General features: G+C 64.7%; 407 protein-coding genes, 1 tRNA gene, 2 other RNA genes and 2 pseudogenes (1 of these 412 only partly in view). 220 read left to right on the forward strand and 192 right to left on the reverse strand.

The genetic code is table 11. The features are described from left to right. On the forward strand, nt 1–228 hold a 228-nt coding region (locus tag MC381_RS00005), incomplete at its 5' end, for a hypothetical protein (protein ID WP_251975666.1). Here MC381_RS00005 and tyrS read toward each other — a convergent pair. Then, a complete protein-coding gene (gene tyrS / locus MC381_RS00010) occupies nt 215–1,414 on the reverse strand; it encodes a tyrosine--tRNA ligase (RefSeq protein ID WP_251975667.1) in 1,200 nt (399 codons plus the stop codon). The genes MC381_RS00005 and tyrS overlap by 14 nt on opposite strands. A gap of 99 nt (nt 1,415–1,513) precedes the next feature. Here tyrS and MC381_RS00015 point away from each other — a divergent pair, with 99 nt between their 5' ends. Continuing rightward, the gene (locus MC381_RS00015; RefSeq protein WP_251975668.1) at nt 1,514–2,626 is read left to right on the forward strand and encodes an anhydro-N-acetylmuramic acid kinase; all 1,113 of its coding nucleotides are present in this window, start codon (nt 1,514–1,516) and stop codon (nt 2,624–2,626) included. 37 nt (nt 2,627–2,663) lie between these two features. On the opposite strand, the gene MC381_RS00020 is transcribed toward MC381_RS00015, so the two are convergent. Both MC381_RS00020 and MC381_RS00025 read right to left on the reverse strand, forming a co-directional pair. Further along, entirely contained in the window at nt 2,664–3,788 is a 1,125-nt protein-coding gene (locus MC381_RS00020; protein ID WP_251975669.1) for a PilT/PilU family type 4a pilus ATPase, read from the reverse strand. A 53-nt stretch (nt 3,789–3,841) separates the two neighbouring features. Then, nucleotides 3,842–4,876 (reverse strand): type IV pilus twitching motility protein PilT, encoded by a 1,035-nt coding sequence (locus MC381_RS00025; protein WP_251975670.1) that lies wholly within the window; start codon nt 4,874–4,876, stop codon nt 3,842–3,844. Nucleotides 4,877–4,916: 40 nt separating this feature from the next. On the opposite strand from MC381_RS00025, the gene MC381_RS00030 reads away from it, so the two are divergent. The 5 genes from MC381_RS00030 (at nt 4,917) to metW (ending at nt 9,139) form a co-directional block, all read left to right on the forward strand. Next, a complete protein-coding gene (locus tag MC381_RS00030) occupies nt 4,917–5,633 on the forward strand; it encodes a YggS family pyridoxal phosphate-dependent enzyme (RefSeq protein WP_251975671.1) in 717 nt (238 codons plus the stop codon). Nucleotides 5,634–5,691: 58 nt separating this feature from the next. Continuing rightward, a complete protein-coding gene (proC, locus tag MC381_RS00035) occupies nt 5,692–6,531 on the forward strand; it encodes a pyrroline-5-carboxylate reductase (protein WP_251975672.1) in 840 nt (279 codons plus the stop codon). Nucleotides 6,532–6,659: 128 nt separating this feature from the next. Then, entirely contained in the window at nt 6,660–7,250 is a 591-nt protein-coding gene (locus tag MC381_RS00040; protein WP_251975673.1) for a YggT family protein, read from the forward strand. Nucleotides 7,251–7,385: 135 nt separating this feature from the next. Then, a complete protein-coding gene (gene metX / locus MC381_RS00045; RefSeq protein ID WP_251975674.1) occupies nt 7,386–8,543 on the forward strand; it encodes a homoserine O-succinyltransferase MetX in 1,158 nt (385 codons plus the stop codon). Then, nucleotides 8,543–9,139: a methionine biosynthesis protein MetW gene (gene metW, locus MC381_RS00050; RefSeq protein WP_251975675.1), complete on the forward strand. Its 597-nt coding sequence runs from the start codon at nt 8,543–8,545 to the stop codon at nt 9,137–9,139. Before metX ends, metW begins: the two co-directional genes overlap by 1 nt. A gap of 40 nt (nt 9,140–9,179) precedes the next feature. On the opposite strand, the gene sfsA is transcribed toward metW, so the two are convergent. Together sfsA and MC381_RS00060 are read right to left on the reverse strand one after the other, a co-directional pair. Continuing rightward, the gene (gene sfsA, locus MC381_RS00055; protein ID WP_251975676.1) at nt 9,180–9,962 is read right to left on the reverse strand and encodes a DNA/RNA nuclease SfsA; all 783 of its coding nucleotides are present in this window, start codon (nt 9,960–9,962) and stop codon (nt 9,180–9,182) included. Next, nucleotides 9,959–11,128, reverse strand: coding sequence for an aminotransferase class I/II-fold pyridoxal phosphate-dependent enzyme (locus MC381_RS00060; RefSeq protein ID WP_251975677.1), 1,170 nt, complete (start codon nt 11,126–11,128; stop codon nt 9,959–9,961). Before MC381_RS00060 ends, sfsA begins: the two co-directional genes overlap by 4 nt. 217 nt (nt 11,129–11,345) lie before the next feature. Between MC381_RS00060 and dksA the strand changes: the two genes are divergently transcribed. The 9 genes from dksA to MC381_RS00105 all read left to right on the forward strand — a co-directional run bounded on the left by dksA (nt 11,346) and on the right by MC381_RS00105 (nt 20,150). Beyond that, nucleotides 11,346–11,783 (forward strand): RNA polymerase-binding protein DksA, encoded by a 438-nt coding sequence (gene dksA, locus MC381_RS00065; RefSeq protein ID WP_071232323.1) that lies wholly within the window; start codon nt 11,346–11,348, stop codon nt 11,781–11,783. A 92-nt stretch (nt 11,784–11,875) separates the two neighbouring features. After that, entirely contained in the window at nt 11,876–12,754 is an 879-nt protein-coding gene (gene gluQRS, locus MC381_RS00070; protein ID WP_251975678.1) for a tRNA glutamyl-Q(34) synthetase GluQRS, read from the forward strand. Between the two features lie 962 nt (nt 12,755–13,716). Then, complete coding sequence (pcnB, locus tag MC381_RS00075) at nt 13,717–15,147, forward strand: polynucleotide adenylyltransferase PcnB (protein ID WP_251975679.1); 1,431 nt, start codon at nt 13,717–13,719, stop codon at nt 15,145–15,147. Further along, nucleotides 15,140–15,637, forward strand: a complete 498-nt coding sequence (folK, locus tag MC381_RS00080; protein ID WP_251975680.1) for a 2-amino-4-hydroxy-6-hydroxymethyldihydropteridine diphosphokinase — start codon at nt 15,140–15,142, stop codon at nt 15,635–15,637. Before pcnB ends, folK begins: the two co-directional genes overlap by 8 nt. Nucleotides 15,638–15,784: 147 nt before the next feature. Continuing rightward, nucleotides 15,785–16,576 (forward strand): 3-methyl-2-oxobutanoate hydroxymethyltransferase, encoded by a 792-nt coding sequence (gene panB / locus MC381_RS00085; RefSeq protein WP_251975681.1) that lies wholly within the window; start codon nt 15,785–15,787, stop codon nt 16,574–16,576. Then, nucleotides 16,576–17,439 carry a pantoate--beta-alanine ligase gene (panC, locus tag MC381_RS00090; protein ID WP_251975682.1) on the forward strand — a complete coding sequence of 288 codons (864 nt, stop codon included), beginning with the start codon at nt 16,576–16,578 and terminating at the stop codon, nt 17,437–17,439. The genes panB and panC overlap by 1 nt, the downstream gene beginning before the upstream one ends. Beyond that, entirely contained in the window at nt 17,432–17,935 is a 504-nt protein-coding gene (locus MC381_RS00095; RefSeq protein ID WP_251975683.1) for a GNAT family N-acetyltransferase, read from the forward strand. The genes panC and MC381_RS00095 overlap by 8 nt, the downstream gene beginning before the upstream one ends. A 34-nt stretch (nt 17,936–17,969) precedes the next feature. After that, nucleotides 17,970–18,926: a type I pantothenate kinase gene (gene coaA / locus MC381_RS00100; protein ID WP_251975684.1), complete on the forward strand. Its 957-nt coding sequence runs from the start codon at nt 17,970–17,972 to the stop codon at nt 18,924–18,926. A 198-nt stretch (nt 18,927–19,124) separates the two neighbouring features. Further along, complete coding sequence (locus MC381_RS00105) at nt 19,125–20,150, forward strand: acyltransferase family protein (RefSeq protein ID WP_251975685.1); 1,026 nt, start codon at nt 19,125–19,127, stop codon at nt 20,148–20,150. 88 nt (nt 20,151–20,238) lie between these two features. Here the strand turns inward: MC381_RS00105 and pnp are convergent, their stop codons facing one another. The 5 genes from pnp to MC381_RS00130 form a co-directional block, all read right to left on the reverse strand. After that, nucleotides 20,239–22,368: a polyribonucleotide nucleotidyltransferase gene (gene pnp / locus MC381_RS00110; protein ID WP_251975686.1), complete on the reverse strand. Its 2,130-nt coding sequence runs from the start codon at nt 22,366–22,368 to the stop codon at nt 20,239–20,241. Nucleotides 22,369–22,593: 225 nt separating this feature from the next. Then, nucleotides 22,594–24,171 (reverse strand): aldehyde dehydrogenase (NADP(+)), encoded by a 1,578-nt coding sequence (locus MC381_RS00115; RefSeq protein ID WP_251975687.1) that lies wholly within the window; start codon nt 24,169–24,171, stop codon nt 22,594–22,596. 107 nt (nt 24,172–24,278) lie between these two features. Next, nucleotides 24,279–25,625 (reverse strand): enolase C-terminal domain-like protein, encoded by a 1,347-nt coding sequence (locus MC381_RS00120; protein WP_251975688.1) that lies wholly within the window; start codon nt 25,623–25,625, stop codon nt 24,279–24,281. 128 nt (nt 25,626–25,753) lie between these two features. Then, the gene (gene kdgD, locus MC381_RS00125) at nt 25,754–26,671 is read right to left on the reverse strand and encodes a 5-dehydro-4-deoxyglucarate dehydratase (RefSeq protein WP_251975689.1); all 918 of its coding nucleotides are present in this window, start codon (nt 26,669–26,671) and stop codon (nt 25,754–25,756) included. A gap of 192 nt (nt 26,672–26,863) precedes the next feature. After that, nucleotides 26,864–27,352 (reverse strand): Lrp/AsnC ligand binding domain-containing protein, encoded by a 489-nt coding sequence (locus MC381_RS00130; RefSeq protein ID WP_251975690.1) that lies wholly within the window; start codon nt 27,350–27,352, stop codon nt 26,864–26,866. 242 nt (nt 27,353–27,594) lie between these two features. Here MC381_RS00130 and MC381_RS00135 point away from each other — a divergent pair, with 242 nt between their 5' ends. Beyond that, nucleotides 27,595–28,611, forward strand: a complete 1,017-nt coding sequence (locus MC381_RS00135) for a 1-aminocyclopropane-1-carboxylate deaminase (RefSeq protein WP_251975691.1) — start codon at nt 27,595–27,597, stop codon at nt 28,609–28,611. 154 nt (nt 28,612–28,765) lie between these two features. Then, nucleotides 28,766–30,283, forward strand: coding sequence for an amidase (locus MC381_RS00140; protein WP_251975692.1), 1,518 nt, complete (start codon nt 28,766–28,768; stop codon nt 30,281–30,283). Between the two features lie 154 nt (nt 30,284–30,437). Here the strand turns inward: MC381_RS00140 and MC381_RS00145 are convergent, their stop codons facing one another. Then, nucleotides 30,438–31,739 carry an SLC13 family permease gene (locus MC381_RS00145; protein ID WP_251975693.1) on the reverse strand — a complete coding sequence of 434 codons (1,302 nt, stop codon included), beginning with the start codon at nt 31,737–31,739 and terminating at the stop codon, nt 30,438–30,440. Between the two features lie 36 nt (nt 31,740–31,775). Further along, on the reverse strand, nt 31,776–32,609 hold the full coding sequence (locus tag MC381_RS00150; RefSeq protein WP_251975694.1) for an amidohydrolase family protein: 834 nt from the start codon (nt 32,607–32,609) through the stop codon (nt 31,776–31,778). Nucleotides 32,610–32,817: 208 nt separating this feature from the next. Here MC381_RS00150 and MC381_RS00155 point away from each other — a divergent pair, with 208 nt between their 5' ends. Further along, nucleotides 32,818–33,537: a GntR family transcriptional regulator gene (locus MC381_RS00155; protein ID WP_251975695.1), complete on the forward strand. Its 720-nt coding sequence runs from the start codon at nt 32,818–32,820 to the stop codon at nt 33,535–33,537. 117 nt (nt 33,538–33,654) lie between these two features. Here the strand turns inward: MC381_RS00155 and MC381_RS00160 are convergent, their stop codons facing one another. From MC381_RS00160 to MC381_RS00195, 8 genes are all read right to left on the reverse strand, one after another. Continuing rightward, a complete protein-coding gene (locus tag MC381_RS00160) occupies nt 33,655–34,119 on the reverse strand; it encodes a universal stress protein (protein WP_251975696.1) in 465 nt (154 codons plus the stop codon). Nucleotides 34,120–34,258: 139 nt separating this feature from the next. Then, nucleotides 34,259–34,702, reverse strand: a complete 444-nt coding sequence (locus tag MC381_RS00165) for a universal stress protein (protein ID WP_251975697.1) — start codon at nt 34,700–34,702, stop codon at nt 34,259–34,261. A 316-nt stretch (nt 34,703–35,018) separates the two neighbouring features. Then, nucleotides 35,019–36,029, reverse strand: a complete 1,011-nt coding sequence (locus tag MC381_RS00170) for a dipeptide ABC transporter ATP-binding protein (RefSeq protein ID WP_251975698.1) — start codon at nt 36,027–36,029, stop codon at nt 35,019–35,021. Next, a complete protein-coding gene (locus MC381_RS00175) occupies nt 36,026–37,102 on the reverse strand; it encodes an ABC transporter ATP-binding protein (RefSeq protein WP_251975699.1) in 1,077 nt (358 codons plus the stop codon). Before MC381_RS00175 ends, MC381_RS00170 begins: the two co-directional genes overlap by 4 nt. Before the next feature lie 16 nt (nt 37,103–37,118). Continuing rightward, complete coding sequence (locus MC381_RS00180) at nt 37,119–38,018, reverse strand: ABC transporter permease subunit (RefSeq protein WP_251975700.1); 900 nt, start codon at nt 38,016–38,018, stop codon at nt 37,119–37,121. A gap of 10 nt (nt 38,019–38,028) precedes the next feature. After that, a complete protein-coding gene (locus tag MC381_RS00185) occupies nt 38,029–39,033 on the reverse strand; it encodes an ABC transporter permease subunit (protein WP_251975701.1) in 1,005 nt (334 codons plus the stop codon). A gap of 75 nt (nt 39,034–39,108) precedes the next feature. Then, complete coding sequence (locus MC381_RS00190; protein ID WP_251975702.1) at nt 39,109–40,695, reverse strand: ABC transporter substrate-binding protein; 1,587 nt, start codon at nt 40,693–40,695, stop codon at nt 39,109–39,111. A 249-nt stretch (nt 40,696–40,944) separates the two neighbouring features. After that, on the reverse strand, nt 40,945–41,298 hold the full coding sequence (locus tag MC381_RS00195; RefSeq protein WP_251975703.1) for a winged helix-turn-helix transcriptional regulator: 354 nt from the start codon (nt 41,296–41,298) through the stop codon (nt 40,945–40,947). Between the two features lie 200 nt (nt 41,299–41,498). Between MC381_RS00195 and MC381_RS00200 the strand changes: the two genes are divergently transcribed. Both MC381_RS00200 and MC381_RS00205 read left to right on the forward strand, forming a co-directional pair. Further along, the gene (locus MC381_RS00200) at nt 41,499–42,506 is read left to right on the forward strand and encodes a zinc-binding alcohol dehydrogenase family protein (protein WP_251975704.1); all 1,008 of its coding nucleotides are present in this window, start codon (nt 41,499–41,501) and stop codon (nt 42,504–42,506) included. Nucleotides 42,507–42,690: 184 nt separating this feature from the next. Then, entirely contained in the window at nt 42,691–44,901 is a 2,211-nt protein-coding gene (locus tag MC381_RS00205) for an OsmC domain/YcaO domain-containing protein (RefSeq protein WP_251975705.1), read from the forward strand. A 117-nt stretch (nt 44,902–45,018) separates the two neighbouring features. Here the strand turns inward: MC381_RS00205 and MC381_RS00210 are convergent, their stop codons facing one another. Continuing rightward, nucleotides 45,019–45,930 carry a LysR family transcriptional regulator gene (locus tag MC381_RS00210; protein ID WP_251975706.1) on the reverse strand — a complete coding sequence of 304 codons (912 nt, stop codon included), beginning with the start codon at nt 45,928–45,930 and terminating at the stop codon, nt 45,019–45,021. A 165-nt stretch (nt 45,931–46,095) separates the two neighbouring features. Between MC381_RS00210 and MC381_RS00215 the strand changes: the two genes are divergently transcribed. Next, complete coding sequence (locus tag MC381_RS00215) at nt 46,096–47,280, forward strand: alkene reductase (protein ID WP_251975707.1); 1,185 nt, start codon at nt 46,096–46,098, stop codon at nt 47,278–47,280. An 18-nt stretch (nt 47,281–47,298) separates the two neighbouring features. Here MC381_RS00215 and MC381_RS00220 read toward each other — a convergent pair whose 3' ends face one another. Further along, nucleotides 47,299–48,714, reverse strand: coding sequence for an FAD-binding oxidoreductase (locus MC381_RS00220; protein ID WP_251975708.1), 1,416 nt, complete (start codon nt 48,712–48,714; stop codon nt 47,299–47,301). Between the two features lie 144 nt (nt 48,715–48,858). Continuing rightward, entirely contained in the window at nt 48,859–49,476 is a 618-nt protein-coding gene (locus tag MC381_RS00225; protein ID WP_251975709.1) for an NAD(P)H-dependent oxidoreductase, read from the reverse strand. A 190-nt stretch (nt 49,477–49,666) separates the two neighbouring features. On the opposite strand from MC381_RS00225, the gene MC381_RS00230 reads away from it, so the two are divergent. Beyond that, nucleotides 49,667–50,569 (forward strand): LysR substrate-binding domain-containing protein, encoded by a 903-nt coding sequence (locus MC381_RS00230; protein ID WP_251975710.1) that lies wholly within the window; start codon nt 49,667–49,669, stop codon nt 50,567–50,569. A 12-nt stretch (nt 50,570–50,581) separates the two neighbouring features. On the opposite strand, the gene MC381_RS00235 is transcribed toward MC381_RS00230, so the two are convergent. From MC381_RS00235 to MC381_RS00245, 3 genes are all read right to left on the reverse strand, one after another. Continuing rightward, complete coding sequence (locus tag MC381_RS00235; RefSeq protein WP_251975711.1) at nt 50,582–51,079, reverse strand: DUF805 domain-containing protein; 498 nt, start codon at nt 51,077–51,079, stop codon at nt 50,582–50,584. Nucleotides 51,080–51,380: 301 nt separating this feature from the next. Beyond that, nucleotides 51,381–52,586 (reverse strand): GGDEF domain-containing protein, encoded by a 1,206-nt coding sequence (locus MC381_RS00240; protein ID WP_251975712.1) that lies wholly within the window; start codon nt 52,584–52,586, stop codon nt 51,381–51,383. 137 nt (nt 52,587–52,723) lie between these two features. Continuing rightward, nucleotides 52,724–53,659, reverse strand: coding sequence for a DMT family transporter (locus MC381_RS00245; protein WP_319022825.1), 936 nt, complete (start codon nt 53,657–53,659; stop codon nt 52,724–52,726). A gap of 99 nt (nt 53,660–53,758) precedes the next feature. Between MC381_RS00245 and MC381_RS00250 the strand changes: the two genes are divergently transcribed. Next, nucleotides 53,759–54,721, forward strand: coding sequence for a LysR substrate-binding domain-containing protein (locus tag MC381_RS00250; protein WP_251975713.1), 963 nt, complete (start codon nt 53,759–53,761; stop codon nt 54,719–54,721). Between the two features lie 89 nt (nt 54,722–54,810). Here MC381_RS00250 and MC381_RS00255 read toward each other — a convergent pair whose 3' ends face one another. Further along, nucleotides 54,811–55,131 (reverse strand): hypothetical protein, encoded by a 321-nt coding sequence (locus MC381_RS00255; RefSeq protein ID WP_251975714.1) that lies wholly within the window; start codon nt 55,129–55,131, stop codon nt 54,811–54,813. Nucleotides 55,132–55,376: 245 nt separating this feature from the next. On the opposite strand from MC381_RS00255, the gene recC reads away from it, so the two are divergent. Genes recC through recD form a run of 3 tightly spaced genes read left to right on the forward strand, consistent with a single transcriptional unit; the run spans nt 55,377 to nt 65,280 of the window. Beyond that, nucleotides 55,377–59,144, forward strand: a complete 3,768-nt coding sequence (recC, locus tag MC381_RS00260; protein WP_251975715.1) for an exodeoxyribonuclease V subunit gamma — start codon at nt 55,377–55,379, stop codon at nt 59,142–59,144. Further along, nucleotides 59,141–63,013: an exodeoxyribonuclease V subunit beta gene (gene recB / locus MC381_RS00265; protein ID WP_251975716.1), complete on the forward strand. Its 3,873-nt coding sequence runs from the start codon at nt 59,141–59,143 to the stop codon at nt 63,011–63,013. Before recC ends, recB begins: the two co-directional genes overlap by 4 nt. Further along, nucleotides 63,010–65,280, forward strand: a complete 2,271-nt coding sequence (gene recD, locus MC381_RS00270; RefSeq protein WP_374708151.1) for an exodeoxyribonuclease V subunit alpha — start codon at nt 63,010–63,012, stop codon at nt 65,278–65,280. Before recB ends, recD begins: the two co-directional genes overlap by 4 nt. Before the next feature lie 130 nt (nt 65,281–65,410). On the opposite strand, the pseudogene MC381_RS00280 reads toward recD, so the two are convergent. The 4 genes and pseudogenes from MC381_RS00280 to MC381_RS00295 form a co-directional block, all read right to left on the reverse strand. Further along, nucleotides 65,411–66,348: pseudogene (locus tag MC381_RS00280) on the reverse strand (5'-nucleotidase). Between the two features lie 283 nt (nt 66,349–66,631). Continuing rightward, the gene (locus MC381_RS00285; RefSeq protein WP_251975719.1) at nt 66,632–67,444 is read right to left on the reverse strand and encodes an SIR2 family protein; all 813 of its coding nucleotides are present in this window, start codon (nt 67,442–67,444) and stop codon (nt 66,632–66,634) included. A gap of 1 nt (nt 67,445) precedes the next feature. Next, a complete protein-coding gene (locus tag MC381_RS00290; protein ID WP_251975720.1) occupies nt 67,446–67,985 on the reverse strand; it encodes a non-canonical purine NTP pyrophosphatase in 540 nt (179 codons plus the stop codon). Between the two features lie 11 nt (nt 67,986–67,996). Next, nucleotides 67,997–69,046: an adenosine deaminase family protein gene (locus MC381_RS00295; protein ID WP_251975721.1), complete on the reverse strand. Its 1,050-nt coding sequence runs from the start codon at nt 69,044–69,046 to the stop codon at nt 67,997–67,999. Between the two features lie 721 nt (nt 69,047–69,767). Here MC381_RS00295 and MC381_RS00300 point away from each other — a divergent pair. The 4 genes from MC381_RS00300 to MC381_RS00315 all read left to right on the forward strand — a co-directional run bounded on the left by MC381_RS00300 (nt 69,768) and on the right by MC381_RS00315 (nt 73,575). Further along, entirely contained in the window at nt 69,768–70,565 is a 798-nt protein-coding gene (locus MC381_RS00300; protein ID WP_251975722.1) for an amino acid ABC transporter substrate-binding protein, read from the forward strand. A gap of 113 nt (nt 70,566–70,678) precedes the next feature. Next, nucleotides 70,679–71,353 carry an amino acid ABC transporter permease gene (locus tag MC381_RS00305; protein WP_251975723.1) on the forward strand — a complete coding sequence of 225 codons (675 nt, stop codon included), beginning with the start codon at nt 70,679–70,681 and terminating at the stop codon, nt 71,351–71,353. Further along, on the forward strand, nt 71,350–72,099 hold the full coding sequence (locus MC381_RS00310; RefSeq protein ID WP_251975724.1) for an amino acid ABC transporter ATP-binding protein: 750 nt from the start codon (nt 71,350–71,352) through the stop codon (nt 72,097–72,099). Before MC381_RS00305 ends, MC381_RS00310 begins: the two co-directional genes overlap by 4 nt. A gap of 174 nt (nt 72,100–72,273) precedes the next feature. Continuing rightward, a complete protein-coding gene (locus MC381_RS00315; protein WP_251975725.1) occupies nt 72,274–73,575 on the forward strand; it encodes an MFS transporter in 1,302 nt (433 codons plus the stop codon). A gap of 88 nt (nt 73,576–73,663) precedes the next feature. Here the strand turns inward: MC381_RS00315 and MC381_RS00320 are convergent, their stop codons facing one another. Next, nucleotides 73,664–74,299 (reverse strand): TetR/AcrR family transcriptional regulator, encoded by a 636-nt coding sequence (locus MC381_RS00320; protein WP_251975726.1) that lies wholly within the window; start codon nt 74,297–74,299, stop codon nt 73,664–73,666. Nucleotides 74,300–74,367: 68 nt separating this feature from the next. Here MC381_RS00320 and MC381_RS00325 point away from each other — a divergent pair, with 68 nt between their 5' ends. Then, entirely contained in the window at nt 74,368–75,102 is a 735-nt protein-coding gene (locus MC381_RS00325; protein ID WP_251975727.1) for an SDR family oxidoreductase, read from the forward strand. A gap of 167 nt (nt 75,103–75,269) precedes the next feature. Here the strand turns inward: MC381_RS00325 and MC381_RS00330 are convergent, their stop codons facing one another. From MC381_RS00330 to MC381_RS00350, 5 genes are read right to left on the reverse strand one after another with little or no spacing between them, the layout of a single operon-like run. After that, nucleotides 75,270–75,956 (reverse strand): TetR/AcrR family transcriptional regulator, encoded by a 687-nt coding sequence (locus MC381_RS00330; protein ID WP_251975728.1) that lies wholly within the window; start codon nt 75,954–75,956, stop codon nt 75,270–75,272. A gap of 36 nt (nt 75,957–75,992) precedes the next feature. Next, nucleotides 75,993–77,597, reverse strand: coding sequence for a gamma-glutamyltransferase (gene ggt, locus MC381_RS00335; protein ID WP_251975729.1), 1,605 nt, complete (start codon nt 77,595–77,597; stop codon nt 75,993–75,995). Between the two features lie 22 nt (nt 77,598–77,619). Next, entirely contained in the window at nt 77,620–78,900 is a 1,281-nt protein-coding gene (locus MC381_RS00340) for a TRAP transporter large permease (protein WP_251975730.1), read from the reverse strand. 4 nt (nt 78,901–78,904) lie between these two features. Then, on the reverse strand, nt 78,905–79,408 hold the full coding sequence (locus MC381_RS00345) for a TRAP transporter small permease (RefSeq protein WP_251975731.1): 504 nt from the start codon (nt 79,406–79,408) through the stop codon (nt 78,905–78,907). Between the two features lie 57 nt (nt 79,409–79,465). Further along, on the reverse strand, nt 79,466–80,476 hold the full coding sequence (locus MC381_RS00350; RefSeq protein WP_251975732.1) for a TRAP transporter substrate-binding protein: 1,011 nt from the start codon (nt 80,474–80,476) through the stop codon (nt 79,466–79,468). 380 nt (nt 80,477–80,856) lie between these two features. Between MC381_RS00350 and MC381_RS00355 the strand changes: the two genes are divergently transcribed. Then, complete coding sequence (locus MC381_RS00355) at nt 80,857–82,989, forward strand: TonB-dependent siderophore receptor (protein WP_251975733.1); 2,133 nt, start codon at nt 80,857–80,859, stop codon at nt 82,987–82,989. 94 nt (nt 82,990–83,083) lie between these two features. Here the strand turns inward: MC381_RS00355 and MC381_RS00360 are convergent, their stop codons facing one another. Then, on the reverse strand, nt 83,084–84,025 hold the full coding sequence (locus tag MC381_RS00360) for a LysR family transcriptional regulator (protein ID WP_251975734.1): 942 nt from the start codon (nt 84,023–84,025) through the stop codon (nt 83,084–83,086). Nucleotides 84,026–84,132: 107 nt separating this feature from the next. Between MC381_RS00360 and MC381_RS00365 the strand changes: the two genes are divergently transcribed. From MC381_RS00365 to MC381_RS00385, 5 genes are all read left to right on the forward strand, one after another. Further along, nucleotides 84,133–85,074, forward strand: coding sequence for a DUF1177 domain-containing protein (locus tag MC381_RS00365; protein WP_251975735.1), 942 nt, complete (start codon nt 84,133–84,135; stop codon nt 85,072–85,074). Further along, nucleotides 85,071–85,784 carry an AroM family protein gene (locus tag MC381_RS00370; protein WP_251975736.1) on the forward strand — a complete coding sequence of 238 codons (714 nt, stop codon included), beginning with the start codon at nt 85,071–85,073 and terminating at the stop codon, nt 85,782–85,784. Before MC381_RS00365 ends, MC381_RS00370 begins: the two co-directional genes overlap by 4 nt. 54 nt (nt 85,785–85,838) lie before the next feature. After that, nucleotides 85,839–87,476 carry an OPT/YSL family transporter gene (locus MC381_RS00375; RefSeq protein ID WP_251975737.1) on the forward strand — a complete coding sequence of 546 codons (1,638 nt, stop codon included), beginning with the start codon at nt 85,839–85,841 and terminating at the stop codon, nt 87,474–87,476. A gap of 132 nt (nt 87,477–87,608) precedes the next feature. Then, a complete protein-coding gene (pepE, locus tag MC381_RS00380; RefSeq protein ID WP_251975738.1) occupies nt 87,609–88,340 on the forward strand; it encodes a dipeptidase PepE in 732 nt (243 codons plus the stop codon). Continuing rightward, nucleotides 88,337–88,993, forward strand: coding sequence for an aspartate/glutamate racemase family protein (locus tag MC381_RS00385; RefSeq protein WP_251975739.1), 657 nt, complete (start codon nt 88,337–88,339; stop codon nt 88,991–88,993). Before pepE ends, MC381_RS00385 begins: the two co-directional genes overlap by 4 nt. A 25-nt stretch (nt 88,994–89,018) precedes the next feature. On the opposite strand, the gene MC381_RS00390 is transcribed toward MC381_RS00385, so the two are convergent. The 4 genes from MC381_RS00390 to MC381_RS00405 form a co-directional block, all read right to left on the reverse strand. Then, nucleotides 89,019–90,173, reverse strand: coding sequence for an ABC transporter ATP-binding protein (locus tag MC381_RS00390; protein WP_251975740.1), 1,155 nt, complete (start codon nt 90,171–90,173; stop codon nt 89,019–89,021). A 6-nt stretch (nt 90,174–90,179) separates the two neighbouring features. Continuing rightward, complete coding sequence (locus MC381_RS00395; protein ID WP_251975741.1) at nt 90,180–91,055, reverse strand: carbohydrate ABC transporter permease; 876 nt, start codon at nt 91,053–91,055, stop codon at nt 90,180–90,182. Next, the gene (locus tag MC381_RS00400; protein ID WP_251975742.1) at nt 91,052–91,957 is read right to left on the reverse strand and encodes a carbohydrate ABC transporter permease; all 906 of its coding nucleotides are present in this window, start codon (nt 91,955–91,957) and stop codon (nt 91,052–91,054) included. The genes MC381_RS00395 and MC381_RS00400 overlap by 4 nt, the downstream gene beginning before the upstream one ends. A gap of 110 nt (nt 91,958–92,067) precedes the next feature. Further along, on the reverse strand, nt 92,068–93,339 hold the full coding sequence (locus MC381_RS00405) for an ABC transporter substrate-binding protein (protein WP_251975743.1): 1,272 nt from the start codon (nt 93,337–93,339) through the stop codon (nt 92,068–92,070). Between the two features lie 991 nt (nt 93,340–94,330). On the opposite strand from MC381_RS00405, the gene MC381_RS00410 reads away from it, so the two are divergent. Together MC381_RS00410 and MC381_RS00415 are read left to right on the forward strand one after the other, a co-directional pair. Next, nucleotides 94,331–95,692, forward strand: a complete 1,362-nt coding sequence (locus MC381_RS00410) for a maltoporin (protein WP_251975744.1) — start codon at nt 94,331–94,333, stop codon at nt 95,690–95,692. 99 nt (nt 95,693–95,791) lie between these two features. Beyond that, a complete protein-coding gene (locus MC381_RS00415) occupies nt 95,792–96,772 on the forward strand; it encodes a MalM family protein (protein ID WP_251975745.1) in 981 nt (326 codons plus the stop codon). A gap of 215 nt (nt 96,773–96,987) precedes the next feature. On the opposite strand, the gene MC381_RS00420 is transcribed toward MC381_RS00415, so the two are convergent. From MC381_RS00420 to MC381_RS00430, 3 genes are all read right to left on the reverse strand, one after another. After that, nucleotides 96,988–98,250, reverse strand: a complete 1,263-nt coding sequence (locus MC381_RS00420) for a D-mannose isomerase (protein WP_251975746.1) — start codon at nt 98,248–98,250, stop codon at nt 96,988–96,990. A 93-nt stretch (nt 98,251–98,343) separates the two neighbouring features. Continuing rightward, a complete protein-coding gene (locus MC381_RS00425; protein WP_251975747.1) occupies nt 98,344–99,207 on the reverse strand; it encodes an SDR family oxidoreductase in 864 nt (287 codons plus the stop codon). 168 nt (nt 99,208–99,375) lie between these two features. Then, complete coding sequence (locus MC381_RS00430; RefSeq protein WP_251975748.1) at nt 99,376–100,071, reverse strand: VIT1/CCC1 transporter family protein; 696 nt, start codon at nt 100,069–100,071, stop codon at nt 99,376–99,378. A 170-nt stretch (nt 100,072–100,241) separates the two neighbouring features. Between MC381_RS00430 and otnI the strand changes: the two genes are divergently transcribed. Then, nucleotides 100,242–101,021, forward strand: a complete 780-nt coding sequence (gene otnI, locus MC381_RS00435; protein WP_251975749.1) for a 2-oxo-tetronate isomerase — start codon at nt 100,242–100,244, stop codon at nt 101,019–101,021. 22 nt (nt 101,022–101,043) lie between these two features. Here the strand turns inward: otnI and MC381_RS00440 are convergent, their stop codons facing one another. Next, nucleotides 101,044–101,736, reverse strand: a complete 693-nt coding sequence (locus tag MC381_RS00440; RefSeq protein WP_251975750.1) for a CvfB family protein — start codon at nt 101,734–101,736, stop codon at nt 101,044–101,046. Between the two features lie 283 nt (nt 101,737–102,019). Between MC381_RS00440 and MC381_RS00445 the strand changes: the two genes are divergently transcribed. Both MC381_RS00445 and MC381_RS00450 read left to right on the forward strand, forming a co-directional pair. Further along, the gene (locus MC381_RS00445) at nt 102,020–102,391 is read left to right on the forward strand and encodes a hypothetical protein (RefSeq protein ID WP_251975751.1); all 372 of its coding nucleotides are present in this window, start codon (nt 102,020–102,022) and stop codon (nt 102,389–102,391) included. A 347-nt stretch (nt 102,392–102,738) separates the two neighbouring features. Beyond that, nucleotides 102,739–103,110, forward strand: coding sequence for a hypothetical protein (locus tag MC381_RS00450; protein WP_251975752.1), 372 nt, complete (start codon nt 102,739–102,741; stop codon nt 103,108–103,110). A gap of 165 nt (nt 103,111–103,275) precedes the next feature. Here MC381_RS00450 and MC381_RS00455 read toward each other — a convergent pair. After that, a tRNA-Arg gene (locus tag MC381_RS00455) sits at nt 103,276–103,352 on the reverse strand. A gap of 189 nt (nt 103,353–103,541) precedes the next feature. Here MC381_RS00455 and MC381_RS00460 point away from each other — a divergent pair. Both MC381_RS00460 and thiM read left to right on the forward strand, forming a co-directional pair. Next, the gene (locus MC381_RS00460; protein ID WP_251975753.1) at nt 103,542–103,844 is read left to right on the forward strand and encodes a c-type cytochrome; all 303 of its coding nucleotides are present in this window, start codon (nt 103,542–103,544) and stop codon (nt 103,842–103,844) included. 4 nt (nt 103,845–103,848) lie between these two features. Next, nucleotides 103,849–104,676 carry a hydroxyethylthiazole kinase gene (gene thiM, locus MC381_RS00465; RefSeq protein ID WP_251975754.1) on the forward strand — a complete coding sequence of 276 codons (828 nt, stop codon included), beginning with the start codon at nt 103,849–103,851 and terminating at the stop codon, nt 104,674–104,676. Between the two features lie 160 nt (nt 104,677–104,836). On the opposite strand, the gene MC381_RS00470 is transcribed toward thiM, so the two are convergent. From MC381_RS00470 to rep, 5 genes are all read right to left on the reverse strand, one after another. Continuing rightward, a complete protein-coding gene (locus MC381_RS00470) occupies nt 104,837–106,312 on the reverse strand; it encodes a cytochrome c (protein ID WP_251975755.1) in 1,476 nt (491 codons plus the stop codon). A 2-nt stretch (nt 106,313–106,314) separates the two neighbouring features. Beyond that, complete coding sequence (locus MC381_RS00475; RefSeq protein ID WP_251975756.1) at nt 106,315–107,952, reverse strand: GMC family oxidoreductase; 1,638 nt, start codon at nt 107,950–107,952, stop codon at nt 106,315–106,317. A 45-nt stretch (nt 107,953–107,997) separates the two neighbouring features. Continuing rightward, nucleotides 107,998–108,528, reverse strand: a complete 531-nt coding sequence (locus MC381_RS00480; RefSeq protein ID WP_251975757.1) for a sugar dehydrogenase complex small subunit — start codon at nt 108,526–108,528, stop codon at nt 107,998–108,000. Nucleotides 108,529–108,839: 311 nt separating this feature from the next. Next, nucleotides 108,840–109,682 (reverse strand): serine O-acetyltransferase, encoded by an 843-nt coding sequence (cysE, locus tag MC381_RS18235; RefSeq protein WP_286009598.1) that lies wholly within the window; start codon nt 109,680–109,682, stop codon nt 108,840–108,842. A 40-nt stretch (nt 109,683–109,722) separates the two neighbouring features. Beyond that, nucleotides 109,723–111,771, reverse strand: coding sequence for a DNA helicase Rep (gene rep, locus MC381_RS00495; RefSeq protein WP_251975758.1), 2,049 nt, complete (start codon nt 111,769–111,771; stop codon nt 109,723–109,725). A gap of 78 nt (nt 111,772–111,849) precedes the next feature. Here rep and MC381_RS00500 point away from each other — a divergent pair, with 78 nt between their 5' ends. Next, on the forward strand, nt 111,850–112,305 hold the full coding sequence (locus MC381_RS00500) for a GNAT family N-acetyltransferase (protein ID WP_251975759.1): 456 nt from the start codon (nt 111,850–111,852) through the stop codon (nt 112,303–112,305). Between the two features lie 387 nt (nt 112,306–112,692). Here the strand turns inward: MC381_RS00500 and trmL are convergent, their stop codons facing one another. From trmL to pyrE, 3 genes are all read right to left on the reverse strand, one after another. Beyond that, nucleotides 112,693–113,160, reverse strand: coding sequence for a tRNA (uridine(34)/cytosine(34)/5-carboxymethylaminomethyluridine(34)-2'-O)-methyltransferase TrmL (gene trmL / locus MC381_RS00505; RefSeq protein ID WP_251975760.1), 468 nt, complete (start codon nt 113,158–113,160; stop codon nt 112,693–112,695). A 150-nt stretch (nt 113,161–113,310) separates the two neighbouring features. Then, nucleotides 113,311–113,865 carry a YfaZ family outer membrane protein gene (locus tag MC381_RS00510; RefSeq protein WP_251975761.1) on the reverse strand — a complete coding sequence of 185 codons (555 nt, stop codon included), beginning with the start codon at nt 113,863–113,865 and terminating at the stop codon, nt 113,311–113,313. A gap of 182 nt (nt 113,866–114,047) precedes the next feature. Further along, nucleotides 114,048–114,734 carry an orotate phosphoribosyltransferase gene (gene pyrE, locus MC381_RS00515; protein WP_374708154.1) on the reverse strand — a complete coding sequence of 229 codons (687 nt, stop codon included), beginning with the start codon at nt 114,732–114,734 and terminating at the stop codon, nt 114,048–114,050. 135 nt (nt 114,735–114,869) lie between these two features. Between pyrE and MC381_RS00520 the strand changes: the two genes are divergently transcribed. Beyond that, on the forward strand, nt 114,870–115,637 hold the full coding sequence (locus MC381_RS00520) for an exodeoxyribonuclease III (protein ID WP_251975762.1): 768 nt from the start codon (nt 114,870–114,872) through the stop codon (nt 115,635–115,637). A gap of 184 nt (nt 115,638–115,821) precedes the next feature. On the opposite strand, the gene MC381_RS00525 is transcribed toward MC381_RS00520, so the two are convergent. The 3 genes from MC381_RS00525 to MC381_RS00535 are packed head-to-tail and all read right to left on the reverse strand — an operon-like array spanning nt 115,822 to nt 117,520. Beyond that, nucleotides 115,822–116,547 (reverse strand): 16S rRNA (uracil(1498)-N(3))-methyltransferase, encoded by a 726-nt coding sequence (locus MC381_RS00525; protein WP_251975763.1) that lies wholly within the window; start codon nt 116,545–116,547, stop codon nt 115,822–115,824. Between the two features lie 7 nt (nt 116,548–116,554). After that, nucleotides 116,555–117,043 carry a protein-export chaperone SecB gene (gene secB, locus MC381_RS00530; protein WP_251975764.1) on the reverse strand — a complete coding sequence of 163 codons (489 nt, stop codon included), beginning with the start codon at nt 117,041–117,043 and terminating at the stop codon, nt 116,555–116,557. 54 nt (nt 117,044–117,097) lie between these two features. Next, nucleotides 117,098–117,520 carry a rhodanese-like domain-containing protein gene (locus MC381_RS00535; RefSeq protein WP_251975765.1) on the reverse strand — a complete coding sequence of 141 codons (423 nt, stop codon included), beginning with the start codon at nt 117,518–117,520 and terminating at the stop codon, nt 117,098–117,100. 394 nt (nt 117,521–117,914) lie between these two features. On the opposite strand from MC381_RS00535, the gene gpmI reads away from it, so the two are divergent. The 3 genes from gpmI to MC381_RS00550 all read left to right on the forward strand — a co-directional run bounded on the left by gpmI (nt 117,915) and on the right by MC381_RS00550 (nt 122,253). Further along, on the forward strand, nt 117,915–119,486 hold the full coding sequence (gene gpmI, locus MC381_RS00540) for a 2,3-bisphosphoglycerate-independent phosphoglycerate mutase (RefSeq protein WP_251975766.1): 1,572 nt from the start codon (nt 117,915–117,917) through the stop codon (nt 119,484–119,486). A gap of 36 nt (nt 119,487–119,522) precedes the next feature. Beyond that, nucleotides 119,523–120,755: a murein hydrolase activator EnvC family protein gene (locus MC381_RS00545; RefSeq protein ID WP_251975767.1), complete on the forward strand. Its 1,233-nt coding sequence runs from the start codon at nt 119,523–119,525 to the stop codon at nt 120,753–120,755. 139 nt (nt 120,756–120,894) lie between these two features. After that, on the forward strand, nt 120,895–122,253 hold the full coding sequence (locus MC381_RS00550; protein WP_251975768.1) for a S41 family peptidase: 1,359 nt from the start codon (nt 120,895–120,897) through the stop codon (nt 122,251–122,253). A gap of 150 nt (nt 122,254–122,403) precedes the next feature. Here the strand turns inward: MC381_RS00550 and MC381_RS00555 are convergent, their stop codons facing one another. The 4 genes from MC381_RS00555 to MC381_RS00570 form a co-directional block, all read right to left on the reverse strand. Next, entirely contained in the window at nt 122,404–123,663 is a 1,260-nt protein-coding gene (locus MC381_RS00555) for a UbiH/UbiF/VisC/COQ6 family ubiquinone biosynthesis hydroxylase (protein ID WP_251975769.1), read from the reverse strand. A 61-nt stretch (nt 123,664–123,724) separates the two neighbouring features. Continuing rightward, a complete protein-coding gene (ubiH, locus tag MC381_RS00560) occupies nt 123,725–124,951 on the reverse strand; it encodes a 2-octaprenyl-6-methoxyphenyl hydroxylase (RefSeq protein ID WP_251975770.1) in 1,227 nt (408 codons plus the stop codon). 116 nt (nt 124,952–125,067) lie between these two features. Further along, the gene (gene pepP / locus MC381_RS00565; protein WP_251975771.1) at nt 125,068–126,405 is read right to left on the reverse strand and encodes a Xaa-Pro aminopeptidase; all 1,338 of its coding nucleotides are present in this window, start codon (nt 126,403–126,405) and stop codon (nt 125,068–125,070) included. Nucleotides 126,406–126,471: 66 nt separating this feature from the next. Beyond that, a complete protein-coding gene (locus MC381_RS00570; protein ID WP_251975772.1) occupies nt 126,472–127,089 on the reverse strand; it encodes a UPF0149 family protein in 618 nt (205 codons plus the stop codon). Between the two features lie 195 nt (nt 127,090–127,284). Between MC381_RS00570 and MC381_RS00575 the strand changes: the two genes are divergently transcribed. The 3 genes from MC381_RS00575 (at nt 127,285) to MC381_RS00585 (ending at nt 128,535) form a co-directional block, all read left to right on the forward strand. Beyond that, nucleotides 127,285–127,608 (forward strand): cell division protein ZapA, encoded by a 324-nt coding sequence (locus MC381_RS00575; protein WP_251975773.1) that lies wholly within the window; start codon nt 127,285–127,287, stop codon nt 127,606–127,608. Nucleotides 127,609–127,683: 75 nt separating this feature from the next. Next, nucleotides 127,684–127,869: non-coding RNA, 6S RNA (gene ssrS, locus MC381_RS00580), on the forward strand. A gap of 3 nt (nt 127,870–127,872) precedes the next feature. Continuing rightward, on the forward strand, nt 127,873–128,535 hold the full coding sequence (locus tag MC381_RS00585) for a 5-formyltetrahydrofolate cyclo-ligase (RefSeq protein ID WP_251975774.1): 663 nt from the start codon (nt 127,873–127,875) through the stop codon (nt 128,533–128,535). A gap of 462 nt (nt 128,536–128,997) precedes the next feature. On the opposite strand, the gene ilvA is transcribed toward MC381_RS00585, so the two are convergent. Continuing rightward, nucleotides 128,998–130,515, reverse strand: coding sequence for a threonine ammonia-lyase, biosynthetic (ilvA, locus tag MC381_RS00590; RefSeq protein WP_251975775.1), 1,518 nt, complete (start codon nt 130,513–130,515; stop codon nt 128,998–129,000). Between the two features lie 186 nt (nt 130,516–130,701). On the opposite strand from ilvA, the gene rpiA reads away from it, so the two are divergent. Together rpiA and MC381_RS00600 are read left to right on the forward strand one after the other, a co-directional pair. After that, nucleotides 130,702–131,373, forward strand: a complete 672-nt coding sequence (gene rpiA / locus MC381_RS00595) for a ribose-5-phosphate isomerase RpiA (RefSeq protein ID WP_251975776.1) — start codon at nt 130,702–130,704, stop codon at nt 131,371–131,373. Nucleotides 131,374–131,576: 203 nt separating this feature from the next. Beyond that, the gene (locus tag MC381_RS00600; protein WP_251975777.1) at nt 131,577–132,008 is read left to right on the forward strand and encodes a CBS domain-containing protein; all 432 of its coding nucleotides are present in this window, start codon (nt 131,577–131,579) and stop codon (nt 132,006–132,008) included. A 21-nt stretch (nt 132,009–132,029) separates the two neighbouring features. Here MC381_RS00600 and MC381_RS00605 read toward each other — a convergent pair whose 3' ends face one another. Next, nucleotides 132,030–133,025 (reverse strand): 2-hydroxyacid dehydrogenase, encoded by a 996-nt coding sequence (locus MC381_RS00605; protein WP_251975778.1) that lies wholly within the window; start codon nt 133,023–133,025, stop codon nt 132,030–132,032. 127 nt (nt 133,026–133,152) lie between these two features. Here MC381_RS00605 and MC381_RS00610 point away from each other — a divergent pair, with 127 nt between their 5' ends. After that, complete coding sequence (locus MC381_RS00610) at nt 133,153–134,091, forward strand: histone deacetylase family protein (RefSeq protein ID WP_251975779.1); 939 nt, start codon at nt 133,153–133,155, stop codon at nt 134,089–134,091. Here the strand turns inward: MC381_RS00610 and waaA are convergent. The 3 genes from waaA to MC381_RS00625 are packed head-to-tail and all read right to left on the reverse strand — an operon-like array spanning nt 134,088 to nt 137,880. Next, the gene (gene waaA, locus MC381_RS00615) at nt 134,088–135,353 is read right to left on the reverse strand and encodes a lipid IV(A) 3-deoxy-D-manno-octulosonic acid transferase (protein WP_251975780.1); all 1,266 of its coding nucleotides are present in this window, start codon (nt 135,351–135,353) and stop codon (nt 134,088–134,090) included. The two genes, MC381_RS00610 and waaA, sit on opposite strands and share 4 nt — an antisense overlap. A gap of 6 nt (nt 135,354–135,359) precedes the next feature. Then, nucleotides 135,360–136,790: a bifunctional D-glycero-beta-D-manno-heptose-7-phosphate kinase/D-glycero-beta-D-manno-heptose 1-phosphate adenylyltransferase HldE gene (gene hldE / locus MC381_RS00620; protein ID WP_251975781.1), complete on the reverse strand. Its 1,431-nt coding sequence runs from the start codon at nt 136,788–136,790 to the stop codon at nt 135,360–135,362. After that, on the reverse strand, nt 136,780–137,880 hold the full coding sequence (locus MC381_RS00625; RefSeq protein WP_251975782.1) for a glycosyltransferase family 9 protein: 1,101 nt from the start codon (nt 137,878–137,880) through the stop codon (nt 136,780–136,782). The genes hldE and MC381_RS00625 overlap by 11 nt, the downstream gene beginning before the upstream one ends. Before the next feature lie 967 nt (nt 137,881–138,847). Between MC381_RS00625 and MC381_RS00630 the strand changes: the two genes are divergently transcribed. Beyond that, nucleotides 138,848–140,053 (forward strand): glycosyltransferase family 4 protein, encoded by a 1,206-nt coding sequence (locus tag MC381_RS00630; protein ID WP_251975783.1) that lies wholly within the window; start codon nt 138,848–138,850, stop codon nt 140,051–140,053. Nucleotides 140,054–140,056: 3 nt separating this feature from the next. Here the strand turns inward: MC381_RS00630 and MC381_RS00635 are convergent, their stop codons facing one another. Then, nucleotides 140,057–141,196 (reverse strand): glycosyltransferase family 4 protein, encoded by a 1,140-nt coding sequence (locus MC381_RS00635; protein ID WP_251975784.1) that lies wholly within the window; start codon nt 141,194–141,196, stop codon nt 140,057–140,059. A 127-nt stretch (nt 141,197–141,323) separates the two neighbouring features. Between MC381_RS00635 and MC381_RS00640 the strand changes: the two genes are divergently transcribed. From MC381_RS00640 to MC381_RS00665, 6 genes are all read left to right on the forward strand, one after another. Continuing rightward, nucleotides 141,324–142,058 (forward strand): 3-deoxy-D-manno-octulosonic acid kinase, encoded by a 735-nt coding sequence (locus tag MC381_RS00640; RefSeq protein WP_251975785.1) that lies wholly within the window; start codon nt 141,324–141,326, stop codon nt 142,056–142,058. A 13-nt stretch (nt 142,059–142,071) separates the two neighbouring features. Further along, the gene (locus MC381_RS00645) at nt 142,072–143,913 is read left to right on the forward strand and encodes a DUF3413 domain-containing protein (RefSeq protein WP_251975786.1); all 1,842 of its coding nucleotides are present in this window, start codon (nt 142,072–142,074) and stop codon (nt 143,911–143,913) included. A 111-nt stretch (nt 143,914–144,024) separates the two neighbouring features. Further along, the gene (locus MC381_RS00650) at nt 144,025–144,813 is read left to right on the forward strand and encodes a glycosyltransferase family 2 protein (RefSeq protein WP_251975787.1); all 789 of its coding nucleotides are present in this window, start codon (nt 144,025–144,027) and stop codon (nt 144,811–144,813) included. Nucleotides 144,814–144,818: 5 nt separating this feature from the next. Beyond that, on the forward strand, nt 144,819–145,907 hold the full coding sequence (locus MC381_RS00655) for a glycosyltransferase family 4 protein (RefSeq protein ID WP_251975788.1): 1,089 nt from the start codon (nt 144,819–144,821) through the stop codon (nt 145,905–145,907). 113 nt (nt 145,908–146,020) lie between these two features. After that, a complete protein-coding gene (gene ddlA, locus MC381_RS00660) occupies nt 146,021–147,118 on the forward strand; it encodes a D-alanine--D-alanine ligase (RefSeq protein WP_251975789.1) in 1,098 nt (365 codons plus the stop codon). A 129-nt stretch (nt 147,119–147,247) separates the two neighbouring features. Next, complete coding sequence (locus MC381_RS00665; protein ID WP_251975790.1) at nt 147,248–148,810, forward strand: sulfatase-like hydrolase/transferase; 1,563 nt, start codon at nt 147,248–147,250, stop codon at nt 148,808–148,810. On the opposite strand, the gene MC381_RS00670 is transcribed toward MC381_RS00665, so the two are convergent. The 5 genes from MC381_RS00670 to rfaD form a co-directional block, all read right to left on the reverse strand. Continuing rightward, complete coding sequence (locus tag MC381_RS00670) at nt 148,803–149,690, reverse strand: hypothetical protein (RefSeq protein ID WP_251975791.1); 888 nt, start codon at nt 149,688–149,690, stop codon at nt 148,803–148,805. The genes MC381_RS00665 and MC381_RS00670 overlap by 8 nt on opposite strands. Before the next feature lie 187 nt (nt 149,691–149,877). After that, nucleotides 149,878–151,023 (reverse strand): glycosyltransferase, encoded by a 1,146-nt coding sequence (locus tag MC381_RS00675; RefSeq protein ID WP_251975792.1) that lies wholly within the window; start codon nt 151,021–151,023, stop codon nt 149,878–149,880. A 25-nt stretch (nt 151,024–151,048) separates the two neighbouring features. Further along, nucleotides 151,049–151,951 (reverse strand): glycosyltransferase family A protein, encoded by a 903-nt coding sequence (locus tag MC381_RS00680; RefSeq protein ID WP_251975793.1) that lies wholly within the window; start codon nt 151,949–151,951, stop codon nt 151,049–151,051. A gap of 67 nt (nt 151,952–152,018) precedes the next feature. Then, nucleotides 152,019–153,053, reverse strand: a complete 1,035-nt coding sequence (gene waaF, locus MC381_RS00685; RefSeq protein WP_251975794.1) for a lipopolysaccharide heptosyltransferase II — start codon at nt 153,051–153,053, stop codon at nt 152,019–152,021. After that, a complete protein-coding gene (gene rfaD, locus MC381_RS00690; protein ID WP_251975795.1) occupies nt 153,046–154,005 on the reverse strand; it encodes an ADP-glyceromanno-heptose 6-epimerase in 960 nt (319 codons plus the stop codon). Before rfaD ends, waaF begins: the two co-directional genes overlap by 8 nt. 159 nt (nt 154,006–154,164) lie before the next feature. Here rfaD and glyQ point away from each other — a divergent pair, with 159 nt between their 5' ends. The 4 genes from glyQ (at nt 154,165) to MC381_RS00710 (ending at nt 160,335) form a co-directional block, all read left to right on the forward strand. Continuing rightward, nucleotides 154,165–155,127 carry a glycine--tRNA ligase subunit alpha gene (gene glyQ, locus MC381_RS00695; protein WP_251975796.1) on the forward strand — a complete coding sequence of 321 codons (963 nt, stop codon included), beginning with the start codon at nt 154,165–154,167 and terminating at the stop codon, nt 155,125–155,127. A gap of 2 nt (nt 155,128–155,129) precedes the next feature. Next, nucleotides 155,130–157,196 (forward strand): glycine--tRNA ligase subunit beta, encoded by a 2,067-nt coding sequence (glyS, locus tag MC381_RS00700; RefSeq protein WP_251975797.1) that lies wholly within the window; start codon nt 155,130–155,132, stop codon nt 157,194–157,196. 367 nt (nt 157,197–157,563) lie between these two features. Then, nucleotides 157,564–158,121, forward strand: coding sequence for a D-glycero-beta-D-manno-heptose 1,7-bisphosphate 7-phosphatase (gene gmhB, locus MC381_RS00705; RefSeq protein WP_251975798.1), 558 nt, complete (start codon nt 157,564–157,566; stop codon nt 158,119–158,121). A gap of 132 nt (nt 158,122–158,253) precedes the next feature. Continuing rightward, nucleotides 158,254–160,335 (forward strand): AsmA family protein, encoded by a 2,082-nt coding sequence (locus MC381_RS00710; protein WP_251975799.1) that lies wholly within the window; start codon nt 158,254–158,256, stop codon nt 160,333–160,335. Nucleotides 160,336–160,523: 188 nt separating this feature from the next. On the opposite strand, the gene MC381_RS00715 is transcribed toward MC381_RS00710, so the two are convergent. Beyond that, nucleotides 160,524–160,943, reverse strand: coding sequence for a hypothetical protein (locus MC381_RS00715; RefSeq protein WP_251975800.1), 420 nt, complete (start codon nt 160,941–160,943; stop codon nt 160,524–160,526). Between the two features lie 187 nt (nt 160,944–161,130). Here MC381_RS00715 and exaC point away from each other — a divergent pair, with 187 nt between their 5' ends. Both exaC and MC381_RS00725 read left to right on the forward strand, forming a co-directional pair. Then, nucleotides 161,131–162,651, forward strand: coding sequence for an acetaldehyde dehydrogenase ExaC (gene exaC / locus MC381_RS00720; RefSeq protein WP_251975801.1), 1,521 nt, complete (start codon nt 161,131–161,133; stop codon nt 162,649–162,651). 135 nt (nt 162,652–162,786) lie between these two features. Next, nucleotides 162,787–163,095, forward strand: a complete 309-nt coding sequence (locus MC381_RS00725) for a hypothetical protein (protein ID WP_251975802.1) — start codon at nt 162,787–162,789, stop codon at nt 163,093–163,095. 40 nt (nt 163,096–163,135) lie between these two features. Here MC381_RS00725 and MC381_RS00730 read toward each other — a convergent pair whose 3' ends face one another. Continuing rightward, nucleotides 163,136–164,104 carry a threo-3-hydroxy-L-aspartate ammonia-lyase gene (locus MC381_RS00730; protein WP_251975803.1) on the reverse strand — a complete coding sequence of 323 codons (969 nt, stop codon included), beginning with the start codon at nt 164,102–164,104 and terminating at the stop codon, nt 163,136–163,138. Between the two features lie 179 nt (nt 164,105–164,283). Here MC381_RS00730 and MC381_RS00735 point away from each other — a divergent pair, with 179 nt between their 5' ends. Continuing rightward, nucleotides 164,284–164,751, forward strand: a complete 468-nt coding sequence (locus MC381_RS00735) for a GNAT family N-acetyltransferase (RefSeq protein ID WP_251975804.1) — start codon at nt 164,284–164,286, stop codon at nt 164,749–164,751. Nucleotides 164,752–164,829: 78 nt separating this feature from the next. Here MC381_RS00735 and gabT read toward each other — a convergent pair whose 3' ends face one another. Together gabT and MC381_RS00745 are read right to left on the reverse strand one after the other, a co-directional pair. Beyond that, nucleotides 164,830–166,107, reverse strand: coding sequence for a 4-aminobutyrate--2-oxoglutarate transaminase (gene gabT, locus MC381_RS00740; RefSeq protein ID WP_251975805.1), 1,278 nt, complete (start codon nt 166,105–166,107; stop codon nt 164,830–164,832). Nucleotides 166,108–166,211: 104 nt separating this feature from the next. Continuing rightward, the gene (locus tag MC381_RS00745) at nt 166,212–167,639 is read right to left on the reverse strand and encodes an APC family permease (RefSeq protein WP_251975806.1); all 1,428 of its coding nucleotides are present in this window, start codon (nt 167,637–167,639) and stop codon (nt 166,212–166,214) included. Nucleotides 167,640–167,813: 174 nt separating this feature from the next. Here MC381_RS00745 and MC381_RS00750 point away from each other — a divergent pair, with 174 nt between their 5' ends. Continuing rightward, nucleotides 167,814–169,271, forward strand: coding sequence for an aminotransferase-like domain-containing protein (locus MC381_RS00750; protein ID WP_251975807.1), 1,458 nt, complete (start codon nt 167,814–167,816; stop codon nt 169,269–169,271). A gap of 94 nt (nt 169,272–169,365) precedes the next feature. Here the strand turns inward: MC381_RS00750 and gyrB are convergent, their stop codons facing one another. The 4 genes from gyrB to dnaA all read right to left on the reverse strand — a co-directional run bounded on the left by gyrB (nt 169,366) and on the right by dnaA (nt 175,784). Next, nucleotides 169,366–171,783, reverse strand: coding sequence for a DNA topoisomerase (ATP-hydrolyzing) subunit B (gene gyrB / locus MC381_RS00755; RefSeq protein ID WP_251975808.1), 2,418 nt, complete (start codon nt 171,781–171,783; stop codon nt 169,366–169,368). Nucleotides 171,784–171,802: 19 nt separating this feature from the next. Next, a complete protein-coding gene (gene recF, locus MC381_RS00760; protein ID WP_251975809.1) occupies nt 171,803–172,888 on the reverse strand; it encodes a DNA replication/repair protein RecF in 1,086 nt (361 codons plus the stop codon). Between the two features lie 186 nt (nt 172,889–173,074). Continuing rightward, entirely contained in the window at nt 173,075–174,178 is a 1,104-nt protein-coding gene (gene dnaN / locus MC381_RS00765) for a DNA polymerase III subunit beta (protein ID WP_251975810.1), read from the reverse strand. Nucleotides 174,179–174,311: 133 nt separating this feature from the next. Next, on the reverse strand, nt 174,312–175,784 hold the full coding sequence (dnaA, locus tag MC381_RS00770) for a chromosomal replication initiator protein DnaA (RefSeq protein ID WP_251975811.1): 1,473 nt from the start codon (nt 175,782–175,784) through the stop codon (nt 174,312–174,314). A gap of 633 nt (nt 175,785–176,417) precedes the next feature. Here dnaA and rpmH point away from each other — a divergent pair. The 4 genes from rpmH to mnmE all read left to right on the forward strand — a co-directional run bounded on the left by rpmH (nt 176,418) and on the right by mnmE (nt 180,286). Beyond that, the gene (rpmH, locus tag MC381_RS00775; protein ID WP_251975812.1) at nt 176,418–176,552 is read left to right on the forward strand and encodes a 50S ribosomal protein L34; all 135 of its coding nucleotides are present in this window, start codon (nt 176,418–176,420) and stop codon (nt 176,550–176,552) included. Nucleotides 176,553–176,563: 11 nt separating this feature from the next. Beyond that, a complete protein-coding gene (rnpA, locus tag MC381_RS00780; RefSeq protein WP_251975813.1) occupies nt 176,564–176,950 on the forward strand; it encodes a ribonuclease P protein component in 387 nt (128 codons plus the stop codon). A 105-nt stretch (nt 176,951–177,055) separates the two neighbouring features. Next, nucleotides 177,056–178,747, forward strand: a complete 1,692-nt coding sequence (yidC, locus tag MC381_RS00785) for a membrane protein insertase YidC (RefSeq protein ID WP_251975814.1) — start codon at nt 177,056–177,058, stop codon at nt 178,745–178,747. A 132-nt stretch (nt 178,748–178,879) separates the two neighbouring features. Further along, nucleotides 178,880–180,286, forward strand: a complete 1,407-nt coding sequence (gene mnmE, locus MC381_RS00790; RefSeq protein ID WP_251975815.1) for a tRNA uridine-5-carboxymethylaminomethyl(34) synthesis GTPase MnmE — start codon at nt 178,880–178,882, stop codon at nt 180,284–180,286. A gap of 39 nt (nt 180,287–180,325) precedes the next feature. On the opposite strand, the gene MC381_RS00795 is transcribed toward mnmE, so the two are convergent. After that, nucleotides 180,326–181,771 carry an aminotransferase-like domain-containing protein gene (locus MC381_RS00795; protein WP_251975816.1) on the reverse strand — a complete coding sequence of 482 codons (1,446 nt, stop codon included), beginning with the start codon at nt 181,769–181,771 and terminating at the stop codon, nt 180,326–180,328. A 199-nt stretch (nt 181,772–181,970) separates the two neighbouring features. On the opposite strand from MC381_RS00795, the gene MC381_RS00800 reads away from it, so the two are divergent. The 4 genes from MC381_RS00800 to ggpS all read left to right on the forward strand — a co-directional run bounded on the left by MC381_RS00800 (nt 181,971) and on the right by ggpS (nt 187,053). Continuing rightward, complete coding sequence (locus tag MC381_RS00800; RefSeq protein WP_251975817.1) at nt 181,971–182,201, forward strand: DUF1127 domain-containing protein; 231 nt, start codon at nt 181,971–181,973, stop codon at nt 182,199–182,201. A 51-nt stretch (nt 182,202–182,252) separates the two neighbouring features. Continuing rightward, the gene (locus MC381_RS00805; protein WP_251975818.1) at nt 182,253–183,152 is read left to right on the forward strand and encodes a PhzF family protein; all 900 of its coding nucleotides are present in this window, start codon (nt 182,253–182,255) and stop codon (nt 183,150–183,152) included. A 259-nt stretch (nt 183,153–183,411) separates the two neighbouring features. Then, nucleotides 183,412–184,707 carry an MFS transporter gene (locus tag MC381_RS00810; protein ID WP_251975819.1) on the forward strand — a complete coding sequence of 432 codons (1,296 nt, stop codon included), beginning with the start codon at nt 183,412–183,414 and terminating at the stop codon, nt 184,705–184,707. A gap of 66 nt (nt 184,708–184,773) precedes the next feature. Then, complete coding sequence (gene ggpS, locus MC381_RS00815; RefSeq protein WP_251975820.1) at nt 184,774–187,053, forward strand: glucosylglycerol-phosphate synthase; 2,280 nt, start codon at nt 184,774–184,776, stop codon at nt 187,051–187,053. 29 nt (nt 187,054–187,082) lie between these two features. Here ggpS and MC381_RS00820 read toward each other — a convergent pair whose 3' ends face one another. The 4 genes from MC381_RS00820 to rdgB form a co-directional block, all read right to left on the reverse strand. Beyond that, nucleotides 187,083–187,934 carry a 23S rRNA (adenine(2030)-N(6))-methyltransferase RlmJ gene (locus tag MC381_RS00820; RefSeq protein ID WP_251975821.1) on the reverse strand — a complete coding sequence of 284 codons (852 nt, stop codon included), beginning with the start codon at nt 187,932–187,934 and terminating at the stop codon, nt 187,083–187,085. 77 nt (nt 187,935–188,011) lie between these two features. After that, nucleotides 188,012–188,692, reverse strand: a complete 681-nt coding sequence (locus MC381_RS00825) for a YiaD family glycine zipper/OmpA-like lipoprotein (protein WP_251976355.1) — start codon at nt 188,690–188,692, stop codon at nt 188,012–188,014. A 96-nt stretch (nt 188,693–188,788) separates the two neighbouring features. Beyond that, nucleotides 188,789–189,964, reverse strand: a complete 1,176-nt coding sequence (gene hemW / locus MC381_RS00830; RefSeq protein ID WP_251975822.1) for a radical SAM family heme chaperone HemW — start codon at nt 189,962–189,964, stop codon at nt 188,789–188,791. Next, a complete protein-coding gene (gene rdgB / locus MC381_RS00835; RefSeq protein ID WP_251975823.1) occupies nt 189,961–190,563 on the reverse strand; it encodes an RdgB/HAM1 family non-canonical purine NTP pyrophosphatase in 603 nt (200 codons plus the stop codon). Before rdgB ends, hemW begins: the two co-directional genes overlap by 4 nt. A 428-nt stretch (nt 190,564–190,991) precedes the next feature. Between rdgB and MC381_RS00840 the strand changes: the two genes are divergently transcribed. Further along, nucleotides 190,992–191,669 (forward strand): LuxR C-terminal-related transcriptional regulator, encoded by a 678-nt coding sequence (locus MC381_RS00840; protein WP_251975824.1) that lies wholly within the window; start codon nt 190,992–190,994, stop codon nt 191,667–191,669. A 178-nt stretch (nt 191,670–191,847) separates the two neighbouring features. Here the strand turns inward: MC381_RS00840 and MC381_RS00845 are convergent, their stop codons facing one another. The 5 genes from MC381_RS00845 to MC381_RS00865 form a co-directional block, all read right to left on the reverse strand. After that, a complete protein-coding gene (locus MC381_RS00845) occupies nt 191,848–193,410 on the reverse strand; it encodes a bifunctional aminoglycoside phosphotransferase/ATP-binding protein (protein ID WP_251975825.1) in 1,563 nt (520 codons plus the stop codon). Between the two features lie 30 nt (nt 193,411–193,440). Further along, nucleotides 193,441–194,730, reverse strand: coding sequence for a glutamate-1-semialdehyde 2,1-aminomutase (gene hemL, locus MC381_RS00850; RefSeq protein WP_251975826.1), 1,290 nt, complete (start codon nt 194,728–194,730; stop codon nt 193,441–193,443). 12 nt (nt 194,731–194,742) lie between these two features. Beyond that, nucleotides 194,743–195,426 (reverse strand): thiamine phosphate synthase, encoded by a 684-nt coding sequence (thiE, locus tag MC381_RS00855; RefSeq protein ID WP_251975827.1) that lies wholly within the window; start codon nt 195,424–195,426, stop codon nt 194,743–194,745. Between the two features lie 2 nt (nt 195,427–195,428). Beyond that, nucleotides 195,429–196,256: a bifunctional hydroxymethylpyrimidine kinase/phosphomethylpyrimidine kinase gene (thiD, locus tag MC381_RS00860; RefSeq protein WP_251975828.1), complete on the reverse strand. Its 828-nt coding sequence runs from the start codon at nt 196,254–196,256 to the stop codon at nt 195,429–195,431. A gap of 123 nt (nt 196,257–196,379) precedes the next feature. Beyond that, nucleotides 196,380–198,137: a chloride channel protein gene (locus MC381_RS00865; protein ID WP_251975829.1), complete on the reverse strand. Its 1,758-nt coding sequence runs from the start codon at nt 198,135–198,137 to the stop codon at nt 196,380–196,382. A 261-nt stretch (nt 198,138–198,398) separates the two neighbouring features. On the opposite strand from MC381_RS00865, the gene erpA reads away from it, so the two are divergent. The 15 genes from erpA to glmU all read left to right on the forward strand — a co-directional run bounded on the left by erpA (nt 198,399) and on the right by glmU (nt 212,874). Continuing rightward, nucleotides 198,399–198,752: an iron-sulfur cluster insertion protein ErpA gene (erpA, locus tag MC381_RS00870; RefSeq protein WP_251975830.1), complete on the forward strand. Its 354-nt coding sequence runs from the start codon at nt 198,399–198,401 to the stop codon at nt 198,750–198,752. 893 nt (nt 198,753–199,645) lie between these two features. Further along, nucleotides 199,646–201,541 (forward strand): tRNA uridine-5-carboxymethylaminomethyl(34) synthesis enzyme MnmG, encoded by a 1,896-nt coding sequence (mnmG, locus tag MC381_RS00875; RefSeq protein WP_251975831.1) that lies wholly within the window; start codon nt 199,646–199,648, stop codon nt 201,539–201,541. After that, entirely contained in the window at nt 201,538–202,170 is a 633-nt protein-coding gene (gene rsmG / locus MC381_RS00880) for a 16S rRNA (guanine(527)-N(7))-methyltransferase RsmG (protein WP_251975832.1), read from the forward strand. The genes mnmG and rsmG overlap by 4 nt, the downstream gene beginning before the upstream one ends. Before the next feature lie 55 nt (nt 202,171–202,225). After that, nucleotides 202,226–202,993: a ParA family protein gene (locus MC381_RS00885; protein WP_251975833.1), complete on the forward strand. Its 768-nt coding sequence runs from the start codon at nt 202,226–202,228 to the stop codon at nt 202,991–202,993. A 28-nt stretch (nt 202,994–203,021) separates the two neighbouring features. Further along, the gene (locus MC381_RS00890; RefSeq protein ID WP_251975834.1) at nt 203,022–203,939 is read left to right on the forward strand and encodes a ParB/RepB/Spo0J family partition protein; all 918 of its coding nucleotides are present in this window, start codon (nt 203,022–203,024) and stop codon (nt 203,937–203,939) included. Nucleotides 203,940–204,156: 217 nt separating this feature from the next. Continuing rightward, nucleotides 204,157–204,567 (forward strand): F0F1 ATP synthase subunit I, encoded by a 411-nt coding sequence (locus MC381_RS00895; protein WP_251975835.1) that lies wholly within the window; start codon nt 204,157–204,159, stop codon nt 204,565–204,567. 3 nt (nt 204,568–204,570) lie between these two features. Further along, nucleotides 204,571–205,437, forward strand: coding sequence for a F0F1 ATP synthase subunit A (gene atpB / locus MC381_RS00900; RefSeq protein WP_251975836.1), 867 nt, complete (start codon nt 204,571–204,573; stop codon nt 205,435–205,437). Nucleotides 205,438–205,496: 59 nt separating this feature from the next. Continuing rightward, on the forward strand, nt 205,497–205,745 hold the full coding sequence (gene atpE, locus MC381_RS00905) for a F0F1 ATP synthase subunit C (protein ID WP_011508579.1): 249 nt from the start codon (nt 205,497–205,499) through the stop codon (nt 205,743–205,745). A gap of 70 nt (nt 205,746–205,815) precedes the next feature. Then, on the forward strand, nt 205,816–206,286 hold the full coding sequence (locus tag MC381_RS00910; protein ID WP_251975837.1) for a F0F1 ATP synthase subunit B: 471 nt from the start codon (nt 205,816–205,818) through the stop codon (nt 206,284–206,286). Nucleotides 206,287–206,297: 11 nt separating this feature from the next. Further along, nucleotides 206,298–206,840 carry a F0F1 ATP synthase subunit delta gene (locus MC381_RS00915; RefSeq protein ID WP_251975838.1) on the forward strand — a complete coding sequence of 181 codons (543 nt, stop codon included), beginning with the start codon at nt 206,298–206,300 and terminating at the stop codon, nt 206,838–206,840. Between the two features lie 16 nt (nt 206,841–206,856). Beyond that, a complete protein-coding gene (gene atpA / locus MC381_RS00920; RefSeq protein WP_251975839.1) occupies nt 206,857–208,401 on the forward strand; it encodes a F0F1 ATP synthase subunit alpha in 1,545 nt (514 codons plus the stop codon). 77 nt (nt 208,402–208,478) lie between these two features. Beyond that, nucleotides 208,479–209,357, forward strand: a complete 879-nt coding sequence (atpG, locus tag MC381_RS00925; protein ID WP_251975840.1) for a F0F1 ATP synthase subunit gamma — start codon at nt 208,479–208,481, stop codon at nt 209,355–209,357. A gap of 81 nt (nt 209,358–209,438) precedes the next feature. Then, nucleotides 209,439–210,818 (forward strand): F0F1 ATP synthase subunit beta, encoded by a 1,380-nt coding sequence (gene atpD, locus MC381_RS00930; RefSeq protein ID WP_251975841.1) that lies wholly within the window; start codon nt 209,439–209,441, stop codon nt 210,816–210,818. Nucleotides 210,819–210,875: 57 nt separating this feature from the next. Further along, nucleotides 210,876–211,301, forward strand: a complete 426-nt coding sequence (locus tag MC381_RS00935; RefSeq protein WP_251975842.1) for a F0F1 ATP synthase subunit epsilon — start codon at nt 210,876–210,878, stop codon at nt 211,299–211,301. 205 nt (nt 211,302–211,506) lie between these two features. Next, complete coding sequence (gene glmU / locus MC381_RS00940; protein ID WP_251975843.1) at nt 211,507–212,874, forward strand: bifunctional UDP-N-acetylglucosamine diphosphorylase/glucosamine-1-phosphate N-acetyltransferase GlmU; 1,368 nt, start codon at nt 211,507–211,509, stop codon at nt 212,872–212,874. A gap of 38 nt (nt 212,875–212,912) precedes the next feature. Here glmU and MC381_RS00945 read toward each other — a convergent pair whose 3' ends face one another. The 3 genes from MC381_RS00945 to argE form a co-directional block, all read right to left on the reverse strand. Continuing rightward, a complete protein-coding gene (locus tag MC381_RS00945) occupies nt 212,913–214,445 on the reverse strand; it encodes a DASS family sodium-coupled anion symporter (protein ID WP_251975844.1) in 1,533 nt (510 codons plus the stop codon). A gap of 219 nt (nt 214,446–214,664) precedes the next feature. Next, nucleotides 214,665–215,783 (reverse strand): DUF1615 domain-containing protein, encoded by a 1,119-nt coding sequence (locus MC381_RS00950; protein WP_251975845.1) that lies wholly within the window; start codon nt 215,781–215,783, stop codon nt 214,665–214,667. A gap of 41 nt (nt 215,784–215,824) precedes the next feature. Continuing rightward, complete coding sequence (argE, locus tag MC381_RS00955) at nt 215,825–216,973, reverse strand: acetylornithine deacetylase (protein WP_251975846.1); 1,149 nt, start codon at nt 216,971–216,973, stop codon at nt 215,825–215,827. Nucleotides 216,974–217,191: 218 nt separating this feature from the next. Between argE and MC381_RS00960 the strand changes: the two genes are divergently transcribed. The 3 genes from MC381_RS00960 to MC381_RS00970 all read left to right on the forward strand — a co-directional run bounded on the left by MC381_RS00960 (nt 217,192) and on the right by MC381_RS00970 (nt 220,267). Then, a complete protein-coding gene (locus tag MC381_RS00960; RefSeq protein WP_251975847.1) occupies nt 217,192–217,965 on the forward strand; it encodes a DeoR/GlpR family DNA-binding transcription regulator in 774 nt (257 codons plus the stop codon). 25 nt (nt 217,966–217,990) lie between these two features. After that, nucleotides 217,991–219,820: a glutamine--fructose-6-phosphate transaminase (isomerizing) gene (gene glmS, locus MC381_RS00965; RefSeq protein ID WP_251975848.1), complete on the forward strand. Its 1,830-nt coding sequence runs from the start codon at nt 217,991–217,993 to the stop codon at nt 219,818–219,820. A gap of 72 nt (nt 219,821–219,892) precedes the next feature. After that, nucleotides 219,893–220,267, forward strand: coding sequence for a hypothetical protein (locus tag MC381_RS00970; RefSeq protein ID WP_251975849.1), 375 nt, complete (start codon nt 219,893–219,895; stop codon nt 220,265–220,267). Nucleotides 220,268–220,274: 7 nt separating this feature from the next. Here the strand turns inward: MC381_RS00970 and MC381_RS00975 are convergent, their stop codons facing one another. Further along, nucleotides 220,275–221,198: an oxidoreductase gene (locus MC381_RS00975; RefSeq protein WP_251975850.1), complete on the reverse strand. Its 924-nt coding sequence runs from the start codon at nt 221,196–221,198 to the stop codon at nt 220,275–220,277. Between the two features lie 56 nt (nt 221,199–221,254). Between MC381_RS00975 and MC381_RS00980 the strand changes: the two genes are divergently transcribed. Then, entirely contained in the window at nt 221,255–221,800 is a 546-nt protein-coding gene (locus MC381_RS00980) for an HdeD family acid-resistance protein (protein WP_251975851.1), read from the forward strand. A gap of 2 nt (nt 221,801–221,802) precedes the next feature. Here the strand turns inward: MC381_RS00980 and mltA are convergent, their stop codons facing one another. After that, a complete protein-coding gene (gene mltA / locus MC381_RS00985) occupies nt 221,803–222,939 on the reverse strand; it encodes a murein transglycosylase A (RefSeq protein WP_251975852.1) in 1,137 nt (378 codons plus the stop codon). Nucleotides 222,940–223,137: 198 nt separating this feature from the next. On the opposite strand from mltA, the gene pdxY reads away from it, so the two are divergent. The 3 genes from pdxY (at nt 223,138) to MC381_RS01000 (ending at nt 226,542) form a co-directional block, all read left to right on the forward strand. Beyond that, entirely contained in the window at nt 223,138–224,010 is an 873-nt protein-coding gene (gene pdxY / locus MC381_RS00990) for a pyridoxal kinase PdxY (protein WP_251975853.1), read from the forward strand. 60 nt (nt 224,011–224,070) lie between these two features. Next, nucleotides 224,071–224,940 carry a DUF72 domain-containing protein gene (locus tag MC381_RS00995; RefSeq protein WP_251975854.1) on the forward strand — a complete coding sequence of 290 codons (870 nt, stop codon included), beginning with the start codon at nt 224,071–224,073 and terminating at the stop codon, nt 224,938–224,940. 255 nt (nt 224,941–225,195) lie between these two features. Further along, nucleotides 225,196–226,542, forward strand: coding sequence for a sodium-dependent transporter (locus MC381_RS01000; RefSeq protein ID WP_251975855.1), 1,347 nt, complete (start codon nt 225,196–225,198; stop codon nt 226,540–226,542). A gap of 151 nt (nt 226,543–226,693) precedes the next feature. Here MC381_RS01000 and MC381_RS01005 read toward each other — a convergent pair whose 3' ends face one another. Next, nucleotides 226,694–226,882, reverse strand: a complete 189-nt coding sequence (locus MC381_RS01005; protein WP_251975856.1) for a PA3496 family putative envelope integrity protein — start codon at nt 226,880–226,882, stop codon at nt 226,694–226,696. Nucleotides 226,883–227,147: 265 nt separating this feature from the next. Between MC381_RS01005 and hexR the strand changes: the two genes are divergently transcribed. Beyond that, complete coding sequence (hexR, locus tag MC381_RS01010) at nt 227,148–228,005, forward strand: transcriptional regulator HexR (RefSeq protein ID WP_251975857.1); 858 nt, start codon at nt 227,148–227,150, stop codon at nt 228,003–228,005. A 14-nt stretch (nt 228,006–228,019) separates the two neighbouring features. Here the strand turns inward: hexR and MC381_RS01015 are convergent, their stop codons facing one another. Then, entirely contained in the window at nt 228,020–228,238 is a 219-nt protein-coding gene (locus MC381_RS01015; protein ID WP_251975858.1) for a hypothetical protein, read from the reverse strand. A 439-nt stretch (nt 228,239–228,677) separates the two neighbouring features. On the opposite strand from MC381_RS01015, the gene imuA reads away from it, so the two are divergent. The 9 genes from imuA (at nt 228,678) to MC381_RS01060 (ending at nt 241,139) form a co-directional block, all read left to right on the forward strand. Then, complete coding sequence (gene imuA / locus MC381_RS01020) at nt 228,678–229,301, forward strand: translesion DNA synthesis-associated protein ImuA (RefSeq protein ID WP_251975859.1); 624 nt, start codon at nt 228,678–228,680, stop codon at nt 229,299–229,301. Next, nucleotides 229,291–230,733, forward strand: coding sequence for a Y-family DNA polymerase (locus tag MC381_RS01025; protein WP_251975860.1), 1,443 nt, complete (start codon nt 229,291–229,293; stop codon nt 230,731–230,733). The genes imuA and MC381_RS01025 overlap by 11 nt, the downstream gene beginning before the upstream one ends. Further along, on the forward strand, nt 230,730–234,086 hold the full coding sequence (locus MC381_RS01030; RefSeq protein WP_319022824.1) for an error-prone DNA polymerase: 3,357 nt from the start codon (nt 230,730–230,732) through the stop codon (nt 234,084–234,086). Before MC381_RS01025 ends, MC381_RS01030 begins: the two co-directional genes overlap by 4 nt. Nucleotides 234,087–234,293: 207 nt before the next feature. After that, nucleotides 234,294–235,022 (forward strand): Z-ring associated ZapG family protein, encoded by a 729-nt coding sequence (locus tag MC381_RS01035; RefSeq protein WP_251975861.1) that lies wholly within the window; start codon nt 234,294–234,296, stop codon nt 235,020–235,022. A gap of 91 nt (nt 235,023–235,113) precedes the next feature. Further along, entirely contained in the window at nt 235,114–237,339 is a 2,226-nt protein-coding gene (gene uvrD / locus MC381_RS01040) for a DNA helicase II (RefSeq protein WP_251975862.1), read from the forward strand. Nucleotides 237,340–237,489: 150 nt separating this feature from the next. Further along, complete coding sequence (gene phoU / locus MC381_RS01045) at nt 237,490–238,224, forward strand: phosphate signaling complex protein PhoU (protein WP_251975863.1); 735 nt, start codon at nt 237,490–237,492, stop codon at nt 238,222–238,224. A gap of 73 nt (nt 238,225–238,297) precedes the next feature. Continuing rightward, entirely contained in the window at nt 238,298–239,026 is a 729-nt protein-coding gene (gene cysZ, locus MC381_RS01050) for a sulfate transporter CysZ (protein ID WP_251975864.1), read from the forward strand. Between the two features lie 291 nt (nt 239,027–239,317). After that, nucleotides 239,318–239,929 carry a superoxide dismutase gene (locus tag MC381_RS01055; RefSeq protein ID WP_251975865.1) on the forward strand — a complete coding sequence of 204 codons (612 nt, stop codon included), beginning with the start codon at nt 239,318–239,320 and terminating at the stop codon, nt 239,927–239,929. A gap of 151 nt (nt 239,930–240,080) precedes the next feature. Continuing rightward, entirely contained in the window at nt 240,081–241,139 is a 1,059-nt protein-coding gene (locus MC381_RS01060) for a siderophore-interacting protein (protein WP_251975866.1), read from the forward strand. Between the two features lie 68 nt (nt 241,140–241,207). On the opposite strand, the gene MC381_RS01065 is transcribed toward MC381_RS01060, so the two are convergent. The 6 genes from MC381_RS01065 to MC381_RS01090 form a co-directional block, all read right to left on the reverse strand. Further along, nucleotides 241,208–242,074 (reverse strand): M23 family metallopeptidase, encoded by an 867-nt coding sequence (locus MC381_RS01065; RefSeq protein ID WP_251975867.1) that lies wholly within the window; start codon nt 242,072–242,074, stop codon nt 241,208–241,210. Nucleotides 242,075–242,166: 92 nt separating this feature from the next. Beyond that, entirely contained in the window at nt 242,167–243,858 is a 1,692-nt protein-coding gene (locus MC381_RS01070) for a methyl-accepting chemotaxis protein (protein ID WP_251975868.1), read from the reverse strand. Between the two features lie 180 nt (nt 243,859–244,038). Continuing rightward, entirely contained in the window at nt 244,039–245,358 is a 1,320-nt protein-coding gene (phoR, locus tag MC381_RS01075) for a phosphate regulon sensor histidine kinase PhoR (protein WP_251975869.1), read from the reverse strand. An 8-nt stretch (nt 245,359–245,366) separates the two neighbouring features. Beyond that, entirely contained in the window at nt 245,367–246,056 is a 690-nt protein-coding gene (phoB, locus tag MC381_RS01080; RefSeq protein WP_251975870.1) for a phosphate regulon transcriptional regulator PhoB, read from the reverse strand. 145 nt (nt 246,057–246,201) lie between these two features. Then, nucleotides 246,202–247,101, reverse strand: coding sequence for a 4-hydroxybenzoate octaprenyltransferase (gene ubiA, locus MC381_RS01085; RefSeq protein WP_251975871.1), 900 nt, complete (start codon nt 247,099–247,101; stop codon nt 246,202–246,204). Between the two features lie 77 nt (nt 247,102–247,178). Next, a complete protein-coding gene (locus tag MC381_RS01090) occupies nt 247,179–247,721 on the reverse strand; it encodes a chorismate--pyruvate lyase family protein (RefSeq protein ID WP_251975872.1) in 543 nt (180 codons plus the stop codon). A gap of 138 nt (nt 247,722–247,859) precedes the next feature. On the opposite strand from MC381_RS01090, the gene MC381_RS01095 reads away from it, so the two are divergent. The 3 genes from MC381_RS01095 (at nt 247,860) to MC381_RS01105 (ending at nt 249,978) form a co-directional block, all read left to right on the forward strand. Beyond that, the gene (locus MC381_RS01095) at nt 247,860–249,047 is read left to right on the forward strand and encodes an NAD(P)/FAD-dependent oxidoreductase (protein WP_251975873.1); all 1,188 of its coding nucleotides are present in this window, start codon (nt 247,860–247,862) and stop codon (nt 249,045–249,047) included. 148 nt (nt 249,048–249,195) lie between these two features. Then, complete coding sequence (locus MC381_RS01100; protein WP_374708153.1) at nt 249,196–249,492, forward strand: HU family DNA-binding protein; 297 nt, start codon at nt 249,196–249,198, stop codon at nt 249,490–249,492. A gap of 129 nt (nt 249,493–249,621) precedes the next feature. Beyond that, a complete protein-coding gene (locus MC381_RS01105; protein ID WP_251975874.1) occupies nt 249,622–249,978 on the forward strand; it encodes a hypothetical protein in 357 nt (118 codons plus the stop codon). 100 nt (nt 249,979–250,078) lie between these two features. On the opposite strand, the gene MC381_RS01110 is transcribed toward MC381_RS01105, so the two are convergent. The 3 genes from MC381_RS01110 to trpB form a co-directional block, all read right to left on the reverse strand. Continuing rightward, nucleotides 250,079–250,792, reverse strand: a complete 714-nt coding sequence (locus MC381_RS01110; protein WP_251975875.1) for a pirin family protein — start codon at nt 250,790–250,792, stop codon at nt 250,079–250,081. Nucleotides 250,793–250,919: 127 nt separating this feature from the next. Then, entirely contained in the window at nt 250,920–251,786 is an 867-nt protein-coding gene (trpA, locus tag MC381_RS01115) for a tryptophan synthase subunit alpha (RefSeq protein ID WP_251975876.1), read from the reverse strand. Next, nucleotides 251,783–253,003, reverse strand: a complete 1,221-nt coding sequence (gene trpB, locus MC381_RS01120) for a tryptophan synthase subunit beta (protein WP_251975877.1) — start codon at nt 253,001–253,003, stop codon at nt 251,783–251,785. The genes trpA and trpB overlap by 4 nt, the downstream gene beginning before the upstream one ends. Nucleotides 253,004–253,160: 157 nt before the next feature. On the opposite strand from trpB, the gene MC381_RS01125 reads away from it, so the two are divergent. After that, nucleotides 253,161–254,057: a LysR family transcriptional regulator gene (locus MC381_RS01125; protein ID WP_251975878.1), complete on the forward strand. Its 897-nt coding sequence runs from the start codon at nt 253,161–253,163 to the stop codon at nt 254,055–254,057. A gap of 63 nt (nt 254,058–254,120) precedes the next feature. On the opposite strand, the gene MC381_RS01130 is transcribed toward MC381_RS01125, so the two are convergent. Together MC381_RS01130 and MC381_RS01135 are read right to left on the reverse strand one after the other, a co-directional pair. Next, nucleotides 254,121–255,020 carry an oxygenase MpaB family protein gene (locus MC381_RS01130; RefSeq protein ID WP_251975879.1) on the reverse strand — a complete coding sequence of 300 codons (900 nt, stop codon included), beginning with the start codon at nt 255,018–255,020 and terminating at the stop codon, nt 254,121–254,123. After that, nucleotides 255,017–256,105, reverse strand: a complete 1,089-nt coding sequence (locus tag MC381_RS01135; RefSeq protein WP_251975880.1) for an Lnb N-terminal periplasmic domain-containing protein — start codon at nt 256,103–256,105, stop codon at nt 255,017–255,019. The genes MC381_RS01130 and MC381_RS01135 overlap by 4 nt, the downstream gene beginning before the upstream one ends. Before the next feature lie 198 nt (nt 256,106–256,303). On the opposite strand from MC381_RS01135, the gene yccS reads away from it, so the two are divergent. From yccS to MC381_RS01165, 6 genes are all read left to right on the forward strand, one after another. Next, nucleotides 256,304–258,559, forward strand: coding sequence for a YccS family putative transporter (yccS, locus tag MC381_RS01140; RefSeq protein WP_251975881.1), 2,256 nt, complete (start codon nt 256,304–256,306; stop codon nt 258,557–258,559). A gap of 120 nt (nt 258,560–258,679) precedes the next feature. Beyond that, on the forward strand, nt 258,680–259,585 hold the full coding sequence (locus MC381_RS01145) for a DUF4123 domain-containing protein (protein WP_251975882.1): 906 nt from the start codon (nt 258,680–258,682) through the stop codon (nt 259,583–259,585). Next, nucleotides 259,582–262,842 (forward strand): T6SS effector BTH_I2691 family protein, encoded by a 3,261-nt coding sequence (locus MC381_RS01150; protein ID WP_251975883.1) that lies wholly within the window; start codon nt 259,582–259,584, stop codon nt 262,840–262,842. The genes MC381_RS01145 and MC381_RS01150 overlap by 4 nt, the downstream gene beginning before the upstream one ends. Continuing rightward, the gene (locus MC381_RS01155) at nt 262,820–263,686 is read left to right on the forward strand and encodes a tetratricopeptide repeat protein (protein ID WP_251975884.1); all 867 of its coding nucleotides are present in this window, start codon (nt 262,820–262,822) and stop codon (nt 263,684–263,686) included. Before MC381_RS01150 ends, MC381_RS01155 begins: the two co-directional genes overlap by 23 nt. A 167-nt stretch (nt 263,687–263,853) precedes the next feature. Further along, nucleotides 263,854–264,765: a hypothetical protein gene (locus MC381_RS01160; protein WP_251975885.1), complete on the forward strand. Its 912-nt coding sequence runs from the start codon at nt 263,854–263,856 to the stop codon at nt 264,763–264,765. Between the two features lie 9 nt (nt 264,766–264,774). Then, nucleotides 264,775–265,617 (forward strand): tetratricopeptide repeat protein, encoded by an 843-nt coding sequence (locus tag MC381_RS01165; protein ID WP_251975886.1) that lies wholly within the window; start codon nt 264,775–264,777, stop codon nt 265,615–265,617. A gap of 170 nt (nt 265,618–265,787) precedes the next feature. Here the strand turns inward: MC381_RS01165 and recG are convergent, their stop codons facing one another. Continuing rightward, nucleotides 265,788–267,866, reverse strand: a complete 2,079-nt coding sequence (gene recG, locus MC381_RS01170; RefSeq protein WP_251975887.1) for an ATP-dependent DNA helicase RecG — start codon at nt 267,864–267,866, stop codon at nt 265,788–265,790. After that, on the reverse strand, nt 267,863–268,783 hold the full coding sequence (locus MC381_RS01175) for a hydrogen peroxide-inducible genes activator (RefSeq protein ID WP_251975888.1): 921 nt from the start codon (nt 268,781–268,783) through the stop codon (nt 267,863–267,865). Before MC381_RS01175 ends, recG begins: the two co-directional genes overlap by 4 nt. A gap of 294 nt (nt 268,784–269,077) precedes the next feature. Between MC381_RS01175 and MC381_RS01180 the strand changes: the two genes are divergently transcribed. Further along, a complete protein-coding gene (locus MC381_RS01180; RefSeq protein WP_251975889.1) occupies nt 269,078–269,959 on the forward strand; it encodes an SDR family oxidoreductase in 882 nt (293 codons plus the stop codon). Between the two features lie 34 nt (nt 269,960–269,993). Here the strand turns inward: MC381_RS01180 and thpR are convergent, their stop codons facing one another. The 5 genes from thpR to gmk all read right to left on the reverse strand — a co-directional run bounded on the left by thpR (nt 269,994) and on the right by gmk (nt 274,369). Beyond that, nucleotides 269,994–270,524 carry an RNA 2',3'-cyclic phosphodiesterase gene (gene thpR / locus MC381_RS01185; RefSeq protein ID WP_251975890.1) on the reverse strand — a complete coding sequence of 177 codons (531 nt, stop codon included), beginning with the start codon at nt 270,522–270,524 and terminating at the stop codon, nt 269,994–269,996. A gap of 55 nt (nt 270,525–270,579) precedes the next feature. Continuing rightward, a complete protein-coding gene (ridA, locus tag MC381_RS01190; protein WP_251975891.1) occupies nt 270,580–270,969 on the reverse strand; it encodes a deaminase RidA in 390 nt (129 codons plus the stop codon). A gap of 118 nt (nt 270,970–271,087) precedes the next feature. Continuing rightward, nucleotides 271,088–273,232, reverse strand: a complete 2,145-nt coding sequence (gene spoT, locus MC381_RS01195) for a bifunctional GTP diphosphokinase/guanosine-3',5'-bis pyrophosphate 3'-pyrophosphohydrolase (protein ID WP_251975892.1) — start codon at nt 273,230–273,232, stop codon at nt 271,088–271,090. 95 nt (nt 273,233–273,327) lie between these two features. Further along, nucleotides 273,328–273,585 (reverse strand): DNA-directed RNA polymerase subunit omega, encoded by a 258-nt coding sequence (gene rpoZ / locus MC381_RS01200; protein ID WP_251975893.1) that lies wholly within the window; start codon nt 273,583–273,585, stop codon nt 273,328–273,330. A gap of 118 nt (nt 273,586–273,703) precedes the next feature. Next, nucleotides 273,704–274,369: a guanylate kinase gene (gene gmk, locus MC381_RS01205; RefSeq protein WP_251975894.1), complete on the reverse strand. Its 666-nt coding sequence runs from the start codon at nt 274,367–274,369 to the stop codon at nt 273,704–273,706. 251 nt (nt 274,370–274,620) lie between these two features. Between gmk and MC381_RS01210 the strand changes: the two genes are divergently transcribed. The 4 genes from MC381_RS01210 to pyrC all read left to right on the forward strand — a co-directional run bounded on the left by MC381_RS01210 (nt 274,621) and on the right by pyrC (nt 278,871). Continuing rightward, nucleotides 274,621–275,313, forward strand: a complete 693-nt coding sequence (locus MC381_RS01210; RefSeq protein WP_251975895.1) for a hypothetical protein — start codon at nt 274,621–274,623, stop codon at nt 275,311–275,313. A 235-nt stretch (nt 275,314–275,548) separates the two neighbouring features. Further along, nucleotides 275,549–276,244 (forward strand): hypothetical protein, encoded by a 696-nt coding sequence (locus tag MC381_RS01215; protein ID WP_251975896.1) that lies wholly within the window; start codon nt 275,549–275,551, stop codon nt 276,242–276,244. 281 nt (nt 276,245–276,525) lie between these two features. Then, on the forward strand, nt 276,526–277,722 hold the full coding sequence (locus tag MC381_RS01220; RefSeq protein WP_251975897.1) for an MFS transporter: 1,197 nt from the start codon (nt 276,526–276,528) through the stop codon (nt 277,720–277,722). A gap of 96 nt (nt 277,723–277,818) precedes the next feature. Then, a complete protein-coding gene (pyrC, locus tag MC381_RS01225) occupies nt 277,819–278,871 on the forward strand; it encodes a dihydroorotase (RefSeq protein ID WP_251975898.1) in 1,053 nt (350 codons plus the stop codon). Between the two features lie 144 nt (nt 278,872–279,015). Here pyrC and MC381_RS01230 read toward each other — a convergent pair whose 3' ends face one another. From MC381_RS01230 to MC381_RS01245, 4 genes are all read right to left on the reverse strand, one after another. Further along, nucleotides 279,016–280,329: an MFS transporter gene (locus MC381_RS01230; protein ID WP_251975899.1), complete on the reverse strand. Its 1,314-nt coding sequence runs from the start codon at nt 280,327–280,329 to the stop codon at nt 279,016–279,018. Next, nucleotides 280,329–282,392 carry a hydantoinase B/oxoprolinase family protein gene (locus MC381_RS01235; RefSeq protein ID WP_251975900.1) on the reverse strand — a complete coding sequence of 688 codons (2,064 nt, stop codon included), beginning with the start codon at nt 282,390–282,392 and terminating at the stop codon, nt 280,329–280,331. The genes MC381_RS01230 and MC381_RS01235 overlap by 1 nt, the downstream gene beginning before the upstream one ends. Then, entirely contained in the window at nt 282,389–284,560 is a 2,172-nt protein-coding gene (locus MC381_RS01240) for a hydantoinase/oxoprolinase family protein (protein WP_251975901.1), read from the reverse strand. The genes MC381_RS01235 and MC381_RS01240 overlap by 4 nt, the downstream gene beginning before the upstream one ends. Nucleotides 284,561–284,646: 86 nt before the next feature. Next, the gene (locus tag MC381_RS01245; RefSeq protein ID WP_251975902.1) at nt 284,647–286,140 is read right to left on the reverse strand and encodes an aminotransferase class V-fold PLP-dependent enzyme; all 1,494 of its coding nucleotides are present in this window, start codon (nt 286,138–286,140) and stop codon (nt 284,647–284,649) included. 133 nt (nt 286,141–286,273) lie between these two features. Between MC381_RS01245 and MC381_RS01250 the strand changes: the two genes are divergently transcribed. Further along, a complete protein-coding gene (locus MC381_RS01250; RefSeq protein WP_251975903.1) occupies nt 286,274–286,738 on the forward strand; it encodes an Lrp/AsnC family transcriptional regulator in 465 nt (154 codons plus the stop codon). A 58-nt stretch (nt 286,739–286,796) separates the two neighbouring features. Here the strand turns inward: MC381_RS01250 and MC381_RS01255 are convergent, their stop codons facing one another. The 4 genes from MC381_RS01255 to MC381_RS01270 all read right to left on the reverse strand — a co-directional run bounded on the left by MC381_RS01255 (nt 286,797) and on the right by MC381_RS01270 (nt 291,783). Further along, the gene (locus MC381_RS01255) at nt 286,797–288,923 is read right to left on the reverse strand and encodes a TonB-dependent siderophore receptor (protein ID WP_251975904.1); all 2,127 of its coding nucleotides are present in this window, start codon (nt 288,921–288,923) and stop codon (nt 286,797–286,799) included. 59 nt (nt 288,924–288,982) lie between these two features. Then, nucleotides 288,983–290,167 (reverse strand): ABC transporter substrate-binding protein, encoded by a 1,185-nt coding sequence (locus MC381_RS01260; RefSeq protein WP_251975905.1) that lies wholly within the window; start codon nt 290,165–290,167, stop codon nt 288,983–288,985. A gap of 131 nt (nt 290,168–290,298) precedes the next feature. Further along, nucleotides 290,299–290,862, reverse strand: a complete 564-nt coding sequence (locus tag MC381_RS01265; protein ID WP_251975906.1) for a histidine phosphatase family protein — start codon at nt 290,860–290,862, stop codon at nt 290,299–290,301. 87 nt (nt 290,863–290,949) lie between these two features. Continuing rightward, the gene (locus MC381_RS01270) at nt 290,950–291,783 is read right to left on the reverse strand and encodes a hypothetical protein (protein WP_251975907.1); all 834 of its coding nucleotides are present in this window, start codon (nt 291,781–291,783) and stop codon (nt 290,950–290,952) included. Nucleotides 291,784–292,022: 239 nt separating this feature from the next. Between MC381_RS01270 and MC381_RS01275 the strand changes: the two genes are divergently transcribed. Next, complete coding sequence (locus MC381_RS01275; RefSeq protein ID WP_251975908.1) at nt 292,023–293,021, forward strand: D-2-hydroxyacid dehydrogenase; 999 nt, start codon at nt 292,023–292,025, stop codon at nt 293,019–293,021. Nucleotides 293,022–293,052: 31 nt separating this feature from the next. Here the strand turns inward: MC381_RS01275 and MC381_RS01280 are convergent, their stop codons facing one another. Beyond that, nucleotides 293,053–294,450, reverse strand: a complete 1,398-nt coding sequence (locus MC381_RS01280) for an aminotransferase-like domain-containing protein (RefSeq protein WP_251975909.1) — start codon at nt 294,448–294,450, stop codon at nt 293,053–293,055. A gap of 120 nt (nt 294,451–294,570) precedes the next feature. Between MC381_RS01280 and MC381_RS01285 the strand changes: the two genes are divergently transcribed. Both MC381_RS01285 and MC381_RS01290 read left to right on the forward strand, forming a co-directional pair. After that, nucleotides 294,571–295,299 carry an alanyl-tRNA editing protein gene (locus MC381_RS01285; protein ID WP_251975910.1) on the forward strand — a complete coding sequence of 243 codons (729 nt, stop codon included), beginning with the start codon at nt 294,571–294,573 and terminating at the stop codon, nt 295,297–295,299. After that, nucleotides 295,296–295,898, forward strand: a complete 603-nt coding sequence (locus MC381_RS01290) for a LysE family translocator (protein WP_251975911.1) — start codon at nt 295,296–295,298, stop codon at nt 295,896–295,898. Before MC381_RS01285 ends, MC381_RS01290 begins: the two co-directional genes overlap by 4 nt. 169 nt (nt 295,899–296,067) lie before the next feature. Here MC381_RS01290 and nfsA read toward each other — a convergent pair whose 3' ends face one another. From nfsA to MC381_RS01310, 4 genes are all read right to left on the reverse strand, one after another. Continuing rightward, nucleotides 296,068–296,790, reverse strand: a complete 723-nt coding sequence (gene nfsA / locus MC381_RS01295) for an oxygen-insensitive NADPH nitroreductase (protein ID WP_251975912.1) — start codon at nt 296,788–296,790, stop codon at nt 296,068–296,070. Between the two features lie 80 nt (nt 296,791–296,870). Continuing rightward, a complete protein-coding gene (locus MC381_RS01300) occupies nt 296,871–297,434 on the reverse strand; it encodes a DUF924 family protein (protein ID WP_251975913.1) in 564 nt (187 codons plus the stop codon). Nucleotides 297,435–297,537: 103 nt separating this feature from the next. After that, nucleotides 297,538–298,194 carry a glutaredoxin 2 gene (gene grxB / locus MC381_RS01305; RefSeq protein ID WP_251975914.1) on the reverse strand — a complete coding sequence of 219 codons (657 nt, stop codon included), beginning with the start codon at nt 298,192–298,194 and terminating at the stop codon, nt 297,538–297,540. Nucleotides 298,195–298,284: 90 nt separating this feature from the next. Further along, nucleotides 298,285–299,496: an MFS transporter gene (locus MC381_RS01310; protein ID WP_251975915.1), complete on the reverse strand. Its 1,212-nt coding sequence runs from the start codon at nt 299,494–299,496 to the stop codon at nt 298,285–298,287. Between the two features lie 153 nt (nt 299,497–299,649). Between MC381_RS01310 and MC381_RS01315 the strand changes: the two genes are divergently transcribed. Then, a complete protein-coding gene (locus tag MC381_RS01315) occupies nt 299,650–300,039 on the forward strand; it encodes an RcnB family protein (protein WP_251975916.1) in 390 nt (129 codons plus the stop codon). Nucleotides 300,040–300,177: 138 nt separating this feature from the next. Continuing rightward, nucleotides 300,178–300,576: an RcnB family protein gene (locus MC381_RS01320; protein WP_251975917.1), complete on the forward strand. Its 399-nt coding sequence runs from the start codon at nt 300,178–300,180 to the stop codon at nt 300,574–300,576. 72 nt (nt 300,577–300,648) lie between these two features. Here the strand turns inward: MC381_RS01320 and MC381_RS01325 are convergent, their stop codons facing one another. Then, nucleotides 300,649–301,077: an organic hydroperoxide resistance protein gene (locus MC381_RS01325; protein ID WP_251975918.1), complete on the reverse strand. Its 429-nt coding sequence runs from the start codon at nt 301,075–301,077 to the stop codon at nt 300,649–300,651. Nucleotides 301,078–301,370: 293 nt separating this feature from the next. Then, nucleotides 301,371–302,318: a LysR family transcriptional regulator gene (locus MC381_RS01330; protein ID WP_251976357.1), complete on the reverse strand. Its 948-nt coding sequence runs from the start codon at nt 302,316–302,318 to the stop codon at nt 301,371–301,373. Between the two features lie 148 nt (nt 302,319–302,466). Between MC381_RS01330 and MC381_RS01335 the strand changes: the two genes are divergently transcribed. Next, the gene (locus MC381_RS01335; protein WP_251975919.1) at nt 302,467–303,525 is read left to right on the forward strand and encodes an SDR family oxidoreductase; all 1,059 of its coding nucleotides are present in this window, start codon (nt 302,467–302,469) and stop codon (nt 303,523–303,525) included. A gap of 100 nt (nt 303,526–303,625) precedes the next feature. Here the strand turns inward: MC381_RS01335 and MC381_RS01340 are convergent, their stop codons facing one another. Next, nucleotides 303,626–304,465, reverse strand: a complete 840-nt coding sequence (locus MC381_RS01340) for an inositol monophosphatase family protein (RefSeq protein ID WP_251975920.1) — start codon at nt 304,463–304,465, stop codon at nt 303,626–303,628. Between the two features lie 389 nt (nt 304,466–304,854). On the opposite strand from MC381_RS01340, the gene MC381_RS01345 reads away from it, so the two are divergent. The 4 genes from MC381_RS01345 (at nt 304,855) to cydC (ending at nt 311,036) form a co-directional block, all read left to right on the forward strand. Continuing rightward, nucleotides 304,855–306,285 (forward strand): cytochrome ubiquinol oxidase subunit I, encoded by a 1,431-nt coding sequence (locus tag MC381_RS01345; RefSeq protein ID WP_251975921.1) that lies wholly within the window; start codon nt 304,855–304,857, stop codon nt 306,283–306,285. Nucleotides 306,286–306,314: 29 nt separating this feature from the next. Beyond that, nucleotides 306,315–307,361, forward strand: coding sequence for a cytochrome d ubiquinol oxidase subunit II (locus MC381_RS01350; protein ID WP_251975922.1), 1,047 nt, complete (start codon nt 306,315–306,317; stop codon nt 307,359–307,361). Between the two features lie 211 nt (nt 307,362–307,572). After that, a complete protein-coding gene (gene cydD, locus MC381_RS01355) occupies nt 307,573–309,390 on the forward strand; it encodes a thiol reductant ABC exporter subunit CydD (RefSeq protein ID WP_251975923.1) in 1,818 nt (605 codons plus the stop codon). Beyond that, the gene (gene cydC / locus MC381_RS01360; protein ID WP_251975924.1) at nt 309,387–311,036 is read left to right on the forward strand and encodes a thiol reductant ABC exporter subunit CydC; all 1,650 of its coding nucleotides are present in this window, start codon (nt 309,387–309,389) and stop codon (nt 311,034–311,036) included. The genes cydD and cydC overlap by 4 nt, the downstream gene beginning before the upstream one ends. A 254-nt stretch (nt 311,037–311,290) precedes the next feature. Here cydC and MC381_RS01365 read toward each other — a convergent pair whose 3' ends face one another. From MC381_RS01365 to MC381_RS01375, 3 genes are read right to left on the reverse strand one after another with little or no spacing between them, the layout of a single operon-like run. Continuing rightward, a complete protein-coding gene (locus MC381_RS01365; protein WP_251975925.1) occupies nt 311,291–312,142 on the reverse strand; it encodes a protein NO VEIN domain-containing protein in 852 nt (283 codons plus the stop codon). A gap of 51 nt (nt 312,143–312,193) precedes the next feature. After that, a complete protein-coding gene (locus MC381_RS01370; RefSeq protein WP_251975926.1) occupies nt 312,194–312,580 on the reverse strand; it encodes a type II toxin-antitoxin system VapC family toxin in 387 nt (128 codons plus the stop codon). Between the two features lies 1 nt (nt 312,581). Beyond that, nucleotides 312,582–312,821, reverse strand: a complete 240-nt coding sequence (locus MC381_RS01375) for a type II toxin-antitoxin system Phd/YefM family antitoxin (RefSeq protein ID WP_189443474.1) — start codon at nt 312,819–312,821, stop codon at nt 312,582–312,584. 269 nt (nt 312,822–313,090) lie between these two features. Here MC381_RS01375 and MC381_RS01380 point away from each other — a divergent pair, with 269 nt between their 5' ends. Continuing rightward, on the forward strand, nt 313,091–314,542 hold the full coding sequence (locus tag MC381_RS01380) for an aspartate ammonia-lyase (RefSeq protein ID WP_251975927.1): 1,452 nt from the start codon (nt 313,091–313,093) through the stop codon (nt 314,540–314,542). Nucleotides 314,543–314,570: 28 nt separating this feature from the next. Here MC381_RS01380 and MC381_RS01385 read toward each other — a convergent pair whose 3' ends face one another. Together MC381_RS01385 and MC381_RS01390 are read right to left on the reverse strand one after the other, a co-directional pair. Beyond that, nucleotides 314,571–315,389 carry a bestrophin family protein gene (locus MC381_RS01385; protein WP_251975928.1) on the reverse strand — a complete coding sequence of 273 codons (819 nt, stop codon included), beginning with the start codon at nt 315,387–315,389 and terminating at the stop codon, nt 314,571–314,573. A 63-nt stretch (nt 315,390–315,452) separates the two neighbouring features. Then, nucleotides 315,453–316,316 (reverse strand): YicC/YloC family endoribonuclease, encoded by an 864-nt coding sequence (locus MC381_RS01390; protein ID WP_251975929.1) that lies wholly within the window; start codon nt 316,314–316,316, stop codon nt 315,453–315,455. A 159-nt stretch (nt 316,317–316,475) separates the two neighbouring features. On the opposite strand from MC381_RS01390, the gene rph reads away from it, so the two are divergent. Continuing rightward, nucleotides 316,476–317,198, forward strand: a complete 723-nt coding sequence (gene rph, locus MC381_RS01395; RefSeq protein ID WP_251975930.1) for a ribonuclease PH — start codon at nt 316,476–316,478, stop codon at nt 317,196–317,198. A gap of 179 nt (nt 317,199–317,377) precedes the next feature. On the opposite strand, the gene MC381_RS01400 is transcribed toward rph, so the two are convergent. Beyond that, nucleotides 317,378–318,508, reverse strand: coding sequence for an alkene reductase (locus tag MC381_RS01400; protein ID WP_251975931.1), 1,131 nt, complete (start codon nt 318,506–318,508; stop codon nt 317,378–317,380). A gap of 203 nt (nt 318,509–318,711) precedes the next feature. Next, on the reverse strand, nt 318,712–319,479 hold the full coding sequence (locus MC381_RS01405) for a glucose 1-dehydrogenase (protein ID WP_251975932.1): 768 nt from the start codon (nt 319,477–319,479) through the stop codon (nt 318,712–318,714). 177 nt (nt 319,480–319,656) lie between these two features. Here MC381_RS01405 and MC381_RS01410 point away from each other — a divergent pair, with 177 nt between their 5' ends. From MC381_RS01410 to ruvX, 4 genes are all read left to right on the forward strand, one after another. Continuing rightward, the gene (locus tag MC381_RS01410; RefSeq protein WP_251975933.1) at nt 319,657–321,804 is read left to right on the forward strand and encodes a prolyl oligopeptidase family serine peptidase; all 2,148 of its coding nucleotides are present in this window, start codon (nt 319,657–319,659) and stop codon (nt 321,802–321,804) included. 103 nt (nt 321,805–321,907) lie between these two features. Next, a complete protein-coding gene (gene gshB, locus MC381_RS01415; protein WP_251975934.1) occupies nt 321,908–322,885 on the forward strand; it encodes a glutathione synthase in 978 nt (325 codons plus the stop codon). A gap of 148 nt (nt 322,886–323,033) precedes the next feature. Further along, the gene (locus MC381_RS01420) at nt 323,034–323,591 is read left to right on the forward strand and encodes a YqgE/AlgH family protein (RefSeq protein ID WP_251975935.1); all 558 of its coding nucleotides are present in this window, start codon (nt 323,034–323,036) and stop codon (nt 323,589–323,591) included. Then, nucleotides 323,591–324,046, forward strand: a complete 456-nt coding sequence (gene ruvX, locus MC381_RS01425) for a Holliday junction resolvase RuvX (RefSeq protein WP_251975936.1) — start codon at nt 323,591–323,593, stop codon at nt 324,044–324,046. Before MC381_RS01420 ends, ruvX begins: the two co-directional genes overlap by 1 nt. A 119-nt stretch (nt 324,047–324,165) precedes the next feature. On the opposite strand, the gene pyrB is transcribed toward ruvX, so the two are convergent. Next, nucleotides 324,166–325,215, reverse strand: coding sequence for an aspartate carbamoyltransferase (gene pyrB / locus MC381_RS01430; protein ID WP_251975937.1), 1,050 nt, complete (start codon nt 325,213–325,215; stop codon nt 324,166–324,168). Nucleotides 325,216–325,403: 188 nt separating this feature from the next. Next, a complete protein-coding gene (locus MC381_RS01435) occupies nt 325,404–326,852 on the reverse strand; it encodes an aldehyde dehydrogenase family protein (RefSeq protein WP_251975938.1) in 1,449 nt (482 codons plus the stop codon). A gap of 171 nt (nt 326,853–327,023) precedes the next feature. Here MC381_RS01435 and MC381_RS01440 point away from each other — a divergent pair, with 171 nt between their 5' ends. Together MC381_RS01440 and MC381_RS01445 are read left to right on the forward strand one after the other, a co-directional pair. Beyond that, entirely contained in the window at nt 327,024–328,205 is a 1,182-nt protein-coding gene (locus tag MC381_RS01440) for an iron-containing alcohol dehydrogenase (RefSeq protein ID WP_251975939.1), read from the forward strand. Between the two features lie 57 nt (nt 328,206–328,262). Beyond that, nucleotides 328,263–329,213 carry an ABC transporter substrate-binding protein gene (locus MC381_RS01445; RefSeq protein WP_251975940.1) on the forward strand — a complete coding sequence of 317 codons (951 nt, stop codon included), beginning with the start codon at nt 328,263–328,265 and terminating at the stop codon, nt 329,211–329,213. Nucleotides 329,214–329,230: 17 nt separating this feature from the next. Here the strand turns inward: MC381_RS01445 and betI are convergent, their stop codons facing one another. The 3 genes from betI to uraD all read right to left on the reverse strand — a co-directional run bounded on the left by betI (nt 329,231) and on the right by uraD (nt 331,416). Beyond that, nucleotides 329,231–329,860 (reverse strand): transcriptional regulator BetI, encoded by a 630-nt coding sequence (betI, locus tag MC381_RS01450; RefSeq protein WP_251975941.1) that lies wholly within the window; start codon nt 329,858–329,860, stop codon nt 329,231–329,233. A 56-nt stretch (nt 329,861–329,916) separates the two neighbouring features. Next, the gene (locus MC381_RS01455) at nt 329,917–330,804 is read right to left on the reverse strand and encodes an IclR family transcriptional regulator (protein ID WP_251975942.1); all 888 of its coding nucleotides are present in this window, start codon (nt 330,802–330,804) and stop codon (nt 329,917–329,919) included. Between the two features lie 72 nt (nt 330,805–330,876). Further along, complete coding sequence (gene uraD, locus MC381_RS01460) at nt 330,877–331,416, reverse strand: 2-oxo-4-hydroxy-4-carboxy-5-ureidoimidazoline decarboxylase (protein WP_251975943.1); 540 nt, start codon at nt 331,414–331,416, stop codon at nt 330,877–330,879. 217 nt (nt 331,417–331,633) lie between these two features. Between uraD and uraH the strand changes: the two genes are divergently transcribed. From uraH to MC381_RS01475, 3 genes are all read left to right on the forward strand, one after another. Then, entirely contained in the window at nt 331,634–332,044 is a 411-nt protein-coding gene (uraH, locus tag MC381_RS01465) for a hydroxyisourate hydrolase (RefSeq protein ID WP_251975944.1), read from the forward strand. Next, a complete protein-coding gene (locus MC381_RS01470; protein WP_251975945.1) occupies nt 332,044–333,411 on the forward strand; it encodes an 8-oxoguanine deaminase in 1,368 nt (455 codons plus the stop codon). The genes uraH and MC381_RS01470 overlap by 1 nt, the downstream gene beginning before the upstream one ends. An 85-nt stretch (nt 333,412–333,496) precedes the next feature. Further along, entirely contained in the window at nt 333,497–334,246 is a 750-nt protein-coding gene (locus MC381_RS01475; protein ID WP_251975946.1) for a GntR family transcriptional regulator, read from the forward strand. Between the two features lie 18 nt (nt 334,247–334,264). Here the strand turns inward: MC381_RS01475 and MC381_RS01480 are convergent, their stop codons facing one another. Further along, on the reverse strand, nt 334,265–334,996 hold the full coding sequence (locus MC381_RS01480; protein ID WP_251975947.1) for an aspartate/glutamate racemase family protein: 732 nt from the start codon (nt 334,994–334,996) through the stop codon (nt 334,265–334,267). A 140-nt stretch (nt 334,997–335,136) separates the two neighbouring features. Here MC381_RS01480 and puuE point away from each other — a divergent pair, with 140 nt between their 5' ends. The 7 genes from puuE (at nt 335,137) to MC381_RS01515 (ending at nt 341,035) form a co-directional block, all read left to right on the forward strand. Beyond that, nucleotides 335,137–336,072, forward strand: a complete 936-nt coding sequence (gene puuE, locus MC381_RS01485) for an allantoinase PuuE (protein ID WP_251975948.1) — start codon at nt 335,137–335,139, stop codon at nt 336,070–336,072. Nucleotides 336,073–336,400: 328 nt separating this feature from the next. Continuing rightward, nucleotides 336,401–337,213: a transporter substrate-binding domain-containing protein gene (locus MC381_RS01490; protein ID WP_251975949.1), complete on the forward strand. Its 813-nt coding sequence runs from the start codon at nt 336,401–336,403 to the stop codon at nt 337,211–337,213. Nucleotides 337,214–337,225: 12 nt separating this feature from the next. Then, nucleotides 337,226–337,909, forward strand: a complete 684-nt coding sequence (locus MC381_RS01495) for an amino acid ABC transporter permease (RefSeq protein ID WP_251975950.1) — start codon at nt 337,226–337,228, stop codon at nt 337,907–337,909. Next, entirely contained in the window at nt 337,906–338,562 is a 657-nt protein-coding gene (locus MC381_RS01500; RefSeq protein WP_251975951.1) for an amino acid ABC transporter permease, read from the forward strand. The genes MC381_RS01495 and MC381_RS01500 overlap by 4 nt, the downstream gene beginning before the upstream one ends. Continuing rightward, nucleotides 338,543–339,271 carry an amino acid ABC transporter ATP-binding protein gene (locus MC381_RS01505; RefSeq protein ID WP_251975952.1) on the forward strand — a complete coding sequence of 243 codons (729 nt, stop codon included), beginning with the start codon at nt 338,543–338,545 and terminating at the stop codon, nt 339,269–339,271. The genes MC381_RS01500 and MC381_RS01505 overlap by 20 nt, the downstream gene beginning before the upstream one ends. 16 nt (nt 339,272–339,287) lie before the next feature. After that, nucleotides 339,288–340,145, forward strand: coding sequence for a MurR/RpiR family transcriptional regulator (locus MC381_RS01510; RefSeq protein ID WP_251975953.1), 858 nt, complete (start codon nt 339,288–339,290; stop codon nt 340,143–340,145). A gap of 35 nt (nt 340,146–340,180) precedes the next feature. After that, a complete protein-coding gene (locus MC381_RS01515) occupies nt 340,181–341,035 on the forward strand; it encodes a bifunctional allantoicase/(S)-ureidoglycine aminohydrolase (protein ID WP_251975954.1) in 855 nt (284 codons plus the stop codon). Nucleotides 341,036–341,111: 76 nt separating this feature from the next. On the opposite strand, the gene MC381_RS01520 is transcribed toward MC381_RS01515, so the two are convergent. The 5 genes from MC381_RS01520 to MC381_RS01540 form a co-directional block, all read right to left on the reverse strand. Next, complete coding sequence (locus MC381_RS01520) at nt 341,112–342,449, reverse strand: NAD(P)/FAD-dependent oxidoreductase (RefSeq protein WP_251975955.1); 1,338 nt, start codon at nt 342,447–342,449, stop codon at nt 341,112–341,114. A 60-nt stretch (nt 342,450–342,509) separates the two neighbouring features. After that, nucleotides 342,510–343,172 (reverse strand): GntR family transcriptional regulator, encoded by a 663-nt coding sequence (locus MC381_RS01525; RefSeq protein ID WP_251975956.1) that lies wholly within the window; start codon nt 343,170–343,172, stop codon nt 342,510–342,512. 151 nt (nt 343,173–343,323) lie between these two features. Then, a complete protein-coding gene (locus tag MC381_RS01530) occupies nt 343,324–344,301 on the reverse strand; it encodes a dihydrodipicolinate synthase family protein (RefSeq protein WP_251975957.1) in 978 nt (325 codons plus the stop codon). Nucleotides 344,302–344,333: 32 nt separating this feature from the next. After that, complete coding sequence (locus MC381_RS01535; protein ID WP_251975958.1) at nt 344,334–345,302, reverse strand: 4-hydroxyproline epimerase; 969 nt, start codon at nt 345,300–345,302, stop codon at nt 344,334–344,336. Nucleotides 345,303–345,602: 300 nt separating this feature from the next. Beyond that, a complete protein-coding gene (locus tag MC381_RS01540) occupies nt 345,603–347,054 on the reverse strand; it encodes an NCS1 family nucleobase:cation symporter-1 (RefSeq protein WP_251975959.1) in 1,452 nt (483 codons plus the stop codon). A gap of 462 nt (nt 347,055–347,516) precedes the next feature. Between MC381_RS01540 and MC381_RS01545 the strand changes: the two genes are divergently transcribed. Then, a complete protein-coding gene (locus MC381_RS01545) occupies nt 347,517–347,996 on the forward strand; it encodes an ureidoglycolate lyase (protein WP_251975960.1) in 480 nt (159 codons plus the stop codon). 136 nt (nt 347,997–348,132) lie between these two features. Here the strand turns inward: MC381_RS01545 and MC381_RS01550 are convergent, their stop codons facing one another. The 4 genes from MC381_RS01550 to MC381_RS01565 all read right to left on the reverse strand — a co-directional run bounded on the left by MC381_RS01550 (nt 348,133) and on the right by MC381_RS01565 (nt 352,581). Beyond that, nucleotides 348,133–349,623 carry a sodium:solute symporter family protein gene (locus MC381_RS01550; RefSeq protein ID WP_251975961.1) on the reverse strand — a complete coding sequence of 497 codons (1,491 nt, stop codon included), beginning with the start codon at nt 349,621–349,623 and terminating at the stop codon, nt 348,133–348,135. A gap of 200 nt (nt 349,624–349,823) precedes the next feature. Next, nucleotides 349,824–350,216: a RidA family protein gene (locus tag MC381_RS01555; protein ID WP_189443380.1), complete on the reverse strand. Its 393-nt coding sequence runs from the start codon at nt 350,214–350,216 to the stop codon at nt 349,824–349,826. Continuing rightward, nucleotides 350,213–351,715, reverse strand: a complete 1,503-nt coding sequence (locus tag MC381_RS01560) for an N-acyl-D-amino-acid deacylase family protein (protein ID WP_251975962.1) — start codon at nt 351,713–351,715, stop codon at nt 350,213–350,215. The genes MC381_RS01555 and MC381_RS01560 overlap by 4 nt, the downstream gene beginning before the upstream one ends. Nucleotides 351,716–351,717: 2 nt before the next feature. After that, the gene (locus tag MC381_RS01565; RefSeq protein WP_251975963.1) at nt 351,718–352,581 is read right to left on the reverse strand and encodes a MurR/RpiR family transcriptional regulator; all 864 of its coding nucleotides are present in this window, start codon (nt 352,579–352,581) and stop codon (nt 351,718–351,720) included. Between the two features lie 133 nt (nt 352,582–352,714). Between MC381_RS01565 and MC381_RS01570 the strand changes: the two genes are divergently transcribed. Then, nucleotides 352,715–353,962 (forward strand): amino acid deaminase, encoded by a 1,248-nt coding sequence (locus MC381_RS01570; RefSeq protein WP_251975964.1) that lies wholly within the window; start codon nt 352,715–352,717, stop codon nt 353,960–353,962. Nucleotides 353,963–354,480: 518 nt separating this feature from the next. Beyond that, entirely contained in the window at nt 354,481–355,278 is a 798-nt protein-coding gene (locus tag MC381_RS01575) for a DUF481 domain-containing protein (protein WP_251975965.1), read from the forward strand. Nucleotides 355,279–355,452: 174 nt separating this feature from the next. Here MC381_RS01575 and MC381_RS01580 read toward each other — a convergent pair whose 3' ends face one another. Continuing rightward, nucleotides 355,453–356,250 (reverse strand): SDR family NAD(P)-dependent oxidoreductase, encoded by a 798-nt coding sequence (locus MC381_RS01580; RefSeq protein ID WP_251975966.1) that lies wholly within the window; start codon nt 356,248–356,250, stop codon nt 355,453–355,455. A gap of 241 nt (nt 356,251–356,491) precedes the next feature. On the opposite strand from MC381_RS01580, the gene MC381_RS01585 reads away from it, so the two are divergent. After that, on the forward strand, nt 356,492–358,567 hold the full coding sequence (locus MC381_RS01585) for a TonB-dependent receptor family protein (RefSeq protein ID WP_251975967.1): 2,076 nt from the start codon (nt 356,492–356,494) through the stop codon (nt 358,565–358,567). A gap of 94 nt (nt 358,568–358,661) precedes the next feature. Then, on the forward strand, nt 358,662–358,844 hold the full coding sequence (locus MC381_RS01590; RefSeq protein ID WP_251975968.1) for a hypothetical protein: 183 nt from the start codon (nt 358,662–358,664) through the stop codon (nt 358,842–358,844). A 148-nt stretch (nt 358,845–358,992) separates the two neighbouring features. Here the strand turns inward: MC381_RS01590 and serA are convergent, their stop codons facing one another. Continuing rightward, complete coding sequence (gene serA, locus MC381_RS01595) at nt 358,993–360,243, reverse strand: phosphoglycerate dehydrogenase (protein ID WP_251975969.1); 1,251 nt, start codon at nt 360,241–360,243, stop codon at nt 358,993–358,995. A 371-nt stretch (nt 360,244–360,614) separates the two neighbouring features. Here serA and MC381_RS01600 point away from each other — a divergent pair, with 371 nt between their 5' ends. The 6 genes from MC381_RS01600 to MC381_RS01625 all read left to right on the forward strand — a co-directional run bounded on the left by MC381_RS01600 (nt 360,615) and on the right by MC381_RS01625 (nt 365,924). Next, nucleotides 360,615–360,884, forward strand: coding sequence for an exodeoxyribonuclease VII small subunit (locus MC381_RS01600; protein WP_251975970.1), 270 nt, complete (start codon nt 360,615–360,617; stop codon nt 360,882–360,884). Further along, entirely contained in the window at nt 360,874–361,764 is an 891-nt protein-coding gene (locus tag MC381_RS01605) for a farnesyl diphosphate synthase (RefSeq protein WP_251975971.1), read from the forward strand. Before MC381_RS01600 ends, MC381_RS01605 begins: the two co-directional genes overlap by 11 nt. 17 nt (nt 361,765–361,781) lie before the next feature. Further along, nucleotides 361,782–363,794 carry a 1-deoxy-D-xylulose-5-phosphate synthase gene (locus MC381_RS01610; RefSeq protein WP_251975972.1) on the forward strand — a complete coding sequence of 671 codons (2,013 nt, stop codon included), beginning with the start codon at nt 361,782–361,784 and terminating at the stop codon, nt 363,792–363,794. A gap of 17 nt (nt 363,795–363,811) precedes the next feature. Further along, nucleotides 363,812–364,588, forward strand: coding sequence for a co-chaperone DjlA (gene djlA, locus MC381_RS01615; protein WP_251975973.1), 777 nt, complete (start codon nt 363,812–363,814; stop codon nt 364,586–364,588). A gap of 156 nt (nt 364,589–364,744) precedes the next feature. Further along, nucleotides 364,745–365,347, forward strand: coding sequence for a methyltransferase domain-containing protein (locus MC381_RS01620; protein ID WP_251975974.1), 603 nt, complete (start codon nt 364,745–364,747; stop codon nt 365,345–365,347). 88 nt (nt 365,348–365,435) lie between these two features. Next, nucleotides 365,436–365,924 carry a DUF421 domain-containing protein gene (locus MC381_RS01625; protein ID WP_251975975.1) on the forward strand — a complete coding sequence of 163 codons (489 nt, stop codon included), beginning with the start codon at nt 365,436–365,438 and terminating at the stop codon, nt 365,922–365,924. 65 nt (nt 365,925–365,989) lie between these two features. Here the strand turns inward: MC381_RS01625 and MC381_RS01630 are convergent, their stop codons facing one another. The 7 genes from MC381_RS01630 to ribA form a co-directional block, all read right to left on the reverse strand. Next, nucleotides 365,990–368,176: a TRAP transporter permease gene (locus MC381_RS01630; protein ID WP_251975976.1), complete on the reverse strand. Its 2,187-nt coding sequence runs from the start codon at nt 368,174–368,176 to the stop codon at nt 365,990–365,992. An 84-nt stretch (nt 368,177–368,260) separates the two neighbouring features. After that, nucleotides 368,261–369,259 (reverse strand): TAXI family TRAP transporter solute-binding subunit, encoded by a 999-nt coding sequence (locus MC381_RS01635; RefSeq protein WP_251975977.1) that lies wholly within the window; start codon nt 369,257–369,259, stop codon nt 368,261–368,263. A 235-nt stretch (nt 369,260–369,494) separates the two neighbouring features. Continuing rightward, nucleotides 369,495–370,895, reverse strand: coding sequence for a sigma-54-dependent transcriptional regulator (locus MC381_RS01640; RefSeq protein ID WP_251975978.1), 1,401 nt, complete (start codon nt 370,893–370,895; stop codon nt 369,495–369,497). Further along, on the reverse strand, nt 370,888–372,774 hold the full coding sequence (locus MC381_RS01645; protein WP_251975979.1) for a sensor histidine kinase: 1,887 nt from the start codon (nt 372,772–372,774) through the stop codon (nt 370,888–370,890). The genes MC381_RS01640 and MC381_RS01645 overlap by 8 nt, the downstream gene beginning before the upstream one ends. A gap of 137 nt (nt 372,775–372,911) precedes the next feature. Continuing rightward, the gene (locus MC381_RS01650; protein WP_251975980.1) at nt 372,912–374,768 is read right to left on the reverse strand and encodes an ABC transporter ATP-binding protein; all 1,857 of its coding nucleotides are present in this window, start codon (nt 374,766–374,768) and stop codon (nt 372,912–372,914) included. A 132-nt stretch (nt 374,769–374,900) separates the two neighbouring features. Beyond that, complete coding sequence (trhA, locus tag MC381_RS01655) at nt 374,901–375,662, reverse strand: PAQR family membrane homeostasis protein TrhA (protein ID WP_251975981.1); 762 nt, start codon at nt 375,660–375,662, stop codon at nt 374,901–374,903. 211 nt (nt 375,663–375,873) lie between these two features. After that, nucleotides 375,874–376,509: a GTP cyclohydrolase II gene (ribA, locus tag MC381_RS01660; RefSeq protein ID WP_251975982.1), complete on the reverse strand. Its 636-nt coding sequence runs from the start codon at nt 376,507–376,509 to the stop codon at nt 375,874–375,876. A gap of 118 nt (nt 376,510–376,627) precedes the next feature. Between ribA and hemE the strand changes: the two genes are divergently transcribed. The 9 genes from hemE (at nt 376,628) to MC381_RS01705 (ending at nt 384,131) form a co-directional block, all read left to right on the forward strand. After that, complete coding sequence (gene hemE, locus MC381_RS01665) at nt 376,628–377,710, forward strand: uroporphyrinogen decarboxylase (protein ID WP_251975983.1); 1,083 nt, start codon at nt 376,628–376,630, stop codon at nt 377,708–377,710. Further along, nucleotides 377,682–378,182 (forward strand): thiol-disulfide oxidoreductase DCC family protein, encoded by a 501-nt coding sequence (locus tag MC381_RS01670; protein ID WP_251975984.1) that lies wholly within the window; start codon nt 377,682–377,684, stop codon nt 378,180–378,182. Before hemE ends, MC381_RS01670 begins: the two co-directional genes overlap by 29 nt. After that, complete coding sequence (locus tag MC381_RS01675) at nt 378,179–378,577, forward strand: VanZ family protein (protein WP_251975985.1); 399 nt, start codon at nt 378,179–378,181, stop codon at nt 378,575–378,577. The genes MC381_RS01670 and MC381_RS01675 overlap by 4 nt, the downstream gene beginning before the upstream one ends. A 286-nt stretch (nt 378,578–378,863) precedes the next feature. Then, on the forward strand, nt 378,864–379,892 hold the full coding sequence (locus tag MC381_RS01680; RefSeq protein WP_251975986.1) for an amino acid ABC transporter substrate-binding protein: 1,029 nt from the start codon (nt 378,864–378,866) through the stop codon (nt 379,890–379,892). 83 nt (nt 379,893–379,975) lie between these two features. Beyond that, the gene (locus MC381_RS01685) at nt 379,976–381,166 is read left to right on the forward strand and encodes an amino acid ABC transporter permease (protein ID WP_251975987.1); all 1,191 of its coding nucleotides are present in this window, start codon (nt 379,976–379,978) and stop codon (nt 381,164–381,166) included. Nucleotide 381,167: 1 nt separating this feature from the next. Next, complete coding sequence (locus MC381_RS01690) at nt 381,168–382,289, forward strand: amino acid ABC transporter permease (protein WP_374708150.1); 1,122 nt, start codon at nt 381,168–381,170, stop codon at nt 382,287–382,289. 116 nt (nt 382,290–382,405) lie between these two features. After that, nucleotides 382,406–383,134: an amino acid ABC transporter ATP-binding protein gene (locus MC381_RS01695; RefSeq protein ID WP_251976359.1), complete on the forward strand. Its 729-nt coding sequence runs from the start codon at nt 382,406–382,408 to the stop codon at nt 383,132–383,134. Further along, the gene (locus MC381_RS01700; protein WP_251975988.1) at nt 383,134–383,529 is read left to right on the forward strand and encodes a RidA family protein; all 396 of its coding nucleotides are present in this window, start codon (nt 383,134–383,136) and stop codon (nt 383,527–383,529) included. Before MC381_RS01695 ends, MC381_RS01700 begins: the two co-directional genes overlap by 1 nt. A gap of 179 nt (nt 383,530–383,708) precedes the next feature. Then, nucleotides 383,709–384,131, forward strand: coding sequence for a host attachment protein (locus MC381_RS01705; RefSeq protein ID WP_251975989.1), 423 nt, complete (start codon nt 383,709–383,711; stop codon nt 384,129–384,131). A gap of 170 nt (nt 384,132–384,301) precedes the next feature. Here MC381_RS01705 and MC381_RS01710 read toward each other — a convergent pair whose 3' ends face one another. Continuing rightward, nucleotides 384,302–385,228, reverse strand: coding sequence for a LysR family transcriptional regulator (locus MC381_RS01710; RefSeq protein ID WP_251975990.1), 927 nt, complete (start codon nt 385,226–385,228; stop codon nt 384,302–384,304). A 137-nt stretch (nt 385,229–385,365) separates the two neighbouring features. Between MC381_RS01710 and MC381_RS01715 the strand changes: the two genes are divergently transcribed. Beyond that, entirely contained in the window at nt 385,366–386,142 is a 777-nt protein-coding gene (locus MC381_RS01715) for a ferredoxin--NADP reductase (RefSeq protein ID WP_251975991.1), read from the forward strand. Between the two features lie 170 nt (nt 386,143–386,312). Here the strand turns inward: MC381_RS01715 and glnK are convergent, their stop codons facing one another. From glnK to MC381_RS01730, 3 genes are all read right to left on the reverse strand, one after another. Next, complete coding sequence (glnK, locus tag MC381_RS01720; protein ID WP_251975992.1) at nt 386,313–386,651, reverse strand: P-II family nitrogen regulator; 339 nt, start codon at nt 386,649–386,651, stop codon at nt 386,313–386,315. Nucleotides 386,652–386,963: 312 nt separating this feature from the next. After that, nucleotides 386,964–388,214, reverse strand: coding sequence for an ammonium transporter AmtB (gene amtB, locus MC381_RS01725; RefSeq protein WP_251975993.1), 1,251 nt, complete (start codon nt 388,212–388,214; stop codon nt 386,964–386,966). A gap of 24 nt (nt 388,215–388,238) precedes the next feature. After that, nucleotides 388,239–388,577 carry a P-II family nitrogen regulator gene (locus tag MC381_RS01730; protein WP_251975994.1) on the reverse strand — a complete coding sequence of 113 codons (339 nt, stop codon included), beginning with the start codon at nt 388,575–388,577 and terminating at the stop codon, nt 388,239–388,241. A 283-nt stretch (nt 388,578–388,860) separates the two neighbouring features. Here MC381_RS01730 and MC381_RS01735 point away from each other — a divergent pair, with 283 nt between their 5' ends. Next, the gene (locus tag MC381_RS01735) at nt 388,861–389,193 is read left to right on the forward strand and encodes an accessory factor UbiK family protein (RefSeq protein WP_251975995.1); all 333 of its coding nucleotides are present in this window, start codon (nt 388,861–388,863) and stop codon (nt 389,191–389,193) included. A 145-nt stretch (nt 389,194–389,338) separates the two neighbouring features. Next, nucleotides 389,339–390,859 carry a YifB family Mg chelatase-like AAA ATPase gene (locus MC381_RS01740; RefSeq protein WP_251975996.1) on the forward strand — a complete coding sequence of 507 codons (1,521 nt, stop codon included), beginning with the start codon at nt 389,339–389,341 and terminating at the stop codon, nt 390,857–390,859. Between the two features lie 2 nt (nt 390,860–390,861). On the opposite strand, the gene MC381_RS01745 is transcribed toward MC381_RS01740, so the two are convergent. From MC381_RS01745 to MC381_RS01755, 3 genes are all read right to left on the reverse strand, one after another. Next, nucleotides 390,862–391,974 carry an aminotransferase class I/II-fold pyridoxal phosphate-dependent enzyme gene (locus tag MC381_RS01745; protein WP_251975997.1) on the reverse strand — a complete coding sequence of 371 codons (1,113 nt, stop codon included), beginning with the start codon at nt 391,972–391,974 and terminating at the stop codon, nt 390,862–390,864. Nucleotides 391,975–392,065: 91 nt separating this feature from the next. Beyond that, nucleotides 392,066–392,563 (reverse strand): hypothetical protein, encoded by a 498-nt coding sequence (locus tag MC381_RS01750; protein ID WP_251975998.1) that lies wholly within the window; start codon nt 392,561–392,563, stop codon nt 392,066–392,068. Then, complete coding sequence (locus MC381_RS01755; RefSeq protein WP_251975999.1) at nt 392,560–393,555, reverse strand: alpha/beta fold hydrolase; 996 nt, start codon at nt 393,553–393,555, stop codon at nt 392,560–392,562. The genes MC381_RS01750 and MC381_RS01755 overlap by 4 nt, the downstream gene beginning before the upstream one ends. A 222-nt stretch (nt 393,556–393,777) precedes the next feature. Between MC381_RS01755 and MC381_RS01760 the strand changes: the two genes are divergently transcribed. Together MC381_RS01760 and MC381_RS01765 are read left to right on the forward strand one after the other, a co-directional pair. Beyond that, the gene (locus MC381_RS01760) at nt 393,778–395,946 is read left to right on the forward strand and encodes a malate synthase G (protein WP_251976000.1); all 2,169 of its coding nucleotides are present in this window, start codon (nt 393,778–393,780) and stop codon (nt 395,944–395,946) included. Nucleotides 395,947–396,499: 553 nt separating this feature from the next. Then, nucleotides 396,500–396,916, forward strand: a complete 417-nt coding sequence (locus MC381_RS01765; protein WP_251976001.1) for a PaaI family thioesterase — start codon at nt 396,500–396,502, stop codon at nt 396,914–396,916. 28 nt (nt 396,917–396,944) lie between these two features. Here the strand turns inward: MC381_RS01765 and MC381_RS01770 are convergent, their stop codons facing one another. Then, nucleotides 396,945–397,334, reverse strand: coding sequence for a DUF423 domain-containing protein (locus MC381_RS01770; protein WP_251976002.1), 390 nt, complete (start codon nt 397,332–397,334; stop codon nt 396,945–396,947). A gap of 171 nt (nt 397,335–397,505) precedes the next feature. Between MC381_RS01770 and MC381_RS01775 the strand changes: the two genes are divergently transcribed. The 4 genes from MC381_RS01775 to trmB all read left to right on the forward strand — a co-directional run bounded on the left by MC381_RS01775 (nt 397,506) and on the right by trmB (nt 400,903). Beyond that, complete coding sequence (locus MC381_RS01775) at nt 397,506–398,981, forward strand: alanine/glycine:cation symporter family protein (protein ID WP_251976003.1); 1,476 nt, start codon at nt 397,506–397,508, stop codon at nt 398,979–398,981. 89 nt (nt 398,982–399,070) lie between these two features. After that, nucleotides 399,071–399,271, forward strand: a complete 201-nt coding sequence (gene thiS / locus MC381_RS01780; protein WP_251976004.1) for a sulfur carrier protein ThiS — start codon at nt 399,071–399,073, stop codon at nt 399,269–399,271. A 30-nt stretch (nt 399,272–399,301) separates the two neighbouring features. Then, nucleotides 399,302–400,099, forward strand: coding sequence for a thiazole synthase (locus MC381_RS01785; protein WP_251976005.1), 798 nt, complete (start codon nt 399,302–399,304; stop codon nt 400,097–400,099). 60 nt (nt 400,100–400,159) lie between these two features. Continuing rightward, nucleotides 400,160–400,903: a tRNA (guanosine(46)-N7)-methyltransferase TrmB gene (trmB, locus tag MC381_RS01790; protein ID WP_251976006.1), complete on the forward strand. Its 744-nt coding sequence runs from the start codon at nt 400,160–400,162 to the stop codon at nt 400,901–400,903. 267 nt (nt 400,904–401,170) lie between these two features. Here trmB and MC381_RS01795 read toward each other — a convergent pair whose 3' ends face one another. After that, complete coding sequence (locus tag MC381_RS01795; RefSeq protein ID WP_251976007.1) at nt 401,171–402,091, reverse strand: AEC family transporter; 921 nt, start codon at nt 402,089–402,091, stop codon at nt 401,171–401,173. Between the two features lie 88 nt (nt 402,092–402,179). Here MC381_RS01795 and MC381_RS01800 point away from each other — a divergent pair, with 88 nt between their 5' ends. Continuing rightward, complete coding sequence (locus MC381_RS01800) at nt 402,180–402,740, forward strand: hypothetical protein (RefSeq protein ID WP_251976008.1); 561 nt, start codon at nt 402,180–402,182, stop codon at nt 402,738–402,740. A 96-nt stretch (nt 402,741–402,836) separates the two neighbouring features. Here MC381_RS01800 and bamJ read toward each other — a convergent pair whose 3' ends face one another. Both bamJ and MC381_RS01810 read right to left on the reverse strand, forming a co-directional pair. After that, nucleotides 402,837–403,562: a BamJ family beta-barrel-assembly machinery protein gene (gene bamJ, locus MC381_RS01805; protein ID WP_251976009.1), complete on the reverse strand. Its 726-nt coding sequence runs from the start codon at nt 403,560–403,562 to the stop codon at nt 402,837–402,839. Between the two features lie 83 nt (nt 403,563–403,645). Next, nucleotides 403,646–404,152 (reverse strand): TIGR02444 family protein, encoded by a 507-nt coding sequence (locus tag MC381_RS01810; RefSeq protein WP_251976010.1) that lies wholly within the window; start codon nt 404,150–404,152, stop codon nt 403,646–403,648. A 62-nt stretch (nt 404,153–404,214) separates the two neighbouring features. Here MC381_RS01810 and MC381_RS01815 point away from each other — a divergent pair, with 62 nt between their 5' ends. Together MC381_RS01815 and MC381_RS01820 are read left to right on the forward strand one after the other, a co-directional pair. Continuing rightward, nucleotides 404,215–406,128 (forward strand): ATP-binding cassette domain-containing protein, encoded by a 1,914-nt coding sequence (locus MC381_RS01815; protein ID WP_251976011.1) that lies wholly within the window; start codon nt 404,215–404,217, stop codon nt 406,126–406,128. 48 nt (nt 406,129–406,176) lie between these two features. Further along, the gene (locus tag MC381_RS01820) at nt 406,177–406,407 is read left to right on the forward strand and encodes a ChaB family protein (RefSeq protein WP_251976012.1); all 231 of its coding nucleotides are present in this window, start codon (nt 406,177–406,179) and stop codon (nt 406,405–406,407) included. 40 nt (nt 406,408–406,447) lie between these two features. Here the strand turns inward: MC381_RS01820 and MC381_RS01825 are convergent, their stop codons facing one another. Then, the gene (locus MC381_RS01825; RefSeq protein WP_251976013.1) at nt 406,448–407,224 is read right to left on the reverse strand and encodes an SDR family NAD(P)-dependent oxidoreductase; all 777 of its coding nucleotides are present in this window, start codon (nt 407,222–407,224) and stop codon (nt 406,448–406,450) included. A 251-nt stretch (nt 407,225–407,475) separates the two neighbouring features. After that, the gene (dtd, locus tag MC381_RS01830; protein ID WP_251976014.1) at nt 407,476–407,913 is read right to left on the reverse strand and encodes a D-aminoacyl-tRNA deacylase; all 438 of its coding nucleotides are present in this window, start codon (nt 407,911–407,913) and stop codon (nt 407,476–407,478) included. Between the two features lie 287 nt (nt 407,914–408,200). Here dtd and MC381_RS01835 point away from each other — a divergent pair, with 287 nt between their 5' ends. Further along, nucleotides 408,201–408,839: a TRAP transporter small permease gene (locus MC381_RS01835; protein WP_251976015.1), complete on the forward strand. Its 639-nt coding sequence runs from the start codon at nt 408,201–408,203 to the stop codon at nt 408,837–408,839. A 60-nt stretch (nt 408,840–408,899) separates the two neighbouring features. Then, nucleotides 408,900–410,183 carry a TRAP transporter large permease gene (locus MC381_RS01840; RefSeq protein WP_251976016.1) on the forward strand — a complete coding sequence of 428 codons (1,284 nt, stop codon included), beginning with the start codon at nt 408,900–408,902 and terminating at the stop codon, nt 410,181–410,183. A gap of 129 nt (nt 410,184–410,312) precedes the next feature. Here MC381_RS01840 and dctP read toward each other — a convergent pair whose 3' ends face one another. Together dctP and thiD (MC381_RS01850) are read right to left on the reverse strand one after the other, a co-directional pair. After that, complete coding sequence (gene dctP / locus MC381_RS01845; protein WP_319022822.1) at nt 410,313–411,344, reverse strand: TRAP transporter substrate-binding protein DctP; 1,032 nt, start codon at nt 411,342–411,344, stop codon at nt 410,313–410,315. Between the two features lie 158 nt (nt 411,345–411,502). Continuing rightward, complete coding sequence (gene thiD, locus MC381_RS01850) at nt 411,503–412,324, reverse strand: bifunctional hydroxymethylpyrimidine kinase/phosphomethylpyrimidine kinase (RefSeq protein WP_251976018.1); 822 nt, start codon at nt 412,322–412,324, stop codon at nt 411,503–411,505. A gap of 570 nt (nt 412,325–412,894) precedes the next feature. Here thiD (MC381_RS01850) and ndhC point away from each other — a divergent pair. The 13 genes from ndhC to nuoN all read left to right on the forward strand — a co-directional run bounded on the left by ndhC (nt 412,895) and on the right by nuoN (nt 428,245). Next, nucleotides 412,895–413,347, forward strand: coding sequence for an NADH-quinone oxidoreductase subunit A (ndhC, locus tag MC381_RS01855; protein WP_251976019.1), 453 nt, complete (start codon nt 412,895–412,897; stop codon nt 413,345–413,347). 119 nt (nt 413,348–413,466) lie between these two features. Next, on the forward strand, nt 413,467–414,147 hold the full coding sequence (locus MC381_RS01860; RefSeq protein ID WP_251976020.1) for a NuoB/complex I 20 kDa subunit family protein: 681 nt from the start codon (nt 413,467–413,469) through the stop codon (nt 414,145–414,147). Between the two features lie 87 nt (nt 414,148–414,234). Then, nucleotides 414,235–416,040 (forward strand): NADH-quinone oxidoreductase subunit C/D, encoded by a 1,806-nt coding sequence (gene nuoC / locus MC381_RS01865; RefSeq protein WP_251976021.1) that lies wholly within the window; start codon nt 414,235–414,237, stop codon nt 416,038–416,040. Nucleotides 416,041–416,051: 11 nt separating this feature from the next. Beyond that, nucleotides 416,052–416,567: an NADH-quinone oxidoreductase subunit NuoE gene (nuoE, locus tag MC381_RS01870; RefSeq protein ID WP_251976022.1), complete on the forward strand. Its 516-nt coding sequence runs from the start codon at nt 416,052–416,054 to the stop codon at nt 416,565–416,567. A gap of 43 nt (nt 416,568–416,610) precedes the next feature. After that, nucleotides 416,611–417,951 carry an NADH-quinone oxidoreductase subunit NuoF gene (gene nuoF, locus MC381_RS01875; protein ID WP_251976023.1) on the forward strand — a complete coding sequence of 447 codons (1,341 nt, stop codon included), beginning with the start codon at nt 416,611–416,613 and terminating at the stop codon, nt 417,949–417,951. Nucleotides 417,952–417,965: 14 nt separating this feature from the next. Beyond that, nucleotides 417,966–420,752: an NADH-quinone oxidoreductase subunit NuoG gene (nuoG, locus tag MC381_RS01880; RefSeq protein ID WP_251976024.1), complete on the forward strand. Its 2,787-nt coding sequence runs from the start codon at nt 417,966–417,968 to the stop codon at nt 420,750–420,752. Further along, nucleotides 420,749–421,732, forward strand: coding sequence for an NADH-quinone oxidoreductase subunit NuoH (gene nuoH, locus MC381_RS01885; RefSeq protein WP_251976025.1), 984 nt, complete (start codon nt 420,749–420,751; stop codon nt 421,730–421,732). The genes nuoG and nuoH overlap by 4 nt, the downstream gene beginning before the upstream one ends. A 12-nt stretch (nt 421,733–421,744) precedes the next feature. Then, nucleotides 421,745–422,293, forward strand: a complete 549-nt coding sequence (nuoI, locus tag MC381_RS01890) for an NADH-quinone oxidoreductase subunit NuoI (protein ID WP_251976026.1) — start codon at nt 421,745–421,747, stop codon at nt 422,291–422,293. 78 nt (nt 422,294–422,371) lie between these two features. Beyond that, nucleotides 422,372–423,016 carry an NADH-quinone oxidoreductase subunit J gene (gene nuoJ, locus MC381_RS01895; protein ID WP_251976027.1) on the forward strand — a complete coding sequence of 215 codons (645 nt, stop codon included), beginning with the start codon at nt 422,372–422,374 and terminating at the stop codon, nt 423,014–423,016. Next, complete coding sequence (nuoK, locus tag MC381_RS01900; protein ID WP_251976028.1) at nt 423,013–423,321, forward strand: NADH-quinone oxidoreductase subunit NuoK; 309 nt, start codon at nt 423,013–423,015, stop codon at nt 423,319–423,321. The genes nuoJ and nuoK overlap by 4 nt, the downstream gene beginning before the upstream one ends. Nucleotides 423,322–423,329: 8 nt before the next feature. Continuing rightward, entirely contained in the window at nt 423,330–425,183 is a 1,854-nt protein-coding gene (gene nuoL, locus MC381_RS01905; RefSeq protein ID WP_251976029.1) for an NADH-quinone oxidoreductase subunit L, read from the forward strand. A 90-nt stretch (nt 425,184–425,273) separates the two neighbouring features. Further along, a complete protein-coding gene (gene nuoM, locus MC381_RS01910; RefSeq protein ID WP_251976030.1) occupies nt 425,274–426,797 on the forward strand; it encodes an NADH-quinone oxidoreductase subunit M in 1,524 nt (507 codons plus the stop codon). Then, on the forward strand, nt 426,794–428,245 hold the full coding sequence (nuoN, locus tag MC381_RS01915) for an NADH-quinone oxidoreductase subunit NuoN (protein WP_251976031.1): 1,452 nt from the start codon (nt 426,794–426,796) through the stop codon (nt 428,243–428,245). The genes nuoM and nuoN overlap by 4 nt, the downstream gene beginning before the upstream one ends. A 111-nt stretch (nt 428,246–428,356) precedes the next feature. On the opposite strand, the gene MC381_RS01920 is transcribed toward nuoN, so the two are convergent. Both MC381_RS01920 and MC381_RS01925 read right to left on the reverse strand, forming a co-directional pair. Continuing rightward, the gene (locus MC381_RS01920; protein ID WP_251976032.1) at nt 428,357–429,160 is read right to left on the reverse strand and encodes an endonuclease/exonuclease/phosphatase family protein; all 804 of its coding nucleotides are present in this window, start codon (nt 429,158–429,160) and stop codon (nt 428,357–428,359) included. Nucleotides 429,161–429,164: 4 nt separating this feature from the next. Continuing rightward, nucleotides 429,165–429,803: a thiol:disulfide interchange protein DsbA/DsbL gene (locus tag MC381_RS01925; RefSeq protein ID WP_251976033.1), complete on the reverse strand. Its 639-nt coding sequence runs from the start codon at nt 429,801–429,803 to the stop codon at nt 429,165–429,167. A 222-nt stretch (nt 429,804–430,025) separates the two neighbouring features. Here MC381_RS01925 and yihA point away from each other — a divergent pair, with 222 nt between their 5' ends. Next, nucleotides 430,026–430,652 (forward strand): ribosome biogenesis GTP-binding protein YihA/YsxC, encoded by a 627-nt coding sequence (yihA, locus tag MC381_RS01930; protein WP_251976034.1) that lies wholly within the window; start codon nt 430,026–430,028, stop codon nt 430,650–430,652. A 60-nt stretch (nt 430,653–430,712) separates the two neighbouring features. Here the strand turns inward: yihA and MC381_RS01935 are convergent, their stop codons facing one another. The 7 genes and pseudogenes from MC381_RS01935 to argH form a co-directional block, all read right to left on the reverse strand. After that, on the reverse strand, nt 430,713–431,444 hold the full coding sequence (locus MC381_RS01935; RefSeq protein WP_251976035.1) for an HAD family hydrolase: 732 nt from the start codon (nt 431,442–431,444) through the stop codon (nt 430,713–430,715). A 4-nt stretch (nt 431,445–431,448) separates the two neighbouring features. Then, the gene (locus MC381_RS01940) at nt 431,449–432,348 is read right to left on the reverse strand and encodes a tyrosine recombinase XerC (protein WP_251976036.1); all 900 of its coding nucleotides are present in this window, start codon (nt 432,346–432,348) and stop codon (nt 431,449–431,451) included. After that, nucleotides 432,332–433,072 carry a DUF484 family protein gene (locus tag MC381_RS01945; protein WP_251976037.1) on the reverse strand — a complete coding sequence of 247 codons (741 nt, stop codon included), beginning with the start codon at nt 433,070–433,072 and terminating at the stop codon, nt 432,332–432,334. The genes MC381_RS01940 and MC381_RS01945 overlap by 17 nt, the downstream gene beginning before the upstream one ends. Nucleotides 433,073–433,191: 119 nt before the next feature. Beyond that, entirely contained in the window at nt 433,192–434,025 is an 834-nt protein-coding gene (gene dapF, locus MC381_RS01950) for a diaminopimelate epimerase (protein WP_251976038.1), read from the reverse strand. Further along, a complete protein-coding gene (gene lysA / locus MC381_RS01955; RefSeq protein WP_251976360.1) occupies nt 434,025–435,251 on the reverse strand; it encodes a diaminopimelate decarboxylase in 1,227 nt (408 codons plus the stop codon). The genes dapF and lysA overlap by 1 nt, the downstream gene beginning before the upstream one ends. A 206-nt stretch (nt 435,252–435,457) precedes the next feature. Then, nucleotides 435,458–435,568 (reverse strand): annotated as a pseudogene (lptM, locus tag MC381_RS18330) (LPS translocon maturation chaperone LptM); the annotation flags it as partial. Beyond that, nucleotides 435,558–436,985 (reverse strand): argininosuccinate lyase, encoded by a 1,428-nt coding sequence (gene argH, locus MC381_RS01965; RefSeq protein WP_251976040.1) that lies wholly within the window; start codon nt 436,983–436,985, stop codon nt 435,558–435,560. The gene argH and the pseudogene lptM, both read right to left, overlap by 11 nt. 184 nt (nt 436,986–437,169) lie before the next feature. On the opposite strand from argH, the gene hemC reads away from it, so the two are divergent. The 5 genes from hemC to MC381_RS01990 all read left to right on the forward strand — a co-directional run bounded on the left by hemC (nt 437,170) and on the right by MC381_RS01990 (nt 442,717). Next, nucleotides 437,170–438,183, forward strand: coding sequence for a hydroxymethylbilane synthase (gene hemC, locus MC381_RS01970; protein ID WP_374708149.1), 1,014 nt, complete (start codon nt 437,170–437,172; stop codon nt 438,181–438,183). Further along, nucleotides 438,183–438,965, forward strand: a complete 783-nt coding sequence (locus tag MC381_RS01975) for a uroporphyrinogen-III synthase (protein ID WP_251976041.1) — start codon at nt 438,183–438,185, stop codon at nt 438,963–438,965. Before hemC ends, MC381_RS01975 begins: the two co-directional genes overlap by 1 nt. 12 nt (nt 438,966–438,977) lie before the next feature. Further along, nucleotides 438,978–440,468 (forward strand): uroporphyrinogen-III C-methyltransferase, encoded by a 1,491-nt coding sequence (locus tag MC381_RS01980; RefSeq protein ID WP_251976042.1) that lies wholly within the window; start codon nt 438,978–438,980, stop codon nt 440,466–440,468. Further along, entirely contained in the window at nt 440,465–441,688 is a 1,224-nt protein-coding gene (locus MC381_RS01985; RefSeq protein WP_251976043.1) for a heme biosynthesis HemY N-terminal domain-containing protein, read from the forward strand. The genes MC381_RS01980 and MC381_RS01985 overlap by 4 nt, the downstream gene beginning before the upstream one ends. A gap of 111 nt (nt 441,689–441,799) precedes the next feature. Further along, the gene (locus MC381_RS01990; RefSeq protein ID WP_251976044.1) at nt 441,800–442,717 is read left to right on the forward strand and encodes an ROK family protein; all 918 of its coding nucleotides are present in this window, start codon (nt 441,800–441,802) and stop codon (nt 442,715–442,717) included. A 135-nt stretch (nt 442,718–442,852) separates the two neighbouring features. Here the strand turns inward: MC381_RS01990 and MC381_RS01995 are convergent, their stop codons facing one another. Further along, nucleotides 442,853–445,315, reverse strand: a complete 2,463-nt coding sequence (locus MC381_RS01995) for a mechanosensitive ion channel domain-containing protein (protein WP_251976045.1) — start codon at nt 445,313–445,315, stop codon at nt 442,853–442,855. 379 nt (nt 445,316–445,694) lie between these two features. On the opposite strand from MC381_RS01995, the gene MC381_RS02000 reads away from it, so the two are divergent. From MC381_RS02000 to MC381_RS02010, 3 genes are all read left to right on the forward strand, one after another. Next, nucleotides 445,695–447,437: an alginate O-acetyltransferase AlgX-related protein gene (locus tag MC381_RS02000; RefSeq protein ID WP_251976046.1), complete on the forward strand. Its 1,743-nt coding sequence runs from the start codon at nt 445,695–445,697 to the stop codon at nt 447,435–447,437. 133 nt (nt 447,438–447,570) lie between these two features. Then, on the forward strand, nt 447,571–447,768 hold the full coding sequence (locus tag MC381_RS02005) for a hypothetical protein (protein ID WP_251976047.1): 198 nt from the start codon (nt 447,571–447,573) through the stop codon (nt 447,766–447,768). Nucleotides 447,769–447,862: 94 nt separating this feature from the next. After that, the gene (locus MC381_RS02010) at nt 447,863–448,054 is read left to right on the forward strand and encodes a hypothetical protein (RefSeq protein WP_251976048.1); all 192 of its coding nucleotides are present in this window, start codon (nt 447,863–447,865) and stop codon (nt 448,052–448,054) included. Between the two features lie 65 nt (nt 448,055–448,119). On the opposite strand, the gene ssrA is transcribed toward MC381_RS02010, so the two are convergent. Both ssrA and smpB read right to left on the reverse strand, forming a co-directional pair. Further along, nucleotides 448,120–448,499: a transfer-messenger RNA gene (gene ssrA / locus MC381_RS02015) on the reverse strand. A 76-nt stretch (nt 448,500–448,575) separates the two neighbouring features. Next, nucleotides 448,576–449,055 (reverse strand): SsrA-binding protein SmpB, encoded by a 480-nt coding sequence (gene smpB / locus MC381_RS02020; protein WP_251976049.1) that lies wholly within the window; start codon nt 449,053–449,055, stop codon nt 448,576–448,578. A 123-nt stretch (nt 449,056–449,178) separates the two neighbouring features. Here smpB and MC381_RS02025 point away from each other — a divergent pair, with 123 nt between their 5' ends. Both MC381_RS02025 and MC381_RS02030 read left to right on the forward strand, forming a co-directional pair. Beyond that, nucleotides 449,179–449,622, forward strand: coding sequence for a type II toxin-antitoxin system RatA family toxin (locus MC381_RS02025; RefSeq protein ID WP_251976050.1), 444 nt, complete (start codon nt 449,179–449,181; stop codon nt 449,620–449,622). 1 nt (nt 449,623) lies between these two features. Continuing rightward, nucleotides 449,624–449,914 carry an RnfH family protein gene (locus tag MC381_RS02030; RefSeq protein ID WP_251976051.1) on the forward strand — a complete coding sequence of 97 codons (291 nt, stop codon included), beginning with the start codon at nt 449,624–449,626 and terminating at the stop codon, nt 449,912–449,914. A 99-nt stretch (nt 449,915–450,013) separates the two neighbouring features. On the opposite strand, the gene MC381_RS02035 is transcribed toward MC381_RS02030, so the two are convergent. Further along, nucleotides 450,014–450,436 carry an outer membrane protein assembly factor BamE gene (locus MC381_RS02035; protein WP_251976052.1) on the reverse strand — a complete coding sequence of 141 codons (423 nt, stop codon included), beginning with the start codon at nt 450,434–450,436 and terminating at the stop codon, nt 450,014–450,016. Nucleotides 450,437–450,508: 72 nt separating this feature from the next. Here MC381_RS02035 and fur point away from each other — a divergent pair, with 72 nt between their 5' ends. Continuing rightward, on the forward strand, nt 450,509–450,958 hold the full coding sequence (gene fur, locus MC381_RS02040; RefSeq protein ID WP_251976053.1) for a ferric iron uptake transcriptional regulator: 450 nt from the start codon (nt 450,509–450,511) through the stop codon (nt 450,956–450,958). Between the two features lie 380 nt (nt 450,959–451,338). Here the strand turns inward: fur and recN are convergent, their stop codons facing one another. Beyond that, nucleotides 451,339–453,012, reverse strand: coding sequence for a DNA repair protein RecN (recN, locus tag MC381_RS02045; protein ID WP_251976054.1), 1,674 nt, complete (start codon nt 453,010–453,012; stop codon nt 451,339–451,341). A 215-nt stretch (nt 453,013–453,227) separates the two neighbouring features. Here recN and grpE point away from each other — a divergent pair, with 215 nt between their 5' ends. The 5 genes from grpE to carA all read left to right on the forward strand — a co-directional run. Beyond that, complete coding sequence (grpE, locus tag MC381_RS02050; protein ID WP_251976055.1) at nt 453,228–453,854, forward strand: nucleotide exchange factor GrpE; 627 nt, start codon at nt 453,228–453,230, stop codon at nt 453,852–453,854. A 188-nt stretch (nt 453,855–454,042) separates the two neighbouring features. Then, entirely contained in the window at nt 454,043–455,977 is a 1,935-nt protein-coding gene (gene dnaK / locus MC381_RS02055) for a molecular chaperone DnaK (RefSeq protein ID WP_251976056.1), read from the forward strand. Between the two features lie 98 nt (nt 455,978–456,075). Then, on the forward strand, nt 456,076–457,221 hold the full coding sequence (dnaJ, locus tag MC381_RS02060) for a molecular chaperone DnaJ (protein WP_251976057.1): 1,146 nt from the start codon (nt 456,076–456,078) through the stop codon (nt 457,219–457,221). 187 nt (nt 457,222–457,408) lie between these two features. Then, nucleotides 457,409–458,218, forward strand: coding sequence for a 4-hydroxy-tetrahydrodipicolinate reductase (dapB, locus tag MC381_RS02065; RefSeq protein WP_251976058.1), 810 nt, complete (start codon nt 457,409–457,411; stop codon nt 458,216–458,218). Between the two features lie 282 nt (nt 458,219–458,500). After that, nucleotides 458,501–458,895, forward strand: partial view of a glutamine-hydrolyzing carbamoyl-phosphate synthase small subunit gene (gene carA, locus MC381_RS02070; protein WP_251976059.1) — the beginning only. The gene runs 763 nt beyond the window's last position; 395 of the gene's 1,158 nt are visible here — the first part of the coding sequence; its start codon is at nt 458,501–458,503; its stop codon lies beyond the right edge, outside the window.

Genomic DNA, 458,895 nt, shown 5'->3' on the forward strand with positions numbered 1-458,895 from the left:
AGTGATTTATTCAATAAAATCAAACGCTTGGCTTTCTTCTTCACTGCCGTCGAAACCCTGTCTCGTCGTCAGCGGATGCGTACTTTACGGACCCAACGCCGTGTTGGCAAGGCCTGTTTGCAGAAAAGATTGACCGAATGGTCCAGTACGCACAAAAACGCCCGCACAAGGCGGGCGCTGTCGGGCCAGCAGGCAGAGAGCGCTGGCCGGCGACTCAGCTCAGCGTGACCCGCGCATAGCGCTTCTTGCCGGCCTGGATGACATAACACTTGCCGGTTGCCAGCATGGCACCCGGCTCGATGACTTCGCCATCCACCTTCACTCTACCGTTCTTGAGCATGTCCTTGGCCTGGGCACTATTGCTGGCCAGATCGGCACGATTGAGGACCGCAGCGATCGGCGCTTCCGCGGCGCCGTCGAAAGTGACCTCGATCTCGGGCAGATCTTCGGGCAGTTCGCCTTCGGCCAGCTGATTGCCGACTGCCTTGTGCGCATTGGCGGCCGCTTCCTCGCCGTGATAGCGGCCAATGAGCTCGCGCGCCAAAGCCATCTTGATGTCGCGCGGGTTGGCACCCTGCTCGATGTCCTGGCGAATCGCCTCGATCTCGTCGTTGGACTTCAGCGACAGCAGCTCGAAGTAGCGCCACATGAGGCTATCCGGCATGGAGACGATCTTGTTGAACATCACGCCCGGCGTGTCGTCGACACCGATGTAGTTGTTCAGCGATTTCGACATCTTCTGTACGCCGTCGAGGCCTTCCAGCAGCGGCATGGTGATGACCACCTGCGGCTCCTGGCCGAAGTGCTTCTGGAGCTCGCGCCCCATGAGCAGGTTGAATTTCTGATCGGTCCCCCCCAGCTCGATATCGGCCTTCAGGGCGACCGAGTCGTAACCCTGCACCAGCGGGTAGAGGAACTCGTGGATAGAGATCGACTGTCCGGCACGATAGCGCTTCTCGAAGTCATCGCGCTCGAGCATGCGCGCCACGGTGCTCTGGCCCGCCAGCTCGATCATGTCGGCGGCGGACATCTCGCCGAACCACTCGGCATTGAAGCGCACTTCGGTCTTTTCCGGATCGAGAATTTTGAAGACCTGCTCGCGATAGGTCTGGGCGTTGGCCTTGACCGCCTCTTCGGTCAGCGGCTTGCGCGTGACGTTCTTGCCGGTGGGGTCACCGATACGCCCGGTAAAGTCACCAATCAGAAAGACCACCTCGTGCCCGAGATCCTGAAACTGGCGCATTTTGGTCAGCAGTACGCTGTGCCCCAGGTGCAGATCCGGCGCCGTGGGGTCGAAGCCTGCCTTGATGCGCAGCTTGCGACCGGATTCGAGCTTTTTCACCAGCTCGTCTTCGATCAGAATCTCCTGCGTACCACGCTTGATCAATGTCAGCGCGTCGGCGACCTCGGTCATCGTATCCGTCTCCACTACGAACGCTATCGGGCTTGGAAAGGTCGCAATGGTAGCACGAGTCGTTCGCTGACGCTGAAGCCCGCCCTGCAGGAGGAATCCATGGCGCTTTTCGTGGGACTGATGTCCGGCACCAGCCTGGACGGTATTGACGCCGCCCTGGTCGAGATTGACGACGAGGGCTCCCGCCCACGGCTGATCGATGCACTCTGTCTGCCGCTGGAAACGGCACTGCGCGATGGTCTGCTCGCCTTGACGCAAGCCAGTGGCGTCACGTTCGCCATGCTGGGCGAAATCGAGCACGCCTTCTGCGAGCACCAGGCCCGCGCGGTCAATGCCCTGCTCGCGCGCCAGTCGCTCGAAGCGGACGCCATCACCGCAATCGGCAGTCACGGCCAGACCATCGAGCACGCGCCGCAGGCCGCCTCCCCCTTTACCTGCCAGCTGGACAACCCGAGCCGGCTAGCCGAACTGACCGGCTGTCGAGTCGTGGCCGATTTCCGCCGCCGCGATCTGGCCGCCGGCGGTCAGGCCGCACCGCTCGCCCCGATATTCCATCGCGCGCTGTTCACCCATGCCACGCGCACACGGCTGGTGCTCAACCTCGGCGGCATCGCCAACCTCACCCGGCTGGCCCCGACCCAGTCGCCAGAGCCGGTCGTCGGCTTCGACACCGGGCCCGCCAACCTGCTGATCGACGCTTGGCACCGTCGCCATCGCGGCACCCCATTCGACAAGGATGGAGCCTGGGCCGCCAGCGGCCGAGTCGACGCCCCACTGCTCGAGCGCCTGCTGGACGATGCCTACTTCACCGCCCCGCCACCCAAGAGCACCGGACGCGAACACTTTCATCTCGATTGGGTCGCGCCCCGACTTGGCGGTCACGAGACGGCCGCCGACGTTCAAGCCACGCTGACCGAGCTGACCGTCGTCAGCGTGGCCCGCGCCACCGCGCCGTTCGTCAGGGCCGGAAACAGCGATCTGATCGTCTGCGGCGGCGGCGCGCACAACGCTCACCTGATCGCTCGATTGATGTCGTCTCTGCCGGGGATACAGCTATTGCACTGCGAGGATTTCGGCTGGTCGGCCGACTGGCTGGAAGCGGGCGCGTTCGCCTGGCTGGCCTGGCGCCGCCTGCACGGCCTGCCGGGCAATCTGCCCGAGGTCACCGGCGCCAGCGGCGAGAGAGTGCTAGGCGGTGTCTACGCCCCCTGAGTGACGGTTGCTCCCGGGCGTCACACTCCAGGCGACATCACTCGTCATCGATCAGCGAGAAGCCGCCGCCGGCCTCACCGCCGCGTCCCGCGGTGCCGTACTTGATCAGCATGCGCAGATCGTTGGCGGAGTCGGCGTGCGATAGCGCCACCCCCTCGCTGATCGCGCCATCGCGATAGAGCGCGTAGAGAGCCTGATCGAAGGTCTGCATGCCCTGTTCGCCGGAGCGGCGCATCAGATCCTTGAGCTCGCTCACTTCGCCGCGTCGGATCAACTCGCTGATCAGCGGCGACTTGAGCAGCACCTCGGCGGCCACGCAGCGGCCGTCATCATGCTGACGCGGCAGCAGTTGCTGCGCCACCACCGCGCGCAGATTGAGCGATAAATCCATCCAGACCTGTTCCTGGCGAGAGGGCGGAAACAGATTGAGGATTCGCTCGATGGCCTGATCTGCGCTGTTGGCGTGCAGCGTCGCCAGACACAGATGCCCGGTTTCGGCAAAGCTCAGCGCCAGCTCCATGGTATCGCGACTGCGGATCTCGCCAATCATGATGACGTCCGGCGCCTGACGCAGCGCATTCTTCAGCGCGACTTCGTAGGACTCGGTATCGATGCCCACCTCACGCTGATTGATGATGCCGCGCTGATGCGGATGCATGTACTCGATCGGATCTTCGATGCAGATGATGTGCCCGCCGATCGAGCGATTGCGATGCTGGATCATCGACGCCAGCGTGGTCGACTTGCCGCTGCCGGTACCGCCGACCACCAGCACCAGCCCGCGACGGATCGAGGCCAGCGAGCCGACGACCTCGGGCAGCCCGAGCGTTTCAAGCTCCGGAATATCGAACGCGATGCGCCGCACCACCATCGCTGGCTGGCTGCGCTGGAAGAAAGCGCTGACCCGAAAGCGCCCCTTGCCGCTCAGGCTCAGCGCGAAGTTCGCCTCGTGCTCCGACTCGAACGCCACCCGCCGCTCACGCGGCAGCGTCACCGCCACTAGCTCGCGCACCTGCTCGGGCTGCAGCGGCACGTCGCCCAGCGCGACCAGTTTGCCATCCAGCTTGAGACATGGCGGCGCCCCGGTGGAAACCAGCAAGTCGGAAGCCTGTTTGGCCAGCATGATGTCGAGAAGCTGTTCGAACCATTGGGATGGGGTCATGATGCGTCCTGCGCTGAAGTCTTTATCCTGCTCGAGAAGCGACCTATGCGATCTCAGGCATCGATGCCGGCACGCGACTTTGCCTGAGCTTCCTGACGCGAGACCAGGCCATCGGCCACCAGACGTGCAAGGGCGGCATCCAGCGTCTGCATGCCGAGGCCGCCGCCGGTCTGGATCGCCGAGTACATCTGCGCCACCTTGCCTTCACGGATCAGGTTGCGGATCGCCGCACTGGCCACCAGGATCTCGTGTGCCGCGATACGCCCCCCACCCTCGCGCTTGAGCAGCGTCTGCGAGATAACCCCCTGTAGCGACTCGGACAGCATCGAGCGCACCATGCCCTTCTCTTCGCCAGGGAAGACGTCAATGATGCGGTCGATGGTCTTGGCCGCCGAGGTGGTGTGCAGGGTACCGAAAACCAGGTGCCCGGTCTCGGCAGCGGTCAATGCCAGCCGGATCGTTTCCAGGTCACGCAGCTCGCCGACGAGGATCACGTCGGGGTCCTCGCGCAGGGCCGAGCGTAGCGCGGGGGCAAAACCGCGGGTATCGCGATGCACTTCACGCTGATTGATCAGGCAGAGTTTGCTCTCGTGAACGAACTCGATCGGATCCTCGATCGTCAGGATATGATCCTGACGATGGGTATTGATGTAATCGATCATCGCCGCCAGCGTGGTCGACTTGCCGCTACCGGTGGGGCCGGTGACCAGCACCAGGCCACGGGGCAGCATCGCCAGACGCCGGAAGACATCCCCGAGGTCGAGATCGTCCACCGTCCGCACGTTGCTGGGAATCGTACGGAAGACGGCCCCCGCCCCGCGCCCCTGAGTGAAGGCATTGACGCGAAAGCGCGCGACGCCGGCCACCTCGAAGGAGAAATCGGTCTCCAGCTCGGCTTCGAAGTCGCGCCGCTGACGATCGTTCATGACATCGTAGATCAGGCGTCGTGCCTGGCCATCGTCGAGCGCCGGCACATTGAGACGACGCATGTCCCCGTCAACGCGAATCATCGGCGGCAGGCCGGCCGAAAGGTGAAGGTCGGAGGCCCCGTGCTTTGCCGAGAACGCCAGCAGTTCGGTAATATCCATGCGTTTTTATTCGTTCCCCTGCGTAAGGTACTGACCCAGTATGCCAGATGCCTCGGTGTCCGAGTCGCTATCCGCCGCCCGCCAGCGACTGACGGCGGCGCTATCCGCCGCCGGCCGGGCGCCGGATGCTGCACGTCTGCTTGCCGTCAGCAAAACCAAGCCAGCCGATATGCTGCGTCAGGCCTACATGGCCGGTCAACGCGCCTTCGGCGAGAATTATCTGCAGGAGGCGCTGGAGAAGCAGGCCGCCCTGTCGGATCTCGTCGGGATCGAGTGGCATTTCATCGGTGCGCTGCAGTCCAACAAGACCCGTGATGTTGCCGAGCACTTCGACTGGTGCCACGGCGTCGAGCGCGCCAAGATCGCGCGCCGTCTCGACGAACAACGCCCCGCCGGGCGCGCACCGCTTAACGTCTGCCTGCAGCTCAATGTCAGCGGCGAGGCCTCCAAGGCCGGCGTCGCGCTTCACGACCTGCCAGCGCTCGCCGAGACGGTGCTCGCACTGCCCCATCTGCGGCTACGCGGGCTGATGGCGCTGCCGGCTCCCAGCGACGATGACGCGGTACAGCGCCAAGCCTTCCGTCAGGTCGCCGACGCCCTGAACGACCTGCAGCAGCGCTTCCCCGAGGCCGCGCTCGATACACTCTCGATGGGCATGAGCGGCGATCTCGAAGCTGCGGTCGCCGAAGGCGCCACGATCGTCCGGCTGGGCACCGCCATCTTTGGCGCCCGGCCACCGCACGCCGCGCAGGCCTGACCCTGATCTTGGCCACGCGCGGCCAGATGACACCCGATTCCGGAGACAGGATTTCGCCATGAACGATTCGACCCCAGCCAGCCGCATCGTCTTCCTCGGTGCCGGCAACATGGCCAGCGCCATCTTCGGCGGCATGCTCGAAAGCGGCTATCCGGCCAATGCCATCGTCGCCACGTCGCGCAGCGAAGCGACACGCCAGGCCGTGACCCAGCGCTACGGCATCCGGACCAGCGGCGACAACGCAGCGGCCGTTGCCGAAGCCGATGTCGTCGTGCTCGCGGTGAAACCGCAGATGATGCGGGATCTCTGCCTGTCGCTGCGCGAGGCGGTGCAGGCCCGCCGTCCACTGATCGTCTCGGTCGCCGCCGGTCTCGAGGCGGATACGCTCGACCAGTGGCTGGGCGGTGGTCTCGCTGTCATCCGCTGCATGCCCAATACGCCCTCGCTGGTCGGCGAAGGCGCCAGCGGCCTTTACGCCAATGCGCGTGTCAGCGAGACGCAGCGGCGACTCGCCGGCGAGCTGCTCGAATCCGTGGGACTGGTCGAGTGGGTAGAGGAAGAGGCCCTGATCGATGCCGTCACCGCCGTCTCCGGTAGCGGGCCGGCCTACTTCTTCCTCTTTATTGAAGCGCTGGAGGCCGCGGGCATCGAACGCGGTCTGCCGCCGGAGAGCGCGCGGCGGCTCGCATTGCAGACCGCCTTCGGCGCCGCCAAGATGGCGCGGGAAAGCGAGTTCGAGCCTGCCGAGCTGCGCCGCCGCGTGACCTCGCCCAACGGCACGACCGAACGCGCCCTCGCCGCCTTCGAAGCCGCCGGCCTGACCGACATCGTCGACCAGGCGACGCGTGCCTGCGCCGACCGCGCCCGGGCACTCTCTCAGGAGCTGAGCCAGGCATGAGCCGGCGCAGCACAGAAGATAACTGCGGAGGCAATGCCGCCCTCTTGTCGAAGGCGGCCCTCCCCCGATGTCACCCGGCAACCATCGATCCCCGATAAGCGCCTACCCTCTACCAACAGGAGAACTCAATGGGCAGTAACCTCGGAAGCGCCGGCCTGATGCTGATCAACAGCCTGGTCAGCATCTATCTGTTCGTGCTCATGCTGCGCTTTTTGCTGCAGTTTTCGCAGGCGGACTACTACAACCCGCTGAGCCAGGGTGTGGTCAAGGCCACGCAGCCGGTCGTCGCTCCGCTGCAGAAGATCCTGCGCCCGATCGGACGCATCGATATCGCCACCCTGTTCGCCGGCTTCCTGCTCAAGGCCCTGGTCATCCTCGCCATCTTCCAGTTCGCCGGCTTCGGCGTGCCACCACTGCAGGGGCTACTGCTGGCCGCCGTCGCCGGCGTGCTCAACGCGATTCTCAAGATCTACTTCTTCGCCCTGATCATCATGATTATCCTCAGCTGGGTGGCGCCGCAGGCCAGCCATCCGGGGGCGCTGCTGGTGATGCAGATCGTCGAGCCGATCATGGCGCCGGTACGCCGCATCATCCCGCCGCTGGGGATGATCGATCTGTCGCCGATCGTGGTCTTCATTGCGATCAACTTGCTCGACAGTCTGGTGGTCGGCTCACTGGCACGCGCTGCCGGTCTGCCGGGCGCCCTGGTCGGCTTCTGAACCGCCGACCTCGTAGCGGTCGATTCCCGAACGGTCGACTCATGAACCTCCGCCGCGGCAGCATTTGCCGTGGCGTTCGGCCGCGCCGGTCAATGACCGGTGCGGCCGCGTAGCCCCAGGAGAGACACCCGTTTCATGTCCGCTTCCTTCCCGCCCGACTCCGTCGGCCTGGTCACACCGCAGGTCGCGGCCTTCGAATCGCCGCTGGCCCTGGCCTGTGGCAAGACGCTCGATCGCTTCGAGCTGATCTACGAGACCTACGGCACGCTCAATGCCGAGCGCAGCAACGCCGTGCTGATCTGCCATGCGCTCTCCGGACACCACCACGCTGCCGGCTACCACGATCCGGAGGATCGCAAGCCCGGCTGGTGGGACGCCTACATCGGCCCCGGCAAGGTGATCGACACGGATCGCTTCTTCGTCGTTTCACTCAACAACCTGGGGGGCTGCCACGGCAGCACAGGCCCGGCCAGCGTCGACCCGCAGACCGGGCGCGAATGGGGCCCCACCTTCCCGGTCATGACCGTGGCCGACTGGGTCCACAGCCAGGCGCGTCTGGCCGACCGCCTGGGCATCGAGCGTTTCGCCGCGGTGGTCGGGGGCAGCCTCGGCGGCATGCAGGCCATGCAGTGGACGATCGCGTATCCGGAGCGGGTCGCCAACGCTGCCGTGATCGCGGCCACGCCAAGGCTTTCGGCACAGAACATCGCCTTCAACGAAGTCGCTCGCCAGGCGATCCGCTCCGATCCCGATTTCCACGACGGCTGGTACGGCGCACAGGCGGCGATTCCCAAGCTGGGCCTGAAACTCGCGCGCATGATCGGCCATATCACTTATCTCTCCGAACACTCGATGGGGGCGCGCTTCGGCCGAGATCTGCGTAGCGATCAGCTCAACTTCGGCTACGACGTCGAGTTTCAGGTCGAATCCTACCTGCGCCATCAGGGCGATACCTTCTCGACCCGTTTCGACGCCAATACCTATCTGCTGATGACCAAAGCGCTCGACTACTTCGACCCGGCGGGCCAGCACGGCGGCGATCTCGCCGCGGCGCTGGCCCCGGTCACCTGCCCCTACCTCGTCATCAGCTTCACCACCGATTGGCGCTTCGCCCCGGCCCGCTCGCAGGAGCTGGTCAACGCCCTGCTGCGCGCGGGCAAGTCTGTCAGCTACGTCAACGTCGACTCGCCCCATGGCCACGACGCCTTCCTGCTGCCCAATGCCCAGTACGAGGCCGTGTTCGGCAGCTTCATGCGGCGCGTCTACGCCGATATCGCAGGGGAGACAGCCTGATGCGCGCGGATCTCGAACTGATCTATGACTGGGTGCCCGACAACGCCCGCATTCTCGATCTGGGCTGCGGCGACGGCACCCTGCTGGCGGCACTCGCCCGGCACAAGAACGTGACTGGCTATGGCCTGGAGATCGACCCCGAGGGCATCGCGGCATGCCTGGGCAAGGGGGTGAATGTACTCGAGCAGGATCTCGACGACGGCCTCGCCAACTTCGTCGACGACGCTTGCGACGTCGTGGTCATGACCCAGGCGCTGCAGGCGCTGCGCCGCCCCGACACCATGCTCGACGAGATGCTGCGCGTGGCACCGGAGTGCATCATCGCCTTCCCCAACTTCGCCTATTGGAAGCATCGCCTGCATCTGACCTTCCGCGGGCGCATGCCGGTTTCGCGCTCGCTGCCGCATGCCTGGTACGACACCCCCAACATTCACCTGTCGACGTTCCAGGACTTCTCCAACCTGTGCCGCGCCAAGGGCGTGACTATTGCCGATCGCGCGGTCGGCAGCGCCGATCACGAAGGTCACTGGAGCTCGCGCTGGTGGCCGAACCTGTTTGGCGAGACAGCCATCTTCCGCGTCCGACGCGGTCGCTGATCGATCCACGTCGGACGCGGCGGGTGAGCCTCGGGCGACGTCAGCGCGCCCCCGCACTCTCGTCGGCCGCATCCGGCGATGCGTAGCGACGAGCGAGATCGACCGGCAGGCGCCGATCGATCTCAAGCCCCCGCGGGGACGCCGGCGTTCCCAGCACCCGACAGCCGTAGGCCATCACCTCGACGCCGTCTGCGGCGGCGGCCTCGAGCGCGGCGGCGTAGGCGGGATCGAGATGCGCCGCCGGTGCAACGTCCTCGATGCCGGTGTGCGCCGCGCAGAACAGCAGGACGCTGCGATGCCCCTCTCGCGACAGCGCCCGCAGCACCTGTAGATGCTTTCGCCCGCGTTCGCTGACCGCATCCGGGAAGTAGCCGTGGCCATCCGCTTCCTTGAGCGTCACCTGCTTAACCTCGACAAAGGTGAGCGAGCCATCGTGGGCTTCCAGCCGGAAGTCGAGCCGAGCCTTCTCCGCCGGTACCTTGACCTCGCGCCGCAGGCTGACGTTGCCCGCCAGCTCGGCAATCTTGCAGTCTCGCAGGGCAGCCTCGACCAGCGCATTCGTGCGCCCGGTATGCACCGAGGCAAGATCGTGGCCGCCACGGTCGTTCGGCAGCGCGATCAGCTCCCACGTCCACGCCAGCTTGCGCGCCGGATTGGTACTCGGCGATAGCCAGACCCGGCAACCCGGCACGTTGACGGCACGCATGGAGCCGGTATTGGGGCAGTGCGCGACGACCTCCCGGCCATCATCGAGCGTGATATCGGCCAGAAACCGCTTGTAGCGCCGCTCGAGCCGGCCGGGTACCAGCGGGGGCAGCGTCATGCCCCCTCCTGGCTCGCCAGAAAGCGCCCGATTCGGGCTACGGCCTCCTCCAGCCGCGCCACGTCGGTGGTGAATGCGATGCGCACATAGTGCTCGCCGCCCGTGACGGCGAAATCCACCCCCGGCGTGATCGCCACGTTTTCGGCCTCCAGCAGACGATGACAGAACGTTTGACTGTCATCGGTGTAGGCCGACACGTCGAGCCAGACATAGAACGCGCCCTGCGGCGGCAGCGCCGGCGCCAGCCCCAGCGAAGCCAATGCGGCGAGCAGCGCATCGCGACGACCCGCCAACGCCCGCCGTCGCGCCTCGAGCTCTTCACGGCAATCCGGCGTGAAGGCCGCCAGCGCCGCGTGTTGCGACAGGGTCGGCGGGGCCAGAAAGATATTCTGCGCCAGGCGCGTCAACGGCTCGATGGCCGATTCGGGTGCCACCATCCACCCCAGCCGCCAGCCGGTCATGCCGAAGTACTTGGAGAAGCTGTTGACCACGAATGCCTGCGGCGCGCACGTCACCGCCGACACCGGATCGAGGTCGTAGCACAGCCCCTGATAGATTTCGTCGACCAGCAGCGCCCCCTCGCGAGCCGTGACGGCAGCGGCGATCTCCCCGAGCTGGGGCGCGCTCAGCATGTGCCCGGTCGGATTGGAGGGCGTCGCCAGCATGGCCAGACGCGTGCGCGCCTGCCAGTGGCGCGCGATCAGGCTCGCATCGAGCTGCCAGCCGCTGTCGGGCCCGACGGCGACCGTATCCACGGCGGCGTCGGCCAGGGCCATGAAGTGACGATTGCAGGGATAGGTCGGGTCCGCCATCAGCACGCGATCGCCGCGCTGTACCAGCAACTGGCTGGCCAGCAGCAGCGCCCCCGAAGCCCCCGGCGTGACTATGATGCGCGCCGGGTCGATGTCGACCCCGTGCAGGCGATGGTAGTGAGAGGCAATGGCTTCGCGCAGCGCGGGCAGGCCGCAGGCCGGCGTGTAGCGGGTCTGTCCCGCATCCAGTGCCCGCCGCCCGGCCTCGATCACCGCCGCCGGCGTCGGGAAGTCTGGCTCGCCGATCTCCAGGTGGATGACGTCATGACCGGCGGCTTCACGGCGCTGCGCCGCCTCCAGCAGCCCCATGACCCGAAAGGGTTGTACGGCATCGAGCCGCTCGCTCCAGAACATCTGAAAAGACTCCTCGGCCGGCCTCTCGCGGCACGCCAACGCCGCCGTGCCACATCAAAACGCGGTAACGGTTCGTATCGGTGGCGTGAGAAAAATAAAGCGGCCATTCAGTTGCAATGCGGCTACTTTTTCGCTAAATAAGCATGGCTTCGGGTAGCGGTGACGCTGCCCCCGGCCGATCCTCGGCCCAAGTCACTTGCGTAACGAGGCTGCCCCCATGCCAGTAGCGGAAAAGAAAACGGAAGCGCCCAGCCAATTCACCCCGTACCAGCCGGCGCCGGGTGAAGAGTACATGAACGAAAAGCAGCTTGCGCATTTCCGTGAGATCCTGCTGGGCTGGAAGCAGGACCTGATGGAAGAGGTCGACCGCACGGTGCGCCACCTGCAGGAAGAAGCCAACAACTTCGCCGATCCTGCGGATCGTGCCACCCAGGAAGAGGGTTTCAGCCTGGAACTGCGTACGCGCGACCGGGAACGCAAGCTGCTCAAGAAGATCAACGAAACGATCGAGAAGATCGACGAAGACGACTACGGCTTCTGCGAAGCCTGCGGCGTCGAGATCGGTATCCGCCGCCTCGAGGCTCGTCCCACCGCCACGCTGTGCGTCGACTGCAAGACGCTCGCGGAACTCAAGGAGAAGCAGCTCGGCGGCTGAAACGATCGACCGGCTCTGCTTGTCACGGGCACCCTCGCAGGTGCCCGTTTGCGTTTTTCCGCCCCGCGATTTCCTTTCGGCCTGAGGCGCCCATGATCTATACCGGCCGCTTCGCCCCAACCCCCTCCGGCCCACTGCACTTTGGCTCGCTGGTCGCCGCGCTCGGCAGCTGGCTCGATGCGCGCGCCGCCGGCGGCCGCTGGCTGCTGCGTATCGAAGATATCGACCCACCGCGCTGCCCACCGGGGGCAGACAGCGAGATTCTCGCGCAGCTGGAAGCGTTCGGCCTGACGTGGGATGGCCCGGTGCGCTACCAGCACGAGCGCGGGGACGCCTACCAGGCGGCGCTGACGCGACTGATCGAGCTCGACATGGCCTATCCCTGTGGCTGCTCGCGCCGGGAGTGGCAGCACCTTGAGCACTACCCCGGCTGGTGTCGCCATGGCTCGCGCCACCCCGAACGACCGCAGGCATGGCGCCTGCGCACGGATCGTGGCGCCAATCCGGTGGTCTGGCAGGACCGTCTTTTCGGCCGCCAGGCACTCGATCCGACCCGCCACGGCGACGTGGTCATCCAACGCAAGGACGGTCTGTGGTCCTATCAGCTCGCCGTGGCGGTCGACGATGCCGACCAGGGCATCAGCGATATCGTTCGCGGCCACGACCTCCTCGACAACACGCCCTGGCAACGCCAGCTTCAGGTCGCGCTCGGCTACCCCGAACCGCGCTACCTGCACCTACCCCTGGTGATGGGCGAAGACGGCCAGAAACTCTCCAAGCAGAACCTTGCACCCCCGCTGCCACGGCAGGATGACGCGGTACGCCCATTGCTGCACCGGGCACTGACGCTCCTGGACCAGGCGCCTCCGCCGGCGCTACGCACCGCCCCGGTGGCGCAGCAGCTCGAGTATGCCCAAGTGCACTGGCAGCCTCGGCGGCTGCGTCCGCAGGCGCACCGCATCGCCCGCTGAGCCAGTTGTCGATCGAGAAACGACGCCGGAAGAGACTATGGTCTAAGCGAAACCCATCGCGTTTTACGCCACCCTGTCGCCAGCGCCGCATGGGTGCACCATAAACAGGCAAAATTGATTCTTGATGCCCCTTAATGAAACATCGCCGCCCCCGTTCCTACGGGCCCGCGGCAACCTGGCATCACCAGAATAATCATAACCCCATGTTTAAAAGCGAAAAAAACTGGAGTGGCACGGTGGGTGCAATATCTAGGACAAGAAAAACAAACATCGGGTGCCGATCGCCCCAACAAGAACAAGATCACGATCGGCCGGTACCCCAGACTGCCGCCAACAACAACAACACGGCATGAAGATACAGGCTCTCGCCGACGGACCGCCAACAACAATAAGGGTCCCGACAGCAACCGACGGCAAACAACAATAATGGCCGCACGGAGCCAGACTCAGAATCAGGACGCGACGCGCTTCGCCGATGGGGCAACAACAACAAGCCTCCCCGAGATGCGAAGACTTCCCGGAACAACAACAAGAACCGGGTAGGGCATTGCCTGTCGTGTTGGATGATTGTTTTGAATACGAGGTGGTCGCTCACGGCCAGGCCGACAACGACAAGTCAGTGACTGCGATATCGTTCAGCGACTGTGATGCGTATTCAAGGCGATGCGCCATCACGAACAAGAAGAAGCGGCATGGACGTTGCACAGCATCCTTGGAAAGGGGAGGCCGATCGGGTCTCCCCTTTTTGCTGTCTACTCTTGTGGCTGTCTGAGACAGGCAGGCGCTTCCCCGAACGCCCTCTGCGCTCGTTCTCCCCGCCGCCGTCGAAACGGCCTGTTCATTCACACAGCAGACCGCCAATTCCCCTTGGCAATGCGGGCGGACACGAGGGTCGCGTCTTTGCAAGCCATCGGGGCTCCGCTACACTGGGGTTTTGCTATCTCGCGAGTCGATTTCGCCGCATGTTCAAAGGATTTTCCCGCTTTCTACAACGTCCCGGTGAACGTTTGAAGACCCTCTTCGGCGCTGAATCCGCCCAAGCTTCCGAAAACACCCGTCCCACGCGGCGAGTCCTGCCTCGCGACGAACACGATGTCTCACGCCGGGATCTCAGCGAAAACGCCCTCAAGGTGCTCTATCGCCTTAACAATGCCGGCTACGACGCCTATCTGGTCGGCGGTTGCATCCGCGATTCGCTGCTGGGCAACCGCCCCAAGGATTTCGACGTGGCCACCGCGGCCACCCCCGACGAAGTGCGCCAGCTTTTCCGCAATTCGCGCATCATCGGTCGACGCTTTCGCATCGTGCACGTGCGCTTCGGGCGCGAGGTGATCGAGGTCACCACCTTCCGGGGCCGACACGGCGAGGAAGACGGTGGCAACCACAGCCAGCAGTCCGATGAAGGGCTGCTGCTGCGCGACAATGTCTGGGGTAGCGTCGAGGAAGATGCCATCCGGCGCGACTTCACCGTCAACGCGCTCTACTACAGCGTCAGCGATTTCTCGATCCACGACTGGACCGGCGGCCTGCAGGATCTCGACGACCGCATACTGCGTCTGATCGGCGATCCCGAAACGCGCTACCGCGAAGATCCGGTGCGCATGCTGCGGGCGGCGCGCTTTGCCGCCAAGCTCGATTTCAGCCTTGCTGCAGAGACCGAGGCGCCGATCCGCGAACTGGCACCGCTGCTGCTGCAGATCCCACCGGCGCGTCTGTTCGAGGAAGTCCTCAAGCTGTTCCTCTCCGGCCACGCCGTACAAAGCTTCCGCGTACTGCGCGAGCTGGGACTGTTCGCCATGCTGTTCCCGGAAAGCGACGAAGCGTTGCAAGCGCTCCCCTGGGCCGAGGCACTGGTGGAGCAGGCGCTGGCCAACACCGACACCCGGCTGGCAGAGGATCGCCCGGTCACGCCGGCGTTCCTGTTCGCTGCCCTGCTCTGGCCCTGCGTGACCCAGCGCACGGCGCAGGTCGCCCACGAACAGGACCTGCCGGAGGTGCCCGCACAGCAGGCAGCCGCCCAGCAGGTCATCAGCCGACAGTTGCAGCACACCTCCATCCCCAAGCGTTTCAGCATGCCGATGCGCGATATCTGGGAACTCCAGCAGCAGCTGCCTCGCCGCCGAGGCCGGCGTGTCTTCCAGACGCTCGAGCATCCGCGCTTCCGCGCCGCCTACGATTTCCTGCTGCTGCGCGAGGAAGCGGGCGAGCTGACACCGGGGCTGGGCCAGTGGTGGACCCGTTTTCAGGATGCCGACGAGAGCGAACAGCATCAGTTGATGGCGGAGGTCGATGGCGGCCATCCGGCCGGCAACAGCGGCAAGCCGCGCCGCCGCCGTCCGCGCAAGCGCCGCCGTAATCCCAACCGCTCGACGCCGCCGACGCTGGATGAGTGAGGCATCGCGGCCCGCGCTGGCCTATATCGGCCTCGGCAGCAACCTCGAGACACCCCGCGAGCAGCTGCGGCGCGCACTGCGAAGCCTGGACGCGCTGCCGCTGACTCAGTGCGTGGCGCGCTCGTCGCTCTACGCCAGCGCCCCGATCGGACCGCAGGACCAGCCAGACTTCGTCAACGCCGTGGCCGCCATTCACACTCGCCTGTCACCACTGGCACTGCTCGATCAGCTGCAGGCGCTCGAACAGCGCCACCGCCGCGTGCGTCGCCGCCACTGGGGACCCCGTACCCTTGACCTCGATCTGTTGTGGTATGCCGGCCTGGCACAATATCACCCGCGCCTGACGCTACCGCACCCGCAGATGCCGTATCGGCGGTTCGTCCTGGAGCCGCTGGCCGAGATCGCGCCGGACTTCACCCTCGCCGACCGCCCCCTGGCGTCGTACCTTCCAGCGCTCGCCGATCAGCCACTGCACCGCCTCGACGACTGACGCCGCCTCCGCGCCGACTCCCGGCACTCGCCGCAGCCTCTCCGCCGCCATATGGGGCCAACGTCGAGTTGCGTCGTGTCGACAACCCGTTACACTCGGCCGCGCACGGCCATGCCGGCGCCCGCCGGCGTCAACGAGCGAGAGACCATGAAGAGCGTAACCCTCCACTCCCTGCGCGACTGTCGGGCGCGCGGCGAGGCGTTCAGCTGTCTGACCGCCTACGATGCAACCCTGGCGCGCTGCGCCGACAGCGCCGGTATCGATGTGCTGCTGGTCGGCGACTCCCTCGGCATGGTGCTGCAGGGACATGCCAGTACACTGCCGGTCACGCTGGAGGACATCGTCTACCACACGCGCTGCGTCGCCCGGGGCAAGCAACGCAGCCTGCTGATGGTCGATCTGCCCTTCATGAGCAACGCCGATACCGGCCAGCTCCTGCGCGATGCCGGCCAGCTGATGCGCGCCGGCGCCGAGCTGGTCAAGATCGAAGGCGAAGCGTGGATGGCCGACGGTATCCGTGAACTGACACGCCGCGGCGTGCCGGTCTGCGCGCATCTTGGCCTGACGCCGCAGAGCGTGCATCAACTGGGAGGCTTCAAGGTGCAGGGCAAGGCCGACGCCGAGGCCCAGCGCATTGTCGACGCGGCCCGTCATCTGGTCGATGCCGGGGCCGCGGTGATCCTGCTCGAATGCGTGCCCCGCGATCTCGCTCGGCGTGTGCGCGATGCCGTCGAGGTACCGGTGATCGGCATTGGCGCCGGCCCGGACGTCGATGGCCAGATTCTGGTCATGCATGACGTGCTCGGCCTCAACAGCGGCTACGTGCCACGCTTCGTGAAGAACTTCCTGCACGGCCAGGAGAGCATCGAGGCGGCCTTCCGCGCCTATGCGGAGGCCGTTCATCAGCGCCAGTTCCCCGCCGCGGAGCACACCTTCTGATGCAGCTCGAGCACGACATCACCCCCTTGAGAGAACGGCTGGCCATCGCACGGCGCGAGGGGCAACGTATTGCGCTGGTACCGACCATGGGCAATCTGCACGCAGGGCATCTGGCGCTGGTCGAGCGCGCCCGCGCACTCGCCGATCTGGTCGTCGCCACACTGTTCGTCAATCCGCTACAGTTCTCCGCCGGTGAGGATCTCGGCCGCTACCCGCGCACGCTCGACGCCGACCGGGCGCAGCTCGCCGCCCACGGCTGCGACTTGCTGTTCGCCCCGGACGTCGAAACGCTCTACCCCGGCGGCCTCGAGGCTCAGACCCAGGTGCAGGTACCCGTGGTCTCGGAAGGTCTCTGCGGCGGCTCGCGAATCGGTCACTTCGATGGCGTCGCCACGGTCGTCTCCCTGCTCTTTCATCTGGTGCAGCCGGACGTCGCCTGCTTCGGCGAGAAGGATTTTCAGCAGCTGGCGGTGATTCGCAAGCTGGTCGCCGACCTGCACTTCCCGATCGAGATCGTCGGTGTCCCGACGGTGCGCGCCGACGACGGGCTGGCGCTATCGTCGCGCAACGGCTATCTCTCGCCGAGTGAACGCGAACAGGCCACGGCGCTATACCGGACACTGTCGCGCTGTGCCGAAGCCCTTGCTCGCGGCGAAGCGGTCGACAGCGCGATCGCCACGGCCCGCCGCGAACTGGCGGCCAGTGGGCTGCGTCTCGACTATCTGGAGCTGCGTGCCCCTGACCTGACGGCCTTCGACCCGGCTCGGCATACGGCGGGCCGCCTGCTTGGCGCCGTCTACCTCGGGACGACGCGCCTGATCGACAACGTTGCGGTCCGCATGCCGAGCCGCAGCGATGGGTGAGCGGCGCTGGCGAGCCGCGCTGCCGAGCGATCTGAAGACGATCGCCCGCTGGGTCGATTCGCCGACCTCGCTGACTCGCTGGGCCGGTCCCGATCTCACCTGGCCAACCGATGGCCCGACCCTGTGGCAGGAGCTCGAGGGCGGCGCCACGCCGACGTTCTGTGTCGCCGAGGGCCCGCTGCCGGCCGCATTCGGCCAGCTTATTCAGAAAGGGCCGCGCCATTGGCATCTGGCCCGGATCATCGTCGACCCTGCCCGGCGCCGGGAGGGTCTCGGCGAGCAGCTGTGTCGAGCGCTACTGCAGGAAGCGCACGCGCGACACGCCGAGCATGTCACGCTCAACGTCTTCGCCGACAACGCCGCGGCGATCCCGCTCTATCGGCGCCTGGGCTTCGTTGCCCATGGCGAGGTCGATACGCGTGGCATTGTGCCCATGCACCTGAGACAATTCGCCGCGCACGACGGCGATAACCAGGCCCCGGGCGAGCCAGCGTGAGGGCTGTCGCGGGTCAGCAGATCGAAGAGATGCAATGAACCAATTGAGACCGGACCCGTTTTCCCCGTATCAGTTTTACACGGCCGAACAGTGGTCCGAATTCCGCGCCGATACCCCGCAGACGCTCTCCGCCGAGGAAGTACAGCGACTGCGTTCACTCAACGATCCGATCGACCTGAACGAAGTCCGGCGCATCTATCTTGCCCTGTCGCGGCTGCTCTCGGCCTACGTCGAGGCAAGCCAGGCCCTCTACGCACAGCGCAAGCACTTCTTCGATATCGACGATACCCAGAAGACGCCCTTCATCATCGGTATTGCCGGCTCCGTGGCGGTCGGCAAGTCGACCACCTCGCGCATTCTCAAGGAGCTGCTGGCACGCTGGCCTTCGAGCCCCAAGGTCGACCTGGTCACCACCGACGGTTTTCTGCACGCCAACGCCGAGCTGCGCGAGAAAGATCTGATGTCGCGCAAGGGCTTCCCGGAGAGTTACGACATCGGCGCCCTGCTGCGCTTTCTCTCCTGGATCAAGGCCGGCGTGCGCAACGTGCAGGCGCCGCTCTACTCGCACCTGACCTACGACGTGCTGCCCGACACCTTTCAGACCGTCGATCGCCCCGACATCCTAATCGTCGAAGGCATCAACGTGCTGCAGGTCCGTGATCTGCCGGAAGATGGCAAGATGGTGCCCTTCGTCTCCGATTTCTTCGACTTTTCGATCTATATCGACGCCGAAGAGTCCCATATTCATGACTGGTACCTGGAGCGCTTTCGCCTGTTGCGCGAGACCGCATTCCAGAACCCGGCCTCGTTCTTCCACCGCTATGCGCAGATCGAGGAAGCGGAAGCCGTCGCCATCGCCGAGGGCCTGTGGCGAGACATCAACCGCCGCAACCTGCGCGAGAATATCCTGCCGACGCGCCCCCGCGCCGATCTGATCCTGCGCAAGGGCCCCAACCATCTGGTCGAGCAGGTCGCCCTGCGCAAGCTCTGAGCGATCACGGCCGCGCTGACGCGGCCGTCCCATCACGCCGGGGCGCTGATCGCCCGAGCCTAGCGCCGATCCTGTCCTGGCCCTTGCCCGACGTTTTTCGAACAGCGTTTATCCTTTTCCCTCATCGGCGTGAACTTTTTGCGTCGATACCCTTCCCATATAGCGTCAATGCATGGCCATCAAGGGATTGAGAAAGGGATGTTGATTTCGGTACAGGCGCTACGCGCGCTGGCGGCATGGATCGTCGTCTTCCACCACTTCATGCAGGTGTTCTTCGGCTTCGAGGCCGACAACTGGGTCGAATACCTGTTCTCGACCCGGGGCCAGGTCGGCGTGGATATCTTCTTCGTCATCAGCGGCTTCGTGATCACCGTCTCGACCCGGGGCAAGTCGCTTTCCACGCCACAATTCCTGCTTCACCGGCTGGTGCGCATCGTGCCGGCCTACTGGCTCTACACCGCGATTACCGCGGCGATTCTCTATTTCGCCAGCAGCGTGATGCCGGAGTACGGCTTGAGTCTCAAGGGGCTCTTGATGTCGCTGTTCTTCATTCCCACGGAGAACCCGGCCGGCTACGGCTACTACCCGATTCTGCCGGTCGGCTGGACGCTCAACTTCGAGATGCTGTTCTACGTGGTCTTCGCCGCCTCACTGATGCTCAAGCGTCAGTGGCGCCTGTGGGGCCTGGTGCTGGCGATCGTGGTGATCAACACGCTGTTCGCCCACCAGCCGTTCATCAGCAGCTTCTACACCGATCCGATCATTTTCGAGTTCCTGCTGGGCGTGGGCATCGGCGTGATCTACTCACGCCACGGCCTGCCCGGCGGACGCTGGTGGCCGATCGTCCTGGCGCTGACGAGCCTCGGCACGATTCTCGCCTTCAACGACCCGTCCGGCATGCTGCGCTTCGTGGCCTGGGGCCTGCCAGGCGCCGCACTGGTCATCGCCTTTATCGGCATGGAACCGAGACTCGGCCACAACCGCGTGGTCAAGGCGATGGGCGACTGGTCCTACTCCACCTATCTGCTGCACGTGATCGTACTGTGGTCCGGCGACTACGTGCTGACCCGGCAGTACGGCCTCAGCCCCTATCTGGCGCTGGCGATCTGCGTGCCGATCATCGCCATCGGCTCGTGGCTGAGCTACGAATTCGTCGAGAAGAAGCTCTCGCGCCGCCTCAAGCGATATCTGCCGGCCCCGCGGCGTCAGACCGCCACGGCCTGAGAAGCCCCCTACCCAAAACGCCCGACCCGCACAGGGCGGGTCGGGCGTTGTCGTGTCGTGATCGCTCAGGCCTGGCGGCCTGCTGTCATCACACTTCTTCGACGAGCGAGGCCTCGAATGCTGCCTTCTCTTCCGGCGTGATCTCCTTGATGGAGAGCTTCACGCGATTGCGGTTGTCGATGTCGAGCACCTTGACCGTCACTTCCTGCCCTTCGCTCAGGTAATCCTTCACGTCGTTGACGCGCTCCGGCACGATCTGCGAGATGTGCACCAGGCCGTCGGTTCCCGGCATGAAGTTGACGAAGGCACCGAAGTCGGCCAGACGCACGACCTTGCCACGGTAGAGCTTGCCGATCTCGGCCTCGGCGGTGATCTCGTTGACGCGGTCGATGGCACGCTTGGCCGCAGCGCGGTCCTCAGCGTAGATGCGCACCAGGCCGTCGTCATCGATATCGATGGAGGCGCCGGTCTCTTCGCAGATGCTGCGAATGGTGGCACCGCCCTTGCCGATCACGTCGCGGATCTTGTCCGGCGAGATCTTGATGGTCTGCATCGCCGGCGCGTGCTCGGAGACTTCGGTACGACTTTCGCCGATGACGACATTCATCTTGTCGAGGATCTCGATACGCGCCTGGTGCGCCTGCTGCAGCGCCGTCTCCATGATCTCCTCGTTGATGCCCTCGATCTTGATGTCCATCTGCAGGGCGGTCACGCCGTTGACGGAACCGGCCACCTTGAAGTCCATGTCGCCGAGGTGATCCTCGTCACCCAGGATATCGGTCAGCACGGCGAAGCCATCGTCGTCCTTGACCAGCCCCATGGCGATGCCCGCTACCGGTGCCTTGAGCGGCACGCCGGCATCCATCAGCGCCAGCGAGGAGCCGCACACGGAAGCCATCGAGCTGGAGCCGTTGGACTCGGTGATCTCGGAGACCACGCGGATGGTGTAGGGGAAGTCGTCTTCGTTCGGCAGCATCGCCTGGATACCGCGGCGTGCCAGACGGCCGTGACCGATCTCGCGACGCTTCGGACCGCCCATGAAGCCGGCTTCGCCGACACTGTACGGGGGGAAGTTGTAGTGCAGCAGGAAGCGATCCTTGCGCTCGCCCTCGAGCGACTCGATCAGTTGAGCGTCGCGCAGCGTACCGAGCGTGGCAACGACCATGGCCTGGGTTTCGCCACGGGTGAACAACGCGGAGCCGTGGGTACGCGGCAGCACACCGACCTTGACGTCGAGCGGACGCACGGTCTTGTGGTCGCGCCCGTCGATACGCGGCTCGCCGGCGATGACGCGGCGACGCACGGTATGCTTCTCGAGGCTCGCCAGCGCGCCGGAGACGGCGTCGGCATCGAACTGCGGCGACTCGCCGCCGGCCAGCTGTTCGATGGCCTCGGCGCGGATCGCGGCTAGCGCGTCCTGACGCGCCATCTTGTCGGTGATGCGGTAGGCCTCGCCGATCTTGGCTTCAAAGGCGCCGGCAACGGCATCCTTGAGCGCGACGTTGGTCGCGGCAGGCTGCCAGGCCCACTTGGGCTTGCCGGCTTCGGCGACGAGCGAGTTGATCGCGTCGACCGCGACCTGCATCTCCTGGTGGGCGTAGAGTACCGCGCCCAGCATTTCGTCTTCGGTCAGTTCCTTGGCTTCGGACTCGACCATCAGCACGGCCTTGTCGGTACCCGCCACCACCATGTTCAGCTCGGAGCTGGCCAGCTCTTCGACCGTCGGGTTCAGGAAGTAGCCGCGCGACTCGGTGAAGCCGACGCGTGCCGCGCCGATCGGGCCGCTGAACGGCAGGCCGGAGATCGCCAGCGCCGCCGAGGTGCCGATCATCGCGGCGATGTCCGGATCCTGGTTGGCGTTGGCGGAAAGCACGGTGCAGATGACCTGGACTTCGTTCATGAAGCCCTTGGGGAAGAGCGGACGAATCGGGCGGTCGATCAGACGCGAGGTCAGCGTCTCTTTCTCGGTCGGACGGCCTTCACGCTTGAAGAAGCCACCGGGGATCTTGCCCACGGAGTAGGTCTTCTCCTGATAGTGCACGGAAAGCGGGAAGAAGTCCTGACCGGGCTTGAGGTCCTTGCGCCCGACCACGGTACACAGGACCACGGTGTCATCCATGGTGACCAGCACGGCGCCGGTGGCTTGGCGGGCGATGCGCCCGGTCTCGAGAGTGACGGTGCTCTGACCGTACTGGAAGGTGGTTTGTACCGGATTCACGGGCGTTCCTTTAACTTGTCGAATTCGTTGGGGTCGTTTGACTCGGCGCTCATTCTAGGCGTTCGCGGAAGCGAGAGCTACCGATGGCGACCTTGGTCCCATGCCGGACAGCCACGGTTTCTCGGCCCCGAAACACGGCGACCCCCGCCTGCGGGCGGGGGTCGTCGCAATCACCAGCGGGCCTTCATGAAGGCCCGCAGGGCCAGGGGGAGCGCAGAACGCGGCTCAGCCTTCGCGCTTGCCGTCGACCAGGCGCTTGAGCTTGAGCGGATTGTCCTGCTTGAGCGCTTCCGGCAGCAGCGCCTCCGGCAGGTCCTGATAGCAGACCGGGCGCAGGAAGCGGAAGATCGCCGCCGTGCCGACGGACGTGGTGCGCGAATCCGAGGTGGCCGGGAAGGGACCGCCATGGACCATGGCATCACACACCTCGACGCCGGTCGGCCAGCCGTTGACCAGGATGCGTCCCGCCTTGCGCTCCAGCGCCGGCAGCAGCGCTCGGGCAGTCTCCGTATCGGCATCGTCCATCTGCAGCGTGACCGTCAGCTGGCCTTCCAGGTGCTCGGTGACCTGCTTGAGTTCGTCGTCATCGGCGCACTCGACCACCAGCGACGTGGAGCCGAACACCTCGGCCTGCAGCGCCTCGTCACCGAGGAAGTCCGCTGCCGAAGTCACGAACAGTCCGGTCTGGCACTGGTTGGGGCCCTCGCCCTTGGCACCGCGGGCGATCTCGCGCGCCTTGCCGCTGCCGGCCAGGCCGGCGACACCGCTTTCATAGGCTTCGAAGATGCCCGGCGTCAGCATGGTCTGGGCGCCACTCTCCTTGACCGCCTCGCCGGCGGCCGCGACGAAGGCATCGAGCTCCGGCCCCTTGCGGGCAATCACCAGCCCGGGGTTGGTGCAGAACTGACCGGCCCCCATGTTGAGCGAGCCGACGAACGCCTTGCCCATGGCCTCGCCGCGCGCCTTCAGCGCCGCCGGCAGCGGGTAGACGGGGTTGATCGAGCTCATCTCGGCGTAGAACGGAATCGGCTCGGGCCGCGACTGGGCGGCTTTCCATAGCGCCAGGCCGCCACTGCGCGAGCCGGTGAAGCCGGCCGCCTTGATACGAGGGTCGGAGACCAGTGCCGTCCCGACTTCACGGCCGGAGCCGAACAGCAGCGAGAAGACGCCTTCCGGCAGACCGCTCTTCTTCACCGCAGCCTGAATCGCGCGCCCGACCAGCTCGCTGGTACCGGGATGCGCGGCATGCGCCTTGACGATTACCGGGCAGCCGGCGGCCAGTGCCGAGGCGGTATCACCGCCGGCCACCGAGAAGGCGAGCGGGAAGTTGCTGGCGCCGAAGACCACGACCGGGCCCAGCGCAACGTGGCGCTGGCGCAGGTCGACACGCGGCATCGGCTGGCGATCCGGTAGCGCCGGGTCGATACGCACGTCGAGCCACTCGCCGTCGCGCACGACGCGCGCGAACAGCCGCAGCTGACCGCAGGTGCGTCCGCGCTCGCCCTGGATGCGCGCCTGCGGCAAGCCGGACTCGGCCACCGCCCGCTCGACCAGCGCGTCGCCGAGCGCCTCGATTTCGTCGGCGACGGTTTCGAGGAACTTGGCACGCGCCTCCAGTGACGTCTCGCGGTAGGCGTCGAAGGCATCCCAGGCCAGTTGGCAGGCACGTTCGACTTCGGCCTGGGTGCCACCCGGATAGCCCGGCTCGAGACGCTCGTTGGTCGCCGGATTGATCGCCTGGATCGGATCGCGGCTGCCCTTGACGGCCGTCTGGCCGATCAGCATTTCACCTGTCAGATTCATCTTGCCTCCTGCAATGGTGGGGTCATGCTCGTGTGTCGGCTCCTCGTGAGCCGGATCCTGCTGTCTTGTCGGGGGCGGACTTCACTGCCGAGTCGCGCCCCCTGGGCTCAGCGCACCAGCGCCGGCCGGTTGGCATCGAAACGCCAGTACTCGATCAGGTACTGCATTGCCCTGGCATCGTCGCGGCCGCCAGCCGGCAAGCGCTGGTAGCATTCGTGGGCCTGTTCGATGCGCGCCATGTCGATCTCGATCCCCAGGCCCGGTGCATCGCCGACCGCGATGCGCCCGTCGACGATGCGCGGCGGTTCGCGTGTGAGGTGCCCATCGCCCTCCTGCCAGATCCAGTGCGTATCCAGCGCCGTGGTCTGCCCCACGGCAGCCGCACCGACCTGTGCAAACATCGCCAGCGAGATATCGAAATGATTATTGGAGTGGGAGCCCCAGGTCATGCCGTGGTCGCGGCAGAGCTGCGATACGCGCAGCGCCCCGGACAGTGTCCAGAAATGCGGGTCTGCCAGAGGAATGTCGACCGCGCGCAGCATCAGGGCATGCGCCATCTCGCGCCAGTTGGTGGCGACCATGTTGGTGGCCACCGGAAGACCGGTCGCGCGACGGAACTCGGCGAGAATCTCGCGGCCGGAAAAGCCCTGCTCCGCGCCGCAAGGATCCTCGGCATAGGCGAGCGTGCCGTGCAGATCGCGGCAGAGGCGAATCGCCTCGTCGAGCGACCAGGCCGCGTTGGGGTCGAGGGTGATGCGCGCCTCGGGAAAGGCGGCGTGCAGGGCAGTGACGGCCTCGACCTCCTGCTCGCCCGGCAGCACGCCCCCCTTGAGCTTGAAGTCGCGAAAGCCGTAGCGATCCTGGGCCGCCTGAGCCTGCTCGACGACGCGCGCCGGCGACATCGCTGGCTCGTCGCGCAGCCGGTACCAGTCATGATCGGCGCCCTGCCCCCCGCTTCCTCGCCGATAGTCGAGCGGCGTGGCGTGGCCGTCGCCGAGAAAGAAGAGATAGCCCAGCACGTCGACGTGATCGCGCTGCTTGCCCTCGCCCAGCAGCTCGGCCACCGGGACCTCGAGATGCTTGCCCAGCAGGTCGAGCAGCGCCGCCTCGAGTGCCGCCACCGCGTTGATCCGCAGCTCGAAGGTCCAGGCGCCCTGGCCGAGCGCGTCGAAGTCGGCGCCCTGCCCCGCCTGCTGCAGCGACGCGATCAGCGAGCGCAACCGCCCCAGCGGCTGCCCGACGACGTGGGCCTGCGCCTGCAGCAACGACTGGCGGATCGTCTCGCCGCCCGGCGCCTCGCCGACGCCCAACTGCCCGGCACTATCCTCGAGCAGCACCAGGTTGCGCGTGAACCACGGCGCATGGGCACCGCCGATATTGAGCAGCATGCTGTCGCGGCCGGCGACTGGAATGACCTGCATGCGCGTGATCGTGGGCGTGGCGTGAGTCGGCATGGCTAGCGTCTCCCGCGGCCGCACGGCCTCGCAAGGCGACGGCGCGAACAATCGGTGGGCACGCGGGCAACCCGCGCGAACGACAAGGCGCGCCGAGCCCCGACCCTCGAGTCTCGGCGCCGCTGACGTCAGAGTGCGTTGGCTTTCTCGACCAGCGCCTTGAGCGTCGCCGTTTCCTGCGCGTCGGGCATGGTCAGCGGTGCGCGAACCTGGCCGCCGGGGTAGCCCACGATATCGGCGCCGGCCTTGATCAGGCTGACCGCGTAGCCTTTCTGGTTATCGCGCAGGGTGACGAACGGCACGAAGAACTCCTGCGTTGCCTTGCGCACAAACTCGCTGTCGCCTCGGCGCAGCGCCTGGTAGAACTTTACCGCCATCGCCGGCACGAAATTGAAGACCGCCGAGGAGTAGGTGCTGACGCCGATCGCCAGATAGGCTTCGGCAATGATCTCGGCGGTGGGAACCCCGCCGACATAGGCCAGACGATTGCCGAGGGTCTTGATGGTGATATTGAGCGCCTGCATGTCGCCCTTGCCGTCCTTCAGACCGACCAGGTTGGGGCAGCGGTCGGCCAGCGCCTGCACGCCATCCACCTGCAGGTAACCGTTGGCACGGTTGTAGTAGATCACGTTGAGCTCGGTCGACTCGCAGATGCTGGCGGCATACTCGACCAGCCCCGCCTGCGGGCACTCGGTCAGGTACGGCGGCATCAGCAGGATGCCGTCGGCGCCGGCTTCCTGAGCGACCCGGCAGTGCGCCTTGGCCAGCTCGGCGCTCTGACCGGCACTGGCGATGATCGGCACGTGCCCCCCGATCGTCTCGACCGCCACCGTCACGATCTCGCGGTACTCCTCGAGGGTGATATTGAAGAACTCGCCAGTGCCGCCGGCCACGAACAGCGCGGAAACCTCGTACTCCTTCAGCCACAGCAGGCGACGGCGATAGCTCTCGGCATCGAACTTGCCGTTGGCGTCGAAATCCGTCACCGGGAAGGAGAGCAGACCGTCAGTAATGGAGGCGACCACCGCTTCTCTGGAAAAATTCACCTTGATACCCCTCTTCGCGAGTGTGCGTAAATCCGGCGCCCGGCATCGGCCCGTGGCGACCCTGTCGGCTGCACACGGCAGCCGCGACGCGCCCGGCGCGTGCTGGCCCGATCATATTGTCATACATCATACGAGATATGCCGTTAGACATTAGGCGCACGTGATACCGTGCGCTCGCGATCAGCGGGTCGATCAACGAGTAAAGGGCAGCTGCGTGGTCGACAGGACTTCGCGCAGCCCCATGAAGGAGCGGATCTGACGCACGCCGGGCAGATAGATGAGCTGCTCGGCATGCAGGCGGTTGAAGCTCTGGTTGTCGCGGGTGCGGATGAGCAGGAAATAGTCGAACTCCCCGGTTACCACGTGGCACTCCATGCAGCCGGAAATGCCCTGCGCTGCCGCCTCGAAGTCCGCAAACGACTCCGGTGTGGAGCGATCCAGCACCACGCCGATCAGCACCACCATGCCGACGTCGAGTCTCTCGGCATCGAGCAGCGCCACCATGCCCTTGATGTAGCCCTCGCGCTTGAGCCGTTCGACCCGGCGCAGGCACGCCGGCGGGCTCAGGTGCACGCGTTCGGCGAGCGTCACATTGGCGAGTGAAGCGTCTTGCTGCAGCTGCTCGAGAATCTGGCGGTCGATACGATCCAGCGACACCGCGTGGTTGTCGGCCCGGGCCATGTCCGGCCTCCTTGCTGAGTCAATATTGTTGTGTAATTTGGCACTGACACGAACTATTTATCACTTAATTATCTTTTTTACGAATTTTAACTTTAACTAATCAGGTTAATCTGCAACCTGCCAGAAGCCTTTTCCGCCTAGAGTAGAACTTGTCTCCCGCCACGTCATGGCAACCGATGACGCCATGGGCCATAGCGCCACGGACAACAACGACAACGCTCCGACGACAGACAGGTGTTTTCATGAAACTCGACAAGTTCTCCCGCTACCCCCTGACCTTCGGCCCCTCTCCGATTACCCCGCTCAAGCGACTCAGCGAGCATCTGGGCGGCGAGGTCGAGCTTTACGCCAAGCGCGAAGACTGCAACAGCGGCCTCGCCTTCGGGGGCAACAAGACACGCAAGCTCGAATACCTCATTCCCGAAGTGCTCGAAGGTGGCTACGACACGCTCGTCTCGATCGGCGGTATCCAATCGAACCAGACCCGCCAGGTCGCCGCGGTCGCCGCCCACCTGGGCCTCAAGTGCGTGCTGGTGCAGGAGAACTGGGTCAACTACTACGATGCAAGCTATGACAAGGTCGGCAATATCGAGCTGTCGCGCATCATGGGGGCGGACGTGCGCCTCGACCCTGCCGGTTTCGACATCGGCATCCGCGAAAGCTGGGAGCGCGCCATGGAGAGCGTACGCGCGGACGGCGGCAAACCGTTCCCGATCCCCGCAGGCTGTTCCGAACACCCCTACGGCGGCCTGGGCTTCGTCGGCTTCGCCGAGGAGGTCCGCCAGCAGGAGCGCGAGCTCGGCTTCCAGTTCGACTATATCGTCGTCTGCTCGGTGACCGGCAGCACGCAGGCCGGCATGGTGGTGGGCTTTGCCGCGGACGGTCGCGCGCGCCAGGTCATCGGCATCGACGCCTCGGCCAAGCCGACGCAGACCCACGCCCAGGTGTTGCGTATCGCCCAGCACACGGCCGAACTGGTCGAGCTCGGCCAGCCGATCGTCGCCGAGGATGTGGTGCTCGACACGCGCTTCGGCTACCCCGAATACGGCCTGCCCAACGACGGCACGCTGGAGGCGATCCGTCTCTGCGGACGCCTGGAAGGCGTGCTGACCGACCCGGTCTACGAGGGCAAATCGATGCACGGCATGATCGAGAAGGTGCGACAGGGCGAGTTCCCCCCCGGCTCCCGCGTGCTGTATGCGCACCTGGGCGGCGCCCCGGCCCTCAGCGCCTACAGCGAGCTGTTCCACAACGGCTGACAAGATGCGGTGCCCCACGCAGGGCATCTGCCGTCCCGGCCATCTCACCTCTCGGCGACACTGCCTCTCGGCCGTGTCGCCGGGACCGCGCCGGCCGGGCGGTCTCTACTAAGGTATGCTGAGGGCTCACCCGCTTCTCAAAGCCTCGGACACAATGACAAACCCTTTCTCCGACTCCGATTCAACGCCTGTCGCCGGCGCTGGTGCGGCGCCTCTCGTCCTGCCCGAGATCGTCGGCTGGGACGCCTCCACCCTCTCGCGGCGGATTCACGAGCGCAGCGTCTCCTGCCGTGAGGTGATGCGCGCCTATCTGACGCATATCGAGGCCGCCAATCCTCGGGTCAATGCCATCATCTCGCGCCTCGAGGCCGACGCCGCGATGGCCGAGGCCGCACGCGCCGACGCCGAGCTGACGGCCGGGCGGTCGCGCGGCTGGATGCACGGCTTCCCGCAGGCGATCAAGGATCTTTCGGATGCCGCCGGCCTGCCGACGACTCAGGGATCGCCGCTGTTCGCCGAGCATGTCGCCACCCAGGACAGTCTCATGGTCGAGCGCATGCGCGCGGCCGGTGCGATCGTCATCGGCAAGACCAATACGCCCGAATTCGGCCTCGGCTCGCAATCCTACAATCCCCTTTTCGGCGCCACACGCTGCGCCTTCGACACCACGCGCACCGCCGGCGGCTCCAGCGGCGGCGCGGGTGCCGCTCTCGCCATGCGATTGCTGCCGGTCGCCGACGGCAGCGACATGATGGGCTCGCTGCGCAATCCGGCTGCGTTCAACCACGTCATCGGCATGCGCCCCTCGTTTGGCCGCGTGCCGGGGGTGAGTCCGGAGCCATTCGGGCAGCAGCTTTCCACCAACGGCCCCATGGGGCGCTGCGTCGAGGATGTGGCCCGTCTGCTGGCCATCCAGTCCGGCTTCGATGCCCGGGCCCCGCTGTCGCTGGGCGAGCCGCTGCTCCCCGACGGCGCCGACCCGCGCCGGTCGCTGCAGCGCGATGTGCACCAGGTCTCGATCGGCTGGCTCGGCGACTGGGAGGGCTATCTGGCCATGGCGCCGGGCATTCTCGCACTCTGCGAACGTGCTCTCGGTCACTTCGAGACGGCCGGCTGCACGCTCGCGCCAGCGTCTCTCCCATTTCCTCCGGAGACGCTATGGCAAAGCTGGACCACGCTGCGCCACTGGTCAGTCGCCGGCAATCTCGCCGAGGCCTACGTCGATCCCGCGCGGCGAGACTTTCTCAAACCGGAAGCCCAGTGGGAGATCGAACAGGGACTCGCCCTCTCGGCCCAGGCGATCCATCACGCCAATCGCCAGCGCGCCGAGGCCTATCAGGCGTGGCGCACGCTCTTCTCACGTTTCGATTATCTCGTCATGCCCAGCGCCCAGGTCTTTCCGTTCGCTGCCGATACGCCCTGGCCGAGGGAGATCAACGGCCGCTCGATGGATACCTATCACCGATGGATGGAAGTCGTGATTCCGGCGTCGATGCTGGGGGCCCCGGCGATCAGCCTACCCGCCGGGTGCCAGGACGACGGCCTGCCGACGGGATTCCAGCTCGTCGGGCGGCCGCGCGACGACTGGGGCGTGCTGCAGCTCGCCCACGCCTTCGAACAGGCGAGCGGCGGGCTGGCACGCCTGCCACCGGCCTTCGCCAGTCCCTCATAAAGGCTGGCCACCATAGAGACGGCCGACAATAGAGGCGGCCGACAATAGAGGCGGCCGACAATAGAGGCGACCCAAAACAGAAAAGGCGACGGTCACGACCGTCGCCTTCGATATGCGTGCCGGTCGGGCAAGCCCGACCGCTGCCGAATGCAGCCTAGAACACGAACGTCAGTAGCAGGTTGAAGACCAGCGCGGCGACGAAGCCCAGCGGCGCGGCACGGAACAGGAGCTTGGGCAGCAGACCCGCGCGCTCCTCGTCGCTGGGGCAGGAGCCAAGGATCAGGCTGCCACCGGAGGAGAACGGCGAGATCGAGGTCGCCTGGGCTCCCACCACGATGGCGATGAAGATGACCATCGGATCGATGCCGACGGAGGCGGCGATCGACGGTACCAGCGGGAAGAGTGCCGGCGTCACCACGCCCAGCGTGCTGGCGAAGAGCGACATGCAGGCGGCCACGATACCGAACATCACGGCGACCAGCACCGGCGGGATGCTGGTCCCGATCCACGAGCCGAGCATGTCGATGGTGCCCGCCTTCATGGCAATCGAGATCAGCATGCCGACACCACAGATCATGATGATCGTGCCCCACGGCAGCGAGGCGATCGCCTTGCGCTCGTCGCCCAGCTTGAGCAGCAGTGCGATCACCGAGAACACGCTGGCGATCAGGCCGATATCGACCTTGCTGTTGAGCCAGGCCACGGTGGCGTTGTCCGGCGCGATGAGGCTGGCGATTGGCGGCAGCAGCACCGTGACCATCATCAGCAGTGTCAGGCCCAGGGTCATCTTCTGCTCGCGATTAAGCGGCGACGGGCGCTCGACATGATCGAGCGTCGCCATGGCCACGCCGCGGCGGCGATTGATCAGAATCAGCCCGCCCAGCACGACGATCGGCACGATCAGCGTGCTGGCAAAGATGCCGGCGCTATTGAGAAACGCTTGGTTATCGGAGAGACCGGCCTGGGTCATCAGCGTACGGAAGATGATCCCGCTCTGGCTGGAGACAAAGTTGGCACCCGCCAGCGCACCGTAGTTGACCGCCATCGCACCGATGATCAGGTTCAGCCCGGTTCGCGCGCAGAGCAACAGCGTCAGCGGCGCCATGAATGCCAGCACGGTGTAGTAGCCGGCCCCCAAAGCCGAGATCACCACGGCTGCCAGGAAGATTGCGAACGGCAGCAAGTGCGGAAAGTTGCGGCAGCGATACATCAGATGCTCGGCCAACTTCTCCAGCGTACCGTTGACGATGGCGAAACTGTAGAACAGGCAGACCGAGAAGATGATGAAGAATATCTTCAGCGGCCAGGAGGCAATCACCTCCTTCGGGCTCAGGCCGAGGCCGAAGCAGCCCAGCAGATAGGCGAAGGCAATCGCGAACAACCCGATATTGATCTTGGTTCGGTAACCCAGAACGATAGAGACGACGATCGCCCCCACCACAAGCAGACTCATCATGTATTGGTTCCCTCTATCCCCGTTAGGAAGCCGGCCTTACATGGACCGGTCAATCTTGAACAGCCGCGCCGGGTTCTCGACGAGAATACGCTGTCGCACGTCGGTATCCGGCAGCAGTGTCTGCATGAGCGAGAACTGCGCCTCGTAATCGGTCTGCGCCTCGAACCGGGTATGCGGCCAGTCGCTGCCCCAGAGCAGGCGCTCGCCGTGCCCGTAGGCCTCGCACAGACGGGCAATCGATACGCGCGCCTGTTCGGGCGTCGCCGCGCAGCGATAGGTCGCCGATAACTTGACCCAGAGGTTCTCGTGGGCCACCAGCGCCAGCAGTTCGCGATGTGCCGGCTCGTCTGGATCGATCGCGCCTTTCGGCAAGCCGAAGTGATCGACCACCACCGCCACGCCCGACGCCAGGATCGGCGTAATCACGCTTGCTACGTCGTCGATACCCCGCTGGACCTCGACCGACCAGCCGCGACGCGCCAGCTCGCCGAACAGCGCCTGCCACGGCGCACTGCGATAGTCCTCCGGCGTCTTGCCGATCAGGTTGAGACGAATGCCGACAACGCCGGCTTCGGCCAGCGCATCGAGCTCGCCGGCGCCGATGTCGCGCTCGACCACCGCGGTTCCGCGAAGACGCTGCGGGTAACGACGCAGAGCCTCGACCATGTAGTGGTTATCGGTCCCGAGGAAGCTGGGCTGAACCAGGACCCCGTGCGATAGGCCACAGCGGTCCAGATGCGCCAGATACTGCGTCACCCTCGCGTCGTAGTCCGGGCTGTAGCGGCGGCTGCCGGCCAGCGGCAGACCACGCTCAAAGATGTGCGCATGCGTATCGACGCCAGTCACTGTCGGCGCGGCGATTGAAGTCATTGCCTTTCCTTGTTGTCCTTGCGTAATCACGAATAACGGCGGGCCGACAGCCCGCTTAAGCAATTTGGCTAATTATCTATTCATATATATGAATAGAAGAAGCCACAGCATACACGCAATTAGTCGCAATCTTCGTTGCCTACGACTAAAGGTGGTACATTCGTGCAGAGGACCGCAGGGGACTCATAATATGAAAGGAAATGGCTTGATGACGGACACACGGCTACCTCTCTATCAACGCCTGCGCGACGACATGCTGGCCAAGATCGCCTCCGGCGAATGGTCCCCGGGCGGCGCCATACCGACCGAGGCGGAACTGACCAAGCACTACGGCGTCGCCGTCGGCACGCTTCGCCGCGCGGTGGATACGCTGGTCCAGGACGGCCTGATGGAGCGCAGCCAGGGGCGCGGCACCTTCATCCGCCGGCCCAACTTCGACGGCTCGCTATTTCGCTTCTTCCGCCAGATCGACAACCGCGGCCAGCGCCGCATGCCCACCGGCCGCGTACTGCTGAGACGTACCGAATCGGCGGATCACACCATTGCCGAAGCGCTGGGACTCGCGAAGGAGACGTCGGTCATTCATCTCGAACGCGTCCGTCAGATCGACGACCGCAACGTCTATCACGAGGAGATCTGGCTCCCCACCTCGCGCTTCGCCCCGTTGCTGGAGGTCGATCCCGACGATTTCGGCAATCTCCTCTATCCGTTCTACGAGTCGAAATGCGGCCAGCTGATCGCGTCGGCCCATGAGACGCTGTCGGTGGAGATGGCCGATCGCGCCATCGCCGAGGTGCTGGAGATCGATGCGGGGCAACCGGTGGTCATGATCGAGCGTATCGCCAGGGGTTATGACGGCACGCCGCTGGAGTACCGGCGCTCTCGCGGTGATGCCCAGACCTTTCGCTACCAGGTCGACATCTCCTGACGGCACCGCGGCGACGCCCGCCTGTCAGCCGTCGCCGCCAATGACGCTTTCAAAAAAACGGGCCTCCCGGTCACTGTGCGACCGGGAGGCCCGTCTCGTCTTGGCGCTGGCCATTCGCTATGCCGAAGCCGTCTCCGGCACGTGATAGGTAATGACCGGGCACGGCGCGGTCTCCGATACCTGCTGGGAGACGCTGCCGAAGATCAGGTTCTGGAACTGGCCCTGCCCCCGAGAGCCCATCACGATCAGGTCGGCATCGAACTCGCGCGCCTGCTCGACGATCGCCGGCGCTGGATCGCCGGACGCAACGTGCCAATCCGCCTCGCCGTCGCGATTGCCGACCTCGTGCCAGATCGACGCCAGCCAGTGCCGTTCTTCACTATCATCGTCGCCCGGGTTCTCGAGCATTTCCACGGGCGGCACGCCCACCATCGCCCCCAGATGCTCATCTGCCGAGGGCGGCTCCTTGACCCGCAGCAGGCGCAGCGCCGCGCCGCTCATGCGCTGCAGCAGGCTGGCATGTTCCAGCGCCTGTCGCGCGCTGTCGGAACCATCCAGCGGAACCAGAATGCGTTGCACCATCGTCGGCTTCATCCCTGTGGCCTGATTGCATGACATAGGCCCGGCGACGTCGATGTCGCCGGTACCTGCCTGATGTCACCGCCAGCCTAGACGATAGGCCCGGCCGCACGCGACCCGGAACGGGTTCGATAGCGCGATGCTAGTCGGGCACGTGCAGGGTAATGACCGGGCACGGCGCCACGTGAGATACCTTGTGCGACACGCTGCCGACCGCCAGCCCCTTGAGATCGCTGAGACCGCGGCTACCCATGACGATGGTGTCGATGCCAAGATTCTCGACCTGCGCCACGATCACCTGCGCCGGCCGCCCCTCCGCCACGTGATATTCGACATCACCGCTGCCGCCGGCGGCCTGCCACGCGGCTTCGAGCAGCGCCTCGCCCTCCTCGCGCCCCTTGGTGGGGTTGTAGTCCAGCGGCGGCGCGCCAACGCGCGCGCCAATGTAGTCGGTCGCTTGCGGCACCTCGGGAATGTGCAGCAGATAGAGCTTGGCCTCGAGTACCCGCTGCATCAGACAGGCGTGCTCCAGTGCCCGCTGAGCGCTTTCCGAGCCGTCGATCGGTACCAGAATATGCTGAGTCATGATCGTTCCCCCTCTTCGAGATCTCGATGAGACGATTGACCGGCGGGCGCCGCCCTTCTCGACGCCTTCTCATTATCCGGATGATCCCCATCCGGCGATCACACCGCCGCCAATAGCCACGTCTCTCCCGTGGTCACTATCAGCCTAGACAATTCCCGGGCATCCCGAGGGAGCCAAAAGGTCGCACGCGAGGCTTCGCCCACTGGCGAGCCGCGACGACACTCACCCTCGAGCCGAAGCACCTCCCTCACAACGCAGAACGGCGCCCCGTGGCGGGGCGCCGTTCGCACATCGCAGTGTAGGGGGCTGCCCGGCGCTAGCCGGCTTCGGCACGCTCCACTCCCGCCACGGCCTGATCGACGTGGATGCAGGCCACCTTGACCGCGTCGCTGACCGACTCGAGCGGCGGATCCTCCCGCGTGCACTCGGCCGTCGCCAGATGACAGCGTGGCGCAAACGGGCAGCCCGGCGGCGGAGCCAGGGGGGAAGGCGGCTCGCCCTTGAGCTTGACGCGCTGGCGGCTGCGCGTCGGATCCGCCACCGGCGTCGCCGAAAAGAGCGCCTGCGTATAGGGGTGACGCGGCGTGCTGAAGACCGCCTCCGCTGGCCCCGTCTCCACCGGCTGGCCGAAATACATCACGATCACATCGTCGGCAATACGCCGCACCACTGACAGATCGTGCGAGATGAAGACGTAGGCCAGCCCGAACTCCTCCTGCAGATCCGCCAGCAGGTTGAGTACCTGGGCCTGAATCGACAGATCCAGCGCCGAAACCGGCTCGTCGAGCACCAGGATCTTCGGATTGAGCATCAGCGCCCGGGCGATGGCGATACGCTGGCGCTGCCCGCCGGAGAACATGTGCGGGTAGCGGTCGGCGTGCTCGGGCCGGAGCCCGACCTTCTCGATCATCTCCAAGGCCTTCTGGCGCCGCTCGGTCGCGTGCATCTCCTTGCGGTTGAGCTTGAGCGGCTCCTCCAGCATGGTCGCCACGGTCTTGCGCGGATTGAGCGAGCCGTAGGGATTCTGGAAGATGATCTGCACTTCGCGGCGCAGCGCTGCCGGCGGACGCTGGCCCTCCTTGAGCGAGACCTGATGGCCACCGATGGTGAGCTCGCCGCTGGTCGGCGGTTCGATCATCGTCAGCACGCGCGCCAAGGTCGACTTGCCACAGCCGGACTCGCCGACCACCGCCAACGTCTGCCCCGGGAAAAGCTCGAAAGACGCCTCGTTCAGTGCCTTGACCGTGGCCGGCTTCGAGAACGCCCCGCCCTTGATTTGATAGTGTCGCGTCAGATGGGTCGCGCTGAGTACGGGTTCACGGTTCATGGGCGCACCTCCCGGTTCCCGCGGTTCACGTCGTTCGCCTCAGGCGGACGCTGCCCGTCGGATGGCGGATGGCCCGACACGTCGTGGCTCGGCGTCGCCAGCGCCTCCGCCGGGTCGTTCAAGGGATAGTGACAGAGCGTACGGGCCGGGTCGTCCGGCGCCACGACGGGCTCCACCTCTCGGCAGTGGTCGGTGACATAGCGGCAGCGCGGGTTGAACAGGCAACCCGTGGGCCGGTCGTGCTGCCCCGGCACCACGCCGGGAATCGTCGGCAGGCGGTCCTGATCGCCGGCGCGCTCCGGCAGCGCGGAGAGCAGCGCCTCGGTATAGGGGTGGCGCGGGTTGGCGAATAGCGATTTCACCTCCTGTTTCTCTACCTGACGCCCGGCGTACTGGACGATCACATGCTTGGCGGTTTCCGCCACCACGCCCATGTCGTGGGTGATCAGGATCAGCGCCATGCCCTTCTCTTCCTGCAGCTTGAGCAGCAGCTCGAGAATCTGGGCCTGAATGGTGACGTCGAGCGCCGTGGTCGGCTCATCGGCGATCAACAGCCGCGGGTCACAGGAGATCGCCATCGCGATCATCACGCGCTGGCTCATGCCGCCGGAGAGCTGATGAGGAAAGGCCTTGATGCGTCGCGCCGGATCGGGAATACCGACCTGTGCGAGCAGATCGAGGGCTCGCTCGTGGCGCTCCTTGCGCGACCCACCCTTGTGCTGCTTGATCATCTCGTCGATCTGCGTGCCAACGGTGAAGCAGGGGTTCAGGCTGCTCATCGGCTCCTGAAAGATCATCGACATCTCGCCGCCGACGATCCGCCGCCGCTGGCGTGAACTGAGCCGCTGCAGATCCTGGCCATCGAACTCGAGCCGATCGGCGGTCACCTGCGCCGTCCACGGCAACAGGCCCATGGTCGCCAGCATCGACACCGACTTGCCCGAGCCTGACTCGCCGACGATCGACCACACCTCGCCGCGATCGACGCTGATATCGACATCCTCGACGGCGGTAAACAGCCCGCTGCTCGTCTGGAAACGAACGCTGAGGCCTTCAATCTCTAGTAGTGCCATGTGAAATCCTCCGGCGTCACGAGCGCTTCATTTTCGGGTCGAGTGCATCGCGCAGGCCGTCGCCCATCAGATTGATCATCAGCACCGTCAGCAGGATGACCAGACCGGGGAAGGTGACCGCCCAGTAGGCGCTGCCCATGAACTCGCGGGCGTTGGCCAGCATCGCGCCCCATTCGGGCGTCGGCGGCTGCACGCCCATGCCGAGGAAGCCCAGCGCAGCGATATCCAGAATCGCCGTGGAAAACGAGAGTGTCGCCTGCACGATCAGCGGCGCCATGCAGTTGGGCAGCAACGTGTTGAACATCAAGCGCAGGTGGCCGGCGCCGGCCAGCCGGCTGGCGGTGACATACTCGCGGCTCTTCTCGCCGATCACCGCCGCGCGGGTCAGGCGCACGAAATACGGCAGCTGCACCATGGCGATGGCGATCATCGCGCTGGTCAGCCCCGGGCTCAGGATCGCCACCAGGCCCAGCGCCAGCAGCAGACTCGGAAACGCCAGCACCACGTCCATCACGCGGGTAATCACGGTCTCGACCCAGCCGCGGAAGTAACCCGCCAGCAACCCGAGGAAGATGCCGAACGCCATCGAAATCACCACCACCATGGCACTGATCGAGAGCGAGTAGCGGGCGCCGTACATCAGCCGCGAAAGCACATCGCGACCGACGGCGTCGGTCCCGAGGAGGTAACTCCAGCTGCCCTCGGCATGCCAGACCGGCGGCACCAGCAGCGCCGAGCGGTCCTGCATCGCCGGATCGTGCGGCGCGATCCACGGCGCCAGCAGCGCCACCAGCATGATGAAGGCGATGAAGATCAGCCCGTAGAAGGCGCCGCGACTGGCGCTGAAGTCACTCCAGAACGACTTGAGCTGATAACGGAAGGTCCCCGGCGCCGTCGGGGAGGCAATAGCGGTCATGTTCCGGCCCTCAGTGGCGAATACGTGGATTGATGACCCCGTAGGCCAGATCCACCAGCAGGTTGACGATCATCACGATGAACGCGATCAGCACCAGCCCCCCCTGTACCGAGGGGTAGTCCCGCCGCGAGATCGCATCGATCATCCACTTGCCGATCCCCGGCCAAGAGAAGATCGTCTCGGTCAGGATCGCCCCGGCCAGCAGCAGGCCAACCTGGAGCCCGATCACGGTAATCACCGAAATCAGCGCGTTACGCAGGGTATGCACCATGATCACGCGAAAGCTGGAGAGCCCCTTGGCGCGGGCGGTACGCACGTAATCCTCGCCCAGCACCTCGAGCATCGAGGAGCGGGTCTGACGCGCGATCACCGCCAGCGGAATGGTCCCGAGCACGATCGCCGGTAGCACCAGATGATGCAGCGCGGAGAGGAAGGCGCCCCAGTCACCGGCGATCAGGCTATCGATGGTCATGAAGCCAGTGACATCGTCGATGAAGTACATGAACGAAATACGCCCGGAGACCGGTGTCCAGCCCAGCGTGCTGGAGAACAGCATGATCAGCAGCAGGCCCCACCAGAAGATCGGCATCGAATACCCGGTCAAGCTGATGCCGACGATGGTGTGGTCGAGCGTCTTGCCGCGACGAATGGCGGCGATCACGCCCGCCGGCAGGCCGATGATGACGGCGAACGCCAGCGCGAAGATCGACAGTTCCATCGTCGCGGGGAAGCGGCTCATGAACTCATTCATCACCGGCGAATGGGTGACGAGAGAATTGCCAAGATCGCCGTGCAGCAGCCCGGTCAGAAAATCCCAGTACTGCACGATCAGCGGGCGATCGAAACCGAACTGCGACTGCAGCTGGGCATAACGTTCGGCGGAGAGACCGCGCTCTCCGGCCATGAGAAGAATCGGGTCGCCCGGCAACAGGCGAATGAAAGCGAACGCCACGATGGTGACGCCGATAAAGGTCGGTACAAGCTGCGCGAGCTTGACCAGCAAAAATCTGAACATGTTGGAGTACTAGCTAGTCACGCGTGCGGCGGGGAGCGGTTGTCAGGACCGCTCCCCGTCAACGCTAGGGGAGGATCACTCGATGTCGACGCCTTCGAAGCTGTGGCCACCGAGCGGGTCGACAACATAACCGGTCACTTCGGAACGCACCGGCATGAAGACCGTGGAGTGGGCGAGGGTGTCCCACGGCGCCTGCTCCTTGAAGATCTCCTGCGCCTGCTCGTAGAGCGCGGCGCGCTCGGACTGGTCGTCCAGCGTGCGGGCTTCCTTGATCAGGTCGTCGAACGGCTGATAGCACCATTGCGAGCGGTTGGAACCACCGACGCCGTCGCAGCCGAGCAGCACGCCCATGAAGTTGTCCGGATCGCCGTTGTCACCGGTCCAGCCCAGGATGACCGCGCCCTCGCGATCCTCGGCCTTGGATCGCTCGAGGTATTCACCCCATTCATAGGTGACGATGTTGGCGGTCACGCCGACCTTGTCCAGGTCCGACTGCATCAGCTCGGCGGTACGCCGGGCATTCGGCATGTACGGTCGCTGCACCGGCATCGCCCACAGGTCCATCTCGAGATTCTCGACGCCGGCCTCCTCGAGCATCTGGCGTGCCTGCTCGGGGTCGTACGGGTCATCCTCGATCTCGTCGTTGTAGCTCCACATGGTCGGCGGGATCGGGTTCTTGGCCACCTCGCCGGCGCCCTGGAAGACCGCATCGATGATCGCCTGCTTGTTGATCGCCATGTTCAGCGCCTTGCGCACTGCCGGCTGATCGAACGGCGGCTGCTGGGTGTTGTAAGCCAGGTAGGCGACATTCAGCCCCGGCTCCTGCATCACCTCGATGTCGGCGTTCTGCTTCATCGCGTCGACGTCGGCCGGATTCGGGAACGGCATGACCTGGCACTCGCCAGCGCGCAGCTTCTGGTAGCGCACCTGGGCGTCCGGCGTGATCGCGAAGACCAGATTGTCGATTGGCTGCTGGCCGCGGAAATAGTCCGGATTGGCCTGGTAGCGGATCGCCGCGTCTTCACGATAATCGACGAACTGGAACGGGCCGGTGCCGATCGGGCGCTGGTTGGCCATCTGCAGCTCGTCCTGCTCGATCAACTGCTCCTCGTACTCCTTGGAGTGGATCGAGGCAAAATCCATCGCCAGGTTGGCGACGAACGGCGCTTCCGGCCGTGTCAGGTGAAAGACGACAGTGTTGTCGTCGACCTTCTCGATCGAGTCGATCAGATCGCCCATCGACATGGCGTTGAAATACTCGAAGCCACCGTTGGCGAGCTGATAATACGGGTTCTCTTCATCCATCTGGCGTTCGAAGGTCCAGATGACGTCGTCGGCCGTGAGCGGCCGGCTTGGCGTGAAGTAGTCGGTGGACTGGAACTGGACATCGTCACGCAAGTGGAAGGTAACTTCCAGACCGTCCTCGGAGACCTCCCAACTTTCGGCAATGGCCGGCTCAATTTCGGTGGTACCCGGCTTGAACTGGACCAGACGGTTGTAGACCGTCTTGCTCGACGCATCGAAGGTGGTGCCGGCCGTGTAGAGCGAAGGATCGAATCCCTCCGGCGAACCCTCGGAGCAGTAGACCAGCGTCTTGGCCATGGCGGGGGTCGCGCCCGCCATCATGGCGGCGACCCCAGCCGCTAGCAGCGTCTTCTTCATGGTGGATCTCCTGCACAGCACTCGCTGTTATTGTTGATATCGGCGTTCTGCCAATCCTTGCCCGCTATCCGCCTGTCTGACAGGCGGGCAATCGCAACAGACTAGTCCGTTGAATAGCGTTTAATCAATCCGGCGAAAGCGTAACGGCAGAGGCTTGCAACAGGAGACCATTCGGTCTAGCGACACCGGAATCGATACCGCTCCTGGCGTCGGCGACGGCGTGTTCGCGCCCATGCCGACACCCTCGGTTCAGTCGCTCCCGCCGCGATAGAGCGCCAGGTTTTCGCTGCCCCAGACCTGAAGCGCACGCAGGATCGGCTCCATGCTGAGGCCGAGCTCGGAGAGCGAATACTCCACCTTGGGCGGCACCTCGGCATAGACCTTGCGCACGATCAAGCCGTCCGCCTCCAGCTCCCGAAGCTGATTGGTCAACATTCGTGGCGTGCAGCCGGGCATCTCGCGGTTCAAGGCGTTGAAGCGCAGCGTGCCACCCAGCAGATGCCACAGGATGATCGACTTCCACTTGCCGTCGATCAGGCCGATGGCGGCTTCGACGGCGCAACCGGGCGTACAGTCGAAACGCGAATGGCGACGCTTGGCCATGACACTATCCTCCTTTTAAATTTCGATACGGTTTTGTAAGTCAGTACGGTTTGGTAAGTCAGTGCAGAAAAGCACAGTATAGGCGATCGATGTGCGTATTGCGGTTTTCGCAAACAGGCCACAATCTGCTCCCTGACAAACCGCCGCGCGCCATAGACACCGGCTTCGCGTGGCCATCGCCCTATCGCATGGAGCCCTGCATGAAAGCTATCGGATACCGTCATCCCGGTGCGCCGGACGTCCTCGAAACGATCGATCTGCCCCGCCCACGTGCCGAAGGCCACGACCTGCTGGTCGAGGTCGCCGCGATCTCGGTCAACCCGGTCGACACCAAGGTGCGTCGACGTGCCGGCGCCGACGACGGCGAGCACAAGGTGCTGGGGTGGGACGCCGTCGGCCGCGTGGTCGAGGCCGGCCCCGAGGCCACGCTCGCCGTGGGCGACGAGGTCTACTATGCCGGCTCGATCGCCCGCCCCGGCGCCAACAGCCAGTTTCACCTCGTCGACAGCCGCATCGCCGCGAAGAAACCGCAGCATCTCTCCAACGCCGAAGCCGCGGCCATGCCGCTGACCTCGATCACCGCCTGGGAAATGCTGTTCGACCGGCTCGACATTCGGCGGCCCGTGCCCGGCGCTGCCAACGCCATTGTGATCGTGGGCGCCGCCGGTGGCGTCGGCTCCATCGCCATTCAGCTCGTGCGCGCGCTGACCGACCTGACGGTCATCGCTACCGCGTCGCGCCCCGAAACGCAGGCCTGGGTGCGCGAGCTCGGCGCCCACCACGTCATCGACCACAGCCAACCGCTCGCGGCCCAGGTGGAAGCGCTCGGCCTCGGCGCACCAGGCTTTGTCTTCTCGGTGACCGAAACGCACCGTCATCTGGAGGAGATCCAGACGCTGATCGCCCCGCAGGGCCGCTTCGGCCTGATCGATGATCCGGACACGCTGGACGTCATGGGCTTCAAGACGAAAGCCGTCTCGACCCACTGGGAACTGATGTTCACCCGACCGATGTTCGCCACGCCGGACATGGCCGAGCAAGGACGCCTGCTGGCCGAAGTGGCGAGCCTGATCGACGCGGGCCGCGTGAAGAGCACTCTCGCCGAAGTGTTCGGGCCGATCGACGCCGTCACGCTCCAGGAGGCCCACACCTTCATCGAGACCGGCCGCGCCCGCGGCAAGATCGTGCTGGAAGGTTTCGCGACCTGAGCATCGGCCACGCTCGATGACACCCCCAGGGCAGCGACGCGAGTCGCTGCCCTCTTTTCGTCGCCTGCCCTCGATGGCAGCGCAGTACTTCCCCCCGAGACGAAGCGCCTCCAAACCCGGATAATGGCCGCCATTCGGTGCTCGCGTCGCGAGCGCCCTGCCATTTGCCAACCCGGTCCGTCTCATGGAAATCAAGGTCAACTATCTCGACAACCTGCGCCAGGAAGCCAAGTTCGACGACTTCACGGTGATCACCGACCAGCCGATCCGCTACAAGGGCGACGGCTCGGCGCCGGGGCCGTTCGACTACTTCCTCGCTTCAACGGTGCTCTGCGCGGCCTACTTCGTGCGCGTCTACTGCAACGCCCGCGAGATCCCCACCGAGAACATCAGACTTTCGCAGAACAACATCGTCGACCCGGAGAACCGCTACAACCAGATCTTCCGCATCCAGGTCGAGCTGCCACCCGAGATCTCCGACAAGGATCGCACCGGCATCCTGCGCTCCATCGAGCGCTGCTCGGTCAAGCGGGTCATTCAGAACAACCCGGAATTCCAGATCGAGGCCGTCGACAACATCGACGAGGATGCACAGGCGCTGCTGATGGGCGGCAAGACAGGTACGGCAGGCGCTGACAGCGAATCGACCTGGATCGAGGGCAAGGATCTGCCGCTGGAGCAGACCATCGCCAACATGACCGGGATTCTCGAACGCCTCGGCATGAAGATCGAGATCGCCTCCTGGCGCAACATCGTGCCTCATGTCTGGTCGCTGCACATTCGCGATGCGGCCTCGCCGATGTGCTTCACCAATGGCAAGGGTGCGACCAAGGAAGCCGCGCTCTGCTCGGCGCTGGGCGAGTTCATCGAGCGGCTCTCGTGCAATTTCTTCTATAACGACCAGTTCTTCGGTACCGAGATCGCCGATGCCGACTTTGTCCACTACCCGAACGAGCGCTGGTTCCAGCCGGGGCCGAACGACGAACTGCCCGAAGAGATTCTGGACGACCACTGCCGCGAGATCTTCGACCCCGATGGCGAGCTCAAGGGATCGCATCTCTACGACACCAACTCCGGACGCACCGACCGCGGCATCGTCTCGCTGCCGTTCGAGCGCCACTCGGACGGCGAGATCGTCTGGTTCCCCTCGAATCTGATCGAGAACCTCTATCTCAGCAACGGCATGAGCGCCGGCAACACCGTCGCCGAGGCACAGGTGCAGTGTCTTTCCGAGATCTTCGAGCGGGCGGTCAAGCGTCAGATCATCGAAGAGGAGATCGCACTGCCGGACGTGCCGGAAGACGTGCTGGCGCAGTACCCGACGATCCTCGAAGGCATCCGCGCACTCGAAGCGCAGGGCTTCCCGGTTCTGGTGAAGGACGCCTCGCTCGGCGGGCGTTTCCCGGTCGCCTGCGTCACGTTGATGAACCCGCGCACCGGCGGCGTCTTCGCCTCCTTCGGCGCGCACCCGAGCTTCCCGGTGGCGATCGAACGCAGCCTCACCGAGCTGCTGCAGGGCCGCAGTTTCGAGGGAATGGACGACCTGCCGGCGCCGACCTTCAACTCCCAGGCCGTGGCCGAGCCCAACAACTTCGTCGAGCACTTCATCGACTCGTCCGGCGTCGTCTCCTGGCGCTTCTTCAGCGCCGCGGCGGATGTGGAGTTCGTCGAGTGGGACTTCTCCGGCGCCGACACGCAGGACAACGACGAAGAGGCCGCGGCCCTCTATGCCATCCTCGAGCAGGAGGGACTCGAAGCCTATGTCGCCGTGCACGAGGACCTCGGCGCGCCGGTCTGCCGTATCCTCGTGCCGGGCTACTCCGAGGTCTATCCGGTCGAGGACCTGGTGTGGGACAACACCAATATGGCGCTTGCCTTCCGCGAGGACATCCTCAACCTGCACGCGCTCGATGACGAGCCGTTGGCCGACCTGCTCGAGCGGCTCGAGGAGAGCGAGCTCGACGAGCAGATGAAGATCGTCACCCTGATCGGCATCGAGTTCGACGACAACAGCGTCTGGGCGGAGCTGACCATCGCCGAGCTGAAGCTCTTGATCCAGCTCGCGCTGGGTCGCTTCGAGGACGCCCTCGACGGGGCCCAGATGTTCTTGCAGTTCAACGACAACAGCCGCGACCGGGGACTCTTTTACCAGGCGCTGTCGGCGGTGCTGGAGATCGCGCTGGACGACGACCTCGAACTGGACGACTACCGCCACAACCTGACGCGGATGTTCGGCGAGGCGAAGATGCGTGACGCCATCGGCGCGGTGGAAGGCACGGTCCGCTTCCCCGGCCTGACGCCAACTAGTCTCGGACTCGAGGGCATAGACCGGCACCGGCGCCTGATCGAAAGCTACCAGAAGCTCCACGCCTGGCGGGCGGCACACGCGGGCTAAACGCTCGCGTTACCACCGGCGATGTTCTCACGGGCGATGTCTCCACCGGCAACGTCTCCATAAGCAACGTCGCCGCCACAGGAAGCCGCCTCTCGGGGCGGCTTCGTCGTCTTTCGCTCACGCTCGGGTGATACGCTCGAGCTTCTCGATCATCCAGCGGTGAATCGCGCTCTCCTGCGTGCGCGGGTGCCAGGCGACCGCCACCTCGAAGGTCGGCGTCGCGAAGTCCAGTTCGAGCGGCGCCATCTTGGGGTTGGGCAACAGCCGGGCCGGATAGAAGGCAATCAGGTCGGTGGTATAGAGAAGGTCCGGCGCGGCCTTGAAACTGGGCACGGACATGACGATGTTGCGCTCGAGCCCCTGCTCGGCGAACCACTGATCGTGAGAGCCCTTGAGATCCGAGCGCGACGGCGAGATCACCAACTGCGGCAGCGCCGCGATCTCACCAATCGAAAACCGCCGGCCATGCAGTGGCGAACAGGGGCTGGCAACGCACGTGTGGTGGTCGTCGAAGACTTTGAGATACGGCAGCGAGCTCGGCAGAAGGTCCGGGAACGACAACACCAGGTCCAGCTCGCCGGCCATCAGCTGGCGGTCGATCCGATCGCTCTTGAAGTTCTGCACGATCAGCTTGAGAAACGGCGCCTGCTGGCGCACTTCCTGCATAAAGGCCGGCAGGATCGCCTGGATCGCGTAGTCGGTCGCGCTGATCGTCACCACGCCCTCGTAGGTGGCCGGCGTGAACTCAGGCGGGGCCAGCAGCGCATCGACCTCCTGCAGGATGTGCGCCACGCGGTCGCCCAACGCCAGCGCCAGCGGCGTGGCGGCCAGGGTATTGCCCTGACGCAAGAACAGCCGGTCGTCGAACAGCGCCCGCAGTTTGCGCAGCTGCTCGCTGATCGCCTGCTGGGTCAGCCCCATCTCGTCGGCGACGCGGGAGAGATTGCGCTCGCGCAGCAGTGCCTGGAGCACGCGCATCTGCTTGATGTCGAGCCGATTAAGGCGTCCGGCGTGCCGATTCCCGTTCATGCCTGCGCTCCTCGCCCGGCTTTAGTCACCATTATGATTGGTAGCTTTTACAAGAAAGCCTTGTTTCTAATGGTAGCGCGGACGACCTAGGCTCCCAAGCCATGAATCAGACCACGACCCCGACCGGCCAGACCCGCCGGGGCCATGAGAAAAGGTGGGAGAGCAATGGATAACGCAGCCCTGTTCGAGGCGGTCCGCCTGGGCCCCTATACGCTGAAGAACCGCGTCGTGATGCCGCCGTTGACGCGGTCGCGCAGCACCCAGCCCGGTAACGTGCCGAATGCCTGGATGACCGAATACTACGCCCAGCGCGCCGGTGCAGGCTTCATGATCACCGAAGGTACACAGATCGAGCCACGCGGCCAGGGCTACGCCTGGACGCCGGGCATTCATTCGCGCGCACAGATCGAAGGCTGGAAGGCGGTAACGGAGGCCGTTCATGCGCGCGGCGGCGTGATCTTCTCCCAGCTCTGGCATGTCGGACGGGTCTCGCATCGCTCGCTGCAGCCGGCCGGCAAGCCGCCGGTCGCGCCATCGCCGATCCGCGCCGACGCGGTCAGCGTCTTCGTCGAAACCGCCCCGGGCGAAGGCAAGCTGACCGAGCCGAGCGAGCCCGTCGCGCTGACCACCGCGGAAGTCGAGGAGCTGGTCGAGCTCTATGCCCAGGCGGCACGCAACGCGATGGCCGCGGGTTTCGACGGCGTCGAGCTGCACTGCGCCAACGGCTATCTGGTGAACCAGTTCATCTCCGAGCATACCAACACTCGGACCGACCGCTACGGCGGCAGCCTGGCCAATCGCCTGCGCTTTCTCGAGGAGATCGTCGAGGCGGTCGCCGGCGTCGTCGGGCCCGAACGCCTGGGCGTGCGCTTCTCGCCGCTGTTCGAAAGCACCGACGAAGACCGCGTCTACCTGGGGCTGGTCGAACGTGACCCGCACACCACCTACCTCGAGGCGGTCAAACGGCTGGAGCAGGCCGGCGTAGCCTACATCTCCATCGCCGAGGCGGACTGGAACAATGCGCCCGACCTGCCGGAAACCTTCTATCGGGCCGTGCGCGAGGCCTTTTCCGGACGCCTGCTTTACGCCGGGCGCTATACCCCGGACAAGGCACGCTGGATGCGCGAGCAAGGTTACGGTGATCTCTTCGCCTTCGGCCGACCGTTCATCGCCAACCCGGATCTGCCGTCGCGGCTCTACCACGGCTGGCCGCTGAACGACGTCGACCCGGCAACGATGTACGGCGGCAGCGACGTCGGCTACCTCGATTACCCGACCTATGCCGGGACCGTCGATATCGAAAAAACCGATCTCGAAAACACCGACGCCGATACCCACGCGCGCGCCTGACGCGCGACGCGACGCCGCCTAGACCAGCTTGCCGGGGTTCATGATGCCGAGCGGGTCGAGGGCGGCCTTGATGGACCGCATCACGGCCCAGCCTTCACCGTGTTCGGCCTCCATGTACGCGCGCTTGCCGGTACCGATGCCGTGCTCGCCGGTGCAGGTGCCCCCAGCGGCGAGCGCCCGTTCGATCAGGCGCTGGTTGAAGGCGGCCAGCGTTGCGAGCTCTTCCTCGCTATCGCGATCCACGGCAACGACCAGATGGAAGTTGCCGTCGCCGACATGGCCGAGCAGCGGCGCGATCAGGCCGCTCTCGGCGACATCGGCCTGGGTCGCCTCGATGCAGGCGGCGAGCTGCGAGATCGGCACGCAGATATCGGTCGCCAGAAACTCCATGCCCGGGCGCAGCGCCTTGGCCGCATAGGCGGCGTCGTGGCGCGCCTGCCATAGCGCATTGCGCTCCTCTTCTTTCGTCGCCCAAGCGAAATCGCTGCCACCGAACTCCTGACACAGCTCGGCCAGGGTCTCCGCCTGCTCCTTCACCCCGGCGTGCGTACCGTGAAACTCCAGGAACAGCGTCGGCTTCTCGGCGTAGTCGAGCCCCGAGAAGGCGTTGACCGCGCGCATGGCGAGCGCATCCATCAGCTCGATCCGCGCCATCGGGATGCCGTACTGGATCGAGGCGATAACGGTATCGACCGCGCCGGCGACATCCTCGAAGGCCACGGTGGCGCTGGAGATCGCTTCCGGCAGACCGTGTAGCTTCACCGTCAGTTCAGTGATGATGCCGAGCGTGCCCTCGGCGCCGATCATCAGATGGTTGAGATCGTAGCCGGCGGCTGACTTGCGCGCCCGACTGCCGGTCCTGACCACGCGGCCGTCCGGCATCACCACGGTCATCGCCAGCACGTTGTCGCGGATGGTGCCGTAACGCACCGTGTTGGTACCGCTGGCGCGGGTCGAGGCCATGCCGCCCATGCTGGCATCCGCGCCCGGGTCGACGGAGAAGAAAAGCCCCGTGGCGCGCAGGTCGGTATTGAGCTGGGTGCGGGTGACGCCTGGCTGTACCGTCGCGTCCATGTCCTCCGGACGTACGCCGAGAATGGCGTTCATCTGCGAAAGATCGACGCAAAGGCCGCCGTGATCGGCGATCACCTGGCCCTCGATGGATGTGCCCACGCCGTAGGGAATGACCGGCACGCGGTGCGCCGCGCAAGCCTTCACCACCGCGGCCACTTCCTCTGTGGAATGCGGAAAACAGACCGCATCCGGCGCGGCAGGATGGTGCCAGGACTCGTCGTGCCCATGCTGCTCGCGAATGCCCGCCGCCGTGGTCAGACGCTCGCCGAGCACAGGCTCGAGCTCGGCGATCAGCGCCTGCATCGTTTCAGGCGTGGGGCGGGCGGGAGATTCGGCGGAAAACGCGGCAGCGGATGACATGAACAGCACCTCGGATGAATCGACTCGGGGGGAATCGTCTGAAAGCAATCCGTTCCGGCAAACTGGAACGGGTCGACAGTGAGCACGCTATCGACCCGTTCAGCATACCGGAGTTTCCCCCCTTCGGTCGCATCCGACGCGCATTCAGGCGTCGAGTGTCTCGACGCCCTCGGAGACGGCCACCCGACCGAAAGCCTGCTCCAGATACTCGCGATACTCGCGCTGATAGCGCTCGACCTCCGGCGCCTTGATCACATCGTTGGCGATAAAGCTCGGCAGCCCCTCGAGACCAATGAATGCCTGCGACTTGTGGAACGGGAAGTAGACGCCCTCGACGCCCTTGCCCTCGAAGAAGTTACCCGGCTCGTCGAAAGCCTCACGCGGTGCGTTCCAGGTCAGCGAGAGCAGGTAACGCCGACCCTGGAGCAGGCCGCCACTGCCATACTGCTGGCTCGGGTCGTGACGCGAACGCCCGTCGCTTGCGTAGAGAGCACCGTGGCCGGCGGTGAACACCTCGTCGATATAGCGCTTGACCGTCCAGGGCGCGCCCATCCACCAGCCCGGCATCTGCCAGACGATGACATCCGCCCACAGAAAGCTCTGCACTTCAGCTTCGACGTCATAGCCCTGCTCGACCACCGTTTCGCGCACGTCGTGGCCCAGCGAGGCGAGCGTGTCACGCGCCAGCTCATGAAGCGTATTGTTGAGTTCACCGTTGGAGTGCGCGAACGGCTTGCCGCCGTTGATCAGTAAAAACTTCATTGCCTACCGCCTCGAATTCGTCTGAAGGTCCTGAATAGACACGCCTGGATGGCCAGCGCGAGCCAGTCGATGGGCGGTATTTTGGGCGAACCCTCGCGCGGAAAAACCGTTCGGAAGACAAGTCACTGTTGACGTAAAATCAACAACCACCGGCGCCGATCGGAAGGCTTCACATGGCGGGACGGTTCGTATGAAAAGCACGCTCGAGGAACAGCAGGCGTTTGTCGCCGTGGTCGACTGCGGTTCGATCACCGCCGCGGCCGAGCGCCTGGACCTGACCGTCTCCGGCGTCAGCCGGGCACTCAATCGGCTCGAGAAGAAACTGGATACCACGCTTATGCGTCGTACCACACGGCGTCTGGAGCTGACCGACGAAGGCGAGACCTTTCTCGACCGCTGCCGCCAGATTCTCGACGCGGTAGAGAGTGCCGAGGAGGCGGTCGGCGGCTATCAGGACCAGCCGCGCGGAAGGTTGCGCATCAATGCCGCCCCGAGCTTCATGCAGTTCACCCTTGTCCCGCTGATCGGCGAATTCCGCCGTCGCTATCCCGGCATCCTGCTGGAGCTGGATACCCACGACCGCTTTGTCGACCTGCTCGAGCAACGCGTCGACCTCGCGATTCGTATCGGCGAACTGGAGGACTCCTCACTGCACGCACGGCCTCTGGGGCAGTCACCGCGACGTCTGATCGCAAGCCCGGCGTATCTCGAACGCGCCGGCCCCCCCCACCGTATCGAAGATCTTGCGAGCCACAGCCTGCTCGGCTTCAGCCAGCTCGACCATCTCAACGAGTGGCCGCTGACCGATGCGCGCGGCGAACCGTTTCATGTGAAACCGACGCTTGCCGCCTCCAGCGGCCCGACGCTGCTCGCCCTGGCCATCGCCGGCGAGGGCATCGCCTGCCTCACGGACGACATGACCCGCCTGCCTCGCAGTCAGGGACAACTGGTGGCGGTGCTGCCGACACTCATCCAGTATCGCGCCTTTCGCGTCAACGTCGTCTACTACCGCCAGACAGCGCTGACGCAGCGCGCCCGCCTGTTCATGGACTATCTCGCCGAAAAATTACCGGGCGACTACCTCGACGCCTGAGCGACGCGAGCATCACTCGGGAACCGGCCCAAAGCGATTGGCCGTGGTGTCACTCGGTCGCGTCATCCACCAGAGCATGACGGCAGCGACGATCAAACCCAGCATCACGCCATTCATGAGCAGGACCCCCGCCCCCGCCTGCTGGCTGGAAAGCCCGGCGTCCGAGGGCAACAGCCAGAGCACGCCGCCCCCGACCACGATCCCGCCCCCGATGGCGCCCGCGATCAGCACCAGCAGGTAATAGCCCGGCCTGCCGCTGTCGTGCAGCCGCCGCCAGCTCACCGCCAGTGTCGGGAGCAGCGTGGCAAGAGACAACACATTCGTGAACGGGCTGGGTTGAAAGCCCTGTGCGTCGGGGTCGAGCGGGAAAAACGCCATATCGAGTGCGCTGGCAGCCAGCAGCAGCAGATTGAGGAACAGCAGATACCACCAGTATTCCGAACGGGAGGCACGCCCCGAGAAGGTCGCGTACTGTCGAAAACACACCTTGATCGCCGTGAAGAACGTCACACCACCTCCAGAGTTCGAGAGATCCACGAGCCGGCGCCAAGGGTCTTGGCCCGATCGCTCGGTCTCAAGGATACCGCACACCGCCCATCGTGCCTGCGTCTATCGGCGGCGACACGATCACGCTTCCGGAGGCAGAAAAGTCAAGACGGGCACAGCGTGTGCTGACATTGGAAGAAGCGTCGCCGCTCCCCATGAGCGGCTGGTCGGACTGGGACAATCACGGCGTGTTGAACGGCGAACACCCGCTGCGCTGGCGCGTTTGAAACCGTCCTCGGGCCCACAGCACCTGTACAAGCGGCGACTAGCCTGCCGACCTCGCGCCAGGAGGTACTCGCAGTGTATCGACCGCCTCGTCGTCGGCATCAGACGACCCCTGATCGTCAAGATACTCCACCCGATTGCGACCGCTCGCCTTGGCCCGGTACAACGCCTGGTCGGCACGCTTGAGCAGAGGCTCGATACCGCGCGTGAGCGCTTGCGGTGAGGCGCGGTCAAGACTCGAGACGCCGACGCTGACCGTCACACTGGCGCCTCGTCCAGCCGCCGCGTTGGGAATCTGCTGGCGTTCGATCGCTTCGCGCGCCTTTTCGCCCAGGCGCCGGGCGCCTAGCTCTCCCGTGCCCGGCAGTAGCAACGCGAACTCCTCCCCGCCATAGCGCACGGCCAGATCGGCGGGCCGGGCGAGTACGCCGCGCAACGTCTCCGCGACCTGCTGCAGGCAGCGGTCGCCCGCGTCATGGCCATAGTGGTCGTTGAATTTCTTGAAGTGATCCACGTCACACATGATCACGGCCAGCTCGCCGGGGTGCCGCGAAAGCCGCGACCGCTCCTGTTCGAGCGCAGCGTCCAGTGCACGACGGTTGGCCAGTCCCGTCAACGGGTCCGTGTGGCTCAGCGTCTCCAGATATACATTATTGAGCGTCAGCTCTTCTTCGGCCTGATCGATCTGCTGGCGGAACAGGTAAAGCAGCGTTCCCGACAGGATCAGCACACCGGCCACGCTAAACGCATACATGATCTCGACCCACGGCGACGGTACCGGCGCCACCGCAGTATGCGGCGTGAACAGAAAGTGTGTCAGCAGATACAGGACGCCCAGCGACGCCATGATCCCGGAGTACAGGCCCTTGGGCAGATGCTGATAGAGGAAGCACAGCACAGCGGCGAAGGTGAAATAGAACAGGTTCACCCCGGCTTCCGCACTGATGAAGTAGGTCACCACGAACAGCTGCGTGCAGCCGTTGACCAGCAGCACGTTGCTGGCCGCGTTATGCCAGCGCTGATAATTGCAGATCAGCACCGCCCCATACGCCTTCATGAAAACCAGGTTGGCCATGAAGACGTCGCGATAGATGGCAAAATCATACAAGAGATAGAACAGTTGATAGGGCGTGGTCGCGGCGATCCCGAAGATGCTGACCTGATTACACAGAGCCACCTGCCGGCGCAACCTCACCGAATTGCCGGACATGCCGGGTGACCATAGCATCTTGATCGTCTCGATCATGAAACCGCCTCTGCGACACACCGTGGAAGAAATCAGCCGCCGCTGGTGCCGTGTGATCAGCGGTTATCACTCTATCGGCAGACTCTACGGATTGGCTGAGGCCTTGGGCATGTCTTTGTCGCCAGGACGCTCATCGCCTAACGCGTTACTACCAGCAGCCCCAACAGCAGCAGGCCGCCGCCCAACAGGAAGTTGGCCGTCAGTGGCTCATTGAGCAGCAGCGCCCCGAACAGCACCCCGAAGATCGGCGACAGGAACGAGAAGATGCCGAGCTGGGAGGCGAAGTAGCGGCGTAACAGCGCGAACCACAGAAGCAGCGCGGCGAAGGAGATGACCAGCGTCTGGAAGGCCAGACTGGCCACCGCCGAACCGCTCCAGCGAAGGGCGCCGAGGTCGCCCAACAGCGCCGCTGCGGGCAACAGCAGCAACCCGGCGACGATAATCTGGTAGCACAGCGTCTTCACCGGGGGCGCCTCCGACAGCGATGAGCGACGGATCACCAGCGTGGTCGCCGCCCAGGAAAGGCCAGCCAGCAATCCGAGGAAATCGCCCCACAGGATATCGCCGGCATTGTCGATATCGGTGGCCGGCGCCATGGCGAACACCATGCCGACAAAGGCCAGGCCGACGCCCAGCCACTGGCGTCGTGTCAGTTGTTCCCCGGGCACCAGCAGATGCAGCCCCAACGCCGCGAACACCGGCGCCGTGTACAGGAACACCGACATGTGCGAGGCCAGCGTGTAGTGGAGCCCCCACGCCACGAAGACGAATTCCGCCGTGAACCCCAATCCGACGAGCGCCCCCGCGCCGAGGTTCGCTCGGAAATCGGCGAGGCGAATGCCTTGCCGCATCACCAGTGCCACCACCAGCAGCGCCGCCAGGGATGAACGCAGCGCAATCTGCGCCAGCGGCGGAATATCGGCCGCGACCATCTTGATGGCCACTTGCTGAAAGCCCAGCGCCAGACAGAACAGCACCATCAGCGCACCGCCCTGCATATCCAGGCGCCGGCGCAGCCGAGCGCTGGCCAAGGGCGTGAACGCGTTCGAAAGCTCGGTATCCTGATCCTGCATGTCACCCTCCCGTGGCCATCAAGACGGCCAAGTGGAGCATTTGTCGGCCGCGCCGCCAAACGATTAATCTGATGGTCAAGGCTCAGGAAAAGTCACCCCATGAAGATCGAACGCCTTCCCCTGAATGCGCTGAGAGCTTTCGCCGAAGCCGCCCGTGCAGAGAGCTTCAAACAAGCCGCCGCGCATTTGGGCGTCACACCCGGCGCGGTCAGCCGTCAGGTCAAGCAGCTCGAAGATCGTCTCGGCGTGCCGCTATTCGCTCGTCACGCCAGCGGCGTCCAGTTGAACGAGATCGGGCGGCAGCTGGCGCGAGATATCGACGGCGGGCTCGAGCGTATCGCCGCGGGGGTTCGGACCGCTCAGGAGCGCGCCAGCGCGCGATATCAGCAGGTGCCGAGGTTGACGATCAGCGCCCCGCCGACCTTCGCGCAGCTGTGGCTGCTACCCCGGCTGTCCGAATTCGAGAGCCGTGTCGGCGGTGTCGAGATCTCACTGGACGCCAGTCAATCGCTCAGCTTGCCGGCCTGGCAGGCCGATGGCGCACGCCTCGCGATTCGCTACGGTCGCGGCCCCTGGCCGGCGTTCAACAGCCAGCGCCTGTTCGGTGACGAGCTGTTCCCGGTCTGCGCCCCCGCGCTGTGGCCGCCCGACGCTCGCCCCATGACGCCTGACGACCTGGCACACCACACGCTACTGGAAGTGCGCTGGGACTCCCCCCAAGGTGTGGCCTTTCCCGGCTGGCGAGAGTGGCTCGCTGCCGCCGGCATTGCCGACCGAGTCCCGCCGCCACAGCGCCACTACTCCCTCTCCGGCCTGGCCCTGGACCAGGCCATCGCCGGCCGCGGGATCATGCTGGCCAACCATCCCATCGTCATGGACCGGCTGGAAAGCGGGGTGCTGGTTCGCCCCTTCGGTGAGCGCTTCGTGCTGGCCTCCCCCTTGACCTATGACCTGCTGACGCCAAAAAGCGGCGAAGTACCGCCCGCGGTCGCACGCTTTATCGACTGGCTGCTGAATGAAGCCGCCCTCTTCGACGCGGCCACGACCGGCAACCCCCACTAAGCGCCAGTCACCGGCCTCGGTAGTCAGGCTCGCTCACGCCTCCTTGCCCGTTATCATCGGGCCTCTGCTCGGGGCCCGGGGTACGTCGTTTACCGCGACGCGTACCAGTCCGCATAAGGCGTGTTCTCGACCTTGTACTGGGTGTAATCCGGCGCGCCGTCCTGCCACCACACCGGACCGCGCTCGCCCAGCGCCCGCTTGGCCTCGTCGACGTCATGTCGAGCGTCTCGCTCCGCCTGCGAATCTTGCGCTCGCTTCGCCTGGCCCACCGCCCGGCGCGCTCGCATCAGTCGCTGTACCCACTGCTCGCGCTCCGCCTCGGCAAGATCGGGGTTCGAGCACCGCCACAAGCGGCCGCGCACCACGATATAGCGGCCGTCCGGCGTGGTCAGTGGCGAAGATGAACTCATGGATATCCACTCCCGATTCGATAGGAAAGCCTCCCGTGCGTATTGGTGCACTCGCACGGCCAGGTCACGTCGACAGCAGCATAGTCGTCTTTTCCTTACGCTCCCGGCTTCGCCCGATCGCCGGCATCAGTAGGTCTCGGCCTCCAGCGTCTGCCAGAGAACGATCGGCCAGCCGCGAATCGGCTTCATGCCCCCATCGATTTGCGGCACCATGAAGACCCGTTTCGCGTCGCCAAGGACCGTCCATGCCTCTCAGCCTTTCTCAGGGAGCCGAGTTCAGCCCCGGCTTCATGGTGATCCACGGCAATCGTCTCGAAGCGCTGCGCGATCTGGCGGTGGAGTGGCTGCGGACCCATCCGCTGGGGCCGCTGGAGGACGAGGTGATCCTGGTGCAGAGCAACGGCATCAGCCAATGGCTGAAGCTGGCGCTGGCCGCCGACCCGCCCGCGGGTGCCGGCATCGCCGCGGCAATGGATGTCACCCTGCCGGCGCGCTTCCTGTGGCAGGCCTACCGCGCAGTGCTGACCCAGCGCGACGGCCCGGATGCGGTGCCCGAGGTCTCGCCGCTGGACAAGCCGCGCCTCGTCTGGCGGCTGATGCGCCTGCTGCCCGAGCTGCTGGAAGAGGCGACCTTCGCCCCGCTGGCACGCTTCCTGGCCGACGACGATGACCTGCGCAAGCGCCACCAGCTCGCCGAACGCCTGGCCGATCTGTTCGACCAGTATCAGGTCTATCGCGCCGACTGGCTGGCGGCGTGGGCCGAAGGCCACGACACGCTGATCGACGCTCGCGGTCAGGCGCGGCCACTGGCCGAGGAGCAGCGCTGGCAACCCGCGCTGTGGCGGCGGCTGCGCGACGATATCTCGCAAGGCCACGGCGCCGCCGGCCTGGCCTCAAGCCGCGCCTGGGTGCACAACCGCTTCCTCGAGGCATGCCGCGAACTCACCCCCGAAACGCGACCACGCGATCTGCCGCGCCGCGTGGTGGTATTCGGCATCTCCTCGCTGCCGCGCCAGACGCTGGAGGCACTGGCGGCCGTCTCCACGGTGACTCAGGTGCTGCTCTGCGTGCACAACCCCTGCCGCCACTACTGGGCGGACATCATCGAACACAAGGATCTGCTGCGCGCGGCGCGACGGCGGCAGCGCCATCGCCCCGGCATGCCGCTGGAGCTCGACGACACCCAGCTGCATCTGCACGCCCAGCCGCTGCTGGCGGCGTGGGGCAAGCAAGGGCGCGACTATCTGCGCCTGCTCGACGAGTTCGACGACCACGGCGACTACCGTGCGCTGTTCGACGCCCAGTCGCTGCGCATCGACCTGTTCGACTCGCCCGTCGACGCGCCTACCGAAGACCCCGACACCTCGCCCGGCTTGCTGCAACAGCTACAGGACGACATCCTCGAGCTGCGCCCGCCGCAGGAGACTCGCGAGCGCTGGCCCGCCGTCGACCCGACGCACGACCGTAGCCTGCGTTTCCATGTCGCCCACAGTGCCCTGCGCGAAGTGGAGATCCTGCACGATCAGCTGCTCGCCGCCTTCGATGCCGACCCCACGCTGCGCCCGCGCGACGTGCTGGTGATGGTGCCGGATATCGACACCTACGCCGCCGCCGTGCAGGCCGTCTTCGGCCGCCTGCCGCCGGATGACCCGCGTCATATCCCGTTCACGCTCTCCGACCAGACCCGCCGCCATCGGCAGCCCTTGCTGGTGGCGCTGGAGTCGCTGCTGCATCTGCCGGAGTCCCGCCTGACCGTCAGCGATCTGCTCGACCTGCTCGAAGTCCCCGCGCTGCGGGCCCGCTTCGGGCTGGAGGCGGATGCCCTGCCGGTGTTGCGTCGCTGGATCGAGGGCGCCGGCATCCGCTGGGGGCTGGACGCCGAGCAGCGCGCCCGGCTCGATCTGCCGGGCGGGCTGACCGCCAACACCTGGGCCTTCGGCCTGCGTCGGCTGCTGCTGGGCTACGCCGTTGGGCCCGATACGCGAAGCGACGCTGCCGACGAGCCCTGGCACGATATCGAGCCGTTCGACGACATCGGCGGGCTGGAAGCCGCGCTGGCCGGCCCGCTGGTGGATCTGCTCGACGTGCTGGAAGTGCAGTGGCGCGCGCTATCCGAGCCCGCCGATGTGCCCACCTGGTGCCGCCGCCTGCGCGATCTGCTGAGCGGCTGCTTCGCCGCCGAGGACGAAACGGACCTGGCGACGCTGAGTCAGCTCGAGACCCTGCTGGAAAGCTGGCAGGAGACCACCGAAGACGCCGGCCTGCGAGAGGCCCTGCCGCTCTCCGTGGTGCGCGAACACTGGCTCGGCGAGCTCGACGACAACAACCTCTCCCAGCGGTTTCTGGCTGGCGCGGTCAATATCGCCACGCTGATGCCGATGCGCGCGATTCCGTTTCGCCATGTCTGCCTGCTGGGCATGAACGACGGTGAATACCCGCGCACCCAGCGCCCGCTGGATATCGACCTGATGGGGCGCGACTACCGCCCCGGCGACCGCTCGCGCCGCGAGGACGACCGCTACCTGTTTCTCGAGGCCCTGCTCTCGGCGCGCGACAGCCTGACCATCAGCTGGATCGGGCGCAGCATTCACGACAACGCCCCCTGCCCGCCCTCTGTGCTGCTCGGCCAGTTGCGCGATCATCTCGCCGACGGCTGGCAACTGGCCGGTCATGAGCCCGAGGAGGACGCCGGCCAGGCCCTGCTCGAAGCGCTCACCACCGAACACCCGCTGCAGCCCTTCAGCAAACGCTACTTTACGGCGGATGCCCGCACGGATTCGGGTGCGATAACAGCCCGCGCAGATCCGGGTGCGATAACAGCGGGCGCGGTCAAAAGCGAGCTTTTCACCTACGCCCACGAGTGGCGCGCGGTGCATGCGACCCAGCCCTCGCCGGTCACCGCCGACGCCGAACTGCCACCGCTCGCGCTCGAGGCGCCGCTGACGCTCGGACGCCTCGCCGCCTTCCTGCGCGATCCGGTCAAGGCGTTCTTCACCACCCGGCTCGGCGTCTTTCTCGAGCGCGACGCCCAGGAGAGCCCCGACCACGAGCCGTTCGCGCTCGACGGCCTCGACACCTGGCAGCTGCAGCAGGCGCTGGTCGAATCCGGGCGCCGCGCGGTGGATGACGGCCGCTCGCCCACGCCCGCCGTGCACGCCACGCTTGCCCGGCTCGAGCGCGAGGGCCGGCTAGCCATGGGTGGCTTCGCCGAGCGCATGCGCGAAAGCCTGGTCGAACCGCTGGACAAGCTGTTCGAGGAGTACGCCGACAAACTCGCGGCCTGGCCTCATGCCTGGGAGACCTCGGCCGCCGTCTCGCTAACGCTGGCGACGCCCGAAGGGCCACTGGCGGTGGAAGAATGGCTCGACGGCCTGCGCGAGAACGACGGCGGCGAGCGCTGCCGCCTGGTGCTGATGACCAGCAGCCTGGTCAGCCAGGGCAAGTACAACTGGAAGCACTGGATCGCCCCCTGGGTCGCGCACCTCGCCGGCCAGATCGCGCTCGGCCCGATGACCACGGTGCTGCTCTCCCGCGCCGGCGGCGGCACGCTGGAGCCGCTGCCCGCCGAGACCGCCCGCACGCACCTGGAAGCCATCGCCAGTGCCTGGCGCAGCGGCATGACTGCGCCGCTGCCGCTGGCCCGAGATACCGCCTTCATCTGGCACGAGAAAGGCGGCGACGAGCGCGCACTGGTGCGTCTGTTCGCCGATGAAGACACGGCGGAGGAGACCGACTTCAAGGCGTGGAAAGCCGCGCAGAGAGCCTTCGAGGGTGACGACTACAACGCGGGCGAGCGTGACCGCGATCCGTACCTCGCCCGCCAGTGGCGCGATCTCGAGAGCCTGGCCCGCCATCGCGTCGCCGGCCGCCACTTTACCGAGCTGACGAATACGCTCTACGCCCCGCTGCATGACCGGGTGAAGACGCGGGGTGAGAAACGTAAGGGCGGGAGCGGAGACAAAGGCGGCAAACAGCCAGCCGGCAAGCCAACGGGAGAGGGAGCATCGGCATGACGGCCAACGAAGCACAGTCACCGGCCACACCGCGACTCGACCCGGTGGCCCTGCCGCTCCTCGGTAGCCGCCTGATCGAGGCCAGCGCCGGCACCGGCAAGACCTTCACCATCGCCCTGCTCTACGTGCGGCTGGTGCTCGGCCCGCGCGATACCGACGATCGCGCCAGCTTCCCCCGGCCGCTGACGCCGCCGGAGATTCTGGTGGTGACCTTCACCAATGCGGCCACCCAGGAGCTGCGCGACCGTATTCGCGCCCGGCTGGTCGATGCGGCCACGGCCTTTTCACAGGCGCCCGAAGCCGCGCCATCGTCTTCACTAGAGCCCGACAATGAACCGGGTGTGGACAACGCGGCCCCTGTGATCGGCGATCTGTTCGCCGAACCGGCTGTGGATAACGCAAGTGTCGAAGCGGCTGCCCCGCCCAGCGACGATCCGTTGATTGCGCTGCGCGACAGCTACCCGCGCGAGAGCTGGCCAGCGTGCGCCCGCCGCCTGCGGTTGGCCGCCGAGTGGATGGACGAAGCGGCCGTCTCCACCATCCACGCCTGGTGCCATCGCATGCTGCGCGAGCACGCCTTCGACAGCGGCAGCCTGTTCGCGCTGGAGATGGCGCTGGATCAGTCGGAGATGAATCGGGAGATCGCCCGGGACTACTGGCGCACCTTCTATTACGACCTCGATCCGGACGCGCTGGCCGTCATCGCCCGCTACTGGACCACGCCGGATGCGCTTAACGACACCGCCGGCCGGCTGCGCAATCATGCCGCCGCCCTGCCCGTCGCCCCGCCACCGGGCGAGGCGCTGGCCCATTACCGAGAACAGCGCGCCGCCGCCCTGGCCGAGCTCAAGGCGCCGTGGCCGACCTGGCTCGACGAGCTGGAAGCCGTGCTCGAGGACGGCGCCAAGCGCAAGGCGTTCAACGGCCAGAAACTCAACGCCAGAAGCCGTGCCAACTGGCTCGCCGCGCTGCGCGAGTGGGCCGTTGATCCCGAACTTGCGACCCCGGCACTGACCGAGGCGGCCTGGAAACGCCTGACGCCGGAAGGGCTGGCGGAAATCTGGAAGGATGGCGCACCGCCCAACCTGCCGGCCCTCGCTGCACTGGCCGAACTACCCGAACGACTGGCCGCGCTGCCTGACCCGTTCGCCGACCTGCTCGCCCACGCCGTGCACTGGATGGCCGCGCGCCGCGAGAGCGTGCAACGCCGCCGCGCCGAACTGGGCCCCGACGACCTGCTCCACCGTCTGGACGCGGCGTTCGAGGGCGAAGCGGGCGAGACGCTCGCCGCGCGCATTCGCGAGCAGTTCCCGGTCGCGCTGGTCGACGAATTCCAGGACACCGACCCGGTGCAGTATCGGCTCTTCGACCGCGTCTATCGGCTGGCCGAAAATCGGGGTGGAGGCGATGACGTCGACCAGCATGAAAACAGGGCAGAGGCCAGTGCCCTACTGCTGATCGGCGACCCCAAGCAGGCGATCTACGCCTTTCGCGGCGCGGATATTCACACCTACCTGCAGGCCCGCCGCGACACCGCCGGCCGCCACGTCACGCTCGGCACCAACTTCCGTTCCGCCGAGGCGATGGTCGCGGCGGTCAATCGCGTCTTCGGCTATGCCGAGAGCGAACGCGACGCCGGCGCCTTCTTGTTCCAGCAGGGTCACGACAACCCGGTCCCCTTCAGCCCCGTAGACGCCAACGGCAGCAAGGACTCGCTCACCCGCCACGGCGCCACGCAGGCGGCGTTAACGCTCTGGCACCTGCCGAGCGACAAGCCGCTCTCGAAATCCGCCTATCTCCATGAGCTGGCCGGGCGCTGCGCCAGCGAGATGGCGCGTCTCCTGCGCGAGGGCCAGGCGGGGCAGACCGGCTTCGTGGCCGGCGAGGAGGACGCCCTGCGCCCGCTGGCGCCGTCGGATCTCGCCGTGCTGGTCAACAACGCCAACGAGGCCCGCGCCATCCGCGGCGCGCTGCTCGCCCGTGGCATTCGCAGCGTCTATCTCTCCGACAAGGAGGGCGTGTTCGAGACCGAGGCCGCCCTGGAGTTGGAGGTATGGCTGGCCGCCTGCGCCGCGCCGGACGACGAGCGCGCCCTGCGCGGCGCGCTGGCCACGCCCAGCCTGGGTCTCGGGCTCGCCGAGCTGGATGCGCTGAACGGCGGCCCGCAGCAGGACGAGCTGGCGTGGGAGGCGCGGGTGATGCAGTTCCGCGACTACCACCGCCAGTGGCAGCGGCGCGGTGTGCTGCCGATGCTGCACCGGCTGCTGGCCGATTTCGGCGTGCCCAGCCGCCTTCTCGCGGTGCCGGAGGGTGAGCGAAGACTCACCGACCTGCTCCACCTCGGCGAACTGTTGCAGGAAGCCAGCGCCGAGATCGACGGCGAACACGCCCTGCTGCGCTTTCTGAGCGAATCCCGCGCGCGGCCGCAGGCGCAGTCCGACGCCCACCGGCTGCGGCTGGAGAGCGACGCCGATCTGGTCCAGGTGGTAACGATCCACAAGTCCAAGGGGCTAGAGTATCCGCTGGTGTTCCTGCCCTTTATCGCCGCCTTCCGCGCGGTGAAAGCCGGCGATCTGCCACTGCGCTGGCACGATGACGACGGCCGGCTGCATCTCACGCTGGAGTCAGACGACGTGACGCTGGCGCGTGCCGACCGCGAACGCCTGGGCGAGGACCTGCGCAAGCTCTACGTCGCGCTGACCCGCGCCCGCCACGCCACCTGGCTCGGCCTCGCGCCGCTGGAATCGATGGAGCGCAGCGCCATCGGTTATCTGCTCCACGGTAGCGAGCCGCTGACGCCGGATAACCTGCGCGCCGCGCTGGAAGCGCTGGCCGGCGGCGGTTCGAGCCCCATCGCGATCCACGACGCCCCCGAGCCCGACCCGACACCGCTGCGGATCGAGGCCGACGAGACCCCGCTGGCGGCAGCCCGCGCGCCGACGCGGGCGATTCGCGAGCACTGGTGGATCGCCAGTTACTCGGCACTGCGGACCGGCGCCACGCCCGAGGGCTTCGAGCCGAGCGAGGAGGCCGCGCCCACCCCCGAACCCACCACCGCCGACGAGGCCACGGCGATGGAGGTGATCGACGAGCCCTTCGATGCCAGTGCCGCCACGGTGAGCGAGGGCTCACTGCACCGCTTTCCGCGCGGCCCTTCTGCCGGGACTTTCCTCCACGGCCTGCTCGAATGGGCCGGTGGAGAGGGCTTCGCCCGCGTCGCCGAGGACGCCGCGCTGCGCGAGGATACGCTCGCCCGCCGTGCCAACCGGCGCGGCTGGGAGGGGCAGATTCCCGCGCTGGCCGCCTGGCTGCCGGCGCTGCTGACCACGCCGCTGCCGGTGCCCGAGGCTAGCACGCCTCTGCGCCTGGATGCGCTCGACGGCTATCGCATCGAGCTGGAGTTCTGGTTTGCCGCCCACCGCGTGAATACCCGCCAGCTCGACGCGCTGATCCGCCAGCACACGCTGGAAGGCCGGCCCCGCCCGGCGCTGGAACCCGATACGCTGAACGGCATGCTCAAGGGCTTTATCGACCTGGTCGCCGAACACGACGGACGCTTTCACGTGCTCGACTGGAAATCCAACCACCTGGGCGCGGACGACGCCGCCTATACCGAGGCCGCCATGCGGGATGCCGTGCTCGAGAAGCGGTATGACGTGCAGTACTGTCTCTACCTGCTGGCGCTGCACCGGCTGCTCGAATCCCGCCTGCCGGACTACGAGATCGAGCGCCATCTGGGCGGCGCGCTCTACGTCTTCCTGCGCGGAACCCAGGCGCCCTCTCGCGGCGTGCACGTCGAACGCCCGCCGAGCGCGCTGATTCTCGCACTCGACGCCCTGTTCCGAGACGCCGAGGAGGCCGCCGCATGACGACGAACGATTTCCATCAGCGGCCCCTTTCACAGCGGCCCGAAACCGCCGCCAGCATTTCACAGCGGCCCGAATCCGCGCCGTTCGACCCGGTCGCACTGGCGCAGGCGCCGGAGCGCGTGCTGAACGAGACGGCGATGCTGTTCGCCCTGCTCGACCGCTGGGTGGATCGCGGCTGGCTGCGCTCGCTCGACCGCGCTTTCGCCGCCTTTCTGCGCCGCGAAGTGCCAGAGGCCCCGCCCCTGCTGCTGCTCGCGGCGGCGCTGGCGAGCCATCAGCTCGGGCGCGGGCATGTCTGCCTGGACCTGCACCAGACGCTGACCACGCCGGATCTCGCGCTCTCGCTGCCGCCAGAGGGCGACAGCCTGGAAGACCCGCCGCCGCTGCCGAGCCGGGTGATGGAATCGCTGACGCTCGACGCCTGGCGCGCCGCGCTGGATCAACCGGCGCTGATTGCCAACGGGCTTCTCGGTAACGGTTCAGGCAATACGCCGCTGGTGCTCGCCGGCAGCACCGAGCGTCCGCGTCTCTATCTACGCCGCTACTGGCAGCACGAGCAAGATATTCACACCCGGATTGGCGCTCGACTGGCCGGCGAAGCGGATGAGAAGGCGGGAGACCAAACCGAGCGCCAAGCGCCGGACGCGGCCCGCCTGCGCCCGATTCTCGACGCGCTGTTTCCCGGACGAGACGGCGCGAATGCTCCTATCGACTGGCAGAAGACCGCCTGCGCGCTCGCCGTGCGTTCGCGCTTTGCCGTCATCACCGGCGGCCCCGGCACCGGCAAGACCACCACGGTGGTAAGGCTACTCGCCCTGCTGCAGGCACTGGCGCTCGCCGAAAGCGACCGAGTGGAAGGCACGGCCAATCATGGCGCCCTGCGCATCCACCTCGCTGCGCCCACCGGCAAGGCCGCCGCCCGGCTGAATGAATCCATCGCCGGGCAGGTCGCGAGTCTCGATCTCGCCGGCCTCGCCGACGACCCCGAGCGGCTGCGCGACGTCATTCCGAAGGACGTCTCGACGCTCCACCGATTGTTAGGTTCACGACCCGACACCCGCCGCTTTCGCCACGACCGCCACAACCCGCTGCCGCTGGATGTACTGGTAGTGGACGAAGCCTCGATGGTCGACGTGGGCATGATGGCGGCGCTGCTCGAGGCGCTGCCGCCCCGCGCCCGGCTGGTGCTGCTGGGCGACAAGGACCAGCTCGCCTCGGTGGAGGCCGGCTCCGTGCTCGGCGACCTGTGCACCCGCGCCGACGGCGGCCACTACACGCCAGCCACCGCCGCCTGGCTGGCGGAGGCCACCGGCCAGCCGCTGCCCGAGACGACGCTCGACCCGAAGGGCCAGCCGCTCGATCAGGCCATCGCCATGCTGCGGGTCAGCCACCGCTTCACGGCGGAAAGCGGCATCGGCCAGCTCGCGAGCGCGATCAACGCCAACGCCGAACCCGCCGCCAAGCGCCAGGCCATTGGCACCGTACTCCGCCACGGCTTCGCGGATCTCTCGCACCTCAAGCTCGCCAGCGACGACGAGCGCGGCCTGGCCCGGCTCGCCGTCACCGGCTGCCCCGAGCGCTTCCCCGGCGCCGAGGCCGCCAATGCCCCGCCCGTGGGCTACCGGCATTTCCTCTCGGTGATGGCCGAACGACGCCCGGCGGATGACGCCCCGCAGGAGGCGTTCGATGATTGGGCAAGACAAGTGCTCACCGCCCACGGCGACTTCCAGCTGCTCTGCGCGCTGCGGCGCGGCCCCTGGGGCGTGGAAGGATTGAACGAACGCGTGCGCGACGCGCTGGAACGGGAACGACTGATCGACAGCCAGCAGGGCCGCCAACGCTGGTACCCCGGCCGCCCGGTACTGGTAACCAAGAACGACTACGGCCTGGGGCTGATGAACGGCGATATCGGCATCACGCTGGACTGGCCGCGCCCAGATGGCGCGTTGGGAAGCGAATACTCGCGACTGTTGCGCGTCGCCTTCCCCGCCGGCGACGGCACCGACCGCATCAAATGGGTGCTGCCCTCGCGCCTGCAGTCGGTGGAAACCGTATTCGCGATGACGGTGCACAAATCCCAAGGCTCCGAATTCACCCACGCCGCCCTGGTGCTGCCCGACGCCCCCAACCCCATTCTCACCCGCGAGCTGGTCTACACCGGCATCACCCGCGCCCGCCACTGGCTCACGCTGGTCGAAACCGGCCGGGGTCAGTTGATGGATGCGGCGCAGCGAAGGGTGATGCGGGTCAGTGGGTTGGGGGGATGAGGGGTTGAACCTGATTCGGGGTGACATGAATGTCCGCTTTCGGCCAAAAGCGGACATCAGACGATAGTGATATAGCGTTTTAATTAAGCCACACAGTGAAGCAGCGTCGACTTAAATCAATTTTCAGCGATTACTCTTTAGACTTATTTGTAATTCCAAACGGTATGTGTACTGAAGGTGCAACTTCACTTGCGGTAGCCAGATGACCAGATTGATCGTCAAAGAAGATGTGAGGCTGGAGGACGTCTAGAACTAGTTTTTTCTCAACGCCGCCCAAAAAGAATGCATCATTCGCCATCACGCCCCAGCTCTTGAGAGTATTAATAGCGCGTTCGTGCGATGGAGCATTTCTAGCTGTGACAATAGAAACCCGCAAACAATTTTTGTAAGCAGGGTCGATTTTTCTTTTTTCCTCTTCGGCCATTGGATCTTTGATATCCGAAGCAAGAACTCTTTGAGCGGGCCTCCACCATGTGGCTCCATGACGTTAGCAGTTTCATGGTCATGAAACTCAGTTAGATTTCGTTGCTGCATTACTGTTTCTGATGCGTCGTCAGCAATCACACCATCAAAGTCGAAAGCGATTCGAAGGGTAGTATCTTCCGGGTCATTAATCTTCTTGGACTCCATTACGTAGCCAGCTGGAAAGCCCTTGGCAATTGCCTCAAGAACATCAATTTTATTTGCCGAGAGAAATAGCGATATATTTAGAGCCGGGATGTAATCGTAGGGCGACAGACCCTGCTGAAATATGGCACGCGAAATAGAAAGTCCATGATGCTCTATGGATTTCATTACTCTAAGCCCTGTGTCTGGGTCATTACGTGACAGCAAAACCACCTCAATTAGTGGCCCAGCATCAAATGGGCTTAGGTCATTCAAGGAAAGAAGCCGCTTGATAAAAGAGAAAGAAAGTCCTTCGCCGAGAGGTTCGTTCTTGTGGGCTTCTTGGTATTCTCGGTATTTTTCCTCACCTTGAGTGCGAAAGACGTTGTCTGATTCAGACAAGTCAAACATGGCGCTTGATGCTACTCCTACAACAAGCCGATCTTTTAATTCGTAAGGCATAGATCCCCCCTTGATCGCTGACAGGCATTAAACGGCTACCACCTTGATTAGATTGGAATACCGATTCCTCTCTTAACTTTATATAGCATATATGCTCAAAATATATTTAAATTAAAAGCATATCAAGCACGCATAACAGCAAAAAGTCGAGCATGGTTATGGTTATATAACATCAAATAACGGGGTGACTGGCTTTGCAGGACCGGCCGCTTTAGGTCGGCAACCGGCCATTTCGACCCGCAGCTACCGTTCGTGAGTTCAGCATCGCCATATCGTATGGGCATTAACCGTTTAGATCGCGACTGGTCACCAATTCTTGAAGAAAATCCGTGAGCGCTTTCTTGGGATCATCCTCTTCCGAGACAATCATCTCGATACCCCACTGCCCTAATACTTCCTGTGCCACAGGGTTAGGTTTATTCGTAAAAACGTAAGACTTTGGCCTTGCAGATGACAAGACAGATCGTCCCCACATTTCTGTCAAACGATAAAACAAAAGTCGAATGTTGATATCCGAGATACTGTAACCAATGAAAAGAACAGAATTCCCTAGGACATCGTTGCTGAGCTTGATGTCCAGCGGAGAGTCATAATTCAGCCGCTGAAAGTAGCTGGTTTCATCGAGTACGATTGAAGTCTCATCATCGAAGTCCCCGTGGAATTTCACGATCTGACGCCGGCCTTCAGTGGCGGATACGAGGTCAGCTACTTTTGCGATCTTGTCGTACGGCACATCGAACTTGTCATGGGCCATTTCAAGCCATCTATCATAATTAGTAGTGTAGATCCGTGAGAATCTTCCAAGCGCAATCAGTCGATGAATCTCGGACTTTGAGATATCTGTACTGGGCTTGTCCCATTCGCGATCCATCCAGCTTCGAAGCGGGCCCAGAGTTCCTTTCTTTCTCTTATAGTACTCCGCAAGCGCAAGCGGAGTTCCATAAGTGGAGAAGATCTTTGGGTCATAACCCAGGTCTTGAGCAATGCGTTCGATTAGCTCGCTCCAAGTGGGTAAACCAAGGTTGGCAGACACGCCTGCTCCTACAAATAGCATCAGCTTGCCGGCACGATGTGAACGCAGCAACTCGTCGTTCATCTTATGCTCCTATACTTCTGAGGTATTCGGCGAACTGGTCGAGAGCTTTGCGACGCATTGAAATATTGTCTTTAGCTGGCCCCATTTCAGCGAAGGTTTTGTTGTGTCCTTTGGGGACAAAAACGCAGTCCCATTGGAAGTCCGTTGGACCAGCCGGTACGAGAGGTACAGTTCCTTCAATGGAGCCGGAGAAGAGGTGGATCTCACGTCCATCGCAATATCCAAGTACCGTTTTTGCGGTTACTTCGTCGTCTCCGAGACCTGCTACAAGCTTAACTAATCGATCTGCTTCCAGCTTGTCCCAGAATATCTGGGTCAACCCTGCAGGGAGTCCATTAAGACCATTTAGATAGAGCCCTGTGTGCTCGACGAAAAGAGGCCGACCTATAGCCTCGAAAGCCTTGATCAACTTGTCCCGAACTAAGCGCTCGACGTCCTCCGTCTGCAACTCTTCAATTTTCCGCGACACCGGCACGACGTCCACCCCAATAGGGGTAAGAATTCGCTTCACCTCGTTGATCTTATGCTGATTGCCGGACATGAATCGGATTTTCAATCTAGACCCTCTATAAATGAGAATTGTTTGGCAACTTCGAACTGTTGGTAGATATCACTAGCGGATAGTCCCTCGGTCAACGCCATAGCATCATCGTCTGCAAGGCCCCGCTGATGAATTGCTGGGTTGTCCGAGCAAATGACAAAGGGAACCTGGTGACCTCGAAACTCCAGCAAAGGATGCGCCTCGTCTGCAGGGACAGCTCCGGTGAGCCTGTTGCTGATAGGGCATACTTCTATGCAGATGTCTCGCTTCGCCAAGAGATCTAACAAGTGAGGATCCTTGCTAGCGGCTGTTCCATGGCCAATACGGTCTGCACCAAACAATTCCGCGGCTGCTCGAACGTTGTCCACGCGCCCGGTTTCGCCGGCATGTATGGTGATCCCGAGTCCAAACCGGTCTTTCGCCTTCCGATACAGTGACGGTAATTCGCTTGGATACGCAACTTCCTCGTCACCCGCCAGATCAAGCCCTACCACATCGTCAGGCTCACCAAGGTTTTGATATGCTTGCAGAAGTGTGGACAGGGCAACCGAGCTGTAGTCGCCACGGGTCACCGTGAGGATCAAACCGAGACGCATACCAAAATGGTCAGACGCGGCTCTAGACGACTCTATAAGGCGTTCCAGGGCTTGAGTAGGAGAGCAATTTTGAAGAGTCGCAAGATACAAAACGCTGCTGCGAAGTTCCGCAAAGCGCACATTGCTTTCCGCGAGACTTGCAACGACCGCTAAGGAAAGACGATCCAAGTTCTCACGCTTTTTAGGAAAGAGACGCAAAACCTGCCAAGGAGTCAGGTATGACGCCAGGGACTGACATGGGGTGCACCGCACCAAGTCCCGCTCAATTAAAAAACCGGACGGCAGCTCAGTTGATTCGTCGGCAAGGATATTCTGAATGGTCGACACCGGGATCGCTCCATTCATATGTACATGAAGTTCTCCGCGATCCCTCTCACAAAGTTTTGCAGTCAAGCTCTGGCGTAGCATCTCGTGCTCAATCGTGTCACTCTGCATTTTTGCTGGGTCAACCTGACTCTGATCCAATCGACACCCCTAATCGCTAGCCATGAATGCTACGCAGAAAAGCACGATGCGGCGATGCTCCAAACTATCTGATCGTGGATGGCTCCTTTGGGTCGCATTCAGCCAGAAGTTTCCAGCCTCCCTTTTAATCGCCCGGTTTGTGTTTATGAGGTTTAAGCGATTTCGTATTTCCAGGAGTGCTTTTGTTATCGCGTTGACGCCTGTCTGGCTTTCCGGTTGATTTAGCAGTTCTTTTCGGCCCTGGTTTAATTCCCATGACTTTCTCCTTTACTGTCTTTATGGGACGCTCGGCAAGAATGCGACCACTCCCAGACCTTGGAACCCGATTTCTATATTGCCATGGCCGCTTTGGGTCGATAGCAGACAATCTCATCCTTTAACTCAGACTAATACGTTAAAAACACAATGTCACCACATTGTTACTAAGCACTTCCACGCGCCTTAAACATACAGATGAAAGGCATTAATCACCGGCCCGTGGGCCCAGTCCACCGCCAACTTGACCTTACCTCCCCCACCCTCATTGAAAATTCCAAAAGGGCATATGAATTAAAATTCTTATTTCTTTTTCATCACTTGCGCTATCCTGCCGCCATCGTCGCGGTGGATAGCTGCTTAGCGGAGCGTTGAATGGACCGCGAGGCGGTGCCGGGCCAGACTGAGCTAAAGTCGGCCATTCGCCGCACCCTGTTTTTCTATCGGCAATCGGGAGTCTCTCTTCATGTCGCAGAATCGCAATCGCTTCCGGGCGGCGCTGCCGTCTTCTCTGTTCCGCCATGCGTTGGCATTGGGGGTGGGTACCGTCGTGGCGTTTGGCGCGGTCAGCGCGCAGGCCGATACGCTGCGCGTCGGCATGTCGGGCGGCTATTACCCGTTCACCTACGTCGAGCAGGATGAGCTCAAGGGCTTCGAGGTGGATCTGATGAATGCCATCGGCGAGATCACGGGGGATGACGTGGAGTTCATCACCGCGAGCTTCTCGGGGCTTGCAGGCATGCTGGATTCCAACCGTATCGATACCATCGCCAACCAGATCACCATTACGCCGGAACGCCAGGAGAAGTATCGGTTCAGCGAGCCGTACGTCTACGACGGCGCGCAGGTGGTGGTGCGCGAAGGCAACGACGAGATTCACGGCGTGGAGGATCTCAAGGGCAAGACCGTGGCGGTCAACCTGGGCTCCAACTACGAGCAGCTGCTGGAAGAGCTGCCCTACGCCGACGAGATCAATATCAAGACCTATGACTCCAACATCGAGCAGGATGTCGCACTGGGCCGCGCGGATGCCTTCGTGATGGACCGGGTCAGCGCCACGCAGGTGATCAAGGACAAGCCGCTGCCATTGCAGCTCGCCGGCCAGCCCTTCTCGCAGATCGAGAACGCCTATCCGTTCCGCGACGATGAGGCAGGTCGCGCCCTGCAGGAACGGGTCAACGAGGCGCTCGCGCAGCTGCGTGAAAGCGGCAAACTGAGCGAGATTTCCGAGCAGTGGTTCGGGTCGGATATCACGCAGCCCTGAATTGTTATGATCGGCCACAATCAGGCCGTGGGCCCATGACGCCTGTCGCGTCATGGGCTTTTGTGTTGTAGACGCCACCGCTTTTATCGGAACTGCGAACCAGGAGCCGCGGCATGCACGGACTCGATCTCGACTACATGGCGGCACTGGTGCCGATCCTGCTGCGCTATCTGCCGCTGACACTGGAGATGGCGGCGGCGGGCATGCTCTGCGCGCTGGTGCTGGCGTGCCTCTTGGCAGTGATCCGCGTGACGCGGGTGCCGGGCTTGAATGCCTTCGCGCTGCTGTTCATCTCGTTCTTCCGCGGTACACCGCTGCTGGTGCAGCTCTTCCTGTTCTATTACGGGCTGCCGCAGGTGCTGACCTTCCTGGTCTCGATCAACGGGATCACGGCGACCATTCTCGGGCTGACGCTGCACTTCTCGGCCTATATGGCGGAGTCGATCCGCGCGGCCATCGTGGGTATCGACCGCAGCCAGACGGAGGCCGCGCTCTCCATCGGCATGACCCAGAGCCAGCTGATGCGGCGCATCGTGCTGCCGCAGGCGACCCGCGTGGCGACGCCGACGCTGATGAACTACTTCATCGACATGATCAAATCGACCTCGCTCGCCTTCACCCTCGGCGTGACCGAGATGATGGGCGCGACCCAGAAGGAAGCGGCAAGCAGCTTTCTCTACTTCGAGGCGTTTCTGGTCGTCGCGGTGATCTACTGGATCGTGGTGGAAGCGCTGTCCTGGCTGCAGAAGTGGCTGGAAAACCGACTCAACCGGGCCTATCAGCGATGATCGAACTCAAGGGAATCGGCAAGCGCTTCGGCGCGCACAGCGTGTTCGAGGGCATCGACCTCTCGCTGGAACGCGGCGAGATCATCGTCATCGTCGGGCCTTCCGGCACCGGCAAGTCGACGCTGCTGCGCTGCATCAACTTTCTGGAAACGCCGGATGCCGGCTCGCTCACGGTGGGCGATCTGACGGTCGATACGACCCGCGCCACGCGCGAGCAGATTCTGGCGCTGCGCCGGCGCACGGCGTTCGTGTTCCAGAACTATGCGCTGTTCGCCAACAAGACGGCGCTCGAGAACATCGCCGAGGGCATGATCGTGGTCGATCACATGCCGAAGCGCGAGGCGCATTCCCGGGCGCGGGAGATCCTCGAGCGGATCGGGCTCGCCGACAAGGCGGATGCCTACCCCGCCTCGCTCTCCGGCGGCCAGCAGCAGCGCGTCGGCATCGGCCGCGCCATGGCCGCCAACGCGGAGGTGATCCTGTTCGACGAGCCGACCTCGGCGCTCGACCCGCAGTGGGTCGAAGAGGTGCTGGGGCTGATGAAGCAGCTCGCCGCCGAGCACCAGACGATGATCGTCGTCACCCACGAGATGCAGTTCGCCCGCGAAGTCGCCGACCGCGTGGTCTACATGGACCAGGGCCGCATCATCGAACAGGCCCCGCCGAGCGAGCTGTTCACCGCGCCGAAGGACGAACGCACGCGACAGTTTCTGAGGAAGATATTGCCGGCGCAGGAAGGGGTGTGAGGTTGAGGGCGGATTCGGGAAAGCGCTGGGCTTGCCTCACACCTCCCGAAAGTCGGCTTGATGGGGGTCGGTGGAGCTCCTAGGCTTTTTTGAGCCAGTCCATGGCGTGCCAACGGATCGCTCTGGGCTTACCCCGACTATCCTCACCGACGACCCTAACCGCATGGAGGCGCCATGAGGTCCCTGTCGAGTACCCAGTTCGCGCTGTTCGGTGCCGCGCTGATCGCCATCAGTTACGGGCTCGCGCGCTTCGCGTTCGGTCTTTTCGTGCCCCAGATCCGCACCGCGCTGGATCTCTCGCCCTATGTCATCGGTATCATCGGCGCGCTGCCGCTGATCAGCTTTCTGTTCGCCACGGCGATCGCGCCACTCGCCACCGATTATCTGGGTGCCCGCTACGCGGCGGCACTGTCCGGCGCCTTCGGCGTCGGTGGCCTGGGGCTGATCAGCCAGGCCCCCAACGCCTGGCTGCTCGGCGCCGGGGTGGTCGCGTGCGGCATCTGCACCGGCCTGATGATGCCGGCGCTCACGGCGGCCATGCAGGCGCTGGTGAAACGCTCGATGCATGGCCGGGTCAGTTCGGTGATGAACGCGGGGACCAGTATCGGCGTGATCGTCGCCGTGCCCACGGTGCTGTTCCTGGCCGATGCCTGGCGCATCGCCTATCTGTCGTTCGCCGTGCTGGCCGTTCTCGGCGTGATCGGCGCCTGGTTCATCCTGCCCTCGGTCGCGCGGATTGTGCCGGCCAATGCCGCGCCGCCGGCCCCGCTCCGCGAACTGCCCTGGTCGCGTCTGTGCCGGCTGACCCTGTTTGCCTTCGTGATGGGCTTCGTCTCCGCCGCCTACTGGATTTTCGCTCCCGATCTGGTGGTCAACCTCGGCAAGTTATCGCCCGCGACCACCGGGTGGCTCTGGCTGGCGGTGGGCGTCGCCGGCCTCGGCGGTGCCGTGGTCGCCGACCTGGCCGATCGCAACAACCCGCCCATCACCCAGGCCCTGATGCTGATGATGCTGGCCGCGAGCCTGGCCTTGCTCGCGGCGAGCCCGAGCCAGCCGCTACTGGCGACGTTTTCCGCGCTGGTCTTCGGCCTGGCCTACATGAGTCTGACGGGTCTCTACCTGATGACCGGCATCCGCTTGTTGCCGGGGCGGCTGTCGGCGGGTCCCGTGCTGCCCTTCATGGCCGTGTCGCTCGGGCAGGCGACCGGTTCTCCAGCCGTTGGCGGGCTGGTGGATGCCTTCGGCTATGCCAATGCCTTTGCCATGTTCGCCGCGCTCGGCATTCTGGTGGCCATTCTGTCGCCCTTCTATCCAGGCGCCATCGCCCAGAGCGACGATGAGGAAGCCGAAGAGGAGGCCAAGGAGGAGACCGGTCTGCAGGCAGCCTACGATCATCAGCTCCAGAACGACGAGGGCGAACCGCTGGAGGACCCCGCCGAGGAGGAAGAGGCGGAAGCGCCAGCGGCGCGCTCATAGGCCAGCGGGGCCCGGCCATGGCCCCTGCCGAGCGAGCGGTTCAACGCACCGAGGGACGAACGCATACCCCGCTCAAGTCCTTGATCACTCACGCGTGAACTGAGGCACTCCTGAGATAGGCGCAGCACATTCTCAGGACCTCATCGCGCAGGTGGTCGATCTCGGACGGTGCCAGATGGCGCTCGAAGGCGTTGCGAACCGTGCCGAAGATGACGGTGACCAGCGTCAGGTTGACGCTCTGCACATCCGTGAAAGCGGCATCACTCGCGCTGGCGAGCATGGCGGTCGTCGCCGCATCGACCCGAGCGGCGAAGGCTTCGATCAAGGCTTCGTTGTCGAGTTCGACCGCCGTCCTGTAGAGAACCCGTGTCACGTCGGCCCGCTCGGTTTTGGCACGCCAGTAGGTATCGATCAGGGCACCGACCATCGTTTCCAGGCATTGCCCCCGCTGCTCGCTGCAGAGCGTCTCGATCCGTGCCGCCAACCGCTCGAGGTAGCGCTCGTTGAGCCCGTAGAGCAGCGCCTGTTTATGCGGGAAGTACTGATACATCGTCCCGACCGAAACACCGGCACGCTCGGCCACCCGCGTCGTGGTCAAGCGGTGCGCCCCGTCGGTCAGCAAAAGCTGAATGGTCGCTTCGAAAATCGCCTCGATGGTGGCCCTGGAACGTGCCTGAAGTGGCTTCCTGCGGGGGCTCAGATGCGGCGGGGTTTGGGCGGACAAACGCGAATTCTCAAGCTGAAGGATCCTTCATATCCTACTGGGGAACTCACCACACGCAAGGCAACCTCATGATCGGCAGCAACAAACGCATCGCGCTGGTGACCGGCGCGAACAAGGGGATTGGCCTGGAGATCGCTCGCGGGCTCGCTCAGGCGGGGGTGTTCGTCATCATCGGTGTTCGCGATGCTGGCCGGGCCACAGCCGCGGTCGCTGAACTCTCCGCCACCGGATTGGCGGTGCAATCCGTGGCCTTGGACCTTACCGACCACGACACCATTCAGGCTGCGGCCGAGGTGATCGAGGCCGAGTACGGCCGGCTCGACATCCTGGTCAACAATGCCGGGATCGTCGATGCGCAGGACGGGCCGCCGACCACGGCTGCCCCGGAAGCAGCGCGACGCATCATGGAGACCAACTTCATCGGCACCTTGGCGGTCACCCAGGCGATGCTCCCGCTGCTGCGCCAATCGGCGGCGGGCCGCATCGTCAACGTGTCCACCGCCTTGGGCTCGCTCGCCGTCAACGGCGATCCCTCTTCACCCTACTACGACGCCCGGTTCATCGGTTACAACGCCTCCAAGGCCGCGATGAACATGCTGACGGTACAGCTGGCCGAGGAACTGCGCGGGACCCCGATTGCGATCAATTCGGTGTGCCCGGGCTACGTGAAGACCGACCTGACGGGCCACACCGGTTATATGACACCGGAGGAAGGGGCGAGGCTGCCCATCGAATATGCCTTGCTGGAACAGACCGCCGTGAGCGGTCGATTCGTCGAGCCTGGCGCGTCGACGCCATGGTGAGGTCGTAGTGAGGTCGTGGCGAGGTCGTGGCGAGGTCGTGGCGAGGTCGTGGGAGGTCGTGGCGAGGTCGTCAGGGCAACGCGGACGCCACGCTTCACCGTCATCCACGCCGACGCCGGCAGGACGTCGCTGGGGCGGCTAGCACGGCTCGCCGCCGAGCGAGCGGCTCACGCCGGTGGATGGGGCGCCACGCAGAGATAGGCCAGTATGACCTCCACGGCGTGCGTGCGGCGTTCGGCCAGCCAGTCCGGCGCGCCCAGATCCTGGTCGAAGATGATCGACAGGGTATCGCGCTGATTGATGTGAATGATCGAGAGCGAAAGGATCGAGATATAGAGCTGAGTCGGGTCGACCGCCTGGCGAAACACGCCCGCCGACTCTCCCCGCGCCAGGGTATCCCGAATCATGCCGACCAGCGGCACGGTCTGCTGGGCGACCTTGCCGGATTTTCGCAGCATGCGCCCGCCCAGCAGGTTCTCGTTGCGCACGAGACTGGTAAATTCGGAATGCTCGGCCATGTGGTCGAACGTGAACTTGACCAGCTCACGCATTCCCGCCACCGGCTCGAGATCGCCGAGATTGAGCGCCTGCTCCTTGGCACGCAGCTCATCGTAGACCCGCTCGAGAACGGCCAGATAGAGGCCTTCCTTGTCGCCGAAATAGTGATACGCCATGCGCACGTTACACCCGGCGCCGCGCACGATACGGTCCATACGCGCGCCGTCGTAACCGCGCTCACAAAACTCCTGCGTCGCCGCCTGAAGCAGCGATTCACGGGTTTTCCGGGCGTCACGACGCTTGGGCTGTGACCCGCGAAGCGCCGGTTTGTCGGCGATAGCCTCGCTTGCTGTCATATCAACATCCTGTGTCTTCACTGCCACACTCCCGGCCTAAAGCCCCAGTGCCCTGCCATCGCTGCGCGGATCGTGGGCAGCACGGGCGCTCCCGTCCGGGGCAATCGCCACTGCCCCCGGATGCCCCGCGAGCGGGCTCTGCGCCGGTAGCCTGCTCACCTGGTGGCCGCGACGCGATAATTCCGCGATAACGGCCTCACCCGCATCTTCCTCCAGCCTCAGCGTGTCGCGACCATCGGAAAAAGTACGTCCCAGCAGAAAGCGCGGCGCCCCCAACGCACTCAGGGGGTCCATCGCGTAATCTATCAGCCGGGTCAGCACGGCAGCGAGTGTCTGGGGTTGCCCGTCCGCCCCCTGGGTACCGTACAGCAGGCGCGGCTTGCCATCGACGCGATACATGCCCGGGTTGAGGGTATGGAAGGGGCGTTTACCGGGGGCCAGGGCGTTGGGGTGCTCGGGATCGAGACTGAAAGCCGCCCCGCGGTTGTGCCAGAGAATGCCGGTATCGCCGATACTGACCCCGCTTCCCCAGTCGTAGTAGATCGTCTGCAACATCGAAACGGCGTTACCGTCGCGGTCCGATGCCGCAAGATACACCGTGTCGCCCTCCTGATAAGGCAGCGGCCACGTCAGGGCCTCCTGCGGGCGGATCGCGGCGGCTTCGGCGTCGAGATGCGCCGGTGACAGCAGCCGTTCGACGGGCACCACGGCGAAGTCGGGATCGGCCAAGTAGCGGTTGCGGTCCAGAAAGGCGCGCTTAACCGCCTCAACCATCAGATGATAGTAGTCGGCACTGCCTTCTTCGACGGTAGAAAGGTCGAAGCGCTCAAGGATGCCCATGATCTCGAGCGTCGTCATGCCTTGGGTCGGGGGGCGGTGGGCCAGTAGTTCACCGCCACGATACGGCACCGACAGCGGGGCTTCGACCCGCGCCCGCGTCGCGGCCAGATCCGCGGCGGTCAGCGGCGACCCGGCCTCCGCCAACCCGGCGGCAATCTCCGCCGCCAGCTGCCCTTCATAGAAGTCGCGATATCCTCGCGTCGCGATCGCTTCGAGCGTCGAGGCCAGCTGCGGCTGACGCAAGGTTTCGCCGGCATTCGGTACCCGGCCACCGGGCATGAAGTGGCGCCTGACACCCGGCAACTCAGCCATCTCATCTCGCCTGAAGTCGAGCCAGAAGCGCTGCGAGGAAGAGAGGGGAAACCCCTCTCTCGCCAGCGCTATCGCGGGCTCGAGCAGGGCCTGCCAACTCATGTTCCCTCCGCAGCGCTGGCGGGAAATCTCTTGTGCCTGCCCCCAGGTGTCGACCGTCGCGGCCGTGGTCAGCAGGGAACCGGGGCCTCTGGCTGGCAAGGCATTCGGCAACGCCAACCGGGCTTGAGGCGCCTGGCCGATGCCCGAGAGCGCCTGTACCCCGCCCTTGGCGTCGGCGATAAGCATGAAGGCATCGCCGCCCAGCCCGGTAAAATGAGGGTACGTGACCGAGAGACAAGCCCCCATGGCGATCGCGGCCTCGACAGCGTTGCCCCCCTTGCGGAGCACGGCCAGCCCCGCCTGGTTCGCCGCCGTGTGGGGGCTGGTCACCACGCCCTCATGGGAGTGCGCCAGCGCCGATGACGCGAGACGTTCGGAAATTGCCACCGTTTCTCCTCGTGCGGACTGTTCAGCCGCCGTAAACCATATTGGGTAGCCACATGCTGATCGCCGGCACATAGGTCAGCAGCAGCAGTGCGATCAGCGCGATACCGATGAAAGGCAGCGTGCCCCGAACCGTCTGCACGTAATCGACGCCTGGGAGGGTTCCCGCCACAAACAGGTTGAGGCCAAAGGGGGGCGTGAACATGCCGATGGCGCCGTTGACCGTCAGCACGGCACCGAGATGTACCGGATCAATGCCAACCCGCGTACCGACCGAGTAGAACAGGGGGGCGAGGATCACCATGATGGAGGACGCATCCAGGAACATGCCGGCAATCAGCACCGAGACATTGATCAGCAGGAAGATGTGATAGGGATTCTCGGAAAGCGAAAGGATGACGTTGGCCAGTTTCATCGCCAGCCCGTTGCTGGTCAGGAACCAGGCCAGCACCGAGGCCGCGGCGAGGATGATCATGACTTGCGCGGTCGTCATGGCCGCGCCGACCACGCTGCGGAAAAGCTCGGCCAGGCTCTTCTCGCGATAGACCAGCACCGACACCAACAGCGCGTAGATCACGGAGACCGCAGCGGCTTCGGTGGGCGTGAAGATCCCCAGATAGATGCCACCCAGAACGACCGCAGGCACCCCCAGCCCCCAGGCCGCCTCTTTCAGGCCAATCAGGACTTCACGCCAGCTGGGTGGCGTCATGGGCGTGACGCCATCCTTCTTCGCGCGATACCAGCAGTACGGCAGCAGGCAAGCGGCATAGAGCACTCCCGCCCCCACGCCGGCCATGAACAGCGCCCCCACGGAAACCCCGGTCACGGCGGCATATACGATCATCACCACCGACGGCGGAATGATGATGCCCAACGACCCCGAAGAGACCAGCACCCCGATGGAGAACGGCCCGGAGTAGCCCTCCTTCCGCATGGCAGGGTATAGCAGCGACCCAACCGCCACGACCGTCGCCGGGCTCGAGCCGGAGATGGCGCCGAAGAACATGCTCGACGAAACGGCGGTCATGCCCATCCCACCGGTGAAACGGCCCACCAGTAGATTGGCGAAGCGGATGATGCGCTGCGACAGTCCACCGGCACTCATCAAACTGCCGGTAAGGATGAAAAACGGAATGGCCATCAGCGGGAACTTGTCCAGCCCCGCAAACAGGCGCTCGATGACGATAGCCAGCGGAATGTGGCTGAAACTCCCCATGGCAACCGCCACGGAGCCGGCCAGGGCAATGAAAATGGGCGCCCCCACCAGCATCAGGGCGGCCAGCAGAACAAGAAAGGTGACGATCATGACGCTAGCCCACCTGGCCGAGTTGTGCAGACGACTGTTCTCGACCGAGCAGCGTCCGGAAGAAATGCTGCGCGAAGCGAATGCCCATCAGCAGCCCGCCCACGGGGATCGCCAGCTGGATCACCCACATGGGTGCCTGCAACGCCGAGCTCAGCTGACCGAATCGATGCGTCTGCTCGGTCAACTGCACCCCGTAGACCACCAGAAAAAGGCAGAACCCCACCGAAATGCCATGAACCAGTAGCTCGATAACCTTGGCGATGGTCGGCGGCGTGAAACGACGCAGAATATCCACACCAATATGAATCCCCTGACGCGCCGCCACACTGGCACCCAACATCACCATCCACACGATCTGGTAGCGCACGAGTTCTTCTGCCCACGAGAACCCATCATTGAAGACATAACGGGCGATCACATTGGCAAAAAGCACTAGGGAAGCCGACAGAATCAGCAGGCCGACCAACCCCTCCTCGGCGCGAGATATCAGTAAATCGAGTTTACGCATGGCGCTATCCATCCAAAAAGGAGAAGAGAAGTCATCGGCAGCCGGTTCATGGACGTGTCATTCCGCCTCGGCAATCGCCTGCTGAAACTCCTGCATGAGATCCGCGCCAATCTCATCGGCAAAGGCCTCATGCACCGGCGCGGTCGCTTCGCGGAAAGCTTCCCGTTGATCGTCGCTCAGGGTGCTGACATGCGTGCCGCTCTCTTCGATCGTAGCGACGTAGTCCGCTTCCCGACGGGCCGTTTCTTCGCGTTCGAAGTCAGTGGTTTCCTGGGCCACTTCCGTCAATAACGCCTGATCTTCTTCACTCAAGCTATCGAACCATCGCTGACTGAACAGGAAGGCGTACCCCAGGTAAGCATGGTTGCTAATCACCATGTCGGACTGCACTTCGTAGAAGCGCATTTTCGCGATCGATACCAGCGGGTTTTCCTGGCAATCGACGACACCCTGCTGCAAGGCGTTGTAGGTTTCCCCAAAAGCGATCGGCACAGGATTGGCATCCATGGCCTCGAACTGCTCCATGATGATAGGACTCTGCATCACACGAACTTTGCGACCCGCGAAGTCTTCCGGACCATTGATCGACTGATTGCAGGTGAACTGCTTGAACCCGCTTTCCCAGAACGTCACGCCCCGCAGCCCGACCTGATCCACGGTTTCCAAAAGATCCTGGCCTGGCTGGCCATCCAGAATGGTGTGTGCGACCTCAGGGGATGGAAAGAGAAAGGGAAGATCGATGATCTGCATGGCCGGCACGAACCCCGACAGCTTTGCCGTGGGAATGATGGCGGCTTCCACGGCACCCATCTGCATCTGCTGGGTGACCTGTACATCGTCGCCCAGCGTGTTGTTGGGGAAGATCTCGACGGTAATCTCACCGTTGCTTCGCTCTGCTACGGTGTCTCTGAAACGCTCGGCCGCGAGATGCTGCGCACTGTCTTCCGGCAGATCATGGTGGAACTTGAGGTGCACATCGGCACTGGCCAGGGTGGCTGGCATCAGTGCAGCCAAGGCAACGCTACCGAGGAGAGTTTTCAGACCTGCAGGGTTGATCGGCTTTTTCATGGTGTCACTCTTGTTTTTGAGTTAGCCCCGGCCTCGCCTGGCCGCAGCATAGATAAGTAAATAGTTACTTAATTGCTGAAGCAAGATACGTGCCAGCCATGAGAGCCCGAAATGGCGCGGCTTGATGAGGTCTAATCGGTCTTGGGTCGCACCCTATTGGTGCGCTTATGCACCGTGATGGGACTTTTCGCACAGACCGATACCATTAGCAGCGTGGTCCGATGCTACGAGCGGTTCCGTTGCAGATCTGGCTAGAGACAAAGATGATAAAAATTCTCATTATTGACTGAAACTTATTCTCAATGGATACTCCCCAAGCCCGCTCATAAAAAACATGCGGGCATATCAGAAGGGATCATTCACTCTTGGGGATCATCACAATGATCGGTCGCGACCGCACGATCGTTCGCGGAGCCCAGCCATGGTGGTATCAGACCACCACGGCGATGCTCTGCGGTTCGGCACTTTTCACCTTTCCCGCGCTCGGATATGCGCAGCAGACCACAGACGACAACGGGGACTATCGGCTTTCGCCTGTTCTGGTCAACGCGCAGGCGATTGGCGATGACAACGCCGATACGATTCTGGCACGTGAACTGTGGGTCGGCGGCAAGGTAGCGACCAGTATCCAGGATACCCCCGCGTCTGTTTCGGTCATCACTCAGAAAGAGATCGAACAGCGCAACGCCCAGACCACCGAGGAAGTACTGCAGTATACGCCCGGCGTCGTATCGGGCTATTACGCCACGGATGACCGCAACGACTATTTCCAGATTCGCGGCTTTCAGGCAACGACCTACCGCGATGGCATGACGCTAGGCTCCATGCGCGGTGTTCGTGAAGAGCCCTATGCCTACGAACGTATCGAGGTCCTGCGGGGCGCCAACTCGACGCTGTTCGGTCCAGCCGACCCCGGTGGTTCGGTCAACTTCGTGAGTAAACGACCGCGATTTGAATCCTTCGGGGAAGGGTTCATCTCCTACGGCTCCTTCGATCGTCAGGAAGCGGGGCTGGACGTCGGCGACACACTGAATGACAGCGGCACCGTGGCCTATCGACTGACCGGGAAAGTGAAGGATAGCGACCTCGAGTACGACCACTCCGACAATGATGATGAGTTCATCATGGGCGGTTTGACCTGGGAGCCGACCGACTTCACTTCCGCGACGGTCATTTTCGATTACCTGAACCGTGACGGCACCGTGAACAGCGGCGGCTATCCGTTCGACCGTGAGTACGACCGCGACGAGTTCTACGGCGAGCCGGACTACAACTTCCACGATGTCGAAAGAACCAACTTGACCGGTCAGCTCACCCACGATTTCGACAACGGCCTGACGTTCCGAGGCAACCTCCGCTATAGCGACCTGACGGACGACTACGGTTACGTCTATCTGAACAGCGAGAGTCGTGTCGGCAGCACGGTGGATCGCGGTTATCTCGGCTCGGATACGGATGCCGAGGAGCTGATCGGCAACGCTATCCTGCAGTACGACGCCAGTTTCGACGATATCGACAGCAGCACGTTGGCCGGCGTCGAGTTCCGCGATGGCGAGTCCACGGGGACTTCCGTCTATGCTGCCGGTACGCCGATCGATATCGATAACCCGGTTTTCAGCGGCGCACCGGCCACGCTGACGCCCTACCTTCACGACAAGCAGGAGTACGATACACGCGCCGTGTTCCTGCAGCAGAACTTCTCGTTCTACGACAAGTTCGTTGTCACCGCCGGCGTGCGCAACGACGATCTCGACCTTTCCAGCACCGACTATATTGCCGGCACTCGGGAGTCTGACGATTTTTCGGAGACGTCCTGGCGTGGTGCTCTGACCTACATCATCAATCCGGAAGTCTCCACCTATGTCAGCTACGTGGAGTCCGTTTCTCCCCCCGAAGTCGGGGTGACGCCGGAACGCGGCGAGCAATACGAACTGGGGGTGAAATACGCACCGCTATGGACCGACGCGCTCTTCTCCGCGGCCGTCTACGATCTCAGCCAGGATGACATCGCGATTCCTGTGGTTCAGGGGGATGGGAGCATCGATCAACAAACTGTCGGCAAGTCCCGAGCTCGGGGGCTAGATCTCGAGGTGAAGGCAGAGCTAACAGATAACCTGAGCATCATCGGCGGCTACTCCTATCTGGATACAGAAGTCGAAAAGGGCTCACTTGAGCTAAATGGCACTGCTACCTCGATCAAAGGTAACGACCTCGATACCGCGCCGACACATACGGCCATGCTGTGGGGCTATTACACCCTTCCCGATCTGCCCATGAGTTTCGGCCTCGGCGCGCGCTACACCAGCTCCTACTACTTCGACGCGGCCAATTCCGCCAAAAGCGAAGACGCTACCGTTTTCGATGCCGCCTTCAACTTCGAACTCGCCCGCAATACCGACATCAGCCTCAACGTCAGCAACGTGTTCGACGAGCAGCACGTGGTCGGCTCGGGCACTGCCGACTACTACAACCAGGGTCGAGAAGCGATCGCCAAGCTCCGCTACCACTGGTAACGCCGGCGCGGCATCTCGAAGCCCCGCGGGATGGCGACAGCCGTTCCGCGGGTTGGTTGCCATGGCACATCCCCCACCTTATCGGCTCCTCCCTTTACCGATTTTCTTCTTCACCGCTCAGCGCCGGACTCGGCAGCAGCGAGCGATTGGCCTCGACGACCTCCTTCAGGACCTCGATAAACCGCTCGGCGGCGGGAGATATCTCGCGGCGACGCGACGTCAGCACGCCGATATCGCGATAGAGACGTTCGCGGATCGGAATCAGGCAGACGTCGTCGCGGCGAAACATCATCTTCAGCGACGAGGGCAGCGCGCTGACGCCGATATCGTTGGCGACCATGCCGAGAATGGTCGACTGATAGGTGGCGACCTGTACCGGGGCCATGGGCTTGCCGGCGATCTCGAATCCCTGCTCGGTGAGTCGGCGCATGCTGGTGCGTGTCTTCATGGCGATGAAAGGCCACTCGACGATCTGGCGCCAGCTCACCTCCGACGCGTTCGCCAGCGGATGACGCGGTGAGCAGACGAAATAGAGGTAGTCCTTGTAGATCGGATGAAAATCCACCTCGTCGACGGCGGTCGGCGCGACGCTGACGCCGAAGTCGACGTCGCCGGCCATCACCTGCTGGTAGATCGGCTCGTCACTCTCCTCGAGGTACTCCAGCCCGATATCAGGGTAGCGTGACTGGAATTCGGCCATGGCGGCGGGGATCAGGCTGCCGCCAACCGTGAGCAGCGCAGCGAAGCTGAGTCGGCCCCGCTGGCCGCTGGCGAGCGCGCGCATGTCCTGCATGCCGCGCTCGAGCCGAGCCAGTACGCGCTCGGCAACCGGCAAAAATTCCTGCCCGGCAGCCGAGAGTCGTACCCGACGGGTCGTGCGCTCGAACAGCTTCACCCCGAGGATATCCTCGAGCTGACGCACCAGATGACTCAGCGAGGGCTGGGAAAGATGAAGCTTTTCAGCCGCTTCGGTAAAGCTGCCAAGATCGGCGACGGCGATGAGCGCTTCGAGCTGACGAGCCGTGACGTTATTCATCGGGATCTCCAATCAATCCATTCTTCATTCAAATTTATCCGATTAATCCCGCCACGTATTCTGTGTTGACTCCAACAATCCCTTTTTCGCTCTCAGGGGCACGACACATGCTGAAGCAAGTCATCGATCTGCACGAAATTCTCGACAGCCCGAGCGCCTCCGGCGAACGCGTCAAGGCGTACCTGGTGGCCTGCGGCGCGGCGCCGGAAACAGTCAAGGTCACGCGCGTCACCTCCGAGAAAGGCGCATCCGACTTCCTGCATGTGACGATCGCCGGTACCCACGGCAAGCAGGCCGGCGGCGACGCCCCGACGCTCGGCGTGATCGGCCGCCTCGGCGGAATTGGCGCGCGCCCGGAGATCATCGGCTACGTCTCCGACGGCGATGGCGCCCTGGCGGCGTCCGCCGCGGCGGCCAAGCTGATCGGCATGGCGGCGAACGGCGACCGCCTGGCGGGCGACGTGATCGTGACCACGCATATCTGCGCCGATGCCCCGACTCGCGAGCACTACCCGGTGCCGTTCATGGACTCGCCGATCAGCTTCGAGGATACCTGGGAGCACGAGATCGATCCGGCCATGGATGCCATCGTCTCCATCGACACCACCAAGGGCAACCGCATCATCAACGTGCGGGGTCTGGCGATGTCGCCGACGGTCAAGCAGGGCTACATCCTGCGCACCAGCGAAGGGCTGATGGATGTGATGTCGCGCGTCACCGGTCGCCTGCCGGAAGTGTTCGCGCTGACCCAGCAGGACATCACGCCCTACGGCAACGGTCTGCACCATCTCAACAGCATCCTGCAGCCGGCGGTCGCCACCTCGGCGCCGGTCGTCGGTGTCGCCCTGGCCGCGGAAACGGCGGTCGCCGGCTGCGCCACAGGCGCCAGCCACGAGGTCGATATCGAACAGGCCGCACGCTTCGCGGTCGAGGTCGCCAAGGACTTCACCGCTGGCATCTGCCAGTTCTTCGATACCGAGGAGTACGCGCTGCTGGTCGAGCTCTACGGCGAGCAGACCCGCTTTCAGCAGGGCGGCGCGCGAGGATGAATACGGCCGCCGCCCATGCCCGCCTCGGCATCGTCACCATCGGCCAGGCGCCACGCAGCGACCTGCATGACGATCTGGCCTCGCTGCTGGCTCCGGGAATCGAGATCGTCGAGCGCGGCGCGCTGGATGCGCTGACGCTCGAGGAGATCGAGCAGCGCTACCCGGTCGGCGAGCAGCCGCAGGTCCTGGTCTCGCGCATGCGCGACGGCCGTCAGGTGACCATCGCCGAACCCGACCTGGAGCCGTTGCTGGACGCGACCATTCGCGCCATGGCGGATGGCGATCAGGTCGATGCCATCGTCGTGCTGTGCACCGGCGAGCTGCCCGACTACCGTGACCTGGGCGTCCCGGTACTGTCGCCGAAGCGGCTGGTGCGCCATGGCATCCAAGCACTGTTCCCGGAGGGCCGGCTGCTGGTGATGAGCCCGGAGGCACGCCAGATGGCGAATACGCAGGCGCGCTGGGAAGGTGCCGGATTTCGCGTCGCGACACTCAGCGCCTCGCCCTATGGCGACGTCGCCGACCTGGAACGCGCCGCTCGCGAGGCGGCGACGCTCAAGGTTGACGGTCAGTCTGGCGATCTGCTCTATCTGGACTGCATGGGCTATACGCTGGCCCAGCGTACGCGCATCGCCGAACTGTCGGGCCAGCGCACCCTGACGCCGCGCCAGCTCGTCTTCAACGCCGCCAACCTGCTGCTGGGGCAGTGACGCCGCGCATCCAACACAACAATCGCGCCACGCGATAACGGGGACAACAACGACATGAGCCACAATATCGACAATGTCACTTCGCCGCCGGCCGGAAGCGAAGGCGGGTCGGCGCCCCGCCGCCATCCGCGCTACTTCTCGCCAGGACAGATGGTAGTCAATGTCATCGTCTGCGTACTCGGCGCCATCATCGGCCTCGAGCTGATCACTCGCGTCGGGATCACGCCCAACACGTCGATCATCGGCGCGCTGATCGCCATCCTGCTCTCCTATATTCCGCTGCGTCTGTTCCGCAGTTACCGCTCGCTCGAGCGCCAGACCCTGGTGCAGACGACCATTTCCGGCGCCACCTTCTCGGCCGCCAACGGCCTGTTGCTGCCGCTGGCGATTCCGTTCCTGATGGGCGAGCCGGACATGCTGATCCCGATGCTCGTGGGGGCCGCGCTGGCGGTGATCACCGATGCTTCGATCCTCTACTTCTCGTTCGACAGCAAGATCTTCTCCGCTCGCTCGGCCTGGCCGCCGGGCCTGGCGACGGCGGAAGCGCTCAAAGCCGCCGCCAACAAAGGCCGCAACGCGCTGATTCTGCTGGTCGGCATGGTTGGCGGCGTGGTCGGCAAGTCGTTCGGCATTCCCGCCGACATGTTCGGCATCGCCTGGATCGCCAATGTCTTCGCCATGTGTGCGCTGGGCCTCGGCCTGATTCTGCGCGGCTACTCGGAACAGCTGTTCGGTTTCGACATCGCCACCGCCTACATTCCGCACGGCATCATGATCGGTGCCGGCCTGGTGGCGCTGGTCCAGATTCTCCTGCTGATGCGTCGCGACCGCCGCCAGAAGGAAGACGACGGCGAATCGACCCAGCGCCCGACGCGCTCTGCCCTGCAGATGCGCAAGGCGATGTTCTCGGGCTTCGGTGTCTACCTGATCATCGCGCTGATTCTGGCACTCGGCACCGGCGTCTATACCGGCATGTCGATGGGCATGCTGATCGGCTGGCTGGTCTTCGCGGCGCTGGCGGCCATGGCCTCCGAGCTGATCGTGGGTATCGCGGCGATGCACTCCGGCTGGTTCCCGTCCTTCGCCACCGCGTTGATCTTCCTGGTTATCGGCATGCTGCTCGGCTTCCCGCCGACCGCGCTCGGTGTGCTGGTCGCCTTTACCGTCGCCACCGGCCCAGCCTTCGCCGACATGGCCTATGACCTCAAAGCCGGCTGGACCATTCGTGGCGAAGGCGAAGACGAAGCCTACGAAATGGACGGCCGTCGCCAGCAGTACTTCGCGGAACTGTTCAGCTTCGGGGTGGCGATCGTGATCGTCGCGTTCGCCTTCCAGGCCTACTTCGCCGCCGACCTGGTGCCGCCGGTCGCGCGCGTCTACGTCGCCACCATCGACGCCGGCGCCAGCCTGGAAGTCGCCAAGCAACTGTTGATCTGGGGCATCGTCGGCGCCCTGATCCAGGCCATCGGCGGCATCTCGCGCCAGATCGGCGTGCTGCTGGCCACCGGCCTGCTGATCACCTCGCCGATTGCCGGCATCGTGATCTATATCGCGTTGCTGATCCGCTGGCTGGTGGTGAAGCGCTTCGGCACCGCAGGCGGTCAGAAGCTCTACGTGCTCGGTGCCGGCTTCATTACCGGGTCGGCACTCTACAGCTTCTTCTCCTCGACCCTGAAGCTGGGCTCGAAATAAGCTGGGATCGCATGATCCCTCGACCATGACCGAGAGGGCGCCGACCGGGCGCCCTCTCGGTTTCCGACCCGCTCGCGTCGCTGCCCCCGTTACCTCATCCGCGCAACCCAGCGCCCGTCTGTGGAGAGTCCCATGTCACGTCTTCTTCTTCTCAGCAGTTCCCGCGCCGGCACCACCGGCTATCTCGACCACGCCCAGCCCCTGATCGCCGACTTCCTCGGCGCCAACCCGACGCCGGTCAAGCGCGTGCTGTTTATCCCCTACGCCGGTGCCGGCAAGACGTTCGACGCCTATCTCGAGCAGGTGCGGCCAGCATTCGCCGCCATCGGGCTCGCGGTCGAAGGCATTCACCAGGCTGCCGATCCCCGCGCGGCGGTGCGCGAGGCCGAAGCCATCGCCGTTGGCGGCGGCAATACCTTCGCCCTGGTCAAGCGACTCTATGACGCCGACGTGCTGGATGCGATCCGCGAGCGTGTGGCCGCCGGTGTGCCCTATCTTGGCTGGAGCGCCGGCTCGAACATCGCCGGCCCGACGCTGTGCACCACCAACGACATGCCGATCGTCGAGCCGCCGAGCTTCACCACGCTCGGGCTGGTGCCGTTCCAGATCAACCCGCACTTCCTATCAGGCAAGCCCGCCGGCCACAACGGCGAGAGCCGCGAGGAGCGGCTGGCGGAGTATCTGGCACTCAATCCGGGCGCACTGGTGGTGGCGCTACGCGAAGGCACGGCGCTGCGCCGCGAAGGCGATGCCCTCACGCTGGTCGGCGAACTCGACGGCGTGACCTTCACCACGGCGGGCGAGCAGCCGATCGCGACCGGCAGCCGGCTGGATGCGCTACTGGCGACAGGAACGCCCGCATGAAGCGCATCGGGATTCTGCGCGTGGTGACCAGCGGGGATCGCTCCTTTCTCGAACACCATCAGCGCCTGATCCAGGCCCATCTCGCGGACACCGCCCCTGGGCTGACATTCGAAACCCGCTGCCTGCCCGATCAGCCCAACGGCATCCACAATGCCGCCACGCTGGCCCATGCGTTGCCGCAGATCGAGGCTATCGCGCGCGACTGGGCCCCGGCGCTCGACGGTTTGATCGTCAGCTGTGCCGCCGACCCCGGGCTCAAGAAGCTGAGGGCGACGCTGTCGATCCCGGTCGTCGGTGCTGGCGAGGCGTGCTGCGAGGTCGCGCGTCGCCATGGCGAGCGTGTCGGCGCCATCGGCATCGAAGCCGATGCACCGCCGGTCTTCCATGCCCGGCTCGGCGACCGGCTGATGCGCTATCGCCAACCCGACGGTGTCGCCTGCACGCACGACATCCATACCGATGCGGGCAAGCTGGCCATCATCGCCGCGGTCCGGGCGCTGGAGGCCGAGGGTGCCAATGTCATCGCGCTCGCCTGCACCGGCATGGCCACGACCGATGTCGCCGCCCTGGTCACGCCCTATATCGACCTGCCGGTGATCAACCCGGTGCTGGCCGCGGGCGACGTGATGGCACGTCGGCTCACCTCGAGTTAAGCCTCCTGTTCATTAAGCCTCCTGTTCAGGCCGACGCGGCCTGAACGGGCGCATCGGCATCTACCGCCGTACGGATCCGCGCTTCACTCTCGGGGTCGAACGCCACCATGCGCGAGACATCGAAAGCGAAGCGGGTGTCCTCTCCCGGCTGCGGCGGTGAACCGGGGCGCATACGCGCGTTGACGCTGATGCCGCCGAGGCGGGTCACCACGTAGAGATCGGCGCCGGTCGGCTCCACCAGCTCGACCTCGAGATCGGCCTCGAAGATCTCGCCTCCGTCACGGTTGGCGCTGGTCGGGTCGGTAATCGCCTCCGGGCGCAGCCCGAGCATCACCTGACGGTTACACCAGCCCTCGAGCGCCTCGCGGTCGCGCACGATGGGCAGCGCGAGCGTGGTCTCGCCGGCCTCGACGAGCGCTACCAGCTTCCCGTCCCTGTCGGCAATCCGCGCCGGCACCAGATTCATCGACGGCGACCCCATGAACCCCGCCACGAACAGGTTGTTGGGGTCATCATAGACCGCCTGCGGCGTGCCCAGCTGCTGCAGCTCTCCGCCGCGCATCACCGCGATGCGGGTCGCCAGCGTCATCGCCTCGATCTGGTCGTGGGTCACGTAGACGATGGTGGTGCCCAGGCGCTGGTGGAGCTGCTTGATCTCGGTGCGCATGTCGACCCGCAGCTTGGCGTCGAGATTCGACAGCGGCTCGTCGAACAGGAATAGCTGCGGATCGCGTACCAGCGCGCGCCCCATGGCAACCCGCTGGCGCTGCCCCCCGGAGAGCTGCCCCGGCTTGCGCGACAACAGATTCTCGATCTGCAACAGCTCGGCGACGCGCTGGATCGCCGCGCGCCGCTCCGCCTTCGGCACCTTGCGCATCTCCAGACCGAAACCGATGTTGCCCGCCACGCTCATGCTCGGGTAGAGCGCATAGGACTGAAACACCATGGCGATGTCGCGCCGCGAGGGGTGCAGCTCGTTGATCCGGCGGCCGTCGAGACGCAGCTCGCCCTCGCTGATCGTGTCGAGTCCGGCGATCATGTTCAGCAGGGTCGACTTGCCGCAGCCGGAGGGGCCGACCAGCACCAGGAAGTCGCCCTTGTCGATCTCGATGTCGATCCCCTTGAGCACGTGGGTCTCGCCGAAATGCTTGTGAACGTCATCAATGTGCAGAAAGCTCATGGATTCTCAGCCCTTGACGGATCCCGACATCAGACCCCGTAGAAAGTATTTCCCCGCCAGGATGTAGACGATCAGCGTCGGCACCGCCGCGACCATCGCCGCCGCCATGTTGACGTTGTAGGCCTTCACGCCGGTGGAGCTGTTGACCAGGTTGTTGAGCGCCACGGTGATCGGCGCGCTGTCGCCGGAGGCAAACGACACGCCGAACAGGAAGTCGTTCCAGACGTTGGTGAACTGCCAGATCACCGTGACCACGATGATCGGCACGGACGCCGGCAGCAGGATGCGGAAGAAGATCCGGAAGAAGCCGGCACCGTCGAGCTGCGCGGCGCGCACCAGCTCATCGGGGAAACTGGCGTAGAAATTGCGGAAAAACAGCGTGGTGAAGCCGATTCCATAGACGATATGCACCAGCACCAGCCCGCTCGTGCTGTTGGCCAGATGCAGGATGCCGAGCACCCGCGCCATCGGCAGCAGGATGATCTGAAACGGGATGAAGCAGCTGAACAGGATCAGACCGAAGACAATCTTGTGGCCGCGAAAACGCCACTTGGTCAGCACGTAGCCGTTGAACGCGCCCAGCAGACCGGAAATCAGCACTGCCGGCACCACGATCTGGATGCTGTTGAAGAAGTAGCCCTTCACCCCGCTGCACTCCAGCCCGATGCAGGCGCTGCCCCACGCCTCGCGCCAGGGTGCGGCCGTCCACTCGCGAGGCAGGGCCAGCATGTTGCCCTGCTGGATCTCGGCCAGCGTCTTGAACGAGGTGGTCAGCATCACGTAGAGCGGTAGCAGATAGAGCACCGCGAAGAACAGCAGAATGGCGTAGAGCAGCATGCGGGCAGGCGTGAACCGCCGGGCGGCTGGCGTCGCGGCACTCATGAGCGTGGCTCCCGCAGTTCGGAATAGAGATAGGGAATGATCAGCGCCGCGATCACCGCGAGCATGAAGACCGCGCTGGCCGCGGCGATGCCCATCTCGTTGCGCGAGAAGGCGTAGGAGTACATGAAGGTCGCCGGCACGGCGGTGGCATTGCCCGGCCCACCGCCCGTCATGGCGACGATCAGGTCGAAGCTCTTGATCGCCAGATGCGCGAGCACCACCACGGCGCTCAGGAATACCGGGCGCAGCTGGGGAATGATGATCCGCAGGTAGATCTTCCACGCCGGCGCGCCATCGATCTGCGCGGCCTTGATCATCTCGCCGTCGATGCCCCGGAGTCCGGCCAGGAACATCGCCATGATGAAGCCGGTGGCCTGCCACACCGCGGCGATCACCACGGTGTAGATCGCCATGTTCGAATCGATCAGCCAATTGAAGCTGAAGCTCTCCCAACCCAGCGCCTGGACCGTCTTCTCCAGCCCCAGCCCGGGGTTGAGAAACCACTGCCAGGCGGTACCGGTGACGATGAACGACAGCGCCATCGGATAGAGATAGACGGTGCGTAGCGCGCCCTCGGCGCGGATGCGCTGATCCAGCAGAATCGCCAGCAGTAGCCCCAGTAGCGTACAGCTGACGATGTAGAGCAGCCCGAACACCCAGATATTGTGCAGCGCGATGCCCCAGGTCCAGGAGCCCCACAGGCGCGACCACTGGCGCAGGCCGGCCCAGGTATATTCAGGCAGCATGCCGGAGTTGCTGAACGAGATGTAACTGGTCCAGGCGATGAAGCCGTAGACGAAAAACAGGATCAGCACGCAGGAGGGCGACAGCACCAGCTTGGGCAGCCAGCGCTGCAGTCGCTCCCGCGCGCCCTTGCCGGGTGGCGCAGCGGTATCGGACATCGTGACCTCGGTGCAGGGGGTCGATAAGCAGAGCGTCGAGACATAGCCGTCGATTCAGGCGCCGGGCTCCGCCCGATGGCGGGGCCCGGCACCAGGAGCGCGCCCCAGGGTCAGGAGGTCGCGCCGCGGATGGCCATCGCCAACTGCTCGGCCGCGACATCACTCGGCATGTCGCTGTTGACGAACGAGGCGACAATATCGAACACGGCATTCTTGACCGAGGCCGGCGCGGCGTAGCCATGGGCGAGACTGCCCATCAGCGTGTCGTGTTCGGCGGCCGACTGCACCTGGGCGTAGCCGCGCTGGGCGCAGGCATCGAGCGGGCCGGCATCGAGATCCGTGCGCGCCGGTACCGAGCCCTTGATCTGGCTGAAGGCGATCTGGAAATCGGGCGAGCCGATGATGCGGGCCATGGTGTGCTGCATCTGCTGCTGCTGCGCGTTTCCGGTGTCGAACATGATCATCAGATCGCTGTTGAACGTCACCGCGTCCTGCGTGCCTGGCGTGCGGAAGCACATGAAGTCCTCGTCGGCCTGCAGTCCGGCGTTGATGAATTCGCCCTTCGCCCAGTCACCCATGATCTGGTAGAGCGCATCGCCGTTGATCACCATCGCCGTCGCCAGGTTCCAGTCACGTCCGGGTGAGTTGTCATCCTTGAACGCGAGCAGCTCACGGAAGTTGTCGAAGGTCTCGATCATGGTGTCGGAATCGAGCGCCTCGGGGTCGAGGTCGATCAGCGAGCTCCGGTAGAAATCGGCACCACCGGTGGCGAGCACGACGTTCTCGAATACCGTCGTGTCCTGCCATGACTGGCCGCCGTAGGCGAGCCCGGTGTAGCCCGCCTCCTGCGCCGTCTCGAGCGAGGCGATGAAGGCGTCCCAGCTCTCCGGCTGCTCGATGCCGAGCTCATCCATTATCGCCTTGTTCGCCCACACCCAGTTGGTCGAGTGCACCTCGAACGGGGCCGAGATCCAGTGGCCGTCATACTTGGCGAACGCCTGAATGGCCGCGGGAAAGACGTCGTCCCACCCTTCCGACTGCGCCACCTCGTCGAGATTGGCAAGGGCATCCCGTTCCGCCCAGTCTCGCGCGTCGTACCCCAGCACCTGAGCCGCCGTCGGCGGATTGCCGGAGGTGATCCGCGAGCGCAGCACGGCCATGGCATTGGTGCCGGCACCACCGGCGACCGGCATGTTGCGCCAGCCGATGTTCTCTTCGGCGAGCCCATCCTTCAGCGCCCCCAGCGCCTTGGCCTCGCCGCCGGAGGTCCACCAGTTGAGGACCTCGACCTCGCCGCCGTCCTGCGCGTGAGCGCCGACGGCCACACCGAGCGCCAGCGGAAGCACCGCGTAACGCAGCCATTCAAGAGGGGTTCTTGTCATCTTGGCGTACATTCCCGTGATCCTTTTGCGGTTCTACCTGCAGGTTGGTGGTGCTACCTGAAGGTTTGTGGTTGAGCCTGGATGTCGATGGGCGGGGGCTGTTGCCGGTCGGCGGTGTTCGGTTCCCCACGGCGTTCGGGATTCGCATCGATTGATGGCCGGCCGCATGTCTTGCCAGACAACTGCGTCGAGATGAGAACCCAGACAGACGCGCCGCCATACCCTGCCAACAGCTCCAACGTTGGCGAACTATCACGCAGCGATTTATTTCCAACAATACAACGAAAGATTAACGCAACAACGGTTTTTGAATAATCGACAAGACAGGATCACGACACGGCCAAAACCTTGAATGACATTAGCGTTTGAATCCCTTGTTTTATTTATGATTTGCCGCAGCGGGAAAAAATTTCCTCGCCGTCACCAGATCACTTCCCCCCCTGACGCTCTCGCTATAAAAAAGCGAGAAATTTACGAATTGGCGGCAAGCGAAAACGTCATCAAGCCAAAAAGAAAACTCTTTATAAGCTTATTTATCAGCATCTTATTAGATAGTAAAAGGTTCTGACTAAGACCTTTGTAGCGCAATACCATGGTTGCAATGCAAGTTTGCAACAATCTGGCAATACTGGCGCCGAAGCTTGCACCCCTTTCAAAAAACAATCAAAGGGAATGAATAATGACAGCACAGTGCTCAGAAGTGTCATTGTCTTCATGGCATTATTTCACGGCCTTTCCACTGCTTTTCACTATTCGATGTGCCACTTCATGCCTGCGCCAGGACGATCTGTTGCCGCAGGCGTGCGTCGCACTTTTGTGACGTTCATCACGTCACGGGAACGCGTTCGCGACTGATTCGTCAGCATGAAAAACCTCATCAGGACCGTCGATCGACACGACGTGTACACGCCGTGCCGTCGGGGCGATGCAAGGCGCCTTGTTCGACGAGCTCCCGACGACAATCCGTCAATGACAGCGAGGGACAGGAACCATGTTCGGCTCATACTCCACGTCGCGCCGGCGTTATCTCGCCGTGCTGATCGGCGCCTCTTGCGCGATGCCGTTGCTGGCACACGCCGAGATCAATCCGGACTTCTTCGGCTATGCCCGTTCGGGGATCGGCTCGACTTCCGGCGGCGGCAGCCAGACCTGCTTCCGGGCTGCGGGGGCCCCCGCCAAGTACCGCCTCGGCAACGAGTGCGAAACCTACGCGGAGATCGGCCTCGGCGCCCAGCTTTATCAGCAGGACGAGGCCAGCTTCGACTTCGCCAGCCGCGTCGCCTATGTCACCGCCCAGGACAATGACGACGAGTCGCTTCAGGACGAGGACAACAACATTTCGCTGCGCGAAATGTACGTTTCCGGCACCGGCGTCATTGCCGGCCTGCCGAGCGCTTCGCTGTGGGCGGGCAAGCGTTTCTACAAACGCCACGACATCCACATGAACGACTTCTATTACTGGGATGTCTCCGGCCCCGGTGTGGGGATCTCGGATATCGACGTCGGCACCGGTGCGTTGAGCTTCGCCTGGACCCGCAGCGAGGGTAACGACGACGGCGACGGCCTGTTCCCGGACGCCGGGCAGCAGATTTCCGACGACACGCTGGACGCCCGCTGGAGCGGGATCCCGGTCAACCCCGGCGGCTCGCTGGAGCTCGGGCTCGACTACGGCCGTTCCTCGCTGCCCGACTGGCAGCAGGACTACTACGACGATCAGGGCGTCGATTACGACGAGGGCGACAAGGGCTGGATGGCCACCCTCGAGCACACTCAGAGCGACTGGTTCGGCGGCAGCAACAAGTTCGTCGTGCAGTACGCCACCGATGGCATTATCACCCGGGACGGCAATGCCGTCGGTCGCGGCACCGGCACGCTACGCCAGGAGGGCAGCATGTGGCGCGTGATCGACCAGGGCCAGGTGTGGCTGGCACCGGACAAGCTCGACATGCTCTATGCGCTGATCTACGAAGATAAGGACATGGACGACAATACCGGCAGACAGTGGTTTTCCGCCGGCGTGCGCCCGGTCTACTACTGGAGCGACATCATGAGCACGGCGGTCGAGCTGGGCTACGATCACATCGAGCCGCAGGGCGGCGTGACCGGCTACAACGACGGTGACCACGACCTGACCAAGCTGACCATCGCACAGCAGTGGTCGGCCGGGCGCGGCGCGCTGATTCGTCCGACCATCCGCCTGTTTGCCACCTATGCCAACTGGAGCGGCGATGCCTACAACGACGCGCGCGAATCCTATTCGCTCGATACCGGCGCCGGCCCCAACAACGTCGACATCGACGATTCGGATGGCCTGACGTTCGGCGCCCAGATGGAGGTCTGGTGGGGTAGCTGATCGCCCGACGTTTTCAGGTTCGCTCTGTTTCGATCCTTCGGGCTCCGGCGCCCTTACCGCGCCGGGGCCGTTTTCATGATCTCCCGCAGGAGTTGATGCATGCCGAGTTACCCCCAACCTGCGCTGCCGCGAAAAGCGCCGGCGCGACCGCCGAGAGCGCTACCGCTAACACGTCAGGCACTGCCGCTGGTTGCCCTGCTCGTTGCCCTGACGGGCTGCAGCTCGCCGCTCATGTCGCCGCAGGCACCGACATTACCCGCTCAGGCCGGGCAACAGGCACTGGCGAGTGCCAGCGAGTGCTGCCAGACGCTTGCCGACCTGCCCTATCGCCCCCTGCCGGCGAACGAGACACTGACGCTCGACTTCACGCCACAGACGCCGGCGCACGGCTTCACCGACGGCAAGAGCTTCTTCCAGGCCTTTTCGCTGCCGGCGAATGCCGGGCCGTTGACGCTCGACGTCACCAGTCCGATTCGCGACGGCCAGGTCTTCGCCCCGACGCTGCTGGTACTCGACGCCGCTTTCCAGCCGGTGCGCCAGGTCACCAGCGAGACGCTTGAGGTGCGCCGCCCGACCGGCTTCTCCGGCGCTCGCCTGAGCGGACGCTTCAGCGTTGCCCCGGGGCCCGGCGCCAGCTATCTCGTCATCTACAGTCGTGATACGGATCGCCAGGCCACGACGACCTACGAGTCGGAAGAGAAGGCCTATGCCCGCGTCCGTGGCCTCGCCGAGCCCGCCGTGCCCGACCCGGTGGCGGCGCATACCGCCACGGGTAGCCTGACGCTGACGGTCGCACCGTTGACGAGTGGCGGCCTGCTCTCTTCGCCCTCGCCGGCCAGCGCATCGGCCATCCCGCCCGTCGCCGCGCCCACGTCGCCCCCCCGCCAGGCGCCGACCGGCATCGCCTCGGCGGCACCGGCCACCGCGGAGCCGGCCTTCGACTACCGCCGCATGATCGAGGCCGCGCTCAAGGCCGGCGACGTCGAACTCGCCCTGGAACTGGCCGAACGTGCCGAACGCAACGGTGAGACCGGCACGCGCGCCTGGCTGGCCGAGCGCCTGCAGACGCGGACGCCCTGAGGGCCGATGTCTGGAGGCCCAGGCGAGCTTCCAGAAACCCGAACGCCGCGATCCTCGGATAGCGGCGTTCTTTTTATCCGCGGCGTGATGCCGCCTTGTCACGCGTCAGCCCTGAAGCGCCTTTAACGACAAGGCGTCGACGACAGGGGCCAACGACCGGGGCCGATGTCATAGCCTCAGGCGCCCATATCAGGGCATCCATGTCGGAACAACGGCTACAGAGCGCCGTCGGCGATCGCTTTCGCCATCGTCGGCGATAGCGGCAATCGGGGCAGCAGCGTGGACTGGTAGGCATGATAGAGGTCAGCCTTGCCGCTCCAGACTTCGCTGGAAGGGTGGTTGTGGCGGTCGAGCTCCTGCCACCAGCTACCCCGTTCGCGGTCGATCAGGAAGCGGTCGATGTAGTCCCAGAAGGTGCGATACCAGGTCTCGTAGGCGGTGTCTCCCGTGCGCTTGAGCAACATCGCGGCGGTAGCGGCCGCCTCCGCCAGCGTCCAGTGCATGCGCTCGTGAACCACCGGCTGGTTCTCCCAGTCGTGGGTATAGACCAGCCCCGGTTCACCATCGACATGCCAGCCCAGCTCGCACGCGCTGTGGAAGAGACCGCGGGCATCCTCGATCAACCAGCCCGGCGCCGTTTCCCCGTGACGCAGCAGGCCGCCTTCGAGGTGCAGCAGCAGCCGCGACCACTCGAAGGCGTGGCCGGGCGTGGCGCCATAGGGACGGAAAGGGTCCTTCGGCGTGTCCTCGTTGTAGTCGCGCCACTCGTTCCACTCGGCGTCGAAGTGCTCGACCACGCGGTAGTCGTTGAGCCGCGCATGGGCGTGGATGATCTTCTCGACGATCGACAGCGCGCGCTTGCGCCACTTGGGCTCGTCGAGCACATCGGCGAGCTGCAGAAAGGCTTCGGTGGCGTGCATGTTGCTGTTGCCACCGCGATAGGCTTCATCCTCGCGCCAATCGCGCGAGAACCCCTCGCGCATGCGGCCTTCGTCCTCGGCCCAGAAGTGGGTCTCGATCACCTCGATGATGTCGTCGAGCAGCGGCTTGGCGGTCTCGTCGCCGGCCTGCCAGGCGCTAGCGGCGGCCAGCGCGACGAAGGCATGAATATAGGCCTGCTTGGTCTGAGTCTCGCCGGGTTGCGGCAGCGCGCCGTACCAGCCGCCATGCTCGGCATCGCGCAGCTCACCGTTCAGCGCGGCGATCCCGTGGGCGACCAGCGGCGCGGCACCGGGCTCGCCGCGCATGGCCGCCAGCGCAAAGCAGTGGGTCATGCGCGCGGTGATCATGGTATCGGGGACGGCATCCGCCGGCAGGCGTCCGTCCTCGTCCAGCGCGGCAAACCCGCAAGTCGCATGGCGCGAGGCGCGATAGAACGCCAGCAGGCGCTGCCCTTCGCTCTCCAGCCAGTGATGGTGCGACGGCCGGTCCAGCCAGCTGTCGTGGCGCGGTGGCAGATTGGGGGTGGTACCTGGCATGTAATGGGCCTCCTCTGCCCATGGCGAAATTCAGAATGGCGCCCGCGTGGTGGGTGCTGCGCCCGGTAGCGGCACCCACCGCCACGACATCGATTAACCGGCGACGACCGTGCCGCCGTTCGGGTGCAGCGTCTGACCACTGATGAACGAGGCGTCCAGCGAGGCCAGGAAGACATAGCAGGGCCCCAGCTCGGCGGGCTGTCCGGCACGCCCCATTGGCGTTTCCGAACCGAAGTCCTCGAGCATCTGCGGGTCATGCGCACCAAGCGTTGCCGGCTGCAGCGGTGTCCAGACCGGCCCGGGGGCAATCGCGTTCACGCGGATGCCGCGCCCGACCACCTGGTTCGAGAGCGCGCGCGTGAAGCTGATGATCGCGCCCTTGGTGGCGCTGTAGTCGACCAGGAAATCGGGGCCAATGTAGGCGTTGATGGACGCCGTATTGATAATGGCATCATCCTCGCCCAGATAGGGCAATGCCGCTTTGGTCAGGTAGAACATGCCATGCATGTTGGTGGCGAAGGTTTGCTCCCACTGCGCATCGTCGAGTTCGACGAGGTCGGTGCAGACCTGCTGAGTGCCGGCATTGTTGACCAGAATGTTGAGCCCGCCGAAGTGTTCGATAACCTGTTCGAGCGACCGACGGCAGAAGGCCGCATCCCGTATGTCGCCGGCGATCAGCAGACAACGACGCCCCTCGGCCTCGACCAGCCGCTGCGTTTCGCGGGCGTCGTCTTCCTCGCTCAGGTACATGACCGCCACGTCGGCGCCCTCGCGCGCGAAGTGGATCGCCGCTGAGCGCCCAATGCCACTGTCGGCGCCGGTGATCAGCGCGATCTTGTCTTCGAGCTTACCACTGCCGCGATAGCCCGGGCGGATGAACTCGGCTGGCGGCTGCATCAAGCCTTCCTTGCCGGGCAGGGTTTGTTGCTGGGCGTGAATCTCGGTCTTCCTGACCATCTGTCGACTCCTGTCTGCAGGTTCTGGGATAAAGATTCTGGCGTTGACGCTGCCGGCGCATGAATCGTGTCATCTCGCTGTCAGATTGCTAATGACGCCAACGGCCAATTAGCGCCCTACTAGTCCTAGTCGAGCGGCCGGCCGACCACAAGCGCCGGTTGGCTCGCGTCAGACACTGGCCACACCGAACAGCCACCCGACGGCGCCGGTGGCCACCATTGCCAGCGCGCCCCAGAAGACGACGCGCAGGGTCCCCGTGGTCATGCGCGAACCGCCAATCCGCGCCGATAGGCCGCCGAGCAGTCCCAGCGCCAGCAGCGAGCCGAGCGCCACGATCACCGTCAACTGCCCGGGCAACGCCAGTACCGCCGCGACCAGTGGCAGCGTCGCCCCGGCAAGAAAGGTGAGCGCCGAGGCGGCGGCGGCCTGCAACGGACGGGCACGATTGACCGAGGTGAAGCCAAGTTCCTCGCGCGCATGCGCCGCCAGCGCATCGTGGTGCATCAACGTCTCGGCGACCTCGCGCGCCAGCGCGTACGAGAGCCCCCGGCCGACATAGATTTCCGACAGTTCCTCGACCTCGGCTTCGTAATTGGCGGCCAGCTCCCGCCGTTCGCGCTTGAGATCGGCGCGCTCGGTATCCTTCTGCGAGCTGACCGAGACGTACTCCCCCGCCGCCATCGACATGGCGCCGGCGACCGCGCCGGCCACGCCCGCCGTCAGAACGCCAGTCAGCGAGGCGCCTGCGGTCGCCATGCCGATAACCAGGCTAGCAGTGGAGACAATGCCATCATTGGCGCCAAGCACGGCCGCTCGCAGCCAACCGACACGCTCGGAATAGTGGCGCTCCTTGGGGATGGTCATGCCGTGCGGTGACGAGCGGGAAGGCGGATCAAGCCGACCAAGGTCCAGTGTCGGGACATCTCGTTTCCTGCGATCAAGGGGCGATAACACGTAGCGAACCCGGCCATTGTCAGAATCGGACGGGGTCGACGACAATCAGACCAGAAAAGCATAGTCGTGGAGGTCCGTTCATGCCGCGCTTCGCCGCCAATCTCAGCATGCTATTCAACGAGGTGCCCTTTCTGGAGCGCTTCGGCCACGCCGCCGAGCAGGGCTTTCACGGCGTCGAGTTCCTCTTCCCGTACGACTTCGAGCCGGAAGCGATCGCCACCGAACTGAAGCGCCACGGACTCGAACAGGTCCTGTTCAATCTACCGCCAGGGGATTGGGCCGCAGGCGAGCGCGGACTGGCCGCGCTGCCGGGGCGCGAAGCGGCGTTTCGCGACAGCGTCGACCTTGCGCTGCGCTACGCCGACACGCTCGACTGCCCGCGTCTGCATGCGATGGCCGGCGTGGTACCGCCGAATGTTTCACGGGAAACACTCAAGGCGGTCTATCTGGAGAATCTGCGTTACGCCGCGCGAAAACTAGCCGACCAAGGGCGCACCCTGCTGATCGAACCGATCAACAGCCGCGACATGCCGGGCTATTTCCTGAACCATCAGGCCGAGGGGCACGCGATCGTCGCCGAGCTCGACGAGCCCAACGTGCTCGTGCAGATGGATTTCTATCATGCGCAGATCATGGATGGCGATCTGTGGCAGCGCTACGAACAGGGCAGCGACAGGATCGGCCATATCCAGATCGCCGGCGTGCCCGAGCGCCACGAGCCGGACAGCGGCGAGGTCAACTACGCCTGGCTGCTCGCGGAGCTCGACCGGACCGGTTACGAGGGTTGGGTGGGGTGCGAGTATCGCCCGCGCGGTGACACCGCCTCGGGGCTCGGCTGGCGACGGGCGTGGCGCCCCTAATCACCGAGGAGCGTTGGCTGCCTCAGGTGTCGATTCGGCGGATGCCGTCGGCATCGATGCGGATCTGGCGCTGCTTGTAGAGCCGCCCGATCGCCTGCTTGAAGGCATTCTTGCTGACACCGAGGCGGGACTTGATCTCGGCCGCCGAACTCTTGTCGCCCAGCGCGAGGAACCCGTCATGCTCGGCGAGCGCAGCCAGTACCTTCTCGCCGACCACGTCGATTCTCGCCTCGCCAGGCGGCAGCAACGACAGGTCCAGCCGGCCATCATCGCGTACGCGCTTGACGTAGCCGGTCGTGCGATCGCCGCGCCGCATCGGCCGGGTCATATCGTCCTGATAGAGCAGCCCCCAGAAACGGTGATTGACCACCGCCTTGGCTCCCAGATCGGTCAAATCGGCGATCACCAGATCGACCCGATCACCGGGGTTCAAGCCTTCCGCGTCGTCGCGCAGGAAGCGGTCCAGCTTCATGCTGGCGACCGGGCGCATGCGATCATCGACATAGATCATGACCAGCACCCGCTTGCCGGGATCCGGTCGGAAGCGCTGCTCGCCGAAGGGTAGCAACAGGTCCTTGGGTCGACCCCAATTGAGAAACGCGCCGGTGTCGTTCACCTGGGTCACACGCAGGTAGGCCACCTCGCCCACCCCGACGCGGGGCTCGGGCGTTTCCTCCCGGGTGTCGGGTGCGGCGTCCCGCTCTTGGCTGCTCATGGCGAATATCCGGTCTCGAAAAGCATTCATTATGAAGGGCGCACCCGACGGCGCATAGCCTGCATCCGCGAGCCCCACCCCGGGGCACTGAAGGTATGGCTCCTCGTTCGCCGGGATTATTGCGCCAGATACACCACTATCGCCGGGGTGATCTTCGGGTATCAATCCTGTCGATAGTCGAATTTACCACTCGTGATTAGCAGACTAACAACGCGACTCCCATACTGTGCGCCACATAAGGAGGCCAGACGCCTCCCTGACGACACAGTTGGAGGTCAATATCATGAAAACCCGTATTCTTGCCGCCGTCGCGATTGCCATCGCCCTGCCCGCCGCCGCCCAGGCCAACAGCGCCGTCAACGAGCGACTCTTCGAGCAGCAGAGCGAAGCGCTGAATATCCAGCAGACGGCCCAGTACCACGCGCTGCCGAGCCGCAACGCCATCGAGCCGGTTGTCGGTGGTCACAGCACCGCCGCCGACGAGTCGTTCCAGCACGTCAGCGAATCCACGCAGCTGGCTACCGACCTGCGCCCCAGCGACAACAACCTGATCGGCGACGGTCAGAGCGCGGCCGCCAGCCAAGCGCTGCAGAACGCCAGCCAGACCCGCGTTCAGGATCAGGGCTCGGTCGAGGTCAGCTTCACCAGCCTGTAATGCCGCCTACCTTGCCTGGCGGATGAATCGTCAAGCGAGTGGACACAGTGCCTCATTTGGCACTTAGAAGGGGAGCCATCGGCTCCCCTTCTTTTTGTTTGTCGCATTCGTCCTGTTCGTCACATTTGCCGTCGAGACCCACTGCCCGGAATCGTGTTCCGACGCTTCGACGCAGGAAGGTTCGGCAGCATCGAGCGAAGCCGATATAGAGATTTGTCGCCATCAACGTGATCGATAGTCAATGTCACGCCATTCGATTAGCAGACTAACTTAATGCACCCCATAATGACATCACAGGTTGAGGCCAAGGCCTCACAGGACATAACAGATCATTTGGAGGCAACATCATGAAAACCCGCATTCTCGCCGCTATCGCCATTGCCATCGCCCTGCCCGCCGCTGCCCAAGCCAGCGAAGCGACCAGCGAACATTTCGTGGCACAGCGTGAAGCCCTGAATACCCAGCAGATTACCGAACACCATGCCCTGCCGACGGCCTACGCCTTCGACACCGCACTCGGGGGCCACAGCGCCGCCGCCGACCAGGCCTTCGCCAATATCGGGGAGGCCACGGAGCTTGCCACCTACACGCCCGCCAGCGGCAACCCGCTGGTCGGTGACGGCCAAAGCGCAGCTGCTGCCGAAGCACTGCAGACCGTCACGCAGCCCAGCGCCCCGCAGAGCCATGGTTCGGTGGAAGTGAACTTCGCCAGCCTGTAAGCCACACGCCAGTACCCAAAAGGCCCCGGAAGGGGCCTTTTTCATGTCCGCTCGTCGGCCAGCTCGGCTGGCGGTATCCTCCTGGCATCAATACCGGCCCATCCAACGGACAAACAAAAACCGCCGCGGCGACGATTGTCGCGGCGGCGGTTTTCGTGAATCTGATGGCGCGCCCTAAAGGATTCGAACCTTTGACCTTTGCCTCCGGAGGGCAACGCTCTATCCAGCTGAGCTAAGGGCGCGTATCGCGCGGCGGGTAGACGGTACGCCCGTTCGCGGCGCGGCCATCCTACCCGCTCGGCGCGAGGCTGTCCAGCGGCGGCGCAAGCCAGCCACCCATGCCGGGCGCCTCGGCTTTCGTCGCGCCCGATCACCATTATACTGAAGTCGGCAGATCACTATAACGACAGCGACCGACGATGAGGCAAGGCATGCACAAACCGCTACTGACATTGACCACCACGACATTGCTGGCACTGGCGGCCGTACAGGCTCAGGCCGACAACGGCCAGACGGTCTACGACGACAACTGCGCCGGCTGCCACAGCGGCGGCGGCGCGCCGCAGCTCGGCGATCAAGAAGCTTGGCAGTCGCGCATCGACAAAGGCATGGACGCACTCTACGCCAACGCGATCAACGGCGTCGGCGGCATGCCGGCCAAGGGTGGCAACATGGGCCTGAGCGATGCCGAGGTGAAGTCGGCGGTCGACTATCTCGTCGACGAGAGCCGATAACCGCGTGATACCCCCCGCCTGCCACTGGCAGACCGGCGTCGCCAACGCCCACCAGCGCCTGCGCGACCGGGCGCCGCTGGTCCACTGCCTGACCAACCAGGTGACCATGAATTTCGTCGCCAACACGCTGCTCGCGGCGGGGGCGTCGCCGGCGATGACCGACCACCCCGACGAGGCGGGCGAGCTGGCCGGTGCGGCCGACGCGCTGTTGATCAATCTCGGGACACCGGGCGAGGCGAGCCTGACGGCGATGCACCGGGCGGCGCTGGCGGCCCATGCCGCCGGCACGCCGTGGGTGCTCGACCCGGTCGGCGCGGCGGCGCTGCCTCTGCGTCGCGACGTCGCCCTGACGCTGCGTGCGCAGCGACCGGCGGTGATCCGCGGCAACGCCTCGGAGATCCTGGCGCTGGAAGATGGCGAGACCCGCGGTCGCGGGGTCGACACCCGCCACCGCTCGGAAGCGGGCCTCGCCGCCGCCGCCTCGCTGCTCGATCACGCCGACGGCATCGCCATCTCCGGCGAGGTCGATCATCTCGCCACGACCGACGATAGCGGCCAGCCGCAGCGTCTGCGAATCGCCGGCGGTAGTGCCTGGCAGCCGCGCGTCACCGGCACCGGTTGTGCACTGGGCGCGCTGATCGCGGCCTATCTGGCGGTCGCGGAGAGCGTCATGGAGGCCATGCTCGCCGCCCACCTGCATGTCGCGGCGGCGGCTGAACAGGCCGAGCGCACGGCCGCGGGGCCGGGCAGTTTTGCCGTCGCCTGGCTGGATGCGCTGGATCAGGTGGCGCCGGGATCGTTCACGGAGGAGCGCGTCACGCGCTTGTGCTGAACGCTCACGGGCACGTCATCCCAGGCGCGCCAGGCCGGTCTTTCTCGACCGCGCAACGCCAGACGGCCGGCAATCGCTGCCGGCCGCCATGCTGAGGTTTCTCTAACCGATCGCCTAGGCGATCAGGTCCGCGGGATCGCGTGGCGAGGCCAGCCCGATCTCAGAAGCGCCGCCGTCGCCGGATCAGCCAGTAGCCGACCAGCAGGACAACGACCAGCGCGCCGACGCCCATGCCGATTCGTGCCAGCATCACCAGCGGCGAGCCGGGGCCGCCATCGCGAATCACCTGCACGTCTTCGGGCGTGACCTCGAGCACTGCCTTGCCCGCCTCGTCGGTCTCGCCGAAATGCCCCAGCAGGTAGTTGGCGAGCGCCGCGATCTCATCGTTCTCCAGCGAGTTGAAGGCGTTGGACTGCTCGCCGAACGGTGGCATGAAGACATGCCCACCCGCTTCGGTCTCGCGATCGACGCCATAGAGGATCGTCGCGAGCAGATTGCTGGCGTTGTCGTCGCCGAGCACGCCGTTCTCGTAGAGGCGGGGGTAATAGCCGTCCGCCGTGCCGCTGCCGTCGGGCTGGTGGCAGGAAGCACAGTTGGCCGAGTAGATCTGCGCGCCGCGGCTGTCACCCTTGAGCCCTTCGGCATAACCGTCGCCGCGGAAACTCGCCAGCGCCTCCGAGGCCTCGCCATGGCTGAAGCGGTTCTGATCGTGCGCCGCCGAGGCCTCGACCTTGCCATCGGCATTCGCCGTCGAACCGATCGCCGGCAGCGACTCGATGTAGATCGCAATCGCCCTCAGATCGGCATCGCTGAGATGCTGAAAGCTGTGGGAGATCGCTTCCGCCATGCTGCCGGCCGCCTGCGCCTGATCGAGCTTGCCGGTCTTCAGGTAGGTGAACAGCTCGTAGTGGCTCCAGCTACCGATGCCGTCGGCAAGATCCGGCGTGATATTGGGGGCATACCAGGGCCCGACCTGGGCGCCGGCCATCGCTTCACCGTCCTTCTCCTGCATGAGAAAACCGCGCGGCGTGTGGCAGGTTCCACAGTGGGCAGGCCCCTCGGCCAGATAGCGACCGCGATTCCACTCCGCCGAGCGCCGGGGATCGTCCTCGATCTGCGTATCGTCGAGGAACAGCAGGTTCCACGCCTTCATCGCGAAGCGCAGATTCATCGGGAACGGCAGCTGCGTCTCCGGCGCCGGCTCATCGACCGGTTCGACACCCTGCATGAAGTAGACATAGAGCGCATGGATATCGGCGTCGCTGAGATGCGTATAGGCGGTATAGGGCATCGCCGGGTAGAGATTGGCCCCGTCGGCACGGATACCGTGGCGCAGCGCCTCGGAAAATTCCGCCTCGCTGTAGTCGCCGATCCCCGCGCTCGTCGAGGGCGTGATATTGGTGGAGAAGATTTCGCCGACCGGCGATTCGATCTTCAGGCCACCGGCCATCGGCTGGCCACCGGGTACGGTATGACACGCGGTACAGTCCGACGCGGTGGCGAGATAGGCACCGCGCGCCAGCGTGCTGTCGGGCGTGCCGGCGTCGCCCGGCGCGGGCGCACTGGCGAACAGCGGCAGCGGTGCCGCCAGGCAGGCCGTCGCGGCAAGAACGCGAGTCAGGGTACGAATCGACATGCTCATGCCCCCTTCGCCTGGCTGACCAGTGCCTCGGCGGCCTTGAACGCCAACGCCACCATGGTGATCGTGCTGTTGCCACAGGCCGTACTGGCCATGGCGCCGCCGCCCGGCAGGAACAGGTTGTCGTGATCGTAGGCACGGCAATCGGTATCGACGACCGAGTTGGCCGGGTCGTTGCCCATGATGGTGCTGCCCATCAAGTGCTTGCTCTGCGCGAACTGGGTGGGCTCCTTGACGTCGATCGCCCCCATCGCTTCGGCGATACGCCGGGCGATCGGCATCGAATAGACATCGGCGGAACGGCGCGTGTAGTCGCCCACGTCGTAATAGACGTGCGGCTTGGGCAGACCCAGCCAATCCTTGCGCGAGGAGAGCGTCAGCCGATTGTTCGGGTCCGGCAGGATCTCGTGAGCGGCGACGACGTTGACCGTGCAGGCGGTGCGCCGACGGATCTCCTCGTCCAGCGCGCGACCGACCTTGCCGGTCTTGAGCGCGTTGAAGGTCTCGTAGCGGTTGCGCGCGAAGTTGTTCATGCGGAAGTAGGCCCCGGCATGCTCGGCGCGAAAATCGCCTTGAGAGGTCTCCATGATACCGCTGTTGACCACAGGCCCCTGGCCCAGCCAGTAGGGCTCGTCGAGGGTCAGCGTCAGCCCCATCTGCGGGTGGTCCATCATGTTGCGGCCAACCTGATCGGAGCTGTTGGCCAGCCCGTTCGGATTACGCGAGTCGGCGGACATCAGCAGCAGCTTGGGCGTCTCGATGGCGTTGCAGGCGATCACGAAGTGCTTGCCGGTGACACGGTGGCTCTGACGCTCGGGATCGTAGTAGTGCACCGCTTCGATGCGGTTGCCTTCGCCGGTCTCGATGCGATGCACCACGGCGTTGGAGAGGATCGTCGCGCCCTTCTCCTCCAGCCGTTTCAGCGAGGTCGCCGCATCGTACTTGGCACCGATCGGACAGACCGGCACGCAGTTGTTGTTGCCGCAGCAGGCGGGACGCTCATCGTAGGGCGTGCCGCTGTTACGCGCCTGGGCCACCGGCAGATTGGTATAGCCAAGCGCGTCCTTCACCACGCGGGTGAACTTCTCTTCGCCCGGCGAGAACGGCAGGTGCGGCATCGGGTAAGGCTTCGAGCGCGGCCGCGGCGGCCACTGCAGCGCCGGATCGGCGGGACCGCAGATCCCCAGCTTGTACTCGGCCAGGTTGTAGTAGGGGTCGAGCGTCTCGTAGTCGAACGCCCAATCCCGGCCAACGCCGTAGCGCGAATTCAGGCGCATGTCGTCGGGCGTCAGGCGCCAGCAGGTGCCGGCCCAGTGCCAGGTCGAACCGCCGGCATAGCGGATGTAGGTCTGGGCGTACGCGTCCGGGCCATCCAGCTGCAGGTAATCCTCGTCCGGGTTACCGGTGCGCGGCATCGGGTGCGGCGCCCACGGCTTGGGCGGATAGCTCGAGGAAGCGCTGCCCTTGATCCCGAGCGGCAGGTTGCGGAAATTCTCGACGATCTCGGCGCGGGTCACGCGCGGACCGGCTTCGAGCATCACGACGGAGATGCCGGCATCGAGCAGCTGTTCAGCGACAACGACGCCGACGACACCGGTGCCGACGATTACGACCTCGGCGGAGGCGGTTTGAGTCATGTCAGGGATTCTTTGTGGGACGGGTCACTAAAAGCGAGCCACGGGTTAGAAGCGAGGCACGGGCATGAGCGGTGCCGGCGGGCGGCTCCAGCCATTGGGGCCCGATAGCCCGAAGGACGGAATCGGCACGATGTCGAGCGTGGTCTGATACGTCAGCGCATGCTCGTAAGTGAACGGCTCGGCATCGGCAGCGGCGCTGGAGGCGCCCGAGTACCAGGCGGCGATGACCCAGTAAGCCAGGTCGCGCAGTTCGCCTTCCGGAATCGCGTCGAAGAACTGTTCGACCTCGGTTGCATCGCGCTGCTCGGCGATCTCGACGATCTGCCCGATCATGCCGGAGAGATCGGCATGCTTCTGCGCGGCGAAAGCGGCGATGCGCAGGCCCACGCCTTCGTTGAGCCGATGATTGACCAGCAGTTGGGAGAGCCGCATGAAGCGCTGGTGCAGCGGGGTATCCTCGAAGTCCTTCGCCCAGGCCAGCGTAGGCCCCGCGAAGGTAAAGCTGCCAAGCAGGCTGGCGCCACCGATCAGTAGCTGGCGGCGCGAGACGCCCGGAGTCTTGTTGCTGTTTTGCACGCACGGCCTCGTGAAAGCATCCAAAGACAGGTGATCGCCCGCCAAGGGGCGGTCATGGCTATCGGCCATCAGCCCGAGCGATCACATCGTGCGCGCATGATACATGTAGACAATTATAACTTTAAGCCGGGCTTAACATATTGGGCGTCGACACAGGTGCCGGCGCGACTCTCCGCCAAGCGCCGGCCCGTGGACACGGCCCGGCGACAGAACGGTGCGGTTGGTCAGAGGCGCTCGCGACAGGATTCGTCAGGATACCCAGCGGATATTGTCGACACCCGACGGCGATACGAGCCAGCGTCAGCGGCGCCTCAGCGTCCGCAGCAGAGCCGATCCGACGTCGGCGCGGCGCGCTCGGGGTCGGGTGCCTCACGCGCTTTGTCGTAGCAGTGCTGCATCTCGCGCGAGGGGGCCTCGCAGCCGGCATCGCCGATGATCCGCGCCGGAACGCCGACGGCGGTGGTGCATGCCGGGACATCCTTGAGCACCACCGAACCGGCACCGATGCGAGCGCCTTCACCGATCTCGATATTGCCCAGCACCTTGGCGCCGGCACCGATCAGCACGCCGCGACGAATCTTGGGATGCCGATCGCCCGCTTCCTTGCCGGTACCGCCCAGGGTGACGCCCTGCAGCAGCGACACCTCGTCGTCGATTACGGTCGTCTCGCCGATCACCACGCCGGTGGCATGGTCGATGAAGACGCCGTTGCCGAGGCGTGCCGCCGGGTGGATATCGGTCTGAAAAACTTCGGAGCTGCGGCTCTGCAGATAGCGCGCCATCTGTCGCCGCCCGCACTGCCACAGCGCATGCGCGAAGCGGTGCACGGTCAGTGCGTGGAAGCCCTTGAGATAGAGCACGACCTCGGTGACCTGACGGATCGCCGGATCACGCTCGAGCACCGCGGTCAGGTCGTGGGCAATGCCGCGCTCGAGCGCCGGGTGCTCGGCGAGCAGGTCGTCGAACAGCGCAATCAGCTGGTTGGCGGCGAGATCGGGGTGGGCCAGGCGATGCCCCAGACGGTAGGCAAGCCCGGCGCCCAACGTGGCCCGATTGAGCACTGCTCCCAGCATCAGCGGCGTCAGCAAGGGTTCCTGGCGCGAGATCGTCATCGCCTCGTCGCGGGCCTGTTGCCACAGCTCGGTCGTGTTCATCGTCTCTCCTTGAAACGGCAGTCCGGTCGTCGTCGCCCGTCTAGCCTAGCAGCGAACGCAACCCGGCAATCGCACTCTGCCCCCGCTCCTGCTTCTTCTCGGGGTTCTCCTTGTCGGCACGCCCTTCCCACTCGAGGTCCTCCGCTGGCAGCTCGTCGAGAAAACGGCTCGGGGTGCAGTCGAGCAGCTCGCCGTAGGCCTTGCGCTGGCGCGCCAGCGTCATCGTCAGCGTGCGCCGGGCGCGGGTGATGCCGACGTAGGCCAGCCGCCGCTCTTCTTCGATGGTACCGGCCTCGATCGAGTTGCGGTGCGGCAGCAGCTCCTCCTCGAGGCCCATCAGGTAGACATGGGGAAACTCGAGCCCCTTGGAGGCGTGCATGGTCAGCAGCTGCACGCGGTCGGAGTCGTCTTCTTCGGCCTGCTGTTCGAGAATGTCGCGCAGCACCAGCCGCGAGATCGCCGACTGCACATCGTCGGTCTCCTCGCTCGCCTCGCCCTCCTCATCGTTACGATGCATCGACTTCTCGAGCTGGTCGATCAGCGTCCAGACGTTGGCCATGCGCCGCTCGGCGATAGTCGGCGCGCTGGCGTTCTGGTAGAGCCAGGCTTCGTAGTCCATGTCGCGGATCATCTCGCGGATCGCGGCAATCGCATCGCCCTGATCCATGCGCTTGCGCACACCATCGATGAAGTGGGCAAAGCGGCCGAGACGCTCGACCGCACGCGTCGGCAGCACCTGCTCGAGCCCCATCTCGCCACAGGCAGCAAACATCGAGCCGCCACGCTCGCTGGCGTAGTTGGCGAGCTTTTCCAGCGTGCCCGGGCCGATCTCGCGACGCGGCACGTTGACGATGCGCAGGAAGGCGTTGTCGTCGTCCGGATTGATCAGCAGGCGCAGGTAGGCCATCGCGTCCTTGATCTCGTTGCGCGAGAAGAACGAGGTGCCGCCGGAGAGCTTGTAGGGGATCTGGTGATGCTGCAGCTTGAGCTCCAGAAGCCGGGCCTGGAAGTTGCCGCGATAGAGCACGGCGAAGTCACGCCATTCGGCGCGCTCCTTGATGCGCCGGGTCAGGATCTCGCCCGCCACGCGTTCGGCCTCGGCCTCTTCGTGGCGGTTGACCACCACCCGGATCGGCTCGCCCTGGCCCATGTCCGACCATAGGGTCTTTTCGTAGACGTGCGGGTTATTGGCGATCAGGGTATTGGCCGCGCGCAGAATAGTCGCCGTAGAGCGATAGTTCTGCTCGAGCTTGATGACGTTGAGGCGCGGGAAGTCCTCGCCGAGCGTCACCAGGTTTTCCGGCCGCGCGCCGCGCCAGGCGTAGATCGACTGGTCATCATCGCCGACCACGGTGAAGGTAGCGCGCTCCGCCATCAACAGCTTCACCAGCTCGTACTGGCTGACGTTGGTGTCCTGATACTCGTCCACCAGCATGTAGTGGATGCGCTTGCGCCAGCGCGCCAGCGCCTCGGGATCGGTCTTGAGCAGCACCACCGGCAGCATGATCAAGTCGTCGAAATCGACCGCGTTGTAAGCCTTCAGATGACGGTTGTAGGCTTCGTAGATCCGCGCGGCGTACTGCTGGTCCTCGTCCTCCGCGTGGGAGAGCGCCGGCCCTGGCAGCACCAGATCGTTCTTCCACTGCGAAATCTGGCTCTGCACGCCGTTGATCTGCTCGGCGTCGGTATCCGCCTCTTTCTGCATCAGATCGCGCAGCAACGCCTTAGCGTCCTCCGGGTCGAACAGCGAGAAGCCGGGGCGGAACCCCAATGCCTTGAGTTCGCGTCGGATGATATTGAGGCCGAGGTTGTGAAAGGTCGAGACCGTCAGGCCGTGACCTTCGCGCCCCTTGAGCATCTGACCGACACGCTCCTTCATCTCGCGCGCCGCCTTGTTGGTGAAGGTGACGGCGGCGATCCGGCGCGCGCTCATCCCGCACTCCTGTACCAGCCAGGCGATCTTGGTGGTAATCACGCTGGTCTTGCCGGAGCCGGCACCGGCCAGCACCAGACACGGGCCATCGATGAAGCGGACGGCTTCCTGCTGACGCGGATTGAGCTTGGCGAGACGTTGGCGAATATCGGACATGAGGGCAGAATCGCAGAGGTAGGAACGGTGACGTCAGAACGGCTATATCAGAACAACCGACAGGGAATGATACACCTCATGCGCATCATCCGAGACGATTTACGCGGCCCGGAAATTGCCGCGATGCTGAAGGCCCACCTCAAGGACTTCGAGCCCCACTCACCACCGGAAAGCCGCCACGCGCTGGATCTCGAAGGCCTGCGCCATCCGGACGTGCACTTCTATACTGCGTGGAAAGATGACGATCTGCTCGGCTGCGGCGCGTTCAAGCGTCTCGACGACACTCACGCGGAGGTCAAATCGATGCGCACCGACCCAGCTCACCTGCGCCAAGGCGTGGCGCGGGCGATCCTGGCGCACCTCATAGAAGAGGCGCGTGCCGCTGGCCTGCAGCGGCTGAGTCTGGAGACCGGCCCGATGGCGCACTTCGCCCCGGCAAGACGGTTGTATGAAGCGTTCGGGTTTGACTACTGCGAGCCGTTCGGTAGTTACCGGCAAGACCCTTATAGCGTCTACATGACGCGACGACTGTGAAAGCGACCGCTCACCCTTGGTGATAGGAACCACTCAGAACCTGTTGCTACTAGATGAACCTCGACACCACGACCAGCAACGCCATTGCCGATAACGCCATCACCCAAAGAGTGAACTGTAAGGCCCTGGCACTATGGCGTACGGGAACGTAGCCAAGGCAGACAATTCCATAAGCGTAGAGGTAGTAGATAGGCAACATGAGGATCACACGGACACCCGAGCTGCCCTCGAAACTGCTCCCGCCCGTTGGTGGGAACCAGGTCAGCCACGCCATCAAGCACACCGCAGCAACCGGGAAAGCCAGTAAGAAATAGCCGACACGAGCGGCGCTACTGGGACGAGATGACTTGCCACTGCCACAACTGTCACTCTGCATAGGATCTAAGGTCACTCTTTTGCTCCGGCGAAATCGAGCTGGCGCCACGCTTCGTAGACGAGGATCGCGCAGGCGTTGGAGAGATTGAGACTGCGACTGTCGGGCAGCATCGGAATGCGCAGGCGCTGGGTGGGTGGCAGCGATTCGAGGATCGAGGGTGGCAGGCCGCGGGTTTCCGGGCCGAAGACCAGCGCATCTCCCTCACGGTAGTGCACATGGCTGTAGCCGTGGCGACCGCGGGTGGAGACGGCGAAGACCCGCTCGGGGCCGACGGTCTCGAGAAACGCCGACCAATTGGCGTGAACCTGGACGCGCGCCCACTCGTGGTAGTCGAGCCCGGCGCGGCGCAATCGCTTGTCGTCGAGCTCGAAGGCCATCGGCTCGATGATATGCAGCCGGAAGCCGGTATTGGCGCACAGACGGATGATGTTGCCGGTGTTGGGGGGAATCTCGGGTTCGAACAACACGATATCGAGCATGGCGGATCCCTCGCGAAGAGAAGCTCCTCGCACTATACGCCAACGGCGCCCCGACGGCAGAGACTCATCCTGCTCTCTCGCCGCTGGGGCGCCGCTGTCTTTTGCCGGCTGGGGCGCTCAGTCACCTTGCCGGCCCGTCACGCCAACCGCTCAGAAACCGACGCTGACCCCCAGGATCGGTCCGCTATCCAGCGTGTGGCTGCCCTCGCCGTCGAAGTCGGTGCGCATGTAGCGGTAGCCGCCGTAAAGGTAGGTGTGCGAGATCAGGTTGACCCGCGCCTGCGCGCCGTACTCGTAGCTCTTGTCGACGTCGCCGTGCGTCAGACCGTCCGGCGTGTAGAACCCGTAGGCGCCGACAGAGGCCAGCGGAATCGGCGTGTCGACGAAAGCCGAGCCACCCAGCCCCACACCGCCGCCATCGCCGTGATGCGTATCCTGGTATTGATAGCGGCCGCCGACGGCCAGATCGATGCCCGGCAGATAGGGCGAGAACATCAGCGAACCGGAGTAGGCCTTGGCGTTGTGGCCGCTGTCGTCGGTGTTAAGATAGCCGACACCGGCGCGCACGCCGGGGAAGATCGTCTGGCTGGCGTCGACGCCGAACGCCTCGTCACTACCGTTGGCGGAAACGCTCAGCGCCATGGCCTGCTGACTGGCCAGAAAGACGGTCGCTGTCGCGAGCGCGACACCCCATTGCTTGATCATGTTGCCACTCCCTGTAGATCACGCCGAAGCGCGGTGAACTGTACATTAGGGTGACATAGATTCGATGATTATCAAACAGCGTTTTAAAACTTGGCCTTCTTGCTGACACCCAAGGGCGCCAGCGGCGGGCGGCAGGACCGGTCGCGGGAGCGTGTCCTGCCTCGTGGAAGCGCGGGAAGTGCTTAGGCCTGGCGCACGCCGTAACGATCGCGGTAGGCACGGATCGCCTCGGCATGGCGACCGATGGTGGCGTCGGCGCCGGCCGAGGTGTCACGGGTTTCCAGATAGGCGAGCATCTGATCGAGGTTGACGATGCTCACCACCGGCATATGATACGCAGCCTCGACTTCCTGGATCGCGCTGTGCGGCTTGAGGCCGTCGGCGTCCTGGCCGCGCTCCTGACGGTCCAGCGCGATGACCACGCCCGCCGCACGGGCACCGGCCCCCTCGATGATCTGCATGACTTCACGAATCGCGGTACCTGCGGTAATGACGTCGTCGACGATCAGCACGCGCCCCGCGAGCTCGGCGCCGACGATATTGCCGCCCTCACCGTGATCCTTGGCTTCCTTGCGATTGAAGGCAAAGGGGACATCGCGGTCGTGATGATCCGCCAGGGCAATGGCGGCACTCGCGGCCAGTGAAATACCCTTGTAAGCTGGACCAAACAGTACATCGGCCTCGATGCCGCTGTCGGCGATGGCACTGGCATAGAAGCGCCCCAGACGAGCGAGCGCGCGCCCGGAGCGGAAAAGCCCGGCGTTGAAGAAATAGGGACTGACCCGACCGGACTTGAGCGTAAATTCGCCGAATCGCAGCGCGCCTTCGGCTATCGCGAATTCGATGAATTCCTTCTGGTAAGGCTGAATCTCTACGCTCACTCGCTCCCCCTGATGGCGCCAATCGTTGTCCGGGTCGCGAACGCCTTGTCCAACGGCGTTCTGCATTTACCTAAAACTCTCAAGCTCGGGTATCATACACGCGCGACAAAGAAGGAACACGGTATGAAAATCGCCAGCATCAATGTCAACGGGATCCGTGACGCCGTCGAACGGGGTTTTCTCGACTGGCTGGCCGAACAGGATGCTGACGTCGTCTGCGTGCAGAACCTGAAGGCCAAGAGCTTCGAGCTCGACGACAGCATCCTTTACCCGGAAGGTTACGAAGGCTATTTCCTGGACGCCGAGAAGGATAACTTCTCCGGTGTCGGGCTCTATTGTCGCAAGATTCCCAAGGCCATCATGTATGGTCTGGGCTTCGAGCAGTGCGACAATGAAGGGCGCTTTCTGCAAGCGGACTACGACCGCTTCAGCATCGCGACCTTTCTGATGCCCGACGGCCAGGACCCGGCCGCCAAGCAGACGTTCATGACGCAGTATCAGGAGTACTTGAGCAAGATGGCGCGCAAGCGTCGCGAGTACATCATCTGCGGCACATGGCATATCGCGCACAAGACGCTCGATCTGGCCAACTGGACCGACCACCAGACCACGCCGGGCTTCAAGCCCGAAGAACGCGCGTGGATGGATCAGGTGTTCGGGCCGACCGGCTTTATCGACACCTTCCGCGAGGTCAACCGCGACGCCGACCAGTACACCTGGTGGCCGAAGCTCGACCAGGAAGTGCCGCGCGCTCGCCAGGAAGGATGGCGCCTCGATTACCAGATCGTCGGCCCCAATTTCCGTCGTCATGTGAAAAATGCCTGGATCGATACCGACGCGACCTTCAGCGAGTTCGCTCCGCTGATCGTCGAGTACGATCTCGAGCTGTAATCGCTCCGGCAACGACCGCACGCCAGCAAGAGTTGCCCCGCCGTCACGGCAGACACCCCGAAGTCACGGATTTTCGATCCACGACTTCGGGGTGTTTTGTTATGCCGCTATCGCGCCGAACATCAGCCCGCGATTCGAGAAGCGATCTGCGAATCAAGACGCCGTTGTCGTCTCGAGGCCGGGATCAAAGATCGCCGAAGTGGTACTGCAGCAGCGTCAACGCCACGACCGGTGCGGTCTCGGTGCGCAGGATGCGCGGGCCGAGCGTCAGCGGTAGGAAGTCAGCGGTGCGAGCCGCCGTCACTTCGGTATCGCTCAGCCCGCCTTCCGGCCCGATCAGCAGCGCAGCGGTCGCCGGCGCCTCGCCCTCTTGCCAGCGCTGGTCGGTGGCCGGGTGCAGCACCAGCCGCAGCGTCTCGTCGCGTTCGCCCAACCAGGCAGCGAGCGTTCGCGGCGGATGAACGGGCGGCACGGTGGCCCGCCCGCACTGCTCGCAGGCGCTGGCCGCCACGCCCTGCCAGTGCGCCAGCTTCTTGGCCTCGCGTTCGCCCTTCAGACGCACGTCGCCGTGCTCGACATAGAGCGGCGTGATCGCTGCCACGCCGAGTTCGACCGCCTTCTGGATCGCGTAATCCATGCGGTCGCCCTTGGAGATCGCCTGGCCGAGATGCACCGCCAGCGGCGACTCGCCTCGCCCCGCCTCGACCGAGCCAATTCGCGCGACGACGCGCTTGCGGCCGACCTCGACCAGCGTGGCCGTCGCTTCATGACCCTCGCCGTCGAACAGCGAGAGCGCAGCGCCTTCGCGCAGGCGCAGCACCAGCGCGACGTGACGCGCCGGCCCTTCCGGCAGAACGACGTCGCCGCCGGCCACAAGGCTGGCGGCGACGTGAATACGCGGCGTGGCCATCGCGACGTTACTGCGTGGTTTCGCTGGCCTGGGCGGTACGCTGCTTCTTCTGCGCATACATCGCCTCGAAGTTGACCGGTGCCAGCATCAGCGGGGGGAAGCTGCCGCGGCTGACCAGGCTGTCGATGCACTCACGGGCGTAGGGGAACAGCACGTTGGGACAGAAGGCGCCCAGCGTGTGATCGAGCTGCTCGCCGGCGAGGCCGGAGATGCGGAACAGGCCGGCCTGCTCGACCTCGACCAGGAACGCGGTGGCGTCGTCTTCATTGTTGGAGACCTGCGCGGTCACCTTGACCACCACCTCGTAGAGGTCCTGACCCACGGACTGGCTGGTGGTGTCGAGATCCAGGCCAACCTTGGGCTTGAACGGCTGCTGGAACACGCTCGGCGCGTTGGGCGACTCGAACGAGATATCCTTGACGTAGATGCGCTGCAGCGAGAACTGAAGCTGGGGTTTCTCGTCCTGAGCTGCCTGCTGGTTGTTGTCTTCCGCCATGATGCGTTTCCTTTACGTTCCTGAATGACTGGGCGCGGCGCGCGGGCCGGCGTGTTAGCGTTTGACCACCGGCAGGTTGTCCGCCTGCCACTGCGCCATGCCGCCCTTGAGCTTGTAGACGCGCGAGAAGCCGGCCTGGCCCAGCTCGGTAACCACGGCACCGGCCGCCTGTCCCTGCTTGCAGACCACCACGATCGGCTGCTCCTTGTGCTTCTCGAGCTGGCTCAGGCGCTCCTTGAGTCGGGCCTGCGGCACGTTCTTCGCACCGGCGATATGCCCGGCCTTGAACTCGGCACTGTCGCGGATATCGATCACCACGCCGTCCTCGCGATTGATCAACGTCGTCGCTTCACTGGTGGAAACGCCCGAGGCACTGCCACGCTTGGCCTCGAACGCCAGCCACGCCAGCAGCACGACCAGGAAGGCGCTAACCAGCAGCGGATGGTTTTCGATGAATTCGAATAACTGATCGATCATGGGTCTGCCGACACTCTCACTCCGGGGCCAGGGATCGTGCGCCGGTCACCCCGCGCTGCCGCCCTGGCGCATCTGCGTCACATCACGTCCCCCGGCGCCGGAAAAGCGGCGTCTCGCGAGGCGTGACGGGCTCTGAATCGTGGCCCGCTTACGGGCGCCGGCCATTATACACGAGGCACACGTCGAGACGAGGCGGCGACCCGGATGGTCAGCCCGGCCCGGACGGCGGCTGACCCGGCCCGCGCGGTGCGCTATTCTTCTGGTCACTGCGCGACGCTTTCATGGATACCAGAGGCCGCCGGCGGCCCGCCCGCCCTTTGAGTGACCGCGTGCCTTGCCCATGCGCGCATGCCGAAGCGCCCCGCACCGATCACCCGACTTTTCGAGGCTTGTCATGGCAGAGACTTCCACTCCGCGCCCCGTGGCGCTACTGATTCTCGACGGCTACGGCCAGAACGACGATAACGCCAACAACGCCGTTGCCAACGCCGACACCCCGGTCATGGACCGACTGAAGCGCGACTATCCCCACACGCTGATTCATACCGACGGCCCCTACGTCGGTTTGCCCGACGGCCAGATGGGCAACTCGGAAGTCGGCCATATGAACATCGGCGCCGGGCGCATCGTCTATCAGGACTTCACCCGCATCACCAAGGCGATCGCCGACGATGAGCTGAAGACCATCGATGCCCTGACGGCCCCGATCGACGACGCGGTCGCCAACGGTCGCGCCGTCCACCTGATGGGCCTGCTCTCGCCCGGCGGTGTGCACAGCCACGAGGACCATCTGCTGGCCGTGGCGGCCCTGGCCGCCGAACGCGGGGCCAAGCGAATCTATCTGCACGCCTTCACCGACGGCCGTGATACCGCGCCCAAGAGCGCCGGCGCCTCGATCGAGCGTGCCAACGCGCGGCTCGCCGAGCTGGTCGGCGCCGACAACGGTTTCGTGGCGTCGCTGGTCGGCCGCTACTACGCCATGGACCGCGACAATCGCTGGGACCGGGTCGAGAAAGCCTACCGCGTGGTTCGATTCGGCGAAGGCGAGCACGTCGCCGAGAGCGCCGAGGCCGGGCTGGCGGCTGCCTATGAGCGCGGCGAGACGGACGAATTCGTCGGCGCCACCGCCATTCGTCCGCAAGGCGAGACGATCGCCATGGCCGACGGCGATGCCGCCCTATTTCTCAACTTCCGCGCCGACCGTGCACGCGAGCTGACCCGCGCCTTCGTCAACGAGAATTTCGACGGCTTCGCGCGCGGCGAGCGCCCTCGCCTGGCCGGCAAGGGACTGGTGATGCTGACGCAGTACGCCGAGGACATCGACGCGCCGGTCGCCTTCCCGCCACGTGACCTGGTCAACACGCTCGGCGAGGTCGCCGCCAGCCACGGACTCAAGCAGCTGCGCATCGCCGAGACCGAGAAGTACGCCCACGTCACCTTCTTCTTCTCCGGCGGCCGCGAGGCGGAGTTCGACGGCGAGGATCGCGCCCTGATCCCGTCGCCCAAGGATGTCAAAACCTACGACGAAAAGCCGGAGATGAGCGCCTACGAGCTGACCGACACCCTGGTCGAGGCGGTAGAGAGCGGCAAGTACGATTTGATCATCTGCAACTACGCCAACGGCGACATGGTGGGGCATACCGGCGATCTCGATGCCGCCACCAAGGCGATCGAAGCCGTGGACGTCTGTCTCGGCCGCGTGGTCGAAGCCATACAGAAGGCTGGCGGCGAATGCCTGGTCACGGCGGATCACGGCAACGCCGAGCAGATGGTCGACCCGCAGACCGGCAATCCGCATACCGCGCATACCACCTTCATGGTGCCGCTGGTCTACGTCTGCCAGCACGGCCACGCGCCGCTGAAGGCCGACGGCCGCCTGTGCGATCTGGCACCGACGCTGCTGCACATGCTGCACCAGCCGGTACCCGAGGAGATGACCGGCAACGTGCTGATCGACGATGCGTAACGCTGGCGAACGCGCCGCGCGGGGATGCCGGGCAACGTGAGTCGGCGTTCTCTTTCTGCCGTCCATCAAGACGCTCGCGCGCGGCGTGCCGGCATCCTCACCACCGCCCGACGCTTCCCCGGGGCGTTGGCCGGTGGCCTGCTGGCGTTCGGCCTGCTCGCGGTCGGCGGGCTACTGCCCGGCACCGCCCTGGCTCAGGCCAACCCGCAGGAGGCGCGGGCGCGGCTCGATAGCCTGGCGACCGATATCCAGGCGCTGCAGGGCAAGCTGGCGGATACCCGCACGGCTCGTGGCGACGCGCAGAGCGATCTGAAGCAGGTCGAAACCGCTATTGGCGAGACCCACCGGCGCATGGATAGCCTGCAGGCCGAACGGCGCCAGCTCGACGACGAGGTCACGGCGCTCGGCGAACGCCGCGAGTCGCTGCGCGCCGATCGCGAGCAGCAGCGCGAGGCGCTCGCTCATCAGATGGTCGCGCTCTATCGGCTGGGCCAGACCCCACAGCTCAAACTGCTGCTCAATCAGGATGATCCGGCGCAGGTCGACCGTCTCCAGCACTACCTCAACGCGCTTTCCGAGGCGCGCCAGACGCGCCTGGCGCAGCTGCAAACGCTTGACCGCCAGCTCGATGACAACCTCGCCGAGATCGAACAGCGTCGGACTCGGCTCGATACCGTCCAGGCCGATCTCGATGACCAGCGCGAGCGCCTCGCAGCCAGCCTGCGCGAGCGCCAGTCGCTGGTGGACTCCCTCGATGCCCGCTTTGACAGCGAGCAGTCGCGTCTGGAAGACCTCAACCAGGATCGCGCCCACGTCGAGCGCCTCCTCGACCGCATGCAGCAGGCGCTGGCCAAACTCGATGAGCCGCCGCCCTCGACCGATATTCAGCAGACCCGCGGTGGTCTGCCCTGGCCGGTGCAGGGCGCCATGCTCTCGCGCTACGGCAGCGGTCAGGGTGTCAACCGCAATGGCATCCTCATTGGCGCGCCCGCCGGCACCGCGGTCAAGGCCGTCCATGCCGGTCGCGTGGTCTTTGCCAACTGGATGCGCGGCTTCGGCAACCTGCTGATCATCGACCACGGCGACGGCATTCTCACGCTCTACGCGCACCTGCAGCGGATCGATGTCGCTGCCGGCGAACGCGTCGCCAATGACGCAACGGTCGGCACCGTCGGCGATACCGGCGGGCAGCCACGCGCCGCGCTCTACTTCGAAGTCCGCCAGAATGGCGACCCGATCGATCCCGGCGGCTGGATCGCGCGGCGCTGAGGCGCCGGCGCGTCGCTGGATCATTGCCCTGCCGAGACGCTATGCTGACGTTATCAAACGCCGTTCCTCCCCGACGGGCGATATCGGGATCGGCACGCGCAGCGCCCCTGCACCTTCCAGCCCGAATCGCGGAGACCGCATGAATCCAAGCCGTTCGTATCCGGCCACCGGCGCCCCCCGTCTGCGCACCTGTGCCGGCGCCCTGCTGCTCACCCTGAGCGCCTCGCTCGGGCTCCCCGCCGCCGCACTGGCGCAGGACGCAGCCCCGCACCAGGCGCCAGATGGCGCGAACGACCTGCCGGTCGAGGATGTCCGCACCTTCGCGGAAGTGTTCGAGCGCATCAAGCGCGCCTACGTCGAAGAGGTCGATGACAAAACCCTGCTGCGCAATGCCATGCGCGGCATGCTTGGCCAGCTCGATCCGCATTCGGAGTATCTCGACGCCGAGGCCTTCCAGGCCCTGCGCGAGACGACCGAGGGTGAATTCAGCGGCGTCGGCATCGAGGTCGGCCTGCGCGACGACCAGCTCACGGTGATCGCGCCGATCGACGATACCCCGGCCGCCCGCGCGGGCGTTCAGCCGGGAGACCGGATTGTCGCCATCGACGGCACGCCGACCAACAACCTGACCCTGCAGGAAGCCGTCGACCTGATGCGCGGCGATACCGGCACCGAAATCGAGCTCACGCTACTGCGCGAAGGCGAGCAGGAGCCGCGCGTGCTGACCTTGACGCGCGCCTCGATCCGTTCCGAAAGCGTGAACAGCCGCCTGCTGGAGCCGGGCTACGGCTACCTGCGCATCAGCCAGTTCCAGAGTCGGACCGGCGAACAGACCCGCGAGGCGCTCGAATCGCTCAGCGCCGCGGGGCCGCTGCGCGGGCTGGTGCTCGACCTGCGCAACAACCCCGGCGGCGTTCTCTCGGCCGCCACCGAAGTTGCCGACCAGTTCCTCACCGACGGCCTGATTGTCTACACCGAGGGCCGCCTGAGCGACGACGACCTGCGCTTCACGGCTCACGCCGCGACGATGGCCCCCGAGGTGCCGCTGGTGGTGTTGATCAACGGTGGCAGCGCCTCTGCGGCCGAGATCGTTGCCGGCGCGCTGCAGGATCAGCATCGCGGGGTACTGATGGGTACGCAGAGCTTCGGCAAGGGCTCCGTGCAGCAGGTGCTGCCGCTCGGGAATGGCGACGGCCTCAAGCTGACCACGGCGCGCTACTACACACCTGCCGGTCGCTCGATCCAGGCCGAGGGCATCACGCCGGACGTGCGCGTGGTGCGCGGTCGCCTGGAGGTGGAGGAGTCCAGCGGGTTGCAGCTGCGCGAATCCAGCCTGCGCGGCCACCTGCTCAACGACAGCCAGACGGACACGCGCAACACGCCCACGACATCGGTCGCCGCAGAGGACTACCAGCTCGGCGAAGCGCTGAATCTGCTCAAGGCGCTGGACGTGATCCAGCGCCCTGGCCGGGCGGCGAGCGACACCCCCACGCCCTGAGCGACGCCCAAGACGATCCACACAGGACGGTTCACACAGGACGGTTCACACAGGACAGTTCACACAGGACGATCCACGCAAGACAGTCCGCGCCAGGCGATCCGAATCAAACGATCGCGCGAGGGCGGGCCGAGCGGCCCGCCCTCGCTGTCAACGGCAGCGCTTGGGTAGGTCGCCGTATTCGCCCAGCGCCTGCCGAATCATCACGCGCTTCAACGGCAGCAGACGGTCGACGCCACCGAGCCCCCAGTTGCGCGCCAGGCGCAGGGCCGGCGAACGACTGCCGAACAGACGCTGGAATCCCTGCATGGCGGCCAGCATCGCGGCATTCTCGCTGCGTCGACGCCGCTCGTAGCGCGCCAGGATACGCGGGTCGCCGGGGTCGGCTCCGCGTTCGCGGGCGCGAATCCATTCCTCCGCCAGCACGGCAGCATCCATCAGTCCCAGATTGACACCCTGCCCCGCCAGCGGATGCAGGCTATGGGCCGCATCACCGACCAGCGCCAGCCCGGCGTCGACGTAGCGTCGCGCGTGGCGCTGCGCGATGGGAAACGCCAAGGCCGCGTCGATGACGTCGACGCGGCCCAGGCGGGCACCGAACGCCTGCGTCAGCTCCTCACCGAGGCGCTCACGCCCTGTCTCGCTTTCGCCCAGCTGTGTCAGGTGCTGCGCCTGCGCCGGCGTCGTCGACCAGACGATCGAACAGTGCGTGTCGCCGCCGTCGATCGCCAGCGGCAGGAAGGCCAGCGGCCCCCCCGGCAGGAAGACCTGGCGGGCGATGCCGCCGTGCCCTTGCGCGGTGCGCACGCTGGTCACCACGGCCACCTGGCCGGTATCGCGCTCGGCGACGGCGATGCCGGCCATCGATCTCAGCGGCGAACGCGCCCCGTCGGCACCGACCACCCGGGGCGCCACGCGCGTCTCGTCGTTATCGAGCGTCAGCCACGCCTGACCGGCTTCTCGGCGATAGGCGGTCACGCGCACCGCGCGCTCCCAGGTCACGTTGGGGAGCGTCTCGAGCCGTCGCGTCAACGCGGCCAGCAGCAAGTCGTTTTCGACGATATGGCCCAGCGTGTCGACGCCGACATCGTCGGCATCGAAATGAATCTCACCGCCGCCCTCGCTGTCCCAGACCTGCATGCCGCGATAGGCGGCCGCACGGCGCTGCGCCAGCCATGGCCATACCCCCAGCGAGGTGAACAGCCGCCGCGAGGCCGCGGTCAACGCGCTGACCCGCAGCGCCGGTGCTCCTTCGCCCGGTGTCCCTTCGCCCGACGGGCCGGCGGCCGCCGGTGCCGGGGCGGCATCGAGGATCGTCACCCGCCAGCCGGCCTCGCCCAGTAGCAGGGCCAGCGTGGCCCCGACCAGGCCACCGCCGACGATGATCACATCGCACTCGTCTTCTCTCATCGTTCGCCTTCCTGCACGTCGCCATCCCTTGCGGCCGGGAGCCACGTCGGTTCGAGATTCATCACCGCTCTATCCCCATCGCCCGGCGCGCCAGCGTGCGACGCAGCGGTCCTATCGCATTGAGCCCGATCAGGCCGGCAGCGCGCGCGTGACCCAGCGCCGCATGATCGATGCCGAACAGCCGGATCAAGCCGTCGCTGAAGCGCACAATCGCGCGATGATCGTCGGTACGACGTGCCTCGAACGCGGCCAGGGTTCGCGCATCCCCGGCCGACCGCCCTTCGCGACGTGCCGCCTCGATCGCCGAGACCAGGTCCATGACCCCGCGTAGCGCCAGATTGAACCCCTGCCCGGCAACCGGATGCAGCGCGTGAGCCGCGTTACCGAGAATCGCCAGGTGCGGGCGCACCGTCTCGCGGGCGGTGACCAGCGAGAGCGGATAGGCGTGACGCCGGCCAATGCGACGAAAGCGTCCGGCGCGATCGCCAAATGCCTGCTGCAGCGCGGCAAGCAGATCGCCGTCGCGACGCGCGAGCGTGGCATCGACCGTGGCGTGATCGTGGGTCCAGACCAGCTCCATGCGTCGACCGCCCAGCGGCAGCAGCGCCATCGGCCCCGCTGGCGTGAATCGTTCGAAAGCCCAGCCACCGTGGCTGCGACTGACCTCGACATTGGCGATCAGCGCCGTCTGCTCGTAGGGGTGATGGTCGCTGGCAATGCCGAGCCGTTCCTTGAGCCCGGAGCGCCCGCCGTCGGCCAGCACGGTCAAGCCCGCCTGCAGGGTTTCACCGGTATCGAGAGCGAGCCGGTAACCGTTGTCAACGGGGGTGAGGGCCTCGACACGCGCCGGGCAATGCCAGTCGATCGGCAGTGTCGCCAGGCGCTGGTGCAGCACCTGCCCCATCCAGGCATTCGGCAGCACGTAGCCGAGCGCCTCGACGCCCAGCTCATCGGCATGCAGGCGCGTCGCGCCGAGACGCCCGCGTTCGCTGACATGTATATGCCGGATCGGCGCGGCCTCACTGGCCATGGCCGACCATAGCCCGAGATGGGCGAAGTGACGCCGCGAGCCGTAGGCAATGGCACTGGCGCGAGCATCGAAACTGGGCTGGTAATGGTGCGCAGCCGCATCAGGCAGCGGCTGCGGCTCGACCACCGCAATTCGCAGCGGGCGTTCGCCACGCTCGCGTTCGATCAACGCGCCCAGCGCACACGCCAGGCTAGCCCCCACGAGTCCACCTCCGATGATTGCCACGTCGACCGTGGTTTCCGCTTGCGTCCGGGCCATCGACCGCCGCACTCCTTTACGATTGTCATTCACGAAACCGATAACGACGCACCCTACATGACAATTACAGGCGTTACGTAATTGTCATGGGCACAACGACGTCGATCAAAAATCCATCAATCCGCCGCCTGCATCAACGCCTCGATCGCATCGGCCGACTTGGGCACCTTGGCGGTCAGCACCTCGCCGCCCTCGGCAGTCACGACAACATCGTCCTCGATGCGAATGCCGATACCGCGAAACGCGACGGGAATGTCGTCGGCATCGGGAATGTAGAGCCCGGGCTCGATGGTCAGCACCATGCCCGGCTCCAGCGACCGCGACTCCCCCTCGACCTTGTAGCGACCGACATCGTGAACGTCGAGTCCCAGCCAGTGCGACGTCGAGTGCAGGTAGAAACGGCGATAGGCCTCCGCTTCGAGGCAGGCTTCCAGCTCGCCCTCGAGCAGCCCGAGCTCGATCAGGCCGGCGGTCAGGTCGCGGACCACGCCCTGATGCAGCGCCGCCAGCGTGGTCCCCGGGCGCACCGCGGCCACGGCACGCTCCTCGGCGGCCAGTACGACATCATAGAGGGCACGTTGCGACGGCGTGAAACGGCCATTGACCGGAAAGGTTCGCGTGATGTCGCCGGCATACAGGTCGAATTCGCCGCCGGCATCGATCAGCACCAGATCGCCGTCAGCCAGCCTGGCCCCATTCTCGACATAGTGCAGCACGCAGGCGTTGGCGCCGCCGCCGACAATGGTACCGTAGGCCGGCGCGCGCGCGCCGTGCCAGACGAACTCGTGCTCGATCTCGGCCTGCAGCTGATATTCGTAGCGGCCGGGGCGGCTCGCGCGCATGGCGCGGCAGTGCGCCAGCGCGCTGATCTCGCCGGCGTGTCGCATCAACGCGAGCTCCGCCTCGCTCTTGGTCAGGCGCAATTCGTGAATCAGCGGGCTGATGTCGGCGAAGCTGGTCGGTGCCACCGCGCCGCGCCGCGCCCGGGCACTGAGCTCGCCGCGCACGTCGTCCGCCAGCGCCATGGCCTGGGCATCGGCCAGCGGCAGATAGAGCGTATGCCGGCCATCCAGCAGTTCGCTCAGCGTCTCGAGCTCGGTATTGTCGAACGCCTCATCCAGACCGTAGTCACGCACGGCGCCTTCGGGCCCGATACGAATGCCGGTCCAGGCCTCCTTTTCGGGATCCTTTTCCTGACAGTAGAGCACCGCCTCGCCGGCATCGCGCCCGGGCAGCAGCACCAGCAGCGCGTCCGGTTCGGGAAAGCCGCACAGGTAATGGAAATCGCTCTGCTGGCGAAAGGGATAGTCGCTGTCATGGTTGCGCGTCTTGAGCGTGGCGCCAGGCAGCAGCACGGCACTGCCTTCGGGCAGCTCGGCCATCAGGCGCTCGCGCCGCGCGGCAAACTCGTCGTTGGCAATCGGCGCCGGGCGGGCTAGCGGCTCGGAATGCATGCGGTCTCTCCTGAATAACGGGGGTACGGCGGCCGATCAAGCCGCGGGCGGCCAGACAAACGTCGGCTAGTGGACCTGCGGCGCTGGTTCGTCGCCGGCGGCCGGCGGATTGCCGTTGTCATCCTCAACCTGCTCGACCTGCGGCTGTCCCGGATGCTGTTCGGTGTAGAGCAGCATCGCGGCCATGCGGGCATGTTCGGTCAGGGCAAAGAGATCGTTCTCGTTCTCGGCGTCATCTTCGATATCGACGTCGATCGCGGTCAGCTGCCCCAGGTCCTCCAGCGCTTCACGCAGCGACACCGACCAGGCGTCGTAGGTATCGCCGTTGACTTCGTTGACCACCTCGAGGAAGCCCTGGACCCACTCCTTGAGCCCCTGGGCCCGCTCGGAGAGCGCGAACAGCTCGTCGGGCAGCAGCGGTTCGAAATTGAGCTCGGCGGCGGCAAGCGCATCAAGCGTCTGGCGTCGCCAGCCCAGCAGGACGTCGGCGGCCTCGCGACTCTGCGGCTGCTCGACGTTGAGCGCCAGGCAAACTTCCTCCAGCCAGCGCTCCGGGCTCAGGTCGTGGAGGCCAAGCTCGGCACACAGGCGGCCGTCGAGAAACGCCGGCGATTGCATGCTGCCGTGGGCGAGAAAGACATTGGCGACGGTGGAAAAATCGTGCTGGTCGTTGATGATCGACATGTCGGCATCCGTGGTTGAGAGACCGTCGGCGGTCCGGCGCGCCGAACGCCGCGTTGACCGGCCATGGGCGGCTCTCTATAGTGACTGATCAGTCGCGGCGGCGGCCGGCTCGCCTCAGCATAGCCAATCGCCGGGCACCGCGAACGCCTGCCATCTTACCGCATCGATCTTCACCGCCCACCCCGGAGCGATACCATGAGCGACACGTCTCGCCCCACTACCGAAGTCACGCTGCTGGGCAAACCCTACGTGATCGCCTGTCCGCCGGAAGAGCAGGAACAGCTGATGCGCTCCGCTCGCTATCTAGATCGCGCCATGCACGGCATTCATTCCCGCGGCAAGGTCCTGGGTGCCGAGAAGATCGCGATCATGGCGGCACTCAACATCACCCACGAGCTGCTCTCGGCGCTCGACGACAACCGTGCCGGCGAGCAGACCCTGAACGACCTGACCGCACGACTCGAGCGCGCCCTGGAAAAGGTCGGCGATCCCAAGCCGGCTCAGGAACCGTCCACCTGAGTGTCAGTCGTCGCATGATCGTGACAACGCTAAATCCTTGATTGGGCAACTCGCCTGCCTCTGCTAGGATAGAGGCGTTCCCTGGGGTGTGCGCCAGTCGTTACAAGTCCCTCGAGCCTATGCGCAGTACCCAGGGGGCCAATAGCTAGGCAGGCCCGTGTGCATGTCCGCGCGACGGAAAGCCTGAAGGCCTGCCTGCGGCCACCCACCTTGAACCAATGGGTTCAAGGGCCAGAACGACAGCGGCACTCTGGGGAACTCTTATTGTCTGCACCGACCCTCACACCCGGTACGGATGCGTCCACCGCTGAAGGACGCGCCCAACGCCACTCGCTTCGCCGCAGGCTAAGACAGCGTCGACGTTCACTGACGCCGCGGCAACAACGTCAGGCTGCCCAAGCGCTCTGTCGCCGACTCAAACGTCTGCCAATGCTGCAACGTGCCCGCCGCGTCGCGCTCTACCTGCCCAATGACGGCGAGATCGATCCACGCCCGCTGATCGACTGGCTCGAACGGCGACGCGCCCGTGTCTACCTGCCAGTACTACGCCCGCTGTCCGATAACCGCCTCTGGTTCGTGCACTATCATGCCGGCACGCGCATGACCCGCAACCGGTTCGGTATCGCCGAGCCCAGTACTCGCTTCGGCGCCCACCGTGCCAACCGCCTGCCGGCCTGGGCGCTCGATATCGTGCTGCTTCCGCTGGTGGGGTTCGACGGCGACGGACAGCGCATCGGCATGGGGGGCGGCTTCTATGACCGGACCTTCGCCTTTGCCCGCGAACGGCGACCCCGACCGGCGCTGATCGGCCTGGCTCACGACTGCCAGCGCGTGGAGACCTTGCCGACCGCCAGCTGGGACGTGCCGCTGGATGCGATCGTCAGTGATCGGGAAGTGATTGCGCCGCGCGGCGACGATAGGGGCTGAAAAGCGGAAGACGGAAACGACGACGGCCGGCAGCCAAAAGGCTGCCGGCCGTCGAGGGCCAACCGAGACAATCGTGACAAAGGCGACAGTGACAAACCAGGGCGACATCCGTATCGCGACGTTCAGGCACCCATCAGGGTCTGGGCGTAACCGGTCGCGACCACCCCCACGCCGAAAATCAGTACCAATGCCATCACCAGGTCGGGTTTACGTCTCATGTCGACTCCAATACGTTCGGTTTGGCCGCTACCCCCCGTAGCGGCGGCACGACTATAGGTTCAGGCTAAAACCCTGACAAGAGGGTTTCTAGCCATGAATGCCCCTTTTTCGTTACCAAACATTATCGACACTAACACAAAAACATTGAGCCTGAATTTACGCCATTAAGATGAGCTATTTCAGCCTTTCCAGGCTTGAATCATGGCAACGGCATCCGCGCGTGGCGCGACCTCACACCATGAATCACGCCATGAACAACCGATAGGCCGTATTGTCCGTCTCCTTCCAGAACCGGTAGCCGATCCGCGCGAAATGCTCTTCCGCATGCGCACGATCGCCGTTGGGCATCTGCAGGCCCACCAGCACACGACCGTAGGCGGCACCGTGGTTGCGGTAGTGGAACAGCGAGATGTTCCAGTCCGCTGGCAGGTGCGTGAGGAAGTTCATCAAGGCACCGGGGCGCTCGGGGAATTCGAAGCGATAGAGCTCTTCCTCGAAACGCTCCTTCGGGCGGCCGCCGCCAAGATGGCGAATATGCAGTTTCGCCAGCTCATTGTCGGTGAGATCCTCGACCGGATAGTCCGCCTCGCGCAGACGATGGATCACGTCGGCCCGATCCTCACCGCCCGGTTTCACCTGCACACCGACGAAAATGTGGGCGCGCTCGGGGTCGGCATAGCGATAGTTGAACTCGGTGACCATGCGCCGTCCCAGCACCCGGCAGAACTGCTTGAAACTTCCCGGGCATTCGGGAATCTCGACCGCCAGAATCGCCTCGCGCTGCTCCCCCAGCTCGGTCCGTTCGGCCACGTGCTGCAGGCGATCGAAGTTGATATTGGCACCGGAGTTGATGCTCAACAGCGTCTGATCACGAACCTGGGTCTGCTGGATGTACTTCTTCAGTCCCGCCAGTGAGAGCGCGCCGGAGGTCTCGGCGACCGCGCGGGTGTCGTCGAAGGTGTCCTTGACCGCCGCGCACATCTCGTCGGTATTGACCGTGATGACCCCGTCGACGTGATGACGCAGGATCTCGAACGGCGCCTCGCCGATCTGCGCCACGGCGACCCCCTCGGCGAATACCCCGACTTGATCCAGCGTCACCCGTTCGCCGGCTTCCAGCGCCGCCTTGAGACAGGCCGAATCTTCCGCTTCGACACCGAAGACCTTGATCTCCGGGCGCAGGTACTTGATGTAGGCGGCGATACCCGCCAGCAGCCCGCCACCGCCAACCGGCACGAAGACGGCATCGAGCGGCCCGGTGTGCTGACGCAGGATCTCCATCGCCACCGTGCCCTGGCCGGCGATGACGTCGTTATCGTCGTAGGGCGGAATATAGGTGTAGCCGTGCTCCTCGATCAGCGTTTTCGCGTGCGCCAGTGCCTCACCGAAGGCGTCGCCCTTGAGCACCACCTTGGCCCCCCAACCGCGCACCGCAGCGACCTTGATCTCCGGCGTGACGCGCGGCATCACGATCACCGCCTTGACCCCCAACTGGCGTGCGGCCATGGCCAGCCCCTGAGCATGGTTGCCCGCCGAGGCGGCAATCACGCCCTTGGCTTTCTGCTCGTCGCTCAGCAGCGCCATCTTGTTGTAGGCACCGCGAATCTTGAACGAGAAGACCGGCTGCAGGTCCTCGCGCTTGATCAGAATCCGATTGGAGAAGCGCTTCGAGAGCGCCGGCGTGTCGGAGATAGGGGTTTCCCGGGCCGCCTCGTAGACGCGGGACTGGAGGATCTTCTTGACGATATCTTCGAGTTGCATGGTTGGGAGTGTCCTGGCGAGCAGCGCTCCCGCCTCGGATGGCGGGTTATAGTGGACCCGTATTGTTAACAGACGCCGGGGCCGAGCGTCCAGCACCGTCGGCAGCGCCGGCGCCTTGCTCTATAATGGCCGACGCCCGCGTGGCCCATGCGTGACGCCCTCTTTCCTCTGCCTGCCGGAAACGACATGACCCAGGACGACCTCAAGCGCGCCGTTGCCGCCGCCGCTCTCGATGACATCGACTCCCTGCTGACGCCGGATGCGGTAATCGGTGTCGGTACCGGCTCCACCGCCAACCACTTCATCGACCTGCTGGCCGCCCGCCGCCAGGATTTTCGTGGCGCCGTCGCCAGCTCCGAGGCTACCGCCAAGCGACTCAAGTCCCACGGCATCGATGTGCTCGAACTCAATCACGTCGGCAGTGTGCCGGTCTACGTCGACGGTGCCGATGAGATCGACCCGCACCTGCGCATGATCAAGGGCGGCGGCGCAGCGCTGACCCGCGAGAAGATCGTTGCCGCCTGCGCCGAGCGCTTCGTCTGCATTGCCGATGCCAGCAAGCGGGTCGAGGTGCTGGGCGGCTTTCCGCTGCCGGTCGAGGTGATTCCGATGGCTCGCTCCTATGTGGCACGGGAAATGGTCAAGCTGGGCATCACGCCGGTCTATCGCGACGGCGTGCTGACCGACAACGGCAACCGCATCCTCGACGGCTACGACAAGCTGTTCGACGAGCCTGAAACCATGGAGGCCACGCTCGACGGCATTGCCGGTGTCGTGACCAACGGTCTGTTTGCCCGCCGTCCGGCCGATGTGCTGCTGCTCGGCGGCCCCGGCGGGGTCGAGCGTTTCACGCGCTAAGCCAGTTCGCTAGGCGGCCCGGTCTGGATCGAAGCCGGGATCGCCGGCATCAAATTCTCCCGGTGGCGGCCGATATCCTCTTCTAACGGCCGTCGCGATCGACGCGGCGACCTCGCCGTGGCGCGTGGCCTTCCCGCCGCCACGACGGCACGCCACGCTCGCGCGCCCTCGCGCCGGGCCCGCATTCGATCAGAGGATCCCGTATGACGATCGCCAACCCCGCCACGGTCGCGGATATCATGAGCCGTGACGTCGTGACACTCCATCTGGCCCAGACGCTTCACGACGGCAATGAACTGATGCGCCAGCACCGCATTCGCCATATCCCGGTGGTGGATGACGACGGCCGAATGGTCGGCCTGCTGGACCAGAAGGTCGCCCTGCGCGAAGCGATGCGGATCGCCGACGATTACGGCACGCAGCGTCTGGAGCATCATCTGCGACAGGTGCCGCTGGCCCAGGCCATGCGCCCCGATTTCATCGCGCTGGCCGCCGAGACGCCGCTCGCCGATGCCGGGCGCAAGCTGCTGGCCCACCGCCAGGGCGCCATGCCGGTGCTGGCGGGAGAGCACCTGGTCGGCATTCTCTCCTCGGTCGATTTCGTGCGGCTTGCCATCACGCTACTGGAGCGCTGATCGGGCTCCTGCCTTCGACGCTTACAACCGGTTGGGACACTCGAGGCCCTCGGCAAACGCCAGCAGGTTGGCACAGGTGACCTGCGCGATCTCGGCAAGGGCCTCGACGGTAAAGAATCCTTGGTGGCCGGTGATCAGCACGTTGGGAAAACTGGCCAGCCGGGCAAAGACATCATCGGTGATGATCTCCGCCGAATGGTCGTGAAAGAAGAGTTCGCTCTCCTGTTCGTAGACATCGATCGCCAACGCCCCCAGGTGCCGCGACTTGAGCGCCTCGACCACCGCCGGCGTGTCGATCAGGGCGCCGCGCGAGGTGTTGACCAGCATCGCACCTGGCTTCATGCCAGCCAGCGCCTTCGCGTCGATCAGGTGGTGCGTCTGTTCGGTCAGCGGGCAGTGCAGCGAGACGATATCGGCACGCGCCAGCAGCGCCTCGAGCGGCACCATCTCGCCGAACGCCTTGAACGCCTCGCTGGGGTAGGGGTCGTAGCCCAAAACCTCGCACCCCAACCCCTGAAGAATGCGCGCCATGCACAGCCCGATCCGTCCGGTCCCGACCACGCCGGCAGTCTTGCCATGCAGGGTCACACCCAGCAGCCCGTCCAGTGCGAAGTTGCCCTCGCGCACGCGGTTGAAGGCGCGATGCGTCTTGCGGTTCAGCGTCATAATCATCGCCAGAGCGTGTTCGGCGACCGCCTCCGGCGAGTAGGCCGGCACCCGCGCGACGAACAGGCCGAGACGATGCGCGGCCTCCAGATCGATATTGTTGAAACCCGCACAGCGCAGCACAATCGCCCGCACGCCCTGCGCTGCCAACGCCTCGAGCACGTCGGCATCGAGCTGGTCGTTGACGAAGACACAGACGGCGTCGCTCTTATCGGCCAGCGCCACCGTATGAAGATTGAGACTCGCCTCCTGATAGACGAATTCGAGTTCGGCGTCCGGAAAGTGCGAGGCAAGAACCTCGTCGAAGGAGCGGCAATCGTAGGGCTGGGCGCTGTAGAGTGTGATTTTCATGGGGTCACTCGCCACGATACGGGATTTTTCTTAGCGTAGTGAATCCTCGTCGCGCCGCCAGAGACGCGTCGCCGCAGCGGCGCGACAGCGCCATCGGACCGGCCCCGTTCACCGCACAGGAGCGCGCTTGACGCTACCGATCGTTCATCACCCGGGCTACCGCATCGACTGGCCCGTCCGCCATCCCTTCCCGATGGAGAAGTTTCGCGTACTGCGTGAGCACTTGGGTGCGCTCGGTTTCGATAACCTCGATGCGGTTCGCTGGATCACGCCGCGCCCGGCCGGCGATCGTGCACTCCTGCGCGTCCATGGCGCCGACTATCTGCAGCGTTTCTATCTCGGCGATCTGCCGAGTGCGGCACTCGCGGCACGCCGCCCACCGAGCGGCTTTCCCTGGTCTCCGGCCCTGGTCACACGCACGCTGCTCGAGGTCGGCGGCACCCTGGCCGCGGTGGATCAGGCGCTGATCCACGGCCTCGCCCTCAACAGCGCCGGCGGCACGCACCATGCGCATGCCGACCATGCGAGCGGCTACTGCCTGCTCAATGATCTGGCCGTCGCCGCTCGCCACCTGCTCGCGCATCACGGCCTCGAACGCGTACTGATCGTCGACTGCGACGTGCATCAGGGCGACGGCAGCGCCGATATCTTCCGCGACGAGACGCGGGTGTTCACGCTCTCGATACACGGCGAGACGAATTTTCCCTTCGAGAAACGCCGCAGTGACCGCGATGTGGCCCTGCCTCGCGACACGGGGGACATCGCCTATCTCGACGTGCTCGCGCGCGAGCTGGATGCAGCGATGATGACCTTCGCGCCCCAGTTCGTGCTCTACGATGCCGGCGTCGACGTGCATGCGGCGGATCGCCTGGGCCATTTCGCGCTGAGCGACGCCGGCCTCTACCGCCGCGACCGGACAGTGCTGTCGCGCTGCCTGGCGGCCGGCGTCCCGGTCGCCGGCGTCATCGGCGGCGGCTATGACCGCGACCTGGCAGCGCTGGCCAGGCGTCATGCCCAGCTGTTTCTTGCCGCGCTGGCGGCGCTCGGCCACGCGCGCGAGGGCTAGGGCGTCATCAATGCGTCGAGGGCGCGGCAAGTCTGCGCCAGCGCGCCACGGTTGGCCGCCACCACCGCTCTGCCCGACTCGCCGAGGCGACGGAGACGTTCGCGATCGTCGAACAACGCGATCAGGGTCTCGCCCAGAGCGTCGCCATCAGCCACTTCGAGGCGCGCCTCGCTCGCCGCCAGGGTGTCGGCGATCTCGCGCAGGTTGTCGAGATACGGGCCACTCAGCACCGCCACGCCCAGCGCTGCCGGCTCAAGCAGGTTATGCCCGCCGATCGGCACCAGCGAGCCCCCGACGAAGGCGATATCGGCTGCGCCATAGAGCTTCATCAGATCGCCCATGGTATCGCCCAGCAGCACGCTGGTCGCCCGCGTGACCGGTGTGCTCGCACTCAGCCGCGCCACCGAAGCGCCATGATCCCGGCATAGTGCATCGACGGCGTCGAACCGCTGGGGGTGGCGTGGCACGAGCACCAGCAGCGCCTCGGGGAATCGCTGCCGCAGTGCAGCGTGCGCGGCCAGCACCGCTTCGTCCTCGCCCGGGTGGGTCGAGCCCGCTACCCACACCGGCCGCTCCCCCCACCGCTGGCGCAACGCCTCACTGTCGCGGATCTGGCAGGCACTCAGGTCGAGATCGAACTTCAATGCACCGGTCACCGTCACGCGAGCCGGCACCGCTCCCAGGGCCCGAAAGCTCTCGGCATCGGCCGCCGACTTGGCGCCGATCCAGGTGACATTCGCCAGCATGCCCCGGCTCAGGGCCGAGAAACGCCGATAGAGCCGGAAGGCGCCGGGGCTCAGTCGCGCATTGGCGATCGCGACCGGAACCTCCTGACGTTGGCAGGCGTGGAGCAGATTGGGCCACAGTTCGGTTTCGACGATGATCGCCAGCTGCGGGTTCAAGCGTCGCAGGAAACGGCGCGTGGCACCGGGAAAGTCGAGTGGCAGGAAATGGTGACGAACGCTGTCGCCGAAGGTCTGACGAACGCGCGCCGCGCCAGTGGCGGTCATGGTCGTGACGATCAGCGCGCGCTCGGGGTGCGTCGCCAGCAGCTCGCGGATCAGTGGCGTCGCAGTGACAACCTCGCCGACGGAGGCAGCGTGCAGCCACAGACAGCGACGCTCGCCGGTGGACGGCACGCAACCGAGACGCTCGCGGCGGCGGTGAGTGGGCAACCACTCACGCCATACACGCCACCAGATAAGCGGTGAAAGCAGATAGAGCAGCAACGTGTAGAGCGTGCGTGCACCCGTGGATGACATGGCCGCTCAACGCTCGCGGTCAAGGATGGTATCGATCATGGTGGTCGTCGAAACGCCATCCTCGAATCCCAGTACCTTGACCTCGCCACCGTTGGCGATCACGGCTTCGCCGCCGGCGATCGATTCCGGCTGATAATCCCCCCCCTTGACCAGGAGATCGGGCAACACCGCCTCGATCAGCCGCGCGGGGGTGTCTTCACCGAATGCGACGACCCAGTCCACCGCTGCCAACCCGGCCAGCACCTGGGCGCGCCGGGCCAGGGTATTGATCGGGCGCTTGGGGCCCTTGAGCCGCGCGACCGACGCATCGTCGTTGACGGCGACGATCAACCGGTCGCCAAGGCGCCGCGCCTGCTCCAGATAGGCCACGTGGCCGGCATGCAGGATATCGAAGCAGCCATTGGTCATGACGACCGTCTCGCCGCGCGCCTGGGCGGCCCGCACCGAATCGACCAACGCCCGTTCGGCGATCACGCCGTACTCCGCGAGCTTGTCGCCGTGGAGCGCCGTATAAAGCTCGGCTACCGACAGCACCGCCGTTCCCGGCTTTGCGACCACCAGTCCGGCGGCCAGGTTGGCGAGCATCACCGCTTCGCCGAAGCCGTGACCGGCCGCCAGCGCCAGCCCGAGCACGCCGATCACCGTGTCGCCAGCCCCGGTGACATCAAACACCTCTCGGGCATGGGTCGGCAGATGCAGCGGCGCATAGCCTTCGCGAATCAGCGTCATGCCGCGCTCGCTGCGCGTCACCAGCAGTGCCTCCAGGCCCAGCTCGGCGCGTAGTTGCTCGCCCTTCGCCGCCAGCGTCTCGTCATCGGGACAGGGACCGACGACTGCCTCGAATTCGCTCAGGTTGGGCGTGATCAGGCTGGCGCCGCGATAGCGCCGGAAATCGCTGCCCTTGGGATCGACCAGCACGCGCTTGCCGGCCTGTCTCGCGGCGGCAATCAGCGCCTCGACCCGACTGAGCGAGCCCTTACCGTAGTCGGAGAGAATCACCACGTCGGCCTCGGCCAGTGCCTTCTCCACCTGCGCGGCCAGCGGCGTGGTATCGATCCCCCATAGCGGCGACTCAAAATCGAGCCGGATCAGTTGCTGATTGCGACTCATCACTCGCAGCTTGGTAATCGTCGGCACTTCCGCGCTACGCTGAAAGTAAGCACTCACATTGGCCGCTTCCAGCGCCTGCTCCAGCCGGTCGGCGTTGTCATCGTCACCGACGACGCCGGCCAGGCTCGCCTGGCCCCCCAAGGAGGCGATGTTAAGCGCCACGTTGGCCGCCCCGCCCGGCCGGTCATCGGCATCCTCGACCTTGACCACCGGCACCGGCGCCTCCGGCGAGATGCGCGACGTGCCGCCGTGCCAGTAGCGGTCCAGCATGACATCGCCCACGACCAGTAGGCGGGCATGCTCGAGCTGGGAAAGATCAACCTTCATCGGCGGGCTCCGTTTCGGGATCGATGGTCACGGTCGCGGCCAGCAGGCGATCCAGATGGACAACGACATCGTCGAGTGTAATCAGTGACATGGCATCGGCATGACGCACTCGCGTGCCCCAGGTGATCTGGTCCAGAGGCTTCTGCAGGTAGCGCGCGACGGCATCGGGATAGCGATTGACCACATACTCGCGCCAGCAGTAGGGCGCGGCACGATCCGGGTTGGTCGTGGCATAGAGGCCGAGCGTGGGCGTTCGCAGCGCGTTGGCCATGTGTACCGGCCCGGAGTCGGGGGCGATCACCGCCCGGGCATTGTCGAGTAGCGCCAGCAGACCTTTCAGCGACGTGCGACCGATCGCATCGATGATCTCGACACCCGGGCAGAGCCGACGAATCTGCGCACCCATCTCGCGCTCCTGGGCGCTGCCGCCGCCGCTCAGGACAGTACGCAACCCGTGCTGCGCCCAGGCATGCTCGATCACCGCAGCGTAACCTTCCGCCGACCAGTTGCGGAAATTGCGCAGGCGCGGATTGGCGCAGGGGCTGATGACCAGATACGGCTGGCCTCCGGTCAACTCACGGGCTTCCGCATAGGCCGCCTCCGGTACCGGCAACGACCACTCGAGCGGCGCAGGCTCGACACCCAGTAGATGGGCAAAATCCATGAACGACTCGAGCACATGCGCCTGCGGATGGGGAGCGAGCTGACGCTGGGTGAACCAGTGCTGCCAGTCCTTGGCGCGCGCCTTGTCGTAACCGATACGCAGATCGCACTTCAGCCCGAGCGACAATACGCTCGCGCGCAGCGCCTGCTGCATATGCAGGAGCACGTCGAAGCGCGTGTCGGCAAACCGCCGCCACAGTTCGCGCATGCCCTTGAGCCCGGTGGCCTTGTCGTAGACCTCCAGTTCGACACCGGAGAGCCCCTCGAGCAGCGCGGCCTCCGCCTTTCCGACAATCCAGGTAATGCGCGCCTCCGGCCACTGGCGCTGCAGCGCGCGCACGGTCGGCACCAGATTGCAGACATCGCCCAGCGCGGAAAGGCGCAGGATGGCGATGTGTCGGGGGCGCTCGGGCAGTGAATGCTTCATGGGCGGAACTGATTTCCCATCGGTAAAAGCGACATTCTACCGAAATGCGCTCGAATTCGCGTCCTTGTTGACATCGCGATATCCACCCCCCGGGGTGGCTGATAAGGTTCTGCAGAAATCAGCGTTTGTCGGTGTCCAGACGCCATTGCCATTGCCATCGCCACGGCTAGATATCTCGCATGCACCGGCACTCTTGCATTTAACAACGGCTGTCACGGCAACCTTATCAACAAACGGCTGGCTGCCGAAAACGTTTCGCCATGCAAGCGGTTGTTTAGGCGTTACTACCACTAATAAAAAGTCTAAAAACACCTGGGCCGGCCCCATTCCCCTGGGTATACCTACTGAAAAACCGTGCCGCATCATTCTAAGAATGGCGTTTCCGGATATAAAAACAACGACTAGGCCTTATTGACAAGCATCTGCATTCGCCCTCGAAGTATAAAAATCGACTCAAGCTTTAGCACCCACTACCCGCTGACTGAATTCCGTTATCGACCCGTCCAAAAGTTCAAGAAACCAACATGAAAACTCGCTGCATTTTTGTCGAAAAACCAAAAATTATACACGCAGTCCATTTAAAAACATCGTTGCAGTCATGGCAGTAATATTGACATGCCATACGCCGCCCCCAATTAAAAAATCTTCAAATTTACATTGAACTCGAGATAGAACCAGGCGGTTACGGGGAGATTCCAGTCGAGCGCGGCATCGCGACTTTCGGTTATTGGAGGCGATGAGCACAATCGCTCACTCACCCAACAAAATTCAACCACACACCGAGCCAAACCGATTTCGACAGCATAAGCAATCATTCAAAAGTGATCGGTAAACCCTTTTCTCTCGCTGGCACTTGTCATGTCGTTGACTATCAGTAGGTGGTTAGCATTCGACCAGCATCAACCTGCATCTTGTGACATAATTAAATTATCTTATAAGGGCTGAACAATACGCAGGAGGTCATGGCATGACGCACACCGAAAAACAGGCCCGTGAAGCGCCCCATATTGCGCATCTCGTAAGTCTGAGGAACCTAGGCGGTGTCGAGCGTTTCTTTACGCGTTTTTTTGACCACTATGGCCGAAATCAACCAAGTGATGTGTTGCTTCAGACCAATGGCGTACACCCCTACCTCCAGGCATACCTTCAAGGATTGGACTCGCATATTCATAGCATCAAGGGCCCCGACGGGCTCAAGCTGCCAGCCTTCGCCGGTATGCGTAGCTATTACCAGCATCGATTGTTGCGAACCCTATCCCCTGAAGCCCTGCTGGTCTGGAACAAGATTTCCAAACATCCATTGGCGTTGCCGAAGCATCTACCGATCTATCATTTCGAACGTGGCAGTGCTTGGCTGGCAAACGATCATCCATCCCTACGCCGCTACATCGCCCGTCTTTCAGGCGTGCTGGGTATCTCACGTGCCGCACATAGAATTTTACAGATCAAGTGGGGAGTCGACCCTCAACTGCCCTCTCTAACCTTGAATAACGCCATTGAGCTTCCCACTCTGGCATCCGAACATCCCGCAGGCCGCTTTCGAATTGGCTTCGCAGGCCGCCTGACCGGGCTAAAGGCCCCTATAATTGCGTTGGAAACCCTCCGTGCTCTGTTACCTCGCTTTCCCGATGCCGAGCTCTGGGTTGCGGGACAGGGTCCGATCGAGCCCATCATGCGACAATGGACTCAGCGCTGGAAACTTCAGGATAGGGTGAAATTCTGCGGCGCCGTCGAGGATATGTCGGGATTCTATTCTCAGCTGGATGCTTTCTTATGTCCTTCATGGCGTGAGCCCTTCGGGAACGTCGTGCAGGAAGCCGTCGCCCATGGACTACCAACGATTGTCGGCAACGTCGACGGGTTGCCTGAATCCATACTCGATGCCCGGAATGGCGCCATTCTGGAGCCAACGCGTGCGCGCGATGCATTACGTCAATATGGCGAGGCCTGTTTGTCAGGCCCCAAAGAAGTGTACTCGCCTAATCAGGATGATCTCGTGGAAGCGAGAATCCTGGATCCCGAAGCCATCGCGACGTCGCTACTACCTTGGGCAGAGAATCCGCGGCAGCGACAAAAAATCGCCGAGCGCGCCCGCGCGCAGGTCGCTCGGGACTACACACTTGAACGCTACGTCGAAACGCTGCAGAACTTCTTTACGCAACAGCTCCGCTAGCCATCATGTCGAGGACATCAGCGACTTGAAAGACTGTTTCAGCTTCTCTGTCTGGCGCCGGTAGGAGTAGTCCGTCACCCGGGTCGAGAGGACAGTGCCCAGCGCTTCCAGGTCGACATTGTCGAGCAGGTGCTGGAGCCGCTCGGCCCAGCCTTCGCTATCTCCGCTGTCGAGAATCAAGTCATCGTGCTCGCCCTCGAGCAGTTCGGCGGCACCCACCGTGCGAGAAAGCAGAACCGGCGTGCCGCAGGCCATGGCTTCCAGCGCCACACGCCCGAACTCCTCGATATGAGCGGGCAGCACAAAGACGTCCAGGGCTCCATAGAGCGTCTCGACGTCACTGACGGTCGAGCGCCAGAGGAATCGGTCGCCGATACCAGCCTGCTCGGCCTGTTGCTGATAGGCCGTGGCATCGTCCTTGCCCACCACCAGAAAACGACAGCGGCCGGGGCAGCGAGCTTCGAGTGCGGCGGCCATCTGGACGAACCCGGCCACGTTGCGCTTGGGGAAGTTGCCGGAGGTGATCAATCCGATCAGCCGCGTTTCTTCGTCGGCACCGAACTCCCGGCGGCGTGCGGTTCGGTCAGCCTGCGCTCTGGCCACATTGAAAGTGTCGGGATCGTAGCCCGGGTAACTGATCTCGATCTTGGCTTCGTCGATACCGTAACGATCGCGGAAATCCTCGGCCATCAGTCGAGAGTTGACCGCGACCTTCCGAAACTTGCCGCCACTCAACACATGATCGTGAATGGCGGCGACTTCCGAGAGTCGCGATGCGGTATCACCATGGATGAGCTGCGCGGCCAGGTGAACACAGTTGTGCATGTAGACCGTATCCGGCGTCTCGACGTCACCGTGGCTGACCAGCAGCGCCGTGCCATGGCGTCGACACCAGGCCTGCACGCGTCGATTGAACCAGAACCGGCGAAAGGGTCCTTTGAACGGCCAACGCTTCAGACGCACGAGCTCAGCGCCGAAGTGTGTCGCTAGCTCCCGTCGGCCACGCTCGGCGAGAATCACCACCCGGTAACCGAGCGCTTTCAGCGCCACCGCCTGCTCGAACGCGTTGCGGCTGGCCCCGGTGCTTTTCTCGACCTGGCGAATGGCGATCACGGCCAGGGGCGCTTGGGAATCAGAGGACACGGTGGCTTCCTTGCTGTTGATGAATCGGCGCACTGCTGCCGGGAATAGGCGCGAGAGAGACGGGACGCGTACAATGCCCGGCGGCCGTTGGCGGCCCGCGACCACGACTCACCGCACGGGTATTCTCATGTCACTGGCGACCTATCACCGTCGAGGCACGCATATCTTATACGATAGCGCCCGTCTCGCTCAGCCCGATTCGCCCCTCCTGCCGGCACCGGGCTCCGACTGGCTCGATCCACAAGCCTGGGTGGCCAAGGGCTTGGTGACAGGCTCCGCGCCGGGGCGCGGCGCGAGCCAATTTCTCGCCGTCGGCGATGAAGAGTGGGTGCTGCGTCCCTATCGACGTGGCGGGCTCGCGGCCCGCATCAGCCAGGCCGACTACCTCTGGCTCGGTCTGGAGCGGACAAGAGCATTTCGCGAATGGCGACTGACGCAGACGCTGTTTTTGCAGGATCTGCCCGTCCCCGCGCCCGTCGCGGCAATCGTCGTTCACACCGGGCCGTCCTATCAAGCAGGACTGATGACCGCACGCCTACCTCGGACCGACGCCCTGGCGGAACGCTTGCCGACGGCGTCGCCGGACCTGCTCCGCCGTGTCGGCGCCACCATTCGCCAATTCCATGACGCCGGACTCGATCACGTCGATCTCAATGCCCGCAACCTGCTGGTTTCAGACACCGATAAGGTTTGGCTGATAGATTTCGACCGCTGTCGCCTGCGCCCCCCCGGCGCCTGGAGACAGCGCAACCTGGCGAGGCTCAAGCGCTCGCTGGAGCGGTTCCATCCCGCCGGTGCGGCGTCTTCTCACGCCCTGATTCTACAAGGCTACGACCAGGTTCCCGCCGGCTGTTCATCCTGAGGTTCTCTCGTTCATGCAAGACTCGCTGAGGCGCCGCTGGCGCGCCACACTGACCTTTGCGCTTCTGCAGCTCCCGCTGGTCTGGTTGATCGCCCTCCGCTACGTTCCCTACCTGGAAGTGCCCCACGATGCCATGGGCATTACCTATCTGATACTGACCTGGGCCGGTCACTTCGGCATGCTGGTCCTGCTCGGCTGGCTACCCTTGGTCATACTGGCGGCACTCTTGAAGGCCCGGTGGCTGTGGCTACCCAGCGCGCTGCTCGCGTCACTCAGCCTTTGCATACTGCTGCTCGACACCGTGGTCTACGCGCAGTACCGCTTCCATGTGAACTACTTCATGATCTCGCTGTTCCTGAATGACAAGAACGGCGAGATCTTCAGCTTCACGACCTCCACCTGGCTTGTGGTCGCCGCCTCCGTCGCACTGGCGCTGCTCTTCGAGGGCTGGCTGGCTCGACGGCTGATCGTCGGCGGCCGGGGCCAACGCCTGCCAGCGGGCAAAAGCTGTGCCGTCCTCCTTCTGATGCTGATCGGCAGCCATGTGCTGCACATCGTCGCCGATGCCCGCTACGTACGCAGCGTGACCCAGCAGGTTGGCATCTATCCGCTATTGTTTCCGGCGACCGCAAAGGATGTCATGGAGAAATATGGCTGGCTCGACCCCCGCGCCGCGCGCGCCGCGCGAGCCGATATCGAGGCGAAACCAGCTGAGAGCCTTGACTGGCCCAAACATCCGTTGACCTGCCAAGCCGAGACCCCACCCAACGTGCTGGTGGTACTGATCGACTCCTGGCGTGCCGACGAATATGGGCCGAAGAACACGCCGAACCTCTATGCCGCGCTTCATGAAGAGGGGCGTCGCTACCGCGATCACTACAGTGGCGGCAACGCCACGCGCAACGGCACCATGAGCCTGTTCTACGGCCTCACCGGCAACTACTACGCCCACCTGGACAACACCCAGACGCCGCCGCTGCTGATTACCCAGCTGCAGCAGCAGGGTTACTCGCTTGGCATTTTCTCGTCGGCCAGTCTCAACGGCGTCGGCTTTGATCGCACCATTTTCTCCTCCGTCAGTCCGCTGCGTCTGCGTACCGAAGGCGATTCACCGGCCACCCGCGACCATCGCATGACCGAAGACTGGCTCGCCTGGCAAACGCAGCAGGAGCAGCAGGACGAGTCCCCGTGGTTCGGCATGCTGTTCTACGATGCCCCACACGGCTACGACGTGCCCGAGGACGCTGCGCAGCCGTATCAGCCCTCAACCGACGGCATCGACTATCTGGATCTCGGGCCCGAGACCGATCCGACGCCCTACCGCAATCGTCACCGCAATGCCGTGCACTACGACGATGCCGAGCTTGGCCGGGTCATCGATGACCTGAAGTCGAAGGGTGAGTGGGAAGATACGCTGCTGGTCGTCACCGCCGATCACGGCCAGTCTTTCAACGACTTCGGCAAGAACTACTGGGGCCACAACAGCAACTTCGCCGCCCCCCAGACTCACGTGCCGATGGTCGTCCGTGGACCGGGCGTGCCCGCCGGCGATATCGAGGGCACCACCAGTCATCTCGATGTGGCACCGATGCTGATGCGCCACGCGCTCGGCTGCACCAATCCGCTTTCGGACTACGCGCAGGGCCAAGACCTGCTTGACCCGGACATCGATCACCCTTGGGTTCAAGCCAGTAGCTACATCGATTACGGCATCATCGAGCCGGATCGCATCACGGTCGTGGATGGCACTGGCCAGTACGAATTTCTCGACCGCCAGCTCGATCCCATTCAGGGCGGCGATTTTTCGCCGGCGGTGTTCGAGGCCGTTCAATGGATGCGCCGGTTCTATCGCTAGGCGACAGCCGGCTACAATGGGGCAGTGTCATGGGCGTCGCGGGTTCCGCGGCGCCCATGGCGTATTGCGACCTCTTGTACGCTTACCCATTGACGATTTCAGGACCGAGCCATGGCGAATATCACCGGCGTCGTGATCACGCTCAACGAAGCGGACAATATCGAAGCCTGTCTGGCCTCGCTCGCGCGCGTCTGCGACGAGCTGATCGTGGTCGATTCCGGCTCGCATGACGACACCGTCGCCCGAGCCGAAGCGGCGGGCGCCCGCGTGATCCACCAGCCCTATCTTGGCGACGGCCCACAGAAAAACGTCGGCCCCCGGGCGGCCAGCCACCGCTGGGTGCTATCGCTAGACGCCGACGAACGCCTGACCGATGCGGCCGTGGACACCATTCAGGCGCTCGAACTCGAGACCGCGCAGCCGGAAGCCTATGCGCTGCGCCGACGCAACTTCATCGGCAGCCGTTGGGTGCGCCGCTGCGGCTGGTATCCGGACTACTGCCTGCGGCTGTTCGATCGCGAACGTACGGGGTTCTCGGAGAGCCGCCAGCACGCCTCGGTGCAGGCCGCTCGCCCACAACGGCTGGACGCGGATCTGGAGCACTACTCCTTCGCCAGTCTGGGCGAGCTTTTCGGCAAGGCCAGCGGGCGCTTTTCCAACCGCGCGGCGAAGATCATGTATCTCAAGGGCAAGCGTGCCAACGCCTGGTCTCCCGCGCTGCACGGCGCCAATGCGTTCATGCGCAAGTATGTGTTTCAGGGCGGCTGCCTGGCGGGACAGGATGGCCTGTCGGTGGCTTTGTCGGCCGGCATCAATGCCTACCTCAAGTACGCCAAGCTGCTGGAGTTCCAGCGCGACGCCCGCGTGCGCGAGGCGGAAGATTTCGACAGGGTGTGGTGACGGCGATGATTAATGAGCGCGCTCCCCGAAGGCCGCTGCACGTTCGACACGTCAATCTGGCGCGCGGCTTTCGCGGTGGCGAACGCCAGACCCTGCTGCTGATCGAGGCCCTGGCCGCGCTCGAGGGTGACGCCGTTCGACAGAGCCTGGTGTGCCGACGCGATTCGCCGATGCGGGCACGGCTAGCGGCGGGCAACATCACGTTCATCGATGCGGACCACGCGCTCGCCGGGCACGTTGGCACGCCGCGGGCCGATATCGTTCACGCCCACGAGGCCAAGGCGGTGCACTGGGCCTGGCTCGAGCAGCGCCTGCGCGGCACGCCCTACCTGCTGACACGGCGCGTGCCACAGCCGGTCAAGGATAAGCCATTCAATCGGCTGACCTATCGCGGCGCGGCCTGCGCGGTCGCGATCTCGTCGGTGATCGAACGCCATCTGCGCGAGCGCGACTGGTGCCCGGTGGTGCGCATTCCCAGCGTGCTCTCCGGCCAGCCAGCCGACCCCGCCCGTATCGCGGGATTGCGCGAGCGCTTCGCCGGGCGCCGCGTGATCGGCCATATCGGGGCGCTGGTCGACCGCCACAAAGGCCAGCGCGTACTGCTGGAAGCCGCCCGCCAGCTAGGTCCACGCTATCCGGACGCCGTGTTCCTGCTGCTGGGTGAAGGCGAGGATGCCGAAATGCTGAAGGCGGAAAGCGCTGACCTCGATAACGTGATCTGGGAAGGCTTCCAGTCCCATGTCGGCGACTATCTCGAGATCATGACGCTCTTTGCCTTCCCCTCCCGCAACGAGGGGCTCGGTTCGACGCTACTCGACGCCATGGATCATGGCGTGCCGATCGTCGCGAGCGATGTCGATGGCATTCCCGACCTGATCGAACACGATATCAGCGGCCTGCTGGTCCCGCCGGGCGACGCAACGGCCCTCGCACGCGAACTGGCCGCGCTGCTGGATGATCCCGACTGTGCAGCCAGGCTCGCCGCCGGCGCGCGCCAGCGGCTGGCCGACTTCACGCCGGCGGCGATGGCCACGGCCTATCGCGCACGCTACCGCGACATACTCGGTTCTCGGGAGACGCCTGGCGATCGCTAAGCCGAAAGACAGCGTTCAGCCACGCGAACAGGGTACGCGGACGCCATGATCGTGGCATCATGGCGCCCGGGCGTCGCCGCGGCGGCAATCAGCAAGACAAGCGGAGCAGTGCCATGAGCAAGATTCGAGTCGGCGTCGTCTGCGGCGGCAAGTCGGCGGAGCATGAAGTGTCGTTGCAGTCTGCCAGGAATATCGTCGATGCGCTGGACCGCGACCGGTTCGACGTTGTCGTCATCGGCATCGACAAGCAAGGCCACTGGCATATCAACAACGCCGACAATTTTCTCGTTAATGCCGACGACCCAAGCCGGATCGCCCTCAATCCATCGCCGGGCGAGCTGGCGCTGGTACCGGGAAGGATACATGAGCCACTGATCGCGACCGACGCCGCGGCGACCTCGCTGGGCCATCTGGATGTCATCTTCCCTATTGTCCACGGCACGCTGGGCGAAGACGGCTCGTTGCAAGGCCTGCTGCGCATGGCCAACCTCCCCTTCGTCGGTTCCGGCGTGCTCGGGTCGGCCGCCGGCATGGACAAGGATGTTGCCAAACGCCTGCTGCGTGATGCCGGCATCCCGATTGCCCCCTTCGTCACGCTGACGCGCCGAACCGCGCGTGAGGCGGATGCCGAGGCATTGCTGGCCGAGCTGGGCTCGCCGCTGTTCGTCAAACCGGCCAATCAGGGTTCCTCCGTCGGCGTCAGCCGCGCCGATGATGCCATATCGCTGCGTGAGGCGATCGACCTGGCACTGGCGTTCGACCACAAGGTGCTGATCGAGTCCGCCGTCGACGGGCGAGAGATCGAGTGCGCCGTGCTCGGCAACGACGAACCGCAAGCCAGCGGCTGCGGAGAAATCGTGGTCGAACAGGGGTTCTACTCCTACGATACCAAATACATCGATGACGATGCCGCGACCGTGGCCGTGCCCGCCGCGATCGACGAGGACGCCAGCGAACGGATTCGTCAGCTGGCGATTCGTACCTTCCAGGTGCTCGAGTGCGCCGGGCTGGCACGAGTCGACGTCTTTCTCACCGCCACCGGAGAGATCGTGGTCAACGAGATCAACACCCTGCCGGGCTTCACCCGCATCAGCATGTATCCCAAACTGTGGCAAGCCAGCGGGCTCGGCTATTCGGCACTGGTCACACGCCTGATCGAGCTGGCCCTGGAACGCCATGCCGCGGATACGACACTACGCAGCTCGCGCTGACCTCGACCGACACGCAGAACCTGTTTGTCATCTGCGTGTCTTGTCTGCGTCATGCTAGAGTCATGATTCATCATGCGATGCCCGGAATCGGCATCGACGGAAACCGACGTTCACGGAACGAAGCACGTCATGACCATCTCCCGTAATACCCGACGTTGGTGTGCGCTCACCTACATCGGCCTCTGCATCGGCTACGCCATCATGGTGATCTGGGTATTGCCCTGGTGGACGCCGTTGCTCGTCGGCGCGCTCTGGCTAGCCCTGAGCTATCGCTTCCAGTGGGGGCATGCGAATCAGCGGGCTGCCCGCCGCAAAGCCTGGCCCTGGTCGCTGCTGCCGCTGATGCTGTGGTGGGTCTATATCTATCTTGACGACAGCTTCGGCCAGCTCGATCTCGGCGCGGTGATCTTCCATCTGCAGGCCGGCATCGAGGAGAACGGTAGCACCGACCGTCAGATTGCCGGTGTTCTCTACACCCTGGCGGCTATCGCCATGCTGGTGGCCGTGACCTGGCTGGTGCGCGCGGATCACCGCTGGCGCCTGTGGGAACGTGTCCTGAGCCTGTTCCTGCTGGCACTCAATCCGCTGCTTTTCGGGTTGTCGCTGCGCGGCGCCTCCGCCATCGACGACGACGAATCCTGGCTCAATGATCACTACCATCCACCGCAGATCGCCGAGGCGCCAGCGCGGCCGCCCAACCTGATCTATCTCTACATGGAAAGCACCGAGCGGACCTACAGCGACACCCAACGCTTCGGCGATGTCTACGAGGATCTCGAGCAGCTGGGCGAACGAGGCGTGGTATTCAAGGGCGTCCAACAGCTCGACAACACCGGCTGGACCATGGCCGGCATGGTCGCCAGCCAGTGCGGCGTGCCACTGATGCCGGCCGGCCTGATGCACGACAACCAGTTCGAACCGCTGTCCGATGTGCTGCCGGGGGTCAACTGTCTGGGCGATCTGCTGCATGAGCGGGGCTATGACTTGGCCTACATGGGCGGCGCCAGCACCAAGTTTGCCGGTAAGTCGAAGTTCTACAACGGCCATGGCTTCGATACCGTGCTCGGCCGCGATGAACTGGAGGATCAGGCCCCACCGGGCTATCTCAATGACTGGGGGCTCTACGACGATACGCTGCTGGATCTGGCCGAAACGCGCATTCGTCGGATGCACGACAGCGGTGAACCCTATGCCTTCTTTGGACTGACGCTGGCCGGGCACCCACCGTTCGGCAATCCATCGCGCGCCTGTATCGAGAATCAGGGACCATTCGACGGCACCGACATTCTCTACTCGGTCAAATGTACCGGCTGGCTGGTGAAGAACTTCATCGAGCGACTCGAGAACCAGGGCCTGCTCGACAACACGCTAGTCGTGGTCGCCAGTGATCATCTCTCGATGAAGAATTCGGCCTGGGAAGACCTGATCGCCGAAGAGCGCGAGAACACACTGATGATGCTGGGCAACGGTCTACGCCCGCGGGTGATCGAGCGCCCGGCAAGCATGGTCGATGTGCTGCCGACGGTACTGGAAGCGATGGGCTACGAGGTGCCGGCGCATCGTGCCGGGCTGGGTGTCTCGCTGCTCTCGAACTCGCCGACGCTGATCGAGGACTACTCCTTGGAGGAGATGAACCAGCGCATGCGCAGCGAGAACCGCCTGCAGGAGCGGCTCTGGAGCGGCGTCAACTGAGGTGTTGGTCTGGACTCGGGCCGGGGTGGTCGACATCACGTCCGCCTGCGTCCGGCACTTTCGGCGCCGGCCACGGCATATCACCGAGATCCTGGCTAGGGTCGCGCGGGCCGGGCTCGGTTTCCGGTAAACAGGCTTGCAGAGCCTCACCGAGGCGCGCGAGCGCCTCGTCTCCCCGCGTACCCTGAACGACGTCATCCCACCATTGGCGATGCACACCCCGCACCCGCACCGGAACGCTTGGCAAGCCCAGCCGCTGTGCCATCGCCAGACGGTGCAATCCCCGGTTGATCTTCAATAGCCGGCCCTCGCGCGTCACCGCCACCCCAAGGTCATCCTTGCCCAGCTCGGCGTTGAATCCCTCCCGCGCCATCGCATCGAGAAAACCCAGGTAGGTCTCGAGATAGGCAAGTATCTTCGCCTCCGAATCGAGCAGCAGCCCCTGCTGGTAGGAAGACCAGGGCTTGCCCGCGCGCAGGCGCGACTGTAGCTGGCGAAAGCGCTCGGTGCGCGAAAGGTCGTCGCGATGCTCATCGAGATCACTGATGAAACGATAGCGCGAACCACGACGCAGGTCGCCTCGGCTCTGGTCCCACTCGCCCTCCCACAGGAAGGTGGACGAATTGGGCTTCTTCCCGCCGTTGCCCTTGGCATTGAAGTCTCGGATCAGGGAGCGGGGATTCACGTGAAGCACCAGCGCCTCGCCCAGGCGTCGTTCAATGGAACGCCTCGGCAGTCCACGACGCTCGATCCAGGCAGCTCCAGGGCGATCCTTCATCCAACAGCGAAAGAAGCGTTCCTCGACAGGAATGCCAATTCCCCGCTGGAACGCCTCGCGCAAGCCGGTCTGGAACCGAGCACGCCGCACACCCCACTTCATTCGTGGGTCGAGAAGCTCACGGAATGCCGTATCTTCAGCCGGTAGACGCGGCGAGGAAGATGGCGGGGAAGGCGAGGCTCGTGACATGAACACCACATCTTGCGGCGGAGAAGCCGACGGTTAAAGAACAGCGTTCACAACAGAATACCACGATAGTAAGCACGCTATTAAGTTTTTCCGCCTGCCTTCACTGCGTCGGCAGGTCGAGGAACTGTTGCATGATCCGTGTATCCCGGAAGCGCTCGATCAGCTCAGGGTCCTGTTCCAGCGAGGGCGGTGATGCCAAACCTTCGCGAATCTTCATCGCCAGCCCGGTGACAGAGTTTTCGGCAATGAGCCTCGCCTGATCGTTGATCAGCACATTCCGCACGCCTCCAGGACAGTCCACCGCAACGCAGGGTGTCCCGCAGATCATGCTTTCCGCGAGCACGATACCGAATGCCTCGCTACGAGAGCTCAACACGAAGAGTCGAGCGTGCTTCATCCACGGATAAGGATTGGGACGGCTGCCGACAAAATGAATGCGCTCGCGAACACCGGATGCTTCCACCAGCGCTTCCAGACTCTCGCGCTTGGGCCCGTCACCGACAATGACCAGATCCTCGTCGATACCGGCTTCCAAATAGGCCTTGATCAGCCACGCCTGGCGTTTGACATCGGATAGCCGGGAGACATGCACGATGTAGGGCCTTGCGGGCAACTCAACCGTCTCGTCGGCTTGCCGGCGTATGGCATCGATATCGCAGGGGTTCATGATTGTCGCCCAGCGGCGGGGATGAATATCATGATGCCCCAGTTGCGCCTCCAGCTGGTGGCGAACGTTGGGCGTATTGCAAATCACCTGCTTGTCGGCATAGAGACAACGCAGATACAGCCCTTTTAGACGCCCGCCGAAGTCTCCCGGCCAGGAAACCGTGACCTGCCATAGCCGGGAGTCGCGCCAGGACCAGACCGTTTCGAATGCCCCTTGGCCCCGCATGATGACGCGATCAATCGGTCCATGCTCACGCTCCAGCCGAGCCACGAAGCGCTTCAGATAGGCGCCACCATAGAGTCCACGCCAGAGAAAACCGGAACCCGGCAACAGCGGTTTCAATAGGGCTCGTGTCGCCAGATCGTAAATCAGGCCTACCCCCGTACGTCGGAACGCCTTGTCGAAATCGATCCGGTGAACGATAACGCCGGGATCGGGAGACAGCTCGTTTCCTCCCTTGAGCACCAGGACATGCACCTCATGGCCTTCTCTGGCCAGCACATTGGCCAGATTGACGGTGACACGCTCGATCCCGCCAATGCTCAACTTGCGTACGACCAGTAGAACTCTCTGGGTCACAGTAGGTTCTTCCATCTTCAGTGAATCAAGGAGCCGGCGCCTGACTCACAGACACCGAAGATTCGAATATCAACGGCTTGAGTTCCGGGAAATACTCAAGACAGTTGGCAAACTGTCTGTCATTGCCTCCCCGCTTGATGTTGTCTTCATGCAATGCCGATTCCCCGGCTACCGGGGTCGGCAGAAAATCGACATTCTTGGCATTGATTCTGACACAGCGCGTGCCCGCTTTCAGCGACGCCATCTTGAACCAAATATCGTCCGCGTTCGGCGCCAGTTTACGGAACGCTTCCGTGTCGAAGACAACAGGATCAAGCACGCCCGGCGGATACAGCACGCCACCGCTACCAGTTGGCATGAGCGCCAGGTTCGGCGATGTCGCCCGCGAGTCCTTGCGGCTTTTCACGACCTGATAAGAGATCGTGCCGGAGCCCGGCGAGCTCTCGCATAACATGTGCCCGCGATGACAGATAATACTGCCAGGGTGGCGCCGACTGCCCTCGAGCAGTCGCCTCGCCCAGTCACGCGGGTACATCATGTCATCATCGGCAGTAATGATGGTGGCATCGGGATAACGCTTCAGCGCGTGGAGTAGCTTGTCATACGAGCGGTAATCCTCATCGCTGATCACGATCTCGACACCTCTACGCTGCAGCCGGTCCAGCGAGCTCGGCAACTCGCCGATCGTGTCTGCGTCCTTTCTGGAGAGGTAGAGATGGACATCAAAGGCATCGAGCGTCTGCTCGCACAGTGACTCGAGTGTCGCGTAGACCTGATCGATACGCGGCGGATGTGTCGTGAGAGAGAGGATCAATCGATTTCCACTACCCGGCACGCGCCGGCGGGAGCCTAGATTCTTGAGCCGATAATGAAGCAGGTAACACGCCGCCCTTAACTTTCGCTTCCGCTTCTTGGTCAATATTGCCATATCGGCTCTCGTGGTTGGCGCGAGGAACATGGCTCGCGTGCCAGCATCGCGCAGGCTGGCATTCGGCTTAAATGGCCTCGGCGAGGCTTTCGGGACGTATCTGCTTCAGACAGTTGCGGTGCCCCAGCGGGCAGTGACGCTCGAAACAGGGCGAACAGGAGAGCGCCAGATAGTGGATATCGGCATTGTCGGTCAGCGGCGGCGTGTAGGCCGGCGACGACGAGCCGTACAGCGCCTGGATCCGCGTGCCCACGGCGGCAGCCACGTGCATCAGACCGGAGTCGTTGGTCACGACCTGTTCACAAGCGGCCAGCAGATCGACCGCATCCGCCAGCTTCGTCTTGCCGCACAGGTTGTGCGCGTGTTCAAGCTCGGCGGTGATGGTACCGCCGGCCTCGGCATCCTTGGGACCGCCCATCACCCAGACGGCATACCCGCGCGCGATCAATGACTCGGCCAGTTCGCGGAAATACTCGAGCGGCCACTGCTTGGCCGGCCCATACTCCGCACCGGGCATCATGCCGATGGCCGGGCGATCGCCGAGCGCCAGCTCGGCACGTAGCGCGACCTGCCGCTCGCCGTCGACGCGCAGCCGCGGGTGGGGCGTCGGAAACTCGCCGCTCGTCGCCGCTCGTGCGTCCAGGCCAAGCGCGACGAACCGCTTGACGGTCTGATCGAGCACGCTCTTGTCGAGCCTGCGCCGCTCGTTAAGCAGCACGAAGCGCTGCTCGCCAGTGAAGCCGGTACGCCGCGGAATCCGCGCGAGAAACGGCACCAGCGCCGACTTCAGCGAACGTGGCAGCACGATGGCGTGATCGTATCGCCCTTTCAGCGAGCGGGCGACGGCACGGCGCGTCTGCCACCCGAACTCGCCATGTTTCACGTCGAGCGCGATCGCCTCGTCGACCTCCGGCATGCGCTCGAGAATCGGCAGCGACCAGCCCGGCGCGACCACCCCGAGGAAGGCACCGGGATGACGCGCCTTGAGGGTGATGAACAGACTCTGCGCCATGACCATGTCGCCCACCCAGGAAGGGCCGACGACCAGGATTCGCGGCGATGGCGAGGTGGTCTCGCGCATGGCGGCGGCGGCTTCAGCCATTCAGCCATTCCAGATAGGCCAGGACACCCTCGCGCACGGTCTTGAACTCCGCCGTGTAGCCGGCTTCGCGCAGGCGGCCGATATCGGCGCGCGTGTAGCTCTGATAGCGCCCCTTGAGCTCGTCGGGAAAGTCGATGTACTCGATGTCCCCTTTTCCGTAGAACTCGATCGCGGTCTCGGCGATCGCCTTGAACGGCTCGGCGCGACCGGTACCGAGGTTGTAGATGCCGGAAACGTCGGGGTTGTCGAGGAACCAGAGATTGACGTCGACGACATCGCCGACATAGACGAAGTCCCGGCTCTGCATGCCGGCTTCATAACCGTCCCAGGCGCCGAAAAGCTTGGGGTTCTCGCCGCGCTGCACCTGGGTGTGATGATGGTAGGCAACACTCGCCATCTTGCCCTTGTGCTGCTCGCGCGGCCCATAGACGTTGAAGTAACGAAAACCGACGACCTGGCTGTCGAAGGTGTCCCAGCGAGCCCGCACGTACTGATCGAACAGCAGCTTGGAATAGCCGTAGACGTTGAGCGGTTTCTCGTGCGCGGGATCCTCGACGAAGACCTCGCTGCCGCCGTAGGTGGCAGCGGAAGATGCATAAAGAAACGGGATGCGCTTGGCCTGGCAGTACTCGAGCAATACCTTGGAGTACTCGAAATTGTTCTCCAGCATGAAGCGGCCGTCCCACTCCGTGGTATCGGAGCAGGCCCCCTCATGGAAGATCGCCTCGATCGGCGGCAAACCGGCACCGATCTCGCCGCGCAGCGCGGCTTTCACGCGTGCCAGGAAATCATCCTTGTCGAGATAGTCTCCCAGGGTGCAGTCGGCCAGATTGACGAACTTGGTGCCATCGCTGAGATCGTCGACGACCATGACGTCCAGATGGCCGCGCGCGTTGAGTGCCTTGACCAGATTGGCCCCGATGAAGCCGGCGCCGCCGGTGACTACGATCATGTCGCTTTCCTCTTGTCTCGACTCGGCCAGATATCTCGGCGCGTCCTGGATGCATCCCGAGACTCGGCCCGAGGTGGATTCGTGACGGTGCCTATAACCGATTAGGCGGTAATTGTATACTTGGCGGCTCACGAATTCATGGGCAACGGTACGCAGTCAATGACAGAGTCGACGGCAGATGCGAAAACCTTTCAGGGGCTGATCCTCGCCCTGCAGCAATACTGGGCAGAAAAGGGCTGTGTGGTGCTCCAGCCTCTCGACATGGAAGTCGGCGCGGGCACCTTTCACCCGGCGACCTTCCTGCGCTCGATCGGCCCGGAAAGCTGGAACGCCGCCTACGTCCAGCCGTCACGGCGTCCGACCGACGGCCGCTACGGCGAGAACCCCAATCGCCTGCAGCACTATTATCAGTTCCAGGTGGTGATGAAGCCCTCGCCGAAGGATCTGCAGGATCTCTATATCGGCTCGCTGGAGCGGCTCGGCATCGATCCGAAGGTTCACGACATCCGTTTCGTCGAGGATAACTGGGAGTCGCCCACGCTCGGCGCCTGGGGCCTGGGCTGGGAAGTCTGGCTCAACGGCATGGAGGTGACCCAGTTCACCTACTTCCAGCAGGCCGGCGGCCTCGAGTGCTTCCCGGTGACCGGCGAGCTGACCTACGGGCTCGAGCGTATTGCCATGTACCTGCAGGATGTCGACAGCGTCTATGACCTGGTCTGGACGATCGCCCCGGATGGCACCCGCGTTACCTATGCCGATGTCTATCTGCAGAACGAGCGCGAGCAGTCGGCCTACAACTTCGAGCACGCCGACGTTCCCTATCTGTTCGAGGCCTTCGATCATTGCGAGGCCGAGTGCAACAAGCTGCTCGAGGCCAACCTGCCGCTGCCCGCGTACGAACAGGTCCTCAAGGCGTCGCACACCTTCAACCTGCTGGACGCACGCCACGCCATCTCGGTGACCGAACGCCAACGCTACATCCTGCGGGTGCGCACGCTGGCGCGGGATGTCGCCCATGCCTACTACGCCTCGCGCGAAGCGGCGGGCTTCCCCATGGCGCCGGAAGCGCTGCGCCGCGAACTGCTGTCCAAGACCACCGAAGCCAATCAGGGAGACGCATGAGCATGGCAGCCAATACCCTACTGATCGAACTGGGCGTCGAAGAGCTGCCGCCGAGTGCCCTGAGCCAGCTCGCGACGGCGCTGCGCGACGGCGTCGTCAAAGGTCTGGAGACCGCCGGGGTCGCTTTCGACGAGGCCCGCGCCCTTGCCTCTCCGCGTCGTCTGGCCGTGCATATCGAGTCGCTTGCCGACAAGCAACCCGACCGGGAAGTCGAGAAACGCGGCCCGGCACTGGCGGCCGCCTTCAAGGACGGCCAGCCCACCAAGGCCGCCGAGGGGTTTGCACGTTCCTGCGGCGTCAGTGTCGAGGAACTCATCCACCTGGAAACCGACAAGGGCACCTGGCTCGGCTACCGCGAGCAGCAGACGGGCGAGGCAGTCGACCAACTGCTGCCCGGTATCATCGCCGATGCCGTTCATGCGCTACCCGTGCCCAAGAACATGCGCTGGGGCGCATCGCGCCTCGAGTTCTCTCGCCCGGTGCACTGGCTGGTACTGCTACATGGCGATCAGGTCGTGCCCGCCAGCGTACTGGGGCTCGACGCAGGACGCACCACCCGCGGTCACCGCTTCCATGCGCCCGAACCCATCGAGCTGGCCCATGCGGGCGACTACGAATCGGCGCTCGAAAACGCCTATGTCCTGGTCGATCTCGAACGCCGGCGCGAACGCATTCGCGAACAGGTGCTGGCGGAGGCCGAGGTGCATGGTGGCCAGGCCGTCATCGACGAGGACCTGCTCGAGGAGGTCAACGGCCTGGTCGAATGGCCGGTCGCGCTGACCGGCAGCTTCGACGAGCGCTTCCTGGAAGTGCCGGCCGAATGCCTGATCTCTTCGATGAAGGCCAATCAGAAGTACTTCCACCTGCTCGATGACGCCGGCAACCTCAAGCCGCAGTTCATCACCCTCGCCAACATCGAAAGCGATGACCCCCAGCAAGTGATCTACGGCAACGAAAAGGTGATCCGCCCCCGTCTGGCGGATGCGGCCTTCTTCTACGAGACCGATCGCAAACAGACGCTGGAGTCGCGTCGACAATCGCTGGAAAACGTCGTCTTCCAGCAGCAGCTGGGCACGCTGGCCGACAAGGCCGCGCGCAGCGAGGTCATTGCCCGCTTCATCGCTGAGAAAATCGACGGCGACAGCACGGCTGCCGCGCGTGCCGCCCAGCTGGCCAAATGCGATCTGGTCACCGAGATGGTGCTCGAGTTCCCCGAGCTTCAAGGCATCATGGGCACCTACTACGCGCGCCATGACGGCGAGCCGGAAGCCGTCGCCGAGGCGCTGCACGAGCAGTATCTACCCCGCTTCGCCGGCGATGCCATTCCGCAGACCGCCACGGGCCTGGCCATCGCGCTCGCCGACCGACTCGACACCCTCACCGGGATCTTCGGTATCGGCCAGCGCCCAACCGGCGCCAAGGACCCGTTCGCGTTACGTCGGGCGACGATCGGCGTACTCAATATCCTGATCAAGGGCGAGCTGAACCTCGACCTGCGCGAGCTTCTGGAACTGGCAGCGTCCCAGCACCGGGACCTCCCCAAGGCCGAAGGGTTAGTCGACGACGTTCTTGCCTACATGCTCGACCGCTTCCGTGCCTGGGCGCAGGACGAAGGGCTGCCAGTCTCGGTCTATCTCGCCGTGCGTGCGCGCCCCGTGACTCGCCCGCTCGACTTTGCCCGTCGCCTGCACGCCGTGCACCGCTTCGAGCAGCGCGAAGAGGCCGCTGCCCTCGCCGCCGCCAATAAGCGTGTCTCGAATATCCTGGCCAAGCAGTCTCACGACGGCCGCACTGCCGTCGAAAGCGAGCGCCTCGTCGAGGATGCCGAGATCGCGCTGGCCAATGCCGTTGCCGACTGCCGTCAGCAGGTCGAACCGCTGTTTCGCGAGGCGGCCTACGCGGAAGCACTCGACATTCTGGCCACGCTGCGTGCGCCGGTGGATCGCTTCTTCGACGAAGTCATGGTCGCGGTCGACGATGAAGCGATGCGTGCCAACCGCCTCGCGCTGCTGGCAAGCCTTCAGGCACTGTTCCTCGAAGTCGCGGACATCGCCGAACTGCAGCAGTAATCCTGTGGTTTCACGTGAAACCACCCTGGCGACTGTCGCCACCAAACACCCGGCCACGACCGGGTGTTTGCATTTCAAGAACCGTCTTTGGGCCGCCATACCGTTAGGGAGCCACCTCCCCCTTGAAGAAGCCCAGTGTTCCACGTGAAACATTTACGCCGGGGTTCCGGCTCAAAAGGTATGGTTCTATCCCCCACCCCACTATCTGCGACGATCTACCCAGTGCGATTCCCGAACTGACTTAGCCGAGCTGACTTGGCCGTCGACGCCCCGCTCTCATACGGTCTCCCACTAAACCGCCTGCTTTGCCAACCCCGACGCCGACCGGGATAATGCGTCTCGGCCCTATTCTCCAGATGGACCGACCATGCCCAACGAACCCGGAATCGTCATACTCGACCGCGACGGCGTCATCAATCGCGATTCGGATGCCTATATCAAATCTGTCGACGAGTGGCAGGTGCTGCCCGGCGCCATAGAGGCGATCGCACGGCTTTCACAAGCCGGCTGGCGCGTCGCGGTAGCCACCAACCAGTCAGGCATCGGACGCGGATACTACGACACGCAAACTCTTTCGCAGATCCATCGTCTGCTGGTTGCCAAGGTCGAGGCCGCTGGCGGTCAGCTCGAGCGCATCGAATACTGCCCCCACCTGCCGGATGCCGGGTGTCGCTGCCGCAAACCCAATCCCGGCATGCTGGAGCGGATACTTTCGGCGGTCGACCGGAATGCCGTACCGTGCTGGATGGTCGGCGACAGCCTGCGAGATCTTGAGGCTGGTCTAGCCGCGCACTGCCGAACCGCGCTCGTACTTACCGGCAATGGGAAGGCAACGCGGGACAAGCTGGACCGGCGCTTCACCGAGACCTGGATCTGCGACGACCTCCATCACTTCGCCACACGGCTGCTCAGCGCCTCTGACTGACGTGCCTTGGCGGCCCCGTCGTGGTGACTGTGCTGTTTCACGTGAAACATGGCGACTACCCGAAAGGCGAAGGAGGCAAAACGTCACCTCGTCTATCCTTGGAGCACAAGCCCAAGGGACGGGATCAACCTCATGACACTCGGAAAGAAGATCGGCCTCGGCGCGCTGGCCGTTCTACTGATTCTCCTCGCCGCGCCTTTTGCGGTCGTGGCCTTCTATGACTGGAATGGCCTGAAGCCGCAAATCGAGGAACGTGCCTCTGCCACACTGGGGCGTGAGGTCGCCATCAGCGGCGATCTCGATATCGGATGGCAGTGGCCTTCTGGCGACAGTGGTTGGCGCCGCTGGGTACCCTGGCTCCAGCTGCACGCCGAACGTCTCCGCATCGGTAGCCCGGCGGCCCTCACCGACACCGATCTGGTCAATGCCGAGGCACTTTCCATCAGTTTCGCCCCTCTCCCACTACTAGATCGCAGGCTGTCGCTTCCGGCCATCACATTGCGAGGCGCCCAGGCCTCGCTGGTGCGGGTGGAAGATGGCAACAATAACTGGACGTTCGATCTCACCGGGGAAGATAACGTGACCAAAGAGGAAGGCGCCGGAAACGAAGATAGCCAGAGCGGATGGACAGTGGACGTTGGCACGCTCGATTTCGATCCGATCGACATCGACTATCGTGATGCCACGCTGGCAGCCGACATCAATGCCTCACTGGAACTGCTGGGTGAACCGATCGCCTTCGACGAGCTGACCGATCGCCAGGGCGTCGAGGCCGTCGCCGATCAACCGGTCGTCGACTACCGGTTCGGCTGGCAGGTCGAAGGCACCTATCAGCATCAGCCGGTGACCGGCTCGGGGCGTCTAGGCGGGCTCGCCGCACTGCGCTCACCGGGTGCCCCCTACCCGCTGCAGGCCTCGCTCGAAGCCGGTGGTACACAAGTCGACATTAGCGGCACCTTGACCGACCCGTTATCACCGAAGCAGCTGAATCTCGACCTCGGCCTTTCCGGACGCAGTCTGGGGGATCTCTACGACATCCTCGGTGTCACCCTGCCCGAGACGCCAGCCTATGCTACCCGCGGCCATCTGACCGCCAACCTCGACACGCAGGAGGCGCTGGTATTCACCTACGATGACTTCGACGGCGAAATCGGCGAGAGCGACATCCATGGTCATCTGACCTACCGTATGGGAGAGCCGCGTCCTTCGCTGACCGGCGAGGTCATCTCGAACCAGCTGCGATTTGCCGATCTCGCGCCGTTGATCGGCGCGGACAGCAATGAAACCACTTCGCCCTCCAACGAGGAAACACAGGACGAAAGCCGCACGCAGCCGGCCGACAAGTTATTGCCCGTCAGCGAATTTCAGACGGCGCAATGGCGCACCATGGATGCTGATGTCACCTTCACGGCGGAGCGGATCGAACATGGCAACTCGCTGCCGTTGGAAGATCTCTATACACACGTGACGCTGAACGATGGCGAAATTCTGCTCGATCCGCTTCGATTCGGCGTCGCCGGCGGCGATCTCAATACCACGCTGCGGCTCGACGGAAGTCAGACACCGATGCAGAGCCGGGTCGATATGCACATACGTCGCCTGCGTCTTGGCCAGCTGTTTCCCGACGTCGACATGATGGATGAGAGCCAGGGTGAACTGAATGGCGATGCGACCCTGAGCGGTAGCGGCAATTCCGTGGCCTCGGTTCTGGGCTCCAGCAACGGCAACCTGCAGATGCTGATCAGTGACGGCCGAATCAGTCAGAATCTGATGGAGCTGGCCGGCCTCAATGTCGGTAACTATCTGATCGGACAGCTATTTGGTGACGAGCAGGTCGATATCCATTGTGCCGCGACCCATCTTGAAGTCGAAAAGGGTATCGCGCGGACCCGATTCTTTGTGATCGATACCGAGAACGCGCTGGTCCGCATATCCGGAACGGTCAATCTGGGCGATGAGACACTCGATCTGACCGTCGAGCCGGAGAGTAAGGGCGCTCGCATTTTTACGCTGCGATCCCCCCTTTACGTACGGGGTACGTTCAAGAACCCGTCACCCGGCGTCGATACCGGCTCGCTGCTGACCCGCGGGGCTGTCGGTGCCTTCCTGGGGACCGTCGCGGCACCGGCCGCCGGACTGCTTGCGCTGGTCTCCCCGAGCACCGACGAGACGACTCCATGCAATGACTTCCTGAGTCAGCTGGAAACCGAGTGAGGAGACGGCAATCCACCAACTTGATGACCGTGCATGCCCCTGGCGAGGGCGGGGGCGCTATCGTGAATGCAGGAGATGTCATGTCGCCTGTTTCACGTGAAACATGAGGTAGCCGATCAACCGGACCGCCACCGGGCAACATCTTTCCCGGTGGCTCGCCGCCGTTGGCAAACTCGAGAGCCAACGTCTCAGTCTGCGGCCGTCGCCTCGGCATTTCGATTATCGTCGTACTGCTTGCCGAGCGCATCCAGGGCCTGAATCAGCTTCTCGATTTCAGCATCGAACTTCTGCTGCTGCTGGTGATAGAAGTGACGTGTAAACGTCGCCCCTTTGTGCTTCTTGGCTAAGGTGGAGAACTGATCGCCCAGCTGCTCGGTGTGGTAGCGCAGCCGTTCGGAGAGGAATGACGAATGTCCCTGCCGACAGGCGACATCCATCAGGGCACGGACCTGGACGGTCAGTAGATAGAGCTGCAACACGTTGCGCTCCTGCACCTCCCGCTGGGTGGAAACGCTGTCGTCGAGCAGGTTGATGGCACTCATCTCGCAGCAGTCGTTGTCGCGGGGCGAAGACGCTGACACCTGGGCGTATTTCTCTTGAGCGGACATGAGAATGCTGCCTCCTGACACGGTGATGGGACCGAAAGGTACAGTCTAACTCTGTAACTTCCGTTGACTGTTCGCCATTGGTCGAATCGCCGCAGGGCCTCCTAAAGCGTAATGGCGAAGCGCCGGCGTCGGCGCCAGAGTGATCGAAAGTTCTGCGTTAGGGGCCTATGCCCCGGGAGAGATCAGCATGCGCTACGCCAACCCCAACACCCCGGATGCCCTCGTCAGCTTCGAGCAGCGTTATGACAACTATATCGGCGGCGAGTGGATCCCGCCGCGCGACGGGCGTTATTTCGAGAACATCACCCCGGTCACGGGCGAGGTGTTCTGTGAGGTGGCACGCTCCAGCCAGAAGGATATCGATCTCGCCCTGGATGCGGCTCACCGCGCGGCACCGGCCTGGGGCAAGACGTCCGTCCAGGAGAGAGCGAACCTGCTTTTGAAGATCGCCGATCGTTTGGAGCAGAATCTCGAGACGCTGGCCGTCGCCGAGACCTGGGACAACGGCAAGGCCGTCCGCGAGACACTGGCAGCGGATATTCCGCTGGCCATCGATCATTTCCGCTACTTCGCCGGCTGCATTCGTGCCCAGGAAGGGACGACTGCCGAGATCGACGAGCACACGGCCTCCTACCACTTCCACGAACCGCTCGGCGTGGTGGGCCAGATCATTCCCTGGAACTTCCCCATCCTGATGGCGACCTGGAAGTTGGCGCCGGCGCTGGCGGCCGGCAACTGCGTCGTACTCAAGCCGGCAGAGCAGACGCCCGTCTCGATCTTCAAGGTAATTGAGGTCATCCACGATCTCCTGCCCAAGGGCGTGCTGAATATCGTCAACGGTTTCGGCGAAGAGGCCGGCCAGGCGCTGGCCAGCAGCAAGCGCATCGCCAAGATCGCCTTCACGGGCTCGACGCCGATCGGTTCGCACATCATGAAGTGTGCCGCCGAGAACATCATTCCCTCGACGGTAGAGCTCGGCGGTAAATCGCCGAACATCTACTTCGAGGACATCATGAACGCGGAGTCCGAGTTCATCGACAAGTGTGCCGAAGGCGTGGTGATGGGATTTCTCAACCAGGGCGAAGTTTGCACCTGCCCCTCGCGAGCACTAGTTCAGGAGAGCATCTACGATGCCTTCATGGCGCGCGTGGTTGAGCGGGTCAAGACGATCAAGCGGGGCCATCCGCTGGACACCGATACCCAAGTTGGCGCCCAGGCCTCTCAAGAGCAGTTCGACAAGATCATGTCCTACATGGATGTCGCCCGCGACGAAGGCGCGGAGTTCCTCGCCGGCGGCGAACGCGAGACGCTCGGAGAGGAACTCGCCCGCGGCTACTACATTCAGCCGACGCTGCTCAAGGGTAACAACAAGATGCGCGTTTTCCAGGAGGAGATCTTCGGCCCGGTGGTTTCGGTGACGACTTTCAAGGACGAAGCCGAGGCGTTGGCCATCGCCAACGATACCGAGTTCGGGCTCGGCGCCGGTGTCTGGACCCGTGATATCAATCGCGCCTACCGCATGGGGCGCGGTATCCAGGCGGGCCGTGTCTGGACCAACTGCTACCACCAGTATCCCGCTCACGCCGCCTTCGGGGGTTACAAGAAATCCGGAGTCGGTCGTGAAACCCACAAGATGGTGCTCGAACACTATCAGCAGACCAAGAACCTGTTGATCAGCTACGACATCAACCCCATGGGCTTCTTCTGATCACCTTCAGCCATTGCGCTATCGAGACTGAAGCCTGACGCGCGCCTCGACCAGACCGGCGAGGCGCACGTCAGGTAGTCTCTTCTACACTGTCGGAGACACGCTCAACCAGAAGCCACAAGCCCGAGGTGAGCCATGACCGATCTGAAGTCCTTCATTGCCAGTCTTGATCAACCGGCACCGCCCCGGACGCTGGGCCGCGAGTTACGCGCGCTCTGGTGGGCCGGACGTTCCGAGTGGGCCCGCGCGCACGGCCAGGTAGACACCGCCTCCAGCCGAGAAGCCGCCTGGGTTCACGCCTACCTGCACCGCTGGGAGGGAGACCTCGGCAATGCCGGCTACTGGTATCGCCGGGCCGGTCGCGATATGCCCGACCAGAGCCTCGACGAAGAGTGGCGCGAGATTGCCGACCGCCTGCTCACGACGCACGCTCCCGCAAACTGACCTCCCGACGCCCGCCAAGCGATTCAGCCGCCTGGCTGCCTCAGCGACCGTGTACGAGTGCCGCGAAGCGTGGGAGATCGATGTTGCCACCGGAAAGCATCACACCCACGCGGTGCCCCGCCAGCTTCTCGCCGGCCTGAAACGCCGCCGCCACCCCGAGACACCCGGTCGGCTCGATGATCTGCTTCAACCGCGAGGCCATAAAGGCCATCGCCTCGACGAGCCGGGCATCGCTGACCGTCACGATGTCATCGACCCGCTCGCGAATCACCGGAAAGGTAAGGTCTCCCAGCGCCGGCGTCTGGGCACCGTCGGCGATCGTATGCGGCGTGGCAATCGACACGATCTCGCCGCGTCGCAGGCTCTGCTGCGCATCGTTGCCGGCCTCGGGCTCCACCCCGATGATGCGACAGCCGGGATAGCGCGCTCGGGCCACCGTGGCACAGCCGGAGAGCAGCCCCCCGCCGCCCAGCGGTACGAAAAGGGTGTCGAGTTCACCGACGTCGTCAAACAGTTCCTTGGCCGCCGTGCCCTGCCCCGCCATCACGTGGGGGTGATTGTAGGGCGGTATCAGTGCCAGCCCTTCGGCTTCGGCCAGCGCCCTGCCGAGTGCTTCGCGATCCTGCGTGTAGCGGTCGTAGAGAACGACCTCGGCGCCATAGCCCCGCGTGGCCGCGATCTTGATCTCGGGCGCATCCTCGGGCATCACGATGACGGCTCGCGTGCCATGAAGACGCGCAGACAGCGCGATCGCCTGGGCGTGATTGCCGGAGGAAAACGCAATGACACCGGCTCGCTTCTGCGCCTCGCCAAGCAGGCTGACCGCGTTGTAGCCGCCGCGGAACTTGAATGCACCGACACGTTGAAGATGCTCTGCCTTGAAATAGAGCCTCGCGCCAGTGCTGGCATCGGCCGTGGTCGAGTGCAGCACCGGCGTGTGATGCGCGATACCTTCGAGTCGGCGGTGTGCCGCCGCGACGTCGTCATAGTCGATAGCCAGGCGGGTCATGGCGTCTTTGGTCTCCTCGAATGGTCCTGGGCAATCGCCCGACCGTCGATCTGGAACGGCCGGGCAGTGATGCCGGTGTCGTCCTGCTGACGACGATCGCCAACAGCCGATACCCGGCCTTGGCCGGCACGGGCGGATCGACGATCATGACGCCAGTGAACCAACGAGGAAAGAGACAGATGGAAGCATACGACTGGCGCTGGAGCACGGGTCCGACGCTCGATCCTCGCGGGCTCTACGATCTGCTCGCCCTGCGCGAGGCGATTTTCGTCGTCGAACAGCGCTGCCCGTATCCTGAGCTGGATGGCCGCGATCTGCTACCCTCGACCCACCATCTCGAGGTACGAACCCCCGACACCCTCGTGGCCACGCTACGCCTGCTGGTGCCGGCGACACTCGATGAACCCGTGGCGATCGGTCGGGTAGCGATTCACGCCGATCATCGCGGCGGTGGGCTCGGTCACGCCCTGCTGCGCGCCGCGCTGACGCGGATCGAAACACACTGGCCGGGGCGGGACGCCAGGCTCTCGGCGCAGGCCCATCTACAGCGCTATTACGGCCGCCACGGCTTTGTGCCGACGAGCGAGGTCTATCGGGAAGATGGCATCCCGCATGTCGACATGCATCGCGCGGCCGCTCCCCGATGAGCGGACATGAAAAAACCGACGCCGTTGCCGGCGTCGGTTCGATCATCGGCTCACCCGATGTCGACGGTCGCGTCGATTTCAGGCGCCGAATTCGCTCAGCATCGACTCGATCAGATCCAGCCCTTCGTTCAGCACCTCGTCGCTGATGGTGACAGGCATCAAGAAGCGAATGGTGTTGGCGTAGAGACCGCAGGAGAGCAGGATCAGGCCGCGTTCGCGAGCCGTCTTGCAGAGCTTGGCGGCCAGTTCGGCATTCGGTTCGCCGCTTGACGTGTCGGTAACCAGATCGAACGCCGCCATCGCGCCGAGGTTGCGAACGTTGGCGACGCTCGCGTAATCCCGCTGCCACTGGTCGAAGCGCCCCTTCAGCTTCTCGCCCAGCGCGAGGCTCTGGTCGAGAATGCGCTCCTCCTCGAAGACTTCCAGCACGGCCAGCACGGCCGCACAGGAGACGGGGCTACCGGTGTAGGTGCCACCGAGCGAGTTGCCGCCGGAAGCGTCCATCACCTTGTCGGTCCCCACCACGGCAGAGATCGGCATGCCATCCGCCATGCTCTTGGCCATGGTCATGATGTCCGGCTCGACGCCGCTGTGCTCGATCGCGAACAGCTTGCCGGTGCGCCCGAAGCCCGATTGCACCTCGTCGACGATCAGCAGGATACCGTGCTCGTCGCAGATCTCGCGAACCGCCGTCAGGAAGCTGGCCGGCGCGGCGTGAAATCCCCCCTCGCCCAGCACCGGCTCGAGCACGATCGCCGCCGTGTCCCGCGGGTTAGCATCGGTCTTCAGCGTCATCTTCAGGCTACGTAGCGCGTCCTCTTCGCTGACGCCGAGAGACGGCACCGGATAGGCCGCGCGATAGACCTGCCCCGGCATCGGACCAAAATCGTTGCGGTACGGGGCCACCTTGCCGTTCATCGCCATGGTCATGAAGGTCCGCCCGTGATAGCCGCCGGTGAAGCAGATCACGCTCGAACGGCCGGTCGCGGCACGCGCCACCTTGACCGCGTTCTCCAGCGCCTCGGCACCGGAGTTCGCCAGCATCACCTTGGCATGGCCACGGACCGGCGTGACTTCGCTCAGCTTCTGGGCGACGCGGACGTAGCCCTCGTAGGGCATCACCGTCTGGCAGGTGTGCATGACCTTATCCAGCTGCGCCTTGACGGCCGCCACCACCTTGGGATGACGGTGGCCGATATTGAGCACGCCGATCCCGCCGGCGAAGTCGATGAAGCGCTTGCCGTCCTCATCCCACAGCTCGGCGTTTTCCGCACGGGCAGCGAACTCCGTCGCCGGGCTGGCGGCGCCGCTCGCGACGTAGCGCTGCTTGAGTTCGTTGAGTTCTGCGTTGGTCATTGACGAATGCTCCTCGTGACGCGGCACTCGCGGTGCCGCTGGCTTGAATTGCGCGTCGTCGTCGAGGTCGGCAGGCGGCGCGCCATGAAATCGCTCTCGTGCGCTCAGGACTCGGTGTCGGTGTAGGCGCCACGGATAATGCGGTCGCCCATCTCTCGACCGTAGTGCCGGCGAGCCCATCCGTACAGCCCCAATCCACCCAGCATCCAGACGCCGAAGATCCACCACTCGGTCGCCGTCAACGCCGACGGGCTACCCGGCAGATAGAGACAGGCCATGCCCAGAGACAACAATGTCGCCAGCACGCCAACCAGCTTGCCGCTACGGACGAGGTAGGGACGTGGCATATCGGGTTCGCGCAGTCGCAGGACCAGGAACGACAGCGCAACGAACAGATAGGCCAGCACGATGCCCAGCCCGCCGGCATCGACCAGCCAGACCAGCGCCGGGCGGCCAAAGAACGGTGCCAGCGTGGAGAGCACACCAATCAGGATGATCGCGTTGGTCGGCGTCTTGTAGCGCGGATGCAACTTACCCAGGAACGCCGGCAGCATGCCGGAGTGGGCGAGCGCATAGATCGCGCGGGAACCCCCAATATAAAAGGCGTTCCAGCTGGTGATGATCCCGGCGATACCAGCCAGCACCATCAGGTTGCCAGCCCATGCACCACCGAAGACCACCTCCATCGCCGCCGGCACACTCAGCGCGGCGCTGCCAAGCGCGGCATCATCGAGCATCAGGCTGGTGCCGAGCACGATCAACGTGTACCAGGCGACCGCCATCAGCACCGACAGCACCAGGACCTTGCCGATATCGCGAAACGGCAGATCGATCTCTTCGGCCGCCTGAGGAATCACGTCAAAGCCGACGAACAGAAACGGCACCAGGATCAATACCGCGGTAATGCCGCCCAGGGCACCATGCTCGCCGCTGGCGAACAGCGGCTGCATGTTGGCGCTGTCACCGGTGAATAACGAGCCGGTCACGAACATCACGCCGGCAACCAGGATCAGGCAGGTCACGACCTTCTGCAACAGCGCCGCCGTGGAGATCCCAAGATAGTTGATCACCATCATCGCCAGCGAGCCGGCCACGCCGACAGCAACCCAGGTCGCCTTGACGTCCCAGCCGGCGACGGTCCACAGATCACCGACCGCATAGCCGGGGAAGAGGTGTTCGAACACGGTAGGCAAGGCGACCGCCTCGAAAGAGGCGACGCTTACATAGCCCAGCACGATGCTCCAGGTACACACGAAAGAGGCGGCATGGCCCAGCGCACGATAGCTGTAGACATGCTCGCCGCCGACCTGAGGCATGGCCGAGGCCAACTCCGCATAGGTCAGACCGACCAACAGCACGGCAATACCGCCGATCACGAAAGCGATCATGGCTCCCAGGCTGCCGCCATCGAGAATGGCACCACCGGTGAGCACGATCCAGCCCCAGCCGATCATGGCGCCGAACGCCAGGGCGAGGACATCGGTACGGGCAAGAACCCGCACGAATTGAGGGGGTTGGGCAGATTGGGACATAGCAGGGCGCTCATCAGGTTATTCTTGGAGGGTCGCGCGAGTCATACGACCCTGAGGCCACGCTATCACCAAAAGGCGGCGATGCGACTAGACCACTTCGGCGGTAGACTGGACCACCTTTCCCGTCCGGTCTGCCCACCGGAAGCCCCTGCTGATGGTCGTCGGGAGTGCCTCATGACCGAACAATCCACGCCGGCCCTACTGGCACAGATCGAACGCCGCTATCGCGCCCAGGCGGATCCGTTGAGCAAGCGCTGCCGCCTCGAGCAGGCCCTGCGCGAGCTGATCGAGACCTCCTGGCACAACGGCCAGCGCCTGCCGGGACACCGGGCGCTCTGCCGTCATCTCGGCGTCGCCCGCAATACGCTCGCCGGTGCCATCGACACGCTGCAGCAGCAGGGCTATCTGCTGACCGATCATGGCCGCGGCACTTGGGTACGCAAGGCACTGGTATCGAGTGTACCGTCGACCTCCGCCCCCGCACTGTCCGCGCGTGCCGATGCGGTCCTCGCCGAGGTCGGCGCCAGCCATATCCAGAGTGGCGCCTTCGTGCCCGGCGTCCCGGATATCATGCATTTTCCGATCGCCAAGTGGCGCCACCTCTACTCACGCATCACGGCACCGCACAATACGCTGATGCTCTCCTACTCCTCCGGCGGCTATGGTCCGCTCAAGCGGGCGATCGCCGACTTCCTGGAGCGCTGGAGAGGCATCCGCTGCGAGCTGGACCAGATCATCATCACTGAAGGCGCCCACCACGGCATGCAGCTATGCACGCTGGCGCTGGCCGACCACGGCGACCGGGTGGTCATGGATTCACCATTCTACTGGGGCGCGCGCAACGTGTTCATGGGCAGCGGTCTGACGCTGGATCATGCCATCTGGCAACCCGCCACCGGCTATGTCTCTCCGCTACCGCCGGCCCAGCCCCGGCTACTCTATTTCACCGGTTCGCATCACTACCCGATGGGCTATCACACAGTGAGCGCCCACAAACGCGACCTCGCCGAACGTCTGTCGCCGACCTGGATCCTCGAGGATGACTATGAGTTTGGCAACGGCCATGCCCCTGATCTGCTGTTCACACCCGACACGTCAAATCACGTGTTGATCGGCTCTTTTTCGAAGCTGATGTTTCCCGGTCTGCGTCTCGGCTATCTGGTCGTGCCCCGCGGCATCAGCGCCGCCGTCAATCGTTTGCGCAGCGAAATCTTTCGCGAAGGGCGTCTGCTCGACCAGGCCGTACTGGCCACCTTCATCGCCGAGGGCGATCTGGATACCTGGTGCCGGCGCATGTCGCGCGCCTATCTGGAGCGTCAACAGCGACTGCATCGCCTGCTGAGCGGCCTGCCAGGGGTGTGCGCGCTGTCCCCCCCGAGCGGCAACATCAGCCTGAGCCTGCAGCTCGATGCCGATCTCGACGATGAGCGTCTGTCGCAGTACCTGCTGACGCATCATCACCTGGTTGCCCGTCCACTGAGTCGCGTCTGCGCGGCCGGCGACCCGCGCCGTGGGCTGATTCTGGGCATCGGCATGATCGAGGGCGAGACGCTCGAGCGTCAGGGACGGCTGCTGGCGCGTGGGATTCGCGAGTTCGTGCAGCGCCAGCGGCGACGTGGCGGCGCCCTCTAGAACCGCCGCGCGATCGCCGTTCACCCCGGGCCAGAGACAGAACGGCCCGCCCCCGAAGCGGGAGCGGGCCGTCCGGCGCCCAAGAGCGACACGCTTAGATATCGAGATTGGCCACCAGCGCGAAGCGCTCGATGAAGTCGCGACGCGGCTCCACCTCGTCGCCCATCAGGGTATTGAACATCTGGTCTGCAGCGACCGCATCTTCGATCGAGACACGCAGCATGCGGCGCGAGCCCGGGTCCATGGTCGTTTCCCACAGCTGGTCCGGGTTCATTTCGCCCAGCCCCTTGTAGCGCTGGATGGAAAGCCCACGCTGCGCCTCGACCATCAGCCATTCGAGCGCATCGTAGAAGTTTTCGATCGGCTTCTGCCGCTCGCCTCGCGCGATATAGGCGCCCTCCTCGATCAGACCGTCCAGCGTTTCGCCGAGGCCGGCCAGCGCGCGATAGTCCGCGCTACGGAAGAAGTCGATACCCCAGACGTAGTCGGTGGTAACGCCATGCGCAGTCAGCGACACGCTTGGCAGCCACAGGCCGCGCTCGGTGTCCTCGTGCAGCTGGAAGGTATAGCGCGGGCCGCCCTCGTGAGCGATCAGCGAGTCCATCTCCTGCTGCAGCGACTCGATCCAGTTCTGCAGGGTGACACGATCGGCGAGACTCGATTCGTCGAGCTTGGCGGCGTGCACCATCTTGCGCAGCACGGCGTTCGGGTAGACCCGCGACAGACGGTCGATCCGCTTCATCACGTCGCGATACTGATTGACCAGCGTCTCGAGATGCTCGCCACTGATACCCGGCGCATCGGCATTGACGTAGAGACGCGCCCCATCCAGCGCGGTGGTGGTGAGGTAATCGGTCATCGCCTGCTCGTCTTTCAGGTACATCTCCTGCTTGCCGCGCTTGATCTTGTAGAGCGGCGGCTGGGCGATGAAGACGTGGCCACGTTCGATCAGCTCCGGCATCTGACGGAAGAAGAACGTCAGCAGCAGCGTGCGAATGTGCGAGCCGTCAACGTCGGCATCGGTCATGATGATGATCGAGTGATAGCGCAGCTTGTCCGGATTGAACTCCTCGCGCCCGATACCGCAACCCAGAGCGGTGATCAGGGTGCCGACCTCGGCCGAGGAAAGCATCTTGTCGAAGCGTGCCTTCTCGACGTTGAGGATCTTGCCTTTCAGCGGCAGGATCGCCTGGGTGCGGCGATCGCGACCCTGCTTGGCGCTGCCGCCGGCGGAATCACCCTCGACCAGGTAGAGTTCGGAAAGGCTCGGGTCCTTTTCCTGACAGTCGGCCAGCTTGCCCGGCAGGCCGGCGATATCCAGCGCGCCCTTGCGTCGGGTCATGTCGCGCGCCTTGCGCGCCGCCTCGCGGGCACGCGCGGCGTCGATCATCTTGCTGACGATCGACTTGGCCTCATTGGGGTGCTCGATCAGATACTCCGAGAACTGCCGGCTCAACTCCTGGTCGACGGCGGTCTTCACTTCGGAAGAGACCAGCTTGTCCTTGGTCTGGGAAGAGAACTTGGGATCCGGCACCTTGACCGAGATGATCGCGGTGAGACCTTCACGGGCATCGTCGCCGGACGTCGCCACCTTGGCCTTCTTCTGGATCTCTTCGGCCTCGATGTAGTGATTGAGGCTACGCGTCAGCGCGGCACGGAACCCTGCCATATGGGTGCCGCCATCACGCTGGGGAATGTTGTTGGTGTAGCAGTAGACGTTCTCGGCGAAGGTATCGTTCCACTGCATCGCCACCTCGACACCAATGCCATCCTCGCGCTGGGCCTCGAAATGGAAGACCGGGTTGAGCGCGGTACGGTTGGTGTTGAGATGGTTGACGAACGCCTTGAGGCCGCCTTCGTAGTGGAACAGCTCCTCCTTGGTATCGCGCTCGTCGATCAGACGGATCGCCACGCCGGAGTTGAGGAACGACAGCTCGCGCAGGCGCTTGGCCAGGATATCGTAGCTGAACTCGATGTTGGCGAAGGTTTCCGGTGACGGCCGGAAATGCACCCGAGTACCGCTCTGTTCGGTCTGCCCGACCACGGAGAGCGGCGACTGCGGCACGCCGTGGTGATAGATCTGCTCGTGTACCTCGCCAGCGCGCCAGATGGTCAGCTTGAGCTCTTCGGAGAGCGCATTGACCACCGAGACACCGACACCATGCAGACCACCGGAGACCTTGTAGGAGTTGTCGTCGAACTTACCGCCGGCGTGCAGCACCGTCATGATCACCTCGGCGGCGGACACGCCCTCCTCCGAGTGAATATCGGTCGGAATACCGCGGCCGTTGTCGCAGACGGTCACCGACTCGTCGGTGTGAATGATCACCTGGATCTCGCTGCAGTGGCCGGCCAGCGCTTCGTCGATGGAGTTATCGACGATCTCGAACACCATGTGGTGCAGCCCGGTACCGTCATCGGTATCGCCGATGTACATGCCGGGACGCTTGCGCACCGCGTCCAATCCTTTGAGGACCTTGATGCTCGATGAATCGTAGGCCTGTTCGCTCATTGCTCACTCCATGGTGAAATCATTCCGGGTGCAGCCGCCCGCCGGCGAGTTGCGATGCCGTGACATCCGTGCCCGGCTGCCAGACGTCGGCCAGCGCCTCGCGATCGACGCTGGTGATGAAGACCTGACAGCGGAGCTGCTCGAGCCACTGGCAGAAGATCTGCCGATGATGGCCGTCCAGCTCCGCCGGCAGATCGTCGATCAGATAGAGGCAGGTACGCCCGCTCAACTGTTCGAGCAATCGCCCCTGGGCCAGTTTCAACGCACTGACCACCAGCTTCTGCTGACCGCGCGACAATACCTCGACCGCCGGGTGACGGCCGACACGAATGCGCAGGTCGGCGCGCTGCGGCCCTTGCTGGGTAAAGCCCATCTGGCGATCGGTATCGCGACCGCTCTCGAAGACGTCGAGCAGCGCGCGTTGCCGATCCCAGCCACGTGAATAACGCAGGCGCAGATCGGGCAGCGGCAGCAGGGCCGACAGCGTCTCCTCGAACACCGGCAGAAAGCGGCGCATGTAGGCTTCGCGCAGGCCGTCCAGATGCTCGCTCCAGTGCGCCAGTTCACGCTCCCAGACGCGTATCGACGCGACGTCGATTCTATCATGTCTGAGCAGGGCATTCCGATGTTTCAGCGCGCGTCGCGCACGCTTCCAGGCATCGAGAAAATCGCGCTCGGCGTGGAACACACCCCAGTCGAGAAACTCCCGCCGAGCCGCCGGCGCGCCCTCGAGCAAGCGGAAAGCATCCGGGTTGATCAGCTGCAGCGGCAGCGCCTCGGCCAGCTGTGCCAGACGTTCGGCACGCTCACCGCCGATGCGCACCTCCAGCTCCTGGGTGTCGCGACGACGACGCACGCCGAGCGGCACCGGCGGATCGCCGGCAAGCCGCCCGTGAAGCGTCATCTCATCGCCCTCGTGAACGATCAGCGACTTGAGCTTCTGGGTACGAAAGGAGCGCGCCATGCCGAGCAGGTGAATTCCCTCCAGCAGCGACGTCTTGCCGCTGCCGTTGGCACCGCTGATCAGATTGATATGCGGCCCGGGCGCCATCTCGAACGCCTCGAGATTGCGCAGGCCACGGAAGCTCAGCCGATCAAGCGGCATGAAAAGCTTTTGATGCGAGAGACACGGATGCCATGGGAATGCTTGAACCCTGCATAGTTAGAGGAAGCTGGCGAGCGACGCTCAGGCAAGGCAAAAATCGGCGAACAAGCGCAGCTTATGGGTATAAGTGAGCAATGTTCGCCGATTATTAACACAGCATGAGCGAGCGCAGCCGCTTCAATGCACTCAAAGGCGCATTGGCATGACGACGTAACGGGCATCCCCGCCACCCGGCTCTTCCATCAGGGCCGAGCTGTTGGCATCCGACAGCGTCATCTGCATGCGATCGGCGTCGAGCACGTTGAGCACATCGATCAGGTAGCCGACGTTGAAGCCGATTTCGAGCGCATCGCCCGAGTACTCGATGCTGACGTTCTCCTCGGCCTCTTCCTGCTCCGGGTTGTTGGCCATCACCTTGAGGTTGTTCTCCTCGAGGTGCAGGCGGACGCCGCGATACTTCTCGTTGGAGAGAATCGCCGTGCGCGCCAGGTTCTGACGCAGCTCGCCACGCTCGGCGATGAACACCTTGTCACCGCCCTTGGGGATGACGCGGTCATAGTCGGGGAACTTGCCATCCACCAGCTTCGACGTGAAGGTGAACTCGCCGGTGTTGGCACGAATATGGTTGGCACCGAGCATCAGCTCCACCGGCTCGTCGCTGCCGTCGAGCAGGCGCGACAGCTCCAGCACGCCCTTGCGCGGCACGATCAACTTGCGCGGGTTTTCCAGCTCGATCTCGGCGCTGCGCTCGCAGACCGCGAGGCGGTGGCCGTCGGTGGCGACCGTGCGCACGAGATGGTTGGCCATTTCCAGCAGCATGCCATTCAGATAGTAGCGCACGTCCTGCTGGGCCATGGCGAACGAGGTCGCGTCGATCAGATACTTCAGCGTGCCGCGCGGCAGCGACAGCGTGGTGTCGTTCTGGCCGTCCTCGATGTTGGGGAACTCGGCCACCGGCAGCGTCGAGAGGGTGAAGCGCGAACGGCCGGCGCGCAGCACCACGCGGCCGTCCTCCAGCGAGAAGCTGATGTCGGACTGATCCGGCAGCGACTTGCAGATATCCATCAGCTTGCGCGCCGGCACCGTCACCGAGCCAGGCTCGTCGACCAGCGTCGGCGTCGCCCGCCCGATCAGTTCCACCTCGAGGTCGGTCCCCGTCAACGACAGCTGTTCGTTCTGCACCTCGATCAGCACATTGGAGAGCACCGGCAGCGTCTGGCGGCGCTCCACCACCCCGGCAACCAGAGTCAGCGGGCGCAGCAGGGCTTCGCGGGAGATGGAAAATTTCATTGGAGCTCCGTGGTTGAATTCAGTCCTGAAAGGGAATGGCGGTCGGCCAAGCAGAAAACGGCATGACGTACATTCTTGACCCGGCGGGCGTCGCTCGCAATCCCGGCTTGCATCGACCCCGCCATGCCCCGGCTCAGCTAGTGAGCAGGCGCATCAGATTCTTGTAGTCCTCGCGAATATCGGCACTCTCTTCCTGCAGCGCCACGACCTTGCGGCAGGCGTGCAGCACGGTGGTATGGTCGCGACCACCAAAGGCGTCGCCGATTTCCGGCAGACTGTGGTTGGTCAGTTCCTTGGCCAACGCCATGGCAACCTGGCGCGGCCGTGCCACCGAACGCGAGCGGCGCTTGGAGAGCAGATCGGCGAGCTTGATCTTGTAGTATTCCGCGACCGTGCGCTGGATATTCTCGATGCCGACCTGCTTGTCCTGCAGCGCCAGCAGATCCTTGAGCGATTCACGAATGAAATCCTGGGTGATCGGCTTGCCCATGAAGTGGGAGTCCGCAATCACCTTCTTCAGTGCCCCTTCCAGCTCGCGCACGTTGGAGCGAATCTTCTGCGCGATGAAGAACGCCGCATCGTGCGGAAGGTCGACCTTGGCCTGATCGGCCTTCTTCATCAGGATCGCCACGCGTGTCTCGAGCTCCGGCGGCTCGATCGCCACCGTCAGGCCCCAACCGAAGCGCGACTTGAGGCGCTCCTCGACACCGCTGATCTCCTTGGGGTAGCGGTCGGAGGTGAGGATCATCTGCTGGCCACCCTCGAGCAGCGCATTGAAGGTATGAAAGAACTCCTCCTGCGAACGCTCCTTGCCGGCGAAGAACTGGATATCATCGATCAGCAGGGCGTCGACACTACGATAGAAACGCTTGAAGTCGTTGATCGCGTTGAGCTGCAGCGCCTTGACCATGTCAGCGACGAAACGCTCGGAATGCAGATAGACCACCTTGGCGTTGTCGCGCAGGCCGGCCAGATGATTGCCGACCGCGTGCATCAGGTGGGTCTTACCCAGCCCGACGCCGCCGTAGAGAAAGAGCGGATTGTAGGCCCCGCCGGGATTCTCGGAGACCTGCCGCGAAGCCGCGCGCGCAAGCTGGTTCGACTTACCCTCGACGAAAGTCTCGAAGGTGAAGTTGGGATTCAGACCGCTCTGGTGCTTGAGGCTGCCCTCGACCTGCACCTGGCGCTCGCCGCCGCTACCACGACGTACGCCCTCCTCGCGACTCTGGTCCTGTTCGCGCGCCTCGACGGCCTCGTCGTTGCGCGGCGGCGTCTGCACAGTCGGTGCGGCAGGTCGCTGTGGCGCCGGCGCGGAGACCGGCGCCCCCAGATCGCGGGGAGACATTGCCGCCGCACGTCGACTTCCCACGGTCAGTCTGACCTTAGGCGGCTTGCTGCTGGAGGCGACTTCGCGCAGCAGTTCGTTGATGCGCTTCAGGTACTTGTCACTGACCCAGTCACGCACGAACCGATTGGGCGCCAACAGACACAGTTCGTCCGTCTCGCCATCCTCCGCCTGCAGTGGGCGGATCCAGGTGTTGAACTGCTGCGAGCTCAACTCGTCCTGCAGCGAATTGAGACATTGTTGCCAGAGAGCGACCGACACACGACCTCACGCAATATTCGAGAGATGAAAGAGAAACGGCTGCACATTGTAGCGTCGGCCGCCCAGGTTATCCACACGAGGTCTCGACACCATCATGCTGTGGATAAACGGTCGACAAGCCGTGCAGAAGATCGGGATAGCCTCGATAACATTCGATCTCAGCGTGCACCAGGCCAGTGCCGTTCGCCCACGTAAAACCCAGCCTTTGCACCACTATTCCGCATCTTCCCCACAAGCTGAAAAACCCAACAACTCATTGAAATAGAAAATAAAAATGACTTATTAACAATTATTATCCCCATCGTTAGTCACATGGTAGGCGAGACAGATGCCACGGCCTCGCCAAAGTGACCGGAAGGGTTTTTCCCGGCTTGCCGACATCGGCCAGCCACCGAGACCGAGAAGACGTCGCGATACCTCGAGTGTCGAATGGCGACAGCGGGCGGCGTTTCGCACACAACGGGGTGTGGATAATTCACGGAAAAATTGCACACGACCCGCGGATTCACTAGAATTCCCGCTCTTGAGCCGAGTGAGCCCGGAAACCCTGTGCGTGTCGGGCATACCGTTTCGAACCTATTTCCTAAGCTATTTCAATAGCTTGAACACCCAACTAATCAGGAAGCAGCAGCCATGAAACGTACTTTCCAGCCGAGCGTTCTGAAGCGCAAGCGCAACCACGGTTTCCGCGCCCGCATGGCGACCAAGAACGGCCGTCAGGTCATCAACCGTCGTCGTGCCAAGGGCCGCAAGCGCCTCAGCGCCTGATCGGACTTCGGGTGTCCGATCTGAGTTTCCCCCGGCAGCTGCGGTTGCTGAATGCCGGGGACTACAAGCACGTTTTCGACCACGCGCCCTATAAGGTTCACGGTAAAGGCATGCTGGCACTGGCACGCCCCAACACCTTGGGCCATCCGCGGATCGGGTTGATCTTCAGCAAGAAGAACGTGCGTCGCGCCGTCGATCGCAATCGTCTCAAGCGCCTCGTGCGCGAATCCATTCGCCATCAACAGCATCGTTTACCGGCAGTGGATATCGTGCTCCTCGCCCGTCGTGGCGTGCACGAGCTGGACAATGCCAGCGTCTCGCGTCAGCTGAACGGCATGTGGCGAAGGCTGGAGAAGTCCGCACGTCAGACGCGACACGATCCGACGTCGTCGAGCTGATCGGATGTCCCGCGCCGTAGGCCGGGGAGCACCGGCGACCGTCGCCGGTCGACCGCCAACGCCCGGCGCCCACCGACTCACTCCCTATACCGGGCAGACCCCTTTATGGATTTGAAACGACTCCTCTTCGTGATTCCACTGGCCGTGCTGGCCTATCTGCTGATCATGCAGTGGAATCAGGACTACGGTCAGAACGTCGTGAACAACCCGGCGCCGGAAGTCGCCGCCTCCTCCTCGGGTAGCAACGACAGTGACGACGGCAATGCCCTTTCCGCACCGACGACCCGCAGCGACGCTGCCGGGCCGGTCGAGGACGGCATGCCGGCCGGCGCCGAACCGGCTCAGGACAGCAACCTGATCCGGGTCCAGAGCGACGTCCTCGATCTGCGCATCAACCCGAATGGCGGCGACATCGTCTACGCCGCGCTCTTCGGCCACGACCAGGCACTCGACTCCGATACCCCCTTCGTGCTGCTCAGCGACAACAATGTGCGCAGTTACGTGGCCAAATCGGGACTGCAGATCGATGGTCACTCCGGTCGCCTCAACTTCCAGGCCGAGCAACAAAGCTATTCGCTGGGTGACAATCAGGACAGCCTGAACGTTGACCTGCACGGCAGCGTCAACGGTGTCGATGTCATCAAACGCTTTGTCATCGATCGCGACAGCTATGCGGTCAAGGTCGAATATCGGCTCGACAACGAAAGCCAGCAGCCCGTCACAGCCCGCTTCATCGGCCAGCTCGCGCGCGACCAGAGCGACGACCCGACCAACGGTTCCGGCGTGGGCATGCACTCCTTCCTGGGGGCCGCCTTCTCCTCACCGGACGAGCACTACGGCAAGGTCGACTTCGAAGACATCCGCAACGGCGATTTCCAGAATCGCGACGTGAAGGGCGGCTGGGTCGCGATAATCCAGCACTACTTCACCTCCGCCTGGGTGCCCAACGCCGACCAGCAGAACCTCTACTACGGTAACGTCGACAACCGTGACCGCACCGTGGCGGCTTTCGCCGGCCCCAACCAGACGATCGAGCCGGGTCAGCAGCAGACTCTGGCGGCCACGCTCTACGTGGGCCCGAAGGTGCAGTCGCGCCTCGAGGCCGTGGCGCCGAACCTCGAACTGACCGTCGATTTCGGCTGGCTGTGGTTCCTCGCCAACCCGCTGTTCTGGCTGCTGGAGAAGATCCACAGCATCGTCGGCAACTGGGGCTGGTCGATCGTTCTGTTGACCGTCTGTGTCAAGATCGTGCTCTTCCCGCTCGCCGCCAAGGCCTACAAGTCCATGGCGCGCATGCGCAAGATGGGCCCGGAGATGCAGCGGCTCAAGGAGCAGTACGGCAGCGATCGTCAGAAGATGTCGCAGGAGATGATGAAGTTCTACCAGAAGGAGAAGATCAATCCTCTGGGAGGCTGTCTGCCGATGGTGATCCAGATGCCGGTGTTCATCGCGCTCTACTGGATGCTGATGGAATCGGTGGAACTGCGTCATGCGCCGTTCATCCTGTGGATCCAGGATCTGTCGGCCAAGGACCCGTTCTTCATCCTGCCGATCATCATGGGCGCCACGATGTTCCTGCAGCAGCTTTTGAACCCGACGCCGCCGGACCCGATGCAGGCGAAGATCATGAAGATGCTGCCGGTGGTCTTCACCTTCTTCTTCCTGTGGTTCCCGGCCGGTCTGGTGATCTACTGGATCGTGAACAACTCGATCTCGATACTGCAGCAGTGGTTCATCACCAAGAAGGTGCTCAACGACGATGCCAGCGGCGGCAAGGCCGTGAAAGCCAAGAGCTGATCGTCTGCCCCGCGAGCCCTCCCGGACCCCCGCCCAGTGCGGGGGTTCGGCGTTTCGAGGCTGGCGTTTCCCGCACCGGCCTCGGACAATGCCCCGCAACGCCCGCCTCGTCATCGATTCCCGGAGACACTCATGAACGCGTCCTCCTCTCCCGCCAACGCATCGCCGCCGACCAGCGCGCTGTATCGCCAGGACACCATCGCCGCTCTCGCCACACCGCCGGGGCGCGGGGGCGTCGGTATCGTCCGGGTGTCCGGCGTCGCGGCCGCCACGCTGGCGGCCAGTATCCTCGGCTACACGCCGACACCGCGCCATGCCCACTACGGTGCGTTTCACGGCGACAGCGGCCTGATAGACGAAGGCATCGCGCTCTACTTCCCCGGGCCGCACTCCTTTACCGGCGAGGACGTGCTCGAACTTCAGGGCCACGGCGGCCCGGTGCTGATGGACATGCTACTGGAACGCTGCGTACAGCTCGGGGCCCGGCTCGCCCGCCCCGGCGAGTTCTCGGAGCGCGCCTTCCTCAACGACAAGCTCGACCTGGCTCAGGCCGAGGCGATCGCCGACCTGATCGATGCGAGCTCCCGCGCGGCCGCGGAGAATGCCCTGCGCTCGCTGCAGGGGGAATTCTCCACCCGCGTCTCGCAGCTGGTCAGCGAACTGATCGAACTGCGCCTCTACGTCGAGGCGGCGATCGACTTCCCCGAGGAGGAGATCGACTTTCTCGCCGACGGCGTGGTGGCGGACAAGCTGGCAGCGCTATGCGCAACCCTCGCCGGCGTTCGTGCCAGCGCCAACCAGGGCGCGCTCATGCGCGAAGGCATGAGCGTGGTGATCGCCGGGCGCCCCAATGCCGGTAAGTCAAGCCTGCTCAACCGTCTGACCGAGCGCGACAGCGCCATCGTTACCGAGATCGAAGGCACCACTCGCGATGTCCTCCGCGAGTACATCCATATCGATGGCATGCCGCTTCACGTGATCGACACCGCCGGACTACGCGATACACCGGATGCAGTGGAGAAGATCGGCGTCCAGCGAGCGTGGGCGGAGATCGAGAAGGCGGATCGCGTACTGCTGCTGGTCGATGGTCGCGACAGTGATGCCACCGATCCCCGCGCTATCTGGCCGGAGTTCGTCGAGCGCCTGCCCCATCCGGAGCGGTTGACGCTGGTGCGCAACAAGATCGACGAAAGCGGCGAAGGGGATCATGCCGATCTATCCACAACCCCGCCGGTCGTGCGCTTGTCGGCCCAGACCGGAGCGGGTGTGGATAACCTCAAGACGCACCTGAAAACGGTGATGGGGTTCGACGCGACCACCGAAGGGCGCTTTTCCGCCCGCCGCCGCCATCTCGATGCGCTCGACCGTGCCGCCCACGCGCTCGCCAACGGCACGGCACAGCTCGAAGGTGCCGCCGCCGGCGAACTGCTGGCCGAGGATCTGCGCGACGCCCAGCATGCGCTCAACGAGATCACCGGCGAATTCACCGCCGACGATCTGCTCGGCGAGATCTTCGGCAGCTTCTGTATCGGTAAGTGAAGCGGTCGAAGTGGAGTCGGCGCGTGCACCAGCGGCACACTAGGGCAGCGCCAACGGGGTAGGGTTGACCCTGGCCGGCGCCGACAACTCGCCGATCCGCGTCGCGATGCGCGCGACGGCATCTCGGGTGGCGTCGTCGAAGGTCGCGAAATTCAGCCGCAGGCAGTGGCGATACTTGCCTGTCGCCGAGAACATCACGCCGGGCGCGATACGAATGCCTTCCGCCATCAAGCGCGCATTGAGCGCGACGGTATCGACCTCGGTATCGCACTCCAGCCACAGCAGGAAGCCGCCGGCCGGATAGCTGACCCGCGTCGAGGCAGGAAACGCCTCGGCGATCAGATCGAGCATGGCGTTACGATTTCTCTGATACTGCGCCCGCATCCGCCGCAGGTGCGGCTCGAAGTGGCCCTCGCGAATAAACTCGGCCACGGCCATCTGGCCCTGGGTCGCTGTCGACCCCGTGCCCACGTATTTCATGTGCAGCGCACGCTCGAGATAGCGCCCCGGCGCCATCCAGCCCAACCGCAATCCCGGCGCCAGAGTCTTGGAGAATGAGCTGCAGAGCAGCACGCGGCCATCCTCGTCGAACGACTTGATGGTGACAGGTCGCGGAAATCCGTAGGCGAGGTCACCGTAGACATCGTCCTCGATGATCGCCACGTCGAAGCGCTGAGCCAGCGCATAGAGAGCCCGTTTGCGCTCGACCGACAGCGTGTAGCCCAGCGGGTTGTTGCAGGTGGGGGTGAGCTGGATCGCGCGGATCGGCCACTGCTCAAGGGCCAGTTCCAATGCTTCCAGGCTGATCCCGTTCTGCGGGTCGGTAGGGATCTCCATCGCCTTCATGCCGTAGGCGCGAATCGACTGCAGCGCGCCGTAGAAACTCGGCGAATCCACGGCAATGATGCCGCCGGGTTCGCAGACCGCACGCATGGCGATCGAAATCGCTTCGTGGCACCCGGTAGTCACGATCAGTTCATCGGGATGCAGTCGGCAGCCATGCCCCACCGCCAGCCGGGCGATCTGCTCTCGCAGCTCCGGCCGGCCATGCAACGTATCGTAATTGAGACCGATCAGATCCTGACGCCGGCTGACCCGCGAGAGCGAACGCATCAGCGGCTTGAGCGTCGGGGTATCGATATCCGGCATACCGCGCCCCAGATGCCGCAAATCGCTGTCGGGAAGCATGCAGGTGCCCTCGCGCACCTGCTCCCACTGGGAGACCTCCACCGGCCGCTGGGCGGTACGTCCTACCGGTGGCAGTACCGGCCTTTCCCGCTGCGGCGCGACGAAGTAGCCGGACTTGGGCCGGGCCTCGATCAACTGGGCATCCTCGAGCAGGTGATAGGCGTGCTGTACGGTGGAGAGACTGACGCCATGGGCGCGCGCCAGCTCGCGCACCGAAGGCAGCCGGTCACGCGGCCGGTAGTAGCCCCCCTCAATGCGCTCGCGCAGCTCCTCGGCCAATCGCTCGTAGCGGTGCATGCCCCTCTCCCTCGACGACGTCTCTCATTATTGTGTATGCCTGCCCTCGCCAACGCGCGATACACCTTCAGCGGAAAACGGCCATACAGATGGCTTCAAAGGCTGTCTGTATCTCCATAATAGGTGTTTCCTACCTCTGTATGGTATCTCGCCGCCTGCCTAAGCTGGACGCTTCCTGTCACGCTCGGGAGCGACCGCCATGCGTTTCACACCTCTTTCTCTGATCGTCAGCACGCTCGATATGTTGGATGGTATCGTCTGGGGCGGGGACGCCCACGCGCAAAGGCCATTGCGCCGCTTCGCCCCTCGCGCGGGACAGCGCTGGCGAACGCGCCGACAGCTGTCGACCCTGGACGAGCGCCAGTTGAAGGATATCGGGCTGCTGCCGAGTCAGGCCTATCGGGAAAGTCATCGTCCCTTCTGGCGCTGACCGCATGGATACTGCTAACCAACGGAAGACGGAGTGAAGAAAAGAGGCAACATGAGCGAATCCTTACTGACCGGTAAATGCCCATGTGGTGGGCGAGCTTTCCGCTACGTGCTGCTGGATGTCTTTACCGACACACCGTTCGCCGGCAATCCGCTGGCGGTCTTCCCCCAAGCCGCGGGGCTGGAGGACGAGGAGATGGCCCGCATCGCCCGGGAGCTCAACTTGTCGGAGACGGTCTTCATCGTCTCGCACCACCCCAGCCGTGCCAGACTACGCATCTTCACCCCGGGCGGCGAGATTCCGTTCGCAGGCCATCCCACCATCGGCACCGCCTGGCTGATTCGAGCCCTCGGCTGGCAGGCAAACGACGACCCGCTGACGCTGGAGGAAGCCGTGGGCGATATTCCGATCACATTCGACGACGACAGCGTCGGCTTCACGACAGCGCAGCCACTCGAGGTGTGTGAATCTTCGCTCACTCGGAAGACAGCATCACAAGTGCTGGATCTGCCTCTCGAAGCTATCGCTACGGCGCCGGTTCGAGCCTCTTGTGGCATGCCCTTTCATCTCATCGCGCTGCGTGACCTCGACGCCCTCGCCCATGCCCGAGTCAACACGGCGGCGCTTGAGACCTACCTGGCCGAACCTGCCGAGCGCGATCTCTATCTCTACGTCGAACTGCCCGAAAGGGCGCTGAGAACTCGCCTGTTCGCGCCCGCCATGGGCATCCCGGAGGACCCCGCAACCGGCAGTGCAGCCGCGCCACTGATCGGCTATCTCGCCACGCGCGCCAGCAGCGACGCGGTGCAGGAATGGACGATCCATCAAGGCGTCGAGATGGGACGGCCGAGCCGAATCCGCGGTCGCGTCGATCCAGCAGGCATGGCAGCCCCCTCGATTACCATTACCGGTCAGGCCGTCGCGGTCGGCGAAGGCACGCTCTACCTCTAATCCCGACGATCTGTCGGTTCGAGCTGAAGCCAGGCAGCCATCGCCTGGCTTCAGCCTTGTCCCTACCGCCGAGCAGCTTAGCCCACGCCTGCTATGCTGACAGGACGCACCAGGAGGGTGCGTCAAAGCAATAAACCAGGATATGGTTTTTGTTTCCCATTGATAATATGATCTTATAAATAAGGGCTTTTCACGCTAGAACGGCCAGCTCGGCACGCTTACTGCATGGATAGGTTTAAGCGATAGCAAGGAGAGAGCCATGTGGTCGTTGCTGCGACCCATTCGCGCCCTGCTGGGCAGCGTCGCACTGCTGCTGCTCGGCAACGGCCTGATCAATACCCTGTTGACCTTGCGCGGTGCTGACGAAGGATTTTCCACCAGCCTGATCGGCATCATCATGTCCGGCTACTTCGTCGGTTTCATCTGCGGCACCTGGATCAGTGGCCGCCTGATACGCCGCATGGGGCATATCCGGACCTTCGCCTTCTGTGCGGCGCTGTGCGCCTCTTCCGCCCTGCTGCACCTGATCTTCATCGACCCCTGGGTGTGGCTGGCGCTGCGCGTGCTCTACGGCCTCTCCTTCATCACGCTGATGACGGTCATCGAAAGCTGGCTCAACAGCCAGGCGGCCAGCCACCAGCGCGGGCGCGTCTTCGCGATCTACATGGTGGTCAATCTCGGCTCACTGGCCATCGCCCAGCAGATTCTGCGCCTCGACACGCCGGGCGGCTTTCTACTGTTCGCGCTGATCGCGATCCTGATCTGCTGGGCGCTGCTGCCGATTACCATGACCCGCCGTGCCCAACCGGTAATCGCCGAGCGCCCCAAGAGCAGCCTCAAGGCACTACTCGGCTTCGCGCCGCTGGCAGTGGCCGCTTCAGCGATGTCGGGCCTTGCCATGGGCGCGTTCTGGACGCTGACGCCGGTCTATGCACGCAATGTCGGCTTCGACGTGGCGGGTGTCGGCGTCGTGATGAGCTGCGCCATTCTCGGCGGCGCGCTGTTGCAGATTCCCATCGGTCGTTTCTCCGACAAGCACGACCGCCCGCGCGTGATGACCTACGTGGTCATTCTGGCTGCACTGGCCGCCGCCGCGATGCCGTTTGCGCCGGGTCAGAACTCACTGCTGGCACTCTATTTTTTATGGGGGGGGCTGGCGTTTTCGATCTACCCGATCGCGGTCGCGCAGCTGATCGACCAGCTGCACCCCGAGGAGATCGTTGCCGGTTCCGCCGACATGCTGGTGGTTCAGGGCGCCGGCAGCGCAGTGGCACCGATCCTGGGCGGGGCCATCATGCACGTCGCCGGCGACCAGGGCCTGCCGCTCTATATCGCCGCAACGCTCGCACTGCTGGCGATCTACGCGATCTATCGCCGGCGTCATGTGTCGGTGCTGGTCAGTGGCGACACCGCCCACTTCGAACCCATGACGCCTACCAGTAGCCAGGCACTGGAAATGATGTACGACGACGTGCAGAAGGATCTGTTCGCCGACCCCAGCTTCTACGAAGAGCACGAACGCCAGCGCATCGTCGAAATGGCCGGCAAGGTGTGACGCTTCGCGACGCACGTTCGCGCAGGGAAATCGTCCCGATCCAACGATCGGGCAGGAGGAGAAACAATGTTACTTGCAACCGATCTCGACGGTACCTTTCTCGGCGGCGATCCCGAGGACCGACTGAGTCTCTATCAGACGATCGCCGCCCACCCGGACATCCAGCTGGCCTATGTCAGCGGCCGCAGCCTCGAGGCGATCCTGCCGTTGCTGTCGGACCCGACACTTCCGCAGCCGGATTTCATCGTCGCCGACGTCGGCGCTAGCTTCTATCACGGCGACAGCCTGCAGCCGATCCAGCCACTGCAGAACGATATCGATGCCCGCTGGCCGGGCGAGTCGCGCATCGCCAGCGCCATGGAGCGCTTTCCCGATGTGGTGCGCCAGGACGAGCCCCAGTTGCGCCGCTGCTCCTACTACTGTCCGCCGGAGCGCGCCAACGATGCGGCCCTGGCAGGCCTGGCCGAGGAGCTGGACTGCGAGATGCTCTACTCCGCCGGCCGCTACCTCGACTTCCTGCCCAAGGGCGTCAACAAGGGCGCCAGCCTGCGCAAGCTGGTCGAGTGGCTCGGGCTGGACAGCGAAGAGGTACTGGTCGCGGGCGATACCATGAACGACCTCGCCATGCTCACCGAAGGCTTCAAGTCAGTCTGTGTCGGCGGTGCCGAGCCGGCACTGTTGGAGCAGACACAAGGCCAGACGCGCGTCATGCATGCCACGGCCGAGGGCTGTGCGGGCATTATCGAGGCTTTCGCCCACTTCGGTTTCCTCGGCGCCCACGGTGTGGCTGCCGAGAACCGACGCGACGAGACCCAGACCGGCAAGGCCGAGCTGGTCATGGTCTATCACCGCCTGCCCTACGAGGAGTTTCGGGTCGACGGCAAGATCCAGCGTCGCCGGCCGACCTCGCCCAACGGCATTATTCCGACGCTGTTGAGTTTCTTCGCCGACCAGCGCGGCTCCTGGATCGCCTGGTCGATTCACGAAGAGGACGACGAAGAGCCCTTCGAGACCCATACCAGCGTCGATGCCAAGCAGTATCCGCTGCTGACGGCCGCTCGCGTGCCGCTGACCAAGTTCCAGGTCGATACCTTCTACAAGCGCTTCTCCAAGGAGGCATTCTGGCCCACGCTGCATACCTTCTGGGAGCGGGCCGTGTTCCGCGAGGAGGACTGGGAGGTCTACTGCGAGGTCAACCGGGCCTTCGCCGAACGCACCGCCAAGGAAGCCGCCGAGGGCGCGCTGATCTGGATTCACGACTACAACCTGTGGATGGTGCCCGCCTACCTGCGCGAGATGCGCCCGGACCTGCGCATCGCCTTCTTCCACCACACCTACTTCCCGTCGGCGGATGTGTTCAACGTGCTGCCGTGGCGGCGCCAGATCATCGGTAGCCTGCTGCAGTGCGACTACGTCGGCTTCCACATCCCGCGACAGGTGGAAAACTTCGTCGACGTCGCCCGCGGCGTCGTGCCGCTGACCACGCTGGCCCAGCAGAGCTGCGCACCGCGTTTCCTCACCTACGGCTGCGCCGTGGGTCTCGAGAGCATGACGACAGCGGTCGATACCGGCACGCGTATCGTGCGCATGGGCGCGCATCCGGTGGGGCTGGATCTCAACCGCATCAGGAACGCACTGGCCCAGGAAGGCGCGGAAGCACGCATGGCCGAGCTGCGTGAGGAGTTCTCCGGGGTCAAGCTGATTCTCTCGGTGGAGCGTCTTGACTACACCAAGGGCATCCTAGAAAAACTGCAGGCCTACGAGCTGCTGCTCGATGAGAACCCGGAGCTGCGCGGCAAGGTCACGCTGGTCAGCATCTGCGTGCCAGCGGCGCGCGAGATGACCATCTACAACGAGCTCCAGACCCAGATCGAGCAGACCATCGGGCATATCAACGGCCGCTTCGCCGACGTCGGCTGGACGCCGGTACAGTTCTACTTCCGCGGCTTCCCCTTCGAGGAAGTGGTCGCCTGGTACGCGATGGCGGACGTGATGTGGATCACGCCACTACGCGATGGCCTGAACCTGGTCGCCAAGGAATTTGCCGCGACCCAGGGCATGACGCAGGGCTGCGGCGTGCTGGTCCTGTCGGAGTTCACCGGGGCCGCCGCCGAGCTGAAAGGGGCGATCCTGACTAATCCGCACGACCTCCACGATCTGGCCAGAACCTGCTATCTGGGGCTCAATCTGCCGCGCGCCGAAGCCGAGGCACGATTGCGCCAGCTCAACGATATCGTCAGCTACAACGATATTCGCCGCTGGGGTGACGAGTTCATCGACGCGATTCGCGGCGAGGCGACGGACACAAGCGAGAGTGCGGTCGATCCCCGCCCGCGTCTGGCCTAACCATCAGCGGCTGATGGCTCCACCTGTCTTCACGGTTCGCCGGTCCACCACTCGCCGTGGTGGCTGGCGTGCTCGCCCAGCAGCGGTGCCACCCGTGCCAGCGCCGTGGTTAGCGCATCATCGAACTGCCACGGCGGGTTGAGCAACAGCAGACCGCTGCCATACATGCCGCGCTCGGCCTCCGGGCGGCGCACCTGAAGTTCGCTACGCCACAGCTTGGGGATACCGGCCTCGCGGATCTGCTCCAGCATCGCCTGGTGACGCCCGGCCGGCAGCAGCGGATACCAGATCAGCACCACAGCATGGCGCACCTTGCGCACTACCTGCGCCAGCGTCGCGGCCACCTCTTCGTACTCCGCCTTGCGCTCGTAGCTGGGATCGATCAGTACGCAAAGCCGCGGCGTCGAGACCGGCAGCAGCTTGACCAGACCACCGAGGCCATCCGCCTGACGCCGCTGAACGCGGCCGTCGGCGGCCAGCGCCTGGTCGGCCAGATGCCGGTGCTCACCCGGATGCAGCTCGAACAGGGTCAGCCGATCCTGAGTCCGCAGCTGCGACCCCAGCCACCACGGTGAACCGGGATAGCAGCTCAACTCCGGCCCCGTCTGCTGTGTCGCCAGCGCCGCCAGCCAGTCGCCGACGAGCGGGCTCGCAGCCAGCGCACGCCGCCGCTGCCAGAGTGGCTCGACACCCGTCCGATACTCGCCCAGGCGCTGTGTCTCGGCGGCGGTCAGTGGATAGCGGCCACGTCCGGCATGGGTATCGACAAAGCTGATCGCCGACGACTTGTGCATCAACGCCTGGACGAGGGCGTGAAGCGCGAGATGCTTGTGAACATCGGCGAAATTGCCGGCGTGATAGGCGTGCTGGTAGGCAAGCATGGAAGCCTCTCGAGCAGAGAAAACGGGCGCGACCTAAAGGTCGCGCCCGGGCAGGATCGGTGCTGATGCGCCGACGTTCAGGATTGCTGAGTTGGCGTCAGCGTGATCTCGACGCGGCGGTTCTGGGCGCGCCCCGCTTCGGAATCGTTGCTCGCTATCGGGCGGCTCTCGCCGTAACCGGTCGCGCTGATGCGACTGGACTCCACACCACCCTGTTCGAGATAGGTGGCGACGGCACTCGCGCGACGTTCGGAGAGCGACTGATTGTAACTCTCCGCGCCCGTGCTGTCGGTGAAGCCGGCCACGTTGATGCGTGTTTCCGGATAGGAACGCAGCACCGCGTTGACGTCGTTCAGCGCCTGCCGTGCCGGCGTCTGAAGCTCGCTGGAGTCGACACCGAAGGTGACATTGTTCGGCATGTTGAGAATCAGGTTGTTGCCGTTACGCTCGACATCGATACCCGTGCCGCCCAGACGGTCGCGCAACTCCTTCTCCTGGGAATCCATGTAGGCACCGACCCCACCACCGATCGCCGCACCGGCGGCGGCACCGATCAGCGCGCGATCCCGACGGCTGCTGCTGCCGTCACCGCTCAGGGCGCCGGCGACGGCACCGGCCGCCGCACCGATACCCGCACCCCACCCGGTCTTGTTGCTGCTATCCTGCGGGGCATTCTGCTGATAGGGGTCGTTGGAGGCGCACCCGGTCGCGCCGATAGCCACGGCGAGCGGAACGGCCAACCAGACAGTCTTGATCATCTTCATGCTTCAAAGGCTCCTTGCTTGCATTGCGTCGCACCTGCCGGTCGCGGCAGGACCCAAGCGACGATTCCATCCCTGCTCACGGCCACGCGATCACTCATCGGCCTCATCGAACAGCGCGAGCAGGTCGTTCAAGAATAACAATCCCCGCGGGGTGGCCTGCAGTCGCTGCGAGAAATCCGCCAGCAATCCCTGTTCCTGCGCACGCTGCAGATAGGGCTTCAATACCGACAGCGGCCGACCAGTATGATTTTCCCAGGTCTCGCACGCCACGCCATCGACCAGGCGTAGCGCGTTCATCATGAACTCGAGCGGCAATGATGCGGCTTCGATCGCCTGCGAGCCGGCCACGAAGCCACGGGGATCCTGGCGCCGACGCAGATAGGCCTCGGGCTGGCGCGCTTTCCAGCGCCGTTCGATCTGCAATGTCCCGGAGGCGTCGCGCCAAGACAGCTTGCCGTGGGCTCCCGCACCGATGCCGAGATAGTCTCCGAAATGCCAGTAGTTCAGGTTATGGCGAGCGCGTTGACCCGCCCTGGCATAGGCAGAGATCTCGTAGCGCGCGAAGCCGGCCGCCTCGAGGCGCGCATGGCCCGCGTCCTGGATATCCCACAATTGTTCCTCGTCGGGCAGCACGGGGGGCTGCGAGAAGAAAGCCGTGTTTGGCTCCAGCGTCAGCTGGTACCAGGAGAGATGCGTCGGCGCCAACGCCAACGCCTGATCGATATCCTCCAGCGCATGGGTGAGCGTCTGTCCAGGCAGGCCATGCATCAGGTCCAGATTGAGATTGTCGAACCCGGCGGCGCGCGCCCTGGCGACCGCCGTGACCGCCTCGTCACCGCTGTGAATGCGTCCCAGGGCTTCGAGCTGCTCGCGGCGAAAACTCTGCACACCCAGCGACAGCCGATTGATACCGGCCTCGCGATAGCCTTCGAAACGCGCCTGTTCGACCGTGCCCGGATTGGCTTCCAGCGTGATCTCGATATCCGCGGCAAAGGTCAGGCGTTCGCGCAGCCCGGTGAACAGTTGCCGATAGGCCGCCGGCGAGAACAGGCTCGGTGTGCCGCCGCCGATGAAGATACTGACGATCTCTCGCCCCGCCACCGCCGGCAGATCGGCGTCGAGGTCCGCCAACAACGCCTCGACGTAGGCCGCTTCGGGCAGTTCGGCACCCCGGCCGATACCGTGAGAGTTGAAATCGCAGTAAGGACACTTGCGCACGCACCACGGCACGTGGAGGTAGAGCGCCAGCGGTGGCAAGACAGTCATCCCTTGAGCTGCTCCATCAGTTGCTGAAGCGCGCGACCGCGATGGCTCAATCGGTTCTTCTCTTCCGCGCTCAGCTCGCCGGCGCTCATGCCACATTCCGGCACCCAGAACAGGGGATCGTAGCCAAAGCCGCCTTCGCCACGGGGGTGAGCCAGAATATCGCCGCGCCAGTCGCACTGGACGATCAGCGGAACCGGATCGTCAGCATGGCGCAAATAGACGAGGACACACCAATAGCGAGCGCGCCGCTCACCTTCCGGCACATCACGGAGCGCCTCCAGCAGCTTGGCATTGTTGGCCGTATCGCTCTTGGGCTCTCCCGCATAGCGCGCCGAGTAGATGCCGGGTGCCCCGCCGAGCGCATCCACGGCCAATCCGGAATCGTCCGCCAACGCCGGCAATCCACTGGCACGCGAAGCGGCGCGCGCCTTGATCAAGGCATTCTCGACAAAGGTGAGCCCGGTTTCCTCGACATCGTCGACACCGAACGCCGACTGCGGCTGGACCCGATACCCGAGCGTACCAAGAAGTTGCTGAAATTCGGACAATTTTCCAGCATTGCCGCTGGCAACAACCAAGGTTTCGCTGCTTGCTTGCATGAGAATTCCTGCCAAAAACAACTATTCTACGAGTCACGAAGGGGCGGGTATAGACAACCTCGAGGCGATAGATGAATCCGCCGCTACCGACGGGGATGAATTAGCTAATCGGTTTGCCTGCCCACCGGCTTCATCGACAAAGCCCCGCACGGGTGCTTTTTCTAAAGACAAAAACAGCGTTTTCTAATCCAGTTTTGTTTAAAACCATACAAACCACTGAATTTATTTGGTATTTTAATTTCTTAACAGAAAATTATTTGTCTCTACTGTGTCACTTTTCGAAAACTTTACCGGGGCATATTTACAAGACGAAGGTTTTATTAACACTATGGAGACCCGGTTATCACCGGTTGGCGGGAAGCCATTCAGCCCAGGATCACAACGAATAATGTAAAAGACTAATTAAAATCCTTCGAAGGGATCAGACCATGAACACCGAAAATACCGATATTGTGCTTGTTACTGATTGTAACTCGCAGTCCGTGCTCTTCCTGGACTATATCCATCAGAAGACCGGCTGCCGAGTGTCGGCACTCAACCCGCAGGATCGCTATCAGATCCCCGACGGCAGACAGGTGCTGGTGCTGCTGGATGGCGATCACGTTCAGGAAAAGGATCTGCTGGCCTGGAACACGCGCTCCGAGGAGAACGGTGACATCATCCTCTCGGCTTTCAACGTGCGCGATAACAAGCAGGTCATGGAACTGCTGATCGGCATCCATCTGCGTGGCGTCTTCTACCGCCAGGACAACCTGGAGCTGATCTGCAAGGGCATCGTCAAGCTGCTGGACGGCGAGCTATGGATCTCGCGCCCGCTCTCCGCGATGCTGATCGACTTCTACCGTCGCCAGCAGGTCAATACCTACCGGCCAGTGTGCGGCCTGACCCGGCGCGAGCTGGAGATCGTCACGCTACTGGTTTCGGGTGCCAGCAACACCGAGATTGCGGAAAAGCTGTTCGTCAGCGAACACACGGTGAAGTCTCACCTGTACAACCTGTTCCGCAAGATCAACGTGCACAACCGTATCCAGGCCACCAACTGGGCGCGGCAGAATCTCGGCACCATTCCGGTCATGGCGTCTCGCTACGCCAACGGCCGACGCTGAAATCCCCACCGAGGCACTCGAGAATGGCAACACGACAACCCTGGTGACCGTCGACGTCCATCAGCGCCGAACATCGGCCCGGCTTTCCGCCATCCGTCGCCAGCTTGCTGGCCTTCCCGGTCGATGACGCCCAGCGTCATCGACCGGTGTCGTTTGCCAATCTTTCCGGTACGGTCCCTCAGTTGAGCCGCATACGCTCTTGAATCAGCGACGCGAGCGTCAGATTGGCGTCCGGTGCCGTGGTATCCAGATGGACGAGATGAGTGGTCTCGTCGCTGCCGAAGGGTTCGAAACGGGCCAGCTGCTGTTCGAGAATCGCCAGACTACGCTCGGATGGCTCACCGCTGCGCCGGGCACGCTTGACGATTCGCGCCCGCAACGTGGCCTGATCCGCTTCGAAGCTGACGATCAGCACGGGCAGCCCCCGCTTCTCCGCCTCGAAGCGCAGCCGATCACGCTGCGCGCGCCGCAGGCAGGTGGCATCGATACAGGCCGGCAGACCAGACTCCAGAACCATGCCGGCCAGCGCCGCCAACCGGCGATAGGTCTGATCGGTCGTCGCCTCGCTGTAGACGGCATCGGCATCGTCCGGCACCGCCGTGAAGTCGAAGAGTCGCTTGCGCTCGACGTCGGAACGCAGCCGCACGCCCCCCAAACGACGCACGATCTCCTCGGTGAAGCGGCTCTTGCCGCTGCCCGAAACGCCGACGGCCATGATCAGATAGGGGAAGCGAAACTCGCTGTACTCCCGCGCCATCTCCAGATAACGCCGAAAGACCTGAATCGGCTCCTCTTCGGGCAGGTCATCGATGCGACCGGCGTCGCGATCCCTCACCAGCTCGATGCGCGCCCGCAGGAGAGCCCGGTAGCGCTTGTAGAAATTGAGCAGCTGGACCGCCTGATAGTCACCGGAAAGCTCCAGATAGCGGTTGATCGCATAGTGGGCGAACTCGCGCTCGCCGCGCGCCTCCAGATCCATGACCAGAAAGGCCAGCTCGCAGGCCACATCGCACCAGCGCAGGCGCTCGTTGAACTCGATACCGTTGAACAGAATTGCCTTGCCCTCGAAGCGCACGGCATTGCCAAGATGGATATCGCCATGACTCTCGCGGATAAAGCCGTCGCGCCGGCGCGACGCCAGAATCGGCTCGAGCCGGGCGAAGCTCTCGAGCGTCAACGTCTTGACGCAGTCGAGTGCCTCGCGATCCTGCGGTGTCTCCAGCAGGGACTCGATCAGCTCGAACTCCTCGACCAGCATCTGCTGCGTATGCGCCGGCGATCCGTAGGGACTATCGTCGTCGATTCGCGCCGCGGATTCGTGCAGCGCGACCAGCTGATCGACGACGTCATCGATCAGCTCGGCCGAAAGCTCGCCGCTGGCCTGCAGGGAACTGAGCAGATGCCGGCTGCTGAACTGTCGCATCTTCACCGCATACTCGATCGGCGCGCTGTCGTCGTTGACGCGAGGCGCCGTTTCGCTGCCGGAAATGGCCACGCAGCCGAGATAGAGCGCCGGCGCCACACGGCGATTGAGCGCAACCTCCTGCTCACACAGCTGGCGACGCTTCTCCAGCGTGGAGAAATCCAGAAAGCTGCCGTAATCCAGCGGCTTCTTGATCTTGTAGGCGTAGTCGCCTGTCAGTACCACCCAGGAGATAGGGGTCTCGAACACCTCGACGGCTCCGATCGGATGATCGAAACAGTCACTCTCCTTGAGCGCCTGGATCAGCGTTCGGCTCATGCGGCATCTCCCTGTCAGTGGCGTGGTGACTCATGACCGACGCATGGCAGCAAAGGCACGCTCGCTGGCCATCAGGGTCGTCTGAATGTCGTCGTGGGTGTGGGCGCTGGACATGAAACCGGCCTCGAACGGCGAGGGAGCCAGATAGACGCCAGCCTCCAGCATCTGGGCGAAGAAGTCGCGGAATGCCTGGGCGTCGCAAGCCATCGCCTGGCCGAAATTATCGACCCGCTGCTGGGCGGTGAAGAACAGACCGAACATGCCACCGGACCCCTGGGTCATCAGCGACACACCAGCATCGGCGGCACGCGCCTCAAGTCCCTCGCAGAGCGTCGCCACTCGCGTCGAGAGTGCCTCGTGGAAACCGGGCTGACGCACCTTCTCGAGCAGCGCGATGCCCGCCGCCATCGCCAGCGGATTGCCGGAGAGCGTGCCGGCCTGATAGATCGGTCCCAACGGCGAGACCTGCTCCATGATCTCGCGCTTGCCCCCGAAAGCACCTACCGGCATGCCGCCACCGACGATCTTGCCCAGGCAGGTCAGATCCGGTGTGATCCCGTAATGCGCCTGGGCCCCGCCCAACGCGACCCGAAACCCGGTCATGACCTCATCGAAGATCAGGACACTGCCGTGGCTATCGCACACCTCGCGCAACGCCTCGAGAAATCCGGGCTGCGGCGGAATGCAGTTCATGTTGCCGGCGACCGGCTCGACGATAATTCCCGCGATCTGCTCGCCCATCTCCTCGAAACAGGCGTGGACGGCCTCGATATCGTTGTAGGCCAGCGTGATGGTGTGCTCTGCCAGCGATGCCGGCACGCCCGGCGAACTCGGTTCGCCATGGGTCAACGCGCCGGAGCCGGCCTTGACCAGCAGCGAGTCGGAGTGGCCATGATAGTTGCCTTCGAACTTGACGATCTTGTCGCGGCCGGTGGCGCCGCGGGCGAGTCGGATTGCCGACATGGTCGCCTCGGTTCCGGAGTTGACCATGCGCACCATATCGATCGACGGCATGATCTCGCAGATCAGATCGGCCATGGTGGTCTCGATCGCGGTCGGCGTGCCAAACGACAGCCCATTGTCGAGCCGCTCGCGCACGGCCCCCAGCACATCGGTATCGGCATGGCCGGTAATCATCGGCCCCCAGGAGCCGACGTAGTCGATGTAGCGTTTTCCTTCGACGTCGAAGAGATAGGCCCCCTTGGCACGTTCCACGAAGATCGGTGCCCGGGAAAGCCCTTTGAAGGCACGAACCGGAGAATTGACCCCACCCGGAATATGGCGGCAGGCGCGTTCGAAAAGTTCTTCGGATGTCGTCATGGCTCTCTAGTCTCAAGCAGTAACAGAATTCGGTATCGGGTTGGCGTCGATTTGTGCCTGGAGCGCGGCCACGGCCGCGGCGACATCGGGCGTTCCGAAAATGGCGTGTACCACCGCCAGCATCTCGGCACCGGCCGCACGGGCCTCGCCGGCCGTGGCGGTATCGATGCCACCGATCGCGACTCGCGGCAACCCCAGGGGAGCGACCTGCGCGAGAATCGACAGCGGCGCGGGGGCGGCCTCCGGCTTGGTCCGCGAGACAAAGAAGCGACCGAAAGCCAGATAGCTGGCCCCGTCCGTCGCCGCCTGACTCGCCAGTATCGGCGAGTCGTGGCAGGTTGCGCCGATAATGGCTCGCGGCCCAAGGTCCCGTCGTGCCTCGGCTAGCGCCACATCTTCTTGGCCGACATGCAGGCCGATGCTCTCGCCCCAGCGCTGCTGCAGGCGGCGCGCCAGCAGCAGATCATCGTTGATGATCAAGGGCACACCATGAGCCTGGCAGCGTGCCGCCAGTGCATCGCTCTGGCGCCAGCGGTGCGCCGCATCGTCAGACTTGTCGCGATACTGCAGCAGCGCGATGCCGGCCCCCAGCGCAGCCTCGCAGGCACCGAGCAGCGTCTTGTCGTCCCCCAGCAGGACACTGTCGGTAATGGCGTACAAGCCGCGCAGGCGCTGGCTGTCGACAAGGTTTTTCATCATCACTCCAGCGTGGCATCGAAGTCCGGCGCGCGCCAGACGCGGTCCGGCAGATACTGACCCCGGCCGAGTGCCAGCCCATGGTCCAGAGTATCCCAGGTAAAGCGCTGCGCCTGGGCGCAGGCAGCAGCCAGCCCCTCACCGGCCGCCAGGCGCGAAGCCAGCGCCGAGGCCAACGTGCAACCGGAGCCGTGATAGTGGGCGGGCAGCCGCGGCCACTGCCACTGACGATTGAGCTCGGGCGTATGGAGGGTATGCACGACCTGCCCCTCGGCTACCTCACCGGCCAACGGATCGGTACCGGTGACCAGCACGCCGGCACAGCCTAGCGACATGATCTCAACCACTTGGGAGACCTCGTCCGCCGTCGGCGTCGCGGCGATCAACGACAGCTCGCGCCGATTGGGTGTCAAGATATCCACAAGAGGTAGCAAGCGCTGCCGGATCGCCGCGACCAGACCGGGTGTGGATAAGTCAGTGCCGCCACCGCTCTGGATCACCGGGTCGACGATCAGCGGGACCCCGGGACAGAGCCGCGCCACGTCGATCACTGCGTCGAGCACCTCGAGATCGGGAATCAGGCCAACCTTGATCGCATGGATCCGGAAATCGTCGATCAGCGCGCGGGCCGCTCGGCGAATGAAATCGCCGCTGCAGGGTTCGACGCTGATCACGTCGCGGGTCGACTGCACGGTCATCGCCGTGGGAACCGTCACCGGCCAGCCGCCACAGCCGCGCACGGCTTCGGCATCCGCCACCAGCCCGGCACCACCGCTGGGATCGTGTCCGGCCAGGATCAGCACGACGGCCTTGTCGTCATAGCGAATCATGACGGCATTCGCCTGCCACCCAAATGGGTGCGCGACCGCGCGGCGCGACAGGCTCTCGTTCGTCGCATGCAGCGTCTCCTCATCGAGCGTATCGGTCGTCTCGTGTCAGCGTTTGCGTCGATATCAGCGTTTGCGTCGATAGTAGTTCTCGATCGCCTCGCGGGTGATGATACCGGAAATCCGGCGAATCATCGGCGCCGTGGTGTGTTCGACGTAGAGCGCGTCGACACCGGATTCGACCAGGGTATCGTAGGCTTCCGATAGGGTGGCCTCGAGATGCACCGGCGCGAGGTCGAGCCGCTGCCCGGGCACCTCCTCCAGATCGATCCGCTCGTGCTCCGCCAGCCACGCTTCGTCGTGGAGCACGCGAGCCAGATGCGCCGCCTTCATCGCCAGCGGCGGCTTGTTGCGATCCTCCTGCGTGATGACCAGCCAGGTCGGCTTGGCATCGAGCAGCGCCTTGGCGCGGTCATGGTCGATCACTCGCGGCGTGCGCGCCAGGTTACGCTCCATCACCGCCGGTACGGCGACACGCGATAGCGCCTGCATCATCGGCTGCTGCAGCGGATGCAGGCCCTGCTGAGTCAAGGTCGAGAGGAAAAAGCCCTGACGGCAGCCGCAGAGCTGGCGCGCGGTCAACACCGCGACGACCACCGCCAGCATGCCCGGCAACATGATCGCGGCGTTACGGGTCAGCTCGAGCAGTGCCAGCAAGGCAGCCAGCGGCGCCTGCAGGGCAGCGGCCATCATCGCCGCCATCCCGAGCACGGCGTAGAGCGCTGGCGTGGCCACCACGCTAGGCAGCAACATGCCGCCGATCACACCGAGTAGCGCCCCCACCGCGGCACCGGAAACCAGCATCGGGCCGATAATGCCCACCGGTACGCCACCGGCAACGCAGAGACCGGTCAGCGCGAGCTTCAAGACCGCCAGGGCCAGCAGGATATCCAGCGCCATCGGGCCGTTGAGCATCTGCTCGAGACTGTCGTAACCGATCCCCTGAACCTCGGGATACCACCAGGCGACGGCCCCGGTCAGAGCGCCGATCAGCGCCAGGCGCAGGGCGAACGGCAGCCGCGTGAAGGCCGGATGCCCCCGCGACAGGCGCACGAATCCGCCCGCCAGCAGCCCGACGATCAGCGCGGTCAGCACGATACCGGGCAGGTCGAGCAGCGAATCGAGCTCGAGCGGCGGTACGCTGAAAGCCGGCTCGGCCCCATAGACGCTCCACGACACCAGCGCCCCCATGGTCGCCGCCAGGATCACCGGCAGGAAACCGGCGATGGTGTACTCCATCATGACCACTTCCATGGCGAAGATGACGCCAGCGAGCGGGGTGTTGAACGAGGCCGAGATGCCCGCCGCGGTCCCGCAGGCCACCAGGACGCGTAGGCTATTGTGCGGCAGCCGCAGACGCGTGCCGATCCAGCTCGACGCCGCCGACCCGAGATGAATCGCCGGCCCCTCGCGGCCGGCGGAGAGCCCGCCGATTACCGATAGCACGCCGACCCACCACTGATTGATCCAGTTGCGCAGGGGCATCTTGCCCTGATGGTAGGCGAGTCGCTCGATGACGTGACCGATCCCCATCTTCAGCGCCCGGCGCGGCTGTGGCCAGAGCCAGACACCGATCAGGGCCACGGCCAGCAGCGGCAGCAGCGCACGCAGTGGCGGCGACAGGGTTTCGAAGGCTTCCGGATCGTCTCCGGGAATGAAAAACAGGGCACCGAATTCCAGCAGCAGTCGAAAGACCACCATGACGGTACCGGTGAGAACGCCGGCCAGGATACCCAGCAGGCAGAGTTGTGGCATGGCATCGACGCTGGCCAGCTGTCGACGAAAGCGTTCCAGGCTGGGACGTCGCAGAGCGAACCGCGGCACGCGTGACAAACCCTTCTCCTTGCCCGATCCGAATCGCTCGTCTTCGCGCCGCGCGCCCTTCCCGGGCGGCACACGCGTCCGTGCGAGCAGTTGACGGCGACCCCATCATACACCGATCAGCGAGCCGCGTTGACGGCGCTAAAGTTGACCGTTTTACTCGGTATTCAGGATAATGGCCCTAATCAGGTGGCGTGAACCGCCACCCCGTCTGAATCGACAGCCCGGCCGGCAACCGCCGCCGGCACGCACGGGAGCGTGACGATGAGTACAGTGGAGTCTTTCGCTCCGACCCCGATGTTCTTCACCGATGCCGCCGCCAGGCGCGTCAAGGCGTTGATCGCCGAGGAGAACAATGCTGCCCTGAAGCTCAGGGTCTATGTCACCGGTGGAGGCTGTTCCGGCTTCCAGTATGGTTTCGACCTCGCCGATCAGACCGCCGAGGACGATACCGTGATCGACAATGATGGCGTCAGCATGGTGATCGATGCCCTCTCCTATCAATACCTGGTCGGCTCGACGGTCGACTTCGAAGAGGGGCTCGCCGGCGCCCGCTTCGTGATCCGGAACCCCAACGCGCAGTCGACCTGCGGCTGCGGCGCCTCCTTCTCGGTGTAACGACCGCCGCCGCGGGCGATGGCCCGCGGCGACTATTCCCTCCCTCGGTCAGGGTGCCTGATGCGTCCCCACGCCTGATCGGTCGCCGCTTTCCCCCCTTGTCGATTGCGCCAACCGGCCTGGCTTGCACTGTCACGTCCCCTTTACATCACCCTTTCGCTGCCAGGCTCTCTCGCACCGGGTATTGCCCACGGCCCGCACGCTGCGTACGTCCCCTTCGATGATGGCTGACAGTTCCCGCGTGGCGACAACGCCGCTTCACGATACGTCAGCCGTATAACGCCCCTACCCCGGAACCTTCATTGAGACCTGAAAACCGGAGCTCGCTGCCGAGAAAGTTGTTCAGATGCCTTTTTTTTCGCCTGTGGATACTTTTTTGGCGTATCGCCCTACAGCCCCCACCACCACGATGCTGGCGCCAATCGAGACAGTTGTTGAGTATCGCGGTAACAGCTACCGTATGCACCGGTGGATAAGCCGTGCGCTGCTGGCGCTGTGGAAAAACCGCCCTTTCATCCACAGCTATCGCAGCGGATGTCAGCAGGCACATCAAAGCTTGTCAAGCAATTCGATAACAATACAGGCGCATGTAAAATATAGAGAAATTGTCTTTATCCACAGAAAATGTCCACACCAATAGTCATTACCACAACAGAACTTCTCTTTATTTTTCTCTTTATTTTATTAATGACTGTCTGATGACCTGATGCGCAGCGAAACCCGTGTGGAAAACCCCTGACGGTTACCCACAGGAGGTTTATACTGGGCGGCTTTTGCGACTGTGGTCGCCGCCGCTGAGGCGATTTTTGACTTATGGTCAACAATGCTTCAGTGGGCGATTTCAAGATTCATTCACTGTCGGGTGCCGAGTGACGCACCCCACGAGGTGAACCGTGGAGTATCCCGACCGTTATCAGGTCATCGTCATCGGTGGCGGCCATGCCGGTACCGAAGCCGCCCTGGCAGCGGCGCGCAGCGGCGCACGCACGCTGCTGCTGACGCATAACATCGAGACGCTGGGACAGATGTCCTGCAATCCGGCGATCGGCGGTATCGGCAAGAGCCATCTGGTCAAGGAGATCGATGCGCTCGGCGGTGCCATGGCCGCCGCGACCGACCTTGCCGGCATCCAGTTTCGCGTGCTCAATTCGCGCAAGGGGCCTGCCGTGCGGGCCACCCGGGCTCAGGCCGACCGTGTGCGCTACAAGGCCGCCATCCGCGGCATGCTGGAAAATCAGGCGAACCTGACCCTGTTTCAGCAGGGGGTCGACGATCTGATTGTGGATAACGATCGCGTCGTCGGGGTGACCACGCAGACAGGTATTCGCTTCATGGCGGATACCGTGGTGCTGTGCACCGGGACCTTCCTTGGCGGCATCATCCACATCGGGCTGGACCACCATGCAGGCGGGCGTGCCGGTGATCCGCCGGCCAATGCGCTGGCCCAGCGGCTGCGCGCCTTGCCGTTCCGGGTCGATCGGCTGAAGACGGGCACGCCGCCGCGGATCGATGCCAAGAGCGTCGATTTTTCCCGGCTCGAGCGTCAGCCCGGCGACACGCCGCTGCCGGTGATGTCGTATCTCGGGTCGCGCGAGCAGCATCCGCGCCAGGTCGACTGCCATATCGCGCACACCAACGAGCGGACCCACGAGATCATCCTGGCCAACCTCGATCGCTCGCCGATGTATTCCGGCGTGATCGACGGTGTCGGGCCGCGCTACTGCCCGTCGGTCGAGGACAAGGTGCATCGCTTCGCCGACAAGACCAGCCATCAGGTGTTCATCGAACCCGAGGGGCTGGATACCCACGAGCTCTATCCCAACGGGATCTCCACCTCTCTGCCGTTCGATGTGCAACTGCAGGTGGTGCGATCGATCATCGGCCTGGAGAACGCGCATATCACGCGCCCGGGCTACGCCATCGAGTACGATTTCTTCGATCCGCGGGATCTGAAGCACTCGCTGGAGACGAAATTTATCCACAACCTGTATTTCGCGGGGCAGATCAACGGCACCACGGGCTACGAGGAAGCCGGCGCCCAGGGGCTGCTGGCCGGCATCAATGCCGCCCGCCGCTCACGCGGCGAGGAGGCTTGGTGGCCGCGGCGCGACGAAGCCTATCTCGGTGTGCTGGTCGACGACCTGATCTCCATGGGAACGCAGGAGCCCTACCGCATGTTCACGTCGCGCGCCGAGTACCGACTGCTGCTGCGCGAGGACAATGCCGACCTGCGTCTGACCGAGACCGGGCGTGAGCTGGGTCTGGTTGGCGAGCCTCGCTGGTCAGCCTTCGCGACCAAGCGTGAGAAGATCGAGCGGGAGAGCGCGCGACTGCGCGCGACCTGGATCCAGCCGAAAACCGCGGCGGCCGAACGCCTGGCGGAGAAGCTCGGGCAGCCGCTCACTCGCGAATACAACCTGATGGACCTGCTCAAGCGTCCGGAACTCGTCTATGCCGACGTGGCCTCGCTCAAGGGGGACGCCGTGGAGGACGAACCGGTCGCCGAACAGGTGCAGATCGAGGCCAAGTACGCCGGTTACATCGCCCGCCAGCAGGAGGAAATCGAGCGTCTGCGCCGACACGAGGCGACGCCGCTGCCCGAAGCGCTGGACTATGCGAAGGTCGAGGGGCTGTCCCACGAGATTCGCCAGAAGCTCGAGCAGGCCCGGCCTGAAACACTGGGGCAGGCAGGACGCATTTCCGGCGTGACGCCGGCCGCAGTCTCGATTCTGCTGATCCACCTGAAAAAACGTCGACTGCTCGACGACAGTCGGGCGCTGAGCGCATGACGCCGGTCTGTGAACGGTTGCTCGACGACGGTCTGGCCGCCCTCGATGTCGCGGTCGATACCGAGCAGCGCGGGCGGCTGCTGGCGCTCGGCACGCTGTTGCACAAGTGGAATCGCGCCTATAACCTCACCGCTGTGCGCTCGCCGGAGGCGATGATCGGGCGGCACCTGCTCGACAGTGCCAGCGTGGCGTTTGCGGTACGTGGCCCGCGCCTGCTCGACGTCGGATCGGGACCCGGGTTTCCCGGTCTGGTGCTCGCGATCCTGAACCCGCAGCTTCAGGTCACGCTGCTCGACAGCAATGGCAAGAAGGTCCGGTTCCAGCGCCAGGCGGTCATGGAACTGGGGCTGACCAATGTCAGCTCCGAGCAGGTTCGGGTCGAAGCCTTCGACGGCACCTTCGATCAGATCATCTCGCGCGCCTTCGCGGCGCTCGGGGATTTCGTCTCGCTGACCGAGCCGCTCCTGCGCGAAGGTGGCGAGTGGCTGGCAATGAAGGGCTCGCTCGATGCCCGGGAGCGCGAGGCACTGCCGGAAAGCGTGGTCATCCGCGAGCGCTTTGCGTTGACGGTGCCCGGCGTGGACGCGGATGAACGCCAACTGCTGCGGCTGGAGCGCGCCGCGCCGTGAGCGGCCGGCAGCGTTGTCTGCCGCCAGGGTTATGTCTCGACGAAGGGAGTCGCCAGTGACCAGAATCATCGCGCTGACCAACCAGAAGGGCGGTGTCGGCAAGACCACCACCGCGGTCAATCTGGCGGCCTGTCTCGCCGCGCTCGATCGCCGGGTATTGCTGATCGATCTCGACCCCCAGGGCCATGCCACCATGGGCAGTGGCGTCGACAAGCATGCCCTCGACGGCAGCGTGCTCGACGTGCTGCTGGGCGAGCAGAGTGCCGCCGAGGTGATCGTCGACTGTGCCGTGGCCGGTTATGCGCTGCTGCCCGGCAACGGCGACCTGACCGCGGCCGAGGTCGACCTGCTTGACCGCGACGGCCGCGAGCGGGTGCTTCAGCGTGCGATCGAGAGCGTCGCGGGCGACTACGACGTGGTGATCATCGACTGCCCGCCGTCGCTCAACATGCTGACAGTCAACGCCCTGACCGCGGCCCATGGCGTGCTGATCCCGGTGCAGTGCGAGTTCTATGCCCTGGAAGGGCTCTCCGCGCTGCTGGATACCGTCGAGCAGATTCAGGAGAGCGTGAACCCCACGCTCGAGATCTTCGGCATCGTGCGGACCATGCATGACCCCCGCAACAGTCTCACCCGCGACGTCAGCAAGCAGCTCGGGCAGTACTTCGGCGATTCTCTGCTCAAGACGACCATCCCGCGTAACGTGCGCGTGGCCGAGGCGCCGAGCCACGGCGTGCCGGTGACCAAGTATGCGCGGCTGTCGCGCGGGAGCCAGGCGCATCGCGTACTGGCCAAGGAACTGATTCGCCGCCTGGCGCTGTAATGATCACGATCGCTGCGAGGAACACGCCATGACGACGCGCAAACGCCCTCTGGGACGCGGGCTCGATGCCCTGATCGGTTCCAGCGCCCGGCGGCGTGACAGTTTGTCGCAGGGTGGCGCGGACAGCGATGCGCCCACGCCGGCGCAGGCACCGCCCGATCCTCGCGGCAACGGCGAGCGACTCGCGCACCTGCCGCTGCGCCAGCTGACCCGAGGCAAGTACCAGCCCCGCCGCGACATTCAGCCGGAAGCGCTGGAGGAACTGGCCGACTCGATTCGCGCCCAAGGCGTCATGCAGCCCATCGTGGTGCGCCAGATCGGCCAGGAGCGCTATGAGATCATCGCCGGCGAGCGGCGTTGGCGGGCCTCGCAGCTGGCCGAACTCGAGACGATCCCGGCGGTGGTTCGCGAGGTCAGCGACGAGGTCGCGCTGGCCCTCGCGCTGATCGAGAACATCCAGCGCGAAAACCTCAATCCGGTCGAGGAGGCCATGGCGCTCAAGCGCCTGCTCGACGAATTCGAACTGACCCAGCAGCAGGTGGCCGATGCGGTCGGGCGCTCGCGCGCCCAGGTAGCCAACCTGCTGCGTCTGCTGGCGCTCGATCCCCACGTGCTGACGCTGCTCGAGCGCGGAGATCTCGATATGGGGCACGCGCGAGCCCTGCTGACGCTGTCTCCCGCCCAGCAGCGCCAGGCGGCGCACGAGGTGGTGGCTCGCGAGCTCACGGTGCGCCAGACCGAAGCGCTGGTAAAGCAGCTGGCCAGCGGCCAGAAAGGGCACGAGGAGAAACGTCAGCCGGCGGACGTCGGGCGGCTGGAGAGCCGATTGGCCGACCTGCTCGGGGCGCCGGTCAAGATCCATCACAACGCCTCCGGCAAGGGCCGTGTCACGATTCGCTATACCAGTCTCGATGAGCTGGACGGCATTCTGGGGCACATCCGCTGAAGGGGAACGCTGAGGGGATTAAAGTTAGCGCGTTAATGGAAATTGTGCGCTTTTCCCGAGCGTTTGCCTTTGCGGACGCGTCAGATCGGTGCAGGTCCGGTTGAAGCGGCCTGTGCCCTTCTCTATAATCCGCCGTGATTTGCCAAACTGACGCCACGGAGCAACAACCGGGCGTGTTCCAGGATCCGACGTTTTCACGACAGGCGAGACCGACGCCATGCATCCGACGGCACCGGCCAAGCTTCCTAGACCGCGCATCGCGTTCCTGATCCTGATACAGTGCGGCATCGTGATGGGCCTGACCCTGATCGCCTGGGGAGTTCGGGATCGAGAGACGGCGCTATCCGCCTTGACCGGTGGTCTCGTGGCGGCCATTCCGAACGCCTTTTTTGCCTGGCGCGCCTTTCGTCACCAAGGAGCCGCGCAGGCACGCAACATCGTCAAGAGTTTCTATCAGGCCGAGGCCGGCAAGTTCGGTTTGACGGCGGTACTGTTTACGTTGGCATTCGTGGCCGTGCCCCCTTCAAACCCTGCTTTCTTCTTTAGCGCTTATGTGTTGACGCTGCTGGCGCAGTGGCTGGGTCCCTGGCTTCTGCGCCGTCCGTCACGCACTCAATCTCGAGGCTGAACCATGGCTGGCAACAACCCGACGAGTACGGAGTACATTCAGCACCACCTGCAGAACATGACCTTCGGTCTGCACCCGGAGCATGGCTGGTCGCTGGCGCACTCCGCCGAAGAGGCTTCCGAGATGGGCTTCTGGGCGATTCATGTCGACACCATGCTGTGGTCGATCGGCCTTGGCGTGATTTTCCTGTACCTGTTTCGGTTGGTTGCCAAGCGCGCCTCGACCGGTGTGCCCACCGGTCTGCAGAATTTCGTCGAGATGATGGTCGAATTCGTCGACGGCTCAGTGCGTGAAACCTTTCACGGCAAGAGCCGGATGATCGCGCCGCTGTCGCTGACCATCTTCTGCTGGATCTTCCTGATGAACCTGATGGATCTGGTGCCGGTGGACTTCCTGCCGATGCTGGCCCAGAAAGTGGGTGCCTGGTTCGGTGCCGACCCGGCCCACGTCTACTTCAAGGTCGTGCCCACGACCGACGTCAACGCGACGTTCGGCATGTCGCTCTCCGTCTTTGCCCTGATCATCTTCTACTCCATTCGTACCAAGGGCGTCTCCGGTTTCATCGCCGAGCTGACACTGCATCCGTTCAGCACACCCAACAAGTTTGCTCAGGCGCTGCTGATCCCGATCAACTTCCTGCTCGAAGCCGTCACCCTGCTGGCCAAGCCGGTTTCTCTGGCCCTGCGACTGTTCGGCAACCTCTATGCCGGCGAGCTGATCTTCATCCTGATCGCCATGATCGGCCTATGGCAGCTGCCGCTGCACTTCCCGTGGGCGGTGTTCCATATCCTGATCATCACGCTGCAGGCATTCATCTTCATGATGCTCACGATCGTCTATCTCAGCATGGCGACCGAAGAGCAGCATTGAGACGCTTTTCCCCTTAACCCCTAACCCTTTGCAATACTCGACTGAAACTGGAGACAACCATGGAAGCACAAGTTCTGGGCATGACCGCGATCGCCGTTTCTCTGCTGATCGGCCTCGGCGCACTGGGTACCGCCATCGGCTTCGGTATCCTCGGTGGTAAATTCCTGGAAGGCGCCGCGCGTCAGCCGGAAATGATCCCGCAGCTGCAGGTCAAGATGTTCATCGTCGCGGGTCTGCTCGATGCCGTGACCATGATCGGCGTCGGTATCGCCCTGTTCTTCACCTTCGCCAACCCGTTTGTCGGTTAACGTCGCCGCTAGCGGCCATCATGGCCACCGGTGACACTAACCCCAAACCCGTGACGCGAGAGGTGCTGGCGTGAATCTGAACCTTACACTGATTGGTCAGGCCATTGCCTTTGCGGTCTTCGTCTGGTTCTGCATGAAGTATGTATGGCCGCCGGTCATGCAGGCGCTGCAGGAACGACAGAAGAAGATCGCCGACGGTCTGGATGCAGCCAGCCGTGCTACCCGAGATCTCGAACTGGCCCAGGAAAAGGCCGACGAGACGCTCAAGGAGAGCAAGGAGCAGGCGCAACAGATCCTCGAACAGGCCAACAAGCGGGCCAGTCAGATCGTCGAAGAGGCCCGCGAGACCGCGCGGGCCGAAGGCGAGCGCATCATCGAAGGCGCTCGCAGCGAAATTGATCAGGAGATCAATCGCGCGAAGGAAGAGCTGCGTGCCCAGGTATCGCTGCTGGCCGTGGCCGGCGCCGAGCGAATCCTGGAGTCCTCCATCGACGAAGCCAAGCATCGTGAGCTTGTCGACAAGCTCGCTGCCGAGCTCTAAGGAGGCGCACCATGGCTGAATCGTCTACCGTCGCTCGACCCTACGCCAAGGCGGCGTTCGAGTTCGCGCGCGATCACAAGGCGCTCCAAGCGTGGTCTCAGAGCCTGTCACTGGCCGCTGCGGCGGCCGGTGACGCCGATGTTTCCGAACGCATTCTCGGCAACCCGCGGCTTACCGCCGACGACAAGATCCGGCTGCTGCTGGAAGTCTGTGGCGAAGGCGCCTTCGACGAGCAGGTGGGCAACTTCCTGCGTCTCGTCGGTGAAAAGGGACGTCTGGCCGCGCTGCCGGACATCTTCGAGGAGTTCGAGGTGCTGCGCGCCCAGGAAGAGAAGCGGGTCGATGTCACCATCGTCTCGGCTTTCGAACTGGACGATGCCCAGCAGAACGTCCTTGCCGAAGCTCTGAAGAAGCGTCTGAATCGTGAAATCTCCATTACCACTCAGGTGGACCGCGAGCTGCTAGGCGGCGTGATCCTGCGTACCGGCGATACCGTCATCGACGGTTCCGTGCGCGGTCGATTGCAGCGTCTGCGCGAAGCGCTCACCGCCTGAGTTCGAGGGACATGGCATGCAGCAACTGAATCCTTCCGAGATCAGCGACATCATCAAACAGCGTATCGAAAAGCTGGATGTCGCCTCCGAAGCCCGTAATCAGGGCACCGTCGTCAGCGTGGCTGACGGCATCGTACGCATCCACGGCCTGGCCGACGCGATGCTGGGCGAGATGATCGAATTCCCCGGCGGCGTCTTCGGCATGGCGCTCAACCTCGAGCGTGACAGTGTCGGCGCCGTGGTCCTGGGCGACTATCTGAGCCTCGAAGAGGGCATGACCGCGCAGTGCACCGGTCGTATCCTCGAAGTGCCGGTGGGCCGCGAGCTGGTTGGCCGCGTGGTCGACGCGCTGGGTAACCCGATCGATGGCAAGGGCGACATCGACGCCAAGATGACCGACGCCATCGAAAAGGTGGCGCCCGGCGTCATCACGCGTCAGTCGGTCGACGAGCCGGTGCAGACCGGTCTCAAGTCGATCGATGCGATGGTCCCGATCGGCCGCGGCCAGCGCGAGCTGATCATCGGCGACCGCCAGATCGGTAAGTCCGCCGTGGCGATCGACGCGATCATCAACCAGAAAGGTACGGGTATCACCTGTATCTATGTCGCGATCGGCCAGAAGCAGTCGACCATCGCCAACGTGGTGCGCAAGCTCGAAGAGCACGGCGCCATGGACCACACCATCGTGGTCGCCGCCGGCGCTGCCGACCCGGCCGCCATGCAGTACCTGGCACCGTACGCCGGTTGCACCATGGGCGAGTACTTCCGCGACCGTGGCGAAGATGCGCTGATCGTCTACGACGACCTCTCCAAGCAGGCCGTCGCCTATCGTCAGATCTCGCTGCTGCTGCGTCGTCCGCCGGGTCGCGAAGCCTATCCGGGTGACGTCTTCTACCTCCACTCCCGCCTGCTCGAGCGCGCCGCGCGCGTCAATGCCGAGTACGTCGAGAAGTTCACCGACGGTGAAGTGAAGGGCAAGACCGGCTCGCTGACCGCACTGCCGATCATCGAGACCCAGGGCGGTGACGTCTCGGCGTTCGTTCCGACCAACGTGATCTCGATCACCGACGGTCAGATCTTCCTCGAGACCGGCCTGTTCAACTCCGGTATCCGCCCGGCCATCAACGCTGGCCTGTCGGTATCGCGTGTGGGTGGTTCGGCGCAGACCAAGATCATCAAGAAGCTGGGCGGCGGTGTGCGTCTGGCGCTGGCACAGTATCGCGAGCTGGCGGCGTTCTCGCAGTTTGCTTCCGATCTCGACGAAGCGACCCGCAAGCAGCTCGAGCACGGTCAGCGCGTCACCGAGCTGATGAAGCAGAAGCAGTACTCGCCGATGTCGGTTGCCGAGATGGGGGTGACACTGTACGCCGCCAACGAAGGCTTCCTGGACGATGTCGCTGTCGACAAGGTGCTGGATTTCGAGCGTGCCCTTCAGGACTACATGAAGGCCGAGCACGCCGACCTGCTCGACAAGATCAACCAGAGCGGCGGCTACGACGACGAGATCCAGAAAGGTCTCAAGTCGGGTCTCGAGTCGTTCAAGTCCACTCAGACCTGGTAAGCGGCGCGGCTCGCCTTTTCCCACGGGAGAGGCGGGCCGCCCTGCCCGGCTGAGCGGCATGAATCAGGTGATCCGCGATGGCAGCTGCAAAAGAGATCAAATCCCAGATCGGGAGCATCAAGAACACGCAGAAAATCACCAGCGCCATGGAAATGGTCGCTGCGTCGAAGATGCGTCGGGCTCAGGATCGCATGGCGGCCAGCCAGCCCTATGCCAGCCTGATCCGCCGGGTGGTCGGCCACGTCGCCAAGGCCAACCCGGAATACCGTCACGACTACATGGTCGAACGCGAGGTCAAGCGCGTCGGCTATATCGTCGTTTCCAGTGACCGCGGGCTCGCCGGCGGCTTGAACGTCAACCTGTTCAAGGCTGTCGTCAGGCACGCTCGCGAGTGGGACCAGCAGGGCGTCGGCGCCGACTTTGCGGCGATCGGCAGCAAGGCTGCGGGCTTCTTCAAGAAGCAGGGCGGCAACCTGCTGGCCGCGAAGAGCGGCCTCGGCGAAGCGCCGGAAGCCCAGGATCTGGTCGGTAGCGTCAAGGTGATGCTCGATGCTTTCGATGAAGGCAATCTCGATCGGCTCTATGTGGTGTACAACGAATTCGTCAACACCATGAGCCAGAAGCCCGTCGTGCGTCAGTTGTTGCCGCTGGAAGCGGTCGACGATGACGCCGAGGGAGAGGAACAAGTCCGTCCCGACAACTGGGACTACCTGTATGAGCCGGATGCCAAGACCCTGCTCGATCACCTGCTGGTTCGCTACGTCGAATCCCAGGTGTATCAGGCCGTGGTCGAAAACGCGGCCTGCGAACAGGCTGCGCGCATGATCGCGATGAAGAACGCGACCGATAACGCCGGCAATCTGATTGACGATCTCCAACTGGTGTACAACAAGGCGCGTCAGGCGGCCATCACCCAGGAGATTTCGGAAATCGTCGGTGGCGCCGCGGCGGTATGACGACGACGTCGCCTGCGTGGCGGCGGTCTCGAGTACGGCTTGGCCCTACAGGTTTCATTTGCAGGTTTACGAGGAACCACTATGAGCGGACGTATCGTACAAATCATCGGCGCGGTGATTGACGTAGAGTTTCCGCGGGACAATGTCCCCAAGGTCTACGACGCGCTGACGGTCTCGGGCAAAGAGGCCATTCTCGAAGTGCAACAGCAGCTCGGCGACGGCGTGGTGCGCGCCATCGTCATGGGCTCCAGCGAAGGTCTCCAGCGCGGTATCGAGGTGGAGAACACTGGTGCGCCGATCTCCGTGCCGGTCGGCACCGAGACACTGGGCCGTATCATGAACGTGCTCGGTCAGCCGATCGATGAGGCAGGCGAGATCGGCGGCGACGCCGAGCGCATGCCGATCCACCGCCCGGCACCGACCTACGCCGAGCAGGCTGCCTCCAGCGAACTGCTCGAGACCGGCATCAAGGTGATCGATCTGGTCTGTCCCTTCGCCAAGGGCGGCAAGGTCGGCCTGTTCGGCGGCGCCGGTGTCGGCAAGACCGTCAACATGATGGAGCTGATCCGCAACATCGCCACCGAGCATAGCGGTTACTCCGTGTTTGCCGGTGTCGGTGAGCGTACGCGTGAAGGTAACGACTTCTATCACGAGATGCAGGAGTCGAACGTTCTCGACAAGGTCGCCCTGGTCTACGGCCAGATGAACGAGCCGCCGGGCAACCGTCTGCGTGTGGCACTGACCGGTCTGACCATCGCCGAGAAATTCCGCGATGAAGGCCGCGACGTACTGCTGTTCGTCGACAACATCTACCGCTACACGCTGGCCGGTACCGAAGTGTCCGCCCTGCTCGGCCGCATGCCGTCCGCCGTGGGCTACCAGCCGACGCTGGCGGAAGAGATGGGCGCTCTGCAGGAGCGTATCACCTCGACCAAGACCGGTTCGATCACTTCCGTGCAGGCCGTCTACGTGCCCGCGGACGACCTGACCGACCCGTCGCCGGCGACCACCTTCGCGCACCTTGATTCCACCGTGACGCTGTCGCGTTCGATCGCCGAACTGGGTATCTACCCGGCCGTCGATCCGCTCGACTCCACCTCGCGCCAGCTCGACCCGCTGGTCGTCGGCGAAGAGCACTACAACATCGCTCGCGGTGTTCAGGGCGTGCTGCAGCGCTACAAGGAACTCAAGGACATCATCGCCATCCTCGGGATGGACGAGCTGTCCGACGAGGACAAGCTGGCGGTCTCCCGCGCGCGTAAGATCCAGCGCTTCCTGTCGCAGCCGTTCTTCGTCGCCGAGGTCTTCACCGGGGCGCCCGGCAAGTACGTCTCTCTCAAGGAGACGATCCGTGGCTTCCAGGGCATCCTCAACGGTGACTACGACGACATGCCGGAGCAGGCGTTCTACATGGTCGGCACCATCGACGAAGCGGTCGAGAAAGCCAAGAGCATGAAGTAAGCCCGCCCGGTTGCCGGGGGCGAACGCCCCCGGGATCTGGCTCAAGAGGATATCGCTATGGCCACATTTCAGTGCGACATCGTCAGCGCCGAGAAGGAGATCTTCTCGGGCGACGTCCAGCAGCTCATCGCTGCCGGCGTTGCTGGCGATCTGGGTATCCTGCGCGGTCACGCCCCGCTCCTGACCGAGCTCAAGCCCGGCCCGGTGCGCGTGATCCAGGAGAGCGGTGAAGAAGAGCTCTACTACGTGACCGGCGGCTTCCTCGAAGTGCAGCCGGACGTGGTCTCGGTGTTGGCGGATACCGCCACCCGGGCCAGCGATCTGGACGAGGCGGAAGCCGAGCAGGCGCGCCAGCATGCGCTGCAGTCGCTCAACGACAAGCAGTCGGAGCTCGACTACACCCGTGCAGCGGCCGAGCTGGCCGAAGCCACCGCGCAGCTGCGCACGCTGCAGCAGCTGCGTCGCAGCGGCCGCCGCGGCTGAGCCGACGCTCGCGCGACCCGCAGTACCTCAAGGGCGACTCTTCGGAGTCGCCCTTGTCGTTTGCATCGGAACGATATCGGCAACGTCGCCGAGCGGTGCTTTCCGTTGTCCCTGCGCACGCTAGAATGTCTCCCAATCGGACCTTGTCCGACCCGATCACGCCCAACTCGATGATCCCCCATTCGTTGACTGAAAGGATGCCCCGATGACTCTCGACGTCGTGATTCTGGCCGCCGGCCAGGGAACCCGCATGCGTTCGCGCACGCCCAAGGTGCTCCATCCGCTGGCCGGTCGGGCACTGGTGCGGCATGTTGTCGATACTGCCGCCGGTCTGGATGAGGCCAGCGTGCACGTCGTCGTCGGCCACGGCGCCGGGGCGGTGCGGACGTCTCTGGCCGAGTGTCCGGTCGACTTCTGCGAGCAGACCGAGCAGAAGGGAACCGGCCATGCGGTGGCCCAGGCGCTGCCAAGCGTCGGCGAGGGCAAGGTGCTGGTGCTCTACGGTGACGTGCCGCTGATCCAGGCGAAAACGCTGGAGGGACTGCTGGCAGGCGTGGACGAGCAGCATATGGCGCTGCTCACCGTGACGCTTGACGATCCCGCCGGCTACGGGCGCATCGTGCGCAGCGACAAGGGCGCCGTCACCGCGATCGTCGAGCACAAGGATGCCGATGCCGGCCAGCGCGCGATCCGTGAATGCAACACCGGCATCATGGCGATGACCGCATCCCAGCTGCGCCGCTGGCTGCCCGAGCTCTCCGCCGAGAACGCCCAGGGCGAGTACTACCTGACCGATGTCATCGCCATGGCCGCCGCCGACGGTGTCGAGGTTCTGGCGGCACAGCCGACTTCGCCGGTCGAAGTCGAAGGGGTCAACGATCGGCGTCAGCTCGCGGCGCTGGAGCGCGCCTACCAGCGTCGTCAGGCCGAGCATCTGATGAGTGCCGGCGTGACGCTCGCCGATCCGGCGCGTTTCGACCTGCGCGGCGAGGTCACTGTGGGGCGGGATATCCAGATCGACGTCAACGTCATCCTCGAAGGCCATGTCACCCTCGAGGATGACGTCGTCATCGGCCCGAATTGCGTGATCCGGGACAGCGTTCTCAGGCGTGGCGCGGTGGTGAAGGCGAACAGCCATCTCGAGGGTGCGGAGATGGGCGAGGAGAGCGACTGCGGGCCGTTCGCGCGGCTGCGACCCGGTACCCGGCTAGGTCAGAAAGCGCATGTCGGCAACTTCGTCGAGACCAAAAACGCGACGCTCGGCGAGGGCGTCAAGGCGGGGCATCTCAGCTATCTGGGAGACGCCGAGATCGGCCGCGATACCAACGTCGGCGCCGGCACCATCACCTGCAACTACGATGGTGCCAACAAGCATCGCACGCGAATCGGCGAAAACGTCTTCGTCGGCTCCAACAGCGCATTGGTCGCCCCGGTCACCGTCGGTAACGGCGCGACGATTGCCGCCGGTTCCACCATCACGCGCGAGGTCGCCGACGACGAGCTGGCCATTGCACGCAGTCGCCAGGTCACCAAGCCCGGCTGGCAGCGTCCGGTGAAAACCCCGAAAGGCTGAGGCATGGTCTCCTGGCTGCCGGCGATGACCACCATCGACTACCAGTAGCCGAGCAGCTTCCACCAGCCGAGACCCACCACGGTGAAGACTGCCAGCTCCATCAGGCACATCACGAAGCCGACGCCCCACCAGCGACCCAGGGTGACGTAGCCGCTGCCGTAGATGATCGGCGAGGTGCCGGTGGCATAGTGCGTCAGTGTCATCATGATCGCCGAGCCGGCCGTCATGATCAGCAGGAACGGCACGCTGTAGGCGGCCGGCACCAGATTGACGCCGACGCTGAGGAACGCCAGCATCATGGCGCTGATGTGCGCCGTGGTGCTGGCGAACAGGTAGTGGGAGAAGACGAAGATCAGCACCAGCGTGGCCGCCGCCCATGGCCAGCCGATGCCGCTGGCGACGATCGCCTCGCGCAGCCCCTCGGCGAACCACGCGATCACGCCCAGCGCGTTGAGCTGCCCGGCCAGCATCACCAGCGCGCCGAACCAGACCAGCGTATCCCAGGCGCTCTTCTCGGCCAGCACATCGTTCCAGTCGAGCGTCCCCGTGACCAACAGCACGAAGAGCCCGAGCGCGGCCACGGTGGTCGGATTGAAGCTGAGGTAGCGCAGGACCTCGGTATCGAGCGAGAACAGTCCACCCAGCAGCAGCGCCGGCAGATCGGCCCACAGCACCAGCAGCAGCGCGAAGGTGGCCATCATCACCCATTCGCTCGGGTGAAGGCTGCCCATGCGCGTGAGCTCGCCGCGGGCGAAATCGACCGCGTCCGGCGTGCGGCGAAGGGTCGGCGGCGCCAGCCAGTAGATCACCAGCGGCATCAGCAGCATGCAGATCAGCCCCGGCAGCAGCATGCACAGTGCCCATACGCTCCAGGAAAGATGGAAAGTCTGATTCGACGCCCGCGCGACATAGTCGACCACCAGCGGGTTGGGCGCCGTGGCGGTGAGGAACATCGCCGAGGTGATCGGATTGGCGTGATAGTTGACCAGCGCCAGGTAGGTGCCGACCTTGCCTTGAGTGCCCTTTTCCGGATCCGAGTCGAAGGCGCCGGCGATCGACTTCATGATCGGATGGACGATGCCGCCGCCGCGGGCGGTATTGCTCGGCGTGAACGGGGCCAGGATCAGCTCGCTGATCGCCAGGCCATAACCGATGCCCAGCGTGCGTCGACCGAGCAGGGCAATGAAGCCGAAGCCGAGGCGGGCGCCGAGGCCGGTCTTCTTCAAGCCGCGTGAAATCAGGATCGAGATGACGATCAGCCAGATCAGCGGGCTCGAGAAACTGCTCAGCGCGTCGGCGATGGCCCCCGAGGCGGAATCCGCCGTGACCTGCGACAGCGAGACGATGACGATCGCCATCAGTGCCATCACGCCGATCGGCATCACCTTGAGGATGATCGCGACGATGGTGGTCAGGAAGATCGCCACCAACGCCCAGGATTTCGGCGTCAGCCCCTCGGGGTGCGGGATCAGCAGCAGGCCGACGAGAACCAGCGTTGCCATGATGGCGGGGGCGAGACGAAAGGGAACCACATGCTTGAAGTACTGCCAGGCGCGTACCAGAGAGGCCATGAGACGATCCCGAGGCAAGAAGGCATCGATCGGCCGCCGCGGATCGAGATCGCTTGGCGGTCGCTTTCGACACCAGCTTACGCCGCTGCGATGCGTCTGGCAGTGTGCCGGCTCGCGCCACGTTGTCGCAGCAGGGACCGCGTCACGTGAGCCGTCAGGGGGTGAGGCCCGAGGAGCATGCTCGACTGGCATCCTCCGGCCGGTAGTGGCCGGCCTAGCTCAGGGCAGGGTGCGTGGCGCGCGCGAGAGACAGTCCTGGTAGCGTGCATCGACGCGTTGGGCGAACCACGCCGTGGTCAGGTTGCGCGTGATCTTGGGGCTGTCGAGCTGGATACCGGGCAGATGCGCGTAGGGGGTTGGCTGGCCTTCCTGCTGCATCGCAAGCGAATAGACCGCTTCATAGAGAGCGGTCCGTTCGAATGCCAGGGACTTCTCCTGTTCCAGTGCCTCGCGAATGTCGTCATCGTCCATGCCGAGACGGGCTTTCAATGTGCGCACAGCGAGTTCGGTCTGCCCCGCCCGGCGTGAGCCGGGGATGGTCAGGTCACCATCGAGCGCCAGCGGGATGCCCGAGAGCTGGCTGACGGCGGCCTGGAACGCGGCATTGCGGCTCGCATACCATCCCGCATTGAAGTCGGCGAAGCGGTAGATCATGTCATCGTAGTGGGCCGGATACCCGAGCAGATGCGCGATGCCGAAATAGAGACCGCCACGCCGCGTGAAGACCTCGTGGCGGATCGATCCGTCGATCGGATAGGGGTAATTGTCGGCGTGCGCTTCGGCGAAATCGACGCTGACCTGCATTGGTCCGCCGGTATGCACCGGGTTGAGACTGCCGAAGAGCTGGCGGCCCAGCGGCGCCATCGAGATGAAGTCCTCGAAGATCTCGCTCATCTCGCGCTCGGTGGTGACCTGATCGAGCCGTTCGTTATAGGTCTCGCCGGTGGGCGATTCGAGATTGAGTCCCGCGTTGACCAGAAAACCGGGGAGATGCAGCGCGTCGGCGCGGCGCTCGATCTCCTGACGCGCGATGGCCGATAGATTAGGCACCACGGGGTCGCCGCTATAGGTCGACTCCTGCTCGGTCACCGCTAGCGTGGCGCAGAGATTCTCGCGCGTGGCCGGCAGGTTCTGCGCCGCGAAGGCGGCGGTGATATCGGTGGCCCAACCGTCGCGATCCTCGGCGTTGGCGGGGATCAGCGAGACCAGCGCCTCCTTGACCGTGGCCGGACGCTGCTCGAAGCCGGGCTGGGGCGCCTGCGTGCTGCAGCCGGCGAGCACCATGGCCAATGCGATCACCGGCCAACGCCACGCTCTCAGCGTCGAAACCTCTTGCATATGCTTGGTCTCCTTCATCCACTGCATGCACTGCGCCTTTTTCACGAGCTCAAATGCTCGGCCAGGCGCTGCATCATCGCATCGCAGCGTTCGAGCTGTTCGATGGCGATGAACTCGTCCGGCTTGTGGCCCTGATCCATGCATCCCGGCCCGCAGACGACGGTGGGAATGCCAGCTTCGTGAAACAGCCCGCCTTCGGTGCCATAGGCGACCGTACCGAAGTCGTCGCGCTCGGCCAGGGTAGCGATCAGCTGGGCGACGTCGCTCGACGCCGCCGTGGTCAGGCCCGGATAGGACTGCAGCGGTTCGAAAACGATATCGGTATCGGGAACGACGGCGCGCATCGTCGGAATCAGCTCACGCTCGGCGTAGTCGCGCATTTCGCGTTCCACCTCGCTGGCGTCGAAGCCGGGCAGCGAGCGCACCTCCCAGTTGAAGCGGCAGTCCGCCGGTACGATGTTCAGCGCCTGGCCGCCTTCGATCACGCCGGTCTGCACCGTGGAAAAGGGCGGATAGAAGCGCTCGTCGTGGTGGGCGGGATCGGCCAGGCGCGTGCCGATTTCGGTCAGCTTGGTAATCAGCCTCGCCGCGTTCTCGATCGCGTTGACGCCCTCGGGGGCATAGGCCGAATGGCAGGGCGCGCCCTTGACGTGGCAGCGCACCCCCAGCTTGCCCTTATGGCCGAGCACCGGCTTCAGCTCGGTGGGTTCTCCGATAATGCAGGCGATCGGCTGGTGCGCCTTGTCCTTGAGCATCGAGAGAATCGAGCGCACGCCGAGGCAGCCGACCTCTTCGTCGTAGGAGAACGCCAGGTGGATCGGGGTCTTCAGGTCCGTGGCCAGGAACTGCGGCACCGCCGCCAGCACGCAGGCGATATAGCCCTTCATGTCCGCGGTGCCGCGACCGTAGAGCTTGCCGTCCCGCTCGGTCATCTCGAACGGTGGCAGTGTCCATGGTTGACCGTCTACCGGTACCACGTCGGTATGACCGGAGAGCACGACGCCGCCGCGATCGGTCGGGCCGAGGGTCGCCCACAGGTTGGCTTTGCTGGCGTCCTCGTTATGGATCAGCTCGCTCTCCACGCCATGGTCGGCGAGGTAATCTCTGATGAACTCGATCAGGGCGAGGTTGGAGTCGCGGCTGACGGTGGCAAAGCGGATCAGCTTGCCGAGAATCTCCTGGCTGGTCATGCAAGGTCTCTTCGATTGTGGTTGTTCAGGGGCAACCATGATGCCCAGCTCGCGCGACAGAGGCCACCATCCCGCTCAACCTTCTTGGCCAATCGCCCAGCGCGACTTGCCGTCCTTGCTGGACCATCGCTGACGAAAGGTTGACGACGGCGTACCAATCGGTTTTGATTCGAATCCATTACCTTTCGGTTCGAAACTAAAACGAAACTTAATTCTCCATGCCGAAACGCGATACGGCCCAGCGCCGTCACGCCATCCTGGCGTACATCAACGACCATGGCGAGACGCCGGTGGAGCGGCTTGCGAGCCGGTTCGCCATCTCCGAAGTGACCGTGCGCAAGGACCTCTCGACGCTCGAGCGTAGTGGTCTGCTGTTGCGCCGCTATGGCGGGGCGGCGCCACTGCCACAGGAGATGCTCGGTGAGCCGGCGCAGGCGCTGTCGCCGTTCAAGCGCGCCATTGCGCGGGCCGCGCGAGCCCGCATTCGCGAGCACAACCGCATCATTGTCGACAGTGGTACCACCACGGCGGCCCTGATCGGCGAGCTTGGCGGTCTGCGCGGCCTGGTGGTGATGACCAACTCGCTGACCGTGGCCGGCGCCCTACGCGAGCTGGAACCGGAACCGGCGCTGCTGATGACCGGTGGTACCTGGGACCCGCATTCGGAGTCATTCCAGGGACAGGTGGCCGAACAGGTGCTACGTGCCTATGACTTCGATCAGCTTTTCGTCGGGGCCGACGGCATCGATCTCGCACGCGGCACCACGACTTACAACGAACTGTTCGGGCTGACACGGGTCATGGCGGATGTCGCCCGCGAGGTCGTGGTCATGGTGGAAGCCGATAAGATCGGCCGCCGCATCCCCAATCTGGAACTGCCGTGGGCGCGCATCGACACCCTGGTGACCGATGCGCGCCTCGACGACGCGGCGGCCGCCGCCATCGAATGCCAGGGCGTGACCCTGATCGTGGCGCCCGCCGCCGAGGCCTGAACGCTTTTTCTCGAGGAGATCGAACATGTGTGGAATCGTCGCCGCGCTCGCCGCGCGCAACGTGCAGGGCATCCTGCTGGAGGGCCTGAGGCGGCTCGAGTATCGCGGTTACGACAGCGCCGGGGTCGCGGTCCTGAACGCTGCCGGGCAGCTCGAACGCCAGCGTGCGGTGGGCAAGGTCGCCGCGCTCGAAGCGGCGCTCGGCCAGCACGGCCTGCCGGGGCACGTCGGCATCGCTCATACTCGCTGGGCGACTCACGGCAAGCCTTCCGAGGCGAATGCACATCCGCATAGGGGCGGCCACGCGCTGGCGATCGTCCACAACGGCATCATCGAGAACTTCGAGCCGCTCAAACGCGAGCTGGAAGCGGATGGCGTGATCTTCGAATCGGAAACCGATACCGAGGTCGTCGCGCATCTGCTCGATCGGGCCTTCCTCGAACAGGGGGACCTGCTGACCGCCGTCCAGGCGACGCTTGCACAGATCGATGGCGCCTACGCGCTGGCGGTGATGCACGCCGGTGCGCCGCGCGAGATCGTCGGCGCGCGCAAGGGCAGCCCGCTGGTGGTCGGCGTCGGGATCGACGAAAGCTTTATCGCTTCCGATGCGCTGGCGCTCCTGCAGGTCACCGACCGCTTTATCTATCTGGAGGAGGGCGACGTGGTACGCCTTTCCGATGCGCGGGGCATCGAGGTGTTCGACGCTGACGGCCAGTCGGCCACGCGTGAGGTGCACACCTATGTCCATGGCGACGGCGCGGCCAGTCGCGGCGACTACCGCCACTTCATGCTCAAGGAGATCTTTGAACAGCCGGCGGTGATTGCCGCCACGCTGGAGGGCCGGCTGGGTGCCGGTCGCGTGCTGGAGGCGAGCTTCGGCGCCGAGGCGAAGGCGCGCTTCGCCAAGGTTAAGCAGATCCATATCGTCGCCTGTGGTACCAGCTATCACGCCGGCCTGGTGGCGCGCTACTGGCTCGAGAAGCTCGCCGGCCTGCCGACGCAGGTCGAGGTCGCCTCCGAGTATCGCTATCGCGACGTGGTGGTGCCGCCAGACACGCTCTTCGTCACACTCTCCCAGTCCGGCGAGACCGCCGATACGCTGGCCGCGCTGCGCTATGCCAAGACGTTGAACTATCTCGGTGCGCTGGCGATCTGCAATGTGCCGGGCAGCTCCTTGACCCGCGAGTCCGATCTGTCGCTGATGACCCAGGCCGGACCGGAGATCGGCGTTGCCTCGACCAAGGCCTTCACGACGCAGCTGGTCGCGCTGCTGTTGCTGACGCTGTCGCTGCGTCCCGAGCGCGGCGACGATCGCGAAGCTGCGCTGGTCCAGGCATTGCGCGGATTGCCTGCCGTGCTCGAGCGGGCGCTGGAGATGGATGCCCCGATCGCGGCGCTCTCCGAGGCCTTCGCCGAGAAGCATCACGCGCTCTTTCTGGGGCGGGGCACTCAGTTCCCGATCGCGCTGGAAGGCGCGCTCAAGCTGAAGGAAATCTCCTACATCCACGCTGAAGCCTATCCGGCCGGCGAGCTCAAGCACGGGCCGCTGGCGCTGGTCGACGCCGACATGCCGGTGGTCGCCGTGGCGCCCAACGACGAGCTGCTGGAGAAGCTCAAGTCCAACCTGCAGGAGGTTCGCGCGCGCGGCGGTGAGCTGTTCGTCTTTGCCGACGCGGGTGTGGCACTCCAGGCTGCCGACAATCTGCGTGTGCTTCATGTACCCCCCATCGATGAGATCCTCGCGCCGATTCTCTACACCCTGCCGCTGCAGCTGCTCTCCTATCACGTCGCCGTGCTCAAGGGCACAGATGTCGACCAGCCGCGCAATCTGGCCAAGAGCGTGACGGTCGAATAAAGCGTAACGGTCGAAGTAAGGCGCTTATGGGCGCCTAAGGAGAGTCGGTGACAATGAACAGGAGAACGTCGAATGACGAAACGACTCGCGCTACTGACACTGCTGATGCTCGGCATGACTTCCGGCATGGTCGAGGCCGACACGCGTGCGCTCTCGCAGCCGCCAAGCGGTGAACCGGCCGACTGCGAGGGGTGGGGCGACTACGGCGAGACCATTATCGGCAAGCTCTGGGAACGCGTCTCTCCCGCCGCGATCAATGCCGAGCTGCCGACGGCGACCGCCGAGGAGAGTGATAACGCCAGAGCGCAGGTGGTCATCGCCAGAGGCGTACTGAGAGATGCCAAGCAGATGATGCGCTATCGCCAGAACTACGACATTGCCAAGGCCGATGTCATGACGTCTTTCGGACGGCAGATACGTCGGAAGTGCGAGGAGGCCCAGGAGTAACCTGGCCTCATAACTCGGGCGAAGTCGCCCAGGTGGCGCCGGTCAGCTCGCAGGAGACCTGCCATAGCCGGTCTTCCACGGCTGGATCGCGCGCTGCCGGGCTGCGGTAGGCCCGCGTCGGTTGTCCCCGGGTTTCCCCCCAGCCGTCGGGGCCGTAGTAGTCGCCGCCTCGGACGTCGTTGGCGAGTGCCGCGTAGAGCGTGGGGCGGGCACCGTCGTCGGCGGACTGGCTCAGTAGCGGCATCACTAGTTTGAAGAGTCGCCCGGCAAGCGGACGGCTGCGGACGCCGACATCGAACAGCGCCGTGCGTGATAGCCCGGGGTGGGCGGCCGCGCTCAACAGGCCCCAGCCACCGCCATCGCTGCGCTTTTGTAGCGCCTGGGCGAACAGCAGCATGGCAAGCTTGGACTGCCGATAGGCGCGCCACGGATCGTAACGACGCGCGCCGGCGAGATCCTCGAAATCGATACGGCCGCTGCGGTGAGCCAGACTCGAGAGCTGAACCACCCGTGCCGGCTTCCCTTGCCGGCTCTCCTCGAACAGCAGCGGCAGCAGGCGGCTGGTGAGCAGGAAGTGACCGAGATAGTTCACCCCGAGCTGGCGTTCGAAGCCGTCCTCGGTCCGTTCGCGCGTCGGCAGGGCCATGAGACCGGCGTTGTTGATCAGGCACGCCAGGCGCGGCTCGTTCGCCGTCAGCCGCCGAGTGAAGGCGCGCACCGAGGCCAGGCTGTCGAGATCGAGCGGTTCGAAGCGCACGTCGGCGTCGGGCCGGTGGCGGCGTAGCGTGTCGCAGGCGATGCGCCCCTTGTCGGGCCGGCGCCCGGCGATGACCACCCGATAGCCCTGTTCGGCCAGCCCACGGGCGGTTGCCAGGCCGAGACCGGCGGTTGCACCGGTGACCACGGCCAGCGGGGGTGTCGTTTCTGACATCGAACTCGCTCCGTCGACGGTCTATGTTGAGACAGGCATATCAATCGGAGTCGGGAATGGCAAACGCATCGAGAAGTCTGATCGGGCGCAGCTGGTGGATCCTGATGGCGCTCGGCATCATCGCCGTGATCTTCGGTTTGATCGCGATCTTCCAGCCGCTGTCGGCCATCGCGGCGTTGACCTGGATCATGGGCATCATGGCGCTGGCGGAGGGCATTACCACGCTGTTTGGCGCAGCCACGGCCTACCGTGGCGCGGGCAAGGGCTGGCTGATCTTCTACGGCGCCTTCTCGGTGCTGTTCGGCCTGGTCGCGATCTTCGACCCGCTGTCCATGGCCAGCGCCCTGCTGGTGCTGGTGGGTATCTGGTTGGTAATCGCGGGCATCTATCGCCTGCTGCTGGGGCTCAAGATTCGCCGCAGCGCCCCCGGCGAGGGTTGGACGGTACTCAGCGGGGTGCTGGCGCTACTGCTGGGGATCCTGCTGGTGGTCAGTCCGCTCAGTGGCCTGGTGGTGACGGCGCTGTGGATCGGCGTCGTGGCGCTGCTCTACGGTATTGTCCAGATACTCGCCGCGTTGCGGGTCAAGCAGGCGTTCGCCTGAGCCTAGCGATTCGGCATCAGCACCCACATCTCGCCGCGCTGCTTCATCCGGCTGGCCGCTTCGCCGGCCGCGTCGCCGTGACCCCAGTAGAAGTCGGCGCGCACCGCGCCCTTGACCGCGCTGCCAGTGTCCTGGGCAACCATCAGCCGCTGCAGTGGCTGCTCGGAGAGCGGCCGGGTCGTCGACAGAAAGACCGGGGCGCCGAGCGGGATCTCGCTGGGGTCTACCGCAATGCTGCGTTCGGAGGTCAACGGCACACCGAGCGCACCGACTGGCCCGCTGGTGTCGTCGAGCGCCTCCTCTCCCTTCAGCTCGCGGAAGAACACCACGCGTGGATTGACGTCGAGCATCGCATCGACCTGCGAGGGATGACGCCGGGCCCAGTCGCGTACGCCGGGTAGTGTGGCCTCGGCGGGCGTGATCTCGCCGCGCTCGATCAGGCGGCCGGCGAACGACTGAAACGGCTGATTGTTGGTGCCGGCGTAGGCCACCCGCATGGTGCTGCCGTCGGTCAGTTCGACGCGACCGGAGCCCTGAATCTGCAGGTAGGCGGCTTCCACGGGGTCGTCGACCCAGACCAGTTCGGTGCCGTCGAGATCGCCGCTGGCACGCAGCTCTCGGCGCGTCGGGCCGACATGGGTGTGTCGCTTCCAGTAGCGCGGGTAGCGGTAGAGCGGTGTCTGGTAGGGACCGCCGCGCACCCGCGAACCGCGCAGGACCGGCTCGTAGTAGCCGGTGATCAGGCCGCTGGCACTGCCATCGCTGTTGGTCACGCGGTATGGGGTGAAGCGCGTCTCGAAGAAGGCCTGGATCGCCTCGGCGTTGAGCGGATCGACGGAGGCGGCATCCTCGCACACCGCGCGCCACTGGGGCTTGCGCGCGAGTCGCGTACAGCTCTCGCGGAAGGCGCTCCAGGCCGCCATCGGCTGGTCCCGGTTCCAGCCCGGCAGATTGTGCCAGTCGGCGACACGGTCGCGCTGCTCGACGCGCGCCTCGGCATCGCCACCCCGTGCGGTGGGGGCCGGCGTGACCGGGCCTCCGGCACAGCCGGCGATCATGAGCGCGAGCAGCAGGACAGCCAGCAGGGGCAGGCGGCGAGAAAAACGGGGATACGCGGGAATCCGCCCGGCGTCGAGCATGCGGTGTCGATCCTTGAAACGTGCAGATGAGGTACGAGACGTCGTGAGTCGGCGACGACCAACGAGCGCGGCGGCGCCGACACGAACAGCAGCGAGCATAGCGTCAGCATTCGGTGGCGTCGAGCAGCGGCTCGCCCCTGCCGTTGCGGCAGCAGGGCGATTACACTATGCCCTTTGCTTTCGTGGCAGGACCGTTTCATGACCCACGTCATCTCCATTCAGAGCCATGTCGCCTACGGCTATGTCGGCAACCGTGCAGCCGTCTTTCCGCTGCAGCGGCTGGGACTGGAAGTCACCGCCATCAATACCGTCCAGTTCTCCAACCACACCGGCTACGGCGCGTTTACCGGCGAGGTGTTCACGCCCGACCATCTGCGTCAGGTGCTGGACGGCGTCGAGGCGCTGACCGGGCTCGGCGGCGTCGATGCCCTGCTTTCCGGCTACATGGGCGACGAGGGCATCGGCCGTGCGGTGCTCGACAGCGTCGATCGGGTCAAGCGAGCCAACCCGGCGGCGCTCTACTGCTGCGATCCGGTCATGGGCGATATCGGGCGCGGCTTCTTCGTGCGCGAGGGCATCCCCGAATGGATGCGCGACCACGCCATCGGACGTGCCGATATCGTCACGCCGAACCAGTTCGAACTCGGTTTTCTTGCCGGGCGCGACATTCAGACGCTGGAGGACGCGCTCGAGGCCGCCGCCGAACTGCGTCGGCGCGGACCGAAGGTCGTGCTGGTCACCTCGCTGGAGGTGAGGGGGGACGACGGCGAACAGATCGGCATGCTGGTCGATTCGGCCGCCGGCAGCTGGCGCATTCGCACGCCGAAGGTGGCTTTCGACATTCCGCCCAACGGCGCCGGCGATTTTACCGCGGCGATGTTTCTTGCTCACAGCCTGCGGGCCGGGCTTGCCGAGGAAGGCCCGGCGCGCGCGCTCGAGCAGACCGCGGCCGCCGTGCAGATGCTGTTCGACCACACGCGCCAGGCCGGCACGCGCGAGCTGGCGATGATTCGCGCGCAGCACGATATCGTTTCTCCGACGGTGGCTCTGCACGCCGAAAGGCTGCGTTGATGGCCGCTCGGCGAAACGGTTTCCTCGCCTGCGGTCGGGCGTTAGCGTGAGCCCGACCGCATGTTGAATGCGCAGCCAGCGCCACCGCTTTACCTGGGTATGGCGATGTGGGCCAATCCCGACTGGCGCGGTAGTCTGTTGCCGGCGCACGGCGATGTCGAGCTCGCCGACTATGCCGGCGTGTTCAATGCGGTAGAGGGCAATACCACCTTCTACAGCGGGATTCCCAAGGCGGAAACGGTGGCGGCGTGGGCCGAACAGGCGCCTGATACCTTCCGTTTCTGCTTCAAACTCCCCGGGCAGTTGACCCACGCCAAACGCCTGCGAGACATCGACGACGAGTTCACGCGTTTTATTCAGCGTCTTTCGCCGCTCGGCGACCGGCTGGGGCCGCTGATGGTGCAGCTACCGCGCGATTTCGGCCAGGCCGAACTGCCTGCGCTCGAACAGCTGCTGACACAATGGCCCAGCGATATCCCCTGCGGTGTCGAGGTCAGGCACGGTGATTTTTTCCACAAGGGGACGGCCGAACAGCGATTCAACCGCTTGTTGATAAGTCAAGACGCCAATCGGATTATGCTCGACGTGCGTGCGCTCTTTGCCACACCCGCAGGGGTTGACAATCGTCTCGCCAAGGCTCAAGAAGAAAAACCGAAAGTCCCACTACACGTGCTCTCCACGGCGGTCAACCCGGTGATTCGTTTTATCGGGCACTTCGATGATGCGGTCAACGACGCTCGTTTTACCCCGTGGATAGAACGCCTCGTCCTGTGGATAAAACAGGGGAAAACCCCTTTTCTCTTTGTGCATACGCCGGACAATCGCCTGGCGCCGGAGTTGGCTCGCCGGTGCTATGCACGCCTGGCCGAGCGCATCGCGCTACCCCCGCTGGCGGCGTTTGCCGGCGAACATCAGGTATCGCTGTTTTAGTCGCTCGCCCCACGCCTGATCAGTCAGTCGAAAATGCAACGTTATCGCGATGCTTTGGTGAATCCAGTGGGGCGTCGATATTGTGTGATGAGCTGTTCTGGTGGTGTTTTCACGACTCAAGGTGGGATTTTCCAAGTGAAAGGAGGGATGAAAGGTCCATGAGTCGGTATAATCCGCGCCGACAAAAGGAGCCCGCCTGCAACCGTATGGGGATGACCACGGCTCCCGACAACAGCATTATTCGATGGTGAATTCATGGCCAAGCAATCCCACAACCATGCGCAGTGGTCCTCGCGCACGGCGTTCGTACTGGCCGCGACCGGCTCGGCGGTCGGTCTCGGCAATATCTGGAAATTTCCCTACATGGTGGGCGAGAGTGGCGGCGCGGTCTTCGTGGTCGTCTATCTGGCCTGCATCGCGCTGATCGGCTTGCCGATCCTGGTCTCGGAGTGGCTGCTGGGGCGGCGTGGCCAGTCCAACCCGATCAATACCATGGAGACGCTGAGCCGGGAGTCGGGCAGATCGCCGAATTGGGTGCTGGTCGGTATTGCCGGCGTGCTGGGCGCGTTTCTGATCCTGTCGTTCTATAGCGTCGTCGGCGGCTGGTCGCTCAACTATACCTGGAGCACGCTGACCGGCGATCTCGGTCGCTCCAGCGGCGTGGCGGTCGGTGACTATTTCGAGGCCTTGCTGAAGCAGCCGTGGACGCTCTTTATCTGGCATACCCTGTTCATGCTGCTGACCTTTGGCATTGTCGCCGGCGGCGTGAAAGGCGGCCTGGAGCGGGCGGCGAAATGGCTGATGCCGCTGCTGATCGTGGCGCTGGTGGGGCTGATCGGCTTCGGTACCACCACCACGGGCTTCGACGAAGCCGCCGCGTTCATGTTCTCGCCGGACTGGAGCAAGTTGAACGGTGGCGTCGTGCTGGCCGCGTTGGGTCATGCCTTTTTCACCCTGTCGCTGGGCATGGGCATCATGATGGCCTACGGCTCCTATCTCGGACAGGACGTGGATCTGATCAAGACGGCGCGTACCGTGGTGATCCTGGACACGCTGATCGCCCTGGCCGCGGGCATGGCGATCTTCCCGGTCGTGTTCGCCAACGGTCAGGACGCCGGCTCCGGCCCGGGGCTGATCTTCAGCACGCTGCCGACGGCGTTCATGGAGATGCCGGCGGGCACGATCTTCGGCACGATCTTCTTCGCGCTGTTGACCATCGCCGCGTTGACCTCGGCGATCTCGCTGCTGGAACCGGTCACCGAGTTCCTCGAAGAGCGCACATCATTGCCGCGTATCGGCGCGGCTCTCGTCGCCGCGCTGGCGACCTGGGCGCTGGGTATCGCCGCGTTGTTGTCGTTCAATCTCTGGTCCGGCTTCACGCCGTTCGGGTTAAGTATCTTTAACCTGCTCGATGCACTGACGGCGAAGTTCATGCTGCCGCTGACAGGCCTGGCAGCCATCGTCTTCACGGCGTGGTTCCTGGACAGCGACGGCGTGAAGCAGGAGCTGGGGCTGGGATCGACGGGACGCGTGGTGTGGCACTACGTCTCGCGCTACGTGGCGCCGATCGGGGTCGTGGTGGTCTTCTTCACCAGCCTGTGATTCGCGCGTGATGTGGACACTCCCGCTCGGCGGATTGCCGGCGGCGTGTTGACGGCCGCCCCTATGGAAGGGGCGGCCGTTCTGCATGTTGGGGGCCGGTCAGTCTTGCCGGGGTGATGTGGCGGCTAGCGTACCTGCCTCGGGCAACGCGCTATTCGGGCAGTTCGGCGATATCCTCCGCCAGACGGCGCTTCTCCTCGCGCTGTTCGATACCGCGACGGGCCTTGAGATAGCGAACGGCGGCCTTGCGCTTGCGCTGCTCGTGCTCGTCGACCTCCATGTTCATGAAAATGTCGAGAATTTCGCTCTTCAGAGTGTGAAGATTTTCAATGTCCTTCATTGATCGAATCTCCTGTCATCCTCGGATTCGTCGGCTTGTCACCCGACATGCATACTATAACCAATATGACAAGAGTATGACCCACGACTTTTTTCAGGTTTTCAACGCGCCCGGCCAACGTGTTCTCACCGGCATGACTCGGGCATACTGACGGACCAACCTCTCCACCGGGATCACCCCCCATGGCTTCACGTGAATCGTTTCCCCCAGCCTCGTGCCCACGTGAACTGCCTCCAGGCCATGGGCTGTCACGCGAGGTCCAGCCATGAGCCGTTCGCTGTTCGACGAGCTGCGCGTACGCATGGATCGACTGCGGCGCTCGGAGCAGAAGGTCGCTCGCTTCGTGCTGCGCAACCCGGAGGAGGTGATTCTGATGCGGATCACCGACCTGGCCAGCGAGGCACAGGTCAGCGAGCCCACGGTGGTACGCTTCTGCCGGGCCATGGGCATGGCTGGTTTTCAGGAGTTCAAGCTCAAACTGGCGCAGATGATGGCCAAGGGCAGCCAGTACGCGCAGTTCACCATGAACGATGGCGACAGCGTGGCCGAGTTCTCTCACGGTATCTTCGACAGCACCATCGAGACGCTCGAGCAGGTGCGCGATCACCTCGACAACGAGGCGCTGGGCAAGGCAATTGCCGCCCTGGCGGTCGCCAATCGGGTGGAGTTCTACGGCTACGGCGCGTCGGGTATCGTCGCCGCCGATGCCCAGCACAAGTTCTTTCGGCTGCAGATTCAGACTTCCGCGCACTCCGACCCGCACATGCAGGCGATGTCCGCGGCCACGCTCAAGGCGGGCGACGTCGTGGTGGCGATCTCCCAGACCGGCCGTACCCGGGCTCTGGTCGCGAGCGCCAAGACGGCGGTCAAGGCCGGTGCCACGGTGATCGGGCTCTGTCCCAGTGAGTCGCCGCTATCGCGCGAGGTGACGCTGACCCTGCCGGTGGACGTGCAGGAGGACACCGAGATCTACATTCCCATGACCTCGCGCATCGCCCACCTGCTGACCATCGATGTGCTCGCGGTCGGCGTGGCCAAGAATCGAGGGCCGCAGATCAGCGACCAGTTGAAGGCGATCAAGCGCAGCCTAGGCGCGCTGCGCGTGCCCAACTCGCCTTCCTGAAGCGCTGCGCTGGCTCAATGCTTGCGGTCGTCCGCGGAAGTGTGGGCGACGCAGAGGTCGCGATAGCTGAGCCCGTGCTGGCCGCGCAGGATGGAACGCGTAATGTGGTTCTTGTTCTCCATGGTGTCAGTCTCGCCGTAGTGTTCGATGGCCTTCAGCACCAGCGCCCGCCGGGGATCTTCCTCTTCGACATCCCAGAATTGATCTGACTCGAGATCGTAGACGCGTATCAAGATCCTCATCCTTATCGGGCTATTTAACTCAGACTAAATCATGCGGTTTGCCGTTAGCAAAAACCTATCGGAAAACAGTGCATACAATTTTGAAACCTCTTGTAACAATGGGTCGGTCTTTATTCACCGCGTTACCGAGGTTTTTCGACGGTCATGTCGATACTCGCCGTGTCGGCGACATTCTTTGATTCGACACCGCCGACCCGGTTGCCGTTCGACGGTCGATCACTAAATAATGCTGTATATATAGACAGTATTTGATCATCTGAGCGACACTACCCTTCTCGTGAATTGCTCGGGTCGCCGTCATGTCTTGTCAGATCGCTTCCGTAACGATGCTCTCGCCACCTTCCGTCACCGCCGCGGTGATCTGGGCATGCTTGTGTCGGTCGTGGTTGACGATGTTGCCGTGGCCCGGGCGTACGTGGCGGGAATGACCATGAGTGCACTGACATCGCTGCTCGATAGTCGCCGCGTCTGGCGTGCCCAGGAAGCCCGAGAGGAGACACAAGCGCATCAGCGCGAGCGAACGCTCGCCACCGGCCATGTGTCGCTGAATGCCGTGTTGCCCGGCGGCGGTTGGCCACGGGGTTCGGTCAGCGAGTTGCTCTCCACAGGGGCCGGCAGCGGCGAGCTAGCCCTGCTCTGGCCACTACTGGCACGGCTGACACAGGCTGATAAGCCGGTGTTGCTGGTTTCGCCGCCGGCGGTGCCGTATCCCACTGCCTGGCGTCAGGCTGGTGTGCGGCTTTCCCGCTGCCACTGGCTCGACGTCGCCGGGTGTGATGCGCTGTGGGCGACCGAGCAGAGTCTGCGCGCTGGCTGCTGCGCGGCGGTTGTCGCCTGGTTACCGCTGGCCGATAGCCGCGCCATGCGCCGGCTGCAAGTGGCAGCGTCGAGCGGCGATACGCCAGGGTTTGTCCTGCGCGGTGCCAGCCGGCAGCAGGAAGCATCGCCCGCGGCGCTGCGACTGCGGCTGCATGGCCGCGCCGGGCTGGAGGTGATCAAGTGCCGCGGCGGCTGGCCTCCGGCCGGCCGTATCGCCTTCGGCGATGAGCGATGACGCCGTGCGCTGGGTCTGCCTGCTGTTGCCGCGTCTGTCGCTGGAAGGGGCGCTGCGTCGTCGCGTCGACCCCGAGGCGCCGTTCGCGCTGACCGAGGGCGCGGCGCCGCGCCGGATCATTCGGGCGGCCAATGCGACGGCGCGTGCCGCCGGTGTCCGACCGGGGCAGGCGCTGAGCCTGGCCGAGTCACTCTGCCAGGGGCTCGATCCACGACTCGAGACCATGCCGCTCGATGACGATCTCACGCGACGCTGGCGCCGTCGGCTGGCGGCCTGGGCCTATGGCTACAGTGGGCAGGTGAGCCTGCACTATCCGCATGCTCTGGTATTCGAAGTCGCCAGCAGTTTCGCGCTCTTCGGCCCCTGGCCGCGTCTGGAAACCCAACTGCGCCAGGATCTCGCGGCGCTCGGCTTTTCCCATCGCCTGGTGATTGCCCCCAATCCCGCGGCGGCCCGAGTGCTCGTCAACGTGCACGACGGGCTGGCCGTGGACGACGAGACGCTGACGACGGCGCTGGGGGAGCTGCCGCTGACGCATGCCGGTCTGGAACGTGACAGTTTGCGCACCCTCGAACGCAGCGGTTTTCGCCATCTCGGTGAACTCTTCGCGCTGCCGCGCAGTGCGCTGGCACGACGCTTCGGCAAGCCGTTGATGCGCCACCTGGGCGAGCTGCGCGGCGAGTGGGCGCTGGCGCTCGAATACCATCGTCCCGCCTCGCGTTTCTCGCGTACCTTCACGTTCGATCGTCCCGTGCAGGCCGTCGCTGGGCTCGCCTTTCCGCTCAAGCGCCTACTGCAGGAGCTTGGCTTCTATCTACGCGGGCGGGATGTCGGCGTCGAACGCTTCCAGCTGAAACTGACACTGGAAGACCGGCCGGCGCAGACACTCGATATCGGCCTGCAGTCGGTCGCGCGCGATGCCGAGACGCTGCTCGAACTCACACGGGCGCATCTCGAACGCGTCCGGCTGGCGGGACCGGTCATGGCCGTGACGCTGAAGACTGCGACGCTGGCCGCCTATGCGCCAGCGCGGCGGGAACTGCTATCGGGGCCGCTGCGCCAGTCGCAAGCGTGGCATGAACTGCAGCAGCGACTCATGGCACGACTAGGCGAGGAAACGCTCAAGTCGCTGGTGGAATATCAAGAGCATCGCCCGGAGGCGGCGGTGCTTGCCGGCCGCGGTGCGCTGGTGGCTGACACCGACACCGTCGAGTCACGCCGACGCCCCGGCTGGCTGGTCGCGCGGCCCGAGCGCTGCGACGCGGAGATCATCCGTCTGCTGAGTGGCCCGGAGCGCATCGAGAGCGGCTGGTGGGACGGCGACGACGTGCGCCGCGACTACTATCTCGCCGAGTGGCACGACGGGCGTCGAGCCTGGGTCTGGCAGCAAGCGGGCCAAGCGGGCTGGTATCTCCACGGGTGGTTCGGGTGAGCCTGCCGCGCACGTCCGGCAGGGAGGCGGCCAACGACGCGCCCTGCGAATCGCCCGACAACGCTCATTGGACAGGCGAGAACGCCGCAGCCGTGCCGGCGTACGCCGAGCTGCACTGCCTGTCGGCGTTCAGTTTCCAGCGCGGTGCTTCCACGGCGGAGGAACTCTTCGCCCGCGCGGCCCGGCTCGGTTACCGGGCGCTGGCGATCACCGACGAGGCGACCCTGGCCGGCATCGTGCGCGCCTGGCAGGCAGCCCGCGAGCATGACGTTGCGCTGATCGTCGGTGCCGAGTTCACCACCGACAGCGGCCTCAAGCTGGTGCTGCTGGTGGAAAATCGCCAGGGGTATACTCGGCTCAGCGGTTTGATCACTCGGGTTCGCGGCCGCGCACCCAAGGGGGAATATCGCCTGCTCGAATCGGATCTGGCCGAACTCGACGGCGGCGACGGGCTCTTTGCGCTGTGGGTGCCCGGTGGGGCACCGGACCGCGAGGGCGGCCGGCGTCTGCGTGGCTATTTTCCCCTCCGGCTGTGGCTGGCGCTAGAGCTGCATTACGATGGCGCCGGCGGCCTCGATGATGAGGCGCGTCGCGATCAGGCGGGTTCGCTCGCCAGCGAACTCGGTCTACCCATTCTGGCAGCGGGCGATATCCACATGCATGCCCGCGGTCGCCGTGCACTGCAGGATTGTCTCACTGCCATTCGCCATCACCGTCCGGTATTCGAGGCCGGCGATCGCCTATTCGCCAACGGCGAGCGTCATCTGCGCACGCGTGCCGCACTGACGGCACTCTACCCCGCTTCGCTGATGGCGGAGAGCGTGGCGCTGGCGGCACGCTGCCGATTCGATCTCGGCGAACTCGAATACACCTATCCCCACGAGGTGGTGCCCGCGGGCAAGACGGCCGCGGCGTGGCTGCGCGAGCTGACCGAGGCGGGCTGTCACCGGCGCTGGCCCGACGGCATGCCGGCCGACAAGGCCGAGTCGATACGGGCTCAGCTCGAGCATGAGCTGACACTGATCGAAGAACTCGGCTACGAGCACTATTTCCTGACCGTGCACGATATCGTCGATTTCGCCCGGGGGCAGGGCATTCTCTGCCAGGGGCGCGGTTCGGCGGCCAATTCGGCGGTCTGCTTCGCGCTCGGCATCACCTCGATCGATCCTTCGCAAAGCGCCCTGCTGTTCGAGCGCTTCATCTCCAAGGAGCGCGACGAACCGCCGGATATCGACGTCGACTTCGAGCACGAGCGCCGCGAGGAGGTGATCCAGTACGTGTTTCGTCGCTATGGCCGTCACCGTGCCGCGCTGACGGCGGTAGTCAGCCATTACCACGCCGCCGGCGCCATTCGGGACATCGGCCGTGCGCTCGGCTTTTCACCGGCGTCTATCGATGCCCTGGCCCGCTGTGCCGGACGCTGGAGCGACGAGATTCCCGGGGCGGAACGCCTGCGCGAGCAGGGCTTCGAACCGGAGGCGCCGCCACTCAAGCGCCTGCTGGTGCTGGCAGGTACGCTGATCGGCTTTCCCCGCCATCTGTCGCAGCATCCCGGTGGCTTCGTCATTTCCGATGCGCCGCTCGAGTCGCTGGTGCCGGTGGAGAATGCCGCCATGCCCGAACGTACGGTGATCCAGTGGGACAAGGACGATCTCGACCTGGTCGGGCTGTTGAAGGTCGATGTGCTCGCGCTGGGGATGCTGAGCGTGCTGAGACGCAGTTTCCAACTGCTCGAGCGACATCGCGGCCGAGACTGGGGGCTAGCCGATATTCCACCGGAAGACGCCGCGACCTACGCCATGATTCAGCGCGCCGACACCGTGGGCGTGTTCCAGATCGAGTCGCGGGCGCAGATGGCGATGCTGCCGCGACTGAAGCCGGCCACGTTCTACGATCTGGTGATCGAGGTGGCGATCGTGCGACCGGGGCCGATCCAGGGCGATATGGTGCACCCCTATCTCAAGCGCCGACATGGCCAGGAGGCGATTACCTACCCCTCCGAAGCAGTTAGATCGGTGTTCGAGCGGACCCTCGGCGTACCGCTGTTCCAGGAGCAGGTCATGGCGCTGGCGATCGCGGCGGCGGGTTACACCCCCGGTGAGGCGGACCAGCTGCGCCGCTCGATGGCGGCCTGGAAGCGTCACGGCGGGCTCGAGCACCACCGGTGTCGAATCGTCGAGGGGATGCGCGAACGGGGGTATACGCGGGAGTTCGCCGAGCGGATCTTCGAGCAGATCAAGGGGTTCGGCAGCTACGGTTTTCCGGAATCCCACGCGGCAAGCTTTGCGCTGCTGACCTACGCCAGCTGTTGGATCAAGTGCCACGAGCAGGCGATCTTCGCCTGCGCGCTGATCAACAGCTGGCCGATGGGGTTCTACTCGCCGGACCAGATCCTGCAGGATGCCCGCCGCCACGGTGTCGAGGTCCGCCCCGTGGATATCCGGACCAGCGAGTGGGAGAGCACGCTGGAGCCCGCGTCCGCGAGCCGTGGCGAACTGGCGATTCGCTTGGGGCTGCACATGATCAAGGGGTTGTCGCCGCACGACGCCGAACGGCTGCTGGCGGCGCGCGAAGCGCCCGACTGCGATAGCGTCGAACGCCTTGCCGCCCGCGCCGATGTGCCACGGTCGGTGCTGGAGACCTTGGCCGATGCCGGCGCGCTGGAACGGCTCTCCGGCGATCGCCATCGGGCGCGCTGGGCCGTTGCCGGGCTCGAGCGGACATTGCCGCTGTTCGACGGTCTCGACGCTGCGGCTCTCGAGGCGAGGAGTCGCGCGATTCCGGGCCGCCCCGTCGCGACAGCGAGCGACACGAACGAGAGCGGCAACGCAGACAACAGCCACACAGACAACGGCAAGGAAGACAGCGACAGGGAAGATCATGACAAGGAAGCGCCGATCGAATTGCCGCCGGTCTCTCCTGCCGAGGCGCTCAGCGCGGACTACGACACGCTCGGCACGACCCTGGGCCCGCATCCCATGACGCTGCTGCGCGAGGCGAATCGGACGGGACGCGCACGGGGCCTGGGCGGCGTGGTGGACTCGCGTCGCCTGGCGACGCTCGGCGGCGAGATTGGCGTATCGGTCGCCGGGCTGGTGATCGGGCGTCAGCGCCCCGGCTCCGCCAAGGGGGTGGTCTTCGTCACGCTGGAGGATGAGTTCGGATTGGTCAACGTCGTGGTCTGGCCGCAGCTGGCCGAGCGCTACCGGCGCGTGCTGCTCGGCTCCCGGCTGCTGCGGGTGAGTGGCCGGCTCGAGCACCACGAGGGCGTGCGCCATGTCATCGCCCGGCGGCTGGTCGATCTGTCGTCGCACCTGGATGGACTCGCCGTTCGCAGCCGGGATTTTCACTGATGTCGCGCGCCGGTGGCGGGGCTGGCAATACGCCCGGCGGGTGTGCTTAGGTAAGGAACCATTCGTCCACGTCGCGAGTCTCTGTATGACGTGGCATCCGATAGCGATGCGTATCGCCCGACCGACGGCCTTTCGCCGGGCCACGCCAGTGCGGCCGGCGCGATGCGGATCGACAATGCGTACAACCACTCGAGAGGCGGCTGATTGATGGAGAGTCTTGGCGTAGGACCCTGGATCGCGATCGTGGTGGCGGTGGGAGCCGTCGGCATTCTGATCGGTTATTGGCTGGGTGCCCGGCTGGGTGGCCACAACACCGAACCGATGCGCGAGCTGCACCGAGAACACAAGGCGTACAAGGACGACGTGCGTGAGCACTTCGAGCAGGTTTCCGCCACCATGACGCGCATGGTCGAGGACTACCGCGACATGTATCAACATGTCGCCAAGGGGGCCGAAAAACTGGCCGACATGCACCACGAAACCGTGATCGAGCCGCCGCCCAAGCCGGAGGCGATCACCCAAGAGCCTGCCGACCACGCCGACACGCCGCCGGCGCGAGGCAAGCCCGGCACCGACAAGGCCGAGCCCAACGCGGCCAAGACGGGAGCCGGCACGGCCGATGCCGAGCGCGACAGACACGGTGACGCCGGCAAGGCGGGCGAGCGTGACGATACTGCGTCGGCCACATCGAAGCGCGAGACCGATACCGGGTCGGCGTCGCAGCGTGCGACGACGTCAGGACAGGGCGCTACGACGTCAAGGCAGGGTGCGTCGAAGTCGTCCGTTGCCGGTACCCAGGCCACGACCGGCAAGGGTGATGCGCTCGATGATCAGAAGCAGGCCGCGGGCGCGCAGACGCCTTCCGACACGGCGCGCCCGCAGGATGCGGCGATCCGTGCCGCCGCCGAGGACGCTGCAACGTCGCGCAAACCCTGACCAACGCTGACGAGCCATGCCGGGTGGGGCCACCCGGCTGTGTTAAGCTGGTGCGTCACCCCTTTCAGCAGCAGGCCCCGCACGGTTCCCCATGGATGAAGTCTCGGCGCTAATCGACTCCCTCAATGCCAATCAGCGCGAAGCGGTCGCCGCGCCGCCCGGTAACATGCTGGTGCTGGCCGGCGCCGGCTCGGGCAAGACGCGCGTGCTGGTACACCGCATCGCCTGGCTGATGCAGGCCGAGGCGGTCTCGCCTTACGCGATCCTGGCGGTGACTTTCACCAACAAGGCGGCACGCGAGATGCGCACGCGTCTCGAAGCGCTGCAGGGCGTGTCGCTGCGTAGCCTGTGGGTCGGTACCTTCCACTCCATCGCCCATCGCCTGCTGCGTACCCACTGGCACGATGCGCGTCTGCCGCAGCATTTCCAGATCATCGACAGCGACGATCAGCTGCGCCTGGTCAAGCGTCTGCTGCGCGATCATAACGTCGACGAGGAACGCTGGCCGCCCAAGCAGGTGCAGTACTTCATCGGCGGCTGCAAGGAAGAGGGATTGCGGCCGCAGCAGGTACCGACGCACGGCGACGCCTACATGGCGAAGATGGTCGAACTCTACGAGCTCTATCAGCTGACCTGCGAACGTGGCGGACTGGTCGATTTTGGCGAGCTGCTGCTGCGCAGCCTCGAGCTGCTGCGCGATACACCGGCGCTGCTCAACCACTACCGTGAGCGTTTCGGACATATTCTCGTCGACGAGTTCCAGGATACCAACACGCTGCAGTACGCCTGGCTCAAACTGCTCGCCGGCGGGGCTGACGACCATCACAGCGCGACGATGACCGTGGTCGGTGACGACGATCAGTCGATCTACGGCTGGCGCGGGGCCAAGGTCGAGAACATCCGCCGTTTCGAGGAGGAGTTCAAGGACACCCGCACTGTCCGTCTGGAGCAGAACTATCGTTCCACCAGCGTCATTCTGGATGCCGCCAACGCGCTGATCAGCCAGAACAGCGGGCGGATGGGCAAGGAGCTGTGGACCGAGGGCGAGGCCGGCGACAAGATTTCGGTCTACGCCGGCTTCAACGATCTCGACGAGGCGCGTTTCATCGTCGATACCATCGGCGAGCAGAGCCGGGCCGGGCACGCGCGTCGCGAAATCGCGATTCTCTACCGCTCCAACGCCCAGTCGCGGGTGATCGAGGAGGCGCTGATTCGCAGCGGCGTGCCCTACCGTATCTACGGCGGGCAGCGCTTCTACGAGCGCCTCGAGATCAAGAATGCTCTGGCTTATCTGCGCCTGCTGCTCAATCGCGAGGACGATGCCTCGCTCGAGCGCGTGATCAACGTGCCGGCGCGGGGTATCGGGACGCGCACGGTCGAGATCCTGCGCCACCGCGCTCGCGACACCAATGTCTCGCTGTGGCAGGCGCTGCACGACAGTCTCGGCGACGGTACGCTCAAGGGCCGCGCGGGCAATGCCGTCAACGCCTTCGCTGAACTGATCGAGCGGCTCGACAACGATACCGCCGGCATGGCGCTGCACGAGATCATCGATCACGCGATCCAGATTTCTGGCCTGGTCGAGCATCATCGCAGCGAGAAGGGGGAAAAGGGTCAGGCGCGTGTCGAGAACCTCGAGGAGCTGGTCAACGCGGCGCGGGCCTTCTCGCAGAGCGAGGGCAATCCGGTCGATCTGCAGGAGGCCGGCGAGGGGGCGGCGGCGCTGGAGCCGTTCCTGGCCGAAGCGGCGCTCAACGCCGGCGATCACGAGGCCGACGAGTTCGAGGACTGTGTGCAGATGATGACGCTGCACTCGGCCAAGGGGCTCGAGTTTCCGGTGGTGTTCGTCGCCGGCATCGAGGAAGGGCTGTTCCCGCACAAGATGTCGCTGGAGGAGCCGGGGCGTCTCGAAGAGGAGCGGCGCCTCTGCTACGTCGGCATGACGCGTGCCATGCGCAAGCTCTATCTCACCTACGCCGAGATCCGCCGTCTCCACGGCCGCGAGACGCTGGCGCGACCGTCGCGCTTCCTGCGCGAAGTCCCGGAAGAATTGCTCGAGGAAGTCCGCCTGCGCGGTCAGGTCTCGCGGCCGGTCACATCCCGACCCAACGTTGGCGCGGCGCGCCAGCAGAACGTCGAAGGCGGCGATGACCTGCCGTCGCTCTCGCTGGGCCAGCGGGTCAGCCATCCGCTGTTCGGCGAGGGGGTGATTCTCGACGCCGAGGGCGAGGGCGCCCGAGCCCGGGTCCATGTGAGCTTCGAGGGTGAGGGCGACAAGTGGCTGGTGCTGGGCTTCGCCAAGCTAACGCCACTCTAGGACCGATACGCCGCGGCCGTCACAGGATTGCAATAAACTCGTGGCATGATGCGGCGATAGGTGGTGCTACGCCTGTCAGGGACTGGGCCGGTCAGGCGGTCGCCTGTCGCGTCAGCCCCGTGCCCAGAGAACCAGCCGCCGGAGTCACGCATGGATATCACCAGCGACACCCACAGCCAGCATATTTCGCAGCAGTACAACCAGGATCTGGAAACCCTCAAGACCCAGTTGATGGCGATGGGCGGGCTGGTCGAGAAACAGTTGCAGGAGGCGCTCACCGCGCTACTCGACGGCGACAGCAAGATGGCCGCCCGGGTGCGCGACAACGACAGCAGCGTCAACGAGATGCAGCTCAAGATCGACGAGGAGTGCGTGCGCATCCTGGCCCGGCGCCAGCCGGCCGCTTCCGACTTGCGTCTGGTCATCGCGGTGATCCGCGCCACCAACGATCTCGAGCGCATGGGCGACGAAGCCAACAAGATCGCGCGCACGGCGATCGACCTGATCGACGCGGGGCGCATTCCCCAGGGCAGCGTCGAGATCCGCCATATCAGCGAGCACGTGCGTCACATGCTGCGCGATGCGCTGACGGCCTTTGCCCGCTTCGACACCGACATGGCGCTCAAGGTGGTTCAGGAAGACGCCTCGGTGGATAGCGAATACACCACGGCGATGCGCTCGCTGGCGACCTTCATGATGGAGGATTCGCGCTCGATCGGTGGCGTGCTGAGCGTGATGACGGTGCTGCGCGCGCTGGAGCGCATCGGCGATCATGCCGACAACCTGGCCGAGCACGTCATCTATCTGGTCAAGGGGCGCGACATCCGGCATACCTCGCTCGACGAGCTGGACCAGGAGTCGCTGCGCCAGAGCGGCAAGCGCTGAGCCTGCCTATTGGCGTCGTCGCCGGCCGGACTGTGATAGCCTCGCAGCGCATAGTCTGACTGGCGGATTCCGCATGATCTATTCCCTACAGGCGATCGGTCGCGGCACGCGGCTGGTCCTCGAGCCCGGGCTCAGACGCTTCGTCATCGGCCCGGTCATCGTCAATCTGCTGCTTTACGGCGGCGCGATCTTCTATCTAGTCGAGCACTTCGGCGGTTGGCTGGACTACGGCATGCGCCAGGTCCCGGGCTGGCTCAACTGGCTCGAGTGGCTGATCTGGCCGCTGCTGGTCATCGCGCTGATCCTGATTGTCTTCTTCACCTTCACGCTGGTCTCCAACCTGATCGCTGCCCCCTTCTACGGCTTTCTTGCCGAGAAGGTCGAGACCCAGGTGACCGGCCGCCCGCCGAGCGACGAGCGCGGCTTCGTCAAGGCCGGCATCGATGCGCTGGGGCGCGAGCTGGTCAAGCTCGTTTATCTGCTGCCACGCATGGCGCTGCTGTTTCTGCTCGGCTTCGTGCCGGGGGTGAATCTGTTCACGCCCTTTCTGTGGGCACTGTTCTCCGCCTGGATGATGGCGATTCAGTATCTCGATTATCCGATGGACAACAATCAGGTCGGCTTCAGCGACATGCGTCGGCGGCTACGCGCGCGCTGTTGGCCGACGCTGACCTATGGCGCCTGCATGTCGCTGGCCACCTGGGTGCCGCTGCTCAACCTGGTTCTGCTGCCGGGCGGCGTCGCCGGTGGCGTGATGCTGTGGGATCGCTACTATCGCAGCCTGCCCGTGACCCGGGCCTAAGACACGCCGGCGTGGCAACCTGGCCCCAGCGGCAGCGAAAAAAATGCCGCGCGGGGTTGAAAGCGCTGCGACAACACGCCATGTATCCCCCTAGCCGTGCTGAGAACGGTCTCGCCGATGTGATCTTCGGCATTCTGAAATCTCAGCGATATCAAGGTGATAGACAACTTGAACGACGTCATCGCAGAGTCGGGACCGCTTGACACCGATGCGCGCCGCTCTCTATTTTGATTCACCCGTGAGGCGCCCACACTCGGGCAAGGCCTCCCCCCACAAAAGGGAGTTTTGATCATGGCTCATAGCTTACCGTCGCTTCCGTACGCCTACGACGCGCTGGAACCCAAAATCGATGCAATGACGATGGAGATTCATCACTCGCGTCACCATCAGACTTACGTCAACAACCTCAACGCCGCGCTGGAAGGCACCGGCCTCGAGGACGTCCCGGTCGACAAGCTGATGGCCGATATCGACAAGGTCCCGCAGGACAAGCGTCAGGCTGTCATCAACAACGGCGGCGGTCATGCCAACCACTCGCTGTTCTGGACCGTCATGTCGCATGATGGTGGCGGCGAGCCGACCGGCAAGGTCGGCGAAGCGATTGCCTCCGAACTGGGTGGCTACGAAAGCTTCAAGGACGCCTTCTCGAAAGCCGCTACCGGCCGCTTCGGCAGCGGTTGGGCCTGGCTGGTCGTGACCCCGGAGAAGAAGCTCAAGGTGATCAACACCCTGAACCAGGATAGCCCGCTGATGGAAGGCAACACGCCGATCCTCGGTCTGGATGTCTGGGAGCACGCCTACTACCTGAAGTACCAGAACAAGCGTCCGGACTACATCGCGGCCTTCTTCGACGTCATCAACTGGGATGAAGTCAACCGCCGCTACGCCGAAGCCACTGCCTAATCGCCGGCAGCCCGCTTCGACATGCCCCCGCCACGGCCTCGCCGTGGCGGGGGCATCTTGCATTTGGTGCCGTCATCCGACAGGCTGGGCACCTGGCGCTTCCTGCCATCCCGCTGATTCCGATTCCACCTCGCTAAACGGCTCGATATCGATGACTGCACTCCGCTGTGACGCTACGCTGACGCTTACCGATGTAAACGATTTTCAATCGCGGCTGACAGCGTTTCTGGATGAGTACGATGTCGCCTACTCCCGGGACGCCAGCGGCGTAGCGATCGAGCTGCCAGGCGGGCAAGCGCGTTTCCGGGCGATTCGCGTCGGACTGCACATGGAGGCCCACGCCGAGTCGCGTGATGGCCTGGAGACTCTGCGCGGCATCATCGAGCACTACGTGGGGCTGTTTGCCGGCGACAACGCGCTGCCGCTGCACTGGCACGGCGATGTGATGGCCGCGCCGACCTTCGCCAACTTCCGCGAGATGACCGTCGTGCGAGTAGAGGATATCTCTCCAAGCATGCGCCGGCTGACGCTGGCAGGTGAAGATCTGGCCCGTTTCGACCATCCGGAGGAGTGGCACGTGCGTCTGCATTTGCCGCCCGAGGGCATCGAGCGGCCGCAGTGGCCACGGCCGACGGCGGAAGGCGGGACCCAGTGGCCGCCGGCAGCGCAGCGTGCCGAGATTCGCTACTACACCATCCGTCGTCTCGACGTCGCTCGCGGCGAAGTGGAGATCGACTTCCTGCTGCACGAGGCGCCCGGCCCCGGCGGCGACTTTGCGCGTCGCGCCCGGCTAGGCGATCTATGCGGTATGGCTGGCCCCTATGGCCGTGGCGTGGCGGATGCCAGGCACTACCTGCTGGCGGGCGACGAGACCGCGCTGCCGGCGATCTCGCGCCTGCTGGAGACGCTGCCGGCGAGCGCTCGGGTCGATGCCTGGCTGGAAGTGGACTCGGCGGCCGATGAGCTGGCCCTGCCGGTTCCGACGCACGGCCGGGTGCAATGGTGCCACCGGGGCGACGCCCATGAGCCGAGCGAGCAGCTGGCCGAGGCGGTGGTCGCCTCGATGCCGGCGGCGCGCGAGGATCTGTTCGTCTGGTTTGCCGGCGAGGCCGACGTCAGTCAGCGCCTGCGCAAGTGCCTCAAGCGTGAGTTCGGCCTCGAAAAGGGGCAGCATCTGGTCACGGGCTACTGGAAGCGGGAGCGCGCCTGAGCGACCTGCTTGCCATAGGCCGGCAAGCGCTGTCTCTGTCGGTTCTTGCGGCGTACACGCAGCCATTGCTAGGGCGCGCGCTCGAGTACCAGCAGCGGGTCGATGCGCGTGTCGAACCAGTTCATGCCCCAGTGCAGGTGGGGGCCGGTCGCGCGACCGGTCGCTCCCACCGCGCCGATGACCTGGCCCTGTTCGATGCTATCGCCCACCGCCACGTCGATCCGCGATAGATGCAGGAAGTTGGAGCTGATGCCGTGGCCGTGGTCGAGCAGCACGGTGCCGCCCGTCAGGTAGAGATCGTCGGCAAAGGTGATGACGCCACTTGCGGGCGCCCTGACCGGCGTACCCGTGGCGGCGGCAATATCCATGCCCGAGTGCGCCGAGCCCGGTGTGCCGTTGTAGATCCGTTGATTGCCGAAACGGCCGCTGATCCGCCCCTCTACCGGCCACTGAAAGTGCTGGGTAAAGCCGACTCGCGCGTCGTTGCGTGTCCGTTCGGCGCTCACCGCGGCCTGCTCGCGCTGGATGCGCGATGCGATCTCCGGCGGGGGCGCGACCGTCTTCGGCGGCACGCCGTCGATGCGCTCGATCGGCCAGTCGCGAGGCGTGATCGCTACCGACGCGTGGCGAGAGATGCCATCCGGCGTGATGATCTCCACGGCCTGTGTGCCGCTGGCGTCGCGACCGATGCCGAAGACCACGGTGCCATAGTCGGTCACGTGCAGATCGTGACCGGCAACGCGGACCTCGCTGGTGGGTGGCACGCGGCCGATGACCATCGAGCCCTGCGGGACGCTTTCGGGGAACGTAATGGGTATGTGCGCGTCGGCGAAGACGTATGCCGCGCTGGCGACAAGCGCGAGGCCCAGCGTGATGGCGCCGAGACGACGGCGCCACGCCGTGGAATGGGATCGAAGCAGAGAGAGGATGGCCAAGAGCGGACTCCGTATCGCGGTTTTACTACCTTAACCCGCCATGCAATACGGAGAAATGCCCGCGATCGGCCGGATCGCGGGCAAAGGGCGCCTTAGAACGACTCCCAGTCGTCGTTGTCGCTGGTGGCGTAATTGGCGCTGGAGCTCGAGGCAGCGGAGCTCTGCGACGGCGCCGGGCGGCTGGGCGCAGCCGCCAGCTGAGGCGTTTCCCGCGGCGTCGCACGCTTATAGCCGGACATCGAACTGCCATAACCCAGATCGGCGACCTTGAAGCCCTCCAGTGCGCGCTCGAGCGTCGCCACCTGCTCGTTGAGCGTGGCGGCGGCGGCCGTGGCCTGCTGTACCAGAGAAGCGTTTTGCTGCGTGACCTGGTCCATCTGGACCACGGCATCATTGACCTGACCGATACCGTTGGACTGCTCACCCGACGCCACGGAGATCTCTTCGATCAGATCGGTCATGCGCGTGACCGCCTCGACGGCCTTGCGGATGGTCTCGCCGGCCTGGGCGACGATCTCCGAGCCGGAGTCGATCTTGCGGTTGGAGGCGTCGATCAGCTCGCGAATCTCGCGCGAGGCATCCGCGCTGCGACTGGCCAGCGTGCGCACCTCGTTGGCGACGACCGCGAAGCCGCGACCCTGCTCGCCCGCGCGTGCCGCCTCGACGGAGGCATTGAGCGCCAGGATATTGGTCTGGAAGGCGATGGAGTCGATGACGCCGACGATCTCGGTGACCTGGCGCGAGCTGTCGGTGATGCCCTGCATGGTGGTGACCACCTGGTCCATCATCTTGCCGCCTTCAGCGGCCGTGCTGCGGGCTTCGCCGGCCAGGCCGCTGGCCTGACGCGCGTTGTCGGCGTTCTGGCGGACGGTCTGGGTCAGCTCTTCCATGCTGGAAGCCGTTTCACCGATCGAGGCCGCCTGCTGTTCGGTGCGCGCGGCGAGATCCTCGTTGCCGCTGTGGATCTGGCCCACGCCAACGGTAATGGTGCTGGATGCCTGGCGGATGTTGCCCATCGACTCGGCCAGGTGCTGGCGCATGCTCTCGAGTGCGCTCAACAGGCTGCGCTGGTCGTTCGCCTTGACGTTGAGCGAGGTGGTCAGATCGCCCGAGGCGATGTTCTGGACCACGTCACGCGCCTCGCGCGGATCGCCACCCAGGTCCGCCAGCACGTTGCGGATGATCCAGGCCATGACAGCCGTGATGATCAGGCCGATCGCCAGCACGACCAGGCACATCTTGAGCACGCTGCTCCAGAACTGCTGCTGAATGTCGGTGATGTAGACGTTGGCGGCGAGATACCAGTCCCACGCCGGTACATAGCGCACATAGTTGATCCGCGAGACGTTCTCGCCGGCATCGTTGGTGGAATCGTACTTCAGCGTCCCGTCGCCCGGCGAGTCGGCCAGTGCCTTGAGTTCGCGATAGAAGTACATGCCGTTGTCGTCACGGAAACCGCTCATGTCGGAGCCGATTTCGCGCTTGGGATGGTAGACGAGGTGAATGTCGCTATCGAAGGCGTAGACGTAGCTGCCGTCGAGATCCAGCGCCGAAAGGTTCTGGCGCGCGAAGTCCTTTGCTTCCTCGACGGAATACTCACCCGCCTCGGCGTTCTCGACATAGCGTTCAACCAGGGTCTGCGCGCTCGCCACGAAGCTCTTGAGGCTATTGATTCGCTCGGTCATCAGGGTGTCGCGCTTCTCCAGCGCCATCCAGCCGACCATCACCAGCATGCCGAGCCACATCAGCCCGACCGTCATCCAGAGTTTTTGCCGCATCGTCATGAGTAAGGGCATCCTTATGTCGCGAGCGCGCGACTCATTTAGAGGATTAGTTGGAACATTACTCACTATCGGCCGGCACTCGGGAAGGTTGAGGCCGAAAGACGGCGCCAGCGATTGGCACGTTGTCGATTACCGCGTTGTCGATTGCCGCGTTGATGATTGTCACGTGTGGGCGGGATATCAGCGCGCGGCGTCGGACAGGCGGGTGGCCGGGAAGGCGCAGCGGAAACGGGCGCCGGTACCGGGCCGGCTGGCGATGTCGAGCTCGGCATCATGGCGCAGCAGCACGTGCTTGACGATCGCCAGCCCCAGGCCGGTGCCACCGGTCGCGGTGCTGCGACCCTTGTCGACGCGATAGAAGCGTTCGGTGAGCCGCGGGATATGCACCGGATCGATGCCGTCGCCGTCGTCCTCGACCTCGACGGCCGCGCCGTCGTGCCACGGTTTCCAGCGCAGGGTGACGGTGCTGCCTTCGGGGGTATAGCGCACCGCATTGAAGACCAGGTTGGAGACGGCACTGCGGATCTCCTTGGTGTTGGCCAGCAGGTGGTGCGTCTCGGGGGTTTCCAGCACGAAGTGATGCCGGCCGGCGCTCAGGCCGCGGGCATCTTCGACAATGCTGGCGAGCAGGCTGGCCATATCGACCGTGTCGCGATCGTCGTCGGGGCTATCGATCTCCAGTCGCGACAGCAGCAGCAGATCCTCGACCAGGTTCTGCATGCGCGTGGTCTGTGCCTGCATCTGGATGAAGCCACGCTGCCAGCGCTCGGGTAGCTCGCCGGCATGCTCCGAATAGGTTTCCAGATAGCCGGCGAGCACCGTCAGGGGCGTGCGCAGCTCGTGGGAAACATTGGCGACGAAGTCGCGGCGCATCATCTCCAGCTGGTGTAGCCGCGTGACGTCGCGGGCCATCAGCAGACGCTCGTTGTCGCCGAACAGGGTGAGATGAAACTGCAGGGTACGGTTGGCGTGAACCGGTGACGGCAGGAGCAGCGGCTCGCGATAGTCGCAGGTCTCGAAGTACGCGATAAAGCGCGGGTCGCGCAACAGGTTGGTGATCGGCTGGCCGCGGTCATGCTGGGGCTGCAGGCCAAGCATGTCGCTGGCGGCGCTGTTCCACCAGTCGAGATCGCCGTTGTGATCGAGCATCACCACGCTGTCGCGCATCGCCTCGCAGGAGTCCTGAATGCGACGGAGGATATCGCGCAGGCGCTGCTGCAGCTGGCTCTGGGCCTTCTGGTAGGTGTAGAGACGATCGAACAGGTCGCCCCAGACGCCGGTGCCGGGCGGCGGCGCCTCGCGCGGGTTGCGCAGCAGCCAGATATAGAGCAGCCGCACGTGGCGCAGGTGCAGGAACACGTAGAGGCCGAGCCCGGCGGCGACGCCCCAGCCGAGACCGGCGAACAGACTGCCGAAAAGCTCGCCCAGCAGGAGGCCCAGCGCTCCGAGCCCGAACAGCATGTAGCCGAGGCGCCACAGTTCGTTGATCCAGTAGCGCACGCCGTGAGTTACTCCTTCATCGAGAAACGGTAGCCGGTACCCCGTACGGTCTGGATCAGGTGCTGATGCGCCTCACCCAGCGACTTGCGCAGCCGGCGGATATGCACGTCGACGGTGCGTTCCTCCACGTACACATTGCCGCCCCAGACCTGATCGAGCAACTGGCTGCGCGAGTAGGCGCGCTCCTGATGAGTCATGAAGAACTGCAGCAGCCGGTATTCGGTGGGGCCGATCTCCAGCGCACGCCCGTGGGAGGTGACCCGGTGGCTGGAGGGGTCGAGCTTGAGCCCGCCCACTTCGACGGCCTCCTCGATTCCCGGCGGCGTGGCTCGGCGCAGGACCGCCTTGAGCCGGGCGACCAGTTCGCGCGGCGAGAACGGCTTGGTGATGTAATCGTCGGCGCCGGCTTCCAGCCCCTGCACCTTGTTGTCCTCCTCACCCTTGGCGGTGAGCAGAATGATCGGCATCTCGGCGGTCGCTTCCTCACGCTTCAGGCGTCGCGCCAGCTCGATGCCGCTGACGCCCGGCATCATCCAGTCGAGCAGCATCAGGTCCGGCTTGCGATCCAGGGCGATAGCGTGGGCGGTTTGGGCGTTGTCCGCCTCCAGCACCTGATAGTCCGCCATCTCCAGGGCGACCGCGATCATCTCGCGGATAGCGGGTTCATCGTCGACGATGAGTACGGTCTTTGCGCTCATGACAGGCCTCGAGTGAGCCGCCGACCGATCTCCCGTGGACATGGGGCGACCGGTCAGCCGTGACAGAACGGTGACGATTACAGCGTGAAAATATGACAGCGATGTGACAGCTCGGCCAGTCGGCGCGATCGCCAGCGGGACTCGGTCAGGCGGGGACGCCAGGCCACAGGGTCAGCGCCAGCCCGGCGAAGACCAGCAGGCCGGACCAGAAGTTGTTGAGAAAGGCCTGGAAGCAGGGCTGACGCGCCCGATGGCGGATCAGCCATTGCTGATAGACGAAGGTCGCCGCCATCGCCGCGAGGCCGAGCCAGAAGAAGCCGCCCAGCGCGAGTCGCGTGCCGACCCAGGCCAGCAGCAGCAGCGTCGCCAGCTGCAGCAGGCCGATGATCAGTTTGTCGGCGCGACCGAACAGGCGCGCGGTGGATTTGACGCCGATCTTGATGTCGTCGTCGCGGTCGACCATGGCGTACTGGGTGTCGTAGGCCACGGTCCAGGCCACGTTGGCGATCAGCAGCAGCCAGGCTTCGAGCGGCACGCTGCGCTCGACGGCCATGAAGGCCATCGGGATGCTCCACGAGAAGGCCATCCCCAGTACCACCTGCGGCAAGTGGGTATAGCGCTTCATGAAGGGGTAGACCGCGGCCAGCGCGACGCCGACGAAGGAGAGCAGGACGGTCGGCAGGTTGGTGAAACAGACCAGCACGAAAGCCAGTGCCACCAGCGTCGCGAACAGCGCCTTGGCCTCCCCCTCGCGGATCCGGCCGGTGGCCAGCGGCCGTTCGCGGGTGCGCTTGACGTGGCCGTCGACGTGGCGGTCGGCGTAGTCGTTGACCACGCAGCCGGCGGCGCGCATCAGGTAGACCCCGGCCACAAAGATCAACAGCGTCGGCCGATCCGGCAGCCCGTCGGCGGCGAGCCACAGCGCCCATAGCGTGGGCCACATCAACAGCCAGGTGCCGATCGGCTTGTCGAGCCGCGTCAGGCGCAGGAAATCGGGCAGGCGAGCAAGGCCGCGGGGGCGAGCGGGAGCGTCGGCGCTGGGCATAGGGGTCTCCGAAACGACAGCCGCAAGCACCTTACCCTAGATGCCCGCCATCTTCGAGACTGGGGCAGCGAGTCGCCTCAGCGGGGGGGCAGGCCGAGATCCGCGGCCATGGCCGCGTCGAAACGCTCCTGTACCAGGAGCTGCAGGCCGGTATGACGGAAGCGTGACCGCCGCAGCCAGACGCCCGTCGTCGATGGGCGAAGCGCCTCGATCGGGTCGCGCTCGAGATCGGACTGGGCGAACAACCAGCTGCCCAGGGAGCGCTCGCCCAGCGCGCGTAGCACGCGCCGGCAGGCGGGCGTTAGCGGTGCCACCGAGCGCGCACTGACCCAGGTGCGCGAGCCGCTCATCAGCGCCACCTCGCGGACCCAGGCGACCCGGGCGGGAGATTCACCGAGCGCCAGCGCTTCGTCGGCCAGCGGCCGCTCTATCGCCTGGTGCACCAGACAGACCCGGAAGGGTGCGGGGGAGGCCGCGATCAGTCGTGCCGTCAGCGAATCGGTCGAGGCGATCCACTGCCACCAGGCCGGGCTCATCGCCGGGCGCAGCGCGGCGACCGGGACCCAGCGGCGAGGCAGGGCGGCGGCGGGCAGCAGCGGGCAACGCAGGGCTGGGAACACACACGACTCCGGAACGAACGGCGGCACACGCTGACGCGCGCGGATTCTCGAGCGAGGCTCGAGGCGAGGTGCGGCGACCTCGAGCAACGGCGGCGTAGTGTACCATGGGCCTCTCTCCCGTAGCCCTGCGAGGATGGCATGAGCGTTGCCAACGAGCCCCCCACCGCGCCAGCGCCGCTGACGATCATCGGCACCGGCATGGCCGGTCTCGGCGTGGCGCGCGGTGTGAGGAACCGCGATGCTGCGCGCCCGATCACGCTGATCAGTGCCGACAGCGGTGACGAGTACAGCAAGCCGCTGCTGTCGAGCGCGCTGGCCAAGCGGCAGGCGCCCGAAGCGCTGGCGATGCGCGATGCGGTCGGCGTGGCCGAGGCGCTGGATGCCCAGCTGCGTATCCATACGCCGGTGACGGCGATCGATACCGCGTCGCGCTGTCTGCAGCTTGGCGCCGAGCGGCTGCCCTACGGCCAACTGGTCATCGCCACCGGCGCGGCGCCTTGGCAGCCGTTCGCCGTGCCGCCGGCGCTCGCTTCGCGGGTCTTCCAGATCAACGATCTCGACGACTACCGGCGCTTTCGTACCGCGCTCGACGGCCATGGCGGTCCGGCGCGGGTGGCGATCGTGGGGGCCGGTCTGGTGGGCTGCGAGTACGCCAGCGACCTGCAGGCGAGTGGCCACCGGGTCGCCCTGGTCGCGCCCGAAGCCACACCGCTGCCGCGTCTGCTGCCGCCACCGCTGGGGCGGGCTTTGGGCACGGCCTTTGCCGAAGCGGGCATCGATCTGCATCTCGGCCGTCGGCTCGACGCCATCCAGGACGAGGCGGAGACGGTGGTGCTGACGCTGGATGACGGCGCGGTGCTCGCCGCCGACCTGGTTCTGGTGGCTACCGGGCTGCGCCCGCGCACGGCGCTGGCGGCCGCCGCTGGGCTTGCGGTCTCCGAGGCGGGTATCCAGGTCGATCGCTATCTCGCGACCGGGGCGGCCGATGTCTTTGCGCTGGGCGATGTCGCTTGCGTCGACGGTCTCAGTGCCATGTACGTGCAGCCGCTGCAGGCCAGCGCCCGGGCGTTGGCGGCCACGCTGACCGGGACACCGACGCCGGTGAGCTACGGCGCCTGGCCGATCATGGTCAAGACGCCGCTGTTGCCGGTGGCCGCCCTGCCGCCGCGCGAGGCACCGGCACGCTGGCGTATCGAAGGCGAAGCCGGCGATCTCGTCGCGCTGGCCGAGGACACGAACGGCCAGTTGCTGGGGTTTGCGCTCACTGGACGCTGTGTTCGGCGGAAAGTCGAACTGGCGCGAGCGGCGCCGCCGTTGCTAGGCTAGCGACGGTAGTCACGGGTGCGTCAGCCACGATTCGTCACTTGCACTGGACAAACCGCGCCTCGAGCTGCCTATTATGCGCTCGGAGGGTATGAGTCCCTCATCGAGAACAACAACGCGTAACAACTGCGAGGCGTGCCAGGTGACGCCATTGCTAAACCAGGAGGGCTTTATGCGTAAGCCAGAACTCGCTGCGGCGATTGCCGAGCGTGCGGATCTTTCGAAGGACAAGGCCAGCCAGGTGCTTAACGTCATTCTCGACGAAATCACCGGCACGGTTTCCAAGGGTAGCGATGTCACCCTGATCGGCTTCGGTTCGTTCACGGTTCGCGAGCGTGCCGCGCGCACCGGTAAGAATCCGCAGACCGGCAAGCCGCTGAACATTCCCGCCAGCAAGACCGTGGCCTTCAAGCCCGGCAAGGCGCTCAAGGACGCGGTCAGCAAGTAGTCCCGGTTTTATCGTCCTGGCAACCGCCCGTCGCCGGACGGGCGGCCTGTACGCCGATTCGCCGACCGTTGGCGAATCGGCTTCCTGCTTGCCGGTACCACCGGCGCTGATTGATCGCTGCGAGGTAGCATGAAGCTCAAGTTGATGCTGTGGTGGCTCGGCGTGATGCTCAAGCGCGCGCGTGCGCGCAAGTCGGCGTTCCGCGAGACATTGACCCGCCTGCAACGCTTCGATTGGGGCGTGGCGACGGAGGACCTCGCGATCGCACGCCATTACCGTATGCGCCCCGAGGCGATCGACAGTGCGCCGGGGTTGCCGGTGGATCTGGCGCTGGAACTGCGCTTTCGCGATGCCGACAGCGCGACCCGGTTTCTGCGCAAGCCCTCTCAGCGTGCTTTTCGCGAAGGACTGTTCGACGGTCGTCTGCGCCTGGTGGGCGATTCACGCGACCTGGAGCGACTGCAGAGTCTGCTCAAGCATCTCTGAACCACGAGCCACGAGCCACGAGCCACGAGCCACGCGTTCTTAGGCGTCTAATGCGGCCCGCCTCCGCGTCAACATCATGACCGCGCTGGCGTCTGCCGGGTCAGGCTGCCGCGATCTCCGGCAAATCGAAGACCAGCACTTCCGCCGCCTCGCCCTGCGCCAACGACACCTCCGGCTCATCGACCAGCATCAGCGCATCGCCACCCGCCAGCCGTTCACCGTTGACCGTCAACTCGCCGCGCACCACGTGCACATAGCTCTGACGCCCGGCCGCCAGCGCCAGCGAGGCATGTTCCTCGCCGTCCAGCAGCGTTGCGTAGATGAAGGCGTCCTGCTGCAGCGTGAGCGAGCCGTCGCGGCCATCCGGCGACAGGATCAGGCAAAGCCGGCCGCGCTTGTCCGCTTCGGTGAAATCCTTCTCCGCATAACGCGGCGTGAGATGGCGCTCGCGCGGGAAGAGCCAGATCTGCAGAAAGTGGACCGGCTCGCTCGACGAGTGGTTGAACTCGCTGTGCTCGACACCCGTACCGGTGGTCATGATCTGGACCCGGCCGGGGCCGATCGCGGAGCCGTTGCCCAGGGTATCGCGGTGGGCCAGCTCGCCGCCGAGAACATAGGAGAAGATCTCCATGTCCCGGTGGCCGTGCTGGCCGAAGCCCTGACCGGGCGCAACGCGATCCTCGTTGATCACGCGCAGGACGCTGAAGTGGACATGTTCGGGGTCGTGATAGCCGGCGAACGAGAACGAGTGAAAGCTCTTGAGCCAGCCGTGGTCGGCATAGCCGCGTTCGTGACCGCGTCGGATCGTTAACATCGTCGAACTCCTCTTCTCCGGGGCGCCGAATGCGGATCAGTCGGCGCGTGAGAGGAGTCTAGCGCGCAAGCGATCGAACAAAAGCGCGTATTTATGCGCGATCGCCTGCACAAAATCGAACGATGTCTCAGCGTGCCTCGGCGATGGCCGCTGCCAGCGTGCGGGTCAGCGCGAGCGCTCCTTCGACGCCCCCGGTCTCGAGCGCTTCCACCAGCGCGCTGCCGACCACCACGGCATCCGCCTGGCGTGCGACCGCGCCTGCCGTGGCCGCATCGCGAACGCCGAAGCCGACGGCCACCGGTAACGGCGTCTGCTGCCGCAAATGGGCGATGCCGGCAGCGAGCGCGTTCTCCGGTTCGCTGTCACGCCCTGGCTCAAGCCCTTTCTCAAGCACTTTCTCGGTCGAGGGGCGTTGGCCGCCGGTCACGCCGTTGTAAGCGATGCGATAGACGAAGCCGTTGCCCTGGGCCAGTAGTGTCGGCAGTCGCGCCGGCGGCGTGGTCGGTGCCACCAGTGGAATGCGGGCCAGGCCCAGATCGCGTGCCTGAGCGGTCAGCGCGGCGCCGTGCTCGGGTGGCAGGTCGACCAGAATCAGCCCATCGACCCCGGCGTCGGCCGCGGCTTCGAGAAAGCGCGTCTCGCCGAAGCGCTGAATCGGGTTGAGATAGCCCATCAGCACGATCGGCGTGTCGTCATCGTGACGACGGAAGGCGCGCACGTCCTCGAGCGTCCGCGCCAGCGTCTGCCCTGCGGCCAGCGCACGCTGTCCGGCGCGCTGAATGGCCACGCCGTCGGCCATAGGGTCGCTGAACGGCATGCCCAGCTCGATGATATCCGCCCCGGCCGCCGGCAGACTCTCGAGCAGGTGGCGGCCGGTGCCCGTCTCCGGGTCGCCGGCCATCGCGTAGGTAATCAGCCCGGCGCGCCGAGCCTGGCGTAGCGCTTCGAAGCGGCGTGTCAGGCGACTTTCTGACATGACGGTAGGAACGCTCATGAGCGGTTCTCCTCGGCGGGCAGGTGATCGATGAGGGTTTGCATGTCCTTGTCGCCGCGGCCGCTCAGGCACACCACGATCGAGGCATCGGCGCTGCGTGCAGCGGCCTGGCGCCCGGCTTCGTGCAAGGCATGCGCGGATTCGAGCGCCGGCAGGATGCCCTCCAGGCGGCAGCAGAGCGTTACCGCGGCCAGGGCCTCGTCGTCGTTCACGGCGATGTAGCGCGCGCGACCGCTGTCGTGGAGCCACGCGTGCTCGGGGCCGACCCCGGGGTAGTCGAGGCCCGCGGAGATCGAGTGAGCATCCTCTATCTGGCCGTCGTCGTCCTGCAGCAGATAGGTCCGATTGCCGTGCAGGATGCCTGGCGCGCCGCCGTTGAGACTCGCGGCATGACGGCCACTGGCCAGCCCTTCACCGCCGGCTTCGACGCCGATCAGTTCGACCGCATCGTCGAGAAACGGATGGAACAGCCCCATCGCGTTGGAGCCGCCGCCGACGCAGGCGATCAGCGTGTCGGGCAGACGCTCCGTGCGCGCCAGCATCTGCTCGCGGGTTTCGCGGCCGATGACCGATTGGAAGTCGCGCACCATGCGCGGATAGGGGGCCGGACCCGCGACGGTGCCGATGACATAAAAGGTGTCATCGACGCTGGCGACCCAGGCGCGCAGGGCCTCATTCATGGCGTCCTTGAGCGTCGCCGTGCCGCTGGTCACCGGCACCACCTCGGCGCCGAGCAGACGCATGCGCTGTACGTTGGGCTGCTGACGCGCGATATCCGTTGCGCCCATATAGATCTTGCACTGCATGCCGAGTCGGGCGGCGACGGTTGCCACGGCGACGCCGTGCATGCCGGCGCCGGTTTCGGCGATCAGCCGGTTGCGCCCCATGCGCCTGGCCAGCAGGGCCTGGCCGAGCGCATTGTTGATCTTGTGCGCGCCGGTATGATTCAAATCCTCACGCTTCAGGTAGATCCGGGCGCCGCCGAAATGGGCGCTCAGGCGCTCGGCAAAATAAAGCGGCGTGGCGCGGCCGACGTAGTCGCGCTGCAGATCGGCCAGACGTGTCTGAAAAGCGGGATCGGCGCGAGCCTCGTCGTAGGCGGCCTCGATCTCGCCGATCAGCGGCACCAGGGTTTCGGCCAGGTAGCGGCCGCCGTAGCGCTGGTCGCCGCTGCCGAAAAAGCCGTTGTCGTCGGGAAAGTCCGTCATGGCGGTCATCCTTATCGAAGGTCACTCGGCATCGAAGGTCACTCGGCGCCTCGGCGTGAGGGCGAGTCGATGGACGTAGACTAGGCCGTGTCGGCGCCGGAGAAAATCGATAAACTCTCTCTAATCTGTGAGAAAAACTCACATCCGATTGGAGAGGCCATCCGTCATGTCGAGTGCTGCAAGCCTGCCGCCGCTTAATGCGCTGCGAGCCTTCGAGGCGACTGCCCGTTGTGGCAGCGTGACCGCCGCCGCCGAAGAACTGCACGTGACCCACGGGGCGGTGAGCCGGCAGCTGCGCACGCTCGAGTCCCATTTCGGGACGGCGCTGTTCGAGCGCGTTGGCCGCGGGTTGACCCTGACCGCGCACGGACGAGAGCTGCAGCGCTCGGTCGGCGAGGCCTTCTCGCGCCTGAGCGAGGGCTGCGCGACGCTGAAACGGCGGCTCGACGAGGCGCCGTTCACACTGGCCTGTCCCGGCAGCCTGCTGGCGCGCTGGCTGATCCCGCGGCTCGATCGTCTCAACGCCGATCTGCCTGCGCTGCGCCTGCGGGTGATCTCCAGCGAGCATGAACTCGACCCGCGTCGCGACGACGTCGACGCCACGCTGCGCTTCGCCGCACCCCCCTGGCCGGCAGACCTGAGCGTGTTCACGCTGCGGCCCGAGCGTATCGTCGCCGTGGCGACGCCCGACGTCTGGCGGTCGACCCCGTCCGAGACGGCCGCCGACATGCTGGCGCATGGCACGCTGCTGGATACCGCCTCCCGTCCGCAGGCGTGGACGCAGTGGACCGACGCCATGGGTGTCGACCCCGAGACGCTGGCCGCGGCGCGCCAGCGAGGGCGAACCTTCGAGCACCTCTACTACCTGCTCGAGGCGGCACTTTCCGGATTGGGCGTGGCGATTGCCCCCGATGTCCTGGTCGCCGGCGAGATCGAACGCGGCCAACTGGTCGCGCCCTGGCCGGCAGTCGAGACCGGCGCGGCGCTGGGGCTCTGGCTGGCGCCCGGTGCCGACGAGCGGCGCGCTGGCGCGCTGGCGGCGTGGCTGAAACGGGAATTGTGAGGGGCCAATCGACACGCCTTGGCCGATGGGTGAGCGCCACCTTGAGGCCGTGAGCCGGCGGTATCAGCCGTCTCGCCGCGTGCTCTGCTCCTTCGCCTGCATGCGCTCCATGGCGCGACGATAGGAGCCGTTGCGCACCGCCCAGCGCACCACCGGCGCTAGCGTGCGGATCCCGCCACGTACCGCCCGGCGTTCGCGTGCCGACATTTCCAGGCCGAGCAGGGTCGCCGCCCACGGCGGTAGCAGGTCGATGCCGGCGCGCATGAACAGGGCGCCGGCAGGCTGGATGATCGGGCTCGGCGGCAGCGAGTGCAGCAGCACCTCGACCACGTCGCGGGTGCGCGTGTCGCAGACCAGAAAGCGACGCTGGCGCTCGAGATAGGCGTCGACCGCCGCGCGGCTGCGTGGCACGTCGCGGGCGCCGAGGGCTTCGGCGACGCGGGCGGTCTCGTCGAAGTAGCGATCCTGATCGGCCAGGCTCAGGCGCGGGTTGCGATAGCGCCGATGCGCAGCGAGAAAGCGGCTCATCTCGGCCACGTGGACCCAGGTCAGCAACTCGGGGTCGCTGGCGGCATAGGGAGTGCCGTCGGCGGCCTCGCCGACGACGCCTTCATGCACCTGGCGCACGCGCTGGAGAATCCGTTCGGCATCCTCCCGCGAGCCGAAGGTCGTCACGGCGATGAACTGGCTGGTGCGACGCAGCCGACCGATCATGTCCTGGCGGAAGTTGGAGTGGTCCCATACGCCGGCGAGTGCCAGCGGGTGCAGCATCTGCAGCAGCAGCGCGCTGATGCCGCCGCACATCATCGAGGTGAAATCGCCGTGAATCCGCCAGGCGACGGTTTCCGGCCCGAACAGCCCCGGATCGCCCTTGGGCTGTGTGTAGTCCACCCCGCCAAGCGTGCGGCCGGTCAGGTGGCTGATGCGCTGCTCGATGGCGTCGCGCAGGCGGGTCGGCGTCATGGGGTCGCTGCCGTCTCGTCAGGGGAGGAAAGGTCGCCATTGGCGAGCGGTACGCCTTGGCGTATGGCACGCGAAAATGTCCGACTGCCGGCCGCATAGGGCACGGCTTGGGCGCGGGGGTTGATATAGCCCCGCTCGCGCAGCACCTCGAGCGGCTGACGGGTATTCAGTCCGCCGACCTCGTAGACGTACTCGGGCAGATAGCCGGAGAGGATTAGGCGAATGTCCTTCGGCAGTCCCGACACGATCTTGTCGACCATATTGAACACGATGGTGGTGCAGTTGCTGGTGAGCGTGTTGTAGAACGCGGGCTCCTGCTGCAGGCGCTCGGCCTCTTCGAGATAGGCCAGAAACAGCTCGCGCCGCGCGGCTGCCGGCAGCCCCACGTTGTAGAGATAGACATCCTCGTGGCGCACATTGCTGCGCAGCCGCAGGATATCGTTCTCGTCGGCGGCGATCAGATTGACCTCGAACTGCTTGAAGAAGCCGCCGCTGATCGAGAAGGCCTCGTCGCGCTCGCGCCGTATCTCCACCGAGAAGGTCAGGTGGCGGCCGTCGTCGAAGCCAAAGCTGACCAGCGTGTGGGCGATGGCCGGTCCCATCCAGTAGGAGACGATCATGTCGACCGATGACAGCGCATCGAGATTGTAGTCGCGCGTCTCCCAGCGCGGTGTCGCGGTCTCCGGCGTCAGCCACGCGAAGTCGCGGACGTTGTGCAGCCGAACGCGATCCCCGTCACGCTCGAATGATAGCTGATGCGCCACATCCGGCGCCCAATCGCGGTCGTTGCTGGGCTCGAGGCGTTGCCACCAGGCCACGATAGCGATCAGCGCGGCGACAAACGTCAGCCGTAGCGCCAGGGCGAGGCGCGGGTAGCGCCGTCGCCATACCGGGGCCAGCAGTGCCGCCGAGCCGAGCAGCGCCCAGCCGATGATGGCGAGGAGCACGCCGGCGCGCGGCCCCGGCAGCGCGAAGTGCAGGGCCATGACACCCCAGGCCGTCGCCAGCCCGAGTCCGAGCGCGCGCAGGGCATGACTGAGTAGGACGAGTGCTCGACGCCAGAAGGGCGGCCGGATAGCGGACATGAGGATTCCCGAACGAAGAAGGCCGGCGTCGTCGACGTCGTCGCGACAGCCGATGGTGCCCCAGTGCCGCGCGCGAATAAAGCCTGGGCCGTTGCCGCCGATAAGCGATAGAACGTTATACTAAAGTCTAAATTCATGGGCCGCTGCCGGCGATTTGCGACTCATGGTGCCTGTCGCCGTCGCCGCCGACAGGCTATCGTGCCCCTGCAGCCACGACCTGGAGACACCGAGATTTCCGATTCGCTCTCCCACTCCCTGCGCCGACTCTGGACGCTCGACAAGTTCGCCTACAGTTTTCGCGTCTTCCTCGCGTTCAGCGGTGCCATTGCCCTGAGCTGGTCGCTGGACCAGATCGCGCTGGCGATCCCCCTTTTCCTCGGCATCATTGCCAGCGCGCTCTCGGAAACCGATGACAACTGGGAGGGGCGAGTTCGCGCTCTGCTGGTCACGCTGCTCTGCTTTCTTGTCGCCTCCGCCTCGGTGGAGCTGCTCTTCCCCTGGCCCTGGCTGTTTGCACCCGGCCTGGCGATCTCCGCCTTCCTCTTCATCATGCTCGGGGCGGTCGAGCAGCGTTATGCCACCATCGCCTCGGCGACTCTGATTCTCTCTGTCTACTCGATGATCAATATCGAGCAGCACGGCGGTACCACCGGCGACAGCTTCTGGCGCCAGCCCCTGCTGCTGGTGGGGGGGGCCGCCTGGTACGGGCTGATCTCGGTGATCTGGTGTGCGCTCTTTTCGCGCCAGCCGGTCAAGCAGAGCATGGCGCAGCTCTATCGCGAGCTGGGCGAGTATCTGATCATCAAGGCGACGCTGTTCGAGCCGCTGCGCGGTGTCGACGTCGAGGCGCGCCGGGTGGCGCTGGCGCGCCAGAACGGGCGCGTGGTGACCGCACTCAACCAGGCCAAGGAGATGATCTTTCGGCGCCTGGAAGGCCAGCGCGGCAACCGCAAGCTCAATCGCTACCTGCGGCTCTACTTCATTGCCCAGGATATCCACGAGCGGGTCAGTGCCTCCCACTATCCCTACTCCGCACTGACCGAGACCTTTTTCCACCATGACGTGCTGTTTCGCTGCCAGCGACTGCTCGATCAGCAGGGTAGCGCCTGCAAGCGTCTCGGCAAGGCACTGCTGCTGCGCCAGCCGTTCGATCACAGCCTGAGCGAGCAAGCGCTGGAGGATCTGCGCGCCTCGATCGTCTACCTGCGAGCGCAGCGCAATCCGGCGTGGACGCCCCTGCTACGCTCGCTGCAGGCGCTCGCGCGCAATCTGGCGACGCTCGAGAACCAGCTCTCCAGCGCCCACAATCCCGACGCGGTGGCCGACGAGAAGGACGCCAGCCTGTTCAACCGCTCGCCGCGCAGTTTCAAGGATGCCTGTGAGCGCGTTCGGCTCAACCTGACCCCCGGCTCGCCGACCTTTCGTCACGCCCTGCGCCTGCCGCTCGCGCTGCTGGTAGGCTACGGCGTGCTGCACCTGGTGCATCCGACCCAGGGCTACTGGATCTTGCTGACCACGCTATTTGTCTGTCGGCCCAACTTCGGGGCGACGCGGCGCTTTCTGCGCCAGCGCATTATCGGCACGGTCGCGGGGCTGGTCGTTGGCTGGGCGCTGATCAGCCTCTTCGTCGACCCGCTGCTGCAGTCGTTGATCTCGGTGGTTGCCGGGGTGGTCTTCTTTGCCAACCGCGAGAAGCGCTACGTCATCGCGACTGCCGCGATCACCACGCTGGTGCTGACCAGCTTCAATCAGATCGGCGACGGCTTCGATCTGATCCTGCCGCGGCTGATCGATACCCTGATCGGGGCCGTGATCTCGGGGCTGGCCGTCTTCTTTATCCTGCCCGACTGGCAGGGGCGGCGGCTCAACAAGGTGGCTGCCACGGCGCTCGTCAACAGCACGCACTACCTGCGCGAGATCATTCACCAGTACGAGGCTGGCAAGCAGGACGATCTGGCCTACCGGCTGGCGCGTCGCAATGCCCACAATGCCGATGCCGCGCTCTCGACCGTCCTCTCGAACATGCTTCAGGAGCCCGGCCACTACCGCAAGAAAGACGCCGACGACGGTTTTCGCTTCCTGGTCGTGTCGCACACGCTGCTGGGCTATCTCTCGGCACTGGGTGCCCACCGTGGCACGCTGACGCCGAGCGAGGCGGACGCCGAGATCTATGCCGCGGCGCGGCGCGTGGCCGACGGTTTCGAGTCGATTGCCAACGCGCTGCAGACTCGCCAGCCGGTCCCGGCGCTGGAGAGCGAGCAGAGTGCCTTGATGGCGATTTTCGAGCAGGAGCCTGCCAGTGCCCAGGACGACGGCGACGACGAGCGCCGCGTCATCCAGAACCAGCTGTTACACATCAGCCGCCAGCTCGTTCCCATGCGCGAGGCGGCCGAGCGGTTGGTGAAGACGACGGCTGCCTCGGCAACGGCTGCAGAGCAGGTCGTGTCGAAGTGATAAGTGTAAGATACACAAAGACACTCAATTAACTGTCAGTAAATATAGTGTTACTGGAGATGTCGCGTAATTGTGTTTTTATCTCTCTAGGATAAAACTTTTTTCAATGCGCTTTTCTCCATGTCCGAGATACTGGCTACCGAACACGTCGAGTTTGTCGAGAGCAGGCAGTGTAACTATTTGCTCCTGGACCCGATTCTGCAGGATCCGCAAGGGCTAAACGCGACGCCGGGTGGGCTGAAGCAGTGGGTCGAGCAAAAGCCGCTGGCCGGCATGCTGGTGACGGACCCCAGTGGCGCCAGAAGCCCCAAGCACGCCTTGCGGGTCATGACGTTCGGGCAGGATCCGGCGTTGGCTCAGCAGAGTGAAGCCTGGGCCCAAGACCCCAACGTTCGGCATGCTTCCCTGTGCGGTTGGCTTGAAAGCCCGCAGCCGCTCTTCGCGATTGCGCGACATCTCCAGCGCGCTGTCCTTCAGAAGAATCCCGCCGGCAAGAACGTGATTCTGCGGTTCCATGATCCCCGTGTCATGAATCACCTGCTGACGATTCTGACGCCGGCCCAGTGGAGTGTGCTCCTGGGGCCGATCAAACAGTGGATCTTCGTGGATCACAACGGGAAGCTGAAGCGACTTCGTCATCCCGGCGTCTGGCAGCGCCAGCTCGACCTGAGTGCCGCGCAGATGGCTGCCATCGCTCGCATCGAATTGATCAATCGGTGTCTGGAGGCCTGGAAACGCGAGCAATCCGGCGTCGTGCTGCCGGATGACGCCAACGCGATCCTCGACCGCCATCTCGAGCGCGCCGAGCGATATGGTATCCGGGATCAGGCCAGTCAGATTGCCTTTGCCCTCCAGGGCGCCTGGACGCGGCCCGACTTTTACCGCCACCCCCTGATACAGAACGCCCTGCGGCAACTGGCTCAGTCGCAACAGCGCTATATCACACTGACTGATACTCTGAACGAGGCGGATTGGCAGAGACTTGCCAGCAGCCCGGAGGAAGATCTCGAGGAATCCCTGACATGAGCTCTGCCAACCCCGCCAACGCGAATACCGCGGCTCGAGAAAGCAACTGCCCGGGCACGGCATCGGGAGATTGTCGCTACTGCCAACGGCCGAAGGGTATCCCGATCCTGCCCGTTCGCTATAGCGTGTGCCGGATCGACGACAACCCCAACCTGCGGCCCTTGCCCGAGGATCGCGTGTCGGCGTTTACGCAGATTGGGCTCGACAAGCAGAAAGTCGACGGCGTCGAACAAACGAAGGCGCCGGTCAACCAGTACATCCTGCGCCGACTCAGGCAGGGCTATCTCTACGTTTACGACGAGGGAAATGGTGACTGGTATGGCTTTGCGGTGGCCTCCACCGGCGAACTGCAGCAGTTTCCGGTCGCGGAACCCCCGGATGAGCCACCCGGGGATTTCGCCTGTGTGCATGAAGGCCACAGCGACAAGGCATCCTTCTTCACGCTGACCAACGCCGAGTCGGTGACCCGCGTCTTCCTCGCCTATACCGAACACGCCTGGCCCCGGGCGCATTTGCGGGAAAAAGGCAACGACGCTGCCTGGCGAGAGCAGCACATGCAGTGCCTGGATGCCGCTGCCTGGGTGGCGTCACAGCAAGCCCGCCACGCCTTTCCCAAGGAGGCGATAGAGCAATACCTGCCCGAGCTCGGTGAGTCTGAAGCCGTCTATCAAGCGAGTTGCCACTACAGCGGCGTCGGCTCGAGACGTGTCGCGCAGTGCGACGGGGCGCCGGGGCTGGTCAGATGCATGGTCGATAGCGCCGGCAGCCTGCCCGACAGCGTGCCGCTGATGTTCGCTATGAATGACGAGGTCGGCATCATCGAAGAGCTGAATGCCTACCGCCATGAGCCCGCGCAGCGGATGCAGGATTTTCTCGAACAGGGTGACAACGCGCGCAAGGTGCTCTGGCTCTCGGCGCGGGAGCGCCTGAAAAACGGCTTCGACGCCAGCGAGGCGGAGAAAAGACGGCAAATTGAAGAGAGCACGGCGCCTCGGATCGAACGCGAGAACGATGAAGCCCGCAGAATTACCGAAACACGCCATCGCAATTTTCAGAGAGCCATCGATAACGCCGAATCGGACGAAGAGCGTGCTCGCCTGCGCGAAGAGCGAGATCAGTACGATGCGCTTTATGCCGATGGCTACACTCACCTCAAGGGCGGTGAGTGGGAGCGACAGGATCAGCTGGCCACGCTCGACCGACATTCGGACAAGCTGGAAGAGGAGTTCGAGGAGCTTTATCGGGATGAAGCCGACGGCTTCGAAAGCGATTATATCGACCTGCGAGATAGCTGCTCGAAGCAGACCAAGCGGTTCGATGCGGACTACGCCCGCTGGGTGGATCAGCATCTCGAAAGATGTGTGTCCCGCTACAGCGATAGCGACCTGCACCACGGTATCGGCGTCTCGTCGATCATCGCCGATACGCTGCAGGGTGGCATTCTGGGCGAGGACAGCCTCGCGCTATGGCGCAAGCTGGTCGAGCTCGACGACAAGCATGCGCTATTGATCCGGGCGTTCGCCGCCAATCTGGCGTCTCTCGGCGAGCAACTGCTGGAAGCGATCCGCAAGGTCGACACCGAGCAGGATGCGCTCGACCGCATGACGCTCGGCAACTGGTTCAACCTCTACAACCTGGCTCGCACCTCGAGCGTCAATTTCCGCGATCTCGACACCACGCGCCGCACCATGGCCAAGGCGTGGCGGAATCTGCAGAACGTGGTCAGTGACGTGAGTGTCGCCTTGGGAATGCGGGATCAGGCGCTCAGCCGAGGGTCGGCACAGGCCAACACCGTGCCGATGATTCGCCTGGGTCGCTTGCTGCAGATCGGCGCCATGGGAGACCCGGACGCGCCGGATTGGCAAAGCCGCGCTTCCTATCTGGTCGAGCTGGATATCGAGGTGGGTGAATATCGCGATATGGTGCGCTACGTCGCCGAAAACAGCGGCGAGCCGAAACTCACGAAGAACGATGCTTACCAGTTCGTCGATCCGGAGATCGACACGCCGAATCGCAGCGGCAACTTCGCCTCGGTCGACGGAGAGGACTCCGCCCGCGTCCGGATTCTCTGGCAGGTCCGGGAAACGGAGCTCGACCGTCTCGCCGGCTATCTGGATTGCGAGCGCGTCAGGAATGGTGGCAGCTTCCTGCATGTGCGGGTCGAGGATGGCATGGCCCGTGAGCTGGCTCGTCAGAAGGTCAGCGCGCTGAAAAGCGCCAGTCCGGCGCTCACTGGCGTGGCGAGGCTCTTCCTGGTCATGGGCGTGATCGAGGCGCTGCGCTCGGCCAATGCCAACGACTGGCAACCGGAGAGCTGGTGGAAACTGCTGTCACCGACGTTGGCCATCGCCAGTCTCGGTGCCGGCATGGCCTCGGGGCGCTACGAGCGCCGGGCGGCCAGGCAGGGCATCGCCGCTGCCAATCAATCCCTGGAGACCGCCAGCCGACTGGCGCGCTTCGGCCAGATCGCCGGCGCCGTCGGTAACGTGATCGGCATTATCGACGCCTTCAGTATGCTGGCAGATGCGGAGAAGGCCGAACGGCAAGGGGAGCTCTCGCAGTTCACGGACAATATGTACCTGCTGGTGGGCGTCAACGTCGCCGGCGCGGTCGTCGGGCTCATCTTCTCGAGTGCGCTGGTCGTGCCGCTGCTGATCACCCTGTTCGCGATCTGGATTGCCGGTCAGATCATTCACTACGTGCCGCTGGGGATTCGCGTCTGGGTGCGACGCAGCATCTTCGGCGTTCCGGGTCGCCAGGAAGCCCCCTTCGCCTCGCTGGAAGAAGAGCAGGAATCGCTGGAGATGGTGATTCGTGGGATTTCCGTGGATATCGACGTGATTCAGCGGTGGCGGCGTATCGAAGATGCGGGGCCCATTGCGGCGTTCGAGCAAGCCGATCATCAGGGGGAAGAGCCTTATTATGTTAATATGAAAATCAACCTCCCTAAGCGTATTGAATCCGATATAGATGTTGAATTTGTTCAAATTTCTAACTCGGCACCTATAGCGATAGGCCAGTTCTCTATCCTCGATTCTGAAGATGAACCCCGGTTGGCTGAAGAAACGTCTTCTGATCGACTTAAGCGTGGGGATGAAAAAAACTTACGTCCTAGTCTAACTATCGAGGATAATGGCATCCTTGTGGCTTGGAATGCAGATCTAAAGGGTTTTCCGGAAAAAGTTCGGCTTGCTTTGGTTTATCGTTCTAACAGTAATTTCTCAGGAGCAAGAGATGTTTTTGAAATCAATCTATAAAAACCTGTCTTTCCCCTTGTTTTTTTTGGTCCTTTTAGTACTTCCTTTTTGTGCAAAAGCTTCGGTGTCTGACCTAGAAAACCGCTTTGAGGAATATGGTCAACAAGGGTTAGTAGGAAAAGCAGAACATCAAGATGCCTATTCGCAATATATACTGGGGCATGCTTATCTGAATGGCTATGGTGATCTAGAGGTTGATTATCCCAAAGCATATCAATGGTTTGAAAGCGCAGCTGAAAATGGCAGCGACGAAGCCTACTACTATATGGGTTTAATGCTCGCCTATGGCCGCGGAGTTGATAGAGATGTCGAGCAAGGCATGCTCTATATAGAAAAATCTGCGGAGAGTGGAGTGTTGGAGGCTCAGAAAGATATAGCCGAAGCATATATGGTAGGGATAAATGGCGACGTTAGCGTAGTGAACGAAAGTAAGGCCGCATATTGGAGCGGGGTCTTGGCGGATAATGGCGATCCTTTAGCAATGCAGAGAATGAGCATCTTTTATAAGTTTGGGCGAGGTGTTGAAAAAAATGAAAATGAAGCTTTTAAATGGATCAGCCGGGCAGTTGATAAAGACTACATTCTAGCTTTTGATCAAGCAGGCGACTTTTACGCCCAAGGCATTGGCACTGAACAGGATCTGGTTCGCGCCTACATGATGTATGACCTCGGCGGCACGGCATCATCCGGTAAAAAGGCGGAGCTGGCGGAGCAGATGACTCAGGCGCAGATCGACGAAGCGGTTTCACTGTCGCGCCAATGGCAGGAAGAGCACAACAGCTATCGCCCCAGCTATCACGGCCTGGAAGCTCAGGGTAGCGACGGTCACTACGAGTATCACTGATCGATTTCTCTCATCCGGTAATCCCTCCGATTTCGATTATCACCGGCCTTTAGGGCCGGTGCGACCATGGCTCGGCAAACGTTTGGTATGCCAGGGCGGTAGCCATTTCTGTCAGATAACTCTGATTGTGTTCACCGACACTGGCCATCGCCAGTCTCGGTGCCGGCATGGCCTCGGGGCGCTATGAGCGCCGGGCGGCCAGGCAGGGCATCGCCGCTGCCCATCAATCCCTGGAGACCGCCAGCCGACTGGCGCGCTTCGGCCAGATCGCCGGCGCCGTCGGTAACGTGATCGGCATCATCGACGCCTTCAGTATGCTGGCGGATGCGGAGAAGGCCGAGCGGAAAGGGGAGCTCTCACAGTTCACGGACAATATGTATCTGCTGGTTGGCGTCAACGTCGCCGGCGCGGTCGTCGGGCTCATCTTCTCGAGTGTGGTCATACCACTACTGATCAGCCTGTTCGCGATCTGGATTGCCGGTCAGATCATTCACTACGTGCCGCTGGGGATTCGCGTCTGGGTGCGACGCAGCATCTTCGGCGTTCCGGGTCGCCAGGAAGCCCCCTTCGCCTCGCTGGAAGAAGAGCAGGAATCGCTGGAGATGGTGATTCGAGGGATATCGGTGGATATCGACGTGATTCAGCGGTGGCGGCGTATTGAAAATGCCGGGCCGTTTGCGGCATTTGAGCAAGCCGATCATCCGGGGGAGGAGCCCTATACTGCTAGGATAAAATTGCTTGTGCCAAAGTTGGAAACATCTATTCTAAAGGTCGATTTTTTACAGGTCAGCGATGGCATGACTGAGCTGTTGAAAAAGGTAAAGATCATCGAGCACCGGCAAGAAGATGGTTCGGTTACACTGCCAGAATCAACTGTGGTAGATGAAATTCGAGAAGGTGAACCTAAAGCACCTAGTGATGATGGGTTTTTATATCCTGACTATGAATCAGGGCGAGGTGAACTGGCTGTATCCTGTGACCTGTTAGGTTTTCCTGAAACATTAGTGATTCGGATGGTGCTAGTTGGCGAGCGCGTAGGTTCTGGGTGTCGAGACGAGTTGAGTGTGTCAGTAGATTAGGGGTGGTCTATGTTTTTGAGAAAAATAATAGCGATTATTGTTGTTTTTTTTCTTGGGATCAGTTGTTTTGCGATTTCCGAAACCCGCTCGGACGACGTGAATTCTCATGCGATAGAAAGCTTGGAGAACGAGTCTGAGGACGGCAATGGTGAATCTAGCTATACGTTGGCAATGGCGTATTTTCGTGGAAGCGAGGGCCTAGATAAAAATGTAGGGAGAGCATGCGAACTTTTTGAGCGGGCTTTTGAGCAAGGCTATAAGCCAGGAGGGTTTTATGCCGGTTTGATGTATTTTAATGGTTACGGTGTAGATGAAAATGTAGAAAAAGGGATTCGCCTGATGTCGGAAGCCGGCGAGTCTGGCTATTTGAGAGCCCAAGTAGAGCTAGCGAAGATATACTATTTTTCCAGAGGGCATGAGGAAGTAAAAGACTACGAAAAAGCTGCGTATTGGTTTTCTAAAGCTGCTAGGTCTGGTGATGGTTTGTCTATGCTTAATCTGTCTCAAATGTATTTAAATGGTCGAGGGTTAGAAGGAAATCAAGAAGAAGCTTTTTATTGGATACAGAAAGCAGTAAATGAAGAAGCGGCTACATCATTTGGAGTGGCCGGCGACTTCTATGCCCAAGGCATCGGCACCGAACAGGATCTGGTTCGCGCCTACATGATGTACGACCTCGGCGGCACGGCGTCATCCGATAAAAAGGCGGAGCTGGCGGAGCAGATGACCCAGGCGCAGATCGACGAAGCGGTTTCGCTGTCGCGCCAATGGCAGGAAGAACATAACAGCTATCGCCCCAGTTACCACGGCCTGGAAGCCCAGGGCAGCGACGGTCACTACGAGTATCATTGAGCTTTGTCTGACAAGCGCCCGAACTCGCCCATACGGCGTTAAAAATCGGCTGGAGCGCCAGCTCGGTCAAGAGGCTCATTTACACCCCGTAGATTCCGCGCACTCACCGATTTTTGCCTTGTCTGGCCTTCCTTCGTCGACTTCTGAGACAGCGCCTAGGCGCTGTCGATCTATACCTGCCCGTAGCGCCCCGCCTCGTCACCCAGCCAGCGGCGCATGAGCGGCTGGGCGGCGTCCGGGGCCTCTTCCAGCAGGGCCTGAGCGAGCGCGGTGACGGTGTCGAGCAGGTCGCGATCGCGTTCGAGATCGGCGATCTTCATCTGTGCCAGGCCGGTCTGGCGGGTGCCGAGCACTTCGCCGGGACCGCGCAGTTCGAGGTCCTTCTCGGCGACCTTGAAGCCGTCGGTGGTGTCGCGCAGGATGCCGAGCCGCTCACGCGAGTGATGCGACAGGGGCGGGTGGTAAAGCAGTACGCAATAGCTGTCGACGCTGCCGCGCCCGACGCGACCGCGGAGCTGGTGGAGCTGCGAGAGCCCGAGGCGCTCCGGATTCTCGATGATCATCAGGCTGGCGTTGGGGACGTCGACACCAACCTCGATCACGGTGGTCGCGACCAGCAGGTCCAGCTCGCCAGCCTTGAACGCGTCCATGACCTCACCTTTTTCCGCGGCCTTCATGCGCCCGTGGACCAGCCCGACGTTGAGTTCCGGCAGGGCTTCGACGAGCGTGTCGCGGGTGACTTCGGCCGCCTGGCAGGTGAGCGCTTCCGATTCCTCGATCAGGGTGCAGACCCAGTAGGCCTGCCGGCCCTCGGCACAGGCGTTGCGGATACGCTGGATCACCTCCGGGCGGCGCTCGTCGGGCACGGCTACGGTCTGCACCGGCGTACGCCCCGGCGGCAGCTCGTCGATCACCGAGAGATCGAGATCGGCGTAGGCGCTCATCGCCAGCGTGCGCGGGATCGGCGTGGCGGTCATGATCAGCTGGTGCGGCGTGAGCCCGCCGGCTTCTCCCTTCTGACGCAGCGCCAGACGCTGGTGTACACCGAAGCGATGCTGCTCGTCGATCACCGCGAGCCCCAGCTTGTGGAAGTGGACATCCGCCTGGAACAGGGCGTGCGTGCCGACCGCCACCTGGACGCGCCCGTCGGCCATGGCGGCCTTGGCATCCAGCCGGGCCTTGCCCTTGAGCTTGCCGGCGAGCCAGCCGACCTCGATACCGAGCGGTTCGAGCCAGGTGCGGAACTGGCGAAAGTGCTGCTCGGCCAGAATCTCGGTGGGCGCCATCACGGCGGCCTGGCAGCCGCCGGCGACGGCGTTGAGGACGGCCATGGCGGCAACCACCGTCTTGCCGGCGCCGACATCGCCCTGCACCAGCCGCAGCATCGGGACTTCGCGCTCCAGATCGCGACCGATCTCGTCGAGCACGCGTTGCTGGGCGCGGGTCAGCGAAAACGGCAGCTGGGTCAGAAAACGTGCCTGTAGATGACTCGCGGCGGCGAGCGCCGGGGCGCCGTCGGTCTGAATGCGCAGGCGTACCTGCCGCAGGCTCAGCTGATGCGCCAGCAACTCCTCGAGTGCCAGCCGCCGCTGCGCCGGGTGGCGGCCGTCGGCCAGCCGCTCCTGGGGGGCGTCCGGCGGCGGTTCGTGCAGGTAGCGCAGGGACTCGATCAGGCCCGGCAGGCGGAAGCGACCGCGCAGTGGCTCGGGAATCCAGTCGGGCAGTGAAGCCGGGTCGTCCGCCAGGCGCTTCAACGCCTGCTGGATCAGCGCGCGCAGGCGGGGTTGCGCCAACCCTTCCGTCGCAGGGTAGATCGGCGTCAGGTGTTCCTCGACCGGGGCGCTGTCGGTTTGTATCAGACGGTATTCCGGGTGATAGATCTCGAGCCCGGTGCTGCCGGCCCGCGCCTCGCCGAAACAGCGCACGATGGTGCCCTTCACGAACTGCTGCTGCTGCGCGGGAGAGAAGTGAAAGAAACGCAGACTGAGAATGCCGGAGCCATCCTTGAGCCGAACCAGCAGGCTGCGCCGCCGCCCGCGAATGACATCGGCCGCACTGACCTCGCCCTCGACCACGGCCTCGGTGCCGGCGCGCAGCGTGCCGATCGGCGTGATTCGGGTGCGATCCTGGTAGCGCAGCGGCAGGTGGAACAGCAGATCGGCGACGCGCTCGATCTGCAACCTGGCCAGCTTTCCGGCGAGCGCCTCGCCGATGCCGGAGAGCGCGGTGACGGGGTCATCGAGGCTCATGCGGCCTCGACGTCGCTATCCTGAATCTTGTCGATCGCCTGAATCAGGGCGTCGATCGCCTTGGGCCTGGGGAAGCTGGCACGCCAGGCGAGCGCCACGCTGCGCGTCGGCACATCGCCCCGGAAGGGCCGGCTCTCCAGCAGGCCGCCCTCGTAGTGGCCGGTGCCGATGGCCAGCTTTGGCAGCACCGTGATGCCGAGGCCGGAAGCGACCATGTGGCGGATGGTCTCGAGCGAGCCGCCTTCGGCGATCAGCGTATTCTGCGGATTGTTCAGCTGGGCGCTGATCGCCGGGCAGGCTTCCAGAATCTGATCGCGGAAGCAGTGACCCTCGCCCAGCAGCAGCAGGCGTTCGCTGAGCAGGTCTTCCTTGTCGATGGCCGCCCGCGACGTCCAGGGGTGGTCGGCGGGCAGTAGCACTTCGAAAGGCTCCTCGTAGAGGGTCTTGGTGACCACGTCCGACTCGTTGAACGGCAGTGCGACGAAGATGGCGTCGAGCTCGCCGTTGCGCAGCTTGCGCCGCAGCACGCCGGTGAAGCTCTCCTCGATGTAGAGCGGCATCTGCGGCGCGAGTTTCGACAGCGCCGGGATCAGGTGCGGGAAGAGATAGGGCCCGATGGTGTATATCGCCCCGATACGCAGCGGGCTGATCAACTGGTCCTTGCCTTCGGTGGCCATTTCGCGGATCAGCGTCGCCTGCTCGAGCACCCGATGCGCCTGTTCGACGATGCGCTCGCCCAGCGGCGTGACCTGCACCGTGGACTTGGAGCGTTCGAACAGCGCGATACCGAGCTCTTCCTCGAGTTTTTTGACAGCGACCGAGAGCGTTGGCTGAGAAACGAAGCAGCGCTCGGCGGCGCGGCCGAAGTGACGCTCCTGCGCCAAGGTTACGATGTAGCGGAGTTCTGTTAGAGTCATGAGGTGGGACCGAAAGGCTCCCTGTCGCACAAAAAAAGGACGTGATTCTCGAGGTTACTGGCGTCTTCACGAACGATTCGTGAAAGGCCGACAAGGCAGTGGCCGGAGCATGCGATGTCCGTCTCTACCGGGCGCGATTGACAGGCAGTCAATGCGTCTCTCGACAGGGATATCGAGGCTCTCGGATCCGGTACGGCCGGCACCGACGTCATCAGGATGACGTCCTCTGCCTTCGCACCGCGCCTTGTCCGCACGCTCATCATCAAGGACGTTTTACCAAGAGGCTAGGGAAAGGTGAAGAAAACGACGTTAATTCTCGGCTGCGGTGACATCGGCACCCGGCTCGGAAGACAGTTGGTCGAGGCCGGTCATCGGGTGATCGGTGCGCGCCGCAATGTGGCCGCGCTCGAGGGTACCGGCATCGAGGCGGTTGCGCTGGATGTGAACGACGACGCGGCGCTCGCCGAGCTGCCCGATGTCGACATCATCGTCTACGCGGTGACCGCGGACCGATTCGAGGAGTCGGCCTACGAGGCTGCCTATCCACAGGGGCTGCAGGCGGTGATCAAGGCCTTCGAGACGCGTGATCGCGTGCCCGAACGCGTCTTTTTCGTCTCCTCGACCAGTGTCTACGGTCAGCAGGGCGGCGAGACGGTCGACGAGACCTCGCCAACCGAGCCCAACGGCTTCTCCGGCACGCTGATGCTCCAGGCGGAGCAGACGCTGCTCGCGCATGAGCTGCCGGGCACCGTGGTGCGCTTCTCCGGCATCTACGGCCCCGGGCGCGATCGTCTGATCCGACAGGTCGGCGAGGGCCGGATCGCCGCCGCGACGCCGCCGATGTACTCCAACCGCATCCATCGGGATGACTGTGCCGGTGTCCTGGCTCACCTGATCCAGCGCGTGCTGAACGGTGAGCCGATCGATGCCGTCTATCTTGCCAGCGACTGCGAGTCGGCGCCGCTGCACGAGGTGATGCAGTGGATCGCGGGGCGCATCAAGGTCGAGCCCAGCGATGTCATCCAGTCGCCACTGCGGCGTCGCTCGAGCAAGCGCTGCCACAATGCGCGCCTGCTCGCGTCCGGCTACACCTTCCAATATCCCACCTTCCGTGAAGGCTACGAGGATGTTCTCGCCCAGGGCGGCTTCCTGAAACCCGAGAAAGCCAAGGCCTGACGCCGAATCGCAGCGGCCAATCGCCGTCGGGTGCTCAGTCGCGGTCGTGTGCCATCGGGGCACGACTGCGACCCAGGGTCCGGTAGCGCGAACCGGCTTCGCCCGGCGTCGATACCACGAGCGTCAGTCGACCGAAAGGCCAGCGCACGGGGTGTTCCAGGCGGTAGTCCGGCGCGGGGCGTTCGGCACCCCGAACCAGACTGACGTGCGGAATGAATTTGCGCGGCGGGGTGAAGCCGTGAGCGGCGAGCGTGCGCCACAGGGCATCATGCCATTGCATCAGCGCAGCCGGGATATCCCCGCCGGCCCAGACGATGCGTGGCCCGGGGAAGTGTCCAAGGCGGTCGAGTCTCCACTCGCCGGCCGGGGGGCTCCAGTCGGCCGTCAGGTGGCGAAGCGTGGCTTGCCGGGCGTCATCGACCCGACCCAGAAAGGCGAGGGTGATATGCAGGTTGTCGGCGGGCAGCGGTGCGCCACCGCATACCGGCGCCAGGCGGGCCGCCTCGGCAGCCAGTGCCCGACGGCTGTCAGCGTCGGGCCACAGGGCCAGGAAGAGTCGGGACATGGCATCGCGCCCGGTGACACGCCGCGGCGTGTCACCGCGGGTGTCGCTGGCGCTGTCAGTCGCCGATGACCATCACGGCTTCTGCCTCGACCTGGCTACCCTTGGGCAGCTGGCGGACGCCGACGGCGGCACGGGCGGGATACGGCGCCTGAAAGAACTCTTCCATGACCCGATTGACCACGGCAAAGTTGTCGAGGTCGGTCAGGTAGAGGTTGAGCTTGACGATATCCTGCAGCGAACCGGCGGCCTCGCGGCAGACGGCGGCGAGATTGGTGAAGACCTGACGCGCCTGCGCTTCGAAATCCTGCGAAACGATCTCCATGCTCTCCGGGTCCAGCGGAATCTGACCCGACAGATAGACCGTGTTGCCCGACTTGATCGCCTGCGAGTAGGGGCCGATGGCGGCCGGCGCATTGTCGGTATTGATCACGGCTTTGTTGCTCATAGCGTACCCTCCAGCGTTAGTTGTCTAATTTTTTTCGATGATCGCCGTTTCAGCCTGTCGGCGATATGAAAAAAACGACGCCCTGCCGCGGTTGCCGCGGCAGGGCAGTCATGTCGAATCAGTTTCGGGCGCGGACGATGCGGCCGATATGGTTCAGATTGCGCAGGCGCTTGATGATCCGCGCCAGATGGATGCGACCCTTGACCAGAATGGTCAGGTTGACGATCGACAGGCGCGCGTCGCGCTCTTCGATGCCGATGCGTTCGATGTTGGCATCGGCATCGGTTATCAGGCTCGCGAGCTCGGCGATCAGGCCGCGCCGGGTTTCCACCTCGATGCGCAGTGGCACCGGGAAGTCCTGGTCGATCTGCTTCGACCAGCTCAGCGAGACCAGCTTGTCGGGATCGTCGCGCAACTCCTCGAGGTTACCACAGTCGTGCCGGTGGACGACGATTCCCTTGCCGATCGACAAGTGCCCGATCACCGGGTCGCCGGGGAGCGGGTGACAGCAGCGGGCGAAGCTGATCGCCATGCTCTCGGAGCCGTTGATCACGATCGGCCCATTGTGCGGCGAAGTCGTCGTGGTCTCTGCGCTGCTCTTGTCGTCGCCGGTCAGCGCGTTGTCCACCAGACGGCGTGCGGTGGCGTGCGCCAGTCGCGTGCCCAGGCCGATAGTCTCGAGCAGGTCGTCCTCGCTCTTCAGGTCGAGCTCTTCCAGCAGCGCCGCGAGGCGGCTGGTCGGCAGATTCTCCAGGCTAGTCTCGAAACCGCCAAGGGCGCGATTGAGCAGGCGCCGGCCGAGCTGGATAGCTTCGCTGCGCTGCTGATTCTTGAGCGCATGGCGGATGGCCGAGCGCGCCTTGGCGGTGACCACGAAGTTGAGCCAGGCGAGATTCGGCCGTGCGCCCGGTGCGGTGATGATCTCCAGCGTCTGGCCACTCTCCAGTGGTGTCGACAGCGGCGCCAGATGGCGATCGATGCGGCAGGCAATGCAGCTGTTGCCGATATCGGTGTGCACGCTGTAGGCGAAGTCGACCGCCGTCGCCCCCTGTGGCAGCTCCATGATGTCGCCCTTGGGGGTGAAGACGTAGACATCATCCGGGAACAGGTCGTTCTTGACGTGCTCGATGAACTCCAGCGAATCGCCGGCGTGGCGCTGCATCTCGAGTAGCCCCCGCACCCATTCGCGGGCGCGGGCATGGCTGCCGACGGCGATCGGCCGCTCGGTCTGGCCCGCCTTGTAGAGCCAGTGGGCGGCGATGCCATTGTTGGCCATCGCTTCCATCTCGCGGGTGCGGATCTGCACCTCGATCGGCATGCCGCTGGGGCCGAACAGCGTCGTGTGCAGGCTCTGGTAACCGTTCGCCTTGGGGATCGCGATGTAGTCCTTGAAGCGCCCGGGGACCGGTTTGTAGAGGTTGTGCACCGCGCCAAGGATGCGATAGCAGTTGTCGACGCTGTCGGTGATGATGCGGAAGCCGAACACGTCCATGATCTCGGCGAACGGCTTGCGCTGGTCGTGCATCTTGCGATAGATCGACAGCAGGTGCTTCTGGCGACCGACCACGCTGCCGACCAGGTCGTCCTCGTCGAGGCGACGCTGCAGGCTGTCCTGAATCTGGCGCATGGTCGAACGGCGATTGCCGCGTGCCCGGGCCACCGCGCGCTTGATGCGCTCGGCGCGCATCGGGTGGATCGCCTGGAAGGAGAGATCCTCGAGCTCGACGCGAATGGTGTTGATGCCCAGCCGGCCGGCGATACGGGCGTAGATCTCCAGCGTCTCGCGGGCGATGCGGCGCTTCTTGTCCGGGCGCAGCGCGCCGAGCGTGCGCATGTTGTGCAGACGATCGGCGAGCTTGACGATGATCACGCGGATGTCCTGCGACATCGCCATGACCATCTTCTGGAAGTTTTCGGCCTGGGCGACCGCCTTGTCCTCGAAGGTGATCTGGGTCAGCTTCGAGACGCCGTCGACCAGTTCCGCGACCGCTTCGCCGAACTGTGCCGCCAGCGCATCCTTGGTAATGCCGGTGTCCTCGATCACATCGTGCAACATCGCGGCCATCAGGCTCTGATGGTCCATGTGCATGTTGGCGAGGATATTGGCGACGGCGAGCGGATGGGTGACGTAGGGTTCGCCGGAGCGGCGACTCTGGCCGTCGTGGGCCTGTTCGGCGTAATAGAAGGCGCGCCTGACCTGCTGGATCTCGTCGCTGGGAAGATAGCCGCCGAGACGATCGGCCAGATCATCGATGGTGAACATGCAGCGCGCCTATGGTGAAGACCTGTCCGCAGGTGGGAAGACCTATTCGCAGGAACCCGCCGGCCGGCGTCGAGGCCGCCGGCGGACTCCGTGCTTCAGATATCGAAGTCCTGGCTCGGCTCGGGGCGCGGGCGCGGCGGTGCGGCTTCGACCGGCTCGTCCAGGATGCTGTCGTCGATCTGACCAGTGGCAATCTCGCGCAGCGCCATCACGGTCGGCTTGTCGTTTTCCCACGGCAGCAGTGCGTCGCGAGAGCCGCGGGAGAGCTGACGTGCACGCTGGGAGGAGATCATCACCAGCTTGAAACGGTTCTCGATGTGGTCCAGACAATCTTCAACGGTCACTCGTGCCATGGTGAAAGCCCTGCTGCGAAAGTGAGGAAAACGGCCGCCATACTGCCATTTTCGGGTTTATGCGGGACCGTACAGTCTACGGTAGCGCTCGCGCTGCTGACAAGCATTCCGCCGGCGTTCAGGCCGGGCCGTGAAGCAGCTCCTGGATCAGCGTCGCATGACGCCGTTGGACGCTGTCGAGTCGCGAGCGACGCGCGTGCACGATGCATTCGAGCTCGGTCAGGGCGTGTTCGAAGCTGTCGTTGATCACCACATGCTCGTACTCGTCGTAGTGCGACATCTCGCTGACTGCATCGCGCATGCGCCGTTCGATGACCGTGTCGTCGTCGGTACCGCGTCCGGCGAGCCGCTCGCGCAGTGCCGCCTGGGAAGGCGGCAGGATGAAAATCGATTCGGCGTCCGGAGCCAGCTCGCGGATCTGGCGGGCACCCTGCCAATCGATCTCCAGGATGATGTCTTCACCCAGCGCCAGACGCTTCTCCACCTCGACCCGCGACGTGCCGTAGTGGCGGTCGAAGACCCGCGCGTGCTCGAAGAACTCGCCGCGTTCCACCATCGCCTCGAACGTCTCCGGCGTCACGAAATGGTAATTGACGCCATCGGCCTCGCCCGGACGCATGGCCCGCGTGGTGTGGGAGACCGAGACGCCGATGGCGTCGTTGCGTTCCAGCAGCGCGCGAACCAGGCTCGTCTTGCCGGCGCCGGAGGGGGCAGAAACGATGTAGAGCGTGCCCCGCGCGCCGGCAGTTGCCGGCGTCGGGGATGTCGAGAAAGCGTGCGACATGACAGGACGACCGTTCGGGAATGCGTGAAGCCCGACAGTATGCCATGAAACGCGCTCACCGTGGGCGATCCGACCCCTCCCGACCATTTTCGCCATCCTGGCAGGATGAGGGATTTAAGGCAGTGTCATCAGTCGCAGTTTGCTAGGTATTTCCTATCCGCGGTCTCAGCGGAAAACGCGAAAGTTTTGTTTCCCAATGTTGATAAGGAAACACTTTTTCGTGACATACCGAGCCACTGCGAGGGCAAGCCATGCGTCAGAAACTGCTTTCCACCCTGATCGGCGTCGGCAGTATCGGCTGCGGCGAGCCGCTGCTGGCAGACCAATGGTCGTTGGCGGCTGGCTTGGGGACCACCGGCATCGGCGGCAACGTGAGCTGGCGTTTCTCGGAGCACTTTGCGCTCACGGCCGGTTACAGCGGTTTCACCTACGATGGTCTCGATCGCGAGATCAACGATGTCGAGTATCGCGGCGATGTCGATGCCGACATCTATAGCCTGAAGCTCGATATCTATCCTAGCCCCGACAGTGGCTTCTTCCTCTCCGCGGGGCTTGTGCGCCCCGACATACAGATTACCGCCATCGGGCGTCTCGGCCTGCCCACCTGGGTACCGGACAGCGTCACGCTGGATGATGGCCGGGTCATCGACATCAACGAGCTCGCCAGCGTGGATGCCCGAGGTGAAGTCTCCGATAACCTCGAGCCCTATCTCGGCATCGGCTGGCGCTCCAGCGCGCGGCAAGGGTTCGGCTTCTACGCTGAGGCGGGCGCGTTCTGGGTCGACCCCGACGTCTCGCTGTCGCCGCGCGCCTCGACCGGCGACCCCCGCGGCGATGCGCTGCTGCGGCGCTACGTGGAAGCTGAGGAAGCCGATGTGCGCGACGAGATCGACAAGTACGACGTCTATCCCGTGGTCGTGCTGGGTGTGCAGTACACGTTCTGACGGCAGCTAGCATCAGGCAGGACGATATCTCGAGGCATTCTCTCAAGAAACGCTCTTAAGACGCTCTCTCGAGCTGTTCTCTCGAGATGCCCTGCTTGGATAAGCCGGCGCTGAAATACCCCCCGAAAGGTTCTCTTATCGGCTCATGGCTGACGCGAGATTCAGATGATTATCGACCCGTCGTACAGGGAGAGGTCGACGATCATCTATCGATAAGAGAACACTCGGGGGATTCATGCAGCGATTGAGACTTTGCTTTCTGTTGGGGATCGCCGGTTTCGGCATCCAGACGCCGGCCATGGCGGCGGACAACTGGTCACTCGCCGCGACGGCGGGCACGATCGGGTTTGGCGGTAACGTCAGCTGGCGGTTTGCCGATCACTTCGCCCTGACCACGGGCTATAGCGGTTTCACCTACGATGACCTCGATCGCGAAGTCAGCGGTATCGACTATTTTGGCGACATCGAGGCGGATATCTATAGCCTGAAGCTCGATATCTATCCGTGGGTCGACAGCGGTTTCTTCCTGTCGGCGGGTGCCGTGCGTCCGGATATCCAACTGCGCGCGGTTGGTCGTCCCAATTCGCGAGATGGCCTACCTCCGAGCGTGACGCTGGGAAACGGGAATGTCGTCGCCACCGACGACCTGATTGGCCTGGATGGTCACGCCGAGCTTTCCGACGGGATCGAGCCCTATCTCGGCATCGGCTGGAGAAGTACCTCCCGCGAGGGGCTGGGATTCTATGCCGAGGCGGGCGCTTTCCTGATCAATCCGGAGGTCTCGCTGTCGCCGCGCACGCGCACCAGTCATCCCACGGTCAATGCGCTGCTGCAGCGCTACGCCGACGAGGAGGAGCAGGACGTGCAGGACGAACTCGACAAGTATTCGGTCTATCCCGTGGTCGTGCTGGGGCTGGAATACACCTTCTGAGCGTTGTGCGGAAGCGGCCAGATCCAGGGCCGGTCGCTTTCCGCGTCGCCTCTCCGCATTGGTCGTCCGCGCCTTGCCCCGGCGTCTCTGCCTTCTGGTGTCACGGCTGCCGTGGCGACATGCGTCTTCTGACGTGTTGCTTTCTTGTCGCTGAGCAGCCGCTATAGTGGAACTCTTCGTTCGAAGGGATCACTTTCGAGAGGCATCGCTTTCGAGGGGTGTCATCGCGCTCGGAGAACGCGATGATGCCACCTATCCGTTTTACAGCCGCAAGGATGCGCATGCGTACCGTTGACCCGTCGCGCCGCGTCGGCCCCTTTCTCGGGGCGGCGCTGGCCTTTGCCACCGTGATGATCGGCACCACGATGCCGACGCCGCTCTATCCGCTTTACCAGCAGCAGTTCGGTTTCTCGCAGCTGACCATTACCGTCATCTTCGCGGTCTACGCCGCGGGCGTGATCGCGGCGTTGCTGATTGCCGGGCGCTGGTCGGATCAGCTCGGTCGACGGCCGATGCTGCTGGCCGGGTTGCTGTTGTCGGCACTGAGCGATCTGGTCTTCTGGCAGGCCGACGGGCTCGCCATGATGCTGTTGGGGCGGGTGTTTTCGGGAATCTCGGCGGGTATCTTCACCGGTACCGCGACCGTCGCGGTGATGGAGCTGGCGCCCGAGCGCTGGAAACGGGGCGGTACGCTGGTGGCGACCGCGGCGAACATGGGCGGGCTGGGGCTCGGGCCGATGCTGGCCGGCGCTCTGGCGCTAGCCTTGCCGCTGCCGCTGGTTGTCCCCTATCTCGTCCACCTGGCCCTGGCGCTGTTGGCGATCGCCTGCCTCTGGTACGCGCCGGAGACAGTCGAGAGGCCGGCGCGGGTACGCCTGCGCGTGCAGCGCCCCCAGGTGCCGGCGGAAGTCCGCGGTGTCTTCGTGCCCGCAGCGACCGCCGCCTTCGCCGGGTTCATGGTGTGCGGTTTCGCGACCTCGGTCACGCCGGCCTTCGTCGGCGGCGAGCTCGGTCATCACAACCCGCTGTTGATCGGTGTGGTCGCCGGTCTTCTGTTCATCGCCTCGACCGGGGGACAGATGCTGCAGGAGAGGCTCCCGAGCGCGAAGCGCCTGCCGATCGGCTGCGGCGTACTGTTGGTCGGGGTATTGCTGCTGGCCTGGGGCATGGCGGCCGAGACCCTCGCCGGCTTTCTGCTTGGCCCGGCGGTCGCCGGTGTCGGTCAGGGCATCGCCTTCCGTGCCGGGCTGGGTGCCGTGGCGGCAGCCAGCCCGGCCGAGCGCAAGGCGGCGGTTGTCTCGACCTTCTTCGTGGTGGCCTACGTGGCGATTTCCGTCCCGGTGATCGGTATCGGCCTCATGGCCAGTCTCGTCTCGCTTCAGCTCACCGGACTGATCTTCGCCGGGCTGGTGGCGCTGCTCTGTGTGGTTGCCATGCTGCTGTTGCATCGGTCCGGCAGGGCTGGCGCAACGGCCTGAGCGTGTGTCGCCGGCCCGTGGCATCGGGCGCTCTGGTATCATGTCGGCGTTCGTTGCCAACCCTGGCTTCCCGCCGCCGATCTTCAGGAGTGCCCGATGACCGCCTCGCCCGATACGCTTACCATTCGCCGCCCCGACGACTGGCATCTCCATCTGCGTGACGGTGCGGTCACCGAGACGGTGCTGCCGTACACCAGTGCCATTTTCGGCCGCGCCATCATCATGCCCAACCTGGTGCCGCCGGTCACGACGCTCGAAGCGGGTACGGCCTATCGCGAACGTATTCTCGCGGCGCTACCGGCCGGCCACGACTTCACCCCGCTGATGACCTGCTATCTCAACGAAAGCGTGGCGGCAGAGACGCTCGAGCGCGGGCACGCCGAAGGCCTCTTCACCGCGGCCAAGCTCTATCCGGCCAATGCCACCACCAACTCCCAGCACGGGGTGAAGCGCATCAGCGATGTCTACCCGCTGCTGGAGACGATGCAGCGTATCGGCATGCCGCTGCTGGTCCACGGCGAAGTGACGCGTGGCGAGATCGATATCTTCGATCGCGAAAAGGTCTTCATCGACGAAGTGATGAGCGACATTCGCCGCCAGTTCCCCGAGCTCAAGGTGGTGTTCGAACATATCACGACGAAAGACGCCGCCCAGTTCGTGCTCGAAGGCGATGAATTCCTCGGCGCCACGCTGACCCCCCAGCATCTGGCGCAGAACCGCAACGACATGCTGGTCGGTGGCATTCGCCCGCACCTCTATTGCCTGCCGATCCTGAAGCGCCAGGAGCATCAGCGCGCGCTGCGCCAGGCCGTCGCCAGCGGTCATCCGCGCTTCTTCCTTGGCACCGACTCCGCGCCCCACGTCACCGCGGCCAAGGAGACCGCCTGCGGCTGTGCCGGCGTCTTCAACGCCGAGGCCGCGCTCTCCGTCTACGCCGACGTGTTCGAGCAGGAAGGGGCGCTCGAACACTTCGAGGCGTTCTGCTCGGAGAACGGCCCGCGCTTCTACGGCCTGCCGCTGAACGAGGGCACGGTCACGCTGACGCGCCAGCCGACGCCGGTGGCCGCGTCGGTCGGTACGGGCGATAACACCTTCGTGCCCTACCAGGCCGGTGAGTCGCTGACCTGGCAGGCGACGCGCGACGACTGACGTTTGGTCGTCGGCCCGGAGACGCCACGCCGAGAACGCCTGTCCAGATAAGCCAACGGCCCGCCAACATCGCGTTGGCGGGCCGTTTGTTTTTGCCAGTGAACCGTTTTGGCGGTCGTGGCGTCCATCAGTTCGAAACGCCGATCAGTTCGCGGTGGCCTCGGTGAGCATCGCGCCCTTGCGTAGATGCTCGGGCTCGCGGACCAGCGTCGAGCCGGCGAGACTCACGGCGGCGGCAAACATGACGTAGAACGCCGGCGCCATCGGGTTGCCGGTAACATCGATCAGCCAGGTGATGATGAAGCCGGCGAAACCGCCGAACAGCATTACCGCCAGGTTATAAGCGATCGAGAGCCCGGTAGAGAGCACCCGTGGCGGCAGGATCTCGGAGAAGGTCACCACCACCACACCGGTGTAGCCGGAGATCGCGATCCCCAGGATCAGCTCGCAGAGCAGCAGCGAGCCCAGGCCGGGGAAGTGGTTGATCATCGCGAACATCGGATAGATCAGCACGAGGATGGCGAGCGACGAGCCGATCAGCCACGGCCGACGGCCGGTGCGGTCGGCGAGATGACCGGCGATCGGCGTGCACAGTGCGAGCACACAGCCGCCGAGCATCCCGCCGGCGAAGCCGACGCGCTCCGGCAGCTCGAGAAAGCGCTGCGAGTAGCTCGGCAGATAGAAGAGGATCGCGTAGGAGCAGACCGTCCACAGCGCCACCAGCGAGAAGCTGACCAGCGTCTCGCGGGGATAGCGGCGCACGATCTCCGCCAGCGGCGAGTGCGATCGCTCGTCGGCCTTGAGCACGCCGGGCTCCTTGAGCCGCCGGCGTATATAGAACCCGAGCGGCCCGGCGAGTGCGCCGAGGATGAACGGCATGCGCCAGCCCCAGGCGTGCAGCGACTCGGTCGACATCGCCAGGCTCAAAAGCGTCCCGCTGGCCGCGCCGAGCAGGATCGCCACGCCGATGCTCGACTGGATCCAGCTGGCATAGAACGCCTTGCGCTTGAGCGGGGCGTGCTCGGTCAGAAACGCCGCGGCGCTGCCCATCTCGCCGCCCGCGGCGAGCCCCTGGGCGAGACGCGCGATGACGATCAGGATGGGCGCCCACACCCCGATCTGCTCGTAGGTCGGGGCGATACCGATCAGCAGGGTCGCGCCCGCCATCAGCATGATGGTGAGCATCAACGCCGGCCGACGTCCGACGCGGTCGGCATAGATCCCCAGCAGGATGCCGCCGAACGGGCGGATCACGAAGCCGACACCGAAGGTGCCGAGCGCCAGCAGCAGCGAGGTCATCTCGTCGTCGCTGGGGAAGAACTGCGTCGCGATGATCGCGGCAAAGAAGCTGTAGACGGTGTAGTCGAACCACTCGAGACCGTTGCCGATCACGGTGGCCACGATCGCGCGGCGGCGCTGGCTGGCGTCGGCGTCGTGGGGAGAGGCGGCGTCGCGCATCAGGAGCTCCGAGTCGAGGTTGAGAGATCGCCGAGGTCGGCTGCGGGGTTGGCGAGCGTGGCCTCGAGCGAGATGAGTGCCGCGTCGAAACGTGACGCCGCGTGCGCGAGTGCGTCATCTATCGCGCCTTCCCGCGGAAAGGCCGACGGCAGTTCGGCCAGCGCGGCATCGAGGACGGCCTGACGGCTCGTCCGACGCTGGACTGCCGGCAAGGCGAACAGCGCGTGGTGCAGGCGATCGAGTCGCGCGGGCGAGAACACGGCATCCCAGCGCTCGCGTTCGGTACCGAGGGCACTCGGCGTCGGGCGGTCACGGCGCAGCGCCTCGGTTTCGGCGTCGTCGACCGAGGCGCGCCCACTGGCGTCAGCGATGACGGCGACGCCGTAGTCGCGGCGCGCGGCGTCCCGCGAGACCAGCCCGCGCCGCACGTCGGCCAGTACCGCCTCGGGTTCGCGGTCGAAAGGATGCCCCCAGCCGCCGCCGCCCGGCGTGTAGAGCGCGATTTCGTCGTTTTCGGCCACGGCAAGCATGTCGATCTTGCCGAGCGATCGCGGCGCTTCGCCGGCCCGGTGCAGTTCGAGACGCGCGGGTTCGCCGGCGCCACCGCCCTGGCTACCCCAGGGGCGGAAGGTCAGGCGCTCCATGCCCCGCGCGAGCACGTGCCCCTGCGCGCCACGGATGCGAAAGCGCAGCATCTGGCCGCTGCCGCCACGCCACTGGCCCGGACCGGCGGAGTCTTCGCGCAGGCCGTAGCGGACGATCTCCAGTTCGGTTTCGGCTTCCACCGTCTCCACCGGGTTGTTGGAGAGGTTCGAGATGCTGCTGTCGCGGCCGTCGGCGCCGTCGAAGCCCGCGCGGCCGCCGGTGCCGCCGACCATCGGCTCGACCACCTGGACGTTCTGGCCGCCACCATGGCGCGCCGGCTCGGCAATCACCACCGGAATGATGGTACCGCCGCTGGCCGCCGGCATCGTCTCCGGCAGCGCCTGGCCGAGCACGCCGTTGAGCGCATCGTTGACGCGTACGGCGGCGGCGTGACGAACCCCGACGGCGGCGTTCGGCAGCGGATTGACCAGACTGCCTTTGGGGGCGGTGACGTCGATCGGCGCCAGCAGCCCGCCGTTGATCGGAATACCCGGATCGAGCGTGACCATCAGGGCGAGGACGCGCAGCGTCAGCCAGGCGTGCGGCCGGCCGTGGCTCGGAATATTGATCGCCGCGGCCACCTGCGGGTCGCTGCCGGTGAAATCGAGATGGATACGGCCGTCGGCCAGCGTCACCGCCAGCGCGATACGCACGGGCGCGCCGCTGCCGGCTTCGTCGTCGAGAAAGTCGCTGAAGCGGTAGGTCCCTTCGGGCACCTTCGCCAGCACCGCACTGCCGCGCCGCGCCGCGTACTCGACCAGGTCGCGCTGGACATCGAGCAGGGCGGCGACGCCGTGCTGGGCGATGGTCTGGCGAAGCCGCTCGCGGCCGGTGCCGACAGCGCCGATCATCGCGCGCAGATCGCCCATGTTGGCCTCCGGCGTACGCGAGTTGGCGCGCAGCAGGGCGGCCACGTCCTCGTTCAGCTCGCCGGCACGCATGATCTTCACCGGCGGGATCTGCAGGCCTTCCTGATAGATCTCGTGGTTGGTCGGCGAGATGCTGCTCGGCACCTTGCCGCCGACGTCGGACGCGTGCAGGAAGCCCCAGCCGTAGGCGACGATCTCGCCGTCATGGAAGAACGGCTCGAGAATGTGCAGGTCGGGCAGGTGCGTTGCCAGGCCGCCGGAGCGCGCGGGATCGTTGGTCAGGATCACGTCGCCGGGCTCGAGATCGCCGTAGCGTTCGCGCGCGGCCGCGAGCGTCGCCGTACAGTCGAGGCCGACGAAGCCGGAGACGCCGAGCGCCCGCGGGTAGGCGAAGAAACGCCCGTCGAGGCCGACCAGCGCGCAGCAGAAGTCGGCGGTCTCCTTGACGTAGAGGGTGCGCCCGGTGCGCTGCAGCGTCAGGCACATCTCCTCGGCGATGGCGGTCAGCTTGTTGCCGAGGATCTCCAGCGTGATGGGGTCGAGTTTCATGCGCGCGGCTCCTCGTCAGCGAAAGACTCGTCGGCATCGGCGGCGAGATGCAGGTTGCCCAGGGCGTCGACGCGGGCGTGCCAGCCGGGCAGGATCACCACGGTGGTGTCGTCCTGTTCGACGATGGCCGGCCCGGCAAAGCGATCATTGGCGCCCAGCTCGGCGCGGGCGTAGATGGCGGCCTCGTGCCACTCGCCATGCAGGAAGAGGCGACGATGCGTGCGCGGCGTGACGCCTTCGCCGGCGAAGCGCGACGGGCTGGTCGCGTCGACCAGCCGGCCGACCACGGCCAGGCGGATGGTCGAGACCTCGATCGGCGTGGGCTGGTCGCGGCCCTCGTCATTCCCGAAGCCTTCATCACGAAAGCCCTCATCTCGAAAACCATAATGAAGCTCGTGCTCGCGGTGGAACGCTTCGCGCAGGGTGGCGGCATCGAGCTCGGCCAGGCGGTCGGCGGCGAAGGCGACATTGAGCTCGTAGGCCTGGCCGGCGTAGCGCATGTCCAGCGCGGGCAGCAGCTGAACATCGTCGCCGTCAGCGCTCTCGAAGCCCTGATCGGCCAGCCAGTCGCGGGCCTCGTCGATCATCGTCGCCCAGCGGTTGGTGATCTCGCCGGCGGCCTCGTCATCCAGCGTCACGCGCAGGCTGCGTACGAAGTCGCGGCGCAGGTCGGCGGTCGCCGCGCCCAGGGCGCAGAAGGTACCCGGTTGCAGCGGCACCATCACGCGCGGCAGGCCCGCTTCCGCCGCCAGCCAGTTGGCGTGGGTCGGACCCGCGCCACCGAACGGCACCAGCGTGAAGTCGGCCGGGTCCAGGCCGCGCTGCGCCAGCCCCTTGCGCAGCTCCGCGGCCATCTGCGCGGTGGCGATCTCGAGCGCGCCGGCGGCGGCGCGCACGCCGGCGTCTTCGCCGCTCATCGCCAGACGCGCGGCGACCGCTTCCAGGGCCTGCGAGACGTCGCGGGTGTCGAGCGTCATGGTGCCGCCGGCGAAGACCTCGGCATCGAGCACACCGAGGGTCAGGTAGCAGTCGGTCACCGTCGGTTCGGTACCGCCACGGCCGTAGGCGATCGGACCGGGATCGGCGCCGGCGCTCTCCGGGCCGACCTTGAGCACGCCGAGTTCGTCGACCCAGACCTTGGAGCCGCCACCGGCGCCGATGGCGGAGACGCCGACCACCGGTACCACCAGCGGCATGCCGCCGATTTCCGTGCGCGTGACCATCTCCGGCGCGCGCGCCTGGGAGACCGCGATATCGCTGCTGGTGCCACCCATGTCGAAGGTGACCAAGCGCGAGACGTCCGCCTCGTTGCCCAGGCGAATCGCCGCGACCACGCCCGAGGCGGGGCCGGAAAGCACGGTGTCGATCGGCCGCGCCAGCGCCGTCGCCAGCGACATCGAGCCGCCGTTGGAGGTGGTGACCAGCAGCGGGGCGTCGATGCCGAGCTCGCCGATCAGCTCGGTCAGGCGCGCGAAGTAGCGATCCATCAGCGGCTGGATATAGGCGTTCAGCACCGCCGCCATGGTGCGCTCGTATTCACGAATTTCCGGCCAGGTCTGGGCGGCGGAGAGCACGCTGATCGTGCTGCCGTGGCGCGCAAGCGCGGCGGCGAGTTCGGTTTCCTGCTCCGGCTGGAGATAGCCGTTGATCAGCATGAGCACGGCGGCGTCGACGTCGAGCGCGGCCAGGTCGGCGGCGACGCGCTCGATCTCGGCGGCGTCGGGCCAGCGCGTGATCGCGCCGTCGCGGTCGAAGCGGGCGCCGATCTCGAGCACGTTCTCGCGCGGGATCAGCGGCGTCTCGCGAGTGGCGTGGAAGTCGAATGACGACGGCATGCGCGCGCGGCCGATCTCGAGAATGTCGCGGAAACCTTCCGACACGATCAGTCCGACCCGCGCGCCGCGCCGCTGGATGATCGCATTGAGCCCGATGGTGGTGCCGTGCTGGATCGCGGCGATGGCCGACGGCGGCAGTGCCTGCTCGGCGATCAGCCGGGCCAGGCCGTTGCCCACGGCCTGCGCCGGGTCGGCCGGCGTGCTCGGCTCCTTGTGGAAGATCGGTGCCTGTCGGCCGCTGGGGTCGAACAGCACGAAATCGGTGAAGGTGCCGCCGACATCGATGCCGACGCGGAAGTTGTTGTCGTTCTGGGCCATGTCAGAAGGAGCCAAGTGTCATCTCCGGCCGGGGCTATCCCGGCGCGCGCGTGGCGTCGTCGCCGGTCATCGAATCGGGTGTCGATGAGCGGCCGATGTGTTCAGGTCGGCCGCTCGGTAGAGGCGCATTCTACCTCAGTCATGTAGTTGTTTGTCTCTTCCGCATTCTCGACGCGGAAACGGGCGGTACGCGGATCGGCCACATAGCGACTCGTCCAGCGCGAGGCATCGCAGGCCAGTGCCAGCACACCGTCGAGAATTCGCTCGATCTGATCGTCGCTATGCAGATAGTGCAGGCTCAGCCGCACCCAACCCGGCTTGGCCAGCTCTTCGCCATTGTCTAGCCTGGCCAGCAGCGCCTCGGAGGCATCGCCGTCGATCGCCATCAGGCGATGGGCGTAGGGCCCGGCGCAGGCGCACCCGCCACGAGCCTGGATACCGTAGACGTCGGAGAGCATGCGGGTGAAGAGCTGGTGGTGAATCGGCGCGCCGTGTGCGTCTTCCACCTGGAACGAGAAAATCGGCAGCGCTGGTGTCGCCGGGTTGCCGAGCAGGCGCAGGCGCGGCTCGCCCTGCCAGCGTGCCAGCGCCCGCTCGCGCAGGGCCGCGTCGCGCTCGCGAATGAAATCGCCACCCACGGCGGCCTTGACCAGCAGTGCCAGCGCGGCGCGAATATCGCCGATCACGTTGGGCGTGCCACCCTCCTCGCGCGCTTCGACCCGGTCGCTGTAGCGGTGCTGCCACGGCGAGACGAAGCTGACCGTGCCGCCGCCCGGCTGGGTCGGGGCGTTGGCGTGGACCACGCTGTCGCGGAACACCAGCACGCCGGAAGCGCCCGGTCCGCCGACGAACTTGTGCGGCGAGAAGACGATGGCGTCCTTCTCGCAGTCCGCCGCCGGCGCCATGTCCATCGGCAGGTAGGGCGCGCCGCCGGCGTAGTCCCAGATCGCCAGCGCGCCGTGACGCTTCAGGCAGCGCGTGACCGCGTCTACGTCGGTGAGGGTGCCGGTGACGTTGGAGGCGGCGGAGAAGCTGCCGACGATCAGGGCGCTGCCGGCCGCTGCCGTGAGCGCCGCTGCCAGCGCGTCGAGGTCCGGTCCGCCCGCGGCGGCTTCGGGGATCTCGACGAGATCGGCGCCGCTCTCGCGCCACGGCAGCAGGTTGGAGTGGTGCTCGTAGGGGCCGATCAGCACGGTTATCCGTTCACCGGCGCGTACCCGCGCGGCGATGCCGAGCAGTGCCACGAGTCGATTGAGCCCCGCTGTGGCACCGGCGCCGTTGAAGACGACGTGGCAGCCCGCGCCGTTGACCTCAACGCGCACGACCTCCCGCGCCTCGGCGCGCAGCCGGGTCATCGCCTGGCCGCAGAAGGAGGCTTCGGTATGCGAGTTGGCATAGAAGGGCAGCACCTGTTCGGCGATAAAGCGCTCGACCTGGCGCAGGGCGCGTCCGGAAGCGACGTGGTCGGCGTAAAGCAGGCGCCGGCGGCCGAAGGGCGTGTCGAATTCGACGTCGTCGCCGATCACGCCGGCGCGCAGGCGGGCAACAACGTCGGGATGGGCCAGGGAGTCGCGGAACGCGTGCAGCGCGGACATGGTGTCTCTCTTGTCAGTCGGTGAAATCGGCCGGCGAAGCCGATCGATGCGACCTTAATGATACGAGAGCTGCCGTCGTTCACAGGTTGTAAGATTGACGACGAATCATGCCGATTGTGGAGAATTTGAACGAATGACAGGCGTCAAGCTGGATCATTACAACCTCGCCATTCTGCGAACGCTGCAAACGCATCCGACGCTTCCCCAGCGCGAGCTCGCCGAGCGCATCCATCTCTCCCAGAACGCCTGCTGGCGGCGGCTGAAGCAGCTCGAGTCAGCCGGCGTTATCCAGGGGACGCGGCTGGTGATCGGCCGCGAGGCGCTGGGCATCGATCTGGTGGTGTTCACCATGATCCGCACCCGCAGCCACTCGGCCGACTGGCTCACCGCCTTTCGCGAGCATGTGCTCGGCATTGACGAGATCAGCGACTTCTACCGCATCAGTGGCGACTATGACTATCTGCTCAAGATCGTCACCCGCGACATCGCCGGCTTCGACCGGGTCTACCAGCGCCTGATCGACGGCTTCGAGATCGACACCGTCACCTCCTACTTTGCCATGGAGGCGCTGGCCGAGAATCGCCCGCTGTCGCTGTAGCGGGGTTGCCCCGGGTTGCCGAGCTGTCGCAGCTTTCTTGCTGACCTCTCGCCGCTCCCTAGAACGACACGCTGGCGCCCAGCGTCACCTCCAGCGGCTCGCCGACCACCACACGGGTATTGCCGCCGCTCGACGGGTAGTAGGTGGTGTCGAAGAGATTCTTCATGTTGAGCTGCAGATGGGTGGCGTCGCCCAGCCAGCCGTTGTCCCAGGCGACGAAGGCGTCGGCCACGGTGTAGTCGTCGAGCGTGAAGCTGTTGGCGTCGTCGCCTGCGCGCGAACCGACGTAGCGCACGCCGCCGCCGACCCGCCAGCGACCGTAGTCCGGGTTCAGCGGCAATGCCTGCGCCAGCAGCAGCGATGCGGTATGACGAGCGACGTTGGGCAGCTCGTTGCCTTCGGTGCCTCCGTCGGCATCGTCGAGAATCTCGGCGTCGGTCCAGGCGTAGTTGGCGAGCAGCGAGGTAGTCTCGGTCAGTTGCCCCTGCAACGAGAGCTCCACGCCCTGCAACCCGCTCTTGCCGATGGCTCGCGAGGTGCCGTTGTCGCTGACGACGACGTTCCCCTTGGTAATGTCGAACCAGGCCAGCGAGGCTTCCAGGCGATCGCCGAGCAGGCGTCGCTTCAGGCCGACTTCCCAGCCGCGCCCTTCTTCGGGATCGAAGGTCCGGCCGCTGTCGCTGTCCGGCGAGTTGGGCACGAAGGATTCGCTGTAGCTCACGTAGGCCGAGGTTCGCGGGTCGATCCGGTAGAGCAGGCTGGCGTGGGGCAGGAAGACGGTGTCGTCGGTATCGGTCTCGACTTCGAAAGGACGCCCCTGGCCGCCGTACTGTTCGGTGTACTGGTAGCGCCCGCCGAGGCCCAGAATCCAGCGTTCGCCGAGGTGGAGGTTGTCATCGATGTAGGCAGCGGTGGCGTTGATTTCGTCGAGCCGATGGCTGCGCCCGGTCTGGTAGGTGGCGCCGTCGAGATCGATATCGCCATCGTCCGGATCGTAGATGGAGATCGTGTCGGTCTCGCCGAGATAGCGGTCGGCGAGATAGTCGCGGCGGCGTTCGTGGTCGAGCCCCAGGGTCATCTCGTGGCGCACCCCGGCCAGTTCGATGTCGCCGAGCAGCTCGGCGGCGGTGTAGATCACGCGCCGGTCGAAGCCGTGGTTGGCGTCGGCACGGCGGCTGGCATTGCCGTCCTCATCGACGCTGAGCACGCGCGGCTGGCCGTCGTCGTACTGGCGACGGTTCCAGCCGTAGGTGAGGCGACTGGTCCAGGCCGGCGAGAGATCCTGCTCCCAGCGCGCGGTAAACGACTGGTCGTGCCCTTCGACGCCGGACCAGTCTTCGTCCAGCCGGCGTGTGCGCGGAATATCGACGGCCTGGCCATCGACAAAGGCCGTGCCGCGATCGAGCGTCAGATCATAGTCACGATACTCATAGGCGAGCCACAGCCGGGTGTCGTTGTCCTCCCATGACAGCGACGGCGCGATCACGGTCTGGCGATTGTTGCCGAAGTTGCGCCAGTAGTCCTCGTCCTGCTGGCCGACGATGACGCGAAACGCCGCGCCGGTGTCGCCCAGCGGGCCGGTGACATCGACGCTGGCAGTGCCGCCGCCGAAGGAGCTGCCCTGGCCGCTGATATGGCGCTGCCATTCGTATTGCGGCTTCTTGCTGACCAGGTTGATCACCCCGCCGGGCTCCTGGATGCCGTAGCGAAACGAGCCAGGCCCCTTGAGCACCTCGACGCGCTCGGTGGTGAACAGCGGAAAGACGTTGCGCGGCTGGCGGATGCCGTCGCGCAGGATCGATCCGTCGCTGTTGCTGCCGAAGCCGCGCTTGATAAAGCCCGCCTCGGTGCCGCCCATGGTGTTGGCCTGGGTGACGCCCGCGACATAGGCCATGGCGTCGGTCAGGGAGTCGGCGCCGCTGTCCGCGAGTACCTGGGCGGTGATCGCGTCGACGGTACGCGCCTCGGCCAGGAAGTCGGTCGCGCGACCGGTCGCTATCGTCGAGGCGCTCGGCCGATAGCCCGTGTCGGCGAGTGTGGTCGCAGTGACCACCACCGGGTCGAGGTCGGCATCGTTGGCGTCGGCGTTGGCGTAGGCATTGGTGTAGGTGATCGGCGATGCGAGAGGCGCCAGCAGCGCCAGCGAGAGCGGCGCAAGGCGCGGGAGGACAGTCGTCGAGGACATCTTGGGTTCCCGGAATGTGTCGTGGTGATCGATCTTGGCAAGAGAGGGCAGGATTGCCGCTATAGCCGGGCGGCCTCGGAGGCATAGTCCGCCTGGAAGGTGCCGTCGGCGGCGATGGGCATGAAGTCCCGATAGAGCGCCGTCAGCGTCGCTTGTGGATCCAGCGCGCCGCACTGCTGCGGATGCAGCCAACCGGCGATCGCCTGCAGCGCCACCGGGGCGAACGGGCCCTGGTGATAGCCGTGCCAGAGCGCGTGCAGCCGCCCGGCCTTGATCGCGCTCAGCGCCGGCCAGCCGGCACGGCGTGCGACGACGGCGGCCAGGTCCTGCTGCGTCCGTGCTGGGTCGACGCCGAAACCGGCGCGCACCGAATCGTCGCTGCGCCAGCGGGCGGCGGTGGCGATGATCACGTCGGGGTCGCTGGCCAGTACGGCTTCCGGGCTCAGCACGTTCTCGGTGCCGGGGCTGAAGCCGGCGGCGATATTGTCGCCCTCGGCGTCAGCGACCAGATCGGCGAGACCGCTGTCGAAGTTGCTGCGACAGCAGTCGACCTTGAGTCCGGGCGCGATGTCGATCAGCACGCGCGGGCGCTGCGTCAAGCCCTCGAGGCAGTCGTCGACGCGGGTGCTGGCCGCCTGCAGTCGGGCGATCAGCGCATCGGCGCGGGGGGAGACGCCAAGCGCTCGGCCCAACAGCGCCAGCGAGCGGGGGCCGTCGACCAGCGGGTGCCGGCGAAAATCGACGAACAGGACCGGAATCTCCAGCGCGTCGAGCTGGCGCAGTCGCGGCGAGCCCTGCCAGTCGGCATAGCGCGAGATATCGGCGACGATCAGATCCGGCGCCAGCGAGGCCAGTGCCTCGGCGCTCACCAGGCCATTGGCGGCGCCCCCGAGCTGCGGCAGCGAGGTCAGCGCGGGAAAGGCGCTCTCGAAGCGTCGCTGCGCCTCGTCGTCGAACCCGGCCAGTGACCCGCGCCAGCCGCTCAAGCGAGCCACGGGGTCGGGCAGCAGCGCGGCCAGCGCAAACAGGTGGCGCGGATTATCGAGAAAGAGATGGCGAGGCGACGCTTCGAGCGTGACCTGGCGGCCGGCGAGATCGGTCAGCGTGATCGGGAAGTCGTCGGCGCCGACCGGGCCGGCGGCCGCCACGCTGAGCAGCAGCGCGAGCCATGACCAACCGCGGCGCAGGAGAAGCGCGAACTGGAGAAGGGCAGCCGGATATTGGCGGAGGGAAGAGACAGGCATCGGCTTTCTTCTAGATGTTTTATTGGAATCATTATCATTTACATCTACCGAAATGGCAACGCCGGGTCACGGCTACTCAGGTGTGTTCGGCGCCGTTGTCGGGCCTGACATCAGGCGACGCCGTATCAGCGCTATAGGTCGTCGCGTGCGAAGTCTCGGATGAGCCAGTCATTGTCGCCCTGCGGGGCGATCCACAGCGGGATCGCGTTGGCCGAGCGCGGGCCGGAAGGGCTGCCGGTCGTCAACCAGCGCACCGCCCGGATCAGCCCGGAGTGGCCGACGATCAATGGGGTGTCGGCTTCTGCCAGCAGCGCGTTGAGCGTAGCGGCGATACGCGTGACGAACGTCTCCCAGGCTTCACCGCCGGCCGGCGTGCTCAGGTAGGGAATGGTATCGGGAATCGGCTGCCCCTCCAGCTCACCCCAGTGGCGCTCCATCAGGCCGTCGAGCAGCCGGTCGGGCGCGCGGCCCAGCGCCAGCTCGGCGGTATGGCGGGCACGCATCAGCGGGCTCGACACCGTCAGCGACCAGTCGATGTCGCCCAGCACCGCTCGCGCCTGTGTTGCCTCCGCCTCGCCGCGTGCCGTTAGCGGAACATCGTGCTGGCCGCCGATCCGGCGTTCGAGATTGCGCGTGCTCTGGCCGTGGCGCAGAAACACGAAAGGGCGGCGGACGAGGGCGAATGGTTGAGGCATGCCGCGTATCTCCGGGGCGTGAAGGGCTATCGACAGGCTAGCGTCCCGGTGCCTCCGATGCTGCCGGCTCCGGGTGCGGGACCTGCGCTACTCCGGTTTCAGATCGATCTGCAGCGAGGTGATCGGATGGCGCCTCAGTGCCCGCAATCCGCGGGCGAGAAAATGCTGTTTGTGGCGGCGGTCGAACAGCGGTGGATGGTGTCGAATGGTCGTAGAAATCTCGTTCTGCGCGATGCGTGACAACGCCGCTTCGTCGTAGAGATGCACGCCGGCAACAAACGCCGATTGGGCATGCTGGCGAATGCGTTCCATATGATAGGTATCACCACCGCTGTCGAGAATGACGGCGACGTCGAGGTTGTGGGGAGAACCGAGTGCGGCTATGACAAACCAGCACCGCTCGATATCGTCATTGTCCCGGCAGTAGCGATACAGCCAATCGAGAAAGGCCTTGGGATACAGGCGCCGCCGGGCGTCTGCCGCTGGGGCGGTCTCGTTCGGCGTTGTATGCATATTGGCAATACGTGCCAGCAGATTCAGTTGCTCGTATGTCAGCAATAGCCAGTCGTCACTTTCCGGACTCTCCATGATGCAGAGGACGAACTCTTCCTGCGCCGTTAGATGCAGGATGGCGAGCCCTGATACTTCAAGTAGCTCCAACCCTTCGGTATCGAGACTTTCGAGCATTAGCTCGCGGTTTCCTCCGGCGATGAGGCTATTTACGCCATTGGTCTCGCCAAAGGCGATACCCACCTGCCCGTTCTGCACTGGCTTTACGACAATGTGGAATTGGCGTGCCTGGAAGGCCTCGTAGAAAGCTTCGTAATCGTGGCCTTCAGCGGCCTCTCGTTGAATCGTACGCTTGGCGATTTCGAAGAGCGGGATCGTTGAGGAGGCTGTGTCTGGTGAAGTCGAGGGCATCGTACGGGCTCGCTGATATCTAGGGATAGACGCACTGTGCCGAGTTGGGCTCAGACGATAGCCGCTCAAAGCATGAACGATTGCCTGTCAAATCAAAAGGGTAAAGAGCGCCTGCGTGGTCTCCGGTGCTATCTGATGCATTCCGGCCCGGTCTGAGTACCATGTTGGTTATATCGTGATTTGTCTCGCTTCTGGCGTCGCGGCACACTGCAAAAACCCCCTGCTTTCGAGGACTTCGCATGACCCACTGCGTTCCGCCGCTTCGCCTGCATATCCACACCGATCCCGATTTCCGTCAGTCGCGTGACTTCGCGGAGGCGCGGGTCCTCGCAATTCGCGACGAGTTCGAGGGCCTGGCGGCGAGGCTCGCGTTGAGCTTCAGTCAGGACGAAGCCGACCTGGAGGCGGCGCTGGCCGAGGTCGAGGTGCTGATCGTGGTCGGCGCGCTGGACCTGGCCGATGTCGCTGCCCGCGCGCCCCGGCTGCGCTGGATCCATATCACCAGTGCCGGCGTCGATCGGGTGCCGCTGGATCGCCTGCCGCCACAGGTGCTGGTGACCAATGCTAAGGGCAATCACGAGGCGCGCACGCGCGAGTTCTCGATGACCGCGCTGTTGATGCTCAACAACCAGCTGCCGCTGTTTGTGACGCAGCAGCGAGAGCGGCGGTGGGCGCAGGCAGCGCTCGAGCCGATCGAGGGCAAGACGGTGGTGATTCTCGGGATGGGGGCGTTGGGCAGCGCGGCGGCGCGCGCGGCGAAGCAGCTTGGTCTGAAGGTGGTTGGTGTCAGTCGCTCGGGCAAGGCGCACGAACTGGCCGATATCAGCCTGCCGCAGAGCCGGTTGAAGGAAGCGCTGGCGGACGCTGACTTCCTGCTGATTACGCTGCCGCTGACGCCCGAGACCCATAGTGTCGTCGGTGAGGCCGAGCTGGCGGCGATGCCGGCGCACGGCGGGGTGATCAACATCGGCCGAGGGCCGGTGCTGGATGTCGCCGCGCTGGCCCAGCGGCTGGAGGCCGGCCAACTGCGCGGCGCGGTGCTGGATGTCTTCCCCGAGGAGCCGCTGCCGGCGGACTCCCCTTACTGGCGCACGCGCAACCTGATCGTGCTCCCGCACAGTGGGCTCTACGACGCCGACTACGTACCGCGCTGTCTGCGCTTCTTTTTCGCCAACGTCGAGCGGTATCTGGACGATCGGCCGCTGGAGAACCGGGTCGATACGGCGTTGGGCTACTAGCCGCCGTCGATCGCGTCGCCCGGCCTGACTCTCAGACCGTCTGCCACAGCAGCGGATCGGGATTCCCGACGGTGTCGGCGATGATCTCGAGCGCACGCTCCAGCGCCTCGCGGCTGTCGGCGGCACTGATGCAGACGCGGATCGCCTGCGGCGCGCTCACCGCGCCCAGGCAGAAGCTTTCGGCGCTGCTGACGTTGACGCCCTGCGCCTGCAACTGGCCGACGACCTGGCTGGTGCGCAGCTCGCCGGGCAGTGCCAGCCACAGATAGAAGCCGCCACGCCGGCCGCGAGGCGAGAAGTCGCCCAGCTTCTGCATGGCGCGATCGAAGCGCCATTCGAGCTCCTCGCGCTGCCAGTGCAGCAGCGTATCCGCATCGCCGCTCTCGATCCAGCGGCACACCAGCGAGGCCATCAGTGGCGGCGGCATCCAGCTCTGCGCACGCAGCGCCGCCGTCAGCCGCGGATGCAGGCTCGGCGGCGCGCGCATGGCACCGACGCGCAGCCCGCCGCCGAGCAGCTTGGAGACCGAGAACAGCGTCACCGTGCATTCCGGTGCCAGCCGGTAGAGCGGCGTCAGCGCCTCGTCGTCGAGTTGTGGGTGAATGTCGTCCTCGATCAGCCAGAACTGACGTTTGCGCGCCAGCGCCACCAGCGCGTGGCGGCGCGCCTCGCTGAGTCTCGCGGTGGTGGGATTGTGGCAGTCCGGCATCAGATAGAGTGCGCGGAACGGTTGCTGATCGTGGGCGCGCGCCAGCGCCTCGAGATCGATCCCGCCTTCATCGTGGGCAACCGCCACGCTTTTCAGCGACAGCTGCTGCAGCGCGCTGATCAGACCAGGATAGGTCAGCCGCTCCGCGGCCACGCGTTCCCCCGGCGCCAGTAACGCGCTGAGACTCAGAAAAATGCCGTGCATCCCGCCCTGGTTGATCACCAGATCTTCCGCCGCTACCGGGCGACCCAGTGTCGCCAGCCAGCGCGACAGCACCTCCCGTTGCCAAGCCTGCCCCGCTTCCGGCTGATAGTCGATCGCCGCGCGCAGCAGCTCGGGGTCGTGCTGAATCGACTGCATGGCGCGCGCCAGCGCTGCCTCGCGCTGCGGATGCGGCGGCGGCAGTGACAGGCTCAGATCCATCGTGGTGCTACCTAGTGCCACTTGGCGGATGTGACTGAACGCCACCGAAGGCGTGTTGGGCTCGCACACGTAGGTGCCGCTGCCGACACGGGCGGTGACGATGCCGCGCTGTTCTGCCAGCGCATAGGCGCGGGTCACGGTGCCGACGGTCACGCCGAGGGCATCGGCCAGGCGCCGCTGCGGCAGCAGTTTGGTACCGGGGGCGAGGTCGCCGTCGGCGACGGCATCGGCGATGGCTTCGGCCAGCTGGCGGTAGCGCGGGCCCTGCCCGGAGAGTTCGGGAATCCAGATTGTCATGGTGACAAAAATCGCGTTGACCGCGTCAGTTATCGGTTTATGCTCGGATTGTTCGGCTTTTTCGCCGCAATGTCAATTAATTGTACCCATACGATTTGAGTCCAACTGATGAGGTGTCCGATGGCAACCGCGTTGACGTTCCGTGATCTTCCCCATGCCCGTGAAAGCCTGGCGACGGTGGTGATGGTCGCCGAGGATGGCACGGTGATCACCGACGCGACGCTGTTCTATCCGCAGGGTGGCGGGCAGCCAGGTGACCGTGGATCGTTCATTGCCGCCGATGGCCGCGAGTTGGCGGTACATGACACGCGCAAGGGCGAAAATGGCACGGTTCTACATCGGCTCGATCCGGACCATGGCCTGGTGGTGGGTCAGAGCGTGACGCAAAAGCTCGACTGGCCGCTACGGCACGCCCACATGCGCATGCATACGGCGCTGCATCTGCTATCGGTCGTGGTGCCGCACGGCGTCACCGGTGGCAGCATCGGCGCCGAGCGGGGTCGGCTCGATTTCGATCTCGGTGACGCGAGCTTCGACAAGGATGAACTCACCGCGCGTCTCAATGGGCTGATCGAGGCCGACTATCCCGTGACCAGCGAGTGGATCGGTGAGTCCGAACTCGAGGCGCGCCCCGAGCTGGTCAAGACGATGTCGGTGGCGCCGCCTCGAGGGGCGGGCGACATTCGCATGGTGCGTATCGGCGAGATCGACTATCAACCCTGCGGCGGGACTCACGTGGCCTCGACCGCGGAGATCGGCGCGATACAGGTGGCCAGCATCAAGAATCGCGGGGCACGCAATCGACGCTTCACCCTCACCTGGGCAGCCGAGTCGGGAGGTGGCCAATGATGTCGCTCGGCTGGTGGTTCTCGGTGGCACTCTTCTCCATCTCGATGACCGGTACGCCGGGTCCCAACAATGTGATGCTGACGGCGTCGGGGGCGCTGTATGGCTATCGCCGTACCCTGCCGCATATCTTCGGCATCATGGCGGGCTGCTTTACGCTGTTCATGGCCGTCGCGCTGGGCCTTGGCGTGTTGTTCGAGCGCTTCCCGCTTATCCAGCAGGGGCTGAAGATCGTCGGTGCGGCTTATCTGCTCTATCTGGCGTGGAAGATTGCCACCGCGCCGCCGCCGGATCTTGCCGCCAGCGAGGGCGGCCGGCCGCTGACCGCCTGGCAGGCCGCGACCTTCCAGTTCGTCAACCCGAAGGCGTGGGTGATGGGCATCGCGTTGATCGCCGGCTTCATGCCCGCCGACGGTCCGCTGCTCATCAACGCTTTAGTGCTTTCGGCGTTCATGGAGGTCATCGGCTTCTTCTGCATCTCCTGCTGGGCCGGCTTCGGCATGGCCATCGGCCGGCTGCTGAAGACACCGCGCGCCTGGCGGGTCTTCAACGGCCTCATGGGGCTCGCCACCGCCGCCTGCGTCGGTTTTATCGTGACGTGAAGCGTACTGCTGTGTCGATTAGACAGAAAAGGTGATGAGCCATCGGCGAACGGGATGCTGCGTGAGGCGCACGGCGCGCAGGCGTTCGAGCCTATGGGGGTATAGGTGAGATCGTCGAGCACCGCGCAACGAAACGCAGCGCCCGTGCAGCCATGGAATCATCGCTTTTTCAGCGCGTGGCCCAGCCCTGCTGGTGCAAGTACTCCAACATGAACGGCCGCGACTCCTTCACGATCAGACGCTGGATCAGTTCGCTCCAGGTTTCGACGCGCTGATTGCTGCCACGGTTCTGGTAGTAGGCGCGCATGTCGTCGTCATAGGCGGCCAGCGCTTCGCGATCCAGCGGTTGGTAGCGGTTTTCGTGTACCAGCATCTTGTGCGGCAGCCGCGGTTTGAGGTCGGGCTCGGCATCCGGCCAACCGATGCAGAAGCCGAACAGCGGCAGTACGAACTTCGGCAGTTCGAGCAGCTCGGTGACGGCGCCGATATTGTTGCGCAGGCCACCGATGAAGACGCCCCCTAGCCCCAGCGATTCCGCCGCGGCCATGGCGTTCTGCGCCATCATTGCGGTATCCACCGAGCCTAGCAGCAGCTGTTCGGCCAGCCCCAGTTCGGCTTCCGGACAGATCTCGAGATGACGATGGAAGTCGGCGCAGAAGACCCAGAACTCCGCCGCCTGGGCGACCCACTTCTGGCCGCCGGTCAGCTCGACGAGCGTATCGCGCATGGCCGGATCGGTGATGCGCACGATCGATGAACACTGCAGAAAGCTCGAGGTCGATGCGCTCTGCGCGGCGTCGATGATCGCTTCGCGCTGGGTATCGCTGATCGGCTGAGCGGTAAAGGCGCGGATCGAGCGGTGGCTCTTGAGCAGATCGATCGTGGGGGTCATGCGTTGACTCCTGCTGAATTCGAGAGGCGCATGATCGCGCGTTTGAAGACGGAAAAGAAAGTTCGCGGGCTCAAGAAAACTCAGAACGACGAGCCCGGTCGAGCCAGGAATTCGCGCTCTTCCGGTGTCGACTGGCGGCCGAGAATGGCGTTGCGGTGCGGGTATCGGCCGAAGCGCTCGATGATGTCCCGGTGTCGCTGCTCGAAGCGAAGCTGCTCCTCCATGCCGGGCTGATTGAAAAGCCGCATGGCCTCGCCATGAATCAGCAGCGACTCACTGTGCATGAACGGCATATACAGAAAAATGCGCTGCGATACCGGCAGGGCCATGTCGTGACCGGCGCTGATCGCTTCCTGCGCCAAGCCCAGCGCCAGCGGGTCCTGGGCGAAGGCGAGCGGGGTATCGCGGTGGATGTTACGCGAGAACTGGTCGAGCACGACCACCTCGGCCAGCCGGCCCTGCGCGGATCGGCGCCATATCCACATCTCGCCGTTGGCGGCGGCTGCCAGCGTGTCGGCAAACCGCTCGGCGATCGTGCGATCGAGGTCGGCGTCCTTGGCGAACCACTGCTTCGGCGTTAACTCATCGAACCAGAAGTCGAGCACGGTCTGAAACGAAGGCGGTCGTGCGTTGTGGTCGAACATGGCGTGCTGGACTCTCCATACAGGTTTTCCGCTTATCGGCGGCGTGCCGCGCTGTCGGGTAGCGATGGCGGCTCAGCATAGCGCGGCCCGACAGCGGGAAGCATCAGCTCGGGTCGATCGGCTGGTCATGCAGCGGTACGCGCGACAGCTGGGCCATGGCGCGGCGATAGGCGTCGACCTTGGGCGGATATTTGACGCCTTCGACCAGCGATAGATGCCGCAGTACCGGATAGAGCGTGATGTCATCCAGCGACAATACCTGATTGACCGCCTCCGGCGACTGGATCAGCGGCTCGAGTTCGTTGAGCCAGCGCTCCAGTTCCACGAGCAGCGGCGCAGTCTGTTCTTTCAGCGACTCAAGGTCACCCACCATGTTTGTCATGTGCGCGTGAAACTGACTGGCGGCCTCCGGTGTTGCCAGCTCGCCCAGCGGGGCCTCCACGACGCGCGGCGCGAACAGCTTGAAAATGGTGGGGCTCGCCGCTTTGACCCAGCGCTCGATCTCCGGATTCTGCGGGCCTTCCATCACCTTGACGCCTTCGGCCTGGTCGTCGATGCCGCGCACAATCTGCTGCGTATCCGACAGTGTGCCGCCTTCGTCGAATTCGAGAATCGGCGCGTCCTTCTGGCCGACCAGTCGGGTCGGCGTTTCACCGTCGTCGAAGAGCATCGTCTGCACCTCGACCGGCACGTCGCGCAGCCCGAATATCATCCTGGCGCGAGCGCAAAACGGGCAGTGATCGTAGATATAAAGGCGCATCGTCTTCTCTCCCTGAATAGCGGTTTGGCTCTGTCTCTACACGACTCAGCGTAGAAAAGCGGGCGCGAATTCGCAGAGAGAAATGGCGCTCTAACCGGCAACCTCCGCTGCCATGGTTTTTTGACGCCGACGCACCTGCGCCGCAAAGCCGAAAGCGACCGGCAGCACGCCGACAGCGGCCAACCCCAGGGTCGGCGTCGTGCCGTAGAAGCCGATGATGGCGCCTCCGACGGCGGTACCGAGCGACTGGCCGGTGAAAAAGGCGGTGGCGAAGAGCGAGACGGCGGCGCCGCGACGTTCGGGGGCCATCTGCGTGGCGGTCGTCTGCAAGGTGTTGTGCAGCATGTAGAAACCGAGCCCGAACAGATAGCAGCCGATGATGGCCACCAGTGGGGTCGGCCGCAGCGCGATGGCGGCAATCGCGGTCGCGATCATCATGCCGCCGATTCGGCACAGCCCGGCCTCGCCAAGCCGAGGCACCAGTTGCCTTGCCAACAGCGCGAAGCTGAGCCCGCCGAGTGCGAAGACGGCGAGAATCATGCCGGCCTGGGCCAGCGGCAGATGGCCGACTACGTGCAGATGGCTGGCGACGAAGGCGAAACCGCAAAACACGACGGCGCCCTCGCAGAAGACGGCCATCAGTACCACGCGGGGCCACGGTTGGCTGAGTACGGCGCGCAGACTGACGGCCAGCGACTCGTCTCGGCGGCCCTTGGGGCGCTCGTGGCGAGCGGCGCGAAGCCACAACAGGCCGCTCGCCAGGGCGAACAGCAGCGTATAGGCGAGAAACGGCCACTGCCACCAGGTCTGTTCCGCTGCCAGACCACCGAAGGTCTGGCCGCAGGCGAGCCCGCAGATCTGCCCGATCAGAAATCGCGCCAACACGGCCTGGCGCTGCGCGTAGGGGACGTTGTCGCCGATCCACGCCATCGCCAGCGGAATCACCGCGGCACAGCCGACGCCGGCCAGCATGCGTGCCGCGATCAGCGTGGCCAGACTCCCCGACAGCGCGCACAGCAGACTCGCGACTGCGGCCAGCAGCGAAAACAGCGCAATCACCCGCAGCTTGCCGTAGCGGTCGCCGCTTGGCCCCAGCACCAATTGCAGACAGCCATAGACGATAGCAAACGCGGTGATCGCCCATGACGCGGCAGCGAGCGAGGTGGTGTACACCTCGGCGACCTTGGGCAGCATCGGATCGAGAATGCGCTGCGTGGCGGCCGCGCAGAAGGCGGTCAGCGCCAGCAGCACTATGGTGGGCCAAGGCGTGGAGGGCGTCGTCTCGGTAGCGGCGGTTGTCACGGGCGGCGGTCCGTCGAGAGAGAAGGAGGTTGGATGAGCGATATTAGCATGCTAAACGGAGACGCCACTTTCACAATTAGTGAACGCTGTTTTCCAATTTTTGATTCATGCTGTGTCCCATCGTCAATCAGGGCGGACCGTCAGGAGGTCGACATGAAAACACGCACATTGATGGCATCTTTGATCGTCGCGACGCTGGCCACCGCCGGCGTCGCCCAGGCCAACCCCGGTCAGGGAGGCCCCGGCAACGGCCAGGGACCGCAGCATCAGCAAGGCCAAGGTGGCCCTCAGGGTCACGGTAATGGCCATGACCCAAGACAGGAACAGGGCGAGCCCGGTAATGGCCGCGGCGGACCGCCCAACTGGCATGAAGGCGACCATGTGCCCGATCGCTATCGCGGTGAGGGTCACTGGGTGCAGGACTGGCGCGGTCATGATCTGCCGGAGCCGCCGCATGGCCATCGCTGGCTCGAGATCGACGGTGACTATGTTCTCGCCGCCGTCGCGACCGGTGTGATCACCTCGATCATTCTCGGCCACTAGCCAACGGAGCACGAGGCTGATTCGACGCCTCGCTGAGTCTTATTTATCGTTGTCGCCCGGTCGATGATCGGGCGTCGGTATCCTCTATCGACACTCATCCCCTCACCGCGCTCGACAGCGGCGCGGAAGGAGATCGACATGAAAACGCAGCGCTGGATCTTTCCGCTTCTGGTGGCATCGCTGGGACTGTCTGGAGTCGCCCAGGCCAACCCGGGCCATGGCAACGGACACGGTAATGGACATCATGGCGGTGGGCCGCCGGGGCACCAGGGCCATGGGGGCGGTCACCATCATCAGGCGCATCATGGTGATGATCACCGGGGGCACGGTGGACGTGATTTCGATCATCACGGGTGGCACGAAGGTGGCCATCTCTCCCGCCACTATTACCACGATGACCGCTATTGGGTGCGCGATTGGCATGCCCGACATCTCTCACCGCCGCCGCGGGGCCACCGCTGGCTGCATATCGACGGTGACTATGTTCTCGCCGCCGTCGCGACCGGCGTGATTACCGCGATCGTGCTGGGCCATTGAGGCAAGTGGCGCTTCGCACAAACGACAACGGCCCGACCGCTACCGGCGATCGGGCCGTTGTCGTGACAGGGATTACACCTCGACGTTGAGCGTCACATCGATATTGCCCCGGGTGGCGTTGGAGTAGGGGCAGACCTGATGCGCCATCTCGACCAGCGCTTCGGCTTGCGTCTTGTCCATGCCGGGCAGTTTGACCGTCAGGGTGGCCTCGATGCCGAAACCGCCGCCGACGGGGCCGATACCGACTTCACCGGTAATCGCGGTGTCTGCCGGCAGCGTGGCCTTCTCCTGCGAGGCGACCAGCTTGAGCGCGCCGATGAAGCAGGCCGAGTAGCCCGCGGCGAAGAGCTGTTCCGGATTGGTGCCGTCACCGCCGGCGCCGCCGAGCTCCCTGGGCGTGGATAGCTTGAGGTCGATCGCGCCGTCATCGGCCGTTGCGCGGCCATCCCGGCCGCCGGTCACGTTGGCCTGGGCGCGATAGAGGACTTTTTCCAGCGACATCGTCATTCTCCTGTCAGGTGTAGCGTGAAGCCCCCGGGTGGTACGCCGGGTCGCTTTGTATCGGTTCTCCCCACCATAGTCCATTTGTCGGCGTTCGCCGCATGCATACGCTTCCACCAGGGCTTCTGGCCTGTCGGGTAGGCTTTGGCGCGGGCTTCTTGAACAGCACTTTGAGATGAACGGTACTTTGAGATGACAGCACTTTGAGACAGGGATCTTTGGGGCAGGGGGCTTTAGACAGGGGGCATTAGACAGGAATCTTGAGACAGGGCTTTTCAGTCGGGACGTTTGAGTCAGGACGTCTCCGCATCGCGTTTTTCCTGCCAGCGATCCCAGGGGGGGATGGGCTGCAAGGTGTCGAAGAGGTAGTCGAGGAAGGCGCGGACCTTGCGCGTTCGCCGTCGGCGTTCGGTCGTCAGCACGTGGATATCTCGCTGCCCGGGCACTACCTCGCCGCGCCAGCTCTCGAGCAGCGCCACCAGGGTACCGGCCGCAAGCTCATCGGCGATCAGCCAGGTCGGGAAGAGAACGACCCCCTGGCCTGCCAGCGCCGCCTGCAGCAGGCTGATGGCGTCGTTGCTGTAGAGATTGCCGGCGACCTCGTGAGGGGTCGAGGCGCGCTCTCCCGGTGCCTGGAAATACCAGCGCTGGCGCCCCAGCTCGCCTTGGTAGAGCAGGCAGTTATGCGCGGCCAGCGCCTCCGGCGTAGCCGGTGCGCCGTGCGCTTCCAGATAGCGGGGCGCGGCCGCGGCCACATAGTGCATCGGCGCCAACCGGCGCGCGACCAGTGACGAATCGGACAGGTCGCCGACGCGGAAGGTGATGTCGTGCCCCTCACGGACCGGATCGACCACGCGGTCGTCCAGCTGCAGTTCCGCCTGCAGCGCGGGATGCCGGCGCTGAAACCGATGCAGCAGCGGCACGATTCGACGCTGGCCGAAGGCGACCGGCGCATTGATGCGCAGCACGCCGCTGGGTTCGGTATCGGGATGCGCCAGCGCCTCGCTCGCCAGGTCGAGCCGTTCGAGAATCTCGCGAACTTCCTCGTAGTAGCGCCAGCCGGCTTCGGTCAGCGTGACGGCCCGCGTGTGGCGGTAGAAGAGCGGCTGGCCGAGGGCCTCTTCCAGCCCGCGAATCTGGCGCGAGACCGAAGAGACCGCGCGGTGGAAGTGGTGTGCCGCCGCGGTGAAGCTGCCCGTGGCAGCGACCCGCTCGAAGACGCGCAAGGCATTGAGATCCAGATGGTTGATCGTCATCGAGTTGCGCCTTGTGCAATAAAGATTTGCGAATTTTGTGATTGTAGCAAAGGTGAGGCGTGACCAGACTGCTGTCATCGCTTCGGCGCGACCGAAGCCAAATCGCAAAGGCGTAATCGTCACGGAGGCAATCATGCAAAAGGGTACCGCACTGGTCGTTGGCGCAACTGGCATCACCGGCGGCAATCTGGCCGCCTATCTGGTCGCGAGCGGCTGGACAGTCTATGGCCTGTCGCGCCGGGCAACCGAACAGAGCGGCGTGATTCCGGTCACCGCCGATCTGCTCGACGCCGAGCAGACGAAGGAGGCGCTCGCCGAGCTACCGATCAGCCACGTTTTCTACTGCACCTGGATCCGGCGCGACAACGAGAAGGCCAACGTCGAGGCCAACAGCCAGATGATGCGCAATCTGTTCGCCGGGCTCGAAGCGGCGCCGCTGCAGCACGCGTCTCTGGTCACCGGCACCAAGCAGTATCTCGGTTCGTTCGAGGCCTATGGCAGCGGGCGCATCGAGACGCCGTTCCGCGAATCCGAGCCCCGGGTGCCGGGAGACAACTTCTACTATGCGCTGGAAGACGTCCTGTTCGAAGCGGCCGAACAGCAGGGCTTCGACTGGAACGTGCACCGCCCGCACACCGTGATCGGCTATGCTCGCGGCAACGCCATGAATATGGGCACCACGATTGCCGTCTACGCCTCGATCTGTCGGGAAACCGGCCGGCCCTTTGTCTACCCGGGCTCGCAGACCCAGTGGAACGCCCTGACCGACATGACCGATGCGCTGGTGCTGGCGCGCCAGATGGAGTGGGCCGCCACCACGCCGGGTGCCGCCAACCAGGCGTTCAATACGGTCAACGGCGATGTCTTCCGCTGGCGCCGCATGTGGCGCGAGATCGGCGACTATTTTGGTCTCGAGGTGCCGGATTGCCCGGAGACCCCGCAGCCGCTCGAGATGCAGATGGCGGGCGCGGAATCCACCTGGCGCGAGATCGCCGAGAAGCATGACCTGGTCGAACCGGACGTGACCCAGCTCGCCTCCTGGTGGCATACGGACGCCGACCTCGGCCGCGATCAGGAGTGCGTCAACGACACCACCAAGTCGCGCGACTTCGGTTTCGACCATTTCCGCGAGACACGTGGCGCGTTCTTCGATCTGTTCGACCGCCTGCGGGCCGAGAAACTTATTCCCTGATCGGCCCGAGTGGTCGCAATCTAACTGCAGGTAACAGAAACCGGCGCCCCTGGGGCGCCGGTTTTTGTCGTCATGGCGGGTGCCAACGCGCGGATCGCGCTCAAACCAGGAAGCTGAACTTGTCGCGCAGCTGCTCCCAATGGGCGCGTGAGCTGGCGGCCAGCACGCGGCCTTCATGGATCGTCGGCGCGTAGGGCGTACCGTCGAGCAGCGCCGAATAGCCCCCCGCCTCGGCGTGAATCATCAGGCCGGCGGCGTGGTCCCACGGCATCAGCTTGCCGGTCAGCATGAAGTCGACGAACCCGAAGGCCATGGTGCGGTATTCGTGGCAGGCGCAGCCGAAGGCCATCATGCGCTGAAAGTCGGGGAAGGTGGCGGCCAGCTGGTATTGCAGCGGCTTGGGGAAGAGGCGGATCGAGGTCGAGCCGACCATCTGGCCGAAATCGGTCGTGTCCGAGACCTGCAGACGCCGCTCGGTGCCGTCGGGGCGGCCGAACCAGGCGCCTTCGCCATGCCGCGCGACAATCCAGTCATCTGCCAGCGGGTCGTAGAGCAGCCCGAAGATCGTCTCGCCGAAGCTCGTCGCCGCCAGGATCACGCCGAACTGGTTGAGTCCGCGAGCGAAGTTCCAGGTGCCGTCGACCGGGTCGATGATAAAGGCGAGTTCGGCGCCCGCGATCGCTCCCAGATCGGCATCGCCGGCCGCCACCGCTTCCTCGCCAAGTACCGTGGCATCGGGCCACTGCGCCTGGATGGCCGCGGTCATCATCCGCTCTGCCCCCTGGTCGGCATCCGTCACCAGATCGTCCGGCGCGCTCTTCGAGCGGATCGCCTCATCGGAAAGATTGCGGAAACGCGGCAGGATCTCGGCCTTGGCAGCGTCGCGCACGATCTCGATCAGGTGGTGCTGTGCCTCGAGGGAGAGGGCTCTGGCTGGCATGGGGCGCTCCTTGAAGGATGGAGCTTCAAGGGTAACCGAAATGGCCGAGGCTCGCGTGGCCCCCGGCCGGCGGTGGCTCGCGGCTTTCCGATTTTACCATGTCCGCGTGCGCTAACTTCCCTTAAGGCTTGCGACATGCTGCCGCTGACGATATGTCGCAGCGGAAAGCCCGGTCCGAGCATTGTATTGGTGCCCCGATATCCGAATCATTACCGGCCTAATCGTATCGGTGCGGTCGGGGAAGTCTCGAGACTGCTGGTGGGTTCCAACCTTCCGAGACGAACCCGCCTCGCCCGCGCACTGCCGGACGAGGTTGTCCGCACCGAGTGTTTGCTGGAGGCCCTGTCGGGCCATGAACGGCGGCCCTGCCGCCGGATGAGGAGAACACCGTGAATGCGGCCGATCTTTCCACGTTGATCTCGCGAATCGATTTCGCGTGGATCACGACCTTTCATATCATCTATCCGCCGCTGACCATCGGACTCGCCATGCTGCTCTTCTTCGCGGAGTGGCGCTGGGTGCGCAGCAAAGACGAAGGCTGGTATCGCCTCTGCCGCTTCTTCGAGCGGCTCTTCATCGTCAACTTCGGCGCCGGTGTGGCGACCGGGGTCACCATGGAGATGGCCTTCGGTATTCTCTACGGGCCGTTCTCCCAGGCCGCCGGGCCGTTCTTCGGTCAGGTGCTGGGCTACGAGACGATCACCGCCTTCATGTACGAAGCCGGCTTCATCGGCCTGATGATCTTCGGCTGGGGGCGCATCAGCCAGCGCATGCACCTCTTTGCCACGGCCAACGTGGCGATCTCCTCGACGCTCTCGGCGATGTGGATTCTGTGTGCCAACTCCTGGATGCAGTCGCCGACCGGCGTCGAGCTGCGCGACGGTGTCTTCCACGTGGTCGACTGGGGTGAGGCGATCCTCAACCCGCACTTCCTGACCGCCTTCCCGCACATGCTGATCGCCGCCGTCGAGCTGTCGATCTGCTTCGTGGCGGCGGTCTCTGCCTGGTTCCTGCTCAAGCGCCGCCACGTGGCGCTGTTCCAGCGCGCGCTGAAGTATTCGATTCTCTCGCTGATCTTCGTGGCCGCCGTGCAGGTCTGGGTCGGTGACGAACTCGGTCAGACCGTCGCCGAGACCCAGCCGGCGGCGCTGGCGGCGATGGAAGGCCACTACGAGACCCACAACCCGGACGGCTCGGTCAATTCGAGCTGGAACGTGATTGGCTGGCCCAACGCCGACAATGACGGCATGGGCTGGTCGATCGCCATCCCCCACGTGCTCAGCCTGCTCGAAACGCACAGCTGGGACGGCGCCGTTCAGGGCCTCAACGAGTTCGATCAGCAGGATCGTCCGCCTATCGCGGCAACTTTCTACTCGTTCCGCGTGATGGTGGCGATCGGCGGCGTACTGTTGCTGCTGGCGCTGTGGGGCGCATGGCTCGCCGCGCGGGGGCGTCTCTCCGTCGAGCGCGTCACCGAAAACACATGGTTCCTCAAGGCTGTCGTCGTCGCCGGCGTGCTGCCCTATCTGGCGATCTGGACCGGCTGGTGGACGCGTGAAATCGCCCGTCAGCCGTGGGTGGTCTACGGCCTGATGCGCACCGAGGACGGGGTCAGCCACATGTCGCCGGAACTGGCGATCTTCTGGTTCGTCGGCTTCGCCATCTTCGAGATCGGCGTCACGCTCGGCACGATCCACTTCCTGGCCAAGATCTGCCGCCACGGCCCCGACGTGAACTCGCCGGTCGCGTTCGATCCGCACGACAACGACGGCATGGCGCCTGCGGGTCAGGCCGATCACACCGCCGCGCAAACCGCCTGAGCCATCGGACAGATTCGAGGAATTCATCGATGCATACGCTTTCCGCTTCACAGCAGGTCCTGATCTTCGCGTGGTGGTTCGCGCTGGGGGTGAGCGTGCTGATCTACATCGCGCTGGATGGTGCCGATCTGGGCGCCGGTATCTTCTCGCTGTTCGTTCGCGATCACGACGAGCGCGGCGCGATCATGGCGGCCATGGCCGGCACCTGGGATGCCAACGAAACCTGGCTGATCGTTGCCGGTGGCATTCTGTTCGGGACCTTTCCGTACGTCTACGGTTCTGCCTTTAACTATCTGATGGTGCCACTGGCCTTCGTACTCTGGGGCATCATGGCCCGCGCCGTGGCGCTGGAGTTTCGCCATCTCGCCTCGCCGTTCTGGCAGCGCTTCAGCGACGGTGTGTTCGGCGTCGCCAGCCTGACGGTCACCTTCTTCGGCGGCATGTCGGTCGGCGCCGTGCTTCACGGCTACCCGATGACCGAGGAAGCCGGTCGCGTGCCGACCTACGTCGGCGGGGCCTTCGCCTTCATCACGCCGTTCTCGATCTGGGTCGGCATCGCGTCCACCATCGCCATGACGCTGGCCGGCTTGCTGTTCGTGCGCGCACGCTTCGAGAAGGACGAGCCGATCCGTCAGGATGCGGCCAAATGGACCGCGACCATCTTCTATCTCGCCATTGCCGCCGTCGCCGTGACCACCGCCTGGAGCGCGCTGATCTTCCCGTGGGCCGCCAATCGCTGGTTCGGTCCGGGGATCTGGATCTGGGGCATTCTGTTCATCGTCAGCCTGTTCGCGATCATCCAGATGCGCCGGGCGACCCACCAGGACCGAGATCTCGCGGCGGTGCTGTGGTTCAACGGCGCGGCGGTAATCATGGGCCTGGGCATGCTGGCGACCATGTTCCCCTACCTGATTCCCGGTACCTGGACGATCTGGGATGCGGCGAGCCCCGAAGTGTCGATCACGACCTTTACCCTGACCATGGGCGGCTTCATTCCGGTCATGATTATGTATAACGCCTACCAGATCTGGGTGTTCCGCGCGCGGGTGACCAAGCTGGCGGCTCATGCCCACTGACCCGCCGCCGGCCGGCCCGTGACGAGGCCCCGTCTACCCCCGTAGACGGGGCCTCGCCGTCCCTCGCGGAAGGCGCGTATCGTTCGCGCCTGGCGAGCGCGCCGTCGATAGGCGTCATCGATAGGCGTCATCGATAGGCGCCGTCGATTGATGCTGTCTTCCGCCACTTTCATTCACGCTTGCTTTCACGACTTTCGTGACAGGAGATGTCATGGCTCTACCTGGCGCCCCCACGCACGGTGGCTCGGCCCGCCGCCATGAACAGTGGTTGAAGTCCCGTGCTCGCGCCGTGCGCGGCACGCTCTCGCTGACGGCTTTCAGCGGCCTGCTTGGCGGTCTGCTGCTGATCGTGCAGTGCTGGCTGGTAGCCCGTGTCATCGATGCGGTGATCATCGACGGCGCCGGGCTCGAGCAGGTCTGGCGCTGGCTGTGGCCGCTGCTCGGCGTGTTCGGGCTGCGCGCCATCGTCGGTATGGTCAGTGACCGGCTCGCCTTCGAGGCGGCCAGCCGCATCAAGCGCACGCTGCGCGAGCGAGTGATGGCCAGCATCGCCGCGCGCGGCCCGCGCTGGATGGAAAGGCAGCGCAGCGGCGAGATCGCCAACGCCCTCGGCACGGCGGTCGAGGGCGTGCACGATTACGTCGCCGCCTACCTGCCGCAGAAGCAGCTCGCCGCGTTGATCCCGCTGGCGATTCTGGTCGTGCTCTTCCCGCACGACTGGGTTTCCGGGCTGATTCTGCTGATCACCGCGCCGATCCTGCCGCTGTTCATGATCATCGTCGGCCGCGGCGCCGAAGCGCTGAGCCAGAAGCAGTGGCGGCGCCTGGCACTGCTGGGCGCGCACGTCTTCGATGCGATCGAAGGCCTGACCACGCTCAAGCAGTTCGGCGCCAGCAAGCGCGAAGCCGAGGCAGTCGCGCGTCTCTCCGAGGACTACCGCAGCGCGACGATGACGGTGCTTCGGGTCGCCTTCCTCTCCTCCCTGGTACTCGAGTTCTTCGCCACGCTCGGCGTCGCCATGGTCGCGGTCTATATCGGCTTTCGGCTCTACTACGGCCAGCTCGACTTTCTGCCCGGCCTGTTCGCCCTGCTGCTGGCGCCGGAGTTCTACCGCCCGCTGCGCGACATGGGGGCCAACTATCACGCGCGCATGGCAGCCATCGGTGCCGTTGGTGCGTTGATGCCGGTGCTGGAATCCTCGGATCGCGAAGCGGACCCGGCCACGGATACCGCCGACGGCCAGACGGCGGGGAGACCGTCAGGGCAGCCGCTGCCGAGCACGCCGGTCGAGCGGATTCGCTTCGACCGGGTGAGCTTTCGTCATGATTTGCGCGACGGCGGTAACGCCGGCGTTCACGAGGTCGAGCTGTCACTGGCGCGAGGCGAGTGCGTGGCGCTGGCCGGGCCCAGCGGCGCGGGCAAGACGACGCTTGGCAAGCTGCTGCTCGGCTTTCTCGACCCCGCCGCCGGTCGAATCTGGGTGGATGAGGCGCCGCTCGACACGCTGGACGGTGCCGCCTGGCACGCGCGTCTCGGCTGGATGCCGCAGCGTGCGACGCTGTTCGCCGGCAGCGTGCGCGACAACCTGACGCTCGGCGCCCCGGACGCCACACCCGCCGACATCGACACCGCGCTCACTGCCGCCGATGCGCTCGATATCGTGCAGAAGCTGCCGGACGGCCTCGATACCTGGCTCGGCGACGGGGGCAGCGGGCTCTCCGGTGGGCAGATCCAGCGCCTGGCACTGGCTCGGTCACTGGTCGCAAAGCCTGAAGTCCTGGTGCTTGACGAACCCACGGCCGCGCTGGATGCCGAGACGGCGACGCGGGTGCTCGACGGTCTGCAGACGATACGTGCGCAGGTGGCCACGCTGCTGATTACCCATGACATTGCCTGCGCGCGGCGAGCCGATCGCGTGCTGTTCGTCGATCGCGGGCGGATCGTCGAGCAGGGCTCCCCCGCCGAGCTCGCGGCCGCCGGCGGCGATTTCGCCCGCTTCGTCGCCCTGGCGTCAGGAGAGATCGCATGACGATACTGCGGCGTCTGCTGGCGCTTTTCCGCCCCTATCGGCGCTGGGTCATTGGCGGCATCGCGCTGGGCGGCGTGGTGATTCTCGCCAACGTCGCGCTGCTCGCGCTCTCCGGCTGGTTTATCGCCGGCATGGCGCTGGCCGGGCTCGGCGTCCAGTCGATCTCCTACTTCGCCCCGGCGGCGCTGATTCGCGGCCTGGCGATCCTGCGGACGGGCGCGCGCTACGGCGAGCGGCTCGTCACCCACGAAGCCACGCTGCGCGTGCTCGCCGAGCTGCGCGTGTGGTTCTACGAGCGGCTGGAGCCGCTGGGGCCGGCGGCGCTGGATACCTGGCGTGGCGGTGATCTGCTGAGCCGTATCCGGGCGGATATCGACAGCCTCGACAATTTCTACCTGCGCATCCTCGCGCCGGTGATCAACGCGCTGCTGTGCTCACTCGTCATCGTCGCCGGGCTCGCCTTCTACGATGGCCGCGTCGCGGTGCTCGACCTCGTCGCGCTGCTGCTCGCCGGGGCGATCATCCCGCTGCTGGCACTGCGGCTGGCCGCGGCGGCCGGGCACGGGCTGGCCGATACCCGAGCCGCGCTGGATGCCGCCGCCACCGATACCACGCGGGGGCTGGGCGAACTCTTCGTGCTCGGCGCGTTCGAGCGTCAGCGTGCGCGCGTGCTCGAACTCGGCGAGCGCCTGGTCGCGGCCCAGCGCCGCCAGATGTGGGTCGGGGCCATCGGCCGTGCGCTCTCCGGGCTGGTCGGCAATCTCGCCATGTGGGGGGCGCTGGTGCTGACGATTCCGCTGGTGGCCGCCGGCGACATGCCGGGGCCGCAGCTCGCCATGCTCGCGCTCTGGGTGCTGGCGAGCTTCGAGGCCGTCGCGCCACTGCCGGTTGCCTTCGCCGCCTTTGGCGAGACCATCGCTGCCGCCAGGCGGCTGTTCGAGATCGCCGACGCCCGGCCCGCTGTCACCGCGCCGCTGCCGGCGCAGGTGAAGACACCCGAACGCTTCGATATCGCGCTGGAAGGCGTCAGCATGCGCTATCAGTTGATCGGCGACTGGGCGCTCGAGAACGTCTCGCTGCGCGTAGCCGAGGGCGAAGCGGTCGGTCTGGTCGGGCCCAGTGGCGCCGGCAAGAGTACGCTGCTCGCCTTGATTCAGCGCTTCCGCGAATTCCAGTCAGGCGAGATCTCCATTGGCGGCGTCGACCTGCGCGAGATCGATGACGCCACCCTGCGCCAGACGATCTCCGTCATCGCCCAGCGCACGCATCTCTTCAACGCCTCGATCCGCGACAACCTTCTGCTCGCCAAGCCCGATGCCAGCGATGATGAACTGCTCGAGGCCCTGAGACTCGCCGGTCTTGGTGACGAACTTGACGACTTCCCCGAGGGCCTGGACACGCTTGTCGGCGAAGTAGGCACCCGCCTCTCCGGCGGGCAGGCAAGACGCGTCGCCATCGCCCGCGCTTTCCTCAGAGACGCCCGCATCCTGCTGCTCGACGAACCCACCGAAGGCCTCGATGCCGACAGCGAAGCGCGGGTGCTAGAAGCCCTCGGCAAGCTGATGCAGGGCAAGACCACGCTGCTCGTCTCGCACCGGCCGCGGGCGCTCGCGTTCGTGGGGAGAGTGGTGAGGGTGGGGGCGTGAGGCTCTTAACGAGGCGGAAGTTAAAGTAGGGGCGATGACTATTTTACGTTCGCGCCAAAAATGAAATAACAGTGATCAGGTTGCGCTAGTGGCTGGTGTCGATGGTATCGACATGACAGCGATGTCATGTCGATTTTTTTGCATATCGTGAACATGACTCGCCGGGTGGGGCGCGGGTGGGGTGATAGTCTCGACACAAGCTAACTGGAACTGTCTGAGAACTCCCGATGCCCTGGCAGTAATTTTATTGAACACTAACGAATACCTGCCCGATAGCTATTGGGCTCAAGCCACAAATAATCGTTCATATCCCCCTGCAAGCAGAACATTCTCGGTTTATTGCGAAACGTGAATAGGCGGAAAAGATGATAGCGCTCGGCGTTGTCGCGTGAGCAAGCGAGTTCGTTGGGCGTGATGAAAAATGCGCTCTCTTTGGCAAAGGCAGTCGTTTTGACCTCAATCCAGCGCTCACGTCCATTCGGCTCGAAGGAGAGTACGTCGAATCCGGCGCCGTCACCCTGTGTTTCAGCAATGTGCTCTACCCGATCCGCGAGTCGAGATTCGCCTGCTTGACGCAAGCGGTGCTGCTCGAAGCTAACGACAAAGCGCTCACCAGAAAGGCCGAGTTCGCGGTTATGCGCTTCACGGGCGAGATAATCACGCTTGATGGGGCGTCGTTCGTAGGCGGCGGGCTTTTCGTTGATCTCGTGATGGGACTGCGGTGCCTCTGGTGGCATCACAATGACACCATCATGGGCTGGCTCGGCTGAATCGACCGCCGGCCGCTCGGCGGCGGAGCGGGCCGCGCGATCGAAAATTTCGCTACCCAACAAGACCCGCTCTACGGCTTCGACGAGCATTCCTTGGTAGTTGCCCAAGGGTTTGTAGCCGTCCACATAGGGGCAGTCTGCATCGCGTAGTACGGCGCTGATATTGCGGTGTTTATATTCGATGGAGGACCTTGAGCGGTCTTGGAGACGTTCCATCAACGCTTGATTGAGCTGACTCTTGTTGTAGCGCTGTCCACTTAGTTCGGCGACGAGCATCTGCCGATACGTTGCAACGATGGCTTCGACTTCGAGAACGCTCCAATGCGATTGGGGCATAGTAATCACTCAAGGATGATTCGTTTGGTTTGCAATGAGTGCCTAGTCATTCTAGACCCGCCGAATCGGCCCCGAATAACGTGCCACCAGCTCATCCGCCGTCAGCAGCAGAAAGCCTTCAGACTCGGCCTGGGCGACCAGGATGCGATCGAAAGGGTCTTTGTGAATATCCGGCAAATGGCTGACAGCCAGCGTGTGTGACGCGGCGATGGGTAGCTCAAGGTATCCGTTGTCGATCAAACTGCGGCGGAAGAGATGCGGCTCCAACTGGAAGTCGGGACGCTTGAGCCCGTTCTTGATCACGATCTCCCACAGACTTGCCGCGCTGAAATGGAGAGTGTTTCCGGTATCTTCGATCAGCGCGACGGCTTCATCGGACAGTCGCTCTGGCTCTGCGGCGGCCCACAGCAAGACGTGAGTATCGAGTAGCAGATTCACTTCAGGCTCCGAACATGTCAGCGATCTCTTGCTCGCCCATGCGGTCGAAGTCCTCGGGGACCTTGAACTGGCCCTTCATGAAGCCAAGCCGTTTCTGCTGACCGGCGTCCGGGCTATCGATAGCCGTGACCTTGGCAATTGGCTTGCCGGCCTTGGCGATGACAAAACCTTCTCCCTGCGCGGCTTTGGCAAGAAGCTGAGAGAGTCGAGTCTTGGCTTCGTGAATGTTGACGGATTCCATGGCCGTTACCTGGACTTAGTTTAATGGGCCTAGTCTATGCAATTACCGTTGAACTGACATCAAGATTCGACATCACTCTGCCAGTACCGAGCTTTTCGACCGCCGTACTATCCCGCGAAAACGATCCCATACCTTCCCGGCATGCACCACCACGCAACGGCATTGGGCAGCCGTTCGCGGCGGCGTTACCGTAGCGTCACTGAATTACCGGATCGCGCCGCTCTGGGCGGCGTGGCCTTTCTCCCCCCGCTGCGAAGACGACTGCGACCATGATGGCAACACCGGACCACGGCACCGATGCCGATGCGATCCTCACCCGTGAAGAGAAAGACCTGCTGGGCGTGCTGCCCGTTCCCCTCACTGCCTATTACGGCATCCAGACGCAGCGGGCGCTGGATAACTTCCATCTGAGCGGCGTGCCGCTGTCGCACTATCCCAAGCTGGTGATGGCGCTGGCGATGGTCAAGCAGGCGGCGGCAGAGGCCAACCACCAGCTCGGTTATCTCGACGAGACGCGGCTGGGGGCGATTCGTCACGCCTGCCAGCAGCTGGTGGGCGGCGAGCATCTCGATCAGTTCGTGGTCGACATGATCCAGGGCGGGGCCGGCACCTCGACCAACATGAACGCCAACGAGGTGATCGCCAACCTGGCGCTCGAGCATCTCGGCCACGCCAAGGGCGACTACGCCGAGCTGCACCCCAACAACCACGTCAACATGGCGCAGTCGACCAACGACGCCTACCCGACGGCGATCCGGCTCGGTCTGCTGCTGGGTCATGACGATCTGCTGACCAGCCTTTCGCGCCTGCGCGATGCGCTGGCGGACAAGGGCGAGGCGTTCTCGGGCGTGTTGAAGATGGGCCGTACTCAGCTGCAGGACGCGGTGCCGATGACGCTGGGGCAGGAGTTCCACGCCTTCGCCACCACGCTGGGTGAGGATCTCGGCCATCTGGAGTCGCAGATTCCGCGCCTGCTGTGCGAGGTGAATCTCGGCGGCACGGCCATCGGTACCGGCATCAATTCCGACCCGCGCTACCAGCATCTGGCGGTGGAGCGGCTCAGCACGATCAGCGGCCAGCCGCTGGTGCCGGCGAAGGATCTGATCGAAGCGACCTCGGACATGGGCGCCTTCGTGCTCTTCTCCGGCATGCTGAAGCGGCTGGCGGTGAAGCTCTCCAAGATCTGCAACGACCTGCGCCTGCTCTCCAGCGGGCCGCGCGCCGGGCTCAACGAGATCAACCTGCCGGCACGTCAGCCGGGCAGCTCGATCATGCCGGGCAAGGTCAATCCGGTGATTCCGGAGGCGGTCAATCAGGTCGCGTTCGACGTGATCGGCAACGATCTGGCGCTGACCATGGCCGCCGAGGGCGGGCAGTTGCAGTTGAACGTGATGGAACCGCTGATCGCCTACAAGCTGTTCGACTCCATTCGACTGCTGACCCGTGCCATGAACATGTTGCGTGAGCACTGCATCAATGGGATTACCGCCAACGAGGCGCACTGCCGCGAGATGGTCGAAAAGTCGATCGGGCTGGTCACGGCGCTGAACCCGCACATCGGCTACGACAACGCCACGCGCATTGCGCGCGAGGCGCTCGCCACCGGGCGTGGCGTGCTGGAGCTGGTGCTGGAAGAGAACCTGCTGGATGAAGCTTCGCTCGCCGATATCCTGCGCCCGGAGAACATGATCGCGCCGAGGCTCAAGCCGCTGGGGCAGTAGGCCCACGCCGTCGCGGCGACGCGCCGGCTCAGGTCAGTACGCGGTCCTGCGTTGCCAGTGCGGGCGGCAGCTCGGTTTCGCCCAGCGCCTCGAGAATCTCGCGCTCCAGGGTGCGCGTCATGCTGTCGGTGGGCAGGTCGTTTTCGTCGTAGCCGAACGGGTCTTCCAGCTCGTCGGCGATGGCATCCAGGCCGAAGAAGGTATAGCTGACGATGGCGGTGAAGACCGGGGCGATCCAGCCCAGCGGCTGCGCCATGGCGAACGGCAGCAGGATGCAGAACAGGAAGATGGTGCGGTGGAGCAGCAGCGTGTAGGGGAAGGGCAGCGGCGTCTGCTTGATCCGCTCGCATACGCCCTGCGCGTTCGCCAGCACCTGCAGCCGCTGCTCCAGAATCGTGTAGCGCCACTCGTTGATCGTGCCCTGCGTGGCCAGGGTGGCGCACTGCTCGCCGACCTGTCTCAGAATGCTGTCGCTGACGTTGATGCCATAGGCGGCGCGAGGCGCCGAGAGCCACGGCGAGGCCGCCAGAAATTCATCCTCGCCGCGTAGCCGGGCGTTGAGCGCGTGGCTGAAACCGCATAGCGGCCGCAGCAGCGCCCGCCGGGTCGCGGGGTCCTGCACGGCGACACTGGCGCGGATGAACGAGCGGGTCTCGATGATCACGTTGCCCCAGGCGCGGCGCCCTTCCCACCAGCGGTCGTGACAGGCCGGATAGCGCCTCTCGATCAGAACGATCAGGCAGGCGAGCAGCGTGATCATCAGGCAGCGCAGCGCGATGCGCTTGATGATCGAGCCCTTGAGCGTGACCAGCGCCCCGATCCAGCTTGGGTTTTGGTTGACGATCATGCAGCGAATGCCCCGAGTGGATGGAAGAACAGAACGACGGTCCGAGGCCTCGGGACACGGCTTTCACTCCAGATTCTGAATCTGCTCGCGCATCTGTTCGATCAGCACCTTCAGCTCCACCGCGCAGCGGGTGGTGTCGGCGACGATCGCCTTGGAGGAGAGGGTGTTGGCTTCGCGGTTCAGCTCCTGCATCAGGAAGTCTAGGCGCCGGCCGATGGGGCCTTTCTGCTTGAGCTGGCGTTCGACCTCGGTGACGTGGGTTTCGAGCCGGTCGAGCTCTTCGGCGACGTCGGCTTTCTGCGCGACCAGCACCATCTCCGCTTCCAGGCGCTGCGGGTCGAGCTCGGCCTTGGCCGTTTCCAGTCGTTCGAGCAACTGCGTGCGCTGGCGCTCGAGAATCGCCGGCAGATGCGTGCGCACCGTGGCGACCTGTTCGCGCACCCCGGTCAGCCGCTCGCGGATCAGCTCGGCCAGGCGTTCGCCTTCGCGGGCGCGGCCGGTCGTCAGGTCCTGCAGCGCGGCGTCGAAGAGTTCGCGCGCGGCGGCCTTGACGGTGTCCAGATCCATGCGCTGAGTCGCCATGATGCCGGGATGAGCCAGCAGCTCCAGCGCGTTGGGCATCGGCGCTTCCGGCAGGCGTCCGCGTACCTGCGTCAGCACCTGCGAGAGGGCGTCGAGCTGATCTTCGTTGATGCCGGGGGCGGCGCTCGCCTCGGCGGGGTCGAAGCGCAGAGTGCACTCCACCTTGCCGCGGGCCAGGCGTGAACGCAGCGCTTCGCGGAAGTGCGGTTCCAGATCGCGCAGGCTGTCGGCGAGGCGGAAGTGGGGCTCCAGGTAGCGCTGATTCACCGAGCGCAGTTCGAGCTGCAGGCTGCCCCAGTCGGCATCACAGGTCTGGCGCGAGAAGGCGGTCATGCTAAGGGGCATGGGGAATCCTTGGTTCGACGGTCAACCCGTCGAGTGTACCGCATCGCCGGGCGCCTTGGCGGCCATCGGCCCCGCACGCGTGCCAGGCCGTGAATTCGGGCGGGAGATCGGTAGAATGGCGGCTCATCCATCCACGGTTCCCCGATTCGAGAGGCTTTCATGCGCCCGAGTGGACGACAACCCGATCAACCCCGTGAAGTCACCCTGACTCGCGGGTTTACGCGTCACGCCGAGGGGTCGGTGCTGGTCACCTTCGGCGATACCCAGGTGCTGTGTAACGCCAGCGTCGAGGCCGGCGTGCCGCGCTGGCTGCGGGGCAAGAATCAGGGCTGGGTCACGGCGGAATACGGCATGCTGCCGCGCGCGACTCACACCCGCGGCGGTCGCGAGGCGACCCGTGGCAAGCAGGGCGGGCGTACGCTGGAGATCCAGCGTCTGATCGGTCGCAGCCTGCGCGCGGCGGTGGATCTGAAGAAGCTCGGCGAGTTCACCATCACGGTCGACTGCGACGTCTTGCAGGCCGATGGCGGTACGCGGACGGCCTCGATCACCGGTGCCTGTGTCGCGCTCGTCGAGGCGATCCAGTACATGCAGCGCAAGAAGATGATCAAGACCGACCCCTTCCGTCAGCTGGTCAGCTCGATCTCGGTCGGTGTCTTCAAGGGCACGCCGGTGCTCGATCTGGACTACCCGGAAGACAGCGCCGCGGACACAGACATGAACGTGGTGATGACCGAGGACGGCAAGCTGATCGAGGTTCAGGGCACGGCGGAAGCCGAAGCGTTTTCACGCGCCGAGCTGAACGGCATGCTCGATCTCGCCGAACTCGGGTGCAATACCCTGTTCGAGAAGCAGCGCGAAGCGCTGGGCGTGCGCCGCTAAACCCGTTTGCCGCTACCCTAGTCGCCATTCCCCCTCGACGATCGATTCGTCACGGATCAACGGTCGAGACCGAAACAGAAACCCCGCCGCCTAACAAGGCGGCGGGGTTTTTGGATCAGAGCGCTGATTCAAGGATGCCTGAGTTGCGGGTACGGCTGCTCAGGATGTCTCTTTCAGCATCATTTCTCCTTCAGCATCCGCTCGCGTTCCAGGCGCGCCTGCTCTTCCTCGTAAGTGGGAAAGTCGACGTAGCCGCGGGCATCGCCACCGTAGAAGGTATCCGGATCGAAGTCGGCGAGCGGCCAGTCGTTCTGCAGGCGCTCGACCAGATCCGGGTTCGAGGTGAACGGGCGGCCGAAGACCGGCAGATCGATGGTGCCGTCGTCGACGAGCTTCTGTGCTTCCGCCTTGTCGAGATTGCCGGCGAACAGCAGCGTGCCGGTGTAGGCGTCGCGGAACCGACGCAGGAACTCGCGCGGCAACCCTTCCTGTCCCTGAGCGCCCTGATCCATCAGATGGACGTAGGCCAGATCGCGCTTGCTGAGCTCCTCGGCAAGATAGAGATAGGTCGCTTCGAGATCGTCGTAGAGCGGCATGTCGAAGAGCGTGCCGTAAGGGGTCAGGCGCACGCCGACGCGGTTGGCGCCGATCAGCGCGACGGACGCATCGATCGCTTCGAGCAGCAGGCGGCAGCGGTTCTCGCGCGAGCCACCGTAGGCGTCGTCGCGGTCGTTGAGCCCGGCGTTGATGAACTGCTCGAGCAGATAGCCGTTGGCGCCGTGCAGTTCGACGCCGTCGAAGCCGGCGTTACGCGCATTGAGCGCGGCCTGCGCGAAATCGCCGACCAGTCGACGGCACTCCTCGGTGGTCGCCGCCCGCGGCGTGCTCGCCGCCAGCATGTCCGGCTGGCCCTGCTCGTTGTAGCCGAACGCCATGCCGCCCTGCTTGGCGCTGCTGCTGATCGGCGCGGCGCCGTTCTGCTGGATCGAGGTGTGCGAGACACGGCCCACGTGCCAGGTCTGGCAGAAGATCACGCCGCCACGCTCTTGCACGGCGCGCGTCGCTTTCTGCCAGCCGGCGATCTGGTCCGGCCCGTAGATGCCCGGGTTGAACAGATAGCCTTGGCCCTCGCGGGAAATCGGGCTGCCCTCGGAAACGATCAGGCCGGCGCTGGCGCGCTGGCGATAGTAGAGCGCCCCCATTTCGTCGGGGATATCTCCTTGGGCGCGGGCCCGTGTCATCGGCGCCATGACGATACGATTGTTCAGACGCGTGCCGGCGAGATCGAAGGGTTCGAATAGCGAGGCCATCGGCGAGACTCCTGTCCTGATTGGGCAAATGATATGGATCAAAGTCTAGGAAACGATTAGCCGGCCAACAATGAAACGCGTCGACCGACCCGATACAGGCAAGCTATCGGCTCGACAACGGTCGGCTGATTGACCCGAAGCGTCGCGCCCAGAAAGGCCGGCCGGCGCCGGGTGCGAGACGCCGGCGCTGTGGTCTCGGGAGGCTACACCACCGAGGTCATGCCGCCGTCGACGAACAGGTTCTGGCCGGAGACGAAGTTCGCGGCGTCCGAGCAGAGGTAGATCAGCGTGCCGACGAGCTCCTCGATCTGGCCCCAGCGCCCGGCGGGCGTGCGCTGCTCGATCCAGGTGTTGAAGTCGTCGTCCTGCCACAGGGCCTGATTCATGTCGGTCTGGAAGTAGCCGGGCGAGAGGCAGTTGACCTGGATGTTGTCGCGCGCCAGATCCGCGGCCATACCCTGGGTCAGCAGCGCCACGCCGCCCTTGGAAGCGGCGTAGGGCACGATGGTTTCCCGCGCGAGCTTCGACTGCACCGAGCCGATGTTGACGATCTTGCCGCTACCGCGCGCGGACATCGCCGGGCTCACCGCTTTGGAAACGTAGAAGGCGCTCGACAGGTTGGTGGCGATCACCGCGTCCCAATCCGCCGAATCGAAGTCATTGAAGGGAGCACGCTTCTGAAGGCCCGCGTTATTGACCAGGATATCCGGCACGCCCAGCCGTTCGATCAACGGCTCGACGGCGGTTTTCACGGCGTCGGCATCGGTCACGTCGAACGCCACCGCCTCGACCGTGGCGCCGGTCTCCGTGGCCAGCCGGCGAGCGGCGGCCTCGACTTGGGCGAGATCGCGCCCGTGAAGGATCACCCGCGCGCCGTGTGCTGCCAGCCCCCGCGCCAGCGCGTGACCCAGCCCTCGGGTCGAACCAGTGATCAGGGCGAGACGGTCGGTGACGTCGAACAGTGCGGGCATGCGGGCTCCTGAAATCGCAGAGAGTGACAAGTCGAGCTCTCAAGGTGAACGTGATATGACGAGGTGCCAATAGGCGATTGGTGGTCATCGAGCTGGCGGCAGCGCCCGTCGGCGCGATCCGCCATGGCCGCGCGTGCTAGGCTCGACGGATTAACGTCTGCCGTCACGAGGTCTGGCATGTTCCGTTTCCCCTGCTATCGCCATCAATCGCCCGTCGCCGACGACACGGCGCCGGCCGCCGCCGGGGGCGACCCCTATCGCTGGCTGGAGTCGGTCGAGGGCGCCGAGTCGCTGGCCTGGGTCGAGGCGCAGAACCGGCGCACGCTGGCACGCTTCGAAGATGACGACTTCCATGCGCTGGTGCGCGGACTGCGCGAGATCCTCGACGCCGATGACCGCATCCCCTTCGTGGTCAAGCGCGGCGCGCACTACTACAACTTCTGGCAGGACGCCGACCACCCGCGCGGGCTTTGGCGGCGCACGAGCTGGGCTTCCTACCGTCAAGCCGAGCCCGAGTGGGAGGTGCTGATCGACGTCGATGCGCTCAATGCCACCGAGGGCGAGAACTGGGTCTGGCACGGCGCCAACTGCCTCGAGCCGGCCGAGCCCGATGGCCCCTGGGAGCGGGCATTGGTGTCGCTCTCCCGTGGCGGTGCCGATGCCGATGTCACCCGCGAGTTCGATCTGCGCGAGAAGCGCTGGATTGGCGAAGAGGAAGGCGGATTCACGCGCGCCGAAGCCAAGGGCGGTATGAGCTGGATCGACCGCGACACGGTCTTTGTCTACACCGACTTCGGTAGCGACTCCTTGACCACTTCCGGCTACCCGCGCTGCGTCAAACGCTGGCGGCGTGGCGAACCGATGGCGGCGGCCGAGACCATGTTCGAGGCGGCGCCGACGGAGCTGATGGCCGTGGCATTTCATGACGCTACCCGCGGCTTCGAGCGCGACTTCGTTCATCACGCGCTGACGTTCTACGAACAGCGGCTGATCGAATTGACGCCAGCCGGCGACTTCACGATCGACGTGCCGCGCTCGGCGCAGGCGTCCGTTCATCGTGACTGGCTGCTGGTTCACCTGCGCGACGACTGGACGCTCGATTCGCCGGAGATGACGTATCCCAGCGGGGCGTTGCTGGCCATCGACTATGCCGCCTTCAAACGCGGTGGGCGCGATTTCACGCCGCTCTTCGTGCCGGATGCGCATCGCTCGCTGGAGGGCTTCGAGTGGACTCGCCACTATCTGGTGCTGGATATCCTCGAGGACGTCAAACATCGCCTGCAGGTGCTGACACCGGGGCAAGGCACCGACTGGTCGCCACGGCCGATCCCCGGCCTGCCCGAGGCCGGGGCGATCGGTGTGAGCGCGATCGACGATGAGGAGAGCGACGACGTCTTTCTCACCACGACCGACTATCTGACCCCGACGACGCTCTCGACGCTGGACCTGGCTCGGCTCGAGGACGCGCAGGGCGAGATGTCGCCGGAGGCGGTCAAGCGCGCCCCGCGTTTCTTCGACGCCGCGGGCATGCAGGTCACGCAGCGCTTCGCCACCAGTGCGGACGGCACCCAGATTCCCTACTTTCTGGTGCTGCCGGCGGGCGTCGAAGGAGACGTGCCCACGACACCGCTGCCGACCCTGCTTTACGGCTACGGCGGCTTCGAGATCTCGCTGACGCCGCACTATCTCGCCGGGGCCGGGCGCAGCTGGCTGGCGCGCGGCGGTGCCTACGTCGTGGCCAACATTCGCGGCGGCGGCGAGTACGGCCCGCGCTGGCATCGTGCCGCGCTGCAGGGTGAGCGCCACAAGGCGTTCGAGGACTTCGCCGCCGTCGCCGAGGATCTGGTCGCCACCGGTATCACCGTGCCCGCACGTCTCGGCATTCGCGGGGGCTCCAACGGCGGCCTGCTGGTCGGCAACATGCTCACGCGCTATCCGGATCACTTCGCGGCGGCGGTGTGCGAGGTGCCGCTGCTCGATATGCAGCGCTACCACCAGCTGCTGGCGGGCGCCTCATGGATGGCGGAGTACGGCGACCCGGATAGTGCCGACTGGGAGAACTTCCTCAAGGCGTACTCGCCCTATCACAACCTGCGCGACGACAGAGACTACCCGGCGGTGCTCTTCACCACCTCGACGCGCGATGACCGCGTCCACCCCGGCCACGCCCGCAAGATGATGGCGAAGATGCACGCGGCGGGCGGCGAGGTTCACTACTACGAGAACACCGAGGGCGGCCACGGCGGCGCGGCGGACAACGCCCAGCGTGCGCGAATGGGCGCGCTGGCTTGGCGCTTCCTGTGGGAGAAGCTGGGCGGTGAGTGAGTGGCCGGCAACGGGTATTCGGCGGGCATGGCAGCCTTGGTGCTGCCGTGCCCGCTGCGTCATACTGCGGCCCATTCAATCTCTCTTTCGGAAGGCCTGACCGATGAGCCAGAACACGTTACACCCCGGCACCGTCAAGCTCGGTGTGGTGATGGACCCCATTGCCGACATTACCTACAAGAAGGACACCACGCTGACGCTGTTGTGGGCGGCGAAGGCGATGGGCTGGTCGCTTTACTACCTCGAGCAGGAAGATCTCTATCTCTACGAAGGGCGCGCCATGGGTAGCGTGCGTGCGCTCGATGTGCATCGTGACCCTGCCCACTGGTTCGACCTCGGTGAGCGCGAAGCGATGCCGCTGGGCGAACTCGACGTGATCCTGATGCGCAAGGACCCGCCGGTCGACGAGCACTTCCTCAATGCCGTGCATCTGCTCGGTTTCGCCGAGCGCGAGGGCTCGCTGGTGGTCAACCCGACCCGGGCGCTGCTCGAGTGCAACGAGAAGCTATTCGCCCAGCAGTTTGCGCACTGCATTCCGCCGACGGTCGTGTCCTGTCGCGATGCGGTGCTGCGCGCCTTCCACGCTGAACAGGGCGACACCATCTTCAAGCCGCTCGACGGCATGGGGGGCAGCGGTATCTTCCACATCGGCCCGGAGGGTCGCAATCTGGGCTCGGTGATCGAGCAGCTGACTCAAGGCGGCCAGCGCCAGATCATGGCGCAGCGCTATCTGCCGGAGATCGAGGCCGGTGACACGCGCATCCTGCTGGTCGACGGCGAGCCGGTCGAGTACGGCCTGGCACGCATTCCCAGCGCGGGCGAGACCCGCGGCAACCTGGCCGCCGGCGGCCGCGGCGTCTCCCGCGAGTTGACCGAGCGCGACCATTGGCTGATCCAGCAGGTGCAGCCGATGATCCGTGAGAAAGGGCTTTTGTTCGTCGGCCTCGACGTGATCGGCGACTACATCACCGAAATCAATGTCACCAGCCCGACCTGCGTGCGCGAGATCGACGATCAGCGCGGCACCGATATCGGCGCCCAGCTGATGGCCGCGATCGCCGCCCGTCTTGACGCTCGCTGACGCCCGCTGCCTTGCCATCACCGCCGGACGTGCCGGCGGAGGTGTTACAATCACGTATCACCATTCTTTCAAGCATCATCATTCTTTCGATCCGGCGGTTCGAGACGTCCGTCCGCCGGTGTCGCCGCGCGACGTCCGATGGAGTCTCATGCAAAGCCTCAAACACCATTTTCTGATGGCGATGCCGCACCTGGAAGACCCCAACTTCGCGGGTACGCTGACCTATCTCTGCGACCACGACGATGACGGCACGCTGGGCGTGATCGTCAATCGCCCCTCGGAGCTGACGCTGGAAGGGCTCTTCGAGCAGCTCGATATCGAATCCGAACCGGGTCCGCACAACGATGTGCTGGTCTACAACGGTGGGCCGACCTATCGCGATCGCGGCTTCATCCTGCATCGCGGCAACGCCAGCGACTGGGACTCCAGCATCCAGGTCGCCGACGGGCTGGCGCTGACCACCTCGATGGACATGCTGCAGGCGATCGCCCAGCGGCGCGGTCCGTCCCAGTATCTGGTCACGCTGGGATGTGCCGGCTGGAAGACCGGACAGCTGGAAGACGAGCTCAAGCAGAACAGCTGGCTGACCGTCGAGGGCGACGCCTCGATTCTCTTCGATCGCCCGCCGGAGCAGCGCCTCGCCGCCGCCGCCGGTATTCTGGGGGTCGATCTCAATCTGCTGACCCGCGACGCCGGGCACGCCTGATGGCGACACTGGGCGGCAAGGCGGATGCCGACAGCGGTCAGCGGCTGGTCATGGCATTCGACTACGGCACGCGACGCATCGGCGTCGCCGTGGGCAACGAGATGCTGCGTTCGGCCAGCGGGCTCGAACCGCTCTCCGCCCGCGACGGCATTCCCGACTGGCGCGTGATCGAGCGGCTGTTGAACGAATGGCAGCCGGATCTGCTCGTGGTCGGCCTGCCGATTCACGATGACGGCAGCGAATCCGAGATGAGCCTGCGGGCGCGCAAGTTCGGCAACCGCCTTCATGGCCGCTTCGGCAAGCCGGTGGAGATGTTCGATGAACGCGGTACGACCCGTGCGGCCAAGCTGATCGCCCAGTCGCAGGGCCACAAGGGCAACTATCGCGACCGCGGGGTCGACGGCATCGCCGCACAGCTGATTCTGGAAAACTGGTTCCACCACGCCGCCGCCTGACCGCCGCCGTCGATTGCCGATTCCCGAGCCTCAGAGCCGTTTCCCCAGCCTCGGGGCCGTTGTCAAAACGGCCCCGAGTGCCTTTCCGGGCGCGTGATGTCGGTCTTCTCGATTTTCTCTCAGGACGCGCCGTCGGCCTTCAGCTCTCGATCATCCACGCCGAATGTCTCCGGCACGAACCAGCGCACGTCGCGCAGATCCTGCTCGATCAGATCCTCGACCTTGAGCAGGTGCGCGAAGATCGCCATGCGCATGGGGATGCCGTTATCGGTCTGGCGGAAGATCGCCAGGCGCGGGTCGCCATTCAGGTCGGTGGAGAGGTCGTTGGCACCGGGGCGGCTGTCGCGGGGGAGCGGGTGCATGACGATGGTGGTCGGCGAGCAGCGGCGATCGAGGAAGCCGCGATCGACGACGAAGTCCGCCGTCAGCTCGGTGAAGTTCTCCGACATCTCGGCGGTGAAGCGCTCGCGCTGGATGCGCGTGGCGTAGATGACATCGACGTCGTCGAAGTTCTCGGCGAGGCTCGGACGCGTGTCGATGCGGTGCCCGCGCGACGCGACCAGATCGACCAGGTGCTGCGGCATCTCCAGCCCCGGCGGGGAGACCAGCGTGATCCGCAGCGGATCGAAGAGCGACAGCAGCTTGATCAGCGAGTGCACCGTGCGGCCATGGCGGAGATCGCCGGTCAGCAGCAGGTGCGCGCCCGCCAGCGGCTTGCCGAGCCGCGCGAACTCCTTGGTGATCGTGTAAATATCGAGCAGCGCCTGGCTCGGGTGCTCGCCCGGCCCGTCGCCGCCGTTGATCACCGGCACCTGCGTTGCCTCGGCGAATTCCGCCACCGAGCCCTGTTCCGGATGCCGCATCACGATGGCGTCGACGTAGCCGCCCATCACGCGGCTGGTGTCGTAGAGCGATTCGCCCTTGGCCATCGACGAGAAGGTGAAGCCGGTGGTGTCGCAGACGCTGCCGCCGAGCCGGCAGAAGGCGGCGTTGAAGCTGATGCGCGTGCGCGTGCTGGCCTCGAAGAAGAGGTTGCCGAGTACCGCGCCTTCCAGCACTCGCGTCACCTTGCGGCGGCTGGCGATCGGCTCCATGCGTTCGGCCACCCGGATCAGGTGATCGACGGCATCGCGGGAAAGTGAGTCGATGGAGAGCAGATGCGAAGGCATGGGCGGAAACCTCGTTGGCGGCGGGTGGCGAATCGGGCTGGCGCGACGTTGGCGCCGGGCGGCGATGTTTGGCGGCGACAGTGTAGCGTCGCTGGCGATTCGCTTCACGCGCGGCGATGTCGCGTGGCGGAGCTGATACCCATCGTGCCGGGCAACAAGGCCGCGCCGAGCGGGGCGCGGCCGACGTTTCAGGGCATGGGCGTCATGACCTGCTTCAACTCCTGATAGGCCGCCAGGCCTTCCTGGCCGAGCTCGCGGCCAATGCCGCTCTTCCTGCCGCCACCCCAGGCCAGCGAGGGCGGTGCCACCTGATCCATATTGGTCCAGACCGTACCGGCCACCAGTTGCTGCGCGATCGCCGCGGCTCTGTCGCGGCTGCCACTGACGACACTCGCGGCCAGCGCGAAATCGCTGTCGTTGGCGACGGCGATGGCTTCCTCGTCGCTGGCAAACGAGCGCGCGCAGAGCACCGGGCCGAAGATCTCTTCCCGCCAGAGGCGACTGTCGACCGGGACGTCCCGAAACAGTCGTGGGGTCACGAAGTAGCCCTGGCCTGGGGCTTGGCGAGGGCGCGTGCCCGACACGGCACGCAACCCCTCATGTTCGGCCTGCGCGAGATAGCGGCCCACGGTCTCCCGCTGGCGGGCGCTGACGAGCGGACCGAGTGTCGTGCTGTCGTCCTGAGGATCGCCCATCACCAGGGCCTCGATATGCCGGCTCAGTGCCGCATAGAGTGGTTCGGCGAGCGCCTGGTGTACCAGTAGCCGCGATGTGGCGGAACACATCTGCCCGGCGTTGGCGACAATCCCATTGAGGACGAGGCCCGCCGCCTGCGCGAGGTCTGCGTCCTCGGTCACGATGATGGCGGACTTGCCGCCCAGCTCGAGCGAGACGTTGCGGACTCCGGTCGCCGCGGCACGCATGACCGATTCACCGGTGGCGGTGCTGCCGGTGAATGACAGCTTGTCGATACCGGGGTGTTGCGTCAGTGCCGTGCCAGCGTGGGCGCCATCGCCGTTGATCAGGTTGAACACGCCAGGCGGCAAGCCGATCTCCTGCGCGATCTCGGCGATGGCCTGCTCCGGCAGTGGCACGACCTCCGAGGGCTTGAAGACAATGCTGCAACCGGCCGTCAGCGCGGGGGCGATCTTCCAGGCCGCCGTCACCAGAGGGAAGTTCCAGGGCGTGATCAGCCCTACCACACCAATCGGATCCCAGTAGCGACGCACGTGGACACCGGTCACGGTGGCATTGCTCGACTCCCCCTGGCGTGCGTCCAGCTGCCTGGCGACCGTCGCGTAATGGCGATAGCACGCGACTGCATCGTCGACGTCCAGCTGGCTTTCGGCCAGCGGCTTGCCGCCATTGCGGCTGATCGACCGGCACAAGGCGTCACGTCGCGCGAACAGACCGTCGGCCAGCGCGTCCAGGTAGCGCCCGCGGGCTTCGCCCGAGAGCCGTTGCCAAGCGGGCAGGGCGCGACGCGCGGCCTGCACGGCGGCATCGACATCCTGCGGGCTACCCACCGTCAGCGTGGCGATCTTGGTTTCTCGGTAGGGATCGATCACATCCAGCCCGTGGGTGGCGTTGCTCGGGCGCCACGCGCCGTCGATGAATTGCTGACGAATCTCCTGCATGTCGGCTGACTCCCTTTTCGCCTTCACTATTGAAACTATTTTCAATAGTGAAGTATAAAGGTGTGAACTGAGCGTTTGCCACTCGTATCCGCCGTCGATGCCGAGCCGCTTTGCGGCGCCTCGAAACGTCGCGCCTGCGAGTTTTCATCACCGATCGGGAAGGAAGCCTTTATGCGAGCCGCCGTCTCTTCACTCGCGTCTGTCGAATGGGATCTCTCCTACAGCGTCGAATCGGGCCCCGGTGCCATCGCCCGCTTGAATGCCGTCTTCACGAGCCGCGGGCTCAGCCGGCCATTGATCGTGACTGACCCCGGGTTTGCGAGGCTGGACCACCTGGCGACGTTGAAGGCGCAGTTGGCGACCTCCGGCATCACCTGTGCCCAGTTCGACGAGATCCATGCCAACCCTTCGGACGCCGATGCGCAGGCGGCAGCCCGGTGCTATCGCGATCATGACGCCGATTGCATCATCGCGATCGGTGGTGGCAGCGCCATGGATGGCGCCAAGGGCGCGGTGCTGATCGCCAGGCAGAACCGCTATGCGTTGTGGGATTTCGACTATAACGACAGCGTGCCGACGGATCTCTCGGCGGCGGATTTTCCGCCGCTGATCACCGTACCGACCACGGCCGGCACCGGGGCGGAAGGCGATAGCACCGCCATGCTCATCGACAGCCGGCGCGGCACCAAGGAGTGCGTTCATCACCCGCTGGCGCGACCGGCGAAGATCATTCTCGATCCCCATTTCACGCTGGGTCTACCGGCCGACATGACGGCGTGGACGGGGCTGGATGCCCTGACCCACGCGCTGGAATCCTATCTCGTGCCGATGTTCCATCCGTTGAGCGATGGCGCAGCGCTTCAGGGGCTGGCGCTGATCTGGGAAAGCCTGGAGGAGAGCGTCGCCAACGGCGAGAACCTGGCCGCGCGCAGCAACATGCTGACAGGCTCCTTTCTGGCCGGCGTCGGTTTCCTCAAGGGGCTGGGCCTCGTGCATGCCATCAGCCACATGGTGGGCGCTGCCTGTCATACGCACCATGGCATGACCAACGCCATCCTGTTGCCCGCCGTTCTGCGCTTCAATCGCGCCGCCCTCGAAACCCGGTTGCCGATGATTGCCCACGCCATGCGCCTTGAGGATGCCCGATTCGAGACGTTCTACGCGGCCGTCTGCTCGCTGCTGGACCGGCTGGATATCCCCAGAGGGCTGGCCGGCATTGGCGTGTCGCACGATATCGTCGAGGGGCTCCTGCCGGCGATCGAAGGTGACCCCGCCTACGCGACCAACCCGATTCACTGCCCTCGCGAGGCGCTGGCCGAGCTGATTCACGGCGCCATCGATGCCGCGCGCTGAGCCATGGCGGCATCGTCCATCACGGCATCATCCATCACCATCATCAGGAGGGTCATCATGAGAGGCTTCACCCAACGCTGTTGCACGACGCTACTCGGCACGCTGCTGCTGGGGGCGAGCCTGCCCGTACTGGCCGAGGCGCCATCGACGCCCGTCCGGCTGGTGGTGCCGCCGTGGCCCGGGGTAACCGTCAAAACCGAAATCCTGGCGCAGCTGCTGGATACGCTGGGCTATGATGCGGAGGCGATCGAGACCGGCGCCGCAGTTGGTTACAAGACGATGGAGACCGGGGATAGCGACATCCTGCTGGCGGGATGGATGCCGGCGCAGCAGGAGAGCTACGACGCGGCGATGGCGGCCGGCGCCATCGTCGATGTCGTCAACAATGTCAGCGGTGCCAGAATGGGCTTCGCGGTGCCGGGGTATGTCTACGAGGCCGGCGTGACCAGCGCCGAACAGCTGGACCAGTTGGACAACCGGGCTCGCTTCGAGGCGACCTACTATTCGATCGAGAGCGGCGCCCAGGCCAGCCTGATGATTCATGAGGCGGCCGATGCGGATACCTACGGGCTCGGCGACTGGCAGATTCTCGACTCGTCGACGCCGGGCATGTTGTCCGAGGTCGACGCAGCGTACGACAGCGGTCGATGGATCGCCTTCTACGGCTGGACGCCGCACTGGATGGCCGTGCGCTACGACATGCATATCCTGGAGGATCCCGAAGCCGTCTATGGACCCGACCAGGGGCGCAGCGACGTGCGCACCATCGTGCGTACCGGCTTCGCCGATGACCATCCGAACCTGATGACGCTGTTGCGGCAGTTCACGCTGACTGCCGACGAGCAGAGCCAGTTCATCAGCGAATACAGCCTTGAGGAGAAATCCAAGGTGGCTGTCGCGCGGGACTGGTTGGTCGAGCATCCCCAACGGGTTGCGGCATTTCTCGACGGCGTGACCACGCGCGACGGCCAGCCGGCTATCGCCGCCTATGAAAGCCGCTTTCGTTGACCGACACGCGGCCTATGTCAGCCGGCGAGCAGGCGCTCGGCGACGTCCAGCGAGTCCTGCAGGGCGTCGTCGACGTCGAAGGCTTCGGGGTCGAGCGCCCACTCCAGCCAGTAACCGTCGACCAGCGCGGTAAGGATGCGCGCGAACCTTGAGGCCTGGATCGGGCGCGCTTCGTCGCGAGCGATCTCCTCGAAGAGCGACTGCATCTCCTGGCGATATTCGTTGTAGAGCTGCCGGTTGAGCTTGGCCAAGCTGGGCGTGGCCACCGTCGCACTCCAGAAACCGACCCAGGAGGTCAGCACCTGCTGGTTGAAGATCTCGCGCTTGAACGCGGAACGAATCATGAGCATCAACCGCTCGCGCGCGCCGCATGTCAAGTCGGCATCCCGTTGATCGCTCTCCCGCCGCAACTGCTCGGTGAGCTCTTGATAGGCCGCCAGCATGAGCGCTTCCTTGGACTGGAAATAGTGGCTCACCAGTCCGATCGAGGCATCCGCCTGCTGGGCCACTCGCGTCATGGTCGTTCCCGCGTGGCCGTAGCGCGTGACGCAGTGAAGGGTCGCCTCGATGATGCTGCGGCGGCGGGCTTCGGGCTCGATCCGTCGACGCTGTCGACTTTTTTCCCGGTTCTGTTGACTGCTGTTCAAGGCCATCTCTCGTCTACGAAGCCTGACAATGCCGTGGGGTCACGAACGGATACCGCTCAGCGCGGCAGTTCGGTCGGCAGCTTGCCGCCAATGCGTGCGGTGATTTCGGCGGCGGTCTCGGCGACCAGGCGAGCGAGCTCCGGCAGGCGCGAGTCGTCGATGCGGGCGACCGGGCCGGAGACGGAGATCGCCGCCAGGGGCAGGCCGCTCTCGTCGTGCAGGGTCGCCGCCACGCAGTTGAGCCCGATCGCATGTTCCTCGCGGTCGATGGCGTAGCCGCGCGCGCGGACTTCCTCCAGCTGGTGCGTGAGGGTGGGGATATCGGTGAGCGTATTGGGTGTTTCGCTCTCGAGCTCGCGGCCGACCATGATCGTGTCGAACTCCGCCGATGGCATCCACGCCAGCAGCGCCTTGCCGACGCCGGAGGCGTGCAGCGGTGCGCGCGAGCCAAGCCGCGTGATCATGCGCATCATCTGCTTGGATTCGCTCTGGGCGAGATAGACCACCATGCCGTCGTCGCGGATACCGAGGTTGGCGGTTTCTCCGGTGGCCGCCGCCAGTTGGCGCAGGTAGGGGCGGGCGGTGGCGACGAAGTCGCGCGCCTCGAGAAAGCTCGAACCGATGCGGAAGGTCTTGACGTCGATCTTCCACAGCCCGGTTTCGAGATCCTGGGTGATGAAGTGCTGCTGGAACAGGGCCTGCAGCAGGCGGTGGGTGGTCGAGGGGGCGAGCTCGAGCTGCTCCGCGACATCGGAAAGCGCCAGGCCGTTCGGCGCCGCGGCGAGCCGCTCCAGGATGGTCAGCCCGCGCACCAGCGACTGGCTGTGGCCGCCGCTGCTCTTGGCGCCGCCGGCGGGGCGGCCGGCCGATCGGCGTTTCTGCGCCGGTTCGGCTGCCTGCTGTTTTCCCGACGCGGCCGCCTGCCGCTGCTCTCGATCCGTCACCCGTGGTTACTCTCGTATCCGCCCTGATATCAGGCGTTCAGGATACCCATTCGCCGGGGTGCTGTCTGCGCGCTAGCGGGTACGACTTTCGGTGGCGCGGCTCTCGAGCCGTAGTTGGGCAATGCGATGAATCTGCGCGATGGCGGTGCGGCGTTCCTCGTCCGGCGTGTGATGGAGACGCGTCTCGAAGGCGGCAAGAATCGCGTGACGATCCAGGCCGCGGACGGCGATCACGAAGGGGAAGTCGAAGCGGGCGCGATAGTCGGCATTGAGCCGTTCGAAGCGGGCGAATTCGTCCGCCGTGCACTGATCCAGCCCGGCGCCGGCCTGTTCGCGGCGTGAGTCGTCGGTCAGCTCGCCGGCCACCGCCGCCTTGCCGGCCAGGTCCGGATGCGCGCGGATCAGCGCGAGCTGGGCCTCGGGCGTGGCCGCGTCGACCTGCCGCTGCAGGCTGTCGGCCAGGCCCGAGGGGGTGTCCTGGGTGGCGTCTAATCCCGCGTCCCAGGCGCCGGCGGCCACCCAAGGCGAGCTTTCGTAGAGATCGCCGTAAGCGGCGACGAAGGCGTCACGGTCGAGTTGACTGGGGCGCGGCGAGAGCAGGGGGAGGGACATGGCGACTCCGGTTGACCTTTGTATACAAACGCACTTGAATGAGCCTAACGCCTTGTCCGCGCGTCGATCCAGCGTTTTCCGGCGCCGGCACGTCACGGATTCTCAGTCTGGCTCGCCGGCCTGGCTCTCGCCGTGCAAGGCCACATTTTCGACGACCCGACATGCCGCAGGTCACGCTTTCCGTGCAGTGCCGCATTGTCGTGCAAGGAGCAGGCGCATGAGCGATTCCTCGACGGGCTACCTGACCACCCACGTTCTGGATACGGCGCTGGGCCGGCCGGCCAGTGGCCTGCGCATCGAGCTTTACCGGCTCGAAGGCGGCACGCGGCTGCGTCTGGCCGATGTGACCACCAACGCTGACGGCCGCTGCGAGTCGCCGCTGCTCGAGGGCGCGGAGTTTCACGCCGGCGTCTACGAGCTCTTGTTTCACGCCGGTGATTATCTGCAGGCGAGTCACGAGAAGAACCAGGAGGCGAATCAGGAGGCCAACCGAGAGGGCAGCAACGCACCAGCGGGGCGCTTTCTCGACCGCATTCCGTTGCAGTTCATCGTCGACGCGCCGGAGGAGCACTATCACGTGCCGCTACTTCTGTCCCCTTATAGTTATTCGACGTATCGGGGTAGCTGATGACGACCACGCTGATCCGCGATGCCGAGCTGATCGCGACCTTCGACGATGACGCGCGCGAGTTGCGCCACGCCAGCCTCTTGATCGAGGACGATCGTATCGCGGCCATCGGCCCGGCGATGGAGATAACCGTCGGGCTGAAGAAACCGATCGACCGGGTGGTCGATGCGCGCGGCCACGTGATTCTGCCGGGGCTGGTGAACACGCATCATCACTTTTACCAGACGCTGACGCGCAACCTGCCCGCGGCCCAGAACGCCGAGCTGTTCGACTGGCTGGCCACGCATTATCCGATCTGGGCGCGGCTCGATCCCGAGGCGATGTTCGCCAGCAGCCAGGTCGCGGCGGCGGAGCTGCTCCTCTCCGGCTGCACTACGGCGGCGGATCATACCTACCTGTGGCCCAACGGCGCGCGCATCGACGACCAGATCGCGGCGGTCGCCGAACTGGGCCTGCGTTTTCACGCCTCGCGCGGGTCGATGTCGGTCGGCGAGTCACAGGGCGGGTTGCCGCCGGACAGTGTGGTCGAGTCCGAATCGGCGATTCTCGACGACACCCAGCACGCCATCGAGCGCTACCACGATGCCGACGAGCGGGCCATGACGCGGATCGTGGTCGCGCCCTGCTCGCCGTTTTCGGTCTCCCGCGATCTGATGCGCGAAAGCGCCTTGCTCGCGCGAGACTATGGCGTGCATCTGCATACCCATCTGGCCGAAACGCGGGACGAGGAAGCCTACTGCCGCGAGCAGTTCGGCTGCACGCCGGTCGAGTATGCCGAGCAGGTCGGCTGGGTCGGCCGCGATGTCTGGTTCGCCCACATGGTGCATCCGCACGCCGATGAGATCACGCGGCTCGGCGGCCACTGCTGTGGCGCGGCACACTGCCCGAGCTCCAACATGCGCCTCGGTTCCGGCATCGCCCCGGTGATGGCGATGCATCGGGCCGGTATGCGGGTGGGCCTCGGCGTCGATGGCAGCGCCTCCAACGACGGTTCGCATCTGCTGGCGGAGACGCGCCAGGCGATGCTGCTGGGCCGCCTGCAGGGCAGCATGACCGATTTCACCGCCCGCCAGATGCTCTGGTTCGCCACTCGTGGCGGTGCCGCCGTGCTCGGGCGCGAGGATATCGGCCAGCTGGCCGTCGGCAAGGCTGCCGACATCATCGGCTACCGGCTCGATTCGCTGGCGCTGGCCGGCGGTGCGCTGCACGATCCGCTCGCCGCGCTGGTCTTCTGTCAGCCGCCGCAGGTGGATCTGTCGTTCGTCAACGGCATTCAGCGGGTCGAGGCTGGCCACCTGCTCGGCCATGACGTGGAGGCCATGGTCGCGCGACACAACGCTTGCGCGAGCAAGCTGGTTGGCGCTTGAGTCCGGCGCGGCTGTCATGACCTGGCAGGCCATATACAATCGATGACGAATCAGCGAGACGGTGACGCCGGGGAAGCGGACGAGAATGGCAAAAAGTGCGAGCGCAGCAAGCGACACAACGACACCGCCCAAGGCGAAACGGACGCGTGGTGCGGGCAAGGCGGGTGACGGCGCCGAACGGCACGACGCGATCTATCGCGAGATCCGCGAGGCGATCGTCGAGCATCGGCTCAAGCCCGGCGCGCGGCTGCGCGAGGATGCCCTGGCCGACGTCTTCGGCGTCAGCCGTACCGGCGTTCGCAAGATTCTGCAGCGGCTGTCGCTCGAGTATCTGGTCACGCTGACCCCGCGACGGGGCGCCAGTGTCAGTCGCCCGAGCATCGAGGAGGCGCGTGACGTCTTCGCCGCCCGCCAACTGGTCGAGTGCCAACTGATGCCGTGGGTCTCCCGGCGGCTGAAGCCCACCGATGGCGCCGAGCTGCGTGAGCTGGCGGAGCGCGAGCGTCAGGCGCTGCGTCGCGGTGAACAGAGCCAGGCGATACAGCTTTCCGCGCGTTTTCATCAGCGCCTGGCCGAGCTTTCCGGCAACACGCCGCTGGCGGAGTTTATCGAGCGGCTCTGCTCGCGTTCTTCGCTGATCCTCGCTGTCTACGGCGGTCACGGCCATCTCGGCTGCGAATCCCACGACCACGACGAGCTGGTCGCACTGCTCGAAAGCGGCAAGGAGGAGCGTGCCGTCGCCTTCATGCGCCGTCACCTCAAGGCGATCGAAGCCTCGCTCTCCATTGAGGAGAGCGATGATGAAACGCCGGATCTGAACGCGATTTTCGGCTGAGGCGCTGACGGGGTTCGATTAGGCCCCCCAGTCCGCGAACCGACCCACGAACGGTTTGGGCCGGGGGAAGGCGAGATCGCCGTGCTTGCTGGTGCCGAGGCCGAGCGAGACGAGCGACTCGGCCAGCTTGACCGCCGCGCTCACCCCTTCGACCACCGGCAGGCCGAGCGCCTCGGTCAGACGTTGGGTCAGATCCGCCATGCCGCCACAGCCGAGGACGATGGCGCCGATGCCATCCTCGTCGCGCGCCCGCCGGCACTCCGCCAGCAGTGCTTCATACGCGTTGCCTGCCGGATTCTCCAGTTCGAGCACCGGAAGGTCGATCGCGCGAACGCGCCGGCAGTGATCGCGGAAGCCGTACTGCGCGAGCAGATGCTCGGCGATGATTGCGGTGCGCGAGAGCGTCGTCACCACCGAGAAGCGCGTGCTGATCAGCGTCGCCAGATGGAAGCCCGCCTCGGCGATGCCGATGACCGGGGCGCGGGTCAGCTCTCGGGCAGCGAGCAGGCCCGGGTCGCCGAAACAGGCGATGACGTAGGCGTCCGCGCCGTGCGCTTCTCCTTGTCGGACTTCCTCGAGCACGCCGACGGTGCTGATCGCCTCGTCGAAGTGGCTCTCGATCGAGACCGGGCCACTCTCCGGCTGGCTGACCTGAATGCGGGTGCCAGGGGCCGCCACGCGGGTGGCACAGGCGCCGATCTTGTCAGTCATGCCGGCGGTCGTGTTGGGGTTGATGACGTGAATCAGCATCGATGGCGAAACCTCTCGCTCGGTCAGCTTGGCGAATCGCGTAATTCGCGATACGGTTGTTTTGTCCACAAAAATAAATGACTTTGCATACAATATCGATGGCCGGACTGCCCTGGCCGCCCGCAGAAGGAACGCCGTCCATGCTATCCAACGACTCCCTTGGTGGCCGCTATCCCAGAGATCTGGTCGGCTACGGCCGCACGCCGCCGCAGGCCAACTGGCCCGGGCAGGCCCGCGTGGCGGTGCAGTTCGTGCTCAACTACGAGGAGGGTGGCGAGAACAGCGTGCTGCACGGCGATACGCACTCCGAGCAGTTCCTCTCCGAGATCGCCGGTGCCGAGGCCTATCCCGCGCGCCATCTGAGCATGGAGTCGATCTACGAATACGGCTCGCGAGCGGGCGTCTGGCGGGTGCTGAAAGAGTTCGAGCGCCGCGGCCTGCCGCTCACCGTGTTCGGCGTGGCGATGGCGCTGGCGCGCAACCCCGACGTGGCGCACGCCTTCCATGAACTGGGCCACGAGATCGCCTGCCACGGCTACCGCTGGATTCACTATCAGAACGTGCCGGAAACGCTCGAGCGCGAGCACATGCAGCGCGCCATCGAGATCTTCCGGTCGCTCTATAATGATGCCCCGCTCGGCTGGTACACCGGGCGTGACAGCCCCAACACGCGCCGGCTGCTGCTCGATCAGGGCGGTTTTCTCTACGATAGCGACTACTACGGCGATGACCTGCCGTTCTGGTGCGATGCCGAGGATAGCCAGGGGCAGATGCATCGGCATCTGATCGTGCCCTACACCCTCGATACCAACGACATGCGCTTCGCCTCGCCGACCGGCTTCGACCACGGCGAGCCGTTCTTTCAGTATCTGCGCGATGCTTTCGATGTTCTCTACGCCGAGGGCGCGGAGACACCGAAGATGCTCTCCATCGGCCTGCACTGCCGGCTGATCGGTCGTCCCGGCCGCTTCCGCGCGCTGCAGCGCTTTCTGGATCATCTCGAGGCGCACGACCGGGTGTGGATAACCCGGCGCGTGGATATCGCGCGACACTGGGCGCGAGAGCATCCCGCCTGACAGGATGACAGACGGCGACCGTCGCCGATCGGGTCCATCGCGCCGAGATCCTGCGACTCGCGCCATACGCTGGTGCGCGAGTACGTTTCGGCGCCCCGTTTTTGCGCGCCCCGCTGATCAAGACGCTTCGATGATGGCTTCTGGATGCCTTCGGTTGCCGTTAACTCCTTGAATCGCTGAATCCAGACAGTTTCTGGCGCTAAATTTGCGAGCACTGTCGATGAAACGAATGTTTCTCAATGGTTAAAGAAGTCGCTAAACGTTTCTTTTGCGTCGTCTCTTCAGCCTGCTTATTCCGACATAACAATTCGCCCACAAGAGGCCCGACATGTTCGCTTTTGCCAAGCATCTACCGCTTCGCCAGTTCGCGCTGGCCGCCGTCTGCACCGTCATGACCGTGACGACGCTCTCCGCCCAGGCCAGCGACCTCGACACCATCGAGCAGCGCGGTACGCTGCGTGTCGCGGTACCGCAGGACTTTCCGCCTTTCGGCTCCGTCGGCACGGACCTGCAGCCGCAGGGCTACGATATCGACATGGCGCAGTACCTGGCCGACCAGATGGATGTCGAGCTGGAGCTGGTGCCGGTCACCAGCGCCAACCGTATCCCGTTTCTGCAGACCGACAAGGTCGATCTGGTCATCTCGAGTCTTGGCAAGACGCCGGAACGTGCCGAGGTGATCGACTTCACCGATGCCTACGCGCCGTTCTTTCAGGGCGTCTTCGGCACGCCCGGTGCGGCCTCCGTCGACGACGTCTCCGGTCTCTCCGGGCTGACCATCGGTGCCACCCGGGGGGCGCTCGAGGATCTGACGCTGAGCGACATCGCGCCGGACGATACCGAGATCCAGCGCTACGAGGATAACGCCACCACGATCTCCGCTTTCCTTTCCGGACAGGTCGAGTACATCGCCACCGGCAATGTGGTGGTGGCGCAGATCGCCCGCCAGAACGAGGCGCGTGCGCCGACGCTGATCTTCAAGATCAAGGATTCGCCCTGCTATGTGGGGCTGAGCCAGGGGAACGAGGCGCTCAAGGCGAAGGTCAACGAACTGATCGAGCAGGCCAAGCAGGACGGCACGCTGGAGTCGATGTCCGAGACGTGGTTCCAGGCACCGCTGCCGGATGACCTGTCCGCCTGACCGGAGTCGATCATGACGCTGGATTTCTCCACATTGCTGCCCTACACGGACGAGATCGTCACGGGCCTGGTGACGACGGTCTGGCTGACCGTCGTCACCACGCTCATCGGCCTCTCGCTGGCCGTGGTGGTGGCCTATGTGCGTGACGGCGCGCGCGAGAACGGTGCCAATATCGTCAGCCGGTTGCTGGGTGGCTACGTCGAGGTGATCCGTAACACGCCGTTTATCGTGCAGCTCTTCTTTCTGTTCTTCGGCCTGCCGGCGCTGGGCGTACCGATCAGCGCGACGGTCGCGGCGTTGATCGCGATGATCCTGAACCTGGCCGCCTACACCGCCGAGATCCTGCGTGCGGGGATCGAGTCGACCACGCGCGGCCAGCACGAGGCCGCCCGTGCGCTGGGGCTCTCGCGTCTGCAGCGCTTTCGCCACGTGGTGCTGGTGCCGGCGTTCTCGCGGGTTTACCCGTCGCTGATCAGCCAGTGCATCATCGTGATGCTGGGCTCGGCGGTGGTCTCGCAGATCTCGGTCTTCGACCTCACCTACGCGGCGAATTTCATCCAGTCGCGCAACTTTCGCGGCTTCGAGGTCTATCTGGTGGTGACGGCGATCTATCTGCTGCTGGCGATTGGCCTGCGACTGCTCTTCGAAGCCGTCGGACGGCGGCTGTTCGCGTTTCGCCAGGGGGGCTCGGCATGACCGATTTCACGACCTGGGACATCGTGCGCAACCTGCTGTTGGCGGCACGCTGGACCGTGGTGCTCTCGCTGATCGCGTTCGTTGGCGGTGCCATTGTCGGCCTCGTGCTCACGCTATTGCGCATGGGCGGGTTGCGTCCCATCCGCTGGCTGGTGCGCGGCTATGTCGATCTGTTCCAGGGTACGCCGCTGCTGATGCAGCTGTTCCTGGCCTATTTCGGGGCGGCGGCGCTGGGTTTCGATGTTTCCGCCTGGACCGCCGCCAGCGTGGCGCTGACGCTCTTCACCAGTGCGTTTCTGTGCGATATCTGGCGCGGCTGCGTCGAGGCGGTGCCGAGCGGCCAGTGGCAGGCGGCGCGCGTGTTGGGCCTGAACTATCTGCAGTCGATGCGTCACGTCATTCTGCCGCAGGCGCTGCGTCTGGCAGTGCCGCCGACCGTCGGCTTTTCGGTGCAGGTGGTCAAGGGCACGGCGCTGGCCTCGGTGATCGGCTTCGTCGAGTTGACCAAGGCCGGCACCATGCTCAACAACGCCACCTTCGAGCCTTTCACCATCTTTACCTTCGTGGCGCTCGGTTATTTCATTCTCTGCTATCCGCTGTCGCGCTACGCCCGTTATCTGGAGAGACGACTCTATGGCGCTGGTATCCGTTAACGACCTGCATAAATCCTTCGGCGAGCTGGAGGTGCTCAAGGGGATCGATCTGACGGTCGAGGCCGGCGAGGTTGTCTCGATCATCGGCCGCAGTGGCTCGGGCAAGAGCACCTTGCTGCGATGCCTCAATCAGCTCGAGCGTCACGACTGGGGCACGATACAGCTGGCCGATCAGCGACTCGACGGCGCTTCGATGACGCCAGGCGAGCTGAGCCAGAATGTCGGCATGGTGTTCCAGAGCTTCAATCTGTTCCCGCACAAGACGGTGCTCGACAACGTTATGCTGGCGCCGGTGGTGGTCAAGCAGACGCCTAAGAGCGAGGCGCGCCGGATCGCCGAAGAGGTGCTAGCCAAGGTCGGCATGTCGGAGAAGGTCGACGCCTATCCGGCGCAACTCTCCGGCGGCCAGCAACAGCGCGTGGCGATCGCGCGCGCCTTGGCGATGAACCCCAAGGTGCTGTTGTGCGACGAGGTGACCTCGGCGCTCGACCCGGAGCTGGTCGGCGAGGTGTTGCGCGTGCTCGAGAATCTGGCAAAGGAGGGGATGACGCTGATTCTGGTCACCCACGAGATGCGTTTCGCCCGCGATGTGAGTGACCGCGTGGTGTTCATGCACCAGGGGCGCATTCATGAATCCGGCGATCCGCAGACCCTGTTCAGCCAGCCCGAGACACCGGAACTCGCCCAGTTCATTGCCTCGGTGATCTGAACAGGGAGGAGACGCCATGCCGGACAAGCGCGATCAGACTCCCATCGGCCGGCGCCTGCAGCAGCATTTTGACAGCCTTGGCCCGCAGGAGCGCCGCGTCGCCGATTTCATTCTCGCGCATCTGGAGGATCTGGCGGTTTACAGTGCGGCGGATCTGGCGCGCTATGCTGGCGTCTCCAAGGCGACGGTGACGCGACTGTTTCAGCGGCTCGGCTATGCCAGCTTCAAGGCGGTCAAGGCGCACGCCCGTCAGCTGCGTCACTACGGCGTGCCGCTGGCGGCCAGCGCATCGGCGTTGGGCGAGGGCGCGGAGCCATTTCGTCGGCACGCCGAACGCGAGCGGGAGAATCTGCATCACTGTCTCGAAGCGCTGTCGCCTGAGCGATTCGAGGCCGTGACCGCGGCGCTGGATAGCGCGCCGGAGATCGCGATTGTCGGCTATCGCAATAGCTATCCGGTGGCGTTGCATCTGCGCCAGCAGCTGCTGCAGTCTCGCCCCGGCGTGCGTTTGATGCCGGCACCGAACCAGTCGCTGGCGGAAGAACTGATCGGGCTCGACCCGCAGGCGATGGTCGTGGTGATCGGCTTCCGGCGTCGGCCGCGGCTATTCGGGGCACTAATCGAGATGCTGGCGCAGCAGCGGCAGCGAGTGCTGCTGATCGGCGATCCGACGACGACAAAATATGAGAGTCAGGTCGCGTGGCGTCTGGAATGTCTATTGGAGACGATTTCGGCGTTCGACAGCTACGCCAGCGCCATGAGTCTGATCAGTCTGCTGGCCAATGCGCTGCTGCATCGGCGACTGGCCGACGGCCGCGCCCGCATCAACGAGATCAGCGAGTGTTACGAAGCACTCGACGAGCTCGGCGAGTAGACCGTGACGAGCGCACGGGTAACCAAGGAGAAAGCATGCCGCCAAGCAAGAACGATTCAGTCCCGCGAACCTACTACGCGCCCCGCGGCGGGTTGCCACCGCAGAGCCAGCTGATCCACGACCGGGCGGTATTCACCGAGGCCTACGCGGTCATCCCCAAGGGCGTGATGAGCGATATCGTCACGAGTTTCCTGCCGCACTGGGAGAAGACACGGCTGTGGGTACTGTCGCGACCGCTCTCCGGCTTCGCCGAGACCTTTTCACAGTACATCATGGAGGTCTCTCCCGGTGGTGGCAGCGAGCGACCGGAACCGGATCGCGGCGCCGAGGGCGTGCTGTTCGTGGTCGAGGGTGAGCTAGCGCTGACGATCGCCGGCGAGGCACACGCGATGACACCGGGCGGCTACGCCTATCTGCCGCCGGGGGCGGATTGGCAGCTGCACAATACCAGCGACGCGCCGGTGCGTTTCCACTGGATCCGCAAGGCCTATGCCTTCGTCGATGGACTCGAGGTGCCGCCAGCGTTCGTCACCAACGAGCAGACGATCGACCCCACGCCGATGCCGGATACGGACGGTCGCTGGGCGACCACGCGCTTCGTCGATCCGGCCGACCTGCGTCACGACATGCACGTAACCATTGTTACCTTCCAGCCGGGGGGCGTGATTCCGTTCGACGAGACCCATGTCATGGAGCATGGCCTCTACGTGCTCGAGGGCAAGGCGGTCTATCACCTCAATCAGGACTGGGTCGAGGTCGAGGCGGGGGACTACATGTGGCTGCGCGCCTTCTGCCCGCAGTCCTGCTATGCCGCGGGCCCGGGGCCGTTCCGCTACCTGCTCTACAAGGACGTGAACCGGCATATGGCGCTCAATCTTTCCCAGCGCTGATGAGGTCGGGTGCCGGCCCTGCCGGAGCGCCAAGGCTTGCCGGGTCCGACAGGGCCGGCACCCTGGCCGTATCGCCTCAATCGAAGCGGTCGAGGCGATACGGTTCGCGTGACGGGAGATCGCTGGCGGGCGGCGGGCTCTCGCCGTCAGCCGAGCCGGCCAGCGACGCGATCAGTTCGGCCGTGATCGCCGCTTGCGTCAGGCCGAGATGGTGGTGACCGAAGGCGAGCAGCACGCGGCCGTCGGCGACACGGTCGATGATCGGCAGCGAATCCGGCAGCGAGGGGCGAAAGCCCATCCACGGCTCGGCGCCGTCGAGATCCAGCGGTGCCCGGAAGAGCCCGCGACTCAGGTGTTCGAGCTGCCAGGCTCGGCGCATGTCGGGCGGGGCCTCGAGCCCCGCGAACTCCACCGTGCCGGCGAGGCGCAGGCCGCCCGCCATCGGCGTCATGATGAAGCGACGTTCCAGCGAGGTGACCGCAAACGGCAGCCAGTCGACCGCCCGTGGCAGCATCAGGTGATAGCCGCGCTCGGTGTCCAGCGGCACGCGTGTGCCGGTCAGGGCATGCGTCAGGGCCGCCGAGTGGGCGCCGCAGGCGACCAGCACCCGGTCGGCGGCCATCTCGCCGCCGGCGGTCAAGAGCGTGATGCCTCGCTCGGTCAATCGTCCGCCCTGGACGGTGGCCTGCTCGAAGCGCACGCCAGCGGCCTTCGCTGCCGTCACCAGCGTATCGACCACGCGCCACGGATCGATTACGTGGCCCGTGGCAGGGAAGAACAGCCCTCCCAGCAGGCTCTCGGCGAGTTGGGGGGCTGCGTCGTAGAGCGTGTCGCTGTCCCACCGCTCGACTGGCACCCGCTGTTCACGCAGTCGCGACGCCAGGGCATCGAGTTTCTGGCGTGATGCCGGTTTCTCGTAGACGAGCAGCGAGCCGTCGGTCTTGAGCAAGTGGGCGCTGCCGACCGATATCAGCAGGCGCTGCCAGGCGCCAAGACTCTTCTCGTTGAGCCCGCGAATGCCGGCCACGCTGCGCGCGAACGGCGCCGGACGCAGGTTGAGCAGCAAACGCGCCAGCCAGGGCGCGGCACGCGGCAGGTAGCGCCAGTCCAGCCGCAGCGGCCCCAGCGGATCGTGCAGCATGCCCGGCAGTGACGTGAGGAGCGAGGTATCGGCAATCGGGAAGACCTGCTCGGTCGCCAGATGACCGGCGTTGCCGAAGGAGGCGCCCAGCCCCGGCGCCTGGCGATCCAGCACGCGGACGCGATGTCCCTGCCTGGCCAGGGCCAGCGCCGCGGTCACGCCGATGATGCCGGCGCCGACGACGACAATGTCCGCGTGAGCGCTGGCCGCGGTGGAACGGGCAGTCCCCGGGGCCGTGGCAGGCCGAACCGCGCGGGATGTATGTGCCGACATGCGATTCCTCGTGGATGGCGATGCCTGATCGATGACCGAAAACGACAGCCTCTCGCGGCGTCAACTGCTCTGCAGACGCTCCTCCAGCACCGCGACGATGCCCTCTGCCGCCTCGCGGATATGGCGTTCGAGCAGCGCGCAGGCGCCTTCGATATCGCGTTCGCGGGATAGCGCCAGCAGCTGGCGATGTTCCGCTTCTGCCTTGGCGATCTCGCGGGTATAGAGCAGCTGCATGCGGATATAGCGCCCGGACTTGGTGTTCAACTGGGCGATCATCGCCTGCGTCTCCGGCAGCGCGGCGGGCGCGTAGAGCGCCTGATGAAAGGCGAAGTTGTAGTCGCTCCAGTTGTCGATCTGACGGCCGGCATCGAGCGCCGCTTCGTACTGCGACAGGATCTCCTCGGCGCGAGCGTGGTCCGCCGGTGTCAGCCGCGGGATCGCCTGGCGCAGCACGTAGGGTTCCAGAAGCTCGCGCAGCGCGAACAGCTCGCGGATGGCGGCGACGGACAGCTCGGTGGTGAAGGCACCGCGATGCGCGTGAAACTCGACCAGCCCTTCGGCTTCCAGGGTCAACAGGGCCTCGCGCACGGGAATCCGGCTGACGTCATAGTCTCGGGCCAGCGCATCCTGACGCAGCTGCGAGCCGCCCTGGAATTCACCGCCGAGAATGCGTTCGCGCAGGTCGTCGGCCACGAACTGGGCGCGGGTCTTGAAAGTCGCCATGATGCTCCGAATGCTCGGTTGCCGCGTGGGGCGAGCGCGTCGCGATGGCGCGCTCATCGAGAAAAATCGCAGATTGTAGGCAATCCGCACCTTGCCAGCCACGGCGCTGGCGGCCGGGCCGACTCGCGGCCGACGCCGACCGAGCGCGGTGTCAGCCCGCGATCTGCCCGGCTGGCGTCTCCATCGACCACTGCGTGTACCACTCGCGGAAGCGGGCATACTGCGTTTCCGCATAGTGGCGCTGGGCGTCGCTCAGGGCATCGCTCGCGTTGAAGTGATGGGTGTAGGCGGTCTCGCCGTTGAGCACCATCAGGTACTTGTAATAGAGCACCAGGTCGACGCCTTCGTCGAAGGAGGAGAGCACCGCCAGTGCCGATTCCAGCTCTTGCGCGCGTCGACCGGCCGCCACATCGCCGGCCGCCGCGCGCTCGCTCAGCGCGACCAGCTGGAGCACGGCCCGCGGCAGCGCGTTGCCGACCCCGGTGATCGCGCCGGTGGCTCCACAGTTGACGAAACCATGAAAGACCTGGGTGTCGACGCCGACCATCAGGCTCACGGCGTCGTCCTGCGAGGTGATGTGCTCCGCTGCGTAGCGCAGGTCGGCCGCGCCACCGAACTCCTTGAAACCGATCAGATTGGGATGGTCTCGGCGCAGTGCGAAGAACAGGTCGGCGCGGGTGGCGAAGCCGTAGTAGGGGCTGTTGTAGATCACCGCGGGCAGCTCGGCAGCGGCGTCGAGAATCGCCGAGAAGTGCGCCTTCTGCGCGCTCGTCGAGGTGCCGCGGGAGAGCACACGGGGAATGACCATCAGCCCTTGGGCGCCGACCTTGGCGGCGTGCGCGGCATGCGAGACCGCCTCTGTCGAATTGACCGCGCCGGTACCGACGATGGTCGGCACGCCGGCCTCGACCAGTCGCGCCACGCCTTCCTGGCGCTGGCGCTCGCTCAACAGTGGCCAGTCGCCCATCGACCCGCAGTAGACGACGCCGCGCATGCCCAGCGCGACCAGCTCGCGTCCTTTGTCGACGAGTGCGTCGTAGTCCGGCTGGCGCGCGGCCGTGCAGGGCGTCATCAGGGCCGGGATACAGCCGGAGAAGATCGACCGGTCAAGCGTGACTGTAGCGTTCATGGGGGCTCCCGTTGAGTGGTCGGCGTGGCGGGTCACGATGCCGTGATCCCCCAGGCGAAGGGGTCGTTGTCGTCGATCAGCAGGGTGGTGTCGGCCGTGACGTAAGCGTGACCGGTGATATAGGGCACGACCCGATCCCCCTGTCGTTCGTAGCGCCCGACAAAGCGACTGCCGGTGATGCTGGCCTGTACCCAGGGCTCGCCGGGCGCCAGCTTGTTGTCGGCCGCCAGGCAGGCGAGCTTGGCACTGGTGCCGGTGCCGCAGGGTGAGCGGTCGTAGGCCTTGCCGGGGCAGAGCACGAAGTTGCGACTGTCCGCGCGCGCGTCGGCATCGGCAAGCGTGTCCTCGCCGAACAGCTCGATATGACCGATTACGCCGCCGTTCTCGCCGGTGATCGCCTGCGCTTCGAGCGCCTGGCGAATCGCCCAGGTGAAGGCGGTCAGGGCGGGCTCGTTGTCGAGGGTCAGGCGCTGGCCGTGATCGCCGACGAGGAAGAACCAGTTGCCGCCCCAGGCGATATCGCCGTGCACAACGCCGTAACCCGGGACCTCGAGCGGCACGTTCCGTCGATAGCGGTAGGCGGCCACGTTGCGAACGGTGACGGCGCCGTCGGTGTGCAGCTCTGCCTGCACGGGGCCGACCGGCGTGTCGATGCTGTGGGTACCCGGTGCCATCCGGCCGAGATAGTGCAGCGAGGCCACCAGGCCGATGGTGCCGTGACCGCACATGCCGAGATAGCCGGCATTGTTGAAAAAGATCACGCTGCAGGTGGCGTCGGCGGAGACCGGTTCGCCATAAAGCGCGCCGACCAGCACGTCGTTGCCGCGCGGCTCGTGCAGACAGGCCTGACGCCAGGCGTCGTATTGCTCCCGCAGGCGATCTCGCTGCTCGGCGAGCGTAAGGCGCGGTTGGCCCGGGGCGCTCAGCGACGGAAAGCCGGACATGACAAGTCGCGTCGGTTCGCCGCCGGTATGTGAATCGATCACGTGGATGCGCTGCATGCGTCGGATCCTGTGGCAGGACGGAGCGCCGGTATCAGCGACTCGTCTCGGTCATGTATTGTAGATTTTATACAATCTACCGAGGCGTATGGGAAGACCGTTCCAGTAAGCGGCAGGCAAAAAGTGGGGCAGGCAGAAGATGGCTTGGGTTGTCCGTGAGATGACGGACGACCGGCGAACGAGACGAAAAAGGCCGGCACCCGAGAGTGCCGGCAGAGGGAGAGCGCGCCTGACGGCGCGTCGGTCAATCGAGTGCCGCCCCGCTCTCGGTCGCGCGGGAGGCCGGGGCGGCGGAGGCTGTCAGGACGCCACGGCTGCCGCGGCCGTGGCACGCCGCATTGCCATCGCATAGAAGCTGGCGCCGAGCAGGCCGCCGATGAAGACCGAGAAGTGACCGAGATCGCCGAGTGGCAGGAAGTTGATCACGATGCCGATTACCGTGGCGGCGATGACCGCCTTCACTGCCGCCGGATTGATACCGTTGCGATACCAGTACGGGCCGTTCGGGTCGGTGCTGAACAGGGCGTCGACATCGATCTCGCCGCGGCGGATGCGGTAGTAGTCCATGATGATGATGCCGTAGAGCGGGCCGATAGCGGCGGCGAGCAGATCGACCGTGTAGTGGATGATTTCCGGGTTGCTGAACAGATTCCAGGGCGTCAGGAAGATCGAACCCACGGCGGCGATGAAACCGCCCGTGCGGAAGCTGATCTTGCTGGGTGCCATGTTGGAGAAGTCGAACGCCGGTGCCACGAAGTTGGCGACGATATTGATGCCGATCGTCGTGGTCACGAAGGTGGCAGCGCCGAGCACGGCGATAAAGGTGCTGTCGAGGCGCGAAACCGTCTCGATCGGATCGTCGATCATCTCGCCGAAGACCGGAATCGTCGCCGAGACCATCATCACGGTGGTCGCGGAGAAGACCAGGAAGTTGACCGGCAGGCCCCAGAAGTTGCCGCGTTTGACGTCGCCGAAGCTGCGCGCGTAGCGGGTGAAGTCACCGAAATTAAGCGTCGGCCCGGCGAAGTAGCCGGCCACGATCGCCGCCGCGATCACCATCTGCCACAGCTGCTCGCCCGGCGAGAGCTGGATGTCGGCCAGCGTGAAGCTGATATTCGCCCAGCCCGCCTGCCACACCAGCCAAGCCGCCAGTGCAAACATCACCACATAGACGGCCGGCCCGCTCCAGTCGATGAAGCGACGGATCGAATCCATGCCGCGCCAGAACACGATCGCCTGTAGGCACCACAGCAGCATGAAGCTGATCCAGCCCAGATAGGAGAGCCCCAGAAAACTCGGGCCGGCCAGCGACTCCATGCCCGGGAAAAGGCGCAGGATGACGATGGTCAGTGCATTGGAGGCGAGATAGGTCTGGATGCCGTACCACACGACGGCGATCAAGCCACGAATCATGGCCGGGATGTTGGCGCCAAAGACACCGAAGGAGAGACGGCAGATCACCGGGAAGGGCACCGCGGCCTTCTGGCTCGGCCGCGCCATCAGGTTGGCGAAGATCTGCACGATGCAGATGCCGATCAGCAGCGAGATCAGCACCTGCCAGCCGGCCAGGCCGAGGGCGAACAAGCTCGCCGCTACCACGTAGCCGCCGACGCTGTGGACGTCGGAGAGCCAGAAGGCGAGGATGTTGTACCAGTTCCAGTTCTGTTTTGTAGGCGCGAGATCGGCGTTGTGAAGCCGCTCGCTGTAGTGATGAGGCGAACGGTGGTGTGAGTCTTGCGGTGGTTGTGCCATAACGAGAGCCCTCCGCGCGGGCCGGCTGTGATGGGGGTCTCTTTTTTGTATACAAGATGCGTGCCATAACTTATTTACGCTTTGTTGCAGGGGTCAACTTTCGCCAGAGTCGACGCTTGGCCCTCGGGAAAACGGCCGTCATTCAGCGGGTTGCCGGCATCAGGCATGGCACGCGTCGAGTGGCGGGAGACTCAGGGAGTGAGGCGATGTCTTGGCTTGAGCCTAAGGAAGCCGGGGGCCAGTTCCCGTGCGTGCACCCTTGGCGCCCATGACCAGCCTATGTTGCACTGATTTCGTGCACGATAAATCTTGTCTTTGTATACGAAAGTGGCTGGGGCCGTAGGGATATCGGTCTCGACTAGGGTGGCGTCATTCGTGGCGGCGCAACCGCAGCGCGAGTGAAGCGCGCTATAGAGGACGACAGAGAATCAGGAAGACCATGGATCAGGAGAGAGGAGCGTCATGCTGCAACTGACAGCCCGACCGCTGACGGCGGAAGCCTTTGCCCCCTTCGGTGACGTTATCGATGCCCGTACTAGCGCGTCGTTCCCCATCAACAACGGGCGTACCCAGCGCCACCACGATCTGGCAACGATCGAGGTGGCCGACGCCTCGCGGCCGCTGATCAGCCTCTTCGTCAGCCAGCCGGTGACGTTGCCGCTCGACCTCGAGCTGCTCGAGCGCCATCCGCTGGGCAGTCAGGCCTTCATGCCGCTGCACGAGGAGCGTTTCATTGTCGTGGTCGCGCCGCCGGGCGAGGAGATCGACTCACAGAAGATCTGCGCCTTCGTCACCGATGGCCGCCAGGGAGTCAACTACCGCGCCGGCACCTGGCATGCGATTCACTCGGTCCTGGAGCGAGAGGGGGAGTTTCTCGTCGTCGACCGTGGCGGCGACGATAACCTTGATGAACGCAACATGCCGATTCGGGTAGTGGTTTAGGCAGTAGGTGGGAGGTCAGGAACGGCGGCTTTAGAAGTGGAGTCGATAAAGCCGGATCGTTCAACGCGACGTTGTTGAAAGATCGTCCAGAAACGGAAGCGCCCCGCCATAGGCGGGGCGCTCGAGGCCGAGGCTATCAAGCGGTTCTGCCGCTCACCGCGTCGGCCGGTTCTTCATCGAGTTCCATGCGTTCGCGTTCGTCGTCGATGATCTGGAGCGCCTGTTCCGGTGTCACCTTCGAGGCCGGCGTGACCAGGCTGACGATGACGCCCACGACCAGCGCGACCAGGACGGCCGGAATGCTCGGATTACCCCAGAAGGCGCTCCAGCTGTCGACGTTGATCACGGCGAGCGAGGTCGCCGACGCCGATACCAGCGTGGCGACCGCGCCCTGCCAGTTGTAGCGGGGCCAGAAACGTCCCAGTACGCCGCAAACGAACATGCCGGCCATCACCGTGGCGATCATGCTGGTGATGTAGCTGATGACGTTGTCGGAGGTCAGCGCGAGCAGCAGCGCCAGTCCGATCGTCACCACCAGGGCCAGGCGGGATAGCGTGACGACCTTGCGTGCCGACGGTGTGTGACCGGTGAACAGGACATAGACGTCGCGCAGCAGGATCGAAACGCCGGCGATGGCGTCCGAGCTGGCGCTGGACATCGTCGCCGAGAGCCCTGCGACCAGCAGGAGCAAGCCGAGCCACAGTGGCAGAATCTCGGTGGCGAGGAACGGAAAGGCGAAATTGCTGTTGTCGAGGTCGGGATTCAGGGCATGTGTCGCCATGCCGATGATCGCCGGGATGATCGAGAAGAAGAGGTAGAGGATGCCGGTGATCACGAACGACTTGCGTACCGAGCGCACCGAGCTGCCGGAGTAGATGCGCTGACGGAAAGAGGGGGTCGCCAGCACGCCGACGGCGATGACGGCGATCAGCGATAGCGCCGGTATCCCGCCGATCTTGTCGATGCCGAAGAAACTGGTCGCGGCAGTATCCATGTTGGCGCCGAGTCCAGCGAACCCGCCGACTTCGAACAGCGCGATGATCGCCATCGCGATGAAGCCGACGAACAGCACCACCGCCTGCACCGTATCGGTCCAGACCACCGCCATGTAGCCGCCGATCACGCAGTAGATGCCGAAGCCCAGCGCCACGAGAATGCGCGCGGTGGTCAGGTCGATGTCTGCCATCCAGGAGAGATAGAGCCCACCGCCCAGGATGTGTGCGCCCAGCCAGCCGATGCAGGCGATGTAGATCAGCACCGCGACGATGTTGCGCACCAGCCGGCTGGCGCCGACGTAGTAGGAGAGCTCTTCGCTCATGGTCATGAAGCGGAAGCGTCGCACCGGCGCGAACCAGGCCGCCAGCAGCAGCACGCCGATCGCGCCGCCGATACCGTATAACGCGCCACCCCAGCCGTTGGCGTAGCCGAAGCCGACGGCGCCCATGCTTGAGCCGGTGCCGACCATCGTGGCCACCGTTGTGCCGATGGTGAGAAAGATCGGCAGGCTGCGCCCGCCGAGGAGAAAGTCGTCGCCGTTGCTGCGGCTGTTACGCGAGACCCACCCACCGAACGCGATCATGATGACCACGTAGGCGATAAAAGCCCCGAGGAAGACTTGGCTGTTCATAGTGACCTCTTATAATTGTTGTTCCGGTCGTTGCCGCGACCGGAGCAGTGTGGAATGTCATGGCCTATGGGGTTTTTCACTGCGGTCGCGCCCTTGCCGGGGCGCGACCCCTTTCTTTCTCACGCCTTTTTCCGGCGTCTGTTTCGTTTCTGCGAGTGTCAGTGAATCGGCGCTGCCTCGAAGCGCAGCAAGCTTCGAAGCTAGGCGCGATCAGCGCGATAGCACTTGATGTCGACCTCCACCTTGCAGTCCACCACCAGGTCCTGGACGCTGCAGATGCGTGCCGGCGGGTGGTCACCGAAGACTTCCTTGAACACCTTGTTGAACGAGCTGAAGTAGCGCGCGTCGGTGAGCACGGCGGTCACGTGGACCACGTCCTCCACGCCGTAGCCGGCCTCTTCGGCGATAGCCAGACAGTTGGCGAAGGCCAGCCGCGACTGCTCGATGATGCTGCCTTCGACGACTTCGCCGTCGGTCATCGGCGTCTGGCCGGAGACGAACAGCCAGCCGGCGGCTTCCGTGGCGCGGGCGAACGGCAGTTTCTGGCCGCCGGTACCGACGCCGCCTTCGACGCCATATCGTTTGATGCTCATGCGGTATCTCCTGCGGTTGTGGATCGGGAATGAAGCGATGGGGATGAGGGGGCCGCCGACAGCGGCGATTGGCGACGCAGCAGACGACCGCGACGTGCTTCGCTCGCCTGGCCGTGAAGATAGGCGTCAGCGCCGTTGACGATGACGCGCTCGATGCCGCTGGCAGCCGAGATCGGGTCGCTGTAGGTGGCGGTGTCCTCGAGTCGATCGAGATCGAACAGCACCAGGTCGGCGTAGGCGCCGACGCGAACGTAACCGCGGTCGACGAGCCCGAAGTTGGCGGCCGAGAGCCCGGTCATCTTGCGGACAGCGTCGGCCAGTGACAGCAGCTTCAAGTCGCGACTGTAGTGAGCCAGGACACGGGGAAAGGCACCCCACAGCCGTGGGTGCGGATGCGGGTCGTTGGGCAGGCCGTCGGAGCCGACCATCGACAGCGGGTGCGCAAGCACCTGGCGCATATCCGCTTCGCTCATGTTGTGATAGACGGCGCCGGCCGGCTGCAGGCGGCGCGCGGCGTCCATCAGCGATAGGTTCCACTGGTCGGCGATGGCCGCGAGCGGCTGGCGCGCGACCTCAGGATGCGGGTCCGACCAGGTGATGAAGATATCGATCTCGTCGGTGACCTGCCCCAGGTCCAGCGTCGACGAGCCCGCCGTGTAGGGGTAGCAGTCGCAGTGCACGCCGTGGGTGAGCGCGGCGGCGTCCAGCTTCGCCAGAGCGCCGGGCGCGTTGCCCCAGTTGCCGGCACCGGCACACTTGAGATGCGAGATCACCAGCGGTGCTCGACCGTGCGTGGCGGTGGCGAAGGCTTCGTCCATCGCGGCCGGCAATCCGGCGAACTCGTCGCGAAGGTGCGTGGTGTAGACCCCGCCGGCCCGACCGACCGCCGCGACCAGGGCATTCATCTCCGCCGTCGGGGCATGGAAGGCATTGCGGTAGGCGAGGCCGGAACTCAACCCGACAGCGCCTTCCGCGAGCGCCGTCGTCAGGGCTTCGCCCATGGCGGCGATCTCGGTGTCGCTGGCCGGGCGGTCGAAGCGATCCATGACCTGACTGCGCAGGCTGGTATGCCCGATCAGCGCGGCCACGTTGAGGCTGGGGCGCGCCTGTTCGATGGCCTCGGCGTAGGCGGAAAACGTCGGGTAACGGAAGTCCTCAGCGCGGCCGAGCAGGTTCATCGGATCGGGAACTTCTCCGCTCAGCGTGACGGGGCTGGCGCTGATACCGCAGTTGCCGACGATGACCGTCGTCACGCCCTGGGAGAGCTTGGGCAGCATCTGCGGGGTGCGAATGACGTTGGTGTCGTCGTGGGTGTGCACGTCGATGAATCCGGGAGTCAACGTCAGGCCCGCTGCCTCGATGATCTCATCGGCGATTTCGCCTTGCAGGTCACCGATGGCAGCGATGCGTTCGCCGTCGATGGCGACATCGGCGACGAACGCATCGCGACCGGTACCGTCGAGGATGCGGGCGCCACGAATCAATCGTGCGTAAGCCATGCTCAGTCTCCCAGCGGCTGGCGGTCGTCGCCGCCACGATGGGCATCGAGCGCGATCTTCAGGCGTCGCAACTTGTCACGCGTGCGCGTGCGGTGGCGCAGGGCCAGACCGAGAGCGAGCATGTCGATGGCGGCCATCATGGCGTAGCGGGACGACGACGGAAAATAGATGTAGTCGGTCTCTCGGGTGGCGATCGGCAGTGCCAGATCGGCGATGTTGGCCAGCGGCGAGCCGACGGCGGTAATCGCGATGACTCGGGCGCCGTATTCGCGGGCCAGCGCGGCGGCGTCGTTGATTTCCGGGGTATAGCCGCTGACGGAGAGCGCGACGACCACGTCGCTCGGCTCCAGCGTCGAGGCCACCATGCGTGGCAGGAGCGATTGGGGGTAGGCGCTGATCGCGTAGCCCAGTCTGACGAGGCGAAACTGGAGCTCCTGTGCCATCACGGTGGAGCCGCCACCGGCGCCGAAGACGAGAATCTGGCGAGCGTCGTCGAGCATCTCGACCGCGCCCTCGACATCCGCCTGTTCCATCAAGGTGCGGTTGAGCGCCAGCGTCTGGGCGGCGGTGTCGTAGACGACCTCGAGGCCATCGTCCTCGCTGGCCTCTTGAATGAACCGGCGGCCGGCCGCCAGGGCCCGGGTCAGCCGGGTCTTGAGATCGCGCACGTTGCGGCACTCCACGGCGCGGGCGAAGCGTGTCACCGTGGCTTCACTGACCGCGGCGCGCGCCGCGATCTCGCCGATGCTGGCCTCGGCAACGAAGTCGATGTCGTCGAAGATCAGGCTCGCGACCTTTTTCTCTGCGTCGCGCAGGCTCGGCAAGCGGGCGGTGATCTGGGAGAGAATGTCGGTTTCCTGATTCACGATAGGCTCGTTGTCCGTCGACGATTGCGGTCATGTTAGTAACTAACATATTTTTATTTTCCGTGTTAGTAAATAACCATAACGTCCATGACGAGCTCCATCCCTACCCATCACCTTTCTCGAGGAGAGCGAGATGTCCACGACCGCGACGATGCCAGACGGTTATTCCCGACAACCCCTGGAAAAGGGAACTCCACGCGCGATGCCTGCCAATCTGCTGCGCGACGTACCGCTGCCGGCAGCGGCGCTCTTCGAGACGCCGCTTGCGCACAACATCGCCTGGATGCAGCGTTTCGCCGAGCGCCACGGCGCGAAACTGGCGCCGCACGGCAAGACGACGATGGCGCCCGCGCTGTTCCAGCAGCAGATGGCGGCGGGTGCCTGGGGAATCACGCTGGCGACGGCGGTGCAGACGGCGGCGGCGCACGCGCAGGGCATCGAGCGTGTGCTGATGGTCAATCAGCTCGTCGGCCGGCCCAATATGGCGCTGATCGCCGAGGCGATCGAGACAGGGCTCGACTACTACTGCGTGGTCGATAACGTCGATAATGTGCGCGAACTCGGCGCCTACTTTGGCGAACGTGGCCTGGTTCTCAATGTGTTGATCGAACTGGGCGTGGCCGGCGGACGCTGCGGCTGCCGCGATGCCGCGCAGGTCGAGACACTGGTGGCGGCGATCGCCGACCAACCGGCTCTGGCGCTGGTGGGGGTCGAGGGATACGAAGGGTTGATCGGTGGTGGTGATGAAATCGTCGCAGTGCGGGCCTACGGCGAGCGGTTGGTCGATACCGTCAGAAAGCTGCGTGCCAGCGGGGCACTCCAGCGCGATGCGCCGATCGTCACGGCGTCCGGCTCGAAATGGTTCGATCTCATCGCCGAGGCGTTCGATAACGCGTTCTCCGCGACCGAGTCGCGCGCGCATTACACGCCGGTGCTGCGGCCGGGCTGCTACGTGGTGCACGACCACCGGCTCTATGCGGGAGCGATGGACGATATCAAGGCGCGCCGTCCTGAGCTCGAGGGCGAGCTGAAGCCGGCGCTGGAGATCTTCGCGCATATTCAGTCGTTACCGGAGCCGGGGTTGGCGATCGCGGCGCTGGGCAAGCGCGATATCGGCCACGAGCCGGATCTCCCCATCCCGTTGCGCCTCTACCCATGCGCTAGCGAGGCGTCGGCGGCGGTCGAGCTCGACGGCTGGCGCAGCTTCCACATCATGGATCAGCACCTGTTTATCGAGATTCCGCCGACGGCTTCGGTGGCTGTCGGCGATATCATCGCCTTCGGTACGTCGCATCCCTGCCTGACCTTCGACAAGTGGCGGACGCTGCTAGTCGTCGATGACGATCTCGAGGTGCGCCGTACCGTCGAGACCTGCTTCTGATGCGCGAGCGGCATGCCCGGTACCAAAATTGGAAAGGTTTTCCATAAATATTGACGACTGGCCGACGCTCGCTTAATTTGGCATCCATCGGTCGTGGTGGCCGGCGCCTGTCGGTGCCGCCTCGGCCTCCGAATCGAGTGAGTGGTCGGCAACACGTGGGCGTCGAAGGGCGCGCCGGGTGGCGGCTTCTCCCCGGGCGCTCTTCCGTCGGGATGAGATTGAATGAATCAGTGACGGAAGTTTCGTGGCGAGCCAGATGGCTCGCCTTTTTTATGCGCGTTCGCTACCGGGAGTCGTTCTTGAGGGCCGTCGGCGCCAGGGGCCAAAGGCCGGCCGTCGTGGGTCACTGCCGGTCCGAGACGTTTCCCCTGTCGACTTTGTGTCGCGTCTCTGTTGGGGAATGGTGAGCTTGCGTAGGGCGCGGTTGAGGGAAGGCGTCAGGTTAAGTTTAATGAACGGCCCCAACGTCACTACGACGTTTGGCTAGGGGCTATCCAATCGCTGCAAGAGGTCGAAGTGTGAATCACCAAGGACGCAAGACATATCAGGGAAGAGATCGACGCAGTGCCTGGCTGCTCGCCGCCAGTCTGGGGCTTGTCGGGCTGACGGGGGCGGGCGCCGCCCAGGCGCAGCTCGAGGATTTCGAGGTGATGGACAATCCGGCCGAGGCGGAGAAGCCGTTCGAGGGGACGGCCGAGCTGGGCTACAACAAGATCAGCGGCAATAGCGACAGCGAGAGCCTTCGCGCCAGTGCCGACATGACCTGGTTTCGGGCGCCCTGGTCATACAGCCTGAAGCTGGCGGCCCGCAACGCGAGCGACGATGACGAGACGTCGGCCGAGGAGTACCTGGTGGCCGGGCGGACGCGCTACAACCTGTCCCGCGAGAATTATCTGTTTGGTCTGGCGCGATGGGACAAGGACCGCTTTTCGGGCTACGACTCGCAGTCGACGCTGGCGGGGGGCTACGGTCGGCAGCTGCTTTCCGGGCCGCCGCATTCGCTGGCGGTCGAGGTCGGCCCGGGGGTGCGTCACGATGAGTACGAGGATGGCGGCAGCGACAATGTCGGGCTGCTCTATGCCGGACTCGACTACGACTGGCAGTTCTCCGACACGTCGAAGTTCTCGCAGTCGCTGGCCACCGAAGCCTCCGACGAGAATATCATCGGCCGCTCCGAGACGGCGTTGACGGTCGCCATGAACGACGCGCTGGCGCTCAAGGTCTCCTATGAAGTGGAGTTCAACGACAACCCGCCGCCCGGCGCCTCCAGCCAGACCGATACCTACACGGGCGTTTCGCTGGTCTACGACATGTAGGCCGCCAAGGCGGCTGTGGTGAGTCCGGCTGTGGTGAGTCCGGCTTTGATAAGTCCGGCTGTGATAAGTCCGGCTGTGATAAGTCCGGCGGCAGCGGATCGTGGGGCGCGCCGGTGACGCGACAGGGCCGCCGCGATGCGGCCTGCCCCCGCTCCGCCCTGTGTATCGCCCGCCTCAGTTCTGCAGAGCCATCACCGAGCCGCCGTCGACGCGGACATTGCTGCCGTTGACGAACGAGGCGTGCTGCGACACCAGCATGGCGATGACGAAGGCGACTTCGTCCGCCTCGCCTCGGCGCCGGGCAACGATGCCGGGGCGCTCCTCGGCGAGAAAGCTCTCCACGGCCTCATCGAACGAGCAGTTCAGCGCCTTGGCGCGATTCTCCATCATGCCGTCGGTCATCGGCGAGGCGATGAACGCCGGCGCCACCGTGTTGCAGAGCACGCCGTGAGCCGCTTCCCGATAGGACAGATTCTTGATGAAGGCGCCGAGCGACGCCTTGGCCGTGTTGTAGACGGCCTCTTCCCAGTAAGGCTGTACGCTGTTTTCCGAGGTGATGCAGACAAAGCGGCCCCAGCCGCGTTCGCGCATCGCGGGAATCGTCGCGCGCGCCACGCGGACCGCCGAGAAGAAGTCGATCCGCCAGGCCTCTTCGTAATCGGCGTCGCTGAGCTCGAGCGGATCGCCCTTGGCCCCGGTGATACCGGCCGCGTGCACGACGATATCGATGGCGCCGAATTGCGCGACACCACGCGTCACCAGCGTGTCGACCGCCGCCTGATCGGTGACATCCGCACTGAGACAGAGCGGCTCGCCGGGCAGTGTGGCGGCGGCTTCCGTCAATGCTGTCTCGTCGAGATCGCTGAGTATCAGATTGACGCCTTCCTCGGCCAGGCGCCGCGCCGTGGCCAGGCCGATGCCTCCCTGGGCGCCGGTGATCAGCGCCGTTCGTCCCTGGATGGCTAGATCCATGCTCGAGCCTCCCTGCTGATGGTCGTGAGGGCGGCGAGCTCCCTTGTGCTGCCGCCGGTCTTTGAGCATGGACAAGATCCGGCCGCTGCGCCAATGCGTGTTGTCTCCTCGCTATCGCCAAGTCTCGGGATGTCGGCCATGGGCCGACGGGATACAATGAGCGCGACATAACGAACACAGGGATGCCCGGCGTCGCGGGTCGCGCCGCCGGAGGCCTAGCAGGGAACATCTAGCAGGGAACATGATGACCTACCGCCATTTCACGCTGGCTGCGCTCTCGTTGATCGCGACGGCGCCGCTCGCCCATGCCCAGCAGACATCGCCGGGCGATAACGATACTGCCCTGGCACAGCCGGTCGTCGAGGTGACCGCGCCTCGCCTGGCGCGCGAGCTTTACGCCACGCCGGCGGCGGTCTCGGTGGTCGATCGTGACGAGATTCAGCGGGGGCAGCAGCGGGTTCGGCTGGACGAGTCGCTGGTCGCGGTGCCCGGTGTCTTTCTGCAGAACCGGGACAACTTCGCCCAGGGGCAGCGCATCGCGATCCGCGGTTTCGGCGCGCGAGCGCCGTTCGGCGTCCGTGGTATCACGATTCTGGTCGATGGCATCCCCTATACGCTGCCCGACGGGCAGGCGCAGCTGGACGCGATCGATCTCGACAGCGCCGAGCGCATCGAGGTGATCCGCGGGCCCTCCGCGGTGCAGTACGGTAATGCGGCCGGCGGCGTGATCAGCGTGACCACCGCCGACGGTCGTGACGATCCCGGCAGCCATCTGCGCGTGGCGGGCGGCAGCGACGGCTATCGCAAGGCATCGGTCAGCAATGGGGGCGTCAACGGCCCCTGGTCGCACCACGTCAGTCTCTCCGCGCTGGGCGTCGACGGCTATCGCGATCACAGCTCGACCGAGAAGTATCTGCTCAATGCCAAGCTGCGCCGCGACCTGGGCAGCGACCGTGCGCTCACCGCGATCCTCAACCTGCTCGACAACCCGCGTTCCGAGGACCCGGGCGGGCTGACGCGCGAACAGGTTCACGAGGATCGCAATCAGGCGGGACGCTTCACGGAGGATTACGACACGGGCCAGACGGTCGATCAGCAGGTGGTCGGGCTGCAGTACGAAGACCTCTCCGCTGGCCCAGGCGAGTTCTATCTCAAGGGTTTCTATCTGCAGCGCGATTTCGAGCAGCAGCTACCGTATCCCGGTGACAGCCTGATCGACTACGACCGCGACTACTACGGTGGCAGCGCCGAATATCATCAGGCGCTGCGTCTCGGCGAGATGCCACTGCGCTACGTGGCCGGTATCGATGTCGCGCATCAGAACGATGACCGGGGACGCAAGAACGTCGCTTTTGACGGCACGGTTACGGGCAAGGTCGCTGATGAAACCCAGACGGCGACTTCGGTGGGAACCTTCTTGCAGGGCGATCTCGACCTGACCGAGCGCTGGACGCTCTCCCTTGGCGGCCGCTACGACCGGGTCGATCTGGATATCGACGACGACTATCTCGCTGACGGCGACAACAGTGGCGACCGTACTTTCCATCAGTGGAGCGGTTCGGCCGGCTTGAGCTATCGCTATCGCCGCAACCATCAGGTCTACGTCAACACCGCGACCGCCTACGAGACGCCGACCTTCTCGGAATTCGCCAACCCGGCCGGTGTCGGCGGTTTCAATGCCGATATCGAGCCGCAGAAGTCGTGGAGCCGGGAGATCGGCCTGCGCGGCCACTTCGACAACGGCATCGACTACGACGTGGCGCTGTTCTCGATTCGCGTGCGCGACGAGCTGGTGCCGTACGAGCTGGACAACGACCCCAGCGAGCGAACCTATTACGAGAACGCCGGCGACAGCGATCGCGACGGTCTGGAAATTTCGCTTGGCTGGCAGTTCGATCCGAGCTGGCGGATCGACAGCGCGCTGACGCTGGCCAAGTACGAGTTCGATAGCTTTGATGCGCAGGACGGTGATTACGACGGCAAGCGTATTCCCGGGCTGCCGGAGCAGACCTGGGTCAACCGCCTGACCTGGGAGGGGCTGGACCGGCAGTTCGCCACGCTCGAGACCCAGTACGTCGGCGATATGGTGGCGGACAACGCCAATGACGTGCACGTCGGCGATTACTGGCTGGTCAACCTTCGCGGTGGCGATGGCTGGCAGCTGGGTGCGGATACCGTACTCAGGCTCTATGGCGGCGTACGCAATCTGTTCGATATCGATCACTACGCCAACGTGCGTATCAACGCGAGCAACGATCGCTACTTCGAGCCTGCGCCAGGCCGAACGGTCTATGCTGGTATCGGCGTGGACTTCTAGCGGTCGTTGCAAGACGCGACGCCGCCATGAAGCGACGCTATCGAGAGAGGCGGCCGTGACGCGGCGCCCGAAAGATCATTCAAGGAACTCTGCTATGCGCCATCTGCTTCTGCCGGCACTCGTCGGCGCGCTCAGTCTCGCCGTACTCGCCGGCTGTACGGTCAACACCTACGGCCAAGGCCAACGCGAAGTGAAGGCGGGCGTGCCCGAAGAGGGCCCCACCGCCAACCCCGCCGACGCGTCGCGCGGCCCGGAAGGCTCCGGCGCCATGCCCTGAGCCAGGCCGCAAGCCAAGCTCTGAGCGATACCGGAAGCGGCCGTCAGTCGTGGCCCTCCCGGCAAGAAAAACCGCCCGGTGACCTTGGTCACCGGGCGGTTTTCGTCTCGGCCGTCGAGGCCAGCTCAGGGCTGGCCGTCACGATGCCTTAGCTCTGATAGTCGCTCTCGGAGTAGAGAACGCGCAGGCGCAGGGTGTGCTTGACCTGCTTGAGCGCCTCGAGCGCCTGCTGGCCGTAGGCCTTGTCAACGTCGATGACCACGTAGCCGACCTTGTCGTTGGTCTGCAGGAACTGGCCGGCGATATTGATGCCGTTCTCGGAGAGCACGCGGTTGATCTCCGAGAGCACGCCCGGCACGTTCTCGTGGATGTGCAGCAGACGGTGCTTGTCCGGATGCGAGGGCAGCGCCACTTCGGGGAAGTTGACCGAGGTGATGGTGGTGCCGTTGTCGGAGTAGGTGACCAGCTTCTCGGCCACTTCGATGCCGATGTTCTCCTGCGCTTCCAGCGTGGAGCCGCCGATATGCGGGGTCAGGATCACGTTCTCCAGCCCGCGCAGCGGCGATTCGAACTCCTCGTTGGCGCCCTTCGGCTCGACCGGGAAGACATCGACGGCCGCGCCAAGCAGCTTGCCGCTCTTGAGCGCGTCGGCCAGCGGCTCGATTTCGACCACGGAGCCGCGCGAGGCGTTGATCAGAATGCCGCCCTGCTTCATCAGCGCGATCTGCTCGGCGCCGATCATCCAACGAGTGGTCGGCAGGTCCGGCACGTGAAGGGTCACCACGTCGGCGCGAGCGAGGAGCTCTTCGAGACTGCCCACCTGGCGGGCGTTGCCCATGGCCAATTTGGTGACCACGTCGTAGTAGAGCACGTCGAGCCCCAGCCCCTCGGCCAGCACCGAGAGCTGCGCGCCGATGCTGCCGTAGCCGACGATGCCGAGCGTCTTGCCGCGCGCTTCATGAGCGTTCTTGGCCGATTTCAGCCAGCCGCCCTGATGGGCGCGGGCATTCTTCTCGGGGATGCCGCGCAGCAGCATGATCGTCTCGGCTAGCACCAGCTCGGCGACTGAACGGGTATTGGAGAAGGGGGCGTTGAAGACCGGAATCGCGCGCTTGAGCGCGGCGTCGAGATCGACCTGGTTGGTGCCGATGCAGAAGCAGCCCACGGCGGTCAGCTTTTCGGCGGCGGCGAAGACGCGTTCGGTCAACTGGGTGCGCGAGCGGATGCCGATGAAGTGCACGTCGCGGATCTTCTCGATCAGATCCTCTTCCGTCAGCGACGTGGAGAGCGTCTCGATATTCGTGTAACCCGCATTCAGCAGCGTGTCCACGGCGGACTGGTGAATGCCCTCGAGCAGCAGGATCTTGATCTTGCTCTTGTCCAGAGACGTCTTGGCCATTGGTGGGTCAACCTTTCTTCATCGGCTTGTCGCGACGTTGGCACTGGCGGGTGGCGTCGCGGTTAGGGGAAGACCGGCGAAAACTGGGCGATCTGCTCCGCCGCAGCGGTTTGCCGGGGGCGCATAGGGTAACACATGCGTCGTGGATAAAGATGAAAATGGCGCAGCGAAGACATGCAGGGCTTGCAATGCCGGCGGCCATGCGCTGAGGTCGTCGGGGCGGGGATTTCCCCGCCAAGGGCAGACGACCCCCCGGGGCGGCGGTGTATACTTAGCCCTTTCATGCATCGCCGCCGCGAGCGCCGGTGTGCGCTGGCTCCTCCCGCGCGGGAGCGAGCGTTCAGGACCGAGAGCCCACAGCCGAGACCCCCATGGCCGAACAGGACGTTCCACAGGATTTCGCCGCCACGCTGACACAGCTCGAGCACCTGGTTTCCCGGATGGAGTCCGGGGAGCTGACGCTGGAAGCGTCGCTGGCCGCCTTCGAGCAGGGCATTCGACTCACCCGAGACGCGCAAGGTCGGCTCGACAGCGCCGAGCTCAAGGTGCAGGCGCTGCTCGAACAGGCTGACGGCCAGCTGCAGGCGGTGCCGTTCGACGCCGCGCCCGACGCGTCGGGAGGCAACGGCCATGAGCGTTGAGGGTGTCCGCGACGAAGCGGTGATCGATGAAGCCCGCTCGCGCAGCGAGCACGTGCTCGCCGGCTGGCTCAACCGCCAAAGCGGCGTCTGCAGCGCGCTCGACGACGCCCTGAGCTACAGCGTGCTGGGCACCGGCAAGCGCCTGCGCCCGGTGCTGGTCTATCTGGCCGGGCGTGCACTGGGGGCAGCCGATGAGGCGCTGGATTCGCCAGCGGCGGCGATCGAGATGATCCATGCCTACTCGTTGGTCCACGATGATCTGCCGGCCATGGATGACGATGATCTGCGTCGCGGTCGTCCCACCGTCCATCGTGCGTTCGACGAGCCGCTGGCAATACTGGCCGGCGATGCGCTGCAGACACTGGCCTTCGAGGCGCTGGCATCGCGTGCCCATCCGCGTCTCGGCGCGCTGGTGACCACACTGGCTCAGGCTGCCGGCCGCGATGGCATGGCGGCAGGGCAGGCGATCGATCTCGGCGCGGTTGGCTCGATCATGGATCTGGCGGCGCTCCAGGCCATGCATCAGCATAAGACCGGGGCGCTGATTCGCGCCGCGGTGCGCCTCGGCGCGCTGGTCGCGGTGGCGGAGACGGACCCGCGCGTGGCGGCACTCGACCGCTTTGCGGCCGCCATCGGCCTGGCCTTCCAGATTCACGACGATGTGCTCGATGTCACGGGAGACACCCAAACGCTGGGTAAGGCTTCCGGCGCCGACGCCCATCGTGACAAGCCCACATATCCCGCCCTGCTGGGCCTGGAGACCGCCCAGGCACGTGCCCGCGAGTTGCTCGATGAGGCGCTCGAGGCGCTCAAGCCGCTGGGTGAGGCCGGCCAACCGCTGGCCACGCTTGCCCGCTTTATGATCGCGCGCGATCACTGACCGGTAACGACATGTCTATGAAGCTGTTCGACGAGATTCCCACCCAGCGCCCGACCACGCCTCTGCTGGATACGCTCGATACCCCGGCCGGGCTGCGCGAGATGACGCTCGCGCAGCGACGCCAGGTCGCCGACGAGCTGCGTGCCTATCTGCTCTATAGCGTCGGCGTCAGCGGGGGCCATTTCGGCGCCGGCCTCGGTGTGGTCGAACTCACCGTAGCGCTGCACCGGGCGCTCGAGACGCCCCATGACCGACTGCTCTGGGACGTGGGCCATCAGGCCTATCCGCACAAGATTCTCACCGGGCGACGCGAGGCGCTGCTCGGCATTCGCCAGTACGGCGGCCTGGCCGCCTTTCCGCGGCGCGAGGAGTCCGAGTTCGACACCTTCGGCGTCGGCCACTCCAGCACGTCGATCTCGGCGGCGCTCGGTATGGCGCTGAGCGCGCGCACCAAGGGCGAACAGCGCCGGGTCTGCGCGGTGATCGGCGACGGCGCGCTGACCGCCGGCATGGCGTTCGAAGCCCTGGCCCACGCCGGCCACGTCAAGGCCAACCTGCTGGTGGTGCTCAACGACAACGAGATGTCGATCTCGGAGAACGTCGGTGGCATGGCGAGCTATCTGACCCGGATTCTGACCAGCAAGCCCTACGCGGCGATGCGCGAGAACTCCAAGCGGGTGCTGTCGCATCTGCCGGGGGCGCTCGAGTTCGCGCGGCGTACCGAAGAGCACGTCAAGGGCATGATCAGTCCGGCGACGCTGTTCGAGGAGATGGGCTTCAACTACATCGGCCCGATCGACGGTCACGATTTGGCCGCGCTCGACCAGGCGCTCGAGCTGCTGCGCGACCAGGAAGGGCCGCAGTTCCTGCACGTGCGCACGCGCAAGGGGCGCGGCTTCCGCCCGGCGGAGTCCGATCCGATCGGCTTCCATGCGATCACCAAGCTGGAGAGGACGCCGCCGACGCCGCCCAGGGTCGACGACATCACGCCGCCGGACTCTTCATTGCGCCCCAAGCCGCGCAGCGATGATTCCATGCGCCCGACGCCGCGCAGCGATGACGCCATGCGGCCGAAGCCGCGCAAGTACTGTAACGTCTTCGGCGACTGGCTGTGCGACATGGCGGCGGCGGATGCGCGCCTGATTGGCATCACGCCCGCGATGCGCGAGGGCTCCGACCTGATCCGCTTCTCGCAGACCTATCCCGAGCGCTACTACGACGTGGCGATTGCCGAGCAGCATGCGGTGACGCTGGCCGCGGGCATGGCCTGCGAGGCCATGAAGCCGGTCGTGGCGATCTACTCGACCTTCCTGCAGCGCGGCTACGATCAGCTGATTCACGACGTCGCCGTGCAGCACCTCGATGTCACCTTCGCCATCGACCGCGCCGGCCTGGTCGGCGAGGACGGTCCGACGCACCACGGTGCGCTCGATCTTTCGTTCCTGCGCTGCGTGCCCGGGCTCATCGTGCTGGCGCCGGCGGACGAAGCCGAATGCCGAGCGATGCTCTCCACCGCCTACGCGCACGACGGCCCGGCGGCGGTGCGCTATCCGCGCGGCACGGGGCCCGGCAGCGAGATTCCCGCCGACCTCGAGGCGCGCATTCCGCTCGGCAAGGCCGAGATCCGTCGCGAGCGCCAGGACGATGACGCGAGCCGCGATGGTCCGCGCATTGCGCTGCTCGCCTTCGGTAGCCTCAATACGCCGGCGGCCGAGGTCGCGGCCACGCTGAACGCGACCCACCTCAACATGCGTTCGGTCAAACCACTCGATGGCGAGGCGGTGCTGGCCGCCGCGCGCGAGCACGATCTGGTCGTCACGCTGGAGGAGAACGTGGTCGCCGGTGGTGCCGGCAGTGGCGTCAACGAGCTGCTGGCGGCGGCGGGCGTTCAGGTCGCGCTGCTCAACCTGGGCATTCCCGATGCGTTCGTCGAGCACGGCAAGCCGGCGGAGCTGCTACGCGACTGCGGGCTGGATGCCGAGGGCATCGAACGAGCGATTCGCCGGCGTCTCTCATCCCTGACTGAATAACGAACAACGGATACTCCATGCTGTTTTTGATTCTTATCGGTGCCTTCATCGGCTATCTGGCGGGCAAGCTGCCCGGACTCATCATCGGCGGCGGTATCGGCTGGTGGCTTTACAACCGCATGCGCAAATCGCTGCTGGGCCGCGTGGTCAACGTGCAGCATCAGCTGCTCGACTCCTCTTTTGCCGTCATGGGCTGCGTCTGCAAGGCGGACGGCCATATCACTCAGGACGAGATCCGTGCCGCCGAGATGTGGTTCGATCGCATGCATCTCAACACCGAGCAGCGCGAACGCGCCAAGGCGGCGTTCAATCGTGGCAAGGCGCCGGATTTCGATCTCGATGCCGAAGTGGCCAAAGTACGCCAGATCACCGGTGGCCAGCGTGTGCTGCTGCAGGTATTTCTGCAGGTGCAGCTCACGGCGATCGCAGCCGACGGCCAGATGCATCCGGCCGAGCATGAGATGCTCAAGCGGGTCGCGCGCGGGCTCGGTTTCTCGGAGGCCGAGATCCAGCAGATCGAGGCGATGCTGCGCGGTGGCGCGCAGCCGGGTGGCGGCAGCCAGGCCAGCAGCGGTCTCTCGCTGGAGGATGCCTACCGCGTACTGGGCGTCTCCGAGGAGGTTTCCGATGCCGAGCTCAAGCGTGCCTATCGCAAGCTGATGAGCGAGAACCACCCGGACAAGCTCGCCGGCAAGGGACTCCCCGAGAGCATGCGCGAGGTTGCCAAGGAGCGCTCAGCCGAGATCAGCAACGCCTACGAACTGATTCGCAAGCAGCGCGCCGGCACGGCCTAGCGCCTGTCTGTCCGGCGCCGTCCAGGCCGGCAGGAGGATGTGCGCGGGGCGATGCGCCATCGCGACGCGTCTTGCGCAGGGCGGTTGCTTCCGTCGCCACGAGACGCTTAGATGGGGGATTGATCCGCAGGATTGCCGCCACAGGGACGTCGCCGCATGACCGCCAAGGCCGGACTCTACCGCACTGCCGCCCGCCTGCTGGGGACCATCGATCACAGCGGTTGGGTGTTGCGCTATCGCTACGGTGATCGGCGACTGCTCGAAGATGTCGTCCTGCCGGCGCTCGATCGTGACCCGCACGTGGCCACCGTCCTGCTGGTCGGCTGCGCCTGGTATACCCGCCACTATCCCACCCTGCTGCCGGCGACCGATGTCGTCACCATGGAGATCGACCCCGCCAAGTCGGCCTTCGGCGGTGATCGGCATATCGTCGCCAACATGGCCGACATCGCCGCGCATCTTGCCCCGGAGAGCCTGGATGCGGTGGTCTGCAACGGCGTGCTCGGCTGGGGGCTGGACGAGCGCGCGCTGATCGAAAGCGCCTTTGCCGGCGCCGCGGCCTGCCTCAAGCCCGGTGGGCTGCTGCTGCTCGGCTGGAACGACATCGCCCCGCGAAATAGCTGTCCGCCGCACGAAATCGACGCGCTCGAGGCCCTGGACGCCGTCGATATCCCGGGGCTCGGCACGCACTCGCTGATCGCGCTGGAACGCAATCAGCACTGCTATCAGGCCTGGCGCAAGCCGATGACGGGCGGCTGAGGGCGAACGCTGATTGCCGGCCACTGTGGTTGGCTGTCAGTTCCGGTCACGCCTACGCTGACAGGCGTCGCCCCTCAAGGAGCCCGCCATGTCCCCCATTCTGCACACGCTTGTCGTCGGTGCGCTCAGCTTTGTCGCGCTGATCGCCATTATCCGTCTGTCGGGCAAACGTACGCTGTCGAAATGGAACGCCTTCGATTTCGTCGTCACCATTGCTCTGGGGTCGACGCTGTCGACGGCGCTGATCTCGACCGATGTCTCCCTCATGCAGAGCCTCGTGGCGTTCGTGCTGATCGTCGCGCTGCAGTTCGTGATCACCTTCTCCTCGGTGCGTTCGCGCCGCATCAAGAATCTGGTCAAATCGCAGCCGACACTGCTGCTGGAGGCGGGGCGGTTTCGCACCGAGACGATGCGTCGCGAGCGCGTGGTGGAAGCGGAAATCCGCGCGGCCATTCGCGAGAACGGCATCGCCGATGTAGAAACGGTGCAGGCGGTGGTACTGGAAACCGACGGCACTTTCAGCGTGATTGCGGAGGCTGGTACCAGTCATTCCGCGTTGATCGGCGTGGCACGCTAGCCGGTGGCGCGGTTGACAAGGAGGCCGGGGGCAAACCGGGGCCGACCGAGGTCGGCCCCGCGGCGTCAGGGAACGGCGACGCCCGGTCGGCCACCGCCATTGCTGGCGCGACGCTGGATCACGATCAGCAGGGCGACAATGGCGGCGCCCGCCAGGTCGGAGTAGATCCCGCCGTAGATCATGCATAGCGCACCCACGAACATGACGACCCGCTGCCACAAGCGGACCGGGCCGAAGAACCAGGCCTGGACCGTGGCCGCCAGCAGCACGATACCCACGGTGGCGGTGACGCCGACGCGCAGGATCTGCAGCCAACTGCCTTCCATCAGCATGGCCGGGCTGTAGAAGAACATGAACGGCACGATGAAGGCAGCCAGGCCGATCTTGAACGAGGCCACCGAGGTGCCCATGGCGTTGTCGCCGGAGATGCCCGCCGCCGCGTAGGACGCGAGTGCCACGGGCGGGGTGATCGCGGAGACCACCGCGAAGTAGAACACGAAGAAGTGGGCCACCAGAGGCTGAATGCCGATGCCGATCAGCCCCGGCGCGACCACCGAAGCAGCCACGGCGTAGGCCGCGGTGGTTGGCATGCCCATCCCCAGCAGGATGCTGATCAGCATGGCGAAGAAGAGCGCCAGCAGCTGGCTGAAGCCGGCCATGCCCAGCAAGAGCGAGGAGAAACGGGCGCCGACGCCGGTCAGGCCAATGACGCCGACGATCAGCCCCGCACAGGCGCAGACGGCAATGATCTGGATCGACATGTTGCCGCCGAGCTGCAGCGCCCGCAGGATCGCGACCGGTCCCATCTTGTGCGGCGAAATCCAGCTGACGATCGCGGCCGAAGCCGTCGCCAGCGTGCCCGCTCGAATCACCGAGTAGCCCATGAATAGGGCGACGATCAGGATAATGATCGGCGCGAACAAGTAGGCCTGCTTGGCCAGCGTCACGAAGCGCGGAATTTCGTCCTTGCGCATGCCGCGCATGCCCTTGCGCGCGGCCTCGAAGTCGACCATGAAGTAGACGGAGGCGAAGTAGAGGATCGCCGGAATCACCGCCGCGATGGCGATGTCGGTATAGGGGATACCGGTGATCTCGGCCATGATGAAGGCGCCAGCGCCCATGATCGGCGGCATGATCTGCCCGCCGGTGGAGGCTGCCGCCTCGATGGCCCCGGCGCTGCGGCCGGGATAGCCCACTTTCTTCATCAGCGGGATCGTCAGCGAACCGGTGGAGACCACGTTGCCGGCGCTGGTGCCGTTGATCATGCCCATCAGGCCGGAAGCGAAGATCGAGACCTTGGCTGGACCGCCACGCGCGCGACCGGCCGCGGCGAAGGCGAAGTTGACGAAGTAGTCGCCGACCTTCGAGGCCTGCAGGAAGGCGGCGAAGATGATGAACAGGATAATGTAGGTCGAAGAGACGGCGGTCGTCGGCCCGAGCACGCCGGCGTCAGTGTAGACCTGGCTGAAGAAGCGGTTGAGCGACAGTCCCGGATAGCCAAGAAAGCCCGGCAGCCAGGGGCCGATGAAGACGTAGGCGATGAACAACCCGGCGATTACTACCAGCGCCATGCCGGCGACGCGACGGGTCAGCTCCAGAATCAGCATCGAGCCGGCGATCGCCGCCCAAGAGATGCCGATCGGCGCGAACGCGGTGCCGGTGGAGGCGCGCATCGGCGAGTTGAACATCATCAGCAGATAGCTCGAGGCGGCAGCAGCGGCTACCATCAGCACCAGTTCGGCGATCGGCAAGCGCCCGCGCGTGCGGCGAATGCACCAGGAGAGCAGGATAGCACCGGCCGTGGCGACGATCAGCGGTGCGCCGAACTGCCAGGTTTCGACGGCCGGCTCGATGCGCAGGGCACCGCCAGCCATCGCCTGGCGCATGAGGAAGACTTGCACCAGCGCATAGCCGGCAGGTAGCAGCAGCAGTGCGGCCAGGCCATCCAGCCAGCGTGGCGAGGCGCTCGCCTCGTCGTCGACGAAGCGCGCGCCGGTATAGAGACCGAACCCGAGAATCAGGGCGCCGCAGACGTGGAGGATGCGGAACGTCCAGGTCTCGATCGGATAGAGGTTCAGCGTGATCAGGTGAAAGCTGGTGTAGGCCACCGCCAGGCCGGCGAACAGCCACCATTTCCAGCCTTCGAAGAGACGGCGGCCGGGCTCGACAACGTCTTCGTCAACGCCGTCGGCGATGATCCGATCGTCCTCGGGGCCGGGCTTATCGTGCCGGGGGGCGGTGTCTTGAGTCATAGAGGTGCTTCCTTGTTCAACGCGCGGCGCGGAGCCGCGCGATAGCGAAAAACGGCGCCGCCCCCGCGAGGGAGCGGCGGCCGATCACTCGTGGATCAGGGACGGGTCGATCTCATAGCCGTTTTCCTCGTACCAGCGTGCGGCGCCCGGATGGAACGGCAGCACGGTGTTGTACTCGAGGTTCTCCGGCACGCTGTTGGCGGCGCTGCGATGGATATCGCGCATGCGGTCGTTGTTTTCCATGCTCAGCTTGGTGATTTCGTAGACGAAGCTCTCCGGAAGGTCGCAGTTGGCAATGGTGAAATTCCACATCGAGACCGCGCGGGCATCGTCCTCGAGCGTGCTGTAGGTGCTGGCCGGAATGGTGAAGGCCGAGACCGGGAAGGCATCGATCACCTGCTGCTGTTCCTCCTCGGTGAACTCGATGATGTTGACGTCCGTCTGCACTTCGAGCTGGCTGACCGCCGGGATCGGAATGCCGGCGGCGAAGGCCACCACGTCGATCAGGCCGTCCTGCAGCTGACCACCGAGATCCGACCAGCCGCCGTTGCGGCGTTCGAAGTCCACGCCGAGAGTCTCGAGGATGGCCGGGAAATAGGTGTCGGAGGTGGAGGCGGCCGGGCCGAAACCGATGCGCGCACCGTCGGGGATTTCGGAGATCGAAGTGATGCCGCTGCTGGAGAGCGCGGCGATCGAGAAGGGCGTCTCGTACATGGGGAAGAGGGCGCAGACGTTATCCATCGCCATGCCTGGTGCCAGCGGGCTTTCGCCGTTCAGCGCCTGGGCTGCCGGTCCCATGGTGGTCAGCCCCAGCGCGACATCGCCGCTGTGAACCAGTGCCATGTTCTGGGTCGGTCCGCCGGTGATCTCGCCACCGCCGGAGATGCCGAGTTCGTCGGCGATCAGGTTGGCCCAGCCCGAGCCGTAGACGTAGTAGGTGCCGCCCTGGCTGGCGGTGGCCACGGTAATGCTGTCCGGCCAGTCGCTGCGGTCGCTCTCTTCGGCGGCCTGCGTGACCACGGAAACGGTCGCCAGCGTGGTGGCAACGGTGAGCGCGAGGGTCGTGCGTGCAATCTGTGGCATGGTGCGTGCTCCGGTGTCGTGGATAGCGGGCGTGTCGATCTCGGGCCGACGCGTCCTTCACCGAAGTCATGGCAAGGCATGAGCCACTTCCTGCGATTGGCTTTTGTTTCAGTCAGTTACTGACTGGTAATTACACTTTAGTCACAGACCGGTTTCGCGCGAAATGGCGGTTATTCGCACGCCCGCTACCGCCGAATGTGCGGAAATCCGCACATCGGCACATCGGCACATTGATCTAGCGGGAGCTGTCGGTCGCTTCGTCCCCCTGCCGGCGATAGGCTTCGGCGCGCAGCCCGTATTTTTTCAGCTTGTCGTAGAGGGTCTTGCGCGGTACACCGAGATGCTCGCAGACCTCGTTCATGCGCCCGCGGCAGCGGGTCAGCGCCTGGTCGATCAGGCTCTTTTCGAACATTTCCACCTGCTGAGAGAGGGCCATGTCGCCTCCGGCACCCTCGCTGTCGCCCATCAGCGCTTCGAGTCGATAGTCCCAGGCGCTGCCGATCAGCACGTAGCGCTCGGCCAGATTGCGTAGCTCACGCACGTTGCCGGGCCAGTCGTGGGCGAGCAGGGCGGACAGGCCGGCGCTGTCGAGCGGCGGTGCCTCCTGGCCACTACGCGTGGCGGCGACCACCGCGAAGTGTTGAAAGAGCAGCGGAATATCCTCGCGGCGCTCGCGCAGCGGTGGAATGGGAAGGGTCACGACGTTGAGCCGGTAATAGAGGTCTTCTCGGAACTGGCCGGCTTCGGCGGCCGCCTTGAGATCGATCTTGGTCGCCGCGATCACCCGGATATCGAGTTCGATGGCGTTGTTGGAGCCAAGTCGCTCGACGGCACGCTCCTGAAGTACGCGCAGCAGACGCACCTGCAGACTCATCGGCATCGACTCGATCTCGTCGAGAAAGACGGTGCCGCCTTGAGCATGCTCGAACTTGCCGATTCGCCGTTCGACGGCGCCGGTAAAGGCGCCCTTCTCGTGGCCGAAGAGCTCGGATTCGATAATGCTTTCCGGCACGGCGCCGCAGTTGATAGCCACGAACGGGGCGCCGCTGCGCCGGCTGCGTTCATGGATGGCTCGGGCAATCAGGTCCTTGCCGGCGCCCGTCTCGCCGAACAACAGCACGTCGGCCTCGACCTGGCTGATGCGCGAGACCATGGTGGCGAGTCGCGCGATGGATTCGGTGCGCCCAACCAGCCGTGGCCCCGGCGCGGACTGCTGGGCTTCCAGTTCGGCGCGCAGGTGACGATTCTCCAGCGCCAGACGACGAGTTTCGACACCCCTTCGGACGACTTCGACCAGTTGGTCGCCAGCAAAGGGTTTTTCCAGGAAGTCCCAGGCGCCGTCGCGCATCGCGGTCACGGCCGTGGAGACATCGCCGTGGCCGGTGATCAGAATCACCGGCAGGTCCGGGTCGCGGCCATGAATTTCCCGCAGCAGTGCCATGCCATCCATGCCGGGCATGCGGATATCACTGACCACGACGCCGGCAAAATCCTCGCCCAGCACGGCCAGGGCCTCCTCGGCGCTGGCCACCGGCCGAGGCTGGTAGCCGGCCAGCTCGAGCGTCTGTCCCGTGGTGAAGCGCATATGGGGTTCGTCGTCGACGATGAGTACCGGCGTGTCCGGGCTGTCATTCATGATCTATCGCTCCGCTGGCATGGTCTGTCGTTCCGCTGGCATCGTCTGTCGCTCCGCTGGTGGCAGGCAGGTGGATCAGGAACAGGGCGCCGCCCGCCTCGCGGTTCTGCGCCTCGAGACGCCCCCCGAGATCGGTGATGATTCGCTGCGAGATCGACAGCCCCAGGCCGAGCCCCTTGCCGGCAGCGCGGGTCGTGTAGAAGGGCTCGAAGAGGTGCGTGAGCCCCTCTTCCGTCAGCCCGGTGCCGTTGTCGGCGACGCCGAGGGTGACCCAGCCGCCGTCGCGTGTCGCACTCAGCTCGAGATGCGGGTCTTCGGTATCGTGCATCGCCTGCAGCGCATTGCCGATCAGGTTGACCAGCACTTGCTCCAGGCGGACCGGATCGGCGCGCACCCAGAGTGTCTGCGCCGCCCAGCATTTGTTCACGCGCAGGTTGGACTCGACCAGGCGGGAATGGAAGAGACGCAGCGCATAGTCGAAGCATGCCTGGACCGAGACCTGGGTCAGACGTTCGCTGCCCTGACGCGAGAACTGGCGCAGCTGGGCGCTGATCGTGGCCATGCGTTCGATCAGCTCCGCGATCTGGACCAGGTTGGCCGTGGCCTCGGCGGGGCGGTCGCGTTCGAGCAGTATTCGCGCATTGTCGGCGTAGGCGCGAATCGCCGTCAGCGGCTGATTGAGCTCATGATTGATGCTCGCCGCGAGCTGGCCCAGCACGGCCAGCCTGGCCGCCTGCACCAGCTCGTCGCGGGTCTGGCGCAGACTCTCCTCGGCCCGTTTGCGCTCCTCGATCTCCTGCGACAGATGCCGGTTGGAGGCGAGCAGCTCTTCGGTGCGTGTGGCGACATGGCGCTCAAGTTCGTCTCGTGCCTGGGCCAGCGTGTTGCGCTCGCGCTCGGCGAAGCGTTCCCGTTCGCGTCGCAGGCGCTGGCGCTGCCAGCCGATGGCGCCACCCAGTGCCAGCAGCATCCAGGCGCCGCCGGCGCCCAGTGCGCCGAGCCACTGGGCGCGGATGACCGGCGTCAGCGGTTTGAGAATCCGCAGGCTCCAGTTGAAGCGCGCCATCGGGCGCGACAGGCTCAGGTACTCGGCGTTCTCGAGACGGATCAGGCGCGCCCCCTCGGCCAGCGATTCGGTGATCTCGAGACCCAGATCCGGCAGCGGCTCGTCGGCATAGCGGCGGGTAGTGCGCAGGCCGCGACGGGCGCTGTCCGACAACGGCTGCATGGCAGTGAGGCGCAGCGCCGGGTCGCTCGCCATGAACACGATGCCGTTGATGTCGGTGACCAGCAGGCGGGCGCCGAGACGCTGCCACTCCGCCTCGATGGCATCCAGACCGACCTTGACCACCATGACGCCGTCCGGAGCATCGCCGGCATGGCTGTCGGCATCCCAGACCGGCGCTGAGAAGTAGTAGCCGCGAGCACCGGATTGGGTGCCCAGCGCGTGGAAGCGACCACCACGGCCGTTGATTGCCTGGCGATAGTAGCCGCGAAAGGCGTAGTTATGGCCGAGAAAACTGTCCGGGCGCTGCCAGTTGCTGGCGGCGATGGCGGTGCCGCTACGATTCAGCAGGTAGACGTCGTAGACGCCGGCGCGGGCACGGGTGCGATCCAGCAGCCGGTTGAGCGGCACCGGTTCGCGTTCGGCCGGCGACTGGGCGAGGAATCGGCGCACGCTTTCACGGGTCGCGAGCAGATGGGGCAGATAATCGTGCCGGGTGAGATAGCCGGTGAGGTTGGCCTGAGACAGCCGCAGGTCGTTGCCTGCGCTCTGGATCAGGCTCTCCAGCGCCTGCTCCCGGGCAAGCAGGGCCCCCTGCCACGCGGTCAGCGCCAAACCACCGATCAAGGCGGCGCTTGCCAGTAGATACTTCATGCGCTCGCGGCGTCGAGCGAGCGGGAGGCAGGTATTCGGGGGCGCATGGCGATTCCTCGACCGGCAACGGGGGAACGCCCGATGCTACGCATGCCGAGCGCTCGAGCCCAGTGTCGTTGGGCGGATGGTCACGGCCATCACTTCTCGGCGTTGGCCGTGGCAGCCTGCTCGGCCTCCAGAAAGCCGCCGGATTGGCGTCTCCAGAGGCGAGCGTAGACGCCGTCGCGACGAATCAGTTCGGCATGTGTACCCTGTTCGACGATGCGCCCTCGCTCCATCACGACCAGCCGATCCATCGCCGCGATGGTCGACAGGCGATGGGCAATGGCGATGACCGTCTTGTCCTGCATCAGGCGGTCGAGGTTCTCCTGAATTGCCGCCTCGACGTCGGAGTCGAGCGCCGAAGTGGCTTCGTCGAGAATCAGGATCGGCGCGTCCTTGAGCATGACTCGCGCGATGGCCAGGCGCTGGCGCTGCCCGCCGGAGAGCTTGACCCCGCGTTCGCCGACGTGGGCATCGAAGCCTTCCCGGCCGTGTGCATCGCGCAGCGCCTCGATGAAGGTGTCGACATGCGCCTCGCGGGCTGCCTGCCAGGCCATCTCGTCGGTCGCGTCGGGGCGGCCGTAGAGCAGGTTGTCGCGCACCGAACGGTGCAGCAGCGAGGTGTCCTGAGTGACCATGCCGATACTGGCGCGTAGGCTCTCCTGGGTGACATCGGCGATATTCTGGCCGTCGATGCGGATCGCCCCGGCCTCGAGATCGAAGAAGCGCAGCAGGAGATTGACCAGGGTCGACTTGCCGGCGCCCGACGGGCCGATCAGGCCGATCTTCTCGCCGGGGCGGATATGCAGCGAGAGGTCGTCGATGACGCCGCCGCCCTTGCCGTAATGGAAACGGATATGGTCGAAGACGATATCGCCCTGCGCGATCGCCAGCGGCGTCGCGGTGTCGCGATCCTCGATCTGACGCGGCAGCGACAGTGTCGACATGCCGTCCTGCACCGTGCCGATGTTCTCGAATAGCGCCGAGACTTCCCACATGATCCACTGTGACATGCCCCACAGCCGCATCACCAGCCCCAGGGCGACCGCGACCGCGCCGACGCTGACGGCTTCCTCTAGCCAGAGCTGGATCGACAGCCAGCCGACGCCGAACAGCAGCAGCGCGTTGAGCAGATAGAGCAGGCCGTAGAGCCCGGTGACCAGGCGCATCTGGCGGTAGACGGTGGTCAGGAAGCCGGCCATGCCCTCGCGGGCGAAGGCGGCTTCCCGACTGGCGTGGGAAAAGAGCTTCACCGTCTGGATATTGCTGTAGCTGTCGACAATGCGTCCGGTCATCTGCGAGCGGGCATCGGCCTGGGACTTCGACACCCGGCCCATGATCGGCACGAAGACCCGCAGCAGCACGATGTAGCCGGCCAGCCAGATCACCAGCGGCACCGCCAAGCGCCAGTCGGCGCTGCCGACCAGCAGCAACGTGCCGAGGAAGTAGACGCTGACGTAGTTGAGCACCTCGAACAGCTTGATGATGCACTCGCGCACCGCCAGCGCCGTTTGCATCACCTTGGTCGCGACGCGACCGGCGAACTCGTCCTGATAGAAGTGCATCGACTGGCGTAGCAGGTAGCGGTGCGCCAGCCAGCGAATGCGCATCGGATAGTTGGCCATCAGCGTCTGTTGCTGGAACAGCGAGTGCAGCCAGACCATGCCGGGCAGCAGTACCAGGATGACCAGCGCCATGCCGATGAGCTTGCCTCCCTGATCGGCCAGGAAGGTTTCCCGGTTCTGTGCCGAGAGCCAGTCGACGATGTTGCCGAGAAAACCGAACATCCACACCTCGACGCCGGCGATCAGCGCCATCAGCACGGTGGCGCCCAGCAGGTAGGGCCAGGCGCCGCGTGTGTAGTGGAGGCAGAAGGCGACCAGCGAGTCCGGCGGTCGCACCGGCTCCTGGGGCGGGAAGGGGTCGAGACGTTGTTCGAACCAGCGAAACATGAAAGAAGGTCCTGTCTGACGCGGCGGTATGCTGGCCTCGAAAAGGGCCCGCCGACGATGATCCGTGGAAGTCTGGCGATCATGATAACCGCTATGCCACCGATGTCCTGCGTGGGATCGCGTTTCCGCCGGCTAGGGTTCGAACGGTAGTACGGCAGTGTAAACCGCGAAGAAATGGCAGACGCTGCCACCGATTACGAACAGGTGCCAGATCGCATGGTGGAAGGGGATGACGGGCAGGGCATAGAAGAGCACTCCGACCGTATAGGTGATGCCGCCGGCGACCAGCAGGGTCAGGCCGGTCTCGGAGAGCTGCTCGGCCATGTCGCCGGCGGCGACCAGGATCAGCCAGCCCATGACCAGGTAGACACAGACCCGCAGGATACCGAAACGGTCGGGCCAGCGGAGACGCAGCGCGATGCCCGCGGCGGCCAGCCCCCAGATGATGCCGAAAAGCGTCCAGCCCACCGGGCTGCGCAGATTGACCAGCAGAAAGGGCGTGTAGGTACCGGCGATCAGCAGATAGATCGCACAGTGATCGCAGGCCTGGAAAAAGCGCTTCAGGCGCGGGTCGCGCATGCTGTGATAGAGCGTCGAGGCGGTGTAGAGCGCAAGCAGGCAGCTGCCGTAGAGCGAGACGCCGACGATCTTCCACGGGTCGACGTTCGCCGCGAGACTGGCCACCACGATCAGAACCACCATGCCGGCCAGGCTGAGTGCCGCGCCGACACCGTGGCTGATGCTGTGCAGCCACTCCTCGAGTCGCGAGAATGTATCTTCAGGTGCGTCGTCTTCCGGCACTTCACGTGCCAGGGCCTCGAGGCATTCAGGCCCGGGCGCGTCGGGCTTGGCATACGAAGCGCTACGCCTTTGGGACGGGGCGTGATCGGACATGGTCTCGAAACCCTCGGCAGGATTTGGAAAGCCGTCTGAGAGAAAAGTCATCGCCAAAGAGACCGGCCATCGACAAGATCGTTCACGCGTATCGCGCAACCGGCACCTGCTGTCCGGTCGTGGCGACGCCCTGTCGTCGTCACGATAGAACAACATGATGACGCCGCGATGACGCCGGTGGGAAGCGCCAGTCGCAGCGAGTTGACGAAAATCAGGCGTCGCGTTCGATGTCGACGTCGCTGGCCGGCGTGAACTCGTCGAGCGCCATCATGTGTCCGAGTTTGCCGACCTTGGTCGTCAGGTAGTGCTCGTTGAACGGGTTGCGTCCGGTGGTGATGGCCAGGCGCTCGCGAATGTGCACGCCGTCGCGGGCAAGCGCTTCCACCTTGCGTGGATTGTTGGTCATCAGCCGCAGGGCCTGGATGCCGAGATGTTCGAGCATTGGCACGCAGATATCGTAGCGGCGCTGGTCGGCACCGAACCCCAGCTGCTCGTTGGCTTCGACGGTGTCGGCCCCGTCGTCCTGCAGGGCATAGGCGCGGATCTTGTTGAGCAAGCCGATACCTCGGCCTTCCTGACGCAGATAGAGCAGGGCGCCACGGCCTTCGTCGGCGATCCGCTTGAGCGCCTCCTGCAGCTGATAGCCGCAGTCGCAGCGCATCGAGAAGAGCGCGTCGCCAGTCAGACACTCCGAGTGTACGCGCGCGAGGACGGGCTCCGGCGTGGTGATGTCGCCCAGCGTGAGCACGACATGCTCCTTGCCGGTGGCGGTTTCCTCGAAGCCGTGCAGCATGAAAGTCGCCCAAGGAGTGGGCAATTGCGATGCGGCGATGAAGCGGATCGACACGATGACCTCGCGAGCGGGGAGGCGGACCCCTGATAATTAAAGGGCCGGCATTATAACAGGCTTGCCGGTCGATCCGTTACAATGCCGGCAAATCTCGAATGCGAAGAGAGCCATGACCTTGAACCAGGATTGTGAGCCGCAGGCGCTGCAGAACGATCGCCTGCTGCGGGCGCTGGCCCGCCAACCGGTCGACCGCACGCCGGTCTGGATGATGCGTCAGGCCGGCCGCTACCTGCCGGAGTATCGTGAAGTGCGTGCCCAGGCCGGCAGCTTCATGGATCTCTGCCGCAACACCGGGCTCGCCTGCGAGGTGACGCTGCAGCCGCTGGAGCGCTTCCCGCTGGATGCGGCGATCCTGTTTTCCGACATCCTGACCATTCCGGATGCCATGGGGCTGGGGCTCTACTTCGAGCCCGGCGAGGGGCCCAAGTTCCGTAAGCCGTTGCGCACGGCTGCCGATATCGCCGCGCTTAGCGCGCCGGATGCCGAGCGCGATCTCGACTATGTGATGAATGCGGTGCGCACGATCCGCCACGAGCTGAACGGCCGCGTGCCGCTGATCGGCTTCTCCGGTAGCCCGTGGACACTGGCGACCTACATGGTCGAAGGCGGCTCGAGCAAGGATTTCCGCCACATCAAGGCCATGCTCTACGGCGACCCGCAGGCGCTGCATACGCTGCTCGGAGTGCTCGCGACCGCGGTGACCGACTATCTCAACGCGCAGATCCGCGCCGGTGCCCAAGTGGTGCAGATCTTCGATACCTGGGGTGGCGCGCTGTCGACGCCGGCCTACCGCGAGTTTTCGCTGGCCTATATGCAGCGCATCGTCGGCGGCCTGATCCGCGAGCAAGGCGGTCGCCGGGTGCCGGTGATTCTGTTCACCAAGAACGGTGGACAATGGCTCGAGACGATTGCTGACAGTGGCTGCGATGCCGTCGGCATCGACTGGACCACCGAGCTTGGTGATGCCCGACGCCGGATCGGCGAGCGCGTCGCGATCCAGGGTAACCTCGATCCCAACGTGCTGTTCGCGCCGCCGGCGCGCATCCGCGACGAGGTGGCGCGCCTGCTCGAGAGTTTCGGTCCCGGCGAGGGTCATGTCTTCAACCTGGGCCACGGCATCAGCCAGTTTACCGACCCCGCCAACGTCACCGCCTTTCTGGAGACGTTGCATGAGCTCAGCCCGGCCTACCACCGCTGACGATACGGGCGCCGACGCACTGCTGCTGTTCGACGCCGGTTGCCCGTTCTGTCGCCGCTCGTTGCGCTGGCTACTGGCACGCGAGCGCGCTGACAGCCGGCTACGTCTCAGCGCGCTGGACGGCCGGTTGTCGCGGCGACTCGGCGGCCACTTTGGTATCGACTTCGCCGGCAGCGACAGTATCTGGCTGTTTGCCGATGGCGAGATGGCCCGCAACAGCAGCGCCGCCTGGCGTCTCGCAACCCGTCTGCACGGACCCTGGCGCTGGCTAAGCGGTGTGCGCTGGATCCCCCGGTCCTGGCGCGATGGCGCCTATCGTTTCATCGGCAATCGACGTGGCCGGCTGGCTTTCCTCGATGCCGACAGGCTAGAGGGTCATCCGCGCTGGCTTGACCGGCTGACCCCGGGTCTCTGTACGCAGCTGGGCCTGCCCATGACTCTGGCCGATGCCGAGGAGTTCGACGCTTCATGATTCGACGCTTCATGCATCGACGCCCACACCTGACACCGCGGCAATGCTTGTTCGCGCTGCTGACCTGCGGTTGGGCGGCTGCCATTGCCTGGGGCAGCCTGACGCCGGCGGATACGCTGCCGCGAGACCTGCCCTGGGACAAGCTCAATCATTTCATTGCCTATGGCGGGCTCGCGATAGGGCTAGGCCTTAGCGGCTGCCGTCGAGGGACCGCGCTGATTGCCGCCGTGGCCTTCGGTGCGGCCATCGAGTTTCTGCAGATCCCGGTGCCCGGCCGTCACGGGGGTGATCCGGCGGATCTGCTGGCCAATGGGCTGGGTGCCCTCAGCGGGATCCTGCTGGGGCTCGGCGTTGCCGCATTCCGCGAGCGTCACCCGCAGCGGCACAGGCAGTGACGCGGGGCGACGACGGGGCTATCGGTGAGGTCTCCGTTCAGCATTGAACACCGATTCAACAAAACGCACCTCGGTGGTGCATCTGTGCGATTCCTGCAGCTTTTCTGCAACAAATTGTAGCGATATGCCCGTTCAGCCAATACCTCATCGGGGCGATAACCGCTCGTAGATAGCGTTGAAACAAGGTTTTAGGGCGGTTTGGGCGAGAGTGGAACGAACTTTGCTACCGTCTTGGAGGCATGCTCATGCATGCACTCAAATGACAATGCGAGGGAGTTGATTCCACATGCGCTATAAGAACAAGAGCCTGCTGGCTCTGCCCGCAGCCGCCGTGGCACTGGTAGCAGTGTCCAACGCTCAAGCCGCCACTCTGGACGACGTCATGGACGCCGGTGAATTCAACTGTGGCGTCAGCACCGGTCTCGCCGGTTTCTCCGCGCCCGATGACACCGGCACTTGGCAGGGCATCGATGTCGAAGTCTGCCGTGCCGTCAGCGCCGCTGTACTGGGCGACCCCGAAGCCGTCAATTTCACGCCGCTGACCGCCGTCGAGCGCTTTACTGCCCTGCAGTCCGGCGAGATCGATGTGTTGTCGCGCAACACGACCTGGACGGCCACCCGCGACAACTCGCTGGGTCTCAACTTCACCGGCGTCAACTTCTACGACGGCCAGGGCTTCCTGGTGCGTAGCGATCTCGGCGTCGACAGTGCCATGCAGCTCGATGGCGCGGCAGTCTGCGTGCAGTCCGGTACCACCACCGAGCTCAACCTGGCCGACTACTTCCATGCCAACGACATGGAGTTCCAGCAGGTCTCCCTCGACACCTCCGACCAGTCCGCGCAGGCCTTCGACAGCGGTCGCTGCGACGTGCTGACTTCCGACTCCTCGCAGCTGGCGGCCCTACGCCTGCAGCTGGCCGATCCGGAAGGCGCCGTGATCCTGCCGGAACGCATCTCCAAGGAGCCGCTTGGCCCCGTCGTGCGCCAAGGCGACGACCAGTGGTTCAACATCGTCAAATGGAGTCTGTTTGCCATGCTCGACGCCGAAGAGCTCGGCGTGAACAGCGAAAACGTCGACGAGATGCGCGACAACCCGCCGAATCCGGACGTTGCTCGCCTGCTGGGTCAGGACGGCAACTTCGGTGAACAGATGGGTATCAGCAACGACTGGGCCTACAACATCATCAAGATGGTCGGCAACTACGACGAAGTCTTCCAGGAAACCGTCGGTTCCGGTTCGCCGCTGGAGCTCGAGCGCGGTGTCAACGCCCTGTGGACCGATGGCGGCATCCAGTACGCTCCGCCCGTCCGCTAAGCCATAGCACCCTTTCGACATCTCGTCTCCGGCCGGCGCCGGAGGCGAGGTGCCTCTCAACGCTCGAGTAGAGATAGATACTCATGCTGCGTCCATCGACTTCTCTACCGCGACGGGGACAGGGTCCTCTGTGGCGTAACCCCGCCATGCGTGCACTGGTCATCCAGGCCGTGCTGTTCATCGCGTTGGCGGGCTTCATCAGTCTGCTGGTTCACAACACGCTGCTCAACCTCGACGCCCGCGGTATCCATACCGGTTTCGGCTTCATGGACGAGCGTGCCGGTTTCTCGATTTCGCAGACCCTGATCGAATACACCAACAGCAGCACCTACGGGCGCACCTTCGTCATCGGTCTGCTCAATACGCTGCTGGTTTCCTTTCTTGGCATCATCGCCGCGACCATCATCGGTTTTCTGGTCGGGATCGCGCGACTGTCGCCCAACTGGCTGCTGGCGCGGCTGGCGACCGTCTATGTCGAGATCTTTCGCAATATCCCGCTGCTCGTGCAGATCCTGTTCTGGTACTTCGCTGTGCTGCGGGCCCTGCCATCGCCGCGAGATAGCGTCTCGCTGTTCGAGGCGTTCTTCCTCAACGTGCGCGGGCTGGTGATACCCGATCCGCAGCCGCTGGAAGGGTTTGCCGCGACTCCCTGGGCACTGCTGGTCGGTATCGTCATCACGGTGCTTTTCAGCATCTTTGCCAAGCGTCGGCAGATGGCCACCGGCAAGGCGTTGCCCGTCTACTGGATCGGGGCAGCGATCGTCATCGGGCTGCCGCTGATCGTGTTTGTTGCCACCGGCGCGCCGCTCGAGTGGTCGCTGCCCGAGCTGACCGGCTTCAACTTCCGCGGGGGCATCAATATCCTGCCGGAACTGGTCGCCCTGTGGCTTGCGCTGTCGATCTACACTGCTGCCTTCATCGCCGAGATCGTGCGCTCGGGCATCCTCTCGGTCCCGCACGGGCAGACAGAAGCCGCCCGCTCGCTGAGCATTCCCGGCGCCATCACCCTGCGCAAGATCATCATCCCGCAGGCCATGCGCGTCATCGTCCCGCAGATGACCAGCCAGTACCTGAACCTGATCAAGAACTCGTCGCTCGCCACCGCAATCGGCTATCCGGACCTGGTTGCCGTCTTCGCCGGCACCACGTTGAACCAGACCGGCCAGGCGATCGAGATCATCGCCATGACCATGGCGGTCTATCTGGTCATCAGTCTGACGGTGTCGTTCCTGATGAATCTCTACAACGCGCGTACGCTGCTGAAGGAGCGTTGAGATGACCGCGACGACTAGCAACTCTACCTTCCGCACAGAAATGATCGAGGCGCGCCGCGCGCCGGATCAGCGCCGCGGCGTGTCCGGCTGGCTGCGTGCCAACCTGTTCAGCAGCCCGCTCAACAGCGTGGTGTCGATTGTCGTGATTCTGGTGATCGCGCGGTTGATCTGGCCGCTGCTGGAGTGGGCGGTCATCGACGCCAACTTCATCGGTGCCAGCCGCGACGCCTGTACCGGTGCCGGCGCCTGCTGGGCGTTTATCGGTGCGCGCTTCGATTCGATCATCTACGGCTTTTATCCGGAGGGCGCGCGCTGGCGGGTCGACATCGTCTTCGCCATGCTGGCGATTCTGGTCGCCTGGCTGGCCGTGCCACGTCTGCCGCAGAAGAAGTGGGTGGCGCTGTTCGCGCTGGTCGGCTTTCCGATCATTGCCTATTTCCTGCTGCTGGGTGGCAGCTTCGGGCTGGAGTATGTGCCAACTCGTGCCTGGGGCGGCCTGATGCTGACGCTGACGATTGCCGTGGTCGGCATCGTCGGCTCGCTGCCGATCGGTATCCTGCTGGCGCTGGGGCGCCGTTCGCAGATGCCTTTCGTCAAGGCGGTCTGTGTGATCTTCATCGAGTTCTGGCGCGGCGTGCCGCTGATCACGGTGCTGTTCATGGCGTCGGTTATGCTGCCGCTGTTCGTGCCCGGAAACATCGAGTTCGACAAGCTGCTGCGTGCCCTCGTCGGCATCATGCTGTTCTGGAGCGCCTATATGGCGGAAGTCATCCGCAGCGGGCTGCAGGCGATCAGCAAGGGGCAGGATGAAGCCGGCAAGGCGCTTGGGTTGAGCTACTGGCACCGCATGGGGCTGATCATCCTGCCGCAGGCGCTCAAGCTGGTCATACCCGGCATCGTCAATACCTTCATTGCGCTGTTCAAGGATACCTCGCTGGTGCTGATCATCGGGCTGCTTGACATGCTGGCGATCATCCGCGCCGGCCTGACCGACACCAACTGGCTGGGGTTCTCGACCGAAGGATATGTCTTCGCGGCGCTGGTCTACTGGGTCTTCTGTTTCAGCATGTCGCGCTACAGCCAGTACATCGAACGTCGCCTGAACACCGGACACAAGAACTGACGTCGCGCCCCGCGTCGTCGCGGGGTGGCGGTTTCGCCCAACAAGATCGTCATCAGGAACGCACTGCCATGACCGAAGCAACAGCCAGCCGGCCGACAGCAGGCAAGGACACCCCGATGGTCGAGATCGATCATCTCAACAAGTGGTACGGTGACTTTCACGTACTGCGCGATATCAACCTGACCGTGAGCAAGGGCGAGCGTATCGTCGTCTGCGGCCCGTCCGGCTCCGGTAAGTCGACCATGATCCGCTGCATCAACCACCTGGAGGAGCATCAACAGGGGGCGATCGCGGTCAACGGTATTCCCATGAACAACGACGTCAAGCGGATCGAACAGATCCGGCGCAACGTCGGCATGGTGTTTCAGCACTTCAACCTGTTCCCGCATCTCACCGTGCTGGAGAACTGCTGTCTGTCGCAGATCTGGGTACAGAAGAAGCCGCGTGCCGAGGCCGAGAAGACGGCGATGGAGTATCTTGATCGCGTGCAGATCGCCAACCAGGCGCAGAAATATCCCGGCCAGCTTTCCGGCGGCCAGCAGCAGCGCGTAGCGATCGCCCGGGCGCTCTGCATGCGGCCGGAGGTAATGCTGTTCGACGAGCCGACCTCCGCGCTCGATCCGGAGATGATCAAGGAGGTGCTCGACGTCATGATCGAGCTTGCCCACGAGGGCATGACCATGCTCTGCGTCACCCACGAAATGGGCTTCGCCAAGACCGTGGCCGACCGGGTCATCTTCATGGACCAGGGCCAGATCATCGAGGAGGCGCCGCCGACCGAGTTCTTCAACAATCCTCGCTCGGAGCGCACGCAGTTGTTCCTCAGCCAGATCCTGGGGCACTGATGGGTATCGAAAAGCGCTTCGTCGAAGGGGCGCCGCAGCCGATCGCGCCGTTCTCCCACGCCTGTCGCGTGGGGGAGCTGGTCTTCATCACGGGTCAGATGCCGACGGTGCCGGAAACCAACGAGATGCTGCTTGGCACTTTCACCGAGCAGACCCACCGGGTGATGAAGAACCTGGCGATCGTGCTCGAGGCCGTCGGCAGCAGCTTCGAGCATGTTGTGCAGAGTCGGGTCTTCATCACCAACATGGGGCATTTCGACGAGGTCAACAGCGTCTATGCCAGCTACTTCGAGGCGCCGCTGCCGACGCGTACCTGTGTCGGCGTTACGGGGCTTGCCGGCGGCGCCGACGTCGAGGTCGATATGATCGCCTGGATTCCTCCGGCTCACGACTGAGCCGAAGGTGACGCCGAACACTCAGCGCCCCGCCATCGCGGGGCGCTGTCGTTTCCGTTATCGCAGCGAGAACGATGCCGGCATCCAGGCCTCGGAAGGCACTGGGAAAGCGTGGCCTTGAGCGGCGACGAAATCTCTACCACGCTTAGGTCACGATCCACGGAACCGGAGAGTGAGTCATGGAAAAGATCTATGTGGTTGCCGCCGATGCGGCGCGGGCTCGCATCTTTGCGCGCCAGGCCAATGTACTGCGCGAAGTCGAGACGCTGACGCATCCTGAAGGGAGGGCCCATACGGGCGATCTGCGTACCGGAGGCAAGGGAGAGGCTACGTCGGGGCCCAGTCAGCGCCAGACCGGCGACGACAACGCGACCTCCGACAAGCAGGAGATGTTCTTTGCCAAGGAAGTCGCCGATTACCTGCGCGACGCGCGCACTCAGGGCAAGGCCGACGAGTTCATCCTGATCGCGGCGCCGCAGTTCCTAGGGCTGCTGCGTGACAAGCTGGACAAGCCGACCCACTCGCTGGTCACCAAGACGCTCGACAAGGACCTGTCGAAGGCGAGCGAAGACGAGATTGCCAGCAAGCTTGGCTGGTCCTGAACGCGTAGACGGGGTCATGCCCCGTCGTTCGGTATCGTAGCGCGCCGCTCTCCGGAGCGGCGCGCTACGTTAGGGCTTGTCGGTAGGGACCGCCCTCGCGACCTAGGCCGGTGCCGCTTTGTGCCTGATATCGGTATCGCATCCGAGCACTTTCGAACGCTGGTCGGCGCTCAAGGAATGGTCGGCAGCTTGATTTCGTCACTGCGCTGGGCCCCCACGGTCATTTCGCGACACAGGCGCAGGAACTCGCGCATCGCCGTGGTCAGATATTTATGGCGATGCCAGATGAACGCAAAGCTGCGCGTCAGGTCGAGCTCCGGCGTGGCGATCGGTACCAGGCTGCCGCGGCGGAAAGCGTCGCGCAACGCCAGTCGCGACACGCAGCCGATACCCAGGCCCGATTCGACCGCGCGCTTGATGCCTTCCGTGTGCTCCAGCTCCAGCAGGATATTGAAGCGTCCCCGGCGGTGACGCATGGCATGTTCCAGCGTGCGCCGGGTGCCGGAGCCGACCTCGCGCATGATCCACGCCTCGCGCAGCAGCCGTTCCAGATCGGCGCTGCCTTCGCCGGCGAGGGGATGTCGCGGCGAGCAGAAGACCGTCAGATCGTCCTCGATCCACGGTTGGATCACGATGTCGTCGTGCTGACAGTCGCCCTCGATCAGCCCCAGATCGATTTCATGCAGGGCGATCCGTTCGACGATCGACGCCGTGTTCTGAACCTGCAGGCGCACCCGGCTCTCCGGATAACGCTGCATGAAGTCGCTGATCAGCAGTGTCGCCAGATAATTGCCGATGGTCAGCGTGGCGCCGACCTCGAGCGAGCCGATGCCGCGCTGCCCCTTGAGCAGCTCCTCGATCTCTTCGCCACGATCGAGCAGCGCCACCGCCTTGGGCAATAACTGAAAGCCTAGGGCATTGAGCTTGAGCCGTTTCCCCAGGCGGTCGAGAAGCTGGCAGTCGAACTGCCGTTCCAGCTCCGCCAGCGCAGTGCTGGTCGCCGACTGAGACATCGATAGCGAGCGGGCCGCACGGGAGACGCTCTGATGTTGGGCAATGGCCACGAACACCTCGAGCTGACGCAGGGTATAGCGCATGGCGGGCATCCATATCGATTTTATGGATATAGGTTATCCAAACAATCCACTTAACAGAAGACTCGCCCTTTCTTATAGTTCCGTCATCTACCGAACAGGCAATCTATGCCTTTTTGCTATTACGTCAGGAGTGCCGCATGAGCAAGTTCGCCTTGGAAGAGGTTCTCAGCGTTCACCACTGGAACGATACGCTGTTCAGCTTTCGTACCACGCGCGAGCGCAGCCTGCGCTTCAAGAACGGTCAGTTCGTGATGATCGGTCTGGAAGTGGATGGTAAGCCGCTGGTGCGCGCTTACTCGGTGGCCAGCCCGAACTACGAGGATCATCTCGAGTTTTTCAGCATCAAGGTGCCTGATGGCCCGCTGACCTCGCGGCTGCAGCACCTCAAGGTCGGCGATCAGATCATGGTCAGCCGCAAGCCGACCGGCACCCTGGTGTGCGACGACTTGCTGCCGGGGCGCAATCTCTACATGCTCTCCACCGGTACCGGGCTGGCACCGTTCATGAGCCTGATTCAGGACCCGGAAGTCTACGAGCGCTTCGAAAAGGTCGTGCTGATTCACGGCGTACGTACCGTCAGCGAACTCGCCTACGCCGACTTCATTACTCAGGAGCTGCCGGCGCACGAGTATCTGGGCGAGGAGATCAGCGAGAAGCTCGTCTACTACCCGACCGTGACGCGCGAGGAATTTCACACGACGGGTCGTCTGACCGACCATATTCGCAGCGGCAAGCTGTTCGCGGATACCGGCCTGCCGCCGCTCGATCCGAAGCAGGACCGCGCCATGATCTGCGGTAGCCCGGCCATGCTGGACGAAACCAGCGAGCTGCTCGATGAACTGGGCTTCGCGATCTCGCCGCGCATGGGCGAGCCGGGAGACTACGTCATCGAGCGCGCCTTCGTCGAAAAGTGAAGCCTCCATACAGGCCAGGCGCCGGTGAAGCTGGCGCTCGCCACGTAGCGAGCGCCGCGTCCTGCTCGACCTGATCTTGGCGCGCCAGCGTTTCGATGCCGCAGCAAAAAGCCCTCGTCGACATCCTGTCGACGAGGGCTTTTCAGTGATGTTGCTGGTCAGCGGGTGTTTTACACCGCGTCCTTGCCGGTCTCGCCGGTACGGATACGGATCACCTGCTCGAGCGGGGAGACAAAGATCTTGCCGTCGCCGATCTTGCCGGTATTGGCCACCTTGGTAATGGCGTCGATCACCTGGTCGCTCATGTCGTCGTCGACGGCGACTTCGAGCTTAATCTTGGGCAGGAAGTCGACCACATACTCAGCGCCACGGTAGAGCTCGGTGTGACCCTTCTGGCGACCGAAGCCTTTCACTTCGGTCACGGTGACGCCCTGCACGCCGATCTCTGACAGAGACTCACGCACGTCGTCCAGCTTGAACGGCTTGATGATGGCGGTAACCAGTTTCATGGAGTTTCTCCTCGCGTGCGGTAGACGGATGGCTGCGCGTCCGTGTCCGATGGATAAGCCATTGTGACGGCAACTTCGCTGTCATCATGAGCTGTTGTCATCTTAAGCATCTGTCATCTTAAGCATACTACGTCGTCAGGGAAACACTGCCGAGGCCGTGCGGGAAATCCCGAGCCCTGTCGCGCCAGCCTTCTTTCATCGAACCGGTGCCTGTCTGGCAGTGGCCGCGCTGTTGCAACCTTTCTGGCGGCATTAAAAAAGGCCCCCCGAAGGGGGCCAGGGGAGCACGCCAGCTCACTCGGTCTATCGGCGTTACTTCTTGCCGACGTTGAATTCAGGGTAGGCTTCCATACCGCACTCGGCGATATCGACGCCTTCGTACTCTTCTTCTTCGGAGACGCGGACGCCCATGACGGCCTTGATGATCAGCCAGACGACCAGGCTGGCCAGGAAGCACCAGGCGAAGATGCCGACAACGCCCAGCAGCTGCGCGCCGAAGGTGGCGTCACCGTTGGTGAAGGGCACCACGATCACGCCCCAGATGCCGACCACGCCGTGGACGGAAATCGCACCGACCGGGTCATCGAGTTTCAGCTTGTCGAGGCTGACGATGGAGACCACCACGATCAGGCCGCCGATGGCGCCGATGATGGCGGAGGCAAAACCGGACGGGGAGAGCGGGTCGGCGGTGATCGCGACCAGGCCAGCCAGGGCGCCGTTGAGTGCCATGGTGAGGTCAGCCTTGCGGAACCACAGCTTGGCGAGGATCAGCGCCGCGATGACGCCGCCGGCCGCGGCCGAGTTGGTGTTGACCAGAACCTGGGCGACGTTGTTGGCGGAATCGACGTTGGAGACCATCAGCTCGGAGCCGCCGTTGAAGCCGAACCAGCCCATCCACAGGATGAAGGTACCCAGCGTGGCCAGCGGCAGGTTGGCGCCGGGGATCGCGTAGATCGCGCCGTTCTTACCGTATTTGCCCTTACGCGGGCCGAGCACGATGACGCCGGCGAGGGCGGCTGCCGCGCCTGCCAGGTGGACGATGCCGGAGCCGGCGTAGTCGGAGTAACCCGCTTCGCTCAGCCAGCCGCCACCCCAGGTCCAGTAGCCGGACGTGGGGTAGATGATGCCGGTCATGACCACGGCGAAGGCCAGGAAGGCCCACAGCTTCATGCGCTCGGCCACGGCACCGGAAACGATCGACATGGCCGTCGCCACGAACACGACCTGGAAGAAGAAGTCGGCGCGCGCGGAGTAATAGACGTCGCCGCCGCTGCTCATCACGTCATCGACGCTGTTCTCGGCGCCGATCAGGAAGCCGAAGTTGGGGAAGAAACCACCGGCGCTGCTCGAGTACATCAGGTGGTAGCTGAACAGCAGGTAGACGACGCTGGCGATGGCGAACAGCACCACGTTCTTGGTCAGAATCTCGGTGGTATTCTTGGCGCGTACCAGGCCGGCCTCGAGCATGGCGAAACCTGCCGCCATCCACATGACCAGCACACCCGACACCAGAAAATAGAAGGTGTCGAGTGCGTAGGATAGTTGCACGACTTGATCATTCATTCTTTTGTCTCCTAGTCCCGCGCCTCAAACGGCGTCGGCCCCGCGTTCCCCGGTTCGGATCCGGATGACATCTTCGAGTGGCGTCACGAACAGCTTGCCGTCACCGATCTTGCCGCTGTTGGCAGCATTGCGAATCGAGTCCAGCACGCCATCCAGGCGGTCATCTTCCACAGCCACCTCGATCTTGACCTTGGGCAGGAAATCGACAACGTATTCCGCGCCCCGGTACAGCTCGGTATGGCCTTTCTGACGACCGAACCCTTTCACTTCTGTGACGGTAATGCCCTGCACGCCGTTGTCGGCCAGTGCTTCTCGCACGTCGTCGAGCTTGAAGGGTTTAATTATGGCGGTGATGAGTTTCATCCCTTTCTCTCCCATAGTCGGCTTGCGCCTTCGGGTAACAGGCAGGACACATGCCACAAGCCGACGATTCTTTTATTATCATGTGGTTACAGTGATCATTGGCCGCCGGTTGGCATGACAGACGATGTGTGGGTTTTGTATCTGCACCAATAAAGTGCGCACAGCTTTCGTTTGCGCCCCTTTTAAGGGCATTGACAGCGTCAACCTTGGGCGGCGAGGTCGCGAGAGTTTGCGTATGCTGGTGGCTAGATACCGTCGACTTTCACGAGCAGGAGAACATCTCATGTCCGCACAGGATCGATTCGAGCGTCTGACCCGCCAGTTGGGCGAACGTCTGCAGGGCGCCTCCCAGGCGCCGGGTGATATTCAGCGTAACGTGCAGGGCGTACTGCGCGGCGCCATGGAGCGCATGGAGATCGTGTCGCGCGAAGACTTCGACATCATGATGGATGTGCTGACGCGCACGCGGGAGCGTGTCGAAGCGCTGGAAGAGCAGGTGTCCGCGCTGGAAAATGCGATGCATAGCGAGCAGGCGGCACAGCCGGCATCGCCCTCTACCCCGGAAACTCCGGCAGAGGATGACGTTGACGGCAGTGCCGACGGCGCCAAGCCCTGATCCCCGCCAACCGGTTACTCGAGGTCGGATGGGTTGCCTTCATGCGTAACAGAATGTAGTCCTATAGGGTGGGGTCGATGCGCTGACATTGTCGGCCCCGCCTGCGGCAGTCGCCTCAGGCGGATCTCAACCGTGGAGGCGGCGAATGACGCTCGCGATCGTCCAGACCCGTGCCAGTCTCGGGCTCGAGGCACCCGAAGTCTCGATCGAGGTGCATCTCAGCAACGGCTTGCCGGGTGTCACTCTGGTGGGGCTGCCCGAAGCCGCGGTCAAGGAGAGTCGGGAGAGGGTACGCAGCGCCCTGATTAACGCCGGCTTCGAATTTCCCGCCCGTCGCATCACCCTCAATCTCGCCCCCGCCGATCTGCCCAAGGAGGGCGGGCGCTTCGACCTGCCGATCGCCCTGGGTATTCTCGTGGCGTCCGGCCAGGTGCCGGCAGCGGGGATCGCGGGACTCGAGGTCACCGGCGAACTGGCGCTGGATGGCTCGCTGCGTCCGGTCACCGGCGTACTGCCGATGGCCCTGGCCGCACGGCGGGACGGTCGCGGGCTGATCGTGCCCTTGGCTAACGCCGATGAGGCCGCACTGGCCGAGGGCATCGAGGTGTTCGCCGCGGGGCACCTGCTGGAGGTCGTGGGGCATCTGCTGGGGCGCGAGCCGCTGTCACCGCACCAATTTGGCGCACCCCTCGGCACCGCCGCGGCGCAGCCGGACATGGCCGACGTCAAGGGACAGCATCAGGCGCGTCGGGCGCTGGAGATCGCGGCGGCGGGCGGCCACAACCTGCTGTTGGCGGGGCCGCCCGGCACCGGCAAGACGATGCTGGCAAGTCGCCTGGGTGGCATCCTGCCGCCGCTAACCCGGGACGAATCGCTGGCGGTGGCCGCGGTACGCTCCGTCTGCGGTCTGCCGATCATGCCCTACTGGGGGATACGCCCGTTCCGCAACCCGCACCATACCTCGAGCAGCGTCGCACTAGTCGGCGGGGGCTCGCGTCCGCGTCCCGGGGAGATCTCGCTGGCCCACCACGGGGTGCTGTTTCTCGACGAGCTGCCGGAGTTCGACCGGCACGTGCTGGAGGTGCTGCGCGAGCCGCTGGAGTCGGCGCAGATCCTGATCTCGCGTGCCAACCATCAGCGCCGCTTCCCGGCACGCTTCCAACTGGTGGCGGCGATGAACCCGTGCCCCTGCGGGCACCTCGGCAACCCGCGCCAGCGCTGCCAGTGCACGCCGGCGCAAATCCAGCGCTATCAGTCGCGACTCTCCGGTCCGCTGCTGGATCGCATCGACCTGCAGGTCGAGGTGCCCGCGATGCCGGCGACCCAGCTCACGGACACGACGCCTGGTGAATCGTCGGCGACGGTGCGCGAACGGGTATTGGCCGCGCGCGAGCGCCAACAGGCGCGCGGCGGGCTCAATGCCCATCTGCCCGGGGCAGAGGTCGAAGCCGCCTGCGGCCTGTCGAGCGCGGAGCGCGCGTGGTTCGCCGACGTGCTGGACCGGCTCAATCTCTCCGCGCGCGCCTATCACCGCCTGCTGCGTGTAGCGCTGACGCTGGCGGATCTGAGTGGCGAGACGCGAGTCGGCAAGGCGCAACTGATGGAGGCGATCGGCTACCGCCAGCTCGATCGAATGCTAGGCAAGCGCGAGCATACCGCCGTCTAAGATCAGCCTTCCCGCGCCAGCCCCTGCGCCAACGTCGCCAGGCGCCCGGGCTGCAGCGCATCCTCGAGCGCGCTGATGCGCAGCACGTGGCCCAGTGCCGGATGGGCCGGGCGGTGGATCAGCGTGCCCTCATCCAGCAGCGCCTGGTGAATGGCGGCGGCCTGTGCGGCGCGGGGCAGACGCAGGCAGACGAAGTTGGTGGTGCTGGGCAGCACCGCCGCGCCCTGCTCGCGTAGCCAGTCGGCGAGCGCTTCGCGACGGGCGATGACCGCCGCGACGTGCCCGCGGGTCTCGTCGGGATGGGCAAGCACGGTGTCGGCCGCAGCGAGTGCCAGCGATGAGACGGCGTAGTGAATCCTCACCTTCATCAACATGGCCAGGGTCTCTGGCGTGGCGATGGCGTAGCCCACGCGCAGCCCGGCGAGGCCGTGTGCTTTGGAAAAGGTGCGCAGGCGGATGATGCCGGCCCAGGCCGGATTGGCCTCGGGGGACCAGGCATCTTCGCGGAAATCGTGATAGGCCTCGTCGAGTACCAGCGTGCAGCCGGCGGGAAGGGCATCGCGCAGTGCCAGTACGTCGGCGTCGGCGTGTAGATAGCCGGTCGGGTTGTCCGGGTTGGCGAGATAGACCACGCGAGCGCCCTCGCGATGCGCGGCACCGGCCAGTGCCGAGAGATCCGGCGCCAGCGTTTGCGTGCTGTCGGCGTAGGCCACTTCAATCTCGCGGCAGCCCGCGCCACGTACGAAATAACTCCAGGTCGGATAGGTGCCGGCACTGGTGATGACCGGACTGCCCTCGTCGCAGAGCGCCCGCAGCGCGAGCGCCATCAGGCTGTCGGCGCCGGCATCGACGAGTAGCTGCTCGGGAGAGAGGCCCAGGCGCTCGGCGAGTCGGTGGCGCAGCGACCATGCCTCGGCGTCGCCATAGGTTCGCGCCAGATCGGCGAGCGCATCGCCGAAACGGGCACGCAGGGCGCGATGCGGCATGTCCAGCCCTTCGTTGGAACCGATACGGTGGGGCAGGGCGTGGCCGAGACGGCGCTCCAGCGCCTCGAGGCCGGGGAAGGGATTGTATGGGCCATCCTGCTGTTCGAGATGGCGGGCGAAGCGGGGCATGGGCGTCTCGTTGTCGGCGGTGAATGGATCAGGTCGCGGGTCAAGTGGCATCAACGGGCCGGGCGGTGCCCTTCTCGATGCGCCGAGGTGTTTACGGCGCGGCGCCGTCAGGCAGCGCGTCCAGGTCGACCGCCCCGCTGGCCTGCCACTGCCAGTGGGCCGTGCCGTTCGTCGGGCGCGAGAGGTCGAGCTGCAGGCGGTAGGGCTGCAGTGTGCGGTCGCTCAGGCGCAGCGGCGGCGCCGGCGCGTTCAAGCTGATCTGTAGTAGCCACTGGTCGCTGTCGCCGATGTCGATGGCCTGTGGCGCCCAGTCGAGCACGAGCGGTGCCTCGGCAGTCGCGAGCAGAGCCCGGCCCAGCGCTTCGTTGAGCGCCTCGGGCGTGATCGGTAGCGGGGCGTCGACCTCGGCCGGGCGCATCAGCAGCGTGATCTGCGGCGTGCGTTCGGCGGGCCAGGGCGGTTGCTCGAGCAGACCGGAAGCGGCTTTGCCTGCCAGGCCTCCGAGGGCCTGACGCGAATCCGGCGCTGGCGTCGTCAGCCCGGCGCAGCCGGCGAGCGTCAGCAGGAGCGCAAGCGCCAGCGGCTTCATGAGGGTAGACGCTCCTCATCGACCAGAGGCCTCGCCTGGTAGACCAGGAAATCGTCGAGTGACGTGAAGAGCGCTTCGCGAATCTCGGGCGACTCGTTGACCAGGTGATGACGTGCCTCGGCGTGGCGCACGATGCGGGCCTGTGGAAACTTGCGCTTGAGCGCCTTGAGATTCCAGCTCCAGTCCACCGTGAGATCCTGCTCGCCCTGCAGGATCAGTACCGGCAGCTCGCTCGGTGGCCGCTTCAGTAGCGTCGGCATCCAGCGGCGCATGGCACTTACCCAGGTCAATGCCAGGTGGTTGTCCTGCAGCGGGTCGTGCAGACGCAGGAAGTCGGCGAAATCGAGATCGGTCGTGTTGGCCCGATACTTTCGGGGAATGGTGGTCACGAACGGACTGGCGATACGGTGGAGCCAACGGGATTGATTCCAGCCCCAGGGCCGTACCAGCGGTGCCAGCAGTATCAGCCCCTGCCACGGCGCCTGCTCGCCGCGGGTGAGAGCGTCGGTGGCGATGATCGAAGCTCCGGTGCTCTGGCCTGTCGCGAGCCACGGGCCGGGGGCCAGGTCACTGTCGACCAGGTGGTGCTCGACGGCGTTGAAGCAGGTCACGTAGTCGGTGAAATCGTCGATCGTGGCGCGCTCGCCGCTGGAAAGCCCGTGACCGGGCAGATCCCACAGGACGACCTGCCAGTCCCGTGCCAGCAGACGCTCGAGCAGATGTCCGTAGAGTCCCAAGTGATCGAAATAGCCATGCACCACGAAGACAGTGCCGCGCGGGCGTGCCGGCGCCCAGACCTGGGTCCATAGGTCGAAGCGCTTGCCAGCGTCGCCGTCGGCCTGCAGGAAGCCGGCATGCAGCGTGAGCGAGGGGTCCGCCTCGAGCAGGCGTGCCAGTCGATAGTGGCGCAGATAGTCGCCCAATGGCGAATCGGCGGGTGTCTCGATACGCTGGAGCGGGCCGGTAGCCTTCAATGGCGAAAAGTCGAGCATGCGTGCATCTCCTAATTGGCCCATGCTACTCGTCGTGCTGCCGCGACACCATGATCCCGACTGAGTGGTGTGGCGCCGGGGTGAACGAAGGTCGAACGAGACAAGCGGCAGCGGCAGGGATACCATGTGGGAAGCCATTCATGGAAATGATTTCCATAAACGCGCGAACCGTTCATGATCTATCGCGCTGCCCCCAACGACAGGCCGTTTCCGGAGGCTGACATGACCCAACGTACCGTTCACCACCGCCTGCAGGTCGCGGACGCGCTCGAGTGTTTTCTGATCGACGAGGCGCTGCCGAATGCCGGCATCGATGCCGAGACGTTCTGGGCCGGTTTCGACGCGCTCGTTCACGATCTCGCGCCGCGCAACCGCGAACTGCTGGTCGAACGCGAGCGGCTGCAGGCCAAACTCGACGAGTGGCATCGGGACCATCCGGGCCCCGTCGAGGATATGGCGGCTTATCGTGCCTTTCTCAAGGAGATCGGCTATCTGGCCGATCCGCCGGTGCATGTCGAGACCACCACCGCCAATGTCGACGCCGAGATTGCCCGTCAGGCGGGTCCGCAGCTTGTCGTGCCGGTCAACAATGCGCGCTACGCGCTGAATGCCGCCAACGCGCGTTGGGGCAGCCTCTACGATGCGCTCTACGGCACCGACGTCATTGCCGAGGATGACGGGGCCGAGAAAGGCGGTGACTACAACCCCCGGCGTGGCGAGAAGGTCATCGCCTATGCACGCAATGTGCTCGATATGGCCGTGCCGCTGGCGATCGCCTCGCATCGCGATGCCGTCGGCTATCTGATCCGCGACGGTCATCTCACCGTCAAGCTCGAGGGAGGGCGCGAGACCGGGTTGAAGAACCCCGGCCAGTTCGTCGGCTACCTTGGCGAGGCGACAGCGCCCAGCGCCGTGCTGTTGGTCAATCACGGCCTGCACCTGGAGCTGCAGATCGATGCCGAGCATCCGATCGGTCAGCAGGACCCGGCCGGGGTCAAGGACCTGCTGATGGAAGCCGCGGTGACCACGATCATGGACTGCGAAGATTCGGTGGCGGCGGTGGACGCCGAGGATAAGGCCCAGGTCTACCGCAACTGGCTGGGCCTGATGAAGGGCGATCTGGAAGAGCGCTTCGACAAGGGCGGCAAGACCGTCACGCGGCGGCTTAATCCGGATCGCGACTATACCCTGCCGAACGGCGAGTCGCTGACGCTGCCCGGGCGTTCGCTGATGTTCGTGCGCAACGTCGGCCACCTGATGACCACGCCGGCCGTGCTCGATGGCGACGGCAACGAGATTCCCGAAGGCATGCTGGACGCAGTGGTGACGTCGCTGATTGCGCTGCACGACCTGCAGCGCGAGCGCGGCAACTCCCGCGCCGGGTCGATCTACATCGTCAAGCCGAAGATGCATGGCCCCGACGAAGTGGCGTTCGCCGATACGCTGTTCGGGCGCGTCGAGCAGATGCTGGCGCTGCCGGCTAACACGCTGAAAATGGGCATCATGGACGAGGAGCGGCGCACTTCGGTCAATCTCAAGGCATGCATCGCCGCCGCCGCCTCGCGCGTGGCCTTCATCAACACCGGGTTCCTCGATCGCACCGGCGATGAGATGCACACCGCCATGAACGCCGGGCCGATGCTGCGCAAGGGCGACATGAAGGGCAGCCGCTGGATTGCCGCCTACGAGCGCAGCAACGTGCAGATCGGTCTGGCCTGCGGCCTGCGCGGGCGGGCCCAGATCGGCAAGGGCATGTGGGCAATGCCGGATCTGATGGCGGCGATGCTCGAGCAGAAGGTGGGGCATCCCAAAGCGGGGGCCAACACCGCTTGGGTGCCGTCGCCGACGGCGGCCGTGCTGCATGCGTTGCACTATCACCAGATCGACGTGCATGCGATCCAGCGCGAGCTGGAGCAGCAGGGCGAGAGCGACCTGCTCGATGACCTGCTGACGGTACCGGTGGATCCCGACGCCGACTGGGATGCCGACGCGATCCAGCAGGAGCTGGACAACAACTGCCAGGGCATCCTCGGCTATGTGGTGCGCTGGGTAGAACACGGCGTTGGTTGTTCCAAAGTGCCGGACATTCACGATGTCGGCTTGATGGAAGACCGTGCCACGCTGAGGATCTCCAGCCAGCATATCGCCAACTGGCTACACCATGGCATCGTCGACGAGGCGCAGGTGCGCGAGACGCTGGAACGCATGGCCAAGGTGGTCGATGCGCAGAACGCGCAGGATCCAGACTACACGCCGATGACCTCGCACCTGAGCGAGTCGACCGCCTTTCAGGCCGCCTCCGATCTAATCTTCAAGGGACGCGAGCAGCCGGCCGGCTACACAGAGCCGCTGCTGCATCACTGGCGGGCGGTGGACAAGGCGCGCGGCTGACTCGGGGGCACCAGTGACGATCCGACCGGCATCTCTCGTTGCGGGTCGGGTCGCGCAGGCTGTCTTCCCGGACCGGCTGTCTTCCCGGCTAAGAGAGAAACGACGGCGGTGGCAGGGGAGCGAATATCGGTCCCTGCCCGACGTGACCAAGCGGGCGTAACAAACGGGCATAAAAAAAGAGAGCCAGGCGTGCACGCCGGGTCTCCCTCTTGGTCAGCTAGGCCAGAAGTGCTGAACTCCTACGGTCATCGCGATCCGTATGTCCCTGGCGGCAGTCGTCCTGACTGCGATCCTTGCCAATCCCCATTCCTTGGGGATTGGCCCTCACCGTACGCGCTATGACGCACTATGGATAGCACTTTCCAAAGTATATTTCGTGTATGGCAGCGAGCTGTTGCGTCGTTCGATGCCGGGTAGCCAACCCTATCGCCCCGATGGTTGGAGAAACCACTCCTGTGACGCGGTAGCGGGCTTGGGCTATCTTGGCGGCAGGGCCCGCCTTCCGTCTACGCCGAGGCCGACCTTCATCGTATCGCCAGGAGAGAGACGTCCGATGACCGTCATGACCGCCGCCGAGATCGAGGACTTCCTCGACGATGTCTTTCCCCAGCGCCAGGGCACCATCGAAGCCGTCGATCACATGCGTGCCACCATGAGTCTGGCGATCGAGGACGAGCACCTACGCCCGGGGGCCAGCGTCTCCGGCCCCTCGATGGTGAACCTGGCGGACGTCGCGCTCTACGTCGCGATCCTGGCGCAGATCGGTCCCGAGCCGATGGCGGTCACCAGCAACTTCAACTGCCATTTCCTGCGCCGCGCCCGCGGTGACCGCGATCTGATCGCCAACGCACGTCTGCTCAAGCTGGGTCGCCGGCTGGCGGTCGGCGAGGTGCAGCTCTTCTCCACCGGGGACAACGAGCCGGTGGCGCTGGTCACCGCGACCTATGTGCTACCCGATCGCGACGATTGAACCCTCGATCACGGAAGCCTGCGAGCCTTCATGACGCGGCGGCCGGCCGCTGACGCCAGGCGCACCAGGCCAGCATCAGCCAGCCCGCCATCAGCAGCAGCCCACCGAACGGCGTAACGATGCCCAGCGGGCGAATGCCGCTCAGCACCAGCAGATAGAGCGAACCACTGAAGAGCACGATCCCCGCGAACCACAGGCTGACGACCAGCCTCTGTCCCCGCAGCGCGCGCTGTTGCTGCCACGCCAGGACCCCCATGATCGCCAGGGTATGCCAGGCCTGATAACGCACGCCGGTGCGAAACACCTCTAGCTCGTGTGGGGCCAGCGTCGGCCCCAGGGCGTGCGCGCCAAAGGCGCCGGCTGCCACAACGATGAATCCACTCAACGCGGCCAGTGTCCAGGCCCACTTTTGGTGCATACCGTGCCTCCCGGTAGACGATTATGCTGTTTTTTCGCGGCAGCGGCCGGTCAATCCCCGGCCTCGCGTGGCGCGTCTCGGAATTGACGCCCGCCAGTCTAGCGCGTAAAAACCGCTCCGGCAGCCGCCCTGGCGTCTGCGCCGTCATCGTTCTCCATAAGGATCTCCGAAATGGAATTCATCACTACTCTGCGCGACGCGGCCTATGCCGTCATGACGCCAGTCAGCGACTTCGTCTGGGGCTACATCCTGCTCTATCTGTTGCTGGGTGCTGGCCTGCTGTTCACCGTGATCACCGGTTTCATGCAGTTTCGCCTGTTTGGCCACATGGCCCGGGTGACTTTCACCAGCCGCGGTTCCGGCAACGGCGTCAGCGGTTTTCAGGCCTTTGCAACATCGCTGGCGGCGCGCGTCGGTACCGGCAATCTGGCCGGTGTAGCCCTGGCGCTGTGGGTCGGTGGTCCGGGCGCGATCTTCTGGATGTGGATGACCGCACTGGTCGGTTTCGCGACCTCGTTCATCGAATCGACGCTGGCGCAGACCTACAAGAAGCGCAATGAGGACGGCGTCTATCGCGGCGGTCCGGCCTACTACATCGAGCGGGCACTGGGGCAGCGCTGGATGAGCGCGCTGTTCGCGATCTTTCTGCTGATCGCCTACGGCCTCGCTTTCAACGGCGCCCAGTCCAACACCATCGCCCAAGGCATGCAGAAAGCCTTCGAGATTCCCAACTGGATGACCGGCGTCGCCCTGGTCCTGCTCTCGGCACTGGTGATCTATGGTGGACTCAAGTCGATTGCGCGGACGGCCGAGAAGATCGTGCCGATCATGGCGATCGGTTACTTCCTCGTCGCCCTGTGGGTGCTGCTGGCGAACCTGAGCGAAGTACCGGCGATGCTGGCGCTAATCGTCAAGAGTGCATTCGGCTACGGCCCCGCGGTGGGCGGCGCGGTCGGCTACACGATCAAGATCGCGATGGAGAACGGCATCAAGCGCGGGCTCTTCTCGAACGAGGCGGGCATGGGCTCGGCACCCAACGCCGCTGCCCAAGCCGACGTGAAACACCCTGCGGCCCAAGGCCTGGTACAGTCCTTCGGCGTGTTCATCGATACGTTGGTGATCTGCAGCTGTACCGCCGTGGTGATCCTGCTGTCGGGCGTCTACGAGACGCTGATGAGCACCTCGCCGGGCCAGGAGATCGTCGGGATCCAGCTGACCCAGGACGCGATGGTCGACCACCTCGGCAGCTTCGGTGAGATTTTCATCGCGGTCGCCATCTTCCTGTTCGCGTTTACCTCAATCATCGCCAACTTCTCCTACTCGCAGATCAACATCGAGTATCTGTTCCAGCGCCATGCCAAGCTGGCGGTGGGGGTGCTGCGCATCGCGGTGCTGGCGATGGTGATGATCGGTTCGGTGGCGCAGCTGCAGTTCGTCTGGGACTTCGCCGATCTGGCCATGGGGCTGATGGCGACGACTAACCTGATCGCGATCCTGCTGCTCTGCCCGATCGCCCTGCGTGTGCTGCGCGACTACGAGCGCCAGCGCCGAGAGGGTGTGCGCGAGCCAACCTTCGATCCGCAGCGTGTGCTCAAGCGGCCCGAGCAGGTCGATGCCGATGTCTGGCCGCGGCGTGACGATGCCTGAACCGCGCGCGAACTTGATTGGCGTGGATGCCTGACACGCCGCAAAGCGCTACAATGCGGCCGCTCGAATTCGCCCTTCGGGAGACCGTCATGCAGATCCAGCTCAATGGTGAATCCCGCCGCCTCGACGGCGACTCGACCCTCGCGCAGTTGATCGAGACGCTCGGCCTGGCCGGGCGTCGCGTCGCCATCGAGGTCAACGAGGAGATCGTGCCGCGCAGCCAGCACGCGCAGACGCAGCTGGCCGAAGGTGACCGCGTGGAGATCGTGCACGCCATCGGTGGCGGCTGATCGCCGCCACGCTCATTGAAGGAGTGACGCATGACGCAGCTCAAGCAGGATACCCCGTTGACCGTGGCCGGGCGTCGCTTCGCCTCGCGCCTGCTGGTCGGCACCGGCAAGTATCGCGACTTCGACGAGACCGCTGCGGCGATCGAGGCCAGCGGTGCCGATGTCGTCACCTTTGCCGTGCGTCGCAGCAACCTCGGTCAGAATCCGGACGAGCCTAACCTGCTCGATGTCATCTCGCCCGAGCGTTATACCCTGCTGCCCAACACCGCCGGCTGCTATACCGCGAAGGATGCGGTGCGCACCTGTCGCCTAGCGCGTGAACTGCTCGACGGCCATAACCTGGTCAAGCTCGAGGTGCTGGGGGACGAGAAGACGCTCTATCCCAACGTGACCGAGACCCTGGCGGCGGCCGAGACGCTGGTCGCCGACGGCTTCGATGTGATGGTCTACACCAGCGACGATCCGATCGTTGCCAAGGAGCTCGAGCGGCGCGGCTGCTGTGCGGTCATGCCGCTCGGTTCGCTGATCGGTTCCGGCAATGGCCTGCTCAATCCGGCGACCCTGGCGCTCATTCTCGAGCATGCCGAGGTGCCGGTGCTGGTGGATGCCGGCATCGGCACCGCGTCCGATGCGGCGCTGGCCATGGAGATGGGCTGCGATGGCGTGCTGATGAATTCGGCGATCGCCCACGCGCGCCAACCGGTGCTCATGGCCGGCGCCATGCGCAAGGCGGTCGAGGCCGGACGCGAAGCGTTCCTCGCCGAGCGTATGCCGCGCCGGGCCGACGCTAGCCCCTCCTCGCCGTTTGCCGGGCGCATCAACGGCTGATCTCGTGGCCGCTCGTCGAGAGCGGTCGCCTTTCCTCTCTTCTCACCGATACCCGACCGCATGACCGACCCGTCAAAACCCGAGAACGATGATCTCCCGCGCGAGGCGGAAGAAACCCCCAACAAGGCCCATCGTGGCATCAAGAGCTACGTGCTGCGCGCGGGACGTATGACGGCCGCCCAGGAACGGGGGCTCACGGAGGTCTGGCCACAGTGGGGGCTGACGCTCGACGCCGGCCGTCAGGATCTCGATACCCTGTTTGGTCGCTCGGCGCCGCGCGTGGTGGAGATCGGCTTTGGCATGGGGCAATCGCTGATCGAGCAGGCCGAGCGCCATCCGGAGACCGATTTCATCGGGATCGAAGTGCACGCGCCCGGTGTCGGCAAACTGCTCGACGAAGCCGACAAGCGTGGCCTGACCAATCTACGTGTCTATCGCGAGGATGCCCTGGCGGTGCTCGCGGACTGTCTGCCGGCAGCGAGCATCGACACCCTGCAGCTCTTTTTTCCCGATCCGTGGCCGAAGAAGAAGCATCACAAGCGCCGCATCGTGCAGCTGCCCTTTGTCGAGCTGGTGCGCACGCGCCTCAAGCCTGGCGGCACCTTGCACATGGCGACCGACTGGGAAGCCTACGCCGAGCACATGAGCGAGATCATGGCTGAAGCGCCCGGCTACGAGAACACGGCGCCGGCGGAGACCTCGCCCTATGTGGCCCGCCCGGCGTTTCGCCCGCTGACCAAGTTTGAAACCCGTGGCGAACGGCTCGGGCACGGGGTCTGGGATCTGATCTATCGACGTACCTGATCCGCGTGGCGCCAGCGCGAATGTCGGCTGGCGACCGTGGTCAGGGGCCGGATCGAAGGGCGTGAATCGGTAGGTGCCAAACGAAAAAAGGCCGCCCCAAGGTGGGGCGGCACTAAGGACCGTGACTAGCTTGATGAGGAGATAACCATGGCAGGAACCTGACATTCACTGCTGTGGTTAGTGGCGTTTGGCGACGCCACGAGAGAAAGGTTAATCATTCTCATTTGGCTTTGCAAGCTAAACGAGAATATTTTTTATTTGCACGCCTCAACTGGCGCCGACCAGCTTCAACAGCAGCGGCAGCGACGCCATGGCCAACAGCGTCTGGCCGGTGATGATCGCCGCCATCAGCTCGGCATCGCCGCCTAGCTGGCGAGCGAGGATATAGGCCGACGTGGCGGTGGGTAGCGCGGCGAAGAGTAGTGCGACATCGCGCTCCACGCCGGCAAGTCCGCATAGCCGGGCCAGCACTACGACCAGCAGCGGCATCGCCACCAGCTTGAGCAGGCTCGACAGCCAGAACGCGCGGCCGCCCTGCCACAGCGCTTGCGGGCGCAGCGCCACGCCCACTGCCACCAGCCCGAGCGGCAGGGCGGCCGCACCGAGCAATGAGGTCGCCTCGCGGCTCCAGCCGGGCAGACCGAGTCCGGTGAGGTTGAGTGCGATGCCGGCGGCACAGGCGAGAATCAGCGGGTTGCGTGCCAGCGCCAGGGCACTGCGACCGAGACTGGCACGGCCGAGTGTGCCCGAGGCGATAAAGGCCGCCACGCAGAGTAGATTGGCGCACGGTACCATCAGGGCCACTGCCACGGCGGCGACCGTGGCGCCTTCGGCGCCATACAGGGCGGCCGCGCCGGCCACGCCGACATAGGTGTTGAAGCGCACGGCGCCCTGAAAGGTAGAGGTAAAAGGCGCCGGCGGCAGCGCCAGCCATCGCCGCATACGCCATAGCGCCAGCGCCATGACTATCATGGCGCCGAGCAGGGTTACGCCGAGGCGTGCCACCGGTACGCTGGCGATATCGGCCGTGGCGAGCGTGGCGACCAGCATCGCAGGGAACAGCAGGTAGTAGATGACCCGTTCCAGGCGGGGCCAGAAGTCGCCGCCGGGAAAACGTGCCCATCCGAGTAGCGCACCGAGTAGAATCAGCAGGAAAAGCGGGCCTAGCGCATTCGCGATGTCGCTCATGTGGCATCCTTGTCGGCGCGGCGTCGTTCGTGGCTCGTGCCGTACATGTTATCGATCAAGTCCCTGAGGTTGGAGTCTCCAAACGTCCATGGCTGCATACGAAGAGGATACCTACCGGCCGCGTACGCTCAATCTGCTGATTGGTGTGACGCTGGCCACGATCGTGATCGCCCTGTGGTACCTGCTCGACTATTACTATTTGCGCGAATCCGAGGCACGCGTGACCTGGTATCCCCCGGCCCAGGGGTGCGTGCTCGAGGAGGGCTGTCGTGCCGGGCTCGGGGTCGCGGCGGCGATGCACTTCGCGATGCGCGAGGCGCCGGCGGGCGCCGGACAGTTGACCTTTGACGTCGACGTTCAAGGGTTCGAGGCGAAGCAGGTGAGGATCGAGTTCGTGGGGCGCGAGATGGACGTGCGTTCGCGCGCGTTCACGCTGGACGCGCAGGGCGACGGCCATTTCATCGGACACGGCGATCTCGGCGCCTGCAGCAGTCACGTGGACGCTTGGCGCGTGCAGGTCGCGATCGAGAGCGATCATGGACTCAAGGGAAGCTGGTTCGACTTCGACAGCGCCCAGTTTCCCGCGGCGGTCTCGCGTCGCGACAGTCGCCGCGAGGCAATCGATGGCTGCCTCTGGCGCAACGCTTAGGCCGGATCGCGGGCGGCCCAGAGGGCTGCTCGCGATAGCGACGCCAGAACGAAAAACGCCGGCGCTTGGCCGGCGTTTCTCGTGACAGGGCGGTGATCAGCTGTCGCTATCGTTGCCGCTGTCGTCGGGGTTGATGCCGAGCAGCTCGATCTTGAACTGCAGCGCTTGGTTGGGGCCGATCGGGCCGCCGGTACCGGCCGGACCGTAGGCCAGATCGGAAGGTACAGTGACCTTCCAGGTGTCACCCACGTGCATCATCTGGAGCGCTTCCTGCCAGCCGGGGATCACCTGATCCACCTGGAACGAGATCGGTTCGCCGCGCTCGTAGGAGCTGTCGAAAACGGTGCCGTCGGGCAGCGTGCCCTCGTAGTTGACGCGCACGGTATCGTCGCCGCTCGGCGAGGCGCCGTCACCGGACTCGAGCACTTCGTACTGAAGGCCGGAGTCGGTGGTCTCCACGCCATCCTTCTCGGCGTTTTCGGCGAGGAAGGCTTCGCTATTCGCACGATTGTCCTCGGCGACCTGCTCGCGCTGGGCCTTCTGCTCCTGCATCTTCTGCTGCTGGTACTGGGTCAGCGTGCTGCTGATCTCGTCCTGGCTTAGCTGCAGGTCGTTGTCGCCGTAGACATCACGGATCGCGGCGGCGAAGGCATCGACATCGAGATCCTGGATATCCTGGGAAAGCCCCTGGCCCAGCGTGGCGCCGATGCTGTAGCTCAGCTTGGACTGATTGCTGTCGAGGTCGACGCTGTCCTGGGCCAGTGCCGTCAGCGGCAGAGTGACAAGGCTGCCGAGCGCTACGGCGGTTACCAAACGTTTCATGCAAACTCCTTGGGGTCGCGAAGAGAACCGGTGCTGGCGGGTGCGAAGATGCCTCAAACACCGGTACGAGTCGTGTTGAGACTCTAACAGGTGGCCTCGGGTTCCGCATCCGCTGCCATCCAGGCCGCGAAAAGCGCCTCGAGCAGCGGTGCGCTGGTGGCATCGACGGGGCCGAGCCAAGCGCTGGCGGCCACCAGTGTTGCCGGCGTCGGCTTGGTGGGCCAGGCCGGTTCGGCGGGCAGACTGGCGAGCTGGCGCAGGGCTTCCTGCTCCGCCAGCCACTCGGCCTGCTTGAGCGTCTCGCGCAGTGGCACCAGGGCGGGCGAGCGCTGAGCCGGCGCTTTCAGGCGGCGGCGACGTTCACGCAGCGGCCATGTCATCTCGCGCTGCCAGCGGCGCACGTCCTCCAGCGCCCGGCGGGCCTTGTCGGTGGGCTGGTGGCCGGCTTCGGCCAGCCAGGCGATCCACAACAGTTCGCAGATATCCCAGCCATGGCGGTCCTGCAGCGTCAGGCAGCATGCCTCGACGCCGGGGCGTGCGTAGCGGTCGAGGGCGTAGTGCCACAGCGAGAGATCGTCGCTGGCGGACATGCGGTGCTCCCGGTCGGTGACTGTTAGAATGAGCGCCCATTCGACGCGCCCTGGAGCCCGGCATGATTGCATTCCGCCAACTCGCCCTGCAACGCGGCACACGCCGGCTGATCGAGAACGCCGATCTGGTCCTGCATGAGGGGCACAAGGTCGGTATCGTCGGGGCCAACGGTGCCGGCAAATCGAGCCTGTTCGCGTTGATTCGCGGCGAGCTGGGGGCTGACGCCGGCAGCGTCGAGATCGCCGGCGGCAAGCGAATCGCGCACATGGCGCAGGAAGTATCGGCGACCGACCGGGCACTGGTCGAGTTCGTGCTCGATGGCGATACCGCCCTGCGCGAGGCGGAGCGCGAACTGGCTGCGGCCCAGGCGAGCGGAGAGACCACCCGCGAGGCGTCGCTGCACGGGCGCATCGAGGCGCTGGACGGCTATACCGCGCGGGCGCGGGCGGAGCAGCTGCTGGCCGGATTGGGATTTGCCCAGGCCGATCTTTACCGGCCGTTGGCTGACTTCTCGGGCGGTTGGCGCATGCGCGTCGGGCTGGCACGGACGCTGTTCACGCCGTCGGAAATTCTGCTGCTCGACGAACCGACCAACCACCTCGATCTCGATGCACTGGTCTGGCTGGAGCAGTGGCTGGTGCGCTACCCCGGCACGCTGATGCTGATCTCCCACGATCGCGATTTCCTCGATGCCGTGTGCGATCACATCCTGCATATCGACCAGGGCCAGCTGGTGCTCTACCGGGGACATTACAGCGCTTTCGAACGGGTGCGTGCCGAACGTCAGGCGCAGCAGCAGGCCGCACTCGAGAAACAGCAGGCGCGGCGCGCCGAGATCGAGCGTTTCGTCGACCGCTTCCGCGCCAAGGCGACCAAGGCGCGCCAGGCGCAGAGCCGGCTCAAGATGCTGGAACGGATGGAGCATATTGCCGCTGCGCGCGTCGATTCGCCGTTCCGGTTCCGCCTGCCGTGTGCCGACAAGACTTCGTCACCATTGCTCTCGCTCGATCAAGCCTCCCTCGGTTATGCCGAGCGCATTATCCTCGAGAACGTGAAAGTCTCGCTGTTGCCGGGCGAGCGAATCGGGCTGCTCGGGCCCAACGGCGCCGGTAAGTCGACCCTGATCAAGACGCTGATCGGCAGTCTGCCGCCGCAGGCCGGTAGGCGTACCGCCGGCGACAATCTGGCCGTCGGCTATTTCGCCCAGCACCAGCTCGAGCATCTCGACATCACTGCCACGCCTTTCACCCACGTGCAGCGGCTCTCGCCGACGGCGAGCGATCAGTCGATCCGTGATTTCCTCGGCGGTTTCGGCTTCCGTGGCGACGATGTCTTCGGCGACGTCTCGCGCTTTTCCGGCGGCGAGAAGGCGCGTCTGGCGCTGTCGTTGGTGGCATGGGAGAAACCCAACCTACTGCTGCTCGACGAACCGACCAACCACCTCGATCTCGACATGCGCGAGGCGCTGGCCGAGGCGCTCGCCGAGTACGAGGGGGCGGTGGTGATCGTGTCTCACGATCGCCATCTGTTGCGGGCGAGCGTCGACACCTTCTGGCGGGTGGCGGAGGGGCGCGTCGAGCCTTTCGATGGCGATCTCGATGACTACCATCAGTGGCTCAAGTCACGCGAGGCGTCGCAGCGGCAGGCGGCGCGCCAGGAAAAGTCAGGCGTCGAAGGCGGTGATCGCAAGGCGGTTCGACGCGCCGCCGCCGAGCGCCGCGAGCAGATGAAGCCGCTGCGCAAGCAGCGTGATGCGGCAGAGAAGCAACTGGAGACCGCGCAGGCCGCGCTCGCCACGCTGGAGGCGCAGCTGGCCGACCCGACGCTCTACGAGGCGTCGCGCAAGGAAGAGTTGACCCGTCTGGTCCGCGAGCAGGGCGAGCGTCAGACCGAGGTCGAATCGCTCGAAGGCGACTGGCTGGCGGCGGAGGAAGCGTTGGAGGCGCTGGAGGCGGAGCTCGACGCGGCATCCTGAGTCTCGCCGACTACACTGTGCGGGAGCTTTCATGTGCAGGAGAGCGCCATGCCCTACGCCAATCGCGACGAGATTCCCGACAGCGCCCGCAAGGTGTTGCCACCGCATGCTCGTACGATCTACCGGGAAGCCTTCAACAGCGCCTGGGAAACGTACAAGAACCCCGAGGATCGGCGCGGCGACAGCTCCCGCGAGGCTGTCGCCCACGCCGTGGCCTGGAAAGCCGTCGAGGCCAAGTATGCCAAAGGTGACGATGGCCAATGGCATCCCAGGAAGTGAATCAGGAGAGGCGCCGCGCGGCCAGGCTTGTGGCTCGCAGTTAGTCCGCGTAGATCATCTTCCGCGTCATCCCTCCATCGACGGTGATCTGCTGGCCGGTAATGAAACCGGCCCTGTCGCTGGCGAGGAACTGGATTGTGGCGGCCACGTCGCTCGGTTCGCCGATTCGCCCGACCGGGTGCTGGGTGCGATCGATGTCGCGAGGCTCGGGAGCCGTCCGCGTCCGTGATTTCTGCCACGGCCCGGTTTCTATCCAGCCCGGGCAGATGGCGTTGACGCGAATCTCGGGGCCGAGGCTGATGGCGAGCGCGTGGGTCATCGACAGCAGGCCACCCTTGGCGGCGGCGTAGGATTCGCAGTGCGGTTCCGACTGCAGCGCACGGGTCGAGGCGATGTTGACGATCGCGCCGTGACGCTCGCGTAGTCCGGGGACCGCGGCGCGCGTGCAGAGAAAGGCGCCGGTCAGATGGCTTTCCTGCCAGCGTCGCCAGTCGGTCAGCGACAGGTGCTCGATCGGGCCGCATTCGGGGTCGGCAATCCCGGCGTTGTTGACCAGCAGATCTAGCCCGGTTGTCTTGTGGTTCTCCTGCTGCCAGGCGAGCAGGTGCTGGAACGCTTCCTTGACCTGTAGCTCATCGCTGACGTCTACCACCATCGCCAGCAGCGGGGCTTCCGGATAGGCTTCATCGAGTTCCGCCACGGCTTCGGGATCTCGGTCCAGCGCGGCCACGCGCCAGCCCTCCTGCAGCAACAATTCCACCGTTGCCAGGCCGATACCCTGGGCACCGCCGGTAATGATCGCGAGAGGCGTTGTCATTTTCGATTCCTTTCTCGTGGCGTCGTGCCACTGTTTCCCTGTCGTCTCCGCCGCACCATGCGGGGAGATCCTGTCGTTATGAGCGCCTTGTCACTGGCGCCTTGCCCATGGGCGGCGAGACGTGAGGGCCTGGCCCATGGCAATTTTGTTATTGGTTCCGAATTATCCGCCCGTTGCCGCTGGGTTTGTCACTGCGGTTCCCCCGAGACAGCGGCAGGCGCGTACCAGGCGGCAAGCTATCCGGCGGGGGCTCAGGTTTCCAGCAGAAAGGTCACCGGCCCGTCATTGACCAGCGCCACCTGCATATCCGCCCCGAAGCGCCCCGTGGCGACTTTGGGCCAGGCCGCCTGCGCGCGGGTGACCAGATGCTCGAACATCGCCTGGCCGTGCGCCGGGGGAGCCGCGCTCGAAAAGCTGGGCCGCAGCCCCTTGTCGGTGGCGGCGACCAGCGTGAACTGCGACACCAGCAGCAGGCCGCCCTCGGCCTGCTGCAGATTGCGATTCATGCGGCCCGCCTCGTCGGCAAAGACCCGGTAGTGCAGCAGTTTGTGCAGCAGGCGTTCGGCGCTGGCGGCGTCATCCTCGGCGGCGACACCGATCAGCGCCAGCAGCCCGTGATCGATACGACCGACGATCTCGTCGTCGACGCTGACCGAGGCGTGGGTGACGCGTTGGATCAAGGCTCTCATGGGGCGGGCAATCTTTTCCTTGTCGCGAGGGACGGTGCGCGGCCAGTGCGCCGTGGGGCAGGCCGTGCCGCGGACAAGCGTAGCATGCCGAGGGCGGTTGAAAAGCCCCGCCGGTGGCGAGTCTCACGCCGGGTAGCGCTGGCCGACATTCGGCGGCCTTCTGGTAATCGCGGCGTTCATCTTGTTATAAATGAAGTCCTTCGAGCCTGGGGCAGCGGCATCTTCACCCGCCACGGCGCGGTGTTGGCGGCTGTCGTCGGGTGCTTTCCACGACAAGGATAACCGCTATGAATCGAACCTCCACGGCGTCGGGCGGTGGCAAGGAGGGCGGTGCGCTTCTCGGTGCGCTGCTCGCCCTGGATCGGCTGCTGGGGGTGATCGAGCGCACCCTGATTGCCGTCGCCATTCTCTTTATGGCGCTGCTCATGAGCGCCCACGTGGTCGGCAACATTCTTTTCAACCAGGGGATCGCCGGCACCTACGAGATCACCGAAATGCTGATCGTGGTGATCACCTTTGTCGGCGTCGGCTACGCTGCTCGCCACGCCCGTCATATCAGCATGTCCGCCCTCTATGATCAGTTGAGCGGACGCGCGCGCAAGGCGCTGATGATTCTGATCTGCCTCGGCACCGCCGTGCTGATGTTCTACTTCTGCTACAAGTCGATCGAGTACGTGATGGCGCTCTATCAGCGAGGGCGAACCAGCGCCTCGCTGCAGATTCCGTTCTGGATCGTCTATCTCGCACTGCCGGTGGGCTTCACGCTTGCGGGCATTCAGTACGTGCTCACGGCGATTCGCAATCTCGTCAGCCCCGGCGTGTGGCGCTCACTGACCGAGGAAGAGGACTACGCCGAGGTGCCCGAGGAGGGCGCCGCGCCGGCCGACGGCGTGGCGGCTGACGATACCGCGCCGCGCGAGCGATAGCGGATCGTGAGCTGAACGGATGACTACCGACAACGACAACAGAAGACAAGGACAACCCTCATGCTGATTGGCCTGGGCCTGATCATGCTGGTGCTGCTGCTGCTGGGCTTTCCCATGATGGTGCCGCTGGCAGCCGGCACTCTCTACATGATGTTCACCGGAATGACCTTCTTCGGCCCCGATCAGGCGGTGAGCTGGATGATCAGCGGTGTCGGCAGCTGGGTGCTGGCGGCGGTGCCGATGTTCATCTTCGCGGCCGATATTCTCACCAAGGGCCATACCGCCAACCGCCTGCTGGACGTGGTCGATGCCTTTACCCGCCATCTGCGCGGTGGCCTGCCGATCACCACCGCCGCGTCGTGTGCGCTGTTCGGGGCGGTCTCCGGCTCGACCCAGGCGACCGTGGTGGCCATGGGCGGGCCGATGCGCCCGCGGCTGTTGAAAAAGGGCTACTCCGATCCCTTTGCGCTGGCGCTGATCATCAACGCCAGCGATATCGCGCTGCTGATCCCGCCGAGCATCGGCTTCATCATCTACGGCGTGGCGATGCAGACCTCGATCGGCGATCTGTTCCTCGCCGGGATCCTGCCCGGGGTGCTGATCCTGGTGCTGTTCGCGATCTACTGCTGGGTCGATTCGTGGCTCAAGGGCATCGAGCCGGAACCCAAGGCCTCGTGGCGCGAGCGGGGGCGTGCGATCAAGCGCGTGATCCTGCCGATCGGCTTTCCGATTCTGGTGGTCGGTGGCATCTACGGCGGTTTTTTCAGCGCCGTCGAAGCCTCGGCGGTCGCTGTGGCTTATGCACTGCTGCTGGAAGTGGTGATCTACCGTCAGGTCTCGGTCCGCGATCTCGGCAGCCTGGCGCTCTCCACCGGGCTGATCACCTCCGTGGTGTTCATTCTGGTGGCGATCGGCGCCGCCTTCTCCCAGGCGCTGGGAACGGCCGGCGTGCCGAACCAGATTCTCGGCCCGTTGATCGATGCCATCGGCGACAATCAGTTCCTGGCGCTGTTGCTGATCGCGGTCGCGTTCTTCATTGGCTGCATGTTCGTCGACCCGATCGTGGTGATCCTGATTCTGGTACCGATCTTCAAGCCGCTGGTGGAGTCCACCGGCCTCGATCCGATCCACGTCGGTGTCATCGTGACCCTGCAGGCGGCGATCGGCTCGGCCACGCCGCCGTTCGGCTGCGACATCTTCACCGCCATCGCGGTGTTCCGTCGTCCCTATCTGGATGTGATCCGTGGCACGCCGCCATTCATCTTCATCCTGCTGCTGGCGACGCTGCTGCTGATCCTGTTTCCGCAGATCTCGCTGCTGCTGCCTTCGCTGGGCGGTGACTGACGCCGATCATGGCGCCACGCTGGCCATCGAGCCATAAAAAACCCGGAAGCCATGGCTTCCGGGTTTTTTGTGACTCGGTGACCCGCTCGCCCATGGGCGGGCCACCATCAGCGGTTTGTCTTTCGCCAATCAGGCGCCGGTGTCGCTGGAACCGGATTCGCTGGCTTCGACCTGCTCGAGGATGATATCGAGGGCTTCGCCGCCACGCTCGCCGACCATGTCGACGAATTCCTCGCGAATCGGGCGAGCCAGCTCACGGAAGCGATTACGCTGCTCTTCATCCAGGCGGATGATGTTAATGTCGCTGTTTTCCTGGATGGTGCTCAGGCGCTCTTCGTTGAGTTGAGCCTGGATCTCGTGGCCCTTCTGCACCATCTCGTCGATGGTCTCGACGAGCATCTGCTGCTGCTCGTCGGAAAGCCCTTCGTACCACTCCTGATTGGAGATCAGGTTGGCGATGAACTGCGACTGCCCGGCGAAAATCATGTCGTCCTGAACTTCGTAGAAGCCCATGTTCTCGTGCGCCCAGACCGGCTGGATATTGCCTTCCGCCTGGCCCTGCTGCAGGGCGCTGTAGAGCTCGCCGTAGGCGATAGTGATCGGCGCGGCGCCGTAGGCTTCGTAGGTGGCGCGCAGCAGGCTGTTGTCCATTACGCGGATCTGCAGCCCCTGCATATCTTCCGGCGTGTGGATCTCCTTGTTGGCGGTCCAGACCTGAGCGCCTTCGGGCAGGGCAGCCAGCGGTACCAGGTCTCGCTCGCGGAACGACTGCTGCCAGGCATCGCTCTGCATGAAGGCGTCGGAATTGAGAATCTCCGCCGTCTCCTGCTGGTCGTTGGGCATGACATAGTTGAGGCTCATCAACTGGCTTTCGGGGACCGTGCCGCCGAGGAAACCGGAGCCGAAGGAGAGCGGAATCGCGCCGCTCTGGATGGCATCGTAGAGCGTCGAGTAGCTGGAGCCCCACACGCCGTAAGGCAGAATCTCGACGGTAATGTCGCCGCCGCTCTTTTCTTCGATAAGCTGCTTGAAGGCCTCGGCATACTCGTACTGCACGCTGCCTTCGGTTTCCTCGAGGCCGAAGCGCCAAGTGTCGGCGAAGGCGGCGGAGGCGGTGGTCATCATGGTGGCGGCAATCACGCCGGTTGCAATGCTGCGCATCTGCATACGGATACCTTTAGTCGTTATTCACCCGATTCAGAAGAGGACAGCAGGCGGCATCTGTCAACTGACGAGGTCGCTCGGACCGTGCGTCGCGACGCCGCGCTGCCATCGCGCGAAAGTTCACTGTAACACGTCGGTGCGCTCGGGGCCGGCTGCTACCACCAGGCATGAAAGTGATGCGGTGGCCCCTTGCCGCGGCCGACGGAAAGTCGCTCGCTGGCTTCCAGCGCGCGATGTAGCCATCCCTTGGCCGCCTCGATCGCGTCGTCGGCACGGCGTTCGTCCGGCGCCAGCTTCGCCAGCTCGGCGGCGATTGCCGAGGAGAGTGCGCAGCCGGCGCCATGCAGGTTTTGCGTCGCCAGGCGCGGTGCTTCGAGCCAGCGCGTGCCGGCCGGTGTCCATAGCAGATCCGGACAGCGCGACAGCGTCAGGTGCCCCCCCTTGAGCAATCCCCAAGGGGCCCCGAGGGCCGAGAGTGCGGTAACAGCCTGTTCCATCGAGGCGAGATCCCGCGGTGTCGGTGTGCCCAGCAGCGCCGCGGCCTCGGGCAGGTTCGGTGTGATCACGTCGGCCAGCGGTACCAGTACCTCGCGAACCGCGCGCAGTCCCTCATCGTCGACCAGACGATCCCCGCTCTTGGCCACCATGACCGGGTCGAGCACGATCCAGCGCGGGCGATGCCGCAACAGCGCCTCGGCGATCGTCTCCGCCACCTCGCGACTGGCCACCATGCCGATCTTCACCGCATCGATGGCGACATCGTCGAGCAGGTTGTCGAGCTGCGTTCGGATCATGCCGGCCGACACCGGCTCGACCGCCTGCACGCCTTGGGTATTCTGTGCAATCACGGCGGTGATCACGCTGGTAGCGTAGCCGCCGAGCGCCGAGAACGTCTTCATGTCGGCCTGCAGGCCGGCACCGCCGGAGGGGTCGGAGCCGGCGATGGTGAGTAGATGCGGTATCGGTACGGGAGCCATGGATCAACATTGCAAGCGACGGGAAAGCAACTAGCCTAAAACAGGACGCTCGGTTGTCCCAACGCTTCTTCGACGCCGTGTGTCCTGTCTGGTCGCCGCACCTTGCGTGCCTCGGGTTGAATTCGGACGATGTGCGTCCGCGGCGGTGATCGATGCGTGAAAATAACGATGAAAGGCATCGCCGATTCAATTCCATTAGCCTGCTTGTTAACGTCGAAGAAAGGCGTAAACTTACAAAATTGATAGCTTGATCGATGACGGTTTATTGCCGGATGTGCCGTCTTTTGGCCGAGAGCTTGGGCAGCACCAAGCGCCGGATTCGGCGGCAAGGTATGAATCGATACACCGATATTAGCCATTGGCATGACGACATCATTTTTTGGTAAATCGACGTTACTATTGGCGCAGCAACGTGGTTGTCGTCACCACAACGCGGCTATCAGTACGACGACGTTATTGGCAGCACGGCGTGATGGTCAGTATGACGGTGTTGCCAGCACGACATAGTCTTTCAGCATGATCATGACGGCGCCGGTCATCGAGTGCCGTCTCTGTCTCGCGAGGGAACGCATGTCCGATCAGGTCTCTGCATGGATCGCCAGCTACTGGGCCACGGGATTGTTCGTGGTTGCCGTATTTGCGCTCTGCGGCCTGATGATCGGCGCGGCCAGCCTGTTGGGCGGTAGAAGTCGCGGACGCAGCAAGTCTCTTCCCTTCGAATCCGGCATCGTCGGCGCGGGGACCGCCCGGCAGCGGTTCTCGGTCAAGTTCTATCTCGTCGCCATGCTGTTCGTGATCTTCGATATCGAAGCCGTCTACCTGTTCGGCTGGGCCGTCTCCGTCCGCGAGGTGGGCTGGACAGGGTTCGCGGCGGCGGCGACCTTCATCCTGATTCTATTGGCCGGCCTGGTCTACGACGCTCGCGTCGGGGCGCTCGATTGGGCGCCGCGCAAGCGCGGGCGCGAGTCCGACTCGCGGGCGCGGGAGCTGGCCGCCGTACCGGGCGCGCGCGATGCGCGCTGAGTCCGGCAAGCACGACCGGTGGCGCGGTCGGCAACAAGATAACGACGGGAGTCCGTCTACCGTGATGCAGCAAGGCGACTCTCTCGACCGATTTTCGATCTGGTTTGTTGAGGCTAACCATGCAGTACACCCTGACCCGGGCGGAAGGGGGCGATTCCGCAGCTGATCGCTATCCCCTCGATCAACGCCAGCACGGCGTCGACGACCCCATGAAGCAGCAGGTTCATCGCAATGTCTTCATGGGCAAACTCGAAGACGTGCTCAATTCGGCGGTCAACTGGGGGCGCAAGAACTCCCTGTGGCCCTACAATTTCGGTCTCTCCTGCTGTTATGTGGAGATGACCACGGCGTTCACCGCGCCTCACGACGTGGCGCGCTTTGGCGCCGAGGTCATCCGTGCCTCCCCGCGCCAGGCGGACTTCATGGTGATCGCCGGCACCTGCTTCATCAAGATGGCGCCCGTCATCCAGCAACTTTACGACCAGATGCTAGAGCCCAAGTGGGTGATCTCGATGGGGTCCTGCGCCAATTCCGGCGGCATGTACGACATCTACTCGGTAGTGCAGGGTGTCGACAAGTTCCTGCCAGTGGATGTCTACGTGCCGGGCTGTCCGCCGCGGCCGGAGGCGTTTCTGCAGGGGCTGCAACTGCTGCAGGATTCGATTCAGGAGGAGCGGCGGCCGCTCTCCTGGGTGGTCGGCGATCAGGGCGTCTACCGCGCGGAAATGCCCTCCCAACGCGAAAAGCATCGCGACCGGCGAATTGCGGTCAAGGAGCTGCGTACCCCGGACGGTATCTAGCCCGATTGTGCGATCGGAGAGTGCCGTTACCGAACCCGCCGGACGCCAGTCGACCGGCCGTCGATTTCCCTACCGGGGCCGCCAGCCATGACCGCAGCCGATGAAACGTCAATTGCCAATACCGCCGCGTCGACGCGCAGCGGTGCCGAACGCGACAGCGACGACGTCGTCGCCGAGCTGACCCGCCAATTGGGTGGCGACCGCGTTGCGCCTCAGGAGACTCTGACCGGCATGCCGGTTATCTGGGTACCGCGCGAGCAGCTGCGAGACGCGCTGAACTATCTGCGCCGGGTGAGCGGGGCGTTCTCGATGCTCTACGACCTGAGCGCCGTCGACGAGCGCCTGCGCACTCAGCGACGAGGTCTGCCGCCAGCGGACTTTACCGTCTTCTATCAGCTGCTGTCGGTCGAGCGGAACGCCGACATCCTGCTCAAGGTGGCGCTTACCGAGCGCGATCTGACGCTGCCGTCGGTCAGCGATATCTTCGTCAATGCCAACTGGTACGAGCGCGAGGTCTTCGACCTCTTCGGCATCGATTTCGCCGGCCACCCGCATCTCACCCGGATCATGATGCCGCCGACCTGGCATGGTCATCCGCTGCGCAAGGATTACTCCGCGCGGGCGACCGAGTTCGACCCCTACACACTGACGGTGAAGGGGCAGGAGGTCGAGCAGGAGGCGCTGCGTTTCGACCCCGAGGCCTGGGGCATGAAGCGTGAAGGTGAAGAGACCGAGTTCATGTTCTTGAACCTCGGCCCCAACCACCCCTCGGCGCATGGCGCCTTCCGCATCGTGTTGCAGCTCGACGGCGAGGAGGTCGTCGACTGCGTGCCGGACATCGGCTATCACCATCGCGGCGCGGAAAAGATGGCCGAGCGCCAGTCCTGGCACAGCTTCATCCCCTATACCGATCGCATCGACTACACCGGCGGGGTGATGAATAACCTGCCTTATGTGATGGCGGTGGAGAAGCTCGCCGGCATCACGGTGACCGATCGTGCCAAGACAATTCGCGTCATGATGGCGGAGATGTTCCGCATCAATAGTCATCTGCTGTTTCTGGGTACCTACCTGCAGGATCTCGGCGCGATGACGCCGGTATTCTTCACCTTCACCGATCGCCAGAAGGCCTACGAGGTGATCGAGGCGATCACCGGGTTCCGCATGCACCCGGCGTGGTATCGCATCGGCGGCACGGCACACGACCTGCCCAAGGGCTGGGAGAAGCTCGTCCAGGGCTTCGTCGACTGGATGCCCAAGCGCCTTGCCGAATACGAGAAGGCAATGATGGAGAATGCCATCGTGCGCGATCGCACGCGCTTCGTGGCGGCCTTCACGACCCAGGACGCGCTTGACTGGGGGGTCACCGGGCCCAACCTGCGCGCGACCGGCCTCGATTTCGACCTGCGCAAGGCGCGCCCCTATTCCGGCTACGAAAACTTTGACTTCGAGGTGCCGACGGCCGCCAATGGCGACGCCTTCGACCGCGGCATGATGCGCATCGAGGAGATGCGCCAGAGCGTGCGCATCCTGCAGCAGTGCATCGATCACATGCCGGCCGGCGACTACAAGGCCGACCACCCGCTGACCACGCCGCCGCCACGGGAAAAGATGCTGCAGCACATCGAGACCCTGATCACGCATTTCTTGCAGGTCTCCTGGGGGCCGGTGCTGCCGGCCAACGAGTCGCTGCAGATGATCGAGGCGACCAAGGGCATCAACAGCTACTACCTGACCAGCGACGGCAGCACCATGAGCTACCGTACGCGCATTCGTACGCCCAGCTTCCCGCATCTGCAGCAGATTCCCGCCGTGATGCGCGGCGGCTTCGTGCCCGATCTGATCGCGCATCTGGGCAGTATCGACTTCGTCATGGCCGACGTGGACCGATGAGGATGGCCGACATGAACCAGACAACCGCCGATGACGGCGCCCGCATCGCCAGCGATGCCTTCGCCCTCGATCCCGCGGACCGCGAGGCGATACTCGAGGAGCGTTCGCACTATCCCTATCCGCAGGCGGCGAGTATCGAGGCGCTGAAAATCGTGCAGAAGCGCCTGGGCTATGTGCCGGATGGCGCCATTCCCGCGATCGCCGACACGCTGGGCATCCGTCCGGCGGACGTCGAGGGCGTGGCGACCTTCTACAGCCTGATCTTCCGCCAGCCGGTGGGGCGTCACGTCATCCTGATCTGCGACAGCAGCTCCTGCTTCCTGACCGACTACGAGGCCCTGCGCGATGCCTTTATCGAGCATCTGGGCATCCACATGGGGCAGACCACGGCGGACGGGCGCTTCACGCTGCTGCCGGTCTGCTGTCTCGGGGCCTGCGATCGCGGGCCGGCGGTCTTGATCGGCGAAACGCTGCATGGCCCGGTGACGCCGGAAGACATTCCGAAACTGCTGGAGGCCTACCCATGATTCCGAGGCAAGAGCCGACGCGCATGACGTGGGGGAGCGAGACATGAGCCGCATTCTGCAGCCCGCCAGCGAGCGTCGCCCGGAGACGCATCCGCTCACCTTTCGTCTCCACGACGACGAAAGCCCCGTCAGCTTCGACGAGTATCGCAGCACCCATGGCTACGAGGCGGTTGCCCAGGCGCTCGACAAGCATACATTCGAGTCGCTGACCGACGAGGTCAAAGCGGCGAACCTGCGTGGCCGGGGCGGGGCTGGCTTCTCTGCCGGGATGAAGTGGAGCCTGACCATGAAGGGCGAGGGCGTGCCGCGCGGCTATGTCGTCTGCAACGCCGACGAGATGGAGCCGGGCACGTTCAAGGATCGCCTGCTGATGGAGCAGCAGCCGCATCTGCTGATCGAAGGGATGATCCTGGCCGGCTATGCCAATCGCGCCAAGCAGGGCTACATCTTCCTGCGCGGTGAATACCATCGCGCCGCTGCCTCGATCCAGCGTGCGCTGTCGGATGCCCGCGCCAACGGCTGGTTGGGCAAGCGCGTCAACGGCAGCGACTGGGATTTCGATATCGCCCTGCATACCGGCGCCGGTCGCTACATCTGCGGCGAAGAGACGGCCCTGATCAACTCGCTCGAAGGCAAGCGCGCCAACCCGCGTGCCAAACCGCCGTTTCCCGGCCAGTCGGGTGCCTGGGGGCTGCCCACCGTGGTCAACAACGTCGAGACACTCTGCAACGTGCCGGGGATCGTCGCCCACGGCGCCGACTGGTTTCAGGCGCTCTCCGGCGAGCTCAGCGACGACGGCGGCACCAAGCTCTACGGCGCCTCCGGCAAGGTCAAGCAGCCAGGGCTGTGGGAGCTGCCGATGGGCACCAGCGGTCGCGAGCTGCTCGAGCGGGCCGGCGGCATGCGCGATGGCCTGACGCTCAAGAGCTGGCTGCCCGGCGGCGGCAGTACCGGCTTCCTGCTGCCGGAGCATCTCGAGCTGGCGCTCGACTTCGACACCATCGGCGGCACCGGCAGCCGCATGGGGACCGGCCTGATCACGGTGGTCGCCGACAACCAGAGTCTGGTTTCGCTGACGCGCAATCTGGAAGAGTTCTTTGCCCGCGAATCCTGCGGCTGGTGCACGCCGTGTCGCGACGGCCTGCCATGGAGCGTCAAGCTGCTGCGCGCGCTGGAAGCGGGCGAGGGCGAGCCGGGCGATATCGAACTGCTCGAGCAGATGGCGCGCGATCTCGGCCCCGGCAAGACCTTCTGCGCCCATGCGCCGGGGGCGGCGATGCCGCTGGCCTCCGCCATTCACTATTTCCGTGACGAGTTCGAGCGCGGCATCTCCCGACCCCGGGGAGAAGCCCACGCGGACCCGATTCCGGTCGGCAGCGTGTAGGAGGAGTTCGACGCATGGCTACCATTCATGTCGACGGTAACGACTACGAGGTCGAAGACAGCGACAACCTGCTGCACGCCTGTCTCTCGCTGGGGCTGGATATTCCCTATTTCTGCTGGCATCCGGCGATGGGCAGCGTCGGCGCCTGCCGCCAGTGTGCGGTAAAGCAGTATAAGGATGCCGACGACGATCGCGGCATGCTGGTGATGTCGTGCATGGCGCCGGTCAAGGACGACGCCTATATCTCGATCGCCGACGACGAGGCCAAGGCCTTCCGCGAGACGGTGATCGAATGGCTGATGGTCAATCACCCGCACGACTGTCCGGTGTGCGAGGAGGGTGGCCACTGTCACCTGCAGGATATGACGGTCATGACCGGCCACGATCGGCGCCGCTACCGCTTCCGCAAGCGGACGCACCGCAATCAGAACCTGGGGCCGTTCATCGCTCACGAGATGAACCGTTGCATCACCTGTTATCGCTGTACCCGCTTCTATCAGGACTACGCCGGCGGCGAGGATCTCGGTGCTTTCGGCGCGCACGATAACGTCTACTTCGGGCGCTACGAGGAGGGCACGCTGGAGAGTGAGTTTTCCGGCAACCTGACCGAAGTCTGCCCGACCGGCGTGTTCACCGACCAGACCCACTCCGATCACTACACGCGCAAGTGGGACCTGCAGTTCGCGCCGAGCATCTGCCATCAGTGCGCCGCCGGCTGCAACATCAGTCCCGGCGAGCGCTACGGCGATATCCGACGCATCGAGAATCGCTACAACGGTGACGTCAACGGCTACTTCCTATGCGATCGCGGCCGCTTCGGCTATGGCTACGTCAACCGCCAGGATCGCCCGACGCGCCCGGAATGGCGCCAGCGCAGCCACGAGAGAGCGCTGGCCGAGTCGCCGACGACGCTGGAGGTGGACGCCGCGCTCGATTGCGCCGCCGACAGCCTGCGTGGCGCCAAGCGGATCATCGGTATCGGCTCGCCCCGGGCCAGCCTGGAGAGCAATCACATGCTCGCGCAGCTGGTCGGCGAGGCGAATTTCTCCACCGGCATCGAAGCCGGCGAGCTGACGCGGATCCGGCGCATGCAGGCGCTCAACCGCGAGACCGGCGTGGCCACGCCGAGCCTGCGCGAGATCGAACACGCCGACGCCGTGCTGGTATTGGGTGAAGATCTTATCCAGAGCGCTGCGCGGGTCGGGCTTAGCGTACGTCAGGCGGTACGTGGCAAAGGTGCCGAACTGGGGGCGACGCGCGGCATTCCGGACTGGAATGCCGAGGCGATCAAGACCATTGCCCAGGATGCCGGCCATCCCTTGTTCCTGGCGACGCCGGAGGCGACCAAGCTCGACGGCATCGCCGCGCACGCCTGGCGAGCCGCGCCGCAGGACATCGCTCGCCTCGGTTTCGCTGTGGCCCACGCGCTCGATCCGACCGCGCCGGCGGTCGCCGATCTCGAGGCGGAGCTTGCCCGCCTCGCCGAACGGTGTGCCGACGCATTGCTGGCGGCGAAGCGGCCGCTGGTGATCGCCGGCGACTCGCTCGGCGACATGGCGATCATCGAGGCCGCCGGCAACGTCGCCCGGGCGCTGGCCCGGCGTCAGAAGGCCGAGGCGGGCCTGACACTGATTCGCCGAGAAGCCAACAGCGTCGGACTCGGCCTGCTCGGCGGCGAGTCGCTCGACTGGGCGCTGGAGCGGCTCGAGCATGGCGATGCCGATGGCGTGGTGATTCTCGAGAATGACCTGTATACCCGGTTGTCGGCAGCGCGGGTGGAAGCGGCACTGACCGAGGCCGGCTGCGTGGTGGTGATCGACCACCAGCGCACCACGACCTGGGAACGTGCCGATATCGGGCTGCCCGCCGGAACCTTCGCCGAGAGCGACGGGACCCTGGTCAGCCTCGAGGGGCGCGCCCAGCGCTTCTATCAGGTCTTCGACCCGAGTTACCTGCGCCCGGAATCACGAATTCGCGAGAGCTGGCGCTGGCTGCACGCCCTCAAGGCGACGCTCGAGCGCCAGACGGTCGAGACCATCGTGCTCGATGAGCTGACCGAGGCCGTGGCCGGTGTCGCGCCGGCGCTTGCCGCACTGCATCGCAACACGCCGGAGTCGCTGTTCCGTATCCATGGCCTGAAGCTGGCGCGGGAACCGCACCGCTACAGCGGGCGCACCGCGATGCGCGCCAATCTCGACGTCAACGAGCCGCGGGCGTCGGTCGATCTCGACACGCCGTTCGCGTTCTCGATGGAAGGCTATTCGGGCTACCGCGAGCCACGCCGTGAGGTGGCTTTTGCCTGGGCGCCCGGTTGGAACTCGCCGCAGGCGTGGAACAAGTTCCAGGATGAAGTCGGTGGTCATCTGCGTGCCGGCGATCCCGGCGTGCGCCTGTTTCCGGTACAGCCCGCCAGCGGCGATTACTGCGCCACCCTGCCCGATGCCTTTGCACGCAGCGAGCACGAATGGCAGATCGTCGATCTGCCGCAGCTCTTCGGTGGCGACGAGATGTCGCGTCGCGCCGAGCCGATCCAGGCGCGCATGGCACCACCGCGGGTGGCATTGAGTCATGCCGATGCCGCGCGACTCGGCATCGATGCCGGGGCGCCGGTGTCGATCACCGTTGGCGAGGCGACGTTCGTGTTATCGGCGCGGCTCAGCCCGAGCCTGCCCAACGGTATCGTCGGGCTGCCCGCCGGCAGCGTGCCCGAGGCGGCGCCGGCGCTGACACCGGGGACGATCCGCCGTGGGCGGGTGGCGCCGGGAGCGCGTGATATCGGCACCGGGGAGGCACGCTCATGAACTGGTGGACGCCGCAGGTCGCAGCCACCCTGATCGCGATGTTGCAGGCCGTTGTCATCCTGCTTGCCGTGGTGCTAGCCGGTGCGCTGCTGAGCATGTTCGAGCGGCGCCTGCTGGCACTATGGCAGGACCGCTACGGCCCCAACCGGGTCGGGCCGCTGGGGCTTTTCCAGATCGTCGCCGACATGCTCAAGATCTTCTTCAAGGAAGACTGGATTCCGCCGTTCGCCGATCGCACCTTCTTCGTGCTGGCGCCGGCGATCGCCATGGCATCGCTGCTGCTTTCGTTCATGGTGATCCCGATTACGCCTGGCTGGGGCGTCGCTGACCTCAATATCGGCATCCTGTTCTTCTTCGCCATGGCCGGTATCAATGTCTATGCGGTGCTCTTCGCCGGCTGGGCCAGCGGCAACAAATATGCCTTGCTCGGGGCGCTGCGCGCCTCGGCCCAGACGCTCTCCTATGAAGTGTTCATGGGGCTGGCGCTGATGGGCATCGTCGCCATGACCGGCTCGTTCAACATGCGCGACATCGTCAATTCCCAGGAGAACCTCTGGTTCATCGTGCCGCAGTTCTTCGGTTTCTGTACCTTCGTCATCGCCGGCATCGCCGTCACGCACCGGCATCCCTTCGATCAGCCGGAGGCGGAGCAGGAGCTGGCCGATGGCTATCACATCGAATATTCCGGCATGAAATGGGGCATGTTCTTCGTCGGCGAGTACATCGGCATCGTGCTGATCTCGGCGCTGCTGGTCACGCTCTTCTTAGGCGGTTGGCATGGTCCGCTGCTGCCACCGATCGTCTGGTTCCTGCTCAAGACCGCCTTCTTCGTCGTGCTGTTCGTGCTGCTGCGCGCCGCGTTGCCGCGTCCGCGCTACGACAAGGTGATGAGCTTCGGCTGGAAGGTGTGCCTGCCGCTGACACTGGTCAATCTATTGATAACCGGAGCGATGATCCTGCTCATCGATCCGGCCGCGTAGAGGAGCGCGATCATGCTGAGTCAGATTCAGAAGATCATCACGGGCACCGGCACGCAGCTGCGCACGTTGTGGATGGTGTTCAGTCACGCCTGGCGCAAGCGTGAGACGCTCTCGTACCCGGAGGAGGAGGTCTATCTGCCGCCGCGCTATCGCGGACGCATCGTGCTGACCCGCGATCCGGACGGCGAGGAGCGCTGCGTCGCCTGCAACCTCTGCGCGGTGGCCTGCCCGGTGGCCTGTATCTCGCTGCAGAAGGGCGAGAAGGAGGATGGCCGCTGGTATCCGGAGTTCTTCCGGATCAACTTCTCGCGCTGCATCTTCTGCGGCATGTGCGAGGAGGCCTGCCCGACCTCGGCGATCCAGCTGACGCCGGACTTCGAGATGAGCGAGTTCCGGCGCCAGGAGCTGGTCTACGAGAAGCAGGATCTGCTCATCGATGGTCCGGGCAAGGACCACAACACCAATTTCTATCGCGTGGCAGGGCTGTCGATCGCCGGCAAGGACAAGGGCGAGGCCCAGAACGAAGCCGAGCCGATCGACGTCAAGTCGCTGCTGCCGTGAATCGGCTGGCACCGGGCGGGCAATCGAAACGGTCAACGGGTGAGCGGCGGCATGGTTGCCGTCGTTGGGGAGAGAAGCATGGAAATCGCGTTTTATCTGAGCGCGCTGGTCGCGGTACTGGCCACGCTGCGGGTGGTGACCGGCACGCATCCGGTGCATGCGCTGCTCTATCTGATCGTCTCGCTGATCGCCGTGGCGATGGTCTTCTTCGCACTCGGGGCGCCCTTCGCCGGGGCGCTGGAGATCATCGTCTACGCTGGCGCGATCATGGTGCTGTTTGTCTTCGTGGTGATGATGCTCAATCTCGGCGACTCCGCGGTCGCGCAGGAGCGTGCCTGGCTCTCTCCACGGGTCTGGCGTGGGCCCGCCATCCTGGCGGCAGTGCTGCTGGTGGTGATGATCGTGACCCTGTTTGGCGGTAATCAGGACGGCGTGATCCGTGGCGATACCCTGATGGCGAAGGAGGTCGGTACGCTGCTCTTCGGTCCTTACCTGGTCGTCGTCGAGCTGGCGGCGATGCTGCTGCTGGCGGCACTGGTGGCGGCCTCGCACCTCGGTCGCAGCGAAGCGCACGATGAGGCCGATCTGGCACGCGAGCGTCAGCGCGAACAGAGCGATGCCGGCGCTGCGGTACCACGGCCGGCGCCCCAGGAGACACCGCTGGCGGCGCCTCGTCCGGCGACCGCCGATTCGACGAATCGATCGCAGGAGGGGCGGACATGAACGGTATTCCCATGGAGCACGGCCTGGCGCTGGCGGCGATCCTGTTCGCGCTGGGACTGGCCGGGCTGATGACGCGGCGCAATATGGTCTTCGTGCTGATGAGCCTGGAGATCATGATGAACGCGGCAGGGCTGGCGTTCATTGTTGCCGGTACCCGCTGGGAGCAGCCGGATGGCCAGGTGATGTTCCTCATGGTGATCACCCTGGCTGCCGCCGAGGCGAGCGTGGGGCTGGCGCTGCTGATGCAGCTCTACCGTCGCTTCCGGACTCTCGATATCGATGCGGCCAGCAGGATGCGCGGATGAGCTCTTTCATGGAATTCTCGCTCGTAGGTACCTTTGTCTTCCCGCTATTGGGATCGCTGATCCTGGCGCTCTCCTACGGCCGGCTCTCCGAACGCGCCAGTGCCACCGTGGGCGTGGTCGCAGTCGGCCTCGCGGCCCTCTGCGCGCTGGCCGTGGGCCTGGATTTCTACGACCACGGCAAGGCCGCCAGAACGCTGACGCTGTGGCACTGGATCTCGGTCGGCGACTTCCAGCCGACCATTGGTCTGATGCTGGATGGCCTCTCGCTGACGCTGCTCGGCGTGATCACCGGCGTCGGCTTCTTTATCCACTTGTTCGCGGCTTGGTACATGCGTGGCGAAGAGGGCGTGACACGCTTCTTCTGTCACATGAACCTGTTCGTGTTCAGCATGATTCTGCTGGTACTGGGCGACAACCTGCTGCTGCTCTACTTCGGCTGGGAGGGCGTCGGCCTTTGCAGCTACCTGCTGATCGGATACTACTACCGCACGCCGGCCAACGGCTGGGCAGCGTTCAAGGCATTCGTCGTCACCCGCACCGGTGACGTCTTTCTCGCCGTCGGCATGTTTTTGCTCTTCGTGCAGCTGGGTTCGCTCAATATCCAGACACTGCTGGCACGGGCGCCGACGCTCTGGAGCAGCGGCGACGTGATGCCACAACTGACCGCTTTGATGCTGCTAGGTGGGGCGGTCGGCAAGTCCGCGCAGCTGCCGCTGCAGACCTGGCTGGCTGACGCCATGGCCGGCCCCACGCCGGTATCGGCACTGATCCACGCGGCGACCATGGTCACCGCCGGGGTTTATCTGATCGCGCGTACGCAGGGGATCTTGGCGCTGGCGCCGGACATTCAGCTGCTGGTGGGTATCATCGGTGCGCTGACGCTGCTGATGGCCGGTTTCGCCGCGCTGGCGCAGACCGATATCAAGCGGGTGCTGGCCTACTCGACCATGAGCCAGATCGGCTACATGTTCCTGGCGCTCGGCGTCGGGGCCTATGATGCGGCGATCTTCCATCTGATGACCCATGCCTTCTTCAAGGCCTTGCTGTTCCTCTCCGCCGGTTCGGTGATCATCTGTACCCATCACGAGCAGGACATGCGGCGGCTCGGCGGGCTGTGGCGCAAGCTGCCGCTCACCTACACCGGTTTCGTCGTCGGCGGAGCCGCGCTGGCAGCGCTGCCGCTGGTGACGGCGGGGTTCTACAGCAAGGACGCGATTCTGGTCTCCGCGCTGGCCTCCGGCCACGGCATTCTGATGCTGGCCGGGCTGATCGGTGCCCTGTTGACCTCGATCTATACCATGCGGCTGATTCTCGGCACCTTCCACGGTCGGCCGAAGAGCGACCACGCTCGCGAGGCGCATGAAGGCAAGGGGCTGGTACATGGTCTGCCGCTGATCGTGCTGATCGTGATGTCCACTGCCGTCGGCGCGCAGCTGACGCCGCCGCTCGCTGACGTGCTGCCGCCGGGCCCCGAGGGCGAAGGGGCGGCGGCGCACGCGCTCGAGATCATCGCCATGCTGGTGGCGGTGGGCGGGGTGATACTGGCGCTATGGCTGTTCCAGCGTCGTCGTGACCTGGTGCGTCGGGCCGTCGCCGATCCGCGCGGTGCACGTCTGTGGCAGGTCTGGCACCACGCCTGGGGCTTCGACGCGCTCTACGACTGGTTCTTCGTGCGGCCCTATCGCGGCCTGGTGCGCATCAATCGTGGCGATTGGATCAATGCGCTTTGCAATATCGCGCCCTGGCTGGCGCGCAGTGCGCACCGGGGGCTGCGGCGGACCCAGACCGGCCGATTGCGCGACTATGCGCTCTCGATGGTGCTCGGCAGCACGCTGCTGCTGGCCTTCCTGCTGGTGGGCTGAGATGCGCACGCGGCGCATGGACAAGGCGGTTCCGGTGACGATCGTTGCCGGGCCGGCCACGGAATTCACTCGTTGGCGGAAGATAGACTCATGACGTTAGTCTGGCTGATCTTGATCCCTTTCATCGGCGGGTTGCTCTGCTGGCAGGCGGAGCGCTTCGGCGATCAGGCGCCGCGCTGGATCGCGCTGGCGACGATGCTGCTCGAGCTCGCGATGGTACTGGCGCTGTGGGTCGGCGCCGATTTCAGCCTTCCCACCGAAGGCGCGCGCAGCGCCTGGACGCTGGAGTGGCAGGCGGACTGGATTCCGCGTTTCGGGATCCAGGTTCATCTAGCGCTGGACGGGCTGTCGCTGATCATGATCGCGCTGACCGGCCTGCTCGGAGCGATGGCGGTGATCTGTTCGTGGCGCGAGATCGTGCGTCGCGTCGGCTTCTTCCACCTGAACCTGCTGTGGATTCTGGGCGGCGTGGTGGGTGTCTTCCTGGCCATCGACCTGTTCCTGTTCTTCCTGTTTTGGGAAATGATGCTGGTGCCGATGTACTTCCTGATCGCGCTGTGGGGGCACAGCGGTTCCCTGGGAAGCTCGCGCATCGGCGCGGCCACCAAGTTCTTCATCTATACCCAGGCCAGCGGCCTGTTGATGCTGATCGCGATCCTCGGTCTGGTTTTCGCGCATCACGCGGTTACCGGGACGTACACCTTCGCCTACGCCGAGCTTCTCGACACGCCGCTGCCCGAGCACGTGGCCTGGTGGCTGATGCTCGGCTTCTTTGTCGCCTTCGCGGTCAAGCTGCCGGTCGTGCCGCTGCATGGCTGGCTGCCGGATGCCCACGCGCAGGCGCCGACGGCGGGCAGCGTCGATCTTGCCGGCATCCTGCTGAAAACCGCCGCCTACGGCATGCTGCGCTTCGCCCTGCCGCTATTTCCGGAGGCCTCACAGGCCTTTGCCCCGGTCGCCATGACACTGGGGTTGATCGGCATTTTCTACGGCGCGATTCTCGCCTGCGGCCAGCAGGACCTGAAGCGTCTGATCGCCTATACCAGCATCTCGCATATGGGCTTCGTGCTGATCGGTATCTACGCCGGTACCGAGCTGGCGTTGCAGGGCGTGGTGGCGCTGATGGTCGCGCATGCCTTCTCCGCGGCCGGCCTGTTCATTCTCTCCGGCCAGCTCTACGAGCGATTGCACACACGTGACATGCGCGAGATGGGCGGCCTCTGGGGACGTATCCGGGGGTTGCCCGGCTTCGCGCTCGTCTTCGTGGCGGCCTCGCTAGGCCTGCCCGGCACCGCCAACTTCGTCGGTGAATTCATGGTGATGTTCGGCAGTTTCGGCGTGGCGCCCTGGGTCGTGGCGATTGCCAGCATCGGCTTGATCCTGGCGGCAATCTACTCGCTGTTCATCATGCAGCGGGTCTATTACGGGCCGCCCAAGGCGGAGAGTTCGCTCGACGGCCTTGATCGGCGCGAGACGGTGCTGCTGTTCGGCATCGTGGCGCTGGTGATCTTCTTCGGGCTCTATCCGCAGCCGCTGCTGGAGACGTCGGCTGGCGCGATGCAGGTGGTGCAGCATGCCTTCGCGGCCGGGACGATGACAGGAGGTGTCCAATGAATGCCGTGATGATGGCCATCTCGCCGCTGATCTTCATCTGTCTCACGGTCATCGGTGTGATGCTGTCGATCGCCTGGCGGCGCAACCATACCCTCAGCGCGATTCTGACGGCGGTCGGGCTCAATGTGGCCTTGCTCTTGCTGTTATTCGGCTGGCCGCTGGGCACGGTCGACGTCACCGACCTGCTGGTGGTCGACGATCTGTCGCGCTTCGGCGGCGTGCTGATTTTGGTGGCGACACTCGCCTGCGTGACCCTGGCCCACCACTACCTGGAAGGCTACGAGGGGCCGCGCGACGAGTTCTACCTGCTGTTGGCAAGCGCCGCGGCCGGCGGTCTGGTGCTGGTCTCCGCCCGCCACATGGCGACGCTCTTCTTCGGTATCGAGCTGCTATCGATGCCGCTGTTCGGCATGCTGGCCTACACCTTCCGCGATCGCGGCGCGCTCGAGAGCGGCATCAAGTACATGGTGCTGTCGGCTGCTGCCACCGCCTTTCTGCTCTTCGGCATGGCGCTGCTTTACGCGGTGACGGGCACGCTCGCCTTTACCGCCCTGGGCGAGGCGCTGGCGACCCACGGCAGCGATCCCTGGCTGCTCGCCGGGGCGGGGCTGATGCTCGTCGGTCTCGCGTTCAAGCTCTCCATCGTGCCGTTTCATCTGTGGACGCCGGACGTCTATCAGGGCGGACCGGGACCGGCGACGACCTTCCTCGCCACGGCGAGCAAGGTGGCGGTCTTCCTGGTACTGCTGCGGCTGTTCCAGTCGGCGCTGGCGCTTCACGAGGGCTGGTGGCATGACCTGCTCGGCTTTGTTGCGCTGGTGACCATGCTGGTCGGCAACCTGCTGGCGCTGACCCAGAGCGATCTCAAGCGCTTGCTGGGCTACTCCTCGATCGCCCACTTCGGTTATCTGCTGGTGGCGCTGGTGGTCAACGACGGGCTGGCCGTCGAAACGGTCGGCATCTATCTGGTGACCTACGTGCTGACCACGCTCGGGGCTTTCGGCGTGGTCACCCTGGTCTCGAGTCCCTATACCGCTACCGGCGGTACGGCGGATGCCAGCCCGCTGCACCACTACCGCGGCCTGTTCTGGCGCCGCCCCTATCTGACCGCGGTGATGGCGGTGGCAATGCTGTCGCTGGCCGGTATCCCGTTTACTGCCGGTTTCATCGGCAAGTTCTATATCATCGCCGTCGGGGTCGAGGCGAGCCGCTGGTGGCTGGTTGGTGGTGTGGTCCTCGGCAGCGCCATCGGTCTCTATTACTACCTGCGAGTGATGGTCACGCTGTTCCTGCTCGAGCCGGGTATGCAGCGGCGTGATGCCACGCACGACTGGGCCGAACGGGCCGGCGGCATGGTCGTGCTCGGCGTGACCACGCTGGTCATTCTGCTGGGACTTTACCCGACGCCGATGATCGACTGGGTGCATTGGGTGGCTTCGGGCTCGTGACGGGGCACGTAACGGGATAGCCCCACGGCGGTTCGTGCCGATCCCCGGTCAGAACGCCTCTTCGGCAGCGTTCTGGCAGTAAAAGGAGGGGCGACGTGTCGCGAATTCGGTTCAGGCGCTGGTCAGGCCGATGCTGAAGCGGCAGGCGGCGGGCAGGTGGATATCCACGGCCACCGGCAAATGATCGGAGTACATCGCTTCCAGCACGCGTGGGGCTTCGGCCTTGAGCGAGGCGGAGAGAAGGATGTGGTCTAGCGCCCGGCGTGGCTGCCAGGCGGGATAGCTGGCGAGCGGCTTGAGCGGGTTGAACTGCAGTGCCCGGCAGAAGCGCGAATGCGTCATCAATTGTTCCGGCGTGCAGTTGAGGTCGCCCATGACCACCACGTGATGCAGTGGCTCGATCAGCTCGCCAAGATAGTCGAGCTGACGTGCCCGACCGCGCTGGCTCAAGGCCAGGTGCGCGACGAACACATGCAGGGCCTCCGGCCCCTCGCCATAGCGGGCATGGATGGCGCCGCGTCCGCGCATGCCGGGAAGTCGGTGCTCGTCGATGCGACTGGGGGCGAGGCGCGACAGCAGCCCGTTGCTGTGCTGGGCGAGTTGCCCCAGGTCGCGGTTGAGCTGCTGAAAGTGAAAGTCGAACGCGGAGCGGCGTGCCAGGTATTCGACCTGATTGACCTGACTCGAACGGAAACTGCCGCCGTCGACCTCCTGCAGACCGACGATATCGAAGCCCGACAGCGTGCTCGCCACCCGATCCAGACGCGAGCTGCGCTTGGGGTGCGGCAACAGGTGCTGCCAGCTGCGGGTAACGTAGTGGTGATAGGCCGAGGTGTGGATGCCGACCTGCAGGTTGCAGGTCAGCAGGCGCAAGGTCGGCGCAATCTCGCTGGCGGGTTTCGATGTGGCTGCCATGGACTTACTCGGCCTCGGCGCGTTCCTCGCGAACCTTGTCGATCAGGGCGCTGGCGATACGCGGCATGTTGTCGAGCGAACCCGCGGAATCCGGTGTCACCACGTAGCGGTTGTCGACGATCAGGTCCGGCACGCCCATCAGCTGGTAGGCCCGCATCTTCGCGCTGGCCTGCTGAATCTGGCTCTTCACGCCGAACGACTCGAGCGCCTTGTGCGCCTCGTCTTCGGTCACGCCGTATTGGCTGAAGAAGGCAGCAATATCATCTTCGTCGGTCAGGCGCTGACCCTGCTGATGGATCGCATCGAAGAAGTCCTGGCGCAGGTCGCTTTCGATATCCAGTTCCTCGGCGGCATAGAACGCCTTGGCATGCTGCTCCCAGATCTGCCCCAACGGCGCGGCCATGCGATCGAAGGTGACGTCGTCCGGTAGTTGATCGACCCATTCGTTGAGCGGCTCTTCGAGGGCGTAGCAGTGCGGGCAGCCATACCAGAAGACTTCGGTGACCTCGATCTGGTCGGCCGGCGCCTGGGATTTCATCGGATTGTCGATGACCTGATAGTCCTCGCCCTCGACGATATCCGCTGCCATGACGGCACTCGAGAAGGTAATGCCAGCCAACAGGGCCACAAATGACTTGATCATGCGTTACTGCTCCTGAATGTCGGAAAGGTTACCGGTAATGCGTCCTGCATGATTGGAGCGCCGGGAAACCGGGAGGTTCCCTCGCTAGCCTGCTAGCGAACGCTTCTCACTAGCCTGACAGAAACACGCCAAAAAGCGTAGGCCCGCCGACATCGGAGACGCCAGGGCGAGCGTGGTACACTGCGCGCCGAAGATCTCCCACCCAGTCTGCCGAGCCAAGCCATGACCTCGACGCCGCCACGCCTCAATTATCAGACGGCGCGCTTTATGATCAGCGCCCCCAAGCTGGCCCAGTGCCCGGCCGACGACGGTATCGAGGTCGCCTTTGCCGGCCGCTCCAACGCGGGTAAATCCAGTGCGATCAATGCGCTGACGCAGCAGAAGGCGCTGGCGCGTACCTCCAAGACCCCCGGGCGTACCCAGTTGATCAACTTCTTCAGTCTGGGTAGCGATGACGCTCGCCGTCTGGTCGACCTGCCCGGCTACGGCTATGCCAAGGTGCCGGAGGCGATGAAGAAGGAGTGGCAGGCGCATCTGGCTCAATACCTTCGCCGCCGGCGCACGTTGTCCGGGCTGATTCTACTGATGGATGTACGTCATCCGTTGAGCGAGTTCGACATCCAGCTGCTGGAGATGGCCGACGACCGCGATCTGCCGGTGCATATCCTGCTGACCAAGGCCGACAAGCTGAAGCAGGGGCCGGCCAAGGCTTCGCTGGCAAGCGTCAAGCGTCAGCTAGGCGAATGGGACGACCTCGTCAGCGTGCAGCTGTTCTCCTCGCTCAAGCGGCAGGGGCTGGACCAGACCTACGCCGTGATGGACCGTTGGCTGGCGAGCGCCGACGCCTGATCTTGTCGGCTTTCTGACGGACTGGTGCTCGCGCTAGTCATGGTCGGCGATCGTCGCGAGCTAGCGAATGCGGTCGTCCAGCAGAGCCACGATCTCCGGCAACTCCCGCACATGCGTGACGCGGTGCACGCGCGGCGGCAGCTCCCGCTCGCCCTCGTTCTTGGCGTCGATCCACACCGCGTGCATGCCCAGTCGCTGGGCCGCGAGCACGTCCTCCTCCCAGTTGTCGCCGACGTGCAGCGCCCGGTAGGGCACGGTTCCGAGCTGGAATAGGGCAGAGAGGAAGGGGCGGGTATCGGGTTTGGGCGCGTGCATTTCGCCGGCCAGGATGATCACGTCGAAGTGGTGGTCGAGCTTGAGCCGGCGCACGTCGACGTTGCCGTTGGTGATGATGCCGAGGCGATAGCGCTGCGCCCAGGCTTCGAACATCGGCTCGACCTCGGGGAAGGGCTCGAGCGTATGGCGTAGCTGCATGAAACGGTCGAACCCGGCCGCGGCCCAGGTCCGCGCGCGCTCCTCGTCGAGACCGTGCACCTGCAGCAGCTCGAACATGGCGCGTTCGCGAATCCAGCTGTGGTCGCCGCGGCTCAGCGGAAAGCGCTGCATCAGCGAGGCGCGCAGGCGCTGATAGGCTTCCAGCGGAAAGGAGTCCGCCAGCGAGGTGGCCACCTCGGCGCACGCGTCGATTTGCTCGACCAGCCACTGGTAGTGGGTCGGCTCGGCGTGTGCCATGACCGGACCGTTGTGCCACAACGTGTCGTCCAGATCGAAGGTGATCGCATCGAGTGCCATGGGGTCAGCTCTCCTGCTGGGTGTCGGGACGCCGCCGCGCTCGGGGGTGCGCCTGATCGTAGACCTCGGCCAGCTGTTGCCAGTCCAGTCGCGTGTAGATCTGTGTCGTCGACAGGTTGGCATGACCGAGCAGCTCCTGCACGGCGCGCAGGTCCTGGCTCGATTCGAGCAGGTGACTGGCGAAGGAGTGACGTAGCCGGTGCGGGTGAAGATGCTCCGGCAGACCGCGACGTCTGGCGATTTCCGCCAGTCGGGTCTGAATGGCACGATGGCCGAGCCGGCCGCCGTGACGGGCCACGAACAGCGCCCGTTCGCCATCGCCGGCCAGCGCGGCGCGAATGCCCAGCCAGTCGTGAATCGCGCTGGCCGCGCGCCGGCCCAGCGGTACCTGACGCGGCTTGCCGCCTTTGCCGACGACACGCACGTGGCGCGTATCCAGGCTGTCGAGGTCGAGTGCCGCCAGCTCGGCCAGGCGCAGTCCGCAGCCGTAAAACAGCTCGAGCATCGCCTGGTCGCGAAAATCCAGTGGCTCGCCGTCGTGCGGGGTATCCAGAAAACGCCCGAGCAGGTCGACATCCACCGGGCTAGGCAGATGGCGTGGTTGCCGTGGCGCCTGGGTCAGCTGGACCGGGTTGTGGTCGAGCTCACCGGACTGCACCAGTGAATCGGCGAACCGGGAGAGCGCCGCCCGGCGCCGGGCTAGGGTGCGCGGGGCCAGCCCGCGGGTTCGTTCGTGGGCGAGGTAACGCCGCAGCAGGCCGACATCGAGCTGCTGCCAGGCTGTCACTCCCTGCGCCTCGAGCCAGTCGAGCAGCCCGGCGATATCGCGGCGGTAGGCGTCCACCGTCGCCGGGCTGGCGCGCTGCGCCAGGCGTCCCAGGAAGGCATCAAGTGCGGCGTGCATGAGCGCTCCCGGCACGCTTGAGCAGCCGGCTGACCACCTCGCCCAGGTATTCGGTGAAAAGCGTATCCAGCGTGGCGCGGAAATGTTCGCCGTCGTGACTGGCGAGAATCAGGAAGCCTAGGGATTCGCCCTGCGTCAGCCGGGTGATGGCGCAGGAGCCGGCAGCTTCCGGCGCCGGGCAGTGCGGCAGCAGGGCCTGCCAGTCGTCATGATCGAGCGTCGTGCAGCGGCTGGTCTGCTCGTTGAGCAGCAGTTCGAGGCGTTGGCGCGCGTCCTCGGTCAGCACGAAGCGCGGTGGCTGCCAGTCGGTAGGGTGGCGCGGTGCGGCGTGGCTGACCGGCGGCGCCTCCAGCCACAGGCCGATCGCCTGGGTGCGAAAGCGCTCGGCGAGCTGGGTCGAGAGCGCCTGGGCCAGGCTATCGACATCCTCTGCCTCGATCAGGCCAAGGATCAGCTCCTTGGTTCGCCGATACTGGGCTTCGTTGTAGCGCGCTGACTCGAGCAGGTTCTCGAGACGCCACTCGGCCTCCTCTGCGCGTCGGCGCAGGTCGAGGACGAGCCGCTCGAGCAGCGAGACCGCGCCGGATGCGTGGGGATGCGGTACCTTGAGCTGCTGCAGCAGTCCCTCGCGGCCGACGAAGAAGTCGGTGTGCTGTGCCAGCCATTCGGCGACCCGGTCGGGGTCCAGCGTCTGGCGCGGCTCGGGGACCTGGGCACGTGACATGCGGTGGTTCTCCTGTAATCCCTGCGATGGCGGCGGTGAGTGATTGCCGCGTCGTTATTTTCTTGTCGTCGGTCTGTCTCGGCGGTCGCCTCGCGTCGCTATCGGCGGCCACTGGATCGTCAGGTCAGGGCGATACGCCCTTCGAAAACCCGGGTCGCCGGCCCGGTCATGATCATCGGCGCATCGCCGCCCGGCCACTCGAGCGTCAGACGGCCACCGCGCAGTTCGACCTCGACCGGACTTTCTAGCAGGCCGCGGCGAATGCCGCAGGCCACCGCGGCGCAGGCGCCGGTACCGCAGGCGAGGGTTTCCCCGCTGCCGCGCTCATAGACGCGCAGACGGATGGCGTGGGGCGAGTCGACCTGCATGAAGCCGACATTGGCCTGACGCGGAAAGCTCGGATGCTGCTGCACGCGCGGGCCGAGGTCGGCGACCGGGGCGCTGTCGACGTCGTCGACCTGCAGCACGGCGTGGGGATTGCCCATCGAGGCGACGCTGAGCTCGAGCGGCTGGCCGTCGAGATCGATCCGCTGCAGCGGGCGATCCTGGTCGGTGACGAACGGGATCGATGCCGGCGCGAAGCGCGGGGCGCCCATGTCGACGCGAACCCGGCCGTCGTCGGCGACCTTCAGCGTCAGCGGGCCGCCCAGGGTCTCGACCCTGAACTCGCGCTTGTGGGTCAGGCGCTGGTCGATCACGAAGCGGGCGAAACAGCGCGCGCCGTTGCCGCAGTTTTCCACCTCGCTGCCATCGGCGTTGAAGATCCGGTAGCGGAAATCCATGTCCGGTTGCCTGGGCGGCTCGACCAGAAGTAGCTGATCGAAGCCGATGCCGAAATGGCGATCGGCGAGCTGCTTGATCTGCTCTTCACGCAGATGGGCACGTTGGCTGATCAGGTCGACCACCATGAAGTCGTTGCCCAGGCCATGCATCTTGGTGAAGTTGAGCAGCATCAGTCGCTCTCCGGCAGGCGAGACTCGAGCGCCCACAGCGACTCGACGGACTCACGACGGCGGATCAGATGAGCACGATCGGCGTCGACCATGACCTCGGCCGGCCGGCCGCGACTGTTGTAGTTCGATGCCATGGCGAAGCCATAGGCGCCGGCGGAACGAACGGCCAGCAGGTCGCCCTCGGCGATCGCGAGCTCGCGTGCCTGGCCGAGGAAGTCACCGCTTTCGCAGATCGGGCCGACCACGTCGTAGAGCGCGCTGGGACGTTCGGCACGGCTATCGACCCGGTCGATGCCCTGCCACGCCTGATAGAGAGAGGGCCGGATCAGGTCGTTCATGCCGGCATCGACGATGGCGAAGTTCTTGGTTTCGCCCGGCTTCAGGTATTCGACGCGAGTCAGCAGCACGCCGGCATTGGCGGCGATCGAACGGCCCGGCTCCAGCAGCAGGGTCAACTGGCGTCCGGCCAGGCGCTCACGCACCGCGGCGACCAGCTCGCCGGCCGCCGGCGGGCGTTCGTCCTGGTAGGTGACGCCGAGACCGCCGCCGAGGTCGAGGTGCTCGATCGCGATGCCGTGATCGGCGAGCCGGTCGACCAGCAGCAGCAAGCGGTCGAGGGCATCCAGGTAGGGCGACAGCTCGGTCAACTGGGAACCGATGTGGCAGTCGAGGCCGACCACCTTGAGATAGGGGCGCTCGGCGGCCCAGGCGTAGAAATCGAACACCTCATCCGCGGCAACGCCGAACTTGTTGGCCTTGAGCCCGGTGGAGATGTAGGGATGGGTCTTGGCATCGACGTCCGGGTTGACGCGAATCGAGACGTTGGCGATCTGGCCGCGCGCCGTGGCGACACGGTCGAGACGCTCCAGCTCCGAGCGCGACTCGACGTTGAAGCACTTGATACCGACCGCCAGCGCACGGGCCATCTCGTCGGCCTGCTTGGCGACGCCGGAGAAGACCACCTTGGCGGGATCGCCACCGGCGGCGATGACGCGCTCGAGCTCACCGACGGAGACAATGTCGAAGCCGGCGCCGAGACGGGCGAGCAGGTCGATCACCGCCAGGTTGGAATTGGTCTTGAGCGCATAGCAGACCAGGTGCGGCATATCGCCGAGGGCGTCGCTGTAGGCCTGGAACTGCTGCGTCAGCGCGGCACGCGAGTAGACATAGCAGGGCGTACCGAACTGCTCGGCAATGGCCGTCAGCGGCAGGTTCTCGGCGTGCATGACGCCATCGCGAACGGAAAAGGCGTCGAACCTCACGGGGTGTCCTCGCTGTCAGGCTGCGGATTGGCGGGCTGCGCGTCGTCGGGCATGGGGCTGGCCTGAGGTGCGGGCGCCGCTGTGTTGCGCTCCTCCTCGGTGCGAGATTCGGTCCGTGGATCCTGCGTCGATTGAGGCGCGTCCTCGTAGGCGTTCTGCGGGTCGTAGGTCTCCGCGGACTCGCTATCGCCGGGCAGATAGAGGGGGCCCTTCTGGCCACAGCCGGCGAGCGCCAGCAGCGCGCCGACAAGAACGCCGAGCAGCAGGGGGTTACGCGCCATGGTCGGTGCCCTCCTGCGGGCCGCCCGCGAGCGTCGCGAGCGCCTCTCTGGCTCGCTGCGCAGCGGCGCGAACCTGGTCCGGCGCGGTGCCGCCGATGTGATTGCGGGCAGCGACCGAGCCTTCCAGCGTCAGCACCTCGAAAACGTCATCGTGGATGGCGTCGGAGAAGCGCTGGAGTTCGTCGAGCGACATCTCGGAAAGGTCCTTCTTCTGTTCGATGCCGTAGGCGACCGCCTTGCCGACGATCTCGTGAGCATCGCGGAAGGCGACGCCGGCGCGGACCAGATAGTCGGCCAGATCGGTGGCGGTGGAGAAGCCCTTGCGCGCAGCCTCGAACATGTTTTCCGCCTTGGCCTCTAGCGCCGGCGCCATGTCGGCGAAGGCGCGCAGACAACCCTTGACCGTGTCGAGGGTGTCGAACAGCGGCTCCTTGTCTTCCTGGTTGTCCTTGTTGTAGGCCAGCGGCTGCGACTTCATCAGCGTCAGCAGGCTCATCAGGTGGCCATAGACACGGCCGGTCTTGCCGCGCACGAGCTCTGGCACATCCGGATTCTTCTTCTGCGGCATGATCGAGGAGCCGGTGCAGAAGCGATCCGGCAGATCGACGAAGTCGAACTGGGCGCTGGCCCACAGCACCATCTCTTCGCTCATGCGCGAAAGGTGCATCAGCAGGATGCTGGCAAAGGCCGTGAATTCGATCGCGAAATCCCGGTCGCTGACCGCATCCAGCGAATTTTCCGCTGGACGCTCGAAGCCGAGCAACTCGGCGGTGACGTGGCGGTCGATCGGATAGGTGGTGCCGGCGAGCGCGGCGGCGCCCAGCGGCAGCACGTTGACGCGCTTGCGGCAGTCGAGAAGGCGCTCATGATCGCGCGTCAGCATCTCCTGCCACGCCAGCAGATGGTGGCCGAAGGTGACCGGCTGCGCCGTCTGCAGGTGGGTGAACCCCGGCATGATGGTGTCGGCCTCGCGCTCGGCGAGTTCGATCAATCCGCTGCGCAGCCGAGCCAGCTCGGCGGCCACGGCATCGATCTCGTCGCGCAGGTAGAGGCGGATATCGGTGGCGATCTGGTCGTTGCGCGAGCGGCCGGTATGCAGCTTCTTGCCGGTGATGCCGATCTTGTCGGTCAGCCGCGCCTCGATATTCATGTGGATATCTTCCAGCGCGATCGACCATTCGATCTCGCCGCGTTCGATCTCCGCCTCGATCTCGCCGAGTCCCTCGATGATGCGGTCGCGTTCGTCGTCGGTGAGCACGCCGACGCGCGCCAGCATCGTCGCGTGGGCGATCGAGCCGCGGATGTCATGGTGATAGAGGCGCTTGTCGAACGGAATCGAAGCGGTGAAGGCGGCGACGAATGCGTCGGTGGGCTCGCTGAAACGTCCGCCCCAGGATTGGTTGGTTGCCTGCGTCATCGAGAATCGAACTCTGCCTAGGGTTGCGAAGATAGGTTTGCCGTGCGGCACAACGAAGAAAACGCTGTCTCGAGTGTATCAGAGTCGGCACGCCCGTAGGGCGGCGACTTGGCCGGCGGGCCGGGCGGGCGGCGTTTTTCCTTGTCCGGAGACTGCTTTATCATGCCTGGCAGAGTTCGCGTTCATGAACATTCATTCGGCGATGGTCGATGCGCTGTCGGCGCCGACCGTTCTGCCCCTCGACCTGGAGACCGGCGTGCTCGACGCTAATCGATTGAGAATCGCAACCCGCAAGAGCGCGCTGGCGCTCTGGCAGGCCGAACATGTCAAGGCGCTGCTGGAGCGTCACCACCCTCACCTGAGCGTCGAACTGGTGCCGCTGTCCACCCGCGGCGACAAGATCCTCGATACGCCGCTGGCCAAGATCGGCGGCAAGGCGCTGTTCGTCAAGGAGCTGGAAGAAGCGATGCTCGACGGCCGCGCCGATCTGGCTGTGCACTCGATGAAGGACGTGCCGATGCAGTTTCCGGACGGTCTCGGCCTGTCGGTGATTCTGGAGAGCGGTGCGCCTACCGATGCCTTCGTGTCCAACCACTATGCCGGCGTCGATGCGCTGCCGGAAGGTTCACGGGTCGGGACGTCGAGCCTGCGCCGCGGGCTGCAGATCAGTGCCCGGCGCCCGGATCTTGAGGTGCTGCCGTTACGCGGCAACGTGCAGACGCGCTTGGGCAAGCTCGACGCCGGCGATTTCGAGGCGATCATTCTGGCTACCACCGGCCTGCAGCGCCTCGAGCTGGCCGAGCGCATCACCGCCGAACTGACGCCGGAGGAGAGCCTGCCTGCCTGTGGCCAAGGCGCGTTGGGGATCGAGTGTCGTCACGACGACGCCGATCTGGTCGCGCTGCTGGCGCCGCTGGATCATGGGCCGACAGCGACCCGCGTGCGCGCCGAGCGCGCCATGAACACGCGCCTCGACGGTGGCTGCCAGGTGCCGATCGGCGGCTATGCGGTGCTCGAGAATGGCGGCGACACCCTGTGGATGCGCGGCCTGGTTGGACATCCCGACGGTTCGCGTGTGCTGCGTGCCGAAGATCGAGGATCCGCGATGGAGCCTGAGTCGCTCGGCATCCGCGTGGCCGAATCCCTGCTCGAGCAGGGCGCCGGCGAGATTCTCGCCGAGGTCTACGGCGACGCGTGATGGCCGGCCGCGTGCTGTTGACCCGGCCGGGGGGGCGGGGCGAAGTGCTGGCCAGCGCGCTCGCCGCTCGCGGGCATGATGCGGTATTGCTCGACGTGCTGCAGTTCGAACCGCTCACCCTGGTGGCGGGCGCCCGTCAGGCGCTGCTCGATCTCGATCTCTACGACGGGGTCGTGGTGGTCAGCCCGCAGGCGGCGACGTGTCTTGCCGAGGCCATTACGTCATACTGGCCGCAGCTGCCGCAGGGACTGCGTTTCTATGCGGTCGGGGAGGCCACGGCACGGACGCTGCATGCCAAGCTGGGCGTTCCCTCGGTGCTGCCGCCGGCCGGTGCCGGAGAGCACGGTGAGGGGCTATTGCAGGCTGCCTCGCTACACCGGGTCGCCGGCAAGCGTTTATTGCTGGCGCGGGGGGAGCGCGGGCGCGACGCGCTACCGGAGGGGCTGCGCGAGCGCGGTGCCGAGGTCGTGACGCTGCCGCTCTACCGCCGCGGCTTTTCGGCGCCGGGGGAGCCGGCGGCCAGCTGGCTGGCGCAGGGGGATTTTGCGGCGCTGGTGGTGAGCAGCGGGGAAATATTGCAACATCTGGTCACGGGGTGTGGCCCGGTGGCGTTGAACCAACCGCTAATCGTTTCGAGCCCGCGGTTGGCTACACTGGCGAAAACGCTGGGGTTCGGCACGCGATACGTGGCGCCGGGCGCGTCGCCCGCGGCGCTGTGCCAGGCGGTGGATGCCGTTCTCGGGGCGCGGAGCGCCACCTTCGATCAGGGTGATCACGAATAAAGGCAAGCGTAGATGAGCAAGCAACGCAGAGATCAGCAGTCGCCGTCGGACACCGCTTCGGGAAAGACCGCTGGGGCAAGCGACGCCAGTGGTACCCGGCAGGATGTCGATCCGGCTCAGCCCGAGCCGCGACAGGAGACAAATCCCAGCAAGCCCGATGTCACCCCTGACAAGGCCGGCGAGCCCGCCAAGCAGGCGGAGGCAACGACGCCTGCCGCCTCGTCGCATGGCGATCGGTCCGCGTCGACACCGACCGACACGAAAAAGCCTGAGACGACGAAGCCGGCGTCGGCCAAGTCCGGAACGGCCAAGTCCGAGACGACCTCCAGCGCGTCGAAGCCGAGCACGAAAACGCCCGGCCAAGCCAAGGCCGCGACGTCGGCAGGCACCTCGAACAGCGGCGCCAAACCGGGGACGGGAGGCACGCCGCCGTCGGGCAGCAAGCCGACCGGTAGTGGCCGCGGCAAGGGCGGCAAGCTGGGGCTGATCGCCCTGATCCTGGTGATTCTGCTGGCGCTGGCCGCTGCCGCTGCCGGTTACCGCGGCTGGCAGATGCTGCAGCAGCAGCAGGCTCGGCTGAGCCAGGTCGACGATAACCGTAGCGCGCTCGACGAGCTGGAATCGCGTCTCTCCGATCTCGACTCGAATCGCCAGCATACCCTCAACATGATGCGCGGCGAGTTCGACCAATATCGCGAAAATCTCGACAGTACGCTCGACAAGGTACTCGATGAGCTGGCCCAGGAGCAGCAGGCGGACCCGCGCGAGTGGCTGCATGCGGAAGCCGAGTATCTGCTGCGTCTGGCTAACCAGCGTCTGCAGCTCGAGCGAGACGTCAAGGGCGCCAAGGCGCTGCTCAATGCGGCCGACTCGCGCCTGCGTGAAGCCGACAACCCGGCGTTGGTGCCGGTGCGCCGGGCGATCCAGTCAGAACTCGCGGCGCTCGACTCGGTGCCGGAGATCGATCGTACCGGACTCTATCTGGCGCTCATGGCGCAGCAGGAGCAATTGGCGCGACTGCCGCTCAAGCAGGAGGTCGACGAGATCGCAGCCGGTGAAGGCGAGACCCGACCGAGCGGAGGCTGGCGCGATCAGCTGGCGACGCTGGGCCGCGAGCTCAAGGATCTGGTGACCGTGCGTCGTCATGATCAGCCGTTGGAAGCGTTGATCACGCCGGAGCAGGAGTCCTATCTGCGCCAGAACGTGCGCCTGCTGCTGGAACAGGCGCAGCTGGCGCTGCTGAAGTCGGAGCCCGAGCTTTATCAGGCCAGTCTCGACAAGGCGCGTGAGCTGGTCGAGGGGTATTACGCGGCCGACAACGAGGGCGTCCAGCGTTCGCTGAGCCGGCTTGAATCGCTGCGCGAGACCAACGTTCGCCCCTCGTTGCCGGATATCAGCGAGTCCTCGCAGCGGCTCAAGCGCTTTATCGAGCAGCGCTTCGGCAACGGCGGTAGCAACGGCTCTGGCGCGCAGAACGGATCGGCACAGGGAGAGGGCGAATGAGAAAGCTGATCCTGCTGATCGTCTTCGGTCTGGCGGTCGGCGCGCTGTTCGGGCAGTTGATGCAGTCGCTGCCGGGCTACTGGTTCATCCGGGTCGGCGACACCTCGGTCCAGACCTCTTTCTGGTTTGGCTGCGTGCTGCTGCTGGCCGTGTTTCTGGTTCTGCACTTCGCGCTGCGAGCGCTGATGCGTCTGCGACGCCCGGTCAGCCGGCTCAAGGTCTGGAACAGCCGCTCTCGCCATCGCACGGCGATGAAGCGCACCGTTCGCGGGCTGGTCGCGCTGGCAGAAGGGCGCTGGAAGCGTGCGGAGAAGGCGCTGACCAAGGCCGCCGACGACTCCGGCACGCCGCTGGTCAACTATCTCTCGGCCGCGCTCGCCGCTCACTATCAGGGGCGCTACGAGCAGGCCGACGTGCTGCTCAAGCAAGCTCATCACAGTACCGAGGGCGCGCATACGGCGGTCGGCCTGGTGCAGGCCCAGCTGATGCTCGACCGCCAGCAGTTCGAGGAAGCGTTGGCCACATTGACGCGGCTCGAGCAGCAGCTGCCGGAGCATCCCCAGGTGCTCAAGCTGCTCAAGCAGGCCTATCTCAGCGTCAACGACTGGGACGGTATGCGCCGGCTGCTGCCACGACTGGACAAGCACCGTCTGATCACTGACGACGAGCGTCTGGAACTCGAGCAGCGAGCCTACCGCGAGCTGCTGATCCAGGCCGCGCAGCAGCCCGACAACCTGCAGCGGGTGCGTTCTCTGTGGGCGGACATGCCCGATGCCCTGCGCGGCGACGTGGAGCTGGTCGGTCTCTACGCCGAAGCGCTGATCCAAGGCGGCGAAGAGGGCGATGCCGAGCGACTGCTGCGCAATGCCCTGAAGGAGCACTGGGACACGCGCCTGGTACTGCGCTACGGGTTGCTCAATGTCGACGCCGCACGCCAGCTGGTCTACGCGGAAAAGTGGCTGCAGGAGCGTCCCAACGACCCCGACCTGCTGTTGACGCTGGGCCGACTGTCTCTGCGCAACGCCTATTGGGGCAAGGCGCAGGAGTATTTCGAAGCCAGCCAGCGGCAGCGACCCAGCGGCGTGGTCTGTGCCGAGCTGGCGCGGCTCTATGCCAACCTCGGCGATCACAGCAAGAGTCAGCTCTACTATCGCCAGAGCGTGACCCTGCTCGACAAGTCGCTGCCGGCACTGCCGCAGCCCAGTGACATGACACGCTGATCGTTTCAGCGGTCTCGACCCATTGCTCTCCTGGGCGCCTGCGGGCGCCCTTTTTTACGGCTGGCCGGCAGGTGATGACGCGTCGCCTGCCGCTCGATGGCGAGGAAGCCTATGCATTACGGGATCGATATCGGCGGGACCAAGACCGAAATCGCCGTCTACGACCAGAACTGGCAGGTACAGTCACGCTGGCGTGAGCCAACGCCGGCCGCCGATGGCGACGCCCTGCTGGGGCTGCTTCAGACGCTGGTCCAGGAGGCCGACCGGCGCGCGGGCGTGCGCGGCACGCTAGGCATCGGTGTGCCGGGCGTGCTGGACCGTCGCGGTTGCCTGATCGCGGCCAACCTGCCTGGCCTGCGCGACCTGCCTCTGGGCGCGGCGCTCACGACACGGCTCGAGCGCCAACCGGTGTTGGAGAACGACAGCCGCTGCTTCATTGTGTCCGAGGTAGGCCCGGGCGGAGCCGCCGCCGCCGCGAGCCATGCCTTTGGGGCCATTCTTGGCACCGGCGCCGGCGGTGGCGCGGTCATCGAAGGCCAACTGCTGCGCGGCGCGGGCGGCCTGGCGGGGGAATGGGGGCATCTGCCGTTGCCGGCGCTCGCCCGCGAGCGTCATGACTTGCCGCGGGTCGCCTGCGGTTGCGGGTTGCCGGACTGTCTCGAAAGCTATATCGCCGGCCCCGGGCTGGTGCGTCTTCACCACCACTTCGGTGGGGAGAGCGAGTCCACGCTGGCTTGGCAGCAGGCGCTACAGGCCGGTGAAGACGCTGCACGCCGGGCGCATGACTGCCATCTCGAACTGCTCGGCGGGGCGCTGGCCAACGTGGTCAAGCTGTTGGCGCCGGAGGTGATCGTGGTCGGAGGCGGGGTCTCGCTGGTACCGGGGCTGGTCGAAGCACTGCCGGCGGCGCTGGCCGAGCATCTGTTCGCGGGGGTGCCGACGCCGGCGATCGTGCGCTCGCGCTTCGGCGATGCCAGCGGCGTGCGGGGGGCGGCCATGCTGGGGGCTCGAGCTCGAATGCTGACCTAACCGTGGGCGGTGGTCGTACCGGCGCACCTACAGCCTGTGTCGCGAGGACGTCGAGCGGCTGCATCGGTCCACAAGAAAGGGCAGTCCACAAAAAAGGCCGCCCGAGGGCGGCCTTGTCGCTATCGTCGCGTGTGATCAGCGCTCGTCACCGGCATCGTCGTCGACGTCGTCATGCGTCGGCTTACGATGCGTGTCGTCGGCAGGGCGCGTGTCGGGCTCGCCCTCGCCGAGTTTTTCTTGGGCTTCGCCGGCAATGTCGCGGCGCTCGTCACGCAGCACGCGAACGTGAGCGGGCGGTGCGCTGCCGTCCCGGTCCTCGCCGAAGTAGAGCGTGGTGTGCGGGAACGGAATCTCGATGCCGGCCTTGTCGAAGTAGAGCTTGACCAGCCGGTTGTAGGCGCGGCCGACGCCCCACTGGTCACCCGGCGTGGTCTTGATCACGACGCGGATATTGACCGAGCTGTCCGCCAGCGCGGTGACGCCGGCCACGGTCAGCGGCGCCAGCAGTTTGTGGCCGTGCTCCTCGCTCTCCTTGAGCTCCTCGAAGGCGGCCTGCAGCTGTTCGATCGCGTAGTCGATGCTCTCGCGATAGGCGATGCCGTACTCGCCGACGTGGTTGCCGTACTCGCGCATGAAGTTGGAGACGGTATCCACTGAAGAGAACGGCACGATGTGGTAGGTGCCGGAGAGATCGCGGATGGCGACCGAGCGGATGCTGACGCGTTCGGCCGTGCCGGTGATGCCGCCGGCGGTGACCACATCACCGGTGTTCATGGCGTTCTCGAGCTGGATGAAGACGCCGGTGATGACATCTTGCACCAGCTTCTGCGCGCCGAAGCCGATGGCCAGACCGAGCACGCCGGCACCGGCGATCAGCGGGCCGATGTTGATGCCGATCTGCGACAGCACGATCATCACGGTCATGATGATCAGGGTGATGGCCAGCGCGTTGCGGAATAGGCTCATCAGCGTCTGCGCGCGTGCGGTGGGGGCGCCGCCGCCGGTTTCCGGGTTGAGGTAATTCTCGATCAGGCTGGCCAGCCCGATCCAGACGGCGCCGGCCACGATCAGGATGAGGATGACCTGGATCACGGTGGCGACGGTGCGTGCACCAGCCTCGCTGGCGTACCAGGCGGCAAGGTCGAACGTGCCCCAGGCATCCAGGGTGTACATGACCACGGCGATCAGAATGATGGCTCGCAGCACCTTGAGCAGCGTCGGCACGTAGGAGTTGAGCCGCGTCTCCAGCATCGGCAGCCGCTGGCGCAGCTCGTCGCTCAGCGTGATGCGGCGGTCGATCAACTGTGTCAGCAAGCCGGAAACCAGCATGCCGATGCCGATATAGATTACGGTTTCGAGCGTCGCCAGCAGCACGAAGGGCAGGGCGGTCTCGGGGTGCAGCAAGGTCACGCCAAAGACCATGAGGGCGTAGAGCAGGGCGATGATGTGCCAGACCCGTGCCAGCAGGTTGAGCGCCATGCGCGAGGCGGACATGGTCGTCGTTTCGGCCTTCCGCTGGATCATGTCGCGCACCGGCTCGCGCTTCTTGAGAATCACGCAGACGGCATAGATCAGCGCCAGCAGCATGATCAGAACGCCGACGGTCTTGCCCAGCGTCGGTGAGAGCGTGACGTTGAGAATCGGTACCGCCACCAGCATGCCGTAGCCGATGAAGCCTGCCAGCGTCGCCAGGAAGCGATTGCAGTAGCGGGCCTGGCCGGCCTCGATCGGCACCAGGCGCAGTCCTTCATGGCTCGAGGCGAACAGCACACGCAGGGCGCACTTGAACAGCTCGATCATCAGGAAGGCGTTGAGGAACAGCGACAGACGGGTATTGAGGCTGCCGCTCTCGCCGACCAGGAAGGTAGCCACGAGATTGCCGGCCACGTAGGCCAGGATCACTACCGCGACATCGACGACGGCGGCCAGGATGACACCGACGATGACGCGCAGCAGGTGGCCGCCGCCTTCGCCCTTGAGCGACCACTGGCTGAAGCGGGAGAACAGTGGCCGGGCGATGACGCGTAGCACCAGGAAGGCCACGATGGTGGCGCCGATCACCATGATCAGGTCCAGCGCGGCACTCAGGAAGTCGCTCATGCTGAAGGCCGGTCCGCTGCTGGCTACTGCGTCGCCGCTGCTGAAGAAGCCACCAACCATGCCGGCCAGCGCGGTGAACTGGCCGCCGATATCACTGGCGAAGCTGCTGGTAACCTCGGCCATGCGGCGTGGGAAGGACGCGGCCGTGGCGGTCTCTGTCTCGTCCGCCGCGGCGCTGCCACTCTCCGTGTCGGATGCCGGCGTGTCTGCCGCGTTCTCTGCTGTTTCGGCCGAACCCGAGCCTTCACTCGAATCGGATGCCGGTGTCTCGCCGCTCTCCGCCGACGGTTGCTCGGTGGCGAGCTGTCTGAGCTGATCGATCAGTGCCTGACGGGATTGCTCGTTCTCGAGCAGGTCCGCCATGGTCGAGTAGGCTGGCCCCTCTTGAGAGGCCTCGCCGCCGGTCGTGCTCTCCTGAGCGAATGCCGGTGCGGCAAAAATCAATAATATCAGCAGTAGCCAGCGGCTTAGCCAGCGATCGGGGCGAAGGACTGTCAAGCTCCAACCTCCTTGTCTTATGGGCGAAATCGCGCGGCGAGTCGGCGACGCGCGGCGAACCGAAACATCCTTAGGGTATCATTTTCTTGATCTGGGCCAATTTCCGACGGCAGCGAAACCCTCTAAGAGAAGGCTAGCCAATCCGGTCGGGATTGCCATGGCGGGCCTGGCTCCGTCGCATGGCGAGGTAGCCGGGCGGTGCGGCAATGAGAATTTTCGCCCCCACCTCCTGAAAAAGTTCACCCGTGACGGCTGATGTTGGGCGATGCAAGGGCTCGCTATAGTCGAACGGTCGGCAAAGCCGTCCAACGATGATCGTCGGGCCCCGCAAGCGTCATGGCGTCGCCTGGCCGAGCCCACATCACAAGGTGAGACCGCCATGCAGAACCCTACCCTGACCGAGCGCGGCCCAGCCGCTACCGGCTCCACCGATGCGGCAGCCGCGGCGCTGGCGCGTGGCGAGTTCGAGACTGTCCTGGCGCAACTGGAGCCATCGTATCGTGCCGGTGCCGACAGTGCCGAGATCCTGTTGCTGTTGATCCGGGCCTACGCGGGGCTGGGGCGTAGCGATGAGCGTCGGGCAGTGCTGGCACAGGCCTTGCAGAAGTATCCCGACAAGCTGGAGTTTCGCGTCGCCGACGCGGAGTTCGCCATGGCCCGCCAGGATTGGACAGCGGCGATCGAGCGCTGGCAGCGGATCGAGACGAGCTTCCGCGAATTCCCGTCGGCCGTTCACCTGCGTCACGCGCGTGCTTGCCTGGCGGCTAGTGATTTCGATGCCGCCCTGCGAGCGGTGGATGCCGCGCTCGAACGCCAATCTGACAACGCGACGGCGCGTGACCTGCGCGACGTCATCGCCAGCCGCAAGGCGCGCAAGTACCAGATCGCCGATCAGGCGCTGGCGGCACCCTCCCTACTGAGCTGGACGCCAGCGGAGGCGCAGCGTCGAATCGCTACGCTGTCGGCCTTTCGCCAGTGCCAGATTCAAGTTGCGCTCGATAGCAGTGCGACAGAGGCGGCGCTGCTGCTGATCCGTACCGGAGACGAGGTCGAAACGCGACCGCTGCACCCGAGTGTGGAAGACGCGGCCCAGGTCGTACTGACGCTCGATCTGACTCGACCAGTGGAGCTCGGCGTATCCCAGGCGGGCGAGGCACACTGGTGCGTGAAGCTGAGCTTGAGTCCGGTCATGGAGGTGATCCAGGGTAAGGACGGCTGGCTGTTTCTGGCCAATGACTCTAATGCCAGCGTCGACCAGTTCACCGGCAGGAAGCGGCTCGAGGCAGAGCAGCGCCAGCAGTGGAGAACGTTTGCGACGGCGCTGTCGGCGCTGCAGCGTCGTCGTTCGGTGCTCTTCCTGATTGCCAACTCGAAGGAAAAGGTGCGGCCCGAGCGTTATCCGCATCAACAGGCCGCCGTCACGCCGACCGAGCAGGTAGAGGCGATCCTGCAAGCTGCCGGGGCAGCCTACTGCAACCCGATCAAGGCGATGCAGGCTGCGCCGGCCAGCTACTACGCCACGGATACGCACTGGAGCGGCCTGGGCGCCTTTCTGGCATTCCAGTCCTGTATGCGGCGGTTCGGCTATCAAGACCATTTCGAAAGCCTATTCGCCTTTCACGAGCAGGAGGTGGTCGGCGATCTTGGTTCCAAGCTCGACCCGCCGGCTCGCACCCGCATGACCGTGGCAACCTATCAAGGTGGCAGTCAGACGCGCTGCCTTTTCACCAATGCGATCCCCGGCACCGGCAATATCACCATCTTCGAGAACGCGCGACCGCGTCATGCGCGCACCCTAGTGATCTTCGGCGGTTCCTCGTCGGGCGCCGGGGGCTTTGCCAATCTGTTCGCGGCGATCTTCCGACGTGTCGTCGTGATCAACCTCCCGGGGAGCTACATTCACGAAGTGGTCGATCGGGAGCAGGCGGATCATGTCATCATTCAGACCAACGAGCGCTACCTGCCTTCGCCCGGCAGCGTGCGCGAGACGCTGTCGGAGATGACAACGGATATTCAGCGACATCGTCTATCGGAGGCACAGCGCGCGAAATTGCGGGAGAGAATTCAGCATCAAGGGCCTTGCGCGCCATACGACACTTTCATGGCCCAGGCGCTGCGCTGAGGGAGAGTAAGGCCCGGGCGCGTCGTGATAGTGCGTTGTACGGGGTTTGTACATCGCCAGCGATTCTGCCAAGGTGTGGGCTCGACGATACCGGCTTGCCGGCACCTCATGAAGAAGCCAAGGAGGGACTCTCATGCATCATCGTCTCGAATGCCCGCGCTGTGGCGACCACCACGCCGTCTCTGCCGATCTCGGTGTCGCCTGGGATGACATTCACTGCGAGACTTGCGGTGAATTTCTCGAGACGCGCCAGGCGCTGTCCGAGCGCGTTGCTCCCTCACTACTGATTGAATCCTGCCTACGCGCACGCCAGATGGGTATCGCCGCCTGACGCCGGACGATATCGGCCAGCGCGAGGCCTTGCCGGCCAGAATCTACGAATAACGCCGCGCGACGCGGCGACACTACCAGGGAAGAATCTTGCCATGCTGAAAGTCACACTGGCGCTGCGTTGTAACGTCTGCGGCGGGGAGCAGTTCATGTTGCCCTCGCCGGCGGACACCAATGAGGACATTCGTTGCGCCGACTGCGCTGCCTTCAAATGCAAGAGCGACGATCTGGAGCGGACCATGGCCGCGGCACCCCGTGCCGCTGGCCCGGTGCGCGCCAGCCTCTAAGTCGAACGCGACGCCGCCAACGAAAAAGCCCCCGATGAGCGAATCATCGGGGGCTTTCTGGTGTTTGGTGGAGGCGGGGGGAATTGAACCCCCGTCCGCCGGCACTCACCCATCGGCTCTACATGCTTAGTTCCGTCTTTTGATTTAGCTCGGTGCCCTCCGACGGGCAGGATGACACCTTGCGATCTCTCTAAAGTTTAACGCACGTCAGGAGAGCGCTGACGTACGCGGTCCCATCAATCTGAGCTCTTCTCCTCTCCACGATGAATGGGCACATCGCTTCGAGGCCAGGCTAACAGCTAGCAGTTGTTACGCTGCCAGTGCGCCCTGAGCGTAGTTTTCGTCGTTTGCGACTATTTAATCGTAACGTTGGATTTACGAGATACGTTACGCTCTCGGCATGCACCTCAGGGATTGCCACCGGCGTCGAAGCCATGTCGCCCCCGTGGAACGTCTTCATTCTAGCAGGTGGGGATGATCCGGCGCCATATCAAGTGGCAGATCAATCCCTTGGATATCACTCAGGCGTGATCACGCATCACGCGTGCCTTCTCGCGGTTCCAGTCGCGCTCCTTCTGCGTGGCGCGTTTGTCGTGAAGCTGTTTGCCGCGAACCAGTGCCAGCTCACACTTGATCAGGTTCTTCTTCCAGTAGAGACGCAGCGGCACGCAGGTGTGCCCCTTCTCCTGCGTGCGGGAGAAGATGCGCGCGATCTCCTTGCGATGCAGCAGCAACTTGCGCGTCCGTGTGGGGTCGGCCACCACATGGGTGCTGGCCGTGTTCAACGGCATGATATGGCTACCGAGCAACCAGGCCTCGCCGTTCTTGACGAGAATATAGGTGTCGGTGAGCTGGGCCTTGCCGGCGCGCAGGCTCTTGACCTCCCATCCGGCCAGCGACAGGCCGGCTTCGAAGGTTTCGTCGATGTGATACTCGAAGCGAGCCTTCTTGTTCTGGGCGATCGTGCTGTCGCCGGGCGCATTGCCTTTCTTCTTACCCATGACACCTCTTCGCGGTGATATCCGGTCCGCCCTTCGATATGTGGGCGAGCGTGATACCATTCAAGCATTCGGGAAATAGCCCCATGATACGCATGTCGGGGCGATAAATCAGTGGAGAACCCCATGCCAAACGTGAACCGCTCCGCCTTTGTCCGGCACACGCCGGAACAGATGTTCGAGCTGGTCAACGACTTCGAACGTTACCCGGAGTTTCTGCCGGGCTGCCGCCGTGCCAGCGTGGTAGAGCGCGGCGACGATTATCTAGTGGGGCGTATGACGCTGGCCAAGGGCGGCGTGGAGCAGAGCGTGACCACGCGCAACGATCTGGAGCGCCCGGAGCGTATCGATCTATCGCTGGTGGACGGGCCGTTTCGTCGTCTGAGTGGGCGCTGGCATTTCCGTCAGATGGGCGAAGGCGCCTGCAAGATCGAGCTCGAGATGGAGTTCGAGTTCAGCAACCGCCTGCTGGGCATGGCGTTCGGGCGCCTGTTCCAGCAGGTAGCAGGGCAGCTGGTCGACGCGTTCACCCGGCGTGCGGACCAGATCTATGGCCGGCAGGGTGCCTGAGATGGCTACCATCGAGGTCGCTTTCGCCACGCCGCAATGCCAGCTACTCGTGGCGTTGCCGCTGACGCCAGGCCTGGATGCACGCACGGCCGTTATGCGCGCCGATCTGGCATCGCGCATTGAGGGCTATGACGAGGCCTTCTTTCGCCAAGCGCCGCTCGGCATCTTCGGCGAGCGGCTGCGCGAGCCGGAGCGACGCGAGCTGTTGAGCGGCGAGCGGGTCGAAGTCTATCGTCCGCTCGAGATCGACCCCAAGCAGGCAAGACGCGAGCGGGCGGCCGGCGCGTCATAGCGCAGACCGCTCGCCGCGCCTTCTGTCGAGCCAGGCTGGACGTCCGTCAAGACGGCCAGCCTGGCTCTCTAGAGAGGCACGTGTCTTTCGACCGGCGATTTAGACGCCGCTCGGCCCCACCTGCGGCACTGCGGTGCCTTCGCCGGCGCCTTCCACAGCGGGGCCGGGGCCACCGTCCTGGTTAAGCTCGATGTTGGATTCCATGTCGCCGGACTTGTCGATGTCGACCAGCTGGTCGTTATCGAAGGTCAGCGTCAGGCGTTTCTCGACGGTGTCCCCGTAGGCTTCGTCCAGATAGAAGACATAGTCCCACTGATCCGACGAGAAGGGGGCCTCCATCAGCGGTGTGCCCATGATATAGGCGACCTGCTCTCGGCTCATGCCGGGGTGCAGTTGGGACACCATTTCCTGGGTGATCAGGTTGCCCTGAGGGATGTCTCTTTTGTAGACGCCGAAGTAGCTGCAACCCGCAACGAGAGACGCTGCGAGAAGAAATACGACCGTTTTGATCAGGTTTTGCATTTGAGTCCGTCTTTCACTATCGTTGCGTGGATTGATCATACCCGACACGAGACGCTACTGCGAAGAGCGACCATGGCCGACGAAAATCAAGAATTGCGCAAGGCGGGGCTGAAGGTCACTCTGCCGCGTGTCAAGATTCTGCAGATCCTCGAAGCGACTCGCATGGAAGAAGAGCTCCACATGAGTGCCGAGGACGTCTACAAGGCGCTGCTGGAGTCTGGAGAGGATGTCGGGTTGGCCACGGTCTACCGCGTTCTGACTCAGTTCGAGGCGGCGGGCCTCGTAGTGCGCCACAACTTCGACGGCGGCCACGCCGTGTTCGAGATGACCCAAGAAGAGCATCACGATCACATGGTCGACCTGGAATCCGGCGAGATCGTCGAGTTCTACGATGAAGAGATCGAACGGCGTCAGCGCGAGATCGTCGAGGAGCACGGCTACGAGCTGGTTGAGCACGCGTTAGTGCTTTACGTGCGCCCTCGCGGCTCCAAGGCGACTCGCCAAGATGGGGTCAAGAAGTAGTCTCGTGTGGTTGACTCCTGGCTCGATATCGCTTCGAGCCCGCCTGGCAGCGGCTGCCGGCTTTCAAGGCTGCCCGTTGTTAGGGCCACAAGATGGTTTCCCACGAGAAGCGCCGGCCCTTGAGCCGGCGCTTCTTGTTTTGAGCGGCCGCGCTAGCGGCTCTCGCCATTCGGCGTGTGTCTGTGCTTAGCGCGATGACCCTCTGCTTCCCCGCTTCCCCGGCACTTCTTGCTACCTCTATATCTCCCCTGTCTTCCCCGGTGTCGCTGCTTCACTGTCGGACACTAGCGTGTAGGTCGGAAGGCCGTCGATAGCATCATGCTTGGCTGTCGCTCGCGGCGTAACACAGATCGGCGCGACGGCTGTCGCGCCCGGCAGGTTCAGTGTGCGGCGCTCTGGCTGGCTGCGAGCATCTCGCGGGCGTGTGCCAGGGTTCGGTCGGAGAGCTTGACGCCGCCCAGCATACGCGCCAGTTCGCGGACGCGCCCGGCATCGTCCAGCTGTGCCATCTGCGTGCGCGTGGCATGGTCGTCCGACTGCTTCTCGATGTGCAGGTGCTGATGCGCCTGGGCGGCGACCTGCGGCAGGTGGGTAACGGTCATGACCTGCGCGTGCGCGCCGAGCCGACGCAGCAGTTGGCCGACGATCTCCGCCGTCGCGCCGGAAATGCCCACATCGACCTCGTCGAAGACCAGCGTGGCCAGCGTGCTGTGGCTGGCCGCGACGACCTGGATTGCCAGGCTGACGCGCGACAGTTCCCCCCCGGAGGCGACCTTGGCCAGCGGACGAGTCGGCTGGCCCGGGTTGGCGCTGATCTGCAGGCTGACGCGGTCCATGCCGTGGGGCTGGGGTGTATCCAGGGGCGTTACTTCGACCGCGAAGTGCGCCTTGCCCATACCGAGAAAGGCGAGCTGCTCCTGGACCTGCGTGGCGAAGGTTTCGGCCGTGCGCTGGCGTGTCTCGCTGATGCGGCGAGCGGCATCACGATACTGCTGGCGCAGCTCGTCGAGTCGGCTGCGCAGTGTCTCCAGGTCGTCGTCGCCACCGTCGAGCGTTTCCAGCTCCTGGCGCAGACGCTGATGCAGGTCGACCAGCTCTTCCGGCATGACATGGTGCTTGCGCGCGATGCGGTGAATCTCGCCCAGGCGCTCGTCAACCCAGGCAAGACGCTGCGGGTCGAGCTCTGTGGATTCGACATAGTGGTGAAGTTCGCGAGCGGCCTCCTCGAGCTGGATCTGGGCGTCGTTGAGCATGCCGAGCGCCTCCGCCAGGCTGCCGCGGTCGCTGCCGGGGGTCCGTGACAGGCGCAAGGTGGCCTGCCCCAGTAGGGTCAGAGCGCCGCTCTCTTCATGATCGCAGCTGTCGGCCGCGAACTGTGCCTCGTGCAGCGTCTCCTCGAGATGCGCCAGGGTCTCCTGCTCCTGCTCCAGCTCGACCAGTTCGTCCGGCTGCAGGTCGAGTTGGTCCAGCTCCTCGACCTGGTAGCGCAGCAGCTGGCTGCGCGCCTGGCGCTCTTCGTCGTTCTCGCTGCGTTCGCGGTACTGGCGTCGCAACGTGTGCCACTGGCGGTGCAGGGCGGCCAGGGCATCGACTTCCTGGCGATGGCCGGCGGCGTCGTCCAGCAGCCGTCGGTGCGTCTCTTCGTTGAGCAGCGCCTGATGGGCGTGCTGGCTGTGTACGTCGATCAGGCACTCACCCAGTTCGCGCAGATCGGCCACGGTGCAGGGTTGGCCGTTGATCCACGCCTTGGAGCGGCCGCTGGCGGTGACCACGCGGCGCATCAGGCAATCATCGACGGGCAGTTCGCGATCTGCCAGCCAAGCGCGAGCCTCTTCGCGCGCGGTGATATCGAAGCGCGCGCTCAGGTCGGCGCGCTCGGCGCCGTGGCGGACGCCACCGGCGTCGGCGCGTTCGCCCAGGCAGAGTCCGAGGGCGCCGAGCAGGATGGATTTGCCGGCACCGGTTTCACCGGTAATCGCCGTCATGCCGGCCTGAAAATCCAGGTCGAGGGTGTCGACGATGGCGAAATCACGAATCGCGAGTTGAATCAGCATGCTGCCTCCCGAGTGTCGATGGCGGCCTTGTGATGTCCGGAGAATCTAGGGTCTGTTCGTTTATACAGTAGTCTTGAGCCCCCTTCAATCGCCACCCGAGGGGTTCGTTCAGGGCATGCGCGGTCAATGCTTGAGATCGCGAGCAGGGCCCCCATATAGGCTGACAACTCGATACTTATCGAATCGCTGTCACAACATCCTGCCAGGAGAGACTCATGGCTAGAGACCCGCAGAAGCCCGTAGACGAAGAGATCGAGCGCGCCGAGCGCGAAGGTGAGCCGCAGCCAGGCGAGGAGACGCTGGAAGGCGATCTCGAGGAAGTCGCCGACGCGCTGGAACAGGATATCGAGGCTGCCGAGGCCGGTGACAATCCCGAAGCGGAGGTGCTGGCCGCGCGTGTCGAGGAGCTCGAGCAGTCGCTCGCCGAGGCCAAGGATCAGTCCATTCGCGCGGCGGCCGAGGCGCAGAATGCGCGTCGCCGTGCCGAACAGGATGCCGACAAGGCGCGCAAGTTTGCGCTCGAGAAATTCGTCAAGGAGCTGCTGCCGGTCGTCGACAGTCTCGAGAAGGGTCTGGAGAGCATGCAGGAGGTCGACGAGACCCATCGCGAAGGGGTGTCGATGACGCTCAAGATGCAGCTCGACGTGCTCGGCAAGTTCGGCGTCGAGCAGATCGACCCGCAGGGCGAGCCGTTCGACCCGCAATTCCACGAAGCCATGACCATGGTGCCCAACCCGGAGTTGGAACCGAATACGGTCATGGACGTGATGCAGAAGGGCTACACGCTGAACGGCCGCCTGGTGCGTCCGGCGATGGTGGTGGTCAGCAAGGCGGCCGGCTGACGATGGCGACTGGGGAATGGCGCCGGGCCTTGAAAGGTGGCGACCAGCCCCCACATAGCAATCAAACGCGCGAAAGCGCAGCCATCGTCGGAGAGCGAATCTGCTCTCGACACAGTGAATCAACGGTTTTCGATCAACCGAACAACGATCTCCCGGCGAGATCGATAAAGACTCAGAGGTGAGGAATTATGGGACGCATCATTGGCATCGACTTGGGTACGACCAACTCCTGTGTCGCCGTTCTCGACGGTGACAAGTCGCGCGTCATCGAAAATGCCGAAGGCGGCCGCACGACGCCGTCGATCATCGCCTACACCGACGACGGCGAGACGCTGGTCGGTCAGGCGGCCAAGCGCCAGGCAGTGACCAACCCGAACAACACGCTCTACGCCATCAAGCGTCTTGTCGGTCGCAAGTTCAAGGACGATGTCGTTCAGAAAGACATCAAGATGGTGCCTTACGAGATCGTCGAAGCCGATAACGGTGACGCTTGGGTCAAGGTCGGCGACAGCAAGCTGGCGCCGCCGCAGGTCAGCGCGGAAGTGCTGAAGAAGATGAAGAAGACCGCCGAAGACTATCTTGGCGAGGAAGTGACCGAGGCGGTCATCACCGTGCCGGCCTACTTCAACGATTCCCAGCGTCAGGCCACCAAGGATGCCGGTCGCATCGCCGGTCTCGACGTCAAGCGCATCATCAACGAGCCGACGGCAGCCGCGCTGGCCTACGGCATGGACCGCTCGCAGGGCGATCGCACCATCGCGGTCTACGACCTGGGCGGCGGGACCTTCGATATTTCGATCATCGAAGTGGCCGATGTCGACGGCGAGAAGCAGTTCGAGGTGCTCGCGACCAACGGTGACACCTTCTTGGGCGGCGAAGATTTCGACCTCAAGCTGATCGACTATCTCGTCCAGCAGTTCAAGAGCGACTCCGGCATCGATCTGTCCGGCGACAGCCTTGCCATGCAGCGTCTGAAGGAAGCCGCCGAGAAAGCCAAGATCGAGCTCTCCTCCGCGCAGCAGACCGAGGTCAACCTGCCGTACATCACGGCTGACCAGACCGGGCCGAAGCACCTGGCGATCAAGGTCACGCGCGCCAAGCTCGAGTCGCTGGTCGAAGATCTCGTGGCTCGCTCGCTCGGCCCGTGCAAGACCGCGATGGAAGACGCCGGTCTCTCCAACAGCGAGATCCACGACGTCATTCTGGTCGGTGGTCAGACCCGCATGCCGATGGTTCAGCAGAAGGTCGCCGAGTTCTTCGGCAAGGACGCTCGCAAGGACGTCAACCCGGATGAAGCCGTGGCCATGGGTGCCGCGATTCAGGGTGGCGTGCTGGGTGGCGACGTCAAGGACGTGCTGCTGCTCGACGTGACCCCGCTGACGCTCGGTATCGAGACGCTGGGTGGCGTGATGACGCCGCTGATCGAGAAGAACACCACGATCCCGACCAAGAAGACCCAGACCTTCTCGACCGCCGAAGACAACCAGACGGCCGTGACCATTCATGCGCTGCAGGGTGAGCGCAAGCAGGCGGGGCAGAACAAGTCGCTGGGTCGCTTCGATCTGGCCGACATTCCGCCGGCGCCGCGCGGCGTGCCGCAGATCGAGGTCGCGTTCGACCTGGACGCCAACGGCATCCTGAACATCACCGCGAAGGACAAGGCGACCGGCAAAGAACAGTCGATCGTGATCAAGTCTTCCGGCGGTCTCTCCGACGACGAGATCGACCAGATGGTCAAGGACGCCGAGGCGCACGAGGCCGAGGACAAGAAGTTCGAGGAGCTCGTCCAGCTGCGTAACCAGGCCGACGGCATGATCCACGCCGCCCGCAAGACGCTCGAAGAGGCCGGCGACAAGGTTGAGGCCGACGAGAAGAGCAACATCGAGAACGCGATCAGCGAGCTCGAGGAAGCGCTCAAGGGCGACGACAAGGATCAGATCCAGGCCAAGCTGGATGCCCTGACCGAAGCCTCCGGCAACCTCGCGCAGAAGATGTACGCCGAGCAGGGCGAAGGCGCCGAGGCTGCCGGCGAACAGGCCGACGCGCAGCAGGGCGGCAAGAAGGAAGACGATGTGGTCGATGCCGAGTTCGAAGAAGTCAACGACGACCAGAAAAAGCAGTAACCACAACGTCTGACGCCGTGTAGACGGCCGTAGCGCGGGAGCCTGCAACGACTCCCGCGTTGCTGTTTGCACGGTGCCGATACGGAGGCGGACGCGTCATGTCCAAGCGTGACTACTATGAAGTGCTGGGCGTCGAGAAGGGCGCCGACAGCAAGGAGATCAAGAAAGCCTATCGCCGGCTGGCGCAGAAGTATCATCCGGACCGCAATCCGGAAGACCAGCAGGCGGCGGAGAAATTCCGCGAGGTTTCCGATGCCTACGAGGTGCTCTCCGACGACGAGAAGCGCGCGGCCTACGATCAGTTCGGCCATGCCGGCGTCGACGGTCAGGCGGGGGGCGGTTTCGGTGGCGGCGGCTTCGGTGGCGGTGCCGGCGGCTTCAGCGATATCTTCGGCGACGTGTTCGGGGATATCTTCGGTGGCGGTGGTGGCCGACGCAATCCGAACGCGCCCCAGCGCGGCAGCGACCTGCGCTACAACCTCGAGCTCGACCTCGAGAATGCAGTGTTCGGTACGACCGTCGATATTCGCGTGCCGCGCCACGTCGAATGCGAGCATTGTGATGGCAGCGGCGCCGAGCCGGGCTCCAGCAAGGAGACCTGCCCGACCTGTCACGGTCAGGGCCAGGTGCGCATGCAGCAGGGCTTCTTTGCCGTGCAGCAGGCCTGCCCGACCTGTCACGGTAGCGGCCAGTCGATCAAGGTGCCGTGCCGCAAGTGTCACGGCGAAGGGCGGGTGCGCGAGACGCGCACGCTCTCGGTCAAGATTCCGGCCGGCGTCGATACCGGCGACCGCATCCGCCTGAACGGCGAGGGCGAATCCGGCCTTAATGGCGGCCCGGCAGGCGATCTCTACGTGCAGGCCGAGATCAAGCCGCACCCGATCTTCGAGCGCGATGGCCGGCATCTGCACTGCGAAGTGCCGATCAACTTCGTCGATGCGGCATTGGGCGGGGAGCTGGAAGTACCGACGCTCGAAGGTCGCGTCAAGTTGAAGATTCCGCCCGAGACCCAGACCGGCAAGCTGTTCCGGCTCAAGGGCAAGGGCGTCAAGCCGGTGCGCGGCGGCCCGGCCGGTGACCTGCTGTGCAAGGTCGTGGTCGAGACGCCGGTCAACCTCTCCGAGGAACAGAAGGGGCTGCTGCGGCAGTTTCAGGAGAGCCTCGGCAGCGCCAGCCGTCACTCGCCCAAGAAAGAGGGCTGGTTCGACGGGGTGAAGCGCTTCTTCGAGGACATGAAGCCGTAACGACCGACGGTGTCGAGTCTCACGAGCCCCGTCCGGCCATGCCGGGCGGGGCTCGTGTCGTTTCGGGTATCCGTCGCCGGCGGCGGTCTGGCGCGGGCCCGCTCGATGGTTGTCGGCTGATATACTGCCGCCACGACAGATCATCGGCGTAGCGGTAGCGCGTCGTTCAACGGAGACGGGAGGAGTCATGACGCGGATAGCCATCATGGGAGCGGCGGGCCGCATGGGTCGCATTCTGCTCGAGGCTACGCACAAGTCGGCGGACGCCGAGCTGGGGGCGGCGGTGGTGCGGCCAGAGAGCTCGCTGATCGGTAGCGATGCCGGTGAGATGGCGGGCCTCGGACGCGTCGGCGTCGCGCTGGTCGGCTCGCTGGAGGCCGCGGTGGGCGACTTTGACGTATTGATCGACTTCTCGACGCCGACGCTGACGCTGGAGAACCTCGCCTGGTGTGCGGGCAACGGCAAAGCGATCGTGATCGGCACCACGGGCTTCGATGATGCGCAGCTCGAAGCGTTGAACGGCCACGCGGCGCGTCTGCCGGTGGTGTTCTCCGCCAACATGAGCACCGGCATCAATCTGACCGTCAATCTGCTCAAGACGGCGGCGAAGGCGCTTGGCGATGCCGGCTACGACATCGAGGTGATCGAGGCGCATCACCGCCACAAGGTCGATGCGCCTTCGGGAACTGCATTGATGCTGGGTGAAGCCGTGGCCGAGCCGCTCGGGCGAGATCTGAAGACGCACGGGGTGTTCGAGCGTGTCGGCCAGGTCGGGCCGCGGGACCCGAAGGAGATCGGTTTTGCCACCGTGCGCGGCGGGGATATCGTCGGCGAGCATACGGTGCTGTTCGCCGCCGAGGGGGAGCGTATCGAGATTACCCACAAGGCCTCGAGTCGGCTCACGTTCGGTAATGGCGCGGTGCGCGCCGCGGCCTGGCTGGCCGGCCGTGCGCCGGGGCGCTACGACATGCAGGATGTGCTTGGGCTGAAGGGATAAGCCGAGGCGGCGGCGCCAACCGCATCGGTCGACGATTGAGGGGTGGAGTCCAGCGACAAGATTCGGTATCATTAGCCCAATTTGGCCGGGCGAAGCCGCAGGCAATGCTGCAATCAGGACAATAAGCGGGATGAAACCGGTTTTCCGGATTTCGTCCCGCTTTTTTACGACCTGGAATCGCGGCATCCCGGTCGACGAGATCTCGGGTACGGGTAGCGCGTCGCGCCGCCATGACGATGTGCCCACATGACACAGTTGGTGACCAGTGAGGAGGATGTTGCCTTGAACAGACCCGCGATACTGGCTCTCGAAGACGGTAGTGTATTTCACGGTACTGCGATCGGAGCCGATGGGCAAACCAGCGGGGAGGTGGTGTTCAACACCGCCATGACCGGCTATCAGGAAATTCTCACCGACCCCTCCTACACCCGCCAGATCGTCACGCTGACCTACCCGCATATCGGTAACACTGGTATCAATGCCGAAGATATCGAGTCCACGAGCATCGCCGCCGCCGGACTGGTGATTCGCGATCTGCCGCTGATCGCCAGCAACTTCCGCAGCGAATCCTCGCTCTCGGATTACCTAGCTGCCCAGAACGTGGTCGGCATCGCCGATATCGATACGCGTCGCCTGACGCGCATTCTGCGCAGCAAAGGCTCGCTCAACGGGGCGGT

Origin of the sequence: Salinicola avicenniae (assembly GCF_023736115.1) — a bacterium.
Taxonomy (GTDB): Bacteria; Pseudomonadota; Gammaproteobacteria; order Pseudomonadales; family Halomonadaceae; genus Salinicola; species Salinicola avicenniae.

Excerpts from the sequence above, each read along its gene's own strand:
- tyrS (WP_251975667.1), bottom strand. The coding sequence starts at position 1,414 with ATGACCGAGGTCGCCGACGCGCTGACATTGATCAAGCGTGGTACGCAG.
- MC381_RS00015 (WP_251975668.1), top strand. The coding sequence starts at position 1,514 with ATGGCGCTTTTCGTGGGACTGATGTCCGGCACCAGCCTGGACGGTATT.
- MC381_RS00020 (WP_251975669.1), bottom strand. The coding sequence starts at position 3,788 with ATGACCCCATCCCAATGGTTCGAACAGCTTCTCGACATCATGCTGGCC.
- MC381_RS00025 (WP_251975670.1), bottom strand. The coding sequence starts at position 4,876 with ATGGATATTACCGAACTGCTGGCGTTCTCGGCAAAGCACGGGGCCTCC.
- MC381_RS00030 (WP_251975671.1), top strand. The coding sequence starts at position 4,917 with ATGCCAGATGCCTCGGTGTCCGAGTCGCTATCCGCCGCCCGCCAGCGA.
- proC (WP_251975672.1), top strand. The coding sequence starts at position 5,692 with ATGAACGATTCGACCCCAGCCAGCCGCATCGTCTTCCTCGGTGCCGGC.
- MC381_RS00040 (WP_251975673.1), top strand. The coding sequence starts at position 6,660 with ATGGGCAGTAACCTCGGAAGCGCCGGCCTGATGCTGATCAACAGCCTG.
- metX (WP_251975674.1), top strand. The coding sequence starts at position 7,386 with ATGTCCGCTTCCTTCCCGCCCGACTCCGTCGGCCTGGTCACACCGCAG.
- metW (WP_251975675.1), top strand. The coding sequence starts at position 8,543 with ATGCGCGCGGATCTCGAACTGATCTATGACTGGGTGCCCGACAACGCC.
- sfsA (WP_251975676.1), bottom strand. The coding sequence starts at position 9,962 with ATGACGCTGCCCCCGCTGGTACCCGGCCGGCTCGAGCGGCGCTACAAG.
- MC381_RS00060 (WP_251975677.1), bottom strand. The coding sequence starts at position 11,128 with ATGTTCTGGAGCGAGCGGCTCGATGCCGTACAACCCTTTCGGGTCATG.
- dksA (WP_071232323.1), top strand. The coding sequence starts at position 11,346 with ATGCCAGTAGCGGAAAAGAAAACGGAAGCGCCCAGCCAATTCACCCCG.
- gluQRS (WP_251975678.1), top strand. The coding sequence starts at position 11,876 with ATGATCTATACCGGCCGCTTCGCCCCAACCCCCTCCGGCCCACTGCAC.
- pcnB (WP_251975679.1), top strand. The coding sequence starts at position 13,717 with ATGTTCAAAGGATTTTCCCGCTTTCTACAACGTCCCGGTGAACGTTTG.
- folK (WP_251975680.1), top strand. The coding sequence starts at position 15,140 with ATGAGTGAGGCATCGCGGCCCGCGCTGGCCTATATCGGCCTCGGCAGC.
- panB (WP_251975681.1), top strand. The coding sequence starts at position 15,785 with ATGAAGAGCGTAACCCTCCACTCCCTGCGCGACTGTCGGGCGCGCGGC.
- panC (WP_251975682.1), top strand. The coding sequence starts at position 16,576 with ATGCAGCTCGAGCACGACATCACCCCCTTGAGAGAACGGCTGGCCATC.
- MC381_RS00095 (WP_251975683.1), top strand. The coding sequence starts at position 17,432 with ATGGGTGAGCGGCGCTGGCGAGCCGCGCTGCCGAGCGATCTGAAGACG.
- coaA (WP_251975684.1), top strand. The coding sequence starts at position 17,970 with ATGAACCAATTGAGACCGGACCCGTTTTCCCCGTATCAGTTTTACACG.
- MC381_RS00105 (WP_251975685.1), top strand. The coding sequence starts at position 19,125 with ATGTTGATTTCGGTACAGGCGCTACGCGCGCTGGCGGCATGGATCGTC.
- MC381_RS00115 (WP_251975687.1), bottom strand. The coding sequence starts at position 24,171 with ATGAATCTGACAGGTGAAATGCTGATCGGCCAGACGGCCGTCAAGGGC.
- MC381_RS00120 (WP_251975688.1), bottom strand. The coding sequence starts at position 25,625 with ATGCCGACTCACGCCACGCCCACGATCACGCGCATGCAGGTCATTCCA.
- MC381_RS00130 (WP_251975690.1), bottom strand. The coding sequence starts at position 27,352 with ATGGCCCGGGCCGACAACCACGCGGTGTCGCTGGATCGTATCGACCGC.
- MC381_RS00135 (WP_251975691.1), top strand. The coding sequence starts at position 27,595 with ATGAAACTCGACAAGTTCTCCCGCTACCCCCTGACCTTCGGCCCCTCT.
- MC381_RS00140 (WP_251975692.1), top strand. The coding sequence starts at position 28,766 with ATGACAAACCCTTTCTCCGACTCCGATTCAACGCCTGTCGCCGGCGCT.
- MC381_RS00145 (WP_251975693.1), bottom strand. The coding sequence starts at position 31,739 with ATGATGAGTCTGCTTGTGGTGGGGGCGATCGTCGTCTCTATCGTTCTG.
- MC381_RS00150 (WP_251975694.1), bottom strand. The coding sequence starts at position 32,609 with ATGACTTCAATCGCCGCGCCGACAGTGACTGGCGTCGATACGCATGCG.
- MC381_RS00155 (WP_251975695.1), top strand. The coding sequence starts at position 32,818 with ATGACGGACACACGGCTACCTCTCTATCAACGCCTGCGCGACGACATG.
- MC381_RS00160 (WP_251975696.1), bottom strand. The coding sequence starts at position 34,119 with ATGGTGCAACGCATTCTGGTTCCGCTGGATGGTTCCGACAGCGCGCGA.
- MC381_RS00165 (WP_251975697.1), bottom strand. The coding sequence starts at position 34,702 with ATGACTCAGCATATTCTGGTACCGATCGACGGCTCGGAAAGCGCTCAG.
- MC381_RS00170 (WP_251975698.1), bottom strand. The coding sequence starts at position 36,029 with ATGAACCGTGAACCCGTACTCAGCGCGACCCATCTGACGCGACACTAT.
- MC381_RS00175 (WP_251975699.1), bottom strand. The coding sequence starts at position 37,102 with ATGGCACTACTAGAGATTGAAGGCCTCAGCGTTCGTTTCCAGACGAGC.
- MC381_RS00180 (WP_251975700.1), bottom strand. The coding sequence starts at position 38,018 with ATGACCGCTATTGCCTCCCCGACGGCGCCGGGGACCTTCCGTTATCAG.
- MC381_RS00185 (WP_251975701.1), bottom strand. The coding sequence starts at position 39,033 with ATGTTCAGATTTTTGCTGGTCAAGCTCGCGCAGCTTGTACCGACCTTT.
- MC381_RS00190 (WP_251975702.1), bottom strand. The coding sequence starts at position 40,695 with ATGAAGAAGACGCTGCTAGCGGCTGGGGTCGCCGCCATGATGGCGGGC.
- MC381_RS00195 (WP_251975703.1), bottom strand. The coding sequence starts at position 41,298 with ATGGCCAAGCGTCGCCATTCGCGTTTCGACTGTACGCCCGGTTGCGCC.
- MC381_RS00200 (WP_251975704.1), top strand. The coding sequence starts at position 41,499 with ATGAAAGCTATCGGATACCGTCATCCCGGTGCGCCGGACGTCCTCGAA.
- MC381_RS00205 (WP_251975705.1), top strand. The coding sequence starts at position 42,691 with ATGGAAATCAAGGTCAACTATCTCGACAACCTGCGCCAGGAAGCCAAG.
- MC381_RS00210 (WP_251975706.1), bottom strand. The coding sequence starts at position 45,930 with ATGAACGGGAATCGGCACGCCGGACGCCTTAATCGGCTCGACATCAAG.
- MC381_RS00215 (WP_251975707.1), top strand. The coding sequence starts at position 46,096 with ATGGATAACGCAGCCCTGTTCGAGGCGGTCCGCCTGGGCCCCTATACG.
- MC381_RS00220 (WP_251975708.1), bottom strand. The coding sequence starts at position 48,714 with ATGTCATCCGCTGCCGCGTTTTCCGCCGAATCTCCCGCCCGCCCCACG.
- MC381_RS00225 (WP_251975709.1), bottom strand. The coding sequence starts at position 49,476 with ATGAAGTTTTTACTGATCAACGGCGGCAAGCCGTTCGCGCACTCCAAC.
- MC381_RS00230 (WP_251975710.1), top strand. The coding sequence starts at position 49,667 with ATGAAAAGCACGCTCGAGGAACAGCAGGCGTTTGTCGCCGTGGTCGAC.
- MC381_RS00240 (WP_251975712.1), bottom strand. The coding sequence starts at position 52,586 with ATGATCGAGACGATCAAGATGCTATGGTCACCCGGCATGTCCGGCAAT.
- MC381_RS00245 (WP_319022825.1), bottom strand. The coding sequence starts at position 53,659 with ATGCAGGATCAGGATACCGAGCTTTCGAACGCGTTCACGCCCTTGGCC.
- MC381_RS00250 (WP_251975713.1), top strand. The coding sequence starts at position 53,759 with ATGAAGATCGAACGCCTTCCCCTGAATGCGCTGAGAGCTTTCGCCGAA.
- MC381_RS00255 (WP_251975714.1), bottom strand. The coding sequence starts at position 55,131 with ATGAGTTCATCTTCGCCACTGACCACGCCGGACGGCCGCTATATCGTG.
- recC (WP_251975715.1), top strand. The coding sequence starts at position 55,377 with ATGCCTCTCAGCCTTTCTCAGGGAGCCGAGTTCAGCCCCGGCTTCATG.
- recB (WP_251975716.1), top strand. The coding sequence starts at position 59,141 with ATGACGGCCAACGAAGCACAGTCACCGGCCACACCGCGACTCGACCCG.
- recD (WP_374708151.1), top strand. The coding sequence starts at position 63,010 with ATGACGACGAACGATTTCCATCAGCGGCCCCTTTCACAGCGGCCCGAA.
- MC381_RS00285 (WP_251975719.1), bottom strand. The coding sequence starts at position 67,444 with ATGAACGACGAGTTGCTGCGTTCACATCGTGCCGGCAAGCTGATGCTA.
- MC381_RS00290 (WP_251975720.1), bottom strand. The coding sequence starts at position 67,985 with ATGTCCGGCAATCAGCATAAGATCAACGAGGTGAAGCGAATTCTTACC.
- MC381_RS00300 (WP_251975722.1), top strand. The coding sequence starts at position 69,768 with ATGTCGCAGAATCGCAATCGCTTCCGGGCGGCGCTGCCGTCTTCTCTG.
- MC381_RS00305 (WP_251975723.1), top strand. The coding sequence starts at position 70,679 with ATGCACGGACTCGATCTCGACTACATGGCGGCACTGGTGCCGATCCTG.
- MC381_RS00310 (WP_251975724.1), top strand. The coding sequence starts at position 71,350 with ATGATCGAACTCAAGGGAATCGGCAAGCGCTTCGGCGCGCACAGCGTG.
- MC381_RS00315 (WP_251975725.1), top strand. The coding sequence starts at position 72,274 with ATGAGGTCCCTGTCGAGTACCCAGTTCGCGCTGTTCGGTGCCGCGCTG.
- MC381_RS00325 (WP_251975727.1), top strand. The coding sequence starts at position 74,368 with ATGATCGGCAGCAACAAACGCATCGCGCTGGTGACCGGCGCGAACAAG.
- MC381_RS00330 (WP_251975728.1), bottom strand. The coding sequence starts at position 75,956 with ATGACAGCAAGCGAGGCTATCGCCGACAAACCGGCGCTTCGCGGGTCA.
- MC381_RS00340 (WP_251975730.1), bottom strand. The coding sequence starts at position 78,900 with ATGATCGTCACCTTTCTTGTTCTGCTGGCCGCCCTGATGCTGGTGGGG.
- MC381_RS00345 (WP_251975731.1), bottom strand. The coding sequence starts at position 79,408 with ATGCGTAAACTCGATTTACTGATATCTCGCGCCGAGGAGGGGTTGGTC.
- MC381_RS00350 (WP_251975732.1), bottom strand. The coding sequence starts at position 80,476 with ATGAAAAAGCCGATCAACCCTGCAGGTCTGAAAACTCTCCTCGGTAGC.
- MC381_RS00355 (WP_251975733.1), top strand. The coding sequence starts at position 80,857 with ATGATCGGTCGCGACCGCACGATCGTTCGCGGAGCCCAGCCATGGTGG.
- MC381_RS00360 (WP_251975734.1), bottom strand. The coding sequence starts at position 84,025 with ATGAATAACGTCACGGCTCGTCAGCTCGAAGCGCTCATCGCCGTCGCC.
- MC381_RS00365 (WP_251975735.1), top strand. The coding sequence starts at position 84,133 with ATGCTGAAGCAAGTCATCGATCTGCACGAAATTCTCGACAGCCCGAGC.
- MC381_RS00370 (WP_251975736.1), top strand. The coding sequence starts at position 85,071 with ATGAATACGGCCGCCGCCCATGCCCGCCTCGGCATCGTCACCATCGGC.
- MC381_RS00375 (WP_251975737.1), top strand. The coding sequence starts at position 85,839 with ATGAGCCACAATATCGACAATGTCACTTCGCCGCCGGCCGGAAGCGAA.
- pepE (WP_251975738.1), top strand. The coding sequence starts at position 87,609 with ATGTCACGTCTTCTTCTTCTCAGCAGTTCCCGCGCCGGCACCACCGGC.
- MC381_RS00385 (WP_251975739.1), top strand. The coding sequence starts at position 88,337 with ATGAAGCGCATCGGGATTCTGCGCGTGGTGACCAGCGGGGATCGCTCC.
- MC381_RS00390 (WP_251975740.1), bottom strand. The coding sequence starts at position 90,173 with ATGAGCTTTCTGCACATTGATGACGTTCACAAGCATTTCGGCGAGACC.
- MC381_RS00395 (WP_251975741.1), bottom strand. The coding sequence starts at position 91,055 with ATGAGTGCCGCGACGCCAGCCGCCCGGCGGTTCACGCCTGCCCGCATG.
- MC381_RS00400 (WP_251975742.1), bottom strand. The coding sequence starts at position 91,957 with ATGTCCGATACCGCTGCGCCACCCGGCAAGGGCGCGCGGGAGCGACTG.
- MC381_RS00405 (WP_251975743.1), bottom strand. The coding sequence starts at position 93,339 with ATGACAAGAACCCCTCTTGAATGGCTGCGTTACGCGGTGCTTCCGCTG.
- MC381_RS00410 (WP_251975744.1), top strand. The coding sequence starts at position 94,331 with ATGTTCGGCTCATACTCCACGTCGCGCCGGCGTTATCTCGCCGTGCTG.
- MC381_RS00415 (WP_251975745.1), top strand. The coding sequence starts at position 95,792 with ATGCCGAGTTACCCCCAACCTGCGCTGCCGCGAAAAGCGCCGGCGCGA.
- MC381_RS00420 (WP_251975746.1), bottom strand. The coding sequence starts at position 98,250 with ATGCCAGGTACCACCCCCAATCTGCCACCGCGCCACGACAGCTGGCTG.
- MC381_RS00425 (WP_251975747.1), bottom strand. The coding sequence starts at position 99,207 with ATGGTCAGGAAGACCGAGATTCACGCCCAGCAACAAACCCTGCCCGGC.
- MC381_RS00430 (WP_251975748.1), bottom strand. The coding sequence starts at position 100,071 with ATGACCATCCCCAAGGAGCGCCACTATTCCGAGCGTGTCGGTTGGCTG.
- otnI (WP_251975749.1), top strand. The coding sequence starts at position 100,242 with ATGCCGCGCTTCGCCGCCAATCTCAGCATGCTATTCAACGAGGTGCCC.
- MC381_RS00440 (WP_251975750.1), bottom strand. The coding sequence starts at position 101,736 with ATGAGCAGCCAAGAGCGGGACGCCGCACCCGACACCCGGGAGGAAACG.
- MC381_RS00445 (WP_251975751.1), top strand. The coding sequence starts at position 102,020 with ATGAAAACCCGTATTCTTGCCGCCGTCGCGATTGCCATCGCCCTGCCC.
- MC381_RS00450 (WP_251975752.1), top strand. The coding sequence starts at position 102,739 with ATGAAAACCCGCATTCTCGCCGCTATCGCCATTGCCATCGCCCTGCCC.
- MC381_RS00460 (WP_251975753.1), top strand. The coding sequence starts at position 103,542 with ATGCACAAACCGCTACTGACATTGACCACCACGACATTGCTGGCACTG.
- MC381_RS00470 (WP_251975755.1), bottom strand. The coding sequence starts at position 106,312 with ATGTCGATTCGTACCCTGACTCGCGTTCTTGCCGCGACGGCCTGCCTG.
- MC381_RS00475 (WP_251975756.1), bottom strand. The coding sequence starts at position 107,952 with ATGACTCAAACCGCCTCCGCCGAGGTCGTAATCGTCGGCACCGGTGTC.
- cysE (WP_286009598.1), bottom strand. The coding sequence starts at position 109,682 with ATGAACACGACCGAGCTGTGGCAACAGGCCCGCGACGAGGCGATGACG.
- rep (WP_251975758.1), bottom strand. The coding sequence starts at position 111,771 with ATGTCCGATATTCGCCAACGTCTCGCCAAGCTCAATCCGCGTCAGCAG.
- MC381_RS00500 (WP_251975759.1), top strand. The coding sequence starts at position 111,850 with ATGCGCATCATCCGAGACGATTTACGCGGCCCGGAAATTGCCGCGATG.
- trmL (WP_251975760.1), bottom strand. The coding sequence starts at position 113,160 with ATGCTCGATATCGTGTTGTTCGAACCCGAGATTCCCCCCAACACCGGC.
- MC381_RS00510 (WP_251975761.1), bottom strand. The coding sequence starts at position 113,865 with ATGATCAAGCAATGGGGTGTCGCGCTCGCGACAGCGACCGTCTTTCTG.
- MC381_RS00520 (WP_251975762.1), top strand. The coding sequence starts at position 114,870 with ATGAAAATCGCCAGCATCAATGTCAACGGGATCCGTGACGCCGTCGAA.
- MC381_RS00525 (WP_251975763.1), bottom strand. The coding sequence starts at position 116,547 with ATGGCCACGCCGCGTATTCACGTCGCCGCCAGCCTTGTGGCCGGCGGC.
- secB (WP_251975764.1), bottom strand. The coding sequence starts at position 117,043 with ATGGCGGAAGACAACAACCAGCAGGCAGCTCAGGACGAGAAACCCCAG.
- MC381_RS00535 (WP_251975765.1), bottom strand. The coding sequence starts at position 117,520 with ATGATCGATCAGTTATTCGAATTCATCGAAAACCATCCGCTGCTGGTT.
- gpmI (WP_251975766.1), top strand. The coding sequence starts at position 117,915 with ATGGCAGAGACTTCCACTCCGCGCCCCGTGGCGCTACTGATTCTCGAC.
- MC381_RS00550 (WP_251975768.1), top strand. The coding sequence starts at position 120,895 with ATGAATCCAAGCCGTTCGTATCCGGCCACCGGCGCCCCCCGTCTGCGC.
- MC381_RS00555 (WP_251975769.1), bottom strand. The coding sequence starts at position 123,663 with ATGAGAGAAGACGAGTGCGATGTGATCATCGTCGGCGGTGGCCTGGTC.
- ubiH (WP_251975770.1), bottom strand. The coding sequence starts at position 124,951 with ATGGCCCGGACGCAAGCGGAAACCACGGTCGACGTGGCAATCATCGGA.
- pepP (WP_251975771.1), bottom strand. The coding sequence starts at position 126,405 with ATGCATTCCGAGCCGCTAGCCCGCCCGGCGCCGATTGCCAACGACGAG.
- MC381_RS00570 (WP_251975772.1), bottom strand. The coding sequence starts at position 127,089 with ATGTCGATCATCAACGACCAGCACGATTTTTCCACCGTCGCCAATGTC.
- MC381_RS00575 (WP_251975773.1), top strand. The coding sequence starts at position 127,285 with ATGAGCGACACGTCTCGCCCCACTACCGAAGTCACGCTGCTGGGCAAA.
- ilvA (WP_251975775.1), bottom strand. The coding sequence starts at position 130,515 with ATGCAACTCGAAGATATCGTCAAGAAGATCCTCCAGTCCCGCGTCTAC.
- rpiA (WP_251975776.1), top strand. The coding sequence starts at position 130,702 with ATGACCCAGGACGACCTCAAGCGCGCCGTTGCCGCCGCCGCTCTCGAT.
- MC381_RS00600 (WP_251975777.1), top strand. The coding sequence starts at position 131,577 with ATGACGATCGCCAACCCCGCCACGGTCGCGGATATCATGAGCCGTGAC.
- MC381_RS00605 (WP_251975778.1), bottom strand. The coding sequence starts at position 133,025 with ATGAAAATCACACTCTACAGCGCCCAGCCCTACGATTGCCGCTCCTTC.
- waaA (WP_251975780.1), bottom strand. The coding sequence starts at position 135,353 with ATGTCATCCACGGGTGCACGCACGCTCTACACGTTGCTGCTCTATCTG.
- hldE (WP_251975781.1), bottom strand. The coding sequence starts at position 136,790 with ATGAAGGTTGATCTTTCCCAGCTCGAGCATGCCCGCCTACTGGTCGTG.
- MC381_RS00625 (WP_251975782.1), bottom strand. The coding sequence starts at position 137,880 with ATGAAGCATTCACTGCCCGAGCGCCCCCGACACATCGCCATCCTGCGC.
- MC381_RS00630 (WP_251975783.1), top strand. The coding sequence starts at position 138,848 with ATGACGCACACCGAAAAACAGGCCCGTGAAGCGCCCCATATTGCGCAT.
- MC381_RS00640 (WP_251975785.1), top strand. The coding sequence starts at position 141,324 with ATGTCACTGGCGACCTATCACCGTCGAGGCACGCATATCTTATACGAT.
- MC381_RS00645 (WP_251975786.1), top strand. The coding sequence starts at position 142,072 with ATGCAAGACTCGCTGAGGCGCCGCTGGCGCGCCACACTGACCTTTGCG.
- MC381_RS00650 (WP_251975787.1), top strand. The coding sequence starts at position 144,025 with ATGGCGAATATCACCGGCGTCGTGATCACGCTCAACGAAGCGGACAAT.
- MC381_RS00655 (WP_251975788.1), top strand. The coding sequence starts at position 144,819 with ATGATTAATGAGCGCGCTCCCCGAAGGCCGCTGCACGTTCGACACGTC.
- ddlA (WP_251975789.1), top strand. The coding sequence starts at position 146,021 with ATGAGCAAGATTCGAGTCGGCGTCGTCTGCGGCGGCAAGTCGGCGGAG.
- MC381_RS00665 (WP_251975790.1), top strand. The coding sequence starts at position 147,248 with ATGACCATCTCCCGTAATACCCGACGTTGGTGTGCGCTCACCTACATC.
- MC381_RS00670 (WP_251975791.1), bottom strand. The coding sequence starts at position 149,690 with ATGAAGTGGGGTGTGCGGCGTGCTCGGTTCCAGACCGGCTTGCGCGAG.
- MC381_RS00680 (WP_251975793.1), bottom strand. The coding sequence starts at position 151,951 with ATGGCAATATTGACCAAGAAGCGGAAGCGAAAGTTAAGGGCGGCGTGT.
- waaF (WP_251975794.1), bottom strand. The coding sequence starts at position 153,053 with ATGGCTGAAGCCGCCGCCGCCATGCGCGAGACCACCTCGCCATCGCCG.
- rfaD (WP_251975795.1), bottom strand. The coding sequence starts at position 154,005 with ATGATCGTAGTCACCGGCGGCGCCGGCTTCATCGGGGCCAATCTGGTC.
- glyQ (WP_251975796.1), top strand. The coding sequence starts at position 154,165 with ATGACAGAGTCGACGGCAGATGCGAAAACCTTTCAGGGGCTGATCCTC.
- glyS (WP_251975797.1), top strand. The coding sequence starts at position 155,130 with ATGGCAGCCAATACCCTACTGATCGAACTGGGCGTCGAAGAGCTGCCG.
- gmhB (WP_251975798.1), top strand. The coding sequence starts at position 157,564 with ATGCCCAACGAACCCGGAATCGTCATACTCGACCGCGACGGCGTCATC.
- MC381_RS00710 (WP_251975799.1), top strand. The coding sequence starts at position 158,254 with ATGACACTCGGAAAGAAGATCGGCCTCGGCGCGCTGGCCGTTCTACTG.
- MC381_RS00715 (WP_251975800.1), bottom strand. The coding sequence starts at position 160,943 with ATGTCCGCTCAAGAGAAATACGCCCAGGTGTCAGCGTCTTCGCCCCGC.
- exaC (WP_251975801.1), top strand. The coding sequence starts at position 161,131 with ATGCGCTACGCCAACCCCAACACCCCGGATGCCCTCGTCAGCTTCGAG.
- MC381_RS00725 (WP_251975802.1), top strand. The coding sequence starts at position 162,787 with ATGACCGATCTGAAGTCCTTCATTGCCAGTCTTGATCAACCGGCACCG.
- MC381_RS00730 (WP_251975803.1), bottom strand. The coding sequence starts at position 164,104 with ATGACCCGCCTGGCTATCGACTATGACGACGTCGCGGCGGCACACCGC.
- MC381_RS00735 (WP_251975804.1), top strand. The coding sequence starts at position 164,284 with ATGGAAGCATACGACTGGCGCTGGAGCACGGGTCCGACGCTCGATCCT.
- gabT (WP_251975805.1), bottom strand. The coding sequence starts at position 166,107 with ATGACCAACGCAGAACTCAACGAACTCAAGCAGCGCTACGTCGCGAGC.
- MC381_RS00745 (WP_251975806.1), bottom strand. The coding sequence starts at position 167,639 with ATGTCCCAATCTGCCCAACCCCCTCAATTCGTGCGGGTTCTTGCCCGT.
- MC381_RS00750 (WP_251975807.1), top strand. The coding sequence starts at position 167,814 with ATGACCGAACAATCCACGCCGGCCCTACTGGCACAGATCGAACGCCGC.
- gyrB (WP_251975808.1), bottom strand. The coding sequence starts at position 171,783 with ATGAGCGAACAGGCCTACGATTCATCGAGCATCAAGGTCCTCAAAGGA.
- recF (WP_251975809.1), bottom strand. The coding sequence starts at position 172,888 with ATGCCGCTTGATCGGCTGAGCTTCCGTGGCCTGCGCAATCTCGAGGCG.
- dnaN (WP_251975810.1), bottom strand. The coding sequence starts at position 174,178 with ATGAAATTTTCCATCTCCCGCGAAGCCCTGCTGCGCCCGCTGACTCTG.
- rpmH (WP_251975812.1), top strand. The coding sequence starts at position 176,418 with ATGAAACGTACTTTCCAGCCGAGCGTTCTGAAGCGCAAGCGCAACCAC.
- yidC (WP_251975814.1), top strand. The coding sequence starts at position 177,056 with ATGGATTTGAAACGACTCCTCTTCGTGATTCCACTGGCCGTGCTGGCC.
- mnmE (WP_251975815.1), top strand. The coding sequence starts at position 178,880 with ATGAACGCGTCCTCCTCTCCCGCCAACGCATCGCCGCCGACCAGCGCG.
- MC381_RS00795 (WP_251975816.1), bottom strand. The coding sequence starts at position 181,771 with ATGCACCGCTACGAGCGATTGGCCGAGGAGCTGCGCGAGCGCATTGAG.
- MC381_RS00800 (WP_251975817.1), top strand. The coding sequence starts at position 181,971 with ATGCGTTTCACACCTCTTTCTCTGATCGTCAGCACGCTCGATATGTTG.
- MC381_RS00805 (WP_251975818.1), top strand. The coding sequence starts at position 182,253 with ATGAGCGAATCCTTACTGACCGGTAAATGCCCATGTGGTGGGCGAGCT.
- MC381_RS00810 (WP_251975819.1), top strand. The coding sequence starts at position 183,412 with ATGTGGTCGTTGCTGCGACCCATTCGCGCCCTGCTGGGCAGCGTCGCA.
- ggpS (WP_251975820.1), top strand. The coding sequence starts at position 184,774 with ATGTTACTTGCAACCGATCTCGACGGTACCTTTCTCGGCGGCGATCCC.
- MC381_RS00820 (WP_251975821.1), bottom strand. The coding sequence starts at position 187,934 with ATGCTTGCCTACCAGCACGCCTATCACGCCGGCAATTTCGCCGATGTT.
- MC381_RS00825 (WP_251976355.1), bottom strand. The coding sequence starts at position 188,692 with ATGATCAAGACTGTCTGGTTGGCCGTTCCGCTCGCCGTGGCTATCGGC.
- hemW (WP_251975822.1), bottom strand. The coding sequence starts at position 189,964 with ATGACTGTCTTGCCACCGCTGGCGCTCTACCTCCACGTGCCGTGGTGC.
- rdgB (WP_251975823.1), bottom strand. The coding sequence starts at position 190,563 with ATGCAAGCAAGCAGCGAAACCTTGGTTGTTGCCAGCGGCAATGCTGGA.
- MC381_RS00840 (WP_251975824.1), top strand. The coding sequence starts at position 190,992 with ATGAACACCGAAAATACCGATATTGTGCTTGTTACTGATTGTAACTCG.
- MC381_RS00845 (WP_251975825.1), bottom strand. The coding sequence starts at position 193,410 with ATGAGCCGAACGCTGATCCAGGCGCTCAAGGAGAGTGACTGTTTCGAT.
- hemL (WP_251975826.1), bottom strand. The coding sequence starts at position 194,730 with ATGACGACATCCGAAGAACTTTTCGAACGCGCCTGCCGCCATATTCCG.
- thiE (WP_251975827.1), bottom strand. The coding sequence starts at position 195,426 with ATGAAAAACCTTGTCGACAGCCAGCGCCTGCGCGGCTTGTACGCCATT.
- thiD (WP_251975828.1), bottom strand. The coding sequence starts at position 196,256 with ATGATTCGCTATGACGACAAGGCCGTCGTGCTGATCCTGGCCGGACAC.
- erpA (WP_251975830.1), top strand. The coding sequence starts at position 198,399 with ATGAGTACAGTGGAGTCTTTCGCTCCGACCCCGATGTTCTTCACCGAT.
- rsmG (WP_251975832.1), top strand. The coding sequence starts at position 201,538 with ATGACGCCGGTCTGTGAACGGTTGCTCGACGACGGTCTGGCCGCCCTC.
- MC381_RS00890 (WP_251975834.1), top strand. The coding sequence starts at position 203,022 with ATGACGACGCGCAAACGCCCTCTGGGACGCGGGCTCGATGCCCTGATC.
- MC381_RS00895 (WP_251975835.1), top strand. The coding sequence starts at position 204,157 with ATGCATCCGACGGCACCGGCCAAGCTTCCTAGACCGCGCATCGCGTTC.
- atpB (WP_251975836.1), top strand. The coding sequence starts at position 204,571 with ATGGCTGGCAACAACCCGACGAGTACGGAGTACATTCAGCACCACCTG.
- atpE (WP_011508579.1), top strand. The coding sequence starts at position 205,497 with ATGGAAGCACAAGTTCTGGGCATGACCGCGATCGCCGTTTCTCTGCTG.
- MC381_RS00915 (WP_251975838.1), top strand. The coding sequence starts at position 206,298 with ATGGCTGAATCGTCTACCGTCGCTCGACCCTACGCCAAGGCGGCGTTC.
- atpA (WP_251975839.1), top strand. The coding sequence starts at position 206,857 with ATGCAGCAACTGAATCCTTCCGAGATCAGCGACATCATCAAACAGCGT.
- atpG (WP_251975840.1), top strand. The coding sequence starts at position 208,479 with ATGGCAGCTGCAAAAGAGATCAAATCCCAGATCGGGAGCATCAAGAAC.
- atpD (WP_251975841.1), top strand. The coding sequence starts at position 209,439 with ATGAGCGGACGTATCGTACAAATCATCGGCGCGGTGATTGACGTAGAG.
- MC381_RS00935 (WP_251975842.1), top strand. The coding sequence starts at position 210,876 with ATGGCCACATTTCAGTGCGACATCGTCAGCGCCGAGAAGGAGATCTTC.
- glmU (WP_251975843.1), top strand. The coding sequence starts at position 211,507 with ATGACTCTCGACGTCGTGATTCTGGCCGCCGGCCAGGGAACCCGCATG.
- MC381_RS00945 (WP_251975844.1), bottom strand. The coding sequence starts at position 214,445 with ATGGCCTCTCTGGTACGCGCCTGGCAGTACTTCAAGCATGTGGTTCCC.
- MC381_RS00950 (WP_251975845.1), bottom strand. The coding sequence starts at position 215,783 with ATGCAAGAGGTTTCGACGCTGAGAGCGTGGCGTTGGCCGGTGATCGCA.
- argE (WP_251975846.1), bottom strand. The coding sequence starts at position 216,973 with ATGACCAGCCAGGAGATTCTCGGCAAGCTGATCCGCTTTGCCACCGTC.
- MC381_RS00960 (WP_251975847.1), top strand. The coding sequence starts at position 217,192 with ATGCCGAAACGCGATACGGCCCAGCGCCGTCACGCCATCCTGGCGTAC.
- glmS (WP_251975848.1), top strand. The coding sequence starts at position 217,991 with ATGTGTGGAATCGTCGCCGCGCTCGCCGCGCGCAACGTGCAGGGCATC.
- MC381_RS00970 (WP_251975849.1), top strand. The coding sequence starts at position 219,893 with ATGACGAAACGACTCGCGCTACTGACACTGCTGATGCTCGGCATGACT.
- MC381_RS00975 (WP_251975850.1), bottom strand. The coding sequence starts at position 221,198 with ATGTCAGAAACGACACCCCCGCTGGCCGTGGTCACCGGTGCAACCGCC.
- MC381_RS00980 (WP_251975851.1), top strand. The coding sequence starts at position 221,255 with ATGGCAAACGCATCGAGAAGTCTGATCGGGCGCAGCTGGTGGATCCTG.
- mltA (WP_251975852.1), bottom strand. The coding sequence starts at position 222,939 with ATGCTCGACGCCGGGCGGATTCCCGCGTATCCCCGTTTTTCTCGCCGC.
- pdxY (WP_251975853.1), top strand. The coding sequence starts at position 223,138 with ATGACCCACGTCATCTCCATTCAGAGCCATGTCGCCTACGGCTATGTC.
- MC381_RS00995 (WP_251975854.1), top strand. The coding sequence starts at position 224,071 with ATGTTGAATGCGCAGCCAGCGCCACCGCTTTACCTGGGTATGGCGATG.
- MC381_RS01000 (WP_251975855.1), top strand. The coding sequence starts at position 225,196 with ATGGCCAAGCAATCCCACAACCATGCGCAGTGGTCCTCGCGCACGGCG.
- MC381_RS01005 (WP_251975856.1), bottom strand. The coding sequence starts at position 226,882 with ATGAAGGACATTGAAAATCTTCACACTCTGAAGAGCGAAATTCTCGAC.
- hexR (WP_251975857.1), top strand. The coding sequence starts at position 227,148 with ATGAGCCGTTCGCTGTTCGACGAGCTGCGCGTACGCATGGATCGACTG.
- imuA (WP_251975859.1), top strand. The coding sequence starts at position 228,678 with ATGAGTGCACTGACATCGCTGCTCGATAGTCGCCGCGTCTGGCGTGCC.
- MC381_RS01025 (WP_251975860.1), top strand. The coding sequence starts at position 229,291 with ATGAGCGATGACGCCGTGCGCTGGGTCTGCCTGCTGTTGCCGCGTCTG.
- MC381_RS01035 (WP_251975861.1), top strand. The coding sequence starts at position 234,294 with ATGGAGAGTCTTGGCGTAGGACCCTGGATCGCGATCGTGGTGGCGGTG.
- uvrD (WP_251975862.1), top strand. The coding sequence starts at position 235,114 with ATGGATGAAGTCTCGGCGCTAATCGACTCCCTCAATGCCAATCAGCGC.
- phoU (WP_251975863.1), top strand. The coding sequence starts at position 237,490 with ATGGATATCACCAGCGACACCCACAGCCAGCATATTTCGCAGCAGTAC.
- cysZ (WP_251975864.1), top strand. The coding sequence starts at position 238,298 with ATGATCTATTCCCTACAGGCGATCGGTCGCGGCACGCGGCTGGTCCTC.
- MC381_RS01055 (WP_251975865.1), top strand. The coding sequence starts at position 239,318 with ATGGCTCATAGCTTACCGTCGCTTCCGTACGCCTACGACGCGCTGGAA.
- MC381_RS01060 (WP_251975866.1), top strand. The coding sequence starts at position 240,081 with ATGACTGCACTCCGCTGTGACGCTACGCTGACGCTTACCGATGTAAAC.
- MC381_RS01070 (WP_251975868.1), bottom strand. The coding sequence starts at position 243,858 with ATGACGATGCGGCAAAAACTCTGGATGACGGTCGGGCTGATGTGGCTC.
- phoB (WP_251975870.1), bottom strand. The coding sequence starts at position 246,056 with ATGAGCGCAAAGACCGTACTCATCGTCGACGATGAACCCGCTATCCGC.
- ubiA (WP_251975871.1), bottom strand. The coding sequence starts at position 247,101 with ATGCCCAGCGCCGACGCTCCCGCTCGCCCCCGCGGCCTTGCTCGCCTG.
- MC381_RS01095 (WP_251975873.1), top strand. The coding sequence starts at position 247,860 with ATGAGCGTTGCCAACGAGCCCCCCACCGCGCCAGCGCCGCTGACGATC.
- MC381_RS01105 (WP_251975874.1), top strand. The coding sequence starts at position 249,622 with ATGAAGCTCAAGTTGATGCTGTGGTGGCTCGGCGTGATGCTCAAGCGC.
- MC381_RS01110 (WP_251975875.1), bottom strand. The coding sequence starts at position 250,792 with ATGTTAACGATCCGACGCGGTCACGAACGCGGCTATGCCGACCACGGC.
- trpA (WP_251975876.1), bottom strand. The coding sequence starts at position 251,786 with ATGAGCGTTCCTACCGTCATGTCAGAAAGTCGCCTGACACGCCGCTTC.
- trpB (WP_251975877.1), bottom strand. The coding sequence starts at position 253,003 with ATGACCGCCATGACGGACTTTCCCGACGACAACGGCTTTTTCGGCAGC.
- MC381_RS01125 (WP_251975878.1), top strand. The coding sequence starts at position 253,161 with ATGTCGAGTGCTGCAAGCCTGCCGCCGCTTAATGCGCTGCGAGCCTTC.
- MC381_RS01130 (WP_251975879.1), bottom strand. The coding sequence starts at position 255,020 with ATGACGCCGACCCGCCTGCGCGACGCCATCGAGCAGCGCATCAGCCAC.
- MC381_RS01135 (WP_251975880.1), bottom strand. The coding sequence starts at position 256,105 with ATGTCCGCTATCCGGCCGCCCTTCTGGCGTCGAGCACTCGTCCTACTC.
- MC381_RS01145 (WP_251975882.1), top strand. The coding sequence starts at position 258,680 with ATGTCCGAGATACTGGCTACCGAACACGTCGAGTTTGTCGAGAGCAGG.
- MC381_RS01150 (WP_251975883.1), top strand. The coding sequence starts at position 259,582 with ATGAGCTCTGCCAACCCCGCCAACGCGAATACCGCGGCTCGAGAAAGC.
- MC381_RS01155 (WP_251975884.1), top strand. The coding sequence starts at position 262,820 with ATGTTTTTGAAATCAATCTATAAAAACCTGTCTTTCCCCTTGTTTTTT.
- MC381_RS01160 (WP_251975885.1), top strand. The coding sequence starts at position 263,854 with ATGGCCTCGGGGCGCTATGAGCGCCGGGCGGCCAGGCAGGGCATCGCC.
- MC381_RS01165 (WP_251975886.1), top strand. The coding sequence starts at position 264,775 with ATGTTTTTGAGAAAAATAATAGCGATTATTGTTGTTTTTTTTCTTGGG.
- recG (WP_251975887.1), bottom strand. The coding sequence starts at position 267,866 with ATGAGCCTCGATGACCCCGTCACCGCGCTCTCCGGCATCGGCGAGGCG.
- MC381_RS01175 (WP_251975888.1), bottom strand. The coding sequence starts at position 268,783 with ATGACTCTAACAGAACTCCGCTACATCGTAACCTTGGCGCAGGAGCGT.
- thpR (WP_251975890.1), bottom strand. The coding sequence starts at position 270,524 with ATGTCCCGACTCTTCCTGGCCCTGTGGCCCGACGCTGACAGCCGTCGG.
- ridA (WP_251975891.1), bottom strand. The coding sequence starts at position 270,969 with ATGAGCAACAAAGCCGTGATCAATACCGACAATGCGCCGGCCGCCATC.
- spoT (WP_251975892.1), bottom strand. The coding sequence starts at position 273,232 with ATGTTCACCATCGATGATCTGGCCGATCGTCTCGGCGGCTATCTTCCC.
- rpoZ (WP_251975893.1), bottom strand. The coding sequence starts at position 273,585 with ATGGCACGAGTGACCGTTGAAGATTGTCTGGACCACATCGAGAACCGT.
- gmk (WP_251975894.1), bottom strand. The coding sequence starts at position 274,369 with ATGTCGCACGCTTTCTCGACATCCCCGACGCCGGCAACTGCCGGCGCG.
- MC381_RS01210 (WP_251975895.1), top strand. The coding sequence starts at position 274,621 with ATGCGTCAGAAACTGCTTTCCACCCTGATCGGCGTCGGCAGTATCGGC.
- MC381_RS01215 (WP_251975896.1), top strand. The coding sequence starts at position 275,549 with ATGCAGCGATTGAGACTTTGCTTTCTGTTGGGGATCGCCGGTTTCGGC.
- MC381_RS01220 (WP_251975897.1), top strand. The coding sequence starts at position 276,526 with ATGCGTACCGTTGACCCGTCGCGCCGCGTCGGCCCCTTTCTCGGGGCG.
- pyrC (WP_251975898.1), top strand. The coding sequence starts at position 277,819 with ATGACCGCCTCGCCCGATACGCTTACCATTCGCCGCCCCGACGACTGG.
- MC381_RS01230 (WP_251975899.1), bottom strand. The coding sequence starts at position 280,329 with ATGCGCGACGCCGCCTCTCCCCACGACGCCGACGCCAGCCAGCGCCGC.
- MC381_RS01235 (WP_251975900.1), bottom strand. The coding sequence starts at position 282,392 with ATGAAACTCGACCCCATCACGCTGGAGATCCTCGGCAACAAGCTGACC.
- MC381_RS01245 (WP_251975902.1), bottom strand. The coding sequence starts at position 286,140 with ATGTCCGCGCTGCACGCGTTCCGCGACTCCCTGGCCCATCCCGACGTT.
- MC381_RS01250 (WP_251975903.1), top strand. The coding sequence starts at position 286,274 with ATGACAGGCGTCAAGCTGGATCATTACAACCTCGCCATTCTGCGAACG.
- MC381_RS01255 (WP_251975904.1), bottom strand. The coding sequence starts at position 288,923 with ATGTCCTCGACGACTGTCCTCCCGCGCCTTGCGCCGCTCTCGCTGGCG.
- MC381_RS01260 (WP_251975905.1), bottom strand. The coding sequence starts at position 290,167 with ATGCCTGTCTCTTCCCTCCGCCAATATCCGGCTGCCCTTCTCCAGTTC.
- MC381_RS01265 (WP_251975906.1), bottom strand. The coding sequence starts at position 290,862 with ATGCCTCAACCATTCGCCCTCGTCCGCCGCCCTTTCGTGTTTCTGCGC.
- MC381_RS01270 (WP_251975907.1), bottom strand. The coding sequence starts at position 291,783 with ATGCCCTCGACTTCACCAGACACAGCCTCCTCAACGATCCCGCTCTTC.
- MC381_RS01275 (WP_251975908.1), top strand. The coding sequence starts at position 292,023 with ATGACCCACTGCGTTCCGCCGCTTCGCCTGCATATCCACACCGATCCC.
- MC381_RS01280 (WP_251975909.1), bottom strand. The coding sequence starts at position 294,450 with ATGACAATCTGGATTCCCGAACTCTCCGGGCAGGGCCCGCGCTACCGC.
- MC381_RS01285 (WP_251975910.1), top strand. The coding sequence starts at position 294,571 with ATGGCAACCGCGTTGACGTTCCGTGATCTTCCCCATGCCCGTGAAAGC.
- MC381_RS01290 (WP_251975911.1), top strand. The coding sequence starts at position 295,296 with ATGATGTCGCTCGGCTGGTGGTTCTCGGTGGCACTCTTCTCCATCTCG.
- nfsA (WP_251975912.1), bottom strand. The coding sequence starts at position 296,790 with ATGACCCCCACGATCGATCTGCTCAAGAGCCACCGCTCGATCCGCGCC.
- MC381_RS01300 (WP_251975913.1), bottom strand. The coding sequence starts at position 297,434 with ATGTTCGACCACAACGCACGACCGCCTTCGTTTCAGACCGTGCTCGAC.
- grxB (WP_251975914.1), bottom strand. The coding sequence starts at position 298,194 with ATGCGCCTTTATATCTACGATCACTGCCCGTTTTGCGCTCGCGCCAGG.
- MC381_RS01315 (WP_251975916.1), top strand. The coding sequence starts at position 299,650 with ATGAAAACACGCACATTGATGGCATCTTTGATCGTCGCGACGCTGGCC.
- MC381_RS01320 (WP_251975917.1), top strand. The coding sequence starts at position 300,178 with ATGAAAACGCAGCGCTGGATCTTTCCGCTTCTGGTGGCATCGCTGGGA.
- MC381_RS01325 (WP_251975918.1), bottom strand. The coding sequence starts at position 301,077 with ATGTCGCTGGAAAAAGTCCTCTATCGCGCCCAGGCCAACGTGACCGGC.
- MC381_RS01335 (WP_251975919.1), top strand. The coding sequence starts at position 302,467 with ATGCAAAAGGGTACCGCACTGGTCGTTGGCGCAACTGGCATCACCGGC.
- MC381_RS01340 (WP_251975920.1), bottom strand. The coding sequence starts at position 304,465 with ATGCCAGCCAGAGCCCTCTCCCTCGAGGCACAGCACCACCTGATCGAG.
- MC381_RS01350 (WP_251975922.1), top strand. The coding sequence starts at position 306,315 with ATGCATACGCTTTCCGCTTCACAGCAGGTCCTGATCTTCGCGTGGTGG.
- cydD (WP_251975923.1), top strand. The coding sequence starts at position 307,573 with ATGGCTCTACCTGGCGCCCCCACGCACGGTGGCTCGGCCCGCCGCCAT.
- cydC (WP_251975924.1), top strand. The coding sequence starts at position 309,387 with ATGACGATACTGCGGCGTCTGCTGGCGCTTTTCCGCCCCTATCGGCGC.
- MC381_RS01365 (WP_251975925.1), bottom strand. The coding sequence starts at position 312,142 with ATGCCCCAATCGCATTGGAGCGTTCTCGAAGTCGAAGCCATCGTTGCA.
- MC381_RS01375 (WP_189443474.1), bottom strand. The coding sequence starts at position 312,821 with ATGGAATCCGTCAACATTCACGAAGCCAAGACTCGACTCTCTCAGCTT.
- MC381_RS01380 (WP_251975927.1), top strand. The coding sequence starts at position 313,091 with ATGATGGCAACACCGGACCACGGCACCGATGCCGATGCGATCCTCACC.
- MC381_RS01385 (WP_251975928.1), bottom strand. The coding sequence starts at position 315,389 with ATGATCGTCAACCAAAACCCAAGCTGGATCGGGGCGCTGGTCACGCTC.
- MC381_RS01390 (WP_251975929.1), bottom strand. The coding sequence starts at position 316,316 with ATGCCCCTTAGCATGACCGCCTTCTCGCGCCAGACCTGTGATGCCGAC.
- rph (WP_251975930.1), top strand. The coding sequence starts at position 316,476 with ATGCGCCCGAGTGGACGACAACCCGATCAACCCCGTGAAGTCACCCTG.
- MC381_RS01400 (WP_251975931.1), bottom strand. The coding sequence starts at position 318,508 with ATGGCCTCGCTATTCGAACCCTTCGATCTCGCCGGCACGCGTCTGAAC.
- MC381_RS01405 (WP_251975932.1), bottom strand. The coding sequence starts at position 319,479 with ATGCCCGCACTGTTCGACGTCACCGACCGTCTCGCCCTGATCACTGGT.
- MC381_RS01410 (WP_251975933.1), top strand. The coding sequence starts at position 319,657 with ATGTTCCGTTTCCCCTGCTATCGCCATCAATCGCCCGTCGCCGACGAC.
- gshB (WP_251975934.1), top strand. The coding sequence starts at position 321,908 with ATGAGCCAGAACACGTTACACCCCGGCACCGTCAAGCTCGGTGTGGTG.
- MC381_RS01420 (WP_251975935.1), top strand. The coding sequence starts at position 323,034 with ATGCAAAGCCTCAAACACCATTTTCTGATGGCGATGCCGCACCTGGAA.
- ruvX (WP_251975936.1), top strand. The coding sequence starts at position 323,591 with ATGGCGACACTGGGCGGCAAGGCGGATGCCGACAGCGGTCAGCGGCTG.
- pyrB (WP_251975937.1), bottom strand. The coding sequence starts at position 325,215 with ATGCCTTCGCATCTGCTCTCCATCGACTCACTTTCCCGCGATGCCGTC.
- MC381_RS01435 (WP_251975938.1), bottom strand. The coding sequence starts at position 326,852 with ATGCAGGAGATTCGTCAGCAATTCATCGACGGCGCGTGGCGCCCGAGC.
- MC381_RS01440 (WP_251975939.1), top strand. The coding sequence starts at position 327,024 with ATGCGAGCCGCCGTCTCTTCACTCGCGTCTGTCGAATGGGATCTCTCC.
- MC381_RS01445 (WP_251975940.1), top strand. The coding sequence starts at position 328,263 with ATGAGAGGCTTCACCCAACGCTGTTGCACGACGCTACTCGGCACGCTG.
- uraD (WP_251975943.1), bottom strand. The coding sequence starts at position 331,416 with ATGTCCCTCCCCCTGCTCTCGCCGCGCCCCAGTCAACTCGACCGTGAC.
- uraH (WP_251975944.1), top strand. The coding sequence starts at position 331,634 with ATGAGCGATTCCTCGACGGGCTACCTGACCACCCACGTTCTGGATACG.
- MC381_RS01470 (WP_251975945.1), top strand. The coding sequence starts at position 332,044 with ATGACGACCACGCTGATCCGCGATGCCGAGCTGATCGCGACCTTCGAC.
- MC381_RS01475 (WP_251975946.1), top strand. The coding sequence starts at position 333,497 with ATGGCAAAAAGTGCGAGCGCAGCAAGCGACACAACGACACCGCCCAAG.
- MC381_RS01480 (WP_251975947.1), bottom strand. The coding sequence starts at position 334,996 with ATGCTGATTCACGTCATCAACCCCAACACGACCGCCGGCATGACTGAC.
- puuE (WP_251975948.1), top strand. The coding sequence starts at position 335,137 with ATGCTATCCAACGACTCCCTTGGTGGCCGCTATCCCAGAGATCTGGTC.
- MC381_RS01490 (WP_251975949.1), top strand. The coding sequence starts at position 336,401 with ATGTTCGCTTTTGCCAAGCATCTACCGCTTCGCCAGTTCGCGCTGGCC.
- MC381_RS01495 (WP_251975950.1), top strand. The coding sequence starts at position 337,226 with ATGACGCTGGATTTCTCCACATTGCTGCCCTACACGGACGAGATCGTC.
- MC381_RS01500 (WP_251975951.1), top strand. The coding sequence starts at position 337,906 with ATGACCGATTTCACGACCTGGGACATCGTGCGCAACCTGCTGTTGGCG.
- MC381_RS01505 (WP_251975952.1), top strand. The coding sequence starts at position 338,543 with ATGGCGCTGGTATCCGTTAACGACCTGCATAAATCCTTCGGCGAGCTG.
- MC381_RS01510 (WP_251975953.1), top strand. The coding sequence starts at position 339,288 with ATGCCGGACAAGCGCGATCAGACTCCCATCGGCCGGCGCCTGCAGCAG.
- MC381_RS01515 (WP_251975954.1), top strand. The coding sequence starts at position 340,181 with ATGCCGCCAAGCAAGAACGATTCAGTCCCGCGAACCTACTACGCGCCC.
- MC381_RS01520 (WP_251975955.1), bottom strand. The coding sequence starts at position 342,449 with ATGTCGGCACATACATCCCGCGCGGTTCGGCCTGCCACGGCCCCGGGG.
- MC381_RS01525 (WP_251975956.1), bottom strand. The coding sequence starts at position 343,172 with ATGGCGACTTTCAAGACCCGCGCCCAGTTCGTGGCCGACGACCTGCGC.
- MC381_RS01530 (WP_251975957.1), bottom strand. The coding sequence starts at position 344,301 with ATGAACGCTACAGTCACGCTTGACCGGTCGATCTTCTCCGGCTGTATC.
- MC381_RS01535 (WP_251975958.1), bottom strand. The coding sequence starts at position 345,302 with ATGCAGCGCATCCACGTGATCGATTCACATACCGGCGGCGAACCGACG.
- MC381_RS01540 (WP_251975959.1), bottom strand. The coding sequence starts at position 347,054 with ATGGCACAACCACCGCAAGACTCACACCACCGTTCGCCTCATCACTAC.
- MC381_RS01545 (WP_251975960.1), top strand. The coding sequence starts at position 347,517 with ATGCTGCAACTGACAGCCCGACCGCTGACGGCGGAAGCCTTTGCCCCC.
- MC381_RS01550 (WP_251975961.1), bottom strand. The coding sequence starts at position 349,623 with ATGAACAGCCAAGTCTTCCTCGGGGCTTTTATCGCCTACGTGGTCATC.
- MC381_RS01555 (WP_189443380.1), bottom strand. The coding sequence starts at position 350,216 with ATGAGCATCAAACGATATGGCGTCGAAGGCGGCGTCGGTACCGGCGGC.
- MC381_RS01560 (WP_251975962.1), bottom strand. The coding sequence starts at position 351,715 with ATGGCTTACGCACGATTGATTCGTGGCGCCCGCATCCTCGACGGTACC.
- MC381_RS01570 (WP_251975964.1), top strand. The coding sequence starts at position 352,715 with ATGTCCACGACCGCGACGATGCCAGACGGTTATTCCCGACAACCCCTG.
- MC381_RS01580 (WP_251975966.1), bottom strand. The coding sequence starts at position 356,250 with ATGGATCTAGCCATCCAGGGACGAACGGCGCTGATCACCGGCGCCCAG.
- MC381_RS01585 (WP_251975967.1), top strand. The coding sequence starts at position 356,492 with ATGATGACCTACCGCCATTTCACGCTGGCTGCGCTCTCGTTGATCGCG.
- MC381_RS01590 (WP_251975968.1), top strand. The coding sequence starts at position 358,662 with ATGCGCCATCTGCTTCTGCCGGCACTCGTCGGCGCGCTCAGTCTCGCC.
- serA (WP_251975969.1), bottom strand. The coding sequence starts at position 360,243 with ATGGCCAAGACGTCTCTGGACAAGAGCAAGATCAAGATCCTGCTGCTC.
- MC381_RS01600 (WP_251975970.1), top strand. The coding sequence starts at position 360,615 with ATGGCCGAACAGGACGTTCCACAGGATTTCGCCGCCACGCTGACACAG.
- MC381_RS01605 (WP_251975971.1), top strand. The coding sequence starts at position 360,874 with ATGAGCGTTGAGGGTGTCCGCGACGAAGCGGTGATCGATGAAGCCCGC.
- MC381_RS01610 (WP_251975972.1), top strand. The coding sequence starts at position 361,782 with ATGAAGCTGTTCGACGAGATTCCCACCCAGCGCCCGACCACGCCTCTG.
- djlA (WP_251975973.1), top strand. The coding sequence starts at position 363,812 with ATGCTGTTTTTGATTCTTATCGGTGCCTTCATCGGCTATCTGGCGGGC.
- MC381_RS01620 (WP_251975974.1), top strand. The coding sequence starts at position 364,745 with ATGACCGCCAAGGCCGGACTCTACCGCACTGCCGCCCGCCTGCTGGGG.
- MC381_RS01625 (WP_251975975.1), top strand. The coding sequence starts at position 365,436 with ATGTCCCCCATTCTGCACACGCTTGTCGTCGGTGCGCTCAGCTTTGTC.
- MC381_RS01630 (WP_251975976.1), bottom strand. The coding sequence starts at position 368,176 with ATGACTCAAGACACCGCCCCCCGGCACGATAAGCCCGGCCCCGAGGAC.
- MC381_RS01635 (WP_251975977.1), bottom strand. The coding sequence starts at position 369,259 with ATGCCACAGATTGCACGCACGACCCTCGCGCTCACCGTTGCCACCACG.
- MC381_RS01640 (WP_251975978.1), bottom strand. The coding sequence starts at position 370,895 with ATGAATGACAGCCCGGACACGCCGGTACTCATCGTCGACGACGAACCC.
- MC381_RS01645 (WP_251975979.1), bottom strand. The coding sequence starts at position 372,774 with ATGAAGTATCTACTGGCAAGCGCCGCCTTGATCGGTGGTTTGGCGCTG.
- MC381_RS01650 (WP_251975980.1), bottom strand. The coding sequence starts at position 374,768 with ATGTTTCGCTGGTTCGAACAACGTCTCGACCCCTTCCCGCCCCAGGAG.
- trhA (WP_251975981.1), bottom strand. The coding sequence starts at position 375,662 with ATGTCCGATCACGCCCCGTCCCAAAGGCGTAGCGCTTCGTATGCCAAG.
- MC381_RS01670 (WP_251975984.1), top strand. The coding sequence starts at position 377,682 with ATGAGCTCAGCCCGGCCTACCACCGCTGACGATACGGGCGCCGACGCA.
- MC381_RS01675 (WP_251975985.1), top strand. The coding sequence starts at position 378,179 with ATGATTCGACGCTTCATGCATCGACGCCCACACCTGACACCGCGGCAA.
- MC381_RS01680 (WP_251975986.1), top strand. The coding sequence starts at position 378,864 with ATGCGCTATAAGAACAAGAGCCTGCTGGCTCTGCCCGCAGCCGCCGTG.
- MC381_RS01685 (WP_251975987.1), top strand. The coding sequence starts at position 379,976 with ATGCTGCGTCCATCGACTTCTCTACCGCGACGGGGACAGGGTCCTCTG.
- MC381_RS01690 (WP_374708150.1), top strand. The coding sequence starts at position 381,168 with ATGACCGCGACGACTAGCAACTCTACCTTCCGCACAGAAATGATCGAG.
- MC381_RS01695 (WP_251976359.1), top strand. The coding sequence starts at position 382,406 with ATGGTCGAGATCGATCATCTCAACAAGTGGTACGGTGACTTTCACGTA.
- MC381_RS01700 (WP_251975988.1), top strand. The coding sequence starts at position 383,134 with ATGGGTATCGAAAAGCGCTTCGTCGAAGGGGCGCCGCAGCCGATCGCG.
- MC381_RS01705 (WP_251975989.1), top strand. The coding sequence starts at position 383,709 with ATGGAAAAGATCTATGTGGTTGCCGCCGATGCGGCGCGGGCTCGCATC.
- MC381_RS01710 (WP_251975990.1), bottom strand. The coding sequence starts at position 385,228 with ATGCGCTATACCCTGCGTCAGCTCGAGGTGTTCGTGGCCATTGCCCAA.
- MC381_RS01715 (WP_251975991.1), top strand. The coding sequence starts at position 385,366 with ATGAGCAAGTTCGCCTTGGAAGAGGTTCTCAGCGTTCACCACTGGAAC.
- glnK (WP_251975992.1), bottom strand. The coding sequence starts at position 386,651 with ATGAAACTGGTTACCGCCATCATCAAGCCGTTCAAGCTGGACGACGTG.
- amtB (WP_251975993.1), bottom strand. The coding sequence starts at position 388,214 with ATGAATGATCAAGTCGTGCAACTATCCTACGCACTCGACACCTTCTAT.
- MC381_RS01730 (WP_251975994.1), bottom strand. The coding sequence starts at position 388,577 with ATGAAACTCATCACCGCCATAATTAAACCCTTCAAGCTCGACGACGTG.
- MC381_RS01735 (WP_251975995.1), top strand. The coding sequence starts at position 388,861 with ATGTCCGCACAGGATCGATTCGAGCGTCTGACCCGCCAGTTGGGCGAA.
- MC381_RS01740 (WP_251975996.1), top strand. The coding sequence starts at position 389,339 with ATGACGCTCGCGATCGTCCAGACCCGTGCCAGTCTCGGGCTCGAGGCA.
- MC381_RS01745 (WP_251975997.1), bottom strand. The coding sequence starts at position 391,974 with ATGCCCCGCTTCGCCCGCCATCTCGAACAGCAGGATGGCCCATACAAT.
- MC381_RS01750 (WP_251975998.1), bottom strand. The coding sequence starts at position 392,563 with ATGAAGCCGCTGGCGCTTGCGCTCCTGCTGACGCTCGCCGGCTGCGCC.
- MC381_RS01755 (WP_251975999.1), bottom strand. The coding sequence starts at position 393,555 with ATGCTCGACTTTTCGCCATTGAAGGCTACCGGCCCGCTCCAGCGTATC.
- MC381_RS01760 (WP_251976000.1), top strand. The coding sequence starts at position 393,778 with ATGACCCAACGTACCGTTCACCACCGCCTGCAGGTCGCGGACGCGCTC.
- MC381_RS01765 (WP_251976001.1), top strand. The coding sequence starts at position 396,500 with ATGACCGTCATGACCGCCGCCGAGATCGAGGACTTCCTCGACGATGTC.
- MC381_RS01770 (WP_251976002.1), bottom strand. The coding sequence starts at position 397,334 with ATGCACCAAAAGTGGGCCTGGACACTGGCCGCGTTGAGTGGATTCATC.
- MC381_RS01775 (WP_251976003.1), top strand. The coding sequence starts at position 397,506 with ATGGAATTCATCACTACTCTGCGCGACGCGGCCTATGCCGTCATGACG.
- thiS (WP_251976004.1), top strand. The coding sequence starts at position 399,071 with ATGCAGATCCAGCTCAATGGTGAATCCCGCCGCCTCGACGGCGACTCG.
- MC381_RS01785 (WP_251976005.1), top strand. The coding sequence starts at position 399,302 with ATGACGCAGCTCAAGCAGGATACCCCGTTGACCGTGGCCGGGCGTCGC.
- trmB (WP_251976006.1), top strand. The coding sequence starts at position 400,160 with ATGACCGACCCGTCAAAACCCGAGAACGATGATCTCCCGCGCGAGGCG.
- MC381_RS01795 (WP_251976007.1), bottom strand. The coding sequence starts at position 402,091 with ATGAGCGACATCGCGAATGCGCTAGGCCCGCTTTTCCTGCTGATTCTA.
- MC381_RS01800 (WP_251976008.1), top strand. The coding sequence starts at position 402,180 with ATGGCTGCATACGAAGAGGATACCTACCGGCCGCGTACGCTCAATCTG.
- bamJ (WP_251976009.1), bottom strand. The coding sequence starts at position 403,562 with ATGAAACGTTTGGTAACCGCCGTAGCGCTCGGCAGCCTTGTCACTCTG.
- MC381_RS01810 (WP_251976010.1), bottom strand. The coding sequence starts at position 404,152 with ATGTCCGCCAGCGACGATCTCTCGCTGTGGCACTACGCCCTCGACCGC.
- MC381_RS01815 (WP_251976011.1), top strand. The coding sequence starts at position 404,215 with ATGATTGCATTCCGCCAACTCGCCCTGCAACGCGGCACACGCCGGCTG.
- MC381_RS01820 (WP_251976012.1), top strand. The coding sequence starts at position 406,177 with ATGCCCTACGCCAATCGCGACGAGATTCCCGACAGCGCCCGCAAGGTG.
- MC381_RS01825 (WP_251976013.1), bottom strand. The coding sequence starts at position 407,224 with ATGACAACGCCTCTCGCGATCATTACCGGCGGTGCCCAGGGTATCGGC.
- dtd (WP_251976014.1), bottom strand. The coding sequence starts at position 407,913 with ATGAGAGCCTTGATCCAACGCGTCACCCACGCCTCGGTCAGCGTCGAC.
- MC381_RS01835 (WP_251976015.1), top strand. The coding sequence starts at position 408,201 with ATGAATCGAACCTCCACGGCGTCGGGCGGTGGCAAGGAGGGCGGTGCG.
- MC381_RS01840 (WP_251976016.1), top strand. The coding sequence starts at position 408,900 with ATGCTGATTGGCCTGGGCCTGATCATGCTGGTGCTGCTGCTGCTGGGC.
- dctP (WP_319022822.1), bottom strand. The coding sequence starts at position 411,344 with ATGCGCAGCATTGCAACCGGCGTGATTGCCGCCACCATGATGACCACC.
- thiD (WP_251976018.1), bottom strand. The coding sequence starts at position 412,324 with ATGGCTCCCGTACCGATACCGCATCTACTCACCATCGCCGGCTCCGAC.
- ndhC (WP_251976019.1), top strand. The coding sequence starts at position 412,895 with ATGTCCGATCAGGTCTCTGCATGGATCGCCAGCTACTGGGCCACGGGA.
- MC381_RS01860 (WP_251976020.1), top strand. The coding sequence starts at position 413,467 with ATGCAGTACACCCTGACCCGGGCGGAAGGGGGCGATTCCGCAGCTGAT.
- nuoC (WP_251976021.1), top strand. The coding sequence starts at position 414,235 with ATGACCGCAGCCGATGAAACGTCAATTGCCAATACCGCCGCGTCGACG.
- nuoE (WP_251976022.1), top strand. The coding sequence starts at position 416,052 with ATGAACCAGACAACCGCCGATGACGGCGCCCGCATCGCCAGCGATGCC.
- nuoF (WP_251976023.1), top strand. The coding sequence starts at position 416,611 with ATGAGCCGCATTCTGCAGCCCGCCAGCGAGCGTCGCCCGGAGACGCAT.
- nuoG (WP_251976024.1), top strand. The coding sequence starts at position 417,966 with ATGGCTACCATTCATGTCGACGGTAACGACTACGAGGTCGAAGACAGC.
- nuoH (WP_251976025.1), top strand. The coding sequence starts at position 420,749 with ATGAACTGGTGGACGCCGCAGGTCGCAGCCACCCTGATCGCGATGTTG.
- nuoI (WP_251976026.1), top strand. The coding sequence starts at position 421,745 with ATGCTGAGTCAGATTCAGAAGATCATCACGGGCACCGGCACGCAGCTG.
- nuoJ (WP_251976027.1), top strand. The coding sequence starts at position 422,372 with ATGGAAATCGCGTTTTATCTGAGCGCGCTGGTCGCGGTACTGGCCACG.
- nuoK (WP_251976028.1), top strand. The coding sequence starts at position 423,013 with ATGAACGGTATTCCCATGGAGCACGGCCTGGCGCTGGCGGCGATCCTG.
- nuoL (WP_251976029.1), top strand. The coding sequence starts at position 423,330 with ATGGAATTCTCGCTCGTAGGTACCTTTGTCTTCCCGCTATTGGGATCG.
- nuoM (WP_251976030.1), top strand. The coding sequence starts at position 425,274 with ATGACGTTAGTCTGGCTGATCTTGATCCCTTTCATCGGCGGGTTGCTC.
- nuoN (WP_251976031.1), top strand. The coding sequence starts at position 426,794 with ATGAATGCCGTGATGATGGCCATCTCGCCGCTGATCTTCATCTGTCTC.
- MC381_RS01920 (WP_251976032.1), bottom strand. The coding sequence starts at position 429,160 with ATGGCAGCCACATCGAAACCCGCCAGCGAGATTGCGCCGACCTTGCGC.
- MC381_RS01925 (WP_251976033.1), bottom strand. The coding sequence starts at position 429,803 with ATGATCAAGTCATTTGTGGCCCTGTTGGCTGGCATTACCTTCTCGAGT.
- yihA (WP_251976034.1), top strand. The coding sequence starts at position 430,026 with ATGACCTCGACGCCGCCACGCCTCAATTATCAGACGGCGCGCTTTATG.
- MC381_RS01935 (WP_251976035.1), bottom strand. The coding sequence starts at position 431,444 with ATGGCACTCGATGCGATCACCTTCGATCTGGACGACACGTTGTGGCAC.
- MC381_RS01940 (WP_251976036.1), bottom strand. The coding sequence starts at position 432,348 with ATGCACGCCGCACTTGATGCCTTCCTGGGACGCCTGGCGCAGCGCGCC.
- MC381_RS01945 (WP_251976037.1), bottom strand. The coding sequence starts at position 433,072 with ATGTCACGTGCCCAGGTCCCCGAGCCGCGCCAGACGCTGGACCCCGAC.
- dapF (WP_251976038.1), bottom strand. The coding sequence starts at position 434,025 with ATGCTGCTCAACTTCACCAAGATGCATGGCCTGGGCAACGACTTCATG.
- lysA (WP_251976360.1), bottom strand. The coding sequence starts at position 435,251 with ATGCACGCCGAGAACCTGCCGCTGACGGCCATTGCCGAGCAGTTCGGT.
- argH (WP_251976040.1), bottom strand. The coding sequence starts at position 436,985 with ATGACGCAGGCAACCAACCAATCCTGGGGCGGACGTTTCAGCGAGCCC.
- hemC (WP_374708149.1), top strand. The coding sequence starts at position 437,170 with ATGAACATTCATTCGGCGATGGTCGATGCGCTGTCGGCGCCGACCGTT.
- MC381_RS01975 (WP_251976041.1), top strand. The coding sequence starts at position 438,183 with ATGGCCGGCCGCGTGCTGTTGACCCGGCCGGGGGGGCGGGGCGAAGTG.
- MC381_RS01980 (WP_251976042.1), top strand. The coding sequence starts at position 438,978 with ATGAGCAAGCAACGCAGAGATCAGCAGTCGCCGTCGGACACCGCTTCG.
- MC381_RS01985 (WP_251976043.1), top strand. The coding sequence starts at position 440,465 with ATGAGAAAGCTGATCCTGCTGATCGTCTTCGGTCTGGCGGTCGGCGCG.
- MC381_RS01990 (WP_251976044.1), top strand. The coding sequence starts at position 441,800 with ATGCATTACGGGATCGATATCGGCGGGACCAAGACCGAAATCGCCGTC.
- MC381_RS02000 (WP_251976046.1), top strand. The coding sequence starts at position 445,695 with ATGCAGAACCCTACCCTGACCGAGCGCGGCCCAGCCGCTACCGGCTCC.
- MC381_RS02005 (WP_251976047.1), top strand. The coding sequence starts at position 447,571 with ATGCATCATCGTCTCGAATGCCCGCGCTGTGGCGACCACCACGCCGTC.
- MC381_RS02010 (WP_251976048.1), top strand. The coding sequence starts at position 447,863 with ATGCTGAAAGTCACACTGGCGCTGCGTTGTAACGTCTGCGGCGGGGAG.
- smpB (WP_251976049.1), bottom strand. The coding sequence starts at position 449,055 with ATGGGTAAGAAGAAAGGCAATGCGCCCGGCGACAGCACGATCGCCCAG.
- MC381_RS02025 (WP_251976050.1), top strand. The coding sequence starts at position 449,179 with ATGCCAAACGTGAACCGCTCCGCCTTTGTCCGGCACACGCCGGAACAG.
- MC381_RS02030 (WP_251976051.1), top strand. The coding sequence starts at position 449,624 with ATGGCTACCATCGAGGTCGCTTTCGCCACGCCGCAATGCCAGCTACTC.
- MC381_RS02035 (WP_251976052.1), bottom strand. The coding sequence starts at position 450,436 with ATGCAAAACCTGATCAAAACGGTCGTATTTCTTCTCGCAGCGTCTCTC.
- fur (WP_251976053.1), top strand. The coding sequence starts at position 450,509 with ATGGCCGACGAAAATCAAGAATTGCGCAAGGCGGGGCTGAAGGTCACT.
- recN (WP_251976054.1), bottom strand. The coding sequence starts at position 453,012 with ATGCTGATTCAACTCGCGATTCGTGATTTCGCCATCGTCGACACCCTC.
- grpE (WP_251976055.1), top strand. The coding sequence starts at position 453,228 with ATGGCTAGAGACCCGCAGAAGCCCGTAGACGAAGAGATCGAGCGCGCC.
- dnaK (WP_251976056.1), top strand. The coding sequence starts at position 454,043 with ATGGGACGCATCATTGGCATCGACTTGGGTACGACCAACTCCTGTGTC.
- dnaJ (WP_251976057.1), top strand. The coding sequence starts at position 456,076 with ATGTCCAAGCGTGACTACTATGAAGTGCTGGGCGTCGAGAAGGGCGCC.
- dapB (WP_251976058.1), top strand. The coding sequence starts at position 457,409 with ATGACGCGGATAGCCATCATGGGAGCGGCGGGCCGCATGGGTCGCATT.